We start from the raw sequence: 461,373 nt of genomic DNA, 5'->3' as shown, positions 1-461,373 counted from the left end.
GCATAAAGTTCTCAGAATTGAATTCACCGATGTCATCGATTTTTTCACCAAAACCAATTAATTTTACAGGAATATCCAACTCTTCTCGGATTGCAAGGACCACTCCTCCTCGAGCTGTTCCATCAATTTTAGTGAGGACGATTCCAGTAATAGGCGTGATCTTGGAGAATTCCTTGGCTTGGACCAGAGCATTCTGTCCTGTGGAAGCATCTAATGCCAAGAAGGTTTCGTGAGGGGCTGTAGGATCCACCCTCTTGATAATGCGACCAATTTTTTCTAATTCAGCCATCAGATTGTCTTTGTTCTGAAGGCGACCAGCAGTATCAATCATCAAAACATCGACTTGCTCTGCCACGGCCCGTTCCATTCCATCAAAGACGACACTTGCAGGATCTGACTTTTCAGGACCAGTGACAACAGGCACATCCACACGGCGTCCCCATTCAGCCAACTGAGCAACAGCTCCTGCCCGGAAGGTATCTGCTGCGACCAACATCACTTTTTTCCCTTCCTTCTTGTACTTATGAGCTAGTTTTCCGATAGAGGTTGTTTTCCCAACGCCATTCACTCCCACAAAGAGCATGACCGTCAAGCCATCTTTAAAGTTAATTTGCTCATTGTATTGGCCATCTTTTTCGTAGAGATCCACCAATTTTTCAATGATCACGCGACGCAAGACATCCGGTTTCTTGGCATTTTCCAAACGGGCTTCATAGCGGAGCTCTTCTGTCAGATTCGAAGCGACCTGGACCCCTACGTCACTCATAATCAAGAGTTCTTCTAACTCTTCAAAGAAATCTTCGTCGACAGAACGGAAGTTGGCAAAGAATGCATTAAGTGCTGCTCCAAAGCCTGTCCGAGTTTTCTTCAAGCTCCGATTGTATTTTTCTTGAACCGTTTCTGTAGGTTCAGCAATCTCTGGCTCACTTGTAGTTTCTTCTACTAAAGGCTCTTCTTCAACCTCTTCTGAAATTTCAGGTTCGCTAGCAGCTTCCTCTACTGACAATTCTGCTTCAAGCTCTTCTGTATCTTCAGGTTCGCTAGTTGTTTCTTCTACTGGAGTGTCTTCTTCAAACTCTCCTGTTTCTTCCTCTGAACTTTCAGTAGTTGCTTCTTCAATTACTTCCTCGGGTTCTTTGGAAAGACTTGAAGTCTCATCCTCTGTTTCATTCTTTGCAAAAACATCCTCATCAAAGGCTTCTTGGGCAAGATCTGATGAAGAATTCAGAGGCTCTTCTTCAAGATTCTCTTCTTGTAACGTTTCTACTTCTATAGTCTGTTCTTCAGGAACAGGAGCAGGTTCGGTTACTTCCTCAGGAGAGGTAGCTTGCTCTAGTTGAGAAGAGCCCTCTTCCTCGATAGCTGTTTCCTGATTTACATGCTCTTCTGAAGGAACTTCTTCAATGGATGCTGTCGACTCTTGCGATGATCGCGCTGATTCGGCAGCCATTCGCTCTTTTAATTCTGCATAGTAGGCTTCCATTGCCGAAATCTTTGCTTCATCACTTTGTGAAGCCTTTTGTGATACTGGCTCAGCTGACGAGCTTGCTTTCTCAGGGCTTTCCACAAGCTCTTCTGTAAGATCCTGAACTTGTGGTTTTGTTTCTTCTTTTCTTCCAAATAGTCGGTCAAATAATCCCATTATTGACCCTCCTTCAATACATATTCTTCAATCGCTCTTCCGACTGCATCTTCATCATTGGTGTAGTCTGAGACTAGTGTGGCAATCTCTTTCACCTTATCCACCGCATTAGCCATGGCGATTCCTAGGCCTGCCCATCTTAACATGCTGGCATCGTTGGCTTCATATCCACACGCCATGACTTGGCTAGCATCGATTCCTAAATACGCAACCAAAGCTTCCAAGCCTCGATCCTTTTGAACGCCTTTGGGGCACCATTCCAAGAGCATGTCTCTGGATTTAAAAATCTCAAAACGCTCCCTTAATTCAGGAGAAATCTTTGGAATAGCGCCATCCAAATAGTCCTGTTGAAAGGCCGTTACACACTTATTGTAGGAAATCTGACTGGACAAATCTTCAATAGAAACGGGAATAAAGTTCAAGTAAGGATTATAGAGAGGGTAAAGAGATTCTTGATCAGATACAAGTGTATAAACAACCCCTTCGCTGATGGCATCTAGGGGCAAACCAAGGTCCTCTGTCTCCTCATAAATACGGACGACATCATCACGAGAGAAAACTGTCTTCGCAATGATCTCCCCTGTATTCTTTTGTACCAAGCCACCATTAAACGTAATGGTGTATTCATCTGACAAGCCGGCAGTCCCAATCTCTTGAAGCAGAAAATCCATAGCCTTGAGGGGACGACCCGTCGTCAAAACTACCTTGACCCCTTTTTCTTGAGCTGCACGAATGGCAGCTAAGTTCCGAGGGGAGATTTTCTTCTCTGAGTTTAAGAGAGTACCGTCCAAGTCTAGTGCGATAACCTTAATCTGACTCATAATTCTTCCTCCATGAAGCGAAGGATAGATCCTGTCGAATGGTGAGCTAATACTTTTTCAGCCAATTCCAAAATCTCTGGACGGGCATTTTCTGGCGCAATTGGATGGCCAACAACCTGCATCATATGAAGATCATTGAGGTTATCCCCAAAAGCTAGGACTTGATCTCGACTAATGCCTAGCTGATCCATTAGTGCTTGGATGGCGACTCCCTTGTCCACATAATCCAAGACAATATCAATGCACTCATAACCAGTGGTCATAGCCTTAACACCCTCAACATTTTGGGTAACCCAGGCTTCCCCTTCCGCTAATACTTCTTGGTCAAAATTGGTGGTCATCTTAAAGACAAGATCATCAATTTCTGAAAAATCAGACACCATTTGAATATTTTCATTGTAGTTTTGTGAAGCAGCTAGATAGTCTGGATCAACGGTTTTTAGAACATAGCTCCCACGTTTTCCCGTTAACAAGCACTTATTTTTATCAAAATAAGGACTTTCTTGTAACTTGGCAAACATGGCTTGGTAAAATTCAGGACTCATGGTCGCTTCATAGACATCTTCACCATGAAACTCAACAACACTGCCGTTTTCAGCTATAAAAATAATCTGATCCTGAACCTCTTTAAAGATTGTCTTCAAAGAGAGGAGAGGCCGACCACTTGCTACCGCAAAGTAGATCCCTTTTTCTTGAAACTTCTTTAATACCTTTAGGAATAAAGCTTGATCAAATTGATGATTTTCATCCAAAAAGGTCCCATCCATGTCTGTTGCGACTAATTTAATTTCCATTATCCATTCCTTCTATATCTTTCAGCTTCACAGATACAATCTTAGAGACTCCAGATTCTTGCATGGTCACTCCGTAGATGGAATCTGCTGCCGCCATGGTTCCCTTACGGTGGGTGACCACAATAAACTGACTTTCCTTATCAAAACGATTGAGGTAATCTCCAAACCGTTTAACATTGGCCTCGTCTAGAGCCGCTTCTACCTCATCCAAGATGACAAATGGAATAGTCTTGACACGAATGATTGAGAAGAGCAGCGCCAATGCTGACAAAGCTTTCTCCCCACCACTCATCAAATTCAAGGATTGAATTTTCTTACCTGGCGGTTGAACAGAAATCTCGACCCCAGCTGACAAGAGATCCCCATCCGTCAAGATGAGATCTGCTGATCCTCCCCCAAACATCTGTTTAAAGGTGATTCGGAAGGATTCACGAATCGCTTCAAACGTAGACTTAAAGCGTTCTTTCACCTCATCATTCATATCATTAATGGTTTCAAGAAGAAGATTCTTCGCTGCCAAGACATCTTCTCGTTGACCGGAAAGGAAATCAAACCGAGTCTTGACCTCATCGTATTGTTCGATAGCATCAATATTGACAGGGCCTAAGGCTTTAATCGCTTTCTCCAAGTCTTTTAAGACTTGCTCAGACTGGGCTAGATTTTCTAGTTCGTTGGCCTGATTAGATGCCTCTTCAAAACTCATCTTGAATTCGTCTGTCAGTGCCAACATGAGTTTATTCAATTTGTCTGCCAAGCGATCACGATTGGATTCTGCTTTGGCCTGTAGGCGAATCCACTCCTCATTTTGACGACGGGCTTGTTCCATATGACCCGCTACATCTTCAGACTGGCCTTCCAAATCCTCTAATTCAAATTGCTTACGAATCACAGCTTGCTCCAGAGCGGTTTTCTCTTGAAGGGTTGCTTGCAGTTGTTTTTCAAGGACAGAAACATCGATTTGCTCATGTCGATCTTCTCCCTGCTCAATCGCATATTGGAGAGCTTGGATTTCCCGTTCAGTAGAAGCCAACTCTTGCTGCAAGCGTTCGGCATCTGTTTGGTCATAAGTCAATCGACTCTTCAACTCTGTTTTCTGTAATTGGAGCTTGGCAATGGCTGCTCGTAAATTTTCAATTTTCTCGACAACGACATCTTTATTGAGCTTGACTTCTTCAATCTCAGCAGTGACTTGCTCTTTTTCCGCCTCAATTTCTTTCAGTCGCGCTTGCAAGTGATCCCGTTTTTTGAGAAGCTCCTGGTCGCTACCTTCATCCAGCTCTGTACGGATAAGTTCTAACAGTTCTTGGGCATCCAAGAGTTGCTGGTGAGCTTGCTCAAAAGCCAATTGAAGGCGTTGCTCTTCTAGTCGCGCCCCTTCTCCTTGGCCTTTCAAAGATTCTAGTTTTTCTTGTGATTGGGTCACTTGGTCCTGTTGCTCTTGAACCTGCCCTTCTACTTCTCGCAAATTCTTATGAAGAGAGGCCAATTCTTGGTGCAAACGATCCAGTTCTGGCTTGATAAAAATCGAATTATTGCTTCGATTCGCACCACCTGCATAGGAACCACCTGTGCGCAGTTCAGTTCCATCCAGTGTCACGATACGAACTTGGTAGGCAACCTTGCGAGCAGCCGCCTTAGCGTGCTCAATCGTATCAAAAATAGCCGTGACACCTAAAAGGTTTTGGAAAATCGACTCGAGGGAAGGATCATAGTCAACCAAACTGCTAGCCATCCCTAGGAACCCTGGACAGGCTTCAATCAGTTCTTGATTCTTTCCTGCAAGGTAGCGTGGTTTAATGGTTGTCAAAGGAAGGAAGGTTGCCCGACCCGAGCGATTCTTCTTCAGATGTTCGATTGCCCGTGTTGCTGCTCCTTCGTCTTCTACGATAATATGCTGACTGCTGGCTCCTAGAGCAATCTCTAAGGCAGTCTGATACTCTGGTGAGAAGGAAAGTTTTTCACTGACAGCTCCCACGATTCCACCTAAGCGAGCCGCTTCTTGCAAGACACTCTTTACGCCTGCATAAAAATTACTATGATTTTTTTGAATCGCCTCTAAACTGTTAATGCGAGCCTGTTTCTCCTTACTTTGATCCAGTAGATCAAACATCTTGGCTTGCCCTGTTTGATAGGCCTGGCGAGCTTCCTCAAACTGTTTCGCTTCTAACTGATAGGTCTCAAGCAAGTGTTTCAGATGCTCTTGAGCGAGTTGATAAGCCTCTTTAGCAACTTGCTCTTTTTCCTGCAATTCTGTCACCAATTGGATTTGATTTTTGTAATCTTCCTTTTTACTTTGTGACAATTGAGCTGAAGCTTCCAATTGATTTTCAATTGTTGTTAATTCATTTGACCGCTCTGCTTCATCCTGCATCAAGGCCACGTATTTTTCACGTAGATACTCGATCACCTGATCTGGATCTTCTGAGAAGCTGGCCAATTCTTTCTCCAGACTTTCGAGAGCTTCTTGGCTCTTTTGGAGTTCTTCTTGAAGACTCTTTGTATTGGCTTGTTTTTCTTCCAATTGATTCCGAAGAACTTGTAGGCGTTCTTCCAGAGCATTGACCCGCTCTTGATTTTCCTGACGGCTTCGGGCGACCTGTTGTGACTCCAAGCGTGCCAATTCGATTTGTTTCTCTAAATCGCTTAAGAGGCGAGTTAATTCTATGAGGCTAGCCTGATCATCTGATAATTGGTGTTGAAGGGCCTGACGACTCTGTTTCAATCGGAGGCTTTCTGCCTCGTACTCTTCTCTTTTCTGGTAATAAGCCTTTAATTGCTCCTGGATAGAGGCCTCTTTTTGGACTGCTTGATCATAGTCTTTTTTATTGACTTCGATCTGAGCAATCAAAACATCCAAATAAAGGACTTGGCGTTGTTGATCCAATTCTAAGAAACGTTTGGCCACAAGCGCTTGCTTTTCAAGAGGTTTGATTTGCCCCTCTAACTCAAAAATAATGTCTTCTAAACGGTCCAAATTATCCTGAGTTTGGACCAACTTAGATTCCGTTTCCTTACGACGCGTCTTAAATTTAAGAACCCCAGCGGCTTCCTCAAAAATAGCCCGTCTCTCTTCTGGTTTCGAGTTGAAGATTTCCTCGACCTTCCCTTGGGAAATAATGGAGAAAGAGTCTCTCCCAAGTCCAGTATCCATAAAGAGATCATGGACATCTCTCAAACGGACTTTCTTGCCATCAATCTTGTACTCACTGTCACCCGAGCGATAGATATGACGTTCTACTCGAATTTCTTTAGCAGCATGTTTGATAAAGCCATCCCGGTTATCCAGCACTACCGTTACACAGGCGTAGTTCAAGGGTTTACGAGTTTCCGTTCCTGCAAAAATCACGTCGGGCATCTTGCCTCCACGTAGGCTCTTGACACTTGATTCCCCTAAGGCCCACCGTAGACTTTCTGTAATGTTTGATTTTCCAGATCCATTAGGGCCAACCACTGCGGTTACCCCTTGGTCAAAGATGACCCGTGTCTTATCTGCAAAAGACTTAAATCCTTGAATCTCAATTTCCTTTAAATACATGAGGGATCCACCTTATTTTCCACTGCTTTTTTTGCTGCTTCTTGTTCTGCAGCCTTTTTAGACCGGCCACGTCCTTGACCGATGATTTTCCCATTGACAGACACTTGAACTTCAAATTCCTTGGCATGAGCCGGACCTGACTCACTCGTCACCTCATAAGTAATCTGTACATCGCCGTGGATTTGAAGGATTTCTTGCAAGCGTGTCTTATAGTCAATCACTTGTTCAAATTGACCTGCCTCGACTTTAGGAATCATGACTTGCTGAATGAAATTCCGAACAGTCTCCACTCCCTTATCCAAGAGCAAGGCCCCTAAAAAAGCTTCAAACAAATCTCCCAAGATGGTATCTCGGTTACGTCCTCCAGATTTTTCCTCTCCCTTGCCAAGTTTGATAAATTGATCGAAACCACAATCACGAGAAAAACCTGCCAGGCTTTCCTCACGAACAATCATGGAGCGCATTTTTGACAAATCACCCTCTGGCTTACTTGGGTAGAGGGCAAATAAATATTCGGAAATCACTAACTGGAGAACAGCGTCTCCTAAAAATTCCAAACGTTCATTATGTGAAATTTTTAAGAGGCGATGCTCATTCGCATATGAGGTATGTGTAAAAGCTGTTTCCAACAATTCTGTATCGTCAAAAGTCAGCCGAAATTTCTCAGCAAGAAGGTTATATAAGGCTTGCATCACGTTACTACTTTCTTTCTTCATTTATGCATCTGGATCGAATCTTATGACTCATTTCGTCCAAAAGATGCGCTCCTCTATTATACCAAAAAAGAGTGCGTATCGCACTCCTTTCCCTTGTTTTCACGATAGGATTTATAGGCTATTCTTTCCTTATCTCATTCTTCTTTATCCGGAATCACTTTGAACAAATAATAGCTTATAAAAATAGTTAATCCCACTAGACCTAATTTCACAAACCAGAGTGGAGCCAGGTAAATGGAAATCCCCATCAATAGGTAAATTTGTAGGATAATTCGTTTTTTCCGCTTCTTAGAGATCGACTTTGTTTCCCGATAATCTGCTACATAAGTTTGGTACAACTTGGTCCCATGTAACCATTTTTCAAATCGTTGAGAACTTTTTGCAAAACAAGCCATGGCTAATAAAAGAAACGGGGTCGTAGGTAAAATCGGTAAAGGAATCCCAATAATCCCTAATCCTAAGGAAATAAACCCCACTGTCATATATACATATTTCAAACTTACTACTCCTATCTTTCCATTCATTTCCAGTCTACAATACTGACCTAAAAGAGGCTGAGACAAAACTCCTAGCCTCTCAATTGTCTTTGGATTTCCGAGCAAGACGCAGTGGTTGAGTGGGCTCTACTACGCTGATTTCATCAGCTTTACAGCCCTACTCAACTGTGCGGAGGTGGGACGACGAAATCGAAGTCTAACGAATTACCGATTTCTGTCCCACTCTCTTTTTAATCATTTAGATATCTACTAATGGAGTCGCTGTATCTGGAGATGTATCCAAGACGTCAAAATCATGCCCCACTGCTAGATCTGCTCGAGCCAATTGATTGACCATGGTCATATGGGCCAATTCCTTGATATTGTTTTCCTTAGATAAGTGGCCTAGATAAATTTTCTTGGTCTTATTGCCTAGGGTCCGAATCATGGCATCGGCACCATCTTCATTAGAGAGGTGACCCAAATCGGATAAGATCCGTTGCTTTAATCTCCAGGCGTAAGAGCCTGCCCGTAGGATTTCCACATCATGGTTGGACTCAATCAAATAGCCATCAGCATTTTCAACAATTCCTGCCATCCGATCGCTAACATAACCTGTATCTGTCAGCATGACGAAACTCTTTCCATCCTTCATGAAACGATAGAACTGTGGAGCCGCAGCATCATGGCTGACACCAAAACTTTCCACATCCAAATCCCCAAAGGTTAAGGTCTTGCCCATCTCAAAAAGATGTTTCTGGGAGTCATCGATCTTCCCAAGGTACTTGCTTCCCTCCATGGCCTTCCATGTAGCTTCATTGGCGTATAGGTCCATCCCGTATTTACGAGCGAGTACACCAACGCCATGAATGTGATCCGAATGTTCATGTGTAATCAAAATAGCATCAAGATCTTCGGGTTTGCGATCAATTTCTGCAAGCAAACCTGTAATCTTCTTCCCGGACAAGCCTGCATCTACTAGAATTTTTTTCTTAGGTGTCTCTAGGTAAAATGAATTACCACTCGATCCTGAAGCCAAAATACTATACTTAAACCCTTTTTCATCCATTTGTTTTCTTATTCATCCTCATTATCCCATCCATCATCCCGGATAGCATCTTTATCATATGGTAGAACAATCGTGAAAGTAGAACCTTTTCCATATTCACTCTTGGCCCAAATAAATCCATTGTGCTGCTTGATAATTTCCTTCGCAATGGCAAGCCCTAAACCAGTCCCACCCTGGGCGCGACTACGGGCTTTATCCACACGATAAAAGCGGTCAAAAATACGAGGGAGGTCCTTTTTAGGAATCCCTAAGCCCTCATCCGAAATCGAAATAATCAACTGGGCATCCGTTGTTTTCATCCCCACACGAATTTCCCCACCATCTGGGGAATATTTAATGGCGTTATTTAAGATATTGTCTAAGACCTGCGTCATCTTATCTGTATCAATTTCAACCCAGACAGGAGAAATGGGATATTCACGAACAATATCATATTTCTTCTCTCCAGCCTGATTCTTCATCTTATCAAAGCGGTTCAAAATGAAGGTAATAAAAGCTGTAAAGTTGGTCAATTCAACATCCAATTGACTGGTTTCATTATCAATCCGTGAAAGACTCAATAAATCCGTCACCATCCGCATCATCCGGTTGGTCTCTGTCAAAGATACTTTAACAAATTCCGGTGCAACTGGATCAAAAATCGCTCCGTCATCCAAGGCTTCCAAGTAGGATTTGACACTGGTCAATGGAGTTCGGAGTTCATGACTAACGTTGGATACGAATAAACGACGCTCCCGCTCTTCCTTGTCCTGTTCAGTTGTGTCATGCAAAACGGCAACCAGACCAGAAATAAAACCAGACTCTCTCCGAATCAAGGCGAAGCGAACCCGTAAAGAGATGTACTCCCCATTTTCATCCTGCGAATCGATCGTCAGTTCCGGAACATTGGTAATCAAGTCACGCAGTTCATACTCTTCACTAATGCCAAGCAAATCCAGAATACTAGTGTTCATGACCTCTTCGACCACGACATTGAGTTGTTTGGCAGCCATTTCATTAACCAGGATAATCTGTCCTCGACGATTGGTCGCTAAGACTCCATCTGTCATATAGGAAAGAATACTGGTCAAGCGCTTGGTTTCTTGCTCCAAATTTTCATGCGTCAAACGGATAACTTCTGATAAATCATTGATATTGTTGGAAATCTCTGTCAATTCAGGACCTCCTTGTAAATCAATAATATCTGAATATTCTCCGATAATCAAACTCTTAATTTTATCATTCAACAAACGTAGCTTCATGTTATCCCGGCGATTTTCTAGGATCAGCAAGGCCACCACGATAATAAATCCAAGAGTGATTAATATAAAAACAAAATTATAAGAGGTCATGACTTCTTTGATGTGATTAATCATTGTTTCTCATATAGTAACCGACACCGCGGCGCGTTAAAATATACTCCGGACGACCTGGAATATCTTCGATTTTTTCACGCAAACGTCGAATCGTTACGTCCACTGTCCGAACATCTCCAAAATAATCGTAGCCCCAGACTGTTTCCAGTAAATGCTCACGGGTCATGACTTGCCCTACATGGGTCGCCAAGTGATAGAGCAACTCAAATTCGCGATGGGTCAGCTCGAGCTCTTTGCCTTTTTTCTGAGCAAGGAAGGCATCCGGAATGATTTTCAAATCACCAATCACAATATCTGAATCTGATATAGACTCTGTCTGTGATTCTACCGTTAGTTCTGTCCGACGCAACAAAGCTTTTACGCGAGCTTGAAGCTCACGATTTGAGAATGGCTTAGTCACATAGTCATCCGCACCAATTTCAAGACCGATAACCTTATCAAATTCGGTATCTTTAGCAGATAGGACAATAATCGGTACATTACTGGTCTTTCGAATGGTACGCGCTACTTCCAAACCATCAATTTCAGGAAGCATGAGGTCCAGAATCAAAATATCTGGGTTCTCAGCTTCGAAAACAGCCAGTGCTTCTTTCCCATCGAAGGCAGTCAAGACTTCATAACCTTCTTTCACCATATTGAATTTTATAATATCCGAAATCGGCTTTTCATCATCTACAACAAGAATTTTCTTCATACATGTACCTACTTCTATTTTTTCTTTGCTTCTTCAAATCTCTTTCCTTTCATTATAGCAAATTTCTTTTAAAAATGGGAGTTATACTTTGATTTGTAAAGAAAGAGAAAGAAAAAGGTTATGCAATGGAAAAATGATATCTAGATAATAGAAGCCACTCGAACAGCACTTAACCATCCACATAAAAGAGGCTGGGACAAAAGTCCTAGCCTCTCAATTGTCTTTGGATTGTCGAGCAAGACGCAGTGGTTGAGTGGGCTCTACTACGCTGATTTCATCAGCTTTTACAGCCCTACTCAACTGTGCGGAGGTGGGACGACGAAATCGAATTCTAACGAATGACCGATTTCTGTCCCACTCTCTTCTATCTTTTATTTTTCAACACGTGATTTATTTGCGATATCAGCAAGAATCAATTCGACAAATGCATCTACCGGCATGGTTTCTGTTTCTTTTTGTCCATAGCGACGAACGTTGACAGTTCCGTCTTCCATTTCCTTGTCACCAACGATCAATTGGTAAGGAATCTTGCTAGTTTGTGATGCACGGATCTTGAATTGCATTTTTTCATTACGTTCATCCACATCAGCACGGACACCACGGTCACGGAGCTTCTTAGCCACTTCCCAAGCGTAGTCCACGTGTTTCTCGTTAGATACTGGGATGAGGGTTACTTGATGTGGTGCAAGCCATGTTGGGAAGGCACCCTTGTAGTTCTCAATCAAGATCGCTGTGAAGCGTTCCATGGTTGAGATAACCCCACGGTGGATCATAACTGGGCGATGTTCTTCACCATCAGCTCCGATGTATTTAAGGTCGAAGCGTTCTGGGAGCAAGAAGTCAAGCTGGATCGTAGAAAGGGTTTCTTCTTTTCCAAGGGCAGTCTTAACCTGGATATCCAATTTTGGTCCGTAGAAGGCTGCTTCCCCTTCAGCTTCAAAGTAGTCAACGCCCATTTCATCAAGGGCAGCACGAAGCATGGTTTGGGCATTTTCCCACATTTCATCGTTATCAAAGTACTTGTGAGTATCTTGAGGGTCACGAAGAGAGAGGCGGAAACGGTATTCATTCAAGTTGAAATCTTCATAAACATCGATAATCAACTGAAGAGCACGTTGGAATTCTTCTTGGATTTGTTCTGGAGTCACAAAGAGGTGACCATCGTTAAGAGACATTTCACGTACACGTTGAAGACCTGTAAGGGCTCCAGATTTTTCGTAACGGTGCATCATACCGATTTCAGCGATGCGGATTGGCAATTCACGGTATGAGTGAACATGGTGTTTGAAGACTTGAATGTGGTGTGGGCAGTTCATTGGACGAAGGACAAATTCTTCACCGTCACCCATATCCATAGTTGGGAACATATCTTCTTGATAGTGATCCCAGTGACCAGAAGTCTTGTAAAGTTCTACAGAAGCAAGTGGTGGAGTATAGACGTGTTGGTAGCCAGAAGCCAACTCCTTGTCGACGATGTAGCGTTCCAATTCACGACGGATAGTAGCACCGTTTGGCAACCAGAATGGCAAACCTTGTCCAACCTCTTGAGAAATCATGAAGAGGTCAAGCTCTTTACCAAGTTTACGGTGGTCACGTTCTTTAGCTTCTTCACGCATTTGAAGGTAGTTCTTCAAGTCTTTCTTGTCAAACCAAGCTGTACCGTAGATCCGTTGCATCATAGCATTGTCGCTATTTCCACGCCAGTAAGCACCTGCTACATTGAGAAGGTGGAAGATTTGGATACGGCCTGTTGATGGGACGTGTGGGCCACGGCAAAGGTCTACGTATTCACCTTGACGGTAGATGGTCAACCCACCTTCGTCTTCTGAGTGCTCTTCAATCAATTCCAATTTGTATGGGTCGTTCTTGAAGATTTCACGCGCCTCGTCTTTAGTCACTTCTTCACGGATAGATGGGAAGTTTTCCTTAACGATTTTTTGCATTTCTTCTTCGATGCGAGGAAGGTCTTCGTTAGAGATTTGACCAGCTTCATTGTCAGTATCGTAGTAGAAACCATCTTCGATAGCTGGACCGACACCCAAGTGGATATCTGGGAAGAGGCGACGAGCTGCTTGGGCAAACAAGTGAGCCGCTGAGTGACGCAAGATTGGAAGGGCGTCTTCGTGATCAGGTGTCACAATTTCGATGCTCCCGTCTTCGGTGATAGCACGAGTGGTATCAATCAATTTGCCGTTGAATTTACCAGCAAGAGCTTTTTTAGCTAGGGAATTGCTGATGGATTGGGCAATGTCAAAAGTAGTCACGCCAGATTCGAATTCACGAACAGCGCCATCTGGGAAAGTAATCTTAATCATAATCTTCTCCTTATAAATTTTTAAATATCTTATGTTATAGTGAAACTCTTTTTTATTTCTTCATCAAAAAAACAAAAAAGCGACCTCCTCGAAAGGACGTCGCAACGTGGTTCCACCTTCATTTATGTTCCTCAAAAAAGAGGAACACCTCTGATTGGCTCTAACGTGGCCACCGTTTTATGTTTGCATAAAAAGTTCACCGAGTAGTCCCAAACCTATCCTCTACGCGATTTCCAGCCCCACGCGCTCTCTATCAGATTTCCTAGATTTGATATGTCTCTGACTAGTATTATAGCACGATTGAAATATTTTGCAAGAGGAAAAAGCCTCTCATCCGTAAGAGGTCCTTCTTTTGATCCTCTTACTGATTTGATTTACTCTAATCCAATAACTTGGTGATATTACGAATCTTTTTCACCTGTTTAAAGGAACCCTTCATGATTCTCACAGACCCATTCACTGGCATAGCGATGACCTTTTGTGGAATTTTCACAATGGACTTGGTTACCCGTTTGGTACGACTTTCCTCAGGATGACGCTCATTATAAAAATCTTTCGAAATAATGGCGTCTAGATAGAACTCATAGACCCTGCGACCAAAGTTTGTAGAAGAGATTTCATACAGCTTCTCCTCCCACTTAGCCTCATCCTTCTCTGGGGTTCCTATGGTCGCTTCTAAAATAGCTGCAGCCAAATCTTCTTCCTGGTCATACAAGATTCCGAACATCCGATCATTGATCACATTATCTAAATAAGGATTTTTCTGAGCAATTAAGGGGGTCCCACTAGCGATGCTCTCCAGATAAGTAAGACCTTGCGTCTCACTCGTTGAAGCAGAAATGAAGAAATCTGCCGCCTTATAGTAAAGGGCTGTTTCGTTCGGTGGAATCATCCCTGTGAAGATCACAGCCTGTTCGATGCCTAATTTTTGCACCTGTTTTTTCAAATCCCCTAAATAAGGCCCATCTCCTGCCACAATCAATTTAATATACGCATTTTCTTCTAACACTTTAGGCAATGCCGCAATAACTGCTTGGATATTTTTTTCATAAGAAACCCGTGACAAGCTCAAGAGCATGGTTTCACCCTCTTGAATTCCTAATTTTTCACGAAGGGCTTGCGTCTCCACTTGCGTGATTTCAGGTCGTTCAAACTTTGCCAACTCAATTCCTGTTGGAATAATCCGTTTTTCAGCCTTGACCTTATATTTCAGCAAGAGGTCATAGACGATCTCACTTGGACAGATTACCCCATCCAAGTCATTCATATACCCACGGACGATGTATTTGACCATACTTGGTCGGATAACCATCCCCTTAGCAATATAACGCACATAATCTTCATACTGGGTATGATAGGTATGAATTACTGGAATCCGAAGCTCCTTAGCAATCCAAACCCCGAGTAATCCTAAAGAAAACTCTGTCTGTGTATGGATCATATCCAGTTTGTATTGTTTGGCAATGGCCAAAGCCTTGGTAAAGCCGCGATAAGCAATCCGTCGATCCTTAAAAGCAAAGAAAGGGATACTTGGAATGCGGATAATTTGCCAGTCCTCATAGCGGTTAACATCCTTATCCGTCGTCGTAAAGATAAAAACAGTATGTCCCAACTTCTCCAATTCTGTTTTAAGAGTTCGAATACTGGTCGCAACCCCCGATACCTGCGGAAAATAAGTATCTGTAAATAATCCAATACGCATATTACATCTCCAATACCTGCTGATAAGCTTTGACTAGTTGATCGGCTACCAAATCAATTGAGCGGCTTTGAGCGACCTGGTCTCCCGCATCTCGCTTATCCACTTGACCAGACAAGACTTTTTCAAGAGAGTCCACAAACTCATCCACTGAATGACACAATTCTGCTGACTCTTGGTCCACCCAACCATGATAAACTGGAATATCCCGGAGAACGACATGCTGGTGACCCGCTAAGGCCTCTAGGACAACAATTCCTTCCGTTTCCTCGTAAGACGGGAAGAAGAAGGCATCCGCACCTGTCATGGCCCCTTGGAATACAGCTCCCTTAAAATAGCCAGGGAATTCAACATTGCTCGGATGATCTTTCTCGACCAGACGACGAATAGCCCGAGGAATCAACCATTTATTAATCGACCCCAACCAAATAAAGCGGACATCTGGCATCCGACGAGCCACTTCTACAAAGTCTTCAATCCCTTTTCGTCTAAAGTAGAGACCCGCACATAAAACGACCTTCTCTCCTTCTTGGATATTAAAGTGCTTCCGAAAAAACTCTTCTTTTTTGGGATCTTTTTTATATTTAGACAAATCAATCCCATTAGAAACAGCGACAATTGGAGTCTTGACCCCGTAGGACTGAATCAGTTGTTTCGAATACTCTGAAGGGGTAATAATAAAATCGGCTTTTTTATACATATGAGCCAAATATTTGCCAAATAAGGGAGCAAACAAATTGGATCCGATAAAGGAATTTTGGAAATCTTCCCGTGTGGAATGCCCATGCATAATGACCTTTTTCCCCCGACGTTTGGCAGCATGTAAGAGTAACAAACTCCGAGGACCATAGGTATTAATATGGACCACATCATAATCTCCTAAAATATCTGTCGTATAGGGAATCCCAGCCAAATCCAAGGCATGCATCTGATGTTGGAGGGCACGGCCAATCCCTGATTTTTGTAAAACGGATTTTCCTTCAAGATACAGTAAAACTTTCATACCCTCTATTATACCTGATTTGGCAGACCCCTTCAAGTTTTACCGGAGATTCATGCAGAGACAAGAAAAAAGGAAGCCTTGGCTTCCTTTTGTTTTTACTTCTTCGTAGTCCCACGATGATTGATGGTATGGGCAAGAAGAACTTCTCTTTCTTCCAATTCTTCCTTATGCATAATTTTTGTCAGCATCCGCATACTGATAGCCCCCAAATCATAAAGTGGTTGGCCAACAGTTGAAAGATTTGGACGAGTGTAGCGTGTAATTTGTGAATCATCACTGGTAATCAACTCAAAATCTTCCGGTACGTTCACACCTTGATCAGCTAGACCATTAAGCAAACCTGCTGCCAATTCATCCCCAGTTACAAAGGCTGCTGTTGCTTTAGATGCAATGATGCGTTCAGCCAAGTTATAGCCTTCTTCATAGCGGTACTTAGACTCAAAGACCAAGCCTTCACTGTAAGACAATTTTTTTGCTTTCAAAGCATCTTTGTAGCCAGCCAAGCGAATCTTACCGTTGATATCATCTACTAATGGTCCACTTACAAAAGCAATCTTTTTATTTCGTTTAGCCAATAATGTAACCGCGTCTACTGTCGCTTGCTTGTAATCGATATTGACACTTGGCAATTGATGTTCGACATCAACTGTCCCAGCAAGGACCACCGGTGTCCGAGAACGAGAGAATTCTGAACGAATCTTTTCTGTCAAGTGATAACCCATGAAGATAATCCCATCGACCTGTTTTGAGAAAAGAGTATTGACAACAGAAACTTCTTTATCATCGTCTTCATCGCTGTTGGCAAGGACGATGTTGTACTTGTACATTTCAGCAATGTCATCGATCCCCTTTGCCAGAGTAGAGAAATAACTATTGGTAATATTTGGAATCACAACACCTACCGTTGTGGTTTTCTTACTCGCAAGTCCACGAGCTACTGCATTCGGACGATAGTCCAAACGTTCAATGACTTCCAATACTTTTTTACGAGTATTTTCCTTAACGTTCTTATTTCCGTTCACGACACGGCTAACAGTCGCCATTGAGACACCCGCCTCTCGGGCAACGTCGTAAATGGTTACAGTATCGTCTGTATTCATATTACTTCCTTTCTTTATTGAAAATTTCGTTTTCAGTCTTCTATAACAACTATTTTATCACTTATTGTAAACACTTTCAAGCATTTTAACATCTTTTTGCAAACTCTTGATTTTTTAGGGAAAATCTGACAAAATATTATCAATAGAAAGAAGGTAGCTTATGTCTAAATTAGATCAAATTGTAGCATTTCTTGAAACCGAAAAAACAGATGTGGCTGTTGTATCCGATCCTGTCACCATCAATTACCTAACTGGATTTTACAGTGATCCTCACGAGCGTCAGCTCTTCTTGTTCGTTTATCCAGACCATGAACCACTTCTTTTTGTCCCTGCTCTTGAGGTAGAACGGGCGACTGCAGTTGTGGATTTCCAAGTGGTAGGGTACGTGGATTCTGAAAATCCTTGGGAAAAAATCAAAGGGGCTAGCGCTAATCCAGAAGCCAAAAAGGTCGCTTTGGAATTTGATAATTTGATTTTGACCAAGTATCATGGGCTTCGTTCAGTCTTTGAACAAGCAACATTTACCAATCTCAGCACTCGGATTAACCGCATGCGCTTGATTAAATCTGCTGATGAGATCCAAAAGATGTTAGTTGCTGGTCAATATGCGGATAAGGCTGTCAATATGGGATTCGACGCCATCTCACTGGATAAAACAGAAACTGATATCGTCGCAGAAATCGACTTTGGCATCAAACGCTTGGGCTATGAAATGAGCTTTGAAACTATGGTCTTGACTGGTAATAATGCAGCCAACCCACACGGCATTCCTGGAAGCAACAAAATTGAAAAAGATGCTCTTCTTCTCTTTGACTTGGGCTGTATGGTGAATGGCTATGCTTCAGATATGACGCGAACAGTCGCTGTTGGAAAACCCGATGACTTCAAGAAAGAAATCTACCATTTGACTTTAGAAGCTCAACAGGCTGCCCTAGATATGATCAAACCAGGTGTAACAGCACATGACGTAGACCGTGCTGCCCGGAGCGTCATTGAAAAAGCTGGTTATGGTGAATACTTCAACCACCGCCTCGGACACGGTATCGGAATGGATGTGCATGAATTCCCTTCTATCATGGAAGGAAATGACATGGTCATCGAAGAAGGCATGTGCTTCTCAGTCGAACCAGGCATCTACATCCCTGGAAAAGTCGGAGTGCGGATTGAGGACTGTGGCTATGTCACAAAAGATGGCTTTGGCCTCTTTACCGAAACCAGCAAAGACTTGCTGTATTTTGATTAAGTTAGATAATAAGGAGTTTGTTGTATGATTGTTTGGCGTGGTAAAGGCTTGCTCGTTCCCCTCGCTCTTATGATTGGAGGAGCTTTGGCGAATATGATTTATTCCTTCCTGCATCTTAATGTAAATAAGAGTACAGATAGTATCATCTTAGGATGTATGTTGGGGATTCTTGCTGCGGCAGTCAATTATTTGCTAACAAAAAAATTTGTTTCCGATCAAGTTCGGTATATGATTGATGAGGAAACAGGGCAACGTATTGCTTTCCGCGATCGTTCTTCTTTCATGTTCATTCCTAATCGTTACTGGACATGGATTTATGCAATTGGATTTATTCTAGTCAGCTTCGTAGCCCTAGTGAAGTAAAGCTAGAAGGAGTGTTGCTATTTTACTCAATGAACACAAAAAGCCTTTCAGTATATACTGAAAGGCTTTTTTACATCAAGTTTCTTACAGAATCAAATCAAGAAACGGTTGCTAGCTCCATTTGTTTCTTGGTTTGCTCCACTACTTCTTTGAGGCTGGTCTGAGCCATTTCCTTTTCCATGGCCAATTGAATCTTTTCCAGCTTCCCATCTAGGACGCCATGGATGCTATTTCCAATCGGACAAGCTGGATTTGGATGCTCGTGGAAACCAAATAACTGACCAGTCTTCCCAAGGCATTCAACAGCCTGGTAGATATCTAACAAACTAATAGCTTCCAATTCTTTGGCCATCTCGGCCCCACCTGTTCCACGCGCTACATGGATCAATCCTGCCTTTTTTAATTGAGACAAGGTCTTCCGAATAATGACAGGGTTCACCCCAACACTGCCAGCAATCATATCACTGGTCACCTTGGTACAATCTCCTTTTAAAGCAATCATGACTAATACATGGGTTCCAATGGTAAAACGACTTGAAATTTGCATGGATACTCCTCTCTTCCACCTAGATAGGGATGTCTTAAACTGGAACTAAAGCCATCAGTAACTAGATACATTTACTCTTCAGACGTTAAAGTTCTTTCTTTTAATCTATTATACCCTTATTTGTTGTAATGTCAACTGTTACACTAGTTGAAAAAATCTCTTAACCATGCATCTACTTCTACATTGTGTCCCTCTCGCTGGGCTATTTCATGTAGAAGATCATGATTATGAGTATGGTGGACCCCATTGACTAAACTTTCATAGTAAACTTGGAAGTAAGGGAGTTTCAGATCCTTAGCGAGTTGGAGTTCTTTCTCAATGTCATAGGACACCCGCCGAAAGTCAACATCTTTCAAACCCGATTCATCAAACTCTAGAATAGCATACATGGCTCGTAGATCCTTTCGAAGATTGGCTTGCAAAAAGAAGGGTTGGCCGATAGACCCCGGATTCAAGATGAGCTCTCCACCACTTCCATATCGGAAAAATTGTTGGTGGATATGACCATAGACTGCTAGATCACAAGGGGGATTGGTTACGAGGCGATCAAAATCTTTCTGGTCTCCTATATGAATTAATTCGCGTCCCCAGTTTTTGTCTGGCAGATGATGGGTGATGCCCACTCTTAAGCCGGAAATTTCCCGATGCACTTGCATGGGCAGACTTTGCATGGCCTCTATCTCTTCTGGACGAATTTCTTCTAAGATATATTGACAATGGCGCATCAAATAACGGTGACTAGCCCTTGATGGATCCAGCATCCCCTTCATCGCTCGCCACAAGCTATCTTCCCAATTTCCTAAAATCTGTACGGTAATGGGCAATTCTTCAAGTAGGTTCAAAAGATGTCGTCTACCAGTCCCCGGCATAAGGACATCCCCTAATAACCAGTATTCTTCTACACCTGCCCGCTTGGCATCTTCAAGCACAGCCTCTAAAGCAGTTGTATTCCCATGTATATCCGAAAGCAAAGCAATTTTTGTCATGTCTCTTCTCCTTCTTTCATTATACCAAAGCTCTAAAAAACTTCCACCCTAGGGTAGAAGTTTCTTTTTTATTCAACAGATTTCAAAGCCTCCAGCATGTCTACCTTACGAAGATGATGATTGACCAAGATTCCTAAGCTAGCTAGGATCAGAATGACGCCAGCCATAGGATAAAGATAGACACCAAGGGCTACCCGCGGATAAAAGAGAATGGCATCTGGGGCGATCATGGCAATCAAGAAGCGATGGAGATAAAAGCCTCCTAGCAAACCCAATCCTATCCCTACAAGAGACAAGAGGATAGTTTCTCGATAAATATAAAGGGTGACTTCTTGATGATGGAAGCCGAGTACCTTAATGGTGGATAACTCACGGATTCGTTCTGCCACATTGATATTGGTCAAATTATACAAAATAACCATCGCTAGCAAAATAGATACCAGAACTAAAATCATCATGGTCTTATTCAATGATTGGGCTACAGAACTGAAGAGAGAAATCAAGGAAGTATTTTGCGTAACCGCAAGCACCGCCCCTTCTTCCATCATGTCCCGACTGACCTTCTGGACCAACTGCTGAGAAGAAGACTGTAATCGGACCAAATAGGCATTTATCTTAGCGCTTTTTCCATAGGTTTTCTGATAGGTCGCTTGATTCATATAGACAAAATGGCCTACATAATTTTCGGTAATCGCAGCCACCCTAATCGTATGCCCATCTATCCGCAAGTCATCTCCAACGCCCACCTTGGCCAGCTGCGCTAATTTACTGGTAATCACCGCCCCATTGGATAGGTCGAGTCTCCCCTCTTCTGAACGGAGGCTGATAAAGGGATCCAAGCTGTCTTTAGAGGACACCATTAAGGTTATGCTTTGTTTTCCACGTCCGGAAGGATAAGAAGCCTCCACTTGTTTTGTAAAAATGGCTCCTGTCTCTTTAATATCTGCTTGCTTCAAGCGCTTCTTCAAGGAATGTTCCTCTTCGTCTGTCAGACTGGATTTGGTCGAGAGAATCATATCGTATTTAAGGATTTCCCCAAACTGGCGTTGGGGCACTCCACCGACTGAGGATTGAATTCCTAGACCCGCAAAGAGAAGAGCAACCGAACCAGCAACACCAAATATGGTCATTAACATTCGCTGTTTATAGCGAAAAATATTTCTAGCGGTCACCTTTTGGGTGAAACTCAGACGTTTCCACAAAAACGGTAGCCGTTCGAGCAAAATACTGGATCCGGAAACTGGCGGTTTTGGAAGGAGGAGGTAACTGGCTTCTTCCTTCAACTCTCTCTTAGCGACTAGATAAGCTGGAAAGACGCTAGAAAGAAGGGAGAGCCCCAAGGCTAATAAGCTATAGGACCCATAAAAATACTGTTGACTAGTTCCTACGACCATCCCCTGCGTGATAATTTGTGAAATGGTTCCTGATAAAACATAATGACCGAGAAGAGTTCCGATGCCTGTCCCAACTGTTCCAGCAACCAAGCCATACAAGAGAAACTTTGCTAAGATATCTTTCGTTCGATAGCCCAAGGCTTTGAACAAGCCCGCATGGCTCCGTTCTTCATCAACAAAACGAGTCATGGTCGTAAACGTGACCATGGCCGCGACTGCGTAGAGTACCACAGGAAAAAGATTGCCTACCGCAGAGATACTGGCACTGGCATTACTATACATGAGGTAACCCTGGCCACCTGGAATGGTTTTTCGATCATAGACATGATAGTTTGGTTGCTCTATATTTTTCAGATCTTCCTTGGCCTTTTCCAGCTCCTTCTGCTTAGTTGCTAGTTCCGATTCACCTGCCTGGATGTTGACCAATTGCTGATCTAGTTGCTTTTGAGCTTCTGCCAACTCGAGTCGCCTTGTTTCTAGTTCTTCCTTGGGCAAGAGTGTAGACAGTTGATTCAGTTTATTGGATTGCTCCGTTAGTTGTGTCTGTGCTTGACCTGCCTTTTCGCGTGCGTCTGCTAACTGTTTGTTGGCAGCATCAAGTTCATCTTGCCCTTTTTGGATCTTTTGTTTCCCATCAGCCTGCAGTTTTTTATAGCGCTCCTGACCATTTCCAGCTAAGAGTTCTTCCAGGTCCTTTTGATGGGAGGCAAGACGATCTTGATAGCTGGTTGAGAATGGATTGAACCCCCTCAAATCATCAAACCGAATCCGAGCAAGGCTATAAACAGGACTAGTAAAGGCTTCTTTTGAGAGGACGCCATAGGCATCCAAGGAACCACTCCCACTCCTAGCTTGTCCCAAGTCTTTTTCGGACCACATCTCAGCAGACTTTACAAAGCCAACAATTCGATAGTTTTTTATCTTTAAAACAGATGGACTTCCAGCTTTTTCATGTATCCTTAGCTGATCCCCAATCTGGTAACGATCTTTCCAAAACGCTGCTAGAGCGACCTCATCTTCCTTCTGCGGAAGCCGTCCTGAAGCCAGCTGAAAGCGTGAGATGGTTTCTGGAATGGAAAAAAGTCGAACAGCTTCGTCCTTTCCGTCAAGCGTCACATCTGTCAGGTAGGAAAACTCCAAGCTGGCCCCCGTCAATCCTTTTAGCTCTTCTTGGTCAGTCTTATCCAAACCAAGATCTCCCATGACAGCTAGGTCCAACATTTCTTGTTGGTCTATAAAGCGCTGGGCAGTCCGATGCATATTTGGAGTCGTTACTTTTAAACCGACCAAGGCTAAGGTACCCAGCATCATCAGCGTTAAAATGGACAAAAAGCGCCCTTTGGAACTGGTAAAGGAATGACATAGATCTTTCCAATATACTTTTCGCTTCATGAACAACCTCCCTAATACTCTAGGCTATCGATATCTAGTGGAGTGTTATGGATGGTCACTGATTTCACTTGGGCATCATGCATCTGAATGACACGATCGGCTATTGGTGCTAAAGAAGCATTATGGGTGACGATAATCACTGTTGCCCCTTTTTTACGAGACATATCCTGAAGAATTTTTAAGACCTGTTTGCCTGTTTGGTAATCTAAAGCCCCTGTCGGTTCATCACAAAGGAGAATTTTAGGATTCTTTGCTACCGCGCGCGCAATGGCTACCCGTTGTTGTTCTCCACCAGATAGCTGGGCTGGGAAGTTGTTCAAACGCTCACCCAATCCAACCTCTCTCAAGACTTGGTCAGGGTCTAAGGCATCAGAAACAATTTCAGAAGCCAGCTCAACATTTTCCTTTGCTGTCAAATTGGGAATGAGATTATAAAACTGGAAGACAAAACCAACATCATTTCTGCGATAATCCGTTCGTTGGTGCGAGGAGAAGCTTGAGATGACTTTCCCATCCACTAGTACCTCCCCTTCATCATTGGTATCCATACCTCCCAAAATATTGAGGACTGTTGATTTTCCTGCGCCTGATGCCCCCAAAATGATGACCAATTCGCCTTTCTCAATTTCAAAAGTAACATCTTTATTGGCAATGATGTCAGTTTCTCCTGACGGATAGCGTTTATAACTATGTTTCATCTCAATATAAGCCATATCTTTTCTCCCACTTAAACACAAATTCCTATCTTTATTATAGTCCTTTTTTACCGGAAGACCAAGGATAATCAATCTCTTAAAACCACTAAAAAAGACAAGAAATCAACGAGACCAGTATTTCCTCAATTTTATGAACGAGGCTAGTTTTGAGCCAATACTTTTCTATGCATATATACAAATGCAGATCACCAAAGCCTTTTTGTATCAAGCAATCGAATTCTTCAAGCAATATTGAACTCCCTCTCTTTGATTTGTGACATAATAAAATATGAGTTTGAATTATTATGATCTTTTAAATAACTGATATTTCAAGTTTTTCTTTCATTTTTATATAATAGCCCCTTTGAAAGTAGATCTGGGAAAATTTTTTATAATCCTTCCAAAATGGCTTTTACAGTATAAGAATAAGACCTGATTTTAAGCCATTTCGACTTATAGAATGATACTAAAATTTTATTCCGTTGATGAATAAGGTTGATTTCTGTATAATATGGTGATTAGTGAATAATAATTTATACCAAACTACAAGATAAAGGAGGATCTATGACCCGAAAAAAGAGAAAAACGAATTCTAAAAATGCTATCCGAAGCGCCCTATCACGCCTGCTTCTTGAACAATCACTTGAAAGCCTTACAATTAGCCAACTAACAAAGGAAGCCGGCATTAATCGAGGTACCTTCTACCTCCATTATGTAGACAAACAAGATATGTTCAACCAGCTAAAATCTGAACTCTTAGGCGAGTTGGGAGAGTTATTTGCTACAAGCACCGTCAATCGAGCAAATTTTCTTGCCTCACTTCAATATATTCAAGATAATTATGACTTTATCTATGCCTTGATGCAGATGGATTACCAAAAGTTTCATTTTCTAATGAAAAATTTCACCCTGCAACTTCTTGACAATACTCCACACGCTAAAGACCACTTGGTTAATAAATTCCAAGTTCCTTATAAGTATGCTGTTGAGATCTTTGCAGCTACGATTGAAGCCGTAATCACAAAATGGTTGTCAACTGGTGCAAAAGAAGAGCCGATCGAAATCGCGACAGTCGTATTAAGTGTGACTGACTTTACCACTTGGAACCAACCCATAACTGAATAAGAAAATGAGAAAACGACAGTTTTCTTTTTTTTTATGGATAAGAGCAATTAGCTGGAACCTCAACGCTCTCACAAGATTATTTGCCCAACTATCAGAAAACGTTTTCCTTTTCTTTCCTTTTTAGCTATAATATCTAGTATGGAATAAAATAGAAAAGAGGACCGTTTATGAAAAAGAAGAAACTTCTTTTGCCGATCTTATTGCTTGCTCCTACCTTCCTAGCTTCTCAGGTAGCTGCAGATGAGCAAACAGCTCCAGAAACTAACCTTGAAGTAGCTGCTGCTTCCACAAATGCAACGGATGCTGCTACTCCTGCTTCAACAGAATCTAGTACAGCTACTTCAGAAGGTGCTACAGAGAGTTCAACTGACTTGCCTGAAGCAAATATCATTCATACCAACGATGTCCATGGTCGGATCGTTGAAGAAAAGGGTGTGATTGGTGATGCTAAATTAGCCGCAGTCATTGATGAAGAACGGGCGAAAAATCCATCTACTTTGGTCGTAGATGCTGGAGATGCCTTCCAAGGACTACCGATTTCAAATAGTTCAAAAGGGGAAGAACGAGCTAAAATTTTGAACGAAATTGGCTACGATGCCATGGCAGTCGGAAACCATGAGTTCGATTTTGGTCTGGATGAAGCTAAAAAGTACAAAGAAATCTTAAACTTCCCACTTCTCAGCTCCAACACCTACATCAACGGTGCTCGCTTATTTGAAGCTTCCACCATCGTCGATAAAGATAAGAATGTGGTTGGCGATGAGTTTGTTGTTATCGGGGTGACAACGCCTGAAACAGCTACAAAAACCCACCCTAAGAATGTTCAAGGAGTTACCTTCACAGATCCTATTTCAGAAGTAAACAAGGTCATTGATGAGATTGAAGCACGCGCTACTGCAGAAGGCAAGACATACAAAAACTATGTTGTCCTTGCTCACTTGGGAGTAGATACTACTACACCAATCGAATGGCGAGGATCTACCTTAGCTGAGGAACTTTCTAAAAACTCAAAACTGAAAGGAAAACGTGTCACCGTAATTGATGGACATTCCCATACTGTTCAATCAACCACATACGGAGATAATGTCACCTATAACCAAACTGGTAGCTACCTGAATAATATCGGTAAAATCACCTACCAGGCTAACCAATTGCTTGGAAACCCTCAACAAATCTCAGCTGCTTCAACAAAAAATGTCGTGCCAAATGCCAAAGTAGCTGCCATGGTCCAAAAGATCAAGGAACAGTACGATGCTGAGAATGCAAAAATTGTTCGTGACAATAGTCCGGTAGAACTAAACGGTCAACGGGAAAATGTTCGTGTCCGTGAAACCAACCTAGGAAACGTCGTGGCAGATGCTCTCTATGAATATGGACAAACTGGTTTTAGCCATAAGACTGACCTTGCTGTAACCAACGGTGGTGGTTTGCGCGAAACCATTGCTAAAGACAAGCCAATCACCAAAGGAAGTGTCATTGCTGTTCTTCCATTTGGGAATACCATCTCTCAGATTAAAGTAACTGGTCAGAATATTGCTGATATGTTTGCTAAATCTCTTGGCTCTATTTTACAAGAAAAAGATGGCAAAACCGTTCTTGACGAAAACGGTCAACCCCTTCTTGAACCTAGCGGAGGCTTCCTCCAAGTATCTGGAGCGAAAGTTTATTACGATACAACCCTACCAGCTGAAAAGCGCGTCCTCTATATTGAAATTAAAAACCCAGAAACTGGTCAATATGAACCGCTCAACCTTGCTAAAGATTACTACTTGACTACCAATGACTTCTTAGCAGCAGGTGGGGATGGCTACACCATGTTAGGTGGAGCTCGCGAGGAAGGTCCTTCCATGGACGTTGCCTTTGCAGATTACCTTGCTAAGGCAGATCTCACAGCCTATGCAACCATCAATCCAAATTCTCGTACCATTTCTATTTCTGCTAACAAAGATACAGATGGAGATGGTGTGGCAGATATTGAGGAAATCAAACAAGGAACAGATCCTGCTAATCCAAAGTCCTACCCAGGAAGCAATAACCAACCAGTTATCCCATCTACCGGTAAAAATGCTCAACCAACTAATCCATCTACCGGTAAAAATGCTCAACCAACTAATCCATCTACCGGTAAAATGGATCAAACATATATTCCAGCTCTAGTTGGTACGAATTCTCCTAATCAACTAGCTAGCCAAACAAAGAATACTTTTACATCTGCTAAGGACGATACACAGATCAAGGCCAACAACCATCACTTGTCAGTGACAGTCGCTAAAACATTCACAGCGGGCTCTGCTACCCTACCAGAAACAGGAACTTCTGACTCTCCTGCTATCTACATGCTCGCTCTGTTGACATCCATCCTAGCCTTCTTTGGTCTTAAGAAAAAAGAAGAAAGCAAATAGAATTTAGTAAAAAAAGCTTAGAAACAAAAGTTTCTAAGCTTTTAGAAAGTAGACAAACTATTTTAAAGTAAAATAAGTTAAGCGATTCTGCAAAGAAATAAAAATGAGTTCCAATTTTTAAATCGATTCAAAAAAATACCAAAACTTTCCGCTGTGAGAAAAGTGCCTGAAACAATAACGTTTCAGGCACTCGGAATTATTGAGAGTAAAACAGTTTGGGGAACTGTTTTAGCCTGAGCCCAGAAGTTAAAGAGCGAGGGGGCTCAATACAAATTGAACACAGGCTGCGGATTGTGTCAAAAAGATAAGTTCTCCTAGAATCGAAAGATTCTGCGTCAAACTTCCTATTTTGACTTTATCCGCAGACGCCCTTAGTATCTTGATTTAGTCTTGGAACTTCGAAGAAGTTCGCTGACGTCCGTACTCACCTAAGGAAAGTTTTTAATATGACTTTGTCTTCAATCTGAAGCTTAGAAACAAAAGTTTCTAAGCTTTTTTATTTATATATCTACTGAATCTTTTCCTTAGTTTTTCTTTAAAAGGTTTAGATTCGGATTTTTATGAGCAAAGAGAACAACCTCAATAAAGGTTCCCACTTGGAAGGCAAAGAGCAAGCCTACCAAAATATTGACCCGATGATCTGTTTCATAGAATGGGGAGTTCCATAAGAAGTGATTGGCCACCGTGGAAACTACACACCAGAGACCAAAGAGCTTTTCTTTTTGCTTGGTGCACTGAGATAGGATGAGAAAGGCTCCAACAGATACAACAGCTGTGTAGACTGCATGAGATGCTAAACCACCAGAAATGCGGTTCACTGCCTCTGTTACTGCTGAGAGGTCTCCAGATCGCGTTTGACGCGCCACATAACCTAGATCTTCAATGATTTGAAAACCAAGACCAGATCCAAAACCGGCAATTAAAATCGATTTCAAATCCTTACGACCCAAAATCAAGAGGATCCAGAAAGCCACCAGAGCTTTGAAAAATTCTTCAGCAAAAGGAGCTGTCAAAGCATCTGTCCATTTATTAAAAGTACTAACATCCTGAATGAGATGACTATTGAAATGGTCAATGAGGCTGTTCCCTGAAAAACTGAGCCAGCCAGCAACAAAAGCACCACCAAACATGGTCGCCCACAAAACAAGAAGAGGAACCTCAAATCTTTTTGCAAGTCGCTTAATAAAGAGATAAAGAGGGACGACAATCACCGCTAAAACGAGCAGATTTAATACCAAATCTCTTCCTGCTACTTGGCTAAACTCTTGTTGAGAGAGAGAGCCTAGCTCAAACTCCATCCCAATCCCTGCTAAGACCAGAAATAGGAAGAGCAATATTCGTTGAAACTTATTCATCCTTCTTACCTCCCTTTGCTTTCTTTGATTTGATGAAGAAAATTCCTACTCCTATCACTGTCACAAGGGCTAAGCCAATCGTAATGACGAAGTCATAGTCAAATGGTACCAAATTAATCTCTTCTTCTTGGTTTGCATCTTCTTCATCTGTTAAGTCGTCAATAGCACCTTGACCATATTGAGCAATTACCTTTTCTTCTGCTTCTTGACGAATTTCTTGCAGACGATCGAAGGTCTTTTGAGCTCGAGTCATGCTCGTTTCTGTCGCTTTTAGACTCGCCTGCTCTGGCTGTGAAGCGAGGGCAATTTGTTCTTGATCACTGATTTCTTGCTCAGCCATCCATTGAGATTCGAGGCGTTCCATTTCAGTACGGATGGCCCCATCTCCGAACAAATCAGGATATTTGGCAACTAAATCATTAATGCGAGACATGGTCCAATACCAAGATTGGGGATTATAGGCTGTTCCTAATTCTTGATAGGCTTGGTAGGTATTGGTGATATTGCCATAGTAAGGCAGGTAAGGAGCATTTCGTGGGCTTCCCATCGCTAACCACATGGTTCCCCCACCAGCACTATCAGGAACATTGTCCTTTAATTGGAAAATATGGGCTTCCATGACATTTGGGTTCGAAATCGGATATTTATAGACTTCATCAAACTTCCCTTTTTCTGGAATCCCTTTTCCATCTAACTCCATTTGATCTTGTGGTTTGAAGTCTGTTCCCTCTAACCGATTGCGTTGGAGATTCATCGCATCTCGTAGCGTCAATTTCCGATCCGTTGTATGCATCAAGTCAAAATATTCGTCATCGTAGTTCACATCTGCATCTGGATCCAGTGACTTAATACCAGACCAAACACGAGAACGATCAGCCTCATGCAAAGGAGGATTGTAGGATTGAGACACATGGAACTGGCCATCGATTTCTTTATAGGTTCCCGCATCACGAGCTACTTTTTCAACATCCTTCGAAGCAATGGTCCGTTCCTTATCTGAAAAATCGACATGTCCTAAGAAGAAGGTATTTGGAAAGACTGCATAGCGATCTTCTGGGAAGAGAATGGCTACATATTGGTGACCAGAAAGGATCTCCATGTACCAGATACCTTCCTTGTCCGCGATCGTCACAATATTTCCTTCTGCTGCCCCTTTTTCTTCCACAATTTTCGCAATGAGCTCGACTCCTTCACGAGCCGTTTTGACACTTGGAAGAACGACAGTGGTGAGGGCAGATTCAGCCAAGCCGTCCTTTACATAAGGATCGACCTTTTTAATGTTGTCATTTGCTGAAGCTGAGACGGTCGCCGAGATGGACACACCATGCTCATTAAAACCAGCTTCATCAAATACACCCTGTTCTGGTGTAACATCTGGGACAGCTGTATATTTATAACTTACTTCTGGGAGCTCATACTTAAAGCCATTGGTGGCATCTTCAAAGACCTCCCCTTTCTTGTTATAAGTTCGTTCTCTGACCACAAAGTTCTTATTGTGGTTTGGTTCTAAGTCCTCCGTACGTCCGTACAAAGCATTTCCATCTGCTGTTAACTTTTTACCGATGATAAAACCTGTACAGGCCTCTACCGGTTGGGCAAAGAGGAAGAGAGCAGTGATCAAGCCCAAGGCTGATCGAGCATAACGTTTCTTCATATTGAACTCCTTTAACTAGATATTAACCGTATAACCTCTTTTAGTATACCTTTTGAACCAAGGTTTGGCAAGCGCTTACAACGACTGTAATCAATTAGTAATCTATCTGAAAATTATTTGACCTTCAAATTATCAAACAACCTTCACTATCTAACTGTACACTAAAAAGCTCGGAACTTCTTCCAAGCTTTTTCTGAATACTATCTACCTTTTTAGGAAAGAATCAGGCTCGCGACAAGGGGACTTATAAAGACGTAGAAAACGCCAGTTATCCCAATTGCTAAGCCTCCCATAGCTCCGGCTACTTGACCATACTGAAAGGCTGTACCAGTCCCTACCGCATGACCTGTCCCTCCAAGGGCCAAACCAATAGCAACAGGATCCTCTACTTTTAGGAATTTAAGAATGGTTGGCCCTAGGACACTTGTCAGGATACCTGTCGCTACAACGACAACCAGGGTAATGGTAGTAATTCCCTGCATTTTTTCAGCAATTCCCACTGCCATGGCTGTTGTCACAGACTTAGGAAAGAGGGAAATAGCTAGAAAGTACTTCATCCCAAAAATCTTAGCCAAGACAGCTGTAAAAAGCGTGTTGACCACGACTGCTAGAAAACTACTAAGAAGAATACTCTTGGCATGGTGTTTCATCAGATGAAAACTCTTATACAAGGGGATTCCCAGGACAACCGTTGAGGGCACAATCAAATTACTGAGGTAGGTCCCGCCAATATTATAGGCCTTATAGGAAATCCCTGTCAGCTTTAGAAATCCAATAATCAAGACCGTGGCGACTAAGAGGGGTGTCGTGATGGGATGGGGAAAGCGACGAAAAATCATCATCCCAATCAGATAGGCAAAGACTGATAAAGAAATCCCAAAGAGAGGATTTGACCACAAACTTTCCATTATTTCTTCCCTCCTTCATAATCCCCCTCATACCGAGTCTTGATATAACCGACGACTAAGGCAATGAGGGTTACATTGATGATGATAGCCCCTAAAATAATCAACACGATGGGCAATAAATAAGGCTGGATGACATCAAACTTATCCATAATCCCAACCGCTGGAGGTAAAAATAAAATCGTCATATTGGCTAAGAGAAAAGATCCGACCAGATTCACATGGCGGATACGAAGCCATTTCAACTGCAAGCAAAGAAATAGAATCAGTAGACCAATAATACTACCTGGAATTGGCAAATGAAAGAGGGTCGAAATCCCTTCCCCAATCAAAGAGATGGTAAAGATAATCATCAGTTGAACATAGAGTTTCACGCGCTTCTCCTCAAAATTCTTGAAAGGTACACTAACAGTCTACTCCTTTTCTGTAAAAAATCAAGTATTTTCAGAAAGTTTCAGATATAAAAAGACAAGGATAACCTCAAGAGTCTCCTTGTCTAGCTATCTATTTATTTTTTCTTTGCTAGCATGGTCGCAAAGCGTAAGGCAATTCGATTGCCATTTTCATCTCGTCGATGCAAATGTCCTGGGTTCTCATTGTATTTAACGAGCTCCCAATCTTTGTAGTAGTCTGCTAGCTCGCCTTCCTTAAAAGTAAAGGAGAAAGGAACCTGGCAAGGATAATCCTCTGTATCCATGGCACAAACGATCAAGTTATAGCCTCCCGGATTGGTCTGGTCTTGCATATTTCGAATAATCGCTGGAATGCGATCCGCTTGCAAGAACATGAGGACAACCGTTGAGACAATCAAATCATAACTTTGTTTTAGGTTCGCTGAGTTGATATCATAGAGTCCCACAGTCATTTCCAAATCTTCTTGTTCTACAATACTTTGGAGGATCTCTAGGGCTAATTCATTTTGATCGACTGCTGTCACTTCAAAGCCATGCTGGGCCAAAAAGAGAGCATTTCGTCCTTGTCCACACCCCAAATCCAAGGCCTTGCCTGGAGAAAGGGACTCCATGGCTTCTAGCACTTCCGAATGGACGGGATTGCTATTATATTTTTTGGGGAAATAATCTTTGGGCTCACAGTAGAATTCCAAAAACCATTCCACATCATCTGTGAGGGCCTCTACACGGTGCCAAGCTTGCGGCTGTGCCATCGGATTATCCGCACCTGCTTCAAAAACATGGCTGGCTACTTCTTCCCCATTTTCTGTCAGCTCGACAAACTTTAACTTTCCTTTGAGGACAGTAATCTTTCCCCAGGTTCCTATCTTGGTATTGTGTTTTCTTTGGACTGCTTCTGGCATGGTATCCTTGGTCCACAAAGGCATCCGCTTATAGGCAATCAATTTTTCAGGCATCCGTTTCTTCTCCTTCTTTCTATCTATTCCTATCATACAAAAATTGCAAGCAAATAACAATAAAAAGAGTGGAATTGCAAGCTTCCTTTGTGAAGACTTCTATTCCACTCTCTAAGAATCCATTTGAGACAGGAGGCTTATCTATCAGTCTCTATCTTCTTATTCTTCATTTTCATTCTTTTTTGATTTTTTAAAGTAGAAACCTGCCAAGCCAAATCCTGCAAGAGCTAAAACTCCTAAGATGGCGGTTAAACTGCTATTTGAATCACTTGCCTTCGTAGAAGACTGACTAGAAGCTGTTTCTTCCTTCTTATCTGTTTCTTTTGCTGTTGCTTTTTCAGCTTCAGCTGCTGCTACCAGATTAGCCTTGTTATAGCCGTCATAAACAAAGTCTGCTTCCAAACCTTTTTCCGTACGAATCTTATCTTCCATCTCGCTTTCAACTTGCTTGATTTGTTTAAAGATAGTTTCCGCACGTTTGAGAGAATCACTTGTTACTTCGTCTGCAGTAGCTTTCGCTTGATCATCAGTGAGTCCACTGTATTTTTGATCCAAAGCTGCTTGTTCCTTAATCCAACCTTTTTCCAATTCTTTCCACTTCTCTTGGATGGTGTTGCCAAAGAGGTCTGGGTATTTCATGACCATTTGGTCAATATGCCAAACAGCCCAATACCAAGAAGTTGGATCGTATTTGGCAGAACGAACCTTGAATGGTGCATAGGTATCATTGACAATACCATAGAATGGCACATAAGGGGTGTTCCGGCTTTGAGCGAGCCCCAACCAAACGACACCACCAAATGGAGTTGGCAAGTCCTTCTTAATTTGGTAAACGTGGGCGTTGATGACGTTTTCATTTCCAAGAGCATACTTATACTTATTGGTATCTACTTCTTTACCTGGTTCCACCAAGTCATCTGGAGTATATTGTTTGAGGTGTTCGAACCGGTTCCGTTGTTCAGCGAAAACATCCTCTAGACTATACTTCTTAGAAGGATCCGTTGGTTTGCGCAAGAGGTCAAAGTGCTTATCATCATATTTGACATCCGCTTTCGGATCCATCAAGGTAATCCCTGCATAGGTCCGTGAGCGGTTGCGTTCGGTATATTCATCTGGACCATAAGAGTCTGCGATATGGAAGTTCCCATCTTTATCAGTCTTGTAGTGGTCTGCCTTTTTAGCAACTGCTTCCACATCTTTCGAAGCAATGACATTGTCCTTGTCCTTGAAATCCACATTTCCTAGATAGTACGTATTGGCAAAGATGGCATAGCGGTCTTGAGGGAATTTAATAGCTACATATTGGTGTCCAGATAGGATTTCCATGTACCAGAGTTCATTTTTATCTGCTACGACAATAATGTTTCCTTCGGCAGATCCTTTTTCATCAAGTACCTTGGCAACCAACTCAATTCCTTCACGAGCTGTTTTGGCACGTGGAAGAACCAAGTCTACCATAGCAGCCTCAGCCAATCCATTTTTCACGAGTGGGTCTGCTTTCAAAATTTTATCGTGTGGGGTTGCCGATACTGTAGAGGTCATGGAAACACCCGCTTCGTTAAAGCCGTGTGCTCCGAAGTTCCCGTTGGAACCATCTCCATGCGCCGCATCATAAGTTGCGGTATATTTCATTTCATGACTCAAGTGCGGATAAGCAAAGCCATTGGATTCATCCTCCAACATATCCCCATCCTTATAGTCTTTGGCAGGTACCACTTCGTAAGTTTTATTGTGGCGACCACCATCGGGAGCATAAGGATAGTCTTCAGTCCGCCCGAAGAGCATGGAACCATCTGTCGTGAGCTCCTTCCCAACAATGATGGCTGAGCAAGCCTGAGCAACTTGAACTGGAATCAAGGCAAAGGCCATGAAAGCAATCATTAGTTTGACCAGTAGTTTTCTCATAGTCGATCTCCTTTATGACTACAAAAGAGGCTAGAAAAAATTTTCAAGCCGACGAAAAACAACTATACCAACGCTACCTTCAGTATACCCTTATCCAGATAGAAATGCAAGCGGTTTCAAAAAAGATCATTAAAAATAGGAACAGTTTTAAGCCTTTGCTTCAGCTGTTCCTATTTCTTGTTTTAACGTGTATTGTATTGTTTCATCACACGAGCAATATCGCGATTTTGTTCCCGCCGTTTGATGGATTCACGTTTGTCATAATCGTGCTTCCCTTTTGCTAAGCCCAGCAAGAGCTTGGCATAGCCGTCTTTAATGTAGACTTTAAGTGGGACCAGCGTCATCCCTGTTCCTTTGGTTTCTTGCTCTAATTTCTGGATTTGTTTTTTATGAAGAAGAAGTTTGCGACGGCGCTCTGGATCTTGGTTCCAGATATTGCCTTCTTCATAAGGAGCGATATGAACATTGCTCAACCAAACTTCCCCATTTTTCACTTGGGCAAACCCATCTTTCAAATTGATACGAGCTGCTCGCACACTTTTTATTTCAGTTCCTGTCAGAACCATTCCTGCTTCTAGCGTGTCTACAATTGTATAGTCATGGTGCGCCTTTTTATTTTGTGCGACGACCTTTCCCTCGCCCTTTGCCATGCTTGACTCCTTTCTTTGCTACTTCTTTGTAAAAAGGTTTCTTACTCTTTTTCTTCTTGTCTTTTGGAGAATGCTTGCGCTTGTTATCTCTAAAGCCTCCTTGCTTTCGCTCTCCTTCTTTCTTGGAAGGACGGCGTTTAGAAGATGGACCTCCTTCCTTACGCCCAGAAGCTTTATGGCCTTTTTCAATCAGATCCAGCTCACTTGGGATATAAGAAAAATCGATTTCTCCAGTCATTTTATCCGCTCTTTCAACCCTAATTCGTATCTCTTGACCAACTCGGAAGGTCACGCCTGATTTTTCCCCTCGCAAGGTCAAATCACGCTCATTAAAATGATAAAAACCAGGTAAGGTGGTGATGTGGATCAAACCTTCTACAGTATTTGGAAGTTCAACAAAGAGTCCAAACTTGACGACACTGGATACCAGAGCATCGTACTCTTCGCCAACATAGTCCTCCATATACTCTGCCTTCTTCATGGCTTCTACTTCTCGCTCCGCATCAATAGCGCGGCGTTCCCGACTAGAGGATTGGCTAGCGATATCTGGAATAACCTGTTCAAAATGACTAGCCACTTCAGAATCTTTTCCATACTCTCGCACCATACGGTGGACTAATAAGTCTGGATACCGGCGAATCGGACTGGTAAAGTGAGTATAGAACTCCGCAGCTAGCCCATAGTGACCATGGTTGTGCTCGGAATAGCGCGCCTGCTGCATGGAACGAAGCAACATCATGGACAAGACATCAGCATAAGGTTCCCCTTCTACCTTCTTCATGATATCCTGCAAGGTTTCCTGACTCATCGAACTAGCTGTCCCATAAATAGGTATGCCAAAGCTAGAGGCATAATCGATAAACTTTTGCACCTTCTCTGCTTTAGGTTCTTCGTGAATCCGGTAAATGAAGGGAAGTTTTCGTTTGGCAAAATGCTCAGCTACTGTCTCATTGGCAATTAGCATAAAGGATTCAATCATCCTTTCTGCAATTCCCCGTTGACGCAAGACGATGTCGACCGGTTTTCCTTGAGGATTGACCAGGATTTTAGCTTCACTGGTATCAAAGTTAAGGGCTCCCCGCTTTTCCCGCATTCCTTCTAAGATCTGATGAAGGCCAACCATAGCTTCAATACTTGGAACAATAGCTTGGTATTCCTCACGCTTCTCTTGGTCTCCTGCAATGATCTCATTGACATCACTATAGGTCATCCGGAAGGTCGTTTTAATAACTGTTTGGGTAATCTGGTAACGAAGGACCCGACCACGCTCGTCAATCTCCATAATGGCTGATTGGGTCAAGCGATCCACTTGAGGATTTAGGGAACAAATCCCATTGGAAAGTCGCTCTGGTAACATGGGAACAACTCGATCTGTTACATAGACAGAGGTCGCTCGGTTGAGAGCTTCCTTATCCAAGGCAGAACCTTCGGTCACATAATATGAGACATCCGCAATATGAACTCCAAGTTCATAATTTCCGCCTTCCAAGCGTTTAATGTGAACCGCATCATCCAAGTCCTTGGCATCGGCACCATCAATGGTAAAGATGATTTCATCTCGAAGGTCCAAACGTCCCTCCATATCTTTCTCACTAGGCTTATCTGGAATGCTTTCTGCTTCTTTGAGGACTGCTTCTGGAAATTCTGAGACGATATCCATGGACTCCAGGACTTCCAAGACATCGATTCCAGGATCTGTCACATGTCCAACCACATCTTGAACAGTGGCCACAAAGTAGTTGTGCTTCCGACTCGGATACTGTTCAATGGCAACCTTGAGAACTTCGGTCCCCTCCAATTGCAGGGCTGGCTTTTTCACGTAGATCCGTTGGCTAATCTTTTGATTCTTTGAAACGATGTAGCCTGCATACTTTGGTTTTTCTTCATCCAAAACAATCTGGCCGACGACTGTTTGGAGGCTATGCTCCAAGACATCAATGATTTTCCCCTCTGCCGCTGTCCCCTTTTGCCGATCGGCTACCTTGGTGATCACAACCTCAACTGTATCTCCATCAATGGCGTGGTTGACATCATTTCGTCCAATAAAGAGATCCTCTTCTTCCCCCTCTAAGCTGACAAAACCAAAGCCACTTTTATGAGCATGAAAAATCCCTTTCACAGTAATGGTCCCTTTTGGTTTAGCATCAAGGAGACTTAAAAAGCCATTTTCTTCAAAGGTTAGTTGACGACGTCGCTCCATTAGCGAAATGGTCTTAATCAGTTCACGAAAACCTTTGGCATCTGTACTCCCAATGGCTTGTGCCAATTGATCAACCTGAGCTTTTCCCTTCTGTTTTAAATAATCAATAATTTTACTTTTCATATCTTGCGCTGGATAGCCAGCCTCCTTTATTTACTTTCTTTTAGAGAGATTTCTTTACAAGTGACAATCTCCCCATCAAACGACTCATAGATGAAAAAATAGGCAAAGACAATGTCTAAGCCTATCTTATTTACTGGATAATACCATTAAAATCATCGCAATGAGTAACCAAAGGAAAATCATTACTCCTGTAAGTCGTTGCATCACTGCTTCGAATCCACGAGCTTTTGAACGTTCGAACAAATCATTTGAACTTGCATCGAATACGTTGCTAGATTGATTTTTAGTTGGTTGCATGAAGATAGCAATAATAATTAATACAGATAGTACCAATAAAATAGTAATCAACGGTTTAGTCATAATTAAAAAACTCCTTAAAATCTTACCTATTTTACCATAAAAATCATTTCGTTTCAAGATGTAATGTCACTTTTCTCTCTTTGGGACAATACTTCAAAACTTCAATTTTTTCCGGGTGGGTCTTCATATTTTTGCTTGTCAAATAATTCTGACTACCACAGCTCGTGCAGGTTAGTTGTACTTTAATGCGCACTGATTTCTCTCACTTTCAAATACTTTCTAAAGATGAATAAAAGGAAGGCTAAATCTGTAAAAGCTAGAATAGCAGTCCCATAGAATACCCAATGGTAATTGACATGCATGGCGATACTAGAGCCCATCACGGGACCAAGAACTCCCCCTACATAAAAGAAGAGTTGATTGTAACTAAAAATCCGAGAGATCCCTTCTTTGGGAGTCATACGGTTTAAGAGGGCGGTCACACCTGGCATCAAGGCCCCTGTTCCAATACCAAATAAGAATCGAAGAAGACCTAATTGAAAAGGGGTCTGAGCAAGGGCACAGAAGATATAGAGGATCCCACTATAGAGAAGGGCCAAGAGCAAAAGGCGGTGATTGCCAATTCTATCTCCTAGCTTACCCATCCAACCGGAAGTGAGGATACTGGAAATCCCCATCGCTGATACAATCAAGCCGGAAACAAAGATAATATTGTTACTCTGGCCTAACTCCCGCACATACAAAGGAAGAATGGGAGAAATAGACTGGCCAATCATCTGGATGGTCATACTGGTCAAAAAGAGACCTAGTAAAATGTCCTTATGCTGGATAGAAGCCAGTAAAGTCCAGCTTGAAATGTGCTCCTCCTTCGAAATTTGTTGGTAGTCTTCCTCAATACCCCACCAGGTCAAAACAGAGACGAGAAAGAGGAAAAAACCAACGAGGAGAAAGACATTACGCATACCAAATTGCTCTGCAATCAATCCCCCCAACAGGGGTCCCATCAAGGTACCTGCAATGGTTCCTGTCGATAAGGTCCCTAAAGCATACCCAGATTGATTCTTTGGCACCTGACTAGCAATGAGAGCCGTGCTGTTAGGAACAAAGCCTGAAAAGACACCATTTAATAAGCGTAGGAGCAATAACCAAAAGACGGAGGGGACAAAAGCGATTCCTCCCATGGTCAAGGTCATGGCAATCGAGGCTCTCAGCATCATGGGTTTACGACCATAGCGGTCTGCCAAACTCCCCCAGATTGGGGCCATCAGGGCAGATGTCAAGGAGGAGGAGGCAACAGCAATCCCTGCATAAAAAGGAACGGCCGGACCTCTCACTCCCAACTCCTCCACAAATAGGGCCATAAAGGGGACCACTAATGAAAGACTGGCCCCTACAAAAAAACAACCAATCCAGGCAATGAAAAGATTTCTACGCCATTTTATTTCCTGTGAAATAGGATCATCTTCTTTCTATTTGTTCTAAAACCCTATCAATTTGCTGATAGAGGTGATCACGCTTGCTATTGTTATCAATCACGAGATCCACAAGAGCTTTTTTCTCCTCCAGAGACATCTGGGCCGCCAAACGATCGCGCACCTGGTCCTCTGTCAAAGCATTTCTTTCCATCAAACGTTCTAACTGAGTATCCTCCGTCACATAGACCAGCCAGACTTGGTCAAACCAGTCCAGATATCCCTGCTCGATTAACAAGGGGATATCCATGAAAAAGAGGTCTTCTGTTTCTGCCAATCGATCCCGTTCTCGCGCCAGGGCTTTGCGAATCATTTCGCCTTGTACCTGGTTGGACCAGGCGATCTCATTCTGGCTTGAAAAAATGCGTTCAGCCAGAGCAGGACGATTCAAATCTCCAGTATCTAGGAGTATTTCTGTCCCAAAATGCTCTACCAAAGCTTGATAGAGCTCTCCACCTTGTGCCTGTAAGTCATGGACCACACGATCAGCATCAATGACAGCATAGCCTTTTTCTCTCAAATAGGAGGTCACAGTCGACTTACCAGAGGCAATCCCTCCTGTTAATCCAATAATCTTTCCCATTTACTTTACCTTTTGACAATGGGGACAAAAATGAGTCCCCCGTCCCCCAAGTTGGATTTTCTCGATTGGAGAGCCACAACGACTACAAGGCTGACCCGTTTTCCCATAGACTTGGTGTTCTTCCTGCATAGTGCCATCTTCTCCGAAGGCATTGCTGTAGGAGCGAATGGTGGAGCCTCCCTTTTCGACAGCCTGAGCTAATACGGCAATTGTTTCTTTGCGAACGGCTCTGGCTTCTGTAGCAGTCAAACTTTGCCCCAAACGGGCTGGATGAACCTTGGCTCGATAGAGCACCTCGTCCACATAGATATTGCCCAGACCAGCCACCAATTTTTGATCCAAAAGGGCTGATTTAATGGGTTTCTTTGATTTTTTCAGAGCTGCTTGGAAGGCAGGCCATTTAAATTCCGCTTCTGTCGGCTCTGGACCAATTTTTTTATTCACAAAATAACTGTCTACAAGCTCAGGCACTAGGACTTCCATGGTCCCAAACTTGCGGACATCTTCATAGACCAGGGTGCTACCATCTGTAAAATGAAAGAAGACATGGGCGTGCTTGCGAAAAGGGACTTCGTCTGGATAAAAGAAATACTTGCCTTCCATCCGCAAATGCGAGATCAAAACCAAATCCGTCAGATGAAACAAGAGGTATTTCCCACGACGCCCCATGGATCGAATCTCTTGACCTGGAAGATCTTGACGAAAAGCATCCAGATCTGTCTGAATCATCTTAGGATACTTTACTTCCACGGATTGGATGGTTTTCCCTAGAATTAATTTCTCAAGACCACGTCGGACGGTCTCAACTTCTGGTAACTCGGGCATAGAACTCCTTTCAAAAACAAGAAGCAGGCTTCTGCCCACCTCTTCTTAATATTCTTTTTCGTTGTATCCGAAATCGGCAAGGTCTAATTTCTTATCCCGCCAATTTTTCTTAACCTTGACCCAGGTTTCTAGGAAGACTTTGTCCCCCAGCATCAGTTCAATATCCTTACGCGCAAGGGTTCCAATCTTCTTGAGCATGGCACCGCCTTTTCCGATGATAATCCCTTTTTGGCTATCACGTTCCACCATGATGGTCGCACGGATATGGACTTTATCGGTCTCCTCATCCCGCTTCATGGAATCCACGACTACTGCAACAGAATGGGGAATTTCTTCCCGCGTCAAGTGCAAGACCTTTTCCCGAATCATTTCAGAAACCAAGAAACGCTCTGGATGGTCCGTAATCTGATCAGCAGGGAAATATTGGAAACCTTCTTCTAGGTTTTCGCTCAAAATATCAATCAAATGCGAAACATTATTTCCTTGCAGGGCTGAAATCGGCACAATTTCCTTGAAGTCCATTTGACTACGGAAATCATCAATTTGTGCCAAAAGTTGGTCTGGATGAACCTTATCAATCTTGTTGACCACGAGAATGACTGGCACTTTAGCAGTCTTGAGCCGTTCGATAATCATATCGTCACCCTTCCCACGTGGTTCATCTGCTGGCACCATAAAGAGAACCGTATCAACTTCTCGAAGGGTACTATAGGCCGACTCTACCATGAAGTCTCCAAGGGCTGTCTTAGGTTTGTGAATCCCTGGCGTATCGATAAAGACAATCTGTTCCTTATCGGTCGTGTAGATTCCCATAATCTTGTTGCGCGTTGTCTGCGCCTTATCACTCATGATGGCAATTTTTTGCCCCATGACGTGGTTCAAAAAAGTTGACTTCCCAACATTGGGACGTCCTAAAATAGCTACAAAGCCTGATTTAAATGTCATAGTTTCCTTTCACGAGGGAAATCTCCCCCTTATCCAAATACTAGAGCCCATAATTTGGGCACAAATATCATGAGACCTGTCACCAAGGCAAAGCCTGAAATAACGAGAACTGCTCCTGCCGCCATATCCTTGGCATTTTTGGCCAGCATGGAGAAATGGTAATCACTCGCCAAATCCACTACATTTTCAAGAGCAGAATTCATGATTTCAAAGGCAATCACCAAAGAAACACTTAAAAGTAAAAAGAGCCACTCTGTTGCTGAAATGCGAAAAAGGAAGCCGGCAACAATCGCTAAGATAGCTGAAAGAGCATGCTTGCGCATATTTCTTTCTTCTTTAAAGGCTGTAAAAATCCCTGTTAAAGCAAATTCAAGACTGGCAATCAGTTCTCGATTTTTCCATTTTCGTTTATTGTCTTGTGAGTCCATAGGCTGTCAAAATCTCTTCCTGTAAGCCAAACATTTCCTTCTCTTCTTCCGGAGTGTAGTGATCATAACCGTTGATATGAAGGAAGCCATGCACTGCTAAAAAGCCCATCTCGCGCTCAAAGCTATGGCCATACTCAGCCGCTTGCTCACGCGCCTTATCTACAGAAATAAAGAGCTCTCCAATATAGGTATCAAACTCTGCCATCATTTCTGCTAATTCTGGATGGTCTTCTAAATCTTCTTCTGAAAAAGCAATATCCATCTCTGGTTTGTATTCCAGACTAATTACATCCGTTGGGCGATCCGTATCACGGTATTCCAAGTTCAATTCATGGCTGCGTTCGTTGGTTACAAAGGTCACTGCCATTTCCTTGTCTTCTTTGCCCAATTTTTTTGCAGCAAATTCTAAAATTTCCTGGGTTTGTTTGATCATTTCTTGAGAGACTTGACCGGTCTCATCAACCATTTCAATATACATCTTGGATCACCTCACTATCATTTCAATTATAGCATAAAAATAGCGTATATACTAGAATACACGCTACTTTTACTATTTGAAGACTGACATTCATAGCCATCCTTATTCAACCGTTTGTTGGATGGCATGCATCTGGGCATAAATGCCACCATGGGCAATTAAGTCTGCATGTTGCCCACGTTCGACAATACGTCCTTCTGATAGGACCAGGATCTGATCCGCATCTTGAATGGTCGATAAGCGGTGTGCAATGATAAAGGTGGTCCGACCTTTCTGTAGGACTGCCATGGCCTGTTGAATAATCTCCTCTGTCTCCGTATCAATGTGGGAGGTCGCTTCATCCAGAATCAAAATTTTCGGATTCATATAGAGGGTTCGAGCAAAGGAAATCAATTGACGCTCCCCACTTGAGAAGGCGGAGCCCTTTTCAACCACTGGATGGTCGATTCCCTTTTCCAGCCTTTCTATCATAGTTAGGGCACCGACCTGTTTTAGAGCATCCAAGACGCGATCACGATCGATATCTGTTTGGCTCATGGCCACATTGCTAGCAATAGTCCCAGAGAAAAGATAAGGATCCTGTAAGACAATTCCCATATGGGACCGCAGACTCTCTCTAGAGAAATGGCGAATGTCCTGGCCGTCAATCCGAATTTCTCCCTCCTGCGGATCATAAAAACGATAGAGCAAGTTCATGATAGAGGATTTACCCGAACCGGTATGGCCAACCAAGGCAAGGGTCTGCCCCGGAGGGGCTTGGATTGAAATGTCCTTAAGAACTGGCTTGCCCTCTTCATAGGCAAAAGTGACTTGATCAAACTCCACAGCCGCCCTGTCTATTTGGATCTCCTCTGTTGTATCTGCCTCTATCTTTTCATCTAAGAAAGTCAAGACCCGCTGTCCTGTTTCCAGAGAGCGCCTGATATCCGGAAGGCGACGGATCAAATTGGCCATGAGATCAAAAAGCTGAATGACATAATTGAGATTGATAAACAAGAAGCCAGCAGTCATTCCCAAATCTCCGTCAAGATAGGATAGGCCTGCAATGGTTAATATTCCTGCAATGACGATGTATTTCAAGAATTCTGTCAAGGTCCAAGAGGCAATGGAGTCTGCTAGGACCAAACGATCATAGGCCACAGTCATCTTCTCTGTTGCCTGATCAAACTCATCAATCACGCGCTCTTCTTGTCCGTAGAGTTGGATCATACTAGCTCCATGAAGCAGTTCATTAACCTGCGTATTGATCTCACTTCTGGAATCAAAAAAGTCTTTCATGGGCTTGTCTGTCATATGCTTATACAAGGACTGAATCCCGTAAAAGATAGGAAAAATCAAGCATAAGAGAAGACCCATCATGGGATTGATATAAAAGAGAACCCCCATGATAAAGAAGAAACGCATCAAATGAATCACCAAATACATACAGGAATTATAAAATTGGGTCCGTAAGGTCTCTGTATCATTAACAATGCGGGTTGCAATTTTCCCTGCTGGCTTATCATCAAAGTAGGAGATCGGTAGTTGCTGCATCACGAGGAAGGCTTGGTCTCTTAGCTGAGCAGTTACCTTATTGCCTCCATGAATCAAAACCCTATTTCCTATATAACTGACGATTTGGCCCACTGCCAAAACAATCAGATAGAGGCCCCCCATAGGATAGAGTGCTCCTAACTCTCCTCCCTGACTCAAGGCTATCAAGGGACCATCAATCATCTTTTGCAGAATAAACGGAGATAGATCTGACAAAATCGTTGCCAGCAAAAGACAGATGAAACCAAGCCCAAAAATACCAGGAAAAAGGGATAGTTTTTGTAATAGTCGTTTTAAAATACCCATCTTATTCTCCTTCCTGTCTTTGTTGCCGTTGGTATTGTTCATAATACCAACCTTCTTGAGCAAGTAAATCACTAGCTGTCCCTTCTTCCACAATCCGTCCCTGATCTAACACAAGGATCCAATCTGCCTGATGGACAGCTGAGAGTCGGTGAGAGACAATCAAGGTTGTCTTTCCTTGTCGTTCTTTTTGTATCGTTTCAATAATAGCCTGTTCCGTCTTGGCATCTACTGCGGATAAAGAATCATCCAAGAGGAGCAACTGGGCGTCGCGTAAAAAGGCACGTGCCAGAGAAATCCGCTGCTTCTGTCCTCCCGATATGGATACTCCCTTTTCTCCGATCATAGTATCCAGACCATCCGACATCCGTTCCAAATCATCTGCGAAGGCTGCCTGAGCAATGGCATCCATGATTTCCCCTTGACTAGCCCCCTTCTTACCAAGGGAAATATTTTCTAGAATAGACTTGGAGAATAGGATGTGTTCTTGTGAGACGTAGCCGATTTTTTCCTCAATGGAGCGTCTCACGTAGCGAGCAACAGGCTGTCCATTGATGGTAAAGGTCCCTTGTCCAAGTGGGTATTGCCGTAGGAATTGTCGGACTAAACTTGTCTTTCCAGCTCCTGTTCGACCCACAATTCCAATGGTTTGACCTTTGTTGAACCGCAAATGAATCTGCGAAAGACTTTCCTTTTCCGCTATGGGATAGGTAAAGGAATAGTTTTCAAAGACCACTTCATCAAACTCCTCTAGCCATTCCTCACCTTCTGGTTCCAAGTCATCATCCTCTTCGACCAATTCTGACAATTTTTTATGGGAGGTCTTGGCTGTTTGATAGACCAAGATGAAATCAGCTAGCATCCACATTGGCTCAATCAAGGCCACTAGATACAATTCCAAGCCTAGCAGTTGCCCCAAACTGATCTGTCCAGTTTTTAAGAAGTGGCCCCCACAGACCAAAAGAAGGACAGTTGAAACCCCAATAAAGAAGAGGGCAAAGGGACCAAAGGCATTTTGAATAGAGGCAATCTTATCCCCCGTCTTAGCCAAACTTTCTGTCCGTTCTTGAAATTGTCGAACTTGACGCTCCTTTCGGCTATAGGCCCTCATGACCCGAATCCCTTCGATGGATTCTAATACTTCATCATTCAAGTGGGCCACCGCATCACGGTTTTCATCCACATAGATTTCTTCCTTTTTCCCTAAGAGATAGGTTGATAAAACCAGAAAACTCATTGGAATGAAAGAAATCAGACTCAACTGCCAGGATATCAAAAACATAGCTGGAATGATAAAGAGAAACAAACCTCCCCCATAAAGGACAATTAACATCCCATAACCGACCATCCCCATCATCCCGTCTACATCCGTAGTAAAACGAGTCAAGAGATCCCCTGAACGAAACTTTTCATAGAAGGGACGCCTCATAGCTACAAGCTTACGAAAGGCTTGTCCTTGTAGTCTTCCCTTGTATCGAACCGAAGCTTGAAATAACTTCAAATGCCAATAATAAGCCGCCAAATAATTCAAAATAGTTGTAGCAAACAAAAGGCTAATATCCCTAACAAAAATCGACTGGGTTAAGGTCTGCTTGCTCAGCTGGTCGACCAGTCGTTGAATAACCTGCGTCGGTATTAAAATCGTATAATCATAAATCACTAGGACCACAGCGATGCTGAGATACAGCCACTTATGTTCCCAGATGTACTTCCATAAGGCTCCTATCATATTCTCCCCTTTCAAAATGGCACAGAAAAAACCCAAGCAAGGAGCTGAGAGCGTGCTCAGTCCACACTTGGGCCTTCTGATGCCTATCACCAATTCAGTTAAGGCAGGCAAAAATGCATACAAAAAACCCAAGACAGACTCCTCCACCTTGGGTTTCATTCATTTTTTAAATCGAACTCAACTGAGATTGGAGAAACTGTGTATTTAATTGTGTCATCAAAACATCTACTTTGTTCATGATGGTTTTCTCCTTTCTCTTTGTTGCTATAACTTTACCACGTATTTCTATGCTTGTCAACGTTTTTTTGAATATTGTTGAAAAAGAGTCTGCAAATAGACTCCCAGTTAGAAGATAAAGACAAAAAAGAAGCCTAGATCCTCTCTAAGCTTCTCTCTTCTACTATGCTAGTTGCCGGGATTGAACCGGCGACCTCATCCTTACCATGGATGCGCTCTACCGACTGAGCTAAACCAGCAGTACCCATCTACTATATCATGGAGATAGGCCTTTTGTCAATATCCTGACTCATTTTTCTGCCAAATATTCTTCCTTCGTGAGGACATAATGGACTCTCGTCACCATTCGCCCTTTTTCATGCGGGTCTAGCATCGCATAAGCTTCTTCGTGGGAAAATTGCATCCCTGCTTTGGCCATCACCCGTCCAGAAGCTGGGTTTTCCTTATCATGAACGGCAATGAGCTTGTTCATCCCTAACTGTTCAAAAGCTAGGGCAATCACTGTCTTGGTAGCTTCTGTCGCAAGACCTTGGTTCCAATAGTCTTTATTCAGAACATAGCCTATACTCCCCTTCTTCAGAGAAAGATCCAAATCCAGTAAATCAATCGTTCCGATAAATTTCCCATTTTTTTTGAGCTCGATCCCCCATCTTCCAAGTGGGCTAGCTAGGTAAAAGAGGGCAATGTTATTCCGCGTCTCTTCAAGACTTTGATTGGTTGTAAAAGTATAGCGAGTAACAGTCTCATCAGAAGCGTACTCAAACATAGCCGGTGCATCCTCAAGAGTGACCGGACGCAAACGTAAACGCTCTGTCTCCATTTCACGATAAGCCGCTAACTTCACATATAAATTTTCCATTAGACACTCCTTCTTTAGGGATTAGTTTAGCAGAAAACATAAAGGAAGGCAATCTAAAATTTTTTCTTGATTTTTGACTAGCTTTTATATAAAATAAAATCATTCGATTAAAAAATTGGGATGAGGAGTGAAAAGGTCATTGAGTTAGGAGAGCAATCTCACACCAATGGCCTTTTTACACCTATATTCAAGCAAGGAGAAGAAAACAATGTTAATTGGTATTCCAAAAGAAATAAAAAACAACGAAAATCGGGTCGGTTTGACACCAGCTGGCGTACACAGCTTGGTGGGCAAGGGCCATCAAGTTTTGGTGGAAACCAATGCTGGACTTGGTTCTGGCTTTGCGGATGAAGATTACACAAAACAAGGGGCAACTATCGTTGCCACTGCTGCAGAAGCTTGGGCAGCTGAATTGGTCGTCAAAGTAAAGGAACCCCTCGCCGAAGAATACGGCTTCCTTCGTGAAGACCTCTTGCTCTTCACCTACTTGCACATGGCTGCTGCTCCTGAGTTAGCAGATGCCATGGTCGCTGCTAAGACAACTGGGGTAGCTTACGAAACAGTGCGAGACCTTGAAGGACAATTACCACTCTTGGTCCCAATGAGTGAGGTTGCTGGACGGATGGCTGTGCAAATCGGGGCACACTTCTTGACCAAACAAGAAGGAGGATCAGGCGTTCTCTTAGGTGGTGTACCTGGTGTTCCTAAAGGAAAAGTCACCATTATCGGAGGTGGGGTCGTTGGAACCCATGCAGCTCGTATCGCTCTTGGACTCGGTGCCCAAGTCACCATCTTGGATATTAGCGCCAAACGTTTGTCTGTTCTAGAAGATGTCTTCGGTCACCAAATCCAAACCCTCATGTCCAACCCATTTAACATTGAAGCTAGCGTCCGTGATGCTGATGTTGTCATCGGGGCTGTCTTGATTCCTGGTGCAAAAGCTCCAAAATTAGTGACGGACGATATGGTCAAACAAATGCGTCCAGGTTCTGTAATCGTCGACGTTGCAGTTGACCAAGGTGGGGTTATTGAGACAGCAGACCGTGTGACTACTCACACGGAGCCTGTTTACGAAAAACATGGCGTGCTCCACTATGCCGTTGCCAATATTCCAGGTGCTGTCGCTCGCACGTCTACCATCGCCCTTACCAACGTAACTCTTCCTTATGTGGAAGCTTTAGCTGACAAAGGGTTCCATAAGGCTATCGCCCTTGATGAAGGCTTACGCCAAGGGGTTACTACTTATCAAGGCCACATCACTAGCCAACCGGTTGCAGAAGGCCTAGAGCGCGACTTCACACCAATCGACGAATTAGTATAATTTCTGACATTTAAAAGGCAAAGATCATAAGATCTTTGCCTTTTTTATTCTTCTTCCACATCCAGTTTTTCTTTTAGCACTGGATTTGGGATTGGCTCGTAGGCCCGGATAATTTCTGCTACAACAGGATGGCGAACAACATCCTTAGCAGAGAAATGCACAAAGTCGATCTGAGAAATATTTTTTAATTTCTCCTGGGCATCAATCAAGCCGGATTTGACATTTCGAGGTAGGTCAATCTGGCTGGTGTCTCCATTGACAATCATCTTGGAGTTAAAACCAAGACGGGTCAAGAACATCTTCATCTGCATGATGGTTGTATTTTGCGCTTCATCGAGAATGACGAAAGCATCATCCAAGGTCCGACCCCGCATATAAGCTAAAGGAGCAATCTCAATAATCTCCCGTTCCATCATCCGAGTGGTCTGGTCCTTGCCCAAGATTTGGTAGAGGGCATCATAAACTGGACGTAGATAAGGGTCTACCTTTTCCTTGAGATCCCCTGGAAGGAAACCAAGGCTTTCTCCTGCTTCTACAGCTGGACGGGTTAAAATGATTCTCTTGACCTGACCACGCTTGAGGGCGGTCACGGCCAAGGTCACCGCTAGAAAGGTCTTACCAGTCCCCGCTGGTCCAATCCCGAAGGTGACATCATGGTGCTTGACACTATCCACATAGATCTTTTGACCCAGTGTTTTGACCCGAATGGGCTTGCCGTAGCTATCCTTGATGATTTCTTCTTCATACAAGGCAACAAACTTATCCAACTCATCATTACGGACCATTTGAATAGCGGTCACAACATCCGGCGTCCCAATGGTCATACCACGATTCACCAAGATCAGCAAAGCCTCAATAACTTGTCTAGCTTTTTCACAATCTTCTTCTTGACCGATGACCTGGACAATTTCTGTTCGGGCATGGATCACCACATCCAACTCTTGCTCCATCAAGCGCAAGTGACGTTCATTGGATCCAAATAAATGGAAGAGATCATCTGGATGACTTAATTGAATATCAATTGAATGTTCTTTCAAATAAAGAACCTCTCTATTTCTGTAAGTTTTCTCTATTATAACAAAGAGACCGAGAATTGACCATCCCCGGCCCACTTTGTTTTTCTTGTGCTTAATGACCTAGGTATTCTTCCCAAATTGCATCAAAATCTCCTAGATTAAAGGAGAAACTGGCATGCTCTTCCAGAAAGCGACTCACCTCATCAAAATCATCTGTATGCTTTGGAAAGGCTGTCTCATGAAAGGCCAGATCTGCCAGAAGGGCCTTGGGAGCATTGCTTTTGGGATTGCGCTCTGTCATCAGCCAAGTATAAAATGATTTTCGCATAGAACTCCCTTTATTTTAATTCTGTACCAAAGGCATCCTGTGTGATTTTCCCTGCTTTCATCAAGCCTCCCAGAGCTTTTTTGAACTGCCCTTTGGAAATGCCAAAGATTGCCTTAATTTCTTCTGGGGAGGACTTATCATTCAAGGTCATAAAGCCTCCATTGCTTTCTAAATATGCCAAAATCATCTGTGCATCATTTTCCAGCATTTCAAACGAGCGTGGCTTTAGTGACAAGTTCAAGGTCCGATCCACCTCTCGGAAACCAATAACCCGAGCATCTAGGACTTGTCCCAAACGAGGTTCAGCATAGCGCTCACTTGGATGGATAAAGCCCAGCATATTGTTCTCAGGTAGATAAACAAAAGTCCCTGAAAGCTTTAAGCGATAGACGATAGCCGGCCAGTTTTGGTTCTGCATGTTATTGTAGGCTGGACGGGCAATCCGTTGGAAGTCTTCTTGGTAAGCCAAGACACCCCAGATCCGGTCTTTTTTATCGACTTCCAGACGAACAAAGAGTTTATCACCTTTTTTCGGCCACAGATCCTTGATTTCTGGCAGGATATCAAGAGAGACGACGATCTCCTTGTCTGGTAAGCCCGTATCGACAAAAACACCCAGGTCCTTACGAACTTCTGTCACTGTCCCCCAGCCAAATTGGTCCTGACGTGCTGTGACTTCTAGAGTGGTCAAACGCAAACGTTGCTTCATATCAGTATAGGCAAAGCCTTTGACGGATTCTCCAAGAGCATGCTCTCCTTCAGCCTTATCTAAGGCATAGGTCTGCCCATCCTTTTGGACAAAGTAAAAGCGGTCATTCTCATCCGTAACAAGGCCCACGATATCATGTGCGAGATTGGTATTCATTTCTTCCTTCTTTCTGGCTAATGCTGATCAATAGCCCCTTAATGGAAATAAAACCCAGCCAGCAGTGCCAACTGAGTTCATTTCCTCTGTAAACTGCTGGAAATGTTTAGACTTCAAGCAATTCTTTTTCTTTGTGTGCTGTCATTTCATCGATATGTTTCACAGCATCATCTGTTACTTTTTGGATTTCTTTTTCGAGACCCTTCAATTCATCTTCAGTGATTTCTTTAGCTTTTTCTTGTTTCTTAGCTTCATCCATAGCATCACGACGGATGTTACGGATGGCTACTTTAGCATTTTCACCAACTTTTTTTACTTCTTTGGCCAAGTCACGACGAGTTTCTTCTGTCAAAGCTGGGATGACCAAGCGGATAACAGATCCATCGTTAGCCGGAGTAATACCAAGATCAGAAGCATTCAAAGCATGCTCGATGTCTTTCAATGAAGATTTGTCAAAAGGTGTAATCAACATCACACGAGCTTCTGGAATCGTGATAGATGCAATTTGATTCAATGGAGTATCAACTCCGTAATATTGAACATAGATACGGTCCAAGAGACTTGCGTTTGCACGACCTGCCCGGATACTTCCAAATTCACGTCCCAAACTTTGGTGAGACTGAGACATTCTTTCTTTAGCTTTTTCTACGATTGGATTTGCCATTTTATTCCTCTAACTTCCTTATTTTTCTACATTATTAGAAACGGTCGTACCAATATTTTCTCCAAAGACAACGCGTTTGATGTTACCTGGCTCATTCATGTTGAAAACGACTAAGTCAATATCATTGTCCATCGAGATGGTCGATGCTGTCGAATCCATGATACGAAGGCCTTTATTGATGACATCACGGTGAGTTAATTCTTCAAACTTCACAGCTGTCTTGTCTTTCTTTGGATCAGCATTATAAACGCCGTCAACACCATTCTTAGCCATCAAGATTGCGTCTGCTTCAATTTCAGCGGCACGAAGAGCAGCCGTTGTATCCGTTGAGAAGTATGGAGAACCAATGCCTGCACCAAAGATAACAATACGCTCTTTTTCCAAGTGACGAAGGGCGCGACCACGGATATAAGGCTCAGCGACTTGTTGCATGGCAATCGCTGTTTGGACACGCGTATCTACTCCAACCTGTTGAAGAGAATCCGCCATCACCAAGGCATTCATAACTGTTCCAAGCATTCCAGTGTAATCTGCTTGAACGCGATCCATACCTGCTTCCGCCGCAGGTTCTCCACGCCAGAGATTTCCTCCACCGATAACGAGAGCAATTTCAATTCCAAGGTCATGAACTTCTTTGATTTCAAGGGCCATCTTTTGAACCGTTTTGATATCAATTCCGACACCCCGTTCACCGGCTAACGCTTCACCTGATAACTTAATTAAAATACGTTTATACTTAGGTTCTACCATTTTGTCACTCCTTTTATGATCTGTATTATTTTACCACAAAAAGCGTTTTTTATATAGTGATATCTATCAAAAAAATTCTATCTTGTCGTCTTAAAATCGATTATTTTACCTCATACTTTTCTATTGACCATTTCTGAGTGTGCCAGCTCGTATGGATAGGTGATTCCCCCAAAAGTAGAACTTCCTTTCCACATTCCAAATTAATGAAGTTGTATAACTTTCTTGCCTATCAAAAAGAGCCTCTTGAAACAAACAGGTTGTAGCTTTTAACCTGTTTAGAACTTGAGGCTCCTATTATAAAAATCTCATTGTGATAACTGAAGTGATTGACTGGTCTAAAAAAGGGGATGCATCATCCCCTTTTTCAAGGCCATAAAACCTTTTCTAGTCATCGAGTAGACCTTGCTATTTGGAATTCAGCAAAATCAATCTTTCACCAAAGAGAGAAGAATTATTTTTCGTCTTCTTTTTTTCGACGACCAAATGCCACGAATCCTACAAGGCCTGCAACTAGTCCGAGTACAGTTGATCCTACAGATGTAGTTTCACCAGTATTTGGAAGTTGTCCTTTACCTGGTGTTGGATTCACTGGTTTACCTGGTGTTGGATCCACCGGTTTACCTGGTGTTGGATCCACTGGTTTACCTGGTGTTGGATCCACCGGTTTACCTGGTGTTGGGTCCACTGGTTTACCTGGTGTTGGGTCCACTGGTTTATCTGGTGTTGGATTCACTGGTTTATCTGGAGTTGGCTCTACAGGCTTATCTGGAGTTGGCTCTACAGGCTTGTCTGGAGTTGGTTCTACAGGCTTGTCTGGAGTTGGCTCTACAGGCTTGTCTGGAGTTGGCTCTACAGGCTTGTCTGGTGACTTCACAAGTTTGTAAATGTAAGTAACATTCTTATCGCCTTCAATCACTTTACCTGTTGTAGGGTCGCTAGACTTGAGGTGACCTTGGTCATCCACTTCACCAACAGTGTAGTTACCTGCTGGAACCAATTCATAAGTCTTACCATCTTTTTCGATGGTTTGTGGACGGTTATCTACGACTGTGTTGTAATCCTTATCAACCGGTTGATTTTCTTCATCCGTTACAGAAGGCTTCAACTCATTTCCTTCTGTATCCTTATAGTGAACATAGACGTTACCCTTCACTTCTTTATAAACGTAAGTGATGGTTGATTTTGGTTTGTCAACTTTACCTTTAACTGGATCAGATGATTCCAAGTGTCCATCTTCGTCAACTTTACCTACTGGGTAGTCACCTTTTGGTACGATCTTATAGGTCTTACCATCTGGTGTCTTGATAGTATTCGGTTTTTCACCTTCCTCAGTAGTGTTATATGGTGTGTCATACGGTGAGTTTGGTGTATCTTGACGAGGTTTTTCGATTTCCTTACCATTTTCATCTACGTAAGTGATGATGACTTCACCCTTCTTAGGCTCAGCTGGGGTTTCCTTCAGTTTGTATACATAAGTGACATTCTTATCACCTTCGATCACTTTACCAGTTGTTGGGTCTGTTGACTTCAAGTGACCTTGGTCATCCACTTCACCTACTGTGTAGTTACCTGCTGGAACCAATTCATAGGTCTTGCCTTCGAATTCAATCTCTTGTGGACGGTTGTCTACAACTGTGTCGTAGTCCTTGTCCACTGGTTGAGCATCTTCGTCAGTCACATCTGACTTGATGGTCTTACCTTCTGTATCTACATAGTGTACGTAGACGTTACCCTTAGGCTCAGCTGGGGTTTCCTTCACTTCTTTATAAACGTAAGTGATGATTGACTTAGGTTTGTCAACTTTACCTTTAATTGGATCAGATGTTTCCAAGTGTCCATCTTCGTCAACTTTACCTACTGGGTAGTCACCTTTTGGTACGATCTTATAGGTCTTACCATCTGGTGTCTTGATAGTATTCGGTTTTTCACCTTCCTCAGTGGTGTTATATGGTGTGTCATATGGTGAGTTTGGTGTATCTTGACGAGGTTTTTCGATTTCCTTACCATTTTCGTCTATGTAAGTGATGATAACTTCACCCTTCTTCGGCTCAGCTGGAGTTTCCTTCAGTTTGTATACATAGGTGACGTTCTTATCTTGTTCAGCTACTTTACCAGTTGTGTCATCTGATGATGTAAGGTGGCCTTGGTCATCAACTTCACCAACTGTGTAGTTACCCGCTGGTACCAATACATAAGTCTTACCGTCTTTTTCGATTTCTTCTGGACGGTTGTCTACTACTGTGTCGTAAGCTGAATCAACTGGTTCTTTATCCATATCAGTTACAGAAGTTTTAAGCTCATTTCCTTCTGTATCTTTATAGTGTACATAGACACTACCTTTTGGTTGAGCTGGCTCTTCTTTAAGCTTGTAGATATAAGTAACATTCTTATCTTGTTCAGCTACTTTACCAGTTGTTGGATCTGATGATGTAAGGTGGCCTTGATCATCAACTTCACCAACTGTGTAGTTACCCGCTGGTACCAATACATAAGTCTTACCGTCTTTTTCGATTTCTTCTGGACGGTTGTCTACTACTGTGTCGTAAGCTGAATCAACTGGTTCTTTATCCATATCAGTTACAGAAGTTTTAAGCTCATTTCCTTCTGTATCTTTATAGTGTACATAGACACTACCTTTTGGTTGAGCTGGCTCTTCTTTAAGCTTGTAGATATAAGTAACATTCTTATCTTGTTCAGCTACTTTACCAGTTGTTGGATCTGATGATGTAAGGTGGCCTTGATCATCAACTTCACCAACTGTGTAGTTACCCGCTGGTACCAATACATAAGTCTTACCGTCTTTTTCGATTTCTTCTGGACGGTTGTCTACTACTGTGTCGTAAGCTGAATCAACTGGTTCTTTATCCATATCCGTTACAGAAGTTTTAAGCTCATTGCCTTCCGTATCTTTATAGTGTACATAGACACTACCTTTTGGTTGAGCTGGCTCTTCTTTAAGCTTGTAGATATAAGTAACATTCTTATCTTGTTCAGCTACTTTACCAGTTGTGTCATCTGATGATGTAAGGTGGCCTTGGTCATCAACTTCACCAACTGTGTAGTTACCTGCTGGTACCAATTCATAGGTCTTGCCATCTTTTTCTATTGTTTGTGGGCGGTTGTCTACTACTGTGTCATAGTGTTTGTTGATTGGCTGTTGATCTTCGTCAGTTACAGAATTTTTAAGGGTTGTTCCTTCAGTATCTTTATAGTGAACGAAGACATTTCCTTTTTCATCTGTTTTACGGTAGTAGTGAGTGACATCCGTAGAAATTTCTTTAATGGATGGAAGAGAATAGTTATTAAAGAATGATGGATATCCAGACGCTTTATCTCCTGGTGTGTTCCCACCAATGATATTGGAAGTATTGTTTCGAACGGGATCGACATCTGCTGAAAACTGTGGTGAATCTGTAAAGGCATCCCCAGTGGCCTTGTTGAACCAACCACTCAAGCGCACATTCCCATTTCCACCATCAGTATAGGTTTCCACCTTAAGATGGTATTGCCCATCCTTACTATCAACAAATCCAACTGAGTGAGTTGCATCTTTTGTTCCAGCAGGTGTTGGCTTACCTCCTGGTTTAACAGGATCTGAGGTATACAATAGTGTATAGTTGGTTAAGTCAAGCGTATTTACATCTGTAGATGGATTATACGATGCCACTTTTGATGGGTCTAAAGCGTACAATTTGACAACTGATGTACCGTCTTTATCGACTTGCTCTACAATCCGTTTGACATAGTAGTGAGCACGTCCACCTTGGAGTTCTAGGTATTTAGCTCCGACACCACCTAGAGAACCTGCCATATCCTTTTCAGCATCCGTACGTACGAACTCGTAGCCTTCAAATGAACGCGGATTAGATGCCTTGTAGTCTTGGCTTTCAATACCTGTCTGGCTGTAGGAAGCTAATTCTTTATTCGTACCTTCTACTTTATAGTGGGTAGTATGGGTTACTTTTTCAATTGGGATAACTGTTTGAACATTTGGTTTTGTTTCTCCAACATTTCCTGGTTTAACCGTATCACGAATTTGAAGAATGTGGTGTTTATATTTATCATCAGAAGTTGGACCAGCTTCACGGTTATTGGTCCAAGTTCCTAGGATTTGCGAAGATTCCCCAGTAGTATAATCAAATTGAGGGGCATAAGTAGGATTTTCTTTCACCAAGGTGCTAAATTGGAACGTTGAATTGGCAGTCATATCCAATGTTTCCACTTCTTTACCCGTCGCTTTTTCTACTAAACGAGCATGAACGGTTGGCGTCTGTGTCGTTCCTACAGTAGAGCGATCTACTGAGAAGGTTACATAATAGCCACCATTGTTATAGGTAACACCACCTTGATTAGCTGCACCTTGCCAGTTTTGAAGATCCCAAATAGAATAAGTATAGCGATCTGCATTTGGATCTAATTGATAATTTGCATTGTTCCATGCTGGATCCTCAATTGAAGCTCCATTTGGTTCATCCATTATTGGAGAAACAGATGGTGCTGTCAGAGTAGTTGAAGTTGAAAGAGCATCCAACTGAGCAGAAACTGCTGGTGCGCCATTAACAATTGTATTTCCTTTGAAACCTGCCGCCTTCAGGGTTACCAGCATGTTATCTACTGACTTGTTCAAGCGTGATCGTTGCTCAGCATATGATGGAGCATTTTCACCAGAATTAGTTGATGCTTCTTTTGCTGGCAATTCAGCTTGAACTTTAGCAACAGCCTCTTTGATAGCAGCTTTCTGCTCTTCATTTTGATGGGTTGAAGCATATTTTTCTGCTATTTGATTCAATAAAGCTGCTTCAGAAGCATTTTGTTCCAAGATTGCTTTATCATCCAATGCTACAGCACTTTCGACCACTTCAGATGAACTTGCTACTGAAGGTTTTGTTTCTGTAGCAGGTTCATTTTGAGGGGCTGAGACTTCTTTAGAAGCTGCTTCAGTTAATGAAGCTGCTTCAGTTGAAACGGATGGAGCACTCACTGCTGTAGAGGAAGAAACTACTTCGTTTCCTACTTCATCCGCAAACGTAGTATTTGCAACTGTAGTAGCACTTAGAACTGCTGCTGCCACTACGATCCCTTTTAAGAGGGGACGGCTCTTAGCAGAAACAGCATCTTCACGAACCTCAGCAACAACAGTCTCTTCGACCTGACCTCGGATCACTTTGAGCAAACCAAAGTTTGAAGTGGCTGCACGCAACCAGTTCTTACCTGACTTGATTAACTTGAAACGAGTCACTCGATCAGTTTCACGGAATTCTCCGTTTGAACGTTTAAAAATCATTTGATTCTCCTTTTTTTAGTTTTTCAACTATATTATACCCTTTTCCTGTACTTGATATGTACCCTCTTTACTGGACACCCAGTAAGGAGGGTATTTTCATGCGTTACAGTCATGAGTATAAGTTAGAGTGTATTGAGCTATATAGAAAAGGAATATGGCCTGAAACACCAGAAGGAATAAAAACATCAAACTTTCATCTAATGGTTCGATACTGGGCTCGTATCGAAGAAGAAAATGGACCAGATGCATTAAAGCACTTAGGTAATAACAAAGTGTGGACCCCTGAAGCGAAATATGAATTAGTTGCTAAAGTATTAGCAGGACAATCCAACAAGTCAGTTGCTGTTTCTGCAGGTATAAATAATGGAATGCTATATACCTGGGTTCGCAAATACAAAGAATTAGGTTACAATGGTCTTGTGAATAAAAAGAAAGGTCGCAAGAGTAAGAACCCTGTTATGAAAAAGAAAACGATTAAGCCCAAACCTTTAACTGAATCAGAACGTGAAGAGTTAATCAGACTAAGAGAAGAAATTGCGGCAATGAAAGCGGAGATTGAAGTAGTAAAAAAAAGGATCGCCTTGAGGCAAGAAAGATGGGCTGCGCAACTCAAGGCGAAAAAGCAGCAATCATCAAAGCGCTCAGAGAAGAAGGATACCAATTAAAGCACCTACTAAAAGGTTTAAATATGCCTAAATCAACTTACTACTACGAAATCAGTAAAGTTGATACTGTAGACTTTAGAAATATTAAGCTCACTGAAGAAATCAAGAAAATATTTAGCCAGCATAAAGGTAGATATGGTGTGAGAAGAGTGTATAGAGAGCTCTTAAGACGTGGAAATTCTGTCAATCATAAAAGAGTACAACGTATCATGCATTCACTTGGATTGCAAGGCAAAAGACCTAAAGAAAAGTATCACTCATTCAAGGGTGAAGTAGGTAAAGTAGCACCAAACATAATAGATAGAGACTTTACAGCAACAGCACCACTTCAGAAGTGGACAACTGATGTATCTCAGTTTAACTTTTCATGGGGAAAGTGTTACCTTTCTCCGATAATTGATATGTACACAAATGAAGTTATTTCATATGACTTGTCGATGAGTCCAAACCTAAATCAAATCAAGAGAATGCTAGAGATGGCGTTTAAAAAGTTCAAATCACTTACAGGATTAATATTTCATTCAGATCAAGGATGGCAATATCAACACAACTACTATCGTCAGGAACTAAAAAACAGGGGAATTATCCAATCAATGTCTAGACGTGGCAATTGTATAGATAATTGCATTATGGAAACATTCTTTGGACGTCTAAAGAATGAAATGTACTACAGCTACGAGAAAGAATATGAATCATTTGAGAGCTTTTCAAAAGCACTAGATGAATACATAAGTTATTACAACAATGAAAGAATACAAGGAAAAACAAAATGGATGCCACCTGTAATGTACAGGATAGCATCCATGTGTTCCACTTAGTTCATAACATGTGTCCAGGATTCTGGGTACATATCAACTTATGCAAGCGTTTTAATATCTATTGAATTTATCATCAAGGTAGAACCTTCTAAATCATTCAAACAAAGAAAAAAAGCTACCCGAAGGTAGCTTTGATTTCTAATTAAAGTGAGTTAACATCCACTTTGATACCAGGACCTTGAGTTGTAGTCAAAGTCAAGCTAGTTACGTAAGTACCTTTAGCTGTAGCTGGTTTTGCTTTTTGGATAACATCGTTGAAAGCTTTGAAGTTTTCAACCAATTTATCAGCGTCAAATGACACTTTACCGATGATGGCTTGAACGATACCTGCACGGTCTGCACGGTAAGTGATTTTACCACCTTTAGACTCTTCAACTGCTTTTGCAACATCCATTGTTACAGTACCAGTTTTAGGGTTTGGCATCAAGTTACGTGGTCCAAGGACACGTCCAAGACGTCCAACAAGAGCCATCATGTCAGGTGTAGCGATAACTACGTCGAAGTCCAACCAACCGTCGTTGATTTTCGCAACAAGGTCATCTTCACCTACGAAGTCTGCACCAGCTGCTTTTGCTTCTTCAGCTTTTGCACCACGTGCAAATACAAGAACGCGAGCAGTTTTACCAGTTCCGTTTGGCAATACCATTGCACCACGGATTTGTTGGTCAGCTTTTTTCACGTCGATGTTCAAGTTGTAAGCAACTTCTACAGTTGCGTCAAATTTTGCAAAGTTAGTTTCTTTTGCAAGAGCTACAGCTTCTTCTACGCTGTATGCTTTTGTGCTGTCGATTTTTTCAAGTGCAGCACGAAGTTGTTTGCTTTTTTTAGCCATTTTATCTTTCTCCTTGTAATGTGGTCATATCGATTTTCATCTCCCACGTCACTCGTCTCATGATCAAGTGTATTGCGGGCAAATAGGATTGTTACAATTAGTCAGTAACAGTGAATCCCATAGAACGAGCAGTACCTTCGATCATACGCATTGCAGACTCAATGTTTGCAGCGTTCAAATCTGGCATCTTAGTTTCAGCAATTTCTTGTACTTGTGCACGAGTAACTGTTGCAACTTTCGTTTTGTTAGGTGTACCTGATCCTTTTTCAACACCTGCAGCTTTTTTCAAAAGAACAGCAGCTGGTGGTGTTTTTGTAACGAAATCAAATGATTTATCTTCATAAACAGTGATCACAACTGGGATAATCATACCAGCTTGGTCAGCTGTACGAGCGTTAAACTCTTTAGTGAATCCCATGATGTTGATACCTGCTTGACCAAGTGCTGGTCCAACCGGTGGAGCTGGAGTAGCTTTACCAGCAGGGATTTGCAATTTTACAAGTTTTTCGACTTTTTTAGCCATTTCTTAAATCCTCCTTTGTGGTTTTGGCGGTAATTACAGATTTTTACCTCCCACAAGTATGCTCTGCGCATACCTTTCTATTATACACTATTTTCTTCCGAATGCAAGAAAAAATTTCATTTCCATCACACTTTTTTTACTTTTGTGATAAAATGGAGGTATGTTAATAAAAGTTGCTTCCCTTGTATTTATTTTTTTGACCCTGATTCTCAGTGGGATTATTATTCGAGTCTTTAAACTGCGTCGATATGGTTGGAATTTTGCCGACCTGGCTTTTCCTCTTTTTGCGCTAGAATACTATTTAATTTCAGATGCGGCTTACTATCATAATTTGTTGCCACAATTGTTATTGGCCTTGTCCCTTTTAGCTATTGGCTTAACCATTTATTTTTTGAAAAAGAGACGTAGTTTTTACTATCCGAAATTTTTTAAGTACTTTTGGCGAGCAGGCTTTCTCATTACCTTCTTCCTTTACCTCATTATGACGATCAGTCTCTTCATCTGATCTATAGCAACAATAAAACGGTATGAACTAACATCATAGTTCATACCGTTTTTCTATTTGTTTCTGGACTTATGCAGATGGGTCACCAAGGTATAGACAAGACGATTCATCAACCATAAGACTCCTTCCATGACTAGTCCTAGGACAAGGGTCAAGATCCAGTCAGTCAGATGAAGATGGCTGAGATTAAAAATGGAAGAAAACACAAAGACCGACAGACAAAATCCAGCTACATTCAGAAGGATGATGCCCAATTTTACATGATTAAAGGGAAGGCTGAGTTGGTATACTTTTGTAAAGCCAATCAATGCCAGCAAGTAGATAGAGATGGTCGAAATTTCTCCCTGACTTAATGCAAGGAAAGGACCCAGAACCACAAGGAAAAGGACTGATATGAGATTGGTCAAGGCAGCTGGAAGAGCTTGCTCTATCACGGTTTCAATAAAGTCTCCTTCTATCCGGGCACGATTCTTCTCCAAGGCCAGCAAGAAACCGGGGATTCCAATGGTAAATCCACTGATCAAGGACATCTGAGAAGCCTGGATGGGATAGGTGAAACTAAAGAGAATGGCCAAAATAGCCAATAAAATTGAAAAGATATTCTTGACCAAAAAGAGACTCGCCGAACGTTGAATATTGTTGACCACTCGGCGACCTTCATCCACAATAGATGGCATGTGAGAAAAGTCCGAATCTAAAAGCACAACCTGGGCCACCTTTTTGGTTGCATCATGTCCCGTATTCATGGCAATACTACAATCAGCCTTTTTCATAGCGAGGATATCATTGACCCCATCTCCTGTCATGCCAACCTTATGACCATCCGCCTGCAAGCTCTCTACGAGAATTTGTTTTTGTTCTGGACTAACTCGTCCAAAGACGGTGTAGGTCCTGGCTGCCTCTACCACCTCCTCACGCGTCTTGAGCTGACTCGCATCTACGACCCGATCCGCATCTGGAATACCTGCTTTTTGAGCAACGGCAGCAACTGTAACAGGATGATCCCCTGAAATAACCTTGATGGTCACCCCTTGTTTTTGGAAATAGGCAAAGGTCTCAGGAGCAGTCGACCGTACAGGATTCTCCAAGACTATGGCTAGAAGGGGAAGGACTGGAGCTTCTAATACTTCCGTCAACTGCTCCCCCTGGTAACACCCCAAAATGAGGACACGCGCTCCTCGTTCAATCTCTCGCTGCCACATTTCTTGATAAGCATGGAGATCATCTCTGAGCAAGACATCCGGTGCCCCTAATAGGTATATCCCTTCTTGGAACTGAAGTCCCCCGAATTTCTTCTTAGATGAAAAAGGAAGGCGGTCTTGAACGGGCCATACTTGGGCGGGTTGGACGGAGTGAGACTTGCGAATGGCCGTAATGGTATCATTCTGATCTTCACTTGCCTGAAGATAGTGACTTAATATTTCTTTGCCTTCTTTTTCAGCTAGCGCCAAAGGGAGGAACTCACTCACCTGCATCCTGTGTTCGGTAATGGTCCCCGTCTTGTCTAGACAGAGGACGTCGATACGGGATAGGGTTTCAATCCCCTTCATACTATTGAGCAGGACCTTTTGAAGTGCTAAACGGGTTGCTCCTAGCACCAAGGCCAAAGTCATTAAGAGGTATAGTCCTTCTGGAATCATCCCAATAATGGCACCTACCATAGAGGTGATGCTAACTTTGAGGGATTCTTGATTTCCTAGATAACTCTGCAAGAACAAGAGCAAGCCAATCGGGATGAGAATCATTCCGATCATTCGGACAAGGCCGTCCACTGCATGAACCATTTCAGATTCTTCGTGTCCCTTGACTTTTTTTGCGGAGAGACTCAGCTGATTAATATAAGACGCATCTCCTACTTGTTCCAAGACGGCAACTGCCTGGCCTGAAATGACAAAACTTCCTGACATGAGTTTCTGATTCTCACCTTTAGGGATTTCATCTGCTTCACCTGTTAATTGAGACTCATCGACCATGATCGAACCGTCTAGAACTTTGGCATCTGCATAGATCTGATCCCCTGTTTGGAACAAGACGACATCCCCCTCTACCACCTGGTCGACAGGAAGGTCCAGTCGTTCTCCCTCACGAATCACTCGAGCTTTCTCCACTTGAAGAAGGCGCATCTTATTCAAAATCCGACGGGACCGCAATTCTTGAACAATCCCGATCAAGGAGTTGACGACGACAATAGGAACAAATAACATATTGTTCCAAGACCGTACTAATACCAATAAGATAGCTAAAATACCAAAGACTAGGTTGAAATAAGTAAAGACATTTGAATAAACAATCTCTCTCGTCGACTTTTCAGCCGTGATGGTTACTCGATTTTGTTTGCCTTGTCTGATTCGGCTTTGGACTTGCTCATTCGTTAGCCCGCTATATCTCTTCTCTTCCATATATACTTCTTTCTTTTATCTATATCCAGTTTAACAAAAAGGCTGTCTTCTTGCTTGGGACTAGAGACCGAAGATTTTTTATACCTACTCGTGGAGTTCCAGAGGCAAGCCATCTGGATCAAAGAAGAAGGCCATTTTGCGCCCATCAAAATCATCCACTCGTAGCTCTGTATGGGGGATTCCTAATTGGTCAAACTCTACTAAACAGGCTTGAACATCTTCTACTCGAAAAGCCAGATGACGAAGACCTGTATGCTCTGGATGAGGGAGAAAGGGTCTCTTTGGGGCATCTGGTTTGATAAATATTTCCAAGGTCAGATTTCCCTTTCGAATATTAAAAAGAATATCCTGCTTTTCTGGCCGATGATGTTCGTCTAAAGGTTCAAAGCCTAATTTATCTACATAAAATTCTCTGGTTTTGTCATAATCGTGTCCAATAATGGCAATATGGTGAATGGTATCGAGACGCATCTGCTATCCTTTCCTTTTTATCGTAAAGAAAACCTGCCCCTTGTACAGGCAGGTTTTTGCTATTGTCAAATATCTCATTCCTTCTTCGTTTAAAGAAAGATTAATTGGTCTGCAAGACCTTTCTTGGCTTGGTTCCTTCAGCTGGTCCGATGACACCTGCTGCTTCCAAGTCTTCCATGAGGCGAGTCGCCCGATTAAAGCCAACTGATAAGCGACGCTGAATCATCGACGCACTGGCTTTTTGAGTTTCAACCACGAGCGCCTTGGCCTCTTCAAAGAGAGGATCGCCTTCATCAGAGCCACCCATACCACCATCAAAGTCCGACTCGGAGACTTCGCCTGGATCAAAGGCATCATCATAATCGGCTTCTGCCTGCTCTTTAACAAAGTTCACAATCCGCTCCACATCGTCATCTGAGATAAAGGACCCTTGTAGACGAATCGGATGATTTTCATCGATCGGTTTAAAGAGCATGTCCCCACGACCGAGCAATTTCTCCGCCCCATTTTCATCCAAGATGGTCCGTGAGTCGGTCCCAGATGATACCGCAAAAGCGACACGGGAAGGTACATTGGCCTTGATCAAACCTGAAATAACATCAACCGATGGCCGTTGAGTCGCAAGGATCATGTGGATCCCTGCCGCACGCGCCTTCTGTCCAAGACGAATAATAGCATCTTCCACTTCTTTACTTGCCACCATCATCAAGTCTGCCAACTCATCGACAATGACCACAATCAATGGAAGTGGTACTTGCTTCATCTCAGACTGGGCATTGTACTCCGCAACCTTGGCATTAAAGCCAGCTATATTCCGAGCACCCACTTTCGAGAAGAGCTCATAGCGATTTTCCATCTCATCAACAACCTTTTGTAGGGCTCGACTGGCCTTGCGTGGGTTGGTCACAACTGGAATCAAGAGGTGAGGAATATCATTGTAAACAGAAAGTTCCACCATCTTTGGATCGACCATCATAAATTTGACTTCGTCCGGACGGGCCTTCATCAAAATACTCGAAATGATCCCATTGACCGCAACCGACTTACCAGATCCGGTCGAACCCGCGACCAAGAGATGGGGCATCCGGGCCAAATCAAAGGTCCGAGCTGAACCATCTACAGCCTTCCCAAGTGGAATCTCAAGGAGTTTAGCTGGGTCTGTCTTGGATTGCTCCCACAATTCACGGAAGGAAACTGTCGCAATCTCTGAGTTGGGAACTTCAATCCCGACCAGAGACTTCCCTGGAATCGGTGCTTCGATCCGCACATCCTTGGCTGCTAGGGCCAAGGCCAAATCATCTGCTAGGTTAGAGATGCGGTTGACCCGCACACCGACAGCAGGTTTGACTTCATATTTAGTGACAGATGGACCGATTTCCGCCCGCTCCACTGTCGCCTTGATGTTAAAGCTTGCAAAAGTTTCTTCCAGAATGCGGATATTCTGACGAACGATGTTTTTCTCTTTGGATTGATTTTTAGGCTTGTCAGGGGCGAAGAGATCAATGGTTGGAAGTTTGTACTGAAGGAGTTCCTTAGGCGTGAAATCCACAGTGACTTCTTCATCCATATCCTCCTCAGTAAGTTCTTCTATCTCCTCTGGATCGTCTTCTGGCCAGTCTTCCGAATAGCCTTCTTCTTCATTTGGTAGATAGATCTGAGGATAGGCCTCCTCAGCAGGCACTTCTGCTTCGATCTCAGGTTCAATAACCTCACCTGTCTCAAGATCTACAGGATAGCCTTCCGTGCTCATGGGACTAGCTTCTGCAAGTTGCTCGATGCGGGCAGCCTCCTCTGCTTCTGCTTGAAGAGCCTTCTTTTTTTCACGCTCGGCAAAGCGCTCCTGGCGACGAACTTCCCGTTTTTCCATAAAGGAGTGAAAAGCTGCGACAGCTTGCTCATACACGTCATAAACCGAATAAGAACTCATCAAGAGAAGCCCTAATAGGATCAAGAGTCCTCCGATAAAGTAAGTCCCAATGTTAGAGAGCAAGAAAGCAACCGGCGTGTACAAGATTGCACCAAGCAAACCTCCTCCCGCAAAAGAGGAGACACGAAGATGCACGAGGTCTCCTAAGATACGTGATAAGGTTGGTCCCACAGAAGAACCTTCCAGTTTCAAAAGGGAGACAAAGTAAGCTTGATACATGAGTAGTAAGCCTGCAAAAAGACTTAAAAAGCCCGACAAGGTTCCCTCATGCTTCTCAATCCATTTGAAAAAGAAGAGGTAGAAAATAACAGCTGTCATTGCCACATAAGCCAGACTACCTACCAAGAGCCGGATAAGGTTGTAAGTCACTATGCCTAAGGCTCCTAATCGTAAAAAGGCGAAAATGAAGACGAGAGTTAAGACAATCGTCATGATCATTCGACGAATTGCTTTTTTTCTTTCTATTTCTGCTTTAGACAGTCGTCTCGTCGACCGTGTTTTTTTTGATTGATTATTGTTTGCCATAACCTTTATTATACCACATTTCTAGACTAGTTCTCTAGTAAAATCCTTTTCTGCGATTTACGAAAACAACAAGAAAACAGTACCACTCAGATACTGTTACTTATAGATTTTTCTTGGGATGGCGGTCGATGATGGCTTGATGCTCTTCCAAGGCTTGCTTTCCTTTCTCCGTCAACTGATAGCCCCGAACCGAGAACTGTTGTGCTAGCTCTTCCTCTGTAAAGTGATTCGCCAAAGCTTGGTTCAAATCGGATGCTTTCATCTTGGACAAGCCAGCGACTCCTTTCTTTTTGAGAATGGCTTTTTTCATGGTCGCATTGATGTGGTCCAGCGAATCAAAAGCGGATTCGATACAAGCATACCCCTTATCTACCAAAACTTTCACATGTTCCGGCGCATGAATCCCATAGGTGTATTCAAAGTACTTAGGAAACCAAGTCTCTGTCGTAAACATTCCAAAGTTGATCCGCCACAAGAGAATGATATCCCCCTCAAGTAAGCTGTCTTGGAGGAGCTCCATCTTTCTCTTCGAAACGGGCTTAGGATCCACCAACCAAGCTCCCAAATTCCTATCAGGCGAAATATAGGGTTCCACCTCATGATCTACATAATATATCTGAAATAGTAGGCATCTGTTTCTCCATTTTGATCATCTCTCTCTTGAACTAATTAAAACTTCATTTGAAAACATACTGTTATGTAGGGTGATTCCTATTTCGATTGGAGAGGACACAGATGATTGACCTCGTTCTCCAAGTATTGTTTAGCCTTTCGAACGATATAGAGCGACTCATCTTCTGAAATCAACTTACGAAAAAGCTCCTTCGCTCTATGCTTATCTCTTTTAAGAGTGGCATTCAAGGCTTGGTAGTAGATAATTTCCAACTGCTGGTACTTGAAGTCATTGCTTAAGCCTTCGAAATAATCATTACTTTGATGCGCAATGGTTAAATCATAAAGAGCGAGACAGACTTTTTTCGTTTTCTCAGCTAGTGTGGGCTCTGTGATGGTCAATTCATTCAACTGAGCCTCTAACTCTTTTCTGGACAAATCAGGATCTGTCAGCACAATCGAACGAATAAGATAACTTTCAAAAAAGTTCTTATATTTCTGCGGTAATTCCCTCTGACTGATTGCTTCTCTAGCTTCCTTGATGACAATATCAAAATCTCCCATCATAAAAGAATAGGCGACCGATGTCAGCTTAATATCAATCTGTAAAATGGGCTTTTTCACATTCTTGTTCAACTGAAGGTATTGCTGCCAAAAAGCTAAATCTAAGTCTACATGCAGCAAGGTGTTGCACTTGTTGGTATAGCTCTTCTTGAGCCATTGGATGAATAAAAACAAGCCTGCAAGGACCAAAAAGAGGGCAGTAGTCTGAAGAAGAGTATCTCTGACCACTAACCCAATGCAAATAATGAGAAGCATTGCCAAAAGGCCAGCAGATCTAGTATAGAGTCTATAGTTTTTGCGTAGAGTTTTATACTCCAATTTGTAACCTCCCATTCATGATACGGTTTTTGAGGGAATTCGTTCATTTTCCAACAAAACGACTTACCTCCCATCATACCTCATTTTTCATAGGCCCGCAAGCTGAATATCGCCTCATCCAAAGGATAGATTTGAATCAAATGGAAAATTAAGGTACAATAGAGGGTAGACTAATGTGTTGAAAGGATTAATATGAAAAAATTAATTGCCCTACTTGTATTTTCCGGTTTAGCTTTGGCAGGATGTGGCTCTAATCAATCAGATACAAAGACATCCTCTAGCTCGGCTTCAGAAACTAAGCAATCAACTACTTCTAGCGTAGATGCTAGTGAACAAAAGAAATTAGATCAGCTTCGTAAGGATATCCAAGATGCGATGACCAATGAAAATGCGGTCTTTCCTCAGCTCTCCAACGAAGTTGCTGAAGATGAAGCTGTCGTGAAAATCACGACCAACAAAGGGGACATTACCGTTAAGCTCTTTCCGAAATACGCACCTTTAGCCGTTGAGAATTTCTTAACCCACGCTAAGGATGGCTATTATAATGGCCTCCTCTTCCACCGCGTGATTAATAACTTTATGATCCAAACAGGAGATCCTAAAGGAGATGGTACAGGTGGTGAGTCCATTTGGAAAGGAAAAGATAGCTCTAAAGATTCAGGAGCAGGCTTTGAAAATGAATACTCTCCTTACCTCTACAATCTTCGTGGTGCTTTAGCCATGGCCAATTCCGGTCCAAATACAAATGGTAGCCAATTCTATATTAACCAAAATAAAGAAGACTGGTCCAGCAAGCTTCCAACTGAGCGCTTCCCTGCTAAAATCATCGAAGCCTATAAGAATGGTGGAAACCCTACCCTTGATGGTGGGAACTACACTGTCTTTGGACAAGTCATCGACGGCATGGATGTAGTCGACAAAATTGCCGAAGTTGAAACGGACGACAAAGACAAACCAAAAGAAGATGTCAAAATTGAAAAAATGGAAATCGTAAAAGACTACGATTTCAAGAAATAAACAAAAGAGAACCTCGCGGTTCTCTTTTTGTGTTTACGTCAATTCATTAAAGTCCCAGATTTGGTCCATCCAGCCTTCATAGAAGTCTGGCTCGTGGCAAACCATGAGGATCGATCCCTTGTACTCTTTCAGAGCCCGTTTCAATTCTTCTTTGGCATCCACATCCAAGTGGTTGGTCGGCTCGTCTAGTACCAAGACATTGTTTTCACGGTTCATCAAGAGACAGAAACGTACCTTGGCTTGCTCTCCACCGGATAACACCTGGATTTGGCTCTCGATGTGTTTAGTGGTCAAACCACAGCGAGCAAGGGCTGCACGGACTTCTGCTTGATTGAGAGCTGGAAAGGCATTCCAGACTGCTTCTAGCGGTGTCTGACGATTGCCTCCTTCGACCTCTTGCTCGAAATAGCCAAGCTCAAGATAATCCCCGCGCTCGACTTCACCAGCAATTGGAGGGATAATTCCTAAAAGACTCTTCAAAAGAGTAGTTTTCCCGATCCCATTAGCTCCGATAATGGCTACCTTCTGATTGCGCTCGAAGGTCAAGTTCAAAGGCTTGGTCAAGGGACGATCATAGCCAATTTGGAGATCCTTGGCCTGGAAGATAAAGCGTCCAGGTGTGCGGGCATTTTTAAATTCAAAGGAAGGTTTTGGTTTCTCACTTTGCAACTCAATGAGTTCCATCTTGTCCAGCTTCTTCTGACGAGACATAGCCATATTCCGTGTCGCCACACGTGCCTTATTGCGAGCTACGAAATCTTTCAAATCAGCAATCTCTTTTTGTTGCCGCTCATAAGCCGCTTCCAATTGCGATTTCTTCATTTCATAGACTTCGAGGAATTGGTAGTAGTCTCCGGAATAGCGGGTCAACTGCTGATTTTCCACATGGTAGACGATGTTGATCACATCATTCAAGAAAGGAATATCGTGGGAAATAAGGACAAAGGCATTTTCATAGTTCTGCAAGTAGCGTTTGAGCCAATCGATGTGCTCCGCATCCAAGTAGTTGGTCGGCTCGTCCAAGAGAAGGATATCTGGTTTTTCAAGGAGCAATTTAGCCAAAAGGACCTTGGTCCGCTGCCCACCTGAAAGGGCCGTCACATCGGTCTCCATGCCAAAGTCCATGACCCCAAGAGCACGCGCCACTTCATCAATCTTGGCATCCAAAGTATAGAAATCCCGACTCTCTAACCGATCCTGGAGCTCTCCGACTTCTTCCATGAGAGCATCCATATCCGCTCCATCCTCAGCCATTTCCATATAGAGGTCATTGATGCGAGCCTCTGCTTTAAAGAGTTCATCAAAGGCTGTCCGCAAGACATCGCGCACCGTTTGCCCTTCTTTTAGGACAGCATGCTGGTCAAGATAGCCAGCGGTCACATACTTAGACCACTCAACCTTCCCTTCGTCGGGTTGCATCTTGCCGGTCACGATGCTCATGAAGGTGGATTTTCCTTCACCATTGGCTCCAACCAAACCGATATGCTCTCCCTTTAACAAGCGGAAGGACACATCCTCAAAAATAGCCCGGTCTCCAAATCCGTGGCTTAAATTTTTCACCTCTAAAATACTCATGATTGACTCTCTTTCATTGATTTCACTCGTATGATTATATCATCTTCAAGACAGAATTAAAAGGGAGTCCAACTCCCTTTTCTCTTACAAACCTAAGTCCGCATATAGCTTCCGGTAACCCACTTGAACAACTTTTCCGTCCTTCACTAAGAGAGGGCGCTTGATCAGCATGCCATCGCTAGCTAAAAGGTCTGCCGCTTCTTCTATCGAAAGCTGATCCACCTTGTCTTTCAAGCCTAACTCCCGATACTTCATCCCACTGGTGTTAAAGAAGGATTTGATTGGTAGGGAAGACTCCTTGATCCAAGTTTGTAGTTGCTCACTGGTCGGGGTGTCTACCACGATATCTTGACTATCAAACTCACAGCCTAAGCTCGTTAACTCCGATTTCGCCTTGCGGCAGGTCGAACATTTTGGGTATTCAATAAATGATAACATCTTTTCTCCTTATTCTTTCCAAGATATGGCCTCATGTTGCAACAGCCAACGCTTGCGATCTAGTCCAGCAGCATAGCCTGTCAACTTTTTCTCCGTACCCAGCACCCGGTGACATGGGATAAGGAGGAGCAAGGGATTCCGACCTACTGCTTGACCGATGGCTTGGGCAGATTTGCAAGACAAGGCCCGGGCAATCTCTCCATAAGTCCGACTTTCCCCATAGGGAATCTGAGCTAGATAGGCCCAAACTCTTTGTTGAAAGTCTGTCCCTTGAGGAGATAGGGGAAAGGGCATGGAAGGATTTTCCCCTATAAAGTATCGATCCAGCCATTCAAAGACAGCTTCATGAAGTGGCTGACAAGCTTCTTCGATATGCTCAAGCCCCTGCTCACAATTGGCTTGGTCACAAAACCAGATCCCAACTAGGCTTTCCTCATCCACCACAACAGATAGAGGCCCCAAGGGACTCTGATAGAGTTGGCGATAAAACCTAGTCATTTTGAGACTGTTCTGCACGGTAGTCCCAACGATCATCTTCGCTAATCACTTGGAAGAGACTGGTTTCTGCCTTTCGTTTGATCTTCTGATAAGCGAGACGCACCCCATCAATTGGTACCTTCCCACAGTAATGGAAGCCTAACTTCTCTAAAAGGTGTTGCATGACCTTGTTGTCAGGATGGGTATCACAGCGAAAATCCGGGCCTTTCTCTCCTTCGATCAAGCCTTGAAGGAAGGTTTGGGCTACGCCTCGTCCAGCAGCTTCTTTGGCAACAGCGATCCGGTGAAAACTGATATAGAGATAGTTATCATGTTCCCATTTTCCATCATAAATGTCATTATAAGCTGCTTCATTTCCCTTGTAGAGAGCGGCATAAGCTACGACTTCTTGATTCTCTACAGCTACATAACCACGGCTTTCTAGGATATCCTCAAAAATGATTTCTTGATCCGGATAACCATCCTGCCATTGGTCCACGCCAGCTGCAGCTAAGCTATCCTTGCCATCTTGGATGATTTCCATAATCCGATTGATTTCATTGGGATAGGCCATTCTAATTTCCATCAGACTCTCCTTTTTCTTCCTCTTGGTGGTAACGGGCATAAAGTTCACTCTTTTGTAGCCCGAATTGTTTGGCAACCTGTTTAATCGCTTGGTTCTTTTTCATACCAGACTGGACCAGTAGATCAATCTCTTGGATCAGATCCACTTCTTCTAGATCTGGCTCCTGCTCACTGGCTCCCTCTACAATCAGAAGGCACTCCCCCTTGAGGGTATTTTCCTCTAGGTAAGCCACTAACTCTGTGATGGTCCCTCTCGTGTACTCTTCATAGATCTTGGTCAGTTCTCGGACCAGGACAACTGGACGATTCCCATAAACTGCCAGCATATTTTGAAGCGTCGCACGAACTCGGTGCGGAGACTCATAAAAGATCTGGGTCTCAGGATAGGCCAATTTCTCTTGGAAAAAGGCCTTTTGCTGCCCTTCCTTGCGTGGAAGAAAACCATAAAAAATATGGGGTTGGGGTGCCAGACCACTGGCAATTAGGGCAGTAATGCCGGCACTCGGACCAGGAACTGCCACAACAGGGATTTCTCGCTCAATCGCTGCCTTGACCAGGTCGTGACCTGGATCCGAAATACTAGGCAGTCCTGCATCCGAAACCTGGGCCAGGTCCTTTCCAGACTCTAAATGAGCAATCAAATCAGGGATTTTCTCCATAGCATTGTGCTCGTGAAAGCTGGTTTGTGGTGACGCAATCTCAAAATGCTTGAGCAAGAGTCCTGTATTGCGTGTATCTTCCGCCGCTATCAGATCCACCTCTTTTAGAGTTTGGATCATGCGGTAGCTCATGTCATCCCGATTGCCAATTGGGGTTGGCACTAAAAAGAGAGTCCCTGTCGCTCTATCCCCTTTAAAACTTCGTTGAATCTGCATGTTTACTCCCTAAATAACAATTCATCACAGAAAATACACTCTTCATCATTTTCACGACGTTGACCATAGGAGTCTGTACAAACATGAAATCCATCATTGTAAATTCTTTGTAAATTTTCACGACCATTGCGATGGAATTTAGGGGAGCTGGTTTTCTCCACTTCTCCTAAGCGCTCTCTCAATTTATCATTTTCAAGACGCAGAGCTGTATTTTCCTCGACAATGAGTTTGAGATTTTTCTTAATAGCTTCAACCTCTGCTAATGTAACCAGCAATTCCTGGGAGAAGCCATCCAAAGCATCAAATAATTCTTTTTTATTCATCTCTTTACCTTCTATTTTTCAACTGTAGGACCATATACTCGAGAGCATTTTGAAAACTCACATTCCGTTCCCACATCAGTTTGGCCAAGACCAATTTTTCTAGATAGTCTCTCCCTAAGGACTGACTGATGGAGCGTGCAAAGAGCAATTCCAACAAGCGAAAGGCTTGGGCCTGCTTTTCTTTATCATCCGTCTCTTGAACCAAGCGAGAGACCAGTAAGTAGATATGCGGATCTGCTTTTAGACAAGCTGCAACGAAACGCTCACACTCCCTCGCCAGATCGAAAAAGGAGGTATTCTGAGCGAAAATTTGAGCCTCTTGGAAACCTTGACTAAAGTTGGCTAACAGATCTGCTTGTTGAAGCAAGAGACCTTCCTGAAGGAGATACTCTTTTAGGAAATCTTGGTTTTTTGGAAAATGGACCTGCTGCGACCGACTTTTTATGGTCGGGAGAACCAGTTGCTCATCTGCTGTCAGCAGAAAAATATGAACTTCACTCTGAGGTTCTTCAATCACCTTGAGGAGGGAATTGGCCGCATTGACATGCATCCGGTCTGCATCGCAGATGATAAAGACTTGCTTGGATCCTTCGTAGCCTGACTGAGAAAAATGCTGGATCAAATCCCGGATCCGATCCGTTTTGATAATTTGATTGACCGGTCGGACAACCGTTACATCTGAGAATTCATCCTCTTCAATCAAGCGACAAGCCCGACAAGTCCCACAGGGCCAAACACCCTTCTTGTCCGTACAAAAGAGACTTTGGGACAAGAGCTGGGCCATCTCAAAACTGCCAAAATCTCCTGTAAAGAGATAGGCGTGGCTCAAGCGGTCCTGTTCTAAAATAGCTTGGAAGCGATCGACTAACTGAGGTTGAAGTTTTTGCACTTGTTCTAACTTCATTCACTAATCTCCAAGACTTCTTTCAATAATAGCCAAGTATCCTCGACCACCTGGTCAAAAGGTTGACTGGCATCAATTTTCACCACACGTTGTGGTTCTTTTTCGAGGATGGCCAGATAGCCTTGACGGACTTTCTGATGGAGACTGAGTCCTTCTAGATCCAAGCGATTGACTTCACGGCTAGCACTCTTAGCAATTCTCGCCAACCCTTCTTCTACATCAATGTCAAAGTAGAAGGTCCGATTGGGTTTCAGACCATCAGTCGCAAATTGGTTCAACCATTCAATATCTGCTACTGCTAATCCACGCCCAAAGCCTTGGTATGCTACCGAACTGTCGATAAAACGATCCATGATAACTAGCTTCCCTGCTTTCAAAGCTGGAAGGACACGTTCTGCCAAGTGTTGGCGACGACTGGCGATATAAAGAAGCAATTCTGTCTTGGGATCCATTTCCGTATGGGATGGATCTAGAATGACCTCGCGTATTTTTTCTGCTATTTCGACACCCCCTGGCTCCCGCGTGGTAATATAGGCAATCCCTGCCTTTTCCAAGCGTGGTAGCAAGGCTTCTAAAACGGAGGATTTCCCTGCACCTTCTGGGCCTTCAATTGAAATTAATGTTCCCTGTTTCATTCTCTTATCTTAACTTTCTATACTCATTTCTCTAGCATGCATCACTTCTTTTTATTTTACCAAAAATAGGGGTAAAAATCCTGTCCGAATTCGTGAAAATTGATGAAAATTATTTCCTATTTTTCATTTTTTTTGGTAAAATGTATGGTGAAAAATGAATAGGAGAACGAGCATGTTTAAGGCAAAAAATATTCTGGCCATTATTTTGGGGGCTGGCATTTTTTCTTTTGGAATCTTCTTTTTAGTCATTCCATTTCACTTTTATGAGGGAGGAGCTACAGGGATTACCCTGATTACCTACTACCTCTTTAAAATTCCCGTTTCGGTCATGAACTTGGCCATCAATATTCCCCTCTTTTTCCTAGCCTGGAAATTACTGGGGCTCCGATCCCTCTATCTCAGTTTGATTGGAACTTTTTCGGTCTCTATTTGGATGGCCATCTTCGAGCTGATCCCTGGAAGTCATCATCTTCAAACTGCAGTCTTTACGGCTCTTGACGGAGATATCCTTCTGGCCTGTATCGGATCAGGGGTTATCCTTGGAACTGGACTGGGGATTATCTTCAACGCTGGAGGAACAACAGGTGGAACCGATATTGTCGCACGTATCTTTAACAAGTACACGACGCTTTCCATGGGACGCCTCATGTTGATTGTGGATGCCATCGTCTTGACAACTGTTTTGATCGTCTTTAAGGACTTCCGAATTGCAGCCTACACCCTCCTCTTTATCCTGATTGACACCGTCGTCATTGATATCGTCGGTGAAGGAGGTTTTGCAGGAAAAGGATTCCTCGTTGTTACATCTAAACCAGATGAAATTGCCAAACAAATCACGACTGATTTGGGCCGAGGAGTCACATTCGTAAACGGCATGGGCTATTATAGCCAACAAGAAATGAAGATTGTCTACTGCGTGGTTTCACGGAATGAAATGAAACAGATGAAAGATATCATCAATAAGATCGATCCATTCGCCTTCATTACCATTACAGAAGCCCATGAAATCCTAGGAGAAGGATTTACCTTGGATACCAACAAGCAACCCATTGCTCGCTAAAACAAAGAGAGAGTGGGACAGAAATCGGTAATTCGTTAGAATTCGATTTCGTCGTCCCACCTCCGCACAGTTGAGTAGGGCTGTAAAAGCTGATGAAATCAGCGTAGTAGAGCCCACTCAACCACTGCGTCTTGCTCGACGATCCAAAAACAATTAAGAGGCTAGGACTTTTGTCCCAGCCTCTCTTTGTTTATTTAAAAGGCTTTTGCAGATGTGCGACTAATTTCATCCACACGAATACCATTTTCTTCAAATTTCTTCTTGATAACTTCCGTATCGGTAATGCCATCAATTTGAACTTCGATAACGACACGATCGTCTTTGGTTGGGATATTGACTGTATTGGCGATGTTATACCCCTCTTCTACAATCAAGTGAATGATTTGTTCTAGAACGCCAACCTTATCTTCTGTCACAAAGCGAACACGAACTCCTTCTTCTCCATAACCGGATACTTCGAGGAAGGCACGGAAAATATCACGGTCTGTGATGACACCGGATACTTGGTCATTGTCTACAACCGGAAGAATTCCCACCTTGTTCTTATACATGAGATAGGTCGCATCTTCGAGGCTGGCAAATTTAGAGACAGTAATGACATCACGAAGCATGACATCTTTGACCTTGGTCTTGTTCAACAGATAGTTCATCTCAAAAATAGACAAGCTTGTTGCTTTAGATGGACTTGCTTCTGCAATCGTGCCCTCTGTCACCAAGCCGACCAATTTGTCATTTTCAATGACTGGCAAGCGGTGCAAGCCTTGTTCCCGCATCAAATCTGCCGCATGAGCAATTGTTGTATCTGGACTAATATACACTACTTTACGGGTCATAAAATCTTTAACAGCCATAATCATTCTCCTATGCTTTTCTTAGTTTTATTATACTTGATTTTTAGAATGATTTCAAACGCTTTCAGCAGTTTTCTCTTGTTTTCAAAATTTAGAAAAATCAAACAAGAGAGATGAAAAAAGAAAGGCCTTTAGGACCTTTCCTTTCAAACAAACTTTAAAAATCTTATCCACCAAGGTAGGCCTTGCGGACTTCTTCTGAGGCTAAGAGTTCTTTTCCTGTTCCGGACAGAACGACTTTCCCTGTTTCCAAAACATAACCGCGGTCTGCGATGGCAAGAGCCTTGTTGGCATTTTGCTCAATCAAGAGAACGGTTGTACCTTGTTTTTGAATATCTTGGATGATATCAAAGATTTCCTGGATAAAGATAGGTGCCAATCCCATGGAAGGTTCATCCAGAAGCAAGAGTTTTGGCGTCGACATGAGGGCACGACCCATTGCAAGCATTTGTTGTTCCCCACCAGATAGGGTAGCTGCATCTTGGTTCTTCCGTTCTTCCAAACGTGGGAAACGTGAGAAGACCTTCTTCAAGTTCGCTTGATTTTCTTCTCGATCCTTCTTCAAGAAAGCTCCCATTTCCAAGTTTTCCATAACGGTCAAGCCTGGAAAGACGTGGCGGCCTTCTGGAACTTGAGAGAGCCCAGCAGCTACAATTTTTTGAGCCGGAACCTTTTGAATCTCCTGACCCAAAAACTCGATTTTCCCAGCACTTGGACGCACCAAACCTGAAATGGTACGAAGAATAGATGTTTTCCCAGCGCCATTGGCACCGATCAAGGAAACAACTTCCCCTTCATTGACTTCGAAACTGACATCACGGACAGCCTGGATCATGCCATAGTGTACAGAAAGATTTTCAACTTTTAACATAGACATTAGGCTTCACCTCCTAGATATGCTTCGATTACACGTTTGTTGGACTTGATTTCATCTGGCGTACCATGGGCAATCAAGCGACCATATTCCAATACATAAATCCGCTCTGTTACTTCCATGACCAAACTCATATCGTGCTCGATCAGCATGATCGTAATATTAAATTCTTTTTGAATGCGACGGATCAGTTGGGTTAATTCTGCGGTTTCTTGAGGGTTCATCCCTGCAGCAGGCTCATCCAAGAAGAGGATTTTTGGCTCTGTAGCAAGGGCACGAACGATCTCTAAGTGACGTTGTTGACCGTAAGCTAAGTTTTTGGCCAAGGTAGCTGCTTCTTTTTCCAAACCAAATATCGCTAACAATTCGAGGGCTTTTGCTTTCAATGCTTCTTCATTTTTGTAATAGCTTGGCAAACGGAAAAGACTAGCAAAAACATGTGGTTTGTGGTGATTGGCAAAGGCAATCAAGACATTGTCCAAAACACTCAAATCTTTAAAGAGACGGATATTTTGGAAGGTCCGTCCAAGACCACCAGCAGCGATTTTATAAGGGGCTTTCCCGTTTAAAAGGTGCCCATCTAAAGTAATGGTCCCTTCACTTGGCTCATACACTCCTGTTAGGAGGTTGAAGAGGGTTGTTTTACCGGCACCGTTGGGTCCAATCAAACCAACCAATTCCCCTTCATTGAGTTCCATGGTCACATCCCCAACGGCTGTCAAACCACCAAAGTTTTTTGTTAAATTTTTTACTTCAAGAAGTGCCATTAGTTAGCCTCCTTTTTTGAGAGTAGTTTTTTCAAGCTAAATTCCCATGTTCCAAGAAGACCACCTGGGCGGAAGATCATTACGAGAATCAAGGCTAATGAGTAAATGATCATACGGATGCTTGAGAAGTCTTGAAGCACCATGTTCAAAATCCCCAAGACGATGGCTGCCACAACTGTTCCTGACATCGATCCCAAACCACCGAAAACGACAATGATCAAGACATTAATGGTATTGGTGAAAGAGTAATCTTTCGGAACAACAGAACCGATAAAGCCGGCTTGAAGAGATCCAGCAATCGCCGCTGTGATCGCACCAAATACAAAGGCAATGACTTTAACTTTGGTCGTATTGATCCCAACAGATTCTGCGGCGATTTCATCTTCACGAACAGAAAGGGTAGAACGCCCAATTGGACTGCGTAAGAAGTTGATGGTAAAAATAGTCGTAATGACAACAAATATGTATACCAATTGCCAGGTTGTAAAAGCTGGTAAACCAAGGATCCCCGCGGCACCATTTGTTAGAGTACCACCATTGACGATCAAGATCCGGATGATTTCTGAAACCCCAAGTGTTGCAATCGCCAGATAATCTCCTTTCAACCGAAGGGTTGGTACCCCAACGATCAAGGCAACGATACCAGCGATCAAGGCTCCTAAAACCATAGCGCCAAAAAAAGCGCCGTAGGTTGGTGATTTAGAACCGAGAATAGCTGCAGAATAGGCACCAATCGCCATAAATCCAGCGTGTCCGAGCGAGAATTGACCTGAAAAACCAACGATGAGGTTCAAACCAACCGCAAGAATGATATTAATCCCGATTTGTTCCAAAATTTGGATATAGAAGAGGTTGAGGACACCTGCTGCAACCAAGACTTGGATCAAGGCAAAACCTGCTACCAAAAGACCAAGCCAGACTAAATTCACTTTTAAATTTTGTTTCATGGCTTACACCTTCTCTTTCACATTTTTACCGAGGATACCTGCAGGACGGATGAGCAAGATCACAATCAAGATGGCATACACAATGGCATCACGGAAATCTGAGAGACCGATCGCTGTAGCGAAGGTTTCCAACAAACCGATGACAAATCCACCTAGAGCCGCACCTGGGATGATTCCGATTCCTCCAAGAACGGCTGCGACAAAGGCTTTGATCCCTGGTGTCATCCCCATCAAAGGTTCGATCGAGTTGTAGTACAAACCGATCAAGACACCACCAGCACCCGCTAAGGCTGATCCCAAAGCAAAGGTAAAGCTGATGGTCCGGTTGACGTTAATCCCCATCAATTGAGCAGCATCGCTATCAACGGAAACGGCACGCATGGCTTTCCCCATCTTTGTCTTTTGGATAATAAATTGAAGAGCAACCATCAAGAAAATAGACACTCCTAAAATCATCAATTGAATGTTGGAGATTGAAATAGGACCAAAGTTGTAACGAACAATTTCAATGACTTGCGGGAAGGAACGGGTATTGGCCCCTACAAAGAAGACCATCCCATATTCGAGCAAGAAGGAAACCCCGATGGCTGTGATCAAGGCTGCAATCCGAGTTGAATGACGAAGCGGACGATAAGCCAGGTATTCAATCACAACCCCTAAAATAGCTGTCCCAACCATCGCCAGAAGCAAGGCTACAAAGAAGTTAACTTTCAATGAGTTCAATAAGAAATATCCCATAAAGGCACCTACCATGTAGATATCCCCATGGGCAAAGTTGATCAATTTGATAATTCCATACACCATGGTATAACCAAGGGCTAAGAGTGCATAGACACTTCCCAAGATTAGACCGTTCACTAATTGCTGGAGCATTTGAACCATCCTTTCTAACAATAAAGAGCGAGGCCAGGAATTTTCATTCTCCCAGCCTCTTGTACAAACAACAAATGATAATTAAGGTTTAACCGACTCAACTGACTCAACTTTACCATCTTTTAAGCCAATCATAAGTGCAGATTTAACCGGATTATGGTCTTTGTCAATAGACATTGTACCAGTAACACCTTCCAAGTCTTTCAACTTCGCAAGGTTGTCTTTCAATTCAACAGAGTTCTTAGCACCTTTAGATGCTTCTGCAATCATGTAAACTGAATCATATGCCAAAGCCGCAAACATTGAAGGTTCTTCGTTGTATTTCGCTTTATAAGCTTCTACGAATTTCTTGGCTTTATCAGTCATTTCACCTTCAGTAGAGAATCCAGCTACGTAGTAGATATCTGTAGCTGCAGCAGGTGTTGCTTGTTCAACGAATTTCGCATCACTAAATCCATCACCACCGATGATTGGTTGTTTGATTCCCATACCACGTGCTTGGTTTACGATTTTACCAGTTTCAGTGTAGTACCCTGGAAGAACAATCGCGTCGAAGTCTTTATCTTTGATTTTTGTAAGGGCAGCTTGGAAGTCTGTATCCTTAGATTGGAAAGTTTCTGTCGCTACGATTTCACCTTTATAAGATTTCTTAAAGGCTTCAGCAATCCCTTTCGCATAGTCAGATGAGTTATCATAGTAAAGAACAACTTTCTTCGCTTTCAAGTTCTCAGTTGTGTATTTTGAAATGATTTGTCCTTGGAAGCTATCGATGAAGGTTGCACGGAAAAGGTAATCTTGACCTTTTGTCAAATTATCTTGTGTTGCAGATGGGGTTACCAATGGAACACCTGCTTTACCAGCATTCGCAACCGCTGCGGCAGTGGCACCTGAAGTTGCAGGTCCTACAAGAGCGTTCACTTTTGATTGAGTGACAAGATTTGTAGTGATTGTAGCTGCTTCAGCTGTTTCAGATTTGTTATCTTTGTCTGTGACAACAATCTTCTTACCATCGGCTCCACCATTAGCATTGATTTCATCAACGGCCAATTGAGCACCTTTTTGTTCAGCAATACCATATGCTGCTACTTCACCAGTTTTTTCAAAGTTAAAACCGATTTTTAGTTCTTTGCCGATTTCGTTACCAGTTGTGTTTGAACCTGAAGTTGAAACTTCACCACAGGCAGCAAGAAGAGCGACACTTGCAATTGTTAAAAATGAAAGAGCAAATTTATTCTTCATTTGTAATAATCTCCTTAAATAATTCTTTAAATAAATAGATATTAAGAATATACCGAATTATCTGAAAATTGTCAATATAAAAAACGCAATCCTTTAAATGATTGCGTTTTCTCCTTGTGTTTCATCCTTTTGACGATGCAAACTTCCCACAAAATCACGATCCAATTCTTGAATATGGCAAATTTGTACCTTCTTTACAAAGCGTTCTTTTTTTAATTGCTGCACGATTTCAAGGACTTGAGGACTATCGACATAGACCTGTACATAGCGCATTTTTTTGGAATGATAGATCACATCCCCAATTCCCTGTAATTTCTTTGCATCTCGATTATAATACAATTTTACAATTAAGCCTGTTCTAGCTTGCTTCTCAAACATATACAATCCCTTTCTGCTTCTGTTACAAGTATAGCAAATTTTAGGTAAAAATTCTATCTTTTTCTAGAAAGACTAAAAAAGAGGCTGGGACAAAAGTCCTAGCCTCTCAATTATCTTTGGATTGTCGAGCAAGACGCAGTGGTTGAGTTTCCTTATCCAAGATTGTTGTTGGCCATGATTTCATCGATGAAACCATAAGCTAAGGTTTCTTCTGCAGTCATCCAATTATCCCGTTCTGCATCAGCATGGATTTTCTTGATGGTTTGACCTGAATTCTCTGCCAAGATTTTTTCCAATCTGTGACGTGTTTTCAACAAGTGTTCTGCAGCAATCGCCATATCTGTTTGTTGGGTACCGCCACCAGTACCACCCATTGGTTGGTGGATCATGTACTCAGCATTTGGCAACATGAAACGTTTGCCTTTGGCACCACTTGATGCAATCACAGTTCCCATTGAAGCAGCCATCCCCATAACAATAGTTTGGACGTCTGATTTGATAAAGTTCATGGTATCGACGATAGCCAACCCTGCAGAGACAGAGCCTCCTGGCGTATTGATATACATATAGATATCTTTGGTATTATCTTGGGCATCCAAGAAGAGCAATTGGGCAATAATCGAATTGGCCATTTGATCTTCTACCGGTCCTGTTACCATGATAATACGGTCTTTTAATAAGCGGGAATAGATGTCGTACGAGCGTTCGCCACGACTGGTTTGTTCAATAACTACTGGAATCATTCATTCATCTCCTTTTATCCATTATAACCGGCACCACCTCATGAGTTTCATCCGGTTGATTCGAGAGGCTAACTCTCCTTCCAATCTTTATAAAAGCTATTATATCCCATTGGTCAACAAAGGTCAATTTTTTACTTTCCCAAAGAAGGATTGGATAGGCGCTTATTTGGTACCAAACAAGCGGTCCCCAGCATCTCCAAGGCCTGGAACAATGTAGCCATGATCATTCAAGTGGTCGTCGAGGGCTGCTGTAAAGATATCAACATCTGGATGAGCTTCTTGAAGAGCTTTCACCCCTTCAGGTGCTGCCACCAAGCAGACAAACTTGATGTGGCTAGCTCCACGTTTTTTCAAAGAATCAATCGCAAGAATAGCTGATCCACCAGTTGCAAGCATTGGATCTACTACAAAGATGCGACGTTGATCAATATCTTCTGGCAATTTCACCAAGTATTCAACTGGCTTCAAGGTTTCTTCATCGCGGTACATCCCGATATGCCCAACTTTGGCAGCCGGTACCAAACTCAAGAGCCCATCTACCATCCCGATTCCTGCACGAAGGATTGGGACAATTGCTAGTTTTTTACCAGCAATTTGTTTTTGAACCGTTTTTGTGATAGGTGTTTCGATTTCTACATCTTCAAGAGGAAGTTCGCGCAACACCTCGTAGCCCATCAACATAGCAATTTCATCAACTAATTCACGAAAAGCCTTTGTAGAGGTATCAGTCCGACGCAAAATAGACAATTTATGCTGAATCAGTGGATGTTTAATAACTTCAAGTTTTCCCATTGTGGTTCCTTCTTTCTCTATATTCATCTTATTATATCAAAAAGGAAGAAAAAGGCCTACAAATATGCAAACCTTTTCTTTTCTTATTTTAATTACTATCTTATAGCCACTCTTTGTACTTGCCAATATAATAGTGTTTGACCAGGGTGACACTTGCCATATAAAGGAAGAGGATTCCCGCCAGTAATAGGAAGTAAAGACTATTTAGTGGCGCTACTTTCAACAAGGAAGCCAGTGGGCCATATGGTAGGAAGGTCACAAAGAGGGCCCCCAATAAAGTCGTTGCCATGACTGCAAGGGCTGGCCAACTTTGAACAAAAGGCAATTTTGGAGAGCGGAGCATATAGATGACCATAGTTTGGGACCACATGGACTCGATAAACCAGCCGGTTTGAAAGAGCATGATGAAGAGTCCCGCACTGTCTGCTCCATGGACATAGCCATAGCCTGTAATCATAGGTACGATGATAAAGTAGAGAGCGATAAAGGTCAAGATGTCAAAGACAGAGGAAATAGGACCAAACCAGGCCATAAAGCGGGTAATGGATTTTGCTTCCCAAATCCGAGGTTTCTTCAAGAAGTCCTTATCCACTCGGTCAAAAGGCAAGGCGATACAGGAAAGGTCATAAACCAAGTTTAAAACGATGAGATGGATGGGGGCCATTGGAAGAAAAGGAAGGAAAATACTAGCAAAGAGAAGAGAGAAGATATTTCCGAAATTAGAAGAAACAGTCATCTTGATGTACTTGGTCATGTTGGCATAAACTTTGCGGCCTTCTACCAAGCCTTTTTCGAGGACCATCAAGTCTTTATCCAGAAGGATAACATCTGCTGTTTCTTTGGCAATATCGACAGCTGTATCAACCGAAATCCCCACATCTGCCACTTTCATAGAAGGAGCATCGTTGATCCCATCTCCCATATAGCCGACCTTGTGGCCATTTGCTTTGAGTTGCAAGATAATGCGTGCTTTTTGATCTGGAGATAATTTTGCAAAAACGGTGGTGGTTTCTACTGCTTGGGCCAAGTCTGAATCAGAGAGACTGTCGATATCGCTACCCAGCAAAATGCGGTCAACATCCAGTCCCACCTTTTCACAAACCGCTTGGGTCACTTTCTCATTATCACCCGTAAGGATTTTAGTAGCAACTCCGTATTCCGCAAGGGTATTGATGGCTGGTGCTGCGGATGGTTTTGGTGGATCCAAGAAGGCTAGGTAACCCGTCAAGATCATGTCTGCTTCATCTGCCACTTCAAAGGCATAGCCTTCCTCAAGATTTGATTTGTAACTAACCCCTAGCACGCGCAAACCTTGTTCATTCAGTTGAGCTACTTCTGCCAAGACGTCTTCCCGCACTTGGTCTGTCAGGGGAATAATCTCATCCTTGTATTCCACATAGTTAGAGACTGCTAGCATTTCTTCCAAGGCTCCCTTGGTGACCATGCTCACGACTCCCTCCTCATCTTTGACAATGACACTCATCCGCCGGCGTTCAAAGTCAAAAGGCAATTCATCAATTTTTTGGAAGCTTTGGTCCAAGCCTCTGACAATCTCATGTTTCTTAGCTTCTCTTTCTGTCCGACTGATAATGGCCCGGTCCATCAAATTTTTTAGGCCGGTTTGGAAGTAAGAATTGAGATAGGCCCGACGAAGGACAGACAAATCCAAGTCCCCATGAATGTCGAGGGGGTATTCGAGTACAATCTCATCTTGGGTCAAGGTTCCTGTCTTGTCCGTACAGAGGATATCAATAGCGCCTAGATCTTGAATAGCGTTGAGCTTTTTGATGACCACCTTTTCTTTGGCCATGATAATGGAACCCTTGGCCAAGCTGGCTGTGATAATCATTGGGAGCATTTCCGGAGTCAAGCCCACCCCTACACTGAGGGCAAAGACCCCTGCTTCCAGCCAGTCCCCATCTGTCAAACCATTGATAAAGAAGACGATGGGTACCATGACCATCATGAGTCGGATCAACAACCAAGAGATGGTGTTCATTTCTCGTTCAAAAGAGGTTGGTTCATCATACGTATTGATGGTTTGCTCAATCGCTCCCATCATGGTTTCATCCCCAACGACCAAGACCAAGGCTGTTGCTCGACCCGAGATGACATTGGTCCCCATGAAAGCTAGACTTTCACTCTCCAAAAGACTGTCCAGATTTTGGCCACTTGCTTTTTTCAAGCAGACTTTTTCGACAGCATCGCTCTCTCCAGTCAAACCGGATTGTTGGACGAAGAAGTCTCGTGAATCCAACAAGACCACATCTGCTGGGATCATGTCGCCTGCACTCAGTTTGATCAAGTCTCCCACCACAATCTCATCAATGGGAATTTCTTCTTCCTTGCCTTCTCTAATCACTGTTGCTGTATTGACAATCATGCGAGAAAGGTTGCTAGCAGCCTTGTCACTTCGCAATTCTTGGATAAAGCGAATCCCTCCAGAGAGAAGGACGAGAACGACGATGATGAGAGAGGTCGTTGGATCTTCCTCACCTGGTTTGGCTAACCAAACATTGGTCACCAGAGAAACAAGAGCAATGAGCAGTAAGATGACTGTGAAGGGATTGATGATGGATTCAACAATCCGTTTCCAGATAGAATCATCTTGCCCCTTTGTGAGGACATTTTCTCCATAGCTATCCCGGTTTTCCTCTACTTGGTCTTCCGTCAAACCAGACCAGCTAGATTGATAGGTTGCTAAGGTTCTTGTTTCTACATCTTGCAATGCAGCTATGAGTCTTTCTTTTGTTGTTTGCATTGGAATCTCCTTTTAAATCAGGAGCCAAACGCTTATAGAGTCCCGATGACACAAATCAGCGATTGGCTGGCTATGTGCGGTTCGGGATGATCGTCGATTTGTATCATAGTGTTCTCCTTTTCTACTTGATAGGTGAGAGGCTTCTTAAGCATAAGAAAAAAGCCCTCCCCTTTTATAGGTAGGACTCATTAAACTCGTCGTTTATTTTTTAATAAAAATTCTCAAAAAATAGACCGTCCAAGCTTTAGCTCCGCAAGGCAATGAAATGAGCTTAGTCTTGACCTTTGCGATCAGGACTGTTGACCAACGAGTAGTGTCTCCACTGCTTTGCGGTAGTCATCCGTATCCTTGTGGTAGCCTCACCTACCGTTATTCCCCTTGAGTATACTCCTCCCCTATAGAAAAGTCAACCCTTAAAATCAACCTTTTTTAGGAAAATTTGTTACGATCCGATCGACAATCTCTTGGACTAGGGTTTTCGGAGCTGCCACATTCAAACGGGCATGTTGCTTCCCTTCTACTCCAAAGTCTGTCCCTTTATTAAGGATGACCTTAGCCTGGTCATGAAGTCGAGCATGGAGTTCTTCCTCTGACAAACCGTAGGCAGAAAAATCAAGCCAGAGCAGATAGGTCCCTTGCGGTTTCATCACACCAATGTCTGTCTGCTCACGCAAAACTTCTACAGTGTAGTTGATATTTTCTTCCAAGACTTCCTTTAAGTCCTCTAACCAAGCCTTTCCATTCTGATAGGCTACTTCGGTGGCGATAAATCCAAGGGCAGAAATTTCATGTTGATTGTTTCGCAACTGCTGAGCTTGGAAGGATTTTCTTAGTGCATCATTTTCGATGATGGCATAGGAATTTTTTGTCCCTGCGATGTTGAAGGTTTTGGTCGCACTCGATAAGACAAGGGTGAAGTCCTTAAAGCTTGGATCTACCGTATTAAAAGAAACGTGCTGGTGCCCAAACAATACCAAATCTTGGTGAATTTCATCGGAAACAAGCAAGACCCCATATTTTTGACAGAGGCGACCAATCTTTTCTAGGACTTCTCGTTCCCAGACGCGACCGCCTGGATTATGAGGATTGCACAGGATGTAGAGCTTGACTTGGTGCTCCACAAAGTCTTTTTCCAATTGCTCAAAATCAATTTGGAAAAGTCCATCCACTTCTACTAAGGAATTGGTCACTAATTTGCGTTGATTGAGGCGGACGCTACGGGCAAAGGGTGGATAGACTGGCGTATTGATGAGAACAGCCTCTCCTTCCTTAGTGAAAGCCTGAATAGCCGTTGAAATAGACGGAACCACACCTTCCATAAAGACAATGGCTTCCTTCTCAAACACATATCCATGCTCTGACTTTTCCCACTCCTGAACAGCTCGGTAAAGCTCTTCACTAGGATAGGTGTAGCCGTAGACTAATTGATCCGCGTAATTTCGAATGGCTTGTCGAACCGCAGGTAAGGATTCAAAATCCATATCTGCAATCCAGGCAGGAAGAAGTTCTGGATCTTGCTCTGACTCCTTCCACTTGCTAGTATGATGCCCCAAACGATTAGGGACAGTCAAAAATTGTTCTTTTCCCATGATGGACTCCTATCTAGCCAATGCTTGTTCTAAATCCTCAATCAAATCTCGCGCATCTTCAATTCCGATGGAAAGGCGAAGCAAGTCATCCGTTAACCCATAGGAATGACGAACCTCTGCAGGAATATCCGCGTGGGTCTGTGTAGTTGGGTAGGTAATCAAACTCTCCACTCCACCTAAGCTTTCTGCAAAGGTTAAGACTTGCAAGTGGTTCAAAATGGTTGGAATCTTTTCTTGGTGGCTTACTTTAAAGGAAACCATGCCTCCCTTGCCAGTATACAAGACTTCCTTAACAGCTGGATGCCCCTTCAAGAATTCCACTACCTTCTTCGCATTTTCTGTAGAGCGCTCCATACGAAGGGCTAAGGTTTTTAAACCACGGATCAATTGGTAGCTGTCAAAAGGAGAGAGAACAGCTCCAGTTGTGTTTAAGTTATAAAAGAGTTGCTCATAAAGGCCTTCATCATCAGTCACCACAACACCAGCCAAAACGTCATTATGACCTGCTAGATACTTGGTCGCTGAGTGGAGGACGATGTCTGCTCCTTCTTCAATTGGACGTTGGTAGATAGGGCTATAGAAGGTATTGTCTACAATCACTTTTGCCCCTTTTTCATGAGCGAGTTTAGCTAATTTCTGGATGTCAAACTCCAGCATGAGTGGGTTGGTAGGCGTTTCAATATAGAGAATATCCACCTCTCCCTTCAATCCTTCTACCAATTCTTCTTCTGAATTTGCATAGGTAAAGAAAAAGCGTCCTTCTTGTTCCATTTGGTTGAACCAGCGGAAAGAGCCTCCATAAAGATCTCTTACTGCCAAGACCTTACTGCCAACAGGAAAAATACTAAAGGCTAAGACAATGGCAGACATACCTGAGCTCGTCACCAAGGCATGCTCTGCACTCTCAATAGCTGCCAAGGTCTTTTCAGCGTTTACCCGAGTCGGATTCTTGGTACGGATATAGTCAAAACCAGTAGATTGACCAAACTCTGGATGCTGGTAAGTGGTTGAAAAATGAAGCGGAGTAATCAAAGCCCCTGTTGCTGGATCCGACTTGATTCCCGCTTGAGCTAGGATGGTGTTAATATTCTTTTTGTGACTCATACAAACCTCCAATGGACGTAAATTCAATTGTCTCTATTGTATCACTTCTTTAGATGATTCGGTTTTTCCTTTTTCAAGAGCTAGATATAGCTTCAAACTATAATGAAAAAAGAGGTGGGATAGACCCAACCTCTACTGGTTATGAAATATGAAATTTATTTCGAAGACTGGCTGCCTTGCTACCAATGAAGCGATCTAAGAAACGAAGACGAAGACCGAGGCCACCGTATACGACGATTCCCACACCACCAATCAGAGCTACATAGAGCATGCTGGTCACTCGACCATTTGGTTTGATCACCATGCCGAGGATAAAGCCTGCAACTAGGACTACCAAGAGCATAATCAAGGTGAGAATGGCTGTCAATAAGCTTCGTTTGAAGACTGTCTTGCGATTGAAATGAGTCACCTGATGAATTTCCTTGTACATAAGAACAATCGGAATCATGAGGCCAATCGTAGTAGAAAGAAGAGGACCATAAGCCTTAAAGAGATAAATGAACGGTACTTGGAGAATCAGTTTTACCAATACTCCATAACCAAAGTAAAGAATCGCCTTCCGATTTTGGAAAAGAGCCTGGATCATTGGAGAGAGAACCGTATACAAGCCTAGGATAACCGTTTGTAACATGGCTAGGATAAAGAGTCCTAAAGCCAGGGAATCAGGTTTCCCGTAAAAGACCGTATAGAGAGGCTCTGCAATGGCTACTGCTCCAATCGTCGCTGGAAGCAAGAAGGCTACTAGCATGGTCAAATTATCTTGAACCAGCTTACCTGCAGCCCGGAAATCACCCTTGACATAGTTCTCTGTAAGAAGAGGGATTCCCACCCCACCGATCGATGTCGCAACTGCAATTAAAATCATGGTAATCTTGTTCGGATTCGCTGAGAAGTAACTGAACTGAACCAAAAGCTCTGAACGAGTAAAGTTGGTGAACCAAGACATGACATTGCTATAGGTCATCTGGTCGATGATTTGGAAGAGTTGAATGGCTGATCCTGTCACAATGAACGGAATCGCTTCACGAATAGTATCCCACAAGAGAGCCTTGGTATCAATCTGGCTATCAGACTCTGGGCGATGGATAATGTGCTGTAGAAGCCCTGTTTTCCAGAGGTAATAGACGAGGACTAGAAGACTCGCTCCCATCCCAATAAAGGCTGCAAAAGTGGACTGGGTCACAGCTTCAACGTAATCACCTGAGCCAACCTTCATAATGAAGTAGGCTGTCAAGAGCATCCAGATAACCCGAATCACTTGCTCAGCAATTTGACTGATAGCATAAGGTTTCAGATTGTTATGCCCTTGGAAGAAGCCACGAATGACACTCATGGAAGGGAAAATCAAGACTGCCCAAGACAAGCTCTGCATGACAGGGATTAGGTCTTTCCCACCTCCAGACAGATTTGCAAATACTGGGGAAAGCACATACATGATAATAGCAAAAACCAAGCCCAATAAAGACATGAACTTAAGGAAGCCACGAATCATGGCAAAACTGTGCTCTTCTTGCCCCTTGGTATTGTACTTGGCCACCTGCTTAGCGACTGCTACTGGGACGCCTGCTGTTGAAATCAGCAAAAACCAAGCGTAGATATTGTAGCCCATAGTGAAGAGACCGTTTGCCTCTGCGCCATGTTTACCCATCCAGATATACCAAGGGATGATATAGGCCGCACCTAAGAGACGACTAATGAAATTGCTAGCTGTTAACCAGACTGTACCTCGAAGCATCTGGGCCTGTTGATTACTTGTTTCGTTACTCATATGTTTCCTCTACTTTATAGTCTTCTTTCATTATAAACTTTTCCTTTACACTTGTAAAATAAGGTCTTTCAGTTTAAAATAGGATTATGATAAAGATAGAAACTGTACTAAACATTTTAAAAGAGGATCACAACTTTCGTGAGATCCTACAAGACGGAGAATACCACTATTCAGCAAGTGGTGTTTCTTTTAATCAAATAAGCTACGATAGTCGAAAAGTCAACTCCGAGACCCTCTTTTTTGTCAAGGGGGCAAATTTCAAGAAGGAATTTTTGGAGCAAGCGATCGAGCAAGGTCTCCAGTGGTATGTCGCTGAGCAAGACTTTGAGGTCAGCATCCCAGCCATTATCGTTACGGATATCAAACAGGCTATGAGCTTGATTGCCATGGAATTCTATGGCCACCCTGAGCGCCAGCTAAAACTCTTAGCTTTTACAGGGACCAAAGGCAAAACCACTTCTGCTTACTATGCCTACAAGATTCTTGAGCAAGGCCACCGTCCGGCTATGCTATCCACTATGAATACAACTTTGGATGGCAAGACCTTCTTCAAATCAACCTTGACTACCCCAGAAAGTATCGATCTCTTTGAAATGATGGCCCAGGCAGTTGCCAATGATCGGACCCACCTGATTATGGAGGTCTCTAGTCAGGCCTATCTAGTCAAACGTGTATACGGTCTTACTTTTGATGTTGGTGTTTTCCTCAACATCAGCCCAGACCATATCGGACCGATTGAGCATCCAAGCTTCGAAGACTACTTCTACCATAAACGTCTCTTAATGGAAAATAGCCGTGCTGTTGTCGTCAATAGCGATATGGATCATTTTAACATTCTTGAGGAGCAGGTGGCTGAGCAAGACCACGACTTCTACGGTAGTCAATCGACCAACCAAGTCCACAACTCAAAAGCCTTTAGCTTTTCTGTCACTGGTAAGCTAGCAGGGGATTATGATACCCAGCTCATCGGTCGCTTCAACCAAGAAAATGCTGTGGCTGCAGGTCTCGCCTGCCTTCGTCTAGGAGCGAGTCTTGAAGACATCAAAAAGGGGATTGCCAAAACCCGTGTTCCTGGCCGGATGGAAGTCTTGACTCAAAAGAATGGGGCAAAAGTTTTTATTGACTATGCCCATAATGGAGATAGCTTGAAAAAACTGCTCTCTGTTGTTGAAACCCATCAGACAGGGACGATTTCACTGGTCCTTGGTTCAACTGGGAATAAAGGAGAGAGTCGCCGCAAGGACTTTGGCTTGCTCTTAGAAGACCATCCTGAGATCCAAGTCTTCCTCACAGCGGATGACCCCAACCATGAAGATCCTTTGGCTATCGCTGAAGAGATTAGCAGTTTCATCACGCGCCCTGTCGAAAAAATCGCAGATCGCGAGCAAGCCATTCAACTAGCTATGGCAACGACCAGCAAGCCTGAAGATGCCGTCATTATCGCCGGAAAAGGAGCTGACTGCTACCAAATCGTCAATGGCGTAAAAGAAGAATATCCAGGCGATGCCGCCATCGCTGAACGTTACCTATAATCAAACGAAAGAAGAGGCTGGGACAAAAGTCCTAGCCTCTCAATTGTCTTTGGATTGTCGAGCAAGACGCAGTGGTTGAGTGGGCTCTACTACGCTGATTTCATCAGCTTTTACAGCCCTACTCAACTGTGCGGAGGTGGGACGACGAAATCGAATTCTAACGAATTACCGATTTCTGTCCCACTCTCTTTCTATTGTTTACTAAACATCAGTCTTTCCTTATCCAAGTCCACTGCTAATTCATATTTGCCTTCATCATTTTTGCGGATATAGCCTAAGACTTCTAAGCTATCAACAAAGATGTCTCTGCGCTTTTGCTGGACTTCTTCTTTTTTGAGGAACTTGAGCAAAAAGCTGGTCATATACTTGAGAGCATACTCGGGATTCACATCGCCCAAAATAGCATAGAGTTTCTCTTGCTCCTCCGTCAAAGGATATTGGTGTTTCACCTTGTAGAAGTAATTGGAAAGTGTCTGTGCATGTCGTTCGAAGTCAGTCTCCTCTATCAAAATCGCTGCATTGGTAGTATTGCGGAGTTCTGTTTGGAAGACCTTGGCTTTTAATTCTTGATAAACTGCACTGTCCTCTCGAACAAAGACCTCTTGATCCAGTTCAACTCGATCAGCTGACTCTAAGAAAGGCAAATTGAGAGTGTAGCGTTTATTTTCTCGAAGGATGAAGCCCGCTTTGATATACTCCTCCATCAGCTTATCCACTGGTTGATCTGGAAATTGGGCCTTGATTTGCCGCAGGATCACATCATCCTGCTGGTCCAGATAGTTGATCAAGTCCTTGAAAAATGGCTGACGTGTCAAACGTGTGGGATTAATGATTGTAATCATCCAAATACCTTTCTTTAAACTGTAGATGGGGTGATTGAGCTAACTGACTGGGATTAGTACCAGGCTGATTCAGAGGTACAGCTAATCCTAGTTCTTTATAGTAATCTCTCCAGAAATCACTAATCTGCTGCTCATCATCACCAAACTTCATGGGAATGGTCTCAAAGATAGGGAGCAGTTCAGCGATGAACTGGGAACAATAGAAGCCATCTCCATTTGGGTAAAAGGAAACATTGTAGGGAGCACCTAAAAGGTTTTCTGCTCGCTTTTTGACTTCTTTGTCATCAATCTCTGCATAGCGGTATAGGTCATATACCTTCTCAGTTTCAAAGAAATCTTCAGAGGACTGGGCCAGGACGCCACCTTCCACCGTGGCATGATAGAACTTTCCATCCAAAAAGATGGCCACATGGCTATAGTTCCCAGTAGATGCCTGGATGGCCTGTCCCATTTCCGTATGATCCCTCACAAAAATCAAATCGCCAGATTCTAACATAGTCTCCTCCTAGCAAAAAAGGAGCCGAAACTCCTTTTTTAACAATGGGTTATCCCGTTTATCATTAAGCATTAAAGCTTTCAGTCAATTGTGGTACCACTTGTTTCTTACGAGAAACAGCACCTGGAAGGAAAGCGTGGTTGTTTTCAAGTTTGAAGTTGAAGGCTGCTTCCACCTTGTCCATATTAGCACCAAGAGCCAAAATTTCTGAGTTAGAGTTGACGATGTCTGTAATCATCAAGACAAAGTCAGAGTATCCGTTAGTTGCAATTGCGACTTGGATAGCTGCTTCGATTTCAGCTTGACGTTCCAATACTTCGGCAATATCAACTGTATTGACTTGAGCCACACGGACATTGTTGCCGTTCAATTCAAAAGTCTTAGCATCGATGTCGATCAATTCTTCTGCAGATTTGCTTGCCAAGTTGGTACCAGCCTTAAGCATGGCAAGACCGTATTCTTCCAAGTTCACACCAGCCAATTCAGCCAATTCAGGCGCAATCACTTTATCAGATGGATGAGTTGTTGGAGATTTCAAAAGAAGGGTATCTGAAATCAAACCTGAAAGCATCAAACCTGCGATTTCTTTTGGCACTGCTACACCATGTTCTTTGAACATGCGGTAAACGATAGAAGATGCTGATCCTACTGGTTCCAAACGCATGTAAAGTGGGCTGGCAGTTTCAAAGTTAGCCACACGGTGGTGATCCACTACACCGTAAACTTCTACTTCAGCGATATCTGAAACAGATTGTTGGAACTCATTGTGGTCCGTCAAGATGACTTGCTCTGCACCTTCTGCTTTAGCTGATGTGATGACGCGTGGTGCTTCCACACCAAAATAGTCCAACACGAAAGCTGTTTCTTCATTTGGAGTTCCAAGAGCCACTGCTTCTGTATCCAAACCGTAAGCTTCTTTTGCAAGATAAGCAAAGGCTACAGATGAACCGATGGCATCTGAGTCAGGATTTTGGTGACCAAAAACGAGAATTTTTGACATGTTTCTACCTCTTCATTTTCATTTGTATATTCACTCTATTTTAGCACGTTTTTCCGTTTAAAGAAAGGGGATAGTTGTTCATTTCATCAGAAAAAGACAGCTGGAAGGACCAACTGTCTCGATCTATTTTATCCTTTAACCCGTTTCAAGTAATCTTGGTAACTTTCCGTTTCCATCAAGTCCTTCGCATTTTGGACCCGTTCTTTTGTCGGTGGTTTCACACCCTCCAACTTGTACGGAATACCCAATTCCCGCCATTTGAATTCACCCATGGTATGGTAGGGTAGAATTTCAAATTTATCAACATTTTTAAGGGTTTTAACAAATTTCCCAAGTTCGATCAGGTCATCATCTCGGTCTGTCAAACCTGGGACCAAAACGTGACGAATCCAGACGGGTTTTCCAATATCAGACAAATACTTGGCACAGGCTAAAATATTCTTGTTCGTTTGACTGGTTACAAATCTGTGCCGCTCATCGTTAATTTCCTTGATATCCAGAAGCACCAAGTCTGTCACTGCCATTAATTTATCAAATTTTTCCAGGTAACGAGGGGTATTGCGGAAAGGTAGAGCACAGGTATCGAGCGTGCAGTGAATGCCCAATTCTTGAGCCTTGGTGAAGAGGGCAATCAAAAAGTCTATCTGCAAGAGGGCTTCTCCACCACTAACCGTGATCCCACCTTTTTGACCCCAAAATCCACGATAGCGGAGGGCTTCTTCTAGGACATCATCCACTGTTCGTTCTCTAGACATGTTGGTTTCCATAGCCCAAGTATCCGGGTTATGGCAATACTGACACCGCATTTGACAGCCTTGAAGAAAGACAATAAAACGGATCCCTGGTCCATCCACTGCACCGAAGCTTTCTGTAGAGTGTACCATTCCTGTTACTTTTCCATAGTCAACTGTTTCATTTTCCATGTCTTGTCCTTCTCTCTTGAAAACGTTTTATGGTTTTATTATACCATGATTCCTTGTGAATAAAAGGATTTTAATGATTTTTTAGAAAATAAACTGTTTTTCAATTTCAACCTATTGTATTAGTACAGGCCCTTCCAGTCGCTGTTACTCTTTCCTATTCTCTCTGGCAAAAAAAGAAAACGAAGAGCCGTTTTCTTTTTTTAATATCTTAAGAATCTTGATTTCACCAATCGATAATCGCGACAAAATCTTACTGGATCTTGGGAAAGACCAACACGTGGTGACGGTCCGCTCCCAAGTTCACCTAGCAGACGGACGCCAATTCCAGTTCACCGAAAGTCGACACAAATTAGACAAGTTTCATTTTGTCGACTATGCAAAAAGACATCAAAAATAAAGTACTCCGCTGACAGTTGAGAATGGACTCAACTGTTTTTTTACGATATCCGAAAATGAAAATTGTTTTCAGCCCAAAATAATAGCTTATTTATCTCTTATTTCTCTACTATTTCAAGAAATAACACTCTCAAATATGCATCTTATCTAAAAGCTATTGACATTTTCCTATTTCCCTATTAAATTGGGTATGATAGAAATAAATACGAAGGGACTGTCTTTAACTGAAAATGTAAGCGGTCTCAAAAAATTAGAGGAGAGTTCTATGGACCAAAGATTTTTGGAAAAATCCTGTCGTTATAGTATCCGCAAACTAACTGTCGGTACGGCTTCTGTGTTATTAGGAGCCATTTTTCTCGGCTCACACCAGGTAGGTGCTGATAGTATTGTTGGAAGTCAAAACGAAAGCAACCACCTTGAAGCTGCCCCAGCCATAGAGAGCCCGACTGATGGAACCGGAGAAGCCAAACCAGAAAATCCGTATAGCGCTCCTATTTCTGAAGAAAAAAGCTCGTCACCTGATACAGAAGTTCAAAGCAAGCATACAGCCACTTCGACTACTTCGATTGAGCCAAATGAAGAAAGGGAAAATATGAAAGTTGAGACTCCCGTGGCCAAACAAACAGATTATCATTTAAGCTACAATCAACCTGCTGCTGCGACCTATGATGGGTGGGAAAAACAAGCTCTCCCAGTCGGAAATGGAGAAATGGGCGCTAAGGTTTTCGGACTCATCGGCGAGGAGAGAATTCAATACAACGAAAAAACTCTTTGGTCTGGTGGCCCACAACCGGATAGCACCGACTACAACGGAGGAAACTATCAAGATCGCTACAAAGTCTTAGCAGAAATCCGTAAGGCTCTTGAAGCTGGAGACCGCCAAAAAGCGAAGCAGTTAGCCGAAGAAAATCTAGTGGGACCAAACAACGCCCAATACGGACGCTACTTATCTTTCGGTGATATCTTCATGGTCTTTAACAACCAAAAGAAAGGCTTGGAGAACGTTACCGACTATCACCGTGACTTAGATATTACTGAAGCTATCACGACCACTTCTTATACTCAGGACGGAACCACCTTTAAACGCGAAACCTTCTCTAGCTATCCGGATGATGTTACTGTGACTCACTTGAGTAAAAAAGGGGATAAGACCCTTGATTTTACCCTTTGGAATAGCTTAACAGAGGATTTACTTGCGAATGGTGACTACTCTTGGGAATATTCGAATTATAAACAAGGGGCAGTCACGACCGATTCAAATGGTATCTTGCTCAAGGGCACTGTCAAAGACAATGGCCTTCAATTTGCCTCCTATCTTGGAATCAAGACAGACGGACAAGTCACTGCCCAAGATGGCTATTTGACTGTCACTGGAGCCAGCTATGCGACCCTTTTACTCAGTGCCAAGACTAATTATGCTCAAAATCCAAAAACCAATTACCGCAAAGATATTGATGTAGAAGCAACTGTCAAATCGATTGTCGAGGCGGCTAAAGCCAAAGATTATGAAACTCTAAAACATGACCACATCAAGGACTACCAACGTCTCTTCAATCGTGTTCAACTAAATCTTGGCGGTAATAAGTCTAACCAAACGACAAAAGAAGCTCTCCAAACCTATGATCCTACAAAAGGGCAACAACTAGAAGAGCTCTTCTTTCAATACGGACGTTACCTCCTCATCAGTTCGTCTCGTGACCGGACAGATGCCCTTCCTGCCAACTTGCAGGGAGTCTGGAATGCTGTAGACAATCCACCTTGGAACGCTGACTACCACCTCAATGTCAACCTACAAATGAACTACTGGCCTGCCTATATGAGTAATCTCGCAGAAACGGCTAGGGCAATGGTCAATTATATCGATGACATGCGCTACTATGGTCGTATCGCTGCTAAAGAGTATGCCGGCATCGAGTCTAAAGAAGGCCAAGAAAACGGTTGGCTGGTTCATACCCAAGCAACACCATTTGGCTGGACTACTCCAGGTTGGAACTACTATTGGGGTTGGTCTCCTGCTGCCAATGCTTGGATGATGCAGAACGTCTATGATTACTACAAATTCACCAAGGATGAAACTTATCTTAAAGAAAAGATTTATCCCATGCTTAAGGAAACAGCCAAGTTCTGGAATTCCTTCTTGCACTATGACCAGGCTAGTGACCGTTGGGTTTCTTCTCCATCTTATTCGCCAGAGCATGGAACTATCACGATCGGGAATACCTTCGACCAATCACTAGTTTGGCAGCTCTTCCACGACTATATGGAAGCTGCCAATCACCTCAATATTGACCAAGATTTGGTGACAGAAGTGAAGGCTAAATTTGACAAGCTCAAACCACTTCATATCAACCAAGAGGGACGTATCAAGGAATGGTACGAGGAAGACAGTCCTCAATTCACCAACGAAGGCATTGAAAATCATCACCGTCACGTTTCCCATCTAGTTGGACTCTTCCCAGGTACTCTATTTGATAAGGACCAGCCTGAATATCTGGAGGCCGCACGCGCAACCCTAAACCATCGTGGAGATGGTGGTACAGGTTGGTCCAAGGCTAATAAAATTAACCTCTGGGCTCGTCTCTTAGACGGAAACCGCGCTCATCGTTTATTGGCTGAACAGCTAAAATCTTCAACTCTAGAAAACCTCTGGGATACCCATGCGCCTTTCCAAATCGATGGGAACTTTGGTGCAACCAGTGGGATGGCAGAAATGCTCCTTCAGTCTCACACAGGCTATATTGCCCCATTACCAGCCCTTCCAGATTCTTGGAAAGACGGTCAAGTCTCAGGTCTCGTGGCCCGTGGCAACTTTGAAGTCAGCATGAAATGGAAAGAAAAAAATCTTGAGACATTAGCTTTCCTTTCCCATGCAGGTGGAGATTTAGTGGTCGATTATCCAGACATCGAATCGAGTATTGTCAAGATTAACGGGAAAGAAATCAAACCAACTCTTCTCAAAGACAATCGGATTCAGATTGCCACTCAAAAAGGGGATCAGATTACCTTTGAAAAGTTACCAGAGCGGGTCACTCGCCTATCTGCTGTGAGAAAAGATGCTGTAACTGCTGAACTCGATTTCAATCCGGTTACAGATGCGACCCACTATGTCATCCGTCGAGAGAGTAATGACGAAAGCAGTGATGCTCCTTCTATCAAAGAATTCCTAACCAATGTCACTCATTTCATCGACCGCTCCATTGATTCTCTCCATAGCTATAGCTATTCTGTTAGAGCCATGATTGGGGAGCACTCAAGGCAAGCATCCGAATCTGCGTCAATCCAACCAGTTGTGGAATTGATGGACGACAGAGATCCTCGTGTTCAATACGGTCCTGCCTTCCATAACTGGGAGGATGCTGACCTATTTGCAGGAACCGAAAAATATGCTGACCTAACTGTCGATAGTTATTCTGACAACGATGCCACTGCTAGAATTTCTTTTAATGGACGAGGAATTGAAATCTATGGTCTCAAATCATCTGAATTAGGCCTAGCGGAAGTTCAAATCGATGGCAAGAAAGTAGGAGACCTGGATTTCCACACCTCGGGAGAAACGGAAAAAAGTGCTCTAATCGGTCGTTTCACAGGACTTCCTGATGGAGAGCATCTCCTGACTCTAACCGTGAAGAAGGAACACTTGAACCGAGGGAATGAACGCTCAAAAATTTCCATAGATTACTTTAAAATCTATCCGGGTCAAGGTGCGACTGTTGAAAAGATGGATGACAGAGATCCTCGTATCCACTATGGCTCCTTGTTCAAGGACTGGAGCGAATCAGGCTTATATCAAACGACAGAAAAATACGCGACTCTCCAAAACGTGGATCCATCTCAGTATGCTGAGGCCAAAGCAACCATTCCATTCACTGGTACAGGTATTCGTATTTACGGCTTAAAATCTTCTGACTATGGAAAAGCCTTAGTCACCATAGATGGAAAAGAAATGCCAAGTTTGGACTTCTACTCAAGTGATGACTATGAAAAGAATGTGTTGATTGGCGAGTATACAAACTTAAGCAATGGAGATCATATCCTCACTTTGACAGTCGATCCTAACTCTCCAGATGACCGAAAGATGATTTCTCTGGATTCATTTGACATCTTGAAGCCGTCAACTGTATCCCTAGATACTCCAAGCCTGGCCCCAATAAAAGCAGGCGATCAGACGATTACCCTCACACTTCCGTCTGGGGAGTGGGATGCTATTGCCCTTCATTTCCCTGGCGAAAAAGATCCTGTTTTCCTCAAGAAAACCGATGATTCCCACGTCACCCTATCAGATGGAAATCGAGTGTTAGCGATTAAGGACCAGCAAGTTGAATTGCCGATCCCAGAAACTGCTCATCAAAAACAAACTCAGCTCATCACAGCCTATGCCATCCGAGGAAAGACCATCACTAGTCCGGTCGTCTCTCTGTTACCTGCTATTGTGACAAGTTTGGGAGACCAAGAACCTCCTGTAGTGACACTTCCTGAGTACACAGAGCCAATCGGCACTGCTGGACAGGAGGCAGCTATCCACTCTCTACCTGAATATGTCCTTCGAGTACTGAAAGACCAAGCAAGCCAGGTAGAGGTCATTAGTGGAGAAAATGAGATTGGTAGTGACAGTCATTTAGAGATTCAAAAGGTCCTTGACCAAGGACTCTTTGGCAAAACCTACGATGCTTTCAACCTTCAACTCAAGGATAAAGAAGGGAATCCAGTTCCAGTCAAAGGAAGTGTATTGGTTCGACTTCCACTATCAAAAGAAGTGAAGCAAGTCTATGTCTTGACTCCTAATCAAGAACTCCAAGCAGTAGAATTTACACTACGAGAGGGCATGATTGAATTCATGGCACAAGAGTTAGGAACCTATGCCATTGTCTACAAGACAAAATCAGAAACTGTACCATTCATTTCAAGTCTTCATGAGAAAGTTGAGCCGACTGTATCAGAAAGAAGGGAGCCATACAAGCCAAATTCAGAGAACACTAGTCCAAGGAAGGCCGGTGATACTTTGATGAGTGTTCCCAACTCTAAACAAGACGACGCTTCACAAGGACAACTTCCAAAAACGAATGCTAAACTCAGTTCATACCTACTCTTCTTAGCAGGACTTAGCCTTGTTCTCGCAGCTACTTTCCTAGAGAAAAAGAAAACCGATTAGCTTGATGTAGCTAACAAGATCAATAAAAAGGATGGAATCTCCATCCTTTTTCGTTTATCCTAAAACCAATTCGTCACTCACCAAGGTTTCACCACTGTTCTGATGGAAAAGGCGCATCAAGTCTTCAACTGTCAGGTTCTTCTTTTCTTCTCCTTTAACATCGACCACGATCTTGCCTTGGTAGAGCATGATCAAGCGGTTGCCGTATTCAATTGCATGGTTCATATCATGCGTAATCATTAAGGTTGTCAAATCATGGCTTTCCACGATTTTTTGTGTCAATTCCATGACCATTTCACTGGTCTTTGGATCGAGCGCTGCGGTATGTTCATCCAGTAGCAAGAGTTTTGGTTTGACCAAGGCAGCCATGACCAAGGTCAAAGCTTGCCGTTGTCCCCCTGATAAGTATTGCGTGTCCACTTTGAGGCGATTTTCCAAACCAATATTGAGTTCCTTCAAAGCCGTTTTAAATTCTTCGCGGTCTTTTTCTTTGACCCCCCAACTGAGTCCCCGTCTTGCTCCACGTTTTTTAGAAATGGCCATATTTTCTTCAATGGTCAAGCGGGAAGCCGTCCCCATCTTAGGATCCTGGAAAACACGCGCAATATCCTTGGCACGCTTCCGAACGCTGGTCTGCTTAATCGATTTCCCTTCTAAAAGGATTTCTCCTTGGTCCACTTGCAGGCCACCTGCCAGAATATTCATCAAGGTCGATTTACCGGCTCCATTTCCTCCAATGACGGAAATGAAATCTCCTTCTTCTACTGTCAGATCCAAGCCTTTGAGAACATGGTTTTCATTGACCGTACCTGCTTCGAATGTCTTATGGATATCTTCAATTTTTAACAATGTTGCCATTTATCTTCTCCTTCTAGTTGTTGCTTAATTTCAATCCACGAATCTTGAGACGTTTCTGGGCTTCTGGTGCGAACAAGACCAAGGCCAAGAGAATGGCGTTAAACAAACGGACCAAGTTTTGGTCTAGGTTTGGAATTTCGTAGATATTGAGGATAATGAGGCGGTAGACAATTGCCCCCACTCCAATCGAAAGCAAGCGTCCTCCAATGGTCAAATCATGGATCAAGACTTCTGCTAAAATAACAGCACTGAGACCTACGACGATGGTACCTGTACCAGAAGTCACGTCTGAGAAGCCATCTGTCTGAGCGAAGAGAGCCCCACACAATGCCACCAAGCCATTAGAAATCATATAACCGAAAATCTTCATGGTGTCCACATTCACCCCATTGGCCTCACTCATTGGGATATTGTCACCCGTTGAACGAAGAACCAAGCCAATCTGAGTTTTCATTAAGAGAGTCAAAATCAGGCAGACCAATAACAAACAAGAAAGACTAACAGCAAAGACAGCAGCCTCATTAGACAAACCCAGCCCCATCACAGACTTGAAGATGGTACTTGAATCTCCAATGGATAAATTAGGAACGCCCCCCATGATCTTAATATTGATCGAATAGAGGCCAGTCAGTGTCACAATCCCTGTTAAGAGAGCGGGGATCTTCATCTTAGTATGAAGGAGGCCAGAAACTAGACCTGCTAACATCCCTGCAAAAATAGAAAATAGGGTTGCTAGCCATGGGTTTTGACCCGCTTGAATTTGGGATGCAACGACTGCCGCTCCAAGCGGGAAAGCCCCTTCTGCTGTCATATCCGCTATATCTAAAATGCGGAATGTTAAGAATATACCAATGGCCATAATCGACCACAATAAACCTTCAGATAAACTTGATAATACTAAATCCATCATCCATCTCCTATTTCTTTTCGTTTATACCAGAGAGATCAATTCCTAATTTCTTAGCCATCTCTTTGTTGACATACAATTCTAAATTCTTAGGGGCTTCTACAGCCAGATCGGCTGCCTTTTCCCCTTTCAGAATACGAATCGCCATCCGGGCAGACTGACGACCCAACTCGGTGTAGTCTGTCCCATAGGTATAGAGCCCTCCTACTTGAGCCATTTCAATTGAACCTCCAATGACTGGAACCTTGTGTTTTAAAGAAACTTGTTTGATCGTTTCCATCGTAGAGGAAATAATGTTGTCCGTTGGAATAAAGACTAGATCGACCTCAGACATCAAACTGTCCGCTGCTGCTTTCACATTATTACTGTCTAAGATGGTTTTCTCTACGACACGGTAGCCTTTGGCCTCAAGGACTTTTTTAGCCTCATCTTTTTGAACGACGGAGTTGGGCTCACTTTGCGTATAAAGGATCCCGATTGTCTTAGCTGTTGGCAAAACCTTTTGAATCAGATCGACTTGTGTAGCAATCGCATCTGAAGATTGGTCACTCGTTCCTGTCACATTGCCACCAGGACGATCCAAGTTCTTGACCAACTTAGCAGCCAGAGGGTCCGTCACTGCAGAAAAGACTACAGGGGTTCTTTTGCTCGTATTGGCAATACTTTGTGCTGATGGAGTCGCAATGGCAAACACAAGGTCACTTTCCTGTGATAATTGATTTGAAATGTTTTTCAAATTTCTCTGCTCCCCTTGAGCATTTTGATAATCAATTTCAATCTCTTCTCCGTCTACATAACCCTGTTTTGCTAACTCTTCTACAAAGCCTTTTCGAGTTGCATCAAGAGACTTATGGGTAATATACTGCGAAATCCCAATCTTAATCTTTTGATGCTTAGAGGTCTTCAAGTGATGGAGGGTCAAGAGGGAGGTCATCAGTAGACCAACTACCAGAACCGGGGCAATTAACTTCTTTACAACTTTCATGAAACATGTCTCCTTCTCTAAAACATTCAAACAGCATACAAAAAAACCGTTTAGATGATTCTAAACGGTTGGTATCATTCCTCACAAACTTAAAAGTATGCCAGCATTGCCGTCCATTTAGATATCATCTATATGGACCACAATCAAAAATCTTAGCCACATAGATACAAACAAATTGCTCGTTTCGTTTGCATCCATGAGTTCATGTCTACAAACACTATCTAAAGTAGCTAAAGTAAAAGTTTTGATTCAACAATGTGGAGTTCGTGTTTTTCATAAAATTCTGCTTTCGTTTTTTTATGTTGACTATCTTACCGAAATTTTTTCAGGCTGTCAAGCCTAAATTCAGAATTTTTTTAATTATCTTATTTTTTCTTCATTACCAAACAAAAAAGTGCCCGATGAGGGCACTAAATGAGCGAATATCTTATTTTTTAAAGGTGAATTTAAAATCATCCTCTTCATTCTGATAAACCGTTAAGATTCCGTTTACCAATTTATATTTGAGATTGTATTGCATTACAAAGTTTCCACCACTATCTACAAGAAATTCATGAGTTTTTTCAGATAACTCGCCTTCAAATAACACCATATCTATGGTTCCTTTTTTAACATCAATTTCAACTCCTATTTCCTTCAAGTAACCCCATTTGCTTCGTTCCTCAATGTACTCCAATGCATTTTCCACAGAATTTAAATAACTTTTATCGCCTTCAAGGAGTTTTTTTGCTGCTCCTTTAAAATCAACTTTTCCTGATGTAGAAATTTTTACATTGTTACCCTCTACTTCCACAATCATTTCGACATCTTTAAAAAATTCACCAGAGATATCTAAAGTCGAGGTGAAACTTTCTTTAAAACCAGATGTCATTTCTTTCTTCACTTCAGGAGTAGCTGACCATTTCCCTTGAATACTATTTGGATTTTTAGCAAATAACAAAAAGGCAAGCACAGACAAAACTGCAACGGCAACTAGACTACATAATCCAATAATAAGCCCTTTTTTAGACTTCTTCACTGGCATTGGACCTTGGCCCATATATGAGGAATTAGTCTGGTAATTCAGTTGCCCATTGTTTGGATAGCCACCCTGCATCTGAGCATTGGTATAGGATGTGAAGGGCGCTCCCTCTTGAGCCGACTCCTGAACAGGAGCTTGTGGCTGGATTCCACCTTGACCAAAAGCTTGTCCTTGTTGTTGAAACGGACTTGTTGCACCTTGGAATTGATTTGGAGCTGAACTTGCACCTCCAAATGGGGCTTGGGTCGGAGTTGGACCTCCGAACTGTGCTTGTTCTGGTGATGGCGTCGCACCTTCAAATGGAGATTGAATTGGATTTACCAGCGTATCCTGTGTCGCTTGTGTTTCTGGACTTTCAAACTGACCAAAAACCTGTTCGATTTCCTCCTGATTGGCCGGTCGACCATGGACTCTCTCGAACTCTGCTAACCACTCTTCTTGTTTCACTACTATCTCCTTCTGACCTTTACTTATTTTATTATAAAGGAAATTCATAGGAGAAGCAAATCCGACTAAAATGAGCATAAAAAATCAGGGAAAAACCCTGATAAGCGAATGTTTTATTTTTTAAAGGAGTATTCAATTCCATAATCATTTCCATCCACGGAAACTTTCAGGGTTCCATTTTCAATTTTATACTTGAGGTCGTATTTAAGGAAATGACTTGCATCTTCATCCTGAATGAATCGGTGATCTTTTTCATCCACCTCACCTTCAAAGGCTACCATTTTAAGAGTGCCTTTCTTCACATCGATTTCAAGTCCCAAATCCTCTAAATAGGAATTTTCACTGTTTTCCTGGATATAGTCTAAGGCATCCTCAACAGAGTAAAAATCATTGTCCCCATCATCATAGAGTTCCTTTGCAGCTCCCTTGAAATCAATCTTACCAATCACACTAATGGTTACTTTTTTCCCCTCTACCTCTACAATCATATCCATATCTTTTACAAATTCACTAGAAATATCTGATGCAGTAGAGAAAGTGCCTGAAAAAGCAGACTTCATTGTCTTTTTCATTTCAGGAGTTGCTGACCATTTTCCTTGAATATTATTCGAGTTTTTAAAAAATAGGAAAAAGGCAAGTACAGCTAAGATAGCAACTGCAACTAAACTACATAATCCAATAATCAGCCCTTTCTTAGACTTCTTACCGGGTATCGGGGCTTGTCCCATATATGGGGAATTAGTCTGGTAATTCAATTGCCCATTGTTTGGATAGCCACCCTGCATCTGAGAATTGTTATAGGGCGAGAAGGTTGCTCCTGCTTGAGCAGACCCCTGAACAGGAGCTTGTGGTTGGACTCCACCTTGACCAAAAGCTTGTCCTTGTTGTTGAAACGGACTTGTTCCACCTTGGAATTGATTTGGAGCTGAACTTGCACCTCCAAATGGGGATTGGGTCGGAGTTGGACCTCCAAACTGTGTTTGTTCTGGAGTTGGTGTCGCACCTCCAAATGGCGTTTGTTCTGGAGTTGGCGTCGCACCTCCAAACTGCGTTTGTTCTGGAGTTGGTGCTGCATCTCCAAATTTCGCTTGTTCTGGAAACGGTAAGGGACCCCCAAATTGTCCTTGATTGGAAACAGGTGCTGCACCTTCAAATGGAGATTGAATTGGGTTTACCGGTGTATCCGGAGTCGCTTGTGTTTCTGGACTTCCAAACATACCAAATGCCTCTTGTATCTCCTCTTGAGTGGCCGGTCGACCATGGACTCTCTCAAACTCTGCTAACCATTCTTCTTGATTCATTGCTATCTCCTTCTAACCTGTAGTAATTTTATTATAAAGGAATTTAATGGGATATGCAAATCCGACTAAATTGAGCATAAAAAATCAGGGGAAACCCCTGATTTCATACTCTTATTCTTGAACTTTTGTTACTTGCTCATCTTCATCGACTAGATCACTGACCTCAACCTTCACCTTGGTGACACGACCATTTTTCACCTTATCATTTGTAAGGATCAAATGTTTCTTCATGCTATCTACTTCAAAACTCAAGCGCTCCTTGTGCCCTGGAATTCGTCCGACACCAGTCAGGTAGTAGCCTGCAATGGTATCCACATCATCACTTTCCAGCTTCACATCAAAATACTCATTGAAGTCATTTAAGGTCACAATCCCCTGAACAATATAGAGGTTGGGGGCAATTTCAAACACATCATTTTCAGCCTTATCGGTTTCATCATCAATTTCACCGACAATTTCCTCGAGAAGGTCTTCCAAAGTAACTAGACCAGCCATTCCTCCATACTCATCGAGCAAAATAGCCATCTGATTTTGTGTATTTCGGAGTTCCTTTAAGAGGTCATCTACAAAGATTGTTTCCGGTACAAAGAGAGGTTCCTGAAGGATCTTTCGAAGAGCGATGTTATCAAAGCCATTTACAAAGCCCTCATTGAGGAGGCGCTTGGTATGGATGAGACCAATAACATTGTCTTTGTCATCATCATAGACAGGAATCCGAGAAAAATTCTGTTTTAAAATGCTCTCGATGATTTCTCTGGTATCATCTTGGATATCCACCATAAAGGCATCCGTACGAGGAACCATTAGCTCACGCGCCATCAGCTCATCTAGTGAAAAGACTCCTTGCAACATTTCAATCTCGTCAGCATCCAGACTTGTTTCACTCTTAGCCAGCATATAGGCAATCTCATCTCGTGACATCTCTTCGTCTGCATCATCGAATTGCATAGGAGTCAGACGACTGACCAGATTGGTTGATGCCGATAAGAGCCAGACAAAGGGGCTAACGATTTTTCCTAGTAAAATCACAATTGGAGCCGTTCGAATAGCCAAGCTATCTTTCAGATTCATGGCAATACGCTTCGGATATAACTCACCAAATACAATCGAAATATAGGTCAGAAAAGCCAGTGAGAGGAAGCTAGCTATCGCACGTGCTGTCTCCGTATTTCCCATCCAAGAAGCGATTACTTTCCCAAGATCATCAGCTAAGCTTGCCCCAGACAAGATGGTAATCAAGGTAATACCAACCTGAATCGTAGATAAAAAGTGGTTGGGATTTTCCAATACCTTTAAGAGACGAATATATTTTTTATCGCCTTCCTCAGCCTTTTGCTCTACGCGAGAACGGTTCAGCGATACCATCGACATCTCCGTTGCAGAGAAAAATGCATTTAATAAGGTCAATACAAATAGTAAAACAAATTGCAGTATTAAATCCTGACTGCCAGGGTCTTCCATGGATATTCTCCTCAATGTATAGTAATAATGCCCATTATATCATATTTTTTGAAATGGTGCATAGTCGCAAAAATTTCCCTCCTAAAAGAGGAGGGAAGGCTCAGTTATACTCCATAACGTGTGAAATCATAAAAGAGTACATTCAGTTTTTCTACAAGTTCCAAAAGGGTCAAACTACTTGTACAAATAAATTTTTTCCCTTTGATATTCGGAATCATAAAGTTGGCAACAATAACATCATATTCGGTATGCTCTAGTTCATGAAGATTAAAGTCATGCTTGATGACCTGTGAAAACTCAAAGTTATCCGTACAATAGAATTTTAAGAAATCAATCATGGACTTGGCATGGTGGTCATCGTATCGGCTAATGATTAAGACCTTGACAGCCGTCCGTCTCCTTAATAGTTGAGGCAATAGATTTTCCCAATGTGAAAATACGGTATAAATCTGATGCTTGAGGTTTTCAGGATTTTCATGAAAGCCCATCTCTTTGAGATAGTGATACAAACCTGTTTCAACATCCTGATAAAATTTAGGGAAGAGGGTTCGATAATCCTCATTGGTATAGCTCTTGGTATCATAGAGAAGAAATTCACCAAAGATTTCACGCCGCTCCAAATAGGCGGTGTTGTGAATATGCATAATCATCTCTTCATAATTCTCAAGTTCTAAACCATAAGATTCACTCAGGTGATCAAGAAATTGAGAGGCTAAAATATAGGATTTTTTTGTAACAGCATCTTCCTCAGTGGAGTCAATCAGATCCTGTGGGGTAAAATAGAAGCGTTTCTGTAGGAAGATAATAAAGAGCTGTTCTATGATTTCTTCGTTAAATTCTACACCCAGCTGCAAACCAAAATAACGAAGCATCTCATTGATTTTTGGGAGCTCTTGATAGAGATAGGCGTATTGTTCAAAATTATTGGCCCCTTCAATTCGATACCCTTGCTTAATCCGGTAAAGGTAGACCGTTAGCATAATTTTATAAGAATGGAAGATCGAATAAGTCAGTGGGATTTCTGTCAGTTTATAGAAGAAGGTAATGAAATCAATAATGACTTGCTCTCTAATATCTGGAAATGGCCACTCTAAATAATAATACCGCTCTGCAAAATACTGGGAATAGAAAAAGCGAATATCGACTTCGTCCCCCACGACATTTAGAGGATTCAAGGTGATTCGTATATTGTACTTTTCCTGAATAATCTGGTTAATGTTTCGAATCAAGCGATAAAATGATTGTTGACTGAGATCATATCGTCTACAAATTAAGTCACTGGAAACGTCCTTATGGAAGAACAAGTATTCCAAGAGGGAGAAAGCTGTAGATTCTTTAAAGAAGTGATGGTAGACCACCTCAATCCCAACCGAATCATCATAGCTGATCTTAATGCCATTTGTCGAAGACTCAATCAAGAACTCTTTAAAGACCGTTCGTAAATTTGAAAGATCCTCCTTCAATGACCGTTCTGTACAATCTAACATTTCTGCGAGTTCCTTCAAATGAAACCAGCGCTTCTCTCGAATTAATGTTTCTAGCAAACGCATTTGGCGTCGCTGCTTTTTGGCAAGCAATTCTATCATCTTATAGAAACTCCTTGATTTTCTATCATTACTAATTCATTATAACATATTTTCTTAAAGGAAAGGTAAAAGTTAACGATTCAAGTACTTAGCTTACCCTTTCTTAGTCTATATTCAAAAGAGAGTGGGACAGAAATCGGTCATTCGTTAGAATTCGATTTCGTCGTCCCACCTCCGCACAGTTGAGTAGGATTGTAAAAGCTGATGAAATCAGCGTAGTAGAGCCCACTCAACCACTGCGTCTTGCTCGACAATCCAAAGACACTTAAGAGGCTAGGACTTTTGTCCCAGCCTCTTATTTATTCTGTTAGGATTTATTGATGATTCCAAACTCTTCTTGCTTGCGCTGCTCTTGTGTCTTTTTATGATTTTCATACAAGGCTGCGAGGAATTTCACGATTTCTTTACCAATCGAATAAACCGGAATTGCCACGATCATTCCAATTACACCATAGATGTTACTGGATAAAAGCAAAAGAACCATAATGGTAATGGGATGCACCTTCATCACCCCTCCCACAATCCGTGGATAAAGGATATTTCCATCGATTTGTTGAACAATCAACATGAAGATGACTGCTTTGACCATCATATTGAAATCGGTAAAAGCATAAGTAACTACCATAGGTATTAAGCCAATCGTCGGCCCAATATAGGGAATAAAGATGGCCAAGGCTGAGAAAATAGCAAAGACCAAGGCATATTTCAAACCGATAATACTGTAGCCAATAAAGGCTAGAGTACCAATAATCAAGGCATCGATAGAAATCCCACTAATATAACGAGAAACTGTTTGGTTGAGACTCACTAAGAGGGAGCTAATATTCCGCCGGTCATTCTTCAGGATAGTCCGCTCTATCATTGGCAGCAACTTCTTCCCATCAATCAAGAAGTAAACCAGGAAGATCGGCGTCATAACCAGAATGAAGAGCGTATTGACAATCGTCGATACCACACTACCCAAACTATTGGTCACACTGTTTAAGATATTTTGTAGAATATCCACATAAGATAGGTTTAGTTGCTGAATGGTTGATTGGATATTGATACTCTGAAAGGCTGGATTTTTAGATAACTTCGTCACAAAACTTTGCACTTCCCAATACAAGCCTTGGGTTGAATTAATCAAGCTTGTCAACTGGTTGATTAAAATAGGCAAGATATAAACAATCCCATAAATAATCAATCCAAAAAGGGTTACCAAGGTTAATAGAATGCCCAAAATTCGATTCAGATGAAATTTCTTTTCCAAAAATTCTACGATAGGATTGGTGATATAATACAAGAAACCAGCAATCAAAAATGGAAGAATAATGGTATTCAGAACAGATACAAATGGAGAGATGAGGCTTCCCATACTTCCCCAAATATAGAATATAATCGTTAATAATAGGACTTCACAGGTCCAGAAAAATAATTTACTTTTATGAAACATCCCTTTCCTCCTATCTGCTATTTTATCATATTTATGGTAAAATAGAAAATATTTTTATGAAGGTTAAAAAGATGAAAGAAAGCTTAATTGAACTGAAAGACGTCACTCTAAGAAAAGAAGGAAAAAACCTCCTCTCCCATTTAAATTGGACCGTTAAAAAAGGGGAAACCTGGGCCATCCTTGGCCTGAATGGTGCTGGAAAATCGACCCTCCTTCGTCTCTTAATGGCGGAATACTGGAAAACAGAAGGAGAGGTTTCTGTCCTTGGAACACAATTTGGACAAGGCGACATTCCTGAACTCCGCAAGCGAATTGGAGTGGTTAGCTCCTTTATTTCTGAGCGCATCCCTGAATCTCTATCCCCAGAAGAAATCGTCCTCACTGGTAAATACAAGAGTAGCATCCTCTATACAACTTACGGAGAGAAAGAACTCCAAGAAGCACGGTCCATGTTGCGTCGCATCGGTGCTACTTCTTTGATTGGGCGAAAATACAGGACCCTCTCTCAAGGGGAAAAACAGACGATTCTTATCGCCCGTGGTCTCATGGAAGAACCCGACCTTCTCATCTTCGACGAAGCCTCAAGTGGGCTCGACTTATTTGCTCGGGAAGCCATCTTTCAGTTGATTCACCAGATCAAACAGATGGAAAAGGCACCGACCATTCTCTTTGTCACCCACCATGCGGAGGAAATCACCAAATCTTTTAGCCATGTCCTTCTCCTCAAGGAGGGACAAAGTTTTGCCCAAGGCCCTAAGGAGGATATTCTCACCCAAGAAACTCTATCAGCCTTTTATGGGGGGAAGGTCCAGCTGATTCCTATCGGGGAAGATCGCTATTACATTCAGCCAGACCAGTAATCATTAGCCTACTAATACACAAAAGAAAGAGATTGGGACAAACGTCACCAATCTCTTTTCTTCTTCTATCTTAGATAGAACTGTCATTTTTTATCGATTTCGAGCGTAATTGATCATATCATATGGTAGAGTATTGGCACTTTCCCTCAAGGAATAGTTTTCCAATTCGTTGACATTTTGCCGCATGCGACGTGCATACTTGGCCGAAATCAAATGTTGCTCCTCATATTTGAAAATGAGTTTTCTCTCCAGGTAATAGCCTCTTAGCATCTCATCAATATTATTGGGCTTGATCCGATTGATAACCCGCTCTACAAAGGCTCCACTGGTAATCAATGACGTTTCACGCAGGCGTGATTCTTGAAGGAAAGATACCAAACTACTGCGATAGACTCCTTTTAGGTTTTCCAAACTCTCGATAATAATTTCCGTATTCGCCAAATACAAGGCGGCAATCTGGTCATAATCGATAGCTTCGAGCTTGTAATTTTCTCCGTTTTTCCATGCCTGAATACCGGATCCAAAGGTCAACACTTCGTGGAAAAGGAGTCGGATTATGCGGAAGAGCACCAAGAAATAATAGGTCAGGCGCGATGACAGATTGCGATTGATATTTTGCTCCATGGATCGGAGATAACGTTGATAGACATGGTAGCTTCTATCTCGAATCTTTCCTTCTTCATAGGCTTGTTCCAAACCATCGTTCTCGATACTGAGAATAAGGAGTTTCAATTGCTCCCAGTCTCTTTGAGTGGCCTTATCCTCCTGATTGAGAATCATATTTTCTATCCGGCCATGATAATTATCAATAGCCGCATACAGAGGCCCCTTCTGCTTGGTCACCGTCAACTCCTTCTCCAATAGCATGACGACATCGTTTAAGATAGCAATGTGCATCAAATGATCATTGGATTCCTCTTTGTCTTCGGATAGTTTTGGTAGGATGAGAAGTCCAATCAGGAAACTACACAAGGTCACCCCTGCTACTAAAAACAAGAGAACTGGATATTCTGCTTCTAGATGCGTCGGTATTAACAGAATGGTCGCGATAGACACCGCTCCTTTGACCCCCGAAAAGGTCAACAAGAGAGCATCTTTCAGATACTTATCAATGGATTTTTTCAATCGGAAACCACGGTACCAGTAAAATCCATACACCATCAAGAAGCGAATCAAGAATAGGAATCCCGTCAATAAGAGAACAGTCACAATCAAGAGCAGATTGTTGTAAAAGGGAGTCCTAAGAATTGGCTCAGAAATCATCTCAAGCTCTATCCCCAAAAGGACAAAGACGTATCCGTTAAGGACAAAATTGACTGTATTCCAAACCGTATGCGTCACCGTATCGACTTTGGCTTCTAGTAGGGTAATTTTCTTAATCCGACTAGCCTTTAGGATCCCAGCCACGACCACCGCAATAATCCCTGATACATGGATCTCTTCTGCAATAAAGAAGGTTAACAAGGGAAGACTCAATTCTAAAATGAGTTCACTGGCAATATCTGTTGCCCGAACACTCAACAACAGTTTCTGAAGCCCACGGTTGACAGCCGCTGTCACAATCCCTACCGCAAAACCTCCTAAAATGGAAACCACCAAATCCCAACTAGCCTGTCCCAATGAGAAGGCACCAGTAGTCTAAGCAGCCAGAGCTACTCGAAAGGCCACCAAACCTGAAGCATCGTTGAGCAAGCCTTCTCCTTTTAAAATGTTGGAGACCCGTTTAGGAAAGGTAAAGCGTTCCGAAAGGGAGGCAAAAGCCACCAAATCAGTCGGACCGAGCGCTGCCCCAACTGCCATACAGGCAGCTAGTGGAATTCCTAACCACAAGAGATGAGCCAACCAGCCCAAGCTAAGGGTCGAAATAAAAATAACTGGGAAGATTAAAAAGGCGATAATGCGCCAGTGCTTGAGAATAGAAGTAATATCCGCTTCTTCTGCCTCTCGAAAGAGGAGGGGACCAATAACCAAGGCCAAAAAGAGTTCTGTATCTAAGTGATACTCCGAATTGGGTAAGAGAAAGCCAAGCCCAATCCCAAGGAAGATCTGGATCAAGGGCAAGGGCAAGGTCGGAATCAACTTATTGGTCGCATTGGAAACAATCAGAACCAGGGAAAAGACAATGGCGTATACAAGAATCTCCATCTCTTATCCTCCTGATCGTTGGTTACAACAGTCCTCAAAGAGTTGTTTTTGTTCTTGGATCTTTTGATCAATCTTTGTCAGATCCTTGTGCTCAATTTTCTTCTGGCTACGTTCCATTTCAAGAGAGACTAACTTCTTCTTGATTTTGATCATCTTTTTGCTCATCCGCGCTTCATCCAAAAAACCGACAGCACGTTCATGAGACGTTGACTCCACAAAATCGTGACGAAGGGCTTCAATTTTATTTTTTAAAAATTCTTTATCCATGGCGGTAACTTTCTAATTTTTCAATCATGACCAAAAATGGTGGATGATTAATTTGATTGAGGGTCCGATAACTAGTGACCGTAAATTCTTGTTGAGGTAGGTGAGAGACAAAATCCAAGACAGCATCTTTTTCTAGGTCTCCACCTTCATGACCATAATAGATCATGATAGCTATCCGGCCCCCTTTGACCAAGAGGTGACATAGTTTATCGATGGCTTGAATGGTTGTTCTAGGCTGGGTAATGATCGACTTATCTGCTGAAGGAAGATAGCCTAAATTGAAGATAGCAGCCTTGACCTGGTTTACATAGAAATCAACCTCTTCATGCCCCTTCAAAAGAAGGTGGGCATTGGCAAGGCCTGCTTCTTCCAAACGCTTCTGCGTATGGACCAAGGCCTGCTCTTGAATATCAAATGCATAAACTTCTTTGGCTAGTTTCGCCAAGAAAAGCGTATCATGCCCATTACCCATAGTCGCATCAACGACGGTATCTTGATCCGTAATGACTTCCCTAAGAAAATCATGGGCCATTTCTAATGGTCGCAACATCCTACTCCTCCAATTTTCCTAGTTTACAGCCTTGAACACTTCCTCGACGACGCATTTCTGTTTCAATAGCATTCAGAACTTCCCACTTATTGAGACTCCACATTGGGCCTATCAGCATCTCTCGCGGAGCATCTCCTGTAATCCGGTGGATGACAATTTCCTTGGGAATAATTTCCAGTTGGTCACAGATGACCGACACGTATTCCTCCTGGCTCATCAATTGCAACCGCCCTTCATGATAGTCCCGTTGCATCCGAGTGTTGGTCATCAGGTGGAGCAGGTGTAACTTAATACCATGAATATCATTGTCCGTCACACAACGACGGACATTTTCTACCATCATCTCATGCGTCTCCCCTGGAAGACCGTTGATCAAATGCGAAACAATCTCAGCCTTGGGAACCTGATGACGAATCCGCTTGACCGTTTCTACATAGAGCTCGTAACTATGAGCACGGTTGATCAATTCAGATGTCGATTCATAGGTCGTCTGCAAGCCTAGCTCAATGGTCACATGCATTCGCTTTGTCAATTCTGCTAGATAGGCTAACGTTTCATCTGGCAAGCAGTCTGGCCGTGTCCCGATGTTAATCCCTACAACACCCGGTTCATTGATAGCTTGCTCATAGCGTTCACGAATGACATCGACGGATTCATGGGTATTGGTAAAATTTTGAAAATACACCAAATACTTTTTCACATCTGGCCATTTGTGGCGCATAAAATCAATCTCTTTGTAAAACTGATCCCGAATGGGGGCATCTGGTGCCACAATGGCATCCCCAGAACCAGAAACCGTACAAAAGGTACAGCCACCACGAGCAACAGTTCCATCACGATTGGGACAGTCAAATCCCGCATCAATCGGGACTTTGAAGGTCTTTTCTCCAAATAGGGTTCGATAATAATCATTTAAAGTCGTATAGGATTTCATACCCCTCATTATAGCAAAAAAGCAAAGTGAACTCAAAGTTGAGTCTCCTCTGCTTTCCACTTGTATTTCTTAAGATCGACACAACCGTTTGATTTGCATTCCACTCCTTCTGCCCAGAGAAGCGTGCCTTGCTCTTCCCAATCAGGAGCCAGGCGACCAGTAGATGTTACGACCCGATGACAGGGATAGGCCACAGCCTTTGTAGAAGTGGCCAAAACCTTGCCGACCTGCCGGGCATGGCGAGGATAGCCAATGAGTTGGGCGATTTGTCCATAGGTCGCTACACATCCTATTGGAATATGAGCCAGGACATTTAAAACCTTTTCTTCAAATAGATCTTTCATACTTTACTTCTGCTTACTCTTAAAGCGCCATTCAAAACGCAAACGATCGTAATAAGGGAAGACCATTTGCAAAAGACCGAATCCTAAAAGCATACTTCCTGTCACGTCAGTCGGGTAATGAACCCCAACATAGACACGCGAAAGGACGATGGTCACCATACAAAGGAAGAGGGCAAACTGAACGAGAACTTTTCCGACTTGAGAGGTCATCCGTTGCCCCACCACAATCATCAAACTACCGAAGACGAGGGTGGCAGCTAAAGAGTGACCACTTGGAAAAGAATAGCCCCCTTCTTGGACCAAGTGTTGAAGAGCTGGCCGTGGACGCAGATAAATATGCTTCAGAATCACAACCACTAATCCAGTTGTAACTAAACTTCCTGTGAGGAGGAGGGCCTCCGTATACCATTTCTTCCAGACAAAGAAGAGGACGATGACGCCAACCCAAAATGTGACAACTGGTGTGTTCATCAGCACTGTTACACGGGTAAAGAAGGCCGTCAGATAGTCTGGTAAATCCCCGCGAATAGCCGATTGGATCGGTTGATCAATTCCGACTAAATTTTCCGGATAAAATTTGACTACATAGCCCAGAATCATAAATAACAAAAGGGCAAAAGAGCCCTTTAAGAAATGAGATTGTTTATTTTTCATAGATTTTAAGTAGGGGCTGTACGACGGTGTAAACCATCCAGAAGGTAACAGCCCAAATCAGTCCTTCTATTAGATTAAAGGGAACAACCATACTGAGAAGATACTTTTCAACTCCGACCATCTTCGCTATGTCAAAACCAACAAATTTAGCATAGAGGGGGATGGCATAATAATAATTAACTAGGAGCATGGAAATGGTTAAACCAACTGTCCCAACTAGACTAGCTATCACAAATCGCCTTGTGTTTTTTTTCTTATTCCAAATGACTGCAAATGCTAAGACAAAGACTAAAACACCAATGATATTAATCGGTAAACCAACCAAGGTCTCAGCTCCTCGACCATTCAGAACTAACTTGAGAACAGATCGAATCAAAATCACCACGAATGAGCTCTTCACATCTAACAAAACTAAGGCGAGTAAGATTGGAATCGTACTAAAGTCAACCTTTAAAAAATCAATCCCTATTGATAGTTGATAAAACATCAATAGAAAAGAAAGTGCAGATAAAACAGCCACTAGGGTCAGTTTACGAGTATTTGTCATCATAGGTTCCTCCAATTTTTACTAAAATTAGAAGAAGTTGGAAAGATTCCCTTCCCCATATTCTAATCGAATCGTTTTAAAGAAAACTTAAAAAGTTCCTTGGTACTTGACTAAAGAAGTCAGGATGTTATAAGAAAAAAGCTCGAAGACTGATTTCTTATAAAATCAAGAACATTTCCATCAAGTCAATCGTCAATAAGAACAGGTTTGTTCCTCTCTCGTCTTCTCCCATCCAGACTATACTGTCGGTTGTGGAATCGCACCACATCAGCTTACGCTCGCGGACTTCTTTAAGGAAGAGGAAATAGATATTTTTCTTTTAGACGAGGCGCCAAGCTGTAGACATAACTTATAGTTAGGCAAAGCTTGGCAACAAAGTATAAAAGGAAAAGAACATTTCCACTTTAAAGTCACCGCCGGTCGGGAATTACACCCTGCCCTGAAGACCCCTTTATCATAACAAAAAACACCTGCTATTGCAAGTGTTTTGTAATATCGAAAGTTACAACTCAATCCCTTTTGCAAAGAGCCTCTACTTCAACTTGTCTCCCTCATACTGATGGACCAGCTCTAATCCAGAAAATTCTTGTTGTCTGAGGGCTTCGTAGACAATCATGCAAACGGTATTGGAGACATTCAAGCTTCTGACATGCTCATCATTCATCGGAATCCGAATCGCCTTTTCAGCATGGAGCCGCATAAAATCCTCTGGTAGACCCTTGTCCTCACGACCAAAGATGAAATAATGTTCTGCATTATCATTGTAGGCTACTTCAGAATAGGTTCGATCAGCAAATTTTGAGACTAGGTGAACCTTTCCTCCAGCCGCAGCTTCCATAAATTCATCTAGGCTGTCATAGAAGCGAACATCCAACTTATCCCAATAATCTAGTCCAGCCCGTTTCATCTTTCGATCATCAATGGGAAAGGCCATAGGACGGATGATGTGGAGAGGGGCATTGGTGGCTGCACAAGTGCGAGCGATATTCCCTGTATTTTGAGGAATTTGAGGTTGATAGAGAACTACATGGTTTTTTGATTTGGTTTCTGTATAAGCTAATTCTTCAATATTCATCACAATCTCTTTTCCGACAAAAAAATAGCCACACTGCCCGGAGTCTAGCTCAGCAAACAGCGTGGTTACGACTTCATTAACTTAACTCACAACAGGTTTGAGGTAAATCAATGAGGTTACTGTATCAGTATACCACTTTCCTACCTCCTGTCAACTATTTCGACAAAAAAATTTCACTTTTTTACATTCTCTTTCATGTATTGAAGAGAATCTGGCTCTTTACGCCCTATTTCCACCATTAAGAGGTGATTTTTTTTTGAAAATAGAGTAAGATAGAATCATACTTTGGAGGAAATATTCATGAAAATTATTGTAGTTGGAGGCGGTAAAGTCGGAACAGCCCTCTGTCGTTCCCTCGTCGCAGAAAATCACGATGTCATCTTGATTGAACAAGATGAAGCCGTTGTTAATCATATTACCAAACGCTACGATATCATTGGTATTGTTGGAAATGGTGCCAACTTTAAAATTCTAGAACAAGCAGATGTGGCTGACTGCGACATTTTTGTCGCCCTGACAGAGCAGGACGAAGTCAATATGGTATCTGCCGTTTTGGCTAAGAAAATGGGAGCCAAAGAGACCGTTGTCCGCGTCCGGAATCCAGAATACTCAAATTCTTATTTCAAAGAAAAAAATATTCTTGGCTTCTCTCTAGTCGTCAATCCTGAGCTTCTAGCAGCTCGCTACATTGCTAACAGCATTGACTTTCCAAACGCCTTGTCTGTTGAGCATTTTGCTAGTGGACGGGTCGCTTTTATGGAATTTATAATCAAAGAGGAAAGCCCTCTCTGTCAGATGACCCTTTCTCAATTCAGGAAGAAATATGGAAACATTATTATCTGTGCTATCGAACGACAAGGTCAGTTAACGATTCCAGATGGGGACTTCACTTTACAAGCCTTTGATAAGATTTTTATGACGGGAAATCGAGTGGAAATTGTGAATTTCCACAATAGCATTCGTCCTCAGGTTGTTAAAAGTCTCCTCCTTATTGGTGCTGGTAAGATTTCCTACTATCTTCTGAATATTCTTAGTAATAATAAACGAAAAATCGACTTAAAAGTGATTGAAATCGATCAAAAACGGGCAGAATGGTTTAGTCAAGAATTCCCTGACCTCTATGTCATCCAAGGCGACGGGACATCAAAAGATATCCTAATGGAGGAACGCGCAGGTAACTTTGATGCCGTGGCAACCTTAACGGGCGTCGACGAAGAAAACATTATCTCTTCCATGTTCCTGAATAGTATTGGTGTGCAAAAGAATATTACCAAGGTCAACCGGACCAGCTTACTTGAAATCATTGATCGCCAAGATTTTTCAAGTATTGTGACACCGAAAGGAATCGCAGTTGATACGATCATGCATTTCATCCGCGGACGCTACAATGCCCGTTATTCAAATCTTGAAGCCTTGCACCACGTCGCCAATGGCCAAATTGAAACTCTTCAATTCCAGATTCGGGAAGAAAATAAGATGACAGGCAAGCCTTTGGCTCAACTGAAATTGAAAAAAGGTGTTCTGATCGCGGCCATTATCCGAAACGGGAAAGCCATTTTCCCAACTGGGGATGATCACCTCTTGATTGGGGACCGAATTATCGTTACCACCTTAATCAGCAATATCACGAAAATCTATGATTTGTTAGAGGGGTAAGCTATGAATAAAAGTATGATTCGCTATCTTTTAGCAAAACTCCTTCTGATTGAAGCCATGCTGCTCTGTGTTCCGATTGTTGTTGCACTCCTCAATCTAAAGAATGATTTTGTTGTGAAAGATAGTCCAACTGTCTTTATCTCCCTATTTGCTACCATTGCCATCCTCCTCATTCTTGGAGGAATTGGTACCTTATTCAAGCCCAAAGATTTTCACATCTACGCCAAAGAAGGCGTTCTCATTGTGGCTTTGTGTTGGATCCTCTGGTCCTTCTTCGGAGCCCTTCCCTTTGTCTTCTCAGGACAAATCCCAAACATTATTGATGCCTTTTTCGAGATTAGCTCTGGTTTTACGACCACAGGGGCGACTATTTTAAATGACGTATCTGTTCTCAGCCCTTCTCTTCTCTTCTGGCGTAGTTTTACCCACTTAATCGGAGGGATGGGGGTGTTGGTTTTTGCCCTAGCAATTATGGACAACAATAAGAACAGCCACCTCGAAGTGATGAAGGCAGAAGTTCCTGGCCCGGTATTTGGTAAAATTGTATCAAAACTCAAGAATACAGCTCAAATCCTTTATTACCTCTATCTGGCCCTCTTCTTCCTCTTTGTCATTATCTACTTCCGTGCTGGCATGCCCCTGTATGATAGTTTTATCATTGCCATGGGAACAGCAGGAACTGGTGGATTCACTGTCTTTAACGACGGGATTGCCCACTACCATTCAACTCTCATCACCTATCTGGTCAGTTTCGGAGTCTTGGTCTTTGGGGTTAACTTCAACCTTTACTACTACATCATGCTTCGCAAGTTCAAAGCCTTTTTCGGCGATGAAGAACTTCGTACCTATTTGATGATTGTTGGTGTTTCTTCCCTACTGATTGCCTGCAACATTTTGCATCTCTATCACAATTTTGCAGATAGTTTTGAAATGTCCTTTTTCCAAGTGTCCAACGTCATTACCACGACTGGATTTGGTTTTGGCAATACTGTTGATTGGCCGCTCTTTTCTCAGTTCCTCCTCCTCATGCTCATGGTGATTGGTGGATCGGCTGGGTCAACTGCCGGGGGGCTGAAAGTCATTCGTTTCTTAATTCTAGCTCGAATCGGGAAGAATCAAATTCGTTCGACCCTCTCACCCAATCGGGTGATGACCCTGCATGTGAATGGCACAGCCTTGGATAAGGATACCCAGCACAAAATCTTAAAATACTTCGTAGTCTATACCTTGATTATGATCTCTCTCATTGCGATTGTCAGCTTTGATAGCAATAATTTTATGACGGTCGTCAGCGCTGTCTTTAGTTGCTTTAACAACATCGGACCGATGATTGGAACAACGGATACCTTCGCGATCTTTAGCCCAATCTCTAAGCTCCTACTATCGATCGCCATGATTGCAGGACGGTTGGAAATCTACCCTATGTTACTGCTCTTTATGCCACGCACTTGGTCAGACCGCTAAAAAAACAAAAGAGGCTGGGACAAAAGTCCTAGCCTCTTTATTGTCTTTGGATTGTCGAGCAAGACGCAGTGGTTGTGTGGGCTCTACTACGCTGATTTCATCAGTTTTTACAGCCCTACTCAACTGTGCGGAGGTGGGACGACGAAATCGAATTCTAACCAATTACCGATTTCTGTCCCACTCTCTTTTTCTTTGCTCTGAGTGAGACTTTTGATTAAAGTATGTTCGATCTTAATTTTTGCCTTTCTCTTCCTCTTCTAGGTGGCTCCTCAGACTGAAATGATCTGGAACTGGATCCACTCCCGTCTTGCTCCAGGGATGGCAACGGAGAATCCGAGCAAGCCCCATCAGAATCCCTTTTAAACCATGCCGTTCAATAGCCTGAATCATATAGTTGGAACAGGTAGGATTATAGCGACAGGAAGGCGGAAAGAGGGGCGAAAGAAGGCGTTGATAGAGACGAACAAGTCCAATTGCACATTTCTTCATTATTTTTTCGTCTTTGTCACCGCAAGAGTATGCAATTGGCTGATTTCTTTCTTATTGAGTCGGCGGTATTCACCAGGGCGAAGTCCAGAAACGTCTAGATTTCCAAATTGGGTCCGAGACAATTTATCCACCAAAAGGCCAACAGCTTCAAACATCTTCTTGACCTGGTGATTGCGCCCTTCATGGATAGTCAATTGGACAACAGATCGATTCTTTTCTGGGTCAACTTTTAGAATTTCATAAGTTGCTGGCTTGGTTTTTTTCCCATCAATGGTCACACCACGTGTCAAGGGACGCAAGTTTTCTTTATTCGCCAAGCCCTTCACACGCGCAACATAAACCTTATCAATCTCATTACGCGGATGGATCATTTCATCCGTAAAATCACCGTCATTGGTCAAAATCAGGACACCAGAAGTATCCCAGTCCAAACGACCGACAGGATAAATCCGTTCCTTGACTTGAGGTAGCAAATCAATAACAGTTGGTCTCCCTTTATCGTCGGATACACTGGAAATGACCCCTCTTGGTTTATTTAAGAGGTAGTAAACCTTCTCTTCGTTGTAGATTGGTTGTCCTTCTACTTCTACCTTGTCCCCCGACTTGATCGTCGTCGCCAATTCGCGCACCACTTGACCATTTACAGTGACAAGGCCTTGCTTAATCAATTCCTCTGCTTTGCGGCGACTTGCGACACCAGCATGAGCAATATATTTGTTAATTCTCATCAATTTCCTCAGTTCTTTCTGTAAATAATTGGCTTTCTTGACCGATTAACTCAGTCTCTTCAACAATTGGTAGCTCGTCTAAATGGTTAATCCCCATGTAATCCAAAAAGTAATCTGTCGTCACATAGAGATTGGGTCTCCCAATGACTTCCTTCTTCCCATCTTCTCGAATCAACTCAAAAGAAAGTAATTTTGAAATGGCCCCACTAGAGTTCACTCCACGAATATCATCGACTTCAATCCGAGTTATCGGTTGTTTATAAGCAATGATAGATAGAGTTTCTAAGGCGGCACGAGAGAGACTTTGATTCATTGGTGACTTTGAATACTCACGTAACAGCTCTGCATATTGGGACTTAGTCACTAATTTATAGGTTGACGCTGTCTCTAATAAGGCCATACTAGAATCTTGATCCTGCTCATACTTCTGGGCCAATTTTTCTAAACTTTGAATCACCCCTGTGGGAGGAAGGGATAAGAGGTCGGCAATCTGCCTCACCGTCAAACCATCTTCTCCTGCAACAAACAAGAGGGCCTCCATCTCTGCAATTTTACTCATTCTTTAATCCTACTAAAATAATATCTCCAAATGGTTCTTCCTGAAGAGCCTCAACTTCTTGTACTTTAATTAATTCCAAAGTCGCCAAAAAGACTGTAATCAGTTCGTTGACATCCTTGGCTTCCTCAAAAATATCTTGTAGTAAGATTCTCTTACCAGGTTGACACAAGTGACGAACAACATTCATCAGGTCTTCAATTTTATACTCGTCTCGAACAATGGTCGTATGATTTTGTCGAAATTCTTCCTTCTTTTTCGTTAACAATTTTGAAAAGGCCAAGAAAAGATCTATCGTGGTCTTGTCATGGACCAATTCAGCATCATCATAGACTAATTCCGTTTTGGGTTTTGAAAAGTACTGGGCTCTCTCCTCGTGTTGAAGGGCCATCTTTTCACCCAATAGTTTAAACTTCCGGTACTCTTCGATTTGAGACAGGAGGTCCTGCTCTAAATCTTCTTCATCCGTTGCTTGCTCCGCAATTTTTGGAAGGAGACGCCGACTCTTAATCAAGGTCAACTGACTGGCCATCAGCATGTATTCACCAGCGACCTCTAAGCGCATGGCTTGAAGGGTCGTCAGATAAGCCAAGTACTGCTCGATCACCTCAATCAGAGGGACCTCATAAATATCCATCTGATATTTTGAAACGAGGTGTAAGAGAAGATCCAGGGGACCTTCAAAATCCTTTATTTTAATATCCATTACTTATACTTTTCTAGAGTTACTAGGGTTTTTAAACCTAGCTCTCGGGCGATGCTAAACAGATCCATCCCCTGTTCTCTTTGTTTTAAAATATATTGTTCCCGTAAGGATTGCGCTGAAAGATTTTCAAAACCTTTTTCCATTAGGAAGGACTCTAATTGACGGAAGCCCCACTGACGCGAATAGGGCTTGCCCTTGTTATCAAATAAATACGTCCCAGTCATCAAATCTGTCAACTCTCCTAAAAGAGCATCCGGAATGCGCAAGACCCGTTTCTGTCCTTCTTTCCCTACACGTAAAACCTGAAAATCGAGTTCAATATCAACGATTTTCAACTGAAGAATTTCACTAGGTAACAAGCCCATCTCGACAATCAAGAGGGCAATCAAGCGTCCTTGGGATTGGTCCGAGCCTTCCCACAAAAGGGATAAATCCAATAACTCTTGATCGTGGCTCTTGGACACAGAAACTTTTGGAAGGACCAAGCGATGGTAATCCTCAATAACCTGATGTTGATAAAGATAAAATAGAAATTGATTGACGGCAGAAAGCTTCCGTTTTTGAACAGCTGGTTTAAAATCCTTAATCGAAGCTTGATATATTCGAAGATTGGTATCTGAGACATGGTTATGAATCGTATCCACGAACTGATCCAAATCATAAGAATAGGCCGCCTGCGAATTTTCACTTAAGTCTTTTTCTTTGATAAAACTAGCTATGTATTCTTTCATATTTTCCTCATCTCGTATTCATTTGAGAAATTGTGCATGAGGGAGTTGATGGCTTTTAAAATGGATTTTCGAGTAATGATTCCTTCAAAGACTCCATCCTCTGAAACAACCGGTAGAAAGGATTCCTCTACCAACTTATGCAAGACTTCTGTCACAGTATAATCTTTCCCTAAGCGCTCTCCATCCGTTTTTGTCATATGAACGATGTCCATGGATGAAAAGACTTCATCAGAATAATCATGTTTCATTTGGTAAGAAAGAATGTCTGTTAAAGAAATCGTCCCTACGTACTTCATCTGATCGGTCACAACAGGAACACGAGTATAGCTAATTTGACTGAGCACCAAGATAGCATGATCCACATTGTGCGTATCAATCAAGACAGCCAAATTGCGCGCTGGAGTCAAAAAAGTCTTTTCTTCTCGAAGAATAAATTCCTCAAATTCCTTAGCGATCATCGATCGAACTCCTTTGTAAGAGGTTCATAGACCTCATGTTTCCGATTTAAAAACTCAACTCGATAGGAATCTGCATCAATTTCCACTTTAGCATAGAGGCACTCTTGAATAGGCCCCCTCGGTAAACTGACTGACCCAGGGTTCAGAAAAAGGGTACGCCCTTCCTTCCAAGCATCCGGAATATGCAGATGGCCATAGAGGCAGATATCTGCATCTTCTTCCTGGGCCCAAAAATCTAACTTTTGAAAACTAAAATTAATTTGGAAAAGATGGCCATGGGTTTGAATGATCCGAGTAGGACCCAATTGCGTCACCAAACGTTCAGGGTACTCCCCATAGAAGTCCATGTTCCCTTTGACAACATGAATGCCTTCCCATACAGGATCGGTACTTTCTAACTCAGAATCCCCGTTGTGAAAAATGGCATCGACCTTTCCTTTATAGTGGTTTTTGATCTCTTCTACGATCTGACGATCACCATGAGAATCGCTCATGACGATGATTACTTGTTCTGCCATGCTGGGAATACCTCCACTAATTTCTTCACGGCTAAAGCTCGATGCGATTGTTGATTCTTTTCCTCTAGAGTTAGTTGGGCAGATGTCTTACCTGTTTCTCCAACTAGAAAGAGGGGATCATAGCCAAACCCGTTTTCACCTTTTGGTTCAAAATTGATATATCCTGGCCAATCCGCCTCAACAACCAGGCTTTCCTTACCAGGACTGGCAACGACTAAGGTTGTGTGAAATTTAGCTGACCGATCCTTCAATTCAAACACCATCGCCAACTCATGTAAGAGCTTGGCATTGTTCTCTAAATCAGTCGCTCCCACACCTGCAAAGCGAGCAGACCAGACACCTGGTAAGCCTCCAAGGATGTCAACCATAAGGCCTGAATCATCCGCCAAGACCATTTTCCCTGTTAGCTGTGAAATCGTCTCAGCTTTTAGGCGGGCATTTTCTTCAAAAGTCATTCCTGTTTCAGCTACTTCTGGAAGATCAGGATAATCATTGAGATTCTCCACTTCAAAGCCCATTTGCTCAAAAATCTGACGAAACTCTTTGGTTTTTCCTTCATTCCGAGTAGCGATTAACAAGCGATCCTTGAGGCCTTTCTGCCCCAAAAAATCTGCAAGTGGAAGACCATTCTTTGGCAGATTAACGGAGAGCAATTGTTCTCCTTCTACAATGAGAAGGGCTCCTTGGCGTTGCACGATTTCAATTTTCCGGCCTATTGTTTCCTCCACAATTTGAAAGAGGAAGGTTAAAAACTGCAAACTAGAGGCGTAACGGACAACTGTAACATTCAGCGGGAAGCCCAAGTCTGTGTCTCCAACTAGTGATTCTACTAAGTCAACAAGCTCAGAAGCTTCTGAAGAGACTTCACTATATTCGTTATAGTCACTCCGCTCTCCCCATTCAGCTAGAAACCAATTTAAGGCATCTTTGTATTCATATATCTTTTGGTTCATAATTCTACATGCTCCACATGAACGACTTGCTGCAACCAAGTCTTGGCAATCGCTGCAAAACTGGCTGCATTGGCCGTTGTATAAAATTGATGGTGGCAATCGTCCAATTGACGACTGCGATTAATCTCAAAGTAGTTGAGTAAGACCGAGATATCCCGGACACACTCTGCCCCGCTATCAATTAATTGAACCTCTGGCCCCATGACATTTTGGATTATAGGGCGAAGAAGAGGATAATGAGTGCAACCCAAAACCATCGTATCTACCTTCCCGGCAAGGGGTTTCAAGGTTTCATAGACGACTTTTTTTGTAACACTGGACTGCAACTCATTGGATTCAACCAAAGGGACAAATTTCGGACAAGCTAAACTCTCTACTGCCATTTCTGGTGACAGGCTTTGAATCTTCTTACGATAAATATCTGAGGCGACTGTCATCGGTGTCCCAATTACGCCAATTCGTTTGCTTCTCGTCGCCTTGATCGCTGCGGAAGCACCTGGTAAAATCACTCCTAAAACAGGGATATCCAAGGCTTCTTTTACCTCTTCCCATACAACAGCTGTCGCTGTATTACAGGCCAAAACAATCATCTTCACATTTTTCGTTAGGAGAAAACGAACCATCTCCCAAGTATAATCACGAATTTGATCTGCTGGTCTCGGGCCGTAGGGTGCTCTGGCGGAATCACCAATATAGACGACCTCTTCATGGGGTAGTTGTCGCATCAATTCGCGTACAACGGTTAACCCTCCGACACCCGAATCCAAAAAACCAATTGGTCGATTGTCCATCTGCCTTCCTTTCAAAACAAGGGACTAAGAAAAATCTTAAAGTCCCCCTACTTATTTTATTGTGTAATCAGTCTTGCTTTTATTTCTTCTTCGTATTCAAAGATGCTTTTTGTTGGTTCAAAATTTGACGGTAAACTTGTTGTACCTTCGCTTCACTTGGACGTTGACCGCTAGCTCCCAATAAGGTACGAACCGCTTCAACATTCAAACGTGGGTTTGATGCAAATTCTTTTTCAAACTGCTTGCGAAGTAGGTACATACCTGCCAACATCCCACCAAAGAAAGCAAGGATAATCAATAAAATTGTCAAAAATGTAGACATAAGTGTTTTTCTCCTAAATTCAATATTTACACATTTTCTATTATACCAAAAAGGCCCTATTTTTCAAAGTCAAAGCCATACAATGTTGCAAAGTAATCCTCTGGTTTTTCGGCCCGTCGGATGAGACGAGCTTGGCCCGATTCTTCTAATAAAATCTCGGCAGAGCGAAGCTTGGCATTGTACTGATAGCCCATGGAATAACCATGCGCTCCTGTATCATGGATGACCAAGAGATCCCCAATCTCAGAGATAGGAAACTCCCGATTCTTGGCAAATTTGTCATTGTTTTCACACAAACTACCAACAATGTCGACTACTTCTGTCTCACCTTCTGGACGATCGAGATTGGTGATATGGTGGTAGGCCCCGTACATAGCAGGACGGAGGAGGTTGACAGCCGAAGCATCTACTCCTAGATAGGTCCGATAAGTCTGCTTCTTATGGGTGACATGGGTGACTAACAAGCCATGTGGTGCCAACATGAAGCGGCCTAATTCCGCATAGATTTTCACTTGATCTAAGCCAGCAGGGATTAAAATAGCCTCGTAAGCACGACGAACCCCCTCCCCAATCACAGCGATGTCATTCGGCTGGTCTTCTGGTTTGTAGTTCACTCCAACCCCTCCAGAAAGGTTGACAAAATCCAAAGTCACCCCTGTCTTTTCAACAACTTCTACAGCCAACTGGAATAATTGCTTAGCCAATTCTGGATAGTAATCATTAGAGATGGTATTCGAAGCCAAGAGGGCATGGATTCCAAAGCGCTTAACCCCCAAGTCTTTTAACTCACGGAAGGCTCGGATCAATTGCTCCTTGGTCATGCCGAACTTAGCCTCCTCAGGGTGATCCATGATATCCGTTCCCAGTTCAAACACCCCTCCTGGATTATAGCGGCAAGAGATAACCTCCGGTAGAGTCGCAACTGACTGTAAAAAAGCTACATCTTCGTAGGCATCCAAGTTGATAGTCGCTCCTAGTTGACGGGCAAAGACCATCTCTTCAGCCGGCGTATTATTCGAAGAAAACATAATCTCTTGGCCCGTAAATCCTAATTTTTGAGCCATCAACAATTCCACATAGCTAGCACAATCCACGCCACATCCTTCTTCTTTTAGGATTTTTAGGATGGCTGGATTAGGGGTTGCTTTGATAGCGAAATACTCTTTAAAACCTGGATTCCAAGAAAAAGCTTGATGGAGGGCACGAGCTGTCTGCCGGATCCCAGCTTCATCATATAGGTGAAAGGGAGTTGGATAGGTTTCAGTAATTTGTTTTAATTTCTCCCTGCTAATAAATGGACGTTTCATTTGAAGATTCTCATTTCTATCAATTTTCTTTAGTATATCACAAGTTTTCCAACAAAAAAAGCCGGTTCCCCGGCTCTTTCTATTAATCATTGCGTCTAAAAATACGTAAGATATTGATGAACAAGTTGATAAAATCAAGATAAAGTTCCAAAGCCAAGGCAACTACCCAACCATTGGTTGGTTGACCATTGGATTGTTCATAGACATAACGAATCTTTTGATTATCCCAAGCAGTCAAACCTGCAAAGATAATCACACAAAGGATGCTAAGGACATAATCCATACCAGAGCTTTGTAAGAAAATATTCGCAATTGAAGCAATGATGATACCAATCAAGGCTCCCATAAAGGCTCGTCCCATTCCAGACAAGTCTTTTTTGGTCACACGACTAATCGCTGACATGATGAAGAACATCAAGGCACTGACTACAAAAGCTTTATAAACTGTCGCTTGAGCATAGCGAGCAATGATAAAACTCAAGGTAAAACCATTCAAAGCGGAATAGGTTAAAAAGAGAGGCAAGGCCATGGGATTGTTTTTCACCGATTGTCTAGAAGCGACAAGGACTAAAATCAATTCAACGGCAATGGCAATATAGTAGACCCATGGAGCCTGAATTAGAATATACATGAAGGTTTCTTGGAAAAGGGTCATCATCAAAGCTGATACAACAGCTGAGATTCCAACTCCAACTCCGACTAGAGAATAAATTTTGCTATAAAAGCTATTAAGGCCACTTTGTTCGTGGATAACGGTTTGTTGATTCATAATCAATCATTCCTTTCAAACTTAAATTATTATGATTTTAACATTTTTCGATGGAAAAGTCTCCTCTTTGACCACTTTTTTCTCATTGGTTCTGAGGCTTCTTTGATAGCCCAGTACTTATCGACCATGGTCACGAGGAAAGATTCTTTGTAACGTGGTGGAGCAAGCGTCAATCCCCACATGTGTTTGAGGATGATATCCTCTTCTTTTTTATTGAGGCTTGTTATCTTTTTTGCATTTCGTACAGCTATTCGTGGATGGACCCAAGCATGGCTCTTATTGAATTTGACTTGGCGCCAATCATAGTAAAAAAGATCGTGCAGAAGAGCTCCTCTCGCTGTACTTTTGGTATCCCAGCCCATCTTCTTAGAAATGCGGTAACTAGTGTAGCTAACATGAATAGAATGCTCCAAACGATTGGAGTGAATATGATGCGGAATTTCCTTTAATTTTTGAAGTTTTGGGTGTTGAATCAAATGCCCCACTTCAGCCATATATTCTTTATCTTTCTGATACACAAGTCTTACCTCCTTAAATCTAACTAGCTCACTCTTCTTAAATCATAGAAAACATTAAAATCCCTGCTGCAACTGCGACATTCAGACTTTCTGCTTGACCCGGCATCGAGATATGAATCAGCTGATCTGCCTTCTCAGCCATCTGGTCACTAATACCTTGTCCTTCATTCCCCATGACCAGCACAAAAGCAGGGACTTTTTCCACTTTCTTATAGTCAACGGAGTCCTTGGATAAGGTGGTCGCATAGATGGGGAGCTGGCTCTCTTTAATACCTGTCAAGAGTTGCTCTCTGTTTAAACGGATAACAGGAAGATGAAAATGACTTCCCTGCATGGAGCGCAAGGTTTTCATATTATACAAATCCGCAGATTGATCGGTTAAAAACACTCCGTCAAAGCCTGCTGCATCAGCAGTCCGAATCATGGTTCCAACATTGCCTGGATCTTGGACATCCTCTAACAACAAATACCTTCCTTGGGTCAGCTGAAGATGGTGGATCGGATTTATCTTGACTTCAGCCACAATTCCTTGAGGACTTTTTGAATCAGAAATTTCTGCTAAAACCTCAGGAGATACGATGGACACCTTCGCATCTATCTTGATCTTATCTACAAACTCTTCCAAAACAAAGACTTGTTCAATCGGTGCCTGATGATTGACAGCTTCTTCATAAAGATGCCATCCTTCGATGAGGTAGGAGTCTGTTCTGTATTTTTTTTGATGAAGTTTTTTAACTTTTTTAATCCCATTATTGGACTTAGAGGTTATAATATTCATAAGACTATTATACCACATTCACAGGAGGAGCTTCTCCGTCCTGAGTAGGAATTCAATCACAAGGAGAACAAGCATGCAAAAAGTTGAAATGACAGCCCAAGGTCGGGTCCAAGGTGTTGGCTTTCGCTGGGGAGTTTATAGCTTAGCATTAGAAATCGGAGGCATTACAGGTCGGGTCTGGAACAATGATGACGGCACAGTCACTATCCTTGCCGCCTGTGAAGACAATGCCCTCATGGCCAAATTTATCCAAGAAATACGAAAAGGTCCTACTCCTTTTTCCAAAGTTTCTTATCTGGACGTCCATCTGGCAAACTTCGAACCCTACAAAGATTTTAAAATTTCAAATTAAGTCCAGAGAACTATTGTTAATTTGATAAAAAAACAGTAGAATAGAAAGGTATTATTTAAAATTAAAGGATAAAAACTCGTGAAAAAATATAAACGTTATCTACTTGCAGCCCTCAGCTTGTCTGCCCTCCTCCTCTTAACGGGATGTGTCAGCATTGACAAGACGACCAAACAACCGACCGGTTTCGTCTGGAATCTCATTGGAAAACCAATGGGAGAAGCCATCAATTTCTTTGCGACGGATCTTGGACTTGGCTTTGGTTTAGGGATTATCCTAGTAACCGTAATCGTTCGAATCATCATCTTCCCTCTAGGTATTTATCAATCTTGGAAGGCAACCTACCAATCAGAAAAGATGAACTACCTCAAACCGATCTTTGCACCGATTCAAGAACGCATCAAAAATGCAGAGACTCAAGAAGAAAAACTTCTTGCCAACTCTGAATTGATGAATGCCCAAAAAGAAAACGGCGTCAGCCCATTCGGCGGTATTGGATGCTTGCCCTTGTTGATTCAAATGCCATTCTTCTCAGCTCTTTATTTTGCAGCTCAATATACTCCAGGAGTCAACAAGAGCAGTTTCCTTGGCATTGATCTCGGTTCAAAAAGTCTGGCTTTAACCTTAGTTGTTGCTGTTCTTTACTACATTCAAAGCATGCTCTCTCTCCATGGTATCGAAGATGAAAACCAAAGAGAAACTATGAAGAAAACGGCTCTCATGAGTCCAATTATGATTGCAGTCTTCTCTTTGATGGCACCAGCTGGTGTAACCCTTTACTGGGTAGTCGGTGGTTTTGTACAGATTATTCAACAATTTGTCATTAACTATCTCATCCGTCCAAGATTGCGGAAACAAGTTGCAGAGGAATATAAAAACAATCCTCCAAAAGCTCCAGCATCCAATGGACGTCGCGTTAAAAAGGATATCACACCTACCAATCCAGCCAACGCTCATCGTTCCCTTCCAACTAACGGAAACAAAAAACGAAATGCTGGAAAACAACGCAAGCGTAACTAATACATACAAATAGGCTGAGATAATATCTCGGCCTTTTCCATTACTATAAAAAAAGAGGCTGGGACAAAAGTCCTAGCCTCTCAATTGTCTTTAGATTGTCGAGCAAGACGCAGTGATTGAGTGGGCTCTACTACGCTGCTTTCATCAGCTTTTACAGCCCTACTCAACTGTGCGGAGGTGGAACGACGAAATCGAATTCTAACGAATGACCGATTTCTGTCCCACTCTCTTTTTATTCTGTTTTTTCAACGTTCAAGATTTTCACTTGGTAGCTTCCTGCTGGAGTTTCAATCGTCACAGTATCCCCTGTTTTATTACCAATTAAGGCATGACCAATTGGACTTTCATTTGATATCTTACCAGCAAAAGCATCCGCTCCCGCTGAACCAACAATAATGTAAACTTCTTCTTCGTCTTCACCAATTTCTTGCACAGTGACAGTTTTTCCGATCGCTACTTCATCAACAGCGACAGCATCACTATCTACAATTTCAGCATAGCGAATCTTTGTTTCTAGGCTGGAGATTTGCCCTTCAACAAAAGCCTGTTCGTCTTTAGCTGCTTCGTATTCACTGTTTTCTGAAAGGTCTCCGTATGAACGAGCAATTTTAATCCGCTCTACAACTTCTGGACGACGAACTAATTTCAATTCTTCTAATTCAAGTTCTAACTTTTGCTTTTCAGCAAGGGTCATTGGATAGGTTTTTTCTGCCATATTTATTTCTCTTTTCTCTTTTCTATTATTTTTTTCGAACTAAAAAGGTGTGGCATGCCACATCCTCCTTAGTTTGAGCTGCTTTCTGTTAATTTGCTATTCACGTGTTCTTCCACGTTTTTAGTGTGTTCCTCAAAAGTTTTCGCAAAATAGACTTCCCCTGTCTCTACATTTGCGACAAAGTAGAGGTAGTCTGTCTTGCTTGGGTTGACGGCTGCTTCAATTGCAGAGAGCCCTGGACTATCTACTGGACCAGGCATCAAACCAGTATTCTTGTAGATATTATAAGGTGAATCAATATTGGTGTCAATCGTTGCGTCTTCTTTCAGAGTCGTCTTCTTGCCTAATTGACCTTGTGCGTACAAGATGGCAATATTACTTTGAAGAGGCATATCTTGATTCAAACGGTTATAAAAGACACTGGCAATATCCTTGCGGTCTTTATCTGTAGCGCCTTCTTTTTCAATCAAAGAAGCCAGAGTCAATGCCTCATTGACATCAATGTTTTTAGCTTCCATAGTGTCATAGTAGGCTGAAAGATTTTGGTCCATTGCAGCTAACATTTGGTCCACAAGATCTTCCATTTTACTATCTTTTCCATAGCCGTAAGTAGCTGGGAAGAGATAGCCCTCTAAGCGATAGCGTACCCCACTTTCTTTGGACGGTAAGGTTGCTAGTAACTTAGGATATTTGGCTACCATCTTTTCAATAAAAGCATCATCTTGGATTACTTTTAAGAATTCTTCTTGCGTATATGGAGTCTTGGCACCAGATTTAGAACTAGCATCCACAGAAACCACTTGCGCGATTTGATCAATTGTGTAGCCCTCAGGAATCGTAATTTTTCCTAAGACCGGTGGTTCCGGAGTTTTGGTCCCTTGCTCTTGCAATTTTTGAATAATGGTCTCTAGATCCATACTCTTTTGTAGATTGAAATAACCGGATTGGAAGTTTCCATAATTCTTAAACTTGGTGTAATAGTTGAAGAACTGACCATTCTTAATCAAGCCTTTTTTCTCCAAGATAGTCCCAATTTCACGATTGCTAGATCCAGCAGGAATTTCAACGGTTACAAACTCTGTAGACTTGACATCCATTGCATTTAAGTTAGATCGAACATAGGTCACTGCGAAAATTCCAGTTGCAACCATTAAGACAAAAAGAATTCCTAGAACCGTCAAGACGATTCGTTTAGCAATAGTATTCTGTTTTTTCTTTTTCTGAACACGTTGGTCACGATCCTTGCGCGAAACACTAGATACCGGGGTTTCTTTTTTCGAAACAGTTACTGGCTGACTTGAGACTTCTGGTTCTCGAGTTGGCTCTTGAACTGGTAGAGGTGTTTCTTCTTGAGTTTCATCTTCTATACCTTTAAGGTCGGGAATTTCCGTAACTTCTGGTACTTCTGCTTCCTCTGGAATTTCTACTTTGTCCTGAACTTCGGACTCTTCTGACACAAGTTCAGGAAGTGATCCTTCCGTCTCTTCTTCTTTGTTTTCTGGACTAGAGATTTCTTGAACAGGTAAATCATATTCTTTTTCAACCTGTACAATCTGCTTATTTGCTTCTTCAAGATCACGGAGAATCCGCTCTTTAAAGCTTAATAATTTTTCATTCTCTTGTTGGTTATCAGTCAAATACTTGACCCCCCTTGTCATAATCCTTAATATTATATCTTAAAAGGGATAGAAAAGCAATAGGAACGAGGCTTGAGGGCCTCAAATCCTATTGATTACTTACTTGATGGGACCTCCCATACTAAATCGTACCAGACTTCCCCAGCATAGTTAGAGGCCGAGCGACCTTCGTTTACAAAGCCGTTCCTTTCATAATACTCAATCAAGTAATCATGACAGGTCAGGCTGATCCCTTCCCGTCCTTCTTCTAAAGCAACCCTCTTCATAGTCTCAAGCAGGGCTTTCCCAACCCCTAAGCCTTGTGCAGACTGAGCTATCGAAAGACTTGTAATGGTAATAAAACCTCCTGGTAGATGCGACTCATCCCTTACATCCACTGTAAAAGAACGGTCATCCACATATCTCTTTTGAGTAACTGGTCCTTCTAGATAGCCTAGGAGCTGGCCATCCTTTTCAGCCACTAAAAAGCTATTATGAAACGATTCGATATGTTTGGCAAGCACTGTCTCATCTATTGCTTCTTCTGGACTAAAATTTTCCAGTTCTATGGCAAGAATGGCTTCTAAATCATCAATAGTTGCACGACGAATGTTCATTTTTCTTCCTTTCTATAGGGACAGGCACCAACTTAGTTGATAGCCCTCAACTCCTTCTTCGTTACCCCCTATCTCTAGTTGGAAATCATTCATTTCAAAATACGGAATCAGTTCTTCCTGGCAGAGCACATGAATCCCTAACAAGGATTCTTGAGCTACAAGAGACTTGAGTGAGGCCAGTAACAAGGTACCAAAACCTTGTTTTCTAAAGTCTGGAAGAATTTCCAACCACAATAATTTTAAAGAGGGATTTTCGAGCTGATCCTCTGTTTGAATCAGGCAACTCCCAATCACTTGCTCTTCAAATTCCAAGACCAGGGTCCTGAATCCGTTCAGTTCTTGTCGTTTAGCACTTTGAAAAGAAAAATTTTGGGACGTGATCTGTTCGATCTCATCCCAATCAATTTCTTTAGCAAACCGAATCCTAAGGTTTGGTTGCATGGTATCTCCTTATTGAACGTTATTGGTCAAGTTCCCAAGTAAACGTTCAAATGAATATTCATAGGTCTGGATATCTCCTGCTCCCATGAAGACATAGACAGCATTGTCATGATCCAAGAGTGGAGAAACGTTTTCAGCTGTAATCACACCTGATTTCTTGATGATTTTCGCTTCTAGATCTTCCACTTTTACATCCCCATGATCCACTTCACGGGCTGATCCATAAATCTGTGCCAAGTAAACTGCATCGGCCTGGTTCAAGGCATCCGCAAATTCATCCAAGAGAGCAATCGTCCGAGTAAAGGTATGAGGTTGGAAGACCGCTACGATTTCCTTACTTGGATACTTTTGACGTGCCGCATCCAAAGTAGCAATGATTTCAGTTGGATGGTGGGCAAAGTCATCAATGATGACGGTATCGTTGACAATCTTTTCTGTAAAGCGACGTTTGACCCCGCCAAATGTTTTTAAGTGTTCCCGAACTAAATCAAGATCAAAGCCAGCGATATAAAGCAAGCCGACAACCGCTGTTGCATTCATGATATTGTGACGTCCGAAGGATGGGATTTGGAACTGTCCCAAATCTTCTCCACGGAAGTGAACACTAAAGGTTGATCCAGTAGTAGAACGCAAGAGATCACTGGCTACAAAATCATTGCCCTCTTCTTCAAAGCCATAGTAATAGATTGGGGCATTAGCTGCAATCCGACGAAGCTCAGGATCTTCCCCATAGATGAACAAGGCTTTGGAGATTTGTTTGGCATAATCATTGAAGGCATTAAAGACATCTTCTAGGCCAGTAAAGTAGTCAGGATGGTCAAAATCAATATTGGTGATAATCGAATACTCTGGGTGGTAAGGCATAAAGTGACGTTCGTACTCGTCTGATTCAAAGACAAAGTACTTAGCACCTTTGGAACCACGGCCAGTTCCATCACCAATCAAATAGCTGGTATCTGTGATATTAGACAAGACATGGGACAAAATCCCTGTAGTAGAAGTTTTCCCGTGAGCTCCTGCTACTCCCATGCTGACAAAATCACGCATAAATTCACCCAAGAATTCATGGTAGCGTTGATAGGTGTAGCCTTGAGCATCTGCATAAGCAATCTCTACATTATTTTCAGGTTTAAACGCATTCCCTGCGATCAAGATTTGATCACCGGTAAGATTTTCTTCACTGAATGGTAAAATGGTAATCCCTGCCTGCTCTAAACCTCTTTGTGTAAAGTAGTATTTCTCCACATCAGATCCTTGTACAGTGTGTCCCATCTGATGGAGCATCAGAGCCAAGGCGCTCATACCTGCTCCTTTTATTCCGATAAAATGAAATGTTTTTGACATAGTTTCTCCTCCTGCTAGTCCAGATTGGTCACATTGAGTTCTTGTTTAATAGGTCTCGTTGGAATGTTCTGTTGATCCTTGTTATAGATTTGACTCTTTTTCAAGAAATCATAATTGTTCTTTTTTGGTTTCTCTTCTTGATGGGATTCTTGAACTGGAACTTTCTCAGCCCCTTCTAAAAGGATCAATTGCTCTTGTTTCAGTCGCTCGCCATATTTGATCAATTCACCTGGATTTTCTTTTTGAAAAGGAGCTGTTGGCTTCACTTTTGGCATGAAAGAAGGGGTGAATTTCTTACGATTAGGCTTAGATGCAATATCCGCCGTCAAATACGGAGCCGTCCGCTTCTTTTTCAAATCAGCACGCGCTGCTTCCCGAGCTTCTTCTGCGTAGCGATTCGCCGGGCTCTTTTTATCAACAGGCTCCTTGAAATCAGGAGTCATCGGCTGCCTTCTTGACTTAGGCACTTCAAATGGTTTTTGAAGGGATTTTTGTAGATTTTTTTGATAAGGTTGCTCTGCTACCTTTCCAGTAGCAATTGGCTCCCATTCTAAATAGTTTTTATCTGTATACTCCCCAAGAATATTACTAATGAAGTCCCCATCATCATATAAATTCATATGGGGCATTTGAGTTAGCATCAATTCATCATCTGCTACTTGAGGAAACTGCTTATCCGTCATCCTATTTCTTCCTTTCGACACTTCATTAATTATAAACTATTCATTTAATTTTTCAAGTTATTCTACCGAAATACCCAAAATTTCCCGAATTTCTTCAATAGAAAGGCTGGAGCGCGTTTCGGTGCCATCTAATATGGTAGAAACTAAATGACGTTTGCTAGTCTGGAGCTCTTGAATTTTTTCTTCGATGGTCCCTCGAGTAATCATCCGGTAGACCTCAACATTCTTATCTTGTCCCATTCGATGGGCACGGCCAATGGCTTGATCTTCTACCGCAGGGTTCCACCATAGGTCAACCAAAATAACCGTGTCAGCACCTGTCAAATTCAAGCCAACTCCACCTGCCTTCAAGGAAATGAGAAAGGCATCCCCTTGACCGGAGTTAAAGGCGTTAGTCATATCTTGTCGCTCATTAGCTGGCGTAGATCCTGTGATTTTAAACGAAGTCATCTTCAAAGCATCCAACTCTTTTTCAATGATATCCAACATGCCCCTAAATTGTGAGAAGATCAACACTCGTTGGTTTCCATCTTTGATCTGCTCTAGCAATTCTCGAAGGCTATCCAGCTTCCCACTTTCTCCAGTATAGTCCTCTAAAAAGAGGGATGGAGTATCACAAATCTGACGAAGACGCATCAAACCAGATAAGATTTCCATCTTACTGCGATTGAGTTCCTCTTCAGAAGAGCTTAGAATGCGGTCTTGCATTTGCTTCAACTGGGCTAAATAGATCGTTTTTTGATCGTCAGCCAATTCATTCTTATAGGTCATCTCAATCAAATCCGGAAGCTCCTGCAAGACTTCACTTTTTTTCCGTCTCATGATAAAAGGCTTGACGTAGTGAGAAATGGTCTCTGGACTCAATTGTTTAAATTCTTTTTTACCGGGAAATAAACCAGGAAGAACAATTTGGAAAATCGACCAGAGTTCCTCCACATGGTTTTCTATTGGTGTTCCCGACAAAGCAAAAGTATGAGGAACATCGAATTTCCGTAAGTATTGAGCAATTTTGGTTTGGGAATTTTTCATGACCTGCGCTTCATCCAAGATTAAGTATTGGTACTGATTTTTTTCGTATTGCTCTACGTCCTGACGGAAGGAAGCATAACTGGTAATCGCTACCTGAGGATTGCTTGCAATAATCTCGTCGCGACTTGCTTTAAGGCCATAAATGACCTCTACTTTCATTTGTGGGGCGAACTTTTCGAACTCCTCTTTCCAATTATAGATTAAACTAGATGGAGCTAAGATCAAAATCTTAGAATCTGCTGTCGCAACACTCGAGAGAAAGGCAATAGTCTGGAGTGTCTTTCCAAGTCCCATATCATCTGCCAAAATTCCCCCAAAGCCGTAGTGATTGAGCATGGATAGCCAGCGGACTCCTACTTCCTGATAATCTCGTAGTTTAGCTGTTACTTGCAGCTTACCTAATGGAAATTGCTCTGGATGAATCAAATCATGAGCCAAATGACGAAACTCTTCAGAAAATCGGACATTGTCAGCTGTCTCAAATAACTGGGAGAGCTGGAAAGCTGCAATGCGATTGGTCTGCAACTGACCTGTTTTTGTCTTCTTTGCGCGAAGATTCAATAAGGTCTGACTGATCCGCTTGGTTTCTTCATCAAAGATAAGGACCTTCCCTGTTTGACTGATGTAATAGTCATTCTTCTCGATTAAGGCACTCATGACTTGGTCAACTTCAGAAGGATCAATGGAGTCAAATTCAAAACCGATTTCAAGCAGTCGTCCACTGGTTTGAATGTCAATCTTGGGCTTCTCCACCTGATACAAATCCAACAATTTCTCCGAAGCGTCCACCTCTCCTAGTTGTTCAAATAATGGAAGGGTCTGCTGAAAGAAAGGATAGATTTGTTTAGGAAGAAGAGGAGACCGTTTGGTTTGAAAGTGATTGGTAAAACCAGCTGCCAAAATGGTTTCAAAAACCAAACGTTCCTTATCAAAATTACTGGAATAAGGCAGATTCTTAAGTTCTTGGTCAGAGCAAACGATACAATCTTCGTAGACAAATGCTACTTCTAACAACACTTCTCCCTGTTCAGATAAATCAAAAGTAAAGTGAGGTTGAAAATCATGGATATAAAAGTTACTTGGTGCTTTCACCTCACCAATTTTCCTGAATTGCTCTAAGCTATAGGTCAATTTGGTCTGATCTGACAAATCAAATTGAACATGTCTCTTCTGATCACTAGATAGGGGTAAACTCTGAACAGCCTCAATCAAAATCTTTTGCAGTGGGGAGATTTGGTAAAAATGGCCATTTACCAAAAGAAAGCGACCTTCCACCATTTTATAGGAAGCCACTTGGACCTGTAGTTCGATAAACTCCTTCATTTCCACGACTTGGAAAGAAAACAAGCCTGAATCTTCCTGGAGTTCTTGAAAGAAAACTTCCTGATAGGTATCCATCCCGACTTCAAGGGTAAAGGACGGTAAATCCATCAATAATTGCACAGCCTCTTCAAAGAAGCTCATTGGAAAGTAAAGGTGACGGCCTCCATTTGGAAAGAATAGAGCATCATGTACCGTGTCCCCCGATAATAACCCTTCTAAGAATCGTATCAAGGCGCGACTTTCAGGGTCAAAGGCCGCATAGGAAATCGGCTCGTAATAACTTTTCCCAATCGCAAAATGGGACTGCTTTCTGATAGCTTGCAAAAAAGCCACAACATCCCGCACTACATACGTTCTCTCATCCGGTCTGCGATAGATACGAAGGGTCCACAAAAACTGACCAGAATAGTCGTCCACATGACCGGTTGCTGAGAGACCAAAACGGATCTCTTTACTTTCAATTTTTGGTAGGACCTGATCTAAAAACAAACTTCCAAAGGATACTTTTTCCTTTGTTTCTTGGCTTTCTGTTGCATATTGCTCCAAACCAAGCAAGAGTTCCTTCCCTTTTTCATCATTTTTTAAAAAGGCTTCACCCGCAGCTAAATGCACACAGAATTTTTTCTTCTGGAAAAAATCACAACTACAAAAAATTGCTTGATCATCCAGGCTATATCGGAGGGAGTCATTGTCAATTCTGAAATAGAGGTACTGATTTTTCATTTCCTGTAGGGTTACTTTGCCGTTTTCATAGAGAAGGATTCCTTCTGAACGGATTTTCCCAGGAATTAATTTTGCCATATTTACCACCTTATGTTTATCTCTTTATTATAACATATCCCCTCTAAAATAGAAAAAGAAGACAAAGAATTGTAAAGAATTCAATGCCTCATTTTACCATCATCTAAGCCCACTTTTCTTTTTTTATTCAAAAAGAGGCTGGGACAAAAGTCCTAGCCTCTCAATTGTCTTTGGATTGTCGAGCAAGACGCAGTGGTTGAGTGGGCTCTACTACGCTGATTTCATCAGCTTTTACAGCCCTACTCAACTGTGCGGAGGTGGGACGACGAAATCGAATTCTTACGAATTACCGATTTCTGTCCCACTCTCTTTATTTTATTCTCTTAAAACCTTCTTTTTTGAGGTTCTTGATATGATCTGAATAGTCGACCAGTTCTCCAATCGTTTTTTTCTCATCATTGGCTTTATTGAAGGCTTCAACATCTAGGTCTTGGTAGACGATTTTGGTATGAATCATCAGCCCATCCTCTTTCGTACGACTCACATCTGTTGTATAGCCCGAAATTCCTTTTTTGGAATCAACAATCTCTTTTTTTATATATTCGAATTCAGAGTCATCTTCAATATGTACATTAAAATTATCAGCCCAAAACTCTTCAGAGATCATTTGATTGGATCTATGTCGAATAGTCACTCGAACAATACTGTCTTTAAATTTTTTCTCATAGGTTTCTTCTCTTTCAAGGCTACAAGCTGTCAGTCCCAGAAATACAAAAAATGTGATAACAAGAAGGAGTCCTTGTTTCAAAATTTTCATAAAGCCCTACTTCCGTTTCCGAGCGATCAAGTGAATCGGGGTCCCTTCAAAGACAAAGGCTTTCCGAATTTGATTTTCCAAGAAACGAAGATAAGAGAAATGCATGAGTTCTTCTTCATTGACAAAGACCACAAAAGTTGGTGGCTTGGTAGCAACCTGAGTCGCATAGAAGATTTTCAGGCGTTTTCCTTTATCTGTCGGTGTCGGATTAATGGCAATAGCATCCATAATGACATCGTTCAAGACAGCTGAAGGAATGCGAGTATTTTGGCTATCACTAATTTGCTTGATCATGTCTGGTAGCTTGTGCAAGCGTTGTTTGGTCAATGCAGAGACAAAGATAATGGGAGCATAAGAAAGATATTGGAATTGATCGCGAATATCATCTTCCCATTGCTTCATGGTGTGGTTATCCTTTTCAAGGGTATCCCACTTATTGACCACGATAATCATCCCTTTTCCTGCTTCATGGGCAAATCCGGCAATCCGCTTATCGTACTCTCGGATACCTTCTTCCGCATTCAAGACCATCAAGACTACATCCGAACGATCGATAGCCCGCATAGCTCGCATCACAGAATACTTCTCTGTATTTTCATAGACCTTACCAGATTTCCGCATTCCTGCAGTATCAATCATGGTATATTCTTGGCCTTCAGCATCCGTGAAATGGGTGTCAATCGCATCTCGCGTAGTCCCAGCCACAGGACTAGCAATGACGCGGTCTTCTCCAAGGATGGCATTGATCAAGCTTGATTTTCCAACATTTGGACGACCAATCAAACTAAACTTAATGACGTCTGGATTTTCTGCTTCGCGATCCGTTGGAAGATTTTCAACGATGGCATCCAAGACATCCCCTGTACCAATCCCGTGTACAGATGACACTGGCAAGGGTTCTCCCAGGCCTAGAGCGTAGAAATCATAGATGTCATTTCGCATCTCTGGATTATCCACTTTATTGACTGCTAAAATGACTGGTTTGTGAGTCTTGTAGAGCATCCGAGCGACATATTCATCCGCATCGGTAATCCCTTCTTTTCCAGATACTACAAAGACAATGACGTCGGCTTCATCCATGGCAATCTCAGCTTGGTGCTTGATTTGCTCCATGAAAGGTGCGTCCACGTCATCAATCCCGCCAGTATCGATAATACTAAATTGGTGGTTTAGCCACTCCGCCGTTGCATAAATACGGTCCCGAGTAACTCCTTCGACATCCTCGACAATGGAGATCCGCTCACCGGCAATCCGGTTAAAGAGCGTGGATTTCCCGACATTAGGACGTCCTACAATGGCAACAGTAGGTAAAGCCATGGTATCCTCTTTTCTCTTATTTTTCTAGTTGGTGTTTCTTTAATAACTCTGCCGTAGCAGCTGGTTCCTCCTGTCCAAATTGGGCAGCCAAGCGTTGACTCCAAGTATCTGTTGCCCGTGCTCCAGCATAGGCAGTCTGTACTTGGTCAAAGGCTTCAATCACCTCAGGAGTCTGCACTTGATAGCTTTCCTCAAATACAACAGCTTCAAAAGGAAGGCGTGGTTTAACAGGATGATTCTGATTTGGCACCCCTAAAGCCATCCCAAAGACAGGATAGGTATAGTCTGGTAAATTAAATAATTTAGCCACTTCAGAAGCTTGATAACGCACCAAGCCGATAATGACCCCTCCATAGCCTAAACTCTCTGCAGCCAACAAAGTATTTTGACCTGCCAAGGCAGCATCTACAGAAGTAATCAACAAATTATCCGGTCCTTCTGGATGGAATTGATCCGTATGCATCCGAACCCCTTTTTCAGCTCGGTTGAGATCTCCTACAAACAATAGGAAGACAGAGGATTGACGGATGGCCTCCTGAGGGACAAATTGATACAGTGCCTCTTTCTTTTCTTGGCTTCTCACTAAGATGATGGAATAGGACTGAAAATTTTTCCAAGAGGAAGCCATTTGCCCAGCTGTTAGGATCGCTCGAAGATCTTCCTCCTTGATATCCTCCTCTTTAAAGCGACGGACAGAGGAATGAGATTTCATCAAATCAATAACAGTATTCATCGGCGATTTTCTCCTTCTAGGCGCACTTCTTTAGCCAGGAACTTAATTCGCTCCATGACACGTTTGGCTTGCCAAGTCTCATCTCCATTCCGAGACGTAGCAAAATGACGTTCCAAGTCTTCAAAATTGAAATTGGAGGTAAAGAAGGTTGGAAGAATCTCCTGCATCCGGTGTTGCAAAATCACTTGCAAGACTTCATCCCGCACCCAAGGCGACATTTGCTCTGCCCCAATGTCATCAAGAATCAAGATTTCAGCCTTCTTGACTTGATCTAGCATCTCTTTAACTTGTCCTGTGTTAATCGCATTTTTGACATCGATGACAAAGCTTGGAAAATGCAGAATCGTTGAAGAAGCCTGCCGTTTTTCAGACAAGTCGTGAGCAAGGGCTGCCATCATATAGCTTTTCCCAACTCCAAAATCTCCATATAGAAAAATCCCTTTACGAGCTTGAGGATAGGAAGCAACAAAATTGGCCAACTCTTCAAAGGCTCCAAAACGCCCACGATCATCCAAGTCGACTTTGGCTAAGGAAGCTTCCTTCAAGGTGCTTGGTAAGTTGATCAGCTGCAAGCGTCTATTGATAGCGGCTTGTTTTTGTGCCTCGATTAATTCAGGTGTCTCCTCATAGGAAACATCCGCATAACCTTCATTCATGACTAAAACAGGCTTATACCCTCTTGCAATATAATCTGCATCCCCAAGGACAAAGCGATTGCGCTCACTGATGTATTGGTTAAATTTGGAAATGCTACGACGGATTTCTACATCCGATAAACCTTCCTTTTGAATAAAGGTTGCAATCTCAGGTTCGGCGAGAATTTGAGCTACCAATTCTTCATAATTGAACTGCTGTGATCGATTCATCTGGGACATGGTTTTCCCTACGCTCTCCATTTACTCCCCTCCTTGATTTAATTTCTCGAGCAAGGCTCGTTTTTGTTGTTCCAGATTAGCCTGTTCTTCTTGGCTAGTCTGATTGGTATAGTTAGGCTGACTCCACTTCGGAACATTGGTCTTTCCTGTCGCTGACCCACTCTTAGCTACTTTCTCTTTTGCTTTTTGTAAATGGGAGTCTTGGCGCTGGCGGATCTTCAGAACTGCCTCCTCAGCCGTCTTTATCCCCTCATAAGCAAAGTCATTTCCAACTTTTAAGGCATACTTTTCATTGAGATTGGCGGAAGCAACCTTGTTAAAGGTCAACAACAAGATCACATTAATAACTTCATCTAACAGGCCTAAACGGGCCAAGTCAGAAATTACTTGGCGTTCTGATTGGGTCACAACAGCCTTACGCGCTTTTTTAATTCCTGCTAAAAATTGACGACTAGTCTTATTTTTAGCTTCCCGGATAATAGCTCTTTCCTGCGGAGTGAACTCATCCTTACCTTTTTCTTGTGGCTCTTGGGTCAGTTTTTGTCTCATCCGTTTGGTCGAAATGACCAAATTAACCGCTGTCTCTTTGGCCAACAGATAGGTCTCGTACCAAGTCCAATTCTTCTCTTCGGTGATGGCATAAAGAACTAAGAGGTCCTCTTGTTCGTTCTCAAAACGAAGGCCATCCCGCACCATTAATTGTTTAAAGTGCTCTAAACTGAAGGAAGATACTTTCCTCTGAGGGGTCGAAACACCATCAATCCCAAAAACAGAGGCAAAGTTCACCTTCCGTTTCTCTCCCTCTGGTTTTTCAGGAAGCAAGTCACGAACTGCTGCTTCTCCTATTTTTTTCTCCAGCAACTTCTGATAAGCGACATTCGCGAAAAATTGATCTGCTTCTAGCGGAGCCAAAAATCGGAACTGAAGTCCTTCATCTGTCTCAAAAACCTCTAGTAAATTCATGGCAATCAAACGGTCTAGACTTTCGAGAAAATGAGCGAACCCTAGATCCAAATGATTTAAAACAACAGCAATCAGCCGTTTTTCTTTCCCCTGATCATAGAGACTCAGCAGAAAAGTATATAATTGACTTGCTTGAACACCTAATATTGGTCCATACAGATGCGTGAAAGAGGCTCCTGTAGGCGCTAAATAATTATTCTTCAAGAAAGAAAATGAAGTATTGGGCTTCATCTATTTTTCCTTTTTCTTCTTCGTTCCTTTGGTAATCTGCTTTAAGAGACTTTCCAATTCACCAACATCCTTGAAACTACGATAGACACTCGCAAATCGAACATAGGTAATTTCGTCCAATTCTGCTAACTCGTCCATGACAAGTGATCCGATATAGTCACTCTGGATCTCATTTTCACTCTGACTACGAATCTTTTGTTCGATTCGCCCCACAATTTCCTCAATTTCGTCACTCGACACGGGACGTTTCTGAGCAGATCGAATAATCCCATTAAATATTTTATCTCTAGAAAACTGTTCCCGGGTGCCATCTTTTTTCACCACAACAAGAGTCCGCTCTTCTACTCGTTCATAAGTGGTGAAGCGATGATGACATTCATCACATTCTCTTCTTCTACGAATCGTTTTCCCGTCTTCTGCCTGGCGACTATCTACAACACTAGACTTATTTCCGCCACATTTTGGACACCGCATGGACACCCTCCTTATCGTTTCTTAATACTTTATTCTATCATATTTAGGGCTAAAGTGAAAGCAAGGGAAATAAAGAAAATCCCTAGCCTCCTGGAGGGATAGGGATTTGAATATTATGGTAAATACAAGTCAGCTGACAAACCATAATGGTCGCTAACGAGAGGCTGACTAGAACCATCAAACACAACTTCTAGCCGTTCGATAACCCATTCTTTTGAGGTGAAAATATAATCAATCCGCAAGGGTACTTGATTATCATCCCATCCATCAATTCCAGGACCTACAGTGTAAGTCCCCTTGGTCTGGCGAGCTTCAATAAAGCTATCTTGAAGAGCTAGCGGGCTCGCTAAAATGGCTTCATAACCTTCTTGCCCAGCTGGATTATTAAAGTCCCCAGCTAAAATCAAAGGCTTTTGCAATTGGCTAAAGCGTTCTTCTAAACGCGCCCACTCTTGCTGGAAGCCTTTGTCCCACCAAGAGAGGTGAACACTGGCAACAGCAATGTCTTTCCCATCAACTTGGGTTTCTGCAATGGCAATCCGTCGTGTATGATAATCTGTTGGATCATTCACATCTGAAACCAAGAGTTCGCTTGCCTGGATTGGGGTACGCGATAGAATCGCCACACCTTCATGATAACGGTCATAGCCGATATGGTTATAAGCCCAGGTCCAGTGGTAGCTCAATCCTTCTTCTTCTAATTTTTCAACTAAACAACGAACATAGTGATCCTGATGGATCGGCTCCGCAGAAGGAGTTGGATGGTACAAGTCATTAACAGGAACAACTGGACTTTCGATGGTCTGATTTATTTCTTGGAAACAAATCACATCGTATTGCTTTGCAAGAATGTCTTTTAATAAGTCCTCAAATTTTTGTTGGGGATTTTCTTCCATCCAACTATGAGTGTTTAAAGTTAAAAATTTCATGATCCTACTCTCCTAATAGAGAATTCCCTGTATCCAATAGATACAAGGAATAACTCTCATAGATTATAATTCAACCTTAGCAACCACAGCATCTGCTGGAAGTTGACCAGTTTGTGTAAGAGTAACAGATTTAATTGCTGCACCATTTGTGAAGACTACAACTGTTGAAGTTGCACGTCCAGCTTCACGAATAGCATCCAAATCTGCTTCTACCAATAGGTCTCCCGCTGCCACTGTTTGGCCTTCTTCTACCTTCACTGTGAAAGGTTTACCTTCCAAACTTACAGTATCAAGACCGATATGAACGAGGACTTCAAGACCAGATTCTGTTACCAAACCAAGCGCATGTTTGGTAGGGAAGACGCTTGTCACCTTACCAGCTACTGGTGAAACAATCTGACCATTTGCTGGTTCAACTGCAAATCCGTCACCCATCATTTTTTGTGAGAAGACTGGATCTTGAACTTTTTCTAATTCAATGACTTGTCCTTCAGCAACTGAGTGAACTTCTTCCGTCACCCCTTTAAAGGCAACTTCTGCTTGTTGAACCGCTGTCTTTTGACTTGGAAGAGTTTCAGGAATCACTTCACCTGAGTCTAACAAATCTTGGATATCTGATTTCAAGACGTCCGCTTTTGGACCGTAAATCGCTTGGACACCTTGTCCTTTCATGACAAGTCCCATTGCTCCTTCAGCCTTCCATTGTTCTTCTGTTCCGACTTTTGTTTCGTCTTTAACAGTAACACGAAGACGAGTCATACATGCATCTACATCGACGATATTGGCACGACCACCAAGAAGGTTAATGATGTTAACCGCTTGAGAAGCAGCAGCCACTTTACTTGAACCTGAAGTTTCAGACTCTTCTGCACCACCCTCAGCTTGTTCGTAGTTTCCATTACGTCCAGGAGTTGCGTAGTTAAATTTCTGGATCATGAAGTTTGCAATGAAGTACATGATCACTGCAAAAAGTACAGTTACCCAGATGAAATTAATGATATCCATACCAATACCAGCTTTAATGGTCATTGGTGTACGAGTCAAGAACTCAATTGATCCAAATGAATGGACACGGAGATTGACGATATCTGCCATCGCGAAGGCTGCACCTTGTACCACTGCATAAACGAGGTAAAGAGGCATTGCTACGAACATAAACATGTACTCGATTGGTTCTGTAACCCCTGTGAGGAAGGTTGCAAGAGCAGTCGCAATCATCATCCCTTTGTATTTGTGTTTCTTATCAGAGTCTACATTACGGTAAATGGCAAGGGCAACCCCCATCAAGATACCGAATGAACCGATCATTTGTCCCACTTTGAAACGAGCAGGTGTGACAGTATCCAACAAGTGTTGGTAAGTAGCAGGGTCAGAAACTTTTGTATTTCCTAAGTCTGTAATCCAAGCCAACCAAAGTGGATCTTGACCAAATACTTGAGTGCCTTTTGCTGCACCAGTTAACACTTCATAAGTACCACCCAATTGAGTATAGTTGATTGGGATAGTCAACATGTGGTGAAGACCAAATGGAAGCAAGAGACGTTCCAAGGTACCGAAAGCAAATGGTGCTAAGATTGGAGCAGTCTCTTTTGAGTTAGCAATCCAAATACCAAAGTTGTTAATTCCTGTTTGGACTACTGGCCATAAGAATGACAAGATAAGAGCCACAATTGCAGAACGAAGGATAACGACAAATGGAACAAAGCGTTTCCCGTTAAAGAATGATAGGGCATCTGGTAACTTGCGGTAGTTGTAGTATTTGTTAAAGGCTGTTGCCCCTACAAAACCGGCAATAATCCCAACGAAAACTCCCATATTCAAGGCAGGTGATTCTAACACACTCGTGAAGTAATCAGCAACCTTGATAGATCCACCAAGAAGTGTTTTCACCTTCGCTTCTGGATCTTTCAGCATATCTCCTGTTACACCGAACATCACACCAGTGATCCGGTTAATCAGGATAAAGGATAGACCTGCTGCAAAGGCCCCACCCGCACGTTCTTTCGCCCAGCTACCACCGATAGCGAGAGCAAAGAGGATGTGGAGGTTTCCGATAACCCCCCAACCGATCTGTTCAAGAACACCACCGGTAGTTACCAAGAAACCAAGTTCTGGATTAATCATTGCAATGGTTTTACCAAGACTGATCATCAGACCTGCCGCCGGCATAACTGCAATGACCACCATCAACGCTTTACCGAATTTTTGCCAAAATTCAAAGCTTAATAGACTTTTGAATGATTGTTTATTCATCATTCGACCTCCTTATAAAATTGAAATGCCCGCAATACGAGAAAACGTTTGCATATTTCACTTCCTATTATACCACTTTTTTTTCTTTTGTAAAGCCCTTACATGTAAATTTTTAATTCACAAACATTATATACAAAGGCCTTGGAAATACTGTAATCCAGACAAACGTTTGCTTCTTTCACAAGATTTTAAAAAAATTTTTTTAAAAAATTTTTCTTTCTTCCTTTTTGACAAACAAAAAAATCCCTTTGAGATTTTGATATGTACCCTCTTTACTGGACACCCAGTAAGGAGGGTATTTTCATGCGTTACAGTCATGAGTATAAGTTAGAGTGTATTGAGCTATATAGAAAAGGAATATGGCCTGAAACACCAGAAGGAATAAAAACATCAAACTTTCATCTAATGGTTCGATACTGGGCTCGTATCGAAGAAGAAAATGGACCAGATGCATTAAAGCACTTAGGTAATAACAAAGTGTGGACCCCTGAAGCGAAATATGAATTAGTTGCTAAAGTATTAGCAGGACAATCCAACAAGTCAGTTGCTGTTTCTGCAGGTATAAATAATGGAATGCTATATACCTGGGTTCGCAAATACAAAGAATTAGGTTACAATGGTCTTGTGAATAAAAAGAAAGGTCGCAAGAGTAAGAACCCTGTTATGAAAAAGAAAACGATTAAGCCCAAACCTTTAACTGAATCAGAACGTGAAGAGTTAATCAGACTAAGAGAAGAAATTGCGGCAATGAAAGCGGAGATTGAAGTAGTAAAAAAAAGGATCGCCTTGAGGCAAGAAAGATGGGCTGCGCAACTCAAGGCGAAAAAGCAGCAATCATCAAAGCGCTCAGAGAAGAAGGATACCAATTAAAGCACCTACTAAAAGGTTTAAATATGCCTAAATCAACTTACTACTACGAAATCAGTAAAGTTGATACTGTAGACTTTAGAAATATTAAGCTCACTGAAGAAATCAAGAAAATATTTAGCCAGCATAAAGGTAGATATGGTGTGAGAAGAGTGTATAGAGAGCTCTTAAGACGTGGAAATTCTGTCAATCATAAAAGAGTACAACGTATCATGCATTCACTTGGATTGCAAGGCAAAAGACCTAAAGAAAAGTATCACTCATTCAAGGGTGAAGTAGGTAAAGTAGCACCAAACATAATAGATAGAGACTTTACAGCAACAGCACCACTTCAGAAGTGGACAACTGATGTATCTCAGTTTAACTTTTCATGGGGAAAGTGTTACCTTTCTCCGATAATTGATATGTACACAAATGAAGTTATTTCATATGACTTGTCGATGAGTCCAAACCTAAATCAAATCAAGAGAATGCTAGAGATGGCGTTTAAAAAGTTCAAATCACTTACAGGATTAATATTTCATTCAGATCAAGGATGGCAATATCAACACAACTACTATCGTCAGGAACTAAAAAACAGGGGAATTATCCAATCAATGTCTAGACGTGGCAATTGTATAGATAATTGCATTATGGAAACATTCTTTGGACGTCTAAAGAATGAAATGTACTACAGCTACGAGAAAGAATATGAATCATTTGAGAGCTTTTCAAAAGCACTAGATGAATACATAAGTTATTACAACAATGAAAGAATACAAGGAAAAACAAAATGGATGCCACCTGTAATGTACAGGATAGCATCCATGTGTTCCACTTAGTTCATAACATGTGTCCAGGATTCTGGGTACATATCATTTCTCATCAAAGGGATTGTTGTTATTCTTGCATTTGGTAGCCGACACCTCGGACAGTTTTGATATAGCTCTTTTGTCCTGGAAGATCTATTTTCCCACGAAGATAGCGAATATAGACATCAACGATATTGGTTTCTGCTGTACTCTCATATTTCCACACCCGCTCTAAGAGTTGCTCCCGACTAAGGACATGTTTGCTTCCCATCAAAGTTGCTAATAAATCATATTCACGACGTGTCAGATCAATTACTTCTTCTCCCCGATACACCATATGATTCTCGACATCAATTCGCAAATTCCGATAGGAAGTGGGAACTTTCATCTGATTACAATGTTGGCCAATAAAATCACGGCCTCTAAAAATAGCGACGATTTTCTCAACCAAATCACTGATCACGAATGGTTTGATGACATAAGATACCGCAAATCGTTGGATACTCTCCATATGCTCTGAAATTTTCTCACGACTATCTAAGACAATCAAGACTGCCGCAGGACGAATCTTGCTCAGACGCTGGGCAAACTCTTCCCCACTCATATCTTCTAGTTCGTAATTGAGAAGAATTAAATCATATTCTGTAGCCTGCAGGAGTTTCAAGGCCATTTCCCCTTGTTCTACCAAATCAACTACATAGCCTGCTTTCTGAAGTTCTAAATCAATAAAGCGCGCTAAATTCTTTTCATTTTCTACTAGTAATATCCGCTTTGTCATAACCTACAATTATTTTTCGTCGTACCAAGAATAGTGGAAGGTACCTTCTTTATCCTTACGTTGGTATGTGTGAGCACCGAAGTAGTCACGTTGCGCTTGGATCAAGTTGGCTGGAAGGTCCGCTGAACGGTAGCTATCGAAGTAAGTGATGGCTGCTGAGAAGGTTGGTACTGGTACACCAGCTTGAACTGCAAGAGCTACGATATCACGAACAGATTGTTGGTACTTAGCAGTGACATCCAAGAAGTACTCATCCAAAAGAAGGTTAGCCAAATCTGCATCACGGTTGTAGGCATCCGTGATCTTTTGCAAGAAACGAGAACGGATGATACAGCCATCGCGCCAGATAGAAGCGATGTCTGCAAAAGGCAAGTTCCAGTTGTTTTCTTTAGATGCCACACGCAATTGTGCAAAACCTTGTGCGTAAGAAATGATTTTTGAGAAGTAAAGGGCTTGACGGATCTTTTCGATCAACTCAGCCTTATCTCCTTCAAATTTGAAGGCAGCTGGTTTTGGAAGTACCTTGCTAGCGTGTACACGCTCTTCTTTGTAAGTAGAGATGTAGCGTGCAAATACTGACTCCGTAATAAGTGACAAAGGCACACCAAGGTCAAGCGCTGATTGACTAGTCCATTTACCAGTTCCCTTGTTACCTGCAGCATCCAAGATGTAGTCTACGATTGGTCCATCTTGACCTTCATCATCTTTACGTCCAAGGATGTCAGCCGTGATTTCGATCAAGTAGCTGTCCAATTCGCCCTTGTTCCACTCAGTGAAGATTTCAGCCATATCTTGAGCTGAAAGTCCAAGCAAGTGTTGCATCAAATCATAGCTTTCTGCGATCAATTGCATGTCCCCATACTCGATACCGTTGTGGACCATTTTCACGTAGTGACCAGCTCCATCAGGACCGATGTAAGTCACACATGGTTTGCCATCTTCTGGTGCTTTGGCAGAGATTTCTTCAAGAACGTCTGCTACCAATTCATACGCTTCTTTTTGTCCACCAGGCATGATAGAAGGACCTTCAAGGGCACCTTTTTCACCACCAGAGACACCAGTACCGATAAAGTTGATACCAGAGTTGGCCAACTCTTCATTACGACGGATAGTATCTTTGTAGAAAGTGTTTCCTCCGTCAATCAAGATATCGCCTTTATCCAAGTGTGGAAGAAGGGCTTGGATGGTTGCATCTGTACCAGGTCCTGCTTGAACCATAAGCATGATACGACGTGGTTTTTCAATTGAGTTTACAAAGCTTTCGATATCATAGCTTGGCACAAAGTTCTTTTCAGGATGGCAAGCAACAACATCTTCTGTTTTTTCTTTACTACGGTTATAGATAGCAACTGTGTATCCACGAGATTCAATATTAAGGGCAAGGTTACGACCCATTACGGCCATACCAACAACACCAAAGTTTGCTTTTGTCATGTGACACTCCTCTTTATAGTTTGCCTATATTCTACCATTTTTTGACATCAAATGAAAGCAGAAAATAGCTTCCCACTTCTCCAAGAGAGAGAAGATCATACAAGTCATTTGATCTTAAAAACAAAAGTGCCCGAGAAACAGTTCTCAGACACTTACTTATGAATGGCATTAATCTTCTTTTGAAGCTAATTCATCCGCTTCAATGACCGGTTGTTCTCCTTCTTTGAGTTTGTTGACCGTCATATTGACCCCAAGAGCTCCTGCTAGTAATTGACGGATATCAAATCCAGCTCCTTGAGAGACTTGATCGATACTTTGCATGATATCACCCACCATCTTAGAGGCGTTTCCTTCACCATACATGGTGATCTTATCCACCTTGGTCAATGGCTCAGCGACAGCACGCGCAATTTCAGGCAACTTATCAACGACCATTTCAGTAATGGCTGCTTCTTGCATTTTCTTCATCGCTTCTGCCTTTTGGTCCAAACCTTTGGCTTCGGCTTCTAGTTTCAAGCGAATGGCTTCAGCTTCTGCACGACCTTTGGCTTCGATGGCTTCTGCCTCTTGCAATTGGGCAAATTTCTCTGCTTCGGCTTGAGCTTTCCGAGCTTCCGCTTCTTTTTGTGTTTCGAAAAGTTCAGCTTCCGCCTTGCGTTGGCGTTCGATCAATTCTGCTTCGGCTGCTTGTTGACGAGCATACTTTTCAGCTTCGGCTTGCTTACGGATGTTGGCATCCAATTCTTGCTCACGAACCTTAACTTCGCGTTCCTTAACTTCCGCTTCTTTCTCTTGTTTCATGATGTTAGCTTCAGCTGCCACGCGCTCTTGTTCACGACGTTGCACTTCTGCCTCAATCCCTTTCGCAGCATCTGCCTTGGCTTGAGCAATATCTGCTTCTTGCTTGAGGGCTGCTTGTTTGAGTTTCAACTCATTTTGTTTTTGCGCGATTTCAAGGTCGGCTGCGACGCGTTTGTCGTTGGCTAGCTTATCTTGTTCCGCTTCTACTTCTTTGCGCTCGCGTTCTGCTTTGGCTTTAGCAATCAAGGCATCCTTCTTGATGGTTTCAACATTTTCGATACCAAGGTTATCAATGACTCCCCCTTCATCAGAGAAAGATTGAACCGTAAAGGCGATGACTTCCAGACCCATTTTAGCCAAGTCTGGCGCTACGTTGTCTTGCACCTTTGAGGCAAACTCTTGACGGTCATTGACCATCTTACGGAGCTCCATCTGACCGATCACTTCCCGCAAGTTTCCTTCCAAGACATCTTGGACAGAATTGGAAATATCTGTCGTATTCCAGTTCAAGAAGTTCTCTGCAGCACGGGCAATCATCTCATCGGTTGTACCGATTTTTAATTTAACAGCTGCATCGGCACGGACGTTAATGAAGTCCAGTGTTGGGACTGCTTCAGATGTCCGAACATCTGTCGAGAATTGCTCAATATCAAGATAAGAGCGTTGTTCGACAAAGGGAATCATAAAACCAGCTTTCCCGCGTAAGTGGCGTTGCTTCCGAAGACCTGTAATAACAACAACTTCGTTTGGTTTAGCGTTCACGTAGCCTTTTACAAGCAAAACTACAATAATGACAGCAACAATGAGACCTGTTATCAACCAGCCTGGAATAAATAATGTATCCATACTTTTCTCCTTTTTTCAGAGGTCTTCCCTCTGTTGTTTATAAATCTTAGTATATCAAAAGAAGTCTTTTCCTCAAAGAAAAGACCTGTATTTATGTTTAGATTTTTAATATGTCATCCCTAGCCTATTCTTCCTCAAATAAACCTTGGAGACCAGCAAAAGGACTATTTTCTTCTTTCTTAACCGCTTGAGCTTCTTGGTACTCTTCTTCTGTCATGATTTTCCAATCATTGCCCTCGATAAAGCCGTGTCCAGCCTCTTCTTCCGGAGTGAGAACCTTGAGAGGAATATTGAGCAGGATATTATCTGCCACGCTTTCACTCAGATCAATTCTGCCCCCTTCGATAGGAAGGATCAGATCTTCCTCAAGAGCTTCGATATCTGCCTCTGACTGTGCGTCCTCAGCGAACACCTCTGTCACAGGATAGCTCTCTTGAAGCTCAACGGGTTCCATGCTTCGGCTAGAGGCAAGGACGATGGTATAGGTCAATTGGTAATCCAAGACATAGAGACCTGTATCATAGGCTACTCGCCCTGTCGCTGTCACATCCTTTAAATCAAGAATTTCTGGATTGCGCTTTTGCAATTCTTTTAGCAAATCCAACTCTTGATCAAAAGCCAGTCCTTCAGGATTTTTACGGATTTCTTGTGTATATAAGTTCATTCTTTTGCCCTCACATCTTCTAGATACTACTAGTATATCATGAAGCTGTCCCTTCAACCAAGAAGTCTCCTAAAAAATTTGTTATAATCATGAAAAAGATACAGTGTACTAGACCTATTGGTGTTGTACACCAAGGTCCCACAATCTCTTGGATAAAAGAGGTTCATTTGCTAAGGCATTGGTCCTTGTATAGATAGAGGAGAAAACATGAAAGACATCGGAGCAGTTTTTCGACAAATACGGGAAAGTCGCCATATTTCATTAGAAGAAGCTACAGGCGGGGAGTTTTCGCGCTCCATGCTGTCACGATTTGAAAGAGGAGAAAATGACCTGACGACCCAACGCTTTTTTCATGCCTTGCAACAGATCAAAACAAGCCTCAGTGAGTTTTCCCATCTAGCAGGGATCGATCAGCACTCCTTTATCCCCAAATTGTTGAAAGAGCACTATGAAAACATGAGCTTGGAACATGATCAAGCCTTGTACCAAAGCTACCAGCTAGCTTATCAGAAAGAGCACAAAAAAGAAGACTTCTTAGCCAGCATTATTCTCAAGGCCCAAATGCTTGGCAACTTTACTGAGGTAGAGTTGACTGCTAACCAAGAGGAACTAGATTTCCTCTATGACTACCTCTTCTCTGTCATGGTCTGGGGAAATTTTGAATTAAGCCTATTTTCACTAACCTCTCCACTTTTTTCCAGTCAGCTCTATCGACAGTACACAGAGGAATTGGTCCAACGGGAGGACTTCAAGCTTCTCCTAGACTCTTCTCTTCCTGCCCTCAACTCTATTTTTCTCAATGGATTTTTTCTGGCCATCAGTTCAAATGAATTTGAAGATGCATCTTATTTTGATCAGCTGATCAAGGACCACTTTTACTCCGAAAACGAAGCCTACCTTCGGACGGTTTATCTCTATGCCAAAGGGGAATTTCTCTATCGAAAGGGAGAAAAAGAAACTGGTCTTGAAAAGATGGAACAGGCCATCCAGGTCCTCTCTATTCTGGATTGTAAGGTCAGTGCCAACTACTACAAACAGGGCATGCAAGAACTCATCAAGGAATCCTGAAAAGAGAGTGGGACAGAAATTGGTAATTCGTTAGAATTCGATTTCGTCGTCCCACCTCCGCACAGTTGAGTAGGGATGTAAAAGCTGATAAAATCAGCGTAGTAGAGCCCACTCAACCACTGCGTCTTGCTCGACAATCCAAAGATAATTGAGAGGCTAGGACTTTTGTCCCAGCCTCTTTTTGTTGAAAATATGCAACATTTTGTTTTTCTTATTTTTGAGGTCTACAATAGGATCATCAAGAAAAGAAAGAGGTCCCAGTATGATAAGCAAACCAAAGAATCGTCTCCTTCATTATTTTCTTAAAAATACTAGTTTTTATTTTAAAGAGGAAAAATTAGAACTGACAGAAGAAGAGAAACTGTCTCTTATCAAGCAGGTCTTGCACCATTCAAGAGAAGTTATTTTATCTGCTAAACAGAAGGAGGAAAGCTTATGAAACTCTTATTTCGCAATCCCATCTTTGCCTTACTCAGTCTTTCACGTTTTTTGAATACCATTGGTGCTGCAATATACAACCTTGTCTTTGTGGTCTTTGCGGCTAGCATGCCCCATCCAAGTCTCGCAGTTGGGATCGCCAATCTCATTGTTTTTATCCCAAGTCTTTTCACCATTTTCATTGGAATAAAGGCCGATTACACCGCTAAAAAAGCTGACTGGCTAATCCGAATGGGCTTTCTGCAAGCTGTTCTTTTCGTCATCATTGCACTGATGACCAAGATTCCAGGTTACCTGGCCTTTTCGATCGTTTGCTTCTTGAATATTGTGTCAGATTGTTTCAGTGATTATCGCGGGGGCTTGCAACTTCCCATTATGCAGAAGAACATCCCTAGCGAGGATTTAATGGAAGCTTATTCCTTTAATCAACTGCTTAGTATGGTCTGCTCGATTTCTGGACAAGCTCTAGGAGTTTGGCTTCTAGCCATCAGCCATCAAAATTTTGCACTAGTCGCTTCGATCAATGCTCTGACATTTCTCCTTTCTTCCACTTGTCTTTTCATCCGACGAAGTCAACTGACCCACGAACCTATTCAAGTGGAATCTAGTAAGAACGTTTCTTTCCTTCAAGAATGTCGAGACATGTATCGCAATGTCACCACTATCTTTGCAGACGAAGAGGTTCACAATTTTGGAAAACTTCTCCTATCCTTAATTTTCATCAATGCCTTAGGGGGATCCATCTCTGGGATCTACAATTTGCAACTGCTTCACTCTCCCTTCTTTCATTTGAGCTTCAGCCAATCTCTCTTGATTTTAGAAGCTGTAACGATCTTAAGTATGGTCTGGGCTAGCCTGACACCCCATGACTATTTTTCCAAGCAATCGCTCCATCATATCCTACTGTGGATTGCAAGTGGCCTGAGCATCCTTGGCCTCACAAATATTTTGGTACGCTGGGATATCCTTTCCCTTTTACTCATCACTTTCCTCAGTTATCTTGTTGCAAAAATAAATCCAAAAGTTTCCAGTCTTTTAATGAGCAAACTGCCAGCTGAAAAATTAGCTTCTACCTCTAGCTTTTTGGGACTGATGGTAAGCTTTGCCATGCCACTTGGAACAGCCCTTTTCTCTAGCTTAGCTATCTGGAACCTCTCTCTTGCTTGGGGAATATTTGCCTTCCTTGGTTTCGGTACTGTCCTCTTATCAAGTAAATAAAGAGGCTGGGACAAAAGTCCTAGCCTCTCAATTGTCTTTGAATTGTCGAGCAAGACGCAGTGGTTGAGTAGGCTCTACTACCCTGATTTCATCAGCTTTTACAGCCCTACTCAACTGTGCGGAGGTGGGACGACGAAATCGAAGTCTAACGAATGACCGATTTCTGTCCCACTCTCACTTTACATGTTTCTTAGTCTTTCCACCCGTTCTGCAATAGGTGGGTGGGTATAAAAGAGCTTTTGAAAGCCTGATTCTTTTTTTGGATCGTTGATGAAGAGAGCGCTACTAGCACTATCGACTTCTCGTTGCATGGGCGCACTATGATCCAGTTTCAAAAGAGCATTGATCATCCCTTGAGGATTCCGTGTCAATTCGACACTGGAAGCATCCGCTAGGAACTCCCTTTGACGAGAAATGGCTAACTGCACCAAGGTCGCCGCTAAAGGAGCTAGAACGATGGCAATCAAGGAAAGGATCAGAACAATAATTTCTAAACCACTTCCACCTTCTCGATCATCATCCCGTCTACGGCCACCGCCCCACCACATCATCCGGCCTCCGATACTAGAGAGCATCGTGATGGCACTGGCTAAGGCCACTGCAATGGTAGAGATGCGGATATCGTAATTGCGAATATGGCTAACTTCGTGTCCAATGACTGCTTCTAATTCCTCCCGATTCATCACAGCTAAAAGACCTGTCGTTGCTGCAACAGCAGCATTTTGAGGATTGGATCCTGTCGCAAATGCATTCATGGATGGATCATCTACAATATAGACACGGGGCATGGGAATCTGAGCCACCATAGCCATATCTTGCACAATGTGGTAGAGTTGAGGGGCTTGATCCTCAGTTACCTCACGCGCTCCATTCATCCGCATGACGACCTCCGTCGATTGAAAGATCATGCTAAAGGCATAGATACCACCAATAATCAACGCTAGGATGACGCCACCAAGTGAGGAGCCTAACCAGAGATAGCCAACGGCTGCTCCGATGAGAGCCAAGAGTATGAAAAAAGCAATAAGGAGAATCCAGGTTCTCCTTTTATTGCTTGCAATTTGGTCAAACAGCATATTAGTCTCCTAATCCGCTAAAGTCCACCTTTGGTACTGCTTTTTCTTCTTCAGGCACTTGAAGGAATTCGGCTTGTTTAAAGCCAAACATTCCAGCAATCACATTTGTTGGGAAAGTCTCCAATTTCACATTGTAGTTGCTTGTCACACTGTTATACAATTGACGGGCATAAGAAATTTTATTTTCTGTATTGGTCAATTCTTCTTGCAATTGCATGAAGTTGGTGTTAGCTTTCAAGTCTGGGTAGTTTTCCGCAACCGCAAAGATGCCTGCTACTTGACGTGAAAGAGCATCACTGGCTGCCATTGCTTCTGCAGGTGAAGATGCTTGAGCAACTTGTTGACGAAGTTGAGTGACCTTAGCAAGAGTATCTCCTTCGTACTTGGCATACCCTTTAACCGTTTCGATCAAGTTTGGAATCAAGTCATTCCGACGTTTCAATTGCACATCGATTTGACTCCAAGCTTCCCGAGTCTGCATCCGACTTTTGACCAAGCCGTTGTATACTCCAACGACCAAAAATGCGAGGACCACTAGGATCCCAAGAATAATCCAAATCATTTTATTGAATTCCTTTCATTTCTTTCTACCAGTATATCAAATTTCCCTTATTTTGTGGTAAAATTATCTTATGAAACCAGAAGAATTTTATGACCGTTTAGCCGACCTCGGCTTCCCACTAACTGATCGACAAAAAGAGCAATACGAACGCTATTTCGAGCTCCTCGTGGAATGGAATGAGAAAATTAATCTCACCGCTATCACCGATAAAGATGAAGTCTATCTCAAGCATTTTTATGATTCTATCGCACCCATTTTACAAGGTTTGATTGAAAACCAACCCATCCGTCTCTTGGATATCGGCGCTGGTGCTGGCTTTCCGAGTCTACCAATGAAGATCCTATTCCCTGAGCTAGATGTGACCATTATTGATTCCCTCAATAAGCGAATCAATTTCCTTCATTTACTAGCTGAAGAGTTGGGTTTGAGCGGAGTACATTTCTACCATGGACGAGCTGAGGACTTTGCACAAGACAAGGCCTTTCGTGCCCAATTTGATATCGTAACTGCCCGCGCGGTTGCCCGCATGCAGGTTCTCTCTGAACTGACCATCCCTTACCTGAAAGTAGGGGGACGTCTCCTCGCTCTCAAGGCCAGCAATGCTCCAGAAGAGTTGGAAGAAGCAAAAAATGCCCTCAACATCCTTTTTAGCAAGGTCGAAGACAATCTACAGTATGAATTGCCAAATGGAGATCCTCGTTACATCACTGTTGTGGAGAAGAAAAAAGAAACTCCTAATAAATATCCAAGAAAAGCTGGCATGCCCAATAAGCGGCCATTGTAGTAAGATACAAAGGGCTAAGCGGATAAAGTCAAAATAGGGAATTCGACGCAGAATCCAAATGATTCTAGGAGGATTCATCTTTTTGACACAATCCGCAGCCCGTGTTCATTTCAATAAGATACAAAGGGACAAGCGGATAAAGTCAAATAAGGAGTAGGACATGTTCCCTACTCCTTTTTAGTTTTGTGCGAGTTCTGCTCTTAGTACTTGGTACTGTTCCTGAGTCAGATGAACTCCCCTAGTCGCCACAACCTTGCTTGCTAAACGGTTAGCAAAGATTAAGGCATCCTCTACATCTACCCCTTGCAAGGATGCTGCTAAAAAGGCTCCCAGATGACTGTCTCCTGCTCCTACGGTATCAAGAACTTCTGTCGGAAATCCGATAGCCTCATACCAGCTACCATCGTAAGCGATAGCTCCTTTTTCTCCTAAAGTGACGATGACTAACCGTCCTGTTCTCTGGTAAAGGATCTTAACTGCTTCAGCAATCTCTTCACAAGCTGAAAAAGCCTTGGCTTCTAGCTCATTGAGGTGGAGGATGGGTTGGAGATCATAAATTACTTCCAGTCGGTCCTTGGGAATCAAGAGACCGCGAGGCCCTGGTGCAAAGATAACTTGGCCTTCAAGTTTTGACACAGCTTGAATGAGATCCATCCCGGTCGGCTCTTCTACTTCAAGGCCACAGAGATAAATAGCGTCATAACTTTCCTGCTCCAGAGGCTGTAGCCATTCCTTCTGAAAACCATATTCCACTCCATGATCTGATAAAAAGGTTCGTTCTCCATCCGACTCAATGAAACAATAGCAACAACCATTCGCTCCTGTTACTGAAATAGGGGTTTGGATGCTCAACTTTTCTAGTTCTGCCTTGACAAAATCCCCGTAGACACCCGTCCCCACTGGCGAGATGAAGTCAACCTTTTGACCTAAAGCATGAAGTACGGAGACGACATTAAAGGCACACCCTCCAAGAGACCAAGTCTGCTCATGGATATGGGCGTCACCTTCCCTACTTGGTAGACGATCAAGATAAACCATAATATCACAAACAGTGGATCCAATCACTAAGGCTTTTGACATGGATATTCTCCTCCTATTTTCTATCCTCAACATGGAAAAATAACCAGCACTAGATAGAGCTGGTTAGTAAAACTAGTCACCCCGATAGACCGGTTGAGGGCCAAAGGTTTGGGAAACTGGCATGATTTCAATCCGATTGACATTGACATGCTTGGGTTGTTGAATGAGCCAAGACACCGTATTGGCTATATCTTCAGGTTGAATAGCATGAGCGTCTCGATAGAGAGCTTCTACCCGTTTTTCATCCCCTTTAAAGCGAACCGATGAGAACTCGGTCCCTTCACAGAGACCTGGTTCAATATTGGTCACCCGAATTTGTTTTCCAGCCAGGTCGGCACGCAGATTTAAAGAGAACTGTTTAACGAAGGATTTGGATGCTCCATAAACATTGGCCCCTGGATAAGGTACCGTCCCAGCAGTCGACCCCATATTGATGACATACCCTTCATTTCTTTCCACCATCCGGGGGAGGATTTGTCGGGTCAAATAGGTCAGACCGATGATATTGGTTTGGATCATGGTCAACCAATCTGCGATCTCTGCTTCATGAGCTGGAGCGAGGCCTAGGGCCAAGCCAGCATTATTAACCAAGACATCAATCTGCTCCCAAGCTTTTGGTAAACTGGAAAGTGCCTGATCCACCTGAGTGAGATCTGTTACATCCATTTGAAGAGGATAAAAGGCTTCTCCCAGCTCTTTGTGAAGAGCCTGTAATTTTTCAATGCGTCTAGCCGCACCAATCACTCGATGACCATCGGCAACTAAGCGTTGACAAATAGCTTGACCAAAGCCAGCGGAAGCTCCTGTTACTAAAATTGTTTCTGCCATTTTCTTACCTCCAAGGATTATAAAAGCGACCTTGGTTTACCCAAATCAAGACCAAACTCAGGACTACCATCAGAGCGGACCCTAGAATAATCAGACGATCACGAGTCGTCATCTCCTGATAGGTGTACCAGGTCCGTTTTTTATTTTTCCCAAAGCGACGCAATTCCATGGCTGTAGAAATCGTTTCGATCCGCTCCAGAGAACTAAAAATCAAGGGAGAAATCATCTGAAGATTCCCCTTCACCCGCTGGACAAAGTTGGCCTTTTTGGACAATTCCAACCCTCTTGCTTCTTGGGAGAGCTTGATAATCTGGTATTCCTCCTGCACATCTGGAATATAGCGCAGGGTCAAGCTCACTGAATAAGCAATCTTGTAGGACACCCCAATCTGATTAAGACTAGAAGCAAATTGACTAGGATGGGTGGTCATTAGGAAAATAAGAGCCAGAGGAATGGTACACACATACTTCAAAGCTAGGTTGAAAAGATAAAACAACTCTTGAGCTGTGATGCTATATGCCCCTAAACCATCTAGAAGAACTGTTTTTGCTCCATAGATCTCTACCCCATATTGAGGGGCAAAAAGATAGACCATCAAGACATTGAGAATAGCAAAGACCAGGGCAAAACTAAGAATAAAAGAAATGTCTTTCAAACGAATGCCTGAGGTCGCAAATAAGGCGAGGGCACCTAGACCAATGACCAATAACAGGCGGGTATCGTAACTCAACATGGCCGCTAATGATACCAACAATAAAAATAGGAGTTTGCTGGCACCTGAGAGGCGATGCAGAAAGCTGGTTCCAGCATGGTAGCCGACTAAGCGATTATTCATGACCTACCCCCTTCTGATTCATATAAAACTGGGTCAAGGCAAGCGGATCGACACCAAGTCGATTTGCCAAGGCGAAAATAGACGTTTCTTTCAAATTAGCCCGTCTCAAAATTTCTGGTCGGGTCAAGAGCTCCGCCGGCGTCAAATCTGCCAAAATTTGCCCATCCGTCACCACGATTGCTCGATCAGAATAATCTAACATCAGTTGCATATCATGGGTAATCATGACAATGGTATGCCCCTTTTGGTGGAGTTCATCAAGGAAATCCATAATTTCTGTATAGTTTCGTTGATCCTGACCAGCCGTTGGCTCATCCAAAACCAAAACCTCAGGCCCCAGTACTAAAATCGAAGCAATGGTTACCCGCTTTTTCTGACCATAAGACAAGGCAGAAATCGGCCACTTACGAAACTCATAGAGACCACAGGTTTTCAAGGCTTGATGGACACGACTTTCAATCTGGTCCTCTGGGACATTTCTCAAGTGAAGACCGAGGGCCACCTCATCAAAAACCATGGTCGATGAAATCATCTGATTGGGATTTTGCAGGACATAACCTACTCGCTCTGCCCGCTCCTTGACACTATCACCCTTGATATCCTCACCCTTTGAGAAATAAGTTCCTTCCGTCTGGATAAAGCCGCAAATCGCCTTAGCAAGGGTAGATTTTCCAGCCCCATTTTTTCCGACAATCGCCAACCGTTGGCCTTTTGGAATAGTCAAGGAAAGATCTTTTAGAATAGGCTGGCCTTCTCGATAGGCAAAGTTCAAATGACCAAGCTCTAAAATTACTTCAACCTCTGCACTTTTTTCAAAATTTGGAGTTGGAATTTCCACTGATAAATCTTCAAGTGGTATTTTTTCCACCTTGTCCAAATTCGGTAGTTTGCTGATATCCTGCCCTAACTGGCGAAGGGTTGTTAAATAGAGGGGTTCCCGAATCCCATTTTCAGCTAGTAAAGTGGTTCTCAACAACTCATCTGGTCGCCCATTAAAGAGGACTTGCCCTTGATTAATCAAGATGACCCGATCGATAGGACGGTAGAGCACATCCTCCAAACGGTGCTCAATGATAATGGTTGTCGTTCCCTGCTCTTCATGAATCTGATCGATCAGATCAATGATATCCTGACCCGACTTGGGATCTAAATTAGCCAGTGGCTCATCAAAGAGCAGGATCGGACTTTCATCGATCAGGACACCTGCCAAGCTGACCCGCTGTTTTTGCCCACCGGATAAATCTTGAGGCCGATGGTCCAAGAGCTTACTCAAGTCCAAGCGCTCCGCCCAGGTATGAACCCGAGATTTCATGCTTTCCAGCTCGACCATATCGTTTTCAAGGGCAAAAGCCAAGTCTTCTGCAACACTGAGACCAATAAACTGACCATCTGTATCCTGCAAGACCGTACTGACCAAATGAGACTTCTCGTAAATACTGAGATCAAAGGCTTCTTTCCCCTGAATGAGGAATTGCCCACTACTGGTTCCCTTATAGATATTAGGGATAATCCCATTTAAGCACTGGCCAATGGTTGACTTTCCAGAGCCAGATGGCCCGACAATCAGGACCTTTTCCCCCTTATAAATGGTTAAGTTGAGATTTTTCAAAGTTGGCTCAGACTGTGCCTTGTATTGGAAGGAAAAATCCTTCAGTTCAATCATTGCTTCTTTCATTTAGTTCGCCTTTTCCCATAAGAGCGCAAATTGGATGGCTAAATCCGCGATTCGATCCTTGCTATCTAAATCCTCATGACTAGATAAGGTTCGGATATCCCATTTTTCTTCCGAGAGGTGGTCTGCTGCGTAGAAGAAATGGCAGAGCTCAAAGCCCCGAAAAGCTGCTAAAGCTGCCACTGCCGAACATTCCATATCTACACAGATGGCTCCTGCTTCCATTCGTCGCTTCATCTTGTCGATGGTTTCCCGGTAGGGAGCATCTGTCGTCCACACTTTTCCTTTCTGATAGGAAACCTTGTGACTATCCAGAAAAGCTTGGAAGAGAGGAAGGCTTTCCTTATTTACTTCCACTTCATCACTAGCCGGAAGATAGTGATAGCTGGTCCCTTCGTCTCGAAGAGCTGCTGTTGGAATGATGATGGAGGTTGCTTCGATATCTTGGTCCAAAACCCCACAAGTCCCAAAGAGAACGAGTTTCTCCATCCCAAATTGAATCAAATCCTCTAAAATCCCCACACAGGAAGCAGCCCCAACTGGTGCATTAAAGACAGCAACCTGTTGGTCTTCAATCGTAATCCCATAGACAATGACTTCAAAGTTAGCCATGGAAGTTCTTGCAATTACGACATGTTCATAGTTTTCAAGGAGGCGCGCAAAAGTTACTCTTGAAAAGCAAGAGATGACTACTTTGGGAAATCCTTCAATTGGTTTGTGTAGGTCTTGTGGGTTGATAATCGCCTGTCGATTGGCATCAAATTCTTCTAACAGCATTTCGTGCACCTCTTTCATTCTACTTCTAGGCCCCTATTATACCACAAAATCGGCCTCTTTCCTTCTAACAAAGGGGGAAAGCAAGCTTACTTGTTCGCCTTTTGTGATGAGAAACAAAACAGCTGTCCTCCAAAAGATAATAAAGAGGGATCCATCAGGCACTGCGTCTATCGCAGACCTCTTTCTTGATACAAAAATGAGAACTTCAATGATTCCCTCCTCGCTCTTTTATTTCTTGGCTCGGGAAAAGGGAGAGGGACAGAAATCGATTACCATTTAAAACGACGGTTTCGTCGTCCCTCCCCCGCAAAGTTGAGTAGGCCCGTCCAAGCGAGAATTAGAGCGTGGGAGGGGCCACTCAACCACTGCGTCGATCGTTAACCTCTTTCCTGATACAAAAATGAGAACTTCAATGATTCCCTCCTCGCTCTCTCGCTTCTTGACTCTGGAAAAATTCGTTTACAAAACGAACCTCGCTCTCTCGTTTCTTGGCTCGGGAAAAATTCGTTTACAAAACGAATTTTTTCTGCTATACTTCTTAGAAGCAAAGGTTTTTAATGTCATCCTGTGAGGTGACAAAGACACAGAATATGAATAATCTGAGGGCCCTTGCTATGCAAAAAATTCATGGGCTCTTTTTTGGTGCCCAAAAGTGAGGTTATTATGAAAGAAGAATCAACTGTTGATTTGCTCCTGGATGTCGACCAAAGTCCGGCACCCCTAAAAGGAATCTTATTAAGTTTCCAACACGTTTTCGCCATGTTTGGGGCAACCATCCTGGTACCACTCATCTTGGGCATGCCCGTATCCGTTGCCCTCTTTGCATCAGGGGTTGGGACACTGATCTATATGACTTGTACCGGCTTTAAAGTCCCTGTCTACCTCGGCTCTTCCTTCGCCTTCATCACAGCCATGGCTTTGGCAATGAAGGAAATGGGAGGAAAAGTCGATGCAGCCCAAACAGGGGTTATCCTGACCGGTCTGATCTACGTGCTAGTCGCTGCAGGGGTTAAAGTAGCAGGCACTCGCTGGATTGACAAATTGCTTCCTGCCGTTGTCATTGGACCTATGATTATCGTTATTGGTCTTGGACTTGCAGGATCAGCCGTTAAAAACGCTGGTTTTGTCGAAGGGGGAGATTGGAAAAATGCCCTTGTCGCTGTCGTAACCTTCCTGATTGCCGCCTTCATCAACACCAAAGGAAAAGGTTTCTTCAAAATCATTCCTTTCCTTTTCGCCATTATCGGTGGTTATGTCTTCGCAGTTTGCTTGGGCTTGGTGAACTTTGATCCGGTCCTCAAGGCCAACTGGTTTGAGATTCCTGGTTTTTATCTTCCTTTCAATACGGGTGGGGCCTTCAAACAATACAACTTGTATTTCGGTCCTGAAACCATCGCTATCTTGCCAATCGCTATCGTAACTATTTCAGAACACATCGGTGACCATACGGTGCTTAGCCAAATCTGTGGCCGTCAATTCTTGAAACAACCGGGACTTCATCGTACCCTTCTTGGTGACGGGATTGCAACATCTGTATCAGCCTTCCTTGGTGGCCCAGCGAATACCACTTACGGTGAAAATACAGGCGTTATTGGGATGACTCGCATCGCTTCTGTTTCTGTTATCCGAAATGCAGCCTTGATTGCTATTTCCTTGAGCTTCCTTGGTAAATTTACTGCTCTCATTTCTACCATTCCAAACTCTGTTCTCGGTGGGATGTCCATCTTGCTCTATGGGGTAATCGCAAGTAATGGTTTGAAAGTCTTGATCAAAGAACGCGTTGACTTCAGCTTGATGCGCAACTTGATTATTGCAAGTGCCATGTTGGTTCTTGGACTTGGTGGAGCAATTCTGAAACTCGGTCCAGTGACCCTTTCAGGAACAGCCCTCTCCGCTATGACAGGAATCATCCTTAACTTGATCTTGCCACATGAATCAAACTAACAAAAAAAGTTCTCAGAATTGAGAACTTTTTTTATTCGAGTTGGGCCAATTGCAACAAGCGTTCCTTGGACAATTTTTTGATTTCAATTTGATTGGCATCCAATAATTCAAATTCACTTGAGTCCAAAGCATCCAGTAGAGCTTCTAAATTCACAGCTGCCACCGGCTTATAACTCTCTGGCATATCGGGATTCCCAGTAATTTCTACTAAGTTCACTTTCCAGTCGATGACCTCATCCATATTGACCTTCTCTACAAACTCTGCAGGTACAAAAGGAACACGTGGCAAGACAGTATCCGTATCTTCTGTTAGACTGTAACTACCAATAATGCCTCCCGTTTCGTTCTGACGGTAGAAACGAACCTGACTAAAGAAGGCGGAGCTGTATTGTACCTTTTTAACCACTTGACTGAACTCCTCTAAAGGTTGAGCAGAGTCTAAAATTTTACGAAGGAGCTCACGATCTAAAATTACAGGATGAGCAAATCCCTGAAGTTGATATTGATGAAGGTCTGGATCTTTTTCTAGATTCTGTAGATTCTTCAGCAAATAGTTCTCATAGTCAAAAGAGAAAATAGAATCTGCGTCATAGCTGGTTCCTAAATTATCGTGAATCTCATTCCCCAACTGGCGAGCTAGGGCACTGAGCCATTCCAAGATGAGTCGCCAATCTTCAAGGGTGGCAAAATCTGCAAGGATGAACTGATAAGCATGCTCTTGATCCAGATAACGAAGGATGATCGGCAAGCAACTCTTGCCATAGCGGATACACATCATGGCTGGAAAATCTTTGAGAGAGCGACCAAGCATGGCTTCCTCAAAACTGTAGGTAAGAACTCCTTCCACCAAATTCAATACATCTTTAGCTGGCATCACTTTTTGATAGCCAAACATACTCTTTTTATTTCGAATTGAAAACACAACTGACATTGTTTTCTCCTTTTTGTAATCGCTTACTAAATTATAGCACAAATTTTCATGACTTTCCATAGAAAAAAACAGCCAAAAGGCTGTTTTTGAATGTAGACAAACTATTGTGCTACATTAAACAGCTAGATGACTTTCAAAACATGACTTTTATTTTTTAGTTATTAAAGAAGATGAAAAACTTTCCGCTGTGAGAAAAAGTGCTTGAACCACTATGGTTCAAGCACTCGGGAGTTTTGAAACCTTAGGTTCAAAACTAAGTCATGGAACTTCGTAGAAGTTCGCTGACGTCCGTACTCACCTAAGGGAAGTTTTTCAAAAGACTTTGTCTTCAATCTGAAACAGCCAAAAGGCTGTTTTTAGCTTATGCAAGAGTTCCATCAAGCGTCTCACCGATAACAGCCAAACGCTCAGCAACCTCTTCTTGTGACAAGTTGTGTTCTTCTACATAGCGATTGCGTGGATGAACACGGCACTCATGTGAGCAACCACGGAGGTACTTGTCTTCATTTTCTTCTGAAGTCAAGATGCGACGGTTACAGAAAGGATTTCCACAGTTGACATAGCGTTCACATGGTGTTCCATCAAACCAGTCTTTTCCGACAACGCTTGGATCGACATGGTTGACATCGACTGCGATCCGCTCGTCAAAGACGTACATCTTCCCATCCCATAGTTCTCCTTGAACTTCTGGGTCTTTTCCGTAGGTTGCAATTCCGCCGTGCAATTGACCGACATCTTTGTAGCCTTCACGCACCATCCAACCTGAGAATTTCTCACAACGAACGCCACCTGTACAGTAAACTACGACACGCTTGTCCATGAATTTTTCCTTGTTATCACGGACCCATTGTGGCAACTCACGGAAATTGCGGATATCTGGACGAATAGCGCCACGGAAGTGTCCAAGATCATACTCATAGTCGTTACGAGTATCAAGGACAACTGTATCCTCGTCTAGAAGAGCTTCTTTAAATTCTTTTGGAGACAAGTAAGCACCTGTCGTTTCAAGGGGATTGATATCGTTATCGAAGTTATCATCCTCTAATCCAAGGTGGACAATCTCTTTCTTATAACGTACAAACATCTTCTTGAAAGCTTGCTCTTCTTCCTCATCAATCTTGAACCAGAGGTCTTCCATACCTGGAAGGCTGTGAACATAGTCCATGTATTTTTGCGTCGTTTCGTAATCACCAGAAACGGTACCGTTGATTCCTTCATCAGCAACTAGGATACGTCCCTTGAGCCCGATTGATTTACAGAAAGCCAAATGATCAGCCGCAAATTGTTCTGCGTTTTCGATGGGAACATATTTATAGTAAAGTAAAACACGAATAGGTTTTGCCATAAGATTCTCTTTTCTAAGATTAAATTATCAGAATTTTTCATTCAACTATACCAGTATACTCTCCCGAGAAAACGAATGCAATTTATTTGACTGAAAAATAAAAGCTTGGGGGCCAGACTTTAGAATGTAGACAAACTATTTTAAAGTAAAATAAGTTAAGCGATTCTGCAAAGAAATAAAAATGAGTTCCAATTTTTAAATCGATTCAAAAAAATACCAAAACTTTCCGCTGTGAGAAAAGTGCCTGAAACAATAACGTTTCAGGCACTCGGAATTATTGAGACCTTTGGCTCAATAATTAGTCTTGGAACTTCGAAGAAGTTCGCTGACGTCCGTACTCACCTAAGGAAAGTTTTTTAATATGACTTTGTCTTCAATCTGAAGCCTGGAATTCCAGGCTTTTATACAAATTCTTAAATAACTTTTTAAGCTCTCCCCTTAGTCCTCTAACTCTGCTTCAATCTTCTTTTGTTTTTTCCGATTGATGAAGGCGAGTGGTTTTTCTAACAGATAAGTCAGAAGAGCAAAGACTAAAATGGCAAGGACGATTTTGAGCAGATACTTGGGACTAAGCATAAAGCTCATCGTTTCCCGCTTTCCAATCACATCCATTACGATCACAAATAAGGCAAATAAGATACCTGAGCCAATGCGACTGAACCAGCTGTCTGTTTCTAACATATCTCGAACATCAATCCCAGAACTAATCCTTCTGACAAGGGCATAAGCTCCCATGCCAATCAAGAGAATGAGCTCTGGTATATAGGCTAGTAGGTCCAAGTCCAGGATACTAGCTTTCACAAAGGCGGATACTGCAATAAAGCAGGTCATTCCAAGAACAAGTTCCCCCGCAATTTTTCCATCAATCAGCATGGTCCGTTCATCTTTTACAATTGGTTCTTTCTTTTGTTTCATATGATTCCTCTTTCTATTGTTAAAAACTGTTACTCCCAGAACAGTTGATCCAGTGTCTTATCCAAGGCCTTACAAATAGCCAGGCAGAGGCTGAGGGTCGGATTGTATTTCCCCGCCTCGATCAAGCCAATGGTCTGGCGCGTCACCCCGATGGCATCTGCAAGATCCCCCTGGGTCATATCATGCTCGACCCGGGCCATTTTTAATTTGAGATTTTTCGCCACAGGCTTTTCCTTTCTTGTTTTTATAGCTCTATTATACACTATATTTTCTATTTTGCAACATATATCTTACATTTTGTAAAAAATATTTTTGATAAACAAAAAAAGAGGCTGGGACAAAAGTCCTAGCCTCTCAATTGTCTTTGGATTGTCGAGCAAGACGCAGTGGTTGAGTGGGCTCTACTACGCTGATTTCATCAGCTTTTACAGCCCTACTCAACTTTGCGGAGGTGGGACGACGAAATCGAATTCTAACGAATGACCGATTTCGGTCCCTCTCTCTTCTCTTCTTATTTACGATTAATCTTTAGATAAACTTCCATCTTTTGTTTGGGTACGGGCATAGGCAATCAAGAGAAGAGAACCTGCAATAGCAACTGTCAAAGCATTAACAGAACCTGCTACAACTCCCTGAAGGAAGACCTTGTTGGCACTTTCTTTGTAGATCATCACATCTCCAATCGGTGCAATCAATCCCCAAATAAGCAAGTTGGCAATGACTTGAACAACGTTAAAGACGATCAATTCTTTCTTAGTCACTTCTCCTTTGAGGTCACCGATTTGTTTGCGGAACAAACCAACAAAGAGACCAAACAAGCCACTAGAAATAATCCAAGTCCACCAGAGGCCATAGGTCATGGCATCTTTAATAGCATGACCGATTACGCCCATCAAGAAACCAACAATTGGACCAAAAATCACACTAAAGAGGGCTTGAAGAGCGTATTGCAACTGAATGTTTGTATTTGGAGCTGGCGCCGGAATTGGAATCATTGCAATCACGACAAAGAGGGCTGCTCCAACCCCAATAGCTACAACATCCTTAATTGAAAAAGCTTGTTTTTGTTTCATTTTTTATCTCCTATTAATTTTCCATTTTTCTAATTTCAATATGCCAAGAAGCCCCAACTCCTACATTATAGGCCTTGGCAAAGGATCCCTGGTTGATGGCAAGACCAACACGGTAGAGGGAATTGATATAAAGGATTGGCTGGCCAATCCGCACATCGGCGAAGGACTTACCATAGGTCACTTGGTTTTGGTAAACCAGCATGTCATTGTTATAAATGGTTACTTCAAAGCGTTCCCCAAATGCGGGTTCCAAATGATTAAACTCTTCCCGAGTAATCGAGGTCCAAAGAGAACCAAAGCGCACATCCAAGATGTCAACGGCTCCTTTGACAAGATTGTCCTCTATAACAGTCTCCACCACAGGAATTTCTACAATATGTTCAACACTGAGCTCTGGCCCCACTTCCTCAAAGCTGATATGGCCACTGGCTAACTTAGCTCCTGTATAGGCATAGACATCACGCCCGTGGAAGGTATAAGAAAACTCAGTATTGGCCCGGCGGTTCTTCACCTCTGAAATCTCACGGATAGCAACAATCCCTACATGTTTCTTGATAAAAGAGAGGGTTCCATTATCCGGTGTAACAATGTATTGGTTCTTCGCCGTTTTGGCTACCACACTCTTTCGTTTGGAACCAACACCCGGATCGACCACCGAAACAAAGGTTGTCCCTTCTGGCCAGTAGTCTACCGTCTGAAAGAGGCGGTAACTTCCTTCAAAGATATTGTAAGGGGTAATGTCATGGGTCAAGTGATGAATCTTGAGGGTTGGTGATTCCTCTAAAGCAACCCCAATCATAGCAGAGACAGCCCCGTCTACCAGACCAAAGTCTGACTGAAGGACTAGTAAATTATTGTGCATATTTCTTCTCCATCATGTCATTTTCTATCTAGCTTTTGATAAACCAATTGTCCTAGAAGATAACCTAGTAGAGCTCCAAACAGAAGGGTCAATAAAAACCAGCTCACCGTCTCCATATTCGACGGTACCATAACGCGTTCAATATAATCCATCGACTTCCCACGGGCTAGTAAAGAAGCACGGTAACTAGCTGGTTGGATCCACATCATGAGAATGGGCCCTGTCGTCGTAAAGGAAAAGAGGAGGAAGGAAAGCGCATTGCCTAACTTCGACTGGTAGCGGCCTCGGGCTGCGACCAATTCGGCTAAAAGCCCCCCAACAAGAGCAGGAAGAAAGGCTCCAGCTCCATGACGAGTGAAAAGGAAAAAAGCACCAATCACAAGAGCAACTACTAGAATAGCTCCTGTCCGTTGAATTTTCTCAACATAGACGCGATAGATCCCTCCACCAACTAGGGCAGAGAAGGCTGGAGCATAAAACATATTCCCTCGATGGTCAACCAGACTTCCAAGCAGGACGCCTAAACCAATAGCAAGAAAATACAAGCCTGCAAAGGCTGCAACCTGCTTAAATTGATGTTTCTGTATCATGTTCATATACTTCACCCATCCTTACCGGTGACTAATTTTCTTGGTCAAGAAATCACCGATAAACTGAATAAAGAAGATCAAAAGCAGAATCAAGAAGGTTGCTAGCAAGGTGACATCATTATTAAAGCGTTGGTAACCATAGGAAATAGCCACGTTTCCGAGACCACCGGCTCCAATCGCACCCGCCATGGCTGTTTCACCAACCAAGGAAATAAGGGTAACAGTTGTGACACGAATCAGATCTGGAAGACCTTCACGAAGATAGACACCAACGATATCCCAAAATGTTGCCCCACTGGCTTGGGCCGCTTCAATTACACCTCGGTCAAGCTCAGATAAAACGACTTGAACTTGGCGGGCAAAGAAAGGAAAGACAGCTAAGGATAGGGGAACTAAGGCTGCTGTAGGACCGATCCCAGTTCCGACAATCATACGAGTAAAGGGATTGATCAAGGCTAGCAAGATGATAAATGGAATCGCACGAAAGATGGAAGTGATTTTATCCAAGATATGGAAAACCAATTTATTCTCGATAATCCCACCTGGTGCTGTCAAGACTAGTAATAAACCTGCAATGAGTCCCAATAAACCACCAATCACAAAAGAGATAAAGGTCATGTAAAGGGTCAGATAAATCGCTGTTCCCCATCCAGCTTGGCCACTCCAGCCCATCCGGTAAACATTTGGTAGATAGGTTTGAATAAAGTCAATCATGCATTACTCCCTTCTTTTAAGACACGCACAGAAACACCTGCTGCTTGTAGATCCCGCTGTGCTGCAGTTAGATTCGCTGCTTCCCCAGTAAGGATAACAACCAACTCACCAACAGGGGTATGATCCAAAATTTCAATGTTTCCGTGTAGAATATTAGCAGACACTTGGTACTGTTTATAAATATCGTTGATAATCGCTGTGTCTGTCACCGAACCAGAATATTTCAAATGGGCTAAAACAGAATCAGCTGGCAATTTCTTAACAATTTGTTGCTGGTTGATTTTCACCATAGCTTCCTCGATTCCTGTTGCAGTTGTGATGAAGTCTTGTGTCAATTCGTTCTTAGGATTAGAGAAGATGTCTAAAACAGAGCCTTCTTCAATCAATTCACCATTTTGCATGACAGCCACTCGATTGGCAATGTCTTTAACGATCTGCATTTCATGGGTAATCAAGACCACTGTCAAGCCCAACTTCTGATTCAGCTCTTGCAGAAGAGCAAGGATTTGTTTGGTCGTTTTTGGATCTAGGGCGGATGTTGATTCGTCAGAAATCAAAATCTTTGGATCGTTGGCGAGCGCACGCGCAATCGCCACCCGTTGTTTTTGTCCACCTGACAATTGAGCAGGATAGTTGTCCGCCCGATCTGACAGTCCTACTAGTTCCAACAACTTAGCCACTTTTTCAGCCTTTTGCTCTTTAGACAAATTTGAATGTTTGAGGGCGAAGGCCACATTTTCAGCTGCAGTCATTTGGGCCATAAGATTGAAGTGTTGGAAAATCATACCAATGTCCCGGCGTTTTTGGCGTAAAGCCGCAGCATTCAAGGTCACCCGATCTTGATAGATGACATCACCATCTACGGTGATAGTACCTGCTGACGGTACTTGCAAGAGATTGATGACCCGTACAAGCGTTGACTTCCCTGCACCAGAATACCCAACAATCCCGTAAATATCCCCTTCATTGATATGAATGGTCACATCCTTCACGGCTGCAATTTCACGTTTTTTCTGATGAAAGGTAACATCGATATGGTCCAGTTTGATAATTTCTTTACTCATAACTTGTGATTAACTCCTTAATTAATTCAATATGGGTATAGTAGTCTGCAATTTTCACATTTTCATCCCCACCATGATCTCGACTATTGGCATTTCCGATACCAAAGGCAGCCATTGGAACTTGCAAGGCCTCAAAGACCGTATGCATGGGACCAGTGCCTGCAGTTGTCGGAAGGACACAGACCCCTTCTGGGTAAAAGCGTTTGGCCAGATCAATTACATTGAGAATGGACGGCGCACTCATATCACTCCGATAGCTCATTTCCCCTAGTGTGAAAACAAGTTCAATCTTCTCAAAGCCATTCTGATCCAATTGTTTACGAATCAACTCCAAGACTTGTTTAGGCTCCAATCCTGGCACCAACCGAACTTCCATCTTGGCTCGAGCTTCTGCAGGAAGAATCGTCTTGACTCCTTGTCCCTGATACCCTGTTCCTAAGCCTTCAATGTTCATAGCTGGCTCAAAATAAAAACGTTTTAAGAACTGACTTCGTTCCTCTTTCAAGATAGGCAATTGGAGATTGTAAATCTCAGTCACATCGTTTGCTGTCTTATTGGCATAACGGTCAATCAAGGCCAATTCCCGCTCGTTAGGCTCCTCAATCAAATCATAGAGGCCATCCACCAAGATGCGACCGTCTTTATCTCGAAGGCTGGACAAAGCATTGAGCAGATACCAGGATGCTGACTCCACCACCCCACCATAGCTGGAATGGATATCCACATCTGCACTTTTAACCACCATGTCAAAGGTAACAATCCCCTTGTTTCCACCTGAGATTTCCAGTTCCCCTTGTTGGTTACGGGTCCCTTGTTCCCAGACTAAGAGGTCTGCCCCACGCAAGTGTTTTTTGTGCTTAGCTAGATACTTGTCCAGATCTGTTGAGGCAGATTCTTCTGCTCCTTCGATGATAAAGGTAATGTTAACCGGAAGGTCACCATTCTCACGGATATATTTTCGAATAGCCGTCAAGCGTGCGGTAATATGCCCCTTGTCGTCATCTACCCCTCGACCATACATGGTCCCATAATGGACCGAAAGCGTGAAGGGATCACTTGTCCAAGACTGGTCGCCATCTGCTGGAACTGTATCGTAATGGTTGTAGAAAATGATGGTCTTCGCATCCGGATTGGGTGAAACAAATTTAGCAATAACAAATGGCGCTGTATAACTGTCATCAACAGTTACCTTAGCCCCTGCAGCTGTGAAGATTTCTCCCAAGTAGGTTGCCACTTCTTTTAGACCAATCTGCTGGGCAAAGATGGAGCGCTTGGAGATGAGAGTTCTTAGGACTTCAAAATAATGCTGAGCGACCTCATCGATTTCAAATTTGCGTATTTGTTCTGTCTCTCTTGGATTCGACATCATTTCCTCCTACTATACACGATAAGAGGTAGAGAAAATCTTCTCCACCTCTCTATTCATCCTCTTGATTACCAAACTGGTTGGTCCATACCGTCTGAAGATTCTTCAATCACTTTCTTCACATTATCAGTATGGTAAGCTTTAATAATAGCTTCGATTGCTTTCGCTTTATCAGATGATTTCCAATCTTTCTTAGCTGCAATCAAGTTGTACCATTGTTTAGAATTGCTGTTTGCTTTTTCTACAAAGAGAGCTTTCTTGTAATCAATACCTGCTTCACGAACAAAAGTGTTATTGATGATCGCTGCATCAACTGATGGAAGTGAAGAAGCTGTTTGAGAAGCGTCCAACTCAGAAATTGTCAAATTCTTTGGATTGTCTTTGATGTTGCTGATGGTAGCCAATTCCCCATCTTTTGTATCCAACTTGATCAAACCAGCTGATTCTAATACATACAAAGCACGGCTTTCGTTTGTTGGGTCGTTGGGTACTGCAATCGTTCCTTTTTCAGGAATGTCTTTCACATCTGTGTATTTATTTTTCCCATCTTTTGTACCAGAGTAAAGACGGATTGGCGCAATGTAAGTATCTGCAACAGAAACTAGGTCTGCGTTGTTTTCTTTGTTCCAGTTTTCAAGATAGTTGTAATGTTGGAAAGCATTGATATCCACATCGCCATCACGAACAGCTTGGTTTGGTTGAGAATAGTCTGTAAACTCAGTGAATTCCAACTTGATGTTTGCTTTTGCGTCATCCAAGTTCTTTTGCACTTCTTTCCAACGAGCTTCTTCTGTATCGCTTAAGCTAATCACCCCAACTTTAACAGTTGTCACACCATCTTTATCAGATGATTTAGATGATTTTGAAGAACCACATGCTGCTAAAGCAAATGTTGCAACGGTAGCAAGAGCTGCTACTCCAAAAAGTTTTGTTAATTTCATATTCTTTTCTCCTTATGATGTTTTTAAATAACCTTATTTAATATCAGAAGCTTCTGGAAGGAAAGTTCCACCGAAGTACTTCTTAGACAATTTTTCCAGTGTCCCATCTTCGTACAATTCTTTGATCCGTTTGTTGACGAAGGTTTCCAATTCTTTCTCACCTTTAGCAAGGATTGGGTATACGTATGGTTGTTTATCGCTTGGTAGTTCGATGACCTCCAAGTTATCCAAGCCTTGGTCCTTGATGATGGCCTCAACTGTCAAACGTTCAAAAATCTTATAATCTGAACGGCCATCGCTCAAATTAGCCAGAATGGATTGGATGGTACCCTCTGTATATTTGAGCTCTGTTGGATTATCCTTGTGCTCTTCATTGTAGGCTTCCAACTGTTTCGCTGTAGATGTACCTTGGATGACCTCTGTAGACTTGCCACCGATATCATCTAATGACTTGATGCCTGATCCTTTTTTAACCACTAAGACCACTGGGTTCTTTGCGTAAGGATTTGGATACAAGTATTTTTCCGCACGTTTTTCATCGTAGCTAAGGTTGCTGACACCGATTTGGTAACGATCACCGTCTAAGCCTGCAAAGATTGAAGACCACTCCGTCTTATTAAAGTTGACTTCATATTTATCTGATCCTTTGAAGATTTCACGCATGACTTCGATTTCATAACCCGTCAATTCCCCATCCTTATCATAAGTGAAGGGTTTGGTTGTTCCAACCGTAGCGACTTCAATGGTCCGTTTTCCACTTGATTGACTTGATGACTTTGATGAGCAGGCTACCAAAGTCCCAACTGCCGCCAAGCCCACAAGACTCAAACCAACATATTTGATGAATTTATTCAATTTCATTTGTTCTCCTTTTCACTAAAATTGTTTATTCCTCTGTAAAAAAACAGCTTTTTCCATCATATCAAAATTCCTAACTCTTGGGTATTATATTTTCTTTATAGAGGTGATAGGTTTTATCTATCACGTCTCATTTGGTTGAAAATTTTTCCAGCAAAGCGAGGGCATTTTCTACGTAATAGGGAACCGATACTGCAAAAGCAGCATCATCTATGACCATGCTATCATGGTGGAGATCCGGTGCATCCGGTGCACCATTCGATCCAATAAAAGCAAAAACCCCTGGGATTTTCTCCTGATAAAAGGCGAAATCTTCACCCGCTGTCGATGGCTGAGCCTCTACAACTTCTGCAAAAGACTTAGACCAGCGAAAGACTTTTTTAGCCAAGGCCTTATCATTATAGGTGACCGGGGGCGTCTTGCCCCATTCAAACTGGACCATGACTCCTGTACTATTGGAGATTTGCTCAATCACGCGAATGAAATCCGCTTTTAGGCGTTTCTGGAGATCTGGATTAAAGGTTCGAATAGTTCCTTCAAAATAACCAGACTTTGGTAGAACATTCCAGGTTGAACCAGCTTCGATATGGGTCACAGATAGAACGGCTGTCTCAAATGGCGAAACCGTGCGAGAGACCAAGGTCTGCAACTGCTGGACCATACTAGTGATTGCTACAACCGTATCCAAACCGAGATCCGGCCTGGCAGCATGACTGCTCACCCCAGTGACAGTCACCTTAAATTTTTCAACCCCTGCCATCATAGCTCCTGGGCGCAAGGCCAACTGACCCGCAGGCAAAGACGGCATATTATGAAAGCCAAGGATAGCCTCTACATCTTCTAGGAGTCCGGTCGCTAATACAGCAGATGCTCCCTCAGAAGTCTCCTCAGCTGGCTGAAAGATGAAGCGAATCGTTCCCTTTAAGTCCGCTTCCATACCTTTTAGGACTTCTGCAGCCCCTAAGAGGCTCACCTGGTGGAAGTCATGACCACAGGCATGCATGACACCAGGGTTTTGACTTTGATAGTCGAGACCCGTGTTCTCCTGAATTGGAAGGGCATCAATATCTGCGCGAAGGGCAATGATAGGTTTACCCTGCCCAATTTCAGCAATCAAGCCTGTTTTTAATCCACTGTTTAAAATGCGTACACCAAGCTTTTCCAAATAGGCTTTGAGATAAGCTGTGGTTTGGTATTCTTGTCCAGACAATTCTGGATGCTGATGCACATAATGCCGAATGGGCACTAGATGTTCATAGGAAAATGAAACCATTTCTCGTCCCCTTTCTAGCATAGTTCTATTCTATCACTGTGATCTCTATTCGTCTAATTCCTATTTTTTTCTCTCAGTTATAGCTAGGGACTATATCATTATTTTCATGACCTCTCCCACCTTTCCTAAAAAGCCGAAGCACAAGAAAAAAACCTTTGAAGAAATCATCTTCAAAGGTCTATTTCTATTAGAATCCATCTACGTTGGTGTAGATTTTTTGAACATCTTCGTCGTCTTCAAGAACACTGTAGAGTTTTTCAAAGGTTTCCAAGTCTTCACCTGACAACTCTACTTCTGACTGAGGAATCATCTCCAATTCAGTCACTTGGAATTCTTCGATACCTGATTCACGCAATGCAACGATAGCCTTGTGAAGGTCAGTTGGAGCTGTGTAAACAGTGATGGTTCCTTCTTCTGCTTCGACATCGTCTACATCCACATCTGCCTCGAGCAAAAGCTCAAAGATAGCATCCGCATCGTCACCAGCAAAGACGATGACACCCTTGTTGTCAAAGAGGTAAGATACAGAACCAGAAGCTCCCATGTTCCCACCATTTTTACCAAAAGCCGCACGGACATTGGCAGCTGTACGGTTAACGTTTGACGTCAAGGTATCAACGATCAACATAGAACCATTTGGTCCGAACCCTTCGTAACGTCCTTCTGTAAAGGTTTCGTCCGTGTTTCCTTTTGCCTTATCGATCGCTTTATCAATCACGTGTTTTGGCACTTGCGCTTGTTTAGCACGGTCGATAACGAATTTCAAAGCAGTATTCAATTCTGGATCTGGTTCACCTTTTTTAGCGGCTACATAGATCTCAACACCAAATTTGGCATATACTTTTGAGTTGGCACCATCTTTGGCAGTTTTCTTGGCTACAATATTTGCCCATTTACGTCCCATGAGGATTCTCCTTGTGTTTGGTTCATATTATTTTCAATCTTTAACATTATATCACAAATCGCCTAACTTAGACTAGAATTTTCTATTTTTAGCGGGGGATTTTATGGGAACTTTCTTCCAGCAGAGAACTTGATAATTCTATATCAGCTATCAAAAAATCCCCACCCTCAAGTAAACTGTTTATTCTTCCACTCTCACCGGCACCCGGCCCCAGGTTTGTTCCGGTAGTTGGGGATGGCCCAATTGATAGACTTGGTCTGCTTGCTGACTCAGGGCATCCCAAGGTTCCTTACCAATCCGCGTCACAACGTTCACTTGACCTTTTAGTGACTTGAGGTGGGCTTGGCCTTTTTCAGTAAAGCCCAAGACATGGATAGCGGTCGGCAAGATTTCTTCTCTCGCACCTACTAAGATATAAGTCAAAATGCGGCGCACACGCGCCTTGGTATAGCGCTTGGTCGCCACCTGGTTAACCAAGTCTTCCACAGAGCTCGCGCTTCGAATGGCATCCTTTATCCGATTGGCCAGTTCTTCATTGACCTGAAATATCTGTGTCAGATCCGGATGGGTTAGGATTTGATAATTGAGCAGTTGAAAATAATCTTCCCAAGTCACCTGCGGAGCCGACTGAAAGAGTTGGCTATTGGGCATAAATTTGTCAACAAAGTCCTGATCTTCCTTGTTAAGGCGAAGACTCGTAGCAGAAGCATAGGCCACTTCTTTTTCTTCTGAATGGTAGCCCGCTCCCTGCCGTTGGATGGGCTTAAGCGCAATCGCCTTCCCAGCACAAGCCTTGGCATAAGCCAAGCCCAAGATATGGTTGGGAGTAGCCCCTGTAAACTCCACTCCAGCAAAGGTTTCCCACATCTTTTGGGTCTTTTGTGGATAGGATAACTCTTCTGGAAGTCTTCGCAAAAAAGCTTCCATTTCCTCTGCTTGCTCTGAGTAAACAGTTGCAATCGATTGGTAATCCAAAACTTCTTCTGTCCCAAAGGTCAATTGATAAATTCCCAAACGGGACAAGATCTCTATCGCGCCTTTGGCAAAATGGTCAGCTGACTGAACAGCCACGAGAAAGGGGAGCTCGACCACCAGGTCCGCTCCATTTTCCAAAGCCATCTGGGCCCGTATCCACTTGTCTACAATGGCAGGCTCACCACGTTGAACAAAATTCCCGGACATGGCAACAATCTTCAGTCCTTCTGCCTGATCCAACAAGTACTTGTGGCCATTGTGAAAGGGATTAAATTCTGCAATAATTCCTGTAACTGTCATGCTATCCTACTTCTGTGCTACGAAAAACCAACGTTTGCTAGTCTTTGTTGGCTCCTTATCTTCAAAGTCCGCGTAGAGTTTAAAGGATTTAAAGCCAGCCTGCTCCAATAAGATATCATAGGTCAAGACTTCATAGGTGCGTTCTTCATGGACTTCATCGTGGCGACTAAAGGAGCCATCCTCTTCTTGGACGAAGAAGGTCAGCTCATGGACAATCGAATGAGGGGCTCCATCCTCGTAGGTATCCCAGAGCATGGCAAAATCTTCCGCATTTTCATGGTAAGAATAGCCTGGAAAAACCTCATCAGTCTGGTAGGTCGAATGGACATCAAAGATAAAAACACCATCTTCATTCAGAGCATTATAGACTTCTTTGAAGACATCTCCCACTTCTACTTCGTCTTGCATGTAGCAGATGGAATCGGAATAGCAGGTCACAAAGTCGTAGCTACCTGCTTGCGACAAGTCCAGCATATTGCCCTCGATAAAATCAATCTTCTGCTTAGCTGAAGCCGCTCTTTTTTCAGCAATTTTCAGCATGTCAGCACTCAGGTCTAATCCTGTCACATCAAACCCAGCCTGGGAAAAGCGAACAGATTGAATCCCTGTCCCACAAGCCAATTCCAGTAATTTTTTCTTATCTTTTGTCTTTGGGAGATGCCGGAGAGAAAAATCCGTCCACAAATCATACAGACTGTCATCCATGACCGCATCATAGACCGCCGCAAAGGTTTCATAAGTCGCCATAAATCAAGATACAAAGAGCGTTAAAAGCAAAGAGAAAATTTTTCTTTTTCTCACAGCTTTTAGCTCGTGTTCAGTTAGAAACCTAACCAAACACAAGGCCCTATCCTTTCTTTCCATAAAATTTCAATTTAACCAACAAAACTCAGTTGCTACCAACTGAGTTTACCTGCTTATGCTAGGACTGCTGAAAGATCGACAGCACTTGCTTCGTGCCATAGCTTTTCTAGGTTATAGTGGGTACGCATTTCTTCTGAGAAGACATGGACCACCACACCACCTAAGTCAAGAAGGACCCAACCTCCAGCTGAGTCACCTTCGACATGGCTAGCATTGCCACCAGCTTCAACGACTTTCTCACGAATATTCTCTGCAATTGCTTCCAACTGACGGCTATTCATAGAGCTTGCGATGACAAAGTAATCTGTCACACTAGTCAAGCTATGGACATCCAAAGCGACAATGTCTTCTGCACGTTTTTCATCGGCAGCTTTAACAACAAGTTCAAGTAATTCTTTTTCTTTCATTTAGTCCTCTTTCAAATACTTCACAAATGCGTTATAGGTTTCAAGGGTTTGGGGATAAATGGGCAATCCTTGGTGGGCCAGGTGTTCGACTGTGCGAGCTGTCTCATAGGCCACCGCTTGATCCAAGGAGACTTGAGCGATGTCACGTGCTTGCTCTACCCCCGGAAAGGCCCGGTTGTGCTCAATGTAATCTGCCACATAGACAATCTTGTCTAAGGTTGACATTTGACTACTCCCCACTGTGTGAATCTCAATACTGCGAAGAATGGCTGGATCTGTCAGTCCGAGATCTTCCTTAATCTTATAAATGCCGACCATTCCATGCCAGACGTTATTGCCCCAGTTTTTTAATGCTGGATCAAGACTATAGCGATCAATCAAGTCTAGAAATTCCTGATCCGATAATTTCTTGGCGTAGTCATGCAACAAACCTGCTAGGCCAGCCTGCTCTTCATCAGCCCCATAGCGTTTGGCCAAGTCACGAGCAGCCTTCTCAACCCCTAAACAGTGGGTTAGCCGCTTTTCTGGCAGGATTTGACGCATTTTTTCAAGCAAGACCTCACGAGGAAAGCCGAGATAGTTTTCATAGGTCATTGATACAAACCTTCTTTCTTGATGTAGTCCAAGACTGGCTTTGGCAACATAAAGTTGGGCGTCCGACCTTGGGCGATAAACTCTCGCACCATGCTAGAAGAGATGTCCATAAGAGGAACATCGACCCAAATCACAGGATAGGAGGTTCCCGCCTTGTAACGGGGACGTTGAACACCGACAAACTGCACCATCTCCACTAATTCGTCAATCCGATACCATTTTGGCAGGTAGTCTACCATATCCGCTCCAATGATGAAGTAATAGTCTGTATCTGGGTCTCGCTCATTGAGCAACTTCATCGTATCGTAGGTATAGGAGATCCCTTTACGCTCTAGCTCAATCGTCTCGATTTCCAGACCTTCAATGCCATCGATGGCTAGTTCGAGCATTTTCAAGCGATGGCCTTCATCAATGGTTTCTTTTTTATCCACATGCGGAGGCTCATATTCTGGCATGAGAAGGACCTTGTCCAAGCCTAATTGCTGGCGAACTTGGTCTGCAACAACAAGATGGGCATTATGGACGGGATTAAAATTCCCTCCGAGGATTCCCACTTGTTTGCGTTTCTTATCTTTGATCTCTGGCTCTAACTCCACCTTAGTAAAGGGGGTTAATAGTTCAATGGCCATATACCTGCTCTCCTGTGTCTCTTAGATTTCTTTTACTTTGACTGAAATCTTCCGGTTTTCTTTTTTGCTTGATTGTTTGTATAAGATGAGGATGCGTCCAATTTTTTGAACCGTATCCACACCGATTTCTTCTTCCAAGATTTCCGCTACTTCATGGATATTCTCATCCGTATTTTGAAGGAGAGTCACCTTGATCAGTTCGCGCGCATCTAACGCTTGACGCACACTTGTTTTGATTTGGTCATTGAGACCGTTTTTCCCGATTTGGATAATAGGTTTGAGGCTGTGGGCTTGGCTGTTGAGGAAAGCCCGTTGTTTGGATGTTAATGTCATGCTTTTTTCATTGTTTCTTTTTTGATACTTTTCTGATGTGGTAGCGGTCGTCAGCGACCTCCTAGCGGAGTTCCATGACTTAAATTTGAGCCTAGGTCTCAAATTTTCCGCGCCTAAGTAGTAAAATACCTACTTAGGCTTTCACCACAGCGAAAAGTATCCTTTCTAGGCTCGTTGCACTCGCCCAGTCTATAAAGAAACTATTTCCTTTCAAAATTTTAAATAATAGCTTTGCGGGTAACGACTGCTACGCCTTCTGGTGCCCAGACGGCTACTTTGGCTTCTCCATTGACGCGGATCCAGCCCAGTCCTGAGATGACGAGGTCTGTCTTGTCCTTGATGGTAAACTCATGAGAAACCAAGGGTGGGAATTCTTCTTTTTCTTTGCTATTAGGAGGTGTTAGTAAGCCACCGACATGCTTGTCATAAAAGGCTGTTGCTCCTTCGAGCTTGGTTCGGTGAAGCTTGAGTTCATTATCAAAGAAGGCAGTGAAGCCTTGCTTTTCTCCCTTGATAAAGTCAAACCGTCCCAGACCACCCAAGAAGAGGGTTTGCTCTGGATTGAGCTGATAAGTCTTGGGTTTGATTTCCTTTTTAGGGCTGACATACTTGAGGTTTTTTGCCGTCAAGTAATGAGCCATTTGGTGGCGATGGATAATCCCTGGTGTATCGTAGATGTAGGACCCATCGTCCAGTGGTATTTCGATCTTGTCCAGTGTCGTACCTGGGAAGCGAGAGGTCGTGATGATATCTTTGTCTCCAGTGATTTCTTGGATGATTGCATTGATGAGGGTCGATTTCCCAACGTTGGTCACCCCCACTACATAGACGTCACGGCCTTTGCGGTACTGCTCGATCTTTTCCATCAAGTCCTTGATAGCGCTCTTATTTTGGGCAGAGGTGAGGACCACATCGACAGGACGCATCCCTTCTTCGTGGGCCCGCTCCATCAACCAATGCGTCACCTTGCTATCTTTAACTGACTTAGGCAAGATGTCCTTTTTATTTCCGACCAAGAGGACATCATTTCCTGCTACAAAGCGTGGCAGGCCAGGGATAACAGATCCATTAAAGTCAAAAATATCCACTACATTGACCACGAGAGCATCACTATCACCTACTTCGTGAAGGAGCTTTAGGAAATCATCATCTGTCAGATGCACATCTGTGATTTCATTGTAGTGACGTAGACGGAAACAGCGTTGGCAATAGACTTCGCCTGTTTCCAAGCCCTTTTCAAGAGCTGATTGGGGAGTATAGCCTAGCCCCTCTTTATTTTCTGTCTGAATGGGCGCTCCACAGCCAATACAGAATAATTCTTCCATTATTAAATTCCTTTTTTATATACAATTGGACCATATTTTTCGGCCATTTGCTTCATGACACGGCGTTCACGCGCCCGGTTGATCTGGGTCTTGATGGAGTCATGCTCAACCAAAGGCTTGACCAAAATCGAGCGAATGCCTGCTCGATGAGCGGCCCGGATATCCGTCATCAGTTGATCTCCGACCATGACCACTTCATTTTTCTCATAGTGGAAACGTTTGAGGGCCCGATCAATCCCAAAAGTAAAGGGCTTAAGCGACCAAGCTTCATAGTCAATATCAAATTTCTCAACAGCGCGCTTGACCCGTTTGGGGCTATTATTAGACACCACGATAACCCGAATCCCCCCATCACGAAGGTCATGTAACCACTGGCGCATCTCAGGAGTACCATCCGGATTATTCCAAGCAATCAAGGTGTTATCCAAATCCACAAGGACCGCCTTGATACCTTGTTTTTTCAAGTCTGCAACGGTGAGATCATAGGCTGCTTCCACCGCAAAATCTGGTTTGTAATTTTCGATTGACACGTTTTTCTCCAAACATTCGTATTCTCCCCATTATAGCATAAAATGGGGTTTTTCGCACGGATGACTTGATCTCCGAGGAGAGACCAACTCATAAACTAATGGAGAAGGTTTCCGTTACTTTTTAAACAAAAAAACTTTCCAAAATGGAAAGTTCTGATATTAGAGTGGAGAGCAGTTTTATTCGTAAGCTGTACTATTCTTTTTTTCTTTTCGTAATGTTGATTCATGAAGTTTTTGAAGCGTCAGTATTATTCCATCAGCACCTTCACTTTCACCTCTTTTAATATGAAGAACCTTAGAGAATTTCTGAAAATCTTTTTCAGAATCACCAGGAGAAAGGCGAATATCCACAGATCGCCATTCTCCATTTTTCTCTTTAAAACCCACTAAAGCAACAACAAAATTATTTCCCACGGTCTGCCCAACTGCAAGATAATTCGCCACGTTTCCAAACAATCCATCATAAAATATCGGATTAGATACCGCAAATAAAATAATATCTTTTCTCTTTAGATCCCCATCTATACTATCAATTGGGACTTCGTCCACATTTTCCAATACAGGCAAAACTGTATCAGATTTTAAAGAAGCAATACGTAAGGAATCGTTGTAAGGTGAATTTGGATTCATAATTTTATCGTAGCTGTATACATACTCCGTAGCCATACAAAGAAAGAACAAGAAAAAAGGCATACCTACAAGCGCCAAAACAAGTTTTTTTCTTCTTACCAATTTTTGAAATGAGGTATAAATAGGGTAAATTGATAAAACTAGTAAAATTGTAAAAAATATACCAAATACCTTCTCAACATTACTAAAAGCTATTTCCCATAATTTCTGATGGTATAAGTGTATATATTCTTCCACTACATCCTCCCCTAATATCTATGATATTTATTTGAGCTCCAATTACATCATTATACCATCTTTTAAGACTTTCATCACCTTCATCACCAGAGCTTACAAATAATCTAAAAAATGGTATAGTAGAAGAAAAAAATACGCGGAAGAGTTATGATAACAAAAGAAAAAAAAATGAGGGAGGTCTCCCCTCTCCTCCAAAAAATCATTAATTGGTCCTCCATCATTGGGGCCCTGGCAACCCTTGCTTTCTGTATCTGGGCCTACTTTGCTGGTATTCTCCAATCCAAGGAAACCTTGTCGGCTTTTATTCTCCAAGCAGGTATCTTCGGGCCACCTCTCTTTATCTTTCTTCAGATCCTTCAAACAGTGGTCCCTATTATTCCTGGCGCTCTAACATCTGTTGCTGGTGTCTTTATCTATGGCCACATCATTGGGACCATCTACAACTACATCGGCATCGTCATTGGCTGTGCCATCATCTTCCACCTCGCAAGAATGTACGGGCCTAAATTTGTCCAGTCTATGGTCAGCCAGAAGACTTACGACAAATATATTAACTGGCTCAACGAAGATAAGCGGTTTGATCGTTTCTTCATCTTCATGATGATCTGGCCCATCAGTCCAGCGGACTTTCTATGCATGCTAGCTGGATTAACCAATATGACCTTTAAGCGCTATATGACCATTATTATTCTCTGTAAACCGATTACTCTGGTCATCTACACCTACGGTCTCACCTATATCATCGACTATTTCTGGCAAATGATGTAAAAAAGATGTTGGGCAACAGCCCAGCATCTTTTTATAGAATTCCTTTTTCTTTTTGAATGATGAGGTCTTTCAGAGAAATCAGGAGAACTGCTAACAGAATCATCCCCATTCCAATAAAATCAATCGCATAGAATTGATCGTTCATGATCATATAGGCAAAAAATACAGCGGAAATAGGCTCAATAGAAGCTAATAAACTCCCCTTTACTGCCCCGACCATCGAGGTTCCTTTAAGAAAGACCGTATATGCAAAAATGGTTCCTAACACAATCAAGCCAAAGAGGGCCCAGAGGTTATCCGAAGAATAGTGTCCTTGAAAGGATACCAAGCCACTAAAAGGAAGCATGAGAATCCCTGGCAAGAGCATGCCTACCCCAATAACCAGCATGCTTCCCCATTTTTTGATTAAATTGAGGGGTAAAATGATATAGAGAGCGTAGGCAAAGGCCGAAAACAAGCCCCAGCCTAGACCCTTGGGCGTAATAGCCAATTGATTCAACTGTCCATGGGTGGCAATCAGGAAGGTCCCCCCAATTGCTAACAGCATGGAAGCAATCTCTGAGACAGTAGGCCCAACGCGATCCTTGATGCAGGTATAGGCTAAAACACCAACCGGGCAAACGTATTGAAGCACTGTTGCAGTTCCAGCATTGGTTTCTGCAATAGCGATCAGATAGGTCAACTGAGTCAATAGCAAGCCAAAAAAGGCGAAGAGAATCAAAGAGATATAAGAGCTTTTATCCTTAAAAAAGGCAACAAACTTCTCCTTGTCAGACAGATAGGCAAAGAGAAGGAGGACGGCACCTGAAATCAGCAGGCGAATATTGGTCAAGATAAGGGCCGAAAAACCGTGTCCCATCAAATACTGCCCACTCACTCCAGAAAGCCCCCAGGCAATCCCAGCAATCACAGTCATCAAGGTTCCTTTGAAAGATGTAGACATATTGCCTCCTAAAATTAATTAATGCGGTACTCTGCTTCCTCTCTATTCTATCACAAAAACCAGCCCAAAAGGGCTGATTTTTGTTGGATTTATAAACTATTTTTAATCCTAGATAGAGAAGAATCTACTCTTCTTTTCTTCCTTTTTTCGTCATGCCAAATCCAAGACCAGTCAAGAGGGAGAAGCCAGCAAGACTAGCAAACCAAGAAGATTGTTCTCCTGTAGCAGGTAACTCGTCTGTTTTCTCTGATGATGGTTTTTCTTTGACGATGAAATCTTTGATTGGTTGTTCTAGATCCTGATGAGATAGGAAATCAACTTGAGGAGTCTGATCTTGCTCTGTTCTGAGAGACTCTGGTTGTTCTAGAACCTGATGAGATAGAGGATCAACTTGAGGAGTCTGATCTCGCTCTGTTGTGAGATACTCTGGCTTTTCCAAGATTGCAGGAGCTACAAAAGCACCTTGAACTGGAAGTCGCAGAACGGTAGCCGTTAATGCATCCAGTCGAAGTCCTCTTTCTGTCCAGCTAAGACCTTTTGGATCCGTTAAATTGATAACACCTGCGCGTTCCCCATCCACTAGAACATCTGCATTTCTAAAGCGTTCTAGGTCCGTTCCTAATGCAAAGTCACGCGCCTTGGTATCTGCATTGACCAATACCAAGTATACTTCCCCATTGCTTGCAGTGATTTGGTAGCCAATCACCTGATCCTCTTCTTCCACACCATTCTCACCTGGAATCGTCAAGAGCTTGACGCGACTCTTCACTTCATCCATATTATCCATCCGGAAGGCGTCTGTTGACTTACGAAGGGCAATCAATCCTTTGGTGAAGGCCCGAGAGCGCGTATTCTCTGGATAGAGGTCTTCATTGGTTGCTTTTTCCCAATCAAAGTGGTTGATGGCATCACTTGAGTCATAGGAATCATGGATAAAGTAAGGGTAGTCAAATGGTTTTCCATTTTCATCGACCAACAAATGAGATTTGTTTGGAACCTTGTCATCGGAAACAGGCGTGCGGTAAGCTGGATCCTTGAACTGCTTGGTCCGACCATATTCCTGACCAGAATGAAGGAAAGGTGTTCCTTGAGCTGTCAGAACGAGCAGGTTCCCTAGACGCAAGCGACGATGGATCTCTGCATTATTTGCTGGAATGCTTGGATCCTTCTTGATAGATTGAGCGATAATATCAAAGAGGGTCAAGTTATCATGGGCTGCAATGTATTGGATAACATCACCTGGACTATCTGCCTCAAAGTTGGTTGGTTGCGCGATGAGATTCTTGAAGATAGTCGCAATTTTCCGTTTTCCATTGGTGATAAAGGCAGGTTGCCCCTCATTTGGATAGCCAGATTTTAGATTATTTCGAACATCATCCGAGAATACTGCAACGGTATCTGTTTTCTTCATCCAGGATTGGTCAGCTGGTTGTACAGGACTGTTTTCATCACCTGCATAGGTCACCCAGCCTTCACCCAACATGATGAGATTTGGGTTGAGTGCACGGGCTGCCTTATAAGCTTCTTCGATAGAGGCTGCATCATGGTCTCCCATCATGTCAAATCGGAAACCATCCACCTTATATGTATCCACTAAATACTTGATCGAATCAACCAAGACACGTTTGGACATGTAGTGGGTTGTTCCCAAGCGTCCACCACCAAAGCTTGTCCGAGGCGTACCGTCCGCATCCATGAAATGATAGTAATTCGGCTCAATATCCTCAAAGATGTCCACGTTAGCGGTGTGGTTATAGACAACGTCTAGTACCACTCCCATTCCACGTTTGTGGATTTCATTGACCAAATTCTTGAATTCTTCAATCCGTTTTTGAGGATTGCTTGGATCTGTTGAATACATCCCTGACAAGGCGAAGTAGTTCTGTGGGTCATAGCCCCAGTTGTAGTTGCTATTGCTTGATGCATACTCTAACAAGCGCTCGCTATTTTTTAATTCATTGACATGGTAATAAGACAGAACTGGTAAGAGTTGAACGTGCGTTACACCAAGATCTTTGAGGTAATCCAATTTTTCAACAAAGGAAGCAAAGGTCCCAAACTGGCTCTTAAGCTCTGACGCCAAAGCCGGATCAGAAGTGAAGTCGCGGACATGGGCTTCATAGATGATGGCATCTTCCCGTTTCTTGAAGTTTGGAATGGACGCATAGGTTAAGTCACTCGGACCTAATTTACTTGGATCTACAAAGGCTGCTTTTGCTACCTTATGGACATCATCTGTCTTAGCTAATTCACTGTTCCAAGCTGCCAACGATTTGGCATAAGGATCAAGGACTGTGAAGGTTTTCCCTTGGCGTTCAATTTCATACTGGTAGAAATAGCCCGTATAATCTTGGATATCCAGCCCTGAATCAGCAGAAAGGGTCTGCTTCCAAGTACCTCTCTCCCCTTTTTCTAAAGCCACACGGCCAACTAGTTTTTCAGAATCATTCTTATCATAGACGACAACGGATACTTTATCCGCACTTGGTGACCAGAGGGTGAGATCAACCTTCTTCCCAGCTTCATGAAGATGAGCTCCGAGAGTTCCATCATAGCTATAAGCTTCATCCTTGAGGCGCCAGTTCATTTTGGTTGTGAAGCGATCATTGTCATATTGAACCGTATAGGATTGATCAACCTGAGAGAAATCCCCTGTATAGGTTACTTTCTTCCCTGCTTCATCTAAAAGAAGGTCTGAGATGGTGACAGGATTTCCCTGAGCATTTGTGATCTTGGTCCGCTTGAGCAACTCCTCTTTCTGTGCTCCTGCCAAGGTCGAGAAGCTAGCTTCAATCTTTTCTTTTCCGACATGCTGGGCACCTGTCATACGGATATCGTTGACATAGTATGGGTTAGTATAAACGGTCGGATCATCGTCTCGTAAGAATATTTGGCTGTGGTTCTTCAAATCAGCAAATTTATAATCTTCTTGTCGAATTTTCACATCGTCTCCAGACTTGCTTTCGTCCAATAATAAGAAACCAAATTCTTTTGCAGCTTCCTTTAGGGGGATATCGATGTAACGACCATATTTCCCTGTCGCTGTAAAATCTGTCCCATCCGGCCAAGCAGCACTGCTCGGATTCTCTACATCTCCCCAATACCAGAGAGATTTTTTGTCATAGTTGCCATCTGTCCGGTAGTAATTCACTCTGACAGTCCCCTCTGCTTGAGGCTGATAAGAATAGACTTTAAATTTGTCGTCCAACCAAGCTTCATTCATTTTTGGCGAGAGCAATTCAATGGACTTGTCGCCTGTGATATTGTCCCCTTTAACATTGTTGATAAGGAAGCTAATCTTCTTAGCCTGCTCATTTTTGAGCTTGACATCTAGGTAATAGCCGTAGTCATCCGTCTTAGCGTCCTTAAAGGATTGGGCACCTGTCGGCCAGTTTTCCGATGGTTTTTCGACATCATCCCAGGTCCAAAGACCTTGAGTTTCCTTGTTTTCTTCCGGTAACTTTTTCACGTGAATCCGAATAGTCTGATCAGCAATCGGCTCTTCTGCCTTCTCAGCCTTAGGAGATACCACCTCTTCAGTGAGGGCGCTTACATTTTCAGGCGCTGTGACACTTTCATCCGCCACTTTTGGGGTTTCACTTTTCTCAGTGTTCGCAGCCGGTTTCACATCTGATGAAGAAGTGCTTGCTTCATTAGAAGGTGCTGCCACCACTTCTGAGGTTTGTGCAGGGGTGTTGATCCCTTCATCCGCACTGACCGGACCAGCAAAGACTGTTAAGAGGGCCAAACTCGTCGCAATAGCCACCGAACCAACGCCATTTTTCAATCGACGAATCGCATAGACGACTTGTTTATCGCCTGTCACAGAAGGTTTCTGTTTCATAAATGTCTCCTTAAAATGATTAGTGTTCAACCAGTATAGCATGTAAAAATTATTTATGCAAGCGTTTTCTCAATTTATACTATCTTTTTATATTGTTCTCTCTCATTAAAAAAACCAGCCCATATGGACTGGTTTCATACTATAAGTTTGGTACATTACGGCTCAACCAAAATCTTGATTTGGGCTTTATCTTGCGTTAATTCGATAAAGCCATCTTGAACAATATTTTCCAATTTAATTTTCTTGGTCACTAATTTTTCAGCAGAGAAGTAGCCTTGTTCCATTAATTCCAATACTTTAGGGAAGATGTGGCGATAAGCGATAATCCCTTTGAGGGTCTTTTCTTGAATAGCGAATTCATTTGGATTGATGCTCGCTTCACGTTCCCAAATGGATACGACCATACATTCACCAGCCTTATGAACAGCTGCCAAAGCTTGTCCAAGAACAACAGGAACCCCTGTTACTTCATAAGACACATCGACGCCACCACCTGTTAAACGATGGATCGCTTCAACGATTGATTCACCTTCTTCTGGACGAACCACAATGGCACCCAATTCTTCAGCCTTAGCTTGGCGTTCCGGAGACAATTCAACTGCATAAATTTTTGAAGCACCAGCCGCACGAAGGGCTTCCACGATCAAGAGACCGATTGGCCCCAAACCAAAGATAACGGCTGTATCCCCAGTTTTCAATGCAGATTGACGAACGGCATAAACAGCAACGGCAGCAGGTTCTGTAAGCGCTGCTTGTTCATAGCTCAAGCTATCTGGAATCACATGCACAAGATCACCATCAAGCACACAATACTTCGCAAAACCACCATCTGCCGCAAGGCCGACGAAGTTCAAGTTTGGATCAAGGTTGTAGTCACCGATTAGGTTATGTTTTGCCAAAATTGGTTCAATCGTCACGCGATCCCCAACTTTGACACGAGTCACATCACTTCCGACTTCCACAATTTCACCTGAGAATTCATGCCCTAGGGTTACTGGTGCTTTTTGACCAGAATAAACATGCTCTTCTGTTGGAATGAAGATTGGCCCATCCAAGTATTCATGCAAGTCTGTTCCACAGATTCCCGTGAATTTGACCGCAACCTTTACTTGATGAGGTTGTACTTTAGGGACTTCCACTTCCTCGATACGAACGTCCTTCTTGCCATGCCAGCGGGCAGCTTTCATTGTTTCCATGTGTTTCTCCTTTGTATTTCCATGAATTGCATTTCCCTTTCAGGAAACCCGACAACTATATTGTAAGCCTTTTCACAAACTTTGTCAAGAAGAAACAGACGGTTAATATCTTAATTATCGGCCCGAGATGACTCTAGTTTCCAACCGACAATCCAGCCCAGAACAAGAAGATAATTTTCAAAAGCTCCAATAGCATTTACTGGCAAATGATAGTTGAGATAAGCAAATAAATGATTGGTCCCAATTCCGATGCCACCAACAATCAAGGCCAATAAAACCGTACGAAGATAAAACCAATCATATTTGAAATTAACAGCAATGAGAATCACAAGAACTGCCACATTCCAAATCCCAATCTCCCGTTGCCAACCGATAGAAACACCATATCCTGAATGACTTCCCATATAAGATGGAAAGAATAGCTGGAAGATAATCGCTCCAGACATGGCGGTGATAAGTAAAATAAATAAGAATCTTAACAACCGATTCATCTTCTACCTCCTTTAAGAAGAAACTTATTAATCTCTTGACACTTTTTTTCTGTTAAAACAGGAACACCACTACTGTTTAAATAATATGCAATATATTCTAATTTTTGTGAGAATGATATCATTTCTTCACCTGATATAGTTGGATCAAGCCACACATCAATTAATAGAGATAGTGTTGTAGCTGTCTCTAAAGGATATTTACAAGAAAATTCGCCCTTCTCATTTCCTTGATGAATGATTATTCCTACATATTTGGAAAGAATATTTACCGTATTTTTTAAAGAAAACAACAAACCAAACGGTATCTTTTGTGCCCAGTCTATACCAGTAAGCTGTTTCATATTCTCATTGCCTATTAAATAATCAACTAATTGTAATAGACGATCTGTTGATGAAACTCCTTCGTTTTTTGACAATTCTTCTAGAAAAGTTGAGAGGGAGTTCGTTTCTTTCTCCATTAAGAGCTGTAGAATCTCTTCTTTACTTTTAAAGTGATGGTAAACAGCCCCTTTTGACAATCCTGTCACTGTTACTAAATTAGCCATCGTTGTTTCTTTATAGCCTTTATTTGAAAACAAGGACAAGGCTGCTTGAATAATTTGATCTTTACTTCTTTTTGATTTCATTTCTTGTTTCAAGTAATTCTCCTCCAAAAACAGACCACCAGTCTGTTTTTATTGTATTAAATCCAGAAGACTTTGTCAATTAAAATCCATTTTTTATTCCTTTTAAAAAAGTAAAAACAGACACTAAAAGGTGCCTGTTAGAATGTAAACATATATTGAAACTTTCCGCTGTGAGAAAAGTGCTAGAAACACGATTGTTTCTAGCACTCGGAATTATTGAGACCCTAGGCTCAATAATTAGTCATGGAACTTCTTCGAAGTTCGCTGACGTCCGTACTCACCTAAGGAAAGTTTCTAAGATGTCTTTGTCATGAATCTGAAAGATACCTTTGGGGCCTGTTATTATTCACTATCTCTCAACTTCGCCAATTCTTGGGCAAGTAGTTTAAGAGCTACTTGTGGGTTGGCTTGGCCTTTGGTTGCTTTCATAAGGAAGCCGGTGAAGGCCTTGTCCGCATTCCGCTTCCCTGACTTGAAGTCAGCTACGGCTGCTTCATTGTCTGCAAAGACTTGGTGGATGATTGGGATCAAGACTTCAGGATCTGAAATCTGTACCAAACCAGCTTTTTCAACGTATTCACGCGCGCCACCACCGTTTTTCGCCAAATGAACGAAGACTTTCTTAGCAATCTTAGATGAAATGGTTCCATCTTCGATGATGGCAATCATTTCCACCAAGTTTTCTGGTGTCAATTGGATTTCTTCCAGCGTCTTGCCTTCTGCGTTCAAGAATTGTGCGACTTCACCTTGGAGCCAGTTAGTCACTTGTTTGGCATCACCACCAAGGGCTACAGCTGCTTCAAAGAAGTCAGAAGTAACTTTGGTCGCTGTCAATTGGTTGGCATCATAGTCAGATAAACCAAGCTCTGCCACATAGCGAGCACGACGGTCTTTTGGAAACTCTGGCAACTCCGTACGCATTTCCTCGATCCACTCATCTGAGATTTCAAACAAGGGAAGGTCTGGTTCTGGGAAGTAACGGTAATCCGCCGCTCCTTCTTTGACCCGCATAAGAATGGTACTCTTGTTGGCTTCATCATAACGGCGTGTTTCTTGACGAATAATCCCACCTGAACGCAAGATCTTCGCTTGACGCTCCACTTCGTATTCAAGACCCTTGCGGACGTTTGAGAAGGAGTTCAAGTTTTTCAACTCCGTCTTGGTACCAAATTCCTCTTGACCGTATGGGCGAAGGGAAATGTTGGCATCCACCCGCATCGATCCTTCTTCCATCTTGACGTCTGAAATGCCAGTGTACTGGATGACTTCTTTGAGGGCTGTCAAATAAGCGTAGGCTTCTTCTGGAGAACGCATATCTGCTTCAGATACGATTTCGATCAATGGGACCCCTTGACGGTTGAGGTCTACATAAGAGAAGCCATCTGTGCCGTGGGTGTTTTTACCGGCATCTTCTTCCAAGTGAGCCCGTTCAATCCCGATTTTCTTAGTTGAGCCGTCTTCCAATTGCACTTCAATCCAACCATTGTAACCGATTGGTTCGTCAAATTGCGAAATTTGGTAGGCCTTTGGATTATCAGGGTAGAAATAGTTCTTACGGTCAAAGTGCATGTGCTGATGGATATCCATATTCAGCGCCAAAGCAGCCTTGATACCAGCGTCCACAACACCCTTGTTCAAGACAGGAAGCACCCCTGGGAAAGACCAGTCAATCACATTAGTGTTGGCATTTTGCTCGTTCCCAAAGTGGGCAGAGGTTGGTGAGAAAATTTTTGAGTTTGTATTCAATTCAACGTGGACTTCAAGTCCGATGACTGTTTCAAAGTTCATTAATTGTCACCTCCGAAAATAAGGGGTTGTTGCTTGTGGTAATCCGTCGTTGCTTCAAAGGCAGCTGCAGCTTGGTAGATAGTTTCTTCAGAATACTTAGGACCGATCAACTGCAAACCAACTGGAAGACCTTGAGCAAAACCTGCAGGAATTGAAATCCCTGGAAGACCTGCCAAGTTGACTGGAATAGTCAACAAGTCAGCCAAGTACATGGCAACCGGATCATGGTTGAGCGAATCCAAATCAAAGGCTACACTTGGAGCTGTTGGACCAAGGATGAGGTCGTAATCCGCAAAAACTTTTTCGAAGTCTTGGATAATGAGGGTACGAACTTGACCAGCTTTCTTGTAGTAAGCATCGTAGTAACCAGATGACAAACTAAAGGTACCAAGCATGATCCGGCGTTTGACCTCATCTCCAAAGCCTTGACTACGAGTGTTCACGTAGATGTCATCCAAGTTTTTAGCATCTTCTGCACGGAAACCATAGCGAATCCCGTCGAAACGTTGCAAGTTTGAAGAAGCTTCAGATGAAGCGATGATGTAGTAAACGGCAACCCCGTATTTAGAATGAGGCAGGCTAACTTCTTCGACAGTTGCTCCCAATTTTTCAAAGTGTTTGGCCGCATTAAGGATGGTTTCTTTGACTTCTGGGTCGATCCCTTCCCCAAGATATTCCTTCGGAAGGGCAATCTTCATACCTTTGATGTCTTGACCAATCTTAGAAGTAAAGTCTGCTACACGAACAGGTGCAGATGTTGAATCCTTGGCATCTTCACTAGCAATGACATTAAGCAAGAGGGCATTTTCCTTAACCGTTGGTGAGAAAGTACCAATTTGGTCAAGTGAGCTACCAAAGGCAATGAGACCAAAACGTGAAACCGTTCCATAAGTTGGTTTGAGGCCAACAATCCCGTTGAAGGCAGCCGGTTGACGAATAGAACCACCTGTATCTGAACCAAGAGACAAACGAACTTGCCCTGAAGCTACAGAAGCTGCTGAACCACTAGAAGATCCACCAGGAACCTTACTGTGGTCCCAAGCGTTTTTAGTCGCGCCATAGTATGAAGTTTCACCAGATCCACCCATGGCAAACTCGTCCATATTGGTTTTTCCGATGACAATCATACCTTTAGCTTTCGCATTGGCAACCGCTGTCGCATCAAAGATTGGTTCGTAGTTATAGAGCATTTTTGATGCCGCAGTCGTCAAGATGCCATCTGTTGAGATATTGTCTTTGACAGCAAGTGGAATCCCTGACAAGAGGTTGTCTGCATCGATTCCTTTTTCATCAATAGCCTTGGCTTGCGCAAGGGCAGCTTCTTCGGCCACCGTTACAAAAGCATTAACCGCTTCTTCACGCGCCTTGATATCGTCCAGCGTCGCTTGTGTCAATTCCGTTGCTGAGATTTCCTTAGAGACAAGGAGGTTGTGCAACTCTTCAATGGTTTTATGGTTGAATGACATTAGGCATCTCCTCCATCTTCTAGGATAGCTGGTACCTTGATGTAGTAATTATCTTTTTCAGGTACATTTTTAAACAAGCGGTCACGGTCCGTCCCTTTTTCAGCAACATCCGGACGCAATACGGTCTTACGATCCGCCATGGTCGTTGTTGGGGCAACACCGGTTGTGTCCACTTCTTCCAACAATTCCACCATGTCGACAATCTTCGACAAGGTTGTCGCAAACTCAGCTGTCTCTTCTGGAGAGAATTTCAATTTTGAAAGATTGGCAACGTGGGTTACCTCTTCTTGCGTAATTTTCATCTTGCTTCCTTTCGTGAAATGATGATTTTTCAATACCCTCTATTTTACCATATTTTTAGTATTTATGCGGTAGTTTGGCAAGAAAATAGAGTCCGAGGAAGGCTAAGCATTAGGCCATTCTCCTCGAACTCTAATCTTACAATTCTTCTAATTGTTCATTCACCACTTTTGCTCCCAAAACATGTTTGAAATGATTTAAAGCAAACTGGTGATTTTCAGGAGTGAGCGACGCCACTGCAGGCGCGACCACTTCGATCTGATAGCCTAGATTATAGGCATCCACTGCTGTATGAAGAACACAAATGTCCGTTAAGACTCCCGTCAAAATAACCGTATCTACGCCACGTTCCCGGAGGCGGATATCCAAATCAGTTCCTGAAAAAGCAGAATAATGACGCTTGTCCATCCAAAAGACGCGTGGATCCGCTTTGTGCTCCCGATAAAAATCAGCTAAAGGACCATACAAATCCCGTCCACTAGTCCCAATGATATTATGAGGTGGGAAGAGCTTGCTTTCTGGATGAAAGGGATCGTCTACATCATGAGCATCAATCGCAAAAAAGACATAGGCCCCTTGGTCAAAGGCTAGCCGGGTCACCTGGGCAATGCTCTCAGAAATAGCTTGTGCAGGAGCTCCTGCTGTTAACTTACCTTCATCCGCTACAAAATCAACGGTGTAGTCAATCGAAATTAACGCTTTAGTCATTAGTAGTCTCTTTTCTTAATTTCTTCAAAAATATCTGGGATCAAGACTTTGAGGTAGGTTCCCTTCATCCCGAGAGAACGGCTTTCAATAATACCGGCTGACTCCAATTTTCGCAGCGCATTGACAATCACAGAGCGGGTAATACCAATCCGATCCGCAATCACAGAAGCAGTTAACTGCCCTTCATTTCCCTTCAATTCACCGAGGATGGCAGATACAGCCCGCAATTCTGAATAGGACAAGGTATTGACAGCCATATTGACCGCAGTCCGGCGACGAATATTCTTCTCATCTTCCTCACGTTGGTAGTTCAACATTTGAATCCCCACTACGGTACTGGCAATCTCAACCAAAATCAAATCATCATCGTCAAACTCTTTGTCATTGCGCCAGATAATCAAAGATCCCAAACGAATCCCAGATACATGGATAGGGGCAATAGTCGTCAAGCCTTCTGGAAAATCAGATTTGGTCTCTACTGGAAAGACTGTCAAATCATGTTCGATAGGAAGGTTGGCTTCTGTTTCATAGACCAAACTAGCTGCCTTGGCATAATCTTCAGGTAATTTTTTATTTTCAAAAAAGGCTTCTACCCGGTCATTATTCGTCTTGTAGCGCATGAAATAACCAAGAAGAGTTCCCTTGCTATTAATAATACAAGCGTTACAATGAATAATATCAGCCAGTTGACGGGCAATTGCATTATAAGGCATTTCATCTTGCAACTGTTCTTCAGACCGCTTCAAGATAGATGTAATTTTTCTCGTTTTTTCTAATAATTTAGCCATAATAAACCTCGCATATAGTCAGCTAAAGTATATCATATAAGTGGGGGAATTTCAATCAAATTATCTGAAAATTATTTATTTTTTCTACAATTCTATTCAATTCAGAAAAATTAGCCTTATGTAACAAAATATTCGCTGGATTCATTCAAAAAAAGAAACCGCCTATTAGCGATTTCTCTTACACTTATCGTTTGTATTGTTTTAAGAAACGAGTCATCTTCTCTTGAATTTGAGCCAATTCTTCTACTCGAGGAAGGTAAACAATCCGGAAATGATCTGGCTCTTTCCAGTTGAATCCACGTCCGTGAACCAAGAGAACCTTTTCTTGTTTTAAGAAATTCAAGACAAACTGTTCATCATCATCCACTCGGTACATTTCGCGATCAATCTTAGGGAAGATATAAAGACCAGCTTTTGGTTTGACAGCTGAAAGCCCTGGGATATCATTGATGGCCTTGTAGATAAAGTTCCGTTGTTCGTAGATTCGACCCCCTGGGAGCAAGAGTTCGTCCACTGACTGGTAGCCTCCCAAAGAAGTCTGGACCACTTGTTGAGCCAAGACGTTTGAACACAGACGCATATTGGAGAGCATATTCAAACCTTCGATATAGCCCTTCACGTGGTGTTTTGGTCCAGACAAGACCATCCAGCCCACACGGAAGCCCGCGATGCGGTGTGATTTGGACAAGCCGTTCATGCTGACACAGAACAAATCTGGCGCGAGACTAGCAATGGCTGTGTGTTTGGCACCATCCATGACCAAGCGATCATAAATTTCATCTGCAAAGATAATCAAGCCATGTTGACGAGCAATTTCGACAATTTCCAACAAAATCTCATCTGGATAGAGAGCTCCGGTCGGGTTATTTGGGTTAATCACGACGATAGCCTTGGTGTTTGAAGTGATTTTCGACTTGATATCATCAATATCAGGATACCACTCAGCCTCTTCATCACAGACATAGTGCACTGCATTACCACCTGCTAGGCTGACTGCTGCTGTCCAAAGTGGATAGTCTGGCATTGGCACAAGTACTTCATCGCCATTATCGAGCAAGCCTTGCATGGACATCACGATCAACTCACTGACACCATTTCCGATATAGATATCATCAATCTCAACATTCGGAATCTTTTTCAATTGGCTATACTGCATAATAGCCTTACGGGCAGAAAAAATTCCTTTTGAATCTGAATACCCTTCACTATCCCGAGCATTCATAATCAAATCATGAATGACTTCGTCGGGAGCTGTGAACCCAAATTCTGCTGGATTTCCTGTATTTAAGCGAAGGATTTTCTCCCCGTTGGCCCGCATGCGCATCGCTTCTTCTAAGACTGGACCACGAATATCGTAAGCAACGTGCTCTAGCTTGACGGACTTATTGTATTCTTTCATGATTTTTTCCTCACTTTATCAAACTGCTTCCATTATACCACTAGTTAATCTCGAGTACAACTGAGCAACCTCTTTCATTCTCAATGAAATCCTATAGATATCTGATTTGACCTTTACTTTCTATGGTAAAAGGTTTAAAATATAATTATAGGTAACATAAATGGGTTCTTCCATTTCTTTTCACGTTTTCAAGCATTAAAGGAGGACGGAACATGTCTCAAAAATACGAAAACATCATGGTCGCAGTTGATGGATCTCGCGAAGCTGAACTCGCTTTTGAGAAAGGGGTCAATGTTGCGTTGCGAAACGGATCTAAACTTACCCTTGCTCATGTCGTTGATACACGTGCCTTACAAAGTGTCTCTAGTTTTGATGCTGAGGTGTATGAAGGATTCCAAACAGAAGCTAATGAACTATTAGAAGGTTATATCAAACGTGCAAAAGAAGCCGGTGTCCAAAATATTGCTTCAGTGGTCGAAATGGGAAATCCAAAAGTCCTCTTAGCGACTGATATCCCTGAAGCAGAGGAAGTTGATCTCATCATGGTTGGGGCGACTGGTCTAAATGCTTTTGAACGTTTACTAGTCGGCTCTTCTTCTGAATACATCCTCCGCCATGCCAAAGTTGATTTGTTAGTGGTGCGTGAGACCGAAAAGACCTTATAAACTTTATAAAAAACAAAGAGGCTGGGACAAAAGTCCTAGCCTCTCAATTGTCTTTGGATTGTCGAGCAAGACGCAGTGGTTGAGTGGGCTCTACTACGCTGATTTCATCAGCTTTTACAGCCCTACTCAACTGTGCGGAGGTGGGACGACGAAATCGAATTCTAACGAATTACCGATTTCTGTCCCACTCTCTTTTATTTTCTTCAGATTCTACTGTCTTTTCAGAGCAATGTTTTTGATAAGCTTTGATTTGCCGTTCCAGCTCTTTTTGAATAGCTGGTTCAGGTGCATACTTTTCTTCCCAGTCGTCTGGTTTTAAAATTTTATGCGTGACTTCATCAAAGTGAGCCTGACCATCTGGGAAAATTTTCCCCATATTGGCGCGGTGAACAATCTCAAAGACCTCTTCAGGATCGACCCCCATTAGAACGAAACTACCATAAGTCAGATACAGCGTATCAATCAAGGCATCGACCTGCCCTACCATGGAGATCTCGGCGGGATGCTTGCTGCGAACCTTATTCGCTGCCTCATCTAGAGCTTGATGCAATTTTTCAATTGAACGATCGAAGATTGCTTCATCCTTACTAGCTGCCCGAATAAATTCAACCAATTCTTCCTGCTTAAACATGGTTCGGTAAAGAGCCTCTTGATTGTCCCAGGCCTTTGGTTCTTCCTGAGTTTGACCATCCATGAGTTGATGGAAGGCTTTGACCTTATTAAAGTGGTCGTCGCGACTGACAAAAAGAGTCTGATCCGTAATAATTCCAAAATGTTCCAGCGCTTTTTGAATTCCGTCCTTGGTATTACTAGTCGTTGTGTGCTGAGCCACTTCTTTGACCTTGCTGGTCCCATTCCCCATCGCAATTGACAGACCGACACCCGAAAGCATCTCTATGTCATTATCAGAATCTCCAAAGGCCATAACTTGGTCCATCGAGAAGCCAAATGCTTCTCCTACAATCCGAATCCCCTCCATTTTTGAGTTATCAGGGTTGATGACATCTGCCGCAAAGGGACTAGAACGAGTGAATTTTAATTCAGGAAAAGCTTGCTCAACTTTTTGGGTGTCCTTGGGACTAGCTAATAAGAGAACCTGATAAACCGGTCCTTGAGCAATTTGTAGCAGTTGCTTTTGATCCTGAGGAACAGCCTTGCTGACTACCTTATTGAAGCCCTGACTAACTGCCTTCGAAAAACCTTTCGGTACAAAACGTGCAGACCATTGAGAAATCGGACTCATCCCAAAACTCATAATGCGAGAGCCTTCGACTCCATCTTCTGTCCCTAAAGCAATTTCGATGCGATGTTTCTTTGCATATTCAATTAAGAGACGAAGATTCTTCTTATCAATCGGAGAGGCAGATAAAATCTTGTCCTTGGTAAAAATATACTGACCATTATAGGTGACTGCGAAATCAAAGTCATAACGCTCGATAAAAGGACGGACAAAGAACGGTCCTCGCCCTGTCGCCAAACCAACAAAAATCCCTTGTTCCTTTAAGGCGCGAATGGCTTTTTCAGTTGACTTTAAAACCATTCGACTATCATTGACCAAGGTTCCGTCAATGTCAAAAAAGACCGCTTTTATTTCCATGATAACTGCTTTCTTTCCGTTTTATGATACAATAAATTATAACACACATTTCAAGGAGACACACATGATTAAGAAAATTTTGGCCCTTCATACAGGAGGGACCATCTCCATGCAGGCTGATGCCACAGGAGCTGTCGTGACCAATTCAGCCAACCCCATGAACCATATTGATTTGTCACTAGCTGGGATTGAGCTCACTTCAGAAGATTTTTTAAATTTACCAAGCCCTCATGTAACTCCTCAGCACATGTTGCAACTCTATCATAAGATTCAGAAAGAGGCTTACCAGTATGATGGGATTGTCATCACCCATGGTACCGATACTCTCGAAGAAACAGCCTACTTCTTAGATACCATGGACTTGCCAACTATTTCTGTAGTCCTGACAGGAGCCATGAGAAGCTCCAACGAATTAGGAAGTGACGGTGTCTATAACTATCTGACGGCCATCCGAGTTGCGGCAGATTCCAAATCACAAGACAAGGGTGTCTTGGTCGTGATGAATGATGAAGTCCATGCAGCCAAGTACGTGACCAAAACACATACAACCAATGTCAGCACCTTCCAGACCCCAACACATGGTCCTCTAGGATTGGTTATGAAAAAAGAAGTTCTTTTCTTCAAAACAGCTGAACCCCGTGTGCGTTTTGATTTGCAAGAAATCAAGGGAGTCGTCCCCATTATTTCCGCCTATGCTGGCATGAAAACAGAACTCCTTGATCTACTAGATGTCCATCAAATGGATGGTTTGATTATTGAAGCCTTTGGAGCAGGAAATCTTCCTAAGGAAGTAGCTGAGAAACTATTTGAATTTCAGGAAGCCGGTCTTCCCATTGCCTTGGTTTCCCGTTGTTTTAACGGGATTGCAGAACCCGTCTATGCTTACGACGGGGGCGGAGTTCAACTTCACGATCACGGTATCTTCTTTGTGAAAGAGCTCAATGCCGCTAAAGCTCGGTTAAAACTCTTGATTGCCATCAATGCTGGCTTAAAAGATGAAGAATTAAGAGACTATATGGAAGGGTAAAATAAGGATAGAAGGCGTGATGGTTAATCCATCCGCCTTTGAATTTAAAAATAGCTTTGATGAACTGAGATAATGACTGACAAGATGAATTTCAACATGGTTCGCATAGCTAGGACCTCTTTTCTATTTTTTACGATTATAGGTCCACAAACTTAAAAAAAGATAAAAAGAGAGTGGGACAGGAATCGGTAATTCGTTAGAATTCGATTTCGTCGTCCCACCTCCGCACAGTTGAGTAGGGGTGTAAAAGCTGATAAAATCAGCGAAGTAGAGCCCACTCAACCACTGCGTCTTGCTCGATAATCCAAAGACAATTGAGAGGCTTGGACTTTTGTCCCAGCCTCTTTTTCTTATCACTTCTTAATCTAAGTGTTCTTTCTGTTCCAAATGTAGAGACAGACAGTGCCAATCTGGATGCTCTCGCCAATTAGGAGTCGTGACCACCTGAACAGCTACCTTTCGTGCTTCCTCTAAGATTGGATAATCTTCAATGAGGTTGGCCACTTGAAATTCTGGTATACCTGATTGACGTGTTCCAAAGATTTCCCCAGAGCCTCGTAACTTGAGGTCTTCTTCTGCCAAGACAAACCCATTGGTTGTTTCAGTCATGATTTTCATCCGACGCTTACCTGATTCTGTTTTGGGATTGGCAACTAATACTGCGTAAGACTGCTTATCACCACGCCCTACCCGACCTCTCAACTGGTGCAATTGGCTCAAACCAAAGCGGTCTGCATCCATGATAATCATGACGGTAGCATTGGGAACATTGACGCCGACCTCGATTACAGTTGTAGAAACTAGTAAGTCAATTTCTCCCTGCTTAAAGGCTTGCATAATGGCCTCTTTTTCTTCCCCCTTCATCTTACCATGAAGGAGAGCAATACGGGCTCGGTCTCCAAAATAAGCAATCAATTCTTCCTCTAGAGCAATAGCATTTTTGAGGTCCAAGGCTTCCGATTCTTCAATCAAGGGAGAAATGACGTAGGCTTGGGAGCCTTTTTGAATTTCTTTAACCAGCCAGTCCAAGACTAAATTTAACTGTTGATGCTTGACCCAGCGGGTGATAATCTCTTTTCGACCTGCTGGCATTTGGTCGATAATCGAAACATCCATATCTCCAAAAGCAGTGATTGCCAGAGTCCGGGGAATTGGGGTCGCTGTCATCATCAAGACATCCGGATTTTGGCCCTTTTCACGCAGGATCCGTCTTTGGGCCACGCCGAAACGGTGCTGCTCATCAATAATGACCAATCCGAGATCATGAAAATGAACCCCCTCCTGAATCAAGGCATGGGTTCCCACAATAAGGTCCACTTGCCCTGTCTGAATCAATTCCAAGCGTTCTCGTCTCTCCGCAGCTTTTAGACTGCCTGTCAAAAGAAGGATTCTAAGACTAGGAAAGAGAGAGGTCAAACTTTGTAAATGTTGCTCAGCTAGGATTTCAGTTGGGACCATCAAGGCCGCTTGCTTGCCAGCTGTCACAGCAGCATACATAGCCAGCCCAGCAACAACGGTCTTCCCGCTTCCGACATCCCCTTGCAAGAGGCGATTCATGTGGTGAGGAGAACGCATATCTGCTAGAATTTCGTTCAGGCTCCGCTCCTGAGCTTCTGTCAACGTAAATGGAAGTTTAGCTTGAAGAGCTTTTAACTTTTTCTTGTCCCAATCCAGCACGATTCCCTGTCCGACGGAACGATTTTCTTCCTTCAAGACCTGCAGTTGCAATTGGAAAAAGAGCAGTTCTTCAAATTTTACGCGTCTCAGAGCCTGCTTGTACTCCTCAAGATCCTTGGGAAAATGCATGGCTCTGACTGCTTGTCTGCGAGAAAGCAAGTGGTACTTGTCCATTAAGATTTGGGGGAGATTTTCTTCCAATAGTTGGTCCAAGCCAGCTTCAAAAGCCGTTTTGATGACCTTTACTAGAGCAGACTGGCTCACCCCCTGAGACAAGCGGTAGACCGGTTGGAGGTCATCTTCGACTTGCGCTAACAACTTCATCCCTGTCAAGGCTCCCTTGGCCTTGTCCCACTTACCAAAGACAGCCACCGTTTGCCCTAGTTCAATCTTGTCTGCCAGATAGGGCTGGTTAAAGAAGCTAACCGCTAGGACCAGCTCTCCTTGTTTAATGGTAAAGCGAAGACGGTTACGTTTGTAACCATAATACTGGACATTGGCTGGGGTGGCAACAATTCCAGAAACAACTGCTTTTTCTCCATCTTCCAGATCTAAAACATTTTTTGATTTAAAATCTTCATACCGAAATGGGAAGTAGAGCAAGAGGTCCTCAACCGTTTCGATTCCCAATTTCTTGTATTTTTCTGCTGATTTCGGTCCAATTCCTGGCAGGACAGAAAGTGGTTGGTGTAAGTTCATTCATTCCTCCTAGATAAGAAAGGAGGCTGGGACCTCCGTCATCAACCTCTTTCATCTCGAACTTTTTATAAAAGGAAGCTGGGAAAAGACAAACAACTTACTTCCCACTGTCTTCCTTTGTTGGACGATAAACTCTTGGTACGCGATCGCTCAGGACACAAACAACCTCATAGTTGATGGTACCTCGATAGACTGCTACATCCGTTGTCGTTATAGCTAGATCACCATCCCTTCCGATCAATACTACCTTAGTCCCAATCGGGTAGGCCTTCGGTAGGCGAATGGTGATTTGGTCCATGGATACGCGACCGACAATCGGACAGAATTGCCCATCAACAAGGACATGAAAACCTTGCATGTCTCTAGTCCAGCCATCTGCATAGCCAATCGGAATGGTCCCAATCCACTCTTCCTCACTAGTCTGATAGGTCGCTCCATAGCCAACAGTCTGACCTACTTCTAGTGGTTTGATATGGACCAATTCTGTTTCCAGACTCAAAGCAGGACGGATGCTATAGGGAAGCTCTAACTCTCTTCCACTTGGATTGAGCCCATACATGACATCGCCCAGTCGGACAGCATTAAAAATAGTATCAGCATGCCATAAAGTCGTTGCTGAATTGCTGGCATGAACGATTTTCGGAGTATAGGGCAAGAGCTCCAACAAGCTCTTAAATCGTTGCAATTGGCCTTGGAAATGACGGTCATCTTTCTCATCAGCTGTAGCAAAATGAGTAAAGATCCCTTCCACTTCTGCTCCATGGTCTCTTAATAAGATCATGGCTTCCCGCAAGTCTTCTGCCGAACGAAAACCAATTCGTCCCATTCCTGAATCCACTTTAATATGAACCTTCAACCCAGTCAAATCAGACTTTTCAGCCAACAATGCTTTCAACCACTCGAGACTAGCTACTGTATAACGAATTTCCTCTTTGATGGCGATCGCAACGTGTTCGACTGGTGCAACTCCCAAAATTAAAATCGGTTTTTCATCTGCTACTTGGCGAACTTCCAAGGCTTCATCTAAGTTGGAGACACAAAAAGCATCTACTAGTGGCAATAAGCGTTCTACCACTGGCACAACCCCATGGCCGTATGCATTTGCCTTGACAACTGCAAAAGTCAAGGTCTCTTTCGGAATACGGGCTTGTATTTGTTGAACATTATAGGCAATAGCCTCTACATCCACATATGCTCGCGTTGGTCTATGTATACTAGCTTTCATTTCTTTCCTCCAAAATGACACTGGTCGAAACTAAATCGCCTGAGTGACTGATCGATATCCAAATCTTTCCACTAAAAGGAGCTTTTGAAAAATAGGGAGCTCCTTTTTGATTGGTTAGAATTTCCAGATCCTGAAATCCTACTGGACCAATTCCTGTTCCCCAAGCCTTGGAAAAGGCTTCTTTGGCAGACCATCGACCTGCCAGGTATTCCATTTTCCGTTTCCCAGATAATTGGTCGAACCGTTCTCGTTCAGTCTCTGTCAATACCTTGGAAGCAAATCTCGGATGTCTCTGGTAGGCTTGTTCAATGGATTGGATCGATTCGATATCTATCCCATGTCCAACAATCATATCTTTTCCTCTTTAATGATTTTCTATCAGCAACTCTATTTAAGAAGGAAAGGGCTGAGAATATTTTCTCCAGCCCTCTCCTCTTATTCAGCTACATACTGATAAATTTCTCGTACTAAGCTTTCTGTCTTTTCCCAACCCAAGCATGGGTCTGTGATCGATTGACCAAATACTTCTGGTTGATCTTGACGACCGTCCTCTAGATAAGATTCAATCATAAATCCACGGACTACATCATGGATAATTGGATTCCAGCTACGATTTGTAAGGGTTTCTCTGACAATACGAATCTGCTCAGCAAATTTTTTCCCAGAATTATCATGATTGGTATCAACCAGGATAAATGGATGTTGCAAGCCCAAGGCTTGGTAGCGATGCGCAGCTTCTAGCAGATCTTCATAGTGGTAGTTTGGAATGTTTTTCCCATTCGCGTCTAAGGCTCCACGCAGAATAGCATGTCCGAATGGATTTCCACTTGTCTCCACAGAACGACCATTATAGAAGAAATGGTGCCCATGTTGTGCAGCATAAATTGCATTAAACATAACCGACAGATTTCCAGACGTTGGATTTTTCAATCCAGTTGGGACTGAGATACCACTTGCTACAAATCGATGGCCTTGGTCTTCCACAGAACGTGCCCCAATGGCAACATAAGAAAGGAGATCCTCAACAAATGGGTAGGTCTCTGGATACAACAGTTCATCTGCTATTGTCAAACCAGTTTCGGTAATCACTCGATGATGTAGGCGACGAACAGCCTTTAAACCAGCTACAAAGCTAGGTTCTGAAGCAGTATCTGGCTGATGCATCAAGCCTTTGTAGCCATCTCCATTGGTCCGAGGTTTGGCAGTATAGACCCGCATCACAATGAAGACCCGATCTTTAACTTCTTCTTGAAGGGCTGCAAGGCGACGAGCATATTCCATCACTGCTTCCTCATTATCTGATGAACACGGTCCCATCACAAGCAAAATCCGCTTGTCTTCTCCCTTTAAAATAGAGGCTAATTCACGGTCACGCGCTTCTTTTCGAGCCAAATCTTCACCTTCTAAGCGATAAAGAGAGGTTACTGCTGTTTCATCAATGATTGGGCTAGTAGCTGTAAAAGACATAGGCTGATCCTTTCATACGATTAGAGTTTTTTACCGTGGCAGTTTTTAAATTTCTTACCAGATCCACATGGACAGATGTCATTGCGTTTGATTTGACTCAAGTCGAGATCTTCTGGTAAATCAGTTTTTTGAGCGGCAATATTACGAGTCGCTGTTGTTGAAATACTGTGTTCTGTACGTGGACGCTCTTGTTCGTGGATTTGAGCTTTCATCATCAAACGAGTCACATCAAACTCGATAGAGCCAATCATATCGTTGAACATACGGAATCCTTCTGATTGGTATTCAACCACAGGATTGTTTTGTGCATAACCACGGAGACCGACAGCATTACGCAATTGATCCAAGGCGTCGATGTGATCGGTCCATTTGCTATCCACAACACGAAGAATCAAGACTTTTTGGAATTCTCTGACTGCTTCTTCATCTCGTAATTTCGCTACTTGGTTTTCATAAACCTCTTCAGCACGTTTAAACAAGTAATCAATCACTTCTTTATCAGATTTGCCTTCAATATCACTCTCTGAAATCGTATCTTCAGGGACCAAATTGTATTTGGCAAAGTTCAAGATAGCTTCGATTCGCTCTTCCTTGCTTGAGTGGCTTGCTCCTTCAACGATCCGTTTAATCGTTCGCTTGATCATGGCCTTGATTTCTGGCGCCAAGTCACGATCCGCAGTAATGACATCATAGCGTTGAGAGTAAATAATCTCACGTTGTTCCCGCATGACATCATCATATTGAAGGACTTGCTTACGAGTGTCATAGTTATTCCCTTCCACTCGTTTTTGAGCTGCTTCGACTTGGCGTGTAAACATGTTAGATCTGATGACAGATTCTTCTTCGCTTAGTTTGAAGCGGTCTAGCAAGGCTTTGATGCGCTCTGAACCGAAACGACGCATCAACTCATCTTCAAGAGAAAGGTAGAATTGAGATTCACCTGGGTCCCCTTGACGTCCAGAACGTCCTCGCAACTGGTTATCAATACGACGGCTTTCATGACGCTCTGTACCAATCACACAAAGTCCACCGAGTTCACGAACCCCTTCACCGAGCTTGATATCGGTACCACGTCCGGCCATGTTGGTCGCGATGGTAACGGCACCACGTTGACCAGCGTTCATGATGATTTGCGCTTCTTTGTAGTGGTTTTTCGCATTCAAGACTTCGTGAGGAACGCCCGCTTCAACCAAGAGACTAGATAGGTAGTCACTGGTTTCAACAGCAACGGTACCCACCAAGACTGGTTGTCCTTTTTCATAGCGAGCTTTTACATCTTCTACTACAGCTTTAAACTTCGATTTCAAGCTTGGGTAGAGAAGGTCTGGATGGTCGATACGAGCAATCGGACGGTTAGTTGGAATTGGAATAACGCGAATGTTGTAGATTTCACGGAATTCTTCTTCTTCTGTTTTACCAGTACCTGTCATCCCTGAAAGTTTCTTGTACATCCGGAACAAGTTTTGGTAAGTAATAGAAGCGGATGTTTTGGTTTCTTCTTGGACTGGTACACCTTCTTTAGCCTCAATCGCTTGGTGCAAGCCATCTGAATAACGACGACCTTCCATGGTACGACCTGTAAATTGGTCGACGATCAAGATTTCTTGATCCTCACTGACCACATAGTCGATATCCAAAATCATGATGTAGTTGGCACGGAGGGCATTGTCAATGTAGTGCGTCAAAGCAACATTTTCAATATCATACAAGTTTTCAAGCTTAAAGTAGCTTTCAGCCTTATCAATCCCAGAATCTGACAAACCAATGGTTTTTGAAGGAACATCAATAATGTAGTCTTCTTCCTCCAAAGATTTCACAAAGGCATCCGCCATGTGATAAAGTTGGCTAGTTTCTGTAGAAGTCTGACCTGAGACAATCAATGGCGTACGGGCTTCATCGATTAAGATGGAGTCTACCTCATCGACCAAGGCGTAGTTTAAAGGACGTTGTACCATGTTTTCAGCACGAACAACCATGTTATCACGCAAGTAGTCGAAACCGATTTCCGCGTTGGTTGAATAGGTGATATCACAAGCGTAAGCTTCTTGTTTTTCAGACGGTGATTTCGCAGCCAAGTTGATCCCAACTGAAAGACCTAGCCATGAGTACAATTCCCCCATCTCTGTCGCGTCACGTTCTGTCAGGTATTCGTTGACAGTGACAACGTGAACTCCTTTACCAGATAGGGCATTCAAATATACCGGCATGGTCGCAGTCAAGGTTTTCCCTTCCCCTGTACGCATTTCTGGAACGTCACCATGGTGAAGAACAATCCCACCCATGACCTGTACTTTATAAGGGAACAAGCCCAAGACACGCTTGGCACCTTCGCGAACTACCGCAAAAGCTTCATAGAGGAAATCATCCAATGATTCGCCATCTTGGTAGCGTTGCTTGAACTCTTCTGTTTTCGCTTTCAGTTCATCATCTGACAAGGCAGCCATTTGATCTTCGTATGAGAAGACCTTGTCTGCCATCTTTTCCAATCGTCTTAATTCACCTTTATCATTTTCGATAATTGTTTTTAATAAATTAGCCATTAGTTTCCTTACTTTTCAAATTTCTTAAATTTTAAACGTTCTTTTTATTCTAGCATTTTTTAAACATTTTTTCAAGATAAAGGCTGTATCTTACAAGACTTTCGAGTGGGTTTTTCGTGTGAGAAAATTCAAAAAGATGCCTGTTCAAGCAGACATCTGAAAGTGGAGACAAACTGTTCATTGATACAAATCTAATAAATTCTATAAAAATTATACTCGTTAGAATTATTCAATCATCTACTAAAACTTTCCGCTGTGAGAAAAGTGCCTGAAACAATTGTATTTCAGGCACTCGGAATTATTGAGACCTTAGACTCAATAATTAGTCTTGGAACTTCGAAGAAGTTCGTTGACGTCCGCACTCACATTAGGATAGTTTTAAGCAACTTTGTTTTTAATCCGAATCACCTCTATAGTAGACATCTCTTCTTTATGCGATAGTTATTCAGACAAATGGTAAGAATAGCTTGCCACAACCACTTCTTCATGCCAACGAAGTGCATACTTCAATTTCAAACTCATTTGGTTGTGGAGAATATTTTGCCAATGTTTTTTAGGGATAAATTGAGGAACTAAGACTGTGACGGTGTTCCCTTTTTCCTTGGCCTCCTCAGCTACTTTTGAGACAAATTCAACTGTTGGTTGGATAATATCCCGGTAACTTGTCATGACATTTTCAAAGCGAATATGAGGGAAATAATGCTTAAATTCTTCTGCTACCTCAGCATCCTTGACCTTGGTTTCTTCCGTTGATACGTGCATCGCTACAACATCGTTTCCTAGGCTATTTGCATAACTCATAGCTCCCACACTTACCTGAGTGACATTCCCAACAAGGACAATGACAGTATTGCCCGCGTAATTTGTCTTTTCGATCTTCCTTCCCAAACGCAATTGAGCCGCAACTTTATCATAGTGATTGCGAATACTTAAGAACATCCAAAGTAAAAGACCGATTATAGGGAAGAAAGGCCAAATCTCACTCAGACGGAACAACAAGAGGATCAAGACAATCCCATAACAGATAGCAGCCCCGAGGATATTAGCCAGCGAATACTTGAGAAATCCTTTTTGATATTGGCGTTTCCAATGAATGACCATCCCTGTTTGAGAAAGGGCAAAAGGAATGAAGACCCCAATGGTATAAAGCGGAATCAAGCTTTCTGTTTGCCCATCAAAAATCAAGAGCAAGACGATGGCACCAATCGCCAAGGTCAAAATCCCATTAGAATAGCCCAGACGATCCCCTTTTTCCATATACATGTGTGGCATGTATTTATTTTTAGCCATGTTAAAGGCCAACATTGGAAAGGCTGAGAAACCGGTATTAGCCGCAACTGCCAAGATCAAGGCTGTTGATAATTGGAAGACGTAAAAGAAGGCTTGTCCGACTGGGGAATTCCCTAAGATGGCTTGGGCCATTTGGGCTAGAGTTGTCACCCCTTTTGCTGGAACGACACCCACCCAGTAATTGAGGAAGGTAATCCCTGCAAACATGATCCCCAAAATCAAAGCCATAATGGTCAAGGTAGAAGCTGCATTCTTTGCTTTTGGTTTCTTAAAGAAAGGAACCGAATTGGAGATGGCTTCAACCCCTGTTAGGGAAGCGGATCCACTCGTAAAGGCCCGCAACAAGAGAATGACACTAACCCCTGAAATAGTTTGCCCCACATGAGCAGTCGCGTTATAGGCCAAGTGACCCGTCAAAATTTGGATCACACCATAGCCGATCAAGGCAATGGTACTGACAATGAAAAGATAGACCGGAATCATCAACGATGTCGCTGATTCGCGCAATCCCCTCAGGTTCATCAGCATCAAAATCAAGACCAACAAAATGGAAATGTGAAGATTATAAGGATGAAGAGAGGGAATCGCTGACGTAATGGCATCTGCACCGGAAGACACAGATACTGCTACTGTCAGCATGTAGTCAACCAAGAGACTTCCACCAGCGATCAACCCCGCTTTGGGAGACAAGTTCTCCGTAGTCACCATGTAGGCCCCTCCCCCTTGAGGGTAGGCATGAATGACCTGGCGATAAGAAATCGTTAAACTAGCTAGGAGAACCAAGACCACAATCCCAATTGGAATGGACCACCAAATAGCTCCTGCTGATACAGTCATCAAGACCAGTATGACTTGCTCTGGACCATAGGCAATAGAAGAAAGCGCGTCACTAGAGAGCATGGCCAAGGCCTGCATTTTCCCTAGCAATCCGCCTTCACCTTCTGCACCAGATTTCAACGGACGGCCAATAAACCATTTTTTCAATGTTGAAAACATAAAAAACTCCTTGAAAAAAGATTATGAGGCCGGGAATTCCCTGCCTCTTTTTCATAAAACAGGGGCTATTCTACTCCTTTTTTCCAAGACTGTCAACCGAAATTATGAAATTTTCATAAAGTTTTCATTGCGTTCATTCATTCAACCTCTCTTAGATCGGTCGGCTTCTTTTCAAATTGATCCAAGCAAAAAACGAGGCTGGGACAAAAGTCCTAGCCTCTCAATTATTTTTGGATTGTCGAGCAAGACGCAGTGGTTGAGTGGGCTCTACTACGCTGATTTCATCAGCTTTTACAGCCCTACTCAACTTGTGCGGAGGTGGGACGACGAAATCGAATTCTAACGAAATACCGATTTCTGTCCTACTCTCACTTTTTTATTTTGCTTGATTTTCGACATAAAAGGCAATGACATCCGAAGTGTACTGGGCTGTGCCAACTCCAAACTTGTCGATGTTTTCCTTGAATTCTGGATTATAGACATAGCCTTTGCCGATATGGCCAAAAACCTCTATAGAGCAGTCAAATCCATACGTTCGAATCGCGTCTAAAAGTTTGGCGGCTTCTTCTTGGTTTTCCGATGCTGTTACTGGCAAACCAGCCTGGAAGTTTTTCGCCAAGACTTGGAAGACTTGATTAAAGGCTCTTGTCGCCTCCTCTTCTCGACCTTTTTGGCGTTCAAGCGCTTGGTCCATGACTTCTTGACCGTACTTATCTACCGCCTCTTGATGGTATTTTTTAGTATCTTGGTAGCTAAATCCAGTAAATTTTTCCTCAATGGTCATTTTTCTTTCTCCTTTTTGTTCCTGAATGGTTTTTTGCAAGGTGGAAATCAAGGTATCCAGGCGTTGCCTTTCTTGAGTCAAAAAGTCCAACTGTTTGGTCAAATGGGGCAATAAGTTAGATTTTTCTTCCGCTAAGAGTTCTACTATTTGCACTAAGGAAAATCCTAGATATTTGTAGTAGAGAATCACCTGTAATCGTTCTAAATCTTCTTGACTGTATGTTCGATAGCCATTTTCAGATTTCACAGGGACGAGAAGTCCTATCTTGTCATAGTGGTGCAAGGTCTTGACAGAGACACCTGACAGCTCTGCAGCTTCTTTGATATGGTACATGATTTCCTCCTTACAAAGATAGTATAATCCCTCCCCTTAGGTCAGAGTCAAGACTTAACATAAAAATAGTTTTCAGATAAAAAAGGGTTGAGTTGTCCACAGCTTTTAACTCAAACCCTTTCTTTTTTATGGATGACTCACGATCAATTCTAAATCTTGCCCTTCCAAAGTCCAAGACTCAACATCACTCGTTAAGATAAAGTGGTCCCCTTTTCCAATAGGATAATCTACCCCATCCACCTGAAGGCTTCCTTGCCCTGAGAGAACGCTCAACAAGCTATAATCATGGGTCTTTTCAAATCGAACTTCTCCATTGATGACCCACTTGTGAACACCAAAGAAATCATTGGCCACCAACAAAGTGGATGACAAGTGATCGACTTTTTCCTCAACCGGTCGGCTATTCGCTGGAGCCCCTAAGTTCAGCACATCAATGGACTGTTCAATGTGCAACTCACGTAAATTTCCTTGATCATCTTTGCGATCAAAGTCGTAAACTCGATAAGTTGTATCGCTCGATTGCTGGGTTTCCAAGATTAAGATACCCGAACCGATGGCATGCATGGTACCACTTGGCACATAGAAGAAATCTCCCGCTTTCACAGGAACCCGTGCTAACAGATCATCCCATTCTTTGGCTTCAATCATTTGACGCAATTCTTCCTTAGACTGAGCGTGGTGACCATAGATAATCTCTGCCCCTTCATCAGCGGCAATAATGTACCAGCATTCAGTTTTCCCAAGTTCTCCTTCATGCTCCATTCCATAGGCATCATCTGGGTGAACCTGAACACTGAGCCAGTCATTAGCATCTAGAATCTTTGTCAACAAAGGAAAGACCGGTTCTGGTCGATTCCCAAACAATTCGCGATGCTCAGCATATAGTTGGTCTAAGCCCATTCCAGCATAAGGTCCGTTCTTAACAACAGAAACACCATGTGGATGGGCCGAAATAGCCCAGTATTCACCAACATGATCGCTCGGGATTTCATAGCCAAACTCATCTCGTAATCTAGTTCCACCCCAAATCTTTTCCTGCATAACTGATTGTAAAAATAGCGGTTGTGACATACCTGCCTCCATATATCCTTGTATTCAATACCTTATTATACCAAATTCTACTCTTTTTTGAAAGCCCTGCCAAGCTCTTTATCCCCTTTTTAATTTTTTGCACGTTTTTCGCATTTTTACCAGCTTTCCGCTATAATAGGAATATGAACCTCAAAGAATCCATTATCGAATTGGCTCACTCCATTGGTATTTCAAAAATCGGCTTTACCACTGCGGATGATTTTTCCTATTTAGAAAAATCCCTCCGCCTAGCTGTGGAAGAAGGCCGAAATTCTGGTTTTGAGCACAAAAATATTGAAGAACGAATTCAACCACGCTTAAGTTTAGCTTCTGCTAAAACGATTATCTCCATTGCCGTCGCCTATCCCCACAAGTTAAAACAACAACCTCAGAAGACAGCCTATAAACGCGGAAAATTCACTCCCAACAGTTGGGGCATAGACTATCACTATGTCCTACAGGATAAGTTGGACCGCCTGGCTAAAGGGATTGAAGAATTGACGGCTAACTTCGAATACAAGGGCATGGTAGATACCGGAGCCTTGGTGGATACTGCCGTTGCTCAACGGGCTGGCATTGGATTTATCGGCAAGAATGGCCTCGTCATCTCAAAAGAATATGGTTCTTATATGTTTTTAGGGGAGCTTATCACTAACCTAGAAATTGAACCCGACCAAGCAGTCGACTATGGTTGTGGAGATTGTAACCGCTGTGTAGAAGCCTGCCCGACATCTTGCTTAATTGGAGATGGCACCATGAATGCCCGACGTTGTCTATCCTTTCAGACCCAAGACAAGGGCATGATGGATATGGAATTCCGTAAAAAGATTAAAACGGTCATCTACGGCTGTGATATCTGTCAAATCTGTTGTCCCTACAACCGTGGTTTGGATAATCCACTAGCCACTGACATTGATCCGGAACTCGCTCACCCAGAATTAATCCCCTTTATCGAGCTATCCAATGGACAATTCAAAGAAAAATTCGGAATGGTCGCTGGTAGTTGGCGGGGGAAAAATATCCTTCAGCGCAATGCCATCATTGCATTGGCCAATGCTAACGACCGGTCTGCCATCCCTAAACTTTTAGAAATTATCGAAACCTCGCAAAACCAGATTCATATTGCAACCGCCATTTGGTCACTGGGAGAGCTGATTCGAGAAGTCACACCTGACTTGGTTGATTTATTAACTTCCCTCAAAAACCCTAGTCCAGCTATTATAGAAGAACGCGAACGATTTTTCCAAAAATTCCAACACCAAATCTCACATAATTAAAACTGCCTAACTAAGTTAGGCAGTTTCAGATTTAAGATAAAGTCTTCAGAAAAACTTTCCTTAGGTGAGTACGGACGTTAGGTGAAATTATCCAGTGGATGATTTCAGCAATCTAGGAAGTTCCATGACTAATTATTGAGCCTAAGGTCTCAATAATTCCGAATGCCTGAAACAATTATGTTTCAGGCATTTTCTCACAGCGGAAAGTTTTTATCTTCTTAAATAACTAAACAATAAAAGTCATTTTTTGGTAATCATCTAACTGTTTTATGTAAAACACTAGTTTGTCTACATTCAAAAACTTCTCTCATACAGCCTCTATCAGAAAATTCCTAATAGAGAAAAACTGACGATCCCCCATAGGAGTGCAACGACAAATCCGACTACGACATCACGGACAAAATGGAGTCCCGCCAGAACACGAACTCCTGCCAATAGCAGAGCCAAGAAGAGACCTAGGCTCGATAGAAGAGGATTCACACCCCAAGCTACCGTCGAAATGATTGCCGCCGAAAAAACATGCCGACTAGGCATGGAACTCCCCTTGCCTTCTCTCTCTAAAAGAGGGGGTGACGCGCCAAGCTCATAGGGACGGGGCCAATTGATTGCTTTTCGAATGACACTCAATAACATAAAGCCAGAGGCTGGAACCAACAGATAGGCAAGAACAACCCAAATCTCGGAAGCTTTCAGATAGGCTACCCAAAGAACATAAACATAAAGTAGTGGCATCAGGAGGGTGACGAGGCGGTTAGCCCACTTTAATAAAGAAAGATAATAGGGATGGGACACAAAAAATGGTCTAACCCGTTCATAGAACAAATATTCTTTTTTCATCAACAATTTCTCTTCGATCGATTCCTTAACAAGCAGCAACTGGACCTAGATCAAAATCCCTTCCAGGTGATCTAGCTCATGCTGGCAAATCTGGGCCGCAAAACCTTCTAAGCTTATGAGCTGAGGCTTCCAATTCATGTCGCGGTAGGAGACTTGAATCTTTTCAAAGCGGCTCGTTTTTCGGCTCCCTGCCAAAGAAAGGCACCCCTCTTCTGTCTCATAAACTCCTTCTTTCTTGACTAGTACAGGGTTAAAGAGAACCAAGGGCATCAAACCTAGTTGGATGATGATCACCCGCTTGCGCACACCAATCATATTAGCAGCCATACCAACACAGGCCTCCTGATGAGCTCGCAGGGTATCTAGTAAATCCTGCGCCAAATACAAGTCCTCTTTCGTTGCCTTTTCGGAAACCTGACTTAGAAAAAATGGATCTTTCATAATATTTTTTTCCATCATTTCTCCTCTCTTGCTTAAAAAAGAGAAGGTTATTCATCCATCTTCCCGACGAAGAACTCCCTCCCCTAGCATTTCATGCTTTATGTTATTTCAACCTTAACTTTTTAGTCTTTTTTGCTGACTTGTTTCGCTAAGACAAAGTTCCCTAAAGTTGCTGAACCATTTCCAGCCACCGCAGGAGTCACAATATAGTCACGAACATCTGACACTGGCAAATAGCCGTTCAATAAGACGGTGAATTTTTCACGGACGCGATCCAACATGTGCTGTTGCGCCATCACTCCTCCACCAAATACAATCACATCTGGGCGGAAAGTTACAGTTGCATTAACTGCGGCTTGGGCAATATAGTAGGCTTGGATATCCCATACAGAGCTATTGAGTTCAATATTTTCCCCACGAATACCGGTACGAGCTTCCAAGCTTGGACCAGCCGCAAGACCTTCTAGACAGCCTCTGTGGAATGGACATACCCCATTAAATTCTTTTTCAACATCCATCGGGTGTTTGGCAACATAGTAATGGCCCATTTCAGGATGTCCTACTCCACCAATGAATTCACCACGCTGGATGACACCAGCCCCAATCCCTGTACCAATTGTGTAGTAGACTAGGTTTTCAATCCGCGCACCCGCATTATTACGAGCGACCACCTCACCATATGCTGAGCTATTTACATCAGTTGTAAAGTAAATCGGTACATTTAATGAACGACGGAAAGCACCTACCACATCAATATTGGCCCAATGTGGTTTGGGAGTTGTTGTAATAAAACCATATGTTTTTGAGTTTTTATCAATGTCAATCGGACCAAATGAACCAATGGCTAAACCAGCAAGATTTTCAAATTTAGAGAAAAACTCAATACATTTATCAAGGGTTTCAATAGGGGTTGTTGTTGGAAACTGTGTCTTTTCAATGACGTTATTATTTTCGTCACCTACAGCACAAACAAACTTTGTTCCACCAGCTTCAAGACTTCCATATAATTTAGTCATATCAATCCTCTTCTTCAATTCTCTTTTTTTCTATTATATCATAAAGGAAAACGGTTCACTTCTATTCCTTAAAGAAAAAACTACTCTTATTTATGTTTAAACATTAGGTGAGCAACTTTTTTTATTCCAAACCTCATCTCCAAACAAAATTCAAGGACTGGAGGATACCCTAACCAGTCCTTGAGCAATCATATTTTAGATTATGCTTTTACTTCAATAATCGCATCGCCTTTAGCAACTGCACCAGTAGCTACTGGAGTTACTGAAGCATAGTCGGCTGTGTTTGTGACGATGACCATTGTTGTATCATCAAGACCAGCTGCTGCAATTTTAGCAGAATCAAATGTTCCAAGAACATCTCCAGCTTTGACCTTGTCACCTTGAGCAACTTTTTTCTCAAAACCGTCACCATTCATTGAAACAGTGTCAATCCCAACGTGGATCAAGATTTCAGCACCATTGGCTGTCTTCAAACCGAAGGCATGACCAGTTGCAAAAGCAATGGTTACTTCAGCATCTGCAGGAGCATAAACGACACCCTCAGATGGCTTCACTGCAATCCCTTGACCCATCGCACCGCTTGAGAATACTGGATCATCCACTTTAGACAAAGCAACAGCTTGACCAACGATTGGAGAGATGATGGTTTCATCTTGAAGAGATGCTGGAACAGTTCCAGTTGTTTCTTCTTCAATAATTGCACCAGCTTCTTCGTCCTCTGCAGGAACTGATGAAGCTTCATCTTCGTAACCGAACATATATGTCAAACCGAAACTTAGTGCAGTTGTAAATACAACCATAAATACATATTTCAATAATTGACCGTTTAGATAGAGAAGAGTTCCTGGAATAATTGTAATACCAAATCCTGTACCAGCAAGGTTTAACATAGATGCAATCCAACCACCTACAGCACCTGCTCCCAAAGCAATAACGAATGGTTTCACATAACGCAAGTTCACACCAAAGATTGCAGGCTCAGTAATACCTAATAAGGCAGAAATAGTTGCAGGAAATGCTAAAGCTTTCACTTTTTGAGATTTTGATTTCACTGCCACCGCTAAAGTCGCACCAGCTTGTGCAGTCATAGCAGCTGTAATAATTGCATTAAATGGATCTTTTTTATCCGAAGTAATTAATTGCGATTCAAGAAGGTTAAAAATATGATGGACACCAGTAACGACAATCAACTGATGAACCCCACCGATAAGAAGACCTGCAAGGCCGAATGGTAAATTTAAAATAAACTTAGTTGCATTCAGTACATGTTCCTCGATGCTGTGGAAGAATGGTCCAATAATAAACAAAGCGAGGAATGACATGATTGTTAATGTAAATAATGGAACCAATAACAAATCTAAGACATCTGGAATTTTCTTATGGAGCCATTTTTCAAGTTTCGCACCAATTAGACCAACGAAGAAAGCGGGAAGAACTGAGTTCTGGAATCCAACTACATGATGGAAGATACCAAAGAATGTTGCTGCTTTAGAAGGATCTTCCGCTACAACCCACGCATTAGGAAGTGTCGGACTAACCATCATCAAACCAATTACAATCCCAAGAACAGGATTTCCTCCAAACACTCGGAACGCAGACCATGAAATCAAGGCTGGGAAGAAAGCAAACGCAGTATCTGTCAAAATTGTTGAATAGGTATAGAAATCTGTAGATTTAAATGCGTCTGCTGTAGTACCAAACAAAGCCAGCACTTGGTCTTGAGCAATAGCACCACGAATTCCCATAAACAAACCAGTTGCAACGATTGCTGGCAAAATTGGGACAAAAACATCTCCGAAGGTACGGATTGCGCGTTGGAACCAATTTCCTTGTTTCGCTGCTTCAGCTTTCATTTCATCTTTTGAAGAAGTTGGCAAGCCTAGAGCTACTACTTCATCGTAGATCTTATTTACAGTACCAGTACCAAAGATGATTTGGTATTGACCTGAGTTAAAGAAAGCTCCCTGTACTTTTTCAATGTTCTCAACAACATCTTTGTTGATTTTTGATTCATCTTTGACCATCACGCGAAGACGAGTCGCACAGTGAGCAACACTGCTAACATTCTCAACTCCACCGATTGCATCGATGACTTTTTTTGCAATTTCTGTATTTGACATTTGCAAAAATCTCCTTATTTTTTATTGTTTTGAAAACGGTTCACCCGTCTCTACGCATTTAATTGTACCACGTATCAAGAATATGTCAACCGTTTTGCAGAAAGTTTTTGGCATTTATTTGCATTTTTTGATGGTTTGAAAATAGTACTTTTGATTTTCATTCACCTCAACGCCCGTCTACTGTAGAATATGGGCTTTATCAGGTTTTTAAATTTTCAAATACTTTCATTCTTTCATTTGTTTTCATAAATCAAATTTAGCCTCCACCTCGATATTTTATGATAAACGTTTGACATTTTTTCTCAATTCTTTAGCCAAAGTCTTGCTTTTTTTTATAGAAATCGGTACTATGGAAGTAAGAAAAATTTTGGAGGAGTCAAATGGAATGGACAACAGAACTTCGGTACAAACGGTATGAAGACTGGACCGAAGAAGAAAAGAAACAAATAAGAGAAAACATGGCTAATTCTCCTTGGCATACTCATTACCATGTCGAACCCAAAACTGGCCTTTTAAATGACCCGAATGGTTTCTCCTATTTTAATGGTAAATGGATTCTCTTTTACCAGAATTTTCCCTTTGGAGCCGCTCACGGATTGAAGTCTTGGGTACAACTGGAAAGTGATGATTTAGTTCATTTTAAAGAAACTGGTCTTAAGGTTTTACCAGACACACCTTTGGATAGCCATGGAGCCTATTCTGGTTCAGCTATGCAATTCGATGACAAACTATTTTTATTCTATACAGGAAATGTACGAGACGAGAACTGGATCCGTCATCCCTACCAAATCGGGGCCCTCTTAGACCAGGATGGAAACCTCGAAAAAATCGACCAAATTCTCATTGATCAACCAAAGGATGCTACCGATCATTTCCGCGACCCACAGATTTTTAAATTCAAAGATCAATACTATACCATCGTCGGTGGTCAAGACCTTGAGAAAAAAGGATTCGTTCGCCTTTACAAAGCGGTGAATAACGACTATACCAACTGGGTTGAAGTGGGCGATCTTGATTTCGACAATGATCGTACAGCATATATGATGGAGTGTCCTAACTTGGTCTTCGTCGGCGAGCAACCTGTCCTTCTTTATTGCCCTCAAGGTTTGGACAAAGCAGTCCTCGACTACGACAATATCTACCCAAATATGTATAAGATTGGGGCTTCCTTTGATCCTGAACAAGCTCGTCTCGTTGACGTATCTGAATTGCACAACTTGGACTACGGCTTCGAAGCCTATGCAACTCAAGGCTTCAACACTCCTGATGGAAGAGCCTTAACGGTTAGCTGGTTAGGTTTACCAGATGTCGCTTACCCATCCGATCGCTATGACCACCAAGGAGCCTTCTCTTTGGTCAAAGAGCTAACCATTCAGGACGGTAAACTTTATCAATATCCGGTTGAAGCTGTAAAAGAGCTCCGCTCTACTTCTTCCGAATTTACAAACAAGGAAACAACCAATAATTGCTACGAGTTAGAATTAACCTTTGAAGCCAATAGCAAAAGTGAGATTGTTCTCCTAGCCGATAAAGAAGGCAAAGGACTTTCTATTACTTTTGATATTGCAAATGGTCAAGTCATTGTCGACCGTAGCCAAGCTGGCGAACAGTATGCCCAAGAGTTTGGAACTACTCGTACTTGCCCGATCAAAAATCAAGCGACAACAGCTACAATTTTCATCGATAACTCGATTTTTGAAATTTTTATCAACAAAGGAGAAAAAGTATTCTCTGGTCGCGTCTTCCCGCATGCTGATCAAACTGGTATCTTGATCAAATCCGGAACACCAACTGGAACATACTACGAACTAGACTATGGTCGCAAAGCTCACTGATGTCGCCAAACTAGCTGGTGTCAGCCCCACGACAGTTTCACGAGTCATTAACAAAAAGGGCTATTTATCTGAAAAAACTGTCTCAAAGGTTAAAGAGGCCATGAGGGAATTGGGCTACAAGCCCAATACGATTGCTCGGAGCCTACAAGGAAAATCAGCCAAGTTAATCGGCTTAATCTTCCCAAAAATCAGCCATGTCTTCTATGCAGAATTAATCGATAAACTGGAAGAAGAACTGTTCAGACATGGGTACAAAACCATCATTTGTAATAGCGAGCATGATTCGGAAAAAGAACGTGAATACATCGAAATGCTAGAAGCCAATCAAGTAGATGGGATTATTTCTGGTAGTCATAATCTGGGAATTGAAGATTATAACCGAGTTACAGCACCTATTATCGCCTTTGACCGGAATCTCTCCCCTGAGATTCCAGTCGTCTCGTCGGATAACTACGCTGGGGGCGTTCTCGCTGCGGAAACCCTTGCCAAGACAGGGGCAAAAAAGATTATCATGCTCACAGGGAATGATAACTCCAATTCCCCAACCGGTCTTCGCCATGCTGGCTTTGCTTCCGTCTTGCCAGAAGCACAAATTATCAATGTTTCCAGTGATTATTCACCCATTCGCAAAGAAATGGAAATCAAGTCCATCTTGACACAGCAAAAACCGGATGCCATTTTTGCGTCTGACGATCTAACGGCTATTTTGGTGATGAAAATCGCTGACGAACTCGGGATTGACATTCCAGAAGACCTGAAGATCATTGGCTATGACGGGACCTACTTTATCGAAAATTATTTCCCCCGTCTCACCACCATCAAGCAACCTTTACAGGAGATTGCTCGCCTGACGGTCGACCTTCTTCTTCAAAAAATCGAAGGAAAAGATGTAAAAACAACAGGCTATTTTCTCCCTGTTAGTGTTTTACCAGGCAAAAGTGTTTAAAAGAGAGTGGGACAGAAATCGGTAATTCGTTAGAATTCGATTTCGTCGTCCCACCTCCGCACAGTTGAGTAGGGCTGTAAAAGCTGATAAAATCAGCGCAGTAGAGCCCACTCAACCACTGCGTCTTGTTAGACAATCCAAAGTCAATTGAGAAGACCGAACTTTTGTACCAGTCTTTTTCCTTATCATGATCAAGCAAAGCTCTATACTCAAAAAGAAACCACCCTCAAAGGTGGTTTCTTTTCTATCTTATTCTGCTTCCGTTACGAATTGACTTAAGACACCATTCACAAACCGAGCAGATTTCTCATCTGAAAATGTTTTAGCTAATTCAATTGCTTCATTCACTGCAACCAGCTGAGGGGTATCAAAGGAAGTGATTTCGAACACACCCAAACGAAGAATGTTTTTCTCCACTAGAGTCAAGCGTTCGACGGTCCATCCAGTTTTCAAGTGTTGGGCAATCTGTTGATCCAATTCATCCTTTGATTGACGAACACCAGATACCAAATTGAGTAGAAAAGCTGGAATTTCCACTTCCTGGTCAGTTTCCTCTTTGTCATGAGTAAAAGCAAATTGACACGCTTCTACAACGTCCCCTTCATACTCTAAACTCATTAGAGCTTGAAAGGCACGCTCCCGTAGATCACGACGTGATTCAAATAAAATATCAGTCATTGAGGAAATCCTCATTAAACAAATCTTTCAAATCAGGTTTCGCTGCTTTTTCAGTCACGATTCCAACCACATGGATATTGACATCATCCAAGGTGACATCTGCCATATTGTAGACAGCTGTTTTTACTGCTTTTTGGATCGCAACCGCTACTTTAGGGACTGCTACACCATACTCTAGATAAAGGTAAATATCAACAGAGATTTGACCATCTTCTTGTGTACGAAGGTAAACCCCACGTCCTAGAGCACGTTTTGAAAGGCTATCCGATACACTCTTGTTTTCAAGAGAATGAACACCATCTACTTTTGCAGTCGCAATCGCAATAATTTTTTCTAGCACACGAGGTGCAATGACGATTTCGCCGTATTGTTCAGTTGCCATAGAAGTTCCTTTCTATCAGACCTATTTTAGAGCTGATTAGGCACGAGAAACGTAAGTTCCTTCAGCTGTATTGATAATCAATTTTTGTCCTGCTTCGATGAAGTCTGGAACGTTTACCACAAGACCTGTTTCCATTGTAGCTGGTTTACCAGAACCTGTAACTGTAGCACCTTTAATAGATGGTTGAGTTTCAGCAACTGTCAATTCAACAGTTGTAGGAACCGTCACCCCAATCACTTCACTTCCGTAGAATTGGATTTTCACTTCTGAGTTTTCAAGGATGTAAAGCAATTCGTTCTCAACATTGACAACAGGAATTTCATATTGGTCATATGTTTCAGTATTCATGAAGTAAGCTGTATCATCCATTTTATACAAGTATTGAGCTGGTACAGTTTCAATAATAGCTTGCTCAAATTTTTCTTCTGGACGGTAGCTTGTATCAAAAGTTGAACCAGTACGAACATCACGCAATTTCATACGCATGATCGTGTTTCCTTTACCTGGTTTGTGGTGGCTCGCTTCCAAAACGCGGATCAATTTTCCATCAGCTGTTTCAAAGGTCATACCAGCTTTCAACTTACTTGCTTCAATCATGTTTTCATACCTCTTTTTAAAAATATATTACTCTTTATTTTATCACAAATGCTCAGATTTCTCAAATCTGTCTCTGCAAATTTCCTTAGATCACAATCAATTCTTTCGGTGCCAAGGTCAAGACTTCACAACCGGTTTCCGTAATCAAGAGATCATCTTCAATCCGAACACCAGACAGGCCTTCAATGTAGATCCCTGGCTCATCTGTCAAGACCATGCCGGCCTTGATAACTTCTTTGGAAGTTTGGCTGAAGTAAGGCTCTTCATGGATATCCAAGCCAATTCCATGACCAATTCCATGAGTAAAGTACTGACCGTATCCTGCAGCCTCAATAATATCTCGAGGAATTTTATCAAAATCACGGAAACCGAGTCCATCCTTGGCTTCAGCAATGAGAGCTTGGTTGGCTTTCAAGACCGTTTCGTAAATTTCTCTTTCCTTGTCGCTGACATGACCTGCATAAATGGTCCGGGTCATATCACTGACGTAATGGTTATAGAGACAGCCAAAGTCCAAAGTCAAGGCATCTCCAGGAGAGATGATGCGATCACTTGGAGTCGCATGGGGCATAGCAGAGCGCTCTCCCGCAGCGGAGATGATATCAAAGGATACACCTGAAGCCCCCAATTCCCGCATTCTGAAATCCAGGAAGGTCGCCGCTTCTAACTCTGTTGTTTGCCCAACCTTGATAAATTCCAGCACGTCTAGGAAGGCTTGATCTGAAATACTGCAGGCCTTGCGGATGGTTGCTACTTCTGTCTCATCTTTAATCAAACGAAACTCCATTACAAAATCAGACAAGGCTCTTAGAGCGACTCCTGAGAAAGCGGTCGCTAGACGGGTATGGTAGCCAACTGTGATCTCATCCTCAAAGCCAAGTTCTTGGATCGCTGCGTCTTTGACAATTTTTGCCGCTTCTTCCAATTCATTGCGGGTCTCCACAATCTCAACAAAGGGGAAACAAGTCGCATGGGCATGAATGGTATAGCGTGAATCAGTGAAGAGAACCACGCGCTCTTCTGTCACCAAAACAGTCCCATTTGATCCCCAGAAATTGGTCAAATAGTAAACATTTTTTAAGTTGTTAATGAGGACAGCTTTTAAATCCTGTGCCTTCATTTTAGTTCGTAGATTTGTAATTCGTTGGTTCATTGTAATTTCCCTTTCAAATACTGTCCTGTAAAACTAGCTGGGTTGCTAGCTACCTCTTCTGGTGTTCCTGTCGCAATAATGGTACCACCACCGACTCCACCTTCAGGGCCTAAGTCGATGATATGGTCCGCTGTCTTAATGACATCCAAGTTGTGCTCAATGACCAAAACGGTATTGCCATCATCCACAAAGCGTTCCAAAACCTTGAGCAAACGAGAGATGTCTTCGGTATGAAGACCTGTTGTAGGCTCATCCAAAATATAAAAAGACTTACCTGTCGAACGCTTATGAAGCTCAGAAGCCAACTTCATCCGCTGGGCTTCTCCTCCTGAAAGTGTCGTTGCCGGTTGTCCTAAGGTCACATAGCCCAAGCCGACATCCTTGATGGTTTGTAATTTGCGATTAATCTTTGGAATATGTTTAAAGAAATCCACCGCATCATTGACGGTCATGTCCAAAATCTGGGAGATATTCTTTTCTTTATAGTGAACTTCTAGGGTTTCACTGTTGTAGCGTCGCCCATGGCAGACTTCACACGGTACATAGACATCCGGTAGGAAATGCATCTCAATCTTGATAATACCATCTCCCGAACAAGCCTCACACCGGCCTCCTTTGACGTTGAAACTAAAGCGGCCTTTTTTGTAGCCTCTAATCTTGGCTTCATTGGTTTGGGCAAAGAGGTCACGAATGTCGTCAAATACACCCGTATAGGTAGCTGGATTGGAGCGTGGAGTGCGGCCAATCGGACTTTGATCAATATCAATCAGTCGATCAATGTGCTCAACTCCTGAAATAGTCTTGTATTTTCCTGGTTTCTCTGAATTACGATTCAATTTTTGAGCCAGCGTTTTTTTCAAAATACTGTTGACCAAGGTGGACTTCCCTGAGCCAGAAACACCTGTTACAGCAATGAACTTGCCCAGCGGGAAGCGTGCTGTCACCTCTTTTAAGTTGTTTTCAGCGGCCCCTGTTAGCTCGATAAAGCGACCGTTACCTACCCGCCGTTCCGTTGGTACGGGGATAGCCCGTTTTCCAGAGAGGTACTGACCGGTGATGGATTTGCTATTGCGAGCTACCTGCTTAGGTGTTCCAGCCGCAACAATCTCGCCACCAAAGACACCGGCTCCTGGACCGACGTCGATCAGGTAATCAGCCTCTCTCATGGTATCCTCATCGTGTTCGACGACAATCAAGGTATTGCCCAAATCGCGCATCTTCTTAAGACTGGCAATCAAACGGTCATTGTCCCGCTGATGAAGACCGATCGAAGGCTCATCCAGGATATAGAGGACACCAGAGAGGTTGGAGCCGATCTGGGTCGCCAAGCGAATCCGCTGACTCTCTCCCCCTGATAGAGTCCCAGCCGAGCGAGATAGAGTCAGATAGCTCAAGCCAACATTGTTCAAGAAGGTCAAGCGATCCTTGACTTCTTTGAGAATCGGACGCGCAATAGTCTCCTCATTCTTGCTTAATTTGAGATTAGCTACTACTTTGAGATGGTCCTCAATGGACAAGTCAGAAATTTGCCCGATATGTAGCCCCTTCTCTCCTCCTACTCGGACAGACAAGGCCTGGTCATTCAAGCGATAACCATGGCAGGTAGCACAAGTCAATTCATTCATGTAGGACAACATCTGGTTGCGGGTAAAGTCGCTAGAGGTTTCGTGGTAACGGCGATTAATATTGGTAACGACCCCTTCAAAAGGAATGTCAATATCGCGAACCCCACCAAATTCATTCTCATAATGAAAATGGAATTCCTTGCCCTCAGAACCATAGAAAACCAAGTGCCGCTCTTCTGGAGACAAGTCTTCAAAGGGCTTGTCCATATCAATCCAAAACTGGATCATGGCCTGTTCCAACATCTGAGGATAGTAGTTAGAAGAAATCGGATTCCAAGGTGCAAGCGCTCCTTCACGGAGAGTCTTGCTAGCATCTGGAACAACCAAATCCAAGTCCACCTCTAGCTTGATCCCTAGTCCATCACAATCCGGACAAGAGCCAAAGGGGGCATTAAAGGAGAAGAGACGAGGTTCCAACTCAGGGACGGTAAAGCCACAAACCGGGCAAGCGTAATGCTCTGAAAAGAGCAGTTCATTATCGTCCATGGTATCGATGACCACGTAGCCATCTGCGATCCGAAGGGCCGCCTCGACCGAATCAAAGAGACGGGACCGAATGCCATCTTTGATGACAATCCGGTCTACGACAACCTCAATTGTGTGCTGCTGGCTTTTGGATAATTCTGGGACCTCCGTCACATCAAAGATCTCGCCATCCACCCGTACTCGGACATAGCCGTCTTTTTGCACCTTTTCGATGATATTCTTGTGTTGGCCTTTTTTCTTACGAACGATGGGCGCTAAGATTTGCAGGCGTTGGCGCTCTGGCAATTCCAAAACTTGGTCAACAATCTGCTCGACCGAAGAAGCCGTAATCGCTCCATGGCCATTGATACAGTAAGGAGTCCCCACACGAGCATATAGAAGGCGTAAGTAATCGTTAATTTCTGTTGTCGTTCCAACCGTTGACCGCGGATTTTTGCTGGTTGTTTTTTGGTCAATGGAAATGGCTGGACTTAGGCCATCAATCGAATCCACATCGGGTTTTTCCATATTTCCTAAAAACTGACGAGCATAAGCTGACAGGCTCTCTACATAACGTCTTTGTCCTTCCGCATAGAGAGTGTCAAAGGCTAAGCTCGATTTCCCAGAACCTGATAGACCAGTGACCACGACCAGCTTATCTCGAGGGATTTCAACATCAATATTTTTTAAATTATGAGCACGCGCTCCATGAATGACAATTTTATCGAGCATTTCTTCCACTTTTCATCAATTTATTTATCCTTCATTATATCAAATTTTTCAGCATTCTTTTATCCAAAAGCGTGATTTTTCTGTTATAATGTTAAGGTGTAAAAAAACAAGGGGAGGCACCATGAAACAGGTCTTTTTATCGACAACGACTGAATTTAAAGAAATAGAGACACTGGAACCCGGTAGCTGGATCAACCTTGTCAATCCTTCCCAAAGTGAATCGATGGAAATCGCCTCTGCTTTTAACATTGATATTGCCGACTTACGGGCACCACTCGATGCGGAAGAAATGTCCCGTATGACCATCGAAGATGAATATACCTTGATCATCGTAGACGTTCCCATCAAGGAAGAGCGGAACAATCAGACCTACTATGTCACCATCCCTTTGGGAATTATCCTAACAGAAGAGACTATCATCACCACTTGCTTGGAAGAGTTGCCTCTCCTAGACACCTTTATCAATCGTCGCTTGCGGAATTTCTATACCTTCATGCGATCCCGCTTCATCTTCCAGATCCTTTATCGCAATGCTGAGCTCTACTTGACCGCACTTCGTACCCTGGATCGTAAGAGTGAACAGATTGAAAGTCAACTGCACAAATCAACGCGTAATGAAGAGCTGATTGAGCTGATGGAATTAGAAAAAACCATCGTCTACTTTAAGGCCTCTCTGAAAACCAATGAGCGCGTGATCAAGAAATTGACCAGTGCCACTAGTAACATCAAGAAATACCTGGAAGACGAGGACTTGTTGGAAGATACCTTGATCGAAACTCAACAGGCCATTGAGATGGCAGATATTTATGGAAACATTCTCCACTCTATGACAGATACCTTCGCATCAATCATCTCCAACAACCAGAACAATATCATGAAAACCTTGGCCATGGTGACCATCGTCATGTCCATCCCAACCATGATCTTCTCGGCTTATGGCATGAACTTTAAGAACAATGATCTCCCCCTCAACGGAGAACCTAATGCTTTCTGGCTCATTATCTTTATTGCCTTTGCCATGACCGGATCGCTCGTTGTCTACCTCATCCATAAAAAATGGTTCTAACACCTACTAATAACACTAAGGAGTATTTATGTCTCAATTTGATTTGACCCAATTAAGTAAAAAAAATCAAGAATTCGTTCGCATCGCTAAACACCAATTGATTGAAAACGGCAAAACAGAAGAAGAGGCTACTAGCCTGATTGAAGAAATTCTTCCAACTATCTTTGAAAACCAACCAAAAGGTGTGACGGCGCGAACTCTCTTTGGAGCGCCAACTGTTTGGGCCAATGCTTTTAGTGATCAGGAACGCTACGAAAAAGAGCATCCAAAAGAGAATGATGCTCCTCATCTCATGATCACAGATTCTTTCCTTCTCGTCTTTGGTCTCTTTGCTGCCATTTCAGCCTTCATGAACTTATTTGCTCCTCAGGGAACCACTTATGGACTCCTCACATTGACTCTTGGTAGCTTGGCTGGAGGGGTTGTGCTCTATTTGATGTATTACTACTTCTACCAATACTACGAAGTTTCTAAACGTGGAATGAAACGGCCTGCTTTAACCAAGTCACTTCCTATCCTAATGTTAGCCATGATTCTTTGGGTTGTGATTCTCATGGTCACTGCTTTGCTCCCACAATTCCTCAATCCGCGTGTACCAAACTGGTTCATGCTCTTACTCGGTGGTGGGGCTCTTCTCCTCCGCTACTATTTGAAGAAAAAATACAATATCAAGAGCGCCAATACAGCACCTCAACGACGCTAAAAAGAAACGGATGAAGTTTTCATCCGTTTTTGTTTTTACTGTATTTACCTGTTCAACCTTTTTGAAAAATAGAGGACTAAGTCATCATTGTTTTCACAAGAACTGTAAGGGTCCAAGGGCTGATCCCTAAACCAAACTCCAGATCCATCTGGGATATAGCCCCGTTTGACATACAGTCTTTGAGCTGGGCCATAACCCGAGTGTAAACCAACCCCTAAAGTAACAATCTCTGATAGTAGCCGGACTCTTTTTTCTGCCTCCTCTATGAGTTGATTCCCAATCCCTCGATTTCTAAATGGTTCAAAAACATTAAAATCAGATAGTTCAGGATAGACTCCCACGAAAGGGCCGTGCTTAGCAGCAGGCAATATAGTGATATAGCCTGCCACAAATCCATCCGACTCAGCTACTAATACGTCCCTCTCTCTATTCTCCTGCTCTTGAAAATAGCTAGTCAAGATATCCTCTCTACCTGGCCACCCTTGGTGGATAAAGGCTTGAGAGATGTGCTCAATATCTGCCTTTATCATCCTCCTGATGATTACACCTTCCTTCATGTTGCGCTCCTTGATACCTTTCTCCCCATCATTATAGCATAATTAGAGCTTGGGAAAGGTCAAAGAGCTTCACACGGACCTAACTCACTATCACATTTCTATGCTAGCAAAAAAAATCCAAAAGGGTCTGAAAAAGAGGTCCACTGGACCTCAACTCGCTCTTACATTTCCAGACTCGTGAAAAAAAGACCCACCCGGGTCTTTTCTTTAATCTTCGTTTACGAAAGGCATCAAAGCCATTACGCGAGCGCGTTTGATAGCTGTTGTTACTTTACGTTGGTTCTTCGCTGAAGTTCCAGTTACACGACGAGGAAGGATTTTCCCACGTTCTGAAACGAAACGGCTAAGAAGCTCAGTATCTTTGTAATCAACATATTCAATTTTGTTTGCTGCGATGTAATCAACTTTTTTACGGCGTTTGAATCCGCCACGACGTTGTTGAGCCATGTTTATTTCTCCTTTATAGTTTTAATTCGTTAAACCCATTCTTAGAATGGTAGATCGTCATCCGAGATGTCCATTGGATTAGCTCCGAATGGATTGTCATCACGTCCAAAGTTTGGTGTTGCGTTTGATGGTTCAGATCCTCCAAAGCTTGGAGCTGCATTTCCTGCAAATCCTCCAGCTGAAGCATAACCACCACCTGCTTGTCCTTCACGATTCGCGCGGCTTTCCAACAATTGGAAGCTGTCCGCTACGACTTCAGTGACATAAACACGTTGACCTTGCTGATTCTCATAATTACGAGTCTGGATACGACCTGTAATCCCAACTAAGGCACCCTTTTTAGCCCAATTCGCTAAATTTTCAGCTTGTTGACGCCAAATCACACAGTTGATAAAGTCCGCATCTCGTTCACCATTTTGGTTTTTAAAATTACGGTTAACCGCGAGTGAGAATGTCGCAACAGCCTGATTTTGAGGGGTATAACGAAGTTCAGCATCTCGAGTCATACGACCTACAAGTACAACATTGTTAATCATTAGTCACCTTCTTTATTCGTTAGGGCTTACGCGTCAACTTTTACGATCATGTGACGAAGAATGTCACCGTTGATTTTTGAAAGACGGTCGAACTCGTTAAGAGCTGCATCGTCGTTCGCTTCAACGTTTACGATGTGGTAAAGTCCTTCACGGAAATCTTGGATTTCGTATGCAAGACGACGTTTTTCCCAATCTTTTGATTCAACAACAGTTGCACCGTTGTCAGTCAAGATAGAGTCAAAGCGTGCTACCAAAGCGTTTTTAGCTTCTTCTTCAATGTTTGGACGAATAATATAAAGAATTTCGTATTTAGCCATTGATATGTTCCTCCTTTTGGTCTAATGACCCCAAGTCTTTGCAAGGGGTAAGTGAGGTTTGCTCACAAGAAACTATTATACCAGACTTCGGGATAGAAGGCAAGTGAAAATACCTTCTCTACATTCTTTTCGAAAAGATTTATTTTTCTTCTATTATTTTCTGTCCTTTTTTACAACAAGGAAATCTCTCCCTTTCCTTAAAGAAAACTGATATCAGTTAGCTTTAAGAAAGGGCCGTTATACTACCTTCACCACAAACAAGAAACGAGGAACGGTTATGAATTATTTAGTCATCCCCGCTTATCAACCCGATCAAAAACTTCTCAAACTGGTAAAAAAACTGAGAGAAAAATGTGACTTCTCCATTATCGTTGTGGACGATGGTAGTTCTGAGGACTGCCAAGCGATTTTTGAAAAGTTAGACGGGCTAGCTACAGTCCTTCACCACGAAACCAACCTTGGAAAAGGAGGGGCTCTCAAAACAGCCTACACCTACATTCAAGAGCAAGGGCAATATGGAACAGTCATTACTGCCGATGCTGATGGTCAACACAAGGTTTGGGATATCTTCCGCGTAGCCAATCAATCGCAAGAAAATCCCAACCAATTGGTTCTAGGGGCACGCGCCTTTTCAGGCAAGGTTCCTTTGCGTTCTGCTTTTGGAAATAAATTGACCCGCTTCTTGTTCAAGCAACAAACAGGGGTCGCTGTGACAGATACGCAGACTGGCCTTCGAGCCTTTACAACCAACATGATCCCCTTTATGTTAGATATCGAGGGACAACGGTATGAGTACGAAATGAATGTGCTCCTCGCAGCTAGCAAGGCCTTTCCCATCTTGGAAGTCCCGATTGAAACAGTCTATATCAATGACAATGAAGGGTCCCACTTCCGTCCTATTCGCGACGGTCTCATGATCTACAAGGACATGTTCAAGTTTGCCCTCTCTTCCCTGAGTAGCTTTATCGTGGATTACCTGGTCTATGCCTTCTTCCTTTTCGTGATGATGGCTGTGCCGATTAGTCTTCGGATCCTCCTTGCAAACGGGATCGCTCGTGTGGCCAGCTCCATCTTTAACTACTCGACCAACAAACGTCTAGTCTTTAAGAACAAAGACAGCCTGGCTCGAACCGGAAGTGGTTACTTGGGACTTGCGATTGGACTCTTTATTCTCGATACGCTCTTGATTCGACTCTTCTATACAAGCTTTGGTCTCCATTTGCTCCTCAGCAAAGTGATCGTCGGACTCTTGCTCTTCGTCGTCTCATGGTTGATTCAGAAAAAAATCATTTTCAAGGAAAGGACTGCACCTACTCATGAAATTCTTTAAAAAATCTTATACCTATGCTGCTTGTTTCGGCATCCTGCTAACAAGCTCCTTCAGCTATTCTATGCTCAAGACCTTTGTCTTATCGGATGCTATCCAAACAGTCAAAGCTACGACCACTGATACCAAGGCGGCTGAGGAGGCAGCAGCCTCTGCTACCACAACAGATACCAGTTACTCCGATGACAATATCCAGGTAAGCCTGACAGAAAAAACAGTTGAAAACACTCAGGTTTACATTGCAGATATTACGGTTAGCTCTTCTGACTACCTAAAAACTGCTTTTGCGCAAAATACCTATGGGACCAATGTGACGGCTAAAACTTCCGTCACTGCAGCTGAGAACAATGCCATTCTAGCCGTCAATGGAGACTACTATGGAGCTAATAGCACCGGCTATGTCATCCGAAATGGAGTGGTCTACCGCGATACCGTTCGGGAAGATTCAAGCAATGGTGACCTGGCCATTTACAAGGATGGATCCTTCAAAATTATCTACGAAGATGAGATCTCTGCGGATCAGTTGGTCAAAGACGGGGTTGTTAATCTCCTTGCCTTCGGACCTTCCTTGGTTGAAGATGGGGAAATTGTCGTTGATACTAACTCAGAGGTCGGGCAATCTATGGCATCAAATCCACGGACAGCGATTGGGATCATCGATGAAAACCACTACATCATTGTCGTCTCGGACGGCCGGACTTCAGAGAGTGAAGGCCTGTCTCTCTACCAATTAGCGGAAGTGATGAAATCGTATGGCGTCAAAACAGCCTACAACCTGGATGGTGGTGGATCTTCTACACTTTACTTCAATGGCCAAGTTATGAACAAACCAACTACAAATGGTACTATCTCAGAAAGGGCGGTGAGTGACATTGTCTACATCGGTTACTAATCCTATCAAACAACGGTTGAAAAAGACCATCCTCTGGTACAGTCTGATTTCAGCTTTCTTCTTCGTCGGAAGTCGCATCTACGAACACTTTAGTTTTGGCGAAACCTCTGCCTTCATGCACTACCTCTTCTTGATTCCTTTGATCGGCGGCACCCTGCTAGTGGCTCTGCAACTAGTGGTAAAAGGCCTTTCTCGACTCACTCTCAATCTTTGGAACTCAGCAGTTGCCACGGCAACTGCTGGAGCCCTCTACCGAGGCATTGTTAAGCTCTCTGGTCGTTCTACAACTCTCGACCAGCCCTACTATTATGTTGCAGGGATCTTCCTAGCCCTTGCCCTTATCAGCCTCTTCTTTGTCCGAAGTGTCTGGGTGGAGAAAACAGCTTAAAACATTCAAAACGTCCGTTTCTAAAATGAAACGGACGTTTTTTTGATTAACCTAATACATGAACGACTTAATCTTGCCGTTTTTTACTTGCTACAAAGCCTGCCAAAGCTAGTGAGGTCATGCCAAAGAGGCTAAGGACTGTTGAAGCCAATTCATCTTGACCTGTTTTTGGAAGACCAGTTGCTGATGTAGCAGCTACTTCTGCTTGACCACCTGTATGATAGGTAACAGCGACTGGTTTGTTTGTTGCAACTTCTTTCCTTTCAGATGTAGTTGGTTGAGCTGGGGTAGCTGGGCCTTTAGATACCGCTGGTTGGACAGGCGTCACTGGAGTTTCCGGTATCTCTAGTGTCGGATTTTCTGGTTGAATCCATGGTTTCACAATCGCTCCACTATGCACCTCTGGGTTTGGCTTGATAACGTCTTTGACCAAAGAAAGAAGGTGGAAATTGATTTGATTGCTCACTTCATAAAGGAAATCATTTTCCGATGCACGATACCCCGCTGGGAGATCCACATGAACACGATAGGAGCCGTTCATCAACATGGTCTCAAAGCGTTTCAAATCATAGATACTTTGTGGGAGAAGGCGACTGATACCATCATTCCCCACCACTTTTACGACTGTTCCTGTCGGAACCGGCTGATCAAATCCAATAGTGAGTTTGTTTTCATCTAAATAATGGAAGGCAAAGGTCACTTTCGGATGTGGATTTTCGGCTGAAACCGTCACCTTCTTCACTAGTTCTGTTCCCCAATCATAATGGTAATCAGACAAGGTGATTTTCACTGTATAAGTGCCAAAAGGTAATTCTGGGAAGGTGCCAGCATTGTAGGACGCATTGAACTCTCCTTCTACTACACGGCCTTGGTCATCCACTACCTGATAACGAACGACGGATGGATAATACGAAATGACTTCTCCACTGCTATCTGTGAAGACCACCTCCAAGGTACTCTTTTCAGCCTTTGGTTTTTCAGTCTCTGTCTCGCCTGGTTGTTCATCTGAACTGGCTTCATTCGTCGAAGTCGTTGCCTCTACTTTCTTTCCTTCGATGTCCATCTCAGTGGTATTGTAGACCTTATCCCAGATGGTATAGCGAACAGTAGAAGGGTCAACCCCTTCCGGAAGCAGATAGCTACCGTCCTCTTGGGGTTCCAAGGCCACGGTTTCCCCATTTTTGACGTAGGACAGATAAGTCCCTGCTAGTCCACTACCAGTTTCGATCACCTTACCTGGTCGGAAAATCCGTGTTGCTGGATCGTACTGAGCACTTCCAGACTCGATGCTTGGAGCCGTATTGTCAATCTTAACCTTGAAGTTAAGCTCTTGTTGCTTGGCCCCTGAAGCAGTTGGACGGTAGGTGATCACAAATTGGTATTCCCCATCTGGTAATTGCTTGCCGTCTTTGTCCAAACCTTCCCAAGAGATTTCATAGAACTCTTCGCTACGATTCCCAATCCGGTAACTCCAGTCCGTCTTACGGTGGACTTCATTTCCAACCTCGTAAATTGGGTTGCTACGAGCTGTGTCATCCTTCTTGTAGACTGATAGGTGGACATTTTCAACATTGCGAAGCATGACGGCTTTGACCTTGACACTATCAAAGCTGGAATCACTGTTTGGAGAGAAGTAGAGTTGGTCCCCATCAAAGCGATCCCCATCCTGGCCAAGAGTTTTGGCTACAGATTCTCCATTTTCATAGACATAACTGATCAAAGATGTAAAGTGATTGTCTGGATGACGCTCTGGCGTTTCTGGGACCTTTTCATCTGGATAATCCGTTTTGTCCTTGTAGTAGTAAAACGGCTTGTCGCTGCCTGTGTATTCGTAGATTGGCTTTTCAATGCCACGCAGATTTTGGTAATCTCCATGGAAGCCAACATAAGGGAGGCTGACCAGATGTTTTTGGGTGCCGGCATCTTTGACCAGTACAAACCCTTCTAAGAAATAACCATTTGGCATTTGCTTGCTGAGCTCTTCCTTGTACTTGCTCGCATCAACCGTTACATGGATGGTCCGCTGACCATTGGCTGGGATAGTGACCGTTTCCTTACCGTCTAAAGTTTCTAATAGACGAGGATGGAGGGTGAATTTGCCATCTTGAACTTGATCTGTCTGAAGGGTCGTTTCATAACGAACGGACTTCTCTTGATTGGAAAGATTGTGGATGGTCACGTCAAACTCAAAAGTATCTGTGACATTACCTAGTGTCAGACTACTTTTAGCATCTTTCGCCGTTACATAGAGATCTCCTAGAGCTGCAGCTGTGACATCCATGACCCCTGCTCCTTGCTGACGAACAGAGGAATAGGCATGCGTTTCCTCATCCACATGCGGGACAGCTGTACTCATGGTCATCTGTTTGACAAGAACTTGTAACTGTTCTGGACTGAGATGAGGGAAGCGCTCCTTCAAGGCTTGTTTCACCAGTGCAGTGGCACCCGCTGCGTGAGGAGAGGCCATACTGGTCCCCCTATCCATATAGTACTCTCCATTATTAACAGATGAGTAGATCATCCCTCCAGGAAGTGTGACATCCGGTTTGAGGTCACCATCAGCTGATAGTCCCCAAGAAGAAAAGTCGGATAATTGATTGGCTGCGTCGTACGGCACCCGTTTGAATTTGTTGGCAATATGGAGCTGGTAGTCCTTGGCATGTTGAGCTAAGACACTTCCAGCATCGTGGCCAATAACCCCAACTGGGAATCGCTCTCCCAATCCTTCTAAGTCAAATCCTACAGGATTATTGCCCTGCTCCTCAGTCTGGTAGAAGATCACCCCTGTAGCACCAGCTCTTTTGAGCTCTTTGACCTTATCCACATCCGAAACTTCCCCACCTCGCTCCGTAAGGACTAAGTGCCCATTGATACTATCAGCTTGGTAGTGGTCGATCCCTCCCTTTTCCACATGGAGATAGCTTTGAGGGATGGTTGTCCGAAAAGCGTCACGTTCTACAAAGGAGTGCATCGGAATTTTGCCATCTGGGAAGTCTTTCGAACCTTTTAAGGCTTCTACGGTCAGGCTTGCTTCTGTCGACTCATGCTTGGTGAGACTATTAATAGACGCGACTGAGATGACATTTGGGTTGACAGATGGGGTTCCTGTCATCCCATAATCCGGTGTGCTTGCAAGAGGTTTGCTGTGCCAGAAGCCATTGGTCGCCATATTGGTAGAGGCAACTGTAATGGTCACCCCCGCCTTTCTCGCTGCCTCAAAGGCCTGGCGCGTGATTTCTCCCACATCATAAATCGAGCCTGATGCAGTTCCCAAACTCATATTGATGGAATCAGCCCCTAATTTGACGGCGTCTTCCACTGCCTTGGTATAGATGAAATTTTGCACCTGACCGCCCTTGGTGTCTGAGAAAACACGCAAAAACATAAGCTGGGCTTCGGGAGCGACACCTCGGATAATCTCACCATTTGGGGATGGTTGAGAGGCATTTCCCACAGCGGTTCCAGCTACGTGGGCACCGTGAGAGATTGGATCATCTTCTTTAACATTGTCATCCATATCACTATAGTTGTGAACGTAGACGACTTTATTGTTGTACCATTTACCATAAGTGATGCCGGCCTTCTTCTTAGCCTCTTCAATTTCCGCTTCACTCTTGTACTTGGCCTTGCTGATATCTGTTAGACGAAAAATATCGTGGGCAGGGTCGACCCCCGAATCGATGACCGCTACAACCTGACCTTGACCCTTAATCCCCTTATCCCAGAGTGGCTGTAAATTGATCAGACTATTTTCTTCACTGACCTTGGTCCTAGTTGAAGTCGGTGATGCAGGAGCAGGCTGGTTTTCCTCCACTCTAGTCCGACCTAGTGGAGCATAATCTAGGGCATCTACACGCGCTAGTCCCCGAATCTTTTTAGCATCTCCATAAGTCGTCTCTAGAGCCAGTCCATTAAAGAGCAAATTAACGTCATACAATTTTTTGAACTGAATGGATTGCTTTTCGAGTTCTTTCAAAAATTGTTCATGATCTTGGTTGGTTTGTTCGATACGCGCTTCTTTTGAGACTGGTGATGATTCTCCAACCCCACCAGAAACTTTTTCTTTCAGACGAACTAGGACCTCAACTGGACTTGAATCCTCTAGAGTTTCTTTCGCTACTTCCTTGGGAGTGTCCTTCGTAGCAAGCTCAGGATTAGCTGTTGGACTTGCCATAACAGAAGCTGACAAGGTCTTCTCTTCTTTTGGTTTCTCATTTGAAGGATCGCTAGTAGCTGAAGAGGTAGTTTGTGGTTGCTTGGTTTGGTCCTTACCATCAGTCTCTGCTGGAACATGGACAGTAGAAGGCACTTCTTCTATCGGACTAGCAGGGGTATCCTCCTTAGTAACCGTATTGGGCTCAATTCCCTTTTCATTTGTCACTGTGCTATCAGGTACTACGGCTGATGACTCGACTGTGGATGGTGCTGGTGTTACAGTATCGGCCGAAACCACTGATCCCATCAAGACCATACCGATTAAAACGGAAGCAACTCCAACCGCATATTTACGAATGGAAAAACGTTGTTGTCGATGAAATTCCATAAAAACTCCTTTTTATATACCAGGTTCAGGTGGCTGTTACACCACCTGAACCCCACTTAATTTTCTCTACTAGGAGAACGTTATACTTGGTCTAGATGATTTTTCTTCATTCGGATCGCACCGAAAGTGAGAAGAAGAACCATCAGTCCTACAAGACCCAGCTGGTCATTTTCCTGTCCTGTTTTTGGAAGAGAAGTTGCTGGTCGATGAGAGATTTGCTGAGACTCCTGATCCATTTCTGATTGACCTTTTTGTGTCATAGGTGACGGTTGAGGAGTGACTTGTTGAGACTCCTGATCCATTTTTATTCTACCTTTTTGTGTCATAGGTGACAGTTGAGGAGTGGATGGGACAGCCGGATTTTCTACCTGATCTTCTGAGATTTTTACAAAACTAGTCAAGTAGCGATTGATACCATTAGTTACGGTATAGACGAAATCATTTTCCACTGCCCGATAACCTGTTGGCAGATCAATATGGATCTGATACTCTCCATTGATCAGGATGCTTTCAAATGTCTTTGGTTCATATAGGGTTTGATCCAACTCCACTTTTTCCCCTGTCTTCTGATCAATGGCAAAGACGCGGGTTCCATCTGGAAGTTCTTTGTCAAAGACGAGGTCAAAGCGATTTTTATCAATATAGTGGTAGACAAATTTGACCAGTCCTTCAGGGTGCTCCTTGCTTAATTCCACTGTCACAGTGGTTGGAGATACCCAAGAGTAGTTTTGATCTTGAGCGACAACTTTTACAGTGTAGGTTCCAAATGGAAGAGTCGGTAGCGGATCTTCGTAAAAGCTGTTAAATTCCTGATCCACCCGATTTCCCTTGCTGTCAAAGACTTGGTAACGCATCATTTCTGGGTATTGATTGGTTGCCTCGCCTTTTTCATCGACAATTTGCACCTCTAAGCGACCGACGGTTGCTTCGCTGGTCGCAGCTGTTGGGCTTACTTCCTCCGTCCCCACTCTTTTTGTCGCCTTTTCTTCTGAAACGGTCTTACCATCCAAGGTCAAGGTGTTGGTATTATTGACCTGATCCCAGATATAGAAGCGCACAGTTTTTAGATCTACTCCTTCTGGAATCGTGTAGGTTCCATCTTCGTTTGGACTGATCTCTACTTCCTGATCATCCTTTTGGTAGGAGAGGTATTTTCCACCTAGTCCACTACCCGTTTCAATAATTTCACCTGGCTTAAAGAGACGAGTTGCAGGATCAAAGAGATCCTTGGTATTCGCCAGTTGTGGCACTTGTTTATCGACTCTAACCTTCAGGACAATCTCTTGAGGTTTGGCACCTGGTGTGCTTGGACGATAAGTGACTACATATTGATAGTCCCCATCTGGCACCAGCTGATTGTTATTGTCCTTGCCTGCCCACTGTGTCGCATAAAGAATCTTACTACGGTCATTAATCCGCCAACCATAGTCCGATTTCTTCTGACTTTCATTGCCTTGTTCAAAAATAGGATGTTCGCGTTTGAGGTCATCTGCACGATAGACCGACAAATGAATATTGTCCACATTTCTCAAAACTACTGCATTGAGCTTGACACTATCATAGGAACCATCATCATTTGGCGAGAAGACGAGCTGATTTCCATCGTAATGCCCATCTTTTTCTCCCAATACAACCTGTACTTCTTTGCCCCCGCGCCAAATAGTGCTGACCAAGGCTGTAAAGTGATCCCCTGAATCTTTTTCAGGTTTCTCTGCTTTTTCGTTTGCGTAATAGTAGAATGGCTTTTCATCCCCAGTGAAGGCATAGATAGGCTTTTCGATACCCGGTAAATCCTGATAGTGCCCTTTGAAGCCAATATATGGAAGACTTACGAGATCTTTCTTGGTTTTGGTATCTTTAAAGAAGACAAATCCTTCTAAAAAGTAACCATTCTTCATTTGATTGGTGAGTTCACTTGTAAAGGTACTGGTATCTACAGAAATTGGAACCGTCACACTTCCCTTAGCTGGAACATGAATGGTTTTTTCTCCCGCTTGATCCAATAGCTGACGCATCTTCAAGCTGATGCGACCATTTTCCACCTGATCTGTATTAACAACCGTGTGATAAGTGAATTCTTTTGCTTCTGAGCCTAAGTTGTGCACCGTAACTTCAAACGTAAAGGCATCTTTGACATTTCCAAGCGTCAAGCTGCTATTGGTTCCTTTTCCACCTGTTACAAAGACATCGCCAAAGGCTGCCGCTGCAGCATCCATGAGACCAGATCCTTGTTGACGGACAGATGAGTAGCTCTTGCTTTCCTGATCAAAATGAGGTTTGGCTGTGCTCATGACTAATTGGCGCAACAGCGTATGGATTTGCTCTGGACTATAAGTTGGGAAACGTTGTTCTAGAGCTTGCTTGATCAAGGCTGTCGCCCCTGCCGCATGGGGCGTTGCCATACTGGTTCCCTCATCCATATCATACAAACCATCTGGTATCGCCGAATAGACCATTCCGCCAGGTAGGGTAACATCTGGCTTAAGTTTTCCTTCGGCAGAAAGCCCCCAACCAGTAAAGAAGAGCATCTTGTTGGCTTCGCTATAAGGTACTTTCTTAACTTCTTGATGGAAGATTAGCTCGTATTCTCCAGCGTGGGAGGCTAGTTCTTTTCCGATAGCATGGTTCAAGACGCTGACCGGATAGAAGGATCCCCAATAGCCCATCGGAAGTTTTTGGAGGTTGTCTCCTTGCTCTTCATTCTGATAAACGAGGACACCTTTTGCACCAGCTTGTCTGAGGGCGTTAACCTTCTCTTCGTCCGTCACATCCCCACCGCTTTCAACCAGAGCAATTTTGCCTTTCACCGTAGCATTTCGGTAAGTATCTAGTCCACCTTTTGAAACTGAAACGTAAGACTGAGGTCCTTCTACTGGGAAAATCAGCCGGTAAACAGGGAGATCAACGAGGCCATTTTGGAATTCTTTCTTATCCTTTAGAGCTAGGATTTCCAGACGCATGGTCGTTTTATGATTAATCTGATTATTGAAGGCACCGATGGCTAGAACTCCATCTTCAATGGCGGGTTCATCAATCGTTCCAGTATCCGGTGCATCTGCTTTTGGCTTAGCCTGCCAATATCCACTTACGGCGTAATTCCCTGCTGCAGCATTGATGACAACACCGGATTTACGCGCGAATTCAAAGGCTTGGCGGGTTAGGGGATTGGTATCTGCTTCAGATCCATTAACTCCACCAAAACTCATATTGATGGTATCAGCACCAAGCTTGACCGCATCTTCAACAGCCTTAGCGACGACAAAGCCTTGTTCTGTCATTCCCTTCTTATCAGAGAAAACGCGCATAAAGATAAGCTGGGCTTCTGGTGCGACTCCCTTTAGGTATTCGCCAGTTGGCACTGGCTTGGTCGCATTACCAACGGCTGAGCCTGCTACGTGGGTCCCATGTGAACGCGGATCATCTTCTCGAATCTCATCGTTCATATCTGAATAGTTATAGGCATAGACCACCTTATCGTTGTACCACTTCCCATAAGTGATGCCTGCCTTTTTCATAGCCGCTTCCATCTGATCTTTATTCTGATATTTGGCTTTGCTTTTATCCGTTAGACTAAAGAAATTATGGTGGACATCAAGGCCCGTATCCAAAACGGCTACCACCCGACCTTGCCCCTTGATCCCTTTGTCCCAGAGAGGCTGTAGATTAATCAACTCATTTTCATCACTAACTTTTGTAGGAAGGAGGGTATTCTGCTTCGTTGGGTTAGGTTGTGCATCCGTCCGATCCGTTAGTGGCGTAATTTCTACCTTTTCAACACGCGCTAACTGACGGATCTTCAAAGCATCCTTGTACTTGGTTTCTAAAACAAAACCATTAAAGACCAAATCAAAATCAGCTAGTTTTGTATACTGAATGCCTTTTTCCTTCAATTCATTCAATACAGCTTCCTTGATTGGTGCATTATCCTTGATCTGCTCCGCAATACTAAGAGGAGCAGCTTCATCTTGCTTTTTCGTCTCCAAACGTACCAGGGCCTGAACACGGGCTTCATCTGCCACGGTTGCTGAAACAGCGTCCTTATTAGCTACTGACTGAGATGCTGAAACAGCGTCCTTATTAGCTACTGGCTGAGATGCTGAAACAGCGTCCTTATTAGCTACTGGCTGAGATGCTGAAACAGTGTGATCTTCTTGCTCCTTCTTTTCAACACCTTCTTTTTCAGGTGTAGGGTCCGAAGCTGGATTGGCTAGAGAATTGGAAGATGAAATCTCGGCAGTTTTTTCAGGCTTGGCTTGCTCTTGTAAAGAAGACTCCTCCTTAACTGTATCAGTTGCATGAGCTCCGTCCAAACCTTTGTCCTGTCCGACTGTCGAATTCACCTCCTGACTTTCTTCCTTGACTACAAGAGCGGGTACATCTGCCTGCCCTTCCTGCTCCTGGGCTAAAACAGTCACCCCACAAAAAAAGCATCCGACAAGTACTGATACTAAGCCGACTGCATATTTTCGTAAAGAAAAACGTTGTTGTCTGTCGCTTCCCATAACCAGACCTCCTTTATATTTTGTAAGCGGTTTCCGCACCTATATTTTAGTCCTTATCTTATGCAAAGTCAATGCAATCTAAAAAAATATACTATTTCATTGATTTTTGTCAGATTTCTTTATCCATTATTGAAGAATTTTTTCTTGCCAAGGGGAATTCCTTAGCCAAAGTTTCTTTCTTTAAAAAGGTACAAAAAAAGAAATCAGAATAACTTCTGATTTCTTTTGGAATAAACTTATTTATTTACGTTTTCCCATTTCCAGTTGTGTACTTCTGGAATATCATCACCATGTTCACGGATGTAAGCGTTGTGGAAGGCAATTGTTTCGTCCATTTGAGCTGCGAATTCAGCTGCTTCTGCTCCAAGAGCTGCATTGGCTGCATCTTGTGCCAAGTGGAAGCGATCCAATTCAGACATGACACGCATATCGAATGGTGTTGTGATATCTCCGTTTTCACGGTAACCATGTACACGAAGGTTATGGTTGTGACGGTTGAAGAAGATATCACGGATCATACCTTCGTAACCGTGGAAGGCAAAGATTACTGGTTTATCAGTTGTGAAGACTTTGTCGAACTCTTCATCTGAAAGTCCACGCGCATCGACGGATGGGTGACGCAATTTCAAGATATCTACCACATTGACAAAGCGGATCTTCAATTCTGGGAAGGCCTTGTGCAAGATTGTGATGGCAGCAAGAGCTTCTAAGTTTGGCTCTGTACCTGCAGCTGCAATGACAAGATCTGGCTCTTCATCTGCTGAAACAGTTGATGCCCAATCAATCACCTTGTATCCTTCACGAACCAATTCTTCTGCTTCATCAGCTGAGTAGAATTGAGGACGTGGGTGTTTTGAAGTAACGATCAAGTTTACCTTGTCTTCTGCCTTGAAGGCTTTATCCATCACTGCAAGCAAGCTATTGGTATCTGCTGGCAAGTATTCACGGATGTATTCAGGAGTTTTCTCAGCCAAGTGAGTCAAGATACCTGGATCTTGGTGAGTGTAGCCATTGTGGTCTTGTTGGAAAACAGTTGAAGTCGCAATCAAGTTCAAGGCAGGGTAGTTTTTACGCCATGTCGTGTGAGTCTTCGATTTACGCAACCATTTGAAGTGTTGAGTAATCATAGAGTCTACGACACGAAGGAATGATTCGTAAGAAGCGAAGAAGCCATGACGACCTGTCAAGACATATCCTTCGAGCATTCCTTCTGCTTGGTGCTCTGACAATTGAGAGTCAATGACACGTCCAGCAGGGCTCAAAGCTTCATCGTAGTCTGGTTTCGTACGTCCTAACCATTGACGGCTTGTCCGAGTGAAGACTTCTTGAAGACGGTTTGATTTGGTTTCATCTGGTCCAAAGATACGGAAGTTATCTGGGTTCGCATCCACAAGATCTGCTGCATACTTACCAAACTCGATCATATCTTGGGCCATGATAGCACCTGGTGTTTCGATCTTGAAGGCATGTTTCTTCCAATCAGCAGTGTCCATTGGTTTGATAACACCTGCGTTTGTGATTGGGTTCATAGCCATGCGACGGTCACCTTTTGGTGCAATTTCGGCAATTTCAGGAAGTAGTTTACCAGTTTCGTCGAACAATTCAGCTGGACGGTAAGATTCCAACCATGAAAGGAGGGCATCTACATGCTCCATGTGGTGAGCATCTACTGGGATTGGAACTTGGTGCGCACGGAATCCACCCTCGATTGGTGTTCCTTCCCAAGCTTTTGGTCCAGTCCAACCTTTAGGAATACGAGCAATCAAGACAGGATATACTGGTTGAGTTGCTTCTTCTGCAGATCCTTTACGAGCTTCTGCTTGGACTTTCTTGATTTCTTCAATCGCTTCGTCCAATTTTTCTGCAAACAAAGCATGAGCTGCTTCGTGGTCGTCAGAAATAGCTGTTACGTCTGCAAAGATTGGTTTCCATCCAAGACCTTCAAAGAAGAGGGCCAATTCTTCGTCTGTTTTGCGTTCGAAGATCGTTGGGTTGTGGATCTTCCCACCGTTGAGGTAGAAGATTGGAAGAACAGCACCATCGTTAACTGGGTTCAAGAAGGTATTGGCCAACCAACCAGCCATCAATGGACCAGTTTCCCCTTCACCATCACCGATTACGGTTGCAGCAATCACATCTGGATTATCCAAAACAGCTCCAGCTGCGTGAGAAAGAGCATAACCAAGCTCTCCCCCTTCGTGGATAGATCCTGGAGTTTCAGGCGCCGCGTGAGAGGCAATCCCTCCTGGGAATGAGAAGATTTTACATAGGTGTTTAAATCCTTCTTCATTTTGTGGGATATTTGGATTCAATTCTGTGTAAGAACCATCTAAGTAAGAGTTGGACACCATAACTTGTCCACCATGACCTGGTCCTTCAATGTAGAACATATCCAAGTCGTATTTGTTGATGGCACGGTTCAAGTGTGCGTAAATAAAGTTTTGTCCTGGTACAGTTCCCCAGTGTCCGATTGGGTGAGCCTTCAAGTCGTTTTCAACCACTTCACGTTTCAACAATGGGTTGTCTTTCAAGTACATTTGAGCAGCCGAAATGTAGTTGGCTGCACGCCACCACGCATCCACTTTATCCAAGTAAGCTTTGCTGTTAAAATCAACAGTCATATTGTCTCCTCTCAAATTCTAGCTATGATTCTGATGAATTAGAATCCAGTGCAAGTATTTAGGTTATAAACATCCTGTTTCATTCATATGAAGACAGAACGAACGCGAACCAAATTTTAATTCAATTCTTTTCTATTCTATCAATAATTTAGCTTTTTGTATATAGAAAAAATTAAAAAAAATATAGTTTTTTATAAAAAGTTGCAAATCTCTTCTAAAATCAAAGTATTTTTCAATCATTTTACAAACAACTTTTTGCTTAGACCACTCAAAAAGCCTTTGAAATCAGCTATCTATAAATTTCCTTGTCACATAAAATCTTTCATGATATACTTTAGATATCAAACTAAAGGAGATCGGTATGATAAAGGAAAAACGCAATAAAGGATTTGTGTCAGGTCTGGTGCTTGCCCTTGTCTTTCTTGCATTCGCAGGATTAGTATTTTCATTATGGATGGGACGCCAGAACCCTTCTACTAGCTTTGCGAAGGCAGAAAAGTCTGGGGACCCTGTAACGATGAAGGTCTATGATATTACACGAGAACCTGTCGGAACTGTGGACAACGGCCACGTCCTCTATATCGTCCAGTACGATAACCAAAACGATGGTAAGTTTGCAGGGATCGAAGCCAAAAAAGACGATGCGACGATTAAAGAAATCGTTGATAAGGCAAAAAATGGGGAACTGCAGACCCATCCTTATCAACTAAAGGGAACGCAATTAGCCCCTTTGGCAAAGGATAGCAAAAATACGTCTCGTAACGGTCGCCTTGTCGGCTATAGCGACTACATCCATTCCCTTCTCGAACCGACTTCTGTCGTGTCACTTAATATGACGACCAGCTATTACTTAAGCCTCACAGAGTACAACAAAGACTCCTTATTCCTCTTAATTGGTTCAGCTGCTCTTGCTGGACTTTCTATCATAATGGTCGTAGCCAGCTTCTCCGTTCGGAAACGGACCATTGCTTCCTATCAGGAACTCCACCAAAACTATCCCGAACTCCAAGGAGATCTGTCTCGCCTGTCTGATGAAGCCAGCTACTACAATCAAGACTTAAAAGTTATCTTGTACAAAAATCATTTGATTACCTATTTCAGAGGAACGCAAACGATTGATTTACGAGAGGTTCAACAACTATACTTACATGTCACTCGAGTTCGTCAATCAGGGATTGCTCGCTCAATCTTCCAATTGTGCTACATCCGCAAGGACAAACCAAAGAAACAGCACCGCCTAGCCATTAAGAATAAGAAGAATGCTGAAGAACAACTCTACACTCTTTTTGCACAGGTGTCTGAGAGATTCCCAGATGTCAAGGTTGGAATTTAAAGCTTTGCAACTCCCTCTGGAAATACTGTTCTAAGCACTAAAGTCCCCTCATCAGAATCAGTTGATGAGGGGATTTTTTTCTATTTAGGTCACACTTGAAACGAGAGAATCAAATAACTTTCTTACCATTTTTATAGACATCTGTCACTAGGTTGGTCGCAAAGAAATAGAAGAGATAATCTAGATTTGGTGCATCGTAAATCGTGATATCGGCCTGTTTTCCAGTATCCAAAGATCCAATGGTTTTGGCACGATCGACTGAATAAGCTGCATTAATAGTTACTGCATTGAGAATCTCAACTGGCGTCAAACGCATCATGAAGCAACCGAGGTGCATGGCAAACTGGAGATTGGCTGTCGGACAGGATCCTGGATTGCTATCTGTTGTTAGGGTGATGGCCATCCCAGCATCCAGCATCTTACGAGCCGGTGCATAAGTATCTTCCATGAGGCTGAAGGTTGTAGCAGGCAACAGATTTCCGATAACTTTTGCTTTTGCTAGTTTTTGAATGCCTTCATCGGTAATCACCATCAAGTGCTCTGCACTAGTAGATTCCAATTCAGCTGCAACATCCACACCACCGATAGACTCGATTTCATCCGCATGAATCCGTAATTTGAAGCCCATTTCCTTGGCTTTTGACAGAAGATAGCGAGACTCATCTGCTGTAAAGACACCCTTTTCACAGAAGATATCACAGAATTCAGCTAACTTTTCTTCCTTCACTTTTGGAAGCATTTGCTCAATGATGAGATCTAAATACTCTTGAGAACGGCCCTTATACTCTGTCGGGATCGCATGGGCTGCCATAAAGGTTGAAACCAGATCAATTTCATGGTCACGGTCCAAGGCAGCTACTACATCTAGTTGGCGTTTTTCCGTTTCCCAATCCAAACCATAGCCACTCTTAGCTTCAACGGTGGTCACTCCATGACGCAACATATAGTCCAACAATCGTTTGGACTTGTTATAGAGATTGTCAAAAGATGCTTCACGAGTTGCCCGAACAGTGCTCAGAATTCCACCGCCTTGAGCGAGGATGTCTAAGTAGGAAACACCCGCTAACTTTTTCGCAAATTCATGCTCACGACTGCCTCCATAGACCAGGTGGGTATGGCAGTCGATCAAACCAGGAGTCGCAACTTTCCCTTCACAAGATTTTACTTCCGTATGGTCATCGATCAGTTCTGGATCTGGTTGACCTGTTCCAACTGCAAGAATTTTTCCATCCTTAATAGCGATATAAGCATCGGATAGGATTCGCGCTTCTGCCATCTCTTTTCCATAGAGAGGATGGCCTAGATCATTTGGACAAAACAACTGGTTAAAGTGGGTTAAGATTACATCAGCAGACATATGAAAACATTCCTTTCTATTTCCATTGTTATTCATTTTACAATTCTACAGGAAAAGCGTCAAAAAAAAGTCAAAAAGTTTCTCCCTCATTATTTTTTGCTTTATTAAAAATTAAATTTATTTTTGACTCTTTATTGACGTTTCTTGGATACAATAAAGAAAATATAAATTCATGGTCTACACATAAGGAGGTTCCTACTATGTCATTTATAGACGATAAAGAAATTGCAGCTGCTATGTCTGTCAAACTTGACTTTGATGTCCTACCTGAAAAGGCAACTTTTCAAGAAGGCATCCGTCGTGCACCTGATAGAGGCTTCCGCTTAACGCAAGCTCAGACTGAGATTGCTCTTAAGAACGCTCTGCGTTACATCCCTAAAAAATTCCACCAAGAATTGATTCCAGAATTTCTGGAAGAACTAAAAACTCGCGGTCGAATTTATGGCTATCGCTTCCGTCCAAAAGATCGGATCTATGGAAAACCAATTGATGAGTACAAAGGAAAATGCACTGCTGCTAAGGCTATGCAGGTTATGATTGACAACAACTTGAGCTTTGAAATTGCCCTTTATCCATATGAATTGGTCACTTACGGAGAAACAGGTTCTGTCTGTGCTAACTGGATGCAATACAACTTGATCAAGAAATACTTAGAAGTCATGACAGAAGACCAAACCTTGGTGGTTGAATCTGGTCACCCTCTCGGCCTCTTCAAGTCTAAACCAGAAGCTCCTCGCGTCATCATTACCAACGGTCTCTTGATCGGTGAGTATGACAATATGCGCGACTGGGAAATCGCTGAAGAAATGGGAGTTACCAACTACGGTCAGATGACGGCTGGTGGCTGGATGTACATTGGTCCTCAAGGGATCGTTCACGGTACCTTCAACACTCTCCTTAATGCTGGACGTCTTAAACTCGGTGTGCCTGATGATGGCGACTTAACTGGTAAACTCTTTATCTCGTCTGGTCTCGGTGGGATGAGTGGAGCTCAAGGGAAAGCAGCTGAAATTGCAAAAGCTGTTGCCATCGTTGCAGAAGTAGACCGCTCTCGGATCGAAACCCGTCACTCTCAAGGTTGGATTAGCCAAGTAACCGACAGTGCCGAAGAAGCTGTGAAATTGGCTCAAGCAGCACTGGAAGCTGGTGAATCCACTTCTATTGCCTACCATGGTAATATCGTAGACTTGCTCGAATATGTCAACGAACACCAAGTCCACGTTCACCTCTTGTCTGACCAAACCTCTTGCCACAACGTCTATGATGGTGGCTATTGCCCAGTTGGGATCAGCTTTGAAGAACGGACACGTTTGTTGGCAGAAGACAAAAAAACCTTCCATCGCTTGGTCGATGAAACCTTGGCTCGTCACTTTGCAGTGATTAAAGCTTTGACGGCTAAAGGTACCTACTTCTTCGACTACGGTAATGCCTTTATGAAATCTGTTTACGACTCTGGCATCAAGGAAATTTCTAAGAATGGTCTCGATGACAAGGACGGCTTCATTTGGCCATCTTATGTAGAAGATATCATGGGACCTATGCTCTTTGACTATGGTTATGGTCCATTCCGTTGGGTCTGCCTAAGCGGTAAACACGAAGACTTGATTGCAACTGACCACGCTGCTATGGAAGCGATCGATCCAACTCGTCGCTACCAAGACCGCGATAACTACAACTGGATTCGCGATGCTGAAAAGAACCAATTAGTCGTTGGTACACAGGCTCGTATCCTCTATCAAGATTGTATGGGACGTGTCAATATCGCTTTGAAATTTAATGAACTCATTCGCCAAGGCAAGATTGGACCGGTCATGATTGGACGTGACCACCATGACGTATCTGGTACAGATGCTCCATTTCGTGAAACCTCCAATATCAAAGATGGTTCAAACGTTACTTGCGATATGGCGGTTCAATGTTACGCCGGTAACGCCGCTCGCGGTATGAGTCTCGTGGCTCTCCACAATGGTGGTGGTACTGGTATCGGTAAGGCCATCAACGGAGGATTTGGTCTCGTTCTAGACGGTAGCCACCGGATCGATGAAATCATCAAATCTGCGATTGCATGGGATACCATGGGTGGGGTTGCTCGTCGGAACTGGGCAAGAAATAACCATGCCATCGAAACAGCCATCGAATACAACCATCTCCATGCAGGAACAGACCACATCACCATTCCGTATCTGGCAGATGAAGATTTGGTCAAAGATGCGGTTCAAAAATTGTTTTAACATCAAAAAATAAAAATTGAGAAAGGGGAGGAAATACAAAGACTCCTCCTCCCCAACTTCTCCTATAAAAAGAGGTAATCATATGGCAAAAATTGTTGAGTGTATTCCAAACTTCTCTGAAGGACGCAATCAAGCTGTGATCGACGGATTAGCAGCCACAGCAAAAAGTATTCCAGGTGTTACACTGCTGGACTACTCGTCTGACGCCAGTCACAACCGTAGCGTCTTTACACTCGTTGGGGATGAAGAAAGCATTCAAGAAGTGGCTTTCCAATTGGTAAAATACGCATCTGAAAACATCGATATGACCAAGCACGAAGGCGAACACCCTCGGATGGGGGCAACAGACGTTTGTCCTTTCGTTCCAGTCAAAGATATCACAACAGATGAATGTGTCGAAATCGCCAATAAAGTAGCCGAACGCATCAATCGTGAATTAGGTATTCCAATCTTCCTTTATGAAGATGCTGCAACTCGCCCAGAACGGAAAAACTTGGCGAAGGTTCGCAAAGGACAATTTGAAGGAATGCCAGAAAAACTGTTGGAAGAAGACTGGAAGCCAGACTACGGTGAACGCAAGATTCACCCAACTGCAGGGGTTACAGCCGTTGGTGTTCGTATGCCACTCGTTGCTTTCAATATCAACCTTGACACAGATGATCTAGAAATTGCCAACAACATTTCTAAAATCATTCGTGGATCTAGCGGTGGATACAAATACTGTAAAGCAATCGGTGTCATGCTAGAAGATCGCAACATCGCCCAAGTCTCTATCAACATGGTCAACTTGGAAAAATTCCCATTGTATCGCGTCGTTGAAACCGTTCGTTTCGAAGCACAACGCTACGGGGTTCGCATCACTGGAACAGAACTCATTGGTCTGGCTCCTGCTAAAGCTCTGATTGACTCTGCTGAATACTACTTACAATTAGAAGACTTTGACTATAGTAAACAAGTCTTGGAAAATCACTTGTTGGGTTAGAGAGGGAGTTCTATGAAACTAGTTGACTTAAGTATTACAGAGTTTGCCAAGGTTCTTGGTTCAGATGCTCCAGCTCCAGGTGGTGGTTCTGCTGCCGCTCTATCTGCTGCAAACGGGATTTCACTTACAAAAATGGTTTGTGAACTGACCATTGGTAAGAAAAAATACGCTGAATTTGAAGAGCACATCAAAGGGGTTCACGAAAAAAGTGCCCAACTCCAAGACCAATTACTAGAAGCCATCGACAAAGATACAGAAGCTTTCAACGTGGTATCAGCAGTCTTTGATCTTCCAAAAGAAACGGAAGAAGAGAAAGCCGCTCGTCGTGAAGCCATGCAAAAAGCCTTGAAACATGCGACAGTATCTCCTTTCTCTATGATGGAGCTCATCGTTGAAGCACTTGAAACAACAAAAGAAGCTGTTGGTAAGTCCAACACCAATGCGGCGAGTGACTTAGGAGTGGCTGCTCTCAATCTCAAGGCTGGACTTCAGGGGGCTTGGCTCAATGTCCTGATCAACATTTCAGGAATCAAGGACCAAGACTTCGTCCAAGAATACCATAGCAAGGGAATCGAACTCCTCCAAACAGGCTCTGAGCTTGCAGATAACATTTACCAAAGCATTTTAGAAAGCCTTTCATAAGCCTATCAATCAACTTTATAACTCAATATCTACAAAGAAAGAAGGGATTCTATGGTTTTATCGGATATTGAAATTGCCAATTCTGTCCAAATGAAGCCCATCATGGAAATCGCTGCTGAACTTGGATTGACTGAAGACGACATTTCGCTCTACGGAAAATACAAGGCAAAAATCGATAGCAACCAACTGGAACAACTAAAGGACAAGGAAGATGGAAAGCTAATCCTCGTGACAGCCATCTCTCCGACACCTGCTGGAGAAGGAAAGACAACCACCTCTGTTGGACTAGTGGATGCCCTCTCTGCTATCGGTGAGAAAGCGGTCATTGCCCTCCGCGAACCTTCACTTGGCCCTGTCTTTGGGATCAAGGGTGGTGCTGCCGGTGGTGGGTACGCTCAAGTGGTTCCAATGGAAGATATCAACCTTCACTTTACCGGAGACTTCCATGCCATTGGGATTGCCAACAACTTACTTGCAGCCTTGATTGACAACCACATCCATCATGGCAATGAGTTGGGCATCGATTCTCGTCGCATCACCTGGAAACGGGTGGTCGACATGAACGACCGGCAACTCCGCCATATTGTAGACGGCCTTCAAGGAAAGACAAACGGAGTTCCTCGTGAAGATGGCTTTGACATCACGGTGGCGTCTGAAATCATGGCTATTCTCTGTCTCTCAGAAAATATCCTTGACCTCAAAGAACGCCTCGATCGCATCATTATTGGGTACAACTACCAAGGACAACCAGTGACAGCCAAAGACCTCAAGGCTGGAGGTGCCATGGCAGCTGTTCTCAAAGATGCCATCCATCCAAACTTGGTACAAACCTTGGAGCATACTCCGGCTATCATCCACGGCGGACCATTTGCCAATATCGCTCATGGCTGTAACAGTGTGCTGGCTACCAAACTAGCCCTCAAATATGCAGACTATGTCGTGACAGAAGCTGGTTTTGGAGCAGACCTCGGTGCTGAAAAATTCATCGACATCAAATGCCGTATAGCAGGACTCAAACCTGCTGCCGTTGTCCTCGTCGCGACCATCCGTGCTCTCAAGATGCATGGTGGTGTCGCCAAAGCGGACTTGGCTACTGAAAATGTCCAAGCCGTGATCGATGGTCTGCCAAACCTGGACAAACACTTGGCCAACATCCAAGAAGTCTACGGCCTACCTGTAGTAGTTGCTATCAACAAATTCCCGCTAGATACAGAGGCTGAGCTACAAGCTGTCTATGAATCTTGTAAGAAACGCCATGTTGATGTGGTCATCTCTGATGTCTGGGCACATGGTGGAGCTGGTGGTCGTGACCTAGCTGAAAGAGTCATTCAACTAGCTCAAGAAGAAAACCACTTCTCTTATGTCTATGACCAAGAAGACAGCATTGAAACAAAATTGACCAAGATTGTCACAAAAGTTTATGGTGGTAAAGGCATTAGCTTAACACCGGCGGCCAAACGCGAACTCAAAGAATTGGAAGCACTTGGTTTCTCCAACTACCCAATCTGTATGGCCAAAACGCAATATTCCTTCTCGGATGATGCCAAGAAGATCGGAGCACCGAAAGATTTCACTGTCAAAATCAGCAACCTTAAGGTGGCAGCAGGAGCTGGCTTTATCGTTGCTCTCACAGGAACGATCATGACCATGCCTGGCCTACCAAAAGTTCCAGCCAGTGAAAAGATTGATATCGATGCCCAAGGCAATATCACTGGTCTCTTTTAAGAAAGAGGACGTCCTATGGTGACTATCCTTCATCTTACCCCTGCAGATTATCAGATTTCTACTTGGTCCGGTGGCCAAACTACCCAACTCTTCCTCTCTCCAAAAGAGGGAAGTTATCCAGATCGAACCTTTGATTTCCGACTCTCTACTGCAACGGTAGAGGTTGAAACAAGTGACTTTACCGATCTCACAGGCTACCATCGAATCTTGATGCCTCTGACTTCATCGATTACACTCACCCATCAACATAAAAAAGTGGTTTTGAAGCCATTTCAAAGCTACTTCTTTGACGGGGGAGACCCTGTATCTAGCCAAGGGACCTGTCAAGATTTTAATCTCATCTATAAACCTTCCTATCAGGGGCATATGAGTGCTATATCCCCAAATGAAAGTGTCACGAGCCAGAGTCGCTATCAATGGATCTATGCTCTCTGTCCTCTCACACTCCAATGGGAAATAGGGCAATCTCAAACCCTCCAAACTCACGAGCTCCTGTTTATTGAACAAGCATCTCCTCTTCAAGAGATGACAATCACGTTTTCACCCCTTCAGTCTGGGAAGCAACCGATTGCTATCTGGACTGCGCTAAGATAATGTTTTAAAGGAGAGACATTATGAACGGAGCACATAAACAGTCGATTGAGGAACAAGAAAAAGCGAAATTCAGCTTTAGCGGTGCCACTCTATACGGTATCAATGCCGTGATTGGGTCTGGTATCTTCCTCTTGCCCAAAAAGATATATTCTGGCCTAGGACCAGCTTCCCTGGCCGTCATGTTTGGAGTAGCTATTCTTGTCATGCTACTATCAGCCTGTCTGGCTGAAACGGCTGGCTACTTTGATAAAAACGGTGGAGCCATGCAATACTCAAAAGCAGCTTTCGGAGACTTTGTCGGCTTTAACGTCGGGATCCTCGGATGGGCCGTTACCGTTATCGCTTGGGCTGCTATGCTAGCTGGTTTTGCTAAGATCTTCATCATTACCTTCCCAGCATTCGAAGGCTACAACCTACAGATTAGTATCGTTATGTTGGTTCTCTTAAGTCTGATGAACATCGCCGGTCTGAAAACATCGAAAATGTTCACACTGACAGCTACTGTTGCAAAATTAATCCCAATTGTCCTCTTCTCACTCTTCGCCATCTTCTTTATTCCTGGTGGAGTAAGCAAGGGCAACTTCACACCTTTCCTTCAATTGGAAAGTGGATCAAATCTCTTTAGTGCTATTTCTAGTACCGCTGTTTACATCTTCTATGGATTTATCGGATTCGAAACCATGTCCATCGTTGCAGGGGAAATGCGTAACCCTGAAAAGAACGTTCCTCGTGCTATCTTGGGATCCATCAGTATCGTCTCAGTTCTCTACATGTTGATCATCGCTGGAACAATCGCTATGCTTGGTGGAGGCATTATGGGAACCGAGGCACCAGTACAAGACGCATTTGTTAAAATGATTGGCCCTATCGGTGCCCCTCTTGTCTCCTATGGTGCTCTCATTTCAATCGCCGGTCTCAACATCGGTGAATCCATTATGGTTCCTCGTTTCGGTGCTGCCCTAGCAGACGAAAAACTCTTGCCAGCAGAACTTGGAAAAACAAACTCCAAGAATGCTCCTGTCATTGCCATTATCATTTCCGGTTTCTTTGCATTCTTACTCTTGTTATCTGGATCTTTCGAATCCTTAGCAACTTTCAGTGTTGTTTTCCGTTTCTTCCAATATATTCCGACTGCTTTGGCAGCGCTCAAACTCAGAAAAATGTACCCAGAGAAAAAGGTTACCTTCCGAGTGCCATTCGGTCCAGTTATCCCAATTTTGGCTGTTGTCATCAGTATCTTGATGATTGCAGGGGATAATCTAATGAACTTTGTATGGGGAGCTATCGGTCTAGTAATCGCTAGTGGACTTTACTTTGTTTTCCACGGTGACAAACTAGCTAAAAAATAAAACAGTCCTCACCAATTCTATTTACACATTAGATGGGAACTTAGGAGGAGCAAAGCATTCCTTTGCTCCCTAGCCCATCTAAGAAGCCACGAATATCAAACCTGAGCTCTTTTCTCTAAGACTTCTTTCAATCCTTCTAAGAATCATAGACAATGGGCTCACGTTTGGTATTCAAACCGAAGTAAACAAATCTACTTCTACAGAACAATTCATAATCGGAGGTTTTATATGACTCAATTGATTCATTTAGATGGTAACAGCTTAACACTGGAAGAGGTCATCGCCGTCGCTCGGCACGGTGCCCAATGTGAGTTAGACGAAGCAGCCAAAGAAGCTGTTATCGCATCTCGTAAAATTGTTGATGATATCGTCCGTGAAAAACGTGTTGTCTATGGTGTGACCACTGGATTTGGCTCCCTCTGTAATGTCAGCATTTCTCCAGAAGATACTGTCCAACTGCAAGAAAACTTGATTCGTACCCACGCATCTGGTTTTGGTGATCCACTTCCAGAAGATGCTGTTCGTGCCATCATGCTCATCCGGATCAACTCGCTCTTAAAAGGCTATTCTGGCATTCGTCTATCAACTGTTGAAAAACTATTAGAATTGCTTAACAAAGGAGTGACTCCTTATATTCCAGAAAAAGGATCACTCGGAGCTTCCGGAGACCTTGCCCCCCTTTCTCATATGGTGCTCCCAATGTTGGGACTTGGACACGCCTACTACAAAGGTCAACTTTTAAGTGGTCAAGAAGCTCTCAATCAAGCTGGTATTGAAAAGATCCAATTGGCTGCCAAAGAAGGGCTTGCTTTGATCAATGGTACGACTGTCCTAACTGGTATTGGTGCTCTTGCGACTTATGATGGTATCCAGTTGCTCAAACTGTCTGACATTGCCGGTGCTCTTTCAATGGAAGTTCACAATGGTATTACTAGCCCATTTGAAGAAGACCTCCATACCATTCGCCCTCAAAGTGGACAATTGGCAACAGCTCGTAACATCCGTAATCTCCTTGAAGGAAGCAAGAACACAACGGTAGCAACCCAACAACGGGTACAAGATCCTTATACACTCCGTTGTATCCCTCAAATCCATGGGGCCAGCAAGGACTCTATTGCTTATGTGAAAACAAAAGTTGAAATCGAAATCAACTCTGTAACAGATAACCCAATCATCACCAAGGAAGGTCACGTCATCTCCGGAGGAAACTTCCACGGTGAACCAATGGCTCAACCATTTGACTTCTTGGGTATTGCCCTTTCTGAGATCGGAAACGTATCTGAACGTCGGGTGGAACGCTTGGTCAACAGCCAGCTTAGTAAATTGCCATCCTTCTTGGTCAAACACCCTGGCCTCAACTCTGGCTTCATGATTACGCAGTATGCTTGTGCTTCTCTTGCATCTGAAAACAAAATCTTGTCTCACCCAGCCAGCGTTGACTCTATCCCATCTTGTGAAAACCAAGAAGACTTCGTCAGCATGGGAACTACAGCAGCTCGTAAAGCAGCAGAAATCCTTAAGAATTCACGCCGCATCGTTGCTACTGAAATTATGGCAGCCTGCCAAGCCTTGGATCTCAAACCAGAAAATCACGAACTTGGTAAAGGTACAAAACCAGCCTATGACATGATTCGCAGCAAGGTGGCCTTCATTGAATTTGACAAGGACATCGAAATCTTTGAAGAACTCAATAAGGCATCTGCCGTTGTTGAAAGTGAAGAATTCTTAGCAACCATCGAAAAAGCAGTTGACTTAAGCATTCAATACTGATACAGTAAGGATACAGCAGAAAAAGGCTGAGAAAATTTCTCAGCCTTTCCCTTTCTAGCCTAATACAAACAAACGGAGGCATGTAACGTGCTTAGAGATTATTACCCAATGACTTACAGTTATTACCAAGGCAGTATTGAAGACAATCCTTATACTGCCAAATGGGGAATGCTGACGAAGTTTTTGGATTTGAATGATGAAACCTTGACTCCTTTTGAAGAAGTCACCTTTGGAATCCTTGGTTTTAAAAGCGATAAAGGAGTCTATATCAATAACGGCCGCGTCGGTGCTGTCGAAAGCCCTAATGCTATTCGAACCCAACTCGCCAAACTTCCTTGGCACTGGGGCACCAACGTCACAGTTTTTGATGTTGGAAATATCGATGGCCCCAATCGTTCTCTTGAAGATTTGCAAGAGAGCCTCTCTCTAACTGTCAAACGGATGTTGGAGCTAAATATTCAACCAATCGTCCTCGGTGGAGGGCATGAAACGGCTTATGGTCACTACCTGGGCCTCAAATCCTCCTTGCAACCAGATGAACAATTGGCTGTCATCAACCTAGATGCTCACTTTGACCTGCGTCCTTACGATCAAACTGGTCCCAACTCTGGAACAGGATTTCGTCAGATGGCGGACCACGCAAAAGAAGAGAGCCAGGATTTCCCTTACTTAATCTTGGGCATTCAGGAACATAGCAACAATTTATTCCTATTCAACTATGTAGCTAAAACACCAAGCATTGATTTCTTAACAGGACAAGATCTCTTCCGGATGAGCCACCAGGCTATTCTTGATCGGATTGATCAATTCTTAGAAAAACAGACAGCGATTTACCTCTCCATCGATATGGACTGCTTTGCCGTTGGTTCTGCCCCTGGTGTCAGTGCCATCCAGTCACTTGGTGTGGATCCAAAACTAGCCTTGATGTTGCTCCAACACATTGCAGCTAGTGGCAAACTGATTGGCTTTGATATTGTGGAAGTTTCCCCTCCTCATGATATTGACAACCACACCTCCAACCTGGCTGCAACCTTTATCTTTTACTTGACCCAAATCTTGTCCCAACAAAAATAAGATTCAAAACCTCTCTATCAATACAAAAGGCTTCGCAACATCCACCCCTAGGGCGTTGCAAAGCCTTTTTTATTCTTCCTTCATGACACTTGATAAGATATACTAGAGGACTTTTAATCTCTTGAGGAAGGGACGATCTCTATATGGAGTCAAGTGTTGCTCTGCCAGTTTCTTGTAGTAGTTCTTATCTTCTCTCAAGAAGATGCTCAAAGGAGGATTCAGATGCTCTCCTTGCTCCTTCTGGGCCGATAGGAAAGCCAAGAGATAATACACCATCCCCTTATCCCGTGAATGAGTCGCTTGCTTTATGGTTCCTTCTTTACGAGCCAGGTAATGTGCTACCTTCTCTTGTTCCCCAAAATGACAAGCAATTAAGGCTTGATAAAATTCGAGCAATTCTTCCTTCCAAGGGAAGCGAACGCTGGACAAAACCTTTTGAGCCCTGTCAAAATAGAGACGGGCTTGGACCAAGTCTCCCTTCCAATAGTAGGCAATCCCAAGATCAATTTCAAACACCACTCGGACCGAATCAACAGATTGATCTCCCACCAGGCGAAGGACCTCTTCCAAATGGGTAACAGCTACTTGAAAATGTCCCCTGACTTGCTCTATCTCAGCCAGGTAGGCTAAAGAAGCCGCAATTTGAATGGCATACTTGGCCTGCATGCTATTGGTCAGACTAAAGCAATCAATGGAGCGATAGAGGTGGCGGGTCGCCTGCTCCTCATCCCCCACCATCAAATGGTACAAACCCTTCAAGCGCAACTGAATCGCAATCGCTTCATGGTTGTTGGCCTGAATCGCATCTTCTAAAGCCAAATCTGTGTAATAGGCCATTTCAGAAATATTTTCTGTTTGAATGCAATAATAAATGATTTGCCGGTACCCTTCTAAAAGGAAGTCGAGCTGTTTGAGTTCCCGCGCATAGGAGATGACCTTTTGTATATCATGAATCCCCTTTTGGTACTCTCCGCTTCGAATAAAGTAGCGCCCCTCTAGATACAAGTAACGCAGTTGCAAATACTTGTAGTCTCTATCTTTTTGGTGCCTTGAAAAAAGCTGATCCAGTTCTCGACGAAGACGAGAGAGTTCCCCAAAAATGTCCAAATGGCTATTTTTCCCATCGGATACTCCCCCTTCTTCTCCCTTGGAGTATATTGGGAATAGTTCATGTTCTAGCTGGAGGATTTCTTCCAAGTAGGTCAGCTCAAAGGATAGAGAACGCAAGAGATTTTGGGACTGCTTGTATTGGTAAGCAATTTCCTTATAGAAGAGCAGGTCTGTCGAATCTTCTAAGGTTTCTTCCAGTTTTTGCGCGATTTGTTGGTGGAAGAGACGCCGTCTGGCTGGTGACAGGAGTTGGTAGAAGTACATGGCTACCAATTGCTTGCAAAATTGGACCAAGAGATCCTCCCCTTCCTCCACTATTGAGATGATTCCTCTTTGAGTTAAAGGATCTAATAATGCAGTTAAAACAGAAAGATCTGTAGCTGTCAAATCGGCCAAGATAGACATGGATATCGGCTTATGAAAACAAGACAAATAATGAAGAAGGGACTCCTCTTCACTGCTCAAGTCACCTAGTTCTTGAGACAGATAAGCTTGAATGATGTCAGGCAAGGGCTCTAAACTTTCCTTCTCTTTCCACTCTTCTATATAGCTGGACAGCAAGAAGGGACTGCCTTCACTCCACTCCATCATCTGCTCGATCAGGGCTGGTTCTATCTGCCCCAATTGGCCTTGCAAGAGTAATCGACTTTCACTCGGATCAAAATTGGTCAATTCTAGCTGGGACAAGCGTCTCTCAACTTTCAAGCCTCCTAAGAACTTGACCAAGCTATCTGACAATGGCCCCTCAGCTGTAAAAATCACCTGCCATTTTTCTTGTCCTCTACTTTCCTCTAACTGCTTCACTCTTTCCAATGAAACCGCATCGATCCACTGGGCATTTTCAAAAAGAAGCAGGAGAGGTTTTTCTTGGCTGAGCCTTTGAAGTTGCTCTCGTACAGATACGAGATCACTCTCTCCTCCTAAAAAAGAGCTTGCTGGATCTCCACTTAATTTTTCTAAAGCTTGTATAAGACCACTCCAGGTACTTCCTACTTCCTGACAACTTCCCGCTCTGCTTTCGACCTTGACAAAGCTAAAATTCCGATTGGACATCAAGACCAACTGACGCAATAGACGTTTTTTGCCTGTTCCAGATTGCCCCATGACCAAGAAGGGGCCAATAGCTTCCCCCTTCTTAACTAAGGAGAGATATTCCTCCAGTTGGGATAGTTCTCGTTTGCGACCAAAGAAAGGGAGTTCTCGGATATTCACACGATTGCTCTGTTTATAGGTGCGTTTAGCTTCCAAAACAGAATGATAAAGTTCCTCTATCACTCGACTAGGACGAACATTCAACTCACGATCCAATAAATCAACCAACTTATAATAGGTCTCAAAGAATTTCCCCAGCTGGTGATGGATTCTATAATACTCCATCAAGAGTTGGTAGTTTTTTTCTTCAAATTCATCAAGCTCTACTAAATGGTGGAGTAAGGACTCTACACTAAGGTCCCCCAGCCCCTCTTTGTCGATCTTTTGATAACAGCTTTCAATATAGAGTTGCTTATAAGCGCTCCGTTTGCGAGAAGCCCACTGATCAAAGTCCTCATCATCCTTGACGTAGAAGCCTTCTAGAAAATCTCCCTGATAAAGATGTAAATTTCTTATCGGATCTCTTTCAAAGAGTTGAACATCCAAAGAAAAACTTAGCTCAGGATTCAGAGCTAGACTACTCCTACTGGGAGAGACGATGACATCCCCTTCAAAGATTTTATTGGCTTGGTAAACAGTATTCCGCAGATTTTTCCGGGCGACTTGATTTTCCTTGTCTCCCCATAAAATACCAGCAATTTCATCACGATTGACCTCGCCCGATACGGCTAAGTAATAAAATAAAGCCTCCATCTTCGAGAAAGAAAAACGGATGTCTTTCTGTTGGAAAACAACCTTAGGGGGTCCAAATAACTTCAACGTGAGTTCTCTCTTCATTGCAAGCGCCTCCAAAATCTTCATATTAATACTATAAAAAAAAAGTTGTCTTTTAGCAAGCAATTGGCCCAAGAAAAAAGAGACTGAGAAAAATTTTTCTCAATCTCTACAATTCCTTCTTAGACTGTTGATTAGATCACCTCTAAGTTTGGTTGATGATCAAATAAAGCTTTTGTTGCATGATGGACATGATAGGCTACATCTTCATTGTTCATGGTATAGAGATGGACACCTGCAACATCTTGTGTGACCAAATCTACGATTTGATCTACCGCATAAGCTAAACCAGCTGCACGAAGGGATTCTGGATCATGCTCATACTTATCAAGGATGGCTTTGAACTTCCGTGGGATATGAACATTTTCACAAGTTTTCAACAAGCGAAGGGCCTGGTTTCTGTTAAGAATTGGCATCACCCCTGCATGAATGGGAACATCAATTCCCGCTAAGATACACTTATCTTGAAAATCGTAGAAACGCTCATTGTCAAAGAAAAGCTGAGTCACTAGGCTTGAACATCCAGCATCCACTTTCTTTTTCAGATTTTGAATATCTGAAATTTGATTTGGAGAATCTGGGTGCCCTTCTGGGTAACAAGCACCGATTACATCAAAATGAGGAGCTTCCGTTTTAATAAATTCAATCAAATCCGTTGCATAACGAAAGTCTTTCAGAGGCTCCACACCTGGAATAATATCTCCACGAAGGGCCAAGATCCGATGAACTCCCACTTGATCTAAGTCATGAAGGGTATCTGCCACTTTTTCCTTACTCAGATAGATGGCAGGCAAGTGGGCAATGGTCGGAATAGACAATTCATTTTGAATATGATTGGCTAAGGCAACCGTCGTCTCTTTGATATTGTATTTGTTATTACTAGCTGTCACACTGATAAAGTGAGGAGCTAATTCCTGCATATTTTCCAAGGCACGTAAGAGCTTGGCATTGCCTACTTCAGGATTTGGAGGGAAAACCTCAAAGGAGAGCGACGGTGTTTGCTTAGTCATCAAATGTATTCCTTTCTTGATTGAGCAATTCTTTCTTTTGCTAACCAGCAAGCTTAGGAATTTCTACTTGCCTTATAGCGCTTTACGAGCAGCTTTTGCCGCTTCTACAAGACGGATCAAGCTTTCTCTCGTTTCTTTGATACCACGTGTTTTCAAACCACAGTCAGGGTTGATCCATACTTTCTTGCTTGGTACTTTCGCAAGGATGGCTTCGATGGTGTGGTCGATTTCGCCTTCATTTGGCACACGAGGTGAGTGGATATCGTAAACCCCAGGCCCCACTTCTGTTTGGAAGTTTTGAGCTTTGAGTTCGTCCAAGATTTCAAGGTTTGAACGGCTCGCTTCAAATGAGATCACGTCCGCATCCATGTTATCGATAGCTGGGATGATATCTGTAAATTCTGAGTAACACATGTGAGTGTGGATTTGTGTGTCTGGTGCTACTGTTGAGTGTACCAAGCGGAAGGCTGGAATAGCCCAGTCAAGGTAGTCTTCGTACCAGTCGCTACGACGGAGTGGCAATTTTTCACGAAGAGCAGCCTCGTCGATTTGGATAATCTTCACACCTGCAGCTTCAAGGTCAAGAACTTCTTCCTTGATAGCAAGAGCGATTTGAAGAGTCGAATCTTTGATAGAGATGTCTTCACGTGGGAATGACCAGTTAAGGATAGTAACAGGTCCAGTCAACATCCCTTTGACAGGTTTGTCCGTACGGCTTTGTGCATAGCTAGACCATTTAACAGTAATAGGGTTGAGACGAGTGACATCACCCCAGATGATTGGTGGTTTCACCCCACGCATACCGTATGATTGTACCCAACCATTCTTAGAGAAGAGGTAACCTGACAAGTTTTGACCGAAGTACTCAACCATGTCGTTCCGCTCGAATTCACCGTGTACAAGCACATCAAATCCAACTTCTTCTTGCCATTTGATCCATTCGTCGATGGTTTCAGCAAGGAAGGCATCGTATTCTTCTTGCGTCAATTCACCCTTACGGAAGGCCAAACGTTTAGCACGCACTTCCTTGGTTTGAGGGAATGAACCGATAGTTGTTGTTGGAAGAGCTGGAAGTTTAAAGGCTTCTTCTTGGATGGCTTCACGTTCAGCAAAGGCTGGCAAACGAGTGTAGTCTGCGTCTGTCAATCCAGCGATACGCGCACGAAGTTCCGCATTTGCTCCGACACGTTCTGTTGCAAAGAGTTCTTTGTTCGCTGCAAGAGCTTGTTCACCTTGACCGTTGCGGATAGCATCCAAGTCACGGAGTTCTTCCAATTTTTCAACTGCAAAAGCAAAATGATTCAAGATAGCTGGTTCAAAGTCTTCGTTAGCAGTCGTAAATGGTACATGAAGCAGTGAGCAAGAAGTTGTCAAGACAACATTTTCAGCTGGAACTTGTTTCAAAATTTCCAAGCTTGCTTCGTAGTTATTACGCCAGATGTTTTTACCATTGACAATACCTGCATAAAGAGTCTTATCTGCTGGGAAGCCACCTTTAACGAGTTCAAGAGTTTTCTTCCCTTCAACGAAGTCAAGACCAATCGCATCTACTGGCAAGTTCACAAGGTCAGCGTAGATGTCACGCACGTCACCAAAATAAGTTTGGATCAAGACTTCAAGACCTTTTTTGTCAGCCAAGAGTTTGTTGTAGAGGTTTAAGAAGAGTGCTTTTTCTTCAGCTGTCAAGTCTTTGACAAGAGCTGCTTCATCTAGTTGGATACGAGTTGCACCAAGTTCAGCCAATTTCGCAAAAACATCTTGGTAAGCAGCCACTAAGCTATCCACGAAATCTTCTGCTTTCACACCTTCTTCAAAGTCTGACAATTGAAGGAAAGTGAATGGACCGACAAGGACAGGACGAGTGTTAAGACCCAATTCTTTAGCTTCTTGGAACTCATCAAAGATCTTGTGACCAGCCAATTTTACTTGAGTGTCTTTTTCAAATTTAGGAACGATGTAGTGGTAGTTGGTGTTGAACCATTTCTTCATTGGAAGAGCACGCACATCCCCTTTTTCTCCTTGGTAACCACGCGCCAAAGCAAAGTAGCGTTCAAGGTCAGACAAGTCCAAGTTTTGAACCGATGCAGGAACCACATTGAAGAGGAAAGCAGCATCGAGGAAGTTGTCATAATGAGAAAAGTCATTTGATGGGATTTCAGTGATCCCTTTTTCTTTGACAATGTTCCAGTGTTTGGCACGCAATTCTTTTGCAGCATCCAACAAATCTTCAGCTGTAATTTCGTTTCTAAAATATTTCTCAGTTGTAAATTTTAGTTCGCGGAATTCACCCAAACGAGGGAATCCGATAATTGTAGTTGACATGTTTTGTCCTCCAAAAATTCAAGTTGAGTCTATCTTATCAGAAGAAGCGCCTTCTGTATAATTGCTTTTCAATGGTTTATGGTATAGCCAGAAGCTATAACCTTATAGATCAAGGGTTTTCGCCTCTTGCCATTGACCAGAACTAATAGTCCTTATAAAAAATAACTATAAGGCTTCTACCAGACAGACTGCCCCCCTCCCATTGGACAGTCCTCGTCCCCTCTAAAACAAAAAAAGAAGCTATCCGCTTCTTTTAGAATGTAGATAAACATTTCTTTACATAAAATAGCTAATTTATTTTTCAAAAAAATTGGTTTCTTTTTTAGTCATTCAAGCAGATTTAAAACTTTCCGCTGTGAGAAAAGTGCCTAAAACAATTACGTTTTAGGCACTCGGGAGTTTTGGGAGTAAAACAGTTTGGGAAACTGTTTTAGCCTGAGCTTTGAAATTAATAAGCGAAGGGGTTCAAAACAAATTGAACATGGGCTGCGGATTGTGTCAAAAAGATAAGTTCTCCTAGAATCGAAAGATTCTGCGTCAAACTTCCTATTTTGACTTTATCCGCAGACGCCGTTTGTATCTTGATTTAGTCATGGAACTTCTACGAAGTTCGCTGACGTCCGTACTCACCTAAGGAAAGTTTTAAAGAAGACTTTATATGCAATCTGAAAAGCTATCCGCTTCTTTTTTTGTAGAAACTTATGCTCAAGTTAGTTGCACACAAAAAGCATCCCAAGGTTCCAATACTTTTGTCTGTTTGACCTGCTCTACATTGGTATTGCTAATGAGGACCTCCTCATAGTCTTCCTCCAGTTCAAAGCTCTGGACTTGACTAGACAAATTGACCACAATCAAGTAGCGTTGCTCCCCATCTACTCGTTTGTAGGCAAAGACTTGATCAGTTGTATCCACTAGCTCAAAGTCTGCAGAGATCAACCAATCTTGCTCCTTACGGAGGGCGACCAATTGTTGGTAGGTATAGAAAATGGATGAGGGATCAGCCAAAGCCGCTTCTACATTGATTTCCTGATAGTTTGGATTGACAGCTAGCCAAGGGTGACCGGTTGTAAAACCAGCCTGTGGTTGCTTGGACCACTGCATAGGGGTTCGAGCATTGTCCCGGCCAATATGTCGGATCTGGTCCATAATGGTGTCTAGCTCCACTCCCTTTTCGAGGCTTTCCTCGGCGTAGTTAATAGATTCAATATCTTCGATTTCGTCTAGGCTCTTAAAAGGATAGTTGGTCATGCCAATCTCTTCCCCCTGGTAGATATAAGGCGTTCCTCTCATCAAATGAAGAAGAATGGCTAGGGCCTTAGCGGACTTCACCCGATAGGCTTGGTCATCTCCCCAGGCAGAAACAATCCGAGGGAGGTCATGGTTGTTCCAAAAGAGAGAGTTCCAGCCTTCGTCCATGCCCAGCTCCGTCTGCCACTTGTTAAAGATTTCTTTCAACTTAGGAACATTAAGCTTCTTCGCATAGTGCCATTTGGGCTGACCCTCTTGGAAGAGAAGCCCAATGTGTTCAAATTGAAAGACCATCGATAATTCTTCATTGTCAGGACCAGAGTATTGCTTAGCAATCTCAGGTGTCGCTCCCCAGGTCTCCCCGACAGTTAACAAATCCTTATCCCCGAAAGTCGCTCGATTCATTTCTTTCAGATAAGGGTGGAGCATGGGACCATTGGCGACGATCTTCTGATCAGGAATTTTCCCAATCATGTCGATGACATCCATCCGAAAACCACCGATCCCCTTGTCGATCCAAAAGTTCATCATGTCATAAATCTTCTGCCGAAGGGTCTCATTTTCCCAATTCAGGTCTGGTTGCTTCTTACTAAAGAAGTGCAAATAATACTGCTGGGAAGCCGGATCAAATTCCCAAGCTGAACCACTAAAGGTAGAGACAAGATCATTGGGTTGGTCCCGCCAAATATAGTAGTCCCGCTCCGGACTGTTTGGATTTTCTTTCGCTTCGATAAACCAGGCATGCTCATCAGAGGTATGGTTGACCACCAAATCCATGATCATCTTAATACCGCGCTTTTGCCCCTCCTCAATCAATGTTTCCATATCTTCCATGGTGCCAAAGATGGAAGCAATATCCTCATAATCAGATATATCGTAGCCATTATCATCCATAGGGCTTTGGTAGACAGGAGACAGCCAAATGGCCGTAATACCTAACTTCTCCAAATAATCCAGCTTACTGATGATCCCCTTGAGGTCACCGATTCCATCTCCATTGCTATCTAAAAAACTCTTGGGATAGATTTGATAAATCACGGCATCATGCCACCATTTTTTCTTCATGCGCTTCTCCTTTTTGGTTTTACTTGTAATCCCTTACATCATAACCAAACTGGAAAAGAATTGCAACCCTCAGCTGACCTATCAGTCTCACTTAAAATAAAAAAGAAAGTCTCTCTAGAGAACTTCCTTTTCAAGACTTCTGTTTTTCTTTTCTTTTTGCCAAGAGTGATAAGAGAGCATGACCAATCCAAAGAGATGACTTCCCAACAAGGCGGCCACAAAAATCAGCTTGCCCCTGTCTGGATAAGAAAGTGGGAGATTGCTAAAGCCATAGCGAGCCCATTCGATAAAGATTGGATGCGAAAAGTAAAGCGCCATGCTCATCTGCTTTAAGTACTGCAAATCATAGCTTTTCAAAAAGGACGATCGCAGGCAGGCATTGACCAAATAGACCGTCACAAAGGGAAGGAGCAAGTAAAAGTTCTTATCGATTCCTTCATGTTGAAAAATGATGATGCCTTCCATACAGAACAAGCCAAAGGCGAGAGATAGCTTTTCCCAACGGTGAACCCTAAAGGTTTGTGCATGAAAATGATCATAGAGATAGTAACCCATAAAGATAAAAATGGGCGTGTAAAAGAGACCATTTCGAGCTGTAAAAAATAAATTGCTGTAGAGCTGTAACCCTTGAGAAGACTCGTAGTGTCCAGATAAGCTGAATAGGTCTCGATCAAGCCCCAGCAGTAAAGAAGAAAGGTGATCACCCCCGTCCAAACCATACCTAAGCGTTTGACCAATTGATTGACCAAAAACAGGCCCAGCAAAAAGGCAGGGATATACCAGAGTTGGTAACACATTCCCAGATAGAGCAGAGCAATCAGAACGCCTGCTGGAAAGAGAGTTACTGGGAGATGGAGACTAGAAAAAAAGACCCAGGCATAGGGAAGATAGACACAACTCCAAAATAAATAGGTTTTTACGATTTTGACCAGGTAGGCCTTCATTTTCCTTGCATCTCTTAGTGATGGCTTTAGGAAAAAGCTGGCACAGACGATAAAAAATGGCACCGCTAGCCGTCCAAGGATACTCTTAAGGCCAAAATGCACTGGCTCATAGGAAGTTAAGCGACCACTATGCACCAAAATCACTGCAATCGCAAAGAGGTATTGAAAAAGACTAATACTGGAAGTGTTATAGAGGGAATTCTTTTTCATGTCCGGCTCCTCGCTAAATGCAAAATGCAGATTCTATGGTTATTTTAGCATGAAAGGCAGGGCCAAGCAAGGAATCTTTGGATCCTTATCTACCTTTTTCCATCTATTTTTGATATACTCAAAGCATGCACAAACAAACCATTATTGATTTTAAAGAGCTTGGATTGCGACACATTTTCACCAAGCCGCTAAAGGAATTAAAAACCAGAGACCTTGACCAAGTAGAGACTCTTCTGAGAGAGGTGGAAGCCTATCAGGAGGCTGGTTTTTATGCCGTCGGCTATGTCAGCTATGAAGCCGCTCCTGCTTTTGAGAAAAAATTAGCCGTCCACCCAGCACCACTCATGGGAGAGTATCTCCTCTATTTCACCATCCACGAGAAAGTAGAAACCCTGCCTTTCCCAGAGGACTACGAGGCAGTGGATCTTCCAGCCAATTGGCAGGAAGAGGTAGAGGCGCCTGCTTATCGAAAAGCTATCGAGACCATCCAGCACCATATCCGCCAAGGGGATACCTACCAGGTCAACTACACCGTCCAACTTTCTCAAGAGCTAAAAGCTGACCCTTTGGCCATCTACAATCGCTTGGTAGTAGAACAGAAGGCCCATTACAATGCCTTCATCCAGCACGATGATGTGGCCATCCTCTCCATCAGTCCTGAGCTCTTTTTTGAACAAGATGACAAGCTACTAATCACCCGCCCTATGAAGGGGACGACTCGTCGTGGGCTTACCAACCAAACAGATCTTCAAGAGGCTGCTTGGCTAGAAGCTGATCCCAAAAATCGAGCAGAAAACATGATGATTGTGGATCTCCTGCGTAATGATATGAATCGCATTTCGGAGATTGGAAGTGAGCAGGTGACCCGTCTCTGTCAAGTTGAGCAATACTCCACCGTTTGGCAGATGACCTCGACCATTGAAAGTCGCTTACGTCCCGAAGTCGACCTAGTCCAAACCTTCCAGGCCCTCTTTCCTTGCGGTTCCATCACAGGTGCACCGAAGATTTCCACTATGGAAATTATTCAACAGACAGAGGTTGCTCCTCGTGGCGTCTACTGTGGAACAATCGGCATCCTTCTTCCAAAAGGTAAACGAATTTTTAATGTGGCCATCCGAACCCTCCAAATGCAGGGGAAGCAAGCCATCTATGGCGTAGGTGGAGGCATCACTTGGGACAGCAAATGGGAAAGTGAATACCAAGAGACCAAGCAAAAGTCTGCTGTTCTCTACCGACAAGAGCCTCGCTTTGAGCTCCTGACGACCGGCCGCATCCACCAAGGAGAGCTGACCTTCCTGGAGCAACACCTGACCCGTTTGAGAGAGGCCAGTCGCTACTTTACCTATCCTTATGATGAGCCAAAACTCCTGAAAAAACTTCAAGAAGAGCTTGCTCGTTTGGATTCCAACCTTGACTATCGTTGTCGGATTGCCTTGCAAAAAAACGGGACCGCCCAGCTAGAGATCACAGAACTAACAGACTTGCCAGCTAGCTATCTGCAGGCTCAACTAAGAAAACAAACTGCTCCATTAGACCGACCTTTTACCTATTTCAAAACGAGTCAGAGAGACCATCTCAGCCGGTCAGAACAGGAGCAGATCTACTATTTAGAAGACGGAACCTTGCTAGAGACGACCATCGGAAATCTCATCCTAGAGATTGACGGCCAGCGCTACACGCCTCCAGCTCACCTCCCTATCCTCGACGGGATTTACCGCCGCCATCTCTTAGAAACTGGACAAGTAGAAGAAAAACTGTTAACGCTGAAGGATTTAGAAGTCGCTGACCAAGTCTATGCCTGCAATGCCCTGCGTGGCCTCTATCCACTCGATTTCACTAGAGAGGAATCAGAATGAAACTTATTTTTTTACATGGCCTAGGACAGGATGCCCACTCTTGGCAAGGGGTCCAAGATGCACTTTCCCCCTTGCAATCTGAATCTTTCGCTATTTTCTCCCATCCAAGCGAAAGCTACCAGGAGGCCAAAGAAAGATTGACGGAGTACCTCCAACAAGAAAGCGAACCCTTTATTCTGGTTGGACTCTCACTGGGAGGCGTTCTCGCTCTCGATCTCTCCAGCCAAAACTTGCCACAACTCAAGGGCTTGGTGGTTTCAGGGACGCAATACAAACTCAACACCAATCTCCTCTATAGGCTCCAAATTCTCCTTTTTCGTCTGATTCCCAAGCATGTCTTTGAAAAGCAGGGGGCCAATAAACAGCACATGTTGCAAATCTTTACCGAATTAAAAAGCCTCAATCTAACCGATACCGCTAAAACTTGCCCTCTTCCTAGCTTAGTGATTTGCGGCAGCAAAGATGGGGCCAATCAGGCTTCTTCTAAAAAGTTGGCAAATCTCCTGCCTAAAGGTCACTATCTAGAAATCGCAGACGGAGGCCATCTACTCAATACTCAGAAACCCCATGAACTGGCAGAAGCTATCAAAGAGTTTGTCGCTAGGTTTTAAAATGAGGAGGCTAGCTTAAAAAACAGTTCCTCTTAATGTAGATAACGTATTTTTTCATGTTACATAACTTAAAAAATCAAGAAATGTTTATATTTTTAAGTTATGCATGAATATCTAGAGGCTTTCCGCCGTGAGAAAAGTGCCTGAAACACAATTGTTTCAGGCAATCGGGAGTTTTGGAACCTTAGGTCCAAAACTAAGTCATGGAACTTCTTCGAAGTTCGCTGACGTCCGTACTCACCTAAGGAAAGCCTCTAAGAAAATTTATTCTTAAAGTCACGGCTAACTTTTAAAAGGTTAGTCGTTTTTTTAGAAATATTTGAGAATTGCTTGATAGTTATTTGAAAAGCAAGCTGTATACTAAGAGTGTAAAGAAAACAACTAGTCATTTGGACGAAGGAGAAAACCATGGAAAAAGTATTAGAAATTTCCCATTTGAGTAAAAAGTTCGGTCAACAATACGCCTTAAATGATGTGAATCTCACCATTCGCAAAGGTGATGTGTACGGCCTGATCGGTAAAAATGGTGCAGGGAAAACCACCCTCATCAAGGTCATCACCCAGCTGATTCAAGAAACTGATGGAAGCGTCTCCCTCTTCGCTTCCACGAATCGCTCTCAGTGGACACAAGCCCTGAAACGGGTTGGATCTGTCATTGAAAGTCCTGTGGCTCACAAGCATATGACCGCTTATCAAAACCTAATCTACTATTGCAAGGCACGCCATATCCCCAATCCCGACCAGGTCATCAAAGAAACCTTGAACTATGTAGGCCTGAATAATACGGGTAAGAAGAAATTCCGCGATTTTTCACTGGGGATGAAACAACGGTTGGGAATTGCGATTGCGCTCATTGCCAAGCCCGACTTCCTCATTTTGGACGAACCTATCAATGGTCTCGATCCTGTCGGAATCAAGGAATTCCGTCAGATGATCAAGCGCCTCAACGATGAACTCGGCATGACCATCCTCATTTCCAGTCACATCCTCTCCGAGCTTTATCTGGTTGCCAATCGCTTTGGCATTGTCGACCAAGGACGCCTGATCAAAGAAATTAGCAAGGCTGAATTCGAAGAACAAGGAGAAGATTACATCATCCTCAAAACTAGCCAACTAGCTCTTGCCAGTCAACTGATCCAGGATCAGCTCCATCACCGTATCAAGGTCATCGATAAGGATGGAGAAATCCATATCTTTGGACAGACTCACGATATTAAAGTCATTGTCAAAGCGCTCGTTCAAGAGGATATTGACGTGGATGAAATCTACTATGCCCGCCAAGATCTGGAAAAATTCTTTACGGACTTGGTAGACTAGTCACCCCACCGTCTTGCATTACTTATCCCACATATTTCATTTAGGAGATTTATCATGTTGCATACCATTCAAGCAGATTTTTACAGACTTTTTCGCTCTAAAGGTTTTTGGATTACAGAAGCCATTCTCGTTCTCAACATCCTGTCTGGAGTCATCTTTGGAGCTACTGGCCACGTCGGCGTCAATACGGAATCCAAATTACCCCAAGCAACCGAAGTTTGGACGGGCTTTAAAGCCTTGACCAACTACTCTTCCAGCATCAGTGTGACTATCCTCTTTACCATTATTGTCATCACCTTGGTTCTAGGGACAGACTTAACGCAAAACTTATACAAGAATAATCTGGCCTATGGGGTTTCGCGCACCAGCTACTACTTTGCCAAAAGCGCCGTTGTCCTGACCATTGCCCTCTTCCAATTTCTCGTTTCTTATGGTCTCGTCTTCTTGATCGCGACCCTCTACAATGGACTTGGAACCATGCCAGAGCACTTCCTTGCTCATTTTGGTCTGACCGTGCTGATTCAGTTCCTCTCCACCCTGGCTTGGGTCAGCATCATTTCCTTCCTTCTTTACGCTAGCCAATCCATCACCCTAGCCTTCGTTGGCTACTTCATTGGAAATATCCTCTTAAGCCTTCCTGCGCTCTTCTTTAAAGATATTGATATTCTCCACTATCTAAACTTGGAATTCCAATATTCCATGGTACAGAGCACAACAGCAACGAACAACACTCTCTCGATTGCTCTTGGATTCATCCTTGTTTTCGGCTTCCTAGGACTCGCTACTTTCAAACACAAAGATTTATAACAAAAAGGCTTGAGCGATGCTCAAGCCTTTTTTCTTAGTGTAATGGTCAAAACAAACCAATCTGCCTCTGTTGCCAGTTGCAAGTCGCCCCCTAAGATCTCTACAAAATTTTGAATGATATAGAGACCCAAGCCAGATGATTCTTCTGTATCCGATAGATTTTCTGAGTAGAAGCGACTAGCCAACTGGTCTAAGTGCTGGATCGGTTGTTGCACAATATTGCGTAGCTCGACCCGAATCGTGTCCTCATCCGACATCAAGGTCAAGCGGGCCTGATCCTTCCCATGCTTGAGGACATTGCTGAGCATATTTTGCAAGAGGCGCTCCCAGAGCTCAGGATCGGTAGCATAATGAAGATGCTCTTCTAGCTCCACCTCTAAGGCAATCCCCGCCTCAGACAAGCTATCATAATACTGGAACAACTGCTGGGTCAGGACTTGGCTGAGATTAACGTCTGTAAGCCGAGGCTGAATAGCTCCTTCCATCAAGCGTCTGTATTCCAAGAGAGATTCCAGGCGTTTTGAGACGACTTGAAGATTGGAAGCAATTTTCTTCAGCTTTTCCTCTTCCTGCGTCCCACCCTTGATGATTTGTTGGGTATAGCCCGATGCAATGGTCAAAGGCGTCCGGATATCATGAGCAATATTACTGATGGCCATATCCAAGGTCTTTTTCTCTTGAAAGGCAATCCGATTGGTCCGCTCGATCTGATCAAAGAGATCACTGACCTGCTTGGTCAAGGCGACCAATTCTTTTTTTGAAACACGTGACGTTAACCGTACCCCACTCCCATTTTGGAGCTTCTGTTGAATCTGCTCCTGCAAATCTGTGAGAGCAGAGAGTAGGCGAAGGTAACCCAGTCCCAAGAGAAAGACAAGGACGACTAGAATTAGAACCAATCCCCACATTACTTGTCTCCTTTCAAGCGAACACCCAAGCCCCAGACGGTTTCAATATAGTCCTCATCCGGATCGAGCTGCGCAATTTTCTTTCGGAGATTGCTCAATTAGGCATTGAGGGTATTGTCTCCAGGCAGATAGACCTCTTCCCAGACCGCCTCATACAATTCTTCCTTGGTGAAAATCTTCTTTGGATGTGCCAGCAAGGTCTCAAAAATTTGAAATTCTTTTTTGCCCAAGCGAAGCGTCTGTTCGCCAGACTCCAGTTCAAAGGTTTCTGGATTCAGGACCAAATTCTTAAAGGAAAGCTTTTGCAACGCTTGAGCTTCCTGTGCCGGAGAGACGTGATTTCGCAACTGCACCGTCACCCGAGCCGCCACTTCGTCCAGATTAAAGGGCTTAACAATATAATCATTGGCACCGGCAAGGAGGTACTGGCTAATGAGGTGTTTGTCTCCAAGAGCCGTCATCATGATAACAGGCGCCTGACTCTGCAAACGGATCTCCTCCAGGACCTGGTCCCCATTTTTCCCTGGAAGCATGATATCCAAAAGGACCAAATCAATGGCTTCTTGCTGGAAGAGCCGTAGCCCTTCTGTACCTGAAAAAGCCTGAAGGACCTCATGATCTTCACTTAAGAGACTGTATAAAATTTCTTGGATATCATTATTATCCTCGATTAATAAAATCCGTGCCACTTGCCCCGCTCCTTTTTTCTTTGCTTGCGAAATCAGTTCTATTCCCCTAGCCTATCAAATAAAGGGACCTTCGTCAATCAAAAATGCAAAGAAAACACTCGATCAAGAAGAACTTTCTTCCTAACCGAGTGTTGCATTAGTTGACAGAAGCCCCATTGGTCGCAATGACGTCTTTGTACCAATAGAAGGATTTCTTACGTGAGCGGGCCAAGCTTCCCTTGCCTTCGTTGTCCCGGTCGACATAGATAAAGCCGTAGCGTTTCTTCATTTCTCCAGTCCCGGCAGAGACCAGGTCAATACAGCCCCAAGTCGTATAGCCCCAGAGGACAACACCATCTTCATGAATGGCATCCCGCATGGCCTTGATGTGGGCTGCCAGGTAGTCAATCCGGTAATCATCCTCAATCTCCCCGGCTTCATTTGGAGTATCAACGGCGCCTAGTCCATTTTCTACGATAAACATCGGCTTTTGATAACGATCCCAGATGGTGTTCAGCGTAATGCGGAGACCAAGAGGGTCAATCTGCCAACCCCATTCCGAGCTTTCTAGGTAGGGGTTCTTCAGAGAGGCAAAGATATTGCCCGCTGTTTTCTCCCTTTCAGCTGGATCACCTGAAGCGACCCGACTGGCATAGTAGGAGAAGGAAATAAAGTCCACTGTATGGTCTTTCAACAATTGAAGGTCCTGTTCCGTCATCTCGACCGTAATTCCCTGACGTTCCCACTCTTTCTTGGCATAGGTTGGGTATTCCCCACGCGCCTGCACATCGATGAAGAAATAGTTCTTGCGGTCTTCTTCTAGACCAGCCCAGATATCTCGCGGAGCACAGGTATGCGGATAGTTTTGCCCTGCTGCCAACATACAGCCGACCTTATTGTTGGGATCAATCTCATGGGCTAGCTTGGTGGCAATGGCTGAAGCGACCAACTCATGGTGAGCCGCCTGGTATTTGACTTGCTCCTCATTCTCTCCTTCTTCAAAGCAGAGACCCGCTCCCATAAAAGGCGCATGGAGGATCATATTGATCTCATTAAAGGTTAGCCAGTAGTTGACCAAGCCCTTGTAGCGAGTGAAGAGAGTTCGGCAGAGTCGTTCATAACATTCCAACATCTTACGACTACGCCAACCTCCATACTCAGTAATCAAATGCATGGGACAGTCAAAGTGGGTAATGGTCACCAAGGGTTCAATGCCATACTTATGGCACTCCTTAAAGAGGTCTTCATAGAACTGTAGACCTGCTTCATTTGGCTCCAGTTCATCCCCTTTAGGGAAAATCCGAGACCAGGCAATGGACAAACGATAGGTTTTAAAGCCCATTTCCCCAAAGAGGGCAATGTCTTCCTTGTAGCGATGATACATATCAATGCCATCCTTAGCCGGATAAAAATAGCCCTCTTCAAAGTCGAACATCTTTTTCTGACCCGTGATAATGGCGTGACGGTCAGGCCCAATCGGTACCACATCCACATTGGCCAAGCCACGGCCATCTTCATTATAAGCTCCCTCACACTGGTTAGCAGCCGTCGCCCCACCCCAAAGGAAACCATCTGGAAATTGAAGTTTATCGGTCATCTCTCTACCTCATTTGATTTGATAGTTCTATTATACCCTTCTCTAACTCGAAAATCTTACAGCATCCTAAGAAGAACTGATACTATTCTAAGGTATCTATCGAACTCATACAAGAAAACAGATCGGACGAATCCGAACTGTTAAAATGCATACTCTTTTGCCAAATATAATATTTGGCTTTCTTAAATCTAATAAATTCTGTTAAATATAGAAAAATTTTATTCGTTAGAATTATTCAATCATCTACTGAAACTTTCCGCCGTGAGAAAAGTGCTAGAAACACGATTGTTTCTAGCACCCGGGAGTTTTGAAACTTTAGGTTCAAAACTAATTGAACACGGGCTGCGGATTGTGTCAAAAAGATAAGCTTTCCTAGAATCAAAAGATTCTGCGTCAAACTTCCTATTTTGACTTTATCCGAAGACGCCCTTAGTATCTTGATTTAGTCATGGAACTTCCTGGATTGCTGAAATCATCCACTGGATAATTTCACCTAACGTCCGTACTCACCTAAGGAAAGTTTCAAAGAAGATTTTGTCTTTAATAAAAAAGACCGGACGGCTCCGATCTTTTAAATAGTTCATTTTCTCAAATTCTATTTTAAGAATAGCTAAGGTTGACGTTAAATGACCACGCCTCCTATTTCATACGATAAAAATCAATCACTAGACCTGCTGGACCACTTACTAGCAGGGATTCGGTTCCCCAATCAGTTACAGCTGGACCATTTAAAACCTGGATACCAAGATCTTTCAACCGTTGGTAGTTCTGCTCTACATCCTCAACTTCAACGTGAAGAATGATTCCTGACTGGAAATTTTCCAAAGATATCAAATGGTTTTGGGATAACATGAGACAGTGACTGCCAATCGTGAACTGAGCAAAACTTTGGTCAACATAGTCCGCCTTTTTGTCCAAGATACGCTCCAATTCAGCACATACTTGGGGAACATTTGAAACGATGATATCTAATTGATTTAAATTCATTTACTATCCTCCAGAAAAAGACCGGATTGCTCCGATCTTTTAAGTTTCTCTCTAAGAAAATCAAAGCATAAAATCTACAATGTTTACTTTTGATTTTCCACAAGAGAAATTATTTGATTGCGCGTGATTGCAACCCTTCTTCTTCCAAGAAGAGGCGGAATGGTACAAGCTCTTCAGCTTCGTATTTTTCTTTGAAGGCTTTAATAGCTTCTTCTGAGTGTTGTTTTGGATCCAACTCAAGTACTTCTACTGGAAGTGGACGATGTGGAGTGATGTGAGCATCGATAACAACAGTTTTACCTTCTTTGTTCAATTTAACAGCTTCAGCAACGACTGCGTCGATGTCTTCGATACGGTCAACTGTAAATCCAATAGCTCCTTGAGCTTCAGCGATTTTCGCATAGTCAGCATTAGGGAAGTCACAACCAAACAAGTGTTTGTTTGTGTCTTCGTATTTGTCCTTGATGAAGGCATATTTACCATTTGAGAAGACAACGTTGATAACTGGAAGGTCGTATTGAACGTTTGTGATAACGTCTGGGTAGCACATGTTGAATGCACCGTCACCCATGATGTTCCATACTTGGCGATCTGGATTGTCTTTCTTAGCAGCGATACCACCAGGAAGGGCAATACCCATTGTCGCAAAGAGTGGAGATGTACGCCACATGTTCTTAGGTGTCATGTGAAGGTGACGAGTTGATGTTTGAGTAGTGTCACCTACGTCGATTGAATAGATAGCGTCTTGATCAGCATGTTTGTTGATTGCATTGTAAACTTGATACAATTGCAATTCACCCTCAGTTTTACCTTCGAGTTTGTTCATGTAATCACGCCAGTTTTGGTTATTCTTAACGTTTGCACGCCACCAAGGAGTAGATTCAACTGGATTCACTTTATCAAGGATTGCTTTCGCTGCTTGACCTGCATCACCAAGGATTGAAGCGTCTAGGGCATGACGTTTACCAAGTTTGTAAGGGTCGATATCGACTTGGATGAATTTTTCAGTGTTCTTGAATGCTTCGTATACTTCAGCAAATGGGAAGTTTGAACCAAGGAAAAGAACTGTGTCTGCTTCAAAGACAACTTCGTTGGCTGGTTTCCAACCAACACGGTAAGCAGAACCTGTCAAACCTTCGTAGTTCCATTCGAACGCTTCAAAGTTTTTACCAGTTGTGATGATTGGTGCTTTGATTTTACGTGACAATTCAGTGATCACTTCACCAGCTTTAACACCACCGTAACCAGCATAGATCACTGGACGTTCAGCATTGTTCAAAATTTCAACAGCCTTGTCAATTTCAACTTCGTTCAAAGCAGGAGCGATGAATGAACGCTCGTAAGAACCTGATCCGTAGTATGAGTTTTCGTCGATTTCTTGGAAACCAAAGTTTACTGGAATTTCAACGACAGCTGGACCTTTTTTAGAAACGGCAGCACGGCAAGCTTCGTCAATCACTTTTGGCAATTGCTCAGCGTAAGCTACACGTTTGTTGTAAACAGCGATACCGTTGTACATTGGGTTTTGGTTCAATTCTTGGAAGGCATCCATGTTCAATTCGTTAACTGGACGTGATCCAAGGATAGCAAGGAATGGAGTGTTATCCATAGCTGCATCGTAAACACCGTTGATCAAGTGAGTTGCACCTGGTCCACCTGAACCAACTGCAACACCGATAGATCCGCCAAATTTAGCTTGCATAACCGCTGCAAGAGCACCTGTTTCTTCGTGACGAACTTGCAAGAAACGGATATCTTTGTCTTCAGCCAAAGCGTCCATAAGTGAGCTAAGTGTTCCTGATGGGATACCGTAGATAGTGTCTACGCCCCATGTTTTCAATACGTTGAGCATTGCTGCAGATGCAGTAATTTTTCCTTGAGTCATAAATATAACTCTCCTTCAATAAAAATAATTGTCAGTCTTTGAACTGAATTCGACAAAGAGTGAAAACGTTTCAAATAACTTTACTATATCAATTTATCACGTTTTATTGTCCTTGTATAAGAATATGCTCACTGAATGCCTGGAACTATTACATAACACAAAGCAAAAATCTGTTCTGTTTCCGCAAACTATTTTATAACAGAAGTCATAAACCGCATAAGGACAAGGTTTTTGCTTGTTGTAGAATTAGTACAAAATAAAGTATTTTCCCGAACTGTTTTATAGAAAGCATAAAAAATCCTAGCTGGAAAATCATTTTCCTTGCTAGGATGGGTTAGATTTCGCTTTGAAGAGCCTTACTCAAGACTCTGTATCCTTCGATGGTTAGATGAAGACCATCTGTTGTATAAGCCGGTTTGAGCTGACCATCCTCTCCAAGCAAATGGTCAAAAACATTGATAAATTCAACATTTATCATCCCTTGGGCCAATTCGTGGTAGGCCTGGTTCAAGGTCTGAATCTTCTGATTGGTCCGGATATAAACTGTCCCCTTGTAGGGCTCTCCCTCATTCACAGGAAGAACCGAAACGAGTTTGATTTGCGCCAAGGGCAAGAGCCGCACCATCTCCTGCAGGATGATGCTCATGTTTTCAATGGTTTCCGACAGGGGCATTTCCTTACCAATGTCATTAGTTCCAATCAGCAAAAAAACCTTATCCACTGCTTGACCGAAAATATGGGCATCTAGATGCTCTCTTAAGAGGTCTGTCTTGTAGCCTCTAATCCCCCGGTTCACCATATACTGATCCGTCAGTAGCAACTCTTGAAGGGGATAGTATTCGACGATAGAGTCTCCTATAAAAAGAATATCGGGTTCCCTCAAAGGATTTTGATTCAGTTCTCGGTAATTCTTCTGTATTTTTGCCTGTTCTTTCAACAGCCAGGTTTCTAATAATTGTACAGCCATAAAGGCTCCTTTCGATTCGTATAGTAGAAACTGTGCAAGGTAGGATAAGATCCTAGTCGAAGCTGATCCTTCCATCCAAGTAAGCTTCGATGACTTCGTAGACTCCATGATTCTGATGAGAAGGCGCCGTATAGCGGGCTGCTTGTCGCGCATGGGGATCCGCATTTTCCATTGCATAGGAATAGGTCGCTAACTCAAGCATCTCGAGATCGTTTTGGCTATCGCCAAATGCCATCAGATGCCCACCATCCACGCCCCAGCGTTCTTCTAAGAATTGAATGGCCGTAGCCTTATTGACACCCGGTTGCAGAATATCAATGGCTCCATAGCCACTAGCTGCTGGAAGCAGGCGCTCTCCAAACTTTTCTCGCAGCTCTTGCACAAAATCTTCGACTTTTTTAGTCTCCGTGACGACACTTAACTTCAAAACTTGCTCGCCATGTTCATGGACCAAATCATCCACAAAGCGCATCCGTTTGTAAAAAGCAGCTGCTAACTCAGGCGTCATCAATTGCTCTAAAAGAGGAAACTCTGTTCCTTTCTTGGCATAGCCTCCCGATAAGCTACTAACGACCAGATGAAGTTCTTCTTCTCGGCCTTCTAGATACTGCAAGACCTCCTGCACCAGCTCTTCCGGCCAGCTGCACTCTCGGATGAGCTTTCCCTTCTCTAATATCCGTGCCCCATTGGCCAGCACCAAGGTGACGCGATCTTTCAAGTCTCCCAATACATGAGCCATACGGCTATAGCCATTCCCTGTCGCAATGACAAAAGGAATCCCTCTTTGGTCTAGCTGATCCAAAATGCGGCTCAAGCGCTCATGATCTACTTCTCCTTGCTCGTCCATCAGAGTGCCATCCATATCTGTCGCAATCATTTGTAGCATACCGCCACCTCTTTCCATCTTTCCCCTATTATACACCATTCCCTCATCATTTTGGAGCCTTCTCTCCCATAAATCACACCTCTCCTCCTTCCTTAAAATTTAAGAAATTCCACCGAATCCTCTTTAATTTTTGGTCCAATTTTATTATAATATAGATAGTAGATTTCCCTGTATGAGTAACTAGCAGACCCTTTCACACACCTGGTAAAAACGTCTGCTACTCCCGAAAAAGATCTAAGAGGTAGGCATGAACACAAAGACCTTATACCGCCAAACATCCTTTCCCAATAGCGATTTCCCTTTTTCAATCAGACAGATTAGAACAAAAAATGGCCAGCCAGATATCTTATTTCACTGGCACACCGATATTGAGATTATTTATGTCAATGAAGGGACTGCTCAGTTCCATATCGACTATGAATATTTTAATAGTCAGCCTGGTGATATTATTTTGATCCGCCCCAATGCCCTCCACTCCATCCACCCCATCCAGAGTTCTTCTCATACTATGGATGTCCTGCATTTTAATCTGGACCTGATTGGGATTACCCATAAAAATATCGCCACTCTAAAATATTTACAACCACTCTACAATGGGGATTTTGAATTCGTCCGACGCATTCAAGCCCAATCACCTGGTTACGAAGAAATCAAACAGAGCCTCTTAACCTGTATGGCAAACGGAAGAGAACAAGGACCCTACTATGAACTCCGACTTAAATCCCAGCTCAATGAACTCCTCTATCTCCTCTTCTCTCACAACTATATCGTCGAGAAGAAGTTCTCAACGGACGCTTACCGGAGAGAAGAAAAAATCCGTTTGGTCCTCGATCATATTTCGAACCATTACCAAGAGGAGCTCATGATCGAGCATTTGGCAGAGCTGTGCCATTTTAGCCCGACCCACTTCATGAATTTCTTTAAGAAACAATTAGGACTCTCTTGTATGGAGTACATCATTCAATATCGACTGAAAAAAGCAGCCCATCTCCTCCAGCATTCCGATCTGGCAATCATTGATATCGCGAGCCAATCCGGCTTCAACAACCTCTCAAACTTTAATCGCCAGTTCAAGAAATACTATCAGGTTACTCCAAGCCAATACCGAAAAGCTTGTCTATAACCAATAGATCAAACAATAAAAGCACATAAAACACAAGTGAAGTTTGCGTTTTATGTGCTTTTAATTTTTTACAACAGAAGGTCTGATAAAGCCTAGCAACCTTCCTCTTTATCACTCAACATTCTATTCAAAGACCATTTCCCTGTCTTTTCATATTGTCCAATTAATTCTTGGGAAGTTTGAGTGATTTCTGAAGGAAAATGGAGGCTTTTTAATGTATTGACCGCATTCTTCGTTACTGCTGCTCCCTGCTTTATCTGATAATCAAAGACGATTTTCCCGTCAACATAGCAACTGTCAAAATGATAATTATCATTTACTGCACCAGATGCCGCAACTAGCTCAATATCATGACTCGAAATCATATACAAGCAATCGTGTCTCGATAGCCAGCGGACAATCCCTAAGCCAGACCCAATTCGCTCAATGGTATTGGTTCCCTTAAAGAGTTCATCAATAAAGAAATAATGAAAATCTGACTTTTCCAGACTCTCAATCATTCGGAGAATTGTTTTGCTCTCTGTAATAAAATAACTATCTCCAACCTCGATATCATCGCTGACATCCATAGAGGTCATGACATGTCCATAAGAAAGCTCCAAACTGTCACCATAAGCGAAGCCCAAGCCCTGCGCTAAAATACAGTTAATGGCTACCATTTTCAAATAAGTGGATTTCCCGGAGGCATTATCCCCACTAATCACCATATTTTTTTCAAAACTAACGTCGTTAGCAACTGGATCTGCTAGTAAAGGATGGTATATCCCCTTTCCTTTAATCCCAGCTTCTTCCTTAAAATTGGGATGACAAACCAAATTACCATCACGCTTATGGCGTAGAAGGCTGATGGCTACTTCCAATTCGCCCAAAAGATTGATTGTTTCCTGCGCTTCTTTCTGATGAGTCCTCACTTGCTGATAGATATAGATTTGAGCAATCTGAGGAATTAAGAAAAGAAAATTAAGGTAAATCAGGATAATTTCCATCTCGGAGCTTCCTGTTGGACTTTGTAAGATACTGGAAATGACTTTCGTCTTCTTAAATGGTTGGATAGCCTGTTTGAGGGCTTCTTGTTTTGGTAGCGCTAGACGGCTCAACTTTTCCGCTGAAGCAAAGATGCGAACCAGGTAACTAACTTGATCCAAGCGCATTTTATTCGACCAATTCCGAATGCTCGAAAAAATGATATTAAACGTCACACTCGCTATCAAGACTGACATGGCTTGAATTTGAAAAAACGGAAGAAAGAAAAGAGAGAGGACTGGCAAACACGCTAAAAAAAGATAGAGAGAAAGATAGATCCTCGAATCTTGCTTCCCTGGATTCGCCACAATACTTCTAGCCATATTGTGGTTCTTTTTTCCTAACTGGTTCATAACAACCTGAACCTTCAGACGGAGATCCGGGTGATGTTCAAAGAAATCTTCTAACTCCTGCAAAGATGCATCTGGTTGAAAGTTTATCAAACGCATCTTCTGATACAAGGCCTCAGCCCCTATACTAGACTGTGTACAGTTTAGCTGATCAAAGACTCTATGCATGTCTAAATCATGCCAAGTTTGATCATCTACTTGACTATCCGTTGGCTGGAGTGTAGATGCCAAAAGCATCGTTTCCACTAAACTCTCTTCACTATCATTTTTTATAAAAAAAGGTTTTCCCTCCCAAGCCTTGGCTAATTTTTTTCTCAGACGAATCGTTGATATCCGATTTGTTAGAACCATAATGATGATCAGTCCAACAAATCCAATTGGTAACCATCCAAGTTTATCCATTCCTACCTTCGCCCCTTCCTACTGCCAATTCAGATTCACACGTTCCTTCACTTCCTGGTAGGCTGTATCGACACGCGCCTTTGTTTCATCATCCAATTGGTTCCGGTACTTGCCGCCTTCAATCCAGTCCTCCAAGATATAGGTCTGGAAATGATAGAGTTCATAACCTTCAGGAGAATAACTGTCCTTTGGCGTCCGGTTGACCCAAGTAGGATGAGCTGTGGCCGTTTTGATCCGTGTCTTGCGCCCTACCTTCTCAATGGTGATATCCATCAGGACACCCCGTTCGGTCCATTGCGCATTGTCTATCCCTTCCATGGTTTCCATCCGCTGATTGGAAAGGAAATTCCCCATAGAATAAACAATCAATTTCTGTTGCCCATCCTTATCCACAATCTCAGCAGGCTGGACAACATGAGGATGACCACCCAAGACGATATCCGCCCCCCAAGAAATCATCTTATGGTATAGCTCCTTTTGTTCCTCTGATGGCTCTAACTCATATTCATTTCCCATCTGAGGCATGACAATGGTCATGTCCGCTTCCATCTCCGCTTTTTGGATTTCTTGACGCATCCGCTCCTCATTGAGGTCCGATAGACGGTTGTCATAGTCCTCTTGTTCTAGATTATATTCCATCCCATTAAACCCGTAGGAATAGGCCAAAATCGCAATCTTGATCCCATTTACCTCCTTGATCAGGATAGGGGCTTGATCCCGCGTCTCATGTGGGTAGACACCAACCGTTTGGATCCCCGCGTCTTCAAAAGCCTTGGCAGTCGAAAACAGCCCTTCCAAGCCAGAATCGAGGATATGGTTATGTCCCAGATCCATCACCTGATAGCCTGCCTCCTTAATCGAAGCAACTACCTCCCCAGGGGCATTGAAAATCGGATAGCCCGAAAGCCCATAATCCGGATTAATGGTCCCTTCAAAATCCCCCAAGACCAGATTCCCTTGCTTTAACCATTCCTGAGCATAGTGATAATTCTCAGAAAAATCATAGCTTCCATCTTCCTTGGCGGCGCTCATATAAATCAAGTCATGATAGAGTTGATCTCCATTTGCCATGATCCGAGCCGTATGCGGTAACTGATCTGGATGAATTTCTTCTTGCTTTTCAACGACTTCCGGCATTTCTAGCGCTGTAATGGGAAAACCATTCCATTTTTGAACCCACAAGACCAGATTTGCTGCCGCAAATACTGTAATCAGCAAACCATAGACAAACTGTTCGTTGGTCAGGCGAAAAGCGGTCACCTTTCCCAAGCCAATATCAAGCCAGTCGTTGAGCATCCTGAGGATATCTTTCCCAAGCTCGCTCCATCTCTTTAAGAGATCCTTCCAATTCTTCATCATCTTCTCTTCCTATTTCTCTTGCACTTCTCAAAGGCCTCTCCCTAGCATCTTGATGGTACCTTTTACATTCTCACACTTCTCTAATCATCTCAGGTTTATACAATGAGCCACTAAAACCACATCAAACCTAGTATTCATTGAAATGCTTTCCCTTCATTGTATCACAAATTTTAAGAAGAGAAAAAAGAGAGCAGGACAGAAGCGCCATTGTTTAGAACTGCTTCTTTGTTCTGCTCCTACACAGTTGATTGATCCATGTATATGATCGATCATCACTTCTTATCGTTTGATTTGGACAAGCTAATCGCAACCATGACAAGACTTAGGAAAAAGGCCGAAATCAACCCTTTTGTCGTCCGATTCATAAAAGGTTGATGGAATACAAAATGATTATAGGCAGTAAATCCTAATCCAATCAGAGTTACCATAGCCGAAAGTGAAAAAATTGTTAACCACAAATTTCTATTTTTCATCATAAACTCCGTTTTTCGATCTACTAGAAAGGCCCTCTTATTTCAAAGCCTTTAACAAATAACCATAACCTTCTTGCTCCATTTCCTCTTTTGGAATAAAGCGCAGAGAGGCTGAATTGATACAATAGCGTAGGCCACCTTGGTCTTTTGGTCCATCGGTGAAGACATGTCCTAGATGGGCATTGCCTGAGCGGGAACGAACTTCGATCCGCTCCATTCCGTGGCTATGATCCTGGTAATAGTGGACGACATCTTTGGCAATGGGACGGGAGAAACTTGGCCAGCCACAGCCAGACGCAAACTTATCCTTGGCAAAGAAGAGAGGCTCCCCAGTCGTAATATCCACATAGATGCCCTCTTCAAAGGTCTGATCATAGACATTGTGGAACGGGCGTTCCGTCGCACTCTCCTGAGTGACTTGGTACTGCTCTGCTGTCAGTTTCGCTTTTAAGGTTTCTTGATCTGGCTTCTGATAAGCTGCCGGATCAATCAAGGGTTGGGCTGCATCCGTCACATCGATATGGCAATAACCCCCAGGATTCTTCTTGAGGTAGTCTTGGTGGTAGTCCTCAGCCAGGATGTAGTGACGCAAGGGCTCTAACTCCACCGCAATCTTGCGCCCCAGTTGCTCTTCTTGCTCCGCAAACAGGTGGGCGATCACCTGACGATCTGCCTCATCTAGGTAATAAACACCGGTTCGGTATTGGCGGCCTCGATCATTTCCCTGTTTGTTAATGGACAAGGGATCAATCACACGGAAAAAGTAGAGCAGAATCGCTCGTAGAGTAATCTTGTCTGGATCATAGACGACTTGTACGGTCTCTGCGTGATCCGTTTCCTTGATCAATTGGTAATTGGTCGTTTCTACCTGGCCATTGGCATAGCCCACCGTCGTCTTTTCTATACCGGGGATCCGAGAGAAATACTCCTCTAAGCCCCAAAAACAGCCACCTGCTAGATAAATCTCTGCCATCTTTTTTCCTCGCTTCCTGCATTCCCTAAGAGGAACGCTTAACATCTATTAGCTCCATCATAATCCAAGAGCCTCAGATTTTCAAGGATTCTGCATCAAAAATCCCTTCTACTATACTAGTAAAAGGGATAAAGGCATTCCCACTTATTTTTCAAATAAGAAAAAGAGCGAGAAACCAAGATTCCGTAGAGATACTAAAAACTGATGGAAAAAATCATGCATGAGAGACATGTCCCACACCTCCTCTCAATCATCTGATGTTCCTAAACATCATTACCAAGATTAAAGAACCACCGTCAGTCCGTAGACCTGTAACTGAGACTTCACAACCTCGTAATGCCAGTGATCATAAGCTCGCCAAGCTTGAAAAGCTTCTTCGTTCAATGCTAGCCCACCCAGACCAATCAATAGACTGGCGGTCTGATAAAACTTTTCCAACTCGATCAACAGGCGGTTGTCTACCTGCCTAGCCTTCAATAAAACTTTCAACATCTGATCTAGATTTTCTTTAAATCGAAAGGCATCAGGACTGGCTTTGCATTCCCTAGAAAAGGCTGTTTGGAGAGTTTCGATCTTCGTCCTCGCCTCTTGAATCACATCCCTTTCTCCCATCGAAATCACCTTCCTTTTCACCTCCATTGTACACCTTTTTCTCTCTATAAAAATGGAAAATCTCTAAAACTAGGAACAGAATGAGGCTGGGACAAAAGTCCTAGCCTCTCAATTGTTTCTAGATTGTCGAGCAAGACGCAGTGGTTGAGTGGACTCTACTACGCTGATTTCATCAGCTTTTACAGCCCTACTCAACTGTGCGGAGGTGGGACGACGAAATCGAATTCTAACGAATTACCGATTTCTGTCCCACTCTCATAAAAAACTTCCCCAAGTTTCCACTTGAGGAAGTTCTTCTCGAAAGATTAGTCAATGTAGTGCAGTTTCCCACGGAAATCTTCCAGGCTTTGGTAGCCTTTTTCTTCCATGATAGCTTTAAGCTCCGCAGTAATGCGTTCAAAAGCCCCCACTCCTTCTTTATGAAGCGTGGTTCCGATTTGTACCATACTCGCGCCACAAAGGATATGTTCAAAGGCATCGCGACCAGTCAAGACGCCCCCAGTCCCCACAATCTGAATTTCTGGATTTAACCGTTGGTAAAAGGCATGGACATTAGCCAGAGCAGTTGGTTTGATGTATTCGCCACCAATCCCACCAAATCCGTTCTTAGGACGGATCACCACGGATTCATCCTCGATGTAAAGTCCATTACCGATTGAGTTGACACAGTTGACAAACTTGAGCGGATATTTGTTAAAGATTGCTGCTGCTTGGTCAAAATGAACGATATCAAAATAAGGTGGCAACTTGATGCCAAGAGGTTTGGTGAAATAGGCAAAGACCTCTGACAAGATCCGATCTGTCGTCTCAAAATCATAGGCGATCTGAGGTTTCCCTGGGACATTGGGGCAGGAAAGGTTCAATTCAGTCAAACCTTTAAAATCACTTTCTTGCACCTTTTTCAAGATGGTATGGGTTTCCTCAGGAGACATACCGACAAGAGATAGGAAGAAAGTCCGGTCAGGATCCGTTTCTTGCAACTCCAATAGGTAATTCAAATAATAGTCCAAGCCTTGGTTAGGTAGCCCCATCGAATTGATCGAGCCAAGTGGGACATCTTGGTAGCGTGGCTCTGGATTTCCAGCACGGATCTCCAAGGTAGCTGTCTTGGTCACAAAGGTCCCAGCAGCCGAATTCTTCACTTCCTCTAATTCCTCAGTGGTCATACAGGCCACACCTGCCGCATTCATCAGGCAGTTATCAAATTCAAAACCAGCAATTTGCGTCTTTGTCGATACCATCTTCTTCTCCTTGAAATGAATTCTTACAGCCATTATAGCACGAAAAGGAGGATTCATGACTAGAAAACCAAAAAAGAGCAAGAAACGTACGGAAATAGAAAAAATCACCTTAAACGTTATCCTTTTATTTTCTATATAGAGGGGAAAAATCAGACATTTTTCCAATCCTATCGTCCTTTCGCATCCATTTTTTCCCACTTCATAGGCAGTTGTGAAAATTTTCAGAAAATTCAACTTTTTTCTTTACAAGTCAAAAAAAGTCTGCTATAATTATCGACGTAATAAAACATGACATTGCTTTCAGCAGTGCCTCCATATACCAGTAAGTTCGCTAACCTGCTGGAATTCGTTTCAATGAAAAAAGGAGAAACATGATGACAACTGCAAAAGAATATATCCAAAGCACTTTCGAAACCGTAAAAGCTCGCAACGGCCATGAAGCGGAATTCCTTCAAGCTGTTGAAGAGTTCTTCAGCACTTTGGAACCTGTATTTGAAAAACATCCAGAATACATCGAAGAAAACATCTTGGCACGTATCACTGAGCCTGAGCGCGTGATTAGCTTCCGTGTTCCTTGGGTTGACCGTGACGGAAAAGTTCAAGTTAACCGTGGTTACCGTGTTCAATTCAACTCAGCTGTCGGTCCTTACAAAGGCGGACTTCGTTTCCACCCAACTGTAAACCAAGGGATCTTGAAATTCCTCGGCTTCGAACAAATCTTTAAAAACGTTTTGACTGGTCTTCCTATCGGTGGTGGTAAAGGTGGATCTGACTTCGATCCTAAAGGGAAAACAGATGCTGAAGTGATGCGTTTCTGCCAAAGCTTCATGACTGAATTGCAAAAACACATCGGTCCTTCTCTTGATGTCCCAGCTGGTGATATCGGGGTTGGTGGACGTGAGATTGGTTACCTTTACGGTCAATACAAACGCCTTCGCCAATTTGATGCTGGTGTCTTGACTGGTAAACCTCTTGGTTTCGGGGGTAGCTTGATCCGTCCAGAAGCAACTGGTTATGGTTTGGTTTACTATACGGAGGAAATGCTCAAAGCCTATGGCGACAGCTTTGCTGGTAAGAAAGTCGTGATCTCAGGTTCTGGTAACGTTGCCCAATACGCTCTTCAAAAAGCAACTGAACTTGGTGCAACTGTTATCTCTGTATCTGACTCAAACGGTTACGTGATCGACGAAAACGGTATTGACTTTGACCTTCTGACAGACGTCAAAGAAAAACGTCGTGCTCGTTTGACTGAGTATGCTGCAGAAAAACCAACTGCTACTTACTACGAAGGATCTGTATGGACTTACGCTGGTAACTATGATATCGCTCTTCCATGTGCAACTCAAAACGAGATCAACGGTGAAGCTGCTAAACGCTTGGTTGCTCAAGGGGTAAAAGTTGTTTCTGAAGGAGCCAACATGCCTAGCGACCTTGATGCGATCAAAGTCTACAAAGAAAACGGCATCCTTTACGGACCTGCTAAAGCTGCCAATGCTGGTGGGGTTGCTGTATCTGCTCTTGAAATGAGCCAAAACAGCCTCCGCCTTTCATGGACACGTGAAGAAGTGGATGGACGCTTGAAAGACATCATGACCAACATCTTCAACACTGCTAAAACAACTGCAGAAACCTACGGTCTTGGTAAAGATTACCTTGCGGGTGCTAATATCGCAGCCTTTGAAAATGTCGCAAATGCGATGATTGCCCAAGGTCTTGTTTAATTTGATTCTTTTGCCACACCTCTGAAGCCTTTGGTTTCGGAGGTGTTTTTCTTGATAAAAAAAGAAGATTGGAAAAACCAAATCTTCTTTTATTTTATAAATCATCCAAGGCATCTTTAACCTTATCAAAGAAGCCTTTTTTCTTTGGGTTGACCTTCAAATCACTTGCTTCCGCAAATGCACGAAGGGCTTCTTTTTGCTTGTCATTTAGACCTGTTGGTGTCACCACATTAACAGATACATATTGGTCTCCCACGGCACCACCACGTAAGCTCGGAGCACCTTTTCCGCGAAGGCGGAATTTCTTACCTGTCTGGGTTCCTTCAGGAATGACCAAGTCAACATCGCCGTGAACTGTTGGAACATGGACCGTATCCCCAAGAGCAGCCTGAACAACGTTCAAGTTCAATTTATAGTAGATGGTTGATCCATCACGCTCGAATTTGTCGCTCGGCTCAACGTTGACCACCACATAGAGATCTCCGTATGGCCCTCCATTAAAGCCAGCTTCTCCTTGACCAGAGAGGCGGATTTGTTGCCCAGTTTCGACCCCAGCAGGGATTTTCACATTGACACTGTGAGCTTGCTTCTCGTGACCAGTCCCATGACAGGTTGTACAAGGATCTTTAATTTCTTTACCACGTCCATGACAGACATCACAGGTGATTTGACGGCGCATCATCCCAAGCGGGGTTTGCGTATCCACATTGATAACCCCAGAACCATGACAGCGTCCACAAGTTACTGGGCTTGTTCCTGGTTTAGCTCCAGTGCCATCACATGTCCGACAGCTGGCTTCCCGATGGTACTTCACTTCCTTCTCAGTTCCAAAGATGGCTTCTTCAAACTTGAGGTTTACGCGGTACTGAAGATCATCTCCCTGACGTGGAGCATTCGGATTACGGCTCGCACCACCACCTCCAAAGAAGCTTGAGAAAATGTCTTCAAAGCCACCAAAGCCAGTGCCATCAAAACCACCGAAACCACCAGCTCCACCACCAAAGCCGCCAAAACCACCGTTGGCTCCTGCAGCACCGTATTGGTCATAGGCTGCCCGCTTTTGTTCGTCGCTCAAAGTCTCATAAGCTTCTTGAACTTCCTTGTACTTTTCCTCAGCACCAGGCTCCTTGTTGATATCTGGGTGATATTTTTTAGATAATTTCCGATAGGCTTTCTTGATCTCATCCTGAGACGCATTCTTTGAAACGCCCAAACGGTCATAAAATTCAGTATTGTTCATACAAGATACTAAGAGCGAACAGAAAGCGACTGAAATTTAGGAAACCGACAAGAAATCCTGATTTCTTAGGCGGTTTATCTAATTTCCAAGCTTTCCGCTCGGGTTCAATTCCCCGAACACTCTTTGTTCCTTTCTATAATTTATAAGTAAATCTTTAGAGGATATTTTCTATACTTCGCTTCACTTGTTCAAATTCTTGGTCTGATAGAGTAAATATCAAATCCTCTTCAGCGTACTCGTTCTGTTCTTTAAAATAGTTATCCGTATTCTCTGCCAACCCTAAACTTAGAATCACTTTCCTTGCAAACTCTTGATGCGCAAAACCAATAGCCGTAATGATTTGTTTATCTTGCACAAGAACTTTCGGTTGGAAATTTTCACGTGGAAGAAATTCAAAATAGTCAAAGAAGTTTTGCCAAATTCCACCTGTAAATTTCGTATCCTTCAACAAGCCTGCTTTCGCCAATAAAAGAGGCGCTGAAGAAATGGCGGCAATGAGGATATCTTGCTCACCAAGGTTCCTCAAGAACGAAATCAATTTCTCATCCTGTAGGGCAGGTCCTATGTTTACCATTCCTGGCAAAATCACACAAGAATACTCTTCTATACGGATCTGATCTAGTGTTTTGGTCGGTTGACAGGGCAAACCATCCTCAGAGACCACTATCGAATGATCTGAAGCGACATAATCAATCGTGACGTCAAAAGACAGAGCTAAAGTACTTGTTAAAGCGGTTATCTCATAAAGAGAAAAATTAGGATAAATGATACAAAGTACTTTTTTCATACGCAACATCCTCTATTTTACCGAAAAACAGAGGCTGAGTTGCAACCTCTGGATTTCTTCCTATACTTACTAGTTTAAGTTTTAAAAATCAAACTAGTAATGCTGAATTGAGTTTCGGATTAAAGGAATCCTAAAATCTCGGAACCTTTCTTTATTTCAGGAGGTTCCGCTAAAACAATCCACTGGATTGTTTTACTTTTCAGTAAACTCTCCGTCTACGACGTCATCGCCTGCGTTTCCTGTTGCTTGTGCGCCTTCTGCTCCTGCTTGGGCTTGTTGCGCTGCTGCGGCTTGTTCGTAGAGTTTAACGGCAAGTCCTTGAGCTTTTTCGTTCAATGCTTCAAGTTTTGCTTTCATTTCGTCCAAGTTGTTGTCTTCTTGGGCTTTCTTAAGCTCATCGAGGGCAGCTTGGGCAGCATCACGTTCTGCATCGAAGCCTTTACCTTCAGTTTCTTTGATTGTCTTTTCAGTCGCAAAGATTGCTTGGTCTACTTCGTTACGAAGGTCAACTTCTTCTTTACGTTTCTTATCTGCTTCAGCGTTTGCTTCTGCATCTTTCATCATGCGGTCGATTTCTTCGTCAGTCAAACCTGAGTTTGATTGGATAACAATTGTTTGTTCTTTTTGAGTTCCAAGATCTTTTGCCTTAACAGATACGATACCGTTCTTGTCGATATCAAATGTTACTTCGATTTGAGGGATACCACGAGGTGCAGCTGGGATATCAGTCAATTGGAAACGTCCAAGAGTCTTGTTATCTGCTGCCATAGGGCGTTCACCTTGAAGAACGTGGATATCAACGGCTGGTTGGTTATCTGCTGCAGTTGAGAAGACTTGTGATTTAGATGTAGGAATTGTTGTGTTGCGCTCGATGAGTTTTGTGAAGACACCACCCATTGTTTCGATACCAAGTGACAATGGTGTTACGTCAAGAAGGACAACATCTTTCACATCACCAGTGATCACACCACCTTGGATCGCAGCACCCATAGCAACTACTTCATCAGGGTTTACTGATTTGTTTGGTTCTTTACCAGTTTCAGCTTTAACAGCTTCTACAACGGCAGGGATACGAGTTGAACCACCAACAAGGATCACTTCATCGATTTCTGACAAGCTCAAACCTGCATCTGAAAGGGCTTGGCGAACTGGAACTTTTGTACGTTCTACAAGGTCACGAGTCAAATCATCAAATTTCGCACGAGTCAAAGTCATTTCCAAGTGAAGAGGTCCAGCCTCACCAGCAGTGATGAATGGCAAGCTGATTTGAGTTGAAGTCACACCAGAAAGGTCTTTCTTAGCTTTTTCAGCTGCGTCTTTCAAACGTTGAAGAGCCATCTTGTCTGTTGACAAGTCAATGCCGTTTTCTTTCTTGAATTCTGCTACCAAGTGGTCAATGATTTTTTGGTCAAAGTCGTCACCACCGAGTTTGTTGTCCCCTGCAGTTGCCAATACATCAAAGACACCATCACCGAGTTCAAGGATAGATACGTCGAATGTACCACCACCAAGGTCAAATACCAAGATTTTTTCTTCTTTGTCAGTCTTGTCCAAACCATAAGCAAGAGCTGCTGCAGTTGGTTCGTTGACGATACGTTCTACTTCAAGACCAGCGATTTTACCAGCGTCTTTAGTTGCTTGACGTTGAGCATCGTTAAAGTAAGCTGGAACTGTAATAACAGCCTTCGTTACTTTTTCACCAAGGTATTCTTCAGCGTAACCTTTCAAGTATTGAAGGATCATTGCTGAGATTTCTTGTGGAGTGTATTCTTTACCGTTAGCAGAAACCTTTTCAGAAGTCCCCATCTTAGATTTGATAGAGATGACTGTATCTGGGTTTGTCACTGCTTGACGTTTTGCAGCGTCACCAACGATGATTTCACCGTTTTTGAATGACACTACAGATGGAGTTGTGCGATTTCCTTCTGGGTTCGCGATGATTTTTGATTCAGTTCCTTCAAGAACTGCTACTGCTGAGTTTGTTGTACCTAAGTCAATACCGATAATTTTAGACATATGTTTTTCTCCTTGTTGATTTTTCTTCTTTTTTTGATATTTCCCTTAAGTGGTGGGGACGTGAGCAACTCCCTTCGGGATTTCATCACTTATTTTTAAGCCTACTGTCTCAAAAATCCCCTGTTTCAGTAGCACAAGCTACTGAAACTTTCACCACGGCGGGAAATATCTTCCTTGCAAGCCTCCGGCTTGCATCTTATCTTTCTTTCATAGTTTAGTGTCGTTTCGGACAAGATTTTTTAAGTTTTCTAGCCTAATTGTAGACAACTACCATGGCTGGGCGCAGGATGCGGTCATGGAGTTTGTAGCCTTTTTGGAAGACTTGTGCGATAGTGTCTGCTGGATGTTCATTATCTGCAGGCAAGGTTTGGATAGCCATGTGGTAGTTATGGTCAAATTCTCCGTCTGCTGCAATTTCTTCAATTCCTTCTTCTTTCAGAGCATGTACCAAACTTTCTTGGACCATTTCCAAGCCCTTCTTCACATCATCTGTCAATCCTTCGACGGCGAGGGCACGTTCGAGGTTGTCTAGTGATGGTAAGATCGCTTTTGCCAAATCTTGGCTACGGTATTTTTGTAATTGCTGACGTTCTTCATTGGCACGGCGCTGAATGTTTTGCATTTCTGCATGAGCACGAAGGTATTTGTTTTCAAATTCCTCGGCACGCGCTTGTGCTTCTTCTAACTCAGAAGGTTGGTTGCTTTCCTCTACAACTTCTTCAGTTGTCTCGGCAACTTCCTCTTCTTTCACGTCTTCTTTTTTGATATCTTCTGTCAAGGCATACACCCCTTTCATTTGGTCTTAATTTACTTCATAATGGTTGCTGTTGAGGTAACGGTAGTAATCCGTCAACTTCATGACCAACACTCGGCCGATAACATTGACCAGACTAATCACCCGCCTGTAATCCATCTCTACGGGACCAATCACATGCATGAGGGCCATCCCACGATAAGGAACCAGGAACTTGTGACTAATCACCGTCACATTTTTCAAGGCCTTCTCTTGGGATTCCGCAACCAGGATCTGGGTCATTTGGTCTTCCGGCATTCCTCCTCGTAACTCCAAGGCTACGTGTTGGGGATTATCTAAGAACTGATAGGTCTGAAGATCGGCATAACTCAAAGATGAAACCTTTCCTTCTACAAAGACCAGTTCTTGAAACAGTTGCGAGAAGACGTAATCGAATAGATCCACGACATTGTCTGTCGTCTTGAAATAGCGCTGTACAATCTGTGGAATCTCCGTCCGTAAGCGGTAGTGGATATCCAAGACCGTATTTCCAATGAAGCGTTCTTGAACCAGCTGATGGAAGATTTCCAAGTCACTGGTTAAGAAATTCTTTGGAATAGCAAACTGTACGGTGACAGGCTTTGATTCATCCAAGGTCAGAACTGCTAAGGCATCATGGTTGGATAATGGAACAATCTCAAAACCCGTCAAGCGCTGCCGTGTCGGCTCCACATCCTGAATCACTGCGGTGTAGCCCGTCATCTGGGCTAGTAACTTGGCCGTAGCATCCAAGATATCGTCTAACTTAAAGGCTTCGAAATCAAAGGCCTTCACCACCTGGTAGACATCTTGTTCATCAATCAACTCTAGATCGAGCGAGTTCTGAACGAAATATTGGAAACCAGCTCGACTAGGCATGCGGCCACTCGAAGTATGGGCTTTCTCTAGCAACCCTTGCTTTTCGAGAGCAGCCATGTCGTTTCGGATGGTCGCACTACTGGATTGAATGACATCTTGTAGTGCTTTTGAACCGACCGGTTCGTGGGTCTTGGTAAAGATATCGACGACAAGATTTAAAATCTCATTTTGACGTTCTGTAACCATGACCTCACCTCTCTTTCATTTTTAGCACTCTAAACACTCAAGTGCTAAACCATGATTCTATTATACACCCTCTCAAAAGAAAGTCAAGAAAAAAATCCAAAAAATTAGCACTCTTTTTTAAAGAGTGCTAAAAATCATTCTTAAGACCGATACTAGGCCAAAAAAACTATAAACCTGCTTCTTTCAGCTTTTGAATATATTCTTCTAAGACCAGTTGGTGCTTGACCATATACTGGGCATTTTCTACACCGACGTAGCGGAAGTGCCAGTTTTCATAGTCCACACCCGTGATCGCATTTTTCCCTTCTGGATAACGGAGAACAAACCCATATTGTGGCGCCAAGGCAATAATTTGTTGCACTACCTCTTCGGATAGCCCATTTGGGGCACTCATATCAATCGCAAGGCCTGTCTGGTGCTCACTAGCCCCTGGGACCTGTACTTGTGTTTGTGCTTGACGTTCTGCCTCTTCATGAGGAAGCCCAGTAGCTTCTAATTGAGCTATCCGCTCATTAAAAAGTTCTGTTTGCTCCTCTACACTTCGATAACCGGAAATCAAGGACTCCTCAGGAGCAATGGCCCTTGCCGCCGCTAAAAATTGCTTAGTTTGTTCTGCGATCCGACTATCCACCTTGATTTCTTCAACGTCGACTAACTGAGGATTCAGCTCAGCCAACTTGTTGTCCCGGTTGACCAAGACTAGGTTCCAATCCTTGCTAGAAACTTGCGGAAGGTCTGTCTTCGGTTTTTCTTCCTTTTTCTCCTGTTTCTTCTTTTCAACCTTTTTCGGAGCTGTCTGTACAGTTTTTTGTTCCCAAAAAGCAAGTGATTGCACCCACTCAGGTTTCAAATAGAAGACAGCCACTCCTGAACCTACAAGGAGCAGAAGTAGGCAGAAAAACCAAATCCAGCCTGTTTTCTTTTTCTTTGCACGCTGATACTTACTCATGTTCTCCCTCTAACTCCTGTGCACCAACTTTACGATAAGACAGATCGCCAACGGCTTCAAGTTTAAATTGGCCATCCTCATACTCAATAACTGTCACACTACCATTGTCCAAGACCAATTCTTTGAAGGCTTTTGGATCAATCAGGTAAATCAAGGTACTGATCGTCATCCCATGACTGACCACGATGGCGTTGCCACCACCTTGAGACTCGACATCCTTGGCAATCGCCGTAAAGCCATCCAAAATTCGATCTCGAAGAGTTTCCCAGGACTCCGCCCAGCCTGCTGTATCCACTTCGACAATTCCTTCAGCTAACTCCATCAAGCTTAAATGATGGAAATCATCGACTCGAAAGACACGTGGCAGAACCCCCATAAAGAGTTCCCCGTCGTAGGCTCCATCAAAGCTTCCAAAACACCATTCACGAATACGCTTATCATAGCGATAAGGAATTTTACCAGTCAAGCCTAATTCTTCTAACACAATTCCCATGGTTTGAATGGTTCGACCCGAGTCACTGGAAACAGCTTGTTGAAACGGAATACCAGCTTGGCGTAGCCCAATCCCCAATTCATGAATCCCTCGTTCACCAGCTTCCGTCAAGGGGCTATCAGACCAACCTTGGGCACGACCAATGGTATTAAACATGGTTTTTCCATGACGGGCAATATACAATTTTGTCTTTGCCATTTTTATCCTCCTGCAATTGTTATCTTTTTATATAAGGTATCTTATTTTTTTACATCAAGTTCTTCTGAGTGGGTTGCTAACCAGTTAGCACCCAGCTTGCGATAAGACTCATCTCCGATGGTTTGGATCGAGAAACGTCCATTTTCGTATTCTACCAGGGTAACACTGCCATTTTCAACCCTTGGATCCAACTCTATCTCTGGATTTAAAATGCACACAAAGGAACCGATGGTCATGCTATGACTGACAATTAGGGCATTTCCACCACCCTTGGCTTCGACTTCTTTAGCAATCTCTTCAAAACCATCTACAATGCGTTTTTTCAACACATCCCACGGTTCAGCCCATCCGGCTGTATCCACTTGGTAAATCCCATTCGCTAACTCTTCTAGTGTTAACTTCTTGTAGTCTTCTATATCCAGAACACGGGGAACGACTCCACGGAAAAGCTCTCCTCCATAGGCGCCATCAAAACTTCCAAAACACCATTCCCGGATCTTTTTATTGAAAGTATAAGGAATCTGATCTGTGAGCCCAAGCTCGTCTAAAACAATTCCCATGGTTTGAATGGCGCGACCGGAATCGCTGGAAACAGCACGGACAAAGTCCAAACCAGATTCTCTCAAACCAACCCCCAATTCACGGATACCTTCTTCTCCTTGAGCAGTTAAAGGCGTATCCGACCAACCTTGGGCACGACCTATCGTATTAAACATGGTTTTTCCATGCCGAATAATAAATAATCTTGTTTTCGCCATGTAATCTCCTTTTACGTTCTTCTATTATATCATTTTTTATAAGGAAACTGTCAGCGATGACCACTAGATTCACTTTCACTACCTTGGTCAACATTAAAAGCCCTGAGCAAACATCATGCGCCAGGGCCATTTTTTAATTTTTAAAACTATGAACTGGGGCCGGAATTTGACCACCACGGGCAATAAAGTCAGCTGACGAAGCCTTGTTGACCTTCATCACTGGAGCAGAGCCAAGAAGTCCTCCAAGCTCTAACATATCGCCTTCTTCTCCATAAGGAATAATCCGAACCGCTGTTGTCTTTTGGTTGATTACTCCGATAGCTGCTTCATCGGCAATCATAGCCGCAATCGTCGTAGCTGGAGTATCAGCTGGGATGGCAATCATATCCAGACCGACTGAACAAATGGCTGTCATGGCTTCCAATTTTTCCAGGTTGATATGACCTGACTGGACTGCCGCAATCATCCCCTCATCTTCTGAGACCGGAATGAAGGCACCTGACAAACCACCGACTTGGTTACAAGCCATGATGCCGCCTTTTTTCACTTGGTCATTGAGCAGAGCGAGCGCTGCAGTAGTTCCATGGGTTCCTACTACTTCAAGCCCCATAGCCTCAAGGACACGGGCAACCGAATCCCCAACAGCTGGTGTTGGCGCAAGAGACAAGTCCACAATTCCAAACTCAACACCGAGACGTTCACTAGCCATTTGACCAACCAGTTGCCCGACACGAGTAATCTTGAAGGCTGTCTTCTTAACTGTTTCAGCCAAGACATCAAAGCTTGCACCAGAAACTTTTTCAATCGCCCGTTGGACAACACCAGGACCTGAAACTCCAACGTTGATGACAACATCCGCTTCACCAACACCGTGGAAGGCACCCGCCATAAAAGGATTGTCCTCTACTGCATTGGCAAAGACAACAAGTTTCCCTGGTCCCATTGGATCCGCTTGGGAGGCTTCTTTAATGATACGGCCCATATCTCGGACAGCGGTCATATTGATCCCCGTCTTGGTCGATCCGATATTGACTGAAGAGCAGACAAAGTCCGTCTCTGCTAGGGCACGAGGAATAGAATTGATGAGGATTTCATCCCCCTTTTGGTAACCTTTTTGAACCAGGGCTGAGAAGCCACCGATAAAGTTAATTCCGATCTCTTTAGCCGCACGATCCAACGCCTTGGCAAAGGGCACATAATCTGTCGCATTGGTTGCTGCCCCGATAATAGAAATCGGAGTGACCGAAACCCGCTTGTTCACAATCGGGATGCCGAGTTCTGCCGCAATCTCATCCCCAACAGCTACTAAGTCCTTGGCCTTTGTCACAATCTTCTGGTAGATTTTTTCTGCCGCCTTATCAATATCTGGATCAATACAATCTAGAAGGGAGATGCCCATAGTGATGGTCCGAACATCAAAGTTCTGCTCCTCAATCATAGCAATGGTTTCTGTTACCTGTCTAATGTCCATAAATTCTCAACCCCTATCTTACAAATTGTGCATGGCATCAAAAATGGCTGCGCTCTGGATATTGATTTTGACATGAAGAGACTGACCGAATTCTTCTAATTCTGAACGAAGCTGGGTAAAATCTTTTTTCTCATCCGATGATACGACTGCCATCATGGTGAAGTACTCATCCAATACCGTTTGAGAGATATCATCGATATTGAGTCCCAACTCTGCTACCTTAGTCGCAACACCTGCTACGATTCCTTTTTGGTCTTTTCCGACGACTGTAATAATTGCTTTCATTTCACTGCTCCATTCTATCTATTTGCTTCCATTGTAGCACATTCCCCTTAAAATCACCCTTCCCAACTGGGAACGTTCAGATATTTTCCGCGAATCTAAAAAATAAAGGCTGGGACAAAAGTCCTAGCCTCTTAATTGTTTTTGGATTGTCGAGCAAGACGCAGTGGTTGAGTGGGCTCTACTACGCTGATTTCATCAGCTTTTACAGCCCTACTCAACTGTGCGGAGGTGGGACGACGAAATCGAATTCTAACGAATTACCGATTTCTGTCCCACTCTCTCTATTTTGATGATTCGGTTTCATCCTTAAAGATATCTTTCTTCACGCGCACCGTACTTTCATATGTTGCTCCAGCCAGGCGGTCAAACGGAAAGCGACGACTGAGCAAGATGATGGCAAAGGTGATAATCAGGTACAATAAAAGCACAAAGAAGAGCAACAAGATCATGGATAAGGTTAAGAGGGAATTGTCCGTCAAATCCTGATTCAAGAGTGAAATCAAATAGAACAATCCTTGGGGTATCAAGTAGAAATAGCCCGCCACTAGAATCCCCCTCCAAATGGTGCGAAGCCATCTTTGCTTATCAAAATGCAAGCGGCATTTCAACAAAGCCATTCCCAAGGTTTTCCCCCGCCACAAAGGAAGCAAGCTAAAGTAAACCGCTAGAACTGCCACATAAGGAATCGTCCCTAAACGCCCAATCAATGCGTAGAGAATAGATACCATCACAAAGTCGATCAAGAAAGCAAGTCCAATCCGAAAGCCAGATACTCTCGTCCCCACTCGGAAAGAATGCTCGTCGATTTCATCTCGTGTTGGCAGTAACCAAACTAAAAACCAACCGAGCAGGTAGCCCACTCCACCACCGGTGGTATTTTGAATGATATCATCGACATCTGCTAGGCGGTAGGGGCCCGGATATAGAAAGTAGAGACCTGATAACTGGGTCAGCTCCAAAAAAAGACTAAAGAGGGCCGTCAGGAAAATCGTCTTCTTAAAACCACACTTAAAATAATAGCGCAGATACATCCCAAAAGGAATCAACATCAGAACATTAAAGGCAGGCACGTAAAAAGTCGGATGCTTAAGGGCCTGAAGCCAAGTGCTTGTCTGCGCCAGATCAAAGGGACTCTCCTTGAAAAAATCCACCACAAAGGCAAAGGGATAAAGATTGATCATTTCCGAGTAGCTGGTATGGATCTTACTCGGGTCTGGTAGGGGCAAGACCACCAACAGATAGACCGTCATTAAGTAAAGCATAAAAGAATAGAAAATCAGCACCCGCAACTTATTGACCGAGCCATATTTTCGATAATTCAAAATCATATAAGGCAAGGTCAGCAAAAATGCCAGGAAAGGAAAGAGCTGAACAGCTGTTTTAATTGTAGAAATATAGCCCATTGAGTCTCCATTTTATCGTTATAAAATCACCCTTTGTACAATGACAAAAGGTGATTTCTTCATTGATATAGAATATTATACGGCGCCATAATGGAAGAGTCAAGGAAGCAAAATGAAAATCTCGCTTAATAGTCGGATTAATAGTTAGTTCTCCTTCTTAAGCTTTTACTTCCTATATAAACCAAAAGGTAACTAGCAATTCCTGAAAGATGCAAGAAGGTCGAGATCCATCCGGTAATCAATGGTAAGAGCATGAGGCTAGATAGAAAAATCAAGAATAGATAAAGCCATTTTACGGTGCGTGATAATTCCTTCCACACGTTTGGCAGGAGCAGGATTCCTCCTGTTACAAAGGCATAGCCGACAGCAGAGATTCCCGTTGCCTGAATGTCCTGCCCTAGTGTTAAAAGATGAAAAACGATGGAAGAGATGACTGTCGCAGTCACAAAAACAAGCAAGACATGCTTGGATCCCCTCTTCCTTTCTAGCAGTCCACCAAAAGGTAGAATCATAAGCCCATTTAAAAGCAGATGTACCCATAAAAACCAGAGGGGGGCTCCTTTACTTCCATGCATCAAGGTCCCACTCATATACTGCCAATAATGAACCGGTTTTGAATGAAAGGCCAATAGGTCGTACATAGCATTCCCATAAAAGGAAGTCAATAAACCGAGCAACAAACAGATTAGAGCTATCGTACTGATAACAGGATAGGTTTTTATCATCGTTTTCATTTTAAAACTTCTTTTCTGTAAATAAATCAATTGTCTCACCTTGAGTATACTTTCATTATACCACCCCTTAAACGAAAATAAGATCACTTTTAAAAAGTGATCCTAGTTTCATTAAACAACTCCAACCTCTAACTCCCATTTCACGCCCGGCCACAGAGACAAGGTTATTTAACAAGAAAATGCCAGTAGATATAATTGAAGATGAATATCCAGATTGGTTTCCAAAAAGTGAGAAAATTGCTAAAGGCATGCAAGAAGATGGGCAACCGGATATCTTTAGTTTTCTTATAGACAGCTGCGAAGAAGAGCCCTGAACAGAAATAAAGAGAAAAGGTTACAGGGTCCCGATATTGATGGATCAGATGAAAGGCCGCAAAGAGAAAGCCCGAAAGCAAAACGTCTAAATGAAACTTACTTTCTTTAAAGAAGACATTCATCAGATAGCCTCTAAAAATAAATTCTTCGATCATAGGAGATGTAACAGTAGCTAGGACAAAAAACAGAGTGCCCGAAATACCAGGGCCATTTAGATAAATGGAGGATGGCAATTTGGTTTGATGAACGACAGGAACCAGCAAATCCTGAAAAGTTTGTAGCACCCATCTTTCAACAAAGAACCACAAGAGCACCAGAGCAAAATACCCCAGATAGTGCCACTTCCATTTCTGTATATTGGAACGAATGACTATCTTCTGCTTTTTAAACCAAAATAGAATGCCGATGAGAAGCAAAGAGTAGAGAATCAAATAGATGAAATAAAGAAAACTTACATCACCATTGAAAACTCCAGTTAGGTAGATACCAAGGCCTTCAATCCCAAAAACAAATAGATATAACAGGAACAGTAAAGCGACTCCATGTTTGGCATATTTCATAACATCCTCCACCAACAAAAAAATTTTAGCCGATACTCATTAAATTGCGAAGAAACTTCGCATTTCAAGTGGCGCAATCAACTTACGGAAGTATTCCCAACCATTCGGACCACCTGAAACTGGAGGCGGTCCCATATATATAGTATTAAAAACCCCACCACCTGCTACTTTTGAGAGAAAATCGCTATCTAAACTATCAAATTCTTCCAAAATCTTTGTATTCATTATGAATACCTCCTTATATTTATTAGATTAAAAAATATTGTCTAGTTGCAACTTTGACAATTTTAGTATAGCACACGAAAAATCTTTAAATCAACAAACTCCTAAATTGTCCCTTTTTGAACAGAAAGTGGCATCTTCTTTTGTTTTTTACTCCACTTTGCTAGGAGAAAACAGCCATTTAGATTTTCTAGCCTGACGATGCTACACTATATTATTCCTTAATCACCAGGACGATTTTATTTTGAAATAGCGGAAGATCTATGCTTCTTCAATTAAAAACAAGGCAAGGACCTATTCATCCATCATTAGTTGCTATCTCATCATGACTCCTTCCCACTTTCAAAATACCGTAGCGAATATTTGACTTCCCATTTCAGAAGGCATATACTTATATTAATCTGAGCTAAATAGTTTTAATTTTTTAAATGAACTGTCTTGAATTCAGATTAATAAAACTATTTACTTAACGGAGGTGACACTATGTCATTAGAAGATAAATTAAACCAAGTTAAAGGTTCTGTAAAAGAAGGTCTCGGTAAAGTAACCGGTGATAAAAAAACAGAAGCTGAAGGCGTTGCTGAAAAAGTTGCATCAAAAGCAAAAGAAGTTGCTGAAGATGCAAAAGAAGCTGTTGAAGGAGCTATCAAAGGCGTGAAAAACATCCTTCACAAAGACGATAACTAATCGTTAACGTTCTAAAACCACCCTACTTTCTGCAGTCCAATTCGACCAGGGAAGATGGGGTGGTTTTTTGTTTGTCTTTGATTTAGTTTGGGTGTAGAAAAAGAACACCCCATGGTGTGAACCATGAAGTGTTTCATCATCTTCTGCATACTTGCTTTACAGGATGTCAATTTTTCTGGATTCATCAATTTTATTTTGTTATAGGTAAGAAAGAAGAACAAACAAGAAAAACACGGCATAAAAACCTATTCAGTTCATCGTCCTCAATCCTTGTCTGCTTCATTTTCTTTTACGAGATCGTTTTGTGAATCTTTTTCAGAGAGTTTTTGATCAATATACTTGTCAATGTTTTCATAAAATTCCTTGGTCGCTTCACTATCTAATGTTGGCGAGTTCTGAACTTGATTCACTTTCAATTGAACAGATTGAATACCGTAAGAGGCTTGTTTTTGGTGGAGTGTTTCTAATTCTTCTTCTGAAATCGGATCTCCAACAACCGTCAAGACCAATTCATTGTTACTTGACTTGTAGACTTGATTAATAACCGTATAATTGGCGAACTCTTTTCCTACAAACTGTTTGATCCCTTCTTTGCGCGCTTGTTCTATTGTCAGAGTAACTGCCGAATAGCTAGCTGGAAGAATCAACAATACAATCAAAGAAATCAAGCCAATTCTCATTTTAATGCTCAGCTCTTTAAATGAAGTTAAAGGAGATTTTCTCATCAAAATTCTTGTTCCAACAATGTTGGCTAGCATGATAAAGACACAGTTGATCAAGAAAAGATAGAGAGCCCCCAATAAAAATCGTACATTCCCATTAGCTAAACCATAGCCAGCAGTACAGATAGGCGGCATCAAAGCTGTAGCAATGGCTACTCCTGGCACGATATTGTTTGCTTCTTTTTTCCTTGAACCGATCACACCAGCAATCCCACCAGCAATAGCAATGAGAACATCCCAAATGGTTGGAGAGGTTCGTGCGATCAACTCGCTACTTGCATAAGACAAGGGAGAAATCCAGAAATACAGAGTCGAGACAAGCAAACTGACCAACACTTGAGTCAATAAAACCTCTAGAGATTGCTTGATTAAACGCGTATCAAAAATAGCTAAACCGAATCCCAGTCCAACAATCGGTGTCATGAGAGGTGAAATTAACATGGCTCCAATAATAACAGCTGTTGAATTCATATTTAGACCGATAGAGGCAATAAAAATTGCACACATCAAAATCGCTGTATCTCTCAATCGAACATGAAGGTCATCGTATAATTTCTCACGGTATTCCCGTGTTGAATAATTGGCAGTCATTTGTCCTCTCCTCTTTCCTTATTTAAATCGGTATAATAATTAATAATAACAGCTGATAAACAGCCAAAAAATATGAGCCCATAAATCGTCAAGAAGACACTGGTAATCCTTCCAATCAAGGTCACAGCTAGGAGATCCCCGTAGCCGACAGTCGTCGAAGTCACAAAAGCATACCAAAGACCGTCTCCGTAATTTGTGATAGCAGGTTCAACTAGGAAAAGCACGCCTCCTGACCCAAAAACAAAGGTCACAAAACTCAGAGCAAACCGAGTAAAACCCGTAACCTGTATAATATGCCATAACATTTTTAAACGTCTCATTTGTTCTCCTTATTCATACTAGCTCCTGACCGAGCCGTTTTTTCCAATAATCAAAGTGAAGATAGGACATGATCTCCATCAGAGAAAGATAGACAAACTGATAGATCTGATTTAAGCTGATTATCAACTGATATTGTTTGAAAAATGACTGGAAGAAAGACCAGATATGACTGTCTTGAATCAGTCCCTTCTTAACATCAGACAGGATATTAGCTAAAGCTCCCAAGGACTGAAACGGTAAATCCTTGACATTTATATAGATCCGGTCCACCACATCATTCAGACTGGTATCTTGGATGGCATGAAATTCTCCAAAGAGAACTCCTGCCGCTCCAAGAGTAGAAACAAATTCCACCAAATAATTTCTGAGGAAATTTTCTCAACCTTTTCCCATAATGTGTTTAGTGCCATCCATAACGATCCCAACCAGAAAAAGGAAAGAAAACAAGCAAAGAAATTTTGCCGTAAATCCCAAAAAGCTTCAAGACTTGGTGTTGTTGGTTTTTCTAACTCTAAAATCAAGATGGTCATAATAATTGCTAGAACAGCATCTGTCAATACAATTAATCTGTCTTTCTTCATCGGATTGCATCCCCTTTCTTTTTTGTAACATTCTATCTTATCGCATAATATTGGATATTCTTTCATAATCCGACTACAAACAAAAATAAACCAAAAAGTCTGTCCCTATTATGCTATATTTAACTCTAGAAGTATTCATCCATCTAATTAATAAATATATCATATTTCACAATAAATGAATACTATCAAAGATTCATCCCCTTTCACTTCATCATTTAGTGTTGCTTAGATTTATCAAAAACAACCAAATTTGTATTAATTTCAAGTATCACCTAGTTACAAAAATTTGGGGTGAACAGAAAAAGCATCCCGTATTTTTGATACGAAATGCTTTCAATAAGTTTAAATAAGTTTTAACGTTTACTAAATTGTGATGCTTTACGAGCTTTTTTCAAGCCTGGTTTGGAAAGTTTGGGTTTCAGTTGGATTAAAAATAGCGTCATATCAAGGCTTTTCAGAACGGAATCTACTGATTAATTTCATAAAATTTGAATCAGTATTTTTTAAACAGGGGAATAGTTTAGGTCTCTAAGCATTAAAATAATACACCTAACTTTGGTCACCGTTTTTTAGTTATTCACTCTTTTTTCGGATAGTGTTTTTAAAGTTATGATGTAAAATGCCGCAATTAAAACACTATACATCATAATCAGAGGATAGACAATTAAGGATAGAATCAATCCCACTCCTTTAATTATTAGGTCAGGTATCAATAACTTCCTATATTGTGCGGTAGCTTCAAGTAATTCTTTCTGATCTATATTGGGTTTATCAATTACTTTATGTAAAAAACAGTTTGCTACTGTTGAAACAATAACGATCAGTCCATAAAAGAGCTGTGCCGTATGATTCATGAAATGACTACTAACTATTCCAGTAGCATAGGGCATAAATGAAACAAAAAATAAAAGATACAAATTCTTTCAAATTTCTCCCTTTTCAATTTGCCTAACTTGACCTGCATTACCTAGGTCGCTTTGCTTTAAATTATACTTTTTTCTTAAACATTTAATACGAGTAGGTATTTCTTGTGAGTAATTTTCATCAAAAAATTTCATATATAATCTCCCTATAATCATGGAAAAGTAGTAAAAATAGTTGTTATCCTAGTTGATTAAAAAAATCTCTGATTTCCTCATCTTTTATAAAATAATATATAATTTTCCCCTCTCTTCTAGTGTCCAAGATGTTTTGATTGGCTAGTTTACGAAGATGGTGGGAGGCAGATGCCATACTGAGATTTAATAAACAGGCTATATCGCAGACACAGAGTTCTTCGACGGCAAGGAGATAAAAGATGATATTTATCTGTTTATTATCGGTAAATTTTGATAAAATGCGAAGTGATTTTTGGACTTTTTCCTTTTCAAGGTAGTTCGTTGCGGTTGTAACATTTTGTTGATTTATAACATCCACTTGACAGATACTATCTTTTTTCATAATTTTTTCTCCTAGCCTAACACAGCCCATAGCATGTCAAAGCTGTTGTTTTCAATCAGGATATACATCCCCAATCCTAAATAGACAACGGCAATAAACCATCTGCTATATTTTTCCAAAGTTTCTCCAACAGAAGGGACTTGTGCTAATTTTTGGGCAGAAAAAACCAAGAGATAAATCATGACTAGAAAAGTAAGTAAAGTCACTATCAAATTCGCTAAATTTAAGGTGGTAAAATATGGGACAAAGACACCAATATTGTCAGCGCCACAACTTGCAAAAGTAATCATAGCGACTAGAAAAATCAGGTTTTTATTGTCTTTTCGCAAACCATCTTTTGCAATAGCTTCTCCATCAGAATCTCCTAAAAGCAAAACTTTGAGGCCTAGGAAAATTGGAATCAAACCGAGTAAACCTAAAATCTCTTTACTAGGAATATAATTTAAGACAAATGCAAAAAGCAAACTTAGGAATATTAGACTAACAGAGCCTAGAAATTGTCCTAAATAGATGTTAATGATGTCCTTTCTGCTTTTTCTTTTGGCAAAAAATAACATTAGGATAATAAGTAAGTCTACGGCTGTCCCAGAATACAGGATTATTGAAGTAACAATATTTTGAATCATAAAACACCTCATTCAAATATATTTTTGAATGTATTCTAACATTAACCTTTGTAGATGTCAACTTAAAATCCACCAATTAATAATTGCATGTCAATATTTGTATTGTGAAACTAGTTTCAGAAATATATAGTCTTAAAGTATGTCCACTGCCAATGGTTTTTTCAATATTTAAAAGGAGAGAACCAATTTGGTCCTCTCCAGGGTATAATTTTCCACCAACCCACTACAGTTGACAAAGAACCGTTATTCTCAAATGAGACAACTCCTTTTAGTTTTTATAACCTCAGCTTCTCGGTCTCTTACCTACTTTTAATAGAAAGACTACGAAGGACGATTCTTAAAGTAGTCAGATTGTGCAATATCGAAAGATTAGATGGGCTTAACCAATTTAACAACCCAAATCCAATTAAACTTCCATTTATTACAACTGTTTCTTGAATATTTCTTTGAATTAATTTCTGCAACGATTCAGATAAAGAATTCAATTCCTCGAAGAAATCTAAACGATTATCTAATAATAAAATATCACTCATCTGCTTAGAAATATCAGCACTTTCATTCATCACAACCCCAATATCTGCAAGCGTCAAGGCAGCAGAGTCGTTTAACCCGTCTCCAACCATCAAAATAGTTCGGCCAGCTTTCTGTAATTCCTGAACCAACTGAAACTTACCATCTGGTTTTAAATCAGTATAAACGTTGTCAAATGGCAGATCTTTAACCAACTCTTCTGTTCTAGCCAACGTATCACCAGTTGCCAGAATCAGTTTTTTCCCTTGGCGCTTTAGCTTTTTCAATGCAACTTTCGCCTCGCTTCTCAAGGGAGTGTGGATACAAAACATCCCAATTAATTCTTTCTTATAAGCCAAAAACAATAAATTGTAATGAGTCTTATATTGCTCAATCAAGGCCAGCTGCTCAGAACTAATTCTTACCTGTTCGTCTTGCATTAGTACATAATTTCCAATGACAACCGATTGACCATCAATTTGCGATTTAATCCCTTTGCTTGCAACATACTGAAGCTTGCCATGCATTTCTTCGTGTTCAATGCCTTCAATTTCAGCTTGTTTAACAATTGCATTGGCAATAGGATGATAGATATGTTCCTCCAAACATGCACTTATTCTTAAAATATCTTTCTCAGTATAATCTCCGAAAGGAAGAACCTTTTCAACCAAAGGATAACTCGTCGTGATGGTACCCGTTTTATCAAACAAGAAAGTATCCACTTCCAGATATTTTTCTAATACATCACCATCTTTAATAACCATTTCTCGATTTAGACCTTCCTTTATGGCCGTAAGGTAGGCTACAGGTGTGGATATTTTTAGAGCACATGAAAAATCCACCAATAAAAAGGAAATGGCTTTTGAAAACGAACCTGTTAACAGATAAGTCAAACCAGCACCTAAGAAGTTATATTTTACAACCTTGTCTGCCATCCTAATAAAATGACGTTGTTTTGTCTTCTTACTCTCTTCAGATTTTTTCATCAGATTGATGAGTTGCAAAATACGACTGTTTATCTGATTATCAGTCACACGAATTCTTAACTCTCCTGTTTCCAAAACAGTATTCGCACATACAGAATCTCCCTCTTTCTTTTCAACAGGGAAGCTCTCTCCAGTCAAGGAACTCTCATTGACCATGCCTAATCCTGAAACCACTTGGCCGTCAAACAAGATTTCATTACCTTGGGAGACAACTAATACATCACCTACTTGAACATCAGAACTCTTGATGCTGATGACCATGTCTCCCCGCACTAAGAAAACATCACTTTCTTTAGCAAGAAGGCTTTGTTCCAAATCTGTTGCTGTTTTTTTTAAAGACCACTGATCCAGATGATTACCCAAATCAAGCATAAACATGATGTTGCTAGCTGTCTTGGATTGGTTCATAAACAAGGACAACAAAATGGCCGAACAGTCCAAGACCTCCATGGTTAGTTCCTTGCGCGCTAAAGTTTGATAGGCTTCTTTGACATAACCCAAAGCCTGATAACAAGTCCAAATATAACGAATAGGGTAGGGTACAAAACTTCGAAACAGCAAACGCTTAATCGCTGCACCCGATACAATTGAATAAGCACTCTCTTCTCTACGAATGGGAAGAGTCATCAAGTCCGAAACTTTCCCCTTGTCAATTTTTTTTAAAAAGGCCTCTGCATTTTCTAATACAGAGAAGCCTTCTTTCATACGTAGAGTAAAGTGCTGCTGATCCATATAAAACTGAATAGAGTCGATCCCTTTTTCATCTTTAGCCAAGGAACGAAGATAATCTTGAATATCCAAGGTCAGTGAAAACGAGGACGATAATCGGATATGTTGATATCCTCTGTGTAGCACTTTAAAAGACATATTATTCACCTGTCAGGCTATCTAATTGTTCTTCTTTCTTTTCCTGTTCGTATAAATATTTAGCGTCTTGTAAAACATCATCACCGTGTTGTTTTACAACAGAAACAGATGCATCCAGTCCATCTTTCAATTTGTAAGCTTTAGCCAAGGCCTTAGAATAGCCTTTCTTAGCTTCTTTACTTGCTAAGACTTTCAAGCCAAGCGTCCCAAATGCTACCCCTCCTAAGAAGAGAGATGATTTTTTCGCAACTTTTACGACGTTTAATACTTCTTTTAACATGTTTATTTCCTCCTTGTAACTATTGTAGCGAAAAATGACAGCAAAAGCAATTGCTGATATCTGATATATAGATAAAATTCTCTATACTGATATTTAATTATATTATGATGAAAACAATATACTTTATTTTTTGATACTGTCAATAATTATGTGTAAACACTTAAGTAGAGTTACGGAGTGTTAATTAAATAAGCTTTCAAGTGTATCAGAACATTGACCAAACCCTTTATGGATTCGTTGACTTTGCTTGAAATTATAATCTTCAAACAACGTAACTAAGTAACGTTCCAGAGCCTCCTCATTAGGAAAAAGAACCTTCTTTTTCGTTTGATGTTTGATTTCTTTGTTAAGAGACTCAATGAGGTTTGTCGAATACATGCTGTGCCAAATCTGGTAGGGAAACTGATAAAAAGTTAAAAGATTATCCGTCTTCTCCAGACTTTCCATGACTTTCCTATACTTTGGTTTCCATTCGGCGAGAAAGTCCTCTAAAGCTTGTCCTGCCATTTCTAAATTTTCAGCACGATAAATCATTATAAATTGCCCCAGAATAACCGCTCTATCTGCTCGTTTCACTTTACTAGCTAGATTTCGACTAATATGAATTAAGCAACATTGTTGTTTAGCTAATGGGTGAGCCTGACTGATAATCTGCTCAAGCCCCTTAAAGCCATCTGTAACTACAAGAGAAATCTGTTGGATTCCTTGGTTTTGAAGCTTGTCTAACAGGGTGGACCAAGAAGCATTGTTTTCTTGAGGCAACTGTGCATAGCATATCTCTATGCGACTAAAGTCGCTAGAGCTATCCTAATTGCGCACCGCCAGTTCTCATAGAAAAAAACACCTTGCAAGATGCAAAGTGTTTTCGTTTGTATTCTGCTGTCCAGCAACGAATTAACGTTTAGAGAACTGGCTAGCTTTACGAGCCTTTTTCAAGCCTGTTTTCTAGTATTTTTATATCTATTGGCAGATTATCCGACTTATCCCCATCAACATCTGACTCTAACTCAACCTCTGAAGAAATCCTAATATTGCGTACTTTGATATATTCGATATTATTGTTACCTACTAGATCCCCTTTTTAATAAATCTGGGATAGCCGATAATTTAGAAATGATGGATGAATCCTTTAAAATCAAGATATTTCCATATTCATCTGTATTTTCATCAAATAGTTTTTTGTCTGCATAGTAATTGGATAGAAGAACTAAGACCTGAGTAGCTTCACCTTCATAATTGCCATTTTTGCTTTCAAAAGGTAATAATTGCTTGTTCATAGCTTGGCGAATCAGTTGCACCAGCCAAATTAATTGTCTTGACCGACGAATAAAGCGACTTCTTTCAAGGATTCGACCATAAGGAAACAGTTGGCAGATTCTATAAAAGTGTCGATGTGATTCGGCACGCTCATCAGACTCGCTACACAGAGCTGGTACATAATATCTGCTATAATTTTCTGGAAGATTTGGTCAAGCGGTCTTTTAGCCGTGTGACAGGCATACAGGAAAAACACTATTTATTTACTTTTTGCACGGGAGGCTTTAAGATGTTGCTGGACGCCTTTCTTGATAATCACTCAGAGTCGCCAGAGTGTCTGGGCTGGGATATGGCAAAGATATACCGCTGCCTGAAACTGTTCTTTGACGCTGATAAACGCGACATATCAATTAAAATGTCGCACTAAAATGATTGAAAAGTGATTGAAACTGTATTATAATGAACGTATATATTTAGAAAAGAGGTACTAACTATGGAAAACCTAGTAGTTTCAGTCTTTAACACTGAAAGCGAAGCTTATCAGTCCTTTGCGGATTTGAAGGCTTTCCGCCAAACTCAGACGACCAAGGTTGCTCAAATCGCCTTGGTCAAAAATGAAAACGGTCATATCGTTGAAAAAGAACGCTATGACTTTGAAGATTCAACGACGGATGCAGCCCTAAAAGGTGGCTTGCTCGGTGCAGTTATCGGGCTTTTGGGTGGTCCTATCGGCGTCTTGTTTGGTTATGGTATGGGTAGCCTCTATGGTTTGGCTGCTGGTGATACCATTGATACGGCAGAAACTGGCCTGATTGACGTTGTTTCTCAGAAATTGACTAACGGTGAAACAGCCGTTGTTGCCTTGGTGCAAGAAGACAACGAAGCAGTCATCGATGCTTACTTCACCAAGTACGACACCCAAATCATGCGTTGGGATGTAGCAACCGTCGTAGCCGAAATCGAAGCAGCTCTGCAAGTCCAAGAAGACCTCTACAACCAGGCACGTGCACAAATGAAGGCTGAACGTAAAACCGAACGCAAGGCTAAACTTGAAGAATTCAAGGCGAATGTCAAAGCAAAATTTGACAAATTGAAAGCGTAACGTCTAAGCGTCTCATAAATTTAAATGTGACTGAGACGCCATTTAAAATTTATGTGCGTCGGATTCTCACAGTTAAATAATTGCGTTGACAAAGCCGTTACAGCCGTTCTTCCATTCTTTGAAAAGAATGTTTAATAGACAAGAAATCTGGACTAGTATTGGTCTGGATTTTTTTGTGAATATAGAGGTCATAGCTTTTTGACTATGCTTCGTTATAATTAGAAAAATTTTAAGTTTTATCAAGATGAAATCAGTCAGACGAAGACATCCCGAATTAGCACCAGCATCACCACACAAACTAAGACATACTGGTGCTACTCTTGCTAAACAAGCAGGTGTTTCTCTTGAAGCCTTCTCAGAAGCTCTTACTCATAGTGATAAAGAGATTACAAAAACTTACGTTAATATCAAAGATAAAGTCAATCAGACTGTAGGTGATATTGCTTTTCGTAGTTTAAAAAATTGATGGGGTGAATATAAGGTGAATTTTGGGGTGAACTTTCGTTTTTTGAACAAAAAAGACATCCAAGAGAAAATTCTTGAATGTCTGTAAACGTTGATATAATCGTATTGATTAACGTTTTGAGAATTGTGATGCTTTACGAGCTTTCTTAAGACCTGGTTTCTTACGCTCAACTTTACGTGAGTCACGTGTAAGAAGTCCTGCGCGTTTCAAAGAATCGCGGAAGTCTGGGTCTACTTGAAGAAGGGCACGAGCAATACCGTGACGGATAGCTCCTGCTTGACCAGCGTATCCACCACCTACAACGTTAACGAAAACGTCGTATGAACCTACAGTTGAAGTAACTGCGAATGGTTGGTTGATTACAAGACGAAGGTCAGCGTGTGGGATGTACTCTTCAACATCTTTTTTGTTAACAGTGATTTTACCAGTTCCTGGAACAAGGCGAACGCGTGCAACAGCGTTTTTACGACGTCCAGTACCTGCATATTGTGCTTGTGACATACTTTATTGTTCCTTTCCTTAGATAAGTCCTGAAATATCAAGAACTTCTGGTTGTTGTGCAGCGTGAGTGTGCTCAGCTCCAACGAATACTTTCAATTTCATACCTTGAGCGCGGCCAAGAGTATTGTGTGGAAGCATACCTTTAACTGATTTCTCAATCAAACGAACTGCATTTTTAGAACGAAGTTCACCAGCAGAGATTGATTTCAATCCACCTGGGTGGTTTGAGTGAGTGTAGTAGATCTTATCAGTTGCTTTTTTACCAGTCAATTTAACTTTTTCAGCATTGATAACGATTACGAAGTCACCTGTATCAGTGTGTGGTGTGAATGTTGGTTTGTTTTTTCCGCGAAGCACGCTAGCAACAACTGCTGAAAGGCGTCCAAGAGGTACATCAGTTGCGTCAACAACGTACCATTTGCGTTCTACTTGGCCTGGTTTAGCCATGAATGTAGTTTTGTTCATGATTTCTCCTATTATGAATATCGTTTTTGTTTACAGGGCGGATGTTCCGGTCCGCGAGTTATTTGAAAGGTTCCGGGGCCTTACAAATGGGGTAAACAATACCGCCTACTATTGTATCAAATTTTTCAAATAAAAGTCAACCGATTTGAAAAATTATTTGCGATTTTCTTTTCCTATGACAAAGCCGATGAGAGAATTAGGACCGACGTGGGCTGCAATGACTGGACCTAAAGGCATAATCAAAACTTGAGAAATGGCTGGATTCTCCAACAATTGAGCCTTGAGCTCTTCCGCTCCAGCAAGATCGTCCGTGTAAGAAACCAAAGCTGTGCTGTGGCCGATATCATCCTGGATGAGTGAAAGCATTTCTCGCATAGCTTTTTTACGTCCCCGAACTTTGGCTATAGGGGCTAACTTGCCTTCTGCATCAATCCAAAGAAGAGGTTTGATGTTGACCAAACTTCCGACGATAGCTGAACTCTTAGAGAGACGTCCTCCGCGCATCAGATGGTAGAGATCATCCACCAAGAAATAGGTCCGTAACTTAGGGGCAACTTCCATCAGCTCTTCCTTGACTTGATCCAAACTCTTTCCTGCATCACGCGCCTCAACTGCTAGCATAGACAAGTAGCCCTCTCCAATCCCTGCAGCTTTTGGATCGATGATTTCAATCACAGCTTCTGGGTAGTCTTCAAGGATCAAGTCTCTTGCCATGACCGCACTCTGGTAGGTCCCTGACAAGACTGAAGAGAAGGCGATATAAAGGAGGTTTTCCTTGCGCTGAGCATAACCCTTGAAAATCTCTTGGAATTGCCCAACATTGACCTGGCTGGTCGTTGGTTTAGCACCCTTTTGCATTTCTGCTAATAATTGGGGGCTAGTAAGTTTGTCTGGACCTACTGTCTCATAATGAGTCCCATCGATTTGGATCGACAAACCGACGATTTCTACATCATGCTCCTGTGCCCATCTTTCATCTAAATCTGCAGTTGAATCTGTTAAAATTTTAAAGGTCATTTACTTGCTCCCATCTCTTTTTGTAGTTGACGTAGGCCCTCTTGGTCAAAAGGCCGTATCGGTGGTTTTTGATCGTTGACGGCTCCTCGCGCCTGGTTCAAATCAGCTTTGACAACGGCGACTCTCTTCTCCAGCTCACGCGCCGAAACACGGAGCGCTCCTTGAGCAAAGACCGTCCATTGCTCATTCAAGTCACTCGTCGCGACTGATACTTGGTGAAGGGGGGTATTGAACTCTGCTGCCAAGCGTTCAATGTAGTCATCAGCGGTTTCATCCTCCGCTGTGAAGACCACTTGGACTTGAAATTCCTCATAGGTCTGACGAATCCCTGGCATATATTGGGCATCAAAGACACAAATTACGCGAATGCCTTCAAAGCTGGCATAGTGACTAAGCTTTTCTAGGAGGATCGTTCGTGCAGCATCTAGCTCACTCTTCTTAAAGAGCTGACGGGTTTCCTGCCAGAAGGCAATCATATTGTAGCCGTCCACTAACAAAATCTTTTCCTTCATCGACTCCCCCTTCCTAGGATTTTCTTCTATTATAGTTTATTGCGAAAGACCTCATACATGAGGATTGCTGCTGCGACACTAGCATTCAGACTTTGGACATGCCCCTGCATCGGAATCGTAATCATTTCATCCACTTGCTTTTTAATATTGGACGAAATGCCCTTGCCTTCGTTTCCAATGATGAGGGCCAACTTCCCACTGGTATTCCATTTGTGAGAAGGCGTTCCATTCATATCGGTCCCAAAGATCCAAAAACCTGCTTCTTTGAGCTTATCCAAGGTTTGGCTAAGGTTGGTCACTCGAGCAATAGGGACATGCTCTACTGCTCCAGTTGAGGTCTTGGCAACAACAGGTGTCACCCCAACAGCACGGTGCTTGGGAATGATGACTCCAGCCACCTGGGTAGCGTCGGCTGTTCGGAGAATGGATCCTAAGTTATGCGGATCGGTCAAGCCATCCAAAATCAAAAGCAGGGGATTGTCTTGATCAGCTACTTGGGCCAAGATCTCATTCAAGTCCGTATAGGCAAATTCCGAAACTCGCAAGACAAAACCTTGGTGGACAGCCCCTTCTGTCATTTCTTGTAAGGTCTTCTTAGGAGTCCAAGAAATGGACACCTTCTTATCTGCAGCCAGATCCTTGATTTTTTCTACATTTTTTCCACGCAAATCGTCCTGGATATACAATTTATTTCCTGTATTTGCGATCAGTGCTTCTGTGACGGCATGAACACCGTAAACAATATCGTTTTTTTCCATGAAACTAGTATAACACAATTGCCATATCTGGTGAAACATTTGGAGTAGCCCAGTTTGCTTGTGGTATAATAAAACTAGTTTAGAAAAAGGAAAGAATCCGCATTATGCCACTTATTCACCGAACCATCAAGATGGTCCTCGCCACCTGTTTGGCCATCTTGCTTGCAGAGTTTTTAGGTCTGACCTACGCCACCTCTGCGGGGATCATTGCCATCCTCAGCATTACCGATACCCGTCGAAGTACAGCTAGATTAGCCTACAACCGCTTTATGTCCATGCTTCTCGCCCTATTCCTTGGCAGCTTAGCCTTTCAGATTCTCAGCTACAATCTCTGGGCCCTTGGTTTTTATCTAGCCACTTATGTTCCCCTCGCTTTTCTACAAGGCTGGGAAATCGGCATCACACCAAGCTCTGTCCTGGTTACCCATCTCCTGCTAGAAAAATCCACTTCTATAGCTTTATTGGGAAATGAGGTTACCATTTTCCTGATTGGAACCAGCTTTGCTCTCCTTGCCAATCTCTATATGCCTTCTCGACAGGAAGAAATTGATCGCTATCACGAAATTGTCGAGGAGCAACTCAAAAAGATTCTTTACCGTTTTGCAGAATTTCTCGGAAAAGGAGATGGGAGCAACGATGCCAGCTTGATTCGTGAGCTAGATACCATTTTAAAAGAAGCACTCGATCTAGTGTATCTAGACCATTCCAACCACCTCTTCCACCAGACCAACTACCATATCCACTATTTTGAGATGCGAAAGCGTCAAAATAATATCCTGCGAGACATGGCCAACAACGTCAATAACTGTCAATTAGCCGCGAGCGAGAGTCTTATTTTGGCCCAACTCTTTGCAAAAACAGCCAGCCAGCTCAGTCAGGAAAATCCAGCTCAATTCCTGCTTGATGAAATCAATCGCTATCTAGCAGTCTTTCGTGAACGGCCTCTCCCTCGATTTCGTCAAGAATTTGAAACCCGAGCGACCCTTTTGCAACTCCTCCGAGACCTTGAAACCTTCATTTCCATCAAGGTGGAATTCTATCAAAATTACCAGGAGGAACTGCAAGCATAAGGTCTTCTTCAGATACATCAAATAAGAGACTGGGAAGTTTTTCCCAGCTTTTTCTTTGCTATTAATCTGGAATGAATTTTAATCAGAAAAACCTTCTTATATATTGAAAGCGCTGCCATAAAGTGTTATGATAGGGGTGCATACATGCAAAGAACAAAGGAGGTCTCTTTATGCATTCTTCTTATAAAAAGCGTTTGTACACAAACGTACTCAGTATCTCTACCGCGGTCCTCTTAGCCTTCCTCGCACAAGGTCAAGTTGCTGCGGACACTGTTGAACCAGCTAGTCCTGCCGCACCTGTCGAAAACGTCCTCAAGCCAGAGGAGGCTAGTGCTAGTCCAGTTACTGGATCAGAAGTGGCAAGTCCTAACTCAGCAACAGAAATTGCACCAAGCCCTGTGGAAGCAAGTCCTAGCTCAGCTAGCGCAGTAGCAAGCTCGTCTACCGCTTCAAACACTGCTAGTCCTACGACCAAAGTAGAAGCCCCTGTAACAGAGCGAGCAGCAAACGCAGATCCTGCCATCAGCCTTAGTGACAGCCCTGTTTACATGTCTGAAAAGGGAACGCTAACGGATACCGTCAAGGATCAAGCTCAGGCTGTTGGAAAGATCAACTGGACCTTGGACGACAAACCACTGGAAGAATGGAAAACTTGGGATATGGAGACAGGAACTCTTTCCAAAGATCCCTTTATCACAGTTGAAGAGAACAAAAACGGAAACGATTTGGATCTGACCTTTACTGTCAAGGAACTCTTTGGCGAAGATTTAAGCCTTCGGAGCCCTAATAATATCCGTCGGACCTATCGGAACTATATTGGCGAGCATACTTTAGTCGGAACTAGTTCAGATCTTGGGCTGACTATTCGCAAGAATCTAACCTTCCGTCCATATAAAGATTTCCATACCCACGAGGAAATGCTAGCTTCCATTGAGCAGACAAAGGCAGAAGCCAAAACGGACCGTCTAGTTCAGCTTGAAACTCTTGGTAAGAGCGCTCAAGGCCGTGATATGAAGATGGGAATTGTGAGTAAGGACCAAGCAAGTATTGACCACTACCTCTCATCTACCAATCCAACAGCTCTCACAAAACCAAGCGAGATGTTGGCAGCTCTGAAGGACAAGACCTTGGATTACAAACTGCCTGTCCTGGTTCATAATACGCATGCGGATGAACAACCTGGGATTGACATCATCACTGGTCTCTTCCGTACCTTCGCTACAGAAAATCAAGTCACTTTTAAAACGACAGACGAAGCTGGTAACGTCAAGAATGTAACTCTGGACATCCCAACTCTCCTAAACAAATTTATCTTCTTGTTTGACTTCACGGAAAACCCTGATGGGGATGCTCTCAACCTGCGTGCTTTGGCCAATGGACTGGATCCCAATCGCGATGCCAGCTACCAAACAAACCCAGAAGTGCGTACCGTCATCCAAATGATCAACAAGTGGAATCCAATTGCTCTCTATGATATCCATGGATTTGTCAAAGAATTCTTGATTGAGCCTGCAACACCTCCACATGATCCGAACTTTGAATACGACCTCATGTCCAACCTCATGCTAGAAAATGCCCGCCATATGGGCCGCGCAGGAGTTGCCAATTCCAAATACGACAGCTACATCATTCCAAAACTGGATTGGGGAGATGGCTGGGATGATTCCTTCTCTGGTTATACAGGTGTCTATGCTGTCTATCACGGCATCTTGGGCCACACCATTGAAATACCAGAATCCAACCAGGAATCTTATTATGCTGGTCGTAATGCTGTCCTCGGCGGCATTGACTTCCTCAACCAAGATCCAGACAAACTCCTTGAGATGCGGCTCAACTTCTACTTACGTGGTCTCAACAAGATTGAAGATCCAAAAGCAGAAAATGAATTAGTAGGACCAACTGGTGAAGTTGTCGGTCGTGTGAAGAATGGTCGTCCGAAATTCTTCCCTGACTACTATGTTATCCCAATGGGCCTCGACAAGGACAATGATGCGCAAGAAGCCTTCAATATGATTGACTACTTCAAACGCAATGGTGTCCTCGTCAAAGAACTCAAAGAAGATACCGGCACCTACAAAAAAGGAGACCTGGTCATTGACATGGCTCAAGCTAAACGGGGCTATGCCAACCATATCCTCTATAAAGGTTCTAATGAATCCGCCTGGGCAGCCATGTATGCGGAACTTCTCGTTAACTTCCCTGATATGAAAGGCTTCAAGGCAGAACCTGTGTTCAAAGACGGTCTCTTTGCTGGAAAACTTGGAGAAGTCACCACCACTCGCGCGACTAGAACCTCTGAGATCGATCCTAAAGCGCCTTACTACGTCATTGCCAATACCTCAGCCAGTGCCGTTCAAGCAGTAAACAAGGCGATTTCCCAAGGTAAATCTGTCTACCTAACAGATGATGGCTACATCGTTGACCGCGATACTTTTGCATCGCTCCTTCCAAACTATGCCATCTACGGCGAAGCCCTCTACAAGGTTCCAAACGGTCCAACCTTGAAACCATTGAAGATCTATTCTCCAAACTATCACTACGATTGGACCGGCGTAGATGCGCCTGCTCATACTAGTTTGGTCCTTGAAAAATTAGGTTTCCAAATCGTCGATACTCCTGACGAAGCTGATGTCATTGTGCTTGAAAATAATCGCTTTGATGCTTCCATCTTCGGCAAGAAACCAACTCTCGTCATCGGCGGGGAAGCCATGCAGAAACTGGAAAAATTGGGAGTTCTTTCAGGTTTTGATGCTGAAAAACTTAAAGGTGGCAGTGACTATGAGGGCTTGATGAAAGCCATCATCGATGACCAAGATCCACTGACCAGCGGTTACAAGAAGAACGCCCTCTTCTACTCCAACTCAGGAAACTGGATTGAAAAGGTTCCAAGCAACTTCAAGACCTTGATGAGTATCGCTTCAAGTGACTACTACATTGCAGGCTGGTGGCCAAAAAATGAAGTCCTAGCCAATAAGGTCATGGCCATCTCTGGAGAACTTCTCGGCCAACCACTCTTTGTCTATGCCGGAAACCCAACCAACCGTCAACACCCTGTCCACTTCTTCCGCTGGGTAACCAATGCGATCTTTGGCAGCAAGTTGGCCAGCTTGATGGATTACGTACCAGCCAAAGAACCAGATCGGGTGGTGGTTCCAATTCATAACCAAACAACCACTCCACAGCCAATATTGGCTAAGAAGGACACTCCTAAAGTTCTCCTCCCACAAAAAGAAACCGCAGCTGAAACTGGAGAAAGCGTGCAAACCTTGACCTACCAAGTAGGACAAAGCTTCCAAGAAAATCCAGACAAGGCGCAATTGCCACAAACTGGAGATCACTCAACCGGACACTTTGTTCTTTCAAGCTTCTTGCTAGCCGTTAGCGGAGGCTTCCTCCTCTTGAAAAAGAAAGAGGTTGAGTAAGATTTTAGACTAGCTATGAATCTCAAGTTCATCTTTTCATAGAAAATCAGTTTTTCATATGAAATAATCTAAGAAATGAGACAAAAGTTATAAAACTCGCTCTAGTATTTAGCAGTATTCAGTCTTATACTGAAATTTTCCGCCGTGAGAAAAGTGCTTGAAACTGTTATGTTTCAAGCACTCGGGAGTTTTGAAACCTTAGGTTCAAAACTAAGTCATGGAACTTCGAAGAAGTTCGCTGACGTCCGTACTCACCTAAGGAAAGTTTCGAAAGATATATCTTCAAAAGAACCTTCGCGTCTGCGAAGGTTCTATTCTATTCCACCAATTCCAACACAACCGTTTGGTAAGGGGTCAATTCTAATACTTGGTCTCCTTCTTGGAATAGTCCTGCGACATTGTTTAAAATAACCGTTTTAATCGGAGCTGGCAGCTCCAAGGTGGCCTGGCGATTTTGGAAATTGCTGATCACCAAGAGACGCTTGTCCCCACGGCGTTCAAAGGCGATGATGTTCTCACGGTCTCGATAAGCTGGGATCATATCTCCAAACCGGATGGTATTTCCATAGAGGGGATGGCGATACAAGGCCGTCAACTGGCGGTAATAATTCAAGATGGAATTTGGATCCTTTTCCTGGTCTTCCACATTGATGGCAACATTTGGTTTGGGACTGATCAACCAGGCTGGCCCATCACTAAATCCCAAACCTGGCTCTGCTGACCATTGCATCGGCGTCCGCGCATTGTCCCGGCTGTATTTGGCAATCGCTACTAAGGCTTCTTCCTCACTCAAACCAGCTTCTTTAGCCACATGGTAGCCATTGATGGTCGCGATATCATCAAAGTCCTCCACTGATTCGAAGACTTGGTTTTCCATCCCAATTTCTTGGCCTTGGTAGATAAAAGGAATTCCCTTACGCAAAACCTGAATGGTTCCTAGGGCTTTTTTACTGGTATCGTTTACTGGACCTTCTGCAATATAATGGGACACCCCACGAGGCTCATCGTGATTTTCGATAATGGTCGAGAGGACCCCAATACTATCTGCACGCTCATGGGCTTGGAAAATACTTTCCTTGAGTTCATCTGCTGTCGGAAGACTATGGTCAAACCAGCCTTTTCCTTCTTGCCCCAGCATGGTTTGTTTGAAGTCAAAGATGGAAGAGAAGACACCATCTTTTCCAATAAAGAAGTGCAACTCTTCATCGGTTTCATTGAAAACTTCCCCTACAGTGAAGGCATTGTACTTGGCAAAAGTCCGCTCTTTTAACTCTTGCAAGAAAGGTTCAATCGGTTGGGCATTGACCAGCGATTCCGGCACTGGGACCAGGCCATTGTCACGATCGGACGGAAGCGAACGCCATTCTAGGTCTTTTTTGATATTGATGATAGCGTCAATCCGGAATCCCGAAATTCCCTTGTCCAACCACCAGTTGATCATCTTATAAATCTCTTCGCGCAAGACAGGATTTTGCCAATTGAGGTCTGGCTGATCCTTGTGAAAAGAATGGAGATAGTATTTGTTGGTGCCAGGAACCGGTTCCCAGACACTACCTCCAAAGTAACTTTCCCAGTTGTTGGGTTCCTTGTCGCTTTCGATGAAGTAAAAGTAGTCTGCATAAGGGCCATCTGGATCCGCTAAAGCTTTTTGGAACCACTCATGATGACTGGAGCAATGATTGACCACCAAGTCCATGATGATGGCAATGCCTCGCTTCTTGCCTTCCGCAATCAACTCTTCCATATCTTCCATGGTCCCAAAAAGGGGATCAATGGCATAATAGTCAGAAATATCATAGCCCTGGTCAATAAAAGGACTCTTGTAAACAGGGGATATCCAGAGAATATCAATCCCTAAGTCTTGAAGGTAATCGAGTTTCTCCGTGATGCCTTTCAAGTCTCCAACACCATCTCCATTGCTGTCTTTGAAGCTTTTTGGGTAGATCTGATAAGCGACCTTCCCCTTCCACCAGTCTTTTTCCATGTTTTGTCTCCTTAAAATGAAAGAGACCGAGACACATTGTCTCCGTCTCTATAGCGTCAGTAGATATTAGTATACTGTCTTTTCAGTTTCTTTGTCGAAGAAGTGAGCTTTGTTCAAGTCAAATCCAAGTTCGATGGTTTCACCAGTTCCAAGATAGTCACGCGCATCTACCTTAGCGATGAATTCGTTGTCACCAACTTGGCAGTACAAGTGAGATTCTGAACCGAGCAACTCAGACACTGAGATGGTAGCTTTTACGACTGATTCAGGGAAAGTTTCAAGGAAAGCAGCTTCTGTATTCACGTCTTCTGGACGGATACCAAAGATCAATTCTTTACCATCATAGCCTTTTTCTTTCAAGACTTTCAAAGCACCTTCTGGAACTTTCAAATTCAATCCATTGGCAACGATGTGTCCACCTTCCAACTTCACGTTAATGAAGTTCATAGCAGGGCTTCCGATAAATCCAGCTACGAATTTGTTAACAGGGTTCTTGTACACTTCTTGCGGAGAACCAATTTGTTCCACACGTCCAATTGTACCAGTACCAGCTGGGTTTTTAGTAGCTGACATGATAACGATACGGTCGGCAAGTGTCATCGCTTCTGTTTGGTCGTGAGTTACGTAGATAGTTGTTGCTCCGATACGGCGGTGGATTTTCGCGATTTCAGCACGCATGGATACACGAAGTTTCGCATCCAAGTTTGACAAAGGTTCGTCCATCAAGAACACTTTTGCATCACGGACAATGGCACGTCCCATAGCCACACGTTGACGTTGACCACCAGAAAGGTCAGCTGGTTTACGATCCAAGAATTCTTTCAAGCCAAGGATTTCAGCTGCTTCTTGTACACGTTTGTCGATATCTTCCTTGCTGTATTTACGCAATTTCAAACCAAAGGCCATGTTATCGTACACAGTCATGTGTGGGTAAAGAGCGTAGTTTTGGAATACCATGGCGATGTCACGGTCTTTAGGTGCTACGTTATTTACAACAGTACCATCGATGGAACATTCACCTTCTGTGATATCTTCAAGACCAGCGATCATACGAAGAGTTGTTGATTTACCACATCCTGAAGGACCTACGAAAACGATAAACTCTTTGTCTTTGATGTCCAAGTTGAAATCTTCAACTGAATAGTGTTCGCTGTTTGGATATTTTTTGTAAATATTTTTAAGATTTAATTCTACCATGATGGTACTCCTTTGATTTTTATAGTTCTATTGTAAATGAAAACGCTTTACAAATCTATGGCAGATCTCACAAAAAAGAAAAAGAGTTTTGTGCAAGTTGCACAAAACTCTCAATTCATTCCGTTAAATCACATCCTGTAGAACCAAATGGTAACAAAGGGCTAGATCAGTCAGATTTTTTAACTGGAGACCCGTTAGCTCTTCCCACTTGTCAATCTTGTATTGAAGGGAATTGCGATGGAGATAAAGTTGCTGGGCTGCCTTGGTTACAACTGCCCCATTTTCCCAGAGGGCAACAATGATATCCTGCAACTGGTCTTGACTTCCAATCAACTGATGCAAGCGTTCTTTGATAGGATGGAGATCCAAATCTGCCTGCTCGATTCCCCATAGGTAGAGTTGAGAAAAGCGGTAAACACCTTGATGGCCTTCTCGGATCCAGGCTCGAAAGGCTGCCCGTTCTGCTCGGATGACCGGAGATACTTTCCCAGCTTTTGACTCGGTCCATACCTGCCCGACCATGATGGATAAGCGAATATTAAAATCATACTCCATTGCAGAGACGGTATCTTTTAAGATATCAGCCACAGTCAGCGACTGCTCTTGATCTAGAATGAGTACATAGTCCTGTCCACTTAGTTGCAAGACTGCCCGGAAGTTGGGCAAAAGCGTCTGCATCATCTCTAACCAGGAAGCTGTTCCTTCCGCTGTCGAGTGCGAGAGGTGGCAATAGACAAGTTGCATTTTTTTGATGACTTGAGGGGCTTCTCCCTTTCCATCGATCAGGTATTGGTACCAAGGGTTGGGGGCAAGATCTTCCTCACTAGCCAACCAGGCAATCAACTGTTTCTCTCGTTCGGTTAGCTCTTCTTCCTTCAGTAGCAACCATTGCTGGGCCTGCAGGGGAATGGCTACATAACCAACTGGTGGATTGGGGTGATCCGTCACCTCTGCCTGAGGGAACCACTCTCTGATATTTTTCACTATTTTGTTCCTTCTTCCACTTTTTGGATACACCAAGCTACCAATTCCTCTAAGCGACTGATTTCATCTGTCAGATGCAGGTAACCCATGACCGCTTCAAAACCCGTCGACATGCGATAGGTCACGACATCCGCATTTTTGGCCTTGGTATGGCTATTGGTATTGCGACCGCGCTTATAGATCTCGACTTCTTTCTCTGTCAAAAGCTCTTCTTCCAACATCATCGCAATCAGACTAGCCTGGGCCTTGGCAGAGACGTAGCGGGTAGCTGCCTGATGAAGTTTATTGGGCTTGGTAATCCCTTGCAAAATCAGGTGCTTGCGAATATACATAGAATAGACCGCATCTCCCTCAAAGGCCAGGGCAATCCCATTGATTAGATTGACATCAATCACGTGTCCACCTTACACCTTCTTTTGTATCCAAGAGCTTGATTCCTTGCGCAGCCAATTCATCGCGAATGGCATCTGCTCGCGCAAAATCTTTCTTAGCCCGCGCTTCCTGGCGTTCAGCGATCAAGGCTTCAATATCTGCATCCAAGACTTCTTCGACAAATACCACTCCAAAGACTTCTAACATCTTGGTCAAGGCATCCTTGACGTCTTGATTGTAGTGACCTGAATTGATCCATTTAGCCAATTCAAAGACGACAGTAATTCCGTTCGCTGCATTGATATCTTCATCCATCGCCGCGATAAACTTGTCCACAAAGCCTTGCAAGTCTGCTGGATCCACTTCTCCTGTGAACGGTTGCTCATAGGTATTTTTCAAATACTTGAGGTTGGTCTCCGCATCGCGTACCGCTTTTTCTGTGAAGTTAATGGGCTTGCGGTAGTGCTGGGTCGCAAAGAAGAAGCGAAGGACTTGCCCATCGATGGTCTTCAATGCATCATGCACAGTAATGAAGTTACCTAAGGACTTGGACATTTTAACATTATCAATATTGACAAAGCCATTGTGCATCCAGTAATTGGCAAAGGTTTTGCCTGTTTTGGCCTCTGACTGGGCAATCTCATTGGTATGGTGTGGAAACTCAAGGTCAGCTCCACCACCGTGGATATCAATGGTATCGCCTAAAATCCCCGTTGACATGACCGAACACTCGATGTGCCAACCAGGACGACCAGGACCCCAAGGACTGTCCCAAGAAACTTCACCCGGCTTCGCAGCTTTCCAAAGGGCAAAGTCGACTGGATTTTCCTTGCGAGCAGTTTCCTCATCTGTCCGACCAGAAGCGCCTAGCTCCAAGTCTTCTAGAGTTTTGTTGGCTAACTTAGCATAGTTGTGGGATTTTTCCACACGGAAATAGACATCTCCCTGGCTCTCGTAGGCATAGCCTTTTTCGATCAAATCAGCGACAAAGCGAATGATGTCGTCCATAAACTCAACCACACGAGGGTGGCGGGTTGCAGGCTTGACCCCGAGAGCCGTCACATCCTCACGAAAGGCTGCAATATACTTGTCTGCCACTTCCTGAGGAGTAATACCTTCTTCTTTGGCGCGGTTGATAATCTTATCATCCACATCTGTAAAGTTGGAAATGTAGTTAACCTCGTAGCCACGATACTCAAAATAGCGACGAATCGTGTCAAAGGCTACCGTTGAACGGGCATTCCCTACGTGGATAAAGTTGTAAACTGTTGGTCCACAAACATACATGCGGACCTTTCCTTCTTCGATTGGGACAAATTCTCGCAAATCACGAGACATGGTGTCATAAATTTTAATCATGCGGTCCACTCCCTTCTCTATTTCTGACTTTTTCGGCTGAAAACCAGCTCTGCAAAAGGGCCAAATTGTCTGAGGCTATCCAGTTGGTAAAAGCGTTGCCCTTCCTCTTGGGTAAAGAGGGGAACTCCCTTTCCTAGGATCAGGGGCGCTATCTGAATAATGAGGTGGTCGAAAAGATCCGCATCCAAGAGCGGTCCTACCAAGGAATTACCACCTATCACAAAGACATTTTTGCCTTTGTCAATCTGGCGAACAAAGTCCACCACATCCCCAGCTACTGGCTGGTAATTGCTGACAGGCAGGTGCCTATCATGCGTAAAGACATAGTTTTCCGTAGCTTGATAAAAACTTTCTACATCTTGCAAATCTTGGATTTCCTCAAAGGTCCGCTTACCCATGATGGTGATATCCATTTGCCTGTAAAAGTCATCATAGCCTGTATCCTCTACAGAACCAAGCTGATGCAGCCAGTCTATCCTGTGCTGGCTGTCTGCCAAGTAGCCATCCATGGTAATACAGCCGTAAAAATAAACTGCCATTCTTGTAGTAACCTTTCTAGTTCCTTTGCTATTCAAAGCGATAGTGAAAAAAGTCATGGCATCAGCTGTCCGCTCTTCATGGCGGGCATCCCAGGTTCGGTTATGATGATCTACATAGTCAGCTGTGTAGAAGAACTGATAGACTTTACTCTTGCGAAATTGACTCCAAGCCTTCTTTCAGTTCAAGGACTACCTGGTTCAAAATAGCATCTGGTAAATCTGACAGGTCGGTTCCTCCTGTCATATTTCACTTCGATAACTTTTCCAACCTTTTCTAAAGACTTGATGAATGGTGACTGGCTTCCTTGGCGTGCTCCATCTTATTCACGTAGTATTCGCGTTTTTCCTCTTCCTGGTGAATGATTGGCTCATCCTTCTTACCGTGAACACGAACAATCTTGGCAGGAACACCGACAACGGTCACATCACTTGGTACATCGGAGACAACGACCGCCCCCGCTCCTACTTTGGCCTTGGCCCCAATCTCAATCGGACCGATGACCTGAGCATGAGCGGAGACCAAAGCTCCCTCACGAACCGTTGGATGGCGCTTCCCTGTATCCTTTCCAGTTCCACCGAGCGTCACCCCGTGGTAGAGCATAACGCCTTTTTCAACAATAGCTGTTTCCCCAATAACGAGGCCTGCTCCATGGTCGATAAAGACACCCGAAGCAATGGTCGCACCTGGATGGATTTCGATCTGGGTCCAAAAACGCCAGAACTGACTGTGCATCCGAGCTAGAAGCTTAAAGCCATGATTCCACAAAAAGTGAGAAACACGGTGAGCAGCTAACGCTTTGACGCCTGGATAGGTCAAGAGGACCTCCAGCGAGGTACGTGCCGCCGGGTCATTTTCTTTTACAATATCAATGGTTTCACGCCACCATCCCATACCGTGCTCCTTTCTTTTAAATGCTTATTCTTTCGTTGCTTCACCTGGATCTTTGGTAAAGTCTTTTCTAGGTTTGTGATCTTTGTTGTGGTGACGAGGACGATCGCCATGACGATGACCCTTATCCCCTTTTTCTTCTGCATGCTCCGGTTTTGGAGGACGAGGCAAGAGGGCCTTCATAGAAGCATCGACACGACCTTTTTCGTCAATCTTGATAATCTTGACATCCACTTCATCACCGATGGCTACCAAGTCTTCGACACGGTTGGTACGAGTCCAAGCCATTTCAGAGATGTGTACGAGGGCATCTGTCTTGTCAAAGAGGTTGACAAAGGCACCGAATTTCTCGATACGCACAACTTTAGCATGGTAGACTTCGTCCACCTTGGCTTCACGAACCAAACCAGCAATGATTTCTTTAGCGCGGTTAATGGCAGCTTGGTCGCTAGAGTAGATAGACACGTTTCCTTCTTCATCGATATCAATCTTAACGCCTGTTTCAGCGATGATTTTATCGATGGTTTCTCCACCTTTACCGATGACAATCTTGATCTTGTCCACATCAATCTTGATGGTATCAATTTTCGGAGCTGTTGGAGCCAATTCTGGACGAACTTCAGGAATGGTTGCTTCAATCACATCAAGGATTTCAAAACGAGCTTTCTTGGCTTGGGCAAGAGCTTCCGTCAAGATTTCTGCAGTGATCCCTTGGATCTTGATATCCATTTGAAGGGCTGTAATCCCGTCACGCGTACCTGCAACCTTAAAGTCCATGTCTCCAAAGTGGTCTTCCAAACCTTGGATATCTGTCAATACGGTGTAGTTGTTTCCATCTGAAATGAGACCCATAGCAATACCTGCTACTGGCGCCTTAATTGGCACACCACCAGCCATAAGGGCAAGTGTTCCCGCACAGATAGATGCTTGAGATGAAGAACCGTTTGATTCCAAGACTTCTGCTACTAGACGAATCGCATATGGGAATTCTTCCAAGCTTGGCAAGACTTGAGCAAGAGCACGCTCACCAAGGGCACCGTGACCAATTTCACGACGACCAGGTGCACCGTAACGACCAGTTTCCCCTACAGAGTATTGTGGGAAGTTATAGTGGTGCATAAAGCGTTTCTTGTACTCTGGGTCCAAACCATCGATGATTTGCGTTTCCCCCATTGGCGCCAAAGTCAAGATAGAAAGAGCCTGAGTTTGTCCACGAGTAAAGAGACCTGAACCGTGTACACGAGGAAGGAAGTCGACCACCGCATCTAGAGGACGAATTTCATCAACCTTACGGCCATCAGGACGAACCTTGTCTTCTGTAATCAAACGGCGCACTTCTGCATGTTCCATTTGTTCCAAGATTTCAGCCACATCACGCATGATACGGTCAAATTCTTCGTGGTCCGCATATTTTTCTTCGTAAACAGCTGTTACTTGATCTTTCACTGCTTGAGTTGCAGCTTCACGCGCCAATTTTTCTTCAACTTGAACTGCTTTTTGAAGGTCGCTGTTGTAGGCTGCGATGATTTCAGCTTGCAAGTCAGCATCTACATGAAGCAATTCTACTTCTGCTTTTTCTTTCCCAACTGCCGCAACGATTTCTTCTTGGAAGGCAATCAATTCTTTGACAGCTTCGTGTCCTTTCAGAAGGGCTTCCAACATGATTTCTTCTGACAATTCTTTGGCACCAGACTCTACCATGTTGATAGCGTGCTTCGTACCAGCTACTGTCAATTCAAGAAGAGAGCGCTCAGCTTGTTCTTGCGTAGGGTTGATGATGATTTGACCATCAACATAACCTACTTGTACCCCAGCGATTGGTCCGTCAAATGGAATATCTGAGATAGAAAGTGCCAAGGATGAACCAAACATCGCTGCCATTGGTGCAGATGCATTTTCATCGTAAGAAAGAACTGTGTTGATGACTTGTACTTCGTTACGGAAACCTTCCGCAAACATTGGACGGATCGGACGGTCAATCAAACGCGCTGTCAAAGTCGCATCTGTTGAAGGACGTCCTTCACGTTTCATAAAGCCCCCAGGAAATTTCCCAGCTGCATACATTTTTTCTTCGTAGTTGACTTGAAGTGGGAAGAAATCCCCAGTCGCCATCTTCTTAGACATAACGGCAGCAGTCAAGACAGTTGACTCACCGTAACGCACGACAACAGAGCCATTTGCTTGCTTAGCAACCTGACCAGTCTCTACGATCAACTCACGACCCGCAAAAGTCGTTTGAAACACTTGTTTTGTCATTTTAATCCCCTTTGGATTGATAAAATTATACGACTTGCCTACAAAAATCAGGATACAAAGGGCGTGAAGAATCCCGTATGAAAATAGGAGATTGACGCAGTGTGCCACGCACACCAGGGAATCTATCTTTTTCACTAGGGATTTAGCCCGTGTTCAACTATCAAGATACTAAGGCCACAAAAAGCAAAGTAAAAATAGGAAACTGACGAAGTCTTCGATGAAGACAAGACAGTTTATCTTTTTTACACAGCTTTTCGGCCGGGTTCAATTAATCAAGATATTTTGGAAGGTTCGGCTTGCCGAACATTTCTGTAGAAAAATAGGAGGTGACGTCGCACTCGATGAGTGCTAGGAAGCTTATCTTTTTTCCTAAGAAATGAGGCCAAAATTCAATTATCCAAGATACTAAGCCGTTAAGCAACTCAACGAGATAGGGATTTCAACAGCCTTTCTGTATGTTATATCCTCATCTTTGTATCCAAGCACGTATGACCTTTATTTTACCATATTCAAGCCCAAAAGAAAAAGGCTTTAAAAGCCTTTTTCGAGGAATATTTGATTTCCACGTATTTTAAAATTCTAGAGCTAGATATAGCTACCATCTATTTTCCATTCCACACATTTTCTTTACTAACGACATAGAATCGCGTTTTGTGTTCTCCACCTGAATAGTCTTTCTTGCTCCGCTTCAACACATAGCGCTCAAAAGGTTGAGAAGAGGTCTTAACTCTAGTTGTTACTGTAACTGTATCATTCTCAACGACCCACTCATCTGCTGAAGGAATAACAACCTCTGGGCCAGCACCTCCACGTCCACCTGGAACGAATTCAAAAAACTTCTTATCTTTCGAAGAGTATATCCAGCCTTGTTTTCTTTCTTTCGCAAGTTGAATTAATTGATCTGTAGTCATAGATTGAATGGATTCTGATGTTTCTTGAGCTTCCAATTTTTTAATGACATCTGCAAGTTGATAGGTACCTGGAGTATAAGTATTGAAATAATCTAAAAACATGCCTTCTGTATAAGAATAGATACCGCTATGATCATTTGATAAATCTAATATAAAGGTTGGTTTGACCAATCTAGAATACATTAAAGAATAGCCATTCTCTACTACCGAGTGGATATCCTCTTGATCTTCCGCACTCAATCCTTTAACAGTAGATGCATTTCCCCCTTCCACTCTCGTCGTAAATTCAAGCGCGATCCAGCCTTGGCCAGATTGGAGCTTGCCCCAGGTATAACCGTCAGCTGACACCGTCTCAGTTATCGTGTAAATACCTTGCGGGATCATTCCAACTTCTTCCCCCTTAATCGATGCTTCTTTACGAATTCGAAGATCTGAAACTGCTACACGGACTTGGAAACTACTTGTTTGCTGCTCTGAGGTATTTGCTTGGTTCTTCGCCTTCTTTCCGGTTTCTAGTTCTTTCCATCCAAATTTTGCTTGATCCAATTCTTTTGCTGTAATCCCTAAGGCTTTTTCTGGCTTCTGACCGTCCCCATTTTTAATTTGGATCTTATTGACAGTCTCCAGCTTTCCTTTTTGGAACTTGTAATGGATTAAATCTACTTCTGGTTGAAGAGACGAAAAGCTAGCATAAATGACCGAGCCATCCTCAAAAATTTGAAAACTTGAACGAGAGCCACCAGAGGAAGCCACAAAAGCTGTATGCAACAATTCTGGTTGCTGGCCTTTCAGATAGTAGATTGCTGAGACTGTTTGGCCATTCCCAATCAAGAGTTCGTCCCGCCCATCCTTATCCAAATCTGTATAAAAATAGGAAAGATTTGGTTTACTACCCAGAGTTTGAAGATACTTGGCATAGACATACTCATCCGATTGAGGATCTATTTCTTTTAGTTTAGTCTCTAGGCCAGCACTATCACCTGCTTCGATAGCCCTAGAGTAAGCCTGATAACGTTCAAGAACCGTTTGATAGTACTCATGCCCAGTCGATGCTTTCTTGGAACTTTTTCCATCTGTTACTTCACTCTGAGCTGTAGAGGGTTGCGTCCGAGGACGTCGCTTAGGTCCACATGCCACCAAGGTTAGCAAGAACATCGCTGCCAAGCTAACTTTATAGATTTTCTTCATCGTATACTCCCTAAAACTTTCTCCACTTTATTATACCAAAAGAAGGTAAAAAAGCTAGAAAATCCTTGGTTTCATATTGAATCAAGCTGGCTTTGATAAGTTCCCCTTTCGCCTATCATTCTCCCCTATTTTCTGCTATACTGAGTATAGTTATTTGATCAAAAGGAGAAACACTATGGAATTAAAAAAACGTTCTGAATTTCCTGAGAATGAACTCTGGGATCTCACAGCCCTCTACCAAGACCAGGAAGACTTCTTGCGTGCCATTGAAAAAACACGTGAAGAAATCAATGAATTTGTCCGTAACTACAAGGGCAACCTCCACACCTTTGAAGACTTTGAAGCTGCCTTTGCCATCTTTGAACAGATTCAGATTCAACTCAGCCACATTGGCAACTACAGTTTTATGCCCCAAACCACTGACTTTGGCGATGAAGCTTTTGCGGAAATTGCCCAAGCGGGGATGGATTTCGAAACTTGGGCCAGCGTCGAACTCTCTTTCTTTGATGATGCTTTGGTAGAAGCAGATGAAGATGTCCTCGAACGTCTGGGGCAACTCCCTCACCTCACTTATGCCATTCGCCAGGCTAAAATTAAAAAAGCTCACTACTTGGGAGCTGATGTGGAAAAGACCTTGACCAACCTGGGTGAAGTCTTCTACGGACCCCAAGACATCTATACCAAGATGCGGGCGGGTGACTTTGAAATGGCTGATTTTGAAGTGGATGGAAAAGTTTACAAAAATAGCTTTGTTACCTATGAAAACTTCTACCAAAACCATGAGAATGCGGAAGTCCGTGAAAAAGCCTTTCGTTCTTTCTCAGAAGGTATCCGCAAGCACCAAAACACGGCTGCTGCTACCTATCTAGCCCAAGTTAAGTCTGAAAAGCTGATTGCAGATATGCGGGGCTACGATTCTGTCTTTGACTATCTCTTGGCTGAGCAGGAAGTGGATCGTTCTATGTTCGATCGTCAGATTGACCTGATCATGAAGGACTTCGCTCCGGTCGCTCAAAAATTCCTCAAACACGTAGCCAAGGTCAACGGTCTAGAGAAAATGACTTTTGCTGATTGGAAGTTGGACTTGGACAGTGCGCTCAACCCAGATGTTACCATTGATGATGCCTATGACTTGGTCATGAAATCTGTGGCACCTCTTGGAGAAGAATATTCCCGCGAAATTGCTCGCTACCAAACCGAACGTTGGGTCGACTTTGCGGCCAATGAAGGCAAGGATTCCGGTGGTTATGCAGCTGACCCATACCGCGTCCATCCTTATGTCCTCATGAGCTGGACAGGACGCATGAGCGATGTCTACACCCTGATCCACGAAATCGGACACTCTGGTCAGTTTATCTTCTCAGACAACAACCAAAGCTACTTCAACGCCCACATGTCGACCTACTATGTGGAAGCTCCTTCTACCTTTAACGAGCTCCTCCTCAGCGACTATTTGGAACACCAGTTTGACGATCCTCGTCAAAAACGCTTTGCCTTGGCTCACCGTTTGACAGATACCTACTTCCATAACTTCATCACCCACTTGTTGGAAGCAGCCTTCCAACGTAAGGTCTACACCTTGATCGAAGAAGGTGGCACCTTCGGTGCTAGCAAGCTTAACAGCATCATGAAGGAAGTCCTGACAGAGTTCTGGGGAGATGCCGTTGAAATCGATGACGACGCAGCTTTGACCTGGATGCGCCAAAGCCACTACTACATGGGGCTTTACAGCTATACCTACTCAGCTGGCTTGGTTATCTCAACAGCGGGATATTTGCATTTGAAGAACTCCGAAAACGGAGCTAAAGATTGGCTAGACCTCCTCAAATCAGGTGGCAGCAAGACCCCTCTTGAGTCAGCCATGATCATTGGAGCAGATATCTCAACTGACAAACCTCTCCGCGATACCATCCAATTCCTTTCAGACACTGTGGATCAAATTATTGCCTACAGTGCAGAATTGGGAGAATAAGAACAATTTTCAGACTTAGTTTAATCTAAGTCTGATTTTTTATTGTTTAAAAAATCACTATGTAGCAATTGAAAACGATTTCATTTTGTGATATGATGTCTTTGGGTAAATATTCAAAAGGAGTATTAATATGAAAAAAGGATTATTTTTTATAATTGCTACTATATTATTAGTAGGAGGGTGTTCAATGGAGACAGAGGTTTCCAAGGATAAAACAGAATCGCAAGTCAGTCTTGTACAGAAGACAAATAACAAAAGTAATGAAGATGTAAGCAAAGAAAAAGTTAAAGAAGAGAAAAAAACTGAAGAGGCTGAAAAGACGAAAAAAGCTGAGGAAGCAAAAAAAATCGAAGAAGCTGAAAAAGCGAAAAAAGCTGAGGAAGCAAAATAAATCGAAGAAGCTGAAAAAGCGAAAAAAGCTGAGGAAGCGAAAAAAATCGAAGAGGCTGAAAAAGCGAAAAAAGCTGAGGAGGCAAAAAAAGTCGAAGAAGCTGAGAAATCCGTTCAAACATTAGAAGCGAACCAAGTAACTGAAAACGTTGCTCCTGCACAAGCTGCTGTGGAACAAGTTTCTGATCCCACCTCTAAAGCTAACTTCGTTCATCGTATTGAACTTGTGCAGAATGCAATCAATGTCAGAGCTCAACAAGCCGCAGAAGCTGCTCAACAACAAGCTGACGCCCAGGAACAACGTACCGTCTATGTTGCTCAATATGGAAAATCATCTGCCTATTGGTACAATATTGATAATATGCCATCAAATACTCGTAGGGACAAAGTTATCACAATGTGTGAAGCTGATGCAATTAGAGCTGGAAAACATCATTCAAGCAAGGAATAACAAAATGGCTAAAGTAGGATCATCCTTCTTTAGCCATTTTCTTTTTAACCCAACTCAGCCACAATGGCCTTGATTTGTTCTGCTGTATGAACTCCAGCAACTTGTTTAACCACTTGTCCATCTTTTTTGAAAAGAAGAGTAGGGATAGACATAATGCCGAAAGAACGCGCTGTTTCAGGATTTTCATCCACATCCATTTTTAGGATTTTTAATTCATCTTCTGAAAGTTCTTGGGATAACTGTTCTAAGATAGGAGCTTGCATGCGACATGGACCACACCAGGTCGCCCAGAAGTCTACCAAGACCAATCCCTCTTTGGTTTCTGCTTCAAATGTTGCGTCTGTAATTGCTTTTGCCATTGTTTTTCTCCTTTAGTTTTTGTATTGATTGAGGTCTTGCTTCATCAAATAGAAGAAGACATCTCCGTAAGTTCCATGGTAATCGAGTTCGTGCCCATTATAGGTCAATTTTTGTACGGGATAGTAATCCGCTACACCGATCAAGCAGGTCTGTTGGGAGCGTTCAAATTCTTCATAGGAATCAAAATGCATGACTCTTTCTTGTTTTGCACCATCTAGATATGTAATATCAATCATATCGATAACCTCTATTTCTTAAGATGTGTCTATTGTAACTCTGTTAATTACATCTGTCAAACAAAACGACTTACTCAGAATAATGAATCTTGTCCAAAAAAAGATAACAAAAAAGCCCTCTGAATTCAGAAGGCTCCATTCTTGCTGGATAAAACGTTTCTAGACAAGGCGCCGAGCCGAAGATTGTACTAGATTTCTTCTGAAAACAAAAAATCTCCCCGAAGGGAGATAGATCTGGTCTATTTTACCTTACGATGCTAGGAACCGCAGCCGAAGATTATACTATAATTCTAGTGAAAAAGAAAAGCTACTCTACAATAGAGTAACTTAACTTTTTTGTATTCAATTGAACACGGCCTAAGCACTTGGCAAAAAAAACAGCCCTCTGAATTTAGAGAGCTGTTTTGAGCTCGGGCTAAAATCCTAGTGAAAAAGATGAAACTCCTTGTGTTCATCGAACACTGTGTCGTTTCCCTATTTTCATACGGATTTTTGGCGCCCTTAGCATCATGATTAACGACGAAGTCCAAGAGAGTTGATCAACTCACGGTAACGGTTAACGTCGTTCTTACGAAGGTAAGCCAACAAGTTACGGCGGCGACCAATTTTCTTCATCAAACCACGGTAAGTAGCGTGGTCTTTTTTGTGTTGTTTGATGTGGTCGTTCAAGTGGTTGATTTCCCAAGTAAGGACAGCAACTTGTACTTCTACTGAACCAGTGTCACCTTCGTGACGTGCGTATTGTGCAATGATTTCATTTTTCTTCTCTTTTGAGATTGCCATGATAAGCTCCTTTTCTTTATGCTCTATCCGAGTGGCAGGTTTGGCATAGCCTGCTACCAAGAAAGAGTTAGTTGTCTATTCGACCTATTCATTCTACCAAGATTTCATCTTTCTGTCAAACACTTCTGCTTTTTCCAACAGAGTTCTTCAAACCCAAGACTACAATGACTTCTCATTATAGGTTGACCCGAAAGTCAGTTAAGAGCTTTATTTCTTCTGCTGTCAATCTACGCCACTCCCCCAATTCGAGACTAGGATCCAAGCTCAATGGCCCCATGGAAATCCGCTCGAGATCGGTGACTTCCTTGCCACAAGCTGCGACCATGCGCTTGACCTGATGGAATTTTCCTTCAGCGATGCGGATCTGAACCAAGCAACTATTAGCTTCTTGATCGACCTCCAATATTTCCAACTCCGCTGGCAGGGTGGTGAAATCCTTCAATTCTATTCCTTCTTTGAAGCGGTCGATATCTTCCTGGGTCATGATTCCAGCTACTTGAGCACGGTAGACCTTGTCCACATGCTTCTTAGGCGAGAGCATGGCATGAGCCAACTTACCATTATTGGTCAAGAGGAGTAAGCCATGGGTATCGATATCTAGCCGTCCAACAGGAAAGACTTCCTTGTGTCTGGCCGTGTCATCTAGCAAATCCAAGACTGTTTGATGGTGCTCGTCTTCCGTTGCTGAAATGACCCCTTTGGGTTTATTGAGCAGATAGTAAACAAACTCTTCATGGAATAAACTTTCTCCCAGATAGGTCACTTGATCCTTATCTGGATCAATATGAACCTTGGCAGAGGTTTCCACCTTTCCATTGACCTGAATCTTTTTTTGCTTGAGGACTTGCTTGACCTCTGTCCGGCTTCCCACTCCACAGTCCACTAAATATTTATCTAGACGCATGCTTGTCTCCTTCATTCTTCTTATCATTATACCATGAACCGGACTAGGATTCTTTCCTTTTCTAGTTTACAGTCCGTCTAGTTTGTTAGCCCCTCAAGCAATTGGGAAACTTTCATTCTAGAAGGAATTATGATATGATGGTTTCTAGAAAAAAGGAGTGAATGAGAACATGTCTGCAATCGAAACCATTACAAAAGCTGCCCATCTAATTGATATGAATGATATTATTCGCGAAGGCCACCCAACTTTACGTGCTATCGCTGAAGAGGTCACTTTCCCACTGTCAGATCAAGACATCATCCTAGGGGAAAAAATGATGCAGTTCTTGCACCATTCACAGGATCCTGTCATGGCAGAAAAATTGGGTCTCCGAGGTGGAGTTGGACTCGCCGCCCCTCAGTTGGACATTTCTAAGCGCATCATTGCCGTTCTCGTCCCAAATCCAGAGGACGAAGAAGGAAATCCTCCAAAAGAAGCCTACTCCATCCAAGAAGTCATGTACAATCCTAAAATTGTCTCCCACTCAGTCCAAGATGCGGCTCTAGGAGATGGCGAAGGTTGTCTCTCTGTAGACCGTAATGTTCCTGGTTATGTGGTTCGCCACGCGCGCGTAACGGTAGACTACTATGACAAGACCGGAGAAAAGCACCGTATCAAACTCAAAGGCTACAACTCCATCGTAGTCCAACACGAAATTGACCACATCAATGGCGTTATGTTCTACGATCGGATCAATCCGAAAGATCCTTTCGCTGTCAAAGATGGCATGCTTATTTTAGAATAAGAAAAAAGACCAATAGGTCTTTTTTTGTTATGGTGTGACAGAGAAAGTGGTCGGAATCTCAATCCCATTTTGTAAGAGTGCATCATGATAGAGTTTGTAATAAAGATGGTAAATGGCCACTTGGCTTCCCGACTGGACCATCATGGCGACGCGGAAGGAATAGCGACCCGTCCCCTTTTCGATTTGAGGGCCTAGAATCGTTGGACCATCTAAGATTTCTGGATGTTTCTGGGCTTGTTCATCGTTGACTTGCTGGAAGATTTGATAGATCTTGTCTAGGTCAGTTTGAGCTGAAATTGGCATATCGATGAGGACGCGCTGGTTCCCCCGAGAGAGATTGCTGACAACCATAATATTGCGATTGGGTACATAATGCAAGGTCCCATCTGCGTCTCGCACCTGGGTCGTCCGAATGCCCACACTAGAGACGGTTCCAGCGATGGTAATCGGACCATTGGTCAAACGAACGGTATCTCCGACGTCTATCTGACGTTCCAGAAGAATAAAGAACCCATTGACCAAGTCTGATAGGAAGCCCTGTGCTCCTAACCCAATGGCAACTCCGGCAATTCCTGCACCTGCTAAGAGACTGGAGACTGGTAAGCCCAAGATAGAAAGAATCCAGTAGATCAGGATAAAATAGAGGCAGTAATTCAACAAACTCTCTACCAATCGCAAGATGGTATTCTTACGCGCTTCATCTTGGCCTACATAATTCAGAGACGGCTTCAAGATGCGTTTCACCAAACTATGGAGCAGTTTTTTTGCAAGAAAAAATAAAACAAATAAAATAGCTAACGAAATCAATTTTGAAACCAATTCATCCATGATCTTGGTCCAATCAAACTGACTGACATAGCGGGAAAAAATATTCTTCATACCTTCTATCAATCTCCTTCTCTTTTTCTAATGGTTTGATTATATCAGATTTTAGCCTTTAGAACCACTAACCTCCTCTTATACTCACCTTGATTTTCAAACTTATCTATCGTATAATGGACGGTAAACTTTCAATAAAGGAGGTCCTTATGGTCAAACGACTCATTCAAACTTGGAACAAAACCAACCTGATGAAGCGGATTGCAATCGGAATCTTCGTTGGAGCCCTTTTAGCTCTGTTGCTTCCTAAAGCATCTGCAATTGGTCTGTTAGGGGAAATCTTTGTAGGAGGCTTGCGGGCTATTGCTCCTCTTCTAGTCTTCGCCCTTGTCGCTAACGCCCTCTCCCAGCACCAAAAGGGAACCCAAACCAATATGAAATCAGTCATTGTCCTCTACCTCCTGGGAACTTTTGCGGCAGCCTTGGTAGCGGTCCTGGTGAACTATCTCTTTCCTATTACCATTTCTTTAACAGGAACTAGTGCTGAAGGAACTTCTCCCGATGGATTAGGGGAAGTCATCAGCAACCTTCTCTTAAAAATCGTGGACAATCCCCTCAATGCCCTTATTCAGGCTAATTATATCGGGATTCTATCCTGGGCTGTCGTCTTTGGTGTTGCTATGAGAGAAGCTAGTGAGCACAGCAAGGACCTCCTTCAAACCCTGGCAGATATCACTTCCAAGATTGTCGAATGGATCATTAACCTTGCGCCATTTGGGATTCTTGGCTTGGTCTATACAACGATTGCAGGACAAGGATTTGATGGACTTAAAAGCTATGGCCTCCTCTTACTTCTCTTGGTTGGCACCATGTTCTTCGTCGCTCTAGTCATCAACCCGATTTTTGTCTACATCATGATTCGCAAAAATCCTTATCCGCTCGTCTTCAAATGTCTACGAGTCAGTGGACTGACCGCCTTCTTTACTAGAAGCTCTGCTGCTAACATCCCTGTCAATATGAAGCTATGTAAGGAACTGGGTCTCAATCCTGATACTTACTCGGTCTCTATCCCTCTAGGATCTACTATTAATATGGCCGGAGCTGCCGTTACCATTAATACCTTGACCCTTGCTGCTGTCAACACCTTAGGCATTCAGGTCGATTTTGGGACTGCCCTGGTCCTCAGTGTCGTAGCAGCTGTTTCAGCCGGTGGGGCTTCTGGAGTAGCCGGTGGCTCCCTCCTCTTGATTCCTGTCGCTTGCAGCCTCTTTGGTATCGACAATGATATCGCTATGCAAGTGGTTAGTGTAGGCTTCATTATCGGTGTTATCCAAGATTCTTGTGAAACAGCCCTCAACTCATCAACAGACGTCCTCTTTACAGCCATTTCTGAAATGAAAGATTGGCCCAAAGAAAAACGCTATTAAGACAGAAAGACCAGATCACACGATCTGGTCTATTTCTTTTTCTTAAAATATCGTTTGCTTTCCTTTAGAACAATAGGCGATAAGGCTAACAAGGCGATGAGATTCGGCAAGGCCATCAGTCCATTCACAATATCAGCAATGATCCAGACCAACTCCAACTGAAGAAAGCCTCCTACCCCCACCATCAGGATAAACAGAAGACGGTAATAGGGAATGAGTTTGACACCTGCCAAAAATTCGACACAGCGTTCACCATAATAAGACCAACCCAAAATGGTCGTCGTCGCAAACAGGACCAAACAAAGGGTCAGAATGATCCCACCGATGTGGCCAAAGGTCGAAATAAAGACCTGTTGGGTCAAATCACTTCCAACTTGTCCCACGGTTGTCCACTGGCCAGATACTAAAATAGCTAGACCAGTTAGGCTACAAATAATAATGGTATCGATGAAGGTCCCGGTCATGGAAATCAAACCTTGTTCCACTGGCTCTTCCGTCTTCGCCGCAGCTGCTGCAATCGGTGCCGATCCCAGTCCTGACTCATTGGAGAACACTCCACGCGCCACCCCTTTTTGAATCGCCTCTTTCACCAAGGCTCCTGAAAAACCACCGATAGCCGCGGTTCCTGTAAAAGCACCTTGGAAAACTTGAGATAGAACGGTCGGCACTTGGTCCATATTCAAGACAATAATGTAAACTGTCGCGAAGATATAGGCTGCAGCCATAAAAGGAACTACCTTTTCGGAAACCTTGGAAATCCAATGAATTCCCCCAAATATGATAGCCGAAACGATTCCTGCAATGACCAGACTAGCGACTTGAGGGGAAAGTTGAAAACTAGTCTTCAAAGCTCCCGTAATAGCATTCACCTGGGTCATGGTTCCAATCCCAAAGAGAGCCACCAAGACACCTGCCAGGGCAAAGAAGATGGCAAGGGGACGCCATTTTTCCCCCATCCCATGGAGAATGTAGTACATCGGACCACCAGAAATATGACCATTGTCATCCTTGGTCCGGTAGCGAATGGCCAACAAACCTTCTGCATACTTGGTCGCCATCCCAAAGAAGGCCGCCATCCACATCCAAAAGAGGGCACCTGGACCTCCTGTCTGAATAGCTGTCGCTACTCCGACAATATTTCCTGTCCCAACTGTCGCCGCCAAGGCTGTTGCCAAGGCTCCGAAACTAGAGATATCCCCTTCTCCTTGATCTTCTGTAAAAATGAGCCGAAAGGCTTGGGGTAAACGAAAAACTTGAAGCAAGCCCAAGCGGAAGCTCAGATAAATCCCAGTCCCCACCAAGAGGATCAAAAGGGGAGCCCCCCAGACCACATTATCTACTTGTTTAAAAAATGCCAGCCAATTTGTCATCCTTATCTATTTCTCCTTTTATCATTTGTCTAGCTTTAGAAAGGGATAGCCATCCACTTCCTCCACATCATCCAACCAATCATCCAAGGAGAAAAAGAAAGAGCACATGTCAAACATGTACTCTGGTGCTCCAAATAAAAACCAAAAAGGCTTCTATCTTTTGCTCTGTCCTTTTACCTGAGAGTTTGAGTAGAATGCTCTACCTTGCCCCTTCGGTGCCTTTACGGTCTCTCCAGAGTTCCGTCCATTTCACAGTCATAGGAAGGCCCTACTTCTGAAAAACTTCATCCGGTATGATGTTCAATTTGTTCTATTTTAGCATAATTTGAAAAGAAGGTCAATGTTTTCAGAAACTATCATGAAATAGTACAACTTAGTCCAACTAGTCACTCAAAGAGAAATGGTTGGTCATCAGGTTGCTAGCATCCAACAAGACCTTATCCAATAAGCGATCCGTCGCTTCTTGAATCTGATCACTCATTTCCTGATTTTCTCTTTCGAAATCAACGGTTTGTCCTGCTGCCAAGGCTTGATCCACTCGTCCAATCCGGGCATGCCCAAGTGCCATAGTACTTTCTTGGTAATCTTCTAAATCTCCAACATGATGACTATAGTGGGCATCTGCCAGACCAGCAATGATCCGATTGGTCCAATAGAAGGAATCTGTCGTCACTTTTTCTGTCGTATTGGCAAAATAATCCGGTGTCGTATCGACCTGGGTAAAGAATGGAACCGCCGTATTAAAAGGCATAGACCCATAGCAAAGCCATTGAATCCCGGTTGTCTCTTGAGGACGATTTGGCCGCAATTGGAGAATGGCCGTCTGGCTGGTCCGGTTAATGCCAATGGTACGGAAGGTCCGACGACTATGACTATCCCCTTCTAAACCGTAAGGATCATAGGCTGAATCCTGGTAGTGACTGCTGAGGACATATTTGACATCTTCAATCGTAATCTTGCGGTAAGGTTTTTGACACCAAGGAAGGAAGAAGGAACGAGGATCTTGCTCCACTTCTGGGTTGAGGAACCGTTGAATATCCCAAGCCCGTGGTGTATTGTAATGACGATCCTTGTCTCGTTGGCTCCCAAAAGCATAACGAGGGTTAAAAGACGAACCGTCAAAATCCAAGGCCAGGTGATGGCGTTCCACAAAATCTTTCAAATCTGGATTACACAAGAACTCTTCTGGGCGATCAAACTCAAAGCGATCACTTCCCAATTGATTGGGATTGGTCACATAGGCATCGTCTGGAACACGGCGGGCCATCCAGTGATGACCTCCGATAGTTTCCAACCACCAGATTTCATGGACATCGCTGATAGCCACTCCATTAGACTCATAGGTTCCGTATTCCTCTAAGATTTTCCCCAAGCGAAGCACTCCTTCTCGGGCAGTCTGGACATAAGGAAGAACCAAGGTCAGCATGTCTTCCTCCCCAATGCCACTTTCCACCAGAGGATCCGCACCCAAGACCCGGCTATTGGTCGTAATGGTCTCTGTCTCACTCATGGCCACATTGTAACGATTGATCCCTGCTTCTCCCCAGATACCATCCTTAGGAATAGCATCTGGAACAGCTGTGTAACGAACAGGGTTATCAGGCAGGTCTATCTCAAAAGGAGATAGGACCGACCGATAATGACGAGGCTGGTCCTCAGGTTGAACAACGATAAATTTCTTAGGGGTAAACACTCCATTTTGAGAGTCTTCCGTGCGAGCTACAATGGTTGAACCATCATAACTGGCATCTTTTCCGACGAGTATGGTGGTGCAAGAATCCGACGAACGATTAGGGGTCATATGCTTTCCTACTTTCCGTTTAAACTGACTGTATTATAGCAAAAAGCGTGCCTGATTGAAAGGCACGACTGACTCTTTGCTTATTTAAAGGTCACAATTGTTGCTCCGCTTCCTCCTGCATTTTGAGGAGCGTATTCGAAGCTTTTGACATGTTTATTGCGACGGAGGTACTTGGTAACTCCTTCCCGGATGACCCCAGTTCCGATACCGTGGATGATATCGACTTGGGCCATATTATTGAGAAGGGCTTGGTCGATAAAGCTGTCCAATTCTTCCATGGCTTCCTCATACCGTTTGCCACGAAGGTCCAAACGAGCCCGAGGTCCATTGGCATTGGAACGTTTGACGACGTGGACCTGGCGTTTTTTCGGTTGTGAAGCATCTTTGTCAGCTTTTAACAGATTAAATTCTTTTTCTTCCAAGGTCATCTTGATCAGACCCACTTGGGCTTCCCAGCGACCATCCTTGAGCTGCTTGGTAAGACTTCCTCTTTGTCCATAGCTGATGACCAAGATCTCGTCTCCGACTTTTGGAGCACGGGCTTTCTTAGCCTGTTTCAAGACCTTGTTTTTCGATAGGTCGACCGTTTCTGGGGCCAATTTCTTCAACTGAGACTTGGCTTCAATAATTTCATGGGGCTTGAGTTGCGATTTGGCATGGAGACCTTGCAAAATCTGGTCGCTTTCTGCTAGAGCAAGATCTACAATTTCTTGCGCTTCTTTCCGCGCCTTGTTGAGCTCTGTTTCCCGCTCTCGGGTCAACTCATTGTACAATTTCTTGAGGACGCGGTTGAATTTCAGATTTTCCTGTTCGACATCTCGGATGGACTCGAGTCGTTTGCGACTTTCTAGGGTCTGAGCTTCCAACTTTTCAATGATGCGGTTGACATCCCGATCCTGATTGGTCAACCCCTGCGCTTGACCAACAATCACTTCTGACAAGCCTAGACGACGCGCGATTTCAAAGGCATTGGAACGTCCTGGTACCCCCTGCATAAAACGATAGGTAGGACGCAGGCTATCCGTATCAAATTCCATGCTGGCATTTTGAACACCGAGAGTCTCAATCCCATAGGCCTTAAGTTCTGGATAGTGGGTGGTTGCCATGGTCTTGATCCCTCGTAAGCGGAGATCTTCTAGGATGGCGATCGCCAGTGAAGCCCCTTCCTGAGGATCCGTTCCAGCTCCCAACTCATCCAGCAAGACCAAGGATTCCTCATCGACTTGCTCCAAAATAGAGACAATATTGGTCATGTGACTGGAGAAGGTAGACAGGCTCTGCTCGATCGACTGCTCATCTCCGATATCAGAGAAGATTTGCGTGAAGACAGCTACCTTACTCCCAGCATCTGCTAGGATTGGCAAGCCCGACTGGGCCATTAATTGGGCTAGTCCCAGGGTCTTGAGCATGATGGTCTTCCCACCCGTATTCGGTCCGGTAATCACAATCTCTGTGAGGTCTTTTCCAAAGTGGATATCATTGGGAACAGCCTTCTCAATCAAGGGATGGCGAACCTGCAAGAGCTGAATCTCCCCTTGATCTGACAAGGTTGGAATAGTCCCTTTTCGGTCCTGTAAAAAGCGATGTTTGGCACGAACGAGGTCAATATGACCGATCAGCCAAGCATTGTTCCGGATTTCCCCCGCATGAGGACGAAGGAGGTTTGAAATTTCTTCCAAGATCCGGAGCATCTCGAAGCGTTCATCCGCACGATGGTTAGCAATCTCTTCATTAAGATTGACGACCGCCCGAGGTTCGATATAGACGGTGTTTCCACTAGCTGAAATATCGTGCACCACACCGGCAATCCGATTCCGATAGGTGTTTTTGACTGGCAAGACATTTCGTCCATTCCGACTCGCTACGACCTGATCAGCCAGCATTTCGGACTTGGTCTTCAACAATTCTTGTAGAATGTCTCGCACTTGGTGTTCATTCTCTTGAATCCGTCGACGAATTTTTGCCAAGGTTTCACTGGCAAAGTTTTCAATAAATCCTGCCTCATTAATGGCATGGAGACTTCCCTGCAACTGTGGAAGGTCGACTAGATTTTCAAATATCCGATCCAGTTTTTCCAAGCGGACATTTTCTAATTCATCATAAAAATTTCGCAATTCGTGGGTCACGCGCAGGACTTTCTTCACCGCTAACAATTCATCGATATTGAGCGATGTTTCTAGTTCTAAACGCTTGGTCACTGGACGAATTTCTTGGATGGTGGGCACGCTAAAGTGCGGATGCTCCACAAAGATCTGAGCCATATCCGCCATTTCAAGAAAGGCGGTTTCAATTGCTTCTTTTTTGGCAAGTGGGGCTAATTCCTGCAACTCCACTTCGCCCTGCTCCGTTTGCAAATAAGGCTCTACTAAGTTTTTGACTTTTTGAAACTCTAAGGTTTCGAGAATTTTTTGATTCATGTTTCTCCACAACAGAAAAGGAGGCTGATTTTGGTCTGAGCCTCCCCTTCCTTTCTATAATATCTCTCATGAACTGTTAGACATGATGAGAAGTGATTACGCACCTAAGATTTTTACAACCCAAAGTTGTTTCAAGAGGCCTGCTGTAAGGGGGCTATACTGCACCATAAATCGAATGAGGAAACTTCCATGGAGTCGATCTTGAATGGCCGCCATGGGGATGGTTGACAAAATCGTGAATCCCATTTGTAGAACAAAGTAGGTCACCAGTACAGCTAACACACCACTGGCAATCTGAAACGGATACTCCTCCCATTTTTCAGGCGTTGGAATTAAGGGAATAAAGAGTCCAATCACTCGACCCATCGCATAGACTAAAACAAACAAGATGAAATACGCCAAACCAGCGTAAAAAACTTTGTCTAAGTGAAAGAGTTGATCTGCACCATAAAAATAGGTTTTTGAAGCTTGTGTTGCACTCGAAAATGGGATCCATAGACTAATGGTTTTTGCCAAGGACTGATAGCCTGATCCTGCGACCAACATAGCCACAATCATGGTTAAAAAATAATATCCTTGAAGCAAAATCCCTCTTGAATACCCAATATAAAAACTCCAAGCTAGGATGAATAAAATCAGGATTGAAAACATGCAACTCCCCTTAATTAGATGATCTACCGACCAGGCCATCTAGGGCCTTGCGACGAAAATCTTCCAATTCTTTTTCCTTATCGTCAAACTCAATCTCACGACTCAATTGTGTTGATAAACTATTGATTGCTAGTAAAATGGCCAGGGTCTCATCATCAGCAGCTGGCATTTGTTCTTTAATCGCTTCATATTTTTCTTTCGCGACCCGTTCAACCTCTTCCATAAAGAGATTATCATGATTAGTTGTAAGAGTCAGCGATTTATTACCGAAAGTAAATTTGTATCTATTTAAGCTGGACATAAAAAATCACCTCACGATATTATATCAAAATCTAGCCCGCTTGTCAGTAGGAAAATCCCCTTCCCATAGGAAATACTGGACACTAGGGCCACGGTTTAACTTTTTTCGACTCAAGCGTGATACAATAGAGAAAGTAGGAAAGGACGTGTAAAATGACTATCTATGATTTCACCGTAATGGCCCAAGATGGGAGCCCCTTCTCCCTTGAAGCATATCGAGGCCAAGTACTCCTCATCGTCAATACAGCAACTGGTTGCGGTCTGACGCCTCAATACCAGGGATTGCAAGAGCTCTATGAGCGCTACCATGACCAAGGATTTGAAATCCTTGACTTTCCATGCAATCAATTTATGGGCCAAGCACCGGGTAGTGCGGAGGAGATTAATCAATTTTGTAGCCTCCATTACCAAACCAGCTTCCCACGCTTTGCAAAAATAAAAGTCAATGGGAAAGAAGCCTGCCCCCTCTACCAATGGTTAAAAGAACAAGCTAGTGGTCCTTTGGGCTCCCGCATTGAATGGAATTTCGCCAAATTCTTGATCAATCGCCAAGGCCAAGTCATCCACCGCTTCTCTTCAAAAACTGATCCTCAAGCAATTGAAGCAAGCCTAAAAGAAGTTCTTTCAGACTAAATTCGGCTGGTCTTTTTCTGGCCTTTCATCTAGCTTTTATGATACAATAAGGGCTATGGAAACAATTACATTGTCCCCTCAAAACGAGGACATCCAAGCATTTGTTCGTCAGTACCAAGACCACCTGGCACCTTCAAAAAATCCATATATCCGTTATTTTTTCAAGGCACCTGGTGCAACCATTTCGATTTACACATCAGGAAAGGTTGTCCTACAAGGTAGTCAGGCGACGCGCTATGCTGCCTTCTTCGGTTACCAACAAGATTCGATAGACCAAGCAAGCCCAGGACAAGACTTTCCCTTAATCGGAACGGATGAAGTCGGAAACGGCTCTTACTTTGGAGGGCTTGCCGTCGTAGCTTCACTGGTCAGCCCGGAACAACATGCCCGCTTAAAAAGTCTAGGAGTTGGGGATTCTAAGACCTTGGATGATCGAAAAATTCGAGCTCTCGCACCGATCCTCAAAAAAGAAATCCCGCATCAGGCCTTACTGCTGACACCTAAAAAATACAATCAGGTCATCGCCTCTGGCTACAATGCGGTATCTGTCAAGGTTGCTCTTCACAATCAAGCCATTTTTTTGCTCTTGCAACAAGGGGCAAAAGCTCAAAAGATTGTAGTCGATGCATTTACGACCAAGAAAAACTATGATCGCTATGTTCAAGCAGAAGCGAATCAGGTCCCACAAGTCGTCACCCTAGAAGAGAAGGCCGAAGGAAAATACTTGGCAGTAGCTGTGAGTTCCATTATTGCCCGTGACCTCTTCCTCCAAAATCTGGAAGATTTGAGTCAAGAACTCGGCTATACCCTTCCTAGTGGAGCTGGTACGCCCTCAGATAAGGTAGCTGCTCAACTATTACAGGCCTATGGCATTCAAGCCCTTGACTACAGTGCCAAACTTCATTTTAAAAATACAGAAAAAGCAAAAAAATTGATAGAAAGATAAAGCATGAAACATTCAAAAAAATCAACTAATCCAGTCCGTTCTTTCCTGAAAGAATGGGCGCTCTTCGGCCTCATTATTGGAGTCATTATTCTCTCTCGTATTTATCTGTGGACGCCTGTCCGTGTCGATGGCCATTCTATGGATCCGACCTTGGCAGACAGTGAATACCTTCTCGTTATCAATAAACTGCCTATCGACCGTTTTGATATCGTAGTTGCTAGTGAAACAGAGAATGGAAAGACCAAAGAAATTGTCAAGCGGGTTATCGGTCTTCCAGGTGACACCATTCAATACGAGAACGATACCCTCTATATCAACGGAAAGAAGACAGATGAACCTTACTTGAAGGAATACATCAAGAAGTTTAAAGAAGATAAATTACAGTCCACCTACACTGGAAAAGGGTTTGAAGAAAATGGAGAGCTCTTCCGCCAAATGGCACAGATAGCCGAAGCTTTCACCGTTGATAAAGATGGAAGTGCGACCTTCACGAAAAAGCTCTTGGATGATGAGTATCTACTCCTTGGTGATGATCGAATCGTTTCAAAAGATAGCCGCCAGGTGGGGGCTTTCAAAAAGGAACAAATCAAAGGGGAAGCTGTCCTTCGCCTCTGGCCGCTCCTTCCATTCCAGACGTATTAACCCATGATGAGGTTGGGACTCTTGTTCCAATCTCTTTCAATATCTTCATGAGAGATAAGCTCTCTCAGACTTTTACTTAAAAGGAAACTCTGCATGGAATACTATTTCTCAGGAACCATTGAGCGGGTCATTTTTGAAAATCAAAGTAGTTTTTTCCGTATCTTATTGTTGGATATCAATGATACAGATGCAGAGGACTATGATGACTTTGAAATTATCGTTACTGGAACGATGGCAGATATCGTCGAAGGGGAAGATTATACCTTCTGGGGAGAGCTGGTCCATCATCCGAAATATGGCCAACAGTTGCAAATGAATCGCTATGAACGAGCCAAACCCACTAGCAAAGGCTTGGTGAAATACTTTTCTAGCGATCATTTTAAAGGGATCGGACTCAAAACGGCCCAAAAAATCGTGGATCTCTATGGTGAGGATACCATTGATAAAATTCTGCAAGCACCTGAAAAGCTAGCCTCTATCTCCGGACTTTCTAAAAAGAATCGCGAGGCCTTTGTCGAAAAACTACAGCTCAACTATGGTACGGAACGGGTCCTCGCCCAACTTGCTAACTATGGCATTCCTAATAAACTAGCCTTCCAAATCCAGGATTTCTACAAGGAAGAAACCTTGCAAATCGTCGAATCGGCTCCGTATCAACTGGTCGAAGATATTCAAGGAATGGGCTTTAAAATCGCCGACCAACTAGCAGAAGAATTAGGGATTGCCAGTGATGCTCCTGAACGCTTCCGAGCTGGACTAGTCCATAGTCTCTTAACCCTCTCCTTAGAAACAGGGGATACCTACGTTGAAGCCAAAGAATTGCTCCAGGCCACCATCCAACTCTTAGAAGCATCTCGTCCCGTTGAGCTCGATCCAGCCAGTGTTGCCCAAGAATTGGCCAGTCTCATCGAAGAAGACAAGGTGCAAAACATTGACACCAAGATTTTCAACAACAGCCTCTTCTTTGCGGAAGAAGGGATCCGCAGCCATATCGGTCGCCTGCTAGAAAAAGGAAAGCAAGAATCTTTCGACCCAGAAAAAATCGAACAAACGATTGATGACATTGAAGATGAACTCCACATTCACTACGACCCCATCCAACGGAAGGCTATCCGAGAAGCTATCCAGCAAAAGGTCTTTGTCCTTACAGGTGGACCAGGAACGGGGAAAACAACTGTTATCAATGGGATCATCGGGACCTATGCCCGCCTGCACCAATTAGACCTTCGCAAGAAATCTCAATTACCAATCCTCTTAGCTGCTCCAACCGGTCGAGCAGCCCGTCGAATGAGTGAACTGACGGGTCTTCCGAGCGCCACCATTCATCGTCACTTAGGAATGACGGGAGACGACGACACGAGTCACTTGGACGATTATCTCGATGCGGATTTTATCATTGTCGATGAATTCTCTATGGTGGATACTTGGCTGGCCAATCAGCTGCTCAGCAACATCTCCTCCAATACCAAACTCTTAATTGTTGGTGATGCTGATCAGCTTCCTTCTGTGAGTCCTGGACAAGTCTTGTCCGATCTCCTACAGATCCCAATCATTCCTCAAGTCAAACTGGAACACATCTTCCGTCAAAGTGAAGATTCGACCATCGTCACTTTGGCCAGTCAGATTCGTAAAGGCCACCTGCCTTCAGATTTCACAGAGAAAAAACCTGATCGTTCCTACTTTGAAGCGCCGAGTGAGCTCATCGCTCCCATGATTGAAAAAATCACCAGCGCTGCCCTTCGCAACGGCATTCCGGCCCGAGACATCCAGGTCCTCGCTCCGATGTATCGAGGTTCTGCAGGCATTGACCAGGTTAACAGTCTCATGCAAGAGCTTCTCAATCCATTGGAAACGGATGCTCTATTCTTTCAAGCACTGGACTGCCAGTATCGAAATGGTGACAAGGTCATCCACCTGGTCAATGATGCCGAAAGCAATGTCTTTAACGGAGATATTGGCTACATCACCGACCTCTTGCCAGCTAAGTATACCGAATCCAAACAAGATGAACTCACCATCCAGTTTGACGGCAATGAATTGGTCTACCCCCGCAATGAATGGTACAAGATTCGCCTGGCCTATGCCATGAGTATCCATAAGTCTCAAGGGAGTGAATTCCCTGTTGTCATCCTTCCCTTGACCAATCAGAGTCGACGCATGCTCCAACGCAATCTGATCTACACGGCCATCACCCGTTCCAAAAGCAAGCTCATTCTCCTAGGAGAATACACCGCATTTGACTTTGCGACAAAGAATACTGGAACTGCTCGCAAAACCTATCTGATTGAGCGTTTTTCGGATGGAACCCCTCAAGGTAGAGACTCTTCCTTACAGAGTCCTGTCCATCTGGAAGAGCCTATTAAAAAAACTGAGCCCCAAAGGGAGCTCCTCTCAGTTGAAAACCGCTCTGACTCACCTGCTTCCCAAACTCCTCAACAAGGCTATCGATTAACAGAGGACAATTACTTGACTATTGATCCTATGATTGGCCTCACAGAGGAAGAAATTCAACAGTTCTTCAAAAACTAGCTAAAAATTCCCCGTAGGTCAAGTATACCTACGGGGTTTCTTCTATTAGAAATCCTTCATATGATTCCTGAGACTCGGAAGAAAAATTAGTGAGGGTCACCCCTAAAAGGCGAATACCTGAGGAGTTACTTTCTAGGCTCTGGTAGAGCTCCTGGGCTACTCTTTGAATGACTTCTGGGTCTCTGGTTGCTTCTTCTAAACTTCGTCTCTTGGTCAGGGTCGTAAAATCGGCATAACGAATCTTGAGCACCAAGGTCTTGCCGGTTTTCTGATGCTTGGCCAAGCTGTTCGCTACCTTTTCAGATAGGTTGGCTAGTTCTTTTAGCACATCATCCTCGGCCACCAGCAATTTTCGATAGGTGCGTTCCTTCCCAATGGACTTGCGAATGCGATTGCTCTTAACCGGACTATTATGAATCCCCCGAGCCTTTCGATAGAGATCAAAACCAAAGCGACCAAAGTGATCGATGAGAGTCATTTCCGGCACTTCTAAGAGATCTGCACCAGTATAAATTCCCAAATCATGAAGTCGCTCCACTGTCCGCTTTCCCACACCATGAAACTTAGCTACATCCAGCTGACTTAAAAAGTCTTGAGCTTGCTCGGGTAAAATGACGGTCAGTCCTCGAGGCTTCTGGTAATCACTGGCAATTTTTGCAAGAAACTTATTGTAGGAAACTCCAGCAGAAGCAGTTAGGTGCAATTCATTCCAAATATCATGCTGAATCAAGCGAGCTACCTTGACAGCAGACTGAAGACCAAGCTTATTGTTGGTCACATCCAGATAGGCTTCATCAATGCTCATGGGCTCAATCAGATCGGTGTAGCGTTTAAATATTTCTCTGACTTGGAGACCGACAGCCTGGTACTTCTCGTAGTTGCCAGGGATGAAAACTGCCTGAGGACACCGTTCATAGGCCTCTTTGGAACTCATAGCCGAATGGACCCCATATTTTCTGGCTTCGTAATTGCATGTCGATACCACTCCTCTTCCGCCAGACAAACGAGGATCATGGCCAATGATGACAGGCTTTCCCTTCAATTCAGGATGGTCGCGCTCTTCAACGGACGCAAAAAAGGCATCCATATCGATATGAATGATTTTACGACTCGTATCATTTACTAAAGGAAATATGAGCATGGGCAACCTCCTCTTTCATTATATCCCTATCACCGATTTTTTCCTACTAATTTTTACTTTCCTCAAGACAAAAATATAATACAGTTTATTCATCTGTGCTGTTCTGTATTATAAAAGAATCCAAAATCTTTTTGCTATTCCCTTTGTGAAACCGATTTCTATGTGGTATACTACTATTGTAAGTGCAACAGATTTGTTGCTAGAAAGATATAAGAGGATTTAAACATGGTTGTTAAAACAGTTGTTGAAGCACAAGACATTTTTGACAAAGCCTGGGAAGGCTTCCAAGGGGAAGACTGGAAAGAAAGAGCCAGCGTCTCACGCTTTGTACAAGCTAACTACACTCCTTATGATGGAGACGAAAGCTTCCTAGCTGGACCAACTGAACGTTCTCTTCACATCAAGAAGATTGTTGAAGAAACAAAAGCACACTACGAAGAAACTCGTTTCCCATACGATACTCGTCCAACTTCTATCGCTGATATCGCAGCTGGATACATCGACAAAGAAAACGAAGTGATCTTCGGTATCCAAAACGATGAATTGTTCAAATTGAACTTCATGCCTCGTGGTGGTATCCGTATGGCGGAAACTACTTTGAAAGAAAATGGATATGAGCCAGATCCAGCTGTGCATGAAATCTTCACTAAATATGTAACAACAGTTAACGACGGTATCTTCCGTGCTTATACTACAAACATCCGTCGTGCACGTCACGCTCACACAGTAACTGGTCTTCCAGATGCATACTCACGTGGACGTATCATCGGGGTTTATGCTCGTTTGGCCCTTTACGGAGCTGACTACTTGATGGCTGAAAAAGCAAACGACTGGAATGCGATCACTGAAATCGATGAAGAATCAATCCGTCTTCGTGAAGAAGTAAACCTTCAATACCAAGCACTTCAAGAAGTTGTTAAATTGGGTGACCTTTATGGTGTAGACGTACGTCGTCCTGCCTTCGATACAAAAGAAGCAATCCAATGGACAAACATCGCCTTCATGGCTGTCTGCCGTGTGATCAACGGTGCTGCTACTTCTCTTGGACGTGTGCCAATCGTTTTGGACATCTACGCTGAACGTGACTTGGCTCGTGGTACTTACACTGAGTCTGAAATCCAAGAATTCGTTGATGATTTCGTTATGAAATTGCGTACTGTTAAATTTGCTCGTACAAAAGCTTACGACCAATTGTACTCAGGTGACCCAACCTTCATCACAACTTCTATGGCTGGTATGGGTAACGACGGACGTCACCGTGTTACGAAGATGGACTTCCGTTTCTTGAACACTTTGGACAACATCGGTAACTCTCCAGAACCAAACTTGACAGTTCTTTGGACTGACAAATTGCCATACAGCTTCCGTCGCTACTGTATGCATATGAGCCACAAACACTCTTCTATCCAATACGAAGGTGTAACTACTATGGCTAAAGACGGATACGGTGAAATGAGCTGTATCTCATGTTGTGTATCTCCACTTGACCCAGAAAATGAAGAACAACGCCACAACATCCAGTACTTCGGTGCTCGTGTAAACGTGCTTAAAGCTCTTCTTACTGGTTTGAACGGTGGTTACGACGACGTTCATAAAGACTACAAAGTATTTGACATCGATCCTATCCGTGACGAAGTTCTTGAATTCGAATCTGTTAAAGCAAACTTCGAAAAATCACTTGACTGGTTGACTGACACTTACGTAGATGCTTTGAACATCATCCACTACATGACTGATAAGTACAACTACGAAGCTGTTCAAATGGCCTTCTTGCCAACTCACCAACGCGCAAACATGGGATTCGGTATCTGTGGATTCGCTAACACTGTTGATACTTTGTCAGCAATCAAATACGCTACTGTTAAACCAATCCGTGACGAAGATGGCTACATCTACGATTACGAAACAATCGGTGAATACCCACGTTGGGGTGAAGATGACCCACGTTCTAACGAATTGGCAGAATGGTTGATCGAAGCTTACACTACTCGTCTTCGCAGCCACAAACTTTACAAGAACGCTGAAGCTACAGTTTCACTTTTGACTATCACTTCTAACGTTGCTTACTCTAAACAAACTGGTAACTCACCAGTCCACAAAGGGGTATTCCTCAACGAAGATGGTTCTGTGAACACAAGCAAATTAGAATTCTTCTCACCAGGTGCTAACCCATCTAACAAAGCGAAAGGTGGATGGTTGCAAAACTTGAACTCACTTGCTAGCCTTGACTTTGGTTACGCAGCTGACGGTATCTCATTGACAACTCAAGTATCACCACGTGCTCTTGGTAAAACTCGTGACGAACAAGTAGACAACTTGGTAACTATCCTTGATGGATACTTCGAAAACGGTGGACAACACGTTAACTTGAACGTTATGGACTTGTCAGACGTTTACGAAAAGATCATGAGCGGTGAAGATGTTATCGTTCGTATCTCTGGATACTGTGTAAACACTAAATACCTCACTCCAGAACAAAAAACTGAATTGACACAACGTGTCTTCCACGAAGTTCTTTCTATGGATGATGCATTGAGCTAAGATTCAAATAGATTTTTCAAACCAGTCGGAAACGGCTGGTTTTTTCTTGTCCTGTCTTGACTAAATCCGTGGTAACACTAGTACAAATCAGTGAAATTTTGATATAATGGAAGCAATCTATTAACAGAACAGGAAGAACAATGGAAGCGTCTAAAGATATGGACCGCGTGATTGATGTCCTCATGTTGGCAGGAACCCTCCTTTTAGAGAGTGGTTCTGAAATCCATCGAGTGGAGGATACCATGATCCGGATTGCTCATTCTCAAGGAATCGATGATTGCAATGCCTTAGCGATGCCAGTCGCTATTTTCTTTTCAATCGAAAATGCCAATATCACGCGGATGAAGCGGATCCTGCGGACCAATTACAATATCGAGAAGGTCTGTGATGTCAATCAGATTTCTCGCCAATTAGTCTCTGGGCACATCAATCTCGAAGAAGCCTACCAAGCCTTGAGCCAATTGAAACAGAAAGCAGTCCCTTATACCAATCTGCAGTTAACCATCGCGGCTACTCTTAGTGCCCCTTTTTTCTCTATTATGTTTGGCGGGAATTTTTATGATGCGATTGGAGCAGGTATTGCGACCGTCTTTGCCTTTGCTTTCTCTCTAGTAGTTGAGAAATACGTGCGCATCCCTTTTGCCACTGCTTTTGCAGCAGCCTTTGTCTTTGGCTTTTTGGCCCATATTTGGTCTCAATATAGTGGTTTTCCTTCCAATACTGATCTCATTATTGCCGGTTGTGTCATGCCTTTCGTTCCTGGGATTGCCATGACCAATGCCGTCAGGGATCTGATGAACAACCACCTCAACTCTGGGATGAGTAAACTCTTTGAGACCCTGCTCATTACTCTTGCCCTTGGTGCCGGAACGACCGTCGCTCTTGTCCTTATGAAATAGAATCATGAATCTAATCGAATTTTTAATCCAAGCGGTGGCTAGTTTGATTGCCATCATCACTTTTTTAATCGTCCTCAACGTGCAACGCTCGATGTTAGTCCCTGGAGGAGTTCTAGGAATGGCTATCTGGTTGCTCTACTATATCTTGAAAGGACCTACCAATGTTATTGTCGCGACGTTTATTGCAGCGATTGTGGGTTCTTGTATCAGTCAAATTTTAAGTATTATCTATAAGACACCTGTCGTTGTCTTTATGCTGGCTATTCTTGCTCCCTTGGTTCCTGGATATATTTCCTATCGGACCACCTCCTTCTTTGTTAGCGGCCAATATCGGCAAGCCATGACCAGCGTAACCTTGGTGGTTATTCTAGCCTTGGTCATCTCTATCGGGATGGCTAGCGGGTCTGTCGTCTTGAAACTCTACCATTCTTATCAACGCCATCAAAAAAGAAAAATGACCAATGCCAACTAGCATTGGTTTTTCAAAACTTATCTATGTAATCGCTTGCATTTTTATTTAAAAGGAGTACAATGATAGTGAAAAAACAAATCCTTTAAAGTATGCGAGGTGCTGTATGATGCTAAACAAGTATATCAAGTATCTTCCTTGGATGATCCTAGGAGCCCTCCCCTCCTATCAATCAGCGACTATCTATGCCCGTAATTCATTTGACTTGTTCTATCTGACCTTGAACTTTCTGATTGTATACATCGCTTTAATCGTCTTCTACGAAAATGTTCTAAGAGACAAATGCAAAGAACTCTTCATACGGGTTATGAGTAACCCTAAGAAAGATAAGCAAGCATAAGAGTTGAAGTGAGTGGGACAGAAATCGGTAATTCGTTAGAATTCGATTTCGTCGTCCCACCTCCGCACAGTTGAGTAGGGCTGTAAAAGCTGATGAATTCAGCGTAGTAGAGCCCACTCAACCACTGCGTCTTGCTCGACAATCCAAAGACAATTGAGAGGCTAGGACTTTTGTCCCAGCCTTTTTTGTTTTTCGTCCTCTTTTTTTCAAAAAATCCCCTTGCCCAACTCGGTCCTAAGAATGATTTCCAGACTGTTCTGGCTTTTTCAAGGGAGTTTTGCTCTCAAATATGGTAAAATAGTAACGAAATATACTAGTAGATATCAAATTAAAAGAGGTTATTTATGACAATCGGTATTGATAAGATTGGATTTGCGACCAGCCAGTATGTCTTGCGCTTAAGTGAGCTAGCGGCTGCTCGAAATACTGATCCAGAAAAACTCAGTAAAGGGCTCTTATTGAAAGAACTGAGTATTGCCCCTATTACAGAGGATATCGTCACACTTGGAGCAAGTGCCAGCCATAGTATTTTAACCGAAGAAGAAAAAGAAGAAATTGATATGGTCATCCTTGCGACCGAGTCAGGAATTGACCAGAGTAAGGCTGCTGCTGTTTTCGTTCACGGTCTCCTAGGAATCCAACCCTTTGCTCGGAGCTTTGAAATGAAGGAAGCCTGCTATGCTGCAACGGCCGCTTTGGACTATGCTAAACTTCATGTTGAAAAGTTCCCACAGAGCAAGGTCTTGGTCATTGCCAGCGATATTGCAAAATATGGGATCGACACCCCTGGAGAACCGACTCAAGGAGCTGGATCTGTCGCTATGCTAGTGACGCAGAACCCACGTATCCTAGCCTTTAATGATGATAATGTAGCTCAGACCCGTGACGTCATGGATTTCTGGCGTCCTAACTATTCCAGCACTCCCTTTGTCAATGGGATTTATTCGACCCAACAGTACTTGGATTGCCTGAAAACAACTTGGACAGAGTATCAAAAACGAACTGGCTTAACCTTGGATGATTTTGCGGCGGTCTGCTTCCACCTTCCTTATCCCAAGCTCGCCCTCAAGGGCTTAAAAAAGATTCTTGACAAGAGTCTTTCTCCTGAGAAACAAGCCCAATTGCAATACAATTTTGAACAATCCATTCTCTACAGCCAAAAGGTTGGGAATATCTATACAGGTTCCCTCTTCCTAGGTTTGCTTTCTCTCTTAGAGAATCAGCCTCAACTAGTGGCTGGCGACCGCATCGCCCTCTATGGATATGGAAGTGGCGCAGTCGCTGAAATTTTTAGTGCTCACTTAGTCGAAGGATTTGAGCAAATGCTCCATCCAAATCGTATGGCAGAATTGGATCAGCGAAAAGCTCTTACGATTGCCGAATATGAGAAGATCTTCTTTGAAGAGGCACAATTAGATGCTGAAGGCAATCAAACCTTCCAAGGTTACCAAGATCAAACCTATGCCTTATCAGAAATCAACGAACACCAACGAACCTATGTAAAGGTAGAACACCATGGTTAAATTAACTGGTTTTTCAAAAGCAAGTCCAGCAGAGCGCATCGAGAAACTGGCTCAGGCCGGACTCCTTTCAGAAGAAGGACTACAAACAGTAAGGGACAATGACACATTGCCCCTTTCTCTTGCCAATGAAATGGTCGAAAATGTCCTCGGCACCTTAGCCTTGCCCTTTGGTATAGCTCCTGGCTTCCAGATAGATGATCAGGAAATTCAGGTCCCAATGGTGACGGAAGAACCCTCTGTCATTGCTGCTGCTTCTTATGCTGCAGGGTTGATCAAGCGTTCAGGTGGGTTTCAGACCCAGGTTCACAAGCGTCAAATGATTGGGCAAGTGGCTCTCTATGATGTCAGCAATAAAGAAAAGGCCAGTCAGGCGATTACAGAAGCTAAAGAAGAACTGCTCCAACTGGCCAATCAAGCCTATCCTTCCATCGTTAAACGGGGAGGTGGGGCACGAGATCTCTGGACAGAGGTGAAAGGTGACTTTCTCATTTGCTACCTATCCGTTGATCCAAAAGAAGCCATGGGGGCTAACATGCTCAACACCATGTTGGAAGCTCTGGTCGACCCTTTAGAAGAGTTATCCGGGGGCCAAGGCTTAATGGCTATTTTGTCCAACCTAGCAACAGATGCCCTCGTCACTGCAAGGTGTCACATAGACTACCGCTTTCTCAGTCGTGATCCCAAGGAAGCTGCCGAAATTGCTCAGAAAATAGCTCTGGCCAGTCAATTAGCGGCTGTTGATCCTTATCGAGCAGCGACTCACAACAAGGGAATTTTCAATGGCATCGATGCTGTCGTCTTAGCAACTGGAAATGACTGGCGGGCGATTGAAGCAGGTGGCCATACCTATGCCAGTCGATCCGGACAAGCTCTAGGACTATCTAACTGGATGGATCATCCAGAACAGCAAGTCCTAGAAGGTCAGCTGACCCTTCCCATGCCTATCGCTACCAAGGGAGGCTCCATCGGACTCAATCCAAGTGTTCAAGTGGCTCATGAACTACTTGGAAATCCTGACGCCCAGACTCTTGCACGGATTATTGTATCCGTTGGCCTAGCTCAAAACTTTGCAGCGCTTAAGGCCTTGGTCAGCACCGGTATTCAACATGGGCATATGAAACTCCAGGCTAAGTCACTCGCCCTACTTGCTGGAGCTACTCCGTCAGAGGTGGCTCCGGTGGTGCAAGCATTGCTAGAGGACAAACCCTTTAACCTGGAAAAAGCCCAAGCTGTTTTAGAGGAAATTCGTCAAAGTAAGTAAAAAATCCTTCCGTGTAAACGGAGGGATTTTTGCTAGTTTCTTCAAGTTAATCATGGATGGAAGAGATTTGTTCGTGTCCTTCTTTTACTCGTCCGTAAAGAATATAGGGAACCTTTCTTAAATCGGCAATTGTCTGACAAGAAAGGGCACACATAATCAGGCGTAAATCCTCTTTCCAAGCATTGACTTGGGCGATGGCCTCGTCAATCGGCTTTGTCTCTACCAATTCTAAAATGGTCCGAGAAAGACCGACCCCCTTGGCTCCTAGAACCAGTGCCTTGATCATATCCAAGGGATGACGAACGCCACCAGAGGCGAGAACCTCGACCTGATCCATCAGTGGTTGAGCCCCAAGTAGGGCTTGGACCGTTGTTTGTCCCCAGTCATTGAGATAGGAGCGATTGCCTCCCCGACGGTTTTCGATATAGGCAAAACTGGTCCCACCTCTACCAGAAATATCAACTGTCCTGACACCTAGTTCGATAGCTCTTTGGATAGTTCCGGCATCCATACCAAAACCGACCTCTTTTAGCACCAAGGGCACTGGAAGTTGCTTTGCATAACCTGCTAAATGGCCTTGCCAGTTTCTAAAGCTTCGTTCCCCTTCGGGCATGAGAAGCTCCTGCATGAGGTTGACATGGAGTTGGAGAAAGAGGGGCTGGGTCTCTTCAATCGTCTGTATGCCCAATTCAAGCGGTTTGTCAATCCCGATATTGGTCGCAAAGAGTAGGTCCGGATGAAGGTCCTTGACTCGATAGGAGCTATCCTGAGGATCCTTCAAAGCTGCACTATAAGAACCTGTCACAAAGAGAATACCACAGGCTTCTGCCACCTGGGCCAACTTCCGATTGATTTCTCCCCCCTTGGCACTGCCACCTGTCATGGCATTGATATAAAAAGGGTAGTCCCAATCACGACCCGCAAAATGAGTTGTCAAGTCCACCTCATCTAAATCGATAGTTGGTAAAGAGGAATGAATCAACTCAACCTCATCAAAGCTATTGTAACCCGGAGTTTGTTCCAAGGCCAAACGAATATGTTCATCCTTTCGGTTGGTCGTCATACTCTCCCATCCTTTCTGAATATAATAAATCAATCCCTGCTTCTTGCCAGCGTCTGACGATTTCTTGGGCAGCAGCCTCCTCAAATGCGAGGGCGATTCCACAATCTCCTCCTCCAGCGCCACTGGATTTTGCAATGACCTTTAACCCCTCTTCTGCCCTCTTTAATTGGGCTAGTTTTTTGGTATAAATTACCTCATTAAGAGATAGAAGTAAGTCACTAGCCCGACCGATAGAGGACCAGGCTAAGTCTCTGTCTGCTTCTTGAAAGGCCACTAAGAGGTCTTGTACAGCCTGCTCCGTCCCCTCTAAGAAGACAGGATCAATAGCTGAACGAACCTGGTTAATCAAGTCCCTTGAAATAGCAGGTTCTTGGGTCCAACCCACTAAAAAAGTATAGGACAACTGAGGGGAAAGAGGCCGGATTTCATATCCCCAATCAAGGGCTAAGACCTGGTCCAGATCCTGATCTTGTAATTGATCAGCCAGCGCCCGTCTGTCAAAAGAGCGGTAGCTAACCAAGCCTTCATAGGCAATACAAGCTAGGTCTCCCATTGACCCATTGTCACCACGCTGAATCAAGACCAAACAGGCCAAACGAAAGAGCAAGTCTGCAGGCAGGGGGAAATCATAAAGAGCTGCCATGGCTTTGAGGGTCAACAAGACCACACTGCCACTAGAGCCAATTCCGAATTTCTTACCCTCTCGCTCAAATTTCCCCCCAATACGTAAATCAAAGGGAGAAATCGCTACTCCTTGTGACTGGAGGTAGGCGTTCATCAGATGCACGGTTTCTTGGATCAATGCATAGTCCGTATTCGGAGTCAAATCAACCGCAAAAGGAAACATGTCCGACTGAATCCGATAAGTAGATGCTGGTTGGATTTCTGCCTGCATGTAAATAGGGATAAACTGAATGATGGCTGTTTGTCCAGGAGTTAAGATAGAATATTCCCCAGCGACATACAGCTTCCCACCTGCACGAACTTCTTTCTTAATCTTCATGGGATAAATCCTTGGTCTTGGAGACAATGATACGGTAGTCTTGTTCAAAAAGTGGAACCAATTGGTCCAGATCCTCTTCTAGACAGAGAACCTTCACATTCGGACCTGCATCCATGGTGAAGTAGCAACGTTTCCCTTCTTCACGAAGAGAGCGCACGAACTCCATGGCCTCGTAGCTCTTATCCGTCAAATAGGAAAAGGCTGGACTTGCAGTCTTGGTTGTAGAATGCATGAGAAGAGCATTCCGTTCGGTCAATTCCCCTACTTTTTCAAAATCATTGTCCTTCAGGTAACCCAGCATATCTTGGTAATCCCGGGCTGACTGGCGGATCCATTCTTGGAAATTGGTAGAGGTTTCCGTGCACCGTTTCATCCCTTCCCGACTAGAAAGAATTTTTTGTTGGTCGTTTAACACTAGCATGATCATAGCCAGTTTGAGGTCCGTTTCCACCTGGTAAATTTCCCCAGTATCCTTGTCCCAAGCAGCTAAGGGGCCAAAGAAGGAACGAGAAGACGAACCGGAGGCAAACTTAGCCGCTTGAGCTTGTTCTGCCTGCGTCATTCCCAGTTGGTAATAGCGATTGCAGGCTTTTACCAAGGCAGATAAGCCACTGGAACTAGAAGAAAGTCCTGCAGCTGTCGGCATGTTGTTGCTGGTATCAACCCGCACAAAGCCTGTTTCCCCTTCTGGTTTAAAGCGGTCGATGACTGCTCCAATCTTGGCCTGCTCCGCTTCATTTTGGAAGACCCCATCTATGTAGAAGGCATGGGCCTTGGCCTCGGCACCCAAAGGACTGAGACGCGTCTCTGTATACATATTTTCCAATGTCAAGGAAATGGAACTAGTTGATGGCACCATGGCTTCACTGTTTTCCTTGCCCCAATACTTAATAATGGCGATATTGGCATACGATTTCACGCTTACAGGCTTTCGATCCATAACTCCTCCACTCCTTTATTTTTTAGTTCTTTTGCGATGATTTCTGCTTGTTCCTGGTCTGCAGCAAGGGCAATGATACAACCACCGAGCCCACCACCGCTCATTTTGGCTCCCAAGGCTCCACTCGCTAATGCTAGTTCCACCAGTTGATCCGCTTCTGGACAACTCACTCCCACTGCCTGCAAATGATGATGGCAGTCTGTTAAGATACGTCCCAAGGTGGGAGCATCTTTTTGAGCAAGGGCTTTTTCTGCCTGCTCGGTGAGGAGGCCGATTTCATGGAAACTAGCAAGGGCCACTGTTCCCAAGTCCTTGACTTTTTGAATGGCTTCTTTGGTATGGCCATGGATACCTGTATCTGCAATGACCAGCTTGGCACCTAAATCAACTTCTAACTCACTAAAACCGACGTTGCGAATGAATTTAATCGGCTGATCACTTAGGCAAGTCTTGGCATCCAGCCCACTTGGATTCATATGGGCAATCATTTCTGCTCGATTAACCAAGATTTCCAAGGTTTCTTGACTCAAATCCCGCTTGAAATAATCAAAGACTGCCCGAATTGCCGCGATACTGACAGCAGCCGAGGAGCCCATCCCCCGCTGAGCTGGAATCATGGAGTCAATCCGGCAAGCGATGGCTGCCTTCTCAATCCCCAAATACTCTAAGGAAGCGTAGACGGCCATCGATAAGCTGTCATTCTCAAAAAGGACCCACGGACGCTCCGCAGGTACAATCTGACAAGTGACCTGAATGTGAAGGAGGGGCAGGGCAATAGCTGGATAGCCATAAACAACCGCATGCTCACCTATTAAAATAATCTTGCTATGTGCCTGGCCGACACCTATCGATTTCGTCATACGTCTCTCAGTTATCTTCATTCTTTTCTGCTATAGATTGCTAGATACAATCTTCTCTCCTTCCATTTTAATATAAATAAAGAAAAAAAGCGATGGCTAAACCACGCTTCTTTCTCCGTCTTAGGAAGGATTTTTACTGGTCCCTTCCATTTCTGTTTTGATGAGCTCCATGAGTTGATTCCGATCTAGGATCCATTGGGCCCGCTCATCTTTTTCATAGGTCCGATTGGATAAGAAAACAGCTGCCAACTGGAGCTTACGATTATAGAGAAGGAAGGTTCCTGTATAACCTGTATGGTCCAACCAGTCTCCTTCCAGATTCCAGGCCAGAGAGCGCGTCTTTCCTTCTTCTAAAGCATAGTTCTGGGAAAGGATTTCTGCAAAAGGATCCTGTAAATAATGCTCCAGGAAAATTTCCATATCTCTAATGGTCGAAAACAGACCTGCACTTCCGGCATGGACTCCCAGTACACGCGCTTTCGGATCATGGACGACGCCAGCTGGAACGCCACGAAGGGTTGGCACCGCTTGAGAAACCGGACCAAAAGTAGTCTCCTTCATTTGCCAAGGTGTAAAAACTTGCTCCTGAAAAATCTGGGCCAAATCCTGACCAAACCACTTCTCCAGAAGAAAGCCCAACAAAAGAAAATTGACATCTGTATAGTGGAACTGGCGATTGTCCTTGAGCTTCAAACGGTGCAGGGCTTCTTTTAAGCCCTCAGCATCCAAGTCATCTCGTCCGGGGATGAAAGGATCCAAACCAGAAGTATGGGTCAAGAGCTGACGGATGGTCACCTCTGCCTGCTCCATATCCGGATAGTAGGAAGCTAAGGGACGATCGATATCGATTTTCCCTTGTTGGACCAGAAAAGCAAGAACCGTTCCAACTCCGACGACCTTACTCACACTGGCCAAATCATAGGTCAAGCCGGCAATAACTGGCTCTTGCTTGGCTGGATCAGCCAGTCCCAAGTAATACTCCTGCCAGCTTCCCTTCTGATAGAGAGCAAGAGAGGCACCTGGGTAGATGCCTGCTCCTATTTGCTCTTGAATTTTTTGGATGATTTTTTCCATTTTTCTTCACTCATTTCAATCAGCCAAAGACTTGCTTAGGCTTCGAACCACCATTCAATCTTGCTTGGATCCTCAACCAAGACAAATTGTTGCCTTTTTGGTACAAAAGTTACCTGATCTCCAAAGCAGGAGGCTAGTTCACTTGCTACAAATGGCTCTAAAATGACCTTGACCTGACAAAGGTCCCAAGTCTGTCCATTTGCTAGTGTAAGGTCCGGACCATCTGATGCTTCTAACTCTAAATAATCTTCTAAGCCAGGTAGTTGTTGATAGAAAGCTGTAGAAGTCTCTACATTAGGTACTCGAAGCACCATCTTTTCTACGAAAAACTCCGTCAAGGTTGTAAACTCTTCATTCGCTTGAAAATCTGGAACTTCCTCAATTTCAGTTAAACTGCCCACTTGCTCTTCCGCATGGAGCAAGATACGATCTCCTTCTGGCGAAAGGGCTTCAAAGGCATAGCCATTTTTTCCTTTAAAGAGGCGATCAACTTGATGTCCACGAGCCAGAAGCCACTCAATTTCTTGTGGGTTGGTCACGCGAATCTTTAAGCAAGCCAGGCGTTTTGGGCCCTCCACCTTGCGGGTTCTCATACTAGGGGATTCCTCTAAATAGAGGCGATCTGTCTTCGATTGATCTCCAAGGGATAATAAAGCCCCATCTTCCAACAGGGTTTTCATTCCTAAGACCTTTTCAAAAAATTCTTGATTGACATTTCGATTGTTTGTTTTTAATACAGGTGAAATACTACTAATCTTATTTATGCACATAATTCCTCCAAGTCTTTTATATTTTAAAAGATTTTCTTTTTTTTTACAAGAAATCTTGTGCAAAAAAGACAGATTTTTCAAAAATAAAAATCTGTCTTTCTTTTTTTAGTATACTGTTCGTGTATGGACCCGCCCGTTTGGAGCTTCAAATTCGTATTCTAAGTAATCCTGATAGGTCCCTGGTGCAATCACTCCACGCACATCTAATACAGCCGTTCCTGCCTGTCCCACAATGGAATCTGCTAACAGGCAGCAATTAGTAGACAGAACAAAGTAAGATTTAAAACGCGAAGAAGTAAATTTATATAGCTCAGCCCCTAAATCATATTTCAATTTGTAAGCGTAGGTCGGCTGACCGTCTTCCAGTAACCTCCTAGGTGGATCCCAAGGTTCTAACAACTGATCAATTTCAGCTAGACGCTTCTCTACTGCCTGATTCTCTTCTTCGGTAAGGGATAGGCTGTAGCCAAACAGCGTCTTTTGACTCTCTTTTTTACATAGTTCGATGTATGGTTCCTTATCCACTTTAAACAGTACGCCATCCCCAATCGTCCCAAATAGACGCTCTGAAAAGGGATCGTAACTTCCGTAAGAAATGACCTTCCCCTGATAACAAATATCTACATGCCCAATCGCTCCAAATAAGTTGCTGTCAGAAGTATGAACCAAAATTTCTAATTCCCTTGCCTCTTCTTCTTTTTTCACCAATCGATAAGGGCCTGTGTGTCCCGCCGAGCTCCCTTTTTGAAGAAACTGGTTAAACCGTTTTAACTCCTTAGCAGGGATAAAGGCTGCAAAGATAACCGGTAGGCTAATACGAAAGCGACGTTTTAACTCTTGGCCTTGTTGGTCTTTGTCAAATAAAATACCATCTCGAATATTAGAAATCCCCAACAAGACCAGATAAGCCCCCAAGAGGATAAATTGGAAGTGCCCATCTGAACCAGGTTCCAAGACAGTTGCTAGACCAAGCCCACCGTTTAAAAGCGCATCCCATAAATAGAGCCAGCCTCCTTTTACCCGATTGGCCTTATAAAGCCAAAATGTGATCCCATAGACAATGGCACTCCCCAACTGATATGCCCCTAAACAAATCACAACTAAGTTTACGGGCAGACTACTCAGTCGATTCAACCAGATCAACGCAAGTGAAAGAAAAATAAACCAAATAGAGTGGCTATAGGAAATAGACTTGCTACGTAACAAAAAGCGAAGAAGAAAGCTTCCTAGTCCATCAACTAAAAAGTAAATGGCTAATAGATCCAAGGAAAATTTGGTGAAACCAACGCCGTTTCGAAAAATGAGAATCCCAAAAATGACGGCAAGAACCCCAAACAATAAGGTCCGTCTTCTTGCAACTTGTTCAAAAGATATTTTTTTCAATATTCCTTCTCCTTATAGACGAAAGGTCTTTAGACAAATACTATTTTATCAAGTATAATATAAAAAGTAAAGAACAAAGAAACTGATAAAAGGAGCAGTCTATGAAATACAATCAATATAGCTATCTATCTGTTGACCAAAAAGACATTCTTAAGGAACTAAAAGAAATTGGGTTTGACCTTCCCACCCACCTCCCAGAAAAAGAACTGTTTGAATGGTTTGTCCGCAAGGTTTACTTCACCTATAAAGATACAGATTATCCCCTCTCTAACCTAGTGGTGGATTCTAAAACAGACTTTTTAACGTATATCCAATCTGACTGCGAATGGTCTCCGAACATTTTTTACACAGTAGCCCTCCAATTACTCGGTTTCCGCTATTTTATTGATTTTGAAGATACGGATAGCTTCTTGAAAGAAGTCCAATTTCCGATTGAGTATGGAAACTTGGTAGAAAACCTCTACCACCTCCTCAATACTCGAACAGTCAAAGGGAATTTACTAATTGAGCAGTTGGTCAGCGATGGCTTGATCCCCGAAGACAACCGCTACCACTTTTTCAACGGAAAAAGTCTAGCTACCTTTAACTGCCATGATGTAATCCGTGAAGTGGTCTATGTGGAGAGTCGAGTTGATAGCGACCAGGATGGTCTTCCGGATTTGGTCAAGGTCAATATTATTCGCCCACGCTATGAAGGAAAAATCCCAGCCGTCATGACTGCCAGCCCTTATCACCAAGGAACCAATGACAAGGCTAGCGACAAGGCTCTCTATAATATGAATGTGGACCTCGAGGTCAAAGAACCTCATACCATCCAAGTAGAAGAACCTCAATTAGAATTGGTGGATCCTGTCGGTTCAGCTCAACTGGTCTCTGAGGCTGAAGAAACCCTCACTCATATCAACTCCAGTTATACCCTCAATGACTACCTTCTCGCTCGTGGTTTTGCCAATCTCTACGTCTCCGGTTTAGGGACCAAGGACTCTCAAGGCTTGATGACCAATGGAGATTACCGTCAAATCGAGGCCTATAAAAATGTTATCGACTGGCTCAACGGCCGTTGCCGGGCCTTTACAGACCACAGTCGCCAACGCCAAGTCAAGGCCGATTGGTCTAACGGCAAGGTTGCTACGACGGGCTTGTCCTACCTAGGGACCATGTCCAATGGACTGGCTACCACAGGTGTCGATGGCCTAGAAGTTATCATCGCAGAAGCCGGTATCTCTTCTTGGTACAACTACTATCGTGAAAACGGACTCGTGACGAGTCCTGGTGGCTATCCTGGAGAGGATTTTGATTCGCTTGCTGAGTTGACTTATTCACGTGCCCTTCGGGCTGGAGACTATCTCCGCCACCATGCAGCCCATGTCGCTGATTTGGAAGAGGTTAAGAAGCAATTGGATCGCAAAACAGGTGACTACAACCAATTCTGGCACGACCGCAACTATCTCCTTCAGGCAGACAAAGTCAAGGCAGAGGTCGTCTTCACTCATGGTTCCCAAGACTGGAACGTGAAGCCACTTCACGTCTTTAACATGTTCCAATCCCTTCCAGCCAACATCAAGAAACACCTCTTCTATCACAATGGTGCCCATGTCTACCTCAACAACTGGCAGTCTATTGACTTCCGTGAGAGTATGAATGCCCTCCTCTCTAAAAAATTACTGGGCTATGATTCAAGTTATGAATTGCCAACCGTCATCTGGCAGGACAATACAAGAGAGCAAAGTTGGACCTCATTGGAAGACTTTGGCAATCAAACAGCACAGCGGGCCTTCCCACTCGGAGATGGTGAGAAAGTCATCCAAAACCGCTATGCGACAGAAGACTATGAGCGCTATGGCAAGGCCTATCCGACCTTCTTAACCGACCTCTACCAAGATAAGGCCCAACAAGTGACCATTGATCTTCCGATCGAAGAAGACCTGCACCTCAACGGAAAAGCTCGCCTTCACCTGCGACTCCAATCTAGCACAAACAAAGGCCTGCTTTCAGCCCAACTCATGGAGCTAGGAAGCAAGAAATACCTCCAACCCTATCCAGCTGTCCTATCCGTCCGCACCCTTGATAACGGTCGCTACCATATGCTAGACAATTTGACCGAGTTGCCATTTAAGGAAACTAGCCAACGAGTGATTACAAAAGGGTATCTCAACCTTCAAAACCGTCATGACCTCTTAGAGGTTGAGGCCGTGACGCCAGGGGAATGGATGGAACTCGACTTTGAACTCCAACCAACCATCTATAAACTGGAGAAAGGCACTACTCTTCGTCTCGTCCTTTATACAACTGATTTTGAGATCACCGTCCGCGACCAAACGGACTACCAACTCACCATTGATCTGGCCAACTCCAGCTTAACCCTTCCTGAGATGGATTAAGGAATTTCATGCTTTTTCCTTGTCGTCCCTTCCCTTGCTTGATTTGACAGCCTTGCCTACTTATGATAATATCTAAGAGAGTATTTCATAGAAAAAGAGTATAGAGGATATTATGGCTATCGAAAAAACAGTCAGCGAAATTGCTGAAATTCTAGGAGTTAGTCGCCAAGCGGTCAATAACCGTGTCAAGGCCCTAGATCCTGAAGATACAGAAAAAAATGATAAGGGAGTTACCGTCGTAACCCGTAGTGGCTTGATCAAGCTAGAAGAAATCTACAAAAAGACCATCTTTGAAGACGAGCCTGTCAGTGATGATGTCAAGCAACGGGAACTGATGGAGATTCTAGTCGACGAGAAGAATGCTGAAATCGTTCGTCTCTACGAACAACTAAAAGCAAAAGACGACCAGCTAAAATCCAAAGATGAGCAATTAGCTAAAAAGGATGAGCAGTTGCGTGTCAAAGATGTTCAGATCGCTGAAAAAGACAAACAGCTCGACCAACAGCAACAGCTAACCCTTCAGGCTATGAATGACCGCGAAACATTGAAATTGGAATTAGATCAAGCCAATGAAAAGGTTCAAGAACAAGAGAGTAAAGGCTTCTGGAGACGCGTCTTTGGTCGCTAAAAACTGACTTCGGTCAGTTTTTTCTATGCCTTTGACTCCCCTCAACAATTAGAAAATCCAAAAACACCCATTAGATGAAGGAGTTCCCTTGAAAGAATTAAGCCACTATGTCTCCTTTGATTTAGAATTTAATCAATTTGAAGGAAAGTACCACATTATCCAAGTTTCTGCTGTCCGCTTTGCAGATGGCCAAGAAGTTGCCCACTATGATTCCTATGCCTATACGGATAAACCACTAAAGAGCTTTATCAATGGCCTCACCGGGATCACATCTGATAAAATCCTCCAAGCTCCCCCACTCGAGCAAGTTCTAGAGGAGTTTCGAGATTTTGTTGCAGATAGTCCCCTCATTGGATACAATGCCATCAAGAGTGACCTCCCTATCCTAGCGGAAAATGGGCTAGAGTTCACAGACCAATATGCTGTTGATGTCTTTGAGGAAGCTTCTAAACGCCGGCCTTCTGACCTCCATGGGATTAAAAACTTGCAGCTCCATACAGTTGCTCAGTTTTTAGGAGTAGCTGGAAAATCCCACGATAGCCTAGAAGATGCCCGGATGACTGCCCTCGTTTATGAAGCCTTTCTCGAATCAGACCGAGCCCGGCAACTCCTAACCGAACAAGAATCCTTTTCGACCTCTCCTTTTGGTGGATTGGACCTCTCCAATTTTTTTAACGACTAAAAAACCTCTATCATCTGATAGAGGTTTTTGAATATAGATAAACTAGTGTTTTACATAAAACAGCTAGATGACTTTCAAAAAATGACTTATATTTTTTAGTCATTTAAGAAGATGAAAAACTTTCCGCTGTGAGAAAAGTGCTAGAAACACTATTGTTTCTAGCACTCGGGAGTTTTGAGACCTTAGGCTCAAAACTAAGTCATGGAACTTCTTCGAAGTTCGCTGACGTCCGTACTCACCTAAGGAAAGTTTTTCATAAGACTTTATTTTCAATCTAAAACCTCTATCATCGATAGAGGTTTTCTCTGTATGCTTAGAATGGTAATTTACCAGCAAAAGCTCCCAATTTTTTCTTGGTTGCCGCATCAATTTCTTCGATGGCTGCATTGATAGCTTGAACAGTCATATCAGAAAGAGTTTCTGTATCTTCTGGGTCTACTACTGCCGGGTTAAATTCGATGGATACCACCTTTTTATCACCTGTCAAGGTAGCGACGACCAAGTCCTGAGCGGATTTGCCAACAAATTGAGAAGCAGCCAATTCTGCCTGGCTTTGTTCCATTTGTTTCTGAAGCTTTTGTGCTTGCTTCATCATATTTTGCATATTCATCATAAGATTTTCTAGATTCCTTTCGTATCAAGGGTTTAGACCCTTTTGTTTAAATTTCGTTGCCTTATTTTGCCTTATTGTTAAAAATTTTCAAAGGCAGAGGCGATTTCTTTTTGTTGTGTTGGGAATAAATGCGAGTACACATTAATTGTGGTATTGATACTAGAATGACCAAGACGTTTCATTAATGTAAAAAAGATATAATCTTTTCCTTCGCCATTCCGTAAACCTTGAGATACTAAGAAAGCTGCGTGTGAATGTCTAAAATCGTGGTTACGGATTAATTTTAGATTATCTGGCATCCGTTTCTTAAGTATTACTCTAAAATTAGATACATTTGGAGCAGTCAATACTTCAGGAGTGGTTTGATAAATTTGAAGACTACTTGGATTTTGGGTGAATTCTTGCAGAAATTCAAGTTGCTTTACCTTCCACTCTCTTAGTTCTTCTGCAAATCCACTATGTATGTAAATTCTACGATTCGACTGACTGGTCTTTACTGTCCCAATATGAACTTTTCCATTTCGATAGTATGCAGAGTACCTAACATCTATGTACTTTTCATCAAGATTGATTTGCTCCCATGTGAGAGCAAGAGCTTCACCAATTCGAACTCCTGTGTACATCAAAACACGATACAATAGTTGGAAAGAATACTCATCTTCTTCAAAAAGTGAATCAAATTGTTTGAACTGTTCAGGTGTATAGTATGCCATTTCTTTATGTTGCTGTGGCAACCGTCTCAATCCGTTACAAGGATTATCTTGTCGAATACGATTAGCAATTGCAACATCAAACATTTTATGAACGAAAATCATTTGCTGATTAACATGGGAATTGGTTAAAGTTCCACCTTTTACACTAGGCTGACTTTTGAGCCAATTCCGATATTCTTTGATGTCCGAAACGGAAATTGCCCGCATGTCTGCATTTTTGAAGTATTTAGATATGTATACTCGATAATAAGACTCCTGACTATCTATTGTCCCTCGTTTATTGCCTCGAAGTTCATCTTCTTCTTGAACAAGCGAGTATAGATAGGAAACAGTAACTTTATCTTTATGTTTGATTTGATGTAACTTATTAATCCGGTAATCTGCCTCATACCGTTCAGCTTCTCTCCGTGTTTTAAAATCTGTTTTTCTGTGACGTTTTTGATTGCCAGTCACGGCATCATAGCCATCACTTATGTCAACCCTCCATTTTTTATTTTTTTGTCTAGTTACTACCATCTTGGATCTCCTCCTGAATAGCAGTACCATCATGTACGTTTTCAATTATACCATTTTTAGAAATTATCGGAAACCCTAGTATAGCTTCTATTGTTTGCAACGGAACTCTTCCGACACGTTTGTTCTTATACCAATTAAACCCTTTTTCAACTAGAAGCAATTTAGCTTGTCTTATTAGTAGTTTAGATTGAGTTTCAGAGTACCCTGTTATTGCCATTAGATCATTCTTATTGACGAGCGGGCATGTGGTTAATTTGAAATGTGTTATTGGAATTTTTTTATACTGCATATTATATTCCTTCTAATTAGAATTATGATATAATAGCAACAACAAAAGTAGTTGTGCTATTTTTGTTTAGTGTTTGGGTTATCGTTGTTCGTTTGGTCGCTTACATCGATAACCTTTTTTGTTCCAGTTCATATTTGCCATCACTGTTTCAAGTATTTTTTCTAGTGCTTCATCTCGCTGAATAGCAGAAGACTTTTGAAAGCTGTAAGAGTGTCTTACGCGAATCTTAATTCCGACAGATTCTATTGTACTTTCTTCCACTCTTTTCTCGTGAGGACAGACGTGAAAAATATCGTTATGTATGTGTACTAATAGGTCAATCCTTCGTATAAATTGTCCTAAATCTTCGTTGCAATTCCCCTTAGAAAAATAAAATAGTTCGGCTGGTAACTTTGTATTTGTTATTATAATCACTCTAGCAGAGCCCATCTTATTATGATAGCGAGCTGAAATTGGACTTATTGTGTGCGGATCCAACAGCTTTAACCAATCAGATACAGTGAAGCTGTCCCCCCTGATATCATCTAGGAATAAAATTTCTTGACCGCTGTATTCGTCGAATGCATTAGTAGAAGCAGTCATACATGTTTCCCAATTTAATCCATTTTGCACTGCGGTTGCTTGAATAATCTCTATCAGGTCTTTGCTGAGTTTCGTTTTTCCTACACCGCTACTAGCTGTTATATAAATTACTGTCTTCTTAAATTTCCCTGCCTCTAGTTCAGCTATTGTTTGATAGCTTCTACGTTCTCCTATAGTTTCTAAAGCTTCGTTTATTTTACGTTTATGTTGACCGTAAATTGAGTAATATTCATCTGTGAGCATGATATTACGTTTAGTCACTTCACCAGCTAAAATACGTTCAATCAACCAATCAACACTAAGATTTGTTTCTTTTGCTTTTTTTGTTGCTCGTCCTTTAACCCAAGTTTTCATGCTTCGATGGTAAATACTGATATAATCTTCACCCTTAACAGTCACGACCTCATCAGGTTTATATTGGTATTTAGTTTCATCTTTCGCATGGATTAAGTAAGCTAAACAATTTTCGTATCCATAACGTCCTGATTTGAGTTTTTCAAGATATTGTGGTTTGACACCAGTAGCGAGAGCGATCCTTGACAATGAAGCACCAAACTCAAATTTGAAGAGGAAATGGATATGTTCCACTTTTTTTTCGTTAACGTTTTTCTTTAGTTCTTGCTTCCAAATGCTTATTTCATCTTTATCATGTTTGATACCATAGGCTTCCTTTACAGGAATGTCAGCTTTATTTAACTTATCAGTAACGACTTCAAGTAAAGGGCGAATATTACCTTCCCTAGCTAACTGTACAGGTGTTATATCATCCCAATTTTGCCAATAATCATCTTCTAATTGTTGTACTAACATAATTGCAGTAAGATTTGCTTCTTTCTTCCTCATAGTTATAGTTACCTCGTTTAATCTAATTATTCTTCTAACTATTCCCTTGATAAAACAAGGATTTGAATTTTATCAAGAACGCTCAAAGCCTTGTTCTATCTGTTTTTTGATACGCCCGGCAGTTGACAAGCCCACTGCCGGGCAGGCGTTAGAATAGTTAAGAATTAGATATTAGTCAGCTTTTTCAAAGCTGAGCGACCTTGTGACCCGTCGCCTGCGTCATGAATCTATTTTAGTATAAGATAGACTTACGCTAATCATATACTAAAATAGATTTTATATGATTCTCACTCCTCGAACCAAGGTGTCTCATAGTAATGTGGTGAGTTCTCCCATTTTCGTCCACTTCCTACAATACGCGCTAGTCCTTGACCTTTGCCGTAAGAACGTTTTAGCATTTCAGCAAATCCACTCATTAAATACTGACGTTCTGTTGCAGAGTCGGCGGCACCTCCCAACATAATGACAGCGTCAGAACAATTGACCCGAGCTAACGAAGGCAAAAACCCCTCCTTAGTAGCAAATTGCGAGATGGCGATTATTGTAATCCCTGCACTCGCTCCCGTAGCTGATAATCGATTGATAGCAGTTGTCCAACGGGAAGTAGGCTTTGCCTTTATCATCCTATCGGTCTTATCAAGGCTCTCTAGGGAAGCGTTGAGGTTTCCTAGTTCATCAAAGAACAAACCTATATGTGGCATATTGTCCATCTCCAGATATTTTTCTTTGCCTGCAACGTTGATTTCCTTTAGACGTTTATCCATTATACTACACCAGAATTCTGCCCGTTCTACAATCTGAATTGGCTCAGATTCGCCATTAAATTCTTTTACATAACGGTCGTATTTGGCTGAGTTATATTCTACTATCCAGCCTTGTAGTTGCATTAGACGAGCGAGATAGCGACCAGCGAAAGCTGATTTGCCCGCCCTAGTGCGAGCAATCAGTGAGAGGTGGGCAGTTACATCTGTTTTCCATACAAGGTCTTTGGATAATCTTATGTGATGAGAATTTTCTGATATGTACTGCTTGAGTGAGTCGGAATTGTCTTCTACAATCAAACGTTGAGAAGACAGAGTATCCTCGAAATGGAAAAGTATAAAACTGTCTCCAGCGGTTAGCTCCGAACTGACAACAGCATATTTTTGAAATTCACCAGTCAGTATTCCAGACACTCGTTGTTCAAACTTTACACGGCTAGCTTGTTCATTAGCTATGTTCTCTATGCCGATGAATCCCTCTAAAAGATTATCTTCAATAAAAACATAGACTTCGGGCATTTCTTCTCCATATCGTGTGGTATTTGATAGCTTCAATACGTCTGTAATTTGTTTGTCGTTAAATAACCTATGGATACGTTTAGCAACCCTTTTAGCCTTAACATTCATCTGTGGGGTTATTAGTTTTGAAACTTGTTCTCGTTTTTTTAATAGATAGCAAGTGATAATTAATAAGATGCTTGATAGTATTGTAAAGAATATAAAGGACAGTGCTATAATGTTATTGAAGTCATGGGAATCAAATAGCTTAATGATGAGTAGAGACGATAAAAGACTTATGACGAATCCAAATACAGCAAAGCATAAAGCTACCAAAGACACTTGGTAGCCTCGTAGCTTGCTGTCGGAGCGTCGTATGATTCTCCGATATTTATTCATTGTTATAGTGAGAAGGATTTAGTGCGACATCTGCTTTAATAATCCCATACAGACTTGTTAAGAGTGTTACGAATTTCCCTTTGTTGTTATCTCTCATTTGTTCATACAAGGCAAATGGATCGTTATTAAGATGTGGATATTTTGACCAAAAACGAACAACTCTTGCGATCTTTTGGGCTGTATCTTCCTTGCTGAGAGCAAGGGAGATATATTTTTGAACGTATTGTTCTTCTGTTTCAATTGTTGGCATTTTATTGTCCCTCATTTGTTGTTGATTGAATACGGATAGGTTCAACATCTTCCGCATAGATTTCTAGTACGTCAAATGATTTGTAGGCTTTCTTCCCTTTAGGGTTCTTCAAGTTGTACAAACCACGAAATTGTAATTTTTTAGCAATTTCAAGAGTAGGTACAACTAATTTAACAAATTTATCTTTTGTGATGTCATTAGGGGAGGGGGCAATGGCACGAAGCTCATAACCTGTTTGAGTGTCTGAAAATATGGGTTTATATTTCCCGTTGCTCATTTCTTCAAACGCAACTAGAGAGTGGTATGGTTTAGGTTCGGCAATGCTTGTTGCTAAAACTCGAGTGATGTTAATGCTAGCTGAGTTACGAATATCAAGTTTGTTTTGTGTTTGTTCAGTAGTAGATTGATTACTGAAAAAATCTGTAATGCTTCTTTGTGTCATATTTAGACCTTTCTAATTTAGAATAGCCATGCTCGAGTTAGGCTATTGTGAATCGTTTTACCAAAACGATTGGAGAGATAATAGCTGGTAACTATTACTTGTTTATGATTACAGTATAATCCAATTTGAAAATATTAGTGGTGGGAAATTTTATGAAAAAAGTATAAAAAATCCCCCACCATTTGACTTGAATAGCAAATAATGTTTTACTACTAATAAGAACAAAATGAAGAGGTTTCTGTTCATTATGGATTTTAATGCATTTCTTACCGATATGATTTCAAAACGTGTTAATGTTAGAAGGGACATAATTCAAGAAAAATATGGTCGTATAATAAGTAACCGTGAAATTGATAGTAATAATAAAAGTATAGTGGCAGCAGTTTTTGTGCATAAAAATACAAAAGCAAAGAACTTTATCACTAAGAAAGTTACAACGTCATTTGTAAATGCTTTAGGATTTTTATCATCAAAAAGTTTGTTGTTTGGCGATGATTGGGAAATTGATGCATATCTCTCATCCCTATTCTCTATGGGATACGATTTTTTACTTGATAAGTATAGGCCACAAATCCAAACGATAGTAGAACTGTTCCCTCCGCTTCGTATGTTGCAGGAACATAAGAAGCATCTTGGTTATTTTCCTAATACTGTTCAGATAACAGAATATTTGGAATCAGCCCCTTACTATAATACGGATGGTGCCAAATGGTGGATATTCTATAAATGTAAAGAATCTCTGAAAGAAACCTATAGTAGTAAGATTTCAGGTATAGAAGATTTTAAAGAATTTGATTTAGAATCATTTATACTCAATGAATTAAAAGAGAAGATTCTACAAATCGCAGATAGTCCTGATGTGGTAGCGTTAGATAATATTTATGAGAGCAGACTAGGGATTCTTAATTTTCTATCTAATTACATCGGGGGGATAGAGGATTATAGCTGGTATATGAGTGATACTAAGTTAGCTGTAAGTGGGGAGTATTCTGCAGATTATATGATTCAAGAACAATTCAAGTTGTTAAGCGTATATAATGAATACATAGTAAATTACACTTCTGTTTATGAAGATTTTTCTTATGAAGACATAGTAAATGTTGAAACTGTGTGGTCAGAATTCTACTATAAGCAAGTCGAAAATGATTTTGAGGATTATTTGATTAGTAAAGGGCATGCTAGCATACCACAAGGATATATAGATGATGAATCTGTGATGGCTTGGAGGCAACAGACAGCCAACCTCAGAGAGGGTTTTAATAGGGAATATGCATACAATTATATTTCTAAAGTAGAAATCGAAGGTGACATAAAAAAGTTGTCAGAGAGATATGGTTTTAAATATGTAGATAAATCATCTTGATGCGTTGTAGTAAATATATTGGAGATTATCGTTAATAAAAGTGTTTCCAGAGAAAGTAAATTAAATCAAAAACTTATTTCATTTTTAATTTGATTTGCATTTATATCATTTGAATAGTCACAGAGTTAATAAACAATAAAAAAAGCAACATTAAAATTAATGTTGCTTTTTTATATGTACAATTCAGATACTGCATTGTCTATTTTTTGTCTTATTGTTATTAATTTATATGCTATTAAATCGTTTCAGTAAAACACAAAAAGCGTTAAACTTCGATATTGAATGATAACAAGACTTAAAAAACCATGGATTAAGTCTTGCATATTCATCATAAGATTTTCTAGATTCCTTTCGTATCAAGGGGTTAGGCCCTCTTGTTTAATGGTTACTGCCCACTTCTGCCCATTTTCTGACAAGATGGGGACTTCTCTCCTATTATAGCATGTTTTCCCCGTCCGACAAAGCTGATTTTTTATTTAAAGAGCGTCGTCACAATGAGTTGGACGTTTAAAAGAGTCAGAAGAGTCGCTACTCCGTAAGCTAAGTAGGTATTCCATTTTGCATTGACAAATTCTCCCATGATTTTTTTATTGGAGGTAAAGTAAACCAAGGGAAAAATTGAAAATGGTAGAGCCAGAGACAAGAAGACTTGAGAATAGACCAACAAATCATCTAGAACACTTTCCTGGTCTCCAAAGAGAAAGGCGACAATCAGGACAGGAGTGAGGGCCAACATCCGTGTAAACAGGCGGACAAGCCATTGAGGAAGGCGGAATCTAAGGAAACCTTCCATGACAATTTGACCCGTCAGAGTGCCTGTAATTGTTGAATTCTGACCACTTGCTAACAAAGCAACAGCAAACAAAGTGGACAGAAAAGGACTTGCAATAGCTCCTGCAATGGCATTGTTTTGCAAGGCATCATACATACTAGAGAAGGCTCCAATTTCTTCTGCATGTCCAAAAAAGAGGGCCGCTCCGAGAATCAGCAAGAGAGAGTTGACAACAAAAGCCAGGGTTAATTCAATATTGGAGTCCCAGGTCATGAAGCGCACAGCCCGACGAACATCTGCAGGATCCTCATAATCGACCTTGCGTGTCTGTGAAATGGAGGAATGCAAATAGAGATTATGAGGCATGACGGTTGCACCAATTATCCCCAAGGCCAGCGTCAAGGCTTGTGATCCCTTGGGAAGACCAATACCTACAATTTCTTTCTGAGGAAGAAAGCCAGCAAAAATGCCACCTATATCTGGTTTTGATAGGACCACAAGGTAGATAAAAATCCCTAGAATGGTCAAAATCAAGGTGGAGACAATAGCCTCAATCTTACGAAAACCTAAGTGCATGAGTCCGAGAAGGAGGAAGACATCCAGGATGGTGACCAAAATAGAAAAGAGCAAGGGCCATCCGAACAGCAAATGGAGTGCAATCCCTGAACCAATGACTTCTGCTAAATCTGTCGCCATCAAGGCTAATTCAATCACTATCCAAAGCATATAGCGGAGCCACTTGGGCAAATGCGTCGCTGTTGTCTGGGCCAAATCTTTCCGATGGACAATCCCTAGTTTCCCAGCCATCTGTTGCAATTGCATGGCAATCAAGGAAGACAAGAGAACCACCGACAAGAGCAAGTAACGATAGTGAGCCCCTCCAACAACGCTGGTGATCCAGTTCCCAGGATCCATGTAGCCCACTGCTACTAGGCTCCCCGGACCTGAAAACAATAATAAGGTCCTCCAAAAAGAAGTTCCCTTGGGAACCTTGACGGATTGATTGATTTCTTGGAGCGATTTCCGCTCTAACTGTTCTAAACTCATGATACCCTTCTTTCCATGACGTCACTTCCCATTGATTATAGCACAAATAAAAGACTTCGGTAAATTTTCTTTGCATTTTCAAAAGAAGATACCCTTCTTCGCCCCCACTTCCCCATTTTCTTCGTATTCCTTTAGCGATTTTTTCTCCTTTGCTCCTCCAAAATGAACCGAATAGCTTCAAAAATGAACCAAATAGATTTTCCCCCCTATCTGACTTCAAAAGCTTGTATACTAATCGTAACTGAAAGATAGCTCAGTTATTTACTCAATAGCAAAGGAAAAAAACTATGATCTATGTCATTGAATACAATTATCCCTCTAAGATGTTGGTCGAACATATTAACAACTATCTAGAGAAAAAACGGGTTCGTAATCTACCAGTCAAGCTGGTCTATAATGGAAATATCTCCTATATCGACTATGACTTGAAAAATATTTACTTCTTCTCCTGTCAAGGAAATTCTGGAATCAACGCCTACAAAGAGCTCGAACGCATCCGAAGAAATGATCCCTTCGGACGCATTATCGTTCACTCTAACAAGGTGGACGGACGTAGACTCATGGACCATAAGCTACAAGTCTATGGTTTGATGGAACTAAGCCTCAGTGACTACGGAAAGCCAGACCTCTATTATCAAGAGCTCGACTTCTTGCTGGGCGATCTCTACGAAGAACTCTGGGAAATGGCGGCAGAAGCCAAGTACGCTGCTGGGAAGAAAACCAATCAGCTCTTCCCACGCTGGGGTCCTGAAATCGGCATTTACCCACCTAAGCGTTATTCCATCCATCTCCGTCAAAATCCAGACGAAGACAATTAACTCATAAAAAGTGGAGCCTAGGGACAGGGTCCATTTTTTATGTTACAATGAACTGGAAATAAAACGAGACGAGAAAAAGGAGACCTTATGAACCACTACGATACCATTGTCATCGGAGGAGGCCCTGCTGGCATGATGGCCACCATCTCCAGTTCCTTCTACGGGCAAGCAACCCTCCTCTTGGAAAAAAACCGCAAACTAGGGAAAAAACTAGCTGGGACTGGTGGAGGTCGGTGCAATGTGACCAACAATGGAAGCCTGGACGATCTCCTAGCAGGCATTCCAGGAAATGGACGTTTCCTCTACAGTGTCTTCTCTCAATTTGACAACCATGATATCATCCGCTTCTTCACAGAAAACGGGGTCAAGCTCAAGATCGAAGACCATGGTCGTGTCTTTCCAGCTTCAGATCGTTCCCAAACGATTATTCAAGCTCTGACAGATAAGATTGCCGAGCTCGGCGGTCAAGTCCGCTGCCAGGTAGAGGTAACCTCTGTGAAGAAAATCGATGGACAATTCGTCATCAAATCCAAAGATGAGACCTGGACTGCGGACCGCTTGATTGTGACAACTGGTGGAAAGTCCTACCCTTCGACGGGTTCTACCGGCTTTGGCCACGATATCGCGCGTCACTTTAAGCACACTATCACGGAACTAGAAGCTGCTGAAAGCCCCCTCCTGACAGATTTCTCCCACAAGGCCCTTCAAGGGATTTCCTTAGACGATGTGACTCTCCACTATGGCAAACACCACATTACCCATGACCTCCTCTTTACCCACTTTGGCCTGTCTGGCCCTGCCGCCCTTCGCATGTCAAGCTTTGTCAAGGGGGGAGAGATCCTGACACTGGACAGTCTCCCTCACTATTCTAAGGAAGAACTCTCAGCTATCCTAGAGGAAAACCGCGAGAAGTCCTTAAAGAATGTTCTGAAGGCCTATCTGCCAGAACGTCTGGCGGAATTCTTTGCCCAGGATCTTCCGGAAAAGGTGAAACAACTCTCTCCAAAAGAGGTGGATGCTGTACTAACTAAGGTAAAGGAACTTCCAATCCCTGTAACTGGAAAGATGTCCTTGGCCAAATCCTTTGTAACCAAAGGTGGCGTCAGCCTCAAGGAAATCAATCCCAAGACCTTAGAAAGTAAGTTGGTCCCCGGTCTTCATTTTGCTGGGGAGGTCCTGGATATCAATGCCCATACAGGAGGCTTTAACATTACTGCTGCCCTCTGTACCGGTTGGGTGGCCGGAAGTCTCCACTATTGACAGCTTTTTCAAAAGATGTTAGGATTATTTTTAGAACAAATCCAGCAACAAACATAAGAGTCATCTTCTAAGAGATGTCACTTTGCGTTTTTATGGCTATTTAGTTCGTACTAAATAGCCTTTTTCTTTTGTCTATGAAAGAGGCTTTGCTGGCCTTTGCTTTCTTCCTATATTTGAACTAGAAATGGAGAATCCATATGGAAAAATCTCAATGGGGTTCCAAAATTGGCTTCATCCTAGCCTCTGCAGGTTCTGCAATTGGCCTTGGGGCTGTTTGGAAGTTTCCCTATATGACCGCCGCTAACGGGGGCGGAAGTTTCCTTCTTGTTTTTTTGATAGCAACTCTACTTATCGGCTTCCCCCTCTTACTGGCTGAATTTACTCTTGGACGTGCAGCTGGTGTCTCTGCCATTAAGACCTTTGGAAAACTCGGTGGCCGTCGCCTTTATGATGGGATTGGTTGGATTGGTGCCTTTGCCCTGTTCATCCTCCTCTCCTTCTACAGTGTCATCGGTGGCTGGATCCTGATTTATTTGGGAGTCGCCTTGGGAGAGTTATTCCAACTTCTCTCAGTTAGTGACTATACCCAGCTCTTTGGAGAGATTATTTCAAATCCCTGGTTGGCTCTTGGGGCCCAGGCCATCTTCATCCTCCTCAATGTCTTGATCGTTTCCAAGGGGGTGGAACAAGGGATTGAAAAGGCCTCAAAATTCATGATGCCACTTCTCTTCATTATCTTCTTAGTCATGATTGGTCGTTCCTTGACCTTACCTGGCGCTTGGGAGGGAGTTAGCTATTTCCTCAAGCCAGACTTCTCCAAGATGACTAGCCAAGGTCTGCTCTACGCTTTGGGCCAATCATTTTTCGCCCTCTCGCTAGGAGTGACAGCCATGTTAACCTATGCTTCCTATTTGGACAAGGATACTGACCTGGTCCAATCCGGGATTTCCGTCGTCTTCATGAATATCGCCGTTTCTATCATGGCGGGTTTGGCGATCTTCCCAGCCATGTCAGCCTTTCAAATCCCTTCTACTAGTGGACCAGGCCTCCTCTTTGTAGTCCTGCCACAAGTCTTTGACAAGATGCCTTTTGGTACCCTCTTCTACCTGCTTTTCCTTCTTCTCTTCCTCTTTGCGACCATTACCTCATCCGTCGTCATGTTAGAGATTAATGTCGGGAACGTCACCAACCAAAACAACAAACAGCGGGCTAAATGGAGCCAAATCATCGGCCTTCTGACCTTTGTCTTTGGGATTCCATCTGCCCTTTCCTATGGAGTGCTCTCCAAGTGGACCCTCTTTGGAAAATCCTTCTTTGATTGCATGGACTTTTTGGTTTCCAACCTCCTCATGCCTTTTGGAGCTCTCTGCCTCTCCCTATTTACAGGCTATATCTTTGATCAAGTCTTAGCCCAGGAAGAACTCAAGGTGGGAGAAGAGAAAACCAAGCGTTTCTTCTTCAAGCTCTGGATTTTCTTACTTCGCTTTGTGATTCCAATCGTCATCCTCATTGTCTTTATTACACAATTTATCTAAAACAAAATCCACGACTCCTTAAGGATTCGTGGATTTTTGAATGCAGACAAACTATTATTTTTTTATAAAACAGCTGGATAATTTTTAAAAAATGACTTTCATTTTTTAATCATTTAAGAAGATGAAAAACTTTACGGCGTGAGAAAAGTGCCTGAAACAACTGTGTTTCAGGCACTCGGGAATTTTGAGACCTTAGGCTCAAAATTAAGTCATGGAACTTCGTAGAAGTTCGCTGACGTCCGTACTCACCTAAGGAAAGTTTCTAAAATTACTTTATCTTCAATCTGAAATCCACGACTCTTTAGGGATTCGTGGATTTTTCTTTATTTTGTAAGGGAAACACGGAAATCATTGTATTTGCTATAATCAAAGTCTTCATTAAGCCCTGTTACAAATACAATCGGTGTATAATGGCCCTCTTCTAAGATGAAGCCGGGTTTTACCTTCATATTGGCTCCCCCAAGTCCAGCAATCCCTGGAAGAAGGGCATCAAAAGCGCCAGGTTCGTCTGTTTCCCAGTAATAGACATTACCAGATGCTTGAACTGCCTTGGCTTTCGTTGTTGCAGTACGAACAGGATTCAAGTCAGCTTGATAAAAGTTTGCTGTCGTAGTGACTGTTCCATCCGCGGCCACGGTCATTTGGACATCTTTGGCAATTTCAGTTGTTCCTGTCCAAGTCCCTACCAGTTCTTCCGGCACCATTTGAGACGAATCTGTGGCCTTGTTAGTGCTTGCTGCAGCAGATCCTGAATCGGTTTGACCTGAGTTTCCTGCATCTTGAGAAGCAGCTTGTGCCCCTTCTTGCGCATCCGTTTCAGTAGCTTTTGTCTCTTTCTTACCAGAAGCTGCCTTTGCTTTTTTCTGACTAGACTTCACCGTCGTTTGTGCTTCTTTGGTAGAAGATTTGTTCTCTTCTTTTTTTGAACCACAGGCTACGAGTAGGCTTGCAGAAGTTAATCCTAAAAGTGCTAAACTTGTCCATTTTTTCATCATGATGATCCCTCACTTCATTTGATAAAAACTATTATATTACAATATTACTCAATGTCAAGTATTATTGAAATATTTTTGCAACATTCGTAACAAACAGTAATCTATCTAAAAATTCAGGAGATTCAGGCGATAAGCAAACGTAAGAGGGCAACCAAGACAATCCCGAATAGAACCGTACCCATTAGGTTTTTGTAGCGAAAGGCCACTATCGTGGTCGGAATGGTTGCGACCAGATCTACCCACCGAACCTGAGGGAGCTGGCCCGGTTTCCCCTCTACTAGACTGGAAAGGATCAGGGCAAAAATAATGGCAATGGGAAGGTATTTTAGAAAACGCAGAACTGGATCTGGCAGCCCCCGGTATTTGACCAAAACGAAGGGAAGAATGCGCGGAATCCAGGTGACCACTGCGGACATCAAAATAACCAAGAAAATCCAACTATTCACGCGCATCGCACATCACCCCCACGAAACAACCTGTTAAAGTAGCCACTAAAACGGCCAAGGATTGGGTCAAAAAGAAGGTCAAGAGGAAAAAGCTAAGAGCTACTGCACCTAAAACAAGGAGCATGGTAGCCATCTTCTCCGTCAAACGCATGCCTTGAAACTGACCTGCAAAAATCCCAATAAACATGGCAACTAAGGCGAAGTCCAGGCCGAAGGCACTAGGATTGGGCAAGAGGGACCCCAGGGCTGTCCCCAAAATAGTTGATGAGCCCCAGGCCAGATAACCGACCACATTATTGCCATGCATCCAGGGAACAGTGATCCGGTCACTTTTTAATTTCTCACTTAAATAGACTCCGTAACTTTCATCTGTCAACAAACTACCAATTCCAATATTATGGACCAGGCTAGCCTCCTTAAAATCAGGGGAGGTATGCAGACTCATAAGCATATTGCGCAAATTGATGAAAAAGACGGTTAAGGCAATATTCATGAGGGACGAATGGACGGCAATCAAAGAGATCATCGCAAACTGAGAAGCCCCTGCGTAAACCAAGAGACTCATCAATCCCATTTCTAAAGGGGAGAGATAGGGCGACGCCACCACACCACAGGCTAAGCCAATACTGATATAACCCAAGGCCGTCGGAAGGGCATCCCTGACCCCCTGCTGAAAATTCTTTTCCACTCCTTCTTCCTTTCTTTTTTGATGCTATCTATTATAACAAAAAAAGGGACGGGAATCGTCCTCCCGTCGTTTATGTTCGTTTTTTAACTAATCTAAGTTCTCTTCTATCGGAGCAAAAGCAAGGCTAGGCTTAGCATTGAGGTCTAAGCTAGCAAAATTTCCCTTATTCCATTCGCTGACACTGGCATAGGCAATCATCCCCGCATTGTCCCCGCAGAGGCGCAGAGGAGGAATGATGACCTTAACATCTGTGATCTCAGAAGCCAGGCGTTCACGTAATCCTTGGTTGGCCGCGACTCCTCCCGCCACCACCAGGGTCTTAACAGGGTATCTTTCTAGGGCTTTTTTGGTCTTGGCCATCAAGATATCCATCACCGCTGCTTGGAAGGAAGCCGATAGGTCTTCCTTGGACAGACTCTCGCCTTTTTGCTCGGCATTGTGGTGGAGATTGATAAAGGCTGATTTGAGCCCTGAGAATGAGAACTCCAGATTGTCTTCCTTGATCATGGCACGTGGGAAATCGTAGATATCCTGACCCTTATGCGCCAACTCGTCAATCTCGCGACCGGCTGGATAGGTCAAGCCCATGACGCGGCCGACCTTATCATAGGCCTCACCCACTGCATCATCACGCGTTTCCCCAACGATCTTATAATCACCCGCCTCCGAGACATAGACCAACTCGGTGTGTCCTCCGCTGACCAGCAAGGCCAAGAGCGGAAATTCTAAAGGCTCAACGCTTTGAGCAGCCATCAAGTGGCCAGCCATATGATTGACAGGAATCAAAGGAATCCCATGGGCCCATGCAAAGGCCTTGGCTGCAGCAAGACCGACCAAAAGAGCTCCAACCAGACCTGGTCCGTAAGTTACCGCAACCGCTGTGACTTCTTCTTCTGTAATTCCCGCTTCTTCTAGGGCTTCCTCAATACAGGCCGTAATGACTTCGACATGGTGCCGACTGGCAACTTCTGGAACCACTCCCCCGAAGCGTTTATGGCTTTCAATTTGGCTGGCAATAACATTGGACAAGAGTTCTGTGTCATTCTTTAAAACGGCAACACTGGTCTCATCACAAGATGTTTCAAATGCCAAAATATATCTATCCTTCATTTGCTTCCCTTTTCATCATAATGGCGTCTTCGGTAGGTGCATGATAATACCCTTTCCGGCAACCAATTTCTTTAAATCCTTGTTTCTGATAGAGAGTCCGAGCCGGAGTGTTTCCTTCTCTCACCTCTAAAAAGACCTCTTTCTCCTGAGGAACAGTTTCTAGTAGCTGACGAGCAATCCCGCGCCCTTGCCACTCTTTTCGAACAGCAATTTGGACGACCTCTAGCTCATAGAGATTTTCTTGCATGGCCAAGAAGCCCACCAATGCTTCCCCACTGTAGGCCAAGGCATACCAATTTTGAGGTTGACCGAGATCCGCTAGGACTTGCTCCAAGGTCCAAGGACTTTGTCCATAGACATCGTCTAAGATTTCTACCAACTGAGGGGCTAAATCGAATCGCCCCGCTTCCTTCTCGATACGGATCATAGGCGTTTGATGTAGGACTGACCGGACTCTTGATGGTCCTTGAGCCAGTTTTCCTCAGCTTCTACCCGCTTGAGGTAGTTGGGCACAAAACCATGAACGGAGACAGCTTCTTTTGTAAGTCCTAGTCGACCGATCCGTACCGCATCCGGTAGGGTTTCTACCATCTGAGCACTCGGTAAGGCCTCTTGTATCTGCTCGCGAAAGGCTTCCACTTCCCCAAGGAAGGTCACCTTTTCAGCTCCCTTTACTCTTTCTAATACGGCTTCAAAAGAAAGGTGCCCCTCCGGGTAGACCAACTGATCCTCTTGGTAAAAGCCCGCATAGACATGGTTGCGCCGCGCATCCATGACTGGAATGGCCAGACCTTCTATCTCTTCTGGTACCAAGGCTAGTAAGCTCGACACCCCTACTAAGTCAATCTTTAGCGTTTGAGCTAGGGTTTTAGCCGTTGCTACCGCAATTCGTAAGCCAGTATAGGATCCAGGCCCTTCTGCTACTACGATACGGTCCAAATCCGTCGGTTTCCAATCAATGCTGGCCATCAAAAATTCAATGGTCGGCATCAAGGTAATGCTGTGGTTTTTCTTGATCGTCAGCGTTAACTCTGCTAATCGGTTTTCTTCCTCCAAAAGGGCAACGGATAGGGCCTTACTGGAGGTGTCAAATGCTAATACTTTCATGTTTTCTCCTCGTTGTCTGCTTCATATTATACTACAAATAGACGCCAAACGGTAGAGGAAGCACCCCCAGACTGTGAAATCACCTGCTCTCTATCCCTTCTAAAAAAGCGCTTCCTTCTGCTCTCAGAACCCGCTTGCATCTTTTCCTTAGAGCCTATTTATGGTATAATGGATAATAATTGTATCGAATCAGGACAAAAGAAAGCAAGAATAGGTGTCTCAGCTAGCTACTAGCTGTTTCTTTTCTGCTACAGTCCGAACAAGTGAAAGGAACCGAAACGAAATGATTTACAAAGTTTTCTACCAAGAAACAAAAGAACGCAACCCTCGTCGTCAAACGACTCATGCCCTCTATCTCGATATTGATGCGAAGAATGAGTTAGAAGGACGCATTGAAGCTCGTCGCCTTGTTGAAGAAAATACATCTTACAACATCGAATTTATCACTCTCTTGTCAGACCAACACCTAGAATATGAAAAAGAGTCTGGCGCATTTGAAATTACGGAGTTCTAATCCATGGCATATACCTTAAAACCTGAAGAAGTTGGTGTTTTCGCCATTGGAGGTCTCGGGGAAATCGGTAAAAATACCTATGGGATTGAATACCAAGACGAAATCATCATTGTGGATGCTGGGATTAAGTTCCCTGAAGATGATTTGTTAGGGATTGATTACGTGATTCCTGACTATTCCTATATCGTTGAAAATATCGACCGTGTCAAAGGTGTCTTGATTACCCACGGACACGAAGACCATATCGGAGGAATTCCCTTCCTCTTGAAACAAGCTAATGTACCAATCTATGCTGGACCTTTGGCTCTAGCCCTTATTCGTGGAAAATTGGAAGAGCATGGCCTCCTTCGTGGTGCCAAACTCTATGAAATCAACCAAAATACGGAGCTGACCTTTAAGCATATTAAAGCGACCTTCTTCCGGACGACCCACTCCATTCCAGAACCTTTGGGGATTGTTCTTCATACGCCTCAAGGAAAAATCGTCTGCACGGGAGACTTTAAATTTGACTTCACACCTGTTGGGGAGCCGGCCGACCTTCACCGGATGGCTGCACTAGGAGAGGAAGGCGTCCTCTGTCTGCTTTCTGACTCAACCAACGCGGAAGTCCCAACCTTTACCAACTCTGAAAAAGTCGTTGGCCAATCCATTATGAAGATTATTGAAGGCATTCATGGACGCATCATCTTTGCTTCCTTTGCATCCAACATCTTCCGTCTCCAACAGGCTGCAGATGCCGCTGTTAAAACTGGCCGCAAGATTGTTGTCTTTGGACGCTCGATGGAAAAAGCCATTGTCAACGGAATTGAGCTTGGCTATATCAAGGTACCACCTGGAACGATTATTGAACCAAGTGAAATCAAAGACTACCCGGCAAACGAAATCCTCATTATGTGTACAGGTAGCCAAGGGGAGCCTATGGCGGCACTGTCTCGTATCGCTAATGGAACCCACCGCCAGGTGCAATTGCAACCGGGTGATACCGTTATCTTCTCATCTAGTCCAATTCCTGGGAATACAACTAGTGTGAATAAATTGATCAATATCATCTCGGAAGCGGGAGTCGATGTCATCCACGGTAAGATTAACAATATCCATACCTCTGGACACGGTGGCCAACAAGAACAAAAGCTCATGTTGCGCTTGATCAAACCCAAATACTTCATGCCTGTCCACGGTGAGTACCGTATGCAGAAGATTCACGCTGGACTTGCGCGTGATTGTGGAGTAGAAAAAGATAACATCTTCATCATGAGCAACGGAGATGTTCTTGCCCTGACGGCTAACTCAGCTCGTATCGCAGGAAGCTTCAATGCTCAAGATATCTATGTCGACGGAAATCGCATCGGAGAAATCGGAGCGGCTGTCCTTCGTGACCGCAAAGATTTATCAGAAGATGGGGTTGTCCTAGCTGTTGCGACAGTTGACTTCAAGTCGAAAATGATTTTAGCTGGACCAGATATCCTCAGCCGTGGCTTCATCTATATGAGAGAGTCCGGTGACCTGATCCGTGAAAGTCAACGCATCCTTTTCAATGCTATTCGAATCGCCTTGAAAAACAAAGATGCCAATATTCAAACCGTACATGGTGCTATTGTCAACGCCCTTCGTCCTTTCCTTTACGAAAGCACGGAACGTGAACCCATCATCATCCCGATGATTTTGACACCAGATGAAGAAAATTAAGTAAAAAGAATGGATGAGACCTATCGGTCCCATCCATTTTCTTTGTATGAAAAATGAGCCAGGTCATCAAACCTAGCTCATTTTCGGATAAATTTGCTTAGTACAAGTCCAAGTAGTTATCAATTTCCCATTGTGAAACAAAGGTTGCATAGCTTGCCCACTCGATCCGTTTGGCTTCCAAGAAGCTGGTATAGATATGTTCACCAAGAGCATCCTTAACAACTTCATCTTCGGTCAAAGCTTTCAAAGCATTGTGAAGGGTAGATGGGAGGTCAGTAATTCCAGCTTCTTTACGCTCTTCTGCAGTCATGATGTAGATGTTTTCTTCGATAGGAGCAGGTGCTTCGATTTTGTTTTCAATACCGTGCAAACCAACTTCCAAAAGAACAGCCATAGCAATATATGGGTTGGCCATTGGGTCTACGGAACGCAATTCCAAACGTGTTCCCATACCGCGTGAAGCTGGTACACGGACCAATGGTGAACGGTTTCGGCCAGCCCAAGCGATGTAAACAGGTGCTTCGTAGCCTGGAACCAAACGTTTGTAGGAGTTAACGGTTGGGTTCATGATGGCTGTGTAGTTGTAGGCGTGCTTGATCAAACCGCCAAGGAAGTGATAAGCTGTTTCTGACAACTGCATTCCTTTTGGATCATTTGGATCAAAGAAGGCATTGTTTCCTTCTGCATCAAACAAGGACATATTGCAGTGCATCCCGGAACCAGCAATCCCAAATTTTGGCTTAGCCATAAAGGTTGCATACAAACCATGTTTGCGAGCAATGGTTTTTACAACGAGTTTAAAGATTTGAATCTTGTCACAAGCACGAAGCACTTCATCGTACTTAAAGTCAATTTCATGCTGACCTACGGCCACTTCGTGGTGACTGGCTTCTACTTCAAATCCCATTTTGGTCAAGACGTTAACAATCTCACGACGAGTGTTATCCGCAAGGTCTGTAGGCGCCAAGTCAAAATAGCCACCCTTGTCATTCACTTCAAGAGTTGGATCCCCATTTTCATCGAGCTTAAAGAGGAAGAACTCTGGCTCTGGTCCAAGGTTGAAAGATTTGAAGCCAACTTCTTCCATGTGACGAAGGGCACGTTTGAGGTTTCCACGTGGGTCTCCTGCAAAAGGTTCCCCTTCTGTTGTATAGACATCACAAATCAAGCCTGCGACACTACCGTTCTCATCTCCCCAAGGGAAAACAGTCCAAGAGTCCAAGTCTGGATAGAGATACATATCAGACTCGTTAATCCGAACAAACCCCTCGATAGAAGATCCATCAAACATGGCCTTGTTTGAGAGAACCTTTTCCAACTGTTCATCTGTCGCTGGAATTTCAACGTTTTTCATGGTCCCTAAGATATCTGAGAACATCAACCGAATAAAGGTTACATTTTTTTCTTTGACTTCGCGACGAATATCTTCAACAGTAATTGACATGTGTGTCTCCTTATGAGTATAGCATTTAGCAAAAAGAATGATCAGCGTAACTGACCATATGGCGATGAGGTTGTATGAAAGCGACTTTGCTGGAGAATGTCACGGTGAAGGGCCTTGCGGACATCCTTTTCACTGACAATCTTGGCAGCTTGACGTTGAGCTTCTTTCTCAGCAATCCGTTTTTTAATCCCTGCAATATTAAGGCCTTCAGATAAATAATCCTTAATCTCCAACAGGCGATCCATATCGTTGAGAGAAAACATCCGACGATTGCCCTCTGTACGATCTGGAGTAATGAGTTGTTGATCTTCATAGTAGCGAATTTGACGAGCTGTTAAATCTGTCAATTTCATAACACTACCAATCGGAAAGACCGCTAACGTTCGTCTTAATTCCTTTTCTTTCATACAAGACCCCCTTTCTATCTATTATAACGCAAAAAAAACCGATGTCAAGATTAAAATGTCATATAATCTCACATGGTTTTTTTTCTTTCTTTTATAAAGTCCCGAATCCGATCCACATCTGAATTGACTAAAATCGCAACGAAGACTCCGATAAAGGTTTCAAAGATGCGGGCAAAAACATATAGGAAAGTTTCTCCTGTCGGAATGGAGAGGGTGATGATGAGCATGGCTGAAACTCCACCGATGATTCCAGCTTTGTTGTTCATAGCGACGTTTGTCATTATGGTTAACATGGTCGCAATGGGCACAAAAATCAGGGTCACCCAAAAAGCATTGTTGAAGAGAATCTTGATCATAAAGAACAGCAGGGCATAAAAACCACCGATACTGTTGCCCATCACGCGCGAAGCTCCAAAGTGAACACTCTTATCAAAATCTTCTCTCAAACTAAAGACAGCTGTCAGCGCTCCAATCTGCAAGCCCCGCCAGCCAAAGATACCAAAAATCAATAGAACCAGAAAAACGGCTATCCCTGTTTTGAAGGTTCGCATTCCTAATCGAAATTTGGAACGGTCAAATTTATGTCGTTTAAAGTAATCCATTGTCCCCTATCTTTCTATCTCTTTTATTCTAACATATTTCTAGAAAGGTTCAAGCGGGGAAATAAAGATCGACTAGCTTCCTTCTACTCACATCCAATAGAAAAAGCACCTTTCGGTGCTTCTTCTATGGTTCATGAGGAACCGTCTTATTTTTCAGTCAAAGCTGCAAGTCCTGGAAGAACTTTACCTTCAAGAAGTTCCATTGATGCTCCACCACCAGTAGAGATCCATGAGAACTTGTCTGCACGTCCAAGGTTGATTGCTGCGGCAGCTGAGTCACCACCACCGATGATTGATTTAACGCCTGGTTGTTTCACGATAGCGTCCATCACACCGATTGTACCAGCTTGGAAGTCAGGGTTTTCAAATACACCCATAGGTCCGTTCCATACAACTGTTTTCGCACCAGTCAAAGCTTCGTCGAATTTAGCGATAGATTTAGGACCGATATCCAAACCAAGGAAACCTGGGTCTACTGCTTCACCTTCAGTATCTTTCACTTCAGTGTAGTCAGCAAATGCGTTTGCTTCTTTTGAGTCAACTGGCAAGATCAATTTGCCGTTTGCTTTTTCAAGAAGAGCTTTAGCGACATCCAATTTGTCTTCTTCTACAAGTGAGTTACCGATTTCGATACCTTGTGCTTTGTAGAATGTGTAAGTCATCCCACCACCGATAAGAACTTTATCAGCTTTTTCAAGCAAGTTTTCGATCACACCGATCTTGTCTGAAACTTTTGAACCACCAAGGATAGCCACGAATGGACGTTCTGGAGCTTCAACTGCTTCTTGGATGTAAGCAATTTCGTTTTCAAGAAGGAATCCAGCAACTGCTTTTTCAACGTTTGCTGAGATACCAACGTTAGATGCGTGTGCACGGTGAGCTGTACCGAATGCATCGTTTACGAAGATACCATCTCCAAGTGATGCCCAGTATTTACCAAGTTCAGGATCGTTTTTAGATTCTTTCTTGCCGTCAACATCTTCGAAACGAGTGTTTTCAACCAAAAGAACTTGTCCATCTTCAAGAGCGTTAATCGCTGCTTCCAATTCAGCACCACGAGTAACACCTGGAAGGAAAGCAACGTCTTGACCCAATTTAGCAGCCAAGTCAGCCGCTACAGGAGCAAGTGATTTACCTTCTTTGTCTGCTTCTTCTTTCACACGTCCAAGGTGAGAGAAGAGGATTGCACGTCCACCTTGTTCAAGGATGTACTTGATTGTTGGAAGAGCAGCAGTGATACGGTTATCGTTAGTGATCACGCCATCTTTTACAGGAACGTTGAAGTCAACACGAACGAGAACTTTTTTCCCTTTCAAGTCAACGTCTTTAACAGTCAATTTTGCCATTGGATATGACTCCTTCTATTTTTAATACATGATAATTATATCACAAAAGCTGTAAAAGAGGTAGAAAAATAGTGGATTTCTACCTCTTATTAGCTAGTCAGGAGTGTTGCACCTCGATTAGGATCTGCATCATAAAACCTCCCTTGTTTTTTTACAAAGGAGGTTTACGATTGAATTTAACTTTTAAAGACTCTTAAAAAGTTACTCTTCTTTCTTCTTGCCAGCTAAGAGGAAGCCACCTAAGGCTGCTAGGAGAACAGCTTCTGCTGCAAAGGAAGCTTCTAGGCTTGCCGTATTTGGCAAGTGTTCTGATTGACTTTCTTTGCTTGCATCTTTTGTTCCTTGCTGAACCGTTGGCTGTGAGTTCGCTCCTTGGTGGGTACTTAACAACTGATGGATCTCTTGATCGACCATATCCTTGTGATCTTCCTCTTGATGACCCGGTTGAGTAGAAGTCGTTGGGGCCAACTGATCCACTTGAGATGAATTTGTAGGCTTCAGTGGATTAGCTGGATCCGGAGTCACTGGAGTACTTGGTTGGACTGGCTGATTTGGTTGAGCCGGTTGAACAGGCTGATCAGGTTTAGCCGGCTCTTCTGGTTGGATCGGTTGATCTGGTCCTTCCGTTTTGGCTGGCTTATAGACAATCGCATAGTGGGTAAAATGAGGAGCTGTAAAGATAACTACATCTCCAACTCTCTCAAAGGCCAAGGATTGAGGTGCTTGACCTTCTGGGAGGAAAAGGACTTGCTCCACTTCTTTATCCTTATCCACAGGGATTTTCACAAGGGATGGATGCTGGGTATCGACATCCTGACCACTTGCATCGACTCCTTCGATATCAAAGATAGTCGCTTCTCGTCCCTTCAGCTCTTCTTTTTCTGCCTGATTGGCTTCAACTTTCGCGACTTTTAGTCCCTTAATAGCAGTAGGCTCCAAGTTAGAGAATTGAACTTCGACTCCAGTCGCAGGGTCTACAAAGACAGCCGGCTTATCTTCTTTCAGGAGCGCAATCAAGGTTTCTAAACCTGTTTTTGCGGTTGCGAGCGCTTCAGGAGTGAGTTCTGAAGAGTCTAGGAGTTCTTTATTTTTCTCAACCAGTGCCTGTAAAGCGTCACCAGAAGGGTGATTTGGCTTGCTTGCTAATAGAGCAGTCGCTTCCTCTGTCAGAGCAGAAAGAGCGTCTTTCTCTTTGACTAGATTAGCTTGTCCATCCAAGGCTTTCAAGAGAGCGGTCAATTGATTCAACTGCTCATTGACTTGATCTTGTGTGCTGGTATCATGCTCTTTCAAGACTTTTTCAGAAGCAGCCATTCCAGCCAACAAGGCTTCTTTGACTTCAGGACTGGCAAATGTAAAGTCTACTTTGGCTTTTGCAGCTTCAGCTTCAGCCAATTTTTGCTTGAGGTATTCATCGTTGAGAGCTGGTTTTGGATTGACAAGGACATCAAAGCTTGTGCTAGCTCCTTTGTAATGGATGGTAATGGTTTGACGGCCTTCCTTGCTCGCATCAAATCCAGTTACTTCTACACCTTCATCTGTCAAGGAGTGCGTCTCAGTTGTTTCATCATCAAAGACAACTGTGAAGCGTCCGCCTTCTTTCTCCAATGCTTCTCCGACGATATATTCTACTTTTGGTTTGTCGGTCAATTCTAGACCAGCAACTGCTTTTTCACCTGCTTCCTCTGCACTGACCACAAAAACAGTGAGAGTCTTATCCAGTTTCTGACCAAGGTAAGACACTTCTAGGTGTTGTTCTCCAAGCTTGCTACTGTCAAATCCATGAATCTCTACACCTGAGTTGGTGAGGTTGACCAGTTGATCTGCTTGGCCATCTTTATAATGAACTCGGAGAGTCGCCCCTTTCAAGGAAAGAGCATCCCCTTGTCGGTAAACCTTCTTGGTCAAACCATCTTCAAATTGAAGTCCCGCAATTTCTTTATCATTTTTTGGAACTTCGATCGCTAGAACATTACTGATATCTTTGCCAGGTTCTTGCGCACGATAGTAGAGAAGAGATGGGGTTGATTCAAAAGCCAGTGGTTTAAAGATCAGATTTCCAGCTTGATCGGCTGTCATGGTCGCAATTGGACTGGTCGCTTCTTTATCGGCATAAAGAGTCAGTGTGGTATTGGCCGGAACATCTTTGAAGCCGACTTGGACAAAATGATTGCCCAAGTTTTGCGCTGCAGCATGTTTCATCGGGATGTTGACCGTTTCCGTATCCAGACTTTCATACATCTTCCAGTTGTAAATCCGGATGGCTTGCCATGGGGTTCCGTTATCTGCCGTAATGACATGGAGACGCCATTCTTGAGCCTTGATTGGATGGTCGAGTGTAATGTCGGACACATGGGCTTTATTGCCACGAACTTCTTTGGCTAATTTCCACTCACCAGCTTCGTCCTTGTAGTAAAGGTCGAAGTCACGGGTATTCATCTTGCCATCGTCGACAGATTCTCCACCCGCACCGGCATGGTCCATGACCCAACGAACAATGGTCCGTGGTTGTGTCAAGCGAATATCGACGGTTCCACTCAATTGAGCAGAAGACCATTTATCTGAAAGACTGGTAATGGTACCATTTAACATACCTTCGATGCCTTCACTACCATCCGCATCTGGGAAGCTCGAACCGATCACTTTGGCTCCAATCACCACGTTTGGTGCTAGAGCTTTTGGAAGACTGGTATCTGACACGGTCATACCCCAATCAAAGGCTACAGTTCCTGCATCTGAACGTTGGCCGTTCTTCCCAACTGCCACAACCTTGAGGTCCTGCGTCTTTCCTTCAGCACTTGCTGAACGGCTAACTTTTGGTAGATAGACGGTTGTCGCAGAAGACCCTGTTAAGAGACGCCAGTTGTCGCCGTCTTTTTCATAGACTTCATAATAATCTGCGTCCGCAACCCCTTTAAAATTAAGGACAGCCTCCGCTTCCTGGGCATTTTGCAGGCGTTTTGCCCGAACAGTCACTTCAGATGGGGCTACTGGTTTTTCTTGGTTGGACGTAATCGACAATTGACCGAGGTTGAACTTGTAATCTTTGACATCTGCATCATGATCAAAGAACATCTTAACGGCATAAATGGTCTTACCCGCCAAGCCTCCCAAATCAAAGGTTTGAGTTGACCAATCCGCACTCGGTGTCAATTCCTTCCATTCGTATTCAGAGTAGTCTTCTTTTGTGGCAACAGCTACCCAAGCAGCAGCTCCGACCCCACCCTTGTGAGAGACGCTCAACTTGGTCGTTTCTGTCACAGGGATCTTGGTCGAATAGAGCATAACATTTTGACTGCTATTGGCTTTTAAATCTCCCTCAAAGGCTAGAGAGTTCCCTCCATTGTAGGCTTGATCAAAATCATAGCGACCTTTTAATGGCGTACTATCTTCACTATGCTCTACCCACCAGCGCCATGTTGGAAGGTAGCCAGAAACAGAACGGTAGTTCCACTCCCCTTCTTTAGAAATCTTGCCATCCACAAACCAATGTTTGCCGTGGCCTGTATTAAAGGATGTATTAAAATCAGCACTTGTAATTGGAGTTTTATCCACTACTAGATTGGACATCCCGTACCAAGATTGGTCTGCTGGTTTTCCTTTGGTTGGATCCCCTTGGAAACCAGTCCAGAATAGATCTTCATGGGTATGGTAACCTTCTCCTGTCTTTCCTAGACCTGTAATGGTATCAGGTGCATAAAGCCCAAGAGATAGACGCAACTTGCCATGCTCATCTAGAATCGCATTCCAGTCGACATTGGTCTTATAAGAACCTCCTTTTTGAAGTTCGAGACCCGCTAAAACATCATAAGGATTGCGGTTAATCCATTTGGCTGTACTAATCGAATAATCAACTTCTGATTTGCCCCAGTTAAAGTTGGCAAAGAAGGTATCCACAGGATTTTCCCCGTTTTCAGGTTGCATGAAATTGTAGTTGTACTCACCCAGTGCATTTTCATGGTAGCGACCATATTCATAAGTCATGGCATCATACCAAGAATACTTGATCGGATAGTTGACGCTCTTCGCATATTCCTTGGTATAAAGAAGGAAATCTCTTAATTTTGGCCCCAAAGGCTCTACTAAGTTCCCTGTTGTTTCTTGGTTGATAAAGTAACCATCGAAACCATAGTACTTGGCTAAATCAACCAATTTACGAGCAATCGGGAAGGTTTTTGAGCCTTCACTATCTTCTTTCAAGGTTTCTGCAAAGCGCTCTTGATCCTTGATGCTACTAGACCAGTTGTAAAAGAGTGTTCCGTAAATGGGAACCCCATTTCGGTGGGCCGCATCAATCACATCTGCTGAAGGGACAAGTCCTTCCCAAAAGACCATAGAATCCAGATATTGCCAGTAATCAAAAGCATAGGCCTTAAACTCTTCCCCACCGACGGAAGCATGATCCTTAGCCTTTGAGTTCATGTTAGAAAGGGCCTGGATCTTTGCATCTGGGTTGGCTTGCTCGTTGATTTGCTTCCCTTGAAAACGACTCGCAAGTGGGACGCTTGCTCTGTTCATATCGTCATCCACTCGTTTTCCTGGTTCCCACTTCAACAAATCGTCCCAAGTATCAAACTTGACCTCTTTCGGTCTTAATTGTTTTTCTTCATTGGTTGGTAAATCTTCCACTTTTTCTGCAGCTACTTTTGGTTGTTCCGTCGCTGAAACGGCTGGAGTATCTGTCGTCGTCGGGCTAGCTTCTGTGCTAGCAGGACCAGCCTCTGTCGTAGCTGGAGTTGCCTCCTCAACTGGTTTTGCTGTTTCTGCAGTTGGCAAAGCAGCATCTGCAGTGTAGACTCCCGCTTCTCTGATCAAACGATTGACATCTTCCGTATTTGCTGTGGAAGCTTCTAAGGGTTGTTCATTAGTCGCATGCGTCTCATCTGCTGAGACAGCCCCCGTTCCTAAAAATGCCAATCCAATCAATGCAGAACAAACTCCCACACTAAACTTTCGGATACTAAAACGTTGTTGTTTTTCAAATTGATGACCTTTCATCTTGACCTCCATCTTATTTTACTGATTTCCAATCTCCTAAAACACTCCTCCTTCACTCGCGTGCAATCGCTTACATTTTTTTGAATTGGAAATCTTCACTCAGATTTAGTTTACCCCTTTAAAGAGAGGTCTGTCAATTCATTTTAGCAAATCCTATAATAAGGTGAGGAGGAACTAAAAAAAGTACAAAAAAAGAGGAGGTTACCCTCCTCTCATCATACAGATGAATTATTTAGCAATTTTTGCGAAGTATTCAAGAGTACGAACAAGTTGTGCAGTGTAAGACATTTCGTTGTCATACCATGAAACAACTTTAACCAATTGTTTACCGTCAACGTCAAGAACTTTAGTTTGAGTTGCGTCAAACAATGAACCGTAAGCCATACCTACGATATCTGAAGATACGATTGGATCTTCTGTGTAACCGTATGATTCGTTAGATGCTGCTTTCATAGCTGCATTTACTTCATCAACAGTAACGTTCTTTTCAAGAACTGCAACCAATTCAGTAACTGATCCAGTTGGAGTTGGAACGCGTTGTGCAGATCCGTCCAATTTACCGTTCAATTCTGGGATTACAAGACCGATAGCTTTAGCAGCACCAGTTGAGTTAGGAACGATGTTAGCTGCACCAGCGCGAGCACGACGAAGGTCACCACCACGGTGTGGTCCGTCAAGGATCATTTGGTCACCAGTGTAAGCGTGGATAGTAGTCATCAATCCTTCTACAACACCGAAGTTATCTTGAAGAGCTTTAGCCATTGGAGCCAAGCAGTTTGTAGTACATGAAGCACCAGAGATAACTGTTTCAGTACCATCAAGAATGTCATGGTTAGTGTTAAATACAATTGTTTTAACGTCGTTTCCACCAGGAGCAGTGATAACAACTTTCTTAGCTCCACCTGGGTGCAAGTGTTTTTCAGCAGCTTCTTTCTTAGCAAAGAAACCAGTTGCTTCAAGAACGATTTCTACACCGTCGTTAGCCCAGTCGATTTGTTCTGGATCACGTTCAGCAGAAACTTTAACGAATTTACCGTTAACTTCGAATCCACCTTCTTTAACTTCCACAGTACCGTCGAAACGACCTTGAGTTGTGTCATATTTCAACAAGTGTGCAAGCATAACTGGATCTGTAAGGTCGTTGATGCGAGTAACTTCAACACCTTCTACGTTTTGGATACGACGGAAAGCAAGACGACCGATACGACCGAAACCGTTAATACCAACTTTAACTACCATTCGTGATTTCCTCCTTATGAAAATCAAAAAATTTTTTATGTGAAAAGAGTAACTTGATAGGTTACAAATCATCTTTCAACAATATTATTATATACTTTCTTCCCCTAAAATGCAACTGATTTCATTAGGATTAGAAATATTACACAAACTTTCATATTCATTTTCACTATCTCTTATGAGGAAGAGGCCTTAAGTTCTTTTCGAATCAAAAAAAGCTTTCCTCATAGGAGGAAAGCTTTTAGCTAGACGGTAAAATTATGCTTCACCTTTAGCTTTTTTAATGATTTCTTCTTGTACTGATTTCGGTACATCTTCGTAGTGGTCAAATACCATCATGAAAGTACCACGTCCTTGAGTTGCAGAACGAAGGACAGTAGCGTAACCGAACATTTCAGCAAGTGGTACATAAGCACGAACGATTTGGCTTGCACCATGTGCTTCCATACCGTCTACACGTCCACGACGAGCAGTTACGTGACCCATAACATCCCCAAGGTTTTCTTCAGGAACTGTGATGGTTACAAGCATCATTGGTTCAAGGATAGCTGGTTGTGCTGATTTAGCTGCTTCTTTAAGAGCAAGAGATGCCGCGATCTTGAAGGCAGTTTCAGATGAGTCGACATCGTGGTATGAACCATCGTAAAGCTTAGCTTTCACGTCAACCATTGGGTAACCCGCAAGAACACCGTTCGCCATAGATTCTTGAAGTCCTTTTTCTACTGCAGGGATGAATTCACGTGGAACCACACCACCGACGATCGCATTTTCGAACTCGAATCCTTTACCTTCTTCGTTTGGAGTAAATTCGATCCAAACATCACCAAACTGACCTTTACCACCAGATTGACGTTTGAAGAATCCACGTGCTTGTGTAGAAGCGCGGAATGTTTCACGGTATGATACTTGAGGAGCACCAACGTTTGCTTCAACCTTGAATTCACGTTTCATACGGTCAACAAGGACATCCAAGTGCAACTCACCCATACCAGAGATAACTGTTTCACCAGTTTCAGGGTTAGTTTCAACGCGGAATGTTGGATCTTCTTCAGCTAATTTTTGAAGGGCGATACCCATCTTATCTTGGTCTGCTTTAGATTTTGGCTCAACCATCAATTGGATAACTGGTTCTGGAACTTCGATTGACTCAAGGATAATTTTCGCTTTTTCATCTGTCAATGAGTCACCAGTTGTTGTATCTTTCAAACCAACAGCAGCTGCGATATCTCCAGAGTAAACTGTTTCGATTTCCATACGAGTGTTGGCGTGCATTTGAAGGATACGTCCGATACGTTCACGTTTACCTTTAGATGTGTTCAATACGTAAGAACCTGAGTTCAAGACACCTGAGTAAACACGGAAGAATGTCAAACGACCTACGAATGGGTCAGTCATGATCTTGAAGGCAAGAGCTGCAAATGGCTCTTCATCAGATGCTGGACGTTCTTCTTGTTCGTCTGTATCTGGGTTGATACCTTTAATCGCTGGGATATCAAGTGGGCTTGGAAGGTAGTCAAGGACTGCATCCAACATCAATTGAACCCCTTTGTTCTTGAAGGCAGAACCACACAATACTGGGAAGAATTCAACATTGATAGTTGCTTTACGGATAGCAGCCTTCAATTCTTCGTTAGTGATTTCTTCACCTTCAAGGTATTTCATCATCAAGTCTTCATCAGTTTCAGCAACTGCTTCAACCAATTTTTCACGGTATTCTTGAGCTTGGTCAAGGTATTCAGCTGGGATATCTTCTTCAAGAATGTCTGTACCAAGGTCGTTGGTGTAGATTTCAGCTTTCATCTTGATCAAGTCGATGATTCCACGGAAGTCATCTTCTGAACCGATTGGCAATTGAATTGGGTGTGCGTTTGCTTGAAGACGATCATGAAGTGTGCTTACTGAGTAAAGGAAGTCAGCACCGATTTTATCCATCTTGTTCGCAAATACGATACGAGGAACACGGTATTCAGTTGCTTGACGCCAAACTGTTTCTGTTTGAGGCTCAACACCTGATTGTGAGTCAAGAACCGTTACAGCACCGTCCAAAACGCGGAGTGAACGTTGTACTTCGATAGTGAAGTCCACGTGTCCTGGTGTATCGATGATGTTAACACGAGTGTCTTTCCATTGAGCGGTTGTCGCAGCAGATGTGATAGTGATACCACGTTCTTGTTCTTGCTCCATCCAGTCCATTTGTGACGCACCTTCGTGAGTTTCACCGATTTTGTGAATCTTACCAGTGTAGTAAAGGATACGCTCAGTTGTAGTTGTTTTACCAGCATCGACGTGGGCCATGATACCGATATTACGAGTTTTTTCAAGTGAAAATTCGCGTGCCATGAGGTTTTGTTCTCCTATATTTTTTATTTCTATACTATTATAACATGATTTAACAAAAACGGATAGGCAGGACCTACCCGTTCTCATTGTTTATCCTGTTTGGTTTAGCTGATTTGAGCTCAATTGAACTCGGGCTAAAGTTAGTTAGCCGATTTGAACCCGAGCGATGCCCTATGCAAAAAAGATAAACTGCTTTGTGTTCATCGAACACTGCATCAGTTTCCTATTTTTGCATAGGGCCTTTTGCGCTCTTGGTATCTTAATCTTACCAGCGGAAGTGTGCGAAGGCACGGTTAGCTTCAGCCATACGGTGAGTGTCTTCACGTTTCTTAACTGCTGCACCAGTGTTGTTTGCAGCATCCAAGATTTCTTTAGCAAGGCGGTCAACCATTGTGTGCTCACCACGTTGACGAGCGATGGTTACCAACCAACGAAGTCCAAGTGTTGTACGACGTTCTGGACGAACTTCAACTGGGACTTGGTAGTTAGATCCACCAACACGACGTGCACGTACTTCAAGTACAGGCATGATGTTTTCCATTGCTGTTTCAAATACTTCAAGCGCGTCATTTCCAGTAGCTTCTTTGATTTGCTCAAAAGCACCGTAAACGATTGAAGCTGCTGTACCACGTTTACCATCAAGCATAACGCGGTTGATAAGACGAGTAACTAGTTGTGAATTGTAAAGCGGATCTGGCAATACATCGCGCTTTGGAGCTCTATTTTTACGACTCATTTCTCTTTATCCCCTTTCCTTATGCTTTTGGACGTTTCGTACCGTATTTAGAACGGCCTTGTTTACGATCGTTAACACCTGCAGTATCAAGTGCACCACGGACGATATGGTAACGTACCCCTGGAAGGTCTTTTACACGTCCACCGCGAAGAAGCACCACGCTGTGCTCTTGCAAGTTGTGTCCGATACCTGGGATGTAGGCAGTAACTTCGATCAAGTTGCTCAAACGTACACGAGCGAATTTACGAAGGGCAGAGTTAGGTTTTTTAGGTGTCATTGTTCCAACACGAGTTGCAACACCACGTTTTTGTGGTGAAGAAACGTTTGTTTGAACTTTTTTATGACTGTTGTAACCAACGTTCAAAGCTGGTGATTTAGATTTTTCTACTTTTGATTTACGCGGTTTGCGAACCAATTGGTTAATTGTAGGCATCTACATTCTCCTGTATTTTTTTATTTTTGGTGATGATACACTTGGTGACAGCTATCATCTGTGTGTACTTTTGCAACATTTGTCAGCACGTCCCTGTACACTCTTGAGAGACCAAAAGTAAAAAGTACCGTCTATTATTGTAACATAGCGGTACTTTCACTGTCAAGATTTTTTTCTCTTTTTTGCACGATTGCTTCTTCTTAAAATCGCGCTAGATTATTGTTCAGTTTGTTGCGTTACAGCTGGTGTGGTAGCATTCGAAACCTGAGGAACCTCATTGGACTGATACTGAGGGACTTCTGCGGGAACGACTTGTTGAGGTTGAACTGTTTGGCTAGGTTGATTCGTATCAGTTGATTGAGTATTCTGATTGGTTTGCATTCCGTAATAGTCTACAATGTACTGAATACGAGCTTGAAAGGCCTGTTTCTTGGTTTCGTCCTTCACTTTTTCTACAGCCTCTTGCGCAGCGGTTAAGGTTTCTTGAGTTGCTGTGGTTTCAAAATGAGCGACTGCTTTTTCAGCAACTTCAAGAATTTTCGCTTCCTCTTCTTCTTTGGCTTTTTTAGGATCTTTCTTCTTAATAGGAAGAGAACCTGTTTTTTTGGTTTCTTGTTTTACCACTGTGACCTGGTCTGCAGAATTTTTACGAACCGTATAAAGCCCACCGACAAGAACTCCAGTCAAGATGAATATCGTTGCCAATCGAAGCCATAGGGGACTACGATCAAAACGGTCTAAAATTGTTTTCATTTTCCTTTCTCCCTCTCCAGCCTTAGTTCTTATCGAAAATATTTCCGATTTCTACATCAATTTTATTTTCTGCTACATCAATGTTGGTCACACGTAGAAGTGACTTGTGATCGAATAAATCTTTACTTCTAGCCGAAGCATTGTCCGCAAAAATAGCGACTCCTGCCAACTCTGAATCGAACTCAGCTAAGAGGCTAACCATCCCACTGATCGTTCCCCCTCCTTTAAGGAAGTCATCGACAATCAGGACACGGCTTCCAGCTTTCAAACTACGTTTGGATAGGAACATTTTCTCAATCCGATCGCCACTGGAACCAGATACGTAGTTGACACTGACCGTTGAGCCTTCTGTAATTTTCAAATCGCGTCGTACAATGACAAAAGGAACATTTAAGACATTGGCTACCGCGTTTGCTAATGGGACACCCTTAGTGGCCACCGTCATGACTGCATCGATTTTTTGATCTCGGAAGGCTTTGGCAATAATGCGCCCAATATTATTTAAGATTTTTGGATCACTTAGCAAATCCGAAAGGTAGATATACCCACCTGGTAAAATCCGGTTGCTTTCTGACAATTGATTGCACAAATTTTGGACAATTTCTTTTGAATCTGCATCCGAAATCGATGGAGTAAAAATAACCCCTCCACCTGCACCGGTAAGAGTTTCAATGCTTCCAATTTCCATTTCTTCAAAGGCCCGTTTAATAATGACAATGTCCTCAGAAATAGATGATTTGGCAGATTCGTATTTTTCGGCAAATGTATTTAAACTCGTCAATTCGTAGGGATGATTAATCAAGTAATTCGAAATCACAACCATCCGCTCACTTCTTCTTAGCTTCATTTTCTCTCCACATAGTTTTTTTATTGTATTATACCATATTATACCAAAAAACGAACATTGTTAGTCTCACAACATTCGTTTTTGGTTTTTTTACTAACAAACCAAGAGCAGGTTATGGCGGGTTTATTAGGAATCTTTTAAATTTGGCTTATAGAAGGAGCGATTGTCCAAGGCAAAAATCTTATTGGTCATTTCACCAGGGCCTACTAAAGCTAAGGCAGAAGTCATCATCATCATTTCTGCATCTAGGTTATCAATCATATGAATGATCTCGGCTTCCATGATTTTTGGACGAACCGGGCTACCATATTCTAGTAGACCATGGTGACTCAAAATCACATGGCGCAACACAATCACATCTTCTTTTTGATCGTCAATCTTTAACTCTTGTAAGACCTTGGTAATTTCTTCATCGATTAGAGCGATATGCCCGATGAGGTTTCCTCGAACTGTATACTCTGTATTTTCAGGCCCCGATAGCTCTAGTACCTTGGCAAGATCATGGAGCATGATGCCGGCATAGAGGAGACTCTGGTTTAATTGAGGATACACCTGAGAGATGCTCTCAGCCAAACGAACCATGGTGGCTGTGTGATATGCTAAGCCAGTCTCAAAAGCATGGTGGTTGGTTTTGGCCGCAGGATAAGAGTAGAACTCTTTGTCATACTTGCTGTATAGCGCCCGCACCACTCGTTGCCAAACTGGATTTTCTATTTTGAAAATCATCCCTGATAGGTAATCTTTCAAATCGACTGGATTTACCGGAGGTTTTTCCTTAAAGTCTGCTGGATTTGATGGCTCCCCACTTTGAGGCAACCGCAAGGTCAACTGGTTGACCTGAGGCGTATTGTTGTAGACCTCCCGACGGCCACTCATATGAACCACACGCCCAGCCTGAAATTGCTCCACATTATGTGGCTGAGCATCCCACAATTTTCCTTCGATTGTGCCTGTCTCATCTTGGAAGACAAAGGCAAGATAATTCTTTCCAGCACGTGTCTGACGAACATCTGCTGACTTAATGAGGTAGAAGCCTTCAAACAATTCGTCTTTTTTCATTTGATTAATTTTGACCATCATTTTCTCCATCTTCTAAATTCAATAGGCTTGCTATATCTAGATTCTCTGACGTTTCAATGTTTCGGAGTGTGCGCTCGATAGCATTTGTTCTTCGGTTTAAGAGGTCATCAATGTTGCCAGAGGCATGCTTCAACTGCCGTTGGGTCTTTTCTAAAACGCCTCCAAATTTTTGGAACTCCGTCTTGACGGATGCAAGGACCTTGCTAATATCATCCGCACTTCGTTGAATATTCAGGGTCTTAAATCCAACCGATAAGGAATTTAACAAGGCTGAAAGCGTACTTGGCCCCGCGACGACAATCTGCTCCTCTCTTCGGAGGCGATCAAAGAAGGCTGGGTCGCGGACCACTTCTGAATAGAGCCCTTCCGTCGGTAAAAAGAGAATCCCAAAATTAGTAGTGGCAGGTGGATAGAGGTATTTTTGATGAATGTCCTTGGCAAATTGTTTGATACTAGCCAATAGGAGTTTACGACACCGTTCAATCTCCTCTTTCTCCCCACTTTCATAGGCTTCTTCCAGTCGGTAATACCCCTCCAGAGGAAACTTAGAATCGATTGGCAGATAGACGTATTCCCCTCTGACCTGACCAGGCATCTTGATGGCGTACTCGACGCGTTCGCTGGAATGGGGAACTGTTACAAACTCTCTTTCATATTGGGCGGGAGTTAGGATATCTTCAATGATCTGGCCGAGTTGGAGTTCTCCCATAATCCCACGGGTTTTCGTATTAGAAAGAACCTTATTGAGACTTCCTACATCTCTAGCGACCGTCTGCATTTCCCCAAGACCTTTATTGACCGACTCCAATTGTTTGGAGACCGTCTCAAAGGAGGTTTGAAGACGACTATGCAAGGTTTTTTCCAACTTTTCTTCGACCGTTTGACGCATCTGCTCCAACCGCAAATCATTGGAAGCTTGAATCTGTTGCATCCGCTCGTCCGTTTTGTCTCGGTTTTTAGTGAAATTCTCAGCAAGTTCTGCTCGTAAAGCAGTCGTTTGCTGATGCATTTCTGTCCGTAATTCCATAAGACGGTCACTGATCGCCATCTCTATCTGCTGGCCAGTGATTTGCTGAGCTTGTCGCTCTCTCTCAAATCGGTAATCCAGCTGATCCGAAAGATGATCTTCTTGGTCCTCCAGTAAGTCACGGACCTGTTTGTTATCAGCTGTCCGTTGCTGGTAGAGCAAGAAGAGCAAGACAAGATTTCCCACTCCTAATACAAAAAGGATTAATTCCATCTTATTTCCCATCCTTGCTATAAATGATAAGGGCGTAGCCTCGATCAATGGTTAAGGTAATCGGCTGATTGATAAACTCGTTGGACCCATAAATAGCCTTTTTAAAATAATTGGTCTGATTTAAGGGATACTTAGCTCCTTCAATCTGGATGGAAGCTCCCTCAACTGGCATAAAAGCTACATAGGTATAGCCTGCTATAGGCAGAATGGTATGGCGACCTGCTGGACGGTAGCAGAGATAATTTTGTTGGTCCATCAAGTAAAGTTGCGACATAAAGGGTGCAATCTCTGGATCGCTGGGCAGAAAAACGCTGGCCAAGTGGTGATCCAGGCGACCACCAAAGGCTCCAAAAATCCGAATTTCCGCTTGAGGCCAACCTTCTAACACTTCCTTAATCGCCAATTCCAGATCCGTATCATTTTTTTCTGCTACCGAAGTCCGTAATGCGTGAGCCGCAGATTGAATACTCTGGAATTCTTCTGGCTCGACCGAGTCAAAATCTCCAACTGCTAAAGATAGTTCCAATCCTTGCTCTAATAGGAAAAGGCAACCTGCATCCACCCCGACATAAACATCCAAGTCTAGCGGAATGGTTTCCACTCGGCCTCCAGCTACAATCGCAACCTTAGTCTTGGACGGCTGCTCGAAGGGTTTGAACTCGTTCATTCACATCTCCATTAAACACATAGGAACCTGCTACAAAGACGTTTGCCCCTGCTTCTTTCGCAGCGTGAATCGTCTTATCATCAATTCCCCCATCGACTTCAATATCGAAATCCAAGCCTTTTTCTTCACGCAATTGAACCAATTGACGAATCTTATCCATGGTTTCTGGCAGGAAGGCTTGCCCACCAAATCCTGGGTTGACAGTCATGACAAGTACTTGATCTACCAAGTTCAAGATGTGTTGGATACTTTCAACAGGGGTTCCTGGATTAATGACCACACTTGGTTTCACCCCTGCCAAACGAATTTTTTGAAGGGCACCATGGATGTGTGGAGTCGCTTCGACGTGAATGCTAATGATATCTGCTCCGGCACGCGCAAACTCTTCAATATGTTGCTCAGGATTGGTAACCATCAAGTGGCAGTCAAACACTAGCTTGCTGTGAGGACGCATACTAGCAACTACACCAGCACCAAAGCTGATATTAGGCACAAAGTGGCCGTCCATCACATCGATGTGGGCGTACTCCGCACCAGATGCTTCCAATTTCTTCAATTCACTTTCAAAATTTGCATAATCTGCACTCAAAATAGAAGGGGCTAATTTGTTTGTTTTCATATTCTTCAGGTCTCCTTATTTGGGTAATTTTTTCGATACTTTTTTGTAGGTTTCTCGCCTATTTTCGATCTCGCTCAAAAACTGTAAGTAATTCTCATAGCGGAAGGAAGCTATGATCCCTTCCTCGACAGCAGGCTTAACAGCACAGGATGGTTCATGTGTGTGGGTACAAGTACGGAACTTACAATCCTGGCTCACCTTGGCAATGTCTGGAAAAGCATGATTGAGATCTTCCGCATTATCGACTTCATAATCTAGAGAGGAGAAGCCAGGGGTATCCGCAATTTTGCCCCCATTGAGATCATAAAAACTGACAGCTCGCGTCGTATGGCGGCCGCGTCCAAGACTGTCGGAGATTTCTCCTGTCTCTAATTCCAAATCCGGAGCCAAGGTATTCAAGAGGGTGGATTTCCCCACTCCTGTTTGGCCCATAAAGACCGTCACCTGATCCTTCAAGAGAGGCAAGAGCTCTTCCTTGTCCGTGACAAAGTCATAGCCCATTTTGCGATAGACTTCCTGGAAAGGAAGCATCTGAGCTGGATCTTCTAGTAAGTCCATTTTTGAAATATAGACAATCGGATGAATCACTTTTTGTTCCAAGAGGACTAAAAAGCGGTCCAATAAATTAACATTAAAATCTGGCTCTTTGGCAGACATGATGACGACAGCCTGATCTATATTCACAATGGGTGGACGGACTAAGCTATTCTTTCTTGGGAATATTTTTAAAATATAGCCTTCCGAATTTTCTTCAGCTGAAAATTCTACCTTATCTCCAACATAGGGAGTTTGTCCCTTTTTCCGGAAATTTCCTCGGGCGCGTGTTTGGTAAATTTCTCCCTCGCACTCCACATAATAAAAACCGGCCAAGGCTTTAACAATCGTTCCTTGCAACTAGCACTCCTTTAAAGTTAATACTACCATTATATCAAAAAATATACGATAGCGCTTGCTGACTTGGAGATGAAAAAGAGGAAGTTATTTCATTTTTTTGAGTAAGATGCAGGCAAGGGGTTGTAAACGTTTTCAGATAGGTTTATAATAGAGGAGAAGGACATAATATATATGCCTATCGTGGGAAGTCCAAACTATTTTATAGAAAGGAAGTGACGGAGACTGATACATTTCTTGACGAAGCTACCTGATTAGTAATGAAAGAAGCCCTCTTTTTGGTGCCTGATTTCTGACTTTCTTACTAATCCCTGCCAGTTATAAGGAGGTCCTTTATGAGTTTTTCATTTCTTTCCAAGAGTAACCCTCTCGTTTCTAATGTAAAGAAAGGGAAGTTTTTAACCCCTTGGTTTTTAGCTCCCTTTATTCTCTATTACATCACCCAGTACATGTCTCCGATCAGTACTGCTTCCACAAACTTCTTTTTGAACAAACAAAGTTGGATTCCCGACTGGTGGAATATTCTGGATCTTTTGTCCTTTCTCTACACCATCATCGCCTTCTTCCTCTGGGTGAAACTCATTGAAAAACGACCGGTTCGAACCATGGGCTTTTCCAAAGGAAATGGTCTCTCCGAATTCGCTAAGGGGGTCTTGGTCGGCGCCATTATGATTACTACGGTCTTAATCGTCTTCTTCATCACTGGTGATGTCCGTTTCGATCGTATTCAATTTAGTCTTCCTTTCCTCGTATCTTGGATCTTGGTTCTGATTGGCTATATTTTTCAAACGGCAGCCGAAGAAATTTATATCCGTGGTTGGTTGATTCCAATTATTTCTTACCATAAGAATGCTTACTTAGCCATCCTCATTTCTTCTACCATGTTCTCCTACTTCCACTTGAACAACAACGGAGCTTCCTGGCTTTCAACAGTTCACCTCTTCGTTTTCGGTCTCTTCACAGCAGTCTATGCCTTGAAGAGAGGAAATATCTGGGGACCTTGTGGCTTCCACTTCGCTTGGAACTTCATCATGGGAAATGTCTACGGCTTCCATGTCAGTGGCTTTGATAGTGAATCCTCTCTGATGTACTTCACAACTTCAAACCGGACCTTTATCACAGGTGGTGAGTTTGGACCTGAAGGTGGGATCCCTGGCTTAGTCGTCTTTCTCCTTGCTCTCTTGTGGGCCATCTTCCTTCTCAAAGATACCTCTGCAGAACAAGAAGAACTCTACCCTCAACTGAGCTATGAATAAGTAAAAGAAAGAAAAGGCTGGATTTACCCAGCCTTTTTCTGTTTCCTCTATAGGTTCGATAAAAAGAAACATGCTATTTTTTCTTGGCATTTCTTTTAAAAAGAGTATAATAGAACTATGCGGAGGTGGTGGAACGGCAGACACGCATGCTTCAGGCGCATGTGCCTCTTCGGGCGTGAGGGTTCAAATCCCTTTCTCCGCATCTTGGAAAGGTGGCCCAGCTCGGTACGGCACCGGACTCGAAATCCGGCAAGTGGATTTTCTTCACGCGCGGGTTCAAATCCCGTCCTTTCCTTCTACAACTAAAAAAGACATGAGCTTCATATCTCATGTCTTTTCTATTATTTGATCCCGGCTTCTAGAAGACCGTCTGCCAAGCGGGCGAAGTCTTCTAAGCTAAGGGCTTCTCCTCGTACAGAAGGTTGCAGGCCTGCAGCTTGGATCCCTGCTTCCAATTTGGCTTTGATTTCTTCGGTCTTGCCAAAGCGACTGGTCAAGTTGTTCCAAAGCGTTTTGCGACGGTGGACAAAGCTAGCCTTGCTGACAGAGAAGAAGAAATCTTCATCCTTGACGGCTACTGCTGGTTCTTCGCGACGCACCATCTTAAGGATGGCAGAATCAACGTTTGGCGCTGGCACAAAGACGGTGCGAGGCACGATAAAGGCTACTTTAGCGGTCATATAGTATTGGACTGCAATGGACAAAGACCCGTAAGCCTTGGTATTAGGTTCGGCTGAAATGCGATCTGCCACCTCTTTTTGCATCATGACCACAAATTCTTGGAAAGGAATTTTAGACTCGATCAAGTGCATGAGGATGGGAGTCGTGATGTAGTAAGGAAGGTTGGCCACCACCTTGATCGGAAGCTCTGGATTTTTAAACTCTGCGATGTACTGGTTGAGATCCACTTTGAGGATGTCTTGGTTGACAACCGTGACATTGTCAAAATCCCGCAAGGTATCCGCTAAGATAGGAACCAAGCGGTCATCAATCTCAAAGGCCATCACTTCTGCGGCATTTTCTGCCAAAAACTCAGTGAGAGCTCCAATTCCAGGACCGATTTCGATGACATTGACCTGCTTATCAATCTCAGCAGTATCCACAATCTTTTGAAGGATGTTGGTATCGGTCAAGAAGTTTTGACCGAAGGATTTTTTAAAGGTAAAGCCGTGACGCTCTAGCACTGCCTTTGTCACGCTATAATCTGCAATTCTCATTTTTTCTCTTTTCTAATATTGAAAGGTTTTCTAATCTTGTGCTCTTCCTTCTTGTTCCTCACTAAGCTTTTGCATGTCTCTAAAAGCTGTTAGGCTAACATAGGCACCTGCTTCATAGTATTCAGTTGGGTTTATGGCATAGTCAAAGCCTTCAATTATGCCTCCAGCTTCTTCAATCATACCATTCCACTTTTCATCAAAGACCATTCGCAGACGTTTCCAATCAGTAAATACTGGAACAGAATTTCTGCCATTTTTGCCTTCTTTGACTGGAATGTTAAAACTAGAATCTTTTTCCAAGACAAAGGAGTTTCCTTCCTGACTATCGCCCTTAAATTCCGAAGCTGCATCTAAAGGCAATAGGAATTTTGCTTTAGGCATAGCTTCTGAGAAGAACTTATAATAGAGTTTATAAAGTAATTCTTGCTCTTCCGTAATCGGATAATCTAGTTGCCCCATCAACAGCATCCATCTTACCAAGTCAGGGTTCATTACAGGAACTTGTATTTCTGGCAAATTAGAAAAATCTGGTTTTTGAACCAAGGCTGAGGCACTGATGCTAACTTCCTTGGAATTAAAGATTGCTCCCAAGGCACCATTTAAGTAAAAGGCTGTCCCAAGGAAATTCTCAATCCCTTTTTTATCTTCCGTATTTTCAATCAGTTTTACGACTGAGTTTGGTCGACTATCAATGGTTTCCTTGAATTGGCGATACCAAGATGGTGTCAAAAGCATAATCATGGGATCCGTGCAAAGATAGCCCTCTTCTCCCCTGTCATAGGCCGTTGAAAAAAGATAGGGTTCGCCTGTTTTTTCTGAATATACTGCATAAACTGAATCTGCTGCTAACAGCTTGTCCTTGACGATTTCCGCTAGACGTTCCAACTTACGAGTGTTGGCTTGATAGCTTTCTTCACTTTCAGTTTCCTGATTTTGACGGCATTTCCATAAAAAGAGACGTGAAATCTCTACGCTATCATCAAGGCTAGCTGCCAAATAGTCTTCATTAGTCAATTGCCCCTCTTGGATGGCTACAAAAGCACGATAAAGAGCATCTGAATAGCTAGATAATTTTTGCTCTTCCTCAACACCTGAACTAAAGAGCACACTTCCTTTTTTCAATTTATCCAAAGAAGGATTCCTATCAACCACTAGATGTGCGAGAACTTGATCCGTTAGAATATCTGCATCTTTGTTTTGACTGCTGAGTTTTTTAACCTCTACAGTACCAAGACTTTCCATTCCTTGGTCAGGATTGCAGAACTGCAACTGATCTCCAACCTTGATACTACCCTCTAGACTCCCAACAATCAATAATTGGTTCGTTTCCTTCATCGGGAACAAATCTAGAACACCCACACAAGCATTGACTTTCGTTTCTATCGTTTCCTTACTTTCCCCAGTTGCTTCTGTCTTTTTTAAAAAATCAAAGATTCCCATAACTTTTCCTCATTGTCTCCACTCAAGTTAAATCTTATGGAGTTATTTTTCTAATGCTTGTTACTAAGCCTGATTAAACCGTATATGATTACTTCTATTGTGTCACATTCCCCTTACATTTGAGGTCCACTTAGTTATTATCATATGTTTTCATGAAATCTTCAACTTCCGCTAATGTTACCCCAAACAACTCCAAGCGTTTGAGCAGTTGTTTGCCATTGCAGTAACCGATGCGCAAGGCTTCTCCTAGATATTCCCGCCGTTTGCGACTGTCACTGCCCATCAGCAGGCCGAGTCGCATCAGATCTGATTTGGTAATATCAAAGAAATGCTCATCTTCATAGGAGCCCACCAGTCCAGCAAGGGCTTTTTCTAAGTCTTCAAAGCTGGCATGCTCGACTCCCAAGGAACGGCCCTTGGTTTTTGATTTGGGCACTGCTTCGCCACGATTTAAAAAGGCATGCTTGGCCTGCGGAATTTCTTGCATGATGATCTTACGAATGCGCTCCCCATTGTAATCCGGATCCGTAAAGACAATGACTCCACGCAACTCTTGCAAGGTGGCAATTCGCTCGAGGTCATCCTGATTAATGGCGGATCCACGTGTCTCATAGGTATCCACCTCATAATAGCGTTTCAGATTGGCCGTATCGTCCTTGCCTTCAACAACAATCACTTCTGGTATTTTTCTTTTTTCAGTCAAGGCCAAATACCTTTCTCGCATTGTCATAGGTGGCTTGAGCTACTTCCTCTGTCGTCAAACCACGTAGTGTTGCAATATGATCCACTACATAGCGGGTGTAGGCTGTTTTATTTTCCCGGCCCCGCTTAGGAACTGGTGCCAGATAAGGGGCATCTGTCTCAACCAAGATCTTATCAAGCGGAAGGCCAGCTGCCGCTTCTTGGATATCTGTCGCCTTCTTAAACGTCACCACTCCAGAGAAGGAAATCATCATTCCCAGATCCATGAAACGTTTGGCTTCTTCAAGACTACCGGAGAAGGAGTGCATGATTCCACCGCGCGGGCCCACTCCTTCACTCTTGATAATGGCGTAGGTATCTTCGAGAGCATCACGCGTATGCACTACAAAAGGCAAGTCCAAGTCCTTAGACAGTTGGATCTGACGGCGAAAAACCTTTTCTTGAACGTCTTTTGGTGCCGTCATCCAGTGGTAATCGAGACCGATTTCTCCTAAGGCGACAACTTTAGGATGTTTCAACTGCTCCACTAGATAAGCCTCTACCTCAGGACTATAGTCGCCCGCCTCAGTGGGATGCCAACCAAGTGTGAGATAAACTTCCGGGTACTGGTCGGCCAAGGCTATTGCTCGTTCGATGGTTGGTTTGTCAAAGCCAACAACATTGTGGGCATGGACTCCCAGCTCTTTAGCTAGTTCTAATTCCTCTTTTTCTCTCCCTGCAAACTCTTCAACGTTGAGGTGAGTATGGGTATCAAAAATCTGCATATGGATCCTTTTCTACGATTTTTCTCATTCTATTATAACAGAAAGCCTAGCTGAATACACTTTTGGCAAAACAAAAACCAGTAGTCTCGAGTTTCTACTGGTTTTTAGTTTTTTATCTGAATTACGCAGCCAAAACTTTGCGTCCTTTACGACGACGAGCTGCCAATACGCGACGACCGTTTTTAGTTGCCATACGGTGACGGAAACCATGTTTGCGCGCACGACGAAGTTTACTTGGTTGATAAGTACGTTTCACGATGAATACCTCCTCATAGATTTTGTATTCGTTTAGCCGGCTATAATGTGATCAGTTACTAAACATACTTTACTATTCTATCTGATTCAAGGCTGTTTGTCAATAGCTATGAAAAATTTGTTGGGGCAGGTTCAATGATACCGCTTTTATTGGGCATCTCCTTCTATCCTTTGACGAGTCGCTTCATAGTAGGGAAGCAAGCTAGCCATTCCTTTTTTTAATTCCTCAAGAATGGCATCTCGACTCGTCGCTTGCGATAGATTGACATCGACTTTTACCAAGACCTTTCGGACCTGGCCAGTTTCCACACCTTTGTGAAGTCTCAAGCGATTGACTTCTGTCCCTTGGAATCGTTGACTGACACCTTCTATTTGGGCGAAGTAATAGACTGGCGAAAAAACCGGAAGAGTTAAAACGCGGTTCTGCTTTTGTAGACTCTCCTCATTCTTCTTGCGTTCGATAAAACTTACTTCCAGGGACACACCAAAGTCCTTCGCATCTCCATAAAGTCGCAAGGCAAACATCGGATCCTGGATCTCTCCCTCTCCTTGGAGATAAGCCCAAAAATGAGGGCGAAGAATTTGAGCTTGATTCATCCACTGACTGGTCCGATCTTGTTTTAAATTCGGAAAGTGCTTCTGAAAATCGCTGACCAAGTGGGTGAATTCCTGCCGAGCTTCTTGCCCTAACTCGCGATACTCTACCATTCGCTCTGCATCCTCACCAGCTTTAGCAGGGGCTAGGTACTTGATCCCCTGACAATTCAAAAAGTCTCTCATCTTACTATACATTTTGGTCTTCCTTTCCCAAATAGAAAAGGAGAGAGCAAGCTTACACCCCTCTCTCCCTTTTGAAATTTTCCTTTTTAGACGGCAGATTAACCTTCAATATCGACGACAACGTAACGATTTGGTTCTTCTCCTTCAGAATAGCTGGTGACTCCATCCATTTTCGATACGATGCGGTGGATGATCTTGCGTTCACTATTAGACATTGGATCTGTATGTTGCGCTCGACCTTCTTCTAGAGCACGACTTGCCAATTTTTGCGCATAGCTTTGAAGGACTTCTGCACGGTGTTCAACATAATCATTAACGTTGATCGCAATGTAGAAATTCTTAGAATACTGATTGTAAAGGTAGTTCTGTGCCAACAATTGAAGGGCCTTGAGAACTTTCCCGTGGTAGCCAATGACACGACCTGGCTCATTGGTATCAATCTGCATATTGATAGTGCGACGATTGTAGCTGCTTGAGATGCTAGCTTCGACATCCATTTCATCAATAACAGTTTGAACATAGGAAGTGACATCAGAGACAACCTTTTCAATGTCATAGCTTTCTTCTACTTCAATGCCCAAGCCAGCAAAATCAGACGTTTGGCGTGACTCAGCTTCGTTAAGACTTGAATCGAGAATCTCTCCATGACCTTGTTCTTCAAGAATGGTTTCAGGAGCCTTCTCATGTTTGAGAATCTCAGCCTTCACTTCTTCAGAAACTTCTTGGCCTTCTTCTTCAACTTTCTTAATCGCTGCTACCACACGCCCCAAATCAACAGTCTCTTCACTGACACTCTTGACAGGTTCGTTTTGAGCATTAATTTCCTCAGGAACTCCCTTAACAGCTTGTTGATTGGCTTTTGTCACTGTAGTTTCTGCAATTGGTTCGATGTCTACCACAGCTGGCTTCTTACCAAAGAGACCGAGGAACCCTTTCTTTTCACGAGAAACGACAGTAATATGTGCTTTCATGCGCGGGATATCTAATTCTTTCAAACCATTTTGAATGGCTTCTTCAACATTGACTCCTGTATATTGGACCATCTGTCAAACTCCTTCTTAGTTTTTCTTTTTCTGTGCTTTGTTAAATGCACGTCGTTTTTGTTTTTCTAGATCTTTGATTGCCTGTTGCTCTGCTTCACGCGCCGCAATAATCTTAAATGGATTGTTCAATAGGTAAGTTTGCCCAACTTGGTAAGCATTGGAAACTACCCAGTAGAGAGCAACCCCGCTGGCTGAGTACATAGCGAAGAAGAAAATCATCACGGGCATCGCATACATCATGGCTGTCATTCCACCATTTTTTTCTGGCATGGCTTTGTTGCTCAACCAGGTGCTAAAGAAGGTGAAGACGGCTGCCAAAACTGGCAAAATAAAGGTTGGGTCTGTTGCGCTCATATCCAACCAAAGAAAATGACCGACTTTTAGGAATTCTACCCGACTCAAGGCTTGGAACAAGGCCATCAAGACTGGCATTTGTACAAGCAATGGCAAGAAGGCAGAGGAAGTCTTGACACCTTTTTCTTTGTAGAGGGCCCGCATTTCTTCTGACATGCGAGTGCGGCTTTCCAAATCCTTCCCAGGATACTTGGCCTGGATTTCTTTTACAAGTGGCTGAATCTCCTGCATTTTGCGCGAGGAGGTCATTTGGTATTGGAAAACTGGCAAGAGAATGGTCCGAATCAAGAGAGTGAAGAGGATAATCCCGACTCCGATGTTTCCCCCAATAGAAAGGAAACGAATGACTTCTGCAAAGAAGTAAACGAATTTTTCCCAAACTCCTGATGATTGGGAAGTCACTTCAGACGTTCCACAGGCTGTTAATAAAAGGAGGGCCCCTCCGAGTAAGCTAGCTACTTTTAGTTTCTTTTTCACGTAATTACCTTTCCTGACGATAGACTTGCGCTAATTTTAATACATGGACTAGATTTTTTTCGACCTGATCAAAATCCAGTTCTTCAACTCCCTTTCGAGCAATCACAACAAAATCATCTGCCACAAGATGATCCTGGTGCTTCATTAAAACATGACGAATCAAGCGCTTGATTCGGTTGCGTGTCACAGCATTTCCTAGTTTTTTACTCACGGATAAGCCGACACGGAAATGGGGCTGCTCTTGTGGCAAACGGTAGATGACAAATTTTCTATTTGCACAATTCTTGCCGCTTTTAAAAATGGCATTGAAATCTTTTTCTCGCTTGACACGATAGCTTTTTCTCAAACTCCCACTCCCTCTTTTAAATTTATTCTATTATACCATAATTTCAAAAAAAACCAACGACCTTCTGGCCCTTGGTTTGAAGCCTCCACCAGTGCCGTCACAACGACTAGGAGAAGAGATGCTGGATGGTTGATAAGATGATGGGTAAGCTATAAATGAAGTTCAGCCCGATATGAGCAAGGATAGGATAATACAAGGAGCCCGTCTTTTCATTCAATAATCCAAACATCAGGGCGGGGATGGTATAGATCAAAAAACTCAAAACAGTAAAAGGATGGTGAAGTAATTGAAGTCCACTATAGATAAGAGCTGGCGCCCATACACTTGCATAGAAGGGCCATTTTTTAAAATAGGCTTGGACGAGTGCTCCACGAAAGATCAATTCCACGGTCATCGGTCGGATGATGACCACTAGGACAAAAAGGATGAGAGAGCCTAAGGCTTCCAAGGTTACCGGAAAAGAGTGATAAATAGCTTGACGTCCTTTGGTGAACCCACTGAGAAAATAGTCCAGCCAGTAGATGGCACAGCTGGAGAATATAGTTGCGTAGATAGCGGGAAGGAATTGTTTCTTCTTCGCCCACTGAAAGACCGTACGTGGACTATACTTCTTTACCAATGAAAAAACAAGCATCAAATAACCTGCCTCTAAAAAGAGAAGGGTCCAAAAATAGCTAAGGGCTTGGCCGACTTGGTTGCTGACTAGTTGGGCCAACTCGCGAAATTGTGGCCGAACCAAGATATAGAAAACCAGTAGTAAAAGTGGATAAAAGAGCTTGGCCTTTGTCTTTATAAATTTCATACATTCCTTTCGAAGGAGATTAAAAATGATTTATTGCATCTTACCATAATCATTCCTAGGATTCAATTAGAAAGTAAACCAAAAAAGGTCGAGACAACCGTCTCTGACCTCTAGTTTCTATTGGAATACTCGTTCTCCCCTTTTCTGTAAGTCACAAAGCCTACAAGCACAGACACAAGAATGGCTAGACACAGAATGGTTTCTAACCAGACAAGGGGCCTTAACAGAGAACTGTGCAATAGGCCTTGGGCCATTTTCAGGGAAGTAGCTGTGATGACCGTTGGGAAGGTTAAGGCTGAAAAGGCTGGTTGAAAGCCCTCTTTTAACATCTTAGGCAGACGCGTTAAAACGAAGAAATAAAAAGCTTGCGAGAGTCCGACCATGATGGATAACAGCCAAACAGGTAGACTGGCTCCACCCACACGAACCAGGGCCGCTAACAGAAGAGAAAAGGGGGCACAATAGATGCCTTCTTGCCCTAATAAGTGGCTCGGTAAAGGGCTGGTTTTCAACCCCTGATAGATTAGTGGGTAAAGAATCAAGGTTAAGACAAAGCCAAATCCGAGAGTCAGATAGGCTAGCTCAACCACCCCTACCACTGGGTAGGTCAAGGCAGCAACAGCAATCCCCACATAAAGAACGGTCCAACTAGGGGTGGCATTGGCTCTCGGTTTTGCCAATATATGGGTCTTGGTAAAGTAGAAGATCAAGCCACAATCTAAGAGGAAAGCAGTCCACCAAACTGCCTGGGCGAGTCCTCCAAATGTCGGAAAGAGTCGTAAGAGATAAGTCGATAGAATCATCCCAGCCATGGGGAAGGTCGCCATCCCAGATAGAAGGGCCGGCTCTTGTAGTTCGATCTTGGTTTCTGACCAGTAAATCAGATGGTGACATAAAAAGAAAACCCATAGGATCAAACCCGTCAAACTGAAGAAATGAGCCAGAACTGGGAAGGTATCAGACAGAAGGTTTCCAGCCCCTGCTAAACCTAACAGGCAGCCTGAAAATGCTAAAGGAATCTTTTTCATCTTGATCTCCAATCATTTTATCGCTTTCAGTATACCATAAAAGAGAAGGAAGCATATCAAAAAAAGAAGTAGGTATAAAAGCTACTTCTCATTTCCTTATTGTTAAGCTCAACTCCATCATGTCACGCACAAGCTTTTTTGGTTACGCGTAGGGTTGCAATTCTGGGTTGATGGGTGTGTTGGCTAGGTTATTGGCATAGTTACAGAGGCTAGCTAGACTCACACCTAGCACCACATCCAAAGCATTTTGGTGACTATAACCTGCTTCCAAAAATTCAGCTAAGGCTTCATCTCCAACGCGCCCCTTGGTATTGATCACTGCTAGGGTGAATTTAGCCAAGGTGTCCAACTTCGGATCAGTTTCGATTGGAGTACGATTGCGAAGGGCTTGAAGAAGGTCATCGTTCATTTGGATTTGCTTGATCGAAAAGGCTGTATGACCTGCCACACAGAAGGCACAACCATTGGTCACCGCTGCAGTGATTTGGACCACTTCACGTTCAACTGGTGTCAAACTGTTGCGGCGGTTAATCGCACCGACTGTACGATAAGCTTCCAAAGCTGTCGGTGCATTTGCTAAAAGACCGATGAGATTCGGAATGTAGCCGTTATTATCTTTTTGGACGGTTTCAAGAACCTCTTTTACCTCTTCTGGTGCTGTCTCAACTGTATGAATCTGGAATGTTGTCATAAATGTACCTCTTTTTCTCTTGGTGACACTTAGTCTATCATAGAAATGGAAGCTTGAAAAATATATATTTCATATACCTTCCATAAAAAATAGTTATCACCAGGAAGAAAAGATTGAGACATGACGATCCCACTTCTGCTCCTATTCAAAGTCGCTACTTCAAGAAAAAGGTCCTTCCTACCCTTCTAAACCCGTGAAAGGAGCAGATAGATAAACAAGGTTAAAAAGAAGAGGACACTAACAATCAGCGTCGCTAGCTTGATCCCTCGACGGGCTAGCCAATAGCTTGGCTTCCCTAAGTTACTGGTCGCATCTGTTGACAGCGATTGTTGTTGACGAGGTTGAAACATCACCAACAAGATTAGACTAATCGATAGAAGAAAAATCAGTACCACAAATAGCATTTCCATCTTAGCCTCCAAACACTCGGAAAAGGGTGAGCAGCACCCCCAACAAGATAACGAGGCCGATGACGACATTTAAAGTCAGGTTGACGTTTTCTGAGCGCGTTGCTTTTTCTTTTTCTGCGGATCGTCGCTTCAGCGCATTCATCCGTCCTTCTACTTCTTTATAGAACAAGTCCTTCTTCTGATCAGGCATCTCTATTACCTATCCCTTCCTGGAATCTCGAACGGAACTCTTCCTGTTCGATTGCGTTAGATTGAGCAATTTGATTTGAAACTGCGTGTCGGTAGTTCTCTATTGATTGATAAACTTCTTTGATGCGTGCCACGAGTTCGTCTTTTTCTCCTTGCCTAAAGACATTTTCTTGAGCAAGATAAGGCGGGTCATGTAAGGTCTGCTCAAAGCCTAGGATCAGCTGTTGGTGCTCAAAGGCCTTACGAACAATGCCCTGTACCTCCCCAAAATGATTGATATCTAGATAGATACTGGACTGGTGAAGAAGCTCCTTGATCCGTTTCTGGCTAATATTCTGATACAAGACCAAATTGGGGTAGCGGACCAGAGACATGAGTTCCGGTGACATTTCTGTCACTGCAGCAACTCGGAAGGTCACATCCGGTAAGTGCTCTAGCAAATAAGGTAAGGCTTCAATCTGATCGGAATTTGTTAATACAAAAGCATCCTTGCGAATATCGTCTTTGACAGCAAAATCATAGATATAACCAAGAGGGGCAAAAAAATCCTCTTGCTCTGGTGATACCAACTCTAGGGCACGGCGATAGGTCTCCCTTTGAGGGATGAAAATCTTCTTCGTCCGTATCTCTGGACTATTGAGGATCAGTTGCATATTGCCTGGCAGACTATCCTGTAATGGCTCTTGCCAAACCAAGACATCCCGACCTACCAGTTCCATTTTGCCAAGTTGCAAACTCAAAGCAAAAGACTGAGCCAGCGTATTAAAGAGCACTTGATCTAGAGCAAATCCTCGGTATTGGACATAAAAGACATAGAAAGCTAGTCGATTTTTGAAAATCCGCATGGGCTCATGATCCAGAGTCAAAATCAGATCACCTGTTTGATGATTTTCTGTTAGGCGTTCCATCTCTTCTTCAAAGTAGGTGGTTAACAAGGGATTGCCCTGGCCATCACAAGTGGTCACCGCTATTTTTCGACCGTACTGATCATAGTGATCCACTGTGCTTACTTGTCCCTCTTGATGGAACCACTCTACCCGTTCGACGATTCGTTTATGAGTAGCATCTTGGTAATAGATGCGTGCTTTTTCTTGGCCGTAGTAGGAAATCCGTCCACCAGATGCATCACCAGTGATTTCCCAAAAATCAGGGACTAAAATTTCGTTAAAGAAACGCCCCCGTTTTTCACCTGTCGGTTGACCTAAAAAGTAAAGAAAGGGCGACTCTACTCCATCAGGTAAAAAGCCATTCGGTTCCAAGACGATCGTTGGATGCGTGTAACCTGCTCTTTGTAAAGAATAGAGCAGATCTTGGCTTTCACGCGAAAACCGATCAAATACGTTCAGCATGGGTCACCTCCTCAATCAATTGAGACCAAGCTTTTTCAACCTTACTGGTTAGAAAATCTTCTGCACGCGCATAAGATGCTTGACGCATGGATGTCATCTTTTGGCTCTGGTATAGCAAGCAGATCATTTCAGCAAAGGACCTCGCTATCCTGTCCACAACCTGGTCTGGTTCAGTCGGAAGCAGGTAGCCATTTCCCCCATCTCTAACAAAGTTCTGATTGCCATAAGGCACATCAAAGCCAATGATTGGAAGACCAGAACCAATGGCCTCCATCAAGGTCAGGCCAAAGCCTTCACTGGTAGAAGCCGAAAGGTAGACTTCATAATCTTTGTAAATATCGGTCAAGTCCATATGGCCTTTGAGCTGGATATAGTCCGTCGCTCCTAACTCTTCAATCAGTGATTGCAACTTACCTTCCTCTCCGCCTTTTCCATAAATATCAAAAGAAAGGGACGGTAGCTCTTTTTTTGCTTCGACAACTGCTCGAACTAACCAGTCGATGTGTTTTTCTGTCGCCAGACGCGAAGCAGTCATCAGAGAAAAAGGTTTACGAGAGTCGTTTTGCGGTAGACTGGCGAGACTTCCTACCGGAATGGTGTAAATAACAGGAGCATGAGGGGTATATTTGGCGAACTGCGCTGCTAAAACATCCTTTTGCCGATCGGTTGCGACAATAAAGAAGTCCACCTTGTCCGCATTGGTAAATTGGTAATCGTAATAATTGTTCCACAAAATATATTGATCATCGGTATGATTGACACTATAGTGCTCCGCATGGACCACGACTCCTAGACGAGCTTTTTGGGCCTCTTCAAAAATAGGTTGGCCGATGTCAGTCTCCCGATCCAAAATCACCAGATCTTGTTTGGTCAAGTTGAGACTTTGCATAAAGTAGCGGATCAATTCCTGCCGACCCAGGAGATAACGATCTGGAAAACGGTAAATCTCCTGACCATCTGCCAACTGCATCCGATAGGCCACACTTCCATCTTCATTGTAGAAACGTCGTTCAATCAAGTTGGCTTGATTATTTTTAGGGATAAAGTACTCTGTACAGTAGCGAGTATAGGAAAAGTAGTCTTTTCTGACTAGAATCCCTCTGGAAACATACTCACAGCGCTCTACATAGGGACTCTTTTCGTCCCGAAGATAGCAGGTCAAAAAACTGTCTTGGTCTTCATAGAAATAGCGCTTCACCTTCCCTGTGGTCTCTTCTCGCGTTGGCTTCCCAGCGAACCTAGCCAGGACTTGATCCACCGTATAAGTGGTTGGCGCAATTTTGATATCCGTAAAATGGGTGTAGATCCATATGATTTCATGGTCTTTAAATCCAATATTCTCTGTTAAGTGTTGAATATTGTCTGCTAATATCATATCCATAAAAATAAATTTTGCAGGTTCTTGGATCTGTCTTAGCAACTTGGCCCGATAGGCTTGTGCATACTCGACGCCACTACTGGCCCATCCAATCCCAAGATTGATATTGTATACTGTCATAAATCCTCTTTTATGGGAAATACAGGACAATTTCCCCTTTTGTATTGATTTCTACTCGACTGAGTAAGAGATTGCGAACCATCTGCTCTTTTGCCAAAGCCTTCATCCGATCAAAAGATAAAGAGGCTTCTTGGTAAAATTCGACCAATGGATTCTTTTGACTGGCGTACTGACCAGACAAGGCCACACGTAATTGTTGCAAATAATCCACTTGTTCCACCCAATTTTCGTCAATAGCTTTTAAGAGCACCATCCGTTGAAACTGAGCAATTACCTCATCGGATTCCAGCCTTTGATATTTAGCAAGCAACTCCGAGCGAGCTAGCTCCCAGAGGAAATCCTCTTTTGCCTGCTTGGAAGGAAAGGCTTGATGGATCTGACCAGGATTAACCTGATAACTGATATGATCTAAAATATAGTGATAGAAGGCAATCGGGTCTTGATACTTTTTATTTTTAGCCACTTGGGCAAACACTTCCCGAGCAATTTTCTCGATCAGTCCATCCAAACGTCTGTCCAGCCTGATCAACCGATCCCGTTCCTTATAAACCAAATCGCGTTGAATGTTCATACTCTCTGCGAACTCCAAGGTCAAGCGACGACTAGCTTGCGCAGCACTTTCACTCGCATCCTGAGCTTGAGCGACGATGCGTTGGTATTTCCTCCGGGTTAGAGGTTTGGCTTTTCGAAGTCGATCCTCTACGTCGTAATCTTGATACCTATCTTGGATCCAGTTTGGCCCCCAGTGTTTGATTAAATCATCCTCCAGAGAGACAAAAAACTTGGTTTTTCCAGGATCTCCTTGACGTCCTGATCGTCCTCGAATCTGGAGATCTATCCGGCGATTCATCATCCGCTCCGTCCCGACGACAACCAAACCACCTAAGGCAGCTACACCCTGCCCTAATTTGATATCTGTCCCCCGACCTGCCATCGAGGTCGCAACGGTCACTGCACCTTTTTGCCCAGATTCAGCAATGATCTGTGCTTCACGAGAAGCCTTATTGGCATTCAACAGATTATGGGGAATTCCTTCACGAAGGAGAAGGTTTGAATACAAGACAGACATCTCAACCGAGCCGGCAAAGATCAAAATCGGGTTTCCCTTTGCATGGACTTCTTTGATGTAGGCCATAGAAGCATAGACTTTTTCTGGCAAGGTCTGGTAGATCTCATCTGGAAGATCCTGCCTAATCCGTTTTCGATTGGTTGGGATCTGAATCACTGACATGGCATAGGTCTCCAAAAATTCAGCTTCTGCAACCTTCCCGGTTCCCGTCATACCGCCAAGTTTTTGAAACATCTTGAATAAATTTTGGTAAGTAATCGAAGCCATGGCCCGTGTCTCTGGTGTCAAGGAAAGTCCTTCCTTGGCTTCAAGAGCCTGATGAAGTCCCCCTTGAAGACGAGTCAATTCCATAAGACGCCCTGTTGCTTGATCCAAAAGGACAAGCTCCTGTTCTCCTTTTTTATTCGAACGGACGACATAGTCCTTGTCCCTTTTATAGTGTTGATGTGCTTGTAAAGCCAGACTAATATGGCGGACAAGATCACGGTGCTCAGGATCATACAAATGCTTCAGGGATAGAAAAGCCTCGGCTGCTTTTACACCTTTTGGGGTCAACCACACCTGTTTCTTGTCCCCATCGGCCTTGTATTCTTCTCCTTCTTTGAAGGTTCGGATCAAGGTGTCTACAATCCCATATAGATTGGACTGCACGCGAGGAGAGCCCGAAATCACTAAGGGTGTCTGAGCACTATCCAATAAGATAGAATCGATTTCATCTACAATCGCATAGTTTAAATTTGCCAGGAATTGGCCATCAACAGAGGCGGTTAAATTTTCTGAAAGATAATCAAAGCCCAAGCTGCTATTGGTGGTATAAACAATGTCAGATTGATAGAGCGACCGCTTCTTAGCTGGGGAGAGTTCGCCCTCAGTATCTTGAAGTGGAACTCCAACTGTCAAACCTAGAAAACGATAAATCTTACCCATTTCTTCCGCATCACGAGTTGCCAGGTAAGTATTGGGGGTAATCACCATAACCCCCTTCCCTTCTATTGCATTCAGGTAGGCGGGCATGGTTGCCGTTAGGGTCTTTCCTTCCCCGGTTTCCATCTCTGCAATATTTCCTTGGTGAAGAACGATCGCTCCCATGACTTGAACATCGTAAGGAAACATCCCCAAGACTCTCTGAGAGACTTCTCTCACGACTGCATAAGCTTCTGCTAGCAAATCGTCTAGTGACTCTCCTTGTCGGAAACGACGGCGGAATTCCTCTGTCTTTTCTTGTAACTGCTGGTCTGTCAACTGGGACATCCGATCTTTCCAGCTATTCACCTCATTTAAGATCTTTTTTATTTTTTTCAATTTTATAGAATCCACTGGGTCCTCATTTACTATCCATCTGCTTGATCTATATCAGAATAACTCATTGTTCAGACGAAATCGGTGAAATTGTGAAATAGCGAAAGGTAAACTCTTGCATCCCTGCACTGAGGAGACGCACTTGGTAAGAATAAGCTTGCTCTGGATACACCAACTTAACTTGCCCTTCTGTACTGACCTGCCGGTCCACTATCTTGCCAAAACGATCCTGGCAAACAACTTCTAGCATAACCGTATGAGCAGGCCTAGAAGTCATCTGAACTTCAACTACATAGGTCTGGCCTCTCTGTAAAAGTGGCAGACTGGGTGCCATCCGATCCTCCCCATAGCTTGTGAGGGATTTCCAACTTTTTAAGACTTGACCAGAAGGCATCAAAGGATTCGTAAATCGAATCTGATCTTCTGCTAATCTTTCTATCACAGACCCCCATAAATAATCAACTGAAGAGATCGGCCCCCAATAAAGGTGACGATCTTTTTGCTTTCTCATCCTAATCATCCACTTCTTCCAAAATCTCTTTCCATGATTTCTTTGTATTGGGTCAAGAACCACTCAATGATAGACTCCGTTGCATCATTGTGGCGACCCGGGCGACTTGAACTAATGATCCGAATAGGCTGGTGATAAAGAGCTTCTAAAATATCCGAATAAGCCTTATGGTCGTAATCATCGTCTCTCATATAAGCCAAGGCTAAGAGGGTATCCTTTAACTCTGCCTGATGGAATCGATCCCAAAAACGCTTGTTCAAGGCCTCTATGCCTTCACTTGACACTCGACCAAGAAGCAATTGCATCATATCGAGCGAGGTTCCAAATTCATCTGGCCGTTTAAACTTCAGATTGGCAGCTACATCCCCAAGGTTGACAATCGGTTTCCCAACCAAGATCGCATGAGGTGAGTAAGAGGCTCCATAGTAGAGAGCTCCATAAGTGCCCATCGATAGACCTGAAAAGTTCAATTCTTTGGGACCAAATCCTAAGGATTGAAGATGGTGATCGATAAAATCCTGAATCTTCTTTTCCAACTCTGGAGAGCCTAGATAGAAGCATCCCCCCTCTAGACGTGGATCCGAAAAGAGAATAAAGGGCGCTCCCATATTTTTCATCATGGCAAAGCCTTCAAAGCCCTCTGCAGGACGATAACCGGAGAAATAGACATTCAGTGGTGGCTTCAGGTCTCCTGGATGGAAATAAGCAAAAATTTCCTGACGCTTGCTGTCTCTGAGAGTCTGTGAACCAAGAGCAATTTCTCCAAAAGGACCATGAGAGAAGCGCTTGTGCAAAGCACCGATCATGAGTCGCCCTTGGCCCTTCGCTTCTAGTGAAAAGGATAGGTAATAACGATCAGGCTCATCAATCAGAACCGGCCTTTCCAAGTCTGCTTCTGAATAGACAAGCTCCTTCGCTAAAGATCCCAAGGTCCCACTCTGGAAAAATTGGACCCGCAACTGGATCTGGCAGTCCGGCGTTTTCTCGTACTCTAGCCATAGATCCCTAGGAATGACCCCATCATACGAATAGGTGTTGATCCACTGGGCGATGGGGGTATATTCTTCTCCATATGAACCCTCTAACTCCAAAAAGTGTTTCCCTCTGACCGTTTGACTGCCTGCAAAGTCAGCTCTAACTCGTAACTCTCTGACACTAAAGGCATCCCCATACTGGCCGTCATAAAGGAAACGATGGAGTTGATAGAGAAAGGGAGCCTTATCGGAAAAATCCCAAGCCTTAGCCTGAACCAGTTGCATCAAATAATCCAATTCTTCTGTAAATGACTCTTGATCATATACTTCATCATAAAATACAGTGTAGGGCTGAAAGAGACCCAGCTCCTCTTTGAAGCTCAATAACCTCTCAGGATGATCCAGCACCAAGGCCTGAAACTGCTTGATACCTTGCTCTGTCATATAGTCCTCTATCTGTAGAGGGGGTTGGATAGAAAAATAATGCCAGTTCAGACCTTCTGGAATTGTCACTTCTTCCTGCCAATTTATAGGTCCAATTTGAAGAATATGGCCTGTTTCCAACTTCCTGTCCATCCTAGTCTTTCATCCATCCTTCCCATTTGGCGATCAAGCGCTGGCCTGTGTATTCTTGGATCTTTTCGACAGAATAAATCAGCGCTTCATTCCACGGTTTCAGATCTCTAAGGAAATAGTCTATCGCTTTTTCTAGCTCTTCCTCCATCTCACCCAAGACATATCCATTTTTTAAATGATCTACATACTCCGTATGGGTACGATTGATCTGAGGAATTCCTGCCGAAATGCCTGCAATTTGTGTATACAGATCTGGTTCCTCACTTACGTCTACTATTAAGCGAGTCTGTTCTAATTCTTTGATGATATCATTCTCGTTAAAGAAATTTCGAACCTTATAACGATCTAGCTTCTTTTCAAAGAGAGAGGCATCTTCGAGGAGGTGGTTTTCTCCCAGTTCTCGAGAATCAACCTGAACGCCTAGAGAAGCTATCCCCATCTTGCTAGCCAAGTCTTCTAACTGATGATCTAGTGCCGCTACGGCTTCATCAGAAGCATTGTAAATCGAGAAAACGACCTCAAATAAGGGATTTTTCGCTAAGATTTCAAACATTTTCTGTAAAACGGATTGAGAGGGGAGGTCCTTTTCATCCAGGTGGAAAAAGATTTTCGACTCTTTCCTCTCCTGACTGCTTCCCAATCTCAGCCGTGAATCAAAGGACGTCAGGCGATGGATCTTAGAAGCAAGACTTGGAGCAAGACCAAGCAAGTCCTGTTTCGTTTTTTCACTATCTGTTATCACCAAGTTAACCTCTTTTAAAGAAAAATGAAGCGACGAATCTTCTTGAGATAACGGCTGGCGTTGCCCATAAAAAGAAAGAACCTTTGAAACACCTAGTCCCACTTGTTGGACAAAGGGTAGATTGGCTGGATGGGCCGCGATCACCAGACGATCTTGATCCGGAACCAGGTCTCCTAGGTTGGCTTTCATTTTTTCAGCAACCACTTCTCCCATGTCCGGATAGGTTTCTCGTTTGAACTGCTTCTGAAAAGCTTCATTGACAAAGACCATGTGGCTAGCATCTGTTAACAACTCTCTCAAGACCCAGTCTCCTTCGGGGGTTAGATAGTCTTGGAAATAGGGACGTCCCTCTTTGTAGTAAATAAGACTGGAAATAAAGCCTCGATCATCCAGACACTGCACATAAACCGTTTCCTTATCCTTTACCTGTCTCACTGAGAGGATATTCCCGTCTACCCCCAGATCGATACTAGCAATCTCCTGACCGCGACAGAACGCCACTATTTGAAAAGGCGTATAAGTAAAGCTTGTGTGAGCAGGCCATCCCAAATCCTCGACCTGAATCGGAAGCATCTCTTGATGAGGGGAAATCCCCTGAATGTGATCAAAAATCGACAGATAATCTGTTTCTAACAAATCTTGCCGATGGAGGTCGTAACGCAATTGCGGGCAATAGTGCGGAATCACTAATTTCCGCTCCACTCCCGCTTCCTGGAAGACCCGAAGCTGGTGAATAGTCTCATCAAATTCAATCGTAGCTTGCGTCCAATACCAAGGCGTCACCCTACTGTGCCAAATCCGCTCACTGCCATACCAGGCTGGTATAAAGTAATACATAACAACTCCTAAAACAATCTTGTATAGCCTTGGTTCACGCGAAGGGCTCGAACTTCCTCTCGGATGGTCGACATCATCCCCACGAACATGAGAAAACTCCCTGGAATCATGGCCAAACGTAGAAGTCCTCTATCCCAGAGCAGGAGAAGGAAAGGCAATGCTGTAAACAGAATTAAATAAAGTGTCCCAAAAACTGTTAATCGAAAGACAATTCGATTGATGTACCGACGTGTCTCTTCACCAGGATAAACGAAATCAATATACTCTGAGTTTTTCATCATCTTGTCCGCAATTTCTTCCCCATTGACCGTCACAAAGGCAAAAGCAAAGGACAAAATTGCTATCATCAGACCGTAGAGCAGGATCCAAGCTGGCGCTCCTATTACCAACTCCTTTGCGATACTGGCAGCCCATGAAGCACGGGGATTGATAGCTTGAACCAGCAAAAAGATATACTGCGGGATAGAAACCAAGGTCATGGCATACATAAAGGGCATGCCCCCAGCTGGATTGAGCTTGACCTCTAAAAATGTGTGAGGTTTCAAACTATTATGAATCCCCAGCTTATTCACAGGGATCCGATAGCGAGCATACTCGATGCATACGACCATGAAAATAAATGTTAATAAAAGGGGCACTAGAAACAGGAGGCTGTATGCTGAACCCCCACTCTTTGACAAGGTTCCAAGGACATCTTCTGGCAAGTACAGGAGCATCCCCGCCATCATGATGACAATAGAATTCCCCAAGCCTAGGGCCGAATTTAAATCAGCTAACCAGACCAAGAAAAAGGTTCCTGCAATCATTATCAAGGCATTGAGCGAGACAACTAGAAGGGGGCTCAGATCTGTTTGTAAGGGGAGATAAAGAGAGATGGCCAGAGATTGAACAAGAGCCAGAGCAAGTGTCAGGTACATCTTTCGTCGCTCCACAAGGTCCGAACTGGTCCTCTCCAGGTTATGACGTTTAGATACCGTAAACAACCGCCACAAAATCATGGAAGACATCCAGGGAGAAAGTCCAAGAGCGAAGATGGACATGCCACGAAGGTTCCCACCCATGATAGCACTCGTCAACTCCAGACCCCTTGCAGCACCTTCATTCACATTTAGAACCTTCGCTAGGTCTACAAAGGGCAAGGTAATTTTACTTCCTAAAACATAAACAAAAACGAATAGGATTGTCCAAAATAATCGTTTCCTAACTCCAGATTGTTTCATCATATCCTGCTCTTCTACTCCCCCTTCTTTCGAATGCTTATCCTAACGAAGTCCTCTCATCAAATTTGACCATTTCACCTAAACGATCTCTGATCTATAAGAGAAAAAAAGTTCTTCAGAAGATGATCTGAAGAACCACTATTCATCTAGCTTTTCTCCATTCATTATACCATATTTCACTAAGCTTTTCACCCGACAGTCTCAAAGAAAACCGACAAATCCTCTCATGGATCTGCCGGTATATCAGAAGAATCGAAAGAAGCAAATTTTCAATTTAAGAAAGATGATTGTATTTACTTTTTACGATGGAAAAATGAGGCTAAGCCTGCAAAGAAAGCTACTACAAGCGTGATGAACAGCTCACGTGACGTCACTCCTAGAGAGTCCGACGTCGATTTTGCTTCAGAGACAGAAGCAGCCGATTTCTCGCCAGAAGAGCTCATCTGAGGAGTCACTTGACTTTGTGAATGGGATTGACTTGTCGAGCTAGAGGTAGAACGACTCGTTGAAAGAGAAGTCGATTCTGAGGAGAGCTGGCTTGCTTTTAATGAAACAAGTGTGCTCGCCGGCTCCTGAAGACTCGCCGAAGCAGACCCGTACACCACTGTCGATTCGTTTACCGTATTTGAAGCCAAGGCAGAAGCGGATGACCAATTTGATGCCTGTGACATAGAATGAGTAGACGAAGTCGATCTATCTGTAGAAGTCGAAGACTGATCAGAAGCACTCGTTTGATGCGATGCTGAAGCCAATTCAGAGGTTTGTTTGTTTGAAGCAGATTCGGATGGGCTTGCTGAAACAGACGCTGAATTCAAGACTGATTTTGAACTACTTACTGATAGAAACTCACTAGTTAACACTGAATCAGATGTTGATGTCGACTCTAACTCAGAGGCTTGCTTGCGAGAAGCAGATTCGGATGGGCTTGCTGAAACAGACTCGGAATTCAAGACTGATTCTGATGCGCTGGCTGAAACAGATGCTGAATTCAAAACAGACTCTGAACTACTTACTGATACAGACTCACTAGTTAACACTGAATCAGATGTTGATGTTGACTCTAACTCAGATACTTGCTTGCTTGAAGCAGACTCAGATACACTGATTGAAACTGACTCAGAACTCAAAATAGATTCTGAAGCTCTTGCTGAAACTGACTCAGAGATTGAAACGGATGCCAATTCAGAGGCTTGTTTGGTTGAAGCAGATTCGGATGCACTTGCTGAAACAGACGCTGAATTCAAGACTGATTCTAATGCGCTTGCTGACGCGAAAACGGATGTTGAAGTCAACTCAGACACTGAGGCAGACTGAAGCTCAGAAGATTCCATACGAGCAGCAGATTCGGATGCACTTTCTGAAACAGATGCTGAATTCAAGACCGATTCAAATACGCTTGCTGACGCACTTGTCGATGTTGAAATGGAAACGCTGATTGATTCAGAAGTCAACTCAGACACTGAGGCTGATTGAAGTTCAGAAGATTCCATTTGAGCTACAGATTCTGATATGCTGATTGAAACTGACTCTGAGGCCGAAGCCAATTCAGAGGCTTGCTTGCGAGAAGCAGATTCAGATGCATTAATTGAAACGGATGTTGAATTCAAGACTGATTCTGACGCGCTTGCTGAAACTGACGTACTAGTTTTTGAAGCACTCGTTGAAACTGACTCAGAGACCGAAGCGGACGCCAACTTAGATGCTTGTTTACTTGAGATTGATTCAGAAGTTAAGACCGATTCTGATACACTTGCCGAAATCGACGTACTTGCTTCTGAAGCACTTATCGATGATGAAGTTGACACGCTAGTTGATTCCGAAATCAACTCAGATACTGAAGCGGATTGAAGTTCAGAAGATTTCATACGAGCTACAGATTCTGAAGTGCTAGTTGAGACTGACTCAGAGGCTGAGGCTGAGGTTGACTCAGATGCACTTGTTGAAACGGATTCTGAACTCAAGACAGAATTAGATGTACTGATTGAAACAGACTTAGAATTCAATTCCGATTCTGATGCACTACTTGAAACTGATTCAGAAGTTAAGACCGATTCTGATACACTTGCCGAAATCGACGTACTTGCTTCTGAAGCACTTATCGACGATGAAGTTGACACGCTAGTTGATTCCGAAATCAACTCAGATACTGAAGCGGATTGAAGTTCAGAAGATTTCATACGAGCTACAGATTCTGAAGTGCTAGTTGAGACTGACTCAGAGGCTGAGGCTGAGGTTGACTCAGATGCACTTGTTGAAACGGATTCTGAACTCAAGACAGAATTAGATGTACTGATTGAAACAGACTTAGAATTCAATTCCGATTCTGATGCACTACTTGAAACTGATTCAGAAGTTAAGACTGATTCTGATACACTTGCCGAAATCGACGTACTTGCTTCTGAAGCACTTATCGATGATGAAGTTGACACGCTAGTTGATTCCGAAATCAACTCAGATACTGAAGCGGATTGAAGTTCAGAAGATTTCATACGAGCTACAGATTCTGAAGTACTTGCTGACGTTGATGCAATTGACTCTGATACAGATAGCGATCCACTCAAGGATTCAGAAGCGGATTTCTCTGAAACTGACAATGAACTGCTTGCTGAAGCCGAAACGGTTACCTCTGAGGCTGATAGCGATGCGCTTGTCGAAGCGGAAGAAATCGACTCTGATACAGACAGGGAACCACTTAAGGATTCGGATGCTGACTTCTCTGAAGCTGATAAAGAACTACTCAATGATGCTGAAACGGCTACCTCTGAAGCTGATACTGAAGTACTTGCTGACGTTGATGCAATTGACTCTGATACAGACAAGGAGCCACTTAAGGATTCAGAAGCGGATTTCTCTAAAGCAGATAAAGAACTACTTGTTGATGCTGAAACGGCTACCTCTGAAGCTGATACTGAAGCACTTGTCGATGCAAATGCAACCGACTCTGATACAGACAGGGAACCACTTAAGGATTCAGACACGGATTTCTCTGAAGCTGACAATGAACTGCTTGCTGAAGCCGAAACGGTTACTTCTGAGGCTGATAACGATGCGCTTGTCGAAGCGGAAGAAATCGACTCTGATACAGACAGGGAACCACTTAAGGATTCAGAAGCAAATTTCTCCGAAGCAGATAGAGAGCTACTTGTTGATGCTGAAACGGCTACCTCTGAAGCTGATACTGAAGTACTTGCTGACGTTGATGCAATTGACTCTGATACAGACAAGGAGCCACTTAAGGATTCAGAAGCTAACTTCTCTGAAGCTGACAACGAACTACTTGCTGAAGTAGAAACAATCGACTCTGATACAGATAAGGAGCCGCTCAAGGATTCGGATGATGACTTCTCTGAAGCAGATAAAGAACTACTTGTTGAGGCTGATACCGATGCACTTGCAGATTCCGATACAGACAAGGAGCCGCTCAAGGATTCAGAAGATGACTTCTCTGAAGCTGATACTGAAGCACTTGTCGATGCCGATGCAACCGACTCTGATACAGACAGGGAACCACTTAATGATTCAGAAGCGGATTTCTCCGAAGCAGATAGAGAGCTACTTGTTGAGGCTGAAACGGATACCTCTGAAGCTGATTCTGAAGCAGACGCCTCTGAAGCCGACAACGAGCTACTTGCTGAAGTGGAAACAATTGACTCTGATACAGACAAGGAGCCACTCAATGACTCAGAAGCGGATTTCTCTGAAGTTGACAGAGAACCACTTAACGATTCTGAAACGGCTACTTCAGATGCTGATAACGATACGCTTGTCGAAGCGGAAGAAATCGACTCCGATACAGACAAGGAGCTACTCACTGACTCAGATGATAACTTCTCTGAAGCTGACAAAGAGCTGCTTACCGACGCTGAGGCTGAGACCTCTGAATCATTCTGCAAATTAGACTGAGAAGAAGATAACGATTGAGATTCGAGTTCCTGTGAAATAGAAAAACTATCTGATACCGAGTCACTACTTGACACCGACTCAGATAAGGACGTTGATCGACTATCCCACAGAGAAACAGCTACAGACAGAGATTGAGATTCTGAAGCAACTACTTGCGAGTTGCTTTCTGAGTATGAAAGACTATCTTGTGTTGACATCGAATGAGAAGCTGAATAAATGAATGATTGAGAACTCAATTCAGAAGGAGTCATTCTTCGGTAATAGTAATTCACACTCTTCAATGGCCAGTAGCTAACCCTGGTCGAAACCGTATGATAAAACTTAGAAAATCCGTCAGCACCTTGAAGGGATGCATCATCACCCACAATATGGTTACCGCTATGCTGTGCTTGATTTTCTGGAGCGGAAGTATAGGGTTTACGGAAAGAATATTTCTTACCCGTTTTTTCATCCGTATAGCTCTCCTTCTCTGTCAAGGAGAACCAACCTGAGATTTTTAACTTAAAGTTTTTTCCATCTGAAAAATCGGGAGTGACTGTAAGAGAATAATCCTCTTTCTTGCTTTTTACCTCTCGCGTCTCAAGATTTTCAAAGGTTTCATTCCAATGATCATTTCTAAAGGCCTTTTCGTAGACTAAGGTATAATTTGCAAGGTCAAATACTGTACCGTTATCACCTTTCCGGTAATTTCTCTGTTTGGAAGGATCCAAGACATAGTATTTTAAGGTGAAATCGCCATTTGGACTCGTCACTTCACGGACAAGTTTAATATAATGGTCTCTTGCCCCTCCCCAATAAGTATCTACATTCTGTTCTCCAACCTTCCTAAGATCAAAGACGCCAGACATTTTATTCTGATGATAGTCTACTAGTGGAACTTGAACAAAACCATCCAATTGTCGAGCAGCTGAAGCTGTGTACTCCTGACCTTCAATACCAACCTGGGCATAAGAGGCCAAAACAGTTTCCCTGCCAGTTGGAACATAAGCTCCTCGCGAGAATTGTCCTTTGTCGTCAATGAGCTTATAATAGGTGACATGTTCAGCACTTCGTGATGGAACAATGGATGCTACTGTCGATGGTGCATAAAGACCTACATTTTTAGGTTCTAGCACATCATAAAGCTGTTGAATCATAAATTTAGGAGTCTGGTAACTTACACTTTGCATCCGTATAACTCCAGGTTTCCCATCATCATAAATTGAGTAAAAGACCCTGTATTGGCGGTTTGTATCTGAACCAACTAATTCCTTTGGTAAATCAAATTCAACTACACTATTTGCTTTAACTGTTTGAGCATAAACCTCCGTACCACTAGACTTTTTAACCAAGCGGAAGTATACGTCAACACCTTTAGGAGTAGTTGAACCAATCGAGCTACGATCGACGGACAAGGTTGCATAATAATCCAGAGGATCCGGCTTCACTCGATTAACGAAATCCCAAATAGCAAAGGTATAGCGCGTCACATCATGATTTTCAGAAAGAGATTTGAGACTCTCAGGATCAAGATGTGTTACCGATTTATCTAAATTCGGATCCTTTTCTATGTCTTCATATTTCAAAGCAACATCTTCGATGTTAGCTCCGTTTCGATCATCCAAATTAGGAGTGATATTGGACAACTCTTTAGAGTCTGTTACGATTTCATAAATCGGTGCCAACTGAGCTGCAATAGCAGGTTTGCCGTTTACACTGCTATTCCCCACAAAACCTGTCGCTTTCAGTACAAGCATCATTTCATCAACAGACTTATTTAACCGTTGACGTTGATCCACATAGGCTTGCATCGCCACATGTTCATGAAGCAACTGAGTACCAGTTGACAATTCTGTTTGTACCTTAGCAATCGCAACTGAGAGAGCTGTTTTCTGGTCCGCATCTGCAAGGTTTGAGGCATGATTTTCAGCCATCTGGGTCAATAAGGTAGCCTCTGACATATTCTGTTCCAGGATAGCCTTATCCGTTGCTCCTAGAACCGTTTCGGTCGTTTCCTCGTTTGACTCTGATGTCGTCAATGTTTCTGAAGTAGATTCACTCTGAGACACAGAAAGACTCTCAGATGTTTGCTCGCCTAAAGAGGCAGAAGAACTTGTCGATTCTAGACTTTCTTCTGACATTGATCTAGCATCAGATACAGAACCAATCACCAAGCTATTCGCTTCTGCTAAGGTTTCTTTCTGTAATTCAGAAGTTGTAGCCACATCAACACCTGCTTCATCCGCATAAGCCGTATTGATAATGGCGGTGGCACCAACAGTTGCTCCCGTCGCCAGTAAGCCTTTCAGTACGAATTGACTTGTAGAACGGATCCCATACCGCTCCTTATCTGACTTCGTTCCGACTGTTGTTTTCACTTCTCCACGAACAATTTTAAATAAACCTAAGGTAGAATTTTCAGATCGAACCCAATGCTTCCCAGACTTGATTAACTTGAAACGAGTCGTTCGATCCAGCTCCCTAACTTTTCCATTCAAACGTTTAAATAACATGAATATCCCCTAAACATTATAGTCATTAATATTATACATCATTACTATACATATTCAAGTAATTTGAGGTAGATAACCATTCAATTTTCAAAAAATTTCCTTCCCAAAAGTAATTCCGTTTTCTTTTACTAAAATCCGTGAAATCTACTAGGGTAAAATAGAAAAAAAGAACCTCAAAATGAGATTCTTTTGCAGACACTTTGAATACTAGACGGATATTTTCCTATAAAGAAATGCCGTTATTCTTCCTCTTCTTTTTTACGGCGTCCCAATAGAGTTAGTCCAAAGAAAGATGCAAGAGTAGCAAATAAGGTTGATGCTGTAGATTTCTTTTCACCAGTTGCTGGAAGAACGGTTTTCGATGAGCTTTCTTTATTGGATAGGATCACTGGAGTAGAAGAGGATAGGGACTGAATGAGCACTCCCGAAGTCCCACCAGAATGAGCTTCACTTGCTGAATCTAGCATTGAAACGGACTGAGAATGACTGATTGACTCTGATTGTCTATGCGAGTTAAATGAGGACTCTGAAAGGGTTTCACTTCTTGAGATAGAACCACTCAAGGATTCTGATGACGACTCGGTTAGACTGAGTGAATCAGACTGACTGTTAGACCTAGACTCCGGTGTCGAAACGGACTCGCTTGATAGAGCAGATTGACTCGAAGAACTCGAGATAGATTCTGAACTCCTTACAAACTCGGATTGAGAAGCCGACATAGATTCACTGGCGAAAATTGAGGTACTCATGAATTTAGAGACTGACTCTGATAACATGGCTGATGTCAGCTGGCTTGTCGACTCGAACTGGGAAGTTGAATCCGACTCTCTTGTAGAATCCAAGGTACTCAAAGAAATGGATTCTAATTCAGAACTACTTTCCGATTGACTATCCCAGACAACTTGAGAAGCTGAAACACTTTGAGAGTCTGAAAGGGATTCTAAGATACTTGCCGACGCAGACTGACTGATCGACTCTGACTCAAAGGTCGAAACTGACTCACTTGCCGAAACCGAAGCACTCAAGGAGTCGGAGAATGATTCTGAGCTACTTGCCGATACCGACTGACTGATTGACTCAGATTGAGAAGTCGAGATAGACTCACTTGTGGAAGCAGAGGTACTCAAAGAGCCTGAGACTGAATCGGAACTACTTGCGGATATAGATTGACTGACTGACTCTGACTCAAAGGTCGAAATAGACTCACTGGCGGAAATCGAGGTGCTCAACGAGTCCGAGACTATTTCTGAGACACTTGCCGACGCAGACTGGCTGATCAACTCTGACTCAGAGGCCGAAACTGACTCACTCGTGGAAACAGAGGTACTCATGGATTCGGTGACTGAGTCGGAGATACTTGCCGAGACTGACTGACTGATTGACTCGGACTCAGAGGTCGAAACTGAATCACTGGCGGAAATCGAGGTACTTAAAGATTCCGAGACTGAGTCTGAAAAACTTTCCGAGACTGACTGACTGATCGACTCTAACTCAGAGGTCGAAACTGAATCACTGGTGGAAAGCGAGGTACTCAACGAGTACGAGACTAAGTCTGAAAAACTTTCCGAGACTGACTGACTGATCGACTCTGACTCAGAGATCAAAACTGAATCACTCGCGGAGACTGAGTTGGAGACACTTGCCGACGCAGACTGGCTGATCAACTCTGACTCAGAGGCCGAAACTGACTCACTCGTGGAAACAGAGGTACTCATGGATTCGGTGACTGAGTCGGAGATACTTGCCGAGACTGACTGACTGATTGACTCGGACTCAGAGGTCGAAACTGAATCACTTGCGGAAACAGAGGTACTCAACGAGTCTAAGACTGACCCTGAAACACTTACCGACGCAGACTGACTGATCGACTCTGACTCAGAGGTCGAAACTGAATCACTCGTGGAAACAGAGGTACTTAAAGATTCTGAGACTGAGTTGGAGACACTTGCCGACGCAGACTGGCTGGTCGATTCTGATTGAGAAGTCGAAATTGACTCCCTGACAGAAACCGAGGTACTCAAGGAGTCCGAGACTGAGTCGGAAACACTTGCCGATAGCGACTGGCTTACCGACTCGGATTGAGAAGTCGAGATAGAATCACTTGTGGAAACAGAGGTACTTAAAGATTCTGAGACTGAGTCGGAGACACTTGCCGATGCAGACTGGCTTACTGACTCTGAATCAGAGGTCGAAACAAACTTACTCGCGGAAACTGATGTGCTTAACGAGCCTGAAATTGATTCGGAGATACTTAACGATGCAGACTGGCTTACTGACTCTGAATCAGAAATCGAAAGAGATTCACTTGTGGAAACCGAGGTACTCAAGGACTCTGAATCACTTACAGATGTTGACTGACTCCCAGATACCACCACACTGACTGATGTAGACTCACTCTCTGAGGCCACAGCAGATTCTGAAAGTCTTTCTGATTCTAAAACACTCAAAGATTGAGATGCCGCTTTTGATACCGAGAGACTTGTAGAAAGCGAGGTGCTTTGAGAAGCGACGATTGATGTTGAAGCACTCTCCGATTCTGAATAGTTCTCAGACAAAGACTCTGATAACTTGGCCGATTGTGACCGCATTTGAGAAGTACTTTGCACTTCAGATACGCTCAGTGAATAACTCACCGAGAGCGACTGCGTTCGAGGATCCTCTGTCAAAGGCACCTTTACAGTATTGGACGTATCATCCTTAAAGACAACCGTAATGTCTCCAGTTGCAGAGACTGAATAGCTCTTAAAATCCTTAGACGCCAGTAGACGTGGATTTCCTGCCTTGAATTTTTCCCAAATCTGCGCTTTTTCAGACTCTGTCAGATTGGTCAAATCAGTCACTTGAGTATTAGAAGTCACTGGAGCAATTGGATTTCGGATACCATCATTTTGAGGTAACACTTTAATGCGGAAAGAACGGTCGAGGAACTGATTTCTAGCATTGGTAAAACGAACCGTGATTGTATAAGTCTTCCCAGGTTCGACAACCTCTGTACCTCCTACTTTCCCTTCAATCAACATGGGAGCAAAAGGCGATTTCAAGGTTGCATTGGGAACGAGAACCCCCTCAACCCGTTCACTATTGGGAGCATAGCCCATATAAGTGAGAATGACGCCACCATTCTGCTCTCTCACAATGTATTGCAACCTAATTGGATCTGAATTATAAGCTGTAATGAGATGATTATTTGCCGGACCGCTCATGACAAAAGGAGTACGAAAGGCACTGTCCGCTTCTAAGGCACTACCTGTACGCGGATCTCTCTTCCCTGATTGCTCTCTTAACACAGCATTGACCAAGCGATTCCGAGCAGACTTGGCCTGAAGAAGAGTCGCCTCTCCATCTTGATCCGGATTGGCTAATTGGTTACGGATCGCCTCCAGAGCCTCTTCCGCTTCCAACACAACTCCTTCTCCACCTTTCAATTCTTTCGCTTGCTCTATATAGGAATAAAGGTCCCGAGCTATACTTTGAAGCTGTTTGTCCCTAGCAGGATCTGAGACGGTTACAGCCTCTTGAACCCCATTTGAAAGGACGCTAACTTCCGTCATTGAAGTAGAGAGTGCTTCAGAATGCTTCATGAACAAAGTAGTAGAAAGAGACCCACTCTGTAAGTCTGATGAAGACCACTCGCTCGTAGACAGACTTGTCATTGACGACTGTTCCACACTGCCTAACACCAAGCTATCTTTACCAACCACTCCCACTTCTGAAGCTACTTCTGACTGTATAGTTGGATCTGCTAGTTCATCAGCAGTTGCTTGATGCACGATTGACGTCGCACCTATAATGGATCCAGTAGCAATCAAGCCTTTTAAGGCTATAGAACTTGGAGCATCCATACTAGAATGATTGGAAACATCTCTTTCTTTTTTAGGTCGTAAAAAAGAAGCATTCAAACAGGCTACTCGAATCCAATGTTTCCCCGATTTTATTAATTTAAATCTCGTCACTCTATTCCATGTTTTTTTTAGCAAGGTAAGAATGCCCCTCTCTCCTCAAAAATTATTCTCTCTTGATTATACATGATTGAATCCTATTTTCAATCATTTTGGCTATATCTATGCTCTAACTCAGCAAAAAAGCCATCGAATCGATGACTTTTTAGAAATGAACAGCATGTTTTCGAAAGCTGATTCCTATTTAGAAATTTCTGCCAACATTTTCTCAATGTGTTGGATGGATTTTTCACGTCCAAGCAAGTAAATGGTATCTGGCAATTCTGGACCATGCATTTCACCTGAAACAGCGATACGGATTGGCATGAAGAGATTTTTCCCTTTGATACCAGTTTCCTTTTGGACCGCTTTGATTTGTGGGAAGATATTTTCTACCACAAACTCATCGTCTGACATGGCTTCGAGTTTTGCTTTGAAGGCTTCAAGTACAGTCGGAACCGTTTCACCAGCCATGACTTCTCGCTCAGCTGCTGTCAATTCTGGGAAGTCTGAGAAGAAAAGGTCTGTCAATGGAACGATTTCGTCCACCGACTTCATTTGTGGTTTGTAGAGTTCCACCAATTTCTCAGCCTTGTCTGTTAAACGACCTGCTTCTTCAAGGAATGGTTTGGCCATTTCAAAGATAGTCTCAAGATCCGCATTCTTAATGTACTCATTACTCATCCAGTCCATTTTCTTCTGGTCGAAGGCTGCTGGAGACTTGCTGAGACGGTTTTCATCAAAGAGGTTAATGAGTTCTTGACGAGAGAAGATTTCATCTTCCCCACCAGGATTCCAGCCAAGAAGGGCGATGAAGTTAAAGACTGCTTCTGGAAGGTACCCTTTCTTACGGTAATCTTCGATAAATTGAAGGGTGTTAGTATCACGTTTAGATAACTTCTTACCAGTTTCAGAGTTGATGATCAAGGTCATGTGACCAAATTCTGGTGCTTCCCAACCAAGTGCTTCATAAACCATGAGTTGTTTTGGTGTATTGGCAATGTGGTCATCTCCACGAATGACATGAGAGATTTGCATATCGTGGTCATCGATGACAACGGCAAAGTTGTAGGTTGGGTAACCATCTTTCTTTTGGATAACCCAGTCCCCACCGATATTGCCGCCTTCAAACTCGATATCACCTTTGACCATGTCATGCCACTTGTAAATACCAGACTCATTAACTGCCAAACGAACAGTCGGGATAATCCCTGCAGCTTCACGTTCTGCGATATAAGCTGCTTTTTCTTCTTCGCTCATGCCGAGGTATTCGTTGATGTAGCGAGGTGTTTCACCCGCTGCTTCTTGGCGTTCACGCTCTGCTGCCAACTCTTCTTCTGTAACGTAAGACTTGTAGGCTTTCCCTTCGGCCAAGAGTTGGTCGATATATTTTTGATAGAGTTCCAAACGCTCAGACTGGCGGTAGTTTTCATGCGTCTCTGGACTTTCATCCCAGTCCATGCCCAACCAACGAAGGTTTTCCAGCTGGGAACGTTCGCCGTCTTCGACGTGGCGCTTACGGTCCGTATCTTCGATACGGATGATAAAGGTTCCACCATGGTGGCGCGCATACAAGTAGTTAAACAATGCTGTACGAGCATTTCCGATGTGTAGTAGTCCGGTTGGACTTGGTGCATAACGCACACGAATATCTTTAGTCACGTATGTTTCTCCTAATTGTTCATTGATTCTGGGCTTCTCTTCTAACTGGCCCAGGCACTTTTCACTCTATTATAGCACATCTCTGCATGAGTAGCTTCCTAATCGAGTCGTTCTTCTAGTTCAAAATCAATTGGCAGGGTTGCTAAGAAATGCTCCAACTCCCGCTCCCAATAAAACCATTCATGTTTTCCTGGTCCATGGCTGTAGGTGATATCAAAACCGAGGTCCTTCAGATGATCCACAGCTGTATTGTTGGCCTCATACAGAGCATCCTGCTCGCCACACCACGCCCATAAGACCGTCTTTTTATCTGAGTACTTCTCAGCAATGCTTTCCAAAGAGTAAGGACTCGTCGTCCAATCTTCTAACTCTCCAAAGACCCCTTGCCAATAAGCCTTACTGCCAAGGTCGGTATCTGCTAGTTGACGTCCCTCAAAGCTAAGAGCACCAGAAAAACTAGCAGCATGCGAGAAGCGATTGGTTTGAAGGGCCAGTTTGAAAGATCCATAGCCCCCCATCGATAGACCAGCAATAAAGGTCTTCTCCCGCTTCTTGGTCATATTTGGGAAGAAGCGTGCCAAGGTCTTAGGCAATTCCTCTGCGATGGCTGTGTAGTAGGGATAGCCATACTGGGTATCCGTATACCAACCATTATTGGTATTAGGCAAGACGACAATCAAATTGGTCGACCGTAGGATCCGTTCCACATTGGTCCGTTTCAACCAGGAGTACTGATTGCCATTCATCCCATGAAGGAGATAGAGGACCGGGATATCTTGATCATCTGGATTTTCCACCCGAGATCCATCTGGGTAGAGGACGTTGATTCCCCACTCCATTGCGAGCGCTTCTGAATAGTATTCAATCTGCATTACTGCCATCTATCTTTCCTCACTATTTCTTCTTTTCCTTGACAAGAAAAAGCCGACGATCGACTTTTCCTCTTATCTTAATCCTAGCGTACTTCCATGACGACTGGCAAGATAGCTGGTCGACGTTTGGTCTGGTCAAAGAGGTACTTGGCCAAACTATCACGAACAGCACCCTTGAGCTCGCCCCAATCGAAGCTGTCCTGGGCTAAGTATTCCTCCACACTTTGGTTGACAATCTCTGCACTTTCGCGCAAGATATCGCGACTCTTCTTCACATAGATAAAGCCACGGGTGTGAACTTTTGCCTTCGAGATAATGCGTTTTTCACGACGGTTAACGGTAATGGCCACAATAAAGATACCATCTTCTGAAAGGACTTTTCGGTCACGGAGCACGACATTTCCAACATCTCCAATGGCATTCCCATCGATGAGGACATCTCCAGCAGAGACGCTACCTGCAGGAACGAAGTCACCATTGTCATATTCCATGATGGTGCCTTTTTTCGGAATGAAGATATTTTCAGGCAAAATCCCCACTTCCATCGCAAGCCGTGCATGGGCATCTAATTCGCGGTATTCCCCTTGGATTGGGAACAGATAGTTGGGACGAAGGAGGTTGATCATCAATTGAAGATCACGCGCATTTCCATGTCCTGATACACGCAAGCTTTGAGTAATCGCTTTAACGACCCCGCCTGCTTGATAGACCATATTTTCTACACGTGCCATAACCGCTTCTTTGGCGATAGATGGAGTTGTTACGATATAGACCAAGTCACCATCCTTGATTTCGACATAGCGGTGACGGCCAATGGACATCTTACGAAGTCCGTTGATCGGCTCACCCATACGTCCAGTTTCAAGAATAATCAATTCATGGTCCTCAAAACGAGACATTTCTTTTGGCTTGATCAATAATTTTTCGTTGGCCAAAGAAAGCTTATTTAAACGAATCCCTGTCCGGACGATATTTTCTACGTCAAATCCAGTCAAAACAACCCGACGCCCTGTCTCTGCAGCTGCATCAAAGACCTGCTGGATCCGTGATAGGTTACTAGCAACAGCAGCAACAATGACCCGGCCATCCCAGTCCCCAATGGTATCCAGGATTTCATCTCCAACTTCTTGCTCGCTAGCCACTTGAACAGTGCTGTCAGCATTCGCAGAGTCACTCAAGAGAGCTAGCACGCCTTCGCGTCCAATCTCTGCCAAACGAGCAAAGTCTGTCGCATAAAACTCACTCGCTGTCTGGTCAAACTTGAAGTCTCCTGTATAGACGATGTTACCCTCAGGAGTCTTGATGACAATTCCTAAACTTTCTGGAATAGAGTGGGTTGTCTGGAAGAAGGAAACAACGGTTCCTCCAAAATCGATTTCTGAATTGGCATCGATCACATGGAAGTCATTGAACTTCTTGACACTGTCGTTACTCTTGACAAAGAGCTTGGCCAACTCGACGGTCAACTCCGACCCAAATACTGGAACTTTAGCCTCCGCTAAAAGATAAGGAAGTGCTCCGATGGCATCCGCATGCCCGTGCGTTAAAAAGACCCCTGCGATACGATCGCTATTCTCAAAGAGGTAATCCATGTTGGGAATAACAACATCGACCCCTAGTTGCTCATTTTCTGGATACTTGAGACCAGCATCCAAAACAAAAATAGAGTCATTTACTTCAGCTATGTAGAGGTTTTTCCCGTTTTCACGGACTCCACCTAAAGTAATCAACTTAATGTTACTCATGTTTTCTCCTTTATATGATGGTTCATACTTACGGTCCTTGGCTCACCAAGTCGAATTACAGTTTTGCAAATTTCTTGCATATCTAGAACATTATACTATTTTTTCACGATTTTTTCAAAAGTCAGATCAAACAAAAGAGGCTGGGACAAAAGTCCTAGCCTCTCAATTGTCTTTGGATTGTCGAGCAAGACGCAGTGGTTGAGTGGGCTCTACTACGCTGGTTTCATCAGCTTTTACAGCCCTACTCAACTTTGCGGAGGTGGGACGACGAAATCCAATCCTAACGAATTACCGATTTCTGTCCCACTCTCACTTTATTAAGACCAAAGACGATAGCCTAGATTGTCAACTTTGTCAAAAAGAGACCCTAGTCCGTATGATAGTCATTTTTCTTATTCTCAATCACCCGTATCGCCGCCTTGATGACATGAAACTCGTTTAGCAGTTCTTCTAAGTGCTGGTAATTCCGATCGCTGAGCGCCCCCTTCTTAAGGGTTTGAGACAAGCTATAAAACCGATCAACATGCTCATCAATATTGGCCAGCAATTCTTTGGCTTCTTTTAACCGGTAGCGATTCAGGAGCTTGCTCTGGCTATGTTTATAAGCGAGCACATTCTCACGATGAATGTCTTGACAGACTTCCTTCTGTTCTTCATCCACCGTCAAATTGACCGCTTGGAAGCAAGTAATAAATTCCCGATTCTTCAGATCACACACAAAGACGACACCGTCCTCTGCTACATAGGCTTCCGTATCGGGCCGTTGATCAAAACTGCTGTCAAAATGATGAAGCGAGGGCACGTGTTGATTGACCCAACGTCTCAACTGCTCTTCATCAACCCCAAATCGTTCCATTGCTCTTTCTTTAAAGTGATCTCGACAGCTATATTCATGTGCGTATGGTAATCCCACTGCCCTCACCTCGACTTTCTAGCATGACAAACAAAAAGACCTCCAGTCTTACGGGACTAGAGGTCTGGTCTGCTTCACTGACAAGAGGCGATTAACCATTTAGGCTAACGAAAACAACAGTTATGATTTTCATTTCTTTTCATGGTACGATTCACATACCAGTGGTTTTCTTTGCAAGTTCTCTTTCAGTTTTGTTACAAAGCACTCAGTTGAGCATACCGAAGTTCGAAAACCATCTAAAGCTTCCACTACTATTTCCACGTATTTCAATGTCATTTAGTAAGTTAAGCAGACTTACTTGACGGCTCAACCGATTTAACATTTCCGACGTTCTGGCTTTTTTATAAAAAGCACAATCAAGTGTCAGCGAGGCAAACCTATAACGAAGTAACCTAATGTATGAATCTATAAGGCATTGGTATCAACCCCTTCTCCCTTATCTTCACCTATAGTATACTCCTTTAATATCAGTATTGCAAGCGATTACACACTGAAACTAGTTTCTAAATTTATTCAAAGAAACGGTAGTAATCAGACAGGTCCATCTTAGCCTTTTCCTCTTGGTTCAAGTCCTGGATAATCTTTCCATCCTTCATGACAATCAAGCGATTCCCGTACTTGAGGGCATCTTCCATATGGTGGGTAATCATCAAGGCAGTCAGTTGATCCGTTTTGACAAATCGATCCGTCAGCTCCATCAAGGCCTGACTCGTCTTGGGATCGAGAGCAGCTGTATGCTCATCCAAGAGCAAGAGTTCAGGACGCTTCAGGGTAGCCATCAATAGGCTCAAAGCCTGACGTTGTCCACCAGACAAGAATTCTACCGCTGTATCGACATGCTTCTCTAAACCATTGCCAATCTGGCTTAAAACCTCTTTAAACTCGTCTTTGTAATGGGCAAGGCGACGAGGAACCAAGCCCCGCTTTTCTCCTCGGAATTTTGCAATCAGGAGATTCTCGGCCACTGTCATTCGAGGGGCTGTCCCCATCTTTGGATCTTGGAAGACCCGGGATAGGTATTTGGCCCGTTTTTCCGGACCATAGTGCGTCACGTCCTCCCCCTTGATCAAGACTTGACCACTGGTCAGAGGCAGGGTTCCAGCCAAGGTGTTGAAAAGGGTTGACTTCCCAGCACCATTGCCCCCAAGAATGGTGATAAAGTCATGCTCATGAATCTCCAAAGAGACATTGTCCAAAATGACTTTTTCTTCATTCAAGCCATTGTTCACCACGATGGTGGCATTTTTTAATTCTACAATTGCGGTCATTTGCTGAGTTTGACTCCTTTCAGCAGTTTCTCTTTAAAGGTTGGAATCATGAGACAGATAGCCAAGATGATAGCACTAAAGATACGGATGTAGCTAGTATTGACACCAATGGCAATCACAGCCCAAATCAAGAATTGATAAATAATCGATCCAATAACGATACTGAGCAAACGTTCTGCTAAGGTTAGTTTTGAAAAAAGAACCTCTCCGATAATCAAGCTAGCCAAACCAACGACGATTACCCCGATCCCTCGAGAAGCATCTGCATAGCCTTCTTGCTGGGCCATCAAGGCACCTGACAAGGCAATAATCCCATTAGAAACCACAAGCCCCATCAACTCCATCCGGCTGGTATGGATCCCAAAGCTTTTAGCCATCTCAGGATTGTCCCCTGTCGCAATATAGGCCTGCCCCAATTTAGTATCTAAAAAGAAGAGCATAGCGGCAATCACCAGGGTCACAAAGATGATCCCGATGATAATCTCGTTTACGCCACTCGCGATAGGAATCATATCTTGGATTTTTGAGTAGCCAAGCAAGCCTAGGTTGGCCCGTTGCATCACAAAGAGAATGACTGAGTTACAGGAAGTCATCACCAAAATCCCCGATAACAACGTCGGAATTTTCCCTTTGGTATAAAGAAGACCTGTTGCTAATCCAGCCAAACAACCCGCACCAACGGCGGCTAGGGTGGCTAGCAAAGGATGAACCCCTTTGGTGATCAGAGTTACCGCAACGGCTCCTCCTAATGGAAAGGAGCCCTCTGTGGTCATATCTGGGAAATCCAAGATACGGAAGGTCATAAAGATCCCTAGCCCCAAAATAGCCCAGATCAAACCTTGTGAAATAATCGAAATAAGCATACCTTTGTCCTAACTATTGTAAATATCCTCTATTGTATCATATTGCGAGACGTGATTTCAATGCTTTCAAGAAATAACAAAAAGGCCCCACTCCTTAGAGCGAGGCCTTCTTGTGTAAAACTAAACCATTTCCGATCCTAGTGTGAATCGTTAGTGTCTACCACTTGTTTAGTCTTCGTTTTTCTTGCGTCTTGCAAGGCCAGCCAGTCCGACCAAACCAAGAGCAGCGCCTAACAATGCAGCAGAAGCTGATTGTTCTTCACCAGTAGAAGGAAGTTCTGGTGCTGGCGGTGTCACCGGTGGTGTTGGCGGTGTTACCGGTGGTGTTGGTGGTGTCACCGGTGGTGTTGGTGGTGTTACCGGTGGTGTTGGTGGTGTCACCGGTGGTGTTGGTGGTGTCACCGGTGGTGTTGGTGGTGTTACTGGTGGTTTCGGTGGAATTACCTTGTTGTTGAACTCAGTATCTACCGGTAATTGAGAAGTTGCTGTTAAGACTTTGCCTTCTTTAGTAACTGTTACTGTTACTGTAGCTACCATCTTATCGTATTCAACTCCTGTTTCAGTACCTTTAACCTCTTCCACAGTGTAAGTGTAAGTTCCTTCTTCTCCACGTTTGAACTCTAATGCAGAGAACTTGATGTTTCCTGTTGCATCGTTCTTAACTGTTTCAATAACTTTTCCATCTTTATCTTTAAGTACGAAGCTAAATTCACCTTCTTTTAGCTCACGTCCTTCAAGTTTCTTAGTGAAGTTAAATTCAACTTTAGTTGGGATGTTAACGACACGTTTTTCTGTTGGTTTTTCTGGAGTTTCTACAGATTTGCTTACTGGGTTGTAAACGTGAACGATTTGGTTCGCTTTGTTTTCGATGTCTACTCCACCAGGTACATCAGCTTTAACTGTAGCTGGAATATCAAATTTGTAGTAACGTCCAAATGCAAATTTAGTAGTATCAATAACTTGAGTATTTTCTGCATCACCTAAAGATTTGTTCATAGAAGCTTTAGATGTAGCTGTGATTACTCCGTTAGCTACTGTAATATCAAATTTAGAAGTTACATCAACTCCTGTTACGCTATCATATGCTTTAATATCAGCAGCGTTAACAGTTAATTTATCTGCATCGTAAGTATCAGAGATACCAACAGATTGGATGTTGTTTTTGTCAGTGAAGTTCTTAGTATCTAACCATACTTGGTAAACTAATTTATCTCCACGTTCAACAGTTTTAGTATTGATGTTTTCTGCTTCATTGTTGTTAGTTTGATCAGCATATGGGTTAGCATTTGTTTCAGTGTATTCATCTTGTAATTCATTATCATCGTCCATTAATTTTGTACCTGTTAGGTCAAATTTTTCTTTGTTAAGAACGAATTTTTCTGGTTGGAATACAGGCGTTTCTGGAGGAGTTATTTTGTTGTTGAACTCTTTATCCGCTGTTCCATCAGTTGCTTTACCATTAGCGTCTACCCCACCAGTAGAAACTACGTTAGTTACAGTTGTTAATGTGTGACCATTTTTAGCAACTTCTACAGTAATAGTAGCTTTCATAGTATCATATACCATTCCAGCTTCTTTAGTTGCAGGGATAACTTCTTCTACAGTATAAGTGTGAGTACCAACTTTAGAGTTGTCGAATGTTAATTCTGAGAATGTAACAGTTCCGTCTGCTTTGTTAGTTACTGTTTCAACTTCTTGTCCGTTTGCATCTTTAAGAACGAATTTGAATTCTCCGTCTTTAAGTTCACGTCCAGCTAATTTCTTAGTGAAGTCGAATTTAGTTTTAACAGGTGCTACAACGTAGTTGTTGAAGATTTTATCATCAGCACTTGATTTGAATCCACCTTCAGCACTGTATTTAACTGTAGCTTGTAATTCACCTTGAGCATTTTCAGTTACATTAACAGTCATAGTAACTGTCATTGCATCGTATTCAACATTTGCATCTGAACCTGGTGTTTCAGTGATTGTGTAAGTGTAAGTACCAACTTTGTTAAATGTTAATTTACTGAATGTAGCTTTACCATCAGCTTTGTTAGTTACAGTTTCTTCATATGCTTGGATTGATTTATTTGGTTGAACTTCTTTTAGTTTGAATGTAAACTCACCATTTGCTAGTACACGTCCTTCAAGTTGTTTTTCAACTTCTGGAGTTACTTCAACTGGTTCTTGTTTTACATAGTAGTAAACAGGTTGTTTATATGGTGTTAAATTATTTAATAAGTCAACGTTTGTACCGATACCTCCTACTCCACGTTCTAATTGTGCGTTAGCTGAACCGTGTCCAATTCCATCTCCTAAGAACGGTACGAATACAGTATGATATGGTGCATATCCAGAAGCTTTTTGGAAGTCGAATGGAACTTCTTTACCGTTTGGATAGTTAGTTTTTGCTCCTGTTTTTGGATCAGTAACAGTTCTAGTTTCTATTACATTACCAGTGTTTTTATCAATTAATTCAACTGTTGTATCTGTAGATTCATCAAATCTCTTATATGCACGTGCATAGTAATTGCGACTATAACGTTTATTGAATTCAGTTAAATCCCAGATAGCGTATGTATACCAATCTCCTTCTTTTCTCGCGTACCCAGCTGGTACAGGTTGAGAACTAACAGTTGCACCGTTAGCATCTCTGATTTCTGGAGTTACTTTTTCCCCATCTTTTAAGTAAGTAGTTACCGCTACTGGGTTAGAGTTGTGGTCTCCAGTTACTGCTTCGTTTGTAACAGCACGACGACTACGTACTCTTGGTTTGTTTGATTCATCTGAAGCTGGTTTTGCTTCAGTTGCTGCTGGTTTAGCTTCAGCTACAGCTGGTTTAGCAGCTGGTTTAGCAGCTTCTTCAGCAGTAACACCTGCTTCAGGTGTTGCTGCTTTTGCTTCCTCAGCTTTTTCTGAAGTTACAGCTGGAGCTTCCGTTGCTGCTTTTGCTTCCATTGCTAAAGTAGAGCTTGAGAGATCCACTTTAGGTGCTGGTGCTCCATCAGCGTAGGTCTCACCTGGAGCTTTAGTAGCAGTATCTTGCGCCCCTTGAGTCGACTCAGGTTGAACGCTTGCTGCTTCCTTGCTTGTGTCAGTAGACGTACTAGTTTCATCCGCAGCTACTGTCGGAGTTCCGACAGCAAAAAGCGCTGTCCCAAGTAACACAGAACAAACGCCAACGCTATACTTTCGCAAAGAAAAGCGCTGACGTCTATTAAACATTTCCTTCATTAATTGTATCTCCTCTTTCATATTTATATTATTTGATACATAACAGATATTACCAGACTTGTTGACCAACGTCAACTAAATATATCTGAGTTGTTACTTATCCTCAAACTTTCTGAATATTCAGATGATAATCCCCTCTATTTTTTTACATTTTTTTACTTTTTTTCCCATTTAGTCCATTTTTTTATTATCCCAATTTGTAAAATTAAGTTAGACAGATAAAGCCATCAACTTTCAGTTTCGTATTTGCATACAAAAACCGTTAGCCAAAAAGCTAACGGTATAAGTTTAAGTCAATCTATCACCTCAGTGATCAATCCTGTATCGACATCATAGACAGCTCCTGAGATAATGACGTCGTCTGGAATCAGTGGCGATGCTTTTAAGAGAGCAACATCCTCCCGGACGCTCTCGTAGATATCTTGAAAGGGTAGGAAGTCTTGGTCTCCAACATCAACTCCCAGTTCCTTCTTCAGATGCTGACGGAAGCCTTCATTCTCAAAGGTTTGTGCTCCACAGTCTGTGTGGTGCAAGACCACGATTTCTCGAGTCCCCATCTGTTGCTGTGAGATGACCAAGGAACGAATCATGTCCTCTGTCACGCGCCCACCTGCATTCCGCAAAATATGGGCATCCCCCAGAGCAAGACCTAGTGCCGGTGCGACGTGAAGACGAGAGTCCATACAGGTCACAATGGCCACTTGCGTTTTCGGTTTGATCGGAAGATGGAGGTCTCCGTGCAATTCAACATAGGCTTGATTGGCTTTTAAAAAATTCTCAAAATAGGACATTAGGAACTTCCTTTCTGGTTGGTAAAATAGTTTGAACACCAAATTATTTACACTCTATCTTACCATCTTTTTCCCAGATTGTCAGTTGTCAGCCTACATGAAAAAGGAGAGCAAAAGCAAACCGACTTCTACACTCCTTTCTTATCTTATGATCGTCTTGGTAAATAACGATTCAGCAAGCCAGCAAAGGTCTGAAGGTTGAGACTTTGAACATAGACCTCACCAGTTCCTCTAAAGGTATTGACCACTCCCTCACCTGTTCCGATTGATTGCCAGAAACCATTTTCCAAGTGAATACGATAATCCAAAGACTGGCTCCAAGCAACGACATGGGCATTATCGATGGTGATTTCTTGATTGTTCAGCTCAATTTTTTTAATAGAGCCGTATGCATTCACCAAGAGAGTCCCTTGTCCTTGGGTCGTCATAACGAAGAATCCTCCCTGACCACCAAAAAGAGCCTTACCGATTGATTGGAACTCCATTGTATAGAAGGCCGTGCCATCAAGGGCTAGAAAAGCACCATCGTTCAATCGATACTGCTTTTCACCCAAATACAGTGGTACAACCTGACCTGGTGAGTCAGGTGCCAATGCTAGGTAAGCATTATTAGACTGGGCAAAAACCTGGGTGATAAAAGTACTTTCACCCGAAACCATTGACCGTCCAACTGCTTTTACAAAGCGTCCCACACCAGAGCCACTTGCATTTAATTTGGTGTTGAGGGTCACATTAGGTGTATGGTAGACCATACTCCCCCGCTGAATATAGACAGTCTCACCTTGATTGAGAGATAACTCGACCAATGGGAATTGCACATTGTTGTCTGTAAAAAATTGCATGATAATTAACCCCTATCCTTAAGTAAGTATAGACAAAGTATAGCACAGGAAAAATCTTTTCGCAAACGATTTCAAACTCTGGTTAAGAAAAAACTTTTTTCAAAACTTCCCCTACAGTGGAGACTGCTATCACTTGAATACCATCTGGGATTGTGATGCCTTGGTGAGAATTTTTTGGCGCATAAATCTTAGTGAAGCCAAGTTTAGCCGCTTCGTTGATCCGTTGCTCAATCCGAGTCACTCGACGAATCTCCCCAGTCAAGCCAATCTCACCGATAAAGGCCTCTTGAGGATTGGTTGGAAGCTCCTTGTAGCTAGACGCAATGGCTACCGCTACGGCTAGGTCAATGGCCGGTTCGTCCAGTTTGACACCACCAGCTGACTTGAGATAGGCATCTTGATTTTGAAGAAGAAGTCCGCAACGTTTCTCTAAAACAGCCATAATGAGGCTGACCCGATTAAAGTCAAGACCTGTCGTCGTCCGCTTGGCATTTCCAAAAACAGTTGGGGTCACCAAGGCCTGAACCTCCGCCAAGATTGGTCTACTTCCTTCCATGGTGACGACAATAGCAGAACCAGTCGCCCCATCCAAGCGTTCTTCTAGGAAGACCTGACTGGGATTGAGGACTTCGACTAGGCCACCTGATTGCATCTCGAAAATCCCAATTTCATTGGTCGAGCCAAACCGGTTCTTGACCGCTCTTAGGATTCTGAAGGTATGGTGGCGCTCCCCTTCAAAGTAGAGCACTGTATCCACCATGTGCTCCAACATCCGAGGACCTGCCAAGGTTCCTTCCTTGGTCACATGGCCAACGATGAAGATGGCGATATTATTGGTCTTAGCCAGCTGCATGAGCTCTGCCGTCACTTCCCGCACCTGAGAAACCGATCCCTGCACCCCTGAAATCTCAGGAGACATAATAGTCTGGATAGAGTCAATGATAAGGAAGTTAGGCTGGAGGCGCTCCACTTCTGCTCGCACGCTTTGCATATTGGTCTCCGCATAGAGATAAAACTCACTGTCAATATCCCCCAAGCGCTCTGCCCGAAGTTTGATTTGCTGGGCTGACTCCTCTCCACTAACGTAGAGGACCGTTCCCACTTGAGATAGTTGGGTCGATACCTGAAGGAGGAGAGTCGATTTACCAATTCCAGGATCTCCACCGATGAGGACCAGACTTCCTGGGACGACACCGCCTCCAAGGACGCGGTTGAATTCCTCCATCTCCGTCTTGGTACGATGCACATTGATGGAGGTCACATCCGCCAGTTTCATGGGTTTGGTCTTTTCACCTGTCAAGGACACTCGTGCATTCTTAACCTCTGCGACCTCGACCTCCTCGACAAAAGAAGACCAAGAACCACAGTTGGGACAGCGCCCTAGATACTTGGGTGAGTTATAAGCACAATTTTGACACACAAATGTCGTTTTTTTCTTTGCGATGATAAACCTCTTTCTAAATCTCTATCTCACACTCAATCACTTGGCAAAAATCGATCGTTTCATTCGGTACAAATTGGCGGATGAGCATGCGATGCGTGACCACTACAACCTTCTGATAGTCGCTGTACTTAGCCATAGATTCGATAAAACGAACTCTCATCTCCTCAGCTGTTTCATATTGAATCGGGCAATGTGGAAGGAGCTTTCCATTATTTTCTAGAAAGAGAGTCCGAGCTTTTTCAAAATTCTCTACTCCACTTTCTAAGACCTGCCATTCGTGCAATAAGGGTTCCACTTTCAAAGGTAGGCCCGTAGCACAAGCCAGATAAGAAGCTGTTTCTAAAGCTCGCGTTACTGCTGAAGCTACTAGCAGATCAGCTGATTGGAACAAGGGGTTTTGGCAAAGGTCCTGAGCCTGTTTCCTTCCCTTCTCAGATAAGGGAGCTAGATCCATTCCAAATCCGGAATAAGCACGCTCCTCTAACACACGATAATCTGGCTCCCCATGACGGACAAAGATAATCTTCATCTTAGTGCCCTGTTGACCCAAAGCCACCGGTCCGAACGCCATCTGCTTCATCCCCATCCGCGATTAAGAAAGGTGCAAAGACAGCCTGAACCACACGTTCCCCAACTTCAAGAATCACATCTTGGTCCGTAATATTTTTCATCTGAGCAAAGATATGGCCTTCATTTCCTGGATTGCCATAGTAGTCTCCATCGATAACCCCAACAGAGTTGATCAAGACCAGGCCCTTTTTGCGAGGGTTTGAAGAACGGTCATAAAGATAGAGTACTTCAGTCGGTTGCATATAGGCCTTGACCCCAGTTGGGACGAGGACGATTTCCCCAGGAGCAATCACCGTGCGCTCGGCCACCTTTAAGTCGTAACCAGCTGCGTGTGCTGTCTCCCGTTTTGGCAGTAAGTCCTGATTGGTATAGCTTGATACAAGTTCAAATCCACGAATTTTTGTCATGATGATTCCTCTTTCATTCTAATTAGTTTCCATCTCTTCTATTATACCATCACTTTTCCCTAGCGTCTCCCCTATACTATTATTCGTATTTTTTCTGACAAACACACAAAAGCCCCCTCAACCGAGGAGACTTTTGCAGGAGATTATATGAAAAAAGTAAACTGTATCAAACAAAGTTAGGAGGTCTTTGTTGATGAGACTAGTTTACCCCTTTCTCCTTAAAAAATCCTAAAGACTTTACAATTCTTTTAACAGATAGCGGAAGAGTTCGAGATTGCCTTTTTCTTCTTTGACCAGGAACTCTGGATGCCACTGCAAACCGATGATGCGATGACCATCCACTGCTTCGATGGCTTCAATGGTCTGGTCGCGTGGGTCAATGGCTGTCACTCGAAAGTTAGGCGCCAAGTCCTTGATGCTTTGGCGATGAACAGAATTGATCTGGCTAGCTTGTCCAAAGAGACGCTCCACCACACTGCCTTTTTTGGTCTCAATGGAATGAGAAGTGCCAAAAGGAAGACCTTGCCAGTGCCCTTCCACTTCTTGATGGAGAGTTCCACCGAAGGCAACATTGACCAACTGAACTCCTCGGCAGATAGCTAGGACCGGCTTGTTTTGACGGACTGCTTCTTTCAACAAGGCCAACTCA

At 43.1% G+C, this 461,373-nt stretch carries 407 protein-coding genes, 3 tRNA genes, 12 pseudogenes and 3 riboswitches (2 of these 425 only partly in view); of the genes and pseudogenes, 84 read left to right on the top strand and 338 right to left on the bottom strand.

The genetic code is table 11. The annotated features are described in order from the left end of the window. The 13 genes from ftsY to ccpA form a co-directional block, all read right to left on the bottom strand. Positions 1 to 1,642 carry the 5' portion of a signal recognition particle-docking protein FtsY gene (gene ftsY, locus ACOXXR_RS02865; protein WP_023023905.1) on the bottom strand. It extends 26 nt beyond the left edge of the window, so 1,642 of the gene's 1,668 nt are visible here — the first part of the coding sequence; it begins with the start codon at positions 1,640 to 1,642; its stop codon lies off the left edge, out of view. Next, positions 1,642 to 2,463 carry a Cof-type HAD-IIB family hydrolase gene (locus ACOXXR_RS02860; protein ID WP_445278688.1) on the bottom strand — a complete coding sequence of 274 codons (822 nt, stop codon included), beginning with the start codon at positions 2,461 to 2,463 and terminating at the stop codon, positions 1,642 to 1,644. Before ACOXXR_RS02860 ends, ftsY begins: the two co-directional genes overlap by 1 nt. Continuing rightward, positions 2,460 to 3,257, bottom strand: a complete 798-nt coding sequence (locus ACOXXR_RS02855; protein ID WP_414284217.1) for an HAD family hydrolase — start codon at positions 3,255 to 3,257, stop codon at positions 2,460 to 2,462. Before ACOXXR_RS02855 ends, ACOXXR_RS02860 begins: the two co-directional genes overlap by 4 nt. Next, a complete protein-coding gene (gene smc, locus ACOXXR_RS02850) occupies positions 3,247 to 6,792 on the bottom strand; it encodes a chromosome segregation protein SMC (RefSeq protein WP_445278687.1) in 3,546 nt (1,181 codons plus the stop codon). The genes ACOXXR_RS02855 and smc overlap by 11 nt, the downstream gene beginning before the upstream one ends. Beyond that, a complete protein-coding gene (gene rnc, locus ACOXXR_RS02845) occupies positions 6,783 to 7,484 on the bottom strand; it encodes a ribonuclease III (RefSeq protein WP_042361176.1) in 702 nt (233 codons plus the stop codon). The genes smc and rnc overlap by 10 nt, the downstream gene beginning before the upstream one ends. 158 nt (positions 7,485 to 7,642) lie before the next feature. Then, entirely contained in the window at positions 7,643 to 8,032 is a 390-nt protein-coding gene (locus tag ACOXXR_RS02840; protein WP_373364506.1) for a YbaN family protein, read from the bottom strand. Positions 8,033 to 8,243: 211 nt separating this feature from the next. Next, a complete protein-coding gene (locus ACOXXR_RS02835) occupies positions 8,244 to 9,053 on the bottom strand; it encodes an MBL fold metallo-hydrolase (protein WP_023027096.1) in 810 nt (269 codons plus the stop codon). Between the two features lie 8 nt (positions 9,054 to 9,061). Beyond that, entirely contained in the window at positions 9,062 to 10,408 is a 1,347-nt protein-coding gene (gene vicK, locus ACOXXR_RS02830; RefSeq protein WP_445278686.1) for a cell wall metabolism sensor histidine kinase VicK, read from the bottom strand. Next, the gene (gene yycF, locus ACOXXR_RS02825; RefSeq protein ID WP_342991941.1) at positions 10,401 to 11,102 is read right to left on the bottom strand and encodes a response regulator YycF; all 702 of its coding nucleotides are present in this window, start codon (positions 11,100 to 11,102) and stop codon (positions 10,401 to 10,403) included. Before yycF ends, vicK begins: the two co-directional genes overlap by 8 nt. 371 nt (positions 11,103 to 11,473) lie before the next feature. Further along, complete coding sequence (gene thrS, locus ACOXXR_RS02820; RefSeq protein ID WP_445278685.1) at positions 11,474 to 13,417, bottom strand: threonine--tRNA ligase; 1,944 nt, start codon at positions 13,415 to 13,417, stop codon at positions 11,474 to 11,476. Positions 13,418 to 13,796: 379 nt separating this feature from the next. Next, positions 13,797 to 15,119: a glycosyltransferase family 4 protein gene (locus ACOXXR_RS02815; RefSeq protein WP_445278684.1), complete on the bottom strand. Its 1,323-nt coding sequence runs from the start codon at positions 15,117 to 15,119 to the stop codon at positions 13,797 to 13,799. Position 15,120: 1 nt separating this feature from the next. Next, positions 15,121 to 16,119, bottom strand: coding sequence for a glycosyltransferase family 4 protein (locus ACOXXR_RS02810; RefSeq protein WP_042361181.1), 999 nt, complete (start codon positions 16,117 to 16,119; stop codon positions 15,121 to 15,123). A 95-nt stretch (positions 16,120 to 16,214) separates the two neighbouring features. Continuing rightward, entirely contained in the window at positions 16,215 to 17,219 is a 1,005-nt protein-coding gene (gene ccpA / locus ACOXXR_RS02805) for a catabolite control protein A (RefSeq protein WP_006595886.1), read from the bottom strand. A gap of 160 nt (positions 17,220 to 17,379) precedes the next feature. On the opposite strand from ccpA, the gene ACOXXR_RS02800 reads away from it, so the two are divergent. Further along, a complete protein-coding gene (locus ACOXXR_RS02800; RefSeq protein WP_445278683.1) occupies positions 17,380 to 18,462 on the top strand; it encodes a M24 family metallopeptidase in 1,083 nt (360 codons plus the stop codon). A gap of 24 nt (positions 18,463 to 18,486) precedes the next feature. Beyond that, positions 18,487 to 18,825 carry a hypothetical protein gene (locus ACOXXR_RS02795; RefSeq protein ID WP_445278682.1) on the top strand — a complete coding sequence of 113 codons (339 nt, stop codon included), beginning with the start codon at positions 18,487 to 18,489 and terminating at the stop codon, positions 18,823 to 18,825. Between the two features lie 97 nt (positions 18,826 to 18,922). Here the strand turns inward: ACOXXR_RS02795 and ACOXXR_RS02790 are convergent, their stop codons facing one another. The 4 genes from ACOXXR_RS02790 to ACOXXR_RS02775 all read right to left on the bottom strand — a co-directional run bounded on the left by ACOXXR_RS02790 (position 18,923) and on the right by ACOXXR_RS02775 (position 23,857). After that, positions 18,923 to 19,372, bottom strand: a complete 450-nt coding sequence (locus ACOXXR_RS02790; RefSeq protein WP_023023935.1) for an Rrf2 family transcriptional regulator — start codon at positions 19,370 to 19,372, stop codon at positions 18,923 to 18,925. A gap of 143 nt (positions 19,373 to 19,515) precedes the next feature. Continuing rightward, a complete protein-coding gene (locus ACOXXR_RS02785; protein WP_445278681.1) occupies positions 19,516 to 20,358 on the bottom strand; it encodes a metallophosphoesterase family protein in 843 nt (280 codons plus the stop codon). A 68-nt stretch (positions 20,359 to 20,426) separates the two neighbouring features. After that, positions 20,427 to 23,144, bottom strand: a complete 2,718-nt coding sequence (locus ACOXXR_RS02780) for an FtsX-like permease family protein (protein WP_445278680.1) — start codon at positions 23,142 to 23,144, stop codon at positions 20,427 to 20,429. An 11-nt stretch (positions 23,145 to 23,155) separates the two neighbouring features. Beyond that, entirely contained in the window at positions 23,156 to 23,857 is a 702-nt protein-coding gene (locus ACOXXR_RS02775) for an ABC transporter ATP-binding protein (protein WP_223357150.1), read from the bottom strand. A gap of 546 nt (positions 23,858 to 24,403) precedes the next feature. Between ACOXXR_RS02775 and ACOXXR_RS02770 the strand changes: the two genes are divergently transcribed. After that, a complete protein-coding gene (locus tag ACOXXR_RS02770; protein ID WP_223355902.1) occupies positions 24,404 to 24,964 on the top strand; it encodes a TetR/AcrR family transcriptional regulator in 561 nt (186 codons plus the stop codon). 167 nt (positions 24,965 to 25,131) lie between these two features. After that, on the top strand, positions 25,132 to 27,366 hold the full coding sequence (nt5e, locus tag ACOXXR_RS02765; RefSeq protein ID WP_445278679.1) for a cell surface ecto-5'-nucleotidase Nt5e: 2,235 nt from the start codon (positions 25,132 to 25,134) through the stop codon (positions 27,364 to 27,366). Between the two features lie 524 nt (positions 27,367 to 27,890). Here nt5e and ACOXXR_RS02760 read toward each other — a convergent pair. The 20 genes from ACOXXR_RS02760 to ACOXXR_RS02665 form a co-directional block, all read right to left on the bottom strand. Next, entirely contained in the window at positions 27,891 to 28,721 is an 831-nt protein-coding gene (locus ACOXXR_RS02760) for a PrsW family glutamic-type intramembrane protease (RefSeq protein ID WP_129269621.1), read from the bottom strand. After that, the gene (locus ACOXXR_RS02755) at positions 28,714 to 30,375 is read right to left on the bottom strand and encodes a C69 family dipeptidase (protein WP_195323711.1); all 1,662 of its coding nucleotides are present in this window, start codon (positions 30,373 to 30,375) and stop codon (positions 28,714 to 28,716) included. The genes ACOXXR_RS02760 and ACOXXR_RS02755 overlap by 8 nt, the downstream gene beginning before the upstream one ends. A 212-nt stretch (positions 30,376 to 30,587) precedes the next feature. Further along, the gene (locus ACOXXR_RS02750) at positions 30,588 to 31,283 is read right to left on the bottom strand and encodes an LrgB family protein (protein WP_445278678.1); all 696 of its coding nucleotides are present in this window, start codon (positions 31,281 to 31,283) and stop codon (positions 30,588 to 30,590) included. Further along, a complete protein-coding gene (locus ACOXXR_RS02745; RefSeq protein ID WP_414279508.1) occupies positions 31,283 to 31,654 on the bottom strand; it encodes a CidA/LrgA family protein in 372 nt (123 codons plus the stop codon). The genes ACOXXR_RS02750 and ACOXXR_RS02745 overlap by 1 nt, the downstream gene beginning before the upstream one ends. Before the next feature lie 134 nt (positions 31,655 to 31,788). Beyond that, positions 31,789 to 32,649, bottom strand: coding sequence for an SAM-dependent methyltransferase TehB (tehB, locus tag ACOXXR_RS02740; protein WP_445278677.1), 861 nt, complete (start codon positions 32,647 to 32,649; stop codon positions 31,789 to 31,791). A 159-nt stretch (positions 32,650 to 32,808) separates the two neighbouring features. Beyond that, on the bottom strand, positions 32,809 to 34,554 hold the full coding sequence (locus ACOXXR_RS02735) for a C69 family dipeptidase (RefSeq protein ID WP_023023960.1): 1,746 nt from the start codon (positions 34,552 to 34,554) through the stop codon (positions 32,809 to 32,811). 182 nt (positions 34,555 to 34,736) lie between these two features. Further along, positions 34,737 to 35,204 carry an SsrA-binding protein SmpB gene (gene smpB / locus ACOXXR_RS02730; RefSeq protein WP_023023962.1) on the bottom strand — a complete coding sequence of 156 codons (468 nt, stop codon included), beginning with the start codon at positions 35,202 to 35,204 and terminating at the stop codon, positions 34,737 to 34,739. Then, entirely contained in the window at positions 35,167 to 37,527 is a 2,361-nt protein-coding gene (gene rnr / locus ACOXXR_RS02725; RefSeq protein ID WP_445278676.1) for a ribonuclease R, read from the bottom strand. The genes smpB and rnr overlap by 38 nt, the downstream gene beginning before the upstream one ends. 126 nt (positions 37,528 to 37,653) lie before the next feature. Then, positions 37,654 to 37,887, bottom strand: a complete 234-nt coding sequence (gene secG, locus ACOXXR_RS02720; RefSeq protein WP_006595869.1) for a preprotein translocase subunit SecG — start codon at positions 37,885 to 37,887, stop codon at positions 37,654 to 37,656. Between the two features lie 43 nt (positions 37,888 to 37,930). Then, entirely contained in the window at positions 37,931 to 38,080 is a 150-nt protein-coding gene (rpmG, locus tag ACOXXR_RS02715; RefSeq protein ID WP_081453577.1) for a 50S ribosomal protein L33, read from the bottom strand. Beyond that, on the bottom strand, positions 38,070 to 39,269 hold the full coding sequence (locus ACOXXR_RS02710; protein ID WP_445278863.1) for a multidrug efflux MFS transporter: 1,200 nt from the start codon (positions 39,267 to 39,269) through the stop codon (positions 38,070 to 38,072). Before ACOXXR_RS02710 ends, rpmG begins: the two co-directional genes overlap by 11 nt. 16 nt (positions 39,270 to 39,285) lie before the next feature. Beyond that, on the bottom strand, positions 39,286 to 39,882 hold the full coding sequence (coaE, locus tag ACOXXR_RS02705; protein WP_023023968.1) for a dephospho-CoA kinase: 597 nt from the start codon (positions 39,880 to 39,882) through the stop codon (positions 39,286 to 39,288). Beyond that, positions 39,883 to 40,707, bottom strand: coding sequence for a DNA-formamidopyrimidine glycosylase (mutM, locus tag ACOXXR_RS02700; RefSeq protein ID WP_123159013.1), 825 nt, complete (start codon positions 40,705 to 40,707; stop codon positions 39,883 to 39,885). Between the two features lie 45 nt (positions 40,708 to 40,752). Further along, the gene (gene era / locus ACOXXR_RS02695) at positions 40,753 to 41,652 is read right to left on the bottom strand and encodes a GTPase Era (RefSeq protein ID WP_270308850.1); all 900 of its coding nucleotides are present in this window, start codon (positions 41,650 to 41,652) and stop codon (positions 40,753 to 40,755) included. A 29-nt stretch (positions 41,653 to 41,681) separates the two neighbouring features. Continuing rightward, positions 41,682 to 42,080: a diacylglycerol kinase family protein gene (locus ACOXXR_RS02690; RefSeq protein ID WP_123159011.1), complete on the bottom strand. Its 399-nt coding sequence runs from the start codon at positions 42,078 to 42,080 to the stop codon at positions 41,682 to 41,684. Further along, on the bottom strand, positions 42,061 to 42,558 hold the full coding sequence (gene ybeY, locus ACOXXR_RS02685) for an rRNA maturation RNase YbeY (protein WP_117744522.1): 498 nt from the start codon (positions 42,556 to 42,558) through the stop codon (positions 42,061 to 42,063). The genes ACOXXR_RS02690 and ybeY overlap by 20 nt, the downstream gene beginning before the upstream one ends. A 102-nt stretch (positions 42,559 to 42,660) precedes the next feature. Further along, positions 42,661 to 44,397 carry an ABC transporter ATP-binding protein gene (locus ACOXXR_RS02680; RefSeq protein ID WP_445278675.1) on the bottom strand — a complete coding sequence of 579 codons (1,737 nt, stop codon included), beginning with the start codon at positions 44,395 to 44,397 and terminating at the stop codon, positions 42,661 to 42,663. 1 nt (position 44,398) lies between these two features. Continuing rightward, positions 44,399 to 46,123 (bottom strand): ABC transporter ATP-binding protein, encoded by a 1,725-nt coding sequence (locus ACOXXR_RS02675; protein ID WP_445278674.1) that lies wholly within the window; start codon positions 46,121 to 46,123, stop codon positions 44,399 to 44,401. Positions 46,124 to 46,526: 403 nt separating this feature from the next. Further along, positions 46,527 to 46,599, bottom strand: a tRNA-Thr gene (locus ACOXXR_RS02670). Between the two features lie 50 nt (positions 46,600 to 46,649). Beyond that, on the bottom strand, positions 46,650 to 47,219 hold the full coding sequence (locus tag ACOXXR_RS02665) for a GNAT family N-acetyltransferase (RefSeq protein ID WP_445278673.1): 570 nt from the start codon (positions 47,217 to 47,219) through the stop codon (positions 46,650 to 46,652). A gap of 208 nt (positions 47,220 to 47,427) precedes the next feature. Here ACOXXR_RS02665 and ald point away from each other — a divergent pair, with 208 nt between their 5' ends. Continuing rightward, complete coding sequence (gene ald, locus ACOXXR_RS02660) at positions 47,428 to 48,540, top strand: alanine dehydrogenase (RefSeq protein WP_023023983.1); 1,113 nt, start codon at positions 47,428 to 47,430, stop codon at positions 48,538 to 48,540. Between the two features lie 44 nt (positions 48,541 to 48,584). Here ald and ACOXXR_RS02655 read toward each other — a convergent pair whose 3' ends face one another. The 6 genes from ACOXXR_RS02655 to ACOXXR_RS02630 form a co-directional block, all read right to left on the bottom strand. Next, on the bottom strand, positions 48,585 to 49,577 hold the full coding sequence (locus ACOXXR_RS02655; protein ID WP_023023985.1) for a PhoH family protein: 993 nt from the start codon (positions 49,575 to 49,577) through the stop codon (positions 48,585 to 48,587). A 91-nt stretch (positions 49,578 to 49,668) separates the two neighbouring features. After that, entirely contained in the window at positions 49,669 to 49,884 is a 216-nt protein-coding gene (locus tag ACOXXR_RS02650) for a YozE family protein (RefSeq protein WP_023023987.1), read from the bottom strand. 10 nt (positions 49,885 to 49,894) lie between these two features. Continuing rightward, complete coding sequence (cvfB, locus tag ACOXXR_RS02645) at positions 49,895 to 50,749, bottom strand: RNA-binding virulence regulatory protein CvfB (protein ID WP_023023990.1); 855 nt, start codon at positions 50,747 to 50,749, stop codon at positions 49,895 to 49,897. Between the two features lie 106 nt (positions 50,750 to 50,855). Beyond that, the gene (frr, locus tag ACOXXR_RS02640) at positions 50,856 to 51,413 is read right to left on the bottom strand and encodes a ribosome recycling factor (protein WP_006595853.1); all 558 of its coding nucleotides are present in this window, start codon (positions 51,411 to 51,413) and stop codon (positions 50,856 to 50,858) included. A gap of 18 nt (positions 51,414 to 51,431) precedes the next feature. Beyond that, complete coding sequence (pyrH, locus tag ACOXXR_RS02635) at positions 51,432 to 52,163, bottom strand: UMP kinase (RefSeq protein WP_006595852.1); 732 nt, start codon at positions 52,161 to 52,163, stop codon at positions 51,432 to 51,434. 451 nt (positions 52,164 to 52,614) lie between these two features. Next, positions 52,615 to 57,447 (bottom strand): accessory Sec-dependent serine-rich glycoprotein adhesin, encoded by a 4,833-nt coding sequence (locus ACOXXR_RS02630; RefSeq protein ID WP_445278672.1) that lies wholly within the window; start codon positions 57,445 to 57,447, stop codon positions 52,615 to 52,617. A gap of 98 nt (positions 57,448 to 57,545) precedes the next feature. Between ACOXXR_RS02630 and ACOXXR_RS02625 the strand changes: the two genes are divergently transcribed. Together ACOXXR_RS02625 and ACOXXR_RS02620 are read left to right on the top strand one after the other, a co-directional pair. Next, positions 57,546 to 58,112 (top strand): helix-turn-helix domain-containing protein, encoded by a 567-nt coding sequence (locus ACOXXR_RS02625; protein ID WP_023023319.1) that lies wholly within the window; start codon positions 57,546 to 57,548, stop codon positions 58,110 to 58,112. Continuing rightward, positions 58,043 to 58,930 (top strand): IS3 family transposase, encoded by an 888-nt coding sequence (locus ACOXXR_RS02620; protein ID WP_081697786.1) that lies wholly within the window; start codon positions 58,043 to 58,045, stop codon positions 58,928 to 58,930. The genes ACOXXR_RS02625 and ACOXXR_RS02620 overlap by 70 nt, the downstream gene beginning before the upstream one ends. 142 nt (positions 58,931 to 59,072) lie before the next feature. Here the strand turns inward: ACOXXR_RS02620 and rplA are convergent, their stop codons facing one another. After that, a complete protein-coding gene (gene rplA / locus ACOXXR_RS02615) occupies positions 59,073 to 59,762 on the bottom strand; it encodes a 50S ribosomal protein L1 (RefSeq protein WP_006595851.1) in 690 nt (229 codons plus the stop codon). Between the two features lie 97 nt (positions 59,763 to 59,859). Continuing rightward, the gene (gene rplK / locus ACOXXR_RS02610; protein WP_006595850.1) at positions 59,860 to 60,285 is read right to left on the bottom strand and encodes a 50S ribosomal protein L11; all 426 of its coding nucleotides are present in this window, start codon (positions 60,283 to 60,285) and stop codon (positions 59,860 to 59,862) included. A gap of 160 nt (positions 60,286 to 60,445) precedes the next feature. Here rplK and ACOXXR_RS02605 point away from each other — a divergent pair, with 160 nt between their 5' ends. Further along, the gene (locus ACOXXR_RS02605) at positions 60,446 to 60,790 is read left to right on the top strand and encodes a DUF3397 family protein (protein WP_006595849.1); all 345 of its coding nucleotides are present in this window, start codon (positions 60,446 to 60,448) and stop codon (positions 60,788 to 60,790) included. A gap of 53 nt (positions 60,791 to 60,843) precedes the next feature. Here ACOXXR_RS02605 and ACOXXR_RS02600 read toward each other — a convergent pair whose 3' ends face one another. The 5 genes from ACOXXR_RS02600 to ACOXXR_RS02580 form a co-directional block, all read right to left on the bottom strand. After that, on the bottom strand, positions 60,844 to 63,189 hold the full coding sequence (locus ACOXXR_RS02600; RefSeq protein ID WP_445278671.1) for an HAD-IC family P-type ATPase: 2,346 nt from the start codon (positions 63,187 to 63,189) through the stop codon (positions 60,844 to 60,846). An 84-nt stretch (positions 63,190 to 63,273) separates the two neighbouring features. Then, complete coding sequence (gene gloA2 / locus ACOXXR_RS02595) at positions 63,274 to 63,660, bottom strand: SMU1112c/YaeR family gloxylase I-like metalloprotein (RefSeq protein ID WP_445278670.1); 387 nt, start codon at positions 63,658 to 63,660, stop codon at positions 63,274 to 63,276. Positions 63,661 to 63,760: 100 nt separating this feature from the next. Next, a complete protein-coding gene (locus ACOXXR_RS02590) occupies positions 63,761 to 66,112 on the bottom strand; it encodes a DNA translocase FtsK (protein WP_445278669.1) in 2,352 nt (783 codons plus the stop codon). Between the two features lie 100 nt (positions 66,113 to 66,212). Beyond that, on the bottom strand, positions 66,213 to 66,728 hold the full coding sequence (locus tag ACOXXR_RS02585) for a hypothetical protein (RefSeq protein ID WP_373689712.1): 516 nt from the start codon (positions 66,726 to 66,728) through the stop codon (positions 66,213 to 66,215). Positions 66,729 to 66,823: 95 nt separating this feature from the next. Further along, positions 66,824 to 67,606 carry a hypothetical protein gene (locus ACOXXR_RS02580; protein ID WP_206135106.1) on the bottom strand — a complete coding sequence of 261 codons (783 nt, stop codon included), beginning with the start codon at positions 67,604 to 67,606 and terminating at the stop codon, positions 66,824 to 66,826. A 192-nt stretch (positions 67,607 to 67,798) separates the two neighbouring features. On the opposite strand from ACOXXR_RS02580, the gene ACOXXR_RS02575 reads away from it, so the two are divergent. Next, positions 67,799 to 68,623: a peptidylprolyl isomerase gene (locus tag ACOXXR_RS02575; protein WP_126404655.1), complete on the top strand. Its 825-nt coding sequence runs from the start codon at positions 67,799 to 67,801 to the stop codon at positions 68,621 to 68,623. Between the two features lie 33 nt (positions 68,624 to 68,656). Here ACOXXR_RS02575 and ACOXXR_RS02570 read toward each other — a convergent pair whose 3' ends face one another. From ACOXXR_RS02570 to tmk, 8 genes are all read right to left on the bottom strand, one after another. After that, positions 68,657 to 70,198 (bottom strand): ABC-F family ATP-binding cassette domain-containing protein, encoded by a 1,542-nt coding sequence (locus ACOXXR_RS02570; RefSeq protein WP_120701720.1) that lies wholly within the window; start codon positions 70,196 to 70,198, stop codon positions 68,657 to 68,659. An 84-nt stretch (positions 70,199 to 70,282) separates the two neighbouring features. Continuing rightward, entirely contained in the window at positions 70,283 to 70,636 is a 354-nt protein-coding gene (locus ACOXXR_RS02565) for an arsenate reductase family protein (protein WP_129270251.1), read from the bottom strand. Positions 70,637 to 70,645: 9 nt separating this feature from the next. Continuing rightward, positions 70,646 to 71,134: a methylated-DNA--[protein]-cysteine S-methyltransferase gene (locus ACOXXR_RS02560; protein WP_126404657.1), complete on the bottom strand. Its 489-nt coding sequence runs from the start codon at positions 71,132 to 71,134 to the stop codon at positions 70,646 to 70,648. Further along, positions 71,127 to 71,699: a GNAT family N-acetyltransferase gene (locus ACOXXR_RS02555; RefSeq protein WP_048689681.1), complete on the bottom strand. Its 573-nt coding sequence runs from the start codon at positions 71,697 to 71,699 to the stop codon at positions 71,127 to 71,129. Before ACOXXR_RS02555 ends, ACOXXR_RS02560 begins: the two co-directional genes overlap by 8 nt. Continuing rightward, positions 71,689 to 72,573: a 16S rRNA (cytidine(1402)-2'-O)-methyltransferase gene (gene rsmI / locus ACOXXR_RS02550; RefSeq protein ID WP_129270249.1), complete on the bottom strand. Its 885-nt coding sequence runs from the start codon at positions 72,571 to 72,573 to the stop codon at positions 71,689 to 71,691. The genes ACOXXR_RS02555 and rsmI overlap by 11 nt, the downstream gene beginning before the upstream one ends. A 2-nt stretch (positions 72,574 to 72,575) precedes the next feature. Then, a complete protein-coding gene (gene yabA, locus ACOXXR_RS02545) occupies positions 72,576 to 72,896 on the bottom strand; it encodes a DNA replication initiation control protein YabA (RefSeq protein ID WP_023024026.1) in 321 nt (106 codons plus the stop codon). Positions 72,897 to 72,900: 4 nt separating this feature from the next. Beyond that, the gene (locus tag ACOXXR_RS02540) at positions 72,901 to 73,800 is read right to left on the bottom strand and encodes a DNA polymerase III subunit delta' (RefSeq protein ID WP_195348085.1); all 900 of its coding nucleotides are present in this window, start codon (positions 73,798 to 73,800) and stop codon (positions 72,901 to 72,903) included. Further along, on the bottom strand, positions 73,797 to 74,435 hold the full coding sequence (gene tmk, locus ACOXXR_RS02535; RefSeq protein ID WP_048715350.1) for a dTMP kinase: 639 nt from the start codon (positions 74,433 to 74,435) through the stop codon (positions 73,797 to 73,799). The genes ACOXXR_RS02540 and tmk overlap by 4 nt, the downstream gene beginning before the upstream one ends. Before the next feature lie 172 nt (positions 74,436 to 74,607). On the opposite strand from tmk, the gene ACOXXR_RS02530 reads away from it, so the two are divergent. Further along, positions 74,608 to 75,495 (top strand): YitT family protein, encoded by an 888-nt coding sequence (locus ACOXXR_RS02530; RefSeq protein ID WP_048689693.1) that lies wholly within the window; start codon positions 74,608 to 74,610, stop codon positions 75,493 to 75,495. Between the two features lie 194 nt (positions 75,496 to 75,689). Here ACOXXR_RS02530 and ACOXXR_RS02525 read toward each other — a convergent pair whose 3' ends face one another. From ACOXXR_RS02525 to ACOXXR_RS02465, 13 genes are all read right to left on the bottom strand, one after another. Then, positions 75,690 to 76,346 carry a CBS domain-containing protein gene (locus tag ACOXXR_RS02525; protein WP_445278668.1) on the bottom strand — a complete coding sequence of 219 codons (657 nt, stop codon included), beginning with the start codon at positions 76,344 to 76,346 and terminating at the stop codon, positions 75,690 to 75,692. Between the two features lie 166 nt (positions 76,347 to 76,512). Beyond that, positions 76,513 to 77,223: an ABC transporter ATP-binding protein gene (locus tag ACOXXR_RS02520; RefSeq protein WP_003008277.1), complete on the bottom strand. Its 711-nt coding sequence runs from the start codon at positions 77,221 to 77,223 to the stop codon at positions 76,513 to 76,515. After that, positions 77,223 to 77,987 carry an ABC transporter ATP-binding protein gene (locus tag ACOXXR_RS02515; protein WP_023024036.1) on the bottom strand — a complete coding sequence of 255 codons (765 nt, stop codon included), beginning with the start codon at positions 77,985 to 77,987 and terminating at the stop codon, positions 77,223 to 77,225. Before ACOXXR_RS02515 ends, ACOXXR_RS02520 begins: the two co-directional genes overlap by 1 nt. Further along, positions 77,987 to 78,934 carry a branched-chain amino acid ABC transporter permease gene (locus ACOXXR_RS02510; protein ID WP_023024038.1) on the bottom strand — a complete coding sequence of 316 codons (948 nt, stop codon included), beginning with the start codon at positions 78,932 to 78,934 and terminating at the stop codon, positions 77,987 to 77,989. Before ACOXXR_RS02510 ends, ACOXXR_RS02515 begins: the two co-directional genes overlap by 1 nt. 3 nt (positions 78,935 to 78,937) lie before the next feature. Next, entirely contained in the window at positions 78,938 to 79,807 is an 870-nt protein-coding gene (locus tag ACOXXR_RS02505) for a branched-chain amino acid ABC transporter permease (RefSeq protein WP_023024040.1), read from the bottom strand. Between the two features lie 81 nt (positions 79,808 to 79,888). Then, complete coding sequence (locus tag ACOXXR_RS02500; RefSeq protein WP_445278667.1) at positions 79,889 to 81,046, bottom strand: ABC transporter substrate-binding protein; 1,158 nt, start codon at positions 81,044 to 81,046, stop codon at positions 79,889 to 79,891. 93 nt (positions 81,047 to 81,139) lie between these two features. After that, positions 81,140 to 81,424 (bottom strand): DUF2129 domain-containing protein, encoded by a 285-nt coding sequence (locus ACOXXR_RS02495; RefSeq protein WP_023024043.1) that lies wholly within the window; start codon positions 81,422 to 81,424, stop codon positions 81,140 to 81,142. Between the two features lie 152 nt (positions 81,425 to 81,576). Next, positions 81,577 to 82,167: an ATP-dependent Clp protease proteolytic subunit gene (locus ACOXXR_RS02490; protein WP_023024046.1), complete on the bottom strand. Its 591-nt coding sequence runs from the start codon at positions 82,165 to 82,167 to the stop codon at positions 81,577 to 81,579. Positions 82,168 to 82,329: 162 nt separating this feature from the next. Continuing rightward, a complete protein-coding gene (gene upp, locus ACOXXR_RS02485; RefSeq protein ID WP_023024048.1) occupies positions 82,330 to 82,959 on the bottom strand; it encodes a uracil phosphoribosyltransferase in 630 nt (209 codons plus the stop codon). Positions 82,960 to 83,059: 100 nt separating this feature from the next. After that, on the bottom strand, positions 83,060 to 85,720 hold the full coding sequence (gene mgtA, locus ACOXXR_RS02480) for a magnesium-translocating P-type ATPase (protein ID WP_154853523.1): 2,661 nt from the start codon (positions 85,718 to 85,720) through the stop codon (positions 83,060 to 83,062). A gap of 223 nt (positions 85,721 to 85,943) precedes the next feature. Continuing rightward, positions 85,944 to 86,098, bottom strand: a riboswitch (M-box (ykoK) riboswitch). A 41-nt stretch (positions 86,099 to 86,139) separates the two neighbouring features. Next, positions 86,140 to 87,309, bottom strand: coding sequence for a MalY/PatB family protein (locus ACOXXR_RS02475; protein ID WP_154853525.1), 1,170 nt, complete (start codon positions 87,307 to 87,309; stop codon positions 86,140 to 86,142). A 9-nt stretch (positions 87,310 to 87,318) separates the two neighbouring features. After that, positions 87,319 to 88,413: a cystathionine gamma-synthase gene (locus tag ACOXXR_RS02470; protein WP_129270239.1), complete on the bottom strand. Its 1,095-nt coding sequence runs from the start codon at positions 88,411 to 88,413 to the stop codon at positions 87,319 to 87,321. A gap of 139 nt (positions 88,414 to 88,552) precedes the next feature. Then, the gene (locus tag ACOXXR_RS02465; RefSeq protein WP_445278666.1) at positions 88,553 to 90,181 is read right to left on the bottom strand and encodes a putative polysaccharide biosynthesis protein; all 1,629 of its coding nucleotides are present in this window, start codon (positions 90,179 to 90,181) and stop codon (positions 88,553 to 88,555) included. Between the two features lie 86 nt (positions 90,182 to 90,267). Here ACOXXR_RS02465 and ACOXXR_RS02460 point away from each other — a divergent pair, with 86 nt between their 5' ends. Beyond that, a complete protein-coding gene (locus tag ACOXXR_RS02460) occupies positions 90,268 to 91,713 on the top strand; it encodes a UDP-N-acetylmuramoyl-L-alanyl-D-glutamate--L-lysine ligase (RefSeq protein WP_445278665.1) in 1,446 nt (481 codons plus the stop codon). Between the two features lie 191 nt (positions 91,714 to 91,904). On the opposite strand, the gene ACOXXR_RS02455 is transcribed toward ACOXXR_RS02460, so the two are convergent. From ACOXXR_RS02455 to pflA, 4 genes are all read right to left on the bottom strand, one after another. Further along, positions 91,905 to 92,555: a DUF1803 domain-containing protein gene (locus tag ACOXXR_RS02455; RefSeq protein ID WP_195348079.1), complete on the bottom strand. Its 651-nt coding sequence runs from the start codon at positions 92,553 to 92,555 to the stop codon at positions 91,905 to 91,907. Continuing rightward, positions 92,539 to 93,051, bottom strand: a complete 513-nt coding sequence (locus ACOXXR_RS02450; protein WP_445278664.1) for a YiiX/YebB-like N1pC/P60 family cysteine hydrolase — start codon at positions 93,049 to 93,051, stop codon at positions 92,539 to 92,541. Before ACOXXR_RS02450 ends, ACOXXR_RS02455 begins: the two co-directional genes overlap by 17 nt. Positions 93,052 to 93,115: 64 nt before the next feature. Continuing rightward, on the bottom strand, positions 93,116 to 94,051 hold the full coding sequence (locus ACOXXR_RS02445) for a manganese-dependent inorganic pyrophosphatase (protein WP_445278663.1): 936 nt from the start codon (positions 94,049 to 94,051) through the stop codon (positions 93,116 to 93,118). A gap of 128 nt (positions 94,052 to 94,179) precedes the next feature. Further along, on the bottom strand, positions 94,180 to 94,974 hold the full coding sequence (gene pflA, locus ACOXXR_RS02440) for a pyruvate formate-lyase-activating protein (protein ID WP_048689741.1): 795 nt from the start codon (positions 94,972 to 94,974) through the stop codon (positions 94,180 to 94,182). 214 nt (positions 94,975 to 95,188) lie between these two features. Between pflA and ACOXXR_RS02435 the strand changes: the two are divergent. Both ACOXXR_RS02435 and ACOXXR_RS02430 read left to right on the top strand, forming a co-directional pair. Continuing rightward, positions 95,189 to 95,371 (top strand): annotated as a pseudogene (locus ACOXXR_RS02435) (UTRA domain-containing protein); the annotation flags it as partial. 264 nt (positions 95,372 to 95,635) lie between these two features. Continuing rightward, a complete protein-coding gene (locus ACOXXR_RS02430) occupies positions 95,636 to 100,519 on the top strand; it encodes a glycosyl hydrolase family 95 catalytic domain-containing protein (RefSeq protein ID WP_445278662.1) in 4,884 nt (1,627 codons plus the stop codon). Positions 100,520 to 100,573: 54 nt separating this feature from the next. On the opposite strand, the gene ACOXXR_RS02425 is transcribed toward ACOXXR_RS02430, so the two are convergent. The 8 genes from ACOXXR_RS02425 to ACOXXR_RS02390 form a co-directional block, all read right to left on the bottom strand. Continuing rightward, positions 100,574 to 101,377, bottom strand: a complete 804-nt coding sequence (locus ACOXXR_RS02425; protein WP_445278661.1) for an ABC transporter ATP-binding protein — start codon at positions 101,375 to 101,377, stop codon at positions 100,574 to 100,576. A 13-nt stretch (positions 101,378 to 101,390) separates the two neighbouring features. After that, positions 101,391 to 102,284, bottom strand: coding sequence for an ABC transporter permease (locus ACOXXR_RS02420; protein ID WP_445278660.1), 894 nt, complete (start codon positions 102,282 to 102,284; stop codon positions 101,391 to 101,393). Between the two features lie 10 nt (positions 102,285 to 102,294). Continuing rightward, positions 102,295 to 103,269, bottom strand: coding sequence for an ABC transporter substrate-binding protein (locus tag ACOXXR_RS02415; RefSeq protein WP_123160535.1), 975 nt, complete (start codon positions 103,267 to 103,269; stop codon positions 102,295 to 102,297). Between the two features lie 427 nt (positions 103,270 to 103,696). Beyond that, positions 103,697 to 104,737, bottom strand: coding sequence for a hypothetical protein (locus ACOXXR_RS02410; protein ID WP_270615711.1), 1,041 nt, complete (start codon positions 104,735 to 104,737; stop codon positions 103,697 to 103,699). A 113-nt stretch (positions 104,738 to 104,850) separates the two neighbouring features. Continuing rightward, complete coding sequence (locus tag ACOXXR_RS02405; RefSeq protein WP_195213687.1) at positions 104,851 to 106,038, bottom strand: hypothetical protein; 1,188 nt, start codon at positions 106,036 to 106,038, stop codon at positions 104,851 to 104,853. 111 nt (positions 106,039 to 106,149) lie between these two features. Further along, positions 106,150 to 107,499: a hemolysin family protein gene (locus ACOXXR_RS02400; protein ID WP_445278659.1), complete on the bottom strand. Its 1,350-nt coding sequence runs from the start codon at positions 107,497 to 107,499 to the stop codon at positions 106,150 to 106,152. Positions 107,500 to 107,603: 104 nt separating this feature from the next. Next, on the bottom strand, positions 107,604 to 109,085 hold the full coding sequence (locus tag ACOXXR_RS02395) for a M protein trans-acting positive regulator PRD domain-containing protein (RefSeq protein WP_023027141.1): 1,482 nt from the start codon (positions 109,083 to 109,085) through the stop codon (positions 107,604 to 107,606). A 307-nt stretch (positions 109,086 to 109,392) separates the two neighbouring features. Next, entirely contained in the window at positions 109,393 to 110,520 is a 1,128-nt protein-coding gene (locus ACOXXR_RS02390) for an AI-2E family transporter (RefSeq protein WP_123160539.1), read from the bottom strand. A gap of 56 nt (positions 110,521 to 110,576) precedes the next feature. Between ACOXXR_RS02390 and ACOXXR_RS02385 the strand changes: the two genes are divergently transcribed. Beyond that, positions 110,577 to 111,380 carry an ABC transporter ATP-binding protein gene (locus ACOXXR_RS02385; protein WP_117744567.1) on the top strand — a complete coding sequence of 268 codons (804 nt, stop codon included), beginning with the start codon at positions 110,577 to 110,579 and terminating at the stop codon, positions 111,378 to 111,380. Positions 111,381 to 111,470: 90 nt separating this feature from the next. Here ACOXXR_RS02385 and ACOXXR_RS02380 read toward each other — a convergent pair. The 8 genes and pseudogenes from ACOXXR_RS02380 to ACOXXR_RS02345 all read right to left on the bottom strand — a co-directional run bounded on the left by ACOXXR_RS02380 (position 111,471) and on the right by ACOXXR_RS02345 (position 117,896). Further along, a pseudogene (locus tag ACOXXR_RS02380) lies at positions 111,471 to 113,525 on the bottom strand (cation:proton antiporter). Positions 113,526 to 113,528: 3 nt separating this feature from the next. Continuing rightward, positions 113,529 to 113,792, bottom strand: a complete 264-nt coding sequence (locus ACOXXR_RS02375; RefSeq protein ID WP_023024073.1) for a hypothetical protein — start codon at positions 113,790 to 113,792, stop codon at positions 113,529 to 113,531. Continuing rightward, positions 113,785 to 114,342, bottom strand: a complete 558-nt coding sequence (locus tag ACOXXR_RS02370; protein WP_023024075.1) for a tRNA (mnm(5)s(2)U34)-methyltransferase — start codon at positions 114,340 to 114,342, stop codon at positions 113,785 to 113,787. Before ACOXXR_RS02370 ends, ACOXXR_RS02375 begins: the two co-directional genes overlap by 8 nt. A 1-nt stretch (position 114,343) precedes the next feature. Then, positions 114,344 to 115,285, bottom strand: coding sequence for a TIGR01212 family radical SAM protein (locus tag ACOXXR_RS02365; protein ID WP_123159639.1), 942 nt, complete (start codon positions 115,283 to 115,285; stop codon positions 114,344 to 114,346). A 23-nt stretch (positions 115,286 to 115,308) separates the two neighbouring features. After that, positions 115,309 to 115,620, bottom strand: a complete 312-nt coding sequence (locus ACOXXR_RS02360; RefSeq protein ID WP_023024080.1) for an MGMT family protein — start codon at positions 115,618 to 115,620, stop codon at positions 115,309 to 115,311. Between the two features lie 3 nt (positions 115,621 to 115,623). Beyond that, positions 115,624 to 116,274, bottom strand: coding sequence for a phosphatase PAP2 family protein (locus ACOXXR_RS02355; protein WP_123160542.1), 651 nt, complete (start codon positions 116,272 to 116,274; stop codon positions 115,624 to 115,626). After that, a complete protein-coding gene (locus ACOXXR_RS02350) occupies positions 116,264 to 116,821 on the bottom strand; it encodes an ECF transporter S component (protein WP_123160758.1) in 558 nt (185 codons plus the stop codon). The genes ACOXXR_RS02355 and ACOXXR_RS02350 overlap by 11 nt, the downstream gene beginning before the upstream one ends. A 216-nt stretch (positions 116,822 to 117,037) precedes the next feature. After that, positions 117,038 to 117,272: riboswitch (FMN riboswitch) on the bottom strand. A gap of 81 nt (positions 117,273 to 117,353) precedes the next feature. Next, positions 117,354 to 117,896: a tRNA (cytidine(34)-2'-O)-methyltransferase gene (locus tag ACOXXR_RS02345; RefSeq protein ID WP_023027147.1), complete on the bottom strand. Its 543-nt coding sequence runs from the start codon at positions 117,894 to 117,896 to the stop codon at positions 117,354 to 117,356. Positions 117,897 to 118,196: 300 nt separating this feature from the next. Between ACOXXR_RS02345 and trkA the strand changes: the two genes are divergently transcribed. Continuing rightward, positions 118,197 to 119,552, top strand: coding sequence for a Trk system potassium transporter TrkA (gene trkA, locus ACOXXR_RS02340; protein ID WP_023024088.1), 1,356 nt, complete (start codon positions 118,197 to 118,199; stop codon positions 119,550 to 119,552). A gap of 3 nt (positions 119,553 to 119,555) precedes the next feature. Next, a complete protein-coding gene (locus ACOXXR_RS02335; RefSeq protein WP_120701707.1) occupies positions 119,556 to 121,016 on the top strand; it encodes a TrkH family potassium uptake protein in 1,461 nt (486 codons plus the stop codon). Between the two features lie 231 nt (positions 121,017 to 121,247). Here the strand turns inward: ACOXXR_RS02335 and yidD are convergent, their stop codons facing one another. The 14 genes from yidD to ACOXXR_RS02265 form a co-directional block, all read right to left on the bottom strand. Beyond that, positions 121,248 to 121,505 (bottom strand): membrane protein insertion efficiency factor YidD, encoded by a 258-nt coding sequence (gene yidD / locus ACOXXR_RS02330; RefSeq protein ID WP_023024092.1) that lies wholly within the window; start codon positions 121,503 to 121,505, stop codon positions 121,248 to 121,250. Continuing rightward, the gene (locus ACOXXR_RS02325; RefSeq protein WP_023024093.1) at positions 121,505 to 122,233 is read right to left on the bottom strand and encodes a pseudouridine synthase; all 729 of its coding nucleotides are present in this window, start codon (positions 122,231 to 122,233) and stop codon (positions 121,505 to 121,507) included. Before ACOXXR_RS02325 ends, yidD begins: the two co-directional genes overlap by 1 nt. Continuing rightward, the gene (scpB, locus tag ACOXXR_RS02320) at positions 122,223 to 122,792 is read right to left on the bottom strand and encodes an SMC-Scp complex subunit ScpB (protein WP_023024095.1); all 570 of its coding nucleotides are present in this window, start codon (positions 122,790 to 122,792) and stop codon (positions 122,223 to 122,225) included. The genes ACOXXR_RS02325 and scpB overlap by 11 nt, the downstream gene beginning before the upstream one ends. Then, positions 122,785 to 123,495, bottom strand: a complete 711-nt coding sequence (locus tag ACOXXR_RS02315; RefSeq protein ID WP_048715402.1) for a segregation/condensation protein A — start codon at positions 123,493 to 123,495, stop codon at positions 122,785 to 122,787. The genes scpB and ACOXXR_RS02315 overlap by 8 nt, the downstream gene beginning before the upstream one ends. After that, positions 123,495 to 124,226: a site-specific tyrosine recombinase XerD gene (xerD, locus tag ACOXXR_RS02310; RefSeq protein ID WP_023024100.1), complete on the bottom strand. Its 732-nt coding sequence runs from the start codon at positions 124,224 to 124,226 to the stop codon at positions 123,495 to 123,497. Before xerD ends, ACOXXR_RS02315 begins: the two co-directional genes overlap by 1 nt. Beyond that, a complete protein-coding gene (gene cbpB, locus ACOXXR_RS02305; protein ID WP_117744570.1) occupies positions 124,223 to 124,684 on the bottom strand; it encodes a cyclic-di-AMP-binding protein CbpB in 462 nt (153 codons plus the stop codon). The genes xerD and cbpB overlap by 4 nt, the downstream gene beginning before the upstream one ends. Continuing rightward, a complete protein-coding gene (locus ACOXXR_RS02300) occupies positions 124,681 to 125,202 on the bottom strand; it encodes a metallophosphoesterase (protein WP_023024104.1) in 522 nt (173 codons plus the stop codon). Before ACOXXR_RS02300 ends, cbpB begins: the two co-directional genes overlap by 4 nt. Then, positions 125,187 to 126,155, bottom strand: a complete 969-nt coding sequence (locus ACOXXR_RS02295; RefSeq protein WP_233331247.1) for a nucleoside-triphosphate diphosphatase — start codon at positions 126,153 to 126,155, stop codon at positions 125,187 to 125,189. The genes ACOXXR_RS02300 and ACOXXR_RS02295 overlap by 16 nt, the downstream gene beginning before the upstream one ends. Further along, positions 126,152 to 126,946, bottom strand: a complete 795-nt coding sequence (racE, locus tag ACOXXR_RS02290) for a glutamate racemase (RefSeq protein WP_023024108.1) — start codon at positions 126,944 to 126,946, stop codon at positions 126,152 to 126,154. Before racE ends, ACOXXR_RS02295 begins: the two co-directional genes overlap by 4 nt. Before the next feature lie 79 nt (positions 126,947 to 127,025). Next, positions 127,026 to 127,268, bottom strand: coding sequence for a YneF family protein (locus tag ACOXXR_RS02285; RefSeq protein ID WP_006595782.1), 243 nt, complete (start codon positions 127,266 to 127,268; stop codon positions 127,026 to 127,028). A gap of 56 nt (positions 127,269 to 127,324) precedes the next feature. Next, entirely contained in the window at positions 127,325 to 128,575 is a 1,251-nt protein-coding gene (locus ACOXXR_RS02280; protein WP_445278658.1) for a diaminopimelate decarboxylase, read from the bottom strand. Positions 128,576 to 128,657: 82 nt separating this feature from the next. Continuing rightward, a complete protein-coding gene (locus ACOXXR_RS02275) occupies positions 128,658 to 129,344 on the bottom strand; it encodes a Bax inhibitor-1/YccA family protein (protein ID WP_445278657.1) in 687 nt (228 codons plus the stop codon). Between the two features lie 29 nt (positions 129,345 to 129,373). Further along, the gene (locus ACOXXR_RS02270; protein ID WP_117744891.1) at positions 129,374 to 129,838 is read right to left on the bottom strand and encodes an HDIG domain-containing metalloprotein; all 465 of its coding nucleotides are present in this window, start codon (positions 129,836 to 129,838) and stop codon (positions 129,374 to 129,376) included. Positions 129,839 to 129,899: 61 nt separating this feature from the next. After that, positions 129,900 to 130,640, bottom strand: a complete 741-nt coding sequence (locus tag ACOXXR_RS02265) for a TrmH family RNA methyltransferase (protein ID WP_023024117.1) — start codon at positions 130,638 to 130,640, stop codon at positions 129,900 to 129,902. Positions 130,641 to 130,713: 73 nt separating this feature from the next. Here ACOXXR_RS02265 and ACOXXR_RS02260 point away from each other — a divergent pair, with 73 nt between their 5' ends. Beyond that, complete coding sequence (locus ACOXXR_RS02260) at positions 130,714 to 130,992, top strand: acylphosphatase (protein WP_023024118.1); 279 nt, start codon at positions 130,714 to 130,716, stop codon at positions 130,990 to 130,992. Between the two features lie 78 nt (positions 130,993 to 131,070). Next, positions 131,071 to 132,009 carry a membrane protein insertase YidC gene (gene yidC / locus ACOXXR_RS02255; RefSeq protein WP_445278656.1) on the top strand — a complete coding sequence of 313 codons (939 nt, stop codon included), beginning with the start codon at positions 131,071 to 131,073 and terminating at the stop codon, positions 132,007 to 132,009. 232 nt (positions 132,010 to 132,241) lie between these two features. Here the strand turns inward: yidC and greA are convergent, their stop codons facing one another. The 15 genes from greA to ACOXXR_RS02180 form a co-directional block, all read right to left on the bottom strand. Further along, entirely contained in the window at positions 132,242 to 132,724 is a 483-nt protein-coding gene (gene greA / locus ACOXXR_RS02250; protein ID WP_023027158.1) for a transcription elongation factor GreA, read from the bottom strand. Between the two features lie 68 nt (positions 132,725 to 132,792). Next, complete coding sequence (gene mltG / locus ACOXXR_RS02245) at positions 132,793 to 134,394, bottom strand: endolytic transglycosylase MltG (protein WP_181971090.1); 1,602 nt, start codon at positions 134,392 to 134,394, stop codon at positions 132,793 to 132,795. A gap of 62 nt (positions 134,395 to 134,456) precedes the next feature. Next, positions 134,457 to 134,957, bottom strand: coding sequence for a GNAT family N-acetyltransferase (locus ACOXXR_RS02240; protein WP_117744578.1), 501 nt, complete (start codon positions 134,955 to 134,957; stop codon positions 134,457 to 134,459). A gap of 12 nt (positions 134,958 to 134,969) precedes the next feature. Next, entirely contained in the window at positions 134,970 to 135,398 is a 429-nt protein-coding gene (locus tag ACOXXR_RS02235) for a GNAT family N-acetyltransferase (RefSeq protein ID WP_117744579.1), read from the bottom strand. A 9-nt stretch (positions 135,399 to 135,407) separates the two neighbouring features. Beyond that, positions 135,408 to 136,742, bottom strand: coding sequence for a UDP-N-acetylmuramate--L-alanine ligase (murC, locus tag ACOXXR_RS02230; protein ID WP_270615718.1), 1,335 nt, complete (start codon positions 136,740 to 136,742; stop codon positions 135,408 to 135,410). 14 nt (positions 136,743 to 136,756) lie between these two features. Next, positions 136,757 to 137,425 carry a hypothetical protein gene (locus ACOXXR_RS02225; protein ID WP_023024127.1) on the bottom strand — a complete coding sequence of 223 codons (669 nt, stop codon included), beginning with the start codon at positions 137,423 to 137,425 and terminating at the stop codon, positions 136,757 to 136,759. Positions 137,426 to 137,482: 57 nt separating this feature from the next. Then, the gene (locus ACOXXR_RS02220; protein WP_445278655.1) at positions 137,483 to 140,578 is read right to left on the bottom strand and encodes a DEAD/DEAH box helicase; all 3,096 of its coding nucleotides are present in this window, start codon (positions 140,576 to 140,578) and stop codon (positions 137,483 to 137,485) included. 310 nt (positions 140,579 to 140,888) lie between these two features. Continuing rightward, a complete protein-coding gene (locus tag ACOXXR_RS02215; RefSeq protein WP_023024129.1) occupies positions 140,889 to 141,335 on the bottom strand; it encodes a hypothetical protein in 447 nt (148 codons plus the stop codon). Positions 141,336 to 141,341: 6 nt separating this feature from the next. Then, entirely contained in the window at positions 141,342 to 142,652 is a 1,311-nt protein-coding gene (gene der, locus ACOXXR_RS02210) for a ribosome biogenesis GTPase Der (RefSeq protein WP_023027162.1), read from the bottom strand. A gap of 16 nt (positions 142,653 to 142,668) precedes the next feature. Further along, entirely contained in the window at positions 142,669 to 143,385 is a 717-nt protein-coding gene (locus ACOXXR_RS02205) for an NADPH-dependent oxidoreductase (RefSeq protein ID WP_445278654.1), read from the bottom strand. Beyond that, on the bottom strand, positions 143,382 to 144,281 hold the full coding sequence (dnaI, locus tag ACOXXR_RS02200; protein WP_023024133.1) for a primosomal protein DnaI: 900 nt from the start codon (positions 144,279 to 144,281) through the stop codon (positions 143,382 to 143,384). Before dnaI ends, ACOXXR_RS02205 begins: the two co-directional genes overlap by 4 nt. Further along, the gene (locus ACOXXR_RS02195) at positions 144,282 to 145,454 is read right to left on the bottom strand and encodes a DnaD domain protein (RefSeq protein WP_023024135.1); all 1,173 of its coding nucleotides are present in this window, start codon (positions 145,452 to 145,454) and stop codon (positions 144,282 to 144,284) included. After that, positions 145,455 to 145,928 (bottom strand): transcriptional regulator NrdR, encoded by a 474-nt coding sequence (nrdR, locus tag ACOXXR_RS02190; protein WP_006595763.1) that lies wholly within the window; start codon positions 145,926 to 145,928, stop codon positions 145,455 to 145,457. Between the two features lie 113 nt (positions 145,929 to 146,041). Beyond that, the gene (locus ACOXXR_RS02185) at positions 146,042 to 146,857 is read right to left on the bottom strand and encodes an endonuclease/exonuclease/phosphatase family protein (RefSeq protein WP_023024137.1); all 816 of its coding nucleotides are present in this window, start codon (positions 146,855 to 146,857) and stop codon (positions 146,042 to 146,044) included. A 63-nt stretch (positions 146,858 to 146,920) separates the two neighbouring features. Then, entirely contained in the window at positions 146,921 to 149,110 is a 2,190-nt protein-coding gene (locus tag ACOXXR_RS02180) for a PTS transporter subunit IIBC (protein ID WP_445278862.1), read from the bottom strand. Between the two features lie 303 nt (positions 149,111 to 149,413). On the opposite strand from ACOXXR_RS02180, the gene ACOXXR_RS02175 reads away from it, so the two are divergent. Together ACOXXR_RS02175 and ACOXXR_RS02170 are read left to right on the top strand one after the other, a co-directional pair. Beyond that, complete coding sequence (locus ACOXXR_RS02175; protein ID WP_023023319.1) at positions 149,414 to 149,980, top strand: helix-turn-helix domain-containing protein; 567 nt, start codon at positions 149,414 to 149,416, stop codon at positions 149,978 to 149,980. Then, positions 149,911 to 150,798, top strand: coding sequence for an IS3 family transposase (locus tag ACOXXR_RS02170; protein ID WP_081697786.1), 888 nt, complete (start codon positions 149,911 to 149,913; stop codon positions 150,796 to 150,798). Before ACOXXR_RS02175 ends, ACOXXR_RS02170 begins: the two co-directional genes overlap by 70 nt. A 58-nt stretch (positions 150,799 to 150,856) precedes the next feature. Here ACOXXR_RS02170 and ACOXXR_RS02165 read toward each other — a convergent pair whose 3' ends face one another. The 4 genes from ACOXXR_RS02165 to ACOXXR_RS02150 all read right to left on the bottom strand — a co-directional run bounded on the left by ACOXXR_RS02165 (position 150,857) and on the right by ACOXXR_RS02150 (position 155,291). Continuing rightward, positions 150,857 to 151,546, bottom strand: a complete 690-nt coding sequence (locus ACOXXR_RS02165) for a response regulator transcription factor (protein ID WP_445278653.1) — start codon at positions 151,544 to 151,546, stop codon at positions 150,857 to 150,859. Positions 151,547 to 151,555: 9 nt separating this feature from the next. Continuing rightward, on the bottom strand, positions 151,556 to 152,980 hold the full coding sequence (gene gndA / locus ACOXXR_RS02160) for an NADP-dependent phosphogluconate dehydrogenase (protein WP_006151777.1): 1,425 nt from the start codon (positions 152,978 to 152,980) through the stop codon (positions 151,556 to 151,558). A gap of 168 nt (positions 152,981 to 153,148) precedes the next feature. Further along, on the bottom strand, positions 153,149 to 154,627 hold the full coding sequence (locus ACOXXR_RS02155) for a flotillin family protein (protein ID WP_023027165.1): 1,479 nt from the start codon (positions 154,625 to 154,627) through the stop codon (positions 153,149 to 153,151). A 124-nt stretch (positions 154,628 to 154,751) separates the two neighbouring features. Beyond that, on the bottom strand, positions 154,752 to 155,291 hold the full coding sequence (locus ACOXXR_RS02150; protein ID WP_042361201.1) for a YceD family protein: 540 nt from the start codon (positions 155,289 to 155,291) through the stop codon (positions 154,752 to 154,754). Between the two features lie 207 nt (positions 155,292 to 155,498). Here ACOXXR_RS02150 and ACOXXR_RS02145 point away from each other — a divergent pair, with 207 nt between their 5' ends. From ACOXXR_RS02145 to ACOXXR_RS02135, 3 genes are all read left to right on the top strand, one after another. Then, complete coding sequence (locus tag ACOXXR_RS02145; RefSeq protein WP_120701698.1) at positions 155,499 to 156,359, top strand: helix-turn-helix domain-containing protein; 861 nt, start codon at positions 155,499 to 155,501, stop codon at positions 156,357 to 156,359. 262 nt (positions 156,360 to 156,621) lie between these two features. Then, the gene (locus ACOXXR_RS02140; RefSeq protein ID WP_165851212.1) at positions 156,622 to 156,798 is read left to right on the top strand and encodes a hypothetical protein; all 177 of its coding nucleotides are present in this window, start codon (positions 156,622 to 156,624) and stop codon (positions 156,796 to 156,798) included. After that, the gene (locus ACOXXR_RS02135) at positions 156,795 to 158,015 is read left to right on the top strand and encodes a transporter (RefSeq protein WP_270308438.1); all 1,221 of its coding nucleotides are present in this window, start codon (positions 156,795 to 156,797) and stop codon (positions 158,013 to 158,015) included. The genes ACOXXR_RS02140 and ACOXXR_RS02135 overlap by 4 nt, the downstream gene beginning before the upstream one ends. A 179-nt stretch (positions 158,016 to 158,194) precedes the next feature. Here ACOXXR_RS02135 and htpX read toward each other — a convergent pair whose 3' ends face one another. Together htpX and ACOXXR_RS02125 are read right to left on the bottom strand one after the other, a co-directional pair. After that, a complete protein-coding gene (htpX, locus tag ACOXXR_RS02130; RefSeq protein ID WP_270308437.1) occupies positions 158,195 to 159,091 on the bottom strand; it encodes a zinc metalloprotease HtpX in 897 nt (298 codons plus the stop codon). Between the two features lies 1 nt (position 159,092). Beyond that, on the bottom strand, positions 159,093 to 159,653 hold the full coding sequence (locus ACOXXR_RS02125) for a LemA family protein (protein WP_117744591.1): 561 nt from the start codon (positions 159,651 to 159,653) through the stop codon (positions 159,093 to 159,095). A gap of 70 nt (positions 159,654 to 159,723) precedes the next feature. Between ACOXXR_RS02125 and rsmG the strand changes: the two genes are divergently transcribed. After that, the gene (rsmG, locus tag ACOXXR_RS02120) at positions 159,724 to 160,437 is read left to right on the top strand and encodes a 16S rRNA (guanine(527)-N(7))-methyltransferase RsmG (protein WP_023024156.1); all 714 of its coding nucleotides are present in this window, start codon (positions 159,724 to 159,726) and stop codon (positions 160,435 to 160,437) included. A gap of 177 nt (positions 160,438 to 160,614) precedes the next feature. On the opposite strand, the gene ACOXXR_RS02115 is transcribed toward rsmG, so the two are convergent. The 6 genes and pseudogenes from ACOXXR_RS02115 to ACOXXR_RS02090 all read right to left on the bottom strand — a co-directional run bounded on the left by ACOXXR_RS02115 (position 160,615) and on the right by ACOXXR_RS02090 (position 165,629). Then, complete coding sequence (locus tag ACOXXR_RS02115) at positions 160,615 to 161,517, bottom strand: carbohydrate kinase family protein (protein ID WP_023027170.1); 903 nt, start codon at positions 161,515 to 161,517, stop codon at positions 160,615 to 160,617. 72 nt (positions 161,518 to 161,589) lie between these two features. Further along, complete coding sequence (locus ACOXXR_RS02110) at positions 161,590 to 162,345, bottom strand: SDR family oxidoreductase (RefSeq protein ID WP_023027171.1); 756 nt, start codon at positions 162,343 to 162,345, stop codon at positions 161,590 to 161,592. Between the two features lie 4 nt (positions 162,346 to 162,349). Further along, positions 162,350 to 163,180: an energy-coupling factor transporter transmembrane component T family protein gene (locus ACOXXR_RS02105; RefSeq protein ID WP_023027172.1), complete on the bottom strand. Its 831-nt coding sequence runs from the start codon at positions 163,178 to 163,180 to the stop codon at positions 162,350 to 162,352. Further along, a pseudogene (locus tag ACOXXR_RS02100) lies at positions 163,173 to 163,931 on the bottom strand (energy-coupling factor ABC transporter ATP-binding protein); the annotation flags it as partial. The gene ACOXXR_RS02105 and the pseudogene ACOXXR_RS02100, both read right to left, overlap by 8 nt. Positions 163,932 to 164,003: 72 nt before the next feature. Further along, positions 164,004 to 164,855: pseudogene (locus ACOXXR_RS02095) on the bottom strand (DUF3744 domain-containing protein); the annotation flags it as partial. Beyond that, positions 164,856 to 165,629 (bottom strand): nucleoside phosphorylase, encoded by a 774-nt coding sequence (locus tag ACOXXR_RS02090; protein WP_445278652.1) that lies wholly within the window; start codon positions 165,627 to 165,629, stop codon positions 164,856 to 164,858. 663 nt (positions 165,630 to 166,292) lie between these two features. On the opposite strand from ACOXXR_RS02090, the gene ACOXXR_RS02085 reads away from it, so the two are divergent. Then, entirely contained in the window at positions 166,293 to 167,573 is a 1,281-nt protein-coding gene (locus ACOXXR_RS02085; protein ID WP_009731544.1) for a uracil-xanthine permease family protein, read from the top strand. Positions 167,574 to 167,604: 31 nt separating this feature from the next. Here the strand turns inward: ACOXXR_RS02085 and ACOXXR_RS02080 are convergent, their stop codons facing one another. The 23 genes from ACOXXR_RS02080 to ACOXXR_RS01970 all read right to left on the bottom strand — a co-directional run bounded on the left by ACOXXR_RS02080 (position 167,605) and on the right by ACOXXR_RS01970 (position 187,233). Then, entirely contained in the window at positions 167,605 to 168,504 is a 900-nt protein-coding gene (locus ACOXXR_RS02080; protein WP_445278651.1) for a DUF4299 family protein, read from the bottom strand. A gap of 361 nt (positions 168,505 to 168,865) precedes the next feature. After that, the gene (gene trhO / locus ACOXXR_RS02075) at positions 168,866 to 169,849 is read right to left on the bottom strand and encodes an oxygen-dependent tRNA uridine(34) hydroxylase TrhO (protein ID WP_048716527.1); all 984 of its coding nucleotides are present in this window, start codon (positions 169,847 to 169,849) and stop codon (positions 168,866 to 168,868) included. A gap of 438 nt (positions 169,850 to 170,287) precedes the next feature. Then, the gene (locus ACOXXR_RS02070; protein WP_445278650.1) at positions 170,288 to 170,764 is read right to left on the bottom strand and encodes a DUF6773 family protein; all 477 of its coding nucleotides are present in this window, start codon (positions 170,762 to 170,764) and stop codon (positions 170,288 to 170,290) included. A 29-nt stretch (positions 170,765 to 170,793) separates the two neighbouring features. Then, complete coding sequence (locus tag ACOXXR_RS02065; protein ID WP_023027179.1) at positions 170,794 to 170,988, bottom strand: helix-turn-helix transcriptional regulator; 195 nt, start codon at positions 170,986 to 170,988, stop codon at positions 170,794 to 170,796. A 297-nt stretch (positions 170,989 to 171,285) separates the two neighbouring features. Then, positions 171,286 to 171,837 carry an ECF-type riboflavin transporter substrate-binding protein gene (locus ACOXXR_RS02060; protein WP_425931066.1) on the bottom strand — a complete coding sequence of 184 codons (552 nt, stop codon included), beginning with the start codon at positions 171,835 to 171,837 and terminating at the stop codon, positions 171,286 to 171,288. 13 nt (positions 171,838 to 171,850) lie between these two features. Continuing rightward, positions 171,851 to 172,699, bottom strand: a complete 849-nt coding sequence (locus ACOXXR_RS02055; protein WP_023024179.1) for an SAM hydrolase/SAM-dependent halogenase family protein — start codon at positions 172,697 to 172,699, stop codon at positions 171,851 to 171,853. A gap of 17 nt (positions 172,700 to 172,716) precedes the next feature. Then, positions 172,717 to 173,295, bottom strand: a complete 579-nt coding sequence (locus ACOXXR_RS02050) for an MptD family putative ECF transporter S component (protein ID WP_126404727.1) — start codon at positions 173,293 to 173,295, stop codon at positions 172,717 to 172,719. A 15-nt stretch (positions 173,296 to 173,310) separates the two neighbouring features. Continuing rightward, positions 173,311 to 174,003 carry a methionine ABC transporter permease gene (locus ACOXXR_RS02045; RefSeq protein ID WP_006595735.1) on the bottom strand — a complete coding sequence of 231 codons (693 nt, stop codon included), beginning with the start codon at positions 174,001 to 174,003 and terminating at the stop codon, positions 173,311 to 173,313. Continuing rightward, a complete protein-coding gene (locus tag ACOXXR_RS02040; protein WP_445278649.1) occupies positions 174,000 to 175,067 on the bottom strand; it encodes a methionine ABC transporter ATP-binding protein in 1,068 nt (355 codons plus the stop codon). The genes ACOXXR_RS02045 and ACOXXR_RS02040 overlap by 4 nt, the downstream gene beginning before the upstream one ends. Then, positions 175,060 to 176,433 (bottom strand): M20/M25/M40 family metallo-hydrolase, encoded by a 1,374-nt coding sequence (locus ACOXXR_RS02035; protein WP_445278648.1) that lies wholly within the window; start codon positions 176,431 to 176,433, stop codon positions 175,060 to 175,062. The genes ACOXXR_RS02040 and ACOXXR_RS02035 overlap by 8 nt, the downstream gene beginning before the upstream one ends. Before the next feature lie 68 nt (positions 176,434 to 176,501). After that, complete coding sequence (locus ACOXXR_RS02030; protein WP_445278647.1) at positions 176,502 to 177,374, bottom strand: MetQ/NlpA family ABC transporter substrate-binding protein; 873 nt, start codon at positions 177,372 to 177,374, stop codon at positions 176,502 to 176,504. 33 nt (positions 177,375 to 177,407) lie between these two features. Next, a complete protein-coding gene (locus ACOXXR_RS02025; RefSeq protein ID WP_117744610.1) occupies positions 177,408 to 178,235 on the bottom strand; it encodes an amino acid ABC transporter substrate-binding protein in 828 nt (275 codons plus the stop codon). Between the two features lie 127 nt (positions 178,236 to 178,362). Continuing rightward, the gene (locus tag ACOXXR_RS02020) at positions 178,363 to 179,505 is read right to left on the bottom strand and encodes an amidohydrolase (RefSeq protein WP_042361209.1); all 1,143 of its coding nucleotides are present in this window, start codon (positions 179,503 to 179,505) and stop codon (positions 178,363 to 178,365) included. 187 nt (positions 179,506 to 179,692) lie between these two features. Next, the gene (locus ACOXXR_RS02015; protein WP_006146163.1) at positions 179,693 to 180,409 is read right to left on the bottom strand and encodes a YebC/PmpR family DNA-binding transcriptional regulator; all 717 of its coding nucleotides are present in this window, start codon (positions 180,407 to 180,409) and stop codon (positions 179,693 to 179,695) included. Between the two features lie 180 nt (positions 180,410 to 180,589). After that, on the bottom strand, positions 180,590 to 181,684 hold the full coding sequence (locus ACOXXR_RS02010) for a nucleotidyltransferase (RefSeq protein WP_445278646.1): 1,095 nt from the start codon (positions 181,682 to 181,684) through the stop codon (positions 180,590 to 180,592). A 6-nt stretch (positions 181,685 to 181,690) separates the two neighbouring features. After that, positions 181,691 to 182,431, bottom strand: coding sequence for a class I SAM-dependent DNA methyltransferase (locus ACOXXR_RS02005; protein ID WP_445278645.1), 741 nt, complete (start codon positions 182,429 to 182,431; stop codon positions 181,691 to 181,693). Between the two features lie 170 nt (positions 182,432 to 182,601). Further along, positions 182,602 to 182,955, bottom strand: coding sequence for a ribosome silencing factor (gene rsfS, locus ACOXXR_RS02000; RefSeq protein WP_445278644.1), 354 nt, complete (start codon positions 182,953 to 182,955; stop codon positions 182,602 to 182,604). Next, on the bottom strand, positions 182,956 to 183,549 hold the full coding sequence (gene yqeK, locus ACOXXR_RS01995) for a bis(5'-nucleosyl)-tetraphosphatase (symmetrical) YqeK (RefSeq protein ID WP_445278643.1): 594 nt from the start codon (positions 183,547 to 183,549) through the stop codon (positions 182,956 to 182,958). It abuts the gene before it with no gap. Continuing rightward, complete coding sequence (locus tag ACOXXR_RS01990; RefSeq protein ID WP_129822416.1) at positions 183,546 to 184,178, bottom strand: nicotinate-nucleotide adenylyltransferase; 633 nt, start codon at positions 184,176 to 184,178, stop codon at positions 183,546 to 183,548. Before ACOXXR_RS01990 ends, yqeK begins: the two co-directional genes overlap by 4 nt. 21 nt (positions 184,179 to 184,199) lie before the next feature. Then, entirely contained in the window at positions 184,200 to 184,511 is a 312-nt protein-coding gene (gene yhbY / locus ACOXXR_RS01985) for a ribosome assembly RNA-binding protein YhbY (RefSeq protein ID WP_006595720.1), read from the bottom strand. A 218-nt stretch (positions 184,512 to 184,729) separates the two neighbouring features. Then, the gene (yqeH, locus tag ACOXXR_RS01980; protein ID WP_049472983.1) at positions 184,730 to 185,836 is read right to left on the bottom strand and encodes a ribosome biogenesis GTPase YqeH; all 1,107 of its coding nucleotides are present in this window, start codon (positions 185,834 to 185,836) and stop codon (positions 184,730 to 184,732) included. 2 nt (positions 185,837 to 185,838) lie between these two features. Next, positions 185,839 to 186,366 carry a YqeG family HAD IIIA-type phosphatase gene (locus ACOXXR_RS01975; protein ID WP_045759146.1) on the bottom strand — a complete coding sequence of 176 codons (528 nt, stop codon included), beginning with the start codon at positions 186,364 to 186,366 and terminating at the stop codon, positions 185,839 to 185,841. A gap of 177 nt (positions 186,367 to 186,543) precedes the next feature. Then, positions 186,544 to 187,233 carry a hypothetical protein gene (locus ACOXXR_RS01970; protein WP_445278642.1) on the bottom strand — a complete coding sequence of 230 codons (690 nt, stop codon included), beginning with the start codon at positions 187,231 to 187,233 and terminating at the stop codon, positions 186,544 to 186,546. 147 nt (positions 187,234 to 187,380) lie between these two features. On the opposite strand from ACOXXR_RS01970, the gene ACOXXR_RS01965 reads away from it, so the two are divergent. Next, the gene (locus ACOXXR_RS01965) at positions 187,381 to 188,001 is read left to right on the top strand and encodes a TVP38/TMEM64 family protein (protein WP_117744617.1); all 621 of its coding nucleotides are present in this window, start codon (positions 187,381 to 187,383) and stop codon (positions 187,999 to 188,001) included. Positions 188,002 to 188,032: 31 nt separating this feature from the next. Here ACOXXR_RS01965 and ACOXXR_RS01960 read toward each other — a convergent pair whose 3' ends face one another. The 11 genes from ACOXXR_RS01960 to ACOXXR_RS01910 form a co-directional block, all read right to left on the bottom strand. Continuing rightward, the gene (locus ACOXXR_RS01960; RefSeq protein ID WP_445278641.1) at positions 188,033 to 188,944 is read right to left on the bottom strand and encodes a DMT family transporter; all 912 of its coding nucleotides are present in this window, start codon (positions 188,942 to 188,944) and stop codon (positions 188,033 to 188,035) included. Positions 188,945 to 189,068: 124 nt separating this feature from the next. Continuing rightward, the gene (locus ACOXXR_RS01955; protein ID WP_445278640.1) at positions 189,069 to 192,788 is read right to left on the bottom strand and encodes a pullulanase; all 3,720 of its coding nucleotides are present in this window, start codon (positions 192,786 to 192,788) and stop codon (positions 189,069 to 189,071) included. 155 nt (positions 192,789 to 192,943) lie between these two features. Then, positions 192,944 to 193,984, bottom strand: a complete 1,041-nt coding sequence (locus ACOXXR_RS01950) for a 2,3-butanediol dehydrogenase (RefSeq protein ID WP_445278639.1) — start codon at positions 193,982 to 193,984, stop codon at positions 192,944 to 192,946. A gap of 110 nt (positions 193,985 to 194,094) precedes the next feature. Next, positions 194,095 to 194,475 carry a hypothetical protein gene (locus ACOXXR_RS01945; protein WP_445278638.1) on the bottom strand — a complete coding sequence of 127 codons (381 nt, stop codon included), beginning with the start codon at positions 194,473 to 194,475 and terminating at the stop codon, positions 194,095 to 194,097. After that, positions 194,472 to 195,113 carry a TetR/AcrR family transcriptional regulator gene (locus ACOXXR_RS01940; RefSeq protein ID WP_445278637.1) on the bottom strand — a complete coding sequence of 214 codons (642 nt, stop codon included), beginning with the start codon at positions 195,111 to 195,113 and terminating at the stop codon, positions 194,472 to 194,474. Before ACOXXR_RS01940 ends, ACOXXR_RS01945 begins: the two co-directional genes overlap by 4 nt. A gap of 330 nt (positions 195,114 to 195,443) precedes the next feature. After that, complete coding sequence (gatB, locus tag ACOXXR_RS01935) at positions 195,444 to 196,889, bottom strand: Asp-tRNA(Asn)/Glu-tRNA(Gln) amidotransferase subunit GatB (protein ID WP_445278636.1); 1,446 nt, start codon at positions 196,887 to 196,889, stop codon at positions 195,444 to 195,446. Beyond that, positions 196,889 to 198,355 (bottom strand): Asp-tRNA(Asn)/Glu-tRNA(Gln) amidotransferase subunit GatA, encoded by a 1,467-nt coding sequence (gene gatA / locus ACOXXR_RS01930; RefSeq protein ID WP_445278635.1) that lies wholly within the window; start codon positions 198,353 to 198,355, stop codon positions 196,889 to 196,891. Before gatA ends, gatB begins: the two co-directional genes overlap by 1 nt. Beyond that, entirely contained in the window at positions 198,355 to 198,657 is a 303-nt protein-coding gene (gene gatC, locus ACOXXR_RS01925; protein ID WP_002884769.1) for an Asp-tRNA(Asn)/Glu-tRNA(Gln) amidotransferase subunit GatC, read from the bottom strand. Before gatC ends, gatA begins: the two co-directional genes overlap by 1 nt. A 136-nt stretch (positions 198,658 to 198,793) precedes the next feature. Continuing rightward, positions 198,794 to 199,363, bottom strand: a complete 570-nt coding sequence (locus ACOXXR_RS01920) for a cysteine hydrolase family protein (protein ID WP_048691730.1) — start codon at positions 199,361 to 199,363, stop codon at positions 198,794 to 198,796. Next, positions 199,363 to 200,151: a GTP-sensing pleiotropic transcriptional regulator CodY gene (gene codY, locus ACOXXR_RS01915; RefSeq protein WP_445278634.1), complete on the bottom strand. Its 789-nt coding sequence runs from the start codon at positions 200,149 to 200,151 to the stop codon at positions 199,363 to 199,365. Before codY ends, ACOXXR_RS01920 begins: the two co-directional genes overlap by 1 nt. 184 nt (positions 200,152 to 200,335) lie before the next feature. Beyond that, positions 200,336 to 201,550: a pyridoxal phosphate-dependent aminotransferase gene (locus ACOXXR_RS01910; protein ID WP_023024219.1), complete on the bottom strand. Its 1,215-nt coding sequence runs from the start codon at positions 201,548 to 201,550 to the stop codon at positions 200,336 to 200,338. Positions 201,551 to 201,762: 212 nt separating this feature from the next. Here ACOXXR_RS01910 and ACOXXR_RS01905 point away from each other — a divergent pair, with 212 nt between their 5' ends. Continuing rightward, on the top strand, positions 201,763 to 202,215 hold the full coding sequence (locus tag ACOXXR_RS01905) for a universal stress protein (protein WP_023024222.1): 453 nt from the start codon (positions 201,763 to 201,765) through the stop codon (positions 202,213 to 202,215). 169 nt (positions 202,216 to 202,384) lie between these two features. Here ACOXXR_RS01905 and ACOXXR_RS01900 read toward each other — a convergent pair whose 3' ends face one another. Then, positions 202,385 to 203,812 (bottom strand): Cof-type HAD-IIB family hydrolase, encoded by a 1,428-nt coding sequence (locus ACOXXR_RS01900; RefSeq protein WP_023027196.1) that lies wholly within the window; start codon positions 203,810 to 203,812, stop codon positions 202,385 to 202,387. Between the two features lie 64 nt (positions 203,813 to 203,876). On the opposite strand from ACOXXR_RS01900, the gene ACOXXR_RS01895 reads away from it, so the two are divergent. Continuing rightward, a complete protein-coding gene (locus tag ACOXXR_RS01895) occupies positions 203,877 to 204,839 on the top strand; it encodes an asparaginase (RefSeq protein ID WP_023024226.1) in 963 nt (320 codons plus the stop codon). 360 nt (positions 204,840 to 205,199) lie between these two features. Here ACOXXR_RS01895 and recG read toward each other — a convergent pair whose 3' ends face one another. From recG to manA, 8 genes are all read right to left on the bottom strand, one after another. Then, positions 205,200 to 207,215, bottom strand: a complete 2,016-nt coding sequence (recG, locus tag ACOXXR_RS01890; protein ID WP_445278633.1) for an ATP-dependent DNA helicase RecG — start codon at positions 207,213 to 207,215, stop codon at positions 205,200 to 205,202. A 97-nt stretch (positions 207,216 to 207,312) separates the two neighbouring features. Continuing rightward, a complete protein-coding gene (alr, locus tag ACOXXR_RS01885) occupies positions 207,313 to 208,440 on the bottom strand; it encodes an alanine racemase (RefSeq protein WP_445278632.1) in 1,128 nt (375 codons plus the stop codon). Continuing rightward, entirely contained in the window at positions 208,430 to 208,792 is a 363-nt protein-coding gene (gene acpS, locus ACOXXR_RS01880) for a holo-ACP synthase (protein WP_411400008.1), read from the bottom strand. The genes alr and acpS overlap by 11 nt, the downstream gene beginning before the upstream one ends. Positions 208,793 to 208,875: 83 nt before the next feature. Next, positions 208,876 to 209,907: a 3-deoxy-7-phosphoheptulonate synthase gene (locus ACOXXR_RS01875; RefSeq protein WP_445278631.1), complete on the bottom strand. Its 1,032-nt coding sequence runs from the start codon at positions 209,905 to 209,907 to the stop codon at positions 208,876 to 208,878. 20 nt (positions 209,908 to 209,927) lie between these two features. Next, positions 209,928 to 212,447, bottom strand: a complete 2,520-nt coding sequence (gene secA, locus ACOXXR_RS01870) for a preprotein translocase subunit SecA (RefSeq protein ID WP_445278630.1) — start codon at positions 212,445 to 212,447, stop codon at positions 209,928 to 209,930. Positions 212,448 to 212,888: 441 nt separating this feature from the next. Continuing rightward, complete coding sequence (locus ACOXXR_RS01865; protein ID WP_445278629.1) at positions 212,889 to 214,733, bottom strand: APC family permease; 1,845 nt, start codon at positions 214,731 to 214,733, stop codon at positions 212,889 to 212,891. 376 nt (positions 214,734 to 215,109) lie between these two features. Next, complete coding sequence (locus ACOXXR_RS01860) at positions 215,110 to 215,850, bottom strand: MerR family transcriptional regulator (RefSeq protein WP_445278628.1); 741 nt, start codon at positions 215,848 to 215,850, stop codon at positions 215,110 to 215,112. A gap of 126 nt (positions 215,851 to 215,976) precedes the next feature. Further along, positions 215,977 to 216,921, bottom strand: a complete 945-nt coding sequence (manA, locus tag ACOXXR_RS01855) for a mannose-6-phosphate isomerase, class I (RefSeq protein WP_445278627.1) — start codon at positions 216,919 to 216,921, stop codon at positions 215,977 to 215,979. A 143-nt stretch (positions 216,922 to 217,064) separates the two neighbouring features. On the opposite strand from manA, the gene queG reads away from it, so the two are divergent. Then, positions 217,065 to 218,198: a tRNA epoxyqueuosine(34) reductase QueG gene (queG, locus tag ACOXXR_RS01850; RefSeq protein ID WP_445278626.1), complete on the top strand. Its 1,134-nt coding sequence runs from the start codon at positions 217,065 to 217,067 to the stop codon at positions 218,196 to 218,198. Between the two features lie 321 nt (positions 218,199 to 218,519). Here the strand turns inward: queG and ACOXXR_RS01845 are convergent, their stop codons facing one another. The 4 genes from ACOXXR_RS01845 to ACOXXR_RS01830 form a co-directional block, all read right to left on the bottom strand. Continuing rightward, the gene (locus ACOXXR_RS01845; RefSeq protein ID WP_445278625.1) at positions 218,520 to 219,035 is read right to left on the bottom strand and encodes a phosphatase PAP2 family protein; all 516 of its coding nucleotides are present in this window, start codon (positions 219,033 to 219,035) and stop codon (positions 218,520 to 218,522) included. A 45-nt stretch (positions 219,036 to 219,080) separates the two neighbouring features. Further along, on the bottom strand, positions 219,081 to 219,491 hold the full coding sequence (locus tag ACOXXR_RS01840; RefSeq protein WP_129270103.1) for a peptide deformylase: 411 nt from the start codon (positions 219,489 to 219,491) through the stop codon (positions 219,081 to 219,083). 107 nt (positions 219,492 to 219,598) lie between these two features. Then, positions 219,599 to 220,492, bottom strand: coding sequence for a fructokinase ScrK (gene scrK / locus ACOXXR_RS01835; protein ID WP_129270101.1), 894 nt, complete (start codon positions 220,490 to 220,492; stop codon positions 219,599 to 219,601). A gap of 200 nt (positions 220,493 to 220,692) precedes the next feature. After that, complete coding sequence (locus tag ACOXXR_RS01830) at positions 220,693 to 222,612, bottom strand: sucrose-specific PTS transporter subunit IIBC (RefSeq protein ID WP_129270099.1); 1,920 nt, start codon at positions 222,610 to 222,612, stop codon at positions 220,693 to 220,695. A 380-nt stretch (positions 222,613 to 222,992) separates the two neighbouring features. Here ACOXXR_RS01830 and ACOXXR_RS01825 point away from each other — a divergent pair, with 380 nt between their 5' ends. Further along, complete coding sequence (locus tag ACOXXR_RS01825; RefSeq protein WP_129822436.1) at positions 222,993 to 224,447, top strand: sucrose-6-phosphate hydrolase; 1,455 nt, start codon at positions 222,993 to 222,995, stop codon at positions 224,445 to 224,447. Further along, positions 224,428 to 225,393 (top strand): LacI family DNA-binding transcriptional regulator, encoded by a 966-nt coding sequence (locus tag ACOXXR_RS01820; protein WP_129822437.1) that lies wholly within the window; start codon positions 224,428 to 224,430, stop codon positions 225,391 to 225,393. Before ACOXXR_RS01825 ends, ACOXXR_RS01820 begins: the two co-directional genes overlap by 20 nt. A gap of 249 nt (positions 225,394 to 225,642) precedes the next feature. Here ACOXXR_RS01820 and nusB read toward each other — a convergent pair whose 3' ends face one another. The 5 genes from nusB to uvrA all read right to left on the bottom strand — a co-directional run bounded on the left by nusB (position 225,643) and on the right by uvrA (position 231,025). Next, complete coding sequence (nusB, locus tag ACOXXR_RS01815) at positions 225,643 to 226,071, bottom strand: transcription antitermination factor NusB (protein WP_048691133.1); 429 nt, start codon at positions 226,069 to 226,071, stop codon at positions 225,643 to 225,645. Further along, positions 226,064 to 226,453 carry an Asp23/Gls24 family envelope stress response protein gene (locus ACOXXR_RS01810; RefSeq protein ID WP_006595687.1) on the bottom strand — a complete coding sequence of 130 codons (390 nt, stop codon included), beginning with the start codon at positions 226,451 to 226,453 and terminating at the stop codon, positions 226,064 to 226,066. Before ACOXXR_RS01810 ends, nusB begins: the two co-directional genes overlap by 8 nt. A 36-nt stretch (positions 226,454 to 226,489) precedes the next feature. Next, positions 226,490 to 227,050 carry an elongation factor P gene (gene efp, locus ACOXXR_RS01805; RefSeq protein WP_006595686.1) on the bottom strand — a complete coding sequence of 187 codons (561 nt, stop codon included), beginning with the start codon at positions 227,048 to 227,050 and terminating at the stop codon, positions 226,490 to 226,492. Between the two features lie 85 nt (positions 227,051 to 227,135). Beyond that, positions 227,136 to 228,203: a M24 family metallopeptidase gene (locus tag ACOXXR_RS01800; RefSeq protein ID WP_287516850.1), complete on the bottom strand. Its 1,068-nt coding sequence runs from the start codon at positions 228,201 to 228,203 to the stop codon at positions 227,136 to 227,138. After that, on the bottom strand, positions 228,200 to 231,025 hold the full coding sequence (gene uvrA / locus ACOXXR_RS01795) for an excinuclease ABC subunit UvrA (protein ID WP_445278624.1): 2,826 nt from the start codon (positions 231,023 to 231,025) through the stop codon (positions 228,200 to 228,202). The genes ACOXXR_RS01800 and uvrA overlap by 4 nt, the downstream gene beginning before the upstream one ends. Before the next feature lie 121 nt (positions 231,026 to 231,146). On the opposite strand from uvrA, the gene ACOXXR_RS01790 reads away from it, so the two are divergent. Both ACOXXR_RS01790 and ACOXXR_RS01785 read left to right on the top strand, forming a co-directional pair. Beyond that, on the top strand, positions 231,147 to 232,091 hold the full coding sequence (locus ACOXXR_RS01790; RefSeq protein ID WP_445278623.1) for a magnesium transporter CorA family protein: 945 nt from the start codon (positions 231,147 to 231,149) through the stop codon (positions 232,089 to 232,091). 28 nt (positions 232,092 to 232,119) lie between these two features. After that, positions 232,120 to 232,794 carry a DUF1129 family protein gene (locus tag ACOXXR_RS01785; RefSeq protein WP_445278622.1) on the top strand — a complete coding sequence of 225 codons (675 nt, stop codon included), beginning with the start codon at positions 232,120 to 232,122 and terminating at the stop codon, positions 232,792 to 232,794. Between the two features lie 44 nt (positions 232,795 to 232,838). On the opposite strand, the gene ACOXXR_RS01780 is transcribed toward ACOXXR_RS01785, so the two are convergent. The 4 genes from ACOXXR_RS01780 to rpsF form a co-directional block, all read right to left on the bottom strand. After that, positions 232,839 to 233,351, bottom strand: a complete 513-nt coding sequence (locus ACOXXR_RS01780; RefSeq protein WP_445278621.1) for a GNAT family N-acetyltransferase — start codon at positions 233,349 to 233,351, stop codon at positions 232,839 to 232,841. A gap of 207 nt (positions 233,352 to 233,558) precedes the next feature. Then, positions 233,559 to 233,798, bottom strand: coding sequence for a 30S ribosomal protein S18 (rpsR, locus tag ACOXXR_RS01775; RefSeq protein ID WP_000068664.1), 240 nt, complete (start codon positions 233,796 to 233,798; stop codon positions 233,559 to 233,561). A 41-nt stretch (positions 233,799 to 233,839) separates the two neighbouring features. Further along, a complete protein-coding gene (locus ACOXXR_RS01770; RefSeq protein WP_006595680.1) occupies positions 233,840 to 234,334 on the bottom strand; it encodes a single-stranded DNA-binding protein in 495 nt (164 codons plus the stop codon). Between the two features lie 26 nt (positions 234,335 to 234,360). Next, the gene (rpsF, locus tag ACOXXR_RS01765) at positions 234,361 to 234,651 is read right to left on the bottom strand and encodes a 30S ribosomal protein S6 (RefSeq protein WP_006595679.1); all 291 of its coding nucleotides are present in this window, start codon (positions 234,649 to 234,651) and stop codon (positions 234,361 to 234,363) included. Positions 234,652 to 234,928: 277 nt separating this feature from the next. Here rpsF and ACOXXR_RS01760 point away from each other — a divergent pair, with 277 nt between their 5' ends. The 3 genes from ACOXXR_RS01760 to ACOXXR_RS01750 are packed head-to-tail and all read left to right on the top strand — an operon-like array spanning position 234,929 to position 237,258. After that, on the top strand, positions 234,929 to 235,981 hold the full coding sequence (locus ACOXXR_RS01760) for a glycosyltransferase (RefSeq protein WP_445278620.1): 1,053 nt from the start codon (positions 234,929 to 234,931) through the stop codon (positions 235,979 to 235,981). After that, entirely contained in the window at positions 235,968 to 236,870 is a 903-nt protein-coding gene (locus tag ACOXXR_RS01755; RefSeq protein WP_445278619.1) for a phosphodiester glycosidase family protein, read from the top strand. The genes ACOXXR_RS01760 and ACOXXR_RS01755 overlap by 14 nt, the downstream gene beginning before the upstream one ends. Then, the gene (locus ACOXXR_RS01750) at positions 236,851 to 237,258 is read left to right on the top strand and encodes a hypothetical protein (RefSeq protein ID WP_445278861.1); all 408 of its coding nucleotides are present in this window, start codon (positions 236,851 to 236,853) and stop codon (positions 237,256 to 237,258) included. Before ACOXXR_RS01755 ends, ACOXXR_RS01750 begins: the two co-directional genes overlap by 20 nt. 67 nt (positions 237,259 to 237,325) lie before the next feature. Here ACOXXR_RS01750 and ACOXXR_RS01745 read toward each other — a convergent pair whose 3' ends face one another. The 3 genes from ACOXXR_RS01745 to ACOXXR_RS01735 all read right to left on the bottom strand — a co-directional run bounded on the left by ACOXXR_RS01745 (position 237,326) and on the right by ACOXXR_RS01735 (position 248,924). Next, complete coding sequence (locus tag ACOXXR_RS01745) at positions 237,326 to 241,801, bottom strand: SGO_0316/SGO_0317 family LPXTG-anchored serine peptidase (protein ID WP_445278618.1); 4,476 nt, start codon at positions 241,799 to 241,801, stop codon at positions 237,326 to 237,328. Positions 241,802 to 241,881: 80 nt separating this feature from the next. Then, complete coding sequence (locus ACOXXR_RS01740) at positions 241,882 to 246,303, bottom strand: SGO_0316/SGO_0317 family LPXTG-anchored serine peptidase (protein ID WP_445278617.1); 4,422 nt, start codon at positions 246,301 to 246,303, stop codon at positions 241,882 to 241,884. A gap of 236 nt (positions 246,304 to 246,539) precedes the next feature. Beyond that, on the bottom strand, positions 246,540 to 248,924 hold the full coding sequence (locus ACOXXR_RS01735) for a phosphoketolase family protein (RefSeq protein WP_445278616.1): 2,385 nt from the start codon (positions 248,922 to 248,924) through the stop codon (positions 246,540 to 246,542). Between the two features lie 361 nt (positions 248,925 to 249,285). Between ACOXXR_RS01735 and ACOXXR_RS01730 the strand changes: the two genes are divergently transcribed. Further along, entirely contained in the window at positions 249,286 to 250,257 is a 972-nt protein-coding gene (locus tag ACOXXR_RS01730; RefSeq protein ID WP_445278615.1) for a hypothetical protein, read from the top strand. A gap of 109 nt (positions 250,258 to 250,366) precedes the next feature. On the opposite strand, the gene hutI is transcribed toward ACOXXR_RS01730, so the two are convergent. Then, the gene (hutI, locus tag ACOXXR_RS01725) at positions 250,367 to 251,614 is read right to left on the bottom strand and encodes an imidazolonepropionase (RefSeq protein WP_414298032.1); all 1,248 of its coding nucleotides are present in this window, start codon (positions 251,612 to 251,614) and stop codon (positions 250,367 to 250,369) included. A gap of 200 nt (positions 251,615 to 251,814) precedes the next feature. On the opposite strand from hutI, the gene ACOXXR_RS01720 reads away from it, so the two are divergent. The 8 genes from ACOXXR_RS01720 to hutG all read left to right on the top strand — a co-directional run bounded on the left by ACOXXR_RS01720 (position 251,815) and on the right by hutG (position 261,981). Then, positions 251,815 to 253,845: a urocanate hydratase gene (locus ACOXXR_RS01720; RefSeq protein WP_343093854.1), complete on the top strand. Its 2,031-nt coding sequence runs from the start codon at positions 251,815 to 251,817 to the stop codon at positions 253,843 to 253,845. A gap of 82 nt (positions 253,846 to 253,927) precedes the next feature. Then, positions 253,928 to 254,827 (top strand): glutamate formimidoyltransferase, encoded by a 900-nt coding sequence (gene ftcD / locus ACOXXR_RS01715; RefSeq protein ID WP_023027213.1) that lies wholly within the window; start codon positions 253,928 to 253,930, stop codon positions 254,825 to 254,827. Between the two features lie 12 nt (positions 254,828 to 254,839). Continuing rightward, entirely contained in the window at positions 254,840 to 255,469 is a 630-nt protein-coding gene (locus tag ACOXXR_RS01710; protein WP_414256901.1) for a cyclodeaminase/cyclohydrolase family protein, read from the top strand. A 51-nt stretch (positions 255,470 to 255,520) separates the two neighbouring features. After that, positions 255,521 to 257,194 carry a formate--tetrahydrofolate ligase gene (locus ACOXXR_RS01705; RefSeq protein ID WP_414279685.1) on the top strand — a complete coding sequence of 558 codons (1,674 nt, stop codon included), beginning with the start codon at positions 255,521 to 255,523 and terminating at the stop codon, positions 257,192 to 257,194. Between the two features lie 15 nt (positions 257,195 to 257,209). Continuing rightward, positions 257,210 to 257,788: a HutD/Ves family protein gene (locus ACOXXR_RS01700; RefSeq protein WP_445278614.1), complete on the top strand. Its 579-nt coding sequence runs from the start codon at positions 257,210 to 257,212 to the stop codon at positions 257,786 to 257,788. Positions 257,789 to 257,808: 20 nt separating this feature from the next. After that, positions 257,809 to 259,137, top strand: coding sequence for an APC family permease (locus tag ACOXXR_RS01695; protein ID WP_048716383.1), 1,329 nt, complete (start codon positions 257,809 to 257,811; stop codon positions 259,135 to 259,137). Positions 259,138 to 259,365: 228 nt separating this feature from the next. Continuing rightward, the gene (gene hutH / locus ACOXXR_RS01690; RefSeq protein ID WP_414288470.1) at positions 259,366 to 260,907 is read left to right on the top strand and encodes a histidine ammonia-lyase; all 1,542 of its coding nucleotides are present in this window, start codon (positions 259,366 to 259,368) and stop codon (positions 260,905 to 260,907) included. Between the two features lie 87 nt (positions 260,908 to 260,994). Beyond that, on the top strand, positions 260,995 to 261,981 hold the full coding sequence (gene hutG, locus ACOXXR_RS01685; protein ID WP_445278613.1) for a formimidoylglutamase: 987 nt from the start codon (positions 260,995 to 260,997) through the stop codon (positions 261,979 to 261,981). Positions 261,982 to 262,083: 102 nt separating this feature from the next. Here hutG and ACOXXR_RS01680 read toward each other — a convergent pair whose 3' ends face one another. The 6 genes from ACOXXR_RS01680 to ACOXXR_RS01655 all read right to left on the bottom strand — a co-directional run bounded on the left by ACOXXR_RS01680 (position 262,084) and on the right by ACOXXR_RS01655 (position 271,816). Further along, a complete protein-coding gene (locus ACOXXR_RS01680; RefSeq protein WP_445278612.1) occupies positions 262,084 to 265,020 on the bottom strand; it encodes an AAA family ATPase in 2,937 nt (978 codons plus the stop codon). A 131-nt stretch (positions 265,021 to 265,151) separates the two neighbouring features. Then, entirely contained in the window at positions 265,152 to 266,027 is an 876-nt protein-coding gene (gene metF, locus ACOXXR_RS01675; protein ID WP_023027221.1) for a methylenetetrahydrofolate reductase [NAD(P)H], read from the bottom strand. 72 nt (positions 266,028 to 266,099) lie between these two features. After that, positions 266,100 to 268,349, bottom strand: a complete 2,250-nt coding sequence (gene metE / locus ACOXXR_RS01670) for a 5-methyltetrahydropteroyltriglutamate--homocysteine S-methyltransferase (RefSeq protein WP_270615803.1) — start codon at positions 268,347 to 268,349, stop codon at positions 266,100 to 266,102. Positions 268,350 to 269,054: 705 nt separating this feature from the next. Continuing rightward, positions 269,055 to 270,662, bottom strand: coding sequence for a glycoside hydrolase family 13 protein (locus tag ACOXXR_RS01665; protein ID WP_287517018.1), 1,608 nt, complete (start codon positions 270,660 to 270,662; stop codon positions 269,055 to 269,057). Between the two features lie 114 nt (positions 270,663 to 270,776). Continuing rightward, positions 270,777 to 270,980 carry a hypothetical protein gene (locus ACOXXR_RS01660; protein WP_229102104.1) on the bottom strand — a complete coding sequence of 68 codons (204 nt, stop codon included), beginning with the start codon at positions 270,978 to 270,980 and terminating at the stop codon, positions 270,777 to 270,779. A gap of 77 nt (positions 270,981 to 271,057) precedes the next feature. Further along, complete coding sequence (locus tag ACOXXR_RS01655) at positions 271,058 to 271,816, bottom strand: acyltransferase family protein (RefSeq protein ID WP_445278611.1); 759 nt, start codon at positions 271,814 to 271,816, stop codon at positions 271,058 to 271,060. Positions 271,817 to 271,941: 125 nt separating this feature from the next. On the opposite strand from ACOXXR_RS01655, the gene pabB reads away from it, so the two are divergent. From pabB to ACOXXR_RS01635, 4 genes are all read left to right on the top strand, one after another. Continuing rightward, on the top strand, positions 271,942 to 273,672 hold the full coding sequence (gene pabB, locus ACOXXR_RS01650) for an aminodeoxychorismate synthase component I (RefSeq protein ID WP_445278610.1): 1,731 nt from the start codon (positions 271,942 to 271,944) through the stop codon (positions 273,670 to 273,672). Next, positions 273,669 to 274,283, top strand: coding sequence for an alpha/beta fold hydrolase (locus ACOXXR_RS01645; RefSeq protein ID WP_445278609.1), 615 nt, complete (start codon positions 273,669 to 273,671; stop codon positions 274,281 to 274,283). The genes pabB and ACOXXR_RS01645 overlap by 4 nt, the downstream gene beginning before the upstream one ends. 408 nt (positions 274,284 to 274,691) lie before the next feature. After that, on the top strand, positions 274,692 to 275,600 hold the full coding sequence (locus ACOXXR_RS01640) for an ABC transporter ATP-binding protein (protein ID WP_048690315.1): 909 nt from the start codon (positions 274,692 to 274,694) through the stop codon (positions 275,598 to 275,600). A 54-nt stretch (positions 275,601 to 275,654) separates the two neighbouring features. Then, the gene (locus ACOXXR_RS01635; RefSeq protein WP_048716360.1) at positions 275,655 to 276,407 is read left to right on the top strand and encodes an ABC transporter permease; all 753 of its coding nucleotides are present in this window, start codon (positions 275,655 to 275,657) and stop codon (positions 276,405 to 276,407) included. Between the two features lie 20 nt (positions 276,408 to 276,427). Here the strand turns inward: ACOXXR_RS01635 and ACOXXR_RS01630 are convergent, their stop codons facing one another. The 7 genes and pseudogenes from ACOXXR_RS01630 to ACOXXR_RS01600 all read right to left on the bottom strand — a co-directional run bounded on the left by ACOXXR_RS01630 (position 276,428) and on the right by ACOXXR_RS01600 (position 284,305). Then, positions 276,428 to 277,315 (bottom strand): sensor histidine kinase, encoded by an 888-nt coding sequence (locus tag ACOXXR_RS01630; protein ID WP_445278608.1) that lies wholly within the window; start codon positions 277,313 to 277,315, stop codon positions 276,428 to 276,430. Next, a pseudogene (locus ACOXXR_RS01625) lies at positions 277,315 to 278,004 on the bottom strand (response regulator transcription factor). Before ACOXXR_RS01625 ends, ACOXXR_RS01630 begins: the two are co-directional and overlap by 1 nt. Positions 278,005 to 278,140: 136 nt before the next feature. After that, positions 278,141 to 279,580 (bottom strand): 6-phospho-beta-glucosidase, encoded by a 1,440-nt coding sequence (locus ACOXXR_RS01620; protein ID WP_445278607.1) that lies wholly within the window; start codon positions 279,578 to 279,580, stop codon positions 278,141 to 278,143. A 639-nt stretch (positions 279,581 to 280,219) separates the two neighbouring features. Next, positions 280,220 to 280,567: a VOC family protein gene (locus ACOXXR_RS01615; RefSeq protein ID WP_445278606.1), complete on the bottom strand. Its 348-nt coding sequence runs from the start codon at positions 280,565 to 280,567 to the stop codon at positions 280,220 to 280,222. 109 nt (positions 280,568 to 280,676) lie between these two features. After that, positions 280,677 to 282,452: a pyruvate oxidase gene (spxB, locus tag ACOXXR_RS01610; RefSeq protein WP_048688661.1), complete on the bottom strand. Its 1,776-nt coding sequence runs from the start codon at positions 282,450 to 282,452 to the stop codon at positions 280,677 to 280,679. A 334-nt stretch (positions 282,453 to 282,786) separates the two neighbouring features. Then, positions 282,787 to 283,419, bottom strand: coding sequence for an SGNH/GDSL hydrolase family protein (locus ACOXXR_RS01605; RefSeq protein WP_411400041.1), 633 nt, complete (start codon positions 283,417 to 283,419; stop codon positions 282,787 to 282,789). A 52-nt stretch (positions 283,420 to 283,471) separates the two neighbouring features. Beyond that, positions 283,472 to 284,305: an HAD family hydrolase gene (locus ACOXXR_RS01600; protein WP_445278605.1), complete on the bottom strand. Its 834-nt coding sequence runs from the start codon at positions 284,303 to 284,305 to the stop codon at positions 283,472 to 283,474. Between the two features lie 247 nt (positions 284,306 to 284,552). Between ACOXXR_RS01600 and ACOXXR_RS01595 the strand changes: the two genes are divergently transcribed. Then, the gene (locus ACOXXR_RS01595; protein ID WP_445278604.1) at positions 284,553 to 285,428 is read left to right on the top strand and encodes a helix-turn-helix domain-containing protein; all 876 of its coding nucleotides are present in this window, start codon (positions 284,553 to 284,555) and stop codon (positions 285,426 to 285,428) included. A 92-nt stretch (positions 285,429 to 285,520) separates the two neighbouring features. Here ACOXXR_RS01595 and ACOXXR_RS01590 read toward each other — a convergent pair whose 3' ends face one another. The 6 genes from ACOXXR_RS01590 to ACOXXR_RS01565 form a co-directional block, all read right to left on the bottom strand. Continuing rightward, positions 285,521 to 287,203, bottom strand: a complete 1,683-nt coding sequence (locus ACOXXR_RS01590; protein WP_445278603.1) for a MutS-related protein — start codon at positions 287,201 to 287,203, stop codon at positions 285,521 to 285,523. 18 nt (positions 287,204 to 287,221) lie between these two features. Beyond that, a complete protein-coding gene (locus ACOXXR_RS01585) occupies positions 287,222 to 288,499 on the bottom strand; it encodes a CapA family protein (protein WP_445278860.1) in 1,278 nt (425 codons plus the stop codon). Positions 288,500 to 288,834: 335 nt separating this feature from the next. Continuing rightward, positions 288,835 to 289,035 (bottom strand): hypothetical protein, encoded by a 201-nt coding sequence (locus tag ACOXXR_RS01580; protein WP_373689711.1) that lies wholly within the window; start codon positions 289,033 to 289,035, stop codon positions 288,835 to 288,837. 37 nt (positions 289,036 to 289,072) lie between these two features. Next, on the bottom strand, positions 289,073 to 290,008 hold the full coding sequence (gene msrB, locus ACOXXR_RS01575) for a peptide-methionine (R)-S-oxide reductase MsrB (RefSeq protein ID WP_414285555.1): 936 nt from the start codon (positions 290,006 to 290,008) through the stop codon (positions 289,073 to 289,075). Positions 290,009 to 290,290: 282 nt separating this feature from the next. Further along, positions 290,291 to 290,647 carry a helicase BlpT gene (locus tag ACOXXR_RS01570; protein WP_445278602.1) on the bottom strand — a complete coding sequence of 119 codons (357 nt, stop codon included), beginning with the start codon at positions 290,645 to 290,647 and terminating at the stop codon, positions 290,291 to 290,293. Positions 290,648 to 290,925: 278 nt separating this feature from the next. Next, the gene (locus ACOXXR_RS01565) at positions 290,926 to 291,861 is read right to left on the bottom strand and encodes a dihydroorotate oxidase (protein WP_445278601.1); all 936 of its coding nucleotides are present in this window, start codon (positions 291,859 to 291,861) and stop codon (positions 290,926 to 290,928) included. A 374-nt stretch (positions 291,862 to 292,235) separates the two neighbouring features. On the opposite strand from ACOXXR_RS01565, the gene gdhA reads away from it, so the two are divergent. Then, a complete protein-coding gene (gene gdhA, locus ACOXXR_RS01560; protein WP_445278600.1) occupies positions 292,236 to 293,582 on the top strand; it encodes an NADP-specific glutamate dehydrogenase in 1,347 nt (448 codons plus the stop codon). Positions 293,583 to 293,676: 94 nt separating this feature from the next. Here gdhA and dnaJ read toward each other — a convergent pair whose 3' ends face one another. From dnaJ to ACOXXR_RS01490, 14 genes are all read right to left on the bottom strand, one after another. Then, positions 293,677 to 294,822: a molecular chaperone DnaJ gene (gene dnaJ, locus ACOXXR_RS01555; protein WP_445278599.1), complete on the bottom strand. Its 1,146-nt coding sequence runs from the start codon at positions 294,820 to 294,822 to the stop codon at positions 293,677 to 293,679. 154 nt (positions 294,823 to 294,976) lie between these two features. Then, entirely contained in the window at positions 294,977 to 295,609 is a 633-nt protein-coding gene (locus ACOXXR_RS01550; RefSeq protein ID WP_445278598.1) for a DJ-1/PfpI family protein, read from the bottom strand. Between the two features lie 192 nt (positions 295,610 to 295,801). Then, on the bottom strand, positions 295,802 to 297,625 hold the full coding sequence (gene dnaK, locus ACOXXR_RS01545; RefSeq protein ID WP_445278597.1) for a molecular chaperone DnaK: 1,824 nt from the start codon (positions 297,623 to 297,625) through the stop codon (positions 295,802 to 295,804). Positions 297,626 to 297,878: 253 nt separating this feature from the next. Then, entirely contained in the window at positions 297,879 to 298,403 is a 525-nt protein-coding gene (gene grpE / locus ACOXXR_RS01540; RefSeq protein WP_312023212.1) for a nucleotide exchange factor GrpE, read from the bottom strand. Positions 298,404 to 298,427: 24 nt separating this feature from the next. Then, positions 298,428 to 299,462, bottom strand: coding sequence for a heat-inducible transcriptional repressor HrcA (gene hrcA / locus ACOXXR_RS01535; protein WP_445278596.1), 1,035 nt, complete (start codon positions 299,460 to 299,462; stop codon positions 298,428 to 298,430). Positions 299,463 to 299,628: 166 nt separating this feature from the next. Beyond that, on the bottom strand, positions 299,629 to 300,411 hold the full coding sequence (locus ACOXXR_RS01530) for a M15 family metallopeptidase (protein ID WP_445278595.1): 783 nt from the start codon (positions 300,409 to 300,411) through the stop codon (positions 299,629 to 299,631). After that, positions 300,404 to 301,102: a histidine phosphatase family protein gene (locus ACOXXR_RS01525; RefSeq protein ID WP_135782812.1), complete on the bottom strand. Its 699-nt coding sequence runs from the start codon at positions 301,100 to 301,102 to the stop codon at positions 300,404 to 300,406. The genes ACOXXR_RS01530 and ACOXXR_RS01525 overlap by 8 nt, the downstream gene beginning before the upstream one ends. A 41-nt stretch (positions 301,103 to 301,143) precedes the next feature. Continuing rightward, positions 301,144 to 301,860 carry a histidine phosphatase family protein gene (locus ACOXXR_RS01520; RefSeq protein ID WP_135782813.1) on the bottom strand — a complete coding sequence of 239 codons (717 nt, stop codon included), beginning with the start codon at positions 301,858 to 301,860 and terminating at the stop codon, positions 301,144 to 301,146. Positions 301,861 to 301,993: 133 nt separating this feature from the next. Then, entirely contained in the window at positions 301,994 to 303,331 is a 1,338-nt protein-coding gene (locus tag ACOXXR_RS01515; RefSeq protein ID WP_135782814.1) for a PFL family protein, read from the bottom strand. An 18-nt stretch (positions 303,332 to 303,349) separates the two neighbouring features. After that, positions 303,350 to 303,616, bottom strand: coding sequence for an ACT domain-containing protein (locus ACOXXR_RS01510; RefSeq protein WP_003004214.1), 267 nt, complete (start codon positions 303,614 to 303,616; stop codon positions 303,350 to 303,352). A gap of 281 nt (positions 303,617 to 303,897) precedes the next feature. Then, positions 303,898 to 305,019 carry a VanZ family protein gene (locus tag ACOXXR_RS01505; protein WP_135782815.1) on the bottom strand — a complete coding sequence of 374 codons (1,122 nt, stop codon included), beginning with the start codon at positions 305,017 to 305,019 and terminating at the stop codon, positions 303,898 to 303,900. 137 nt (positions 305,020 to 305,156) lie between these two features. Further along, positions 305,157 to 305,753: a rhomboid family intramembrane serine protease gene (locus ACOXXR_RS01500; protein ID WP_135782816.1), complete on the bottom strand. Its 597-nt coding sequence runs from the start codon at positions 305,751 to 305,753 to the stop codon at positions 305,157 to 305,159. 164 nt (positions 305,754 to 305,917) lie between these two features. After that, entirely contained in the window at positions 305,918 to 306,628 is a 711-nt protein-coding gene (locus ACOXXR_RS01495; protein ID WP_135782817.1) for a CPBP family intramembrane glutamic endopeptidase, read from the bottom strand. A gap of 39 nt (positions 306,629 to 306,667) precedes the next feature. Then, the gene (locus ACOXXR_RS01490; protein ID WP_135782818.1) at positions 306,668 to 306,853 is read right to left on the bottom strand and encodes a hypothetical protein; all 186 of its coding nucleotides are present in this window, start codon (positions 306,851 to 306,853) and stop codon (positions 306,668 to 306,670) included. Between the two features lie 480 nt (positions 306,854 to 307,333). On the opposite strand from ACOXXR_RS01490, the gene ACOXXR_RS01485 reads away from it, so the two are divergent. Continuing rightward, complete coding sequence (locus ACOXXR_RS01485; protein WP_125334912.1) at positions 307,334 to 307,537, top strand: CsbD family protein; 204 nt, start codon at positions 307,334 to 307,336, stop codon at positions 307,535 to 307,537. Positions 307,538 to 307,800: 263 nt separating this feature from the next. Here ACOXXR_RS01485 and ACOXXR_RS01480 read toward each other — a convergent pair whose 3' ends face one another. The 13 genes and pseudogenes from ACOXXR_RS01480 to ACOXXR_RS01420 form a co-directional block, all read right to left on the bottom strand. Continuing rightward, positions 307,801 to 308,850, bottom strand: coding sequence for a DUF389 domain-containing protein (locus tag ACOXXR_RS01480; RefSeq protein ID WP_000126416.1), 1,050 nt, complete (start codon positions 308,848 to 308,850; stop codon positions 307,801 to 307,803). Continuing rightward, complete coding sequence (locus ACOXXR_RS01475) at positions 308,847 to 309,170, bottom strand: potassium channel family protein (RefSeq protein WP_001253404.1); 324 nt, start codon at positions 309,168 to 309,170, stop codon at positions 308,847 to 308,849. The genes ACOXXR_RS01480 and ACOXXR_RS01475 overlap by 4 nt, the downstream gene beginning before the upstream one ends. Before the next feature lie 13 nt (positions 309,171 to 309,183). After that, entirely contained in the window at positions 309,184 to 309,525 is a 342-nt protein-coding gene (locus tag ACOXXR_RS01470) for a hypothetical protein (protein ID WP_000397556.1), read from the bottom strand. Beyond that, on the bottom strand, positions 309,450 to 309,752 hold the full coding sequence (locus tag ACOXXR_RS01465) for a TMEM175 family protein (RefSeq protein ID WP_004240734.1): 303 nt from the start codon (positions 309,750 to 309,752) through the stop codon (positions 309,450 to 309,452). The genes ACOXXR_RS01470 and ACOXXR_RS01465 overlap by 76 nt, the downstream gene beginning before the upstream one ends. Before the next feature lie 353 nt (positions 309,753 to 310,105). Further along, positions 310,106 to 310,213, bottom strand: a pseudogene (locus tag ACOXXR_RS01460) (30S ribosomal protein S9); the annotation flags it as partial. Positions 310,214 to 310,675: 462 nt separating this feature from the next. Then, a complete protein-coding gene (locus ACOXXR_RS01455) occupies positions 310,676 to 310,810 on the bottom strand; it encodes a hypothetical protein (protein ID WP_023024363.1) in 135 nt (44 codons plus the stop codon). Between the two features lie 43 nt (positions 310,811 to 310,853). Beyond that, positions 310,854 to 311,192, bottom strand: a complete 339-nt coding sequence (cadX, locus tag ACOXXR_RS01450) for a Cd(II)/Zn(II)-sensing metalloregulatory transcriptional regulator CadX (RefSeq protein WP_000711078.1) — start codon at positions 311,190 to 311,192, stop codon at positions 310,854 to 310,856. An 11-nt stretch (positions 311,193 to 311,203) separates the two neighbouring features. Then, positions 311,204 to 311,818 (bottom strand): CadD family cadmium resistance transporter, encoded by a 615-nt coding sequence (locus tag ACOXXR_RS01445; RefSeq protein WP_002911684.1) that lies wholly within the window; start codon positions 311,816 to 311,818, stop codon positions 311,204 to 311,206. A 299-nt stretch (positions 311,819 to 312,117) separates the two neighbouring features. Next, positions 312,118 to 314,181, bottom strand: a complete 2,064-nt coding sequence (locus ACOXXR_RS01440) for a heavy metal translocating P-type ATPase (RefSeq protein ID WP_002893754.1) — start codon at positions 314,179 to 314,181, stop codon at positions 312,118 to 312,120. Position 314,182: 1 nt separating this feature from the next. Further along, the gene (locus tag ACOXXR_RS01435) at positions 314,183 to 314,461 is read right to left on the bottom strand and encodes a DUF6110 family protein (protein ID WP_002902306.1); all 279 of its coding nucleotides are present in this window, start codon (positions 314,459 to 314,461) and stop codon (positions 314,183 to 314,185) included. Positions 314,462 to 314,641: 180 nt separating this feature from the next. Then, positions 314,642 to 315,232, bottom strand: a pseudogene (locus ACOXXR_RS01430) (IS256 family transposase); the annotation flags it as partial. Positions 315,233 to 315,380: 148 nt separating this feature from the next. Then, positions 315,381 to 315,714: pseudogene (locus ACOXXR_RS01425) on the bottom strand (diacylglycerol/lipid kinase family protein); the annotation flags it as partial. A 3-nt stretch (positions 315,715 to 315,717) separates the two neighbouring features. After that, a pseudogene (locus ACOXXR_RS01420) lies at positions 315,718 to 315,861 on the bottom strand (IS982 family transposase); the annotation flags it as partial. Positions 315,862 to 316,211: 350 nt separating this feature from the next. On the opposite strand from ACOXXR_RS01420, the gene ACOXXR_RS01415 reads away from it, so the two are divergent. Together ACOXXR_RS01415 and ACOXXR_RS01410 are read left to right on the top strand one after the other, a co-directional pair. Beyond that, a complete protein-coding gene (locus tag ACOXXR_RS01415; RefSeq protein ID WP_425931275.1) occupies positions 316,212 to 316,820 on the top strand; it encodes a DUF1269 domain-containing protein in 609 nt (202 codons plus the stop codon). A gap of 244 nt (positions 316,821 to 317,064) precedes the next feature. Continuing rightward, on the top strand, positions 317,065 to 317,286 hold the full coding sequence (locus ACOXXR_RS01410) for a tyrosine-type recombinase/integrase (RefSeq protein ID WP_002893762.1): 222 nt from the start codon (positions 317,065 to 317,067) through the stop codon (positions 317,284 to 317,286). Between the two features lie 108 nt (positions 317,287 to 317,394). Here the strand turns inward: ACOXXR_RS01410 and rpsI are convergent, their stop codons facing one another. The 5 genes from rpsI to rlmB all read right to left on the bottom strand — a co-directional run bounded on the left by rpsI (position 317,395) and on the right by rlmB (position 320,539). Next, positions 317,395 to 317,787: a 30S ribosomal protein S9 gene (gene rpsI / locus ACOXXR_RS01405; protein ID WP_000075969.1), complete on the bottom strand. Its 393-nt coding sequence runs from the start codon at positions 317,785 to 317,787 to the stop codon at positions 317,395 to 317,397. Between the two features lie 18 nt (positions 317,788 to 317,805). Beyond that, on the bottom strand, positions 317,806 to 318,252 hold the full coding sequence (gene rplM, locus ACOXXR_RS01400; RefSeq protein ID WP_002876943.1) for a 50S ribosomal protein L13: 447 nt from the start codon (positions 318,250 to 318,252) through the stop codon (positions 317,806 to 317,808). A 153-nt stretch (positions 318,253 to 318,405) separates the two neighbouring features. Then, complete coding sequence (locus ACOXXR_RS01395) at positions 318,406 to 319,269, bottom strand: DegV family protein (RefSeq protein ID WP_270615917.1); 864 nt, start codon at positions 319,267 to 319,269, stop codon at positions 318,406 to 318,408. Then, a complete protein-coding gene (locus ACOXXR_RS01390; protein ID WP_445278594.1) occupies positions 319,266 to 319,781 on the bottom strand; it encodes an NYN domain-containing protein in 516 nt (171 codons plus the stop codon). The genes ACOXXR_RS01395 and ACOXXR_RS01390 overlap by 4 nt, the downstream gene beginning before the upstream one ends. 29 nt (positions 319,782 to 319,810) lie before the next feature. Next, positions 319,811 to 320,539 (bottom strand): 23S rRNA (guanosine(2251)-2'-O)-methyltransferase RlmB, encoded by a 729-nt coding sequence (rlmB, locus tag ACOXXR_RS01385; protein WP_270285145.1) that lies wholly within the window; start codon positions 320,537 to 320,539, stop codon positions 319,811 to 319,813. 104 nt (positions 320,540 to 320,643) lie between these two features. Between rlmB and ACOXXR_RS01380 the strand changes: the two genes are divergently transcribed. From ACOXXR_RS01380 to ACOXXR_RS01370, 3 genes and pseudogenes are all read left to right on the top strand, one after another. Continuing rightward, positions 320,644 to 321,609, top strand: coding sequence for an aromatic acid exporter family protein (locus tag ACOXXR_RS01380; protein WP_155125083.1), 966 nt, complete (start codon positions 320,644 to 320,646; stop codon positions 321,607 to 321,609). Between the two features lie 170 nt (positions 321,610 to 321,779). After that, positions 321,780 to 324,815, top strand: a pseudogene (locus ACOXXR_RS01375) (zinc carboxypeptidase); the annotation flags it as partial. Positions 324,816 to 324,866: 51 nt separating this feature from the next. Continuing rightward, positions 324,867 to 325,031, top strand: coding sequence for an LPXTG cell wall anchor domain-containing protein (locus ACOXXR_RS01370; protein WP_445278859.1), 165 nt, complete (start codon positions 324,867 to 324,869; stop codon positions 325,029 to 325,031). A gap of 316 nt (positions 325,032 to 325,347) precedes the next feature. On the opposite strand, the gene ACOXXR_RS01365 is transcribed toward ACOXXR_RS01370, so the two are convergent. The 11 genes and pseudogenes from ACOXXR_RS01365 to ACOXXR_RS01315 form a co-directional block, all read right to left on the bottom strand. Beyond that, entirely contained in the window at positions 325,348 to 327,015 is a 1,668-nt protein-coding gene (locus tag ACOXXR_RS01365; protein ID WP_445278593.1) for an alpha-glucosidase, read from the bottom strand. A 66-nt stretch (positions 327,016 to 327,081) separates the two neighbouring features. Then, the gene (locus tag ACOXXR_RS01360) at positions 327,082 to 328,212 is read right to left on the bottom strand and encodes an ABC transporter ATP-binding protein (RefSeq protein WP_006595597.1); all 1,131 of its coding nucleotides are present in this window, start codon (positions 328,210 to 328,212) and stop codon (positions 327,082 to 327,084) included. Between the two features lie 123 nt (positions 328,213 to 328,335). Beyond that, entirely contained in the window at positions 328,336 to 329,196 is an 861-nt protein-coding gene (locus tag ACOXXR_RS01355; protein ID WP_445278592.1) for a helix-turn-helix domain-containing protein, read from the bottom strand. Beyond that, positions 329,196 to 329,591: a Mini-ribonuclease 3 gene (locus ACOXXR_RS01350; RefSeq protein WP_445278591.1), complete on the bottom strand. Its 396-nt coding sequence runs from the start codon at positions 329,589 to 329,591 to the stop codon at positions 329,196 to 329,198. Before ACOXXR_RS01350 ends, ACOXXR_RS01355 begins: the two co-directional genes overlap by 1 nt. Then, positions 329,584 to 330,927 carry a cysteine--tRNA ligase gene (gene cysS, locus ACOXXR_RS01345; RefSeq protein ID WP_445278590.1) on the bottom strand — a complete coding sequence of 448 codons (1,344 nt, stop codon included), beginning with the start codon at positions 330,925 to 330,927 and terminating at the stop codon, positions 329,584 to 329,586. The genes ACOXXR_RS01350 and cysS overlap by 8 nt, the downstream gene beginning before the upstream one ends. Before the next feature lie 17 nt (positions 330,928 to 330,944). Beyond that, positions 330,945 to 331,466: a dihydrofolate reductase family protein gene (locus ACOXXR_RS01340; protein ID WP_000301981.1), complete on the bottom strand. Its 522-nt coding sequence runs from the start codon at positions 331,464 to 331,466 to the stop codon at positions 330,945 to 330,947. Between the two features lie 11 nt (positions 331,467 to 331,477). Then, positions 331,478 to 331,637, bottom strand: a pseudogene (locus tag ACOXXR_RS01335) (nucleoside phosphorylase); the annotation flags it as partial. After that, positions 331,615 to 331,710 (bottom strand): annotated as a pseudogene (locus ACOXXR_RS01330) (YdeI/OmpD-associated family protein); the annotation flags it as partial. The pseudogenes ACOXXR_RS01335 and ACOXXR_RS01330, both read right to left, overlap by 23 nt. A 30-nt stretch (positions 331,711 to 331,740) precedes the next feature. Further along, on the bottom strand, positions 331,741 to 332,358 hold the full coding sequence (gene cysE, locus ACOXXR_RS01325) for a serine O-acetyltransferase (protein WP_048790006.1): 618 nt from the start codon (positions 332,356 to 332,358) through the stop codon (positions 331,741 to 331,743). 24 nt (positions 332,359 to 332,382) lie between these two features. Beyond that, complete coding sequence (gene pnp, locus ACOXXR_RS01320; RefSeq protein WP_445278589.1) at positions 332,383 to 334,611, bottom strand: polyribonucleotide nucleotidyltransferase; 2,229 nt, start codon at positions 334,609 to 334,611, stop codon at positions 332,383 to 332,385. 602 nt (positions 334,612 to 335,213) lie between these two features. Then, on the bottom strand, positions 335,214 to 336,710 hold the full coding sequence (locus ACOXXR_RS01315) for a hypothetical protein (protein WP_445278588.1): 1,497 nt from the start codon (positions 336,708 to 336,710) through the stop codon (positions 335,214 to 335,216). A gap of 175 nt (positions 336,711 to 336,885) precedes the next feature. Here ACOXXR_RS01315 and pepF point away from each other — a divergent pair, with 175 nt between their 5' ends. From pepF to ACOXXR_RS01300, 3 genes are all read left to right on the top strand, one after another. Continuing rightward, positions 336,886 to 338,682 carry an oligoendopeptidase F gene (gene pepF, locus ACOXXR_RS01310; protein ID WP_445278587.1) on the top strand — a complete coding sequence of 599 codons (1,797 nt, stop codon included), beginning with the start codon at positions 336,886 to 336,888 and terminating at the stop codon, positions 338,680 to 338,682. 130 nt (positions 338,683 to 338,812) lie between these two features. Then, positions 338,813 to 339,073, top strand: coding sequence for a hypothetical protein (locus ACOXXR_RS01305; RefSeq protein ID WP_445278586.1), 261 nt, complete (start codon positions 338,813 to 338,815; stop codon positions 339,071 to 339,073). A 168-nt stretch (positions 339,074 to 339,241) separates the two neighbouring features. Beyond that, positions 339,242 to 339,523 (top strand): hypothetical protein, encoded by a 282-nt coding sequence (locus ACOXXR_RS01300; protein ID WP_445278585.1) that lies wholly within the window; start codon positions 339,242 to 339,244, stop codon positions 339,521 to 339,523. Positions 339,524 to 339,567: 44 nt separating this feature from the next. Here ACOXXR_RS01300 and trxA read toward each other — a convergent pair whose 3' ends face one another. From trxA to ACOXXR_RS01280, 4 genes are all read right to left on the bottom strand, one after another. After that, a complete protein-coding gene (trxA, locus tag ACOXXR_RS01295) occupies positions 339,568 to 339,882 on the bottom strand; it encodes a thioredoxin (protein ID WP_445278584.1) in 315 nt (104 codons plus the stop codon). 12 nt (positions 339,883 to 339,894) lie between these two features. Next, positions 339,895 to 340,119: a DUF4649 family protein gene (locus ACOXXR_RS01290; protein ID WP_125334940.1), complete on the bottom strand. Its 225-nt coding sequence runs from the start codon at positions 340,117 to 340,119 to the stop codon at positions 339,895 to 339,897. A 513-nt stretch (positions 340,120 to 340,632) separates the two neighbouring features. Beyond that, entirely contained in the window at positions 340,633 to 340,902 is a 270-nt protein-coding gene (rpsO, locus tag ACOXXR_RS01285; protein ID WP_004193424.1) for a 30S ribosomal protein S15, read from the bottom strand. 175 nt (positions 340,903 to 341,077) lie between these two features. Beyond that, positions 341,078 to 341,806 carry a pseudouridine synthase gene (locus tag ACOXXR_RS01280; protein WP_223355737.1) on the bottom strand — a complete coding sequence of 243 codons (729 nt, stop codon included), beginning with the start codon at positions 341,804 to 341,806 and terminating at the stop codon, positions 341,078 to 341,080. 169 nt (positions 341,807 to 341,975) lie between these two features. Here ACOXXR_RS01280 and def point away from each other — a divergent pair, with 169 nt between their 5' ends. After that, positions 341,976 to 342,590, top strand: a complete 615-nt coding sequence (gene def / locus ACOXXR_RS01275) for a peptide deformylase (RefSeq protein WP_048688441.1) — start codon at positions 341,976 to 341,978, stop codon at positions 342,588 to 342,590. 27 nt (positions 342,591 to 342,617) lie between these two features. Here def and ACOXXR_RS01270 read toward each other — a convergent pair whose 3' ends face one another. Then, a complete protein-coding gene (locus tag ACOXXR_RS01270) occupies positions 342,618 to 343,469 on the bottom strand; it encodes a mechanosensitive ion channel family protein (RefSeq protein ID WP_287516340.1) in 852 nt (283 codons plus the stop codon). Between the two features lie 149 nt (positions 343,470 to 343,618). On the opposite strand from ACOXXR_RS01270, the gene sstT reads away from it, so the two are divergent. After that, positions 343,619 to 344,836 carry a serine/threonine transporter SstT gene (gene sstT, locus ACOXXR_RS01265; RefSeq protein ID WP_048789998.1) on the top strand — a complete coding sequence of 406 codons (1,218 nt, stop codon included), beginning with the start codon at positions 343,619 to 343,621 and terminating at the stop codon, positions 344,834 to 344,836. A 29-nt stretch (positions 344,837 to 344,865) separates the two neighbouring features. Here the strand turns inward: sstT and ACOXXR_RS01260 are convergent, their stop codons facing one another. From ACOXXR_RS01260 to zapA, 5 genes are all read right to left on the bottom strand, one after another. Further along, the gene (locus ACOXXR_RS01260; protein WP_445278583.1) at positions 344,866 to 346,206 is read right to left on the bottom strand and encodes an alanine/glycine:cation symporter family protein; all 1,341 of its coding nucleotides are present in this window, start codon (positions 346,204 to 346,206) and stop codon (positions 344,866 to 344,868) included. Between the two features lie 155 nt (positions 346,207 to 346,361). After that, positions 346,362 to 346,452: riboswitch (glycine riboswitch) on the bottom strand. A 136-nt stretch (positions 346,453 to 346,588) separates the two neighbouring features. After that, the gene (locus ACOXXR_RS01255; protein WP_154854503.1) at positions 346,589 to 348,007 is read right to left on the bottom strand and encodes a C69 family dipeptidase; all 1,419 of its coding nucleotides are present in this window, start codon (positions 348,005 to 348,007) and stop codon (positions 346,589 to 346,591) included. A gap of 80 nt (positions 348,008 to 348,087) precedes the next feature. After that, positions 348,088 to 350,424, bottom strand: a complete 2,337-nt coding sequence (locus ACOXXR_RS01250; protein WP_445278582.1) for an endonuclease MutS2 — start codon at positions 350,422 to 350,424, stop codon at positions 348,088 to 348,090. Between the two features lie 96 nt (positions 350,425 to 350,520). Then, positions 350,521 to 351,075 (bottom strand): CvpA family protein, encoded by a 555-nt coding sequence (locus ACOXXR_RS01245; protein ID WP_129269979.1) that lies wholly within the window; start codon positions 351,073 to 351,075, stop codon positions 350,521 to 350,523. Between the two features lie 10 nt (positions 351,076 to 351,085). Next, entirely contained in the window at positions 351,086 to 351,376 is a 291-nt protein-coding gene (gene zapA, locus ACOXXR_RS01240; protein WP_023024429.1) for a cell division protein ZapA, read from the bottom strand. Positions 351,377 to 351,528: 152 nt separating this feature from the next. Between zapA and ACOXXR_RS01235 the strand changes: the two genes are divergently transcribed. The 4 genes from ACOXXR_RS01235 to recD2 all read left to right on the top strand — a co-directional run bounded on the left by ACOXXR_RS01235 (position 351,529) and on the right by recD2 (position 356,125). After that, a complete protein-coding gene (locus tag ACOXXR_RS01235; protein ID WP_223355745.1) occupies positions 351,529 to 352,008 on the top strand; it encodes a glutathione peroxidase in 480 nt (159 codons plus the stop codon). A 55-nt stretch (positions 352,009 to 352,063) separates the two neighbouring features. After that, on the top strand, positions 352,064 to 352,954 hold the full coding sequence (gene rnhC, locus ACOXXR_RS01230; protein ID WP_445278581.1) for a ribonuclease HIII: 891 nt from the start codon (positions 352,064 to 352,066) through the stop codon (positions 352,952 to 352,954). Between the two features lie 3 nt (positions 352,955 to 352,957). Beyond that, positions 352,958 to 353,596 carry a signal peptidase I gene (gene lepB / locus ACOXXR_RS01225; RefSeq protein WP_223355747.1) on the top strand — a complete coding sequence of 213 codons (639 nt, stop codon included), beginning with the start codon at positions 352,958 to 352,960 and terminating at the stop codon, positions 353,594 to 353,596. Between the two features lie 93 nt (positions 353,597 to 353,689). Beyond that, the gene (gene recD2, locus ACOXXR_RS01220) at positions 353,690 to 356,125 is read left to right on the top strand and encodes an SF1B family DNA helicase RecD2 (protein ID WP_445278580.1); all 2,436 of its coding nucleotides are present in this window, start codon (positions 353,690 to 353,692) and stop codon (positions 356,123 to 356,125) included. A 28-nt stretch (positions 356,126 to 356,153) separates the two neighbouring features. Here recD2 and dinB read toward each other — a convergent pair whose 3' ends face one another. Further along, a complete protein-coding gene (dinB, locus tag ACOXXR_RS01215) occupies positions 356,154 to 357,266 on the bottom strand; it encodes a DNA polymerase IV (RefSeq protein ID WP_445278579.1) in 1,113 nt (370 codons plus the stop codon). 225 nt (positions 357,267 to 357,491) lie between these two features. On the opposite strand from dinB, the gene pflB reads away from it, so the two are divergent. From pflB to ACOXXR_RS01185, 6 genes are all read left to right on the top strand, one after another. Beyond that, positions 357,492 to 359,807, top strand: coding sequence for a formate C-acetyltransferase (gene pflB / locus ACOXXR_RS01210; protein WP_023027276.1), 2,316 nt, complete (start codon positions 357,492 to 357,494; stop codon positions 359,805 to 359,807). Positions 359,808 to 359,947: 140 nt separating this feature from the next. Then, positions 359,948 to 360,706, top strand: coding sequence for a threonine/serine exporter family protein (locus ACOXXR_RS01205; protein ID WP_006595565.1), 759 nt, complete (start codon positions 359,948 to 359,950; stop codon positions 360,704 to 360,706). Positions 360,707 to 360,710: 4 nt separating this feature from the next. Continuing rightward, on the top strand, positions 360,711 to 361,178 hold the full coding sequence (locus ACOXXR_RS01200) for a threonine/serine exporter family protein (protein WP_023027277.1): 468 nt from the start codon (positions 360,711 to 360,713) through the stop codon (positions 361,176 to 361,178). 106 nt (positions 361,179 to 361,284) lie between these two features. Next, a complete protein-coding gene (locus tag ACOXXR_RS01195) occupies positions 361,285 to 361,515 on the top strand; it encodes a hypothetical protein (protein WP_023027278.1) in 231 nt (76 codons plus the stop codon). A 344-nt stretch (positions 361,516 to 361,859) separates the two neighbouring features. After that, positions 361,860 to 363,038, top strand: coding sequence for a hydroxymethylglutaryl-CoA synthase (locus ACOXXR_RS01190; RefSeq protein WP_154857270.1), 1,179 nt, complete (start codon positions 361,860 to 361,862; stop codon positions 363,036 to 363,038). Further along, positions 363,031 to 364,299 (top strand): hydroxymethylglutaryl-CoA reductase, degradative, encoded by a 1,269-nt coding sequence (locus ACOXXR_RS01185; RefSeq protein WP_125334964.1) that lies wholly within the window; start codon positions 363,031 to 363,033, stop codon positions 364,297 to 364,299. The genes ACOXXR_RS01190 and ACOXXR_RS01185 overlap by 8 nt, the downstream gene beginning before the upstream one ends. Positions 364,300 to 364,345: 46 nt before the next feature. Here ACOXXR_RS01185 and fni read toward each other — a convergent pair whose 3' ends face one another. The 7 genes from fni to ACOXXR_RS01150 form a co-directional block, all read right to left on the bottom strand. After that, on the bottom strand, positions 364,346 to 365,362 hold the full coding sequence (fni, locus tag ACOXXR_RS01180; protein WP_125334966.1) for a type 2 isopentenyl-diphosphate Delta-isomerase: 1,017 nt from the start codon (positions 365,360 to 365,362) through the stop codon (positions 364,346 to 364,348). Beyond that, positions 365,340 to 366,365 carry a phosphomevalonate kinase gene (locus ACOXXR_RS01175; RefSeq protein WP_023027282.1) on the bottom strand — a complete coding sequence of 342 codons (1,026 nt, stop codon included), beginning with the start codon at positions 366,363 to 366,365 and terminating at the stop codon, positions 365,340 to 365,342. Before ACOXXR_RS01175 ends, fni begins: the two co-directional genes overlap by 23 nt. After that, positions 366,355 to 367,305 carry a diphosphomevalonate decarboxylase gene (gene mvaD, locus ACOXXR_RS01170; RefSeq protein ID WP_445278578.1) on the bottom strand — a complete coding sequence of 317 codons (951 nt, stop codon included), beginning with the start codon at positions 367,303 to 367,305 and terminating at the stop codon, positions 366,355 to 366,357. The genes ACOXXR_RS01175 and mvaD overlap by 11 nt, the downstream gene beginning before the upstream one ends. After that, complete coding sequence (gene mvk, locus ACOXXR_RS01165) at positions 367,287 to 368,165, bottom strand: mevalonate kinase (RefSeq protein WP_048715759.1); 879 nt, start codon at positions 368,163 to 368,165, stop codon at positions 367,287 to 367,289. Before mvk ends, mvaD begins: the two co-directional genes overlap by 19 nt. A gap of 120 nt (positions 368,166 to 368,285) precedes the next feature. Then, on the bottom strand, positions 368,286 to 369,239 hold the full coding sequence (locus ACOXXR_RS01160) for a serine hydrolase domain-containing protein (protein WP_048715756.1): 954 nt from the start codon (positions 369,237 to 369,239) through the stop codon (positions 368,286 to 368,288). A gap of 35 nt (positions 369,240 to 369,274) precedes the next feature. Continuing rightward, positions 369,275 to 370,009 carry a CppA N-terminal domain-containing protein gene (locus tag ACOXXR_RS01155; protein ID WP_048715754.1) on the bottom strand — a complete coding sequence of 245 codons (735 nt, stop codon included), beginning with the start codon at positions 370,007 to 370,009 and terminating at the stop codon, positions 369,275 to 369,277. A 105-nt stretch (positions 370,010 to 370,114) separates the two neighbouring features. Then, the gene (locus ACOXXR_RS01150) at positions 370,115 to 371,392 is read right to left on the bottom strand and encodes an HdeD family acid-resistance protein (RefSeq protein WP_023919173.1); all 1,278 of its coding nucleotides are present in this window, start codon (positions 371,390 to 371,392) and stop codon (positions 370,115 to 370,117) included. Positions 371,393 to 371,493: 101 nt separating this feature from the next. Between ACOXXR_RS01150 and ACOXXR_RS01145 the strand changes: the two genes are divergently transcribed. From ACOXXR_RS01145 to ACOXXR_RS01135, 3 genes are all read left to right on the top strand, one after another. Beyond that, on the top strand, positions 371,494 to 373,773 hold the full coding sequence (locus tag ACOXXR_RS01145) for a Xaa-Pro dipeptidyl-peptidase (protein WP_445278577.1): 2,280 nt from the start codon (positions 371,494 to 371,496) through the stop codon (positions 373,771 to 373,773). A 112-nt stretch (positions 373,774 to 373,885) separates the two neighbouring features. Beyond that, positions 373,886 to 374,401, top strand: coding sequence for a DUF536 domain-containing protein (locus ACOXXR_RS01140; RefSeq protein WP_048690819.1), 516 nt, complete (start codon positions 373,886 to 373,888; stop codon positions 374,399 to 374,401). A gap of 88 nt (positions 374,402 to 374,489) precedes the next feature. Then, complete coding sequence (locus tag ACOXXR_RS01135) at positions 374,490 to 375,083, top strand: 3'-5' exonuclease (protein WP_048690821.1); 594 nt, start codon at positions 374,490 to 374,492, stop codon at positions 375,081 to 375,083. A gap of 313 nt (positions 375,084 to 375,396) precedes the next feature. On the opposite strand, the gene ACOXXR_RS01130 is transcribed toward ACOXXR_RS01135, so the two are convergent. The 7 genes from ACOXXR_RS01130 to ACOXXR_RS01100 form a co-directional block, all read right to left on the bottom strand. Beyond that, on the bottom strand, positions 375,397 to 375,696 hold the full coding sequence (locus ACOXXR_RS01130; protein ID WP_048690824.1) for a YbaB/EbfC family nucleoid-associated protein: 300 nt from the start codon (positions 375,694 to 375,696) through the stop codon (positions 375,397 to 375,399). A 77-nt stretch (positions 375,697 to 375,773) separates the two neighbouring features. Further along, the gene (locus ACOXXR_RS01125) at positions 375,774 to 376,925 is read right to left on the bottom strand and encodes a site-specific integrase (RefSeq protein WP_445278576.1); all 1,152 of its coding nucleotides are present in this window, start codon (positions 376,923 to 376,925) and stop codon (positions 375,774 to 375,776) included. Next, positions 376,912 to 377,214 carry a DUF3173 family protein gene (locus tag ACOXXR_RS01120; protein ID WP_445278575.1) on the bottom strand — a complete coding sequence of 101 codons (303 nt, stop codon included), beginning with the start codon at positions 377,212 to 377,214 and terminating at the stop codon, positions 376,912 to 376,914. Before ACOXXR_RS01120 ends, ACOXXR_RS01125 begins: the two co-directional genes overlap by 14 nt. Before the next feature lie 78 nt (positions 377,215 to 377,292). After that, entirely contained in the window at positions 377,293 to 378,639 is a 1,347-nt protein-coding gene (locus ACOXXR_RS01115; RefSeq protein ID WP_445278574.1) for a Rep family protein, read from the bottom strand. 287 nt (positions 378,640 to 378,926) lie between these two features. After that, positions 378,927 to 380,240 (bottom strand): cell division protein FtsK, encoded by a 1,314-nt coding sequence (locus tag ACOXXR_RS01110; protein ID WP_445278573.1) that lies wholly within the window; start codon positions 380,238 to 380,240, stop codon positions 378,927 to 378,929. A 49-nt stretch (positions 380,241 to 380,289) separates the two neighbouring features. Beyond that, a complete protein-coding gene (locus ACOXXR_RS01105; RefSeq protein ID WP_445278572.1) occupies positions 380,290 to 380,547 on the bottom strand; it encodes a hypothetical protein in 258 nt (85 codons plus the stop codon). Position 380,548: 1 nt separating this feature from the next. After that, positions 380,549 to 380,989, bottom strand: a complete 441-nt coding sequence (locus ACOXXR_RS01100; RefSeq protein ID WP_445278571.1) for a hypothetical protein — start codon at positions 380,987 to 380,989, stop codon at positions 380,549 to 380,551. Between the two features lie 247 nt (positions 380,990 to 381,236). Between ACOXXR_RS01100 and ACOXXR_RS01095 the strand changes: the two genes are divergently transcribed. Next, complete coding sequence (locus ACOXXR_RS01095) at positions 381,237 to 382,352, top strand: hypothetical protein (protein ID WP_445278570.1); 1,116 nt, start codon at positions 381,237 to 381,239, stop codon at positions 382,350 to 382,352. 472 nt (positions 382,353 to 382,824) lie between these two features. Here ACOXXR_RS01095 and ACOXXR_RS01090 read toward each other — a convergent pair whose 3' ends face one another. Then, a complete protein-coding gene (locus ACOXXR_RS01090) occupies positions 382,825 to 384,171 on the bottom strand; it encodes an Nramp family divalent metal transporter (RefSeq protein WP_006595549.1) in 1,347 nt (448 codons plus the stop codon). Between the two features lie 287 nt (positions 384,172 to 384,458). Between ACOXXR_RS01090 and ACOXXR_RS01085 the strand changes: the two genes are divergently transcribed. From ACOXXR_RS01085 to ACOXXR_RS01075, 3 genes are all read left to right on the top strand, one after another. Next, complete coding sequence (locus ACOXXR_RS01085; RefSeq protein WP_006595548.1) at positions 384,459 to 384,989, top strand: hypothetical protein; 531 nt, start codon at positions 384,459 to 384,461, stop codon at positions 384,987 to 384,989. 87 nt (positions 384,990 to 385,076) lie between these two features. Next, positions 385,077 to 386,249, top strand: a complete 1,173-nt coding sequence (locus ACOXXR_RS01080) for an NAD(P)/FAD-dependent oxidoreductase (protein ID WP_445278569.1) — start codon at positions 385,077 to 385,079, stop codon at positions 386,247 to 386,249. Between the two features lie 197 nt (positions 386,250 to 386,446). Further along, the gene (locus ACOXXR_RS01075; protein WP_314368955.1) at positions 386,447 to 387,784 is read left to right on the top strand and encodes a sodium-dependent transporter; all 1,338 of its coding nucleotides are present in this window, start codon (positions 386,447 to 386,449) and stop codon (positions 387,782 to 387,784) included. A 323-nt stretch (positions 387,785 to 388,107) separates the two neighbouring features. Here the strand turns inward: ACOXXR_RS01075 and ACOXXR_RS01070 are convergent, their stop codons facing one another. The 6 genes from ACOXXR_RS01070 to tsaB form a co-directional block, all read right to left on the bottom strand. Then, positions 388,108 to 388,779 carry a hypothetical protein gene (locus ACOXXR_RS01070; protein ID WP_023027293.1) on the bottom strand — a complete coding sequence of 224 codons (672 nt, stop codon included), beginning with the start codon at positions 388,777 to 388,779 and terminating at the stop codon, positions 388,108 to 388,110. A 122-nt stretch (positions 388,780 to 388,901) separates the two neighbouring features. After that, positions 388,902 to 389,231, bottom strand: a complete 330-nt coding sequence (locus tag ACOXXR_RS01065; protein WP_023024476.1) for an AzlD domain-containing protein — start codon at positions 389,229 to 389,231, stop codon at positions 388,902 to 388,904. Then, complete coding sequence (locus ACOXXR_RS01060; RefSeq protein WP_006595541.1) at positions 389,218 to 389,913, bottom strand: AzlC family ABC transporter permease; 696 nt, start codon at positions 389,911 to 389,913, stop codon at positions 389,218 to 389,220. Before ACOXXR_RS01060 ends, ACOXXR_RS01065 begins: the two co-directional genes overlap by 14 nt. A gap of 87 nt (positions 389,914 to 390,000) precedes the next feature. Then, positions 390,001 to 391,023, bottom strand: coding sequence for a tRNA (adenosine(37)-N6)-threonylcarbamoyltransferase complex transferase subunit TsaD (gene tsaD / locus ACOXXR_RS01055; protein ID WP_023027294.1), 1,023 nt, complete (start codon positions 391,021 to 391,023; stop codon positions 390,001 to 390,003). After that, on the bottom strand, positions 391,013 to 391,450 hold the full coding sequence (gene rimI, locus ACOXXR_RS01050) for a ribosomal protein S18-alanine N-acetyltransferase (RefSeq protein WP_123159589.1): 438 nt from the start codon (positions 391,448 to 391,450) through the stop codon (positions 391,013 to 391,015). Before rimI ends, tsaD begins: the two co-directional genes overlap by 11 nt. Continuing rightward, positions 391,447 to 392,130, bottom strand: a complete 684-nt coding sequence (tsaB, locus tag ACOXXR_RS01045; protein ID WP_023027296.1) for a tRNA (adenosine(37)-N6)-threonylcarbamoyltransferase complex dimerization subunit type 1 TsaB — start codon at positions 392,128 to 392,130, stop codon at positions 391,447 to 391,449. The genes rimI and tsaB overlap by 4 nt, the downstream gene beginning before the upstream one ends. A 283-nt stretch (positions 392,131 to 392,413) precedes the next feature. On the opposite strand from tsaB, the gene ACOXXR_RS01040 reads away from it, so the two are divergent. Both ACOXXR_RS01040 and rnjA read left to right on the top strand, forming a co-directional pair. Further along, positions 392,414 to 392,644 carry a DNA-dependent RNA polymerase subunit epsilon gene (locus tag ACOXXR_RS01040; protein WP_023027297.1) on the top strand — a complete coding sequence of 77 codons (231 nt, stop codon included), beginning with the start codon at positions 392,414 to 392,416 and terminating at the stop codon, positions 392,642 to 392,644. A 3-nt stretch (positions 392,645 to 392,647) separates the two neighbouring features. Next, positions 392,648 to 394,330: a ribonuclease J1 gene (rnjA, locus tag ACOXXR_RS01035; RefSeq protein ID WP_006595536.1), complete on the top strand. Its 1,683-nt coding sequence runs from the start codon at positions 392,648 to 392,650 to the stop codon at positions 394,328 to 394,330. Positions 394,331 to 394,427: 97 nt separating this feature from the next. Here rnjA and glnA read toward each other — a convergent pair whose 3' ends face one another. The 16 genes from glnA to rsgA all read right to left on the bottom strand — a co-directional run bounded on the left by glnA (position 394,428) and on the right by rsgA (position 413,972). After that, positions 394,428 to 395,774, bottom strand: coding sequence for a type I glutamate--ammonia ligase (glnA, locus tag ACOXXR_RS01030; RefSeq protein ID WP_445278568.1), 1,347 nt, complete (start codon positions 395,772 to 395,774; stop codon positions 394,428 to 394,430). 41 nt (positions 395,775 to 395,815) lie between these two features. Next, positions 395,816 to 396,181 carry a MerR family transcriptional regulator gene (locus ACOXXR_RS01025; protein ID WP_048715733.1) on the bottom strand — a complete coding sequence of 122 codons (366 nt, stop codon included), beginning with the start codon at positions 396,179 to 396,181 and terminating at the stop codon, positions 395,816 to 395,818. Between the two features lie 68 nt (positions 396,182 to 396,249). Continuing rightward, the gene (locus ACOXXR_RS01020) at positions 396,250 to 396,783 is read right to left on the bottom strand and encodes an FUSC family protein (protein ID WP_445278567.1); all 534 of its coding nucleotides are present in this window, start codon (positions 396,781 to 396,783) and stop codon (positions 396,250 to 396,252) included. Positions 396,784 to 396,929: 146 nt separating this feature from the next. After that, the gene (locus ACOXXR_RS01015) at positions 396,930 to 398,129 is read right to left on the bottom strand and encodes a phosphoglycerate kinase (protein WP_048715731.1); all 1,200 of its coding nucleotides are present in this window, start codon (positions 398,127 to 398,129) and stop codon (positions 396,930 to 396,932) included. 201 nt (positions 398,130 to 398,330) lie between these two features. After that, the gene (locus ACOXXR_RS01010; protein ID WP_445278566.1) at positions 398,331 to 403,127 is read right to left on the bottom strand and encodes an endo-beta-N-acetylglucosaminidase; all 4,797 of its coding nucleotides are present in this window, start codon (positions 403,125 to 403,127) and stop codon (positions 398,331 to 398,333) included. Between the two features lie 228 nt (positions 403,128 to 403,355). Next, the gene (gap, locus tag ACOXXR_RS01005; protein ID WP_233331750.1) at positions 403,356 to 404,366 is read right to left on the bottom strand and encodes a type I glyceraldehyde-3-phosphate dehydrogenase; all 1,011 of its coding nucleotides are present in this window, start codon (positions 404,364 to 404,366) and stop codon (positions 403,356 to 403,358) included. Positions 404,367 to 404,621: 255 nt separating this feature from the next. Then, positions 404,622 to 406,703: an elongation factor G gene (gene fusA, locus ACOXXR_RS01000; protein ID WP_414260069.1), complete on the bottom strand. Its 2,082-nt coding sequence runs from the start codon at positions 406,701 to 406,703 to the stop codon at positions 404,622 to 404,624. Between the two features lie 265 nt (positions 406,704 to 406,968). Then, a complete protein-coding gene (gene rpsG, locus ACOXXR_RS00995) occupies positions 406,969 to 407,439 on the bottom strand; it encodes a 30S ribosomal protein S7 (protein ID WP_003003105.1) in 471 nt (156 codons plus the stop codon). 19 nt (positions 407,440 to 407,458) lie between these two features. After that, the gene (rpsL, locus tag ACOXXR_RS00990; RefSeq protein ID WP_001142332.1) at positions 407,459 to 407,872 is read right to left on the bottom strand and encodes a 30S ribosomal protein S12; all 414 of its coding nucleotides are present in this window, start codon (positions 407,870 to 407,872) and stop codon (positions 407,459 to 407,461) included. Between the two features lie 216 nt (positions 407,873 to 408,088). Further along, positions 408,089 to 408,625: a hypothetical protein gene (locus tag ACOXXR_RS00985; RefSeq protein WP_445278565.1), complete on the bottom strand. Its 537-nt coding sequence runs from the start codon at positions 408,623 to 408,625 to the stop codon at positions 408,089 to 408,091. A 22-nt stretch (positions 408,626 to 408,647) separates the two neighbouring features. Next, positions 408,648 to 409,472 (bottom strand): pur operon repressor, encoded by an 825-nt coding sequence (gene purR / locus ACOXXR_RS00980; RefSeq protein WP_272079841.1) that lies wholly within the window; start codon positions 409,470 to 409,472, stop codon positions 408,648 to 408,650. 126 nt (positions 409,473 to 409,598) lie between these two features. Further along, positions 409,599 to 410,549, bottom strand: coding sequence for a 3'-5' exoribonuclease YhaM family protein (locus ACOXXR_RS00975; protein WP_129269931.1), 951 nt, complete (start codon positions 410,547 to 410,549; stop codon positions 409,599 to 409,601). Then, positions 410,536 to 411,792: a DNA recombination protein RmuC gene (locus tag ACOXXR_RS00970; RefSeq protein ID WP_445278564.1), complete on the bottom strand. Its 1,257-nt coding sequence runs from the start codon at positions 411,790 to 411,792 to the stop codon at positions 410,536 to 410,538. Before ACOXXR_RS00970 ends, ACOXXR_RS00975 begins: the two co-directional genes overlap by 14 nt. Position 411,793: 1 nt before the next feature. Further along, positions 411,794 to 412,459, bottom strand: a complete 666-nt coding sequence (locus ACOXXR_RS00965) for a thiamine diphosphokinase (protein ID WP_445278563.1) — start codon at positions 412,457 to 412,459, stop codon at positions 411,794 to 411,796. Then, positions 412,419 to 413,078, bottom strand: a complete 660-nt coding sequence (rpe, locus tag ACOXXR_RS00960; protein WP_445278562.1) for a ribulose-phosphate 3-epimerase — start codon at positions 413,076 to 413,078, stop codon at positions 412,419 to 412,421. The genes ACOXXR_RS00965 and rpe overlap by 41 nt, the downstream gene beginning before the upstream one ends. Positions 413,079 to 413,093: 15 nt before the next feature. Next, positions 413,094 to 413,972: a ribosome small subunit-dependent GTPase A gene (gene rsgA / locus ACOXXR_RS00955; RefSeq protein ID WP_445278561.1), complete on the bottom strand. Its 879-nt coding sequence runs from the start codon at positions 413,970 to 413,972 to the stop codon at positions 413,094 to 413,096. 332 nt (positions 413,973 to 414,304) lie between these two features. Here rsgA and ACOXXR_RS00950 point away from each other — a divergent pair, with 332 nt between their 5' ends. The 3 genes from ACOXXR_RS00950 to ACOXXR_RS00940 all read left to right on the top strand — a co-directional run bounded on the left by ACOXXR_RS00950 (position 414,305) and on the right by ACOXXR_RS00940 (position 415,520). Beyond that, on the top strand, positions 414,305 to 415,225 hold the full coding sequence (locus tag ACOXXR_RS00950) for a CPBP family intramembrane glutamic endopeptidase (protein WP_154857216.1): 921 nt from the start codon (positions 414,305 to 414,307) through the stop codon (positions 415,223 to 415,225). A 119-nt stretch (positions 415,226 to 415,344) separates the two neighbouring features. Beyond that, positions 415,345 to 415,427 (top strand) — tRNA-Leu (locus ACOXXR_RS00945). 4 nt (positions 415,428 to 415,431) lie between these two features. Beyond that, positions 415,432 to 415,520: transfer RNA gene (locus ACOXXR_RS00940), tRNA-Ser, on the top strand. A gap of 46 nt (positions 415,521 to 415,566) precedes the next feature. Here ACOXXR_RS00940 and rsmA read toward each other — a convergent pair. The 36 genes from rsmA to ACOXXR_RS00760 form a co-directional block, all read right to left on the bottom strand. Further along, complete coding sequence (rsmA, locus tag ACOXXR_RS00935) at positions 415,567 to 416,442, bottom strand: 16S rRNA (adenine(1518)-N(6)/adenine(1519)-N(6))-dimethyltransferase RsmA (protein ID WP_417774951.1); 876 nt, start codon at positions 416,440 to 416,442, stop codon at positions 415,567 to 415,569. A gap of 30 nt (positions 416,443 to 416,472) precedes the next feature. Then, positions 416,473 to 417,882, bottom strand: a complete 1,410-nt coding sequence (locus tag ACOXXR_RS00930; RefSeq protein WP_445278560.1) for an SseB family protein — start codon at positions 417,880 to 417,882, stop codon at positions 416,473 to 416,475. A gap of 130 nt (positions 417,883 to 418,012) precedes the next feature. Then, a complete protein-coding gene (gene rnmV / locus ACOXXR_RS00925; protein ID WP_445278858.1) occupies positions 418,013 to 418,606 on the bottom strand; it encodes a ribonuclease M5 in 594 nt (197 codons plus the stop codon). Beyond that, the gene (locus tag ACOXXR_RS00920) at positions 418,578 to 419,348 is read right to left on the bottom strand and encodes a TatD family hydrolase (RefSeq protein WP_445278559.1); all 771 of its coding nucleotides are present in this window, start codon (positions 419,346 to 419,348) and stop codon (positions 418,578 to 418,580) included. Before ACOXXR_RS00920 ends, rnmV begins: the two co-directional genes overlap by 29 nt. A 121-nt stretch (positions 419,349 to 419,469) precedes the next feature. Beyond that, the gene (gene rpmH / locus ACOXXR_RS00915) at positions 419,470 to 419,604 is read right to left on the bottom strand and encodes a 50S ribosomal protein L34 (RefSeq protein ID WP_003003086.1); all 135 of its coding nucleotides are present in this window, start codon (positions 419,602 to 419,604) and stop codon (positions 419,470 to 419,472) included. Positions 419,605 to 419,750: 146 nt separating this feature from the next. Beyond that, positions 419,751 to 420,395: an HI_0552 family protein gene (locus ACOXXR_RS00910; RefSeq protein WP_445278558.1), complete on the bottom strand. Its 645-nt coding sequence runs from the start codon at positions 420,393 to 420,395 to the stop codon at positions 419,751 to 419,753. An 86-nt stretch (positions 420,396 to 420,481) separates the two neighbouring features. After that, positions 420,482 to 421,426: an RNA-binding cell elongation regulator Jag/EloR gene (gene jag / locus ACOXXR_RS00905; protein WP_048715695.1), complete on the bottom strand. Its 945-nt coding sequence runs from the start codon at positions 421,424 to 421,426 to the stop codon at positions 420,482 to 420,484. Between the two features lie 15 nt (positions 421,427 to 421,441). Then, positions 421,442 to 422,257: a YidC/Oxa1 family membrane protein insertase gene (locus tag ACOXXR_RS00900; RefSeq protein WP_048715693.1), complete on the bottom strand. Its 816-nt coding sequence runs from the start codon at positions 422,255 to 422,257 to the stop codon at positions 421,442 to 421,444. A gap of 4 nt (positions 422,258 to 422,261) precedes the next feature. Beyond that, entirely contained in the window at positions 422,262 to 422,603 is a 342-nt protein-coding gene (rnpA, locus tag ACOXXR_RS00895; protein ID WP_048690882.1) for a ribonuclease P protein component, read from the bottom strand. A gap of 106 nt (positions 422,604 to 422,709) precedes the next feature. Continuing rightward, positions 422,710 to 423,405, bottom strand: coding sequence for a CPBP family intramembrane glutamic endopeptidase (locus ACOXXR_RS00890; RefSeq protein ID WP_129822514.1), 696 nt, complete (start codon positions 423,403 to 423,405; stop codon positions 422,710 to 422,712). Between the two features lie 110 nt (positions 423,406 to 423,515). Then, complete coding sequence (locus ACOXXR_RS00885; protein ID WP_129822515.1) at positions 423,516 to 424,433, bottom strand: TDT family transporter; 918 nt, start codon at positions 424,431 to 424,433, stop codon at positions 423,516 to 423,518. A gap of 142 nt (positions 424,434 to 424,575) precedes the next feature. After that, positions 424,576 to 425,124: a carboxymuconolactone decarboxylase family protein gene (locus ACOXXR_RS00880; RefSeq protein WP_023024535.1), complete on the bottom strand. Its 549-nt coding sequence runs from the start codon at positions 425,122 to 425,124 to the stop codon at positions 424,576 to 424,578. A gap of 185 nt (positions 425,125 to 425,309) precedes the next feature. Next, on the bottom strand, positions 425,310 to 425,534 hold the full coding sequence (gene asp5 / locus ACOXXR_RS00875) for an accessory Sec system protein Asp5 (protein ID WP_048715687.1): 225 nt from the start codon (positions 425,532 to 425,534) through the stop codon (positions 425,310 to 425,312). A 1-nt stretch (position 425,535) separates the two neighbouring features. Continuing rightward, a complete protein-coding gene (gene asp4 / locus ACOXXR_RS00870; protein ID WP_048715685.1) occupies positions 425,536 to 425,724 on the bottom strand; it encodes an accessory Sec system protein Asp4 in 189 nt (62 codons plus the stop codon). Next, the gene (gene gtfB / locus ACOXXR_RS00865) at positions 425,717 to 427,072 is read right to left on the bottom strand and encodes an accessory Sec system glycosylation chaperone GtfB (RefSeq protein WP_445278557.1); all 1,356 of its coding nucleotides are present in this window, start codon (positions 427,070 to 427,072) and stop codon (positions 425,717 to 425,719) included. Before gtfB ends, asp4 begins: the two co-directional genes overlap by 8 nt. Next, the gene (gene gtfA / locus ACOXXR_RS00860; RefSeq protein WP_445278556.1) at positions 427,056 to 428,570 is read right to left on the bottom strand and encodes an accessory Sec system glycosyltransferase GtfA; all 1,515 of its coding nucleotides are present in this window, start codon (positions 428,568 to 428,570) and stop codon (positions 427,056 to 427,058) included. Before gtfA ends, gtfB begins: the two co-directional genes overlap by 17 nt. Positions 428,571 to 428,580: 10 nt before the next feature. Further along, the gene (gene secA2 / locus ACOXXR_RS00855; protein ID WP_445278555.1) at positions 428,581 to 430,956 is read right to left on the bottom strand and encodes an accessory Sec system translocase SecA2; all 2,376 of its coding nucleotides are present in this window, start codon (positions 430,954 to 430,956) and stop codon (positions 428,581 to 428,583) included. Positions 430,957 to 431,002: 46 nt separating this feature from the next. Then, positions 431,003 to 431,449 carry an accessory Sec system protein Asp3 gene (asp3, locus tag ACOXXR_RS00850; protein WP_445278554.1) on the bottom strand — a complete coding sequence of 149 codons (447 nt, stop codon included), beginning with the start codon at positions 431,447 to 431,449 and terminating at the stop codon, positions 431,003 to 431,005. A gap of 5 nt (positions 431,450 to 431,454) precedes the next feature. Continuing rightward, positions 431,455 to 432,999: an accessory Sec system protein Asp2 gene (gene asp2 / locus ACOXXR_RS00845; RefSeq protein ID WP_445278553.1), complete on the bottom strand. Its 1,545-nt coding sequence runs from the start codon at positions 432,997 to 432,999 to the stop codon at positions 431,455 to 431,457. Between the two features lies 1 nt (position 433,000). Beyond that, positions 433,001 to 434,578, bottom strand: coding sequence for an accessory Sec system protein Asp1 (asp1, locus tag ACOXXR_RS00840; protein ID WP_445278552.1), 1,578 nt, complete (start codon positions 434,576 to 434,578; stop codon positions 433,001 to 433,003). An 8-nt stretch (positions 434,579 to 434,586) separates the two neighbouring features. Next, complete coding sequence (gene secY2 / locus ACOXXR_RS00835; RefSeq protein WP_445278551.1) at positions 434,587 to 435,801, bottom strand: accessory Sec system protein translocase subunit SecY2; 1,215 nt, start codon at positions 435,799 to 435,801, stop codon at positions 434,587 to 434,589. Positions 435,802 to 436,091: 290 nt separating this feature from the next. Beyond that, positions 436,092 to 442,193: an accessory Sec-dependent serine-rich glycoprotein adhesin gene (locus tag ACOXXR_RS00830; protein ID WP_445278550.1), complete on the bottom strand. Its 6,102-nt coding sequence runs from the start codon at positions 442,191 to 442,193 to the stop codon at positions 436,092 to 436,094. Positions 442,194 to 442,432: 239 nt separating this feature from the next. Continuing rightward, on the bottom strand, positions 442,433 to 446,092 hold the full coding sequence (locus ACOXXR_RS00825) for an LPXTG cell wall anchor domain-containing protein (protein WP_445278857.1): 3,660 nt from the start codon (positions 446,090 to 446,092) through the stop codon (positions 442,433 to 442,435). Positions 446,093 to 446,332: 240 nt separating this feature from the next. Further along, on the bottom strand, positions 446,333 to 447,793 hold the full coding sequence (gene gltX, locus ACOXXR_RS00820) for a glutamate--tRNA ligase (protein ID WP_154854362.1): 1,461 nt from the start codon (positions 447,791 to 447,793) through the stop codon (positions 446,333 to 446,335). A gap of 98 nt (positions 447,794 to 447,891) precedes the next feature. Continuing rightward, the gene (locus ACOXXR_RS00815) at positions 447,892 to 448,674 is read right to left on the bottom strand and encodes an alpha/beta hydrolase (RefSeq protein ID WP_048690889.1); all 783 of its coding nucleotides are present in this window, start codon (positions 448,672 to 448,674) and stop codon (positions 447,892 to 447,894) included. Between the two features lie 74 nt (positions 448,675 to 448,748). After that, on the bottom strand, positions 448,749 to 450,410 hold the full coding sequence (locus ACOXXR_RS00810; RefSeq protein WP_445278549.1) for a ribonuclease J: 1,662 nt from the start codon (positions 450,408 to 450,410) through the stop codon (positions 448,749 to 448,751). A gap of 367 nt (positions 450,411 to 450,777) precedes the next feature. After that, entirely contained in the window at positions 450,778 to 451,266 is a 489-nt protein-coding gene (locus ACOXXR_RS00805; protein WP_126404912.1) for a hypothetical protein, read from the bottom strand. 566 nt (positions 451,267 to 451,832) lie between these two features. Beyond that, the gene (locus tag ACOXXR_RS00800) at positions 451,833 to 452,591 is read right to left on the bottom strand and encodes an ABC transporter ATP-binding protein (RefSeq protein ID WP_414260046.1); all 759 of its coding nucleotides are present in this window, start codon (positions 452,589 to 452,591) and stop codon (positions 451,833 to 451,835) included. Continuing rightward, positions 452,588 to 453,454 carry an ABC transporter permease gene (locus ACOXXR_RS00795; RefSeq protein WP_120701529.1) on the bottom strand — a complete coding sequence of 289 codons (867 nt, stop codon included), beginning with the start codon at positions 453,452 to 453,454 and terminating at the stop codon, positions 452,588 to 452,590. Before ACOXXR_RS00795 ends, ACOXXR_RS00800 begins: the two co-directional genes overlap by 4 nt. A gap of 168 nt (positions 453,455 to 453,622) precedes the next feature. Beyond that, complete coding sequence (locus ACOXXR_RS00790; RefSeq protein ID WP_445278548.1) at positions 453,623 to 456,670, bottom strand: Spy0128 family protein; 3,048 nt, start codon at positions 456,668 to 456,670, stop codon at positions 453,623 to 453,625. Positions 456,671 to 456,963: 293 nt separating this feature from the next. Then, positions 456,964 to 457,461 (bottom strand): beta-class carbonic anhydrase, encoded by a 498-nt coding sequence (locus ACOXXR_RS00785; protein WP_023027328.1) that lies wholly within the window; start codon positions 457,459 to 457,461, stop codon positions 456,964 to 456,966. A gap of 146 nt (positions 457,462 to 457,607) precedes the next feature. Beyond that, entirely contained in the window at positions 457,608 to 458,303 is a 696-nt protein-coding gene (locus ACOXXR_RS00780; protein ID WP_445278547.1) for a TIGR00266 family protein, read from the bottom strand. A gap of 82 nt (positions 458,304 to 458,385) precedes the next feature. Further along, positions 458,386 to 459,723 (bottom strand): DNA repair protein RadA, encoded by a 1,338-nt coding sequence (gene radA / locus ACOXXR_RS00775; RefSeq protein WP_445278546.1) that lies wholly within the window; start codon positions 459,721 to 459,723, stop codon positions 458,386 to 458,388. 37 nt (positions 459,724 to 459,760) lie between these two features. Beyond that, positions 459,761 to 460,318, bottom strand: coding sequence for a histidine phosphatase family protein (locus tag ACOXXR_RS00770; RefSeq protein WP_445278545.1), 558 nt, complete (start codon positions 460,316 to 460,318; stop codon positions 459,761 to 459,763). Beyond that, positions 460,278 to 460,724, bottom strand: a complete 447-nt coding sequence (locus ACOXXR_RS00765; protein ID WP_445278544.1) for a dUTP diphosphatase — start codon at positions 460,722 to 460,724, stop codon at positions 460,278 to 460,280. Before ACOXXR_RS00765 ends, ACOXXR_RS00770 begins: the two co-directional genes overlap by 41 nt. Before the next feature lie 237 nt (positions 460,725 to 460,961). Next, positions 460,962 to 461,373 carry the 3' portion of a gamma-glutamyl-gamma-aminobutyrate hydrolase family protein gene (locus ACOXXR_RS00760; protein WP_445278543.1) on the bottom strand. 278 nt of this gene lie beyond the right edge of the window, so 412 of the gene's 690 nt are visible here — the last part of the coding sequence; its start codon lies off the right edge, out of view; it ends in the stop codon at positions 460,962 to 460,964.

It is taken from the genome of Streptococcus sp. KHUD_013 (genome assembly GCF_052588545.1).
This window is presented reverse-complemented; position numbering and strand designations above follow the sequence as displayed.

Excerpts from the sequence above, each read along its gene's own strand:
- ACOXXR_RS02860 (WP_445278688.1), bottom strand. The coding sequence starts at position 2,463 with ATGAGTCAGATTAAGGTTATCGCACTAGACTTGGACGGTACTCTCTTA.
- ACOXXR_RS02855 (WP_414284217.1), bottom strand. The coding sequence starts at position 3,257 with ATGGAAATTAAATTAGTCGCAACAGACATGGATGGGACCTTTTTGGAT.
- smc (WP_445278687.1), bottom strand. The coding sequence starts at position 6,792 with ATGTATTTAAAGGAAATTGAGATTCAAGGATTTAAGTCTTTTGCAGAT.
- rnc (WP_042361176.1), bottom strand. The coding sequence starts at position 7,484 with ATGCAAGCCTTATATAACCTTCTTGCTGAGAAATTTCGGCTGACTTTT.
- ACOXXR_RS02840 (WP_373364506.1), bottom strand. The coding sequence starts at position 8,032 with ATGAATGGAAAGATAGGAGTAGTAAGTTTGAAATATGTATATATGACA.
- ACOXXR_RS02835 (WP_023027096.1), bottom strand. The coding sequence starts at position 9,053 with ATGGATGAAAAAGGGTTTAAGTATAGTATTTTGGCTTCAGGATCGAGT.
- vicK (WP_445278686.1), bottom strand. The coding sequence starts at position 10,408 with ATGATTAATCACATCAAAGAAGTCATGACCTCTTATAATTTTGTTTTT.
- yycF (WP_342991941.1), bottom strand. The coding sequence starts at position 11,102 with ATGAAGAAAATTCTTGTTGTAGATGATGAAAAGCCGATTTCGGATATT.
- thrS (WP_445278685.1), bottom strand. The coding sequence starts at position 13,417 with ATGATTAAGATTACTTTCCCAGATGGCGCTGTTCGTGAATTCGAATCT.
- ACOXXR_RS02815 (WP_445278684.1), bottom strand. The coding sequence starts at position 15,119 with ATGCGTATTGGATTATTTACAGATACTTATTTTCCGCAGGTATCGGGG.
- ACOXXR_RS02810 (WP_042361181.1), bottom strand. The coding sequence starts at position 16,119 with ATGAAAGTTTTACTGTATCTTGAAGGAAAATCCGTTTTACAAAAATCA.
- ccpA (WP_006595886.1), bottom strand. The coding sequence starts at position 17,219 with ATGAATACAGACGATACTGTAACCATTTACGACGTTGCCCGAGAGGCG.
- ACOXXR_RS02800 (WP_445278683.1), top strand. The coding sequence starts at position 17,380 with ATGTCTAAATTAGATCAAATTGTAGCATTTCTTGAAACCGAAAAAACA.
- ACOXXR_RS02795 (WP_445278682.1), top strand. The coding sequence starts at position 18,487 with ATGATTGTTTGGCGTGGTAAAGGCTTGCTCGTTCCCCTCGCTCTTATG.
- ACOXXR_RS02790 (WP_023023935.1), bottom strand. The coding sequence starts at position 19,372 with ATGCAAATTTCAAGTCGTTTTACCATTGGAACCCATGTATTAGTCATG.
- ACOXXR_RS02785 (WP_445278681.1), bottom strand. The coding sequence starts at position 20,358 with ATGACAAAAATTGCTTTGCTTTCGGATATACATGGGAATACAACTGCT.
- ACOXXR_RS02780 (WP_445278680.1), bottom strand. The coding sequence starts at position 23,144 with ATGAAGCGAAAAGTATATTGGAAAGATCTATGTCATTCCTTTACCAGT.
- ACOXXR_RS02775 (WP_223357150.1), bottom strand. The coding sequence starts at position 23,857 with ATGGCTTATATTGAGATGAAACATAGTTATAAACGCTATCCGTCAGGA.
- ACOXXR_RS02770 (WP_223355902.1), top strand. The coding sequence starts at position 24,404 with ATGACCCGAAAAAAGAGAAAAACGAATTCTAAAAATGCTATCCGAAGC.
- nt5e (WP_445278679.1), top strand. The coding sequence starts at position 25,132 with ATGAAAAAGAAGAAACTTCTTTTGCCGATCTTATTGCTTGCTCCTACC.
- ACOXXR_RS02760 (WP_129269621.1), bottom strand. The coding sequence starts at position 28,721 with ATGAATAAGTTTCAACGAATATTGCTCTTCCTATTTCTGGTCTTAGCA.
- ACOXXR_RS02755 (WP_195323711.1), bottom strand. The coding sequence starts at position 30,375 with ATGAAGAAACGTTATGCTCGATCAGCCTTGGGCTTGATCACTGCTCTC.
- ACOXXR_RS02750 (WP_445278678.1), bottom strand. The coding sequence starts at position 31,283 with ATGGAAAGTTTGTGGTCAAATCCTCTCTTTGGGATTTCTTTATCAGTC.
- tehB (WP_445278677.1), bottom strand. The coding sequence starts at position 32,649 with ATGCCTGAAAAATTGATTGCCTATAAGCGGATGCCTTTGTGGACCAAG.
- ACOXXR_RS02735 (WP_023023960.1), bottom strand. The coding sequence starts at position 34,554 with ATGAGAAAACTACTGGTCAAACTAATGATTGCTTTCATGGCCTTTGCC.
- smpB (WP_023023962.1), bottom strand. The coding sequence starts at position 35,204 with ATGGCAAAGGGCGAGGGAAAGGTCGTCGCACAAAATAAAAAGGCGCAC.
- rnr (WP_445278676.1), bottom strand. The coding sequence starts at position 37,527 with ATGAAAAGTAAAATTATTGATTATTTAAAACAGAAGGGAAAAGCTCAG.
- secG (WP_006595869.1), bottom strand. The coding sequence starts at position 37,887 with ATGACTAAACCGTTGATTACTATTTTATTGGTACTATCTGTATTAATT.
- coaE (WP_023023968.1), bottom strand. The coding sequence starts at position 39,882 with ATGGGAAAGATTATTGGATTAACAGGAGGGATTGCCTCTGGTAAGTCG.
- mutM (WP_123159013.1), bottom strand. The coding sequence starts at position 40,707 with ATGCCCGAGTTACCAGAAGTTGAGACCGTCCGACGTGGTCTTGAGAAA.
- era (WP_270308850.1), bottom strand. The coding sequence starts at position 41,652 with ATGACATTTAAATCAGGCTTTGTAGCTATTTTAGGACGTCCCAATGTT.
- ACOXXR_RS02690 (WP_123159011.1), bottom strand. The coding sequence starts at position 42,080 with ATGGACTCACAAGACAATAAACGAAAATGGAAAAATCGAGAACTGATT.
- ybeY (WP_117744522.1), bottom strand. The coding sequence starts at position 42,558 with ATGTATATTGAAATGGTTGATGAGACCGGTCAAGTCTCTCAAGAAATG.
- ACOXXR_RS02680 (WP_445278675.1), bottom strand. The coding sequence starts at position 44,397 with ATGGGTATTTTAAAACGACTATTACAAAAACTATCCCTTTTTCCTGGT.
- ACOXXR_RS02675 (WP_445278674.1), bottom strand. The coding sequence starts at position 46,123 with ATGATAGGAGCCTTATGGAAGTACATCTGGGAACATAAGTGGCTGTAT.
- ACOXXR_RS02665 (WP_445278673.1), bottom strand. The coding sequence starts at position 47,219 with ATGGAAAATTTATATGTGAAGTTAGCGGCTTATCGTGAAATGGAGACA.
- ald (WP_023023983.1), top strand. The coding sequence starts at position 47,428 with ATGTTAATTGGTATTCCAAAAGAAATAAAAAACAACGAAAATCGGGTC.
- ACOXXR_RS02650 (WP_023023987.1), bottom strand. The coding sequence starts at position 49,884 with ATGCGAAAATCATTTTATACTTGGCTGATGACAGAGCGCAATCCCAAA.
- cvfB (WP_023023990.1), bottom strand. The coding sequence starts at position 50,749 with ATGAATACCAATCTCGCACATGATATCGTGGGCCTTGTTACGGATGAG.
- frr (WP_006595853.1), bottom strand. The coding sequence starts at position 51,413 with ATGGCAAATCCAATCGTAGAAAAAGCTAAAGAAAGAATGTCTCAGTCT.
- pyrH (WP_006595852.1), bottom strand. The coding sequence starts at position 52,163 with ATGGTAGAACCTAAGTATAAACGTATTTTAATTAAGTTATCAGGTGAA.
- ACOXXR_RS02630 (WP_445278672.1), bottom strand. The coding sequence starts at position 57,447 with ATGATTTTTAAACGTTCAAACGGAGAATTCCGTGAAACTGATCGAGTG.
- ACOXXR_RS02625 (WP_023023319.1), top strand. The coding sequence starts at position 57,546 with ATGCGTTACAGTCATGAGTATAAGTTAGAGTGTATTGAGCTATATAGA.
- ACOXXR_RS02620 (WP_081697786.1), top strand. The coding sequence starts at position 58,043 with ATGGGCTGCGCAACTCAAGGCGAAAAAGCAGCAATCATCAAAGCGCTC.
- rplA (WP_006595851.1), bottom strand. The coding sequence starts at position 59,762 with ATGGCTAAAAAAAGCAAACAACTTCGTGCTGCACTTGAAAAAATCGAC.
- rplK (WP_006595850.1), bottom strand. The coding sequence starts at position 60,285 with ATGGCTAAAAAAGTCGAAAAACTTGTAAAATTGCAAATCCCTGCTGGT.
- ACOXXR_RS02605 (WP_006595849.1), top strand. The coding sequence starts at position 60,446 with ATGTTAATAAAAGTTGCTTCCCTTGTATTTATTTTTTTGACCCTGATT.
- ACOXXR_RS02600 (WP_445278671.1), bottom strand. The coding sequence starts at position 63,189 with ATGGAAGAGAAGAGATATAGCGGGCTAACGAATGAGCAAGTCCAAAGC.
- gloA2 (WP_445278670.1), bottom strand. The coding sequence starts at position 63,660 with ATGCGTCTCGATACCATTCACCATATTGCCATTATTGGACACGATTAT.
- ACOXXR_RS02590 (WP_445278669.1), bottom strand. The coding sequence starts at position 66,112 with ATGGCAAACAATAATCAATCAAAAAAAACACGGTCGACGAGACGACTG.
- ACOXXR_RS02575 (WP_126404655.1), top strand. The coding sequence starts at position 67,799 with ATGAAAAAATTAATTGCCCTACTTGTATTTTCCGGTTTAGCTTTGGCA.
- ACOXXR_RS02570 (WP_120701720.1), bottom strand. The coding sequence starts at position 70,198 with ATGAGTATTTTAGAGGTGAAAAATTTAAGCCACGGATTTGGAGACCGG.
- ACOXXR_RS02565 (WP_129270251.1), bottom strand. The coding sequence starts at position 70,636 with ATGTTATCATTTATTGAATACCCAAAATGTTCGACCTGCCGCAAGGCG.
- ACOXXR_RS02560 (WP_126404657.1), bottom strand. The coding sequence starts at position 71,134 with ATGACTAGGTTTTATCGCCAACTCTATCAGAGTCCCTTGGGGCCTCTA.
- ACOXXR_RS02555 (WP_048689681.1), bottom strand. The coding sequence starts at position 71,699 with ATGGAAATTAGAATGGCCTATCCCAATGAAATCAATCGGATTATGGAA.
- rsmI (WP_129270249.1), bottom strand. The coding sequence starts at position 72,573 with ATGCAGATTCAACGAAGTTTTAAAGGGGATAGAGCGACAGGGACTCTC.
- yabA (WP_023024026.1), bottom strand. The coding sequence starts at position 72,896 with ATGAATAAAAAAGAATTATTTGATGCTTTGGATGGCTTCTCCCAGGAA.
- ACOXXR_RS02540 (WP_195348085.1), bottom strand. The coding sequence starts at position 73,800 with ATGAAGTTAGAACAAGTGCAAAAACTTCAACCTCAGTTAGTCGATCGC.
- tmk (WP_048715350.1), bottom strand. The coding sequence starts at position 74,435 with ATGAAACAGGGAACATTAATTTCAATTGAAGGCCCAGAAGGTGCAGGG.
- ACOXXR_RS02530 (WP_048689693.1), top strand. The coding sequence starts at position 74,608 with ATGTTTAAGGCAAAAAATATTCTGGCCATTATTTTGGGGGCTGGCATT.
- ACOXXR_RS02525 (WP_445278668.1), bottom strand. The coding sequence starts at position 76,346 with ATGGCTGTTAAAGATTTTATGACCCGTAAAGTAGTGTATATTAGTCCA.
- ACOXXR_RS02520 (WP_003008277.1), bottom strand. The coding sequence starts at position 77,223 with ATGTCTATGTTAAAAGTTGAAAATCTTTCTGTACACTATGGCATGATC.
- ACOXXR_RS02515 (WP_023024036.1), bottom strand. The coding sequence starts at position 77,987 with ATGGCACTTCTTGAAGTAAAAAATTTAACAAAAAACTTTGGTGGTTTG.
- ACOXXR_RS02510 (WP_023024038.1), bottom strand. The coding sequence starts at position 78,934 with ATGAAACAAAATTTAAAAGTGAATTTAGTCTGGCTTGGTCTTTTGGTA.
- ACOXXR_RS02505 (WP_023024040.1), bottom strand. The coding sequence starts at position 79,807 with ATGCTCCAGCAATTAGTGAACGGTCTAATCTTGGGAAGTGTCTATGCA.
- ACOXXR_RS02500 (WP_445278667.1), bottom strand. The coding sequence starts at position 81,046 with ATGAAGAATAAATTTGCTCTTTCATTTTTAACAATTGCAAGTGTCGCT.
- ACOXXR_RS02495 (WP_023024043.1), bottom strand. The coding sequence starts at position 81,424 with ATGTTTGAGAAGCAAGCTAGAACAGGCTTAATTGTAAAATTGTATTAT.
- ACOXXR_RS02490 (WP_023024046.1), bottom strand. The coding sequence starts at position 82,167 with ATGATTCCAGTAGTTATTGAACAAACCAGTCGTGGCGAACGCTCGTAC.
- upp (WP_023024048.1), bottom strand. The coding sequence starts at position 82,959 with ATGGGAAAACTTGAAGTTATTAAACATCCACTGATTCAGCATAAATTG.
- mgtA (WP_154853523.1), bottom strand. The coding sequence starts at position 85,720 with ATGCAAACAACAAAAGAAAGACTCATAGCTGCATTGCAAGATGTAGAA.
- ACOXXR_RS02475 (WP_154853525.1), bottom strand. The coding sequence starts at position 87,309 with ATGGGAAAAGAACAATTTTTGACTGTCCCTAATCGTTTGGGGCATCAT.
- ACOXXR_RS02470 (WP_129270239.1), bottom strand. The coding sequence starts at position 88,413 with ATGAGTCACAAAAAGAATATTAACACCATCCTAGCTCAAGCGGGAATC.
- ACOXXR_RS02465 (WP_445278666.1), bottom strand. The coding sequence starts at position 90,181 with ATGAGTAACGAAACAAGTAATCAACAGGCCCAGATGCTTCGAGGTACA.
- ACOXXR_RS02460 (WP_445278665.1), top strand. The coding sequence starts at position 90,268 with ATGATAAAGATAGAAACTGTACTAAACATTTTAAAAGAGGATCACAAC.
- ACOXXR_RS02455 (WP_195348079.1), bottom strand. The coding sequence starts at position 92,555 with ATGATTACAATCATTAATCCCACACGTTTGACACGTCAGCCATTTTTC.
- ACOXXR_RS02450 (WP_445278664.1), bottom strand. The coding sequence starts at position 93,051 with ATGTTAGAATCTGGCGATTTGATTTTTGTGAGGGATCATACGGAAATG.
- ACOXXR_RS02445 (WP_445278663.1), bottom strand. The coding sequence starts at position 94,051 with ATGTCAAAAATTCTCGTTTTTGGTCACCAAAATCCTGACTCAGATGCC.
- pflA (WP_048689741.1), bottom strand. The coding sequence starts at position 94,974 with ATGGAAAATGAAACAGTTGACTATGGAAAAGTAACAGGAATGGTACAC.
- ACOXXR_RS02430 (WP_445278662.1), top strand. The coding sequence starts at position 95,636 with ATGGACCAAAGATTTTTGGAAAAATCCTGTCGTTATAGTATCCGCAAA.
- ACOXXR_RS02425 (WP_445278661.1), bottom strand. The coding sequence starts at position 101,377 with ATGGCAACATTGTTAAAAATTGAAGATATCCATAAGACATTCGAAGCA.
- ACOXXR_RS02420 (WP_445278660.1), bottom strand. The coding sequence starts at position 102,284 with ATGGATTTAGTATTATCAAGTTTATCTGAAGGTTTATTGTGGTCGATT.
- ACOXXR_RS02415 (WP_123160535.1), bottom strand. The coding sequence starts at position 103,269 with ATGAAAGTTGTAAAGAAGTTAATTGCCCCGGTTCTGGTAGTTGGTCTA.
- ACOXXR_RS02405 (WP_195213687.1), bottom strand. The coding sequence starts at position 106,038 with ATGAATCAAGAAGAATGGTTAGCAGAGTTTGAGAGAGTCCATGGTCGA.
- ACOXXR_RS02400 (WP_445278659.1), bottom strand. The coding sequence starts at position 107,499 with ATGGAAGACCCTGGCAGTCAGGATTTAATACTGCAATTTGTTTTACTA.
- ACOXXR_RS02395 (WP_023027141.1), bottom strand. The coding sequence starts at position 109,085 with ATGATAGAATTGCTTGCCAAAAAGCAGCGACGCCAAATGCGTTTGCTA.
- ACOXXR_RS02390 (WP_123160539.1), bottom strand. The coding sequence starts at position 110,520 with ATGTTTCATAAAAGTAAATTATTTTTCTGGACCTGTGAAGTCCTATTA.
- ACOXXR_RS02385 (WP_117744567.1), top strand. The coding sequence starts at position 110,577 with ATGAAGGTTAAAAAGATGAAAGAAAGCTTAATTGAACTGAAAGACGTC.
- ACOXXR_RS02375 (WP_023024073.1), bottom strand. The coding sequence starts at position 113,792 with ATGGATAAAGAATTTTTAAAAAATAAAATTGAAGCCCTTCGTCACGAT.
- ACOXXR_RS02370 (WP_023024075.1), bottom strand. The coding sequence starts at position 114,342 with ATGTTGCGACCATTAGAAATGGCCCATGATTTTCTTAGGGAAGTCATT.
- ACOXXR_RS02365 (WP_123159639.1), bottom strand. The coding sequence starts at position 115,285 with ATGAGGGGTATGAAATCCTATACGACTTTAAATGATTATTATCGAACC.
- ACOXXR_RS02360 (WP_023024080.1), bottom strand. The coding sequence starts at position 115,620 with ATGAAAGATCTATTTGAAGAAAAGGTTTTAAATGTCCTGGCTCATATT.
- ACOXXR_RS02355 (WP_123160542.1), bottom strand. The coding sequence starts at position 116,274 with ATGAAAAATAAACAATCTCATTTCTTAAAGGGCTCTTTTGCCCTTTTG.
- ACOXXR_RS02350 (WP_123160758.1), bottom strand. The coding sequence starts at position 116,821 with ATGACAAATACTCGTAAACTGACCCTAGTGGCTGTTTTATCTGCACTT.
- ACOXXR_RS02345 (WP_023027147.1), bottom strand. The coding sequence starts at position 117,896 with ATGAATATTGAAGAATTAGCTTATACAGAAACCAAATCAAAAAACCAT.
- trkA (WP_023024088.1), top strand. The coding sequence starts at position 118,197 with ATGAAAATTATTGTAGTTGGAGGCGGTAAAGTCGGAACAGCCCTCTGT.
- ACOXXR_RS02335 (WP_120701707.1), top strand. The coding sequence starts at position 119,556 with ATGAATAAAAGTATGATTCGCTATCTTTTAGCAAAACTCCTTCTGATT.
- yidD (WP_023024092.1), bottom strand. The coding sequence starts at position 121,505 with ATGAAGAAATGTGCAATTGGACTTGTTCGTCTCTATCAACGCCTTCTT.
- ACOXXR_RS02325 (WP_023024093.1), bottom strand. The coding sequence starts at position 122,233 with ATGAGAATTAACAAATATATTGCTCATGCTGGTGTCGCAAGTCGCCGC.
- scpB (WP_023024095.1), bottom strand. The coding sequence starts at position 122,792 with ATGAGTAAAATTGCAGAGATGGAGGCCCTCTTGTTTGTTGCAGGAGAA.
- ACOXXR_RS02315 (WP_048715402.1), bottom strand. The coding sequence starts at position 123,495 with ATGGATATTAAAATAAAGGATTTTGAAGGTCCCCTGGATCTTCTCTTA.
- xerD (WP_023024100.1), bottom strand. The coding sequence starts at position 124,226 with ATGAAAGAATACATAGCTAGTTTTATCAAAGAAAAAGACTTAAGTGAA.
- cbpB (WP_117744570.1), bottom strand. The coding sequence starts at position 124,684 with ATGATCGCTAAGGAATTTGAGGAATTTATTCTTCGAGAAGAAAAGACT.
- ACOXXR_RS02300 (WP_023024104.1), bottom strand. The coding sequence starts at position 125,202 with ATGGCAGAACAAGTAATCATCGTCATGAGCGATTCTCATGGTGATCGT.
- ACOXXR_RS02295 (WP_233331247.1), bottom strand. The coding sequence starts at position 126,155 with ATGAACCAAAAGATATATGAATACAAAGATGCCTTAAATTGGTTTCTA.
- racE (WP_023024108.1), bottom strand. The coding sequence starts at position 126,946 with ATGGACAATCGACCAATTGGTTTTTTGGATTCGGGTGTCGGAGGGTTA.
- ACOXXR_RS02285 (WP_006595782.1), bottom strand. The coding sequence starts at position 127,268 with ATGTCTACATTTTTGACAATTTTATTGATTATCCTTGCTTTCTTTGGT.
- ACOXXR_RS02280 (WP_445278658.1), bottom strand. The coding sequence starts at position 128,575 with ATGAAACGTCCATTTATTAGCAGGGAGAAATTAAAACAAATTACTGAA.
- ACOXXR_RS02275 (WP_445278657.1), bottom strand. The coding sequence starts at position 129,344 with ATGAATCAACAAACCGTTATCCACGAACAAAGTGGCCTTAATAGCTTT.
- ACOXXR_RS02270 (WP_117744891.1), bottom strand. The coding sequence starts at position 129,838 with ATGGCTGAAGTGGGGCATTTGATTCAACACCCAAAACTTCAAAAATTA.
- ACOXXR_RS02265 (WP_023024117.1), bottom strand. The coding sequence starts at position 130,640 with ATGAATATTATAACCTCTAAGTCCAATAATGGGATTAAAAAAGTTAAA.
- ACOXXR_RS02260 (WP_023024118.1), top strand. The coding sequence starts at position 130,714 with ATGCAAAAAGTTGAAATGACAGCCCAAGGTCGGGTCCAAGGTGTTGGC.
- greA (WP_023027158.1), bottom strand. The coding sequence starts at position 132,724 with ATGGCAGAAAAAACCTATCCAATGACCCTTGCTGAAAAGCAAAAGTTA.
- ACOXXR_RS02240 (WP_117744578.1), bottom strand. The coding sequence starts at position 134,957 with ATGAACATTCGTCGTGCAACTATTGATGATTTAGAAGCCATTCTTGCC.
- ACOXXR_RS02235 (WP_117744579.1), bottom strand. The coding sequence starts at position 135,398 with ATGCAACCAAACCTTAGGATTCGGTTTGCTAAAGAAATTGATTGGGAT.
- murC (WP_270615718.1), bottom strand. The coding sequence starts at position 136,742 with ATGTCAAAAACATTTCATTTTATCGGAATAAAAGGAGCAGGTATGAGC.
- ACOXXR_RS02225 (WP_023024127.1), bottom strand. The coding sequence starts at position 137,425 with ATGACGGATAAGCAGTTTCCTCAAGTAGCAGATGATGAATTGATGCTA.
- ACOXXR_RS02220 (WP_445278655.1), bottom strand. The coding sequence starts at position 140,578 with ATGGCAAAATTAATTCCTGGGAAAATCCGTTCAGAAGGAATCCTTCTC.
- ACOXXR_RS02215 (WP_023024129.1), bottom strand. The coding sequence starts at position 141,335 with ATGAAAATTTTGAAACAAGGACTCCTTCTTGTTATCACATTTTTTGTA.
- der (WP_023027162.1), bottom strand. The coding sequence starts at position 142,652 with ATGGCTTTACCTACTGTTGCCATTGTAGGACGTCCTAATGTCGGGAAA.
- ACOXXR_RS02205 (WP_445278654.1), bottom strand. The coding sequence starts at position 143,385 with ATGAATACTGTTATTGATTTGATGAAATCTCATTCCTCTGTCCGTCGC.
- dnaI (WP_023024133.1), bottom strand. The coding sequence starts at position 144,281 with ATGGAGAGCGTAGGGAAAACCATGTCCCAGATGAATCGATCACAGCAG.
- ACOXXR_RS02195 (WP_023024135.1), bottom strand. The coding sequence starts at position 145,454 with ATGAAGCCCAATACTTCATTTTCTTTCTTGAAGAATAATTATTTAGCG.
- nrdR (WP_006595763.1), bottom strand. The coding sequence starts at position 145,928 with ATGCGGTGTCCAAAATGTGGCGGAAATAAGTCTAGTGTTGTAGATAGT.
- ACOXXR_RS02185 (WP_023024137.1), bottom strand. The coding sequence starts at position 146,857 with ATGAAATTTTTAACTTTAAACACTCATAGTTGGATGGAAGAAAATCCC.
- ACOXXR_RS02180 (WP_445278862.1), bottom strand. The coding sequence starts at position 149,110 with ATGAATAAACAATCATTCAAAAGTCTATTAAGCTTTGAATTTTGGCAA.
- ACOXXR_RS02175 (WP_023023319.1), top strand. The coding sequence starts at position 149,414 with ATGCGTTACAGTCATGAGTATAAGTTAGAGTGTATTGAGCTATATAGA.
- ACOXXR_RS02170 (WP_081697786.1), top strand. The coding sequence starts at position 149,911 with ATGGGCTGCGCAACTCAAGGCGAAAAAGCAGCAATCATCAAAGCGCTC.
- ACOXXR_RS02165 (WP_445278653.1), bottom strand. The coding sequence starts at position 151,546 with ATGACAAAGCGGATATTACTAGTAGAAAATGAAAAGAATTTAGCGCGC.
- gndA (WP_006151777.1), bottom strand. The coding sequence starts at position 152,980 with ATGACAAAAGCAAACTTTGGTGTTGTTGGTATGGCCGTAATGGGTCGT.
- ACOXXR_RS02155 (WP_023027165.1), bottom strand. The coding sequence starts at position 154,627 with ATGGATACATTATTTATTCCAGGCTGGTTGATAACAGGTCTCATTGTT.
- ACOXXR_RS02150 (WP_042361201.1), bottom strand. The coding sequence starts at position 155,291 with ATGAACTTATATACACAAGAAATCCGTAAAAATCCTGAAGGACTGGCT.
- ACOXXR_RS02145 (WP_120701698.1), top strand. The coding sequence starts at position 155,499 with ATGAAAGACATCGGAGCAGTTTTTCGACAAATACGGGAAAGTCGCCAT.
- ACOXXR_RS02140 (WP_165851212.1), top strand. The coding sequence starts at position 156,622 with ATGATAAGCAAACCAAAGAATCGTCTCCTTCATTATTTTCTTAAAAAT.
- ACOXXR_RS02135 (WP_270308438.1), top strand. The coding sequence starts at position 156,795 with ATGAAACTCTTATTTCGCAATCCCATCTTTGCCTTACTCAGTCTTTCA.
- htpX (WP_270308437.1), bottom strand. The coding sequence starts at position 159,091 with ATGCTGTTTGACCAAATTGCAAGCAATAAAAGGAGAACCTGGATTCTC.
- ACOXXR_RS02125 (WP_117744591.1), bottom strand. The coding sequence starts at position 159,653 with ATGATTTGGATTATTCTTGGGATCCTAGTGGTCCTCGCATTTTTGGTC.
- rsmG (WP_023024156.1), top strand. The coding sequence starts at position 159,724 with ATGAAACCAGAAGAATTTTATGACCGTTTAGCCGACCTCGGCTTCCCA.
- ACOXXR_RS02115 (WP_023027170.1), bottom strand. The coding sequence starts at position 161,517 with ATGTCAAAAGCCTTAGTGATTGGATCCACTGTTTGTGATATTATGGTT.
- ACOXXR_RS02110 (WP_023027171.1), bottom strand. The coding sequence starts at position 162,345 with ATGGCAGAAACAATTTTAGTAACAGGAGCTTCCGCTGGCTTTGGTCAA.
- ACOXXR_RS02105 (WP_023027172.1), bottom strand. The coding sequence starts at position 163,180 with ATGAATAATCGCTTAGTCGGCTACCATGCTGGAACCAGCTTTCTGCAT.
- ACOXXR_RS02090 (WP_445278652.1), bottom strand. The coding sequence starts at position 165,629 with ATGCTGTTAGAAGAATTTGATGCCAATCGACAGGCGATTATCAACCCA.
- ACOXXR_RS02085 (WP_009731544.1), top strand. The coding sequence starts at position 166,293 with ATGAAAGAAGAATCAACTGTTGATTTGCTCCTGGATGTCGACCAAAGT.
- ACOXXR_RS02080 (WP_445278651.1), bottom strand. The coding sequence starts at position 168,504 with ATGTCAGTTGTGTTTTCAATTCGAAATAAAAAGAGTATGTTTGGCTAT.
- trhO (WP_048716527.1), bottom strand. The coding sequence starts at position 169,849 with ATGGCAAAACCTATTCGTGTTTTACTTTACTATAAATATGTTCCCATC.
- ACOXXR_RS02070 (WP_445278650.1), bottom strand. The coding sequence starts at position 170,764 with ATGAAACAAAAGAAAGAACCAATTGTAAAAGATGAACGGACCATGCTG.
- ACOXXR_RS02060 (WP_425931066.1), bottom strand. The coding sequence starts at position 171,837 with ATGAAACAAAAACAAGCTTTTTCAATTAAGGATGTTGTAGCTATTGGG.
- ACOXXR_RS02055 (WP_023024179.1), bottom strand. The coding sequence starts at position 172,699 with ATGCACAATAATTTACTAGTCCTTCAGTCAGACTTTGGTCTGGTAGAC.
- ACOXXR_RS02050 (WP_126404727.1), bottom strand. The coding sequence starts at position 173,295 with ATGAACATGATACAGAAACATCAATTTAAGCAGGTTGCAGCCTTTGCA.
- ACOXXR_RS02045 (WP_006595735.1), bottom strand. The coding sequence starts at position 174,003 with ATGATTGACTTTATTCAAACCTATCTACCAAATGTTTACCGGATGGGC.
- ACOXXR_RS02040 (WP_445278649.1), bottom strand. The coding sequence starts at position 175,067 with ATGAGTAAAGAAATTATCAAACTGGACCATATCGATGTTACCTTTCAT.
- ACOXXR_RS02035 (WP_445278648.1), bottom strand. The coding sequence starts at position 176,433 with ATGTCGAATCCAAGAGAGACAGAACAAATACGCAAATTTGAAATCGAT.
- ACOXXR_RS02030 (WP_445278647.1), bottom strand. The coding sequence starts at position 177,374 with ATGAAATTAACAAAACTTTTTGGAGTAGCAGCTCTTGCTACCGTTGCA.
- ACOXXR_RS02025 (WP_117744610.1), bottom strand. The coding sequence starts at position 178,235 with ATGAAATTGAATAAATTCATCAAATATGTTGGTTTGAGTCTTGTGGGC.
- ACOXXR_RS02020 (WP_042361209.1), bottom strand. The coding sequence starts at position 179,505 with ATGGTTTCATTTTCCTATGAACATCTAGTGCCCATTCGGCATTATGTG.
- ACOXXR_RS02015 (WP_006146163.1), bottom strand. The coding sequence starts at position 180,409 with ATGGGACGTAAATGGGCAAATATTGTAGCCAAGAAAACTGCCAAAGAT.
- ACOXXR_RS02010 (WP_445278646.1), bottom strand. The coding sequence starts at position 181,684 with ATGACAGTTACAGGAATTATTGCAGAATTTAATCCCTTTCACAATGGC.
- ACOXXR_RS02005 (WP_445278645.1), bottom strand. The coding sequence starts at position 182,431 with ATGGCGACTTATGAAACCTTTGCGGCGGTCTATGATGCGGTCATGGAT.
- rsfS (WP_445278644.1), bottom strand. The coding sequence starts at position 182,955 with ATGAAAGAAAAAGAATTACTTGAACTTGTTGTTAAAGCTGCCGATGAA.
- yqeK (WP_445278643.1), bottom strand. The coding sequence starts at position 183,549 with ATGACCTATGAAAACTATCTCGGCTTTCCTCGTGAGGTCTTGCTTGAA.
- ACOXXR_RS01990 (WP_129822416.1), bottom strand. The coding sequence starts at position 184,178 with ATGGCCATTGAACTATTAACCCCCTTTACTAAGGTGGAGTTAGAGCCA.
- yhbY (WP_006595720.1), bottom strand. The coding sequence starts at position 184,511 with ATGACATTAACATCCAAACAACGGGCTTTCCTCAACAGCCAAGCCCAC.
- yqeH (WP_049472983.1), bottom strand. The coding sequence starts at position 185,836 with ATGGAAGAATTATTCTGTATTGGCTGTGGAGCGCCCATTCAGACAGAA.
- ACOXXR_RS01965 (WP_117744617.1), top strand. The coding sequence starts at position 187,381 with ATGATAACAAAAGAAAAAAAAATGAGGGAGGTCTCCCCTCTCCTCCAA.
- ACOXXR_RS01960 (WP_445278641.1), bottom strand. The coding sequence starts at position 188,944 with ATGTCTACATCTTTCAAAGGAACCTTGATGACTGTGATTGCTGGGATT.
- ACOXXR_RS01955 (WP_445278640.1), bottom strand. The coding sequence starts at position 192,788 with ATGAAACAGAAACCTTCTGTGACAGGCGATAAACAAGTCGTCTATGCG.
- ACOXXR_RS01950 (WP_445278639.1), bottom strand. The coding sequence starts at position 193,984 with ATGGAAACAATGAAAGCTGCCCGCTGGCATGGCAAGAAGGACGTTCGT.
- ACOXXR_RS01945 (WP_445278638.1), bottom strand. The coding sequence starts at position 194,475 with ATGAATCGGTTGTTAAGATTCTTATTTATTTTACTTATCACCGCCATG.
- gatB (WP_445278636.1), bottom strand. The coding sequence starts at position 196,889 with ATGAACTTTGAAACAGTCATCGGACTTGAAGTCCACGTTGAATTGAAT.
- gatA (WP_445278635.1), bottom strand. The coding sequence starts at position 198,355 with ATGTCATTCAACCATAAAACCATTGAAGAGTTGCACAACCTCCTTGTC.
- gatC (WP_002884769.1), bottom strand. The coding sequence starts at position 198,657 with ATGAAAATTACGCAAGAAGAGGTAACCCACGTTGCCAATCTTTCAAAA.
- ACOXXR_RS01920 (WP_048691730.1), bottom strand. The coding sequence starts at position 199,363 with ATGACTAAAGCGTTAATTTCGATTGACTACACCGTTGATTTTGTAGCG.
- codY (WP_445278634.1), bottom strand. The coding sequence starts at position 200,151 with ATGGCTAAATTATTAGAAAAAACGAGAAAAATTACATCTATCTTGAAG.
- ACOXXR_RS01910 (WP_023024219.1), bottom strand. The coding sequence starts at position 201,550 with ATGAAAGAATACAATAAGTCCGTCAAGCTAGAGCACGTTGCTTACGAT.
- ACOXXR_RS01905 (WP_023024222.1), top strand. The coding sequence starts at position 201,763 with ATGTCTCAAAAATACGAAAACATCATGGTCGCAGTTGATGGATCTCGC.
- ACOXXR_RS01900 (WP_023027196.1), bottom strand. The coding sequence starts at position 203,812 with ATGGAAATAAAAGCGGTCTTTTTTGACATTGACGGAACCTTGGTCAAT.
- ACOXXR_RS01895 (WP_023024226.1), top strand. The coding sequence starts at position 203,877 with ATGATTAAGAAAATTTTGGCCCTTCATACAGGAGGGACCATCTCCATG.
- recG (WP_445278633.1), bottom strand. The coding sequence starts at position 207,215 with ATGAACTTACACCAACCACTTTCTGTCCTGCCAGGAATTGGACCGAAA.
- alr (WP_445278632.1), bottom strand. The coding sequence starts at position 208,440 with ATGAAAGCTAGTATACATAGACCAACGCGAGCATATGTGGATGTAGAG.
- acpS (WP_411400008.1), bottom strand. The coding sequence starts at position 208,792 with ATGATTGTTGGACATGGGATAGATATCGAATCGATCCAATCCATTGAA.
- ACOXXR_RS01875 (WP_445278631.1), bottom strand. The coding sequence starts at position 209,907 with ATGTCTTTTACAGCTACTAGCCCAATCATTGATGAAACAGCAGTAACC.
- secA (WP_445278630.1), bottom strand. The coding sequence starts at position 212,447 with ATGGCTAATTTATTAAAAACAATTATCGAAAATGATAAAGGTGAATTA.
- ACOXXR_RS01865 (WP_445278629.1), bottom strand. The coding sequence starts at position 214,733 with ATGTTTTCAACATTGAAAAAATGGTTTATTGGCCGTCCGTTGAAATCT.
- ACOXXR_RS01860 (WP_445278628.1), bottom strand. The coding sequence starts at position 215,850 with ATGTACCATATCAAAGAAGCTGCAGAGCTGTCAGGTGTCTCTGTCAAG.
- manA (WP_445278627.1), bottom strand. The coding sequence starts at position 216,921 with ATGTCACAACCGCTATTTTTACAATCAGTTATGCAGGAAAAGATTTGG.
- queG (WP_445278626.1), top strand. The coding sequence starts at position 217,065 with ATGAACCTCAAAGAATCCATTATCGAATTGGCTCACTCCATTGGTATT.
- ACOXXR_RS01845 (WP_445278625.1), bottom strand. The coding sequence starts at position 219,035 with ATGAAAAAAGAATATTTGTTCTATGAACGGGTTAGACCATTTTTTGTG.
- ACOXXR_RS01840 (WP_129270103.1), bottom strand. The coding sequence starts at position 219,491 with ATGGAAAAAAATATTATGAAAGATCCATTTTTTCTAAGTCAGGTTTCC.
- scrK (WP_129270101.1), bottom strand. The coding sequence starts at position 220,492 with ATGACTAAATTATATGGAAGTCTTGAAGCTGGTGGAACAAAGTTTGTT.
- ACOXXR_RS01830 (WP_129270099.1), bottom strand. The coding sequence starts at position 222,612 with ATGTCAAATACAGAAATTGCAAAAAAAGTCATCGATGCAATCGGTGGA.
- ACOXXR_RS01825 (WP_129822436.1), top strand. The coding sequence starts at position 222,993 with ATGGAATGGACAACAGAACTTCGGTACAAACGGTATGAAGACTGGACC.
- ACOXXR_RS01820 (WP_129822437.1), top strand. The coding sequence starts at position 224,428 with ATGGTCGCAAAGCTCACTGATGTCGCCAAACTAGCTGGTGTCAGCCCC.
- nusB (WP_048691133.1), bottom strand. The coding sequence starts at position 226,071 with ATGACTGATATTTTATTTGAATCACGTCGTGATCTACGGGAGCGTGCC.
- ACOXXR_RS01810 (WP_006595687.1), bottom strand. The coding sequence starts at position 226,453 with ATGGCAACTGAACAATACGGCGAAATCGTCATTGCACCTCGTGTGCTA.
- efp (WP_006595686.1), bottom strand. The coding sequence starts at position 227,050 with ATGATTGAAGCAAGTAAGTTGAAAGCTGGTATGACCTTTGAAACAGCT.
- ACOXXR_RS01800 (WP_287516850.1), bottom strand. The coding sequence starts at position 228,203 with ATGAACCAACGAATTACAAATCTACGAACTAAAATGAAGGCACAGGAT.
- uvrA (WP_445278624.1), bottom strand. The coding sequence starts at position 231,025 with ATGCTCGATAAAATTGTCATTCATGGAGCGCGTGCTCATAATTTAAAA.
- ACOXXR_RS01790 (WP_445278623.1), top strand. The coding sequence starts at position 231,147 with ATGAAACAGGTCTTTTTATCGACAACGACTGAATTTAAAGAAATAGAG.
- ACOXXR_RS01785 (WP_445278622.1), top strand. The coding sequence starts at position 232,120 with ATGTCTCAATTTGATTTGACCCAATTAAGTAAAAAAAATCAAGAATTC.
- ACOXXR_RS01780 (WP_445278621.1), bottom strand. The coding sequence starts at position 233,351 with ATGAAGGAAGGTGTAATCATCAGGAGGATGATAAAGGCAGATATTGAG.
- rpsR (WP_000068664.1), bottom strand. The coding sequence starts at position 233,798 with ATGGCTCAACAACGTCGTGGCGGATTCAAACGCCGTAAAAAAGTTGAT.
- ACOXXR_RS01770 (WP_006595680.1), bottom strand. The coding sequence starts at position 234,334 with ATGATTAACAATGTTGTACTTGTAGGTCGTATGACTCGAGATGCTGAA.
- rpsF (WP_006595679.1), bottom strand. The coding sequence starts at position 234,651 with ATGGCTAAATACGAAATTCTTTATATTATTCGTCCAAACATTGAAGAA.
- ACOXXR_RS01760 (WP_445278620.1), top strand. The coding sequence starts at position 234,929 with ATGAATTATTTAGTCATCCCCGCTTATCAACCCGATCAAAAACTTCTC.
- ACOXXR_RS01755 (WP_445278619.1), top strand. The coding sequence starts at position 235,968 with ATGAAATTCTTTAAAAAATCTTATACCTATGCTGCTTGTTTCGGCATC.
- ACOXXR_RS01745 (WP_445278618.1), bottom strand. The coding sequence starts at position 241,801 with ATGGAATTTCATCGACAACAACGTTTTTCCATTCGTAAATATGCGGTT.
- ACOXXR_RS01740 (WP_445278617.1), bottom strand. The coding sequence starts at position 246,303 with ATGGGAAGCGACAGACAACAACGTTTTTCTTTACGAAAATATGCAGTC.
- ACOXXR_RS01735 (WP_445278616.1), bottom strand. The coding sequence starts at position 248,924 with ATGACTGTTGATTTTAACAGCAAAGCTTACTTGGATAAAGTGGATGCG.
- ACOXXR_RS01730 (WP_445278615.1), top strand. The coding sequence starts at position 249,286 with ATGATAAAGGAAAAACGCAATAAAGGATTTGTGTCAGGTCTGGTGCTT.
- hutI (WP_414298032.1), bottom strand. The coding sequence starts at position 251,614 with ATGTCTGCTGATGTAATCTTAACCCACTTTAACCAGTTGTTTTGTCCA.
- ACOXXR_RS01720 (WP_343093854.1), top strand. The coding sequence starts at position 251,815 with ATGTCATTTATAGACGATAAAGAAATTGCAGCTGCTATGTCTGTCAAA.
- ftcD (WP_023027213.1), top strand. The coding sequence starts at position 253,928 with ATGGCAAAAATTGTTGAGTGTATTCCAAACTTCTCTGAAGGACGCAAT.
- ACOXXR_RS01710 (WP_414256901.1), top strand. The coding sequence starts at position 254,840 with ATGAAACTAGTTGACTTAAGTATTACAGAGTTTGCCAAGGTTCTTGGT.
- ACOXXR_RS01705 (WP_414279685.1), top strand. The coding sequence starts at position 255,521 with ATGGTTTTATCGGATATTGAAATTGCCAATTCTGTCCAAATGAAGCCC.
- ACOXXR_RS01700 (WP_445278614.1), top strand. The coding sequence starts at position 257,210 with ATGGTGACTATCCTTCATCTTACCCCTGCAGATTATCAGATTTCTACT.
- ACOXXR_RS01695 (WP_048716383.1), top strand. The coding sequence starts at position 257,809 with ATGAACGGAGCACATAAACAGTCGATTGAGGAACAAGAAAAAGCGAAA.
- hutH (WP_414288470.1), top strand. The coding sequence starts at position 259,366 with ATGACTCAATTGATTCATTTAGATGGTAACAGCTTAACACTGGAAGAG.
- ACOXXR_RS01680 (WP_445278612.1), bottom strand. The coding sequence starts at position 265,020 with ATGAAGAGAGAACTCACGTTGAAGTTATTTGGACCCCCTAAGGTTGTT.
- metF (WP_023027221.1), bottom strand. The coding sequence starts at position 266,027 with ATGACTAAGCAAACACCGTCGCTCTCCTTTGAGGTTTTCCCTCCAAAT.
- metE (WP_270615803.1), bottom strand. The coding sequence starts at position 268,349 with ATGTCAACTACAATTATCGGATTCCCTCGTTTGGGTGAATTCCGCGAA.
- ACOXXR_RS01665 (WP_287517018.1), bottom strand. The coding sequence starts at position 270,662 with ATGAAGAAAAAATGGTGGCATGATGCCGTGATTTATCAAATCTATCCC.
- ACOXXR_RS01660 (WP_229102104.1), bottom strand. The coding sequence starts at position 270,980 with ATGGCGCTTTACTTTTCGCATCCAATCTTTATCGAATGGGCTCGCTAT.
- ACOXXR_RS01655 (WP_445278611.1), bottom strand. The coding sequence starts at position 271,816 with ATGAAAAAGAATTCCCTCTATAACACTTCCAGTATTAGTCTTTTTCAA.
- pabB (WP_445278610.1), top strand. The coding sequence starts at position 271,942 with ATGCACAAACAAACCATTATTGATTTTAAAGAGCTTGGATTGCGACAC.
- ACOXXR_RS01645 (WP_445278609.1), top strand. The coding sequence starts at position 273,669 with ATGAAACTTATTTTTTTACATGGCCTAGGACAGGATGCCCACTCTTGG.
- ACOXXR_RS01640 (WP_048690315.1), top strand. The coding sequence starts at position 274,692 with ATGGAAAAAGTATTAGAAATTTCCCATTTGAGTAAAAAGTTCGGTCAA.
- ACOXXR_RS01635 (WP_048716360.1), top strand. The coding sequence starts at position 275,655 with ATGTTGCATACCATTCAAGCAGATTTTTACAGACTTTTTCGCTCTAAA.
- ACOXXR_RS01630 (WP_445278608.1), bottom strand. The coding sequence starts at position 277,315 with ATGTGGGGATTGGTTCTAATTCTAGTCGTCCTTGTCTTTCTCTTGGGA.
- ACOXXR_RS01620 (WP_445278607.1), bottom strand. The coding sequence starts at position 279,580 with ATGACCGATAAACTTCAATTTCCAGATGGTTTCCTTTGGGGTGGGGCG.
- ACOXXR_RS01615 (WP_445278606.1), bottom strand. The coding sequence starts at position 280,567 with ATGAATTTAAATCAATTAGATATCATCGTTTCAAATGTTCCCCAAGTA.
- spxB (WP_048688661.1), bottom strand. The coding sequence starts at position 282,452 with ATGACTCAAGGAAAAATTACTGCATCTGCAGCAATGCTCAACGTATTG.
- ACOXXR_RS01605 (WP_411400041.1), bottom strand. The coding sequence starts at position 283,419 with ATGGCTGTACAATTATTAGAAACCTGGCTGTTGAAAGAACAGGCAAAA.
- ACOXXR_RS01600 (WP_445278605.1), bottom strand. The coding sequence starts at position 284,305 with ATGCTACAAATGATTGCGACAGATATGGATGGCACTCTGATGGACGAG.
- ACOXXR_RS01595 (WP_445278604.1), top strand. The coding sequence starts at position 284,553 with ATGAACACAAAGACCTTATACCGCCAAACATCCTTTCCCAATAGCGAT.
- ACOXXR_RS01590 (WP_445278603.1), bottom strand. The coding sequence starts at position 287,203 with ATGGATAAACTTGGATGGTTACCAATTGGATTTGTTGGACTGATCATC.
- ACOXXR_RS01585 (WP_445278860.1), bottom strand. The coding sequence starts at position 288,499 with ATGCTCAACGACTGGCTTGATATTGGCTTGGGAAAGGTGACCGCTTTT.
- ACOXXR_RS01580 (WP_373689711.1), bottom strand. The coding sequence starts at position 289,035 with ATGAAAAATAGAAATTTGTGGTTAACAATTTTTTCACTTTCGGCTATG.
- msrB (WP_414285555.1), bottom strand. The coding sequence starts at position 290,008 with ATGGCAGAGATTTATCTAGCAGGTGGCTGTTTTTGGGGCTTAGAGGAG.
- ACOXXR_RS01570 (WP_445278602.1), bottom strand. The coding sequence starts at position 290,647 with ATGGAGGTGAAAAGGAAGGTGATTTCGATGGGAGAAAGGGATGTGATT.
- ACOXXR_RS01565 (WP_445278601.1), bottom strand. The coding sequence starts at position 291,861 with ATGGTATCGACAAAGACGCAAATTGCTGGTTTTGAATTTGATAACTGC.
- gdhA (WP_445278600.1), top strand. The coding sequence starts at position 292,236 with ATGACAACTGCAAAAGAATATATCCAAAGCACTTTCGAAACCGTAAAA.
- dnaJ (WP_445278599.1), bottom strand. The coding sequence starts at position 294,822 with ATGAACAATACTGAATTTTATGACCGTTTGGGCGTTTCAAAGAATGCG.
- ACOXXR_RS01550 (WP_445278598.1), bottom strand. The coding sequence starts at position 295,609 with ATGAAAAAAGTACTTTGTATCATTTATCCTAATTTTTCTCTTTATGAG.
- dnaK (WP_445278597.1), bottom strand. The coding sequence starts at position 297,625 with ATGTCTAAAATTATCGGTATTGACTTAGGTACAACAAACTCAGCAGTA.
- hrcA (WP_445278596.1), bottom strand. The coding sequence starts at position 299,462 with ATGGTTACAGAACGTCAAAATGAGATTTTAAATCTTGTCGTCGATATC.
- ACOXXR_RS01530 (WP_445278595.1), bottom strand. The coding sequence starts at position 300,411 with ATGAGTAAGTATCAGCGTGCAAAGAAAAAGAAAACAGGCTGGATTTGG.
- ACOXXR_RS01525 (WP_135782812.1), bottom strand. The coding sequence starts at position 301,102 with ATGGCAAAGACAAAATTGTATATTGCCCGTCATGGAAAAACCATGTTT.
- ACOXXR_RS01520 (WP_135782813.1), bottom strand. The coding sequence starts at position 301,860 with ATGGCGAAAACAAGATTATTTATTATTCGGCATGGAAAAACCATGTTT.
- ACOXXR_RS01515 (WP_135782814.1), bottom strand. The coding sequence starts at position 303,331 with ATGGACATTAGACAGGTAACAGAAACCATTGCTATGATTGAGGAGCAG.
- ACOXXR_RS01510 (WP_003004214.1), bottom strand. The coding sequence starts at position 303,616 with ATGAAAGCAATTATTACAGTCGTCGGAAAAGACCAAAAAGGAATCGTA.
- ACOXXR_RS01505 (WP_135782815.1), bottom strand. The coding sequence starts at position 305,019 with ATGGGCTATATTTCTACAATTAAAACAGCTGTTCAGCTCTTTCCTTTC.
- ACOXXR_RS01500 (WP_135782816.1), bottom strand. The coding sequence starts at position 305,753 with ATGAAAACGATGATAAAAACCTATCCTGTTATCAGTACGATAGCTCTA.
- ACOXXR_RS01495 (WP_135782817.1), bottom strand. The coding sequence starts at position 306,628 with ATGAAATATGCCAAACATGGAGTCGCTTTACTGTTCCTGTTATATCTA.
- ACOXXR_RS01490 (WP_135782818.1), bottom strand. The coding sequence starts at position 306,853 with ATGAATACAAAGATTTTGGAAGAATTTGATAGTTTAGATAGCGATTTT.
- ACOXXR_RS01485 (WP_125334912.1), top strand. The coding sequence starts at position 307,334 with ATGTCATTAGAAGATAAATTAAACCAAGTTAAAGGTTCTGTAAAAGAA.
- ACOXXR_RS01480 (WP_000126416.1), bottom strand. The coding sequence starts at position 308,850 with ATGACTGCCAATTATTCAACACGGGAATACCGTGAGAAATTATACGAT.
- ACOXXR_RS01475 (WP_001253404.1), bottom strand. The coding sequence starts at position 309,170 with ATGAGACGTTTAAAAATGTTATGGCATATTATACAGGTTACGGGTTTT.
- ACOXXR_RS01465 (WP_004240734.1), bottom strand. The coding sequence starts at position 309,752 with ATGAAGAAAGACAGATTAATTGTATTGACAGATGCTGTTCTAGCAATT.
- ACOXXR_RS01455 (WP_023024363.1), bottom strand. The coding sequence starts at position 310,810 with ATGAAATTTTTTGATGAAAATTACTCACAAGAAATACCTACTCGTATT.
- cadX (WP_000711078.1), bottom strand. The coding sequence starts at position 311,192 with ATGAAAAAAGATAGTATCTGTCAAGTGGATGTTATAAATCAACAAAAT.
- ACOXXR_RS01445 (WP_002911684.1), bottom strand. The coding sequence starts at position 311,818 with ATGATTCAAAATATTGTTACTTCAATAATCCTGTATTCTGGGACAGCC.
- ACOXXR_RS01440 (WP_002893754.1), bottom strand. The coding sequence starts at position 314,181 with ATGTCTTTTAAAGTGCTACACAGAGGATATCAACATATCCGATTATCG.
- ACOXXR_RS01435 (WP_002902306.1), bottom strand. The coding sequence starts at position 314,461 with ATGTTAAAAGAAGTATTAAACGTCGTAAAAGTTGCGAAAAAATCATCT.
- ACOXXR_RS01415 (WP_425931275.1), top strand. The coding sequence starts at position 316,212 with ATGGAAAACCTAGTAGTTTCAGTCTTTAACACTGAAAGCGAAGCTTAT.
- ACOXXR_RS01410 (WP_002893762.1), top strand. The coding sequence starts at position 317,065 with ATGAAATCAGTCAGACGAAGACATCCCGAATTAGCACCAGCATCACCA.
- rpsI (WP_000075969.1), bottom strand. The coding sequence starts at position 317,787 with ATGTCACAAGCACAATATGCAGGTACTGGACGTCGTAAAAACGCTGTT.
- rplM (WP_002876943.1), bottom strand. The coding sequence starts at position 318,252 with ATGAACAAAACTACATTCATGGCTAAACCAGGCCAAGTAGAACGCAAA.
- ACOXXR_RS01395 (WP_270615917.1), bottom strand. The coding sequence starts at position 319,269 with ATGACCTTTAAAATTTTAACAGATTCAACTGCAGATTTAGATGAAAGA.
- ACOXXR_RS01390 (WP_445278594.1), bottom strand. The coding sequence starts at position 319,781 with ATGAAGGAAAAGATTTTGTTAGTGGACGGCTACAATATGATTGCCTTC.
- rlmB (WP_270285145.1), bottom strand. The coding sequence starts at position 320,539 with ATGGAAAAAAACGATATTGTTTACGGTGTTCATGCCGTCACAGAAGCA.
- ACOXXR_RS01380 (WP_155125083.1), top strand. The coding sequence starts at position 320,644 with ATGCCACTTATTCACCGAACCATCAAGATGGTCCTCGCCACCTGTTTG.
- ACOXXR_RS01365 (WP_445278593.1), bottom strand. The coding sequence starts at position 327,015 with ATGGAAAAAGACTGGTGGAAGGGGAAGGTCGCTTATCAGATCTACCCA.
- ACOXXR_RS01360 (WP_006595597.1), bottom strand. The coding sequence starts at position 328,212 with ATGGTAGAATTAAATCTTAAAAATATTTACAAAAAATATCCAAACAGC.
- cysS (WP_445278590.1), bottom strand. The coding sequence starts at position 330,927 with ATGATTAAAATTTATGACACCATGTCTCGTGATTTGCGAGAATTTGTC.
- ACOXXR_RS01340 (WP_000301981.1), bottom strand. The coding sequence starts at position 331,466 with ATGGCAGTTTATTTTTACGGCTGTATTACCATGGATGGCTACTTGGCA.
- cysE (WP_048790006.1), bottom strand. The coding sequence starts at position 332,358 with ATGGGATGGTGGCGTGAAACCATTGATATTGTAAAAGAAAATGACCCG.
- pnp (WP_445278589.1), bottom strand. The coding sequence starts at position 334,611 with ATGACAAAACAAGTGTTTCAAACGACTTTTGCGGGTCGTGAGTTGATC.
- ACOXXR_RS01315 (WP_445278588.1), bottom strand. The coding sequence starts at position 336,710 with ATGAAGAAAATCTATAAAGTTAGCTTGGCAGCGATGTTCTTGCTAACC.
- pepF (WP_445278587.1), top strand. The coding sequence starts at position 336,886 with ATGGAATTAAAAAAACGTTCTGAATTTCCTGAGAATGAACTCTGGGAT.
- ACOXXR_RS01305 (WP_445278586.1), top strand. The coding sequence starts at position 338,813 with ATGAAAAAAGGATTATTTTTTATAATTGCTACTATATTATTAGTAGGA.
- trxA (WP_445278584.1), bottom strand. The coding sequence starts at position 339,882 with ATGGCAAAAGCAATTACAGACGCAACATTTGAAGCAGAAACCAAAGAG.
- ACOXXR_RS01290 (WP_125334940.1), bottom strand. The coding sequence starts at position 340,119 with ATGATTGATATTACATATCTAGATGGTGCAAAACAAGAAAGAGTCATG.
- rpsO (WP_004193424.1), bottom strand. The coding sequence starts at position 340,902 with ATGGCAATCTCAAAAGAGAAGAAAAATGAAATCATTGCACAATACGCA.
- ACOXXR_RS01280 (WP_223355737.1), bottom strand. The coding sequence starts at position 341,806 with ATGCGTCTAGATAAATATTTAGTGGACTGTGGAGTGGGAAGCCGGACA.
- def (WP_048688441.1), top strand. The coding sequence starts at position 341,976 with ATGTCTGCAATCGAAACCATTACAAAAGCTGCCCATCTAATTGATATG.
- ACOXXR_RS01270 (WP_287516340.1), bottom strand. The coding sequence starts at position 343,469 with ATGAAGAATATTTTTTCCCGCTATGTCAGTCAGTTTGATTGGACCAAG.
- sstT (WP_048789998.1), top strand. The coding sequence starts at position 343,619 with ATGGTCAAACGACTCATTCAAACTTGGAACAAAACCAACCTGATGAAG.
- ACOXXR_RS01260 (WP_445278583.1), bottom strand. The coding sequence starts at position 346,206 with ATGACAAATTGGCTGGCATTTTTTAAACAAGTAGATAATGTGGTCTGG.
- ACOXXR_RS01255 (WP_154854503.1), bottom strand. The coding sequence starts at position 348,007 with ATGACCCCTAATCGTTCGTCGGATTCTTGCACCACCATACTCGTCGGA.
- ACOXXR_RS01250 (WP_445278582.1), bottom strand. The coding sequence starts at position 350,424 with ATGAATCAAAAAATTCTCGAAACCTTAGAGTTTCAAAAAGTCAAAAAC.
- ACOXXR_RS01245 (WP_129269979.1), bottom strand. The coding sequence starts at position 351,075 with ATGTTTTCAATCCTGATTTTATTCATCCTAGCTTGGAGTTTTTATATT.
- zapA (WP_023024429.1), bottom strand. The coding sequence starts at position 351,376 with ATGTCCAGCTTAAATAGATACAAATTTACTTTCGGTAATAAATCGCTG.
- ACOXXR_RS01235 (WP_223355745.1), top strand. The coding sequence starts at position 351,529 with ATGACTATCTATGATTTCACCGTAATGGCCCAAGATGGGAGCCCCTTC.
- rnhC (WP_445278581.1), top strand. The coding sequence starts at position 352,064 with ATGGAAACAATTACATTGTCCCCTCAAAACGAGGACATCCAAGCATTT.
- lepB (WP_223355747.1), top strand. The coding sequence starts at position 352,958 with ATGAAACATTCAAAAAAATCAACTAATCCAGTCCGTTCTTTCCTGAAA.
- recD2 (WP_445278580.1), top strand. The coding sequence starts at position 353,690 with ATGGAATACTATTTCTCAGGAACCATTGAGCGGGTCATTTTTGAAAAT.
- dinB (WP_445278579.1), bottom strand. The coding sequence starts at position 357,266 with ATGCTCATATTTCCTTTAGTAAATGATACGAGTCGTAAAATCATTCAT.
- pflB (WP_023027276.1), top strand. The coding sequence starts at position 357,492 with ATGGTTGTTAAAACAGTTGTTGAAGCACAAGACATTTTTGACAAAGCC.
- ACOXXR_RS01205 (WP_006595565.1), top strand. The coding sequence starts at position 359,948 with ATGGAAGCGTCTAAAGATATGGACCGCGTGATTGATGTCCTCATGTTG.
- ACOXXR_RS01200 (WP_023027277.1), top strand. The coding sequence starts at position 360,711 with ATGAATCTAATCGAATTTTTAATCCAAGCGGTGGCTAGTTTGATTGCC.
- ACOXXR_RS01195 (WP_023027278.1), top strand. The coding sequence starts at position 361,285 with ATGCTAAACAAGTATATCAAGTATCTTCCTTGGATGATCCTAGGAGCC.
- ACOXXR_RS01190 (WP_154857270.1), top strand. The coding sequence starts at position 361,860 with ATGACAATCGGTATTGATAAGATTGGATTTGCGACCAGCCAGTATGTC.
- ACOXXR_RS01185 (WP_125334964.1), top strand. The coding sequence starts at position 363,031 with ATGGTTAAATTAACTGGTTTTTCAAAAGCAAGTCCAGCAGAGCGCATC.
- fni (WP_125334966.1), bottom strand. The coding sequence starts at position 365,362 with ATGACGACCAACCGAAAGGATGAACATATTCGTTTGGCCTTGGAACAA.
- ACOXXR_RS01175 (WP_023027282.1), bottom strand. The coding sequence starts at position 366,365 with ATGAAGATTAAGAAAGAAGTTCGTGCAGGTGGGAAGCTGTATGTCGCT.
- mvaD (WP_445278578.1), bottom strand. The coding sequence starts at position 367,305 with ATGGATCGAAAGCCTGTAAGCGTGAAATCGTATGCCAATATCGCCATT.
- mvk (WP_048715759.1), bottom strand. The coding sequence starts at position 368,165 with ATGACGAAATCGATAGGTGTCGGCCAGGCACATAGCAAGATTATTTTA.
- ACOXXR_RS01160 (WP_048715756.1), bottom strand. The coding sequence starts at position 369,239 with ATGGAAAAAATCATCCAAAAAATTCAAGAGCAAATAGGAGCAGGCATC.
- ACOXXR_RS01155 (WP_048715754.1), bottom strand. The coding sequence starts at position 370,009 with ATGTGCATAAATAAGATTAGTAGTATTTCACCTGTATTAAAAACAAAC.
- ACOXXR_RS01145 (WP_445278577.1), top strand. The coding sequence starts at position 371,494 with ATGAAATACAATCAATATAGCTATCTATCTGTTGACCAAAAAGACATT.
- ACOXXR_RS01140 (WP_048690819.1), top strand. The coding sequence starts at position 373,886 with ATGGCTATCGAAAAAACAGTCAGCGAAATTGCTGAAATTCTAGGAGTT.
- ACOXXR_RS01130 (WP_048690824.1), bottom strand. The coding sequence starts at position 375,696 with ATGATGAATATGCAAAATATGATGAAGCAAGCACAAAAGCTTCAGAAA.
- ACOXXR_RS01125 (WP_445278576.1), bottom strand. The coding sequence starts at position 376,925 with ATGGTAGTAACTAGACAAAAAAATAAAAAATGGAGGGTTGACATAAGT.
- ACOXXR_RS01120 (WP_445278575.1), bottom strand. The coding sequence starts at position 377,214 with ATGCAGTATAAAAAAATTCCAATAACACATTTCAAATTAACCACATGC.
- ACOXXR_RS01115 (WP_445278574.1), bottom strand. The coding sequence starts at position 378,639 with ATGAGGAAGAAAGAAGCAAATCTTACTGCAATTATGTTAGTACAACAA.
- ACOXXR_RS01105 (WP_445278572.1), bottom strand. The coding sequence starts at position 380,547 with ATGCCAACAATTGAAACAGAAGAACAATACGTTCAAAAATATATCTCC.
- ACOXXR_RS01100 (WP_445278571.1), bottom strand. The coding sequence starts at position 380,989 with ATGACACAAAGAAGCATTACAGATTTTTTCAGTAATCAATCTACTACT.
- ACOXXR_RS01095 (WP_445278570.1), top strand. The coding sequence starts at position 381,237 with ATGGATTTTAATGCATTTCTTACCGATATGATTTCAAAACGTGTTAAT.
- ACOXXR_RS01090 (WP_006595549.1), bottom strand. The coding sequence starts at position 384,171 with ATGAGTTTAGAACAGTTAGAGCGGAAATCGCTCCAAGAAATCAATCAA.
- ACOXXR_RS01085 (WP_006595548.1), top strand. The coding sequence starts at position 384,459 with ATGATCTATGTCATTGAATACAATTATCCCTCTAAGATGTTGGTCGAA.
- ACOXXR_RS01080 (WP_445278569.1), top strand. The coding sequence starts at position 385,077 with ATGAACCACTACGATACCATTGTCATCGGAGGAGGCCCTGCTGGCATG.
- ACOXXR_RS01075 (WP_314368955.1), top strand. The coding sequence starts at position 386,447 with ATGGAAAAATCTCAATGGGGTTCCAAAATTGGCTTCATCCTAGCCTCT.
- ACOXXR_RS01070 (WP_023027293.1), bottom strand. The coding sequence starts at position 388,779 with ATGATGAAAAAATGGACAAGTTTAGCACTTTTAGGATTAACTTCTGCA.
- ACOXXR_RS01065 (WP_023024476.1), bottom strand. The coding sequence starts at position 389,231 with ATGCGCGTGAATAGTTGGATTTTCTTGGTTATTTTGATGTCCGCAGTG.
- tsaD (WP_023027294.1), bottom strand. The coding sequence starts at position 391,023 with ATGAAGGATAGATATATTTTGGCATTTGAAACATCTTGTGATGAGACC.
- rimI (WP_123159589.1), bottom strand. The coding sequence starts at position 391,450 with ATGATCCGTATCGAGAAGGAAGCGGGGCGATTCGATTTAGCCCCTCAG.
- tsaB (WP_023027296.1), bottom strand. The coding sequence starts at position 392,130 with ATGAAAGTATTAGCATTTGACACCTCCAGTAAGGCCCTATCCGTTGCC.
- ACOXXR_RS01040 (WP_023027297.1), top strand. The coding sequence starts at position 392,414 with ATGATTTACAAAGTTTTCTACCAAGAAACAAAAGAACGCAACCCTCGT.
- rnjA (WP_006595536.1), top strand. The coding sequence starts at position 392,648 with ATGGCATATACCTTAAAACCTGAAGAAGTTGGTGTTTTCGCCATTGGA.
- glnA (WP_445278568.1), bottom strand. The coding sequence starts at position 395,774 with ATGTCAATTACTGTTGAAGATATTCGTCGCGAAGTCAAAGAAAAAAAT.
- ACOXXR_RS01025 (WP_048715733.1), bottom strand. The coding sequence starts at position 396,181 with ATGAAAGAAAAGGAATTAAGACGAACGTTAGCGGTCTTTCCGATTGGT.
- ACOXXR_RS01020 (WP_445278567.1), bottom strand. The coding sequence starts at position 396,783 with ATGGATTACTTTAAACGACATAAATTTGACCGTTCCAAATTTCGATTA.
- ACOXXR_RS01015 (WP_048715731.1), bottom strand. The coding sequence starts at position 398,129 with ATGGCAAAATTGACTGTTAAAGACGTTGACTTGAAAGGGAAAAAAGTT.
- ACOXXR_RS01010 (WP_445278566.1), bottom strand. The coding sequence starts at position 403,127 with ATGAAAGGTCATCAATTTGAAAAACAACAACGTTTTAGTATCCGAAAG.
- gap (WP_233331750.1), bottom strand. The coding sequence starts at position 404,366 with ATGGTAGTTAAAGTTGGTATTAACGGTTTCGGTCGTATCGGTCGTCTT.
- fusA (WP_414260069.1), bottom strand. The coding sequence starts at position 406,703 with ATGGCACGCGAATTTTCACTTGAAAAAACTCGTAATATCGGTATCATG.
- rpsG (WP_003003105.1), bottom strand. The coding sequence starts at position 407,439 with ATGAGTCGTAAAAATAGAGCTCCAAAGCGCGATGTATTGCCAGATCCG.
- rpsL (WP_001142332.1), bottom strand. The coding sequence starts at position 407,872 with ATGCCTACAATTAACCAATTGGTTCGCAAACCGCGTAAATCAAAAGTA.
- ACOXXR_RS00985 (WP_445278565.1), bottom strand. The coding sequence starts at position 408,625 with ATGAAAACAATTTTAGACCGTTTTGATCGTAGTCCCCTATGGCTTCGA.
- purR (WP_272079841.1), bottom strand. The coding sequence starts at position 409,472 with ATGAAGCTAAGAAGAAGTGAGCGGATGGTTGTGATTTCGAATTACTTG.
- ACOXXR_RS00975 (WP_129269931.1), bottom strand. The coding sequence starts at position 410,549 with ATGGTCAAAATTAATCAAATGAAAAAAGACGAATTGTTTGAAGGCTTC.
- ACOXXR_RS00970 (WP_445278564.1), bottom strand. The coding sequence starts at position 411,792 with ATGGAATTAATCCTTTTTGTATTAGGAGTGGGAAATCTTGTCTTGCTC.
- ACOXXR_RS00965 (WP_445278563.1), bottom strand. The coding sequence starts at position 412,459 with ATGAACGAGTTCAAACCCTTCGAGCAGCCGTCCAAGACTAAGGTTGCG.
- rpe (WP_445278562.1), bottom strand. The coding sequence starts at position 413,078 with ATGAAAACAAACAAATTAGCCCCTTCTATTTTGAGTGCAGATTATGCA.
- ACOXXR_RS00950 (WP_154857216.1), top strand. The coding sequence starts at position 414,305 with ATGAGTTTTTCATTTCTTTCCAAGAGTAACCCTCTCGTTTCTAATGTA.
- rsmA (WP_417774951.1), bottom strand. The coding sequence starts at position 416,442 with ATGAGAATTGCAGATTATAGCGTGACAAAGGCAGTGCTAGAGCGTCAC.
- ACOXXR_RS00930 (WP_445278560.1), bottom strand. The coding sequence starts at position 417,882 with ATGGGAATCTTTGATTTTTTAAAAAAGACAGAAGCAACTGGGGAAAGT.
- rnmV (WP_445278858.1), bottom strand. The coding sequence starts at position 418,606 with ATGCGAGAAAGGTATTTGGCCTTGACTGAAAAAAGAAAAATACCAGAA.
- ACOXXR_RS00920 (WP_445278559.1), bottom strand. The coding sequence starts at position 419,348 with ATGCAGATTTTTGATACCCATACTCACCTCAACGTTGAAGAGTTTGCA.
- ACOXXR_RS00910 (WP_445278558.1), bottom strand. The coding sequence starts at position 420,395 with ATGTATAGTAAGATGAGAGACTTTTTGAATTGTCAGGGGATCAAGTAC.
- jag (WP_048715695.1), bottom strand. The coding sequence starts at position 421,426 with ATGGTCCAATATACAGGAGTCAATGTTGAAGAAGCCATTCAAAATGGT.
- ACOXXR_RS00890 (WP_129822514.1), bottom strand. The coding sequence starts at position 423,405 with ATGAAATTTATAAAGACAAAGGCCAAGCTCTTTTATCCACTTTTACTA.
- ACOXXR_RS00885 (WP_129822515.1), bottom strand. The coding sequence starts at position 424,433 with ATGAAAAAGATTCCTTTAGCATTTTCAGGCTGCCTGTTAGGTTTAGCA.
- ACOXXR_RS00880 (WP_023024535.1), bottom strand. The coding sequence starts at position 425,124 with ATGACAACATTCCAGATTCATACAGTTGAGACAGCACCAGAAGAGGTA.
- asp5 (WP_048715687.1), bottom strand. The coding sequence starts at position 425,534 with ATGGAAATGCTATTTGTGGTACTGATTTTTCTTCTATCGATTAGTCTA.
- asp4 (WP_048715685.1), bottom strand. The coding sequence starts at position 425,724 with ATGCCTGATCAGAAGAAGGACTTGTTCTATAAAGAAGTAGAAGGACGG.
- gtfB (WP_445278557.1), bottom strand. The coding sequence starts at position 427,072 with ATGCTGAACGTATTTGATCGGTTTTCGCGTGAAAGCCAAGATCTGCTC.
- gtfA (WP_445278556.1), bottom strand. The coding sequence starts at position 428,570 with ATGACAGTATACAATATCAATCTTGGGATTGGATGGGCCAGTAGTGGC.
- asp3 (WP_445278554.1), bottom strand. The coding sequence starts at position 431,449 with ATGAGAAAGCAAAAAGATCGTCACCTTTATTGGGGGCCGATCTCTTCA.
- asp2 (WP_445278553.1), bottom strand. The coding sequence starts at position 432,999 with ATGGACAGGAAGTTGGAAACAGGCCATATTCTTCAAATTGGACCTATA.
- asp1 (WP_445278552.1), bottom strand. The coding sequence starts at position 434,578 with ATGTATTACTTTATACCAGCCTGGTATGGCAGTGAGCGGATTTGGCAC.
- secY2 (WP_445278551.1), bottom strand. The coding sequence starts at position 435,801 with ATGATGAAACAATCTGGAGTTAGGAAACGATTATTTTGGACAATCCTA.
- ACOXXR_RS00830 (WP_445278550.1), bottom strand. The coding sequence starts at position 442,193 with ATGTTATTTAAACGTTTGAATGGAAAAGTTAGGGAGCTGGATCGAACG.
- ACOXXR_RS00815 (WP_048690889.1), bottom strand. The coding sequence starts at position 448,674 with ATGGCAGTAATGCAGATTGAATACTATTCAGAAGCGCTCGCAATGGAG.
- ACOXXR_RS00810 (WP_445278549.1), bottom strand. The coding sequence starts at position 450,410 with ATGAGTAACATTAAGTTGATTACTTTAGGTGGAGTCCGTGAAAACGGG.
- ACOXXR_RS00805 (WP_126404912.1), bottom strand. The coding sequence starts at position 451,266 with ATGGAACGATTTGGGGTTGATGAAGAGCAGTTGAGACGTTGGGTCAAT.
- ACOXXR_RS00800 (WP_414260046.1), bottom strand. The coding sequence starts at position 452,591 with ATGACCGCAATTGTAGAATTAAAAAATGCCACCATCGTGGTGAACAAT.
- ACOXXR_RS00795 (WP_120701529.1), bottom strand. The coding sequence starts at position 453,454 with ATGCTTATTTCGATTATTTCACAAGGTTTGATCTGGGCTATTTTGGGG.
- ACOXXR_RS00790 (WP_445278548.1), bottom strand. The coding sequence starts at position 456,670 with ATGAAGGAAATGTTTAATAGACGTCAGCGCTTTTCTTTGCGAAAGTAT.
- ACOXXR_RS00785 (WP_023027328.1), bottom strand. The coding sequence starts at position 457,461 with ATGTCCTATTTTGAGAATTTTTTAAAAGCCAATCAAGCCTATGTTGAA.
- ACOXXR_RS00780 (WP_445278547.1), bottom strand. The coding sequence starts at position 458,303 with ATGCAATTTTTTACAGACAACAATGTGCAATTCCCATTGGTCGAGTTA.
- ACOXXR_RS00770 (WP_445278545.1), bottom strand. The coding sequence starts at position 460,318 with ATGGCGTTCGGACCGGTGGCTTTGGGTCAACAGGGCACTAAGATGAAG.
- ACOXXR_RS00765 (WP_445278544.1), bottom strand. The coding sequence starts at position 460,724 with ATGACAAAAATTCGTGGATTTGAACTTGTATCAAGCTATACCAATCAG.